The organism is Bacteroides parvus (assembly GCF_017309675.2).
Classification (GTDB): Bacteria; Bacteroidota; Bacteroidia; order Bacteroidales; family Bacteroidaceae; genus Bacteroides; species Bacteroides uniformis.
In genome coordinates this window covers 1,153,432-1,614,804 of record NZ_CP084680.1, presented here as the reverse complement: position 1 = coordinate 1,614,804, position 461,373 = coordinate 1,153,432, and the positions used below count along the sequence as shown (strand labels likewise).

Genomic DNA, 461,373 nt, shown 5'->3' with positions numbered 1-461,373 from the left:
GCGTGCGCTCTATTTCGGCACGGTAGTTGGTGCCTCCCATCATAAGGAAACGTTCGTTTTCGTGGGTGAAGCGGTCAATCAGTTTCTGGTAATCCTCACTATCGTAGTCGGTACGTTCGGCAAGTTGCTGATTCATGCGTTCGATGCCCGCCTGCATCTCAAAAATATGCTCGAAGGCAAGTTCAGCCTCCTGCATCACGGTGCGCTTGTCACTGAGTATCATCACTTGGGGCAAATACCCGATAGTACATTCGCGAGGAACGGCAACAATGCCGGCAGTGGGCTGCTGAATGCCAGCCAATATCTTGAGCATGGTGGACTTACCGGCACCATTCTTGCCGACAAGAGCTATACGGTCTTTCTTATTGATAACATAAGAGACGTCTTCGAACAGAGGAGTGGCATTAAATTCTACCTTCAGTCCTTCTACAGATATCATAGTGTCAATGAATTTATCGTTCAAGACTGCAAAGGTAGCGATTTTCAACGTTATACAATATCATACGCTCACATAATTACATCAAATATCCAAGAAAGAGAACACTACTCCCGCATTTCCTGCGGAAGGACAATTGCAAAGCGGCTCCCCTTGCCAAGAGTTGAGGCCACTTCTATTTTTCCATGAAACCTTTCAACGATAGTCCTGCAAATGGCCAATCCCAATCCCGTGCCCTGCACAAAAGCATCTCCCTTATAGAAACGTTCAAAAATGTGCGCCAGAACTTCTTCCGACATGCCAGTTCCCGTATCTTCCACAAAGACTTCCAATGTAGCAAAGTCCTTCAGCCTATACCCTATGGTTATGCGTCCTTCAGCAGTGAACTTCACCGCATTATTGATAAGATTGTTGACAACTTGCCCCAAACGCGTAGGATCTGTATAGATAACTGCCGCCCGGTCCGGAAGGTCTAGCAGTAACTCCACTCCTTTCCGAAGATTCATCTTCTGCGCACTGTAAATGCTTTCCAATATGCCATTTAAAGAAACCTTCTCAAAATGGAACTCCATTGTGTTCGATTCTATCTTGGACAAATCCAGAATATCTGAAATCAACACCATTAACAACTGGCTGTTCTTTTCAATCAAAGACGTGAATTCCATAATCTCCTGCCGTGACAAGTCGGCATCCCCACAAGCCAGTAGTGTAGAGAAGCCCACAATGGCATTTAGCGGCGTACGTATCTCGTGGCTCATATTAGCAAGAAATACGCTCTTCAACTCATCGCTACGTTGCGCTTTCTGCAAAGCCTCGTTCAATTTATTCTCCGTATCCTTGTATTTCTGCGTACTCATGCAAATACCGATGATACGGAACGGCAAATCCGTCAATTGCCCCACATAGGTAGATTGCGCCTCAAACCACTCCCACTTGCCGTCTCCCCGCCGTAAACGGTATTCCACTGGGCATTCGTACAAATTACCATGCAACTGTAAAGCCAAAGCATCAAACACTCCCTTCCGGTCGTCCGGATGAATCAGAAATGCGAATTCCTCAGGCGTCAGCGTATAGTCACGCGTAGGAATCCCCAAATATTCAAAATAACGCGGTTCTATAATCATCAGATTATGTTCCATGTCGAAAGACCATTGAAATATCTGGGTACGACTCAGCGCAATATTCAGCAAATGCTTCTGTGTCCGTTCTTCCAACACATTCCTGAAATAGAGTACAATCCTCACCAATTGTCCATCTTCATGAATTCCCACCATAGCACCTTGTATCAGAAAACTTATACCACTCTTCAATTCACGTATAAAGCAATTGGTATCTAAGGGAATAATCCGCACATCCCTCTCCCGAAGTTGCAGCAAAAGGTCTTCTAACACATTCTTTTTATCACATACCACCTCCAATAAGTCAGTGATACGCCGCCCTATCACATACTCATTCAATTGGAGTTCATTCATCACCTGCTGATTCAGACGCCAGATACAATCTTCCAAATCAATCATAATAATGCTGACGGGCCATGAGTTGAACAACTGCTCGGAGATGGCATTTATTATACGTACTTCTTGAGGAACATTCGGATTCATCAGAATTGGTTTATCATACAAGAAGCAAAGTTCGGGTTAAAATGCTTATACCACAAACAAACCCTTATAAATCAATATTCCATTTTAATATGTATATATTCTATTATTCACAACTTTACCTTATTTAACAGAGATAAGTTGAGCGTAATATTGATTTTAACTGTTACCTCTGTCATTTATACATTATTATCCCCCATTTTTGCGTCTTAAAATCTCCAACATGAATATATCCGAATTCAATATAAATGACGAGTTCATTGCCTGCAATCATATCACAACCAGTGAACTGAATCCGCTAGTGAAAAAGCCATACCACACCAAGGCCAGTATCTTCGTTTTGTGTATCAAAGGAGTTCTGAAAACCATCATAAACCATACCCAATTCAAGGTTGAAGCTAACGTTCTCCTAGCTATTCCTCCTGAGACCTTCGTACAATTACTACACACGTCAGACGATACTGAAATATATGTCGTCATATTTTCCAAACAACTTATCCAAAGTGCAGGAGTCGGTAAGGTCATGATGGATAAGTTTCACATTATAGGTAAACACTATATTTTTCCTCTATCGAAAAAGAACTTCCAGCTTTATGCTGAGTTCATGACCTATTTGTCACACCTCTATCAAAGAACAGAAAGCCCCTCAAGTCTAGTTTCATTGCAAACTCTACTGGCATATCTGTTACAAGGCATATCCGAACTCTGCCCGGAACACCCTAGGATAAAAGAGACTCCGGGCAGCAGGCATTTCAACCAATACCGCATTTTTATCCGATTGGTACACACAGACTATGTCCGGGAGCATCAAGTGTCCTATTATGCATTGAAAATGAATATGAGGCCGGCAGCTCTTTGCCGCCTTGTCAAAAAGGAATCAGGACATACAGCCATGGAAATCATCAACAATACTATCATCATGGATGCCAAAGCACAGCTTTGTACCGCCAACACTCCGATAAAGGATATAGCCGTGAGTCTAGGTTTTAATAATGCGGCCTTCTTCAACAAATTCTTTAAACGTCATACGGGAATACCTCCTCAGAAATTCCGTACATCCTCAAAACAATAAAATCTACTCAAAACCCAAAATGCGGATATTCTGTCCTGAGAATACCCGCATTCCTCAATAAGAGAAGTCCGTCATCAGCCTACCTTCTTGGCAATAAAGAACACATAACCGTAAAATTCCTTATACTTGCCGTACAGTTCATCCTCAATCATTTGGAGTAAGCTGAACTCTTCGGCAATTTTATTACCGGCATATTTCTTACGGAAAATCTCCTGAGCCGCAACCTTTGAAGCAAAGTAATGCTCTGTCCAGCAATTCTCCGGCAAAATGAATGTAGCAACGGGAAGATAACCTGCCTTGTACAACTTGGTCACCTGATTGGGAAGTGTATCCATTTCAGAGTAAGCGTCCATCCAGAAGTCATTGATTTCCGCAGGGCGTTCGTCCGTAAACCATGAACTCTCGGAGACGGCAATATACCCTCCCGGTTTCAGATACTTACGCCACTCCTTCAAGCCACGTTCAAAGCCAATGTTATAGATAGCACCTTCACACCAAATCATATCCAGCTCCTCCTCACCGAAAGGAAGGGCATCCATTGAACCGACAATTCCTTTTACTCTGTCCTGCAAGCCTAACTGCCTTGCATTACGGTTGAAGATATCAATAAAGCCGGGAAAAAGGTCAATTCCTGTAATCCACCCCGGCACATGGCCAGCTACTACCATTGTCTGGCCACCCGTTCCACAGCCGATATCGGCAATAAAGGATTCATCGGTAAGACCGTCTACAAAGCTCAATGCCTTCAACGTCGCTTCAGGACTGCCAGGGCCTTGTCGTTCCATATTGGAGAAAAAGTCACAGATTAAATTAAGTTCGAAATCGTGGATAGTTTTATTTTCGTTACTCATTTTCTTACTATATTTTGCATATACGGAAAGTATCACAATACCTTCAGCATAATATGCGGATTAAACTTGAATTATAACAATAGAAAAACACTCTCGAAAGAAGTTATCCGAGAGTAAACGAAGGGGGGACAATCTGTGCAGGGAACACAGATTGTTTACAAAACCAAATCCGATTTAAATGTCTTTGTCATACTGCAAAGATACGCAATATTTTATTTAATCAAAGATTTTACGGTTAATAAAGATTTTCCCTTGCACCGGGCGCATGCTGAAGAACCGCACCTACCACCTGGCAAGTATCCAGTTCCTTACAGTCGCCGCAAGTATTGAAACCTTTTTCGTACACACATTTGCGGATAGCACAATAATCGCTGCAATAGGCAAACTTCACCCCGTCTGCACGGCACCCCATACAATGGATGGTTTCCGGCGTAATTTCCGGCGTATTGTTCAGCACACTCCACTCTTTGGCAGTTTTCTCTCTCAGCTCATCGTCATTATTGACAGTGGCTATACGGGCGGCGCAATTTTCGCAATCCAACCCGCAACATGCAATTAATTGTTTCATCACTTGGTTATAACGATTTATGTTTGAGGATATAATGCCCTTTTTCCCGCACATCGATTCAGTAAGCCCAAAACTCACCCCATACCTTGGAACAGACACTCATTTACCGACAGTCCTCAGCGTTTTCTTAACGATATACTTGGTCTCTTTCGTTTCACTTTCCCAACGCCTGCAAAGCTTCCTTACAAATCCGGATTGCGTCTTACTTGCATCATTTAACCAATTCCCTACGCTGTTCCGGGCATACTTGGAGTAATCTGATTTCAAAGGTTCCAATATCGGTAAGCCCAATGCAGGGTTCTGTTCCAACATTTCAGTATGCTTGCACCAGACACCTCGTGAACAGAAAACAGAAGAACAAATATAGCTCTGGCAAACGCCTTCCCCATATTTGTCCTTTTGTTCTTTTACCCAATAAATTAATGCGAATCAAGTTATCCTTCCGTCTTACTTTAGAACAGCTTCGCAGGATACTCACCCGCATCCACCAAAGCCTGAATCTTGTCGACTACACTCTGACGGTCTTCGGGATAAGTCACACCGAACCACTTGCTGGTTGTATCGAGCACTTCGCAGGTAGCAGTGCCATTGTTAATCAGCTTATCCACCATCAGCGGGATGAAGAATTCGCTTTTCAGATTCTCCATATTCTTCGGGTCGCTCAGGAAGCTCTTGAAAAACTCTGCACTGTAAGCAAAGTAATCGGGAGTAAAGCCCCAGAAGTTCATGCTGACCGGAGTCGTCTCGGGAGTGGCAGTCCATTCACCGTTATCATCGATGTACTTCACCTCGCCGTCCATACGCTGAATCTTGGTACGCTCTACTACAGAAGTCAACAAGTTGTTTGCATCCGTTCCGCACAAACCACGGGATACGGTACCGCTTTCGCTCAATGTATTACCGATGCGGAAGCCTACCATGGAATATACATTTTTGGAACCTTCGGGAAGGGCTGCAAGAAATTTGCCCATTACCTGGAAGGAATCACGACCGTAGAAATCGTCGCAGTTGATAACAGCAAACGGTTCCTTTATTACATCGGCACCCATCATTACAGCATGGTTGGTTCCCCAAGGTTTGGTACGGCCTTCGGGGCAGGTGAAGCCTTCGGGAAGGTCATCGATGGACTGGAATACCAGTTCGCAGGGGATATGGCCTTCGTATTTGGAAATAATCTTGTCGCGGAAATCCTGCTCAAAATCTTTACGGATTACGAAAACGAGCTTTCCAAAACCGGCATTGATGGCATCGTAAATAGAATAATCCATGATAGTTTCGCCATTCGGGCCCAGTCCGTCCAATTGTTTCAAGCCACCATAACGACTGCCCATGCCGGCTGCCAATAAGAATAAAGTTGGTTTCATATTTAGTTATTATTTAAAAAGGTTAGTATATCACAGTTGATAACGGCTGCAAATGTACAAAAATTTATGGCTGACAGAAGGGAGTTTTAGTTCATTCTTTACCACTATCCGTTCAAAAAGGTACATTTAGAACGGATAACCGATGGCAAAATGCAACGCCATGCTGTCCTTGAACTTGGGAATATTATAATACCCCGACTTCCCGGTATCATACGGATCATGCAGCCCGATACCCAAGTCCAGACGAAAAACAAGAAAGTCCAAATCGTAACGCAAGCCAAATCCCGTGCCCAAAGCAATCTGTTTCGGGAAATTCTTCAACGTAAATTCACCATTCGGGCGGTTTTCATCTTTACGCATCAGCCATACATTGCCGGCATCCAAGAATACGGCTCCATGCAAGTCGGCAATCATACGGAAGCGATACTCGATATTGGCTTCCATGCGAATATCACCCACGTGGTTGATATAGGTATATTTCCTATCCGTCTCGGGAGGATAACCGCCCGGACCTATACTGCGTGCAGAAAAGGCGCGCACACTGTTGGCACCACCGATATAGAACTGTTCCGTATAAGGTGCGGTCGTAGCGTTGCCATACGACCATATTACCCCTCCCGCAATACGCGAAGCAATCATCTGGTTCTTGTCTATCCGGTAATGGTACCTGAATTCCGAGTTCAGCTTCAAGAACTGTGCAAAAGGTACACCGAAAAGCTTCTTCCCTTCCTCACTGAACGGCTTGCCGAAAATACGGTAAACAGCAGAAGTCAGGTTACCGGCCGACGCAACGGTGGTCTGCCACCAGATGGGGTTACGCTTGCCGCGCACGGAAGCGTTGTCATAAGTATAGGTGTACTCCATGGCAGGAATGAACTGGTCGCGCAAACTAACGTAGAGTGCCGGATTCTCGGCACGCAGTGTATCGAAAGCGGCAGTAGGATTGCGCAGTACATTGAATGTCAACCGGAAAGGAGTTATACTGTGCCTGGAAGTCGATTTGGGCTGGAAGTCATAAGTGACATTACCGCCAAAAGCCAACAGCTTATAATACTTGGCACGGTTCATCTGGTCGGCATACAAACGGAAAGTCGTTGTAGCCGGGAAGTCATACTCACGGTCGCCCATCCTGGGAAACACCACGCGCGGAAAGATAAGCGAAGTGGAGATACCCAGTTCATAGCTGTTCATCAGAGAAGAGCTTGCCTTGCCCGTCTGCCATTCGTACGAACCGTTCAACTTCACATTCCAGCTTTCACCGCCACCGAAGACATTATTCTTCGTCACCGTAAAAGCGGCACCCGGTCCCGTCTGATTATTGCTCTTCATAGTGACATTAAAATCCAATTCCGCATCGTAGGGTTTATCGAGCGCGGCAATGACCTTCACATCCAATGTATCAGACACAAATGCCGTATCACGCGGTATATACTGCATCTCCGCATAACGGAAAATACCGACGCTTGCCAGGCGCTCCTGAATACGGGTTTGACGATATAAGCTATACAAACTCTGCATAGAACGCTGGCGGGCAATACCTGCGCTGTCCTGTATCTGACGTTTCCGCCGATAACCTTGATAGTTCAACCAACGGTAAAGCATGTTGGGACGTACCGGTGGTTTGTTGTAGTAATGTATGGTCAAGCCTTTGTAATCCATGCTGTCATTGGGTTCCTGCCCCTGCTTTCCAAGAAGATAGACGGATTTACGCCCCACACGAAACTGCTTCTCGGCTACCTTTGGCATACCGGGAACGGGAATCAAGCGCATCTGGACATGCCCATTGGGAACCATCATGGTATCGGCCTGATAGGTTAGGTAGTCGGGACGGAAATAATAACAGCCCACATTACGCAGCAGGGTACTGATACGGGTACGCTCCCCATCCAGATCAGCCACATTGAATTGTTCTCCCGGACTGATAAGGGAACGTCGGCGCCCCAGCTCCATAATGCGAGTGGTACGTTGGTTGAAACCACGATAGTACACCGTATCTATAAAGTAAGGATTACGCATGTTCACCGTATATTGCAACTTTGCCTTCAGCGAGTCTTTCGGGTCGATAAATGTCTTGTAGCTGACGCTTCCGTTGAAATAGCCGTAATCGCGCAGCAAGTTAACCGCCGCCTTCTGACGTATATCGGGATTCACCGTAGACAGAAGCACCGGAGTGGCGGCAAATTTATTGAATATCCACTTTCCGAGTCCCTTCTCATACTTCTGGAAACCATTGTAAATCCACAGTCCGAAAGGAAAGGGATAGCGGATAGTAGAGCTCCCCAGCAACGAATTGTTCGGTGCCGTAGCAAGGGCGGCTTCCACCTCTTCCATGGCAATCTCGCCAACAGACGTTTCACTGCGGTTCAATACAATCATCGGCTTTTGTCCGGTATAGAGTATCTCCCCCTCGGGCAAGTGCTTCGTGGTGGAGCAACCTGCCAGAAATATCAATCCTGCAATATATAATATCAGTCGTTTCATATCACATTCCTACTTTTTCATATCGCTGTTTTCAGCCTCCGGTTTTATCTTTTTCTTCCTGAAGATGAAGAGTTCACCCAACCGGTCCATCTTCCGGCGCAGCACAAGGCCAACACCCGTTTCGGTTATCTCACCGTCGAGTATGCTTTCGTAGTTCTTATTATGGAATACACGGACATATCGGGTACCCGACGCATCAAGACGGTATTCCAGCGATATATTGTCAATGAATGATTCCGCATCGTTCGTCGCATTGGCCCCGGTGGATACTTTTCCACCGATGACTATCTGTACGCGATCGTTGAAGAAACGCTGGGAATAACGGAAACTGAAGTCTTTCTGCGTGTCGCCCGTTTCAGCAGAGGTACGGTCTTCCACACCTACACTGATATTGGCACCTTTTATACCTCCCGCCAAGGAGTTTATCTGGCTCTGAAGCACTGAGTTCAAGGCGGCTCCCATTGACAAACCTCCTCCTTTGGCGCCGCTATTCAAGTAAATACCCGTAGCAAGCATCGCAATAGCCTGCTTACTACGCTCTTCTGCCCCCATTGCCTGCAGCTCATTCTCTACTGTGCCATCTTCGGGCGCCGAAATATCGAATATAAGATCGGGAGCGTCAAGCCTGTTCTTGATGGAAATGGAAACATCGAAGTTCACCATGCGCGAACCGTCCCCGTCACCGTCGGCCACAGAAGCACGCATACGTTCCGTAGCCTTTAGGCTTAGCGTAGGATTCATAATATTCCCTCGCCAATCCACATAACTGCCGGGATTGAACTGAAACTCCTTCAAGGGGATGATAGGCAGCGAATATTTCATGACGCCACCCGAAAGGGTATAGCGTCCGGTAAGGCTCATATCCCCTTGGGGAGTATACTGCATATTCAAATCACCGCCACCTTCCAGTTCGATGTATTTGCTGCGGTCGGGACTCAAGTCGGCACGAAGACGGACAGCATCGTCAATATGGACGGACATATACATTTCCAATCCTCCCAACGACATGGCAGGAACTTCATCCGCCTTTACCGACGTCGTATCGGTGAATGAGGTAAAGGTAACCAGCCCACTGAGACGGTCTTCCACCGTTAAAGGGGAATCGGTCAACACGTAGGTTACGTTGGTATTGCCCAGCAGATTCATGTTTCCACGCATCGTGAGCCCGTCAAGCGGTCCCTTCACCGTGGCATGCAAGTCAACGAACACCTTTCCATATACCAGACTTTCGCGAGTACGCGGTGCATCCAGCAACGTATAGTTCTCTGCCAGCAGATTGAGGTTGGCAGTAGGACGCTCCATATTCCGGAAATCAACCTTACCGTCAATCGTAAACGGATTCTTGCTGGTGGTATAAATGGCAAACTTATCGAATATCAACTGATTGTCCTTTATCTGCACCGGACGGTTGTCGAACCAGTAACGTGCTCCCGCCTGGCGTGCATAGACAGACACACTGTCCAAAACAATATCACCATGCATTTGAGGCTTATCCAGCGAACCGTAAATATAAAGCCCTCCATCAATATCTCCGGTAAAGGCCACCATTTGGTCAGGGATGAATGCATTGGCCATCTTCAATGGGAAATGCTCGAAACGAGTGGACACTTCCAGAGTATCCTTTCCGTTCTTCTGCGTCAAGATACCGTCGGCGGTCATCACTTCTTCGTTATCATGTGTAAAATAGGTATTCAAATAGTGCGTATTCTTGTCGCCCGGCAACCAGGTAGCCCCCAGACCTATATCTCCAACCGGTTGGCGTTCGTAGGTCAGTTTCTCTACATTGGCTTCGGCGGACACCTGCAGGGAAGTGGCAGTCTGTATATAATTTGCTTCGGCGGAGAACAATCCCGTAAGCCGAGGCATATAAGGAAGTACCTCCGTAAGTTCATCCAGGCGCAATCGGCTCAGTTCTACGTTTATATTCTGCAAGGAAAGGGTATCATTCTTGTCGGATTGCATACGGAAACACAGACCATCGTCGCTGTCCATATCAATATTGGCATAGACGCGCATATTCTTATGCAGATAAATCCAGTTACTATTGTCCGCAAAGTGGAATTTACGGAAAGCGATAATCGGCTCGGCAGGAATAAGGTTCAGCAGCACACCATCACCGCGACCATGTCCTTCGGTCAACGGACGGGCGTTAATACCGAACAGCACACCGGTCTGCCCTTTTCCATCCACATAATCCACAGTCAGCTCCGCATCTTCATTACGGACTTCACCCGTCAGTGTACTGCGGAACACAAACTGCGGGTTCTTGGGGCCGTTTATGACACCACCTTGCAACTTCATGCGGGCAGTATCCTGCTTTACTGTAAAAAATATTGTATCGAGCTGCAAGGAGTCCATGCGCAATCCGTGAACAGCTGTACGCCCATTGATGCCGACTTGCGGAGTAAATCCGAAGCTCAGTTTGAAATCATTATAGGAAATACCCTTTGCAGCCAGGAAATAGCTGACGGGATTCTGGTTACCGGCTTCCAGATGCATGCCGGCTGAAGGAAGGACTTGTCGCAAAGCGGCATGGTCCAAACGCCGTTCATCAATCTGCTTTGTCAGGATAGAGACAAATTTATCCGACTGTTCCATCAACTTCTTCAACGTGCTATGAGCGCGGAAACGCAGATTCAAGTCACCGGCATCAAGCCTCAACTCGAGAGAATCATGACGTGCCTCCGCTCCCATTGTAAAGGCAAATGGGTGTTTCAACGGTCGGGGCACCAACCCCAGCTTGTGCAGATTCACCTCTTCCACATTCAAATCCAAAGCGCCATCCAGATAGCTGCGGTCAAGACGCATATCTGCATTTCCCTGCATCTTGAGAAGAACATTATCGCTGGCAAGACGGACAGTAGCAACGGATGACTTGAGTCCGGCATGCACATCCACACCGGAAATGTCCCAATGGCCATACTGTAGTTTTTCCAAGGAGGCATTCAAAGCAGCCACAGTCTTTCGTGATGCCACATCCACCCCTTGTCCCTTAGCGGACATCTTTACCGTAAGAGTATAAATAGAGTCCTTGGGCAGGAAGTGATGCACCTGCAAGTTGTTGATGGCAAGGTCGGCATGGTAGGCTTCCGTAGCAAGATTATAGGCGGCATCCAGATTCAAGGCGCCTTCCTTCTCCTGCAGTTTCAGGGCGGCAGTGCACTGCGCCCCCTCCATACCGACACGTGCCGCAAGGTGCATACTGTCCGGCACGATGACGGAGCCATCGGGAGCAATGTCAGCTAGTCCGGTCAGGAAGTTCAAGTTCTGCGTATGCATCTCGAAGTCCATGTTTCCATTGCGTTTCACACTGTCGGCCAGGTTCCAGAATTCTCCTCCCCCACTCAACGAAAAGGCTCCGGGCAGCTCAGCCGTAAAACGGGAAATCTGCATCTGCTTCAGGTTTCCTTCCGTACCGGCATGAATCACCAACGGACGGAACGGATAGGCTTCCTTGAAAGTTTCCGGCAGGCCACCGGCAAAAAGCAGTACATCCTGTTTGCCGATACGGGCATTGAAACGGGCTGTCAAACGGCCGGTGGTAGGTATATTTATCAGTTCCCAGTAAGTCTGTGCCGTAAGATTCATCTCACTATGAGGTGTCAGCAACTTCAAAGAAGGGATACGGATAACGGTAGAGTCGGCAAACAACCGCCCGGTCAGGGAAGTTACACTCAAACCGGAACGCTCATACATGGAAAATTCCCGGATAACGGCATTCATATCTCTACCGTAGTACATCACAGAATCAATGCCCATACGAATGTCGTGAAGAGCAATGTGCGAGGGGTCGAAACCTATCGCACTCCCCGGGCCGCCGGTATCATAATTGACAGAAGTTCCAGTCAGCAGGAATTTTCTCCAGCCATAGAACTGGTGTTTCAGGTCGGCAGCAGCGTCCGCAATCTCAGCATTTCCGATATGGGCTTTCAGCCCCATGGAGTCCAATGGCATCTGTAAATCGACCGAGACGTTCTTCAACTTCAGGGTATGGAGTGTGACTTTCCAGTTTAACGCAGTGTCAGTAGTGTCCTTGGAAGTCTCAGTGGTATCTGCAAGCATTACCTGCACATGGGTATCGCTCAATTCTATATTATTGAGAATAGCATCTTCTTTTGTAAGGTCTATGCCATGGCTTTCGAAAAAGAAATGCCCCAGTACCCCTTTGATGCACATACCTTCCATTAAATTGGAAGAGTTAACAGCAACTTGTTTCAGGGTAATGTCATCCACCTCCACTTTCCCTTTGAGTAAAGGCCATGCCTGCACCCGCACGTTCAAACTTCCAAGATTCAGCAAAGTATCGGGATGCTGCACCTCAACAGCACTGTCGGCAGGCTGTACCACCAATACACCGCGAACCAACAAATTCAAAGGAAAGCGAAGGTCAATCCGCTCCACAGATATGTCCATACCCGTAGCATCTGATGCAATTGCTGTAGCCTGCTTCCGTATCAAATTCTGTACGGGAGGCACATAGAGCAGTATCATCAATATTATAAACAGTATAATAGGAGTAAGCAGCACCCACAGTGCTATTCTCAACCATTTTCTTCTCATCGGAACGTCAATCTTTCATCGTATTTAAAAGTCCTACAAAGTAAACAATTTCTTTCGACATTTGGTTCCCGATAGAGAAAAATCATGTATTCTTCTCTGTTCCCCCATTACGGAAAAGCTGTTGCCTGAGTAATGACATCCTCTATCAAAACGAGGGCGGCAAGGGCGTGCTCTTTCAACTCTCCGGTAAAAGGCACTCCATGCGAAGTTTCCAACAGTTTCAGCAATGCAACCAGTTCCGTAGCTCCAATCAACGTAAAGAGGGGAATCATTTTGTGGGAGACAGCAGCCATCTCGTCCACATCCTCATTCTCCACAGCCTTCTGCAAACGCTCCGCATTGAGACGGGTTTCAGCCACAAAACTTTCCAGAATGGACTTTGCGGCCTCGGGGTCATCGACCGAAAAAACGGTGAGCGAAGAGAATTTATACCCCGGGCAAGCCGAAGCTTCCGTAACCTCCTTCCCTTTGTCCTCCACATTCAATTCATGCAGCAATTCACTGACGGTAAACGGCTTATGCAGGCATCCGGCAAAGCCATGCGCCGTAAATTCCTCACGCTGCATGTCACTGCGAGCAGTGACAGCAATCACCGGAACAGACTGTGCCTGCGGTATGTTCGAAGCACGCAGCAGTTTCAGTAAATCAAAACCATTAATAGCAGGCATCTGCACATCAGTAAGCAGAACATCAAAGGTTGCAGTGCGCAAGGCATCCAGCAATTCATCCAGTTGTAAACAAGAAACAGAATTTATACCACTCTGCTGAAGCATGGCGGCAGTAAGGGTAAGTTGAATACGGTCATCATCGATAAGGAGGACATTCTTCAATGAAGAACAAGGAACGGAGAATGAAGAATTGCCCTCCGGCGTGACAACACAGCCCAATTCTTCATCCTTCATTCTACGCCTTTCGCTCCTTACGGGATAGATAGGAATATATATCGTGAAAGTGCTTCCCTTACCTGGTACACTGTCTACATCAATCGTACCTTCAAGTAACTGTACCAACATACGGACGATGGAAAGTCCGAGTCCGAACCCTTCTTTACCCTGAGCACCCGGTAATCGGGTGAATTCCTGGAAGATACGCTCACGGTCAGCAGGCTCCATACCTCTACCCGTATCAGCAATGGCAACTACCAGTCGACGGTCCTCGTAACGGGCAGTCATGGTAATACCGCCTTGGTCCGTAAACTTCACGGCATTGGACAGCAAATTGTTGATAATCTGACGCAGACGCAAGGGGTCACAAATATAGGTACCGTCCAGCTCCGGGGCAATGTCGCAATGAAGCTCCAGCCCTTTGGCAGCCGTAAGCGGTTCAAAACTTACGTGTATCTCTTCAAGCAGGCGGGAAGGATGAAAAGTGACCCGGTTGACTTCAGCCTTGTTCAAATCAAGACGATGGAAGTCGAGCAAATCAACGACCAGCTTCAGCAAATGCTCCGATGAGGTTTTCATGTTGTCCAGATAGAACCGCTGGCGCTCATCCACCGTCAGACGGGAAAGCAAATCGGCATAGCCCATGATAGAACCGAGCGGGGCTTTGAAATCATGGGTAATGGCAAGCATCAGTTTTTCACGGACAGCAAGTAAATCTTCGGCACGACGGCGAGCCTCTTCCAACTCACGGCGGTACCGGTTGCTTCGGGTTATGTCGCGGCCGATGATAATAAGGAAAAAAACGGAAAGCAATACCGCACCTACGGCAATGCCACTGATAATCTTGGCCGAACGGCGTCGGACCGCCTGTTGATACTCGGCTTCCGTCCGTGCACGCAGCAGAGTTTCCGTCTCATAATCTTTCAGCAAACTGTCAATACGAGCGGTCAGCATATGGTCCAAGCGTTGCAGATAGCGTTTACGTCGTTGTATAACAGTGTTTACAGCTTTTTTCTGCTGGGCCACAGCACGCAGTTTCTCATGCAAAGAATCGGCCGGATTATAAGGTTCAATCACCGTATCCGTCGCAAATTCGAGGGAGGTCTTTACCTGGATAGCCGTATCTTTCTTTGGGGGGACAAACACTTCACCCAAACGACGGAAAAAACCCTTCTTCCGAGGGCGTGTCACGACGGTATCCCGATGTGTAATGATACGGTGCTGCACACGTTGCTGGGTCACTACTGAGTCCTGCTGGGCAATTATCTGCTCAATGTCACTGGTGGATACCATGCTGTCATTCGCCTCACTCAGCGTACGCAGCATTCTTATCGTATTGGTATCCTTCTCGCGTATCAAAGCTAGTACGCTGTCTGTCCATTGTACATCGCGGTCATCGGTAAGAATAAGGTTCTCCATCTCCCGGTGTACGAAGAACAAGGAAAAAAACAATACCGCCAGCAACAAAGTGTAGCCTACGGCAATCTTTACTTTGGAGACACTGTTCATATTATCAAATCCTTTCCCTGGTCTGTCTACGGAATCTCAGCCACAGCATCACCCCTGCACTGGTCAGTCCAAACGGGAAAGCCATCCAGACCCCCGTCAGTCCCCAGCCGAAGATGAAACCGCAGAGGTACCCTACGGGCAAAGATATAACAAAATAGGATATAAATGCAATAATCATCATCGGTTTCACATCCGAGATACCACGCAGGGCATTGGCAAAATTAATCTGCAATCCGTCACCGAACTGGTAAATCAGGAACGGAAAGAAGAGAGCGGCTACCATACCGGACACTTCCATATTATCTGTAAACCATCCTCCGACCTGACCGCGAAGTGCAAAGACAATACTCAACAGCACCACTTCCATGCATAAGATGACGTGAAGGCCAGCATACGCCGAACGGCGCACATTCTGCCCGTCGCCCTGCCCCTTAAAGTTACTGACACGCACAGCAACTGCAGCACCCATGCCATAATACATCATGAAGGTGAACTGAGAGACAGTGAGCATTATCTGATGTGATGCCAGAGCAAGTGTCCCCAGCCACCCCACCATGACAACACTGAGGCTGAAGGAAGCGGTCTCCATTCCCATCTGCATACCGACAGGCCAGCCCAGAGCATTGAGTTTCCTAAACATCGGTGTCGACCATCCCAGCCTCATGAATCCGAGTCTATAACGGATAAAACGGCGACTACGAAGCACAATCACCGCAAAGACCACGACCATCACAATGCGAGAGAACAAGGTACTTACACCCGCGCCAAGCAATCCCATCTCCGGGAAACCCAATTTTCCATTGATCAGAATATAGTTTCCTACGATGTTAAGCGCATTCCCTCCAAGCAGAATCCACATGGCCGTCTTGGTGTCGGTGATGCCATCCGTAAACTGTTTAAAGCCGTTGAACAACATGACAAAAACCAGTGAAGCAAGCAGCACTAGATAATAAGGCTTAATCAGAGGCAGTAATTCTTCGGGCTGCCCCAGCCGTTCCACATTGAAATACAGAACAGCCATGACAAGAGTCAGCAATAAAGCTACCAGCACATTGGCCACCAGACTGCACCGTAACGCTTGTCCGGCTTCGGCAAAACGGCGGTTACCGTAGAAGCCTCCCACAACCGGGGTCAGCCCGTAGCTGAACCCCGTACTGAAAATAATACAGAGAGTAAACAGATTGTTTACGAAAGAAGCGGCACCCAGCTCTTCCGTGCTATGATGCCCAATCATCAGCGTATCGGCAAACCCCAGCACAATGACTCCCAACTGCCCCACCACAATGGGTAGTCCCAGGAGAAGCAATGCTTTGTAGTGTTGCTTATACGTATCAAATAAATTTCTCATACTAAAGGTTTTCTTTTTGGTAATAAAGCACAATCCCATTTTCATCGCGGAAGGTCTGTTGGGCTACCCTATGAAGCTGTTCTGCCGTCACAGAGCGGTAATTGTCCACTTCACGGTCTATGTCTTCCGCCTGCCCGGTCAGTTCAAACCAGGCAAGGTTCGTGGCAACATTCAGATAATTGATGTTGCCGAATATCTGTGTAGACTCAAACTTGTTCTTTACTTTCTCCAATTCCTGCTCTCCAACAAACCCGGATTTCAACTCTTCCAACTCTTTCCGGACAGCAGCCTCGGCTTGCTCCAAAGATACGCCAGCAGATGGCTTTCCACTGATATGCAGCAGTCCGGCATCCCGTGTACCGGAGATATAGGCATCGAGACTGGAAAAGAGCTTTTGCTCCTGCACCAGCCTGCGGGTCAAGCGACTGGAACGTCCATTGCTCAGAATATCCGACAGAATATCGAAGGCATAATAATCGGCATCTTCACGACTGCACATGTGATAAGCCATGAACAAAGCATCCAGAGGAACATTCCGTTCCACCGTCTGCCGGCGTTCCGCCGTCTGTACAACTTCTTGCGGTAATTGTCTTACAGGCACATTCCTACGGGGAATAGGAGCAAACCATTTTTCAGTCAGCCTAATCGTTTCTTCCCACGAAATATTTCCGGTAACGGCCAGAACTGCATTATTAGGTGCATAAAAACGGAAAAAGAATTCCTTTACCTCATCCAGCGTGGCATTGGCAATGTGAGAGAGGTCTTTCCCGATAGTAGGCCAGCGATAAGGATGCGTTTGATAAGCCAAAGGACGAAGCAGATGCCCCACATCACCATACGGCTGGTTCAGACAACGTTGCTTGAACTCCTCCATCACCACTGCACGCTGCACCTCAAGACTTTGCTCACTGAATGCCAGTTCCAGCATACGGTCGGACTCCAGCCAGAAGCCGATTTCCACATTCGATTTTGGAACCGTCAGGTAGTAATTGGTAATATCATTATTGGTCCATGCATTATTCTCCCCACCTGCCAGTTGCAAAGGAGCGTCATAATCAGGAATATGCACCGAACCTCCAAACATCAGATGCTCAAACAAATGGGCAAAGCCCGTATGCTCGGGATGCTCGTCACGGGCACCTACGTCATAAACAATATTCAAGGCAACCATCTGCGTGCTGGTATCTTCATTGTGCACCAACCGCAGACCGTTGTCAAATATCTTTTTGTTTATCTTCATAAAATAGAATGACAGAATCTATCATCAATCTATCACTGTCACTTTTTTAATAACCACATCCTCTTCAGGACGGTCGTTACGATCAGTCTTGACCTTCTGTATTTTATCAACTATATCCATACCTTCCAGCACTTCACCGAATACGGTATATGCACCGTCCAAATGCGGAGTACCACCCATGGTAGTATAAGCCTTCACCTGCTCGGGAGTAAACTTGAACTCCGGTTCCTTGGCAACCTGAGCCTCTGCCTGCGCAATCAAAGAATCTTGTAAATCCATCAGACCGTCCTGGTCATTATTCTTACGCATCTTGTAGATTTCCTTCATATGCTTCTGGGCCAATGCATTGAAAGCATTGTTCAGGCGCATCTGATTCATCTGCTGTTCCATCCCCAGCAAGGTAGAGTCATTATACACTTTTCCAGTCACAATGTAGAACTGGCAGCCGGATGATGCCTTGTCGGGATTCACCTCATCACCCTGGCGTGCAGCCGACAAAGCACCTTTTTTGTGAAAATACTTCGGATAAACAAATTCGGCAGGAACAGTATAACCTACGTCGCCTGCCCCCAGCATCTTGCCTTTTGGAGCCTTTTTCGATTCCGGGTCACCTGCTTGTATCATAAAGTCCTTGATGACACGGTGGAACAGCGTACCTTCATACGTGCCGTCTTTCACCAGCTTAATAAAGTTATCACGATGTTTCGGGGTTTCATTATACAGTTTCACGGTGATGTCACCCGCACTTGTTTCAATCTTCAGCTTCGTTTCTTTTTCCATATTTTCCTCTTTCTTTTGTCCCGGCTTGCAAGCAGTCAAACCGCAAACCAGTATAGTTAATAATACAATTAGATTCCTTTTCATTTTATTTTTTATTTAATTTAAGTTTGCAAATATACTAAAATCAGACAAAAGCACTTACCTTTGCCTACATAAAAGAGATAAAAGGCAAAAGCAATGACATCCATATTAATTGTAGAAGATGATATTACTTACGGCATGATGCTAAAAACATGGCTCGGCAAAAAAGGTTTCCAAGTAACCTCCACCAGCAGCATTGCCCGTGCTCAAAAACATATTGAGTCGGAAACCGTGGACTTGATTTTGTCTGACCTACGCCTGCCCGACAAGGATGGCATTGACTTATTGAAATGGCTGGGCGAACACGGCCTGCAAATACCGCTTATCATCATGACGGGATACGCTGACATACAGTCGGCCGTCCAAGCCATGAAACTGGGAGCCTGCGATTACATTGCCAAGCCTGTGAATCCGGACGAATTACTGAAAAAAATAGGCGAAGCCTTGAATGCATCATCCTCCGCTTTGAAACAGATGATGCATCCGTCCCGAACAGATGACGCGTTTACCCCAAACAGACCATCCGTCTCGCCCAAACAGACGATGCATTCCGACAAGATGAAAAATCAGTCTCAGAAGAGTGCAGAAGGCTCATTGTCTTCCTCCGACTTCCTCGAAGGAGAGAGCGACGCAGCCAAACAACTCTACAATTATGTGAAACTGGTTTCACCTACCAATATGTCCGTACTCATCAATGGTGCCAGCGGAACGGGCAAAGAATACGTAGCTCATCGCATCCACCAGCTCAGCAAGCGTGCCGACCGGCCGTTTGTAGCCATCGATTGCGGTTCTATCCCCAAAGAATTGGCCGCTTCGGAATTCTTCGGGCATATAAAGGGCGCCTTTACCGGCGCACTGACCGACAAAACGGGCGCTTTCGTCGAAGCCAACGGCGGTACCATCTTCCTGGATGAGATAGGCAATCTGAGCTATGAAGTGCAAATACAACTGCTGCGTGCTTTGCAAGAACGCAAGATACGTCCGGTTGGTTCAAACAAAGAGATAAGCGTGGACATACGTCTGGTATCCGCCACCAACGAAAATCTGGAGCAAGCCATCGAAAAAGGAACGTTCCGTGAGGATTTATATCACCGTATCAATGAATTCACCCTGCGCATGCCGCAACTCAAAGACCGCCGTGAAGACATCTTGCTCTTTGCCAATTTCTTTCTGGACCAGGCCAACCGCGAAATGGACAAGCAACTGACCGGCTTTGATGACAAAGCATCCCGCGCCTTATTGGAATACCCCTGGCCTGGCAATCTGCGACAAATGAAGAATATGGTACGTCGTGCAACCCTGCTGGCACAAGGCAAATTCATTACTATCAACGAACTAAGTGAACTGAAAGAACCTGCATCGGCCATCATCGGCATCCCTCTCCGCAATGAGGAGGCAGAGAAACGTCAAATCATCGAAGCCCTACGGCAGACGGGAAACAACAAGAGCCGCGCTGCACAACTGTTGGGCATTGACCGCAAAACGCTGTACAACAAGTTGAAGCTTTATAACATATCCGACTAAAAGATGTGGAATAATTCCACACTCCTCTCCACACATTCCCCACTTTTCCACATTATACTACACTTTGCATAAAAACATATACATCTAGTTATCAAAGCATTACCCAACAAATAATTCTTTTGGCACACCATTTGACTTGTATTAAGTACAAGCAACAAGCGCTACAACAAACAATTAGACTTAACAATAAGATATAGCAACCTAAAAGCAAATGAATTATGAAAAAATTAGTATTAGTAGCAGCCCTGTTTATGTTTGTTTGTGGCGGAACGTTCTTGGCTCAAGCTAAGGCTCCGGTAGAACAGCCGAGTAAGACAACAACCTTGTCTAACGACACTGTGGTAACGGATACTTTGCAGAAAGCCGAGAACGTCCAAGACACAGCAAAAGTGGCCCAATAACAGTAAGCACACTACAACAAAAAGCCGTTTCCTCCTTGTCTATTCTGGGAAACGGCTTTTTTAATTGATAGTTGATAGTTGTCAACTAAGAAATCACCAATGTCTTTCCGGATAAAGGTCATTCCACCATGCCGGACTATCCTGCAACCAGCGGGCAAACCAAGCCATAATTGAATTGTGCCACAATTCACGTTTTGCATAATCAAGTACAAAATGGTTTTCACCATCCACGGTAATAAATTCCACCGGCTTGCCCAATATCTTCAACGCATTATACAACTGGATACTTTCACCGATAGGCACGTTCGTATCTACCGTGCCATGCAGCAACAACAGAGGGGTATTAATCTTGTCCGCATTGAACAATGCTCCATGCTTCGTAAACAAATCGGGATTATTCCAAGGATAGCTATCGGCTGCCGCAACAGAGTTATAGGAATATCCCCAATAACCCTCGCCCCAATAGCTCGTTACATTGCTGATGCCAGCATGCGAGGCAGCGGCAGCGAACATGTCCGTCTTAGTCTGCAGATACATCGTCATGAATCCTCCATAAGAGGCACCCAGACATCCGATACGTTTATCGTTGACAAACGGATGGGCTGCACAGAATTTCTTCGTACCTTCAATAATCTCATCGGCCGTACGCTCACCCCATGCATTGACATGGCGTGCAGAGAACTCCTGGCCGTACCCGATGGCACCACTGGGCTGGATAACATAAACCACATAGTCACGTGACGCAAACAACTGTGCACAGTACGGGGAAGTTATACCGCGGGTTGTAGGAGTCGTTCCTCCATAATAGTATACGATAAGCGGATACTTCTTGTTCGGGTCAAAAGACGGCGGCAGACAAACCATTCCCTTTATCTCCGTACCGTCCGAAGCTGTAAAGTTCCACTCTTCCATCTGTCCCAGCTCAATCTTATCGAGGATGGGCTTCATGGGGTTGGCAAGCAGGGTAGAAACTTTTTTCTTCGTGTCGTACGTATAGGCTACGCCCGTACTGGTGTTTCCTCCGCCCACATAGGCAGCCACAACCGGATTGTCATTGGCCAGCGTGAAGGAAGTAATCACATCTTCTTCAAGCGGAAGCATTTCAAAGCCGCCCGTCTTCGGAACATAACGGTAGATATGCCTGCAATCCCCATCAGTCGTATCGAAATAGATACATCCGTCCACACGGTTCCACTGCACGAGAGACACCGTAGGATTGAAATCGCGCGTGATAGCCTGCACTTTTTTTGTAGCCAAATCCATAATGAATGCTTGGGTATCAAAGTCATTGGCTATGGGATGTTCACCGCAATTCTTGCCAATACCTCCGAAAGCAGACGGACTACCCGTCACCAGAAGCTGTTTCCCATCCGGAGAGTAAGAAGCACTTCCCAGATAAGCATCCCAGGCGACCAGCGTATCTGCCTGCAAGGTGGCCAAATCAATCTCGAAAAGAGAAGAGAGGGAGAAAGGGCATTGAGTAATGTCCGGCTTGGAAGTGCTGCACAACAGTTTCTTGCCATCCGGGGAAATATCATTCAGATAGACGTTGTGACTACCGTATGTCAGGCGCTCGGAAAGTCCCGTCGCCACATCGTATTTCATGAGATAATAGCGGTCACGAGAATTGGGGATACGGTCGTCCGGATGCAAGAGACGTTTCAACGGGCCACTCACCTTTTCGCCCTCGTCCGTGAGCATATAGATAAGATAGTCTTCTGTAGGAGACCAGCTGAAATATCCTTCGGGAACATTCTTCAGCAGCACTTCCTCACGCATCGTGGCGGGATCGAACACAACCAGGTCATTCTGCTCCTCGCCCATAACCGTATAATAGAGCTTGTTGCTGTTGGGCATCCAGTTCATCTTTTCATTGGCATTGGGCAATATCACCCGGCCAGTCTTTACCTCGGTCAGCTCACAACGGGTCCTGGAACGCTTCACGTCGTAATTGTCCGAATAGCGGGTCAGCAGATACTTGCCGTTGGGCGAAAGAGAAACCCTGCTCGCTCGGGAGCCGAAATTGGTGTTGAACAAAGAGAAACGTCTCTTCATGTCCGGTGCCATCCGGCAGGCTACATCGGCAAAGTCCTTTTCCTTTTCAAATTCGCATTTCAGCATCGGCTGCATCTTGTCGTCCGCGCTTGAAAGCAACTTGATGACAATCTCATAATCTGCTTCGGGGTCCATACGCAGACTGACAGCCGTAGGACGGACCTGCGACAAGCTGTCCTCCGCTGTCTCCTTGACTTGCTTGGACTCACCGTTTACAAACACCTCAAAACGGGCAGGGGAATATACATTCAGCTTGCCCTTCATGAAACGCTCCGCACGCAGATTGGTAGCAAACAGATAGAACAGATTGTCCTTGTCTGCCTTTGCCACAGCTACATATCCAGCCGTATCAGCAGCCATGCGTTCGTACGAACCCTCGTCGAAGTTAAGACTGACCTTCGTCTTCAGAAGATTGCCGATAGTAAACTTATCTCCCTTGAAGTTGACGCTATCACCCTGAAGGGGAGTACGCACCGTAACGGCCGGACGCACGTTATACTCAGCAACTCTTTCCTGAGCTTGGGCAGCCAATCCCGCAAGGAGCAGCAAACCCGACAAAACTGTGATTTTCTTCATTACTGTAAGATTAAATCGTTTCAAAACCATTCCATAAATTTCCGGGAGGGACGGGAGCCTCCACTTCTATCAGTTCTTTGGACACCGGATGCACAAAACGGATATACCGCGCATGCAGACAAATGCTGCCGTCGGGATTGGAGCGGGGCGAACCATACTTCAAATCTCCCTTGATGGGACAGCCCATCTTTGCCAACTGACAGCGTATCTGGTGATGGCGTCCGGTTTTCAAATCTATTTCCAACAGATAATAGTTCTGCGACCGCCCGATGAGCCGATAATGCAAAATCGCTTTCTTGCTGCCCGGCACCTCCTTGTCGTATGCATAACTCTTGTTCTGTTTCTCATTTCGCACCAGATAGTTCACCAATTCCCCCTCTTCCTCACGGGGCAGGTTCTTCACCACTGCCCAGTAAGTCTTCTTCACCTCGCTATTCTTGAACATCTCGTTCAGACGCGACAGTGCCTTACTGGTCTTGGCAAAAACAACAAGACCGCTCACGGGGCGGTCCAGCCGGTGGGTGACACCGATAAAGACATTTCCAGGCTTGCTGTACTTCTCTTTCAGATACTGCTTTACAGTTTCCGAAAGCGGTGTATCACCCGTTTTGTCTCCCTGAACTATCTCGGAAGCGGTCTTGTTGACTATAATGATATGATTGTCTTCGTATACGACAGTCATCGATTGTTAATGTTTAATGATTAGTGATTAATGATTAATGACTAACACCCAACTTCTCATTAAACATTAATCACTAATCATTAATCATTAAATTACATATTCATCCCACCATCTACCTGAATAACCTGACCGGATACATAAGAAGACATATCAGAAGCCAGGAAAGTAGCGATATTTGCCACGTCTTCGGGTGTGCCGCCACGGCGCAAAGGAATCTTCTTGCACCATTCAGCCTTCACCTCTTCAGACAAGGCGTCGGTCATGGCTGTCATGATGAACCCCGGAGCAATGGCATTGGCACGGATGCCGCGAGAGCCCAGCTCCTGAGCGATAGACTTGGCCAAAGCAATCATACCGGCTTTGGAAGCAGAATAGTTGGCCTGGCCGGCATTGCCGTGAACACCTACCACAGATGCCATATTGATAATGCTACCCGCCTTCTGGCGCATCATGATGGGTGTGCAGGCATGGATAAAGTTAAATGCCGATTTCAGGTTGACATTGATAACCATATCCCATTGCTGTTCGCTCATACGCATCATCAGACCGTCACGTGTGATACCGGCATTGTTTACCAGAATATCAATACGTCCAAAGTCCTTATGGATTTCTGCCACTACCTTGGCAGTGTCTTCAAAGTTTGCTGCATTGGAGGCATAAGCCTTTGCCTTTACTCCCAAAGCTTCCAATTCTTTTGCTGTAGCCTCGGCATTTTCATCAATCACCAAGTCAGTGAATGCGATGTTTGCTCCTTCTTGAGCGAACTTCAAAGCGATAGCCTTGCCGATGCCTCGTGCAGCACCTGTCACAATGGCTGTTTTTCCATCTAATAATCCCATATTATTTTAAAATTATTTATAAAATGTATTCTTACTTCTTTCCCAATGCACCAAGTACCAGACGGGTCACGTAAGTATCGCGTACCGCATCGTCCAGATTGGCTCCTATATGGCCGCGGATATAAGGTGTTTCAATACCTTTGACACTGTAATGCACAATCTCAGCAGTCATATCCAAGTCATCTATCTGGAAAACACCCTTCTCCATGCCTTCACGCAGAACCTCCTTGAAAAGCTGGGTCTCTGTAGCATCGAAACGTTTGCGCACTTTCTCCACTCTCCAAATATCCCGAAAGAAATTGGCACGAAGAGTACCATTCCGAAAGACAACCTCTTTTACCGCATCCAGATGAGTGTAAATCATTTCCATCAGTTTCTCGTCCGGCTGAATATCTTTCTCTACCACGTGCTTCATCATATCCGAAAGAATATCCAGCTCCGACTCGACAACAGCCAAGTAGATATCTTCCTTGCTCTTAAAATAGGTATAGAGCGTTCTCCTACCTTTCTTCGAAGCGAGGGCAATATCATTCATCGTGGTATTCTCAACGCCCATCTTTGCAAACAGCTGACGGGCAACGTCCACTAATTTAGCTTTTGTCTTCGATACGGTCATAGATTAATTGCACATTGCTTTATTATTTGAGCAAAAGTAAGACATTTCCGCATATCTTACAAGAAAACATTCATTTTATTAATGAACAGCCCTAAAAAGGAAGAAAAAAAGTAGGCTTATTATCGTTCTATTTATCAACATATTACTCATTAAAATCCACTTAACCTCAAAAATATCATGCATTTTATTTGCATATTAAATAAAAAGCCGTACCTTTGCACCCACAAAACAATAACATCGCGGAGTGGAGCAGTTGGTAGCTCGTTGGGCTCATAACCCAAAGGTCATTCGTTCGAGTCGGATCTCCGCAACTACAATGAGGATAAAAGGTTTAAAGGCCGTTTATCCTCATTTTTTTTAATTCCCATCAAGGACAGAAAAAAATGTTTGCGCAAATAATGTTTGTGCAAATTGCTTCCACACTTCCACCTCCTCTCCACATCCCTTTATTCATCGGCATTACAGATGCGGTGGAAGCAACTCAAAAGTGTGGAAGCAAAATTTGCTTCCACACCGTTTCACAAACAGAAATACTGACACCACAAGAAGATAACATGTAGTAACACAAGTTATTAATTTCTTGCATCACATCTTATTTATATCGTACCTGACGAAATCAATATCCTGCAAATACGGTATTAATTCCATCTCCTCTCCCTTCAAATGTAATCAGAACGAATGCGTACAGCCACACAAAGCCAAGACTTCAATGCTGTTTTCCTCTGTGCTTTATTCAGAGAATGAGGGTATTTATTACGCTGAACATAAGGAATCAACAGCATGCAACGGCCATGATGCAATCGCCTAACGGCCATCAACAACTCGCTTAACAGCCGTCAGCAGATCGCCGCACGACCGTTAGACGCTGATAAGGCAATGAGTAAAAGGGAGCACTCCCCTATACACAAGCAAACAAAGCCCTATATACAACGGATTGAAAGTAGCGGTCTTCCTTAGAATATCCTGATGAAAAGCAATCCCAGCCCGATGGCAACGCCAGTCGAAACAAGTCCGGGAAGCATGAACGAGTGGTTCAGCACATACTTGCCGATACGGGTAGTTCCGGTACGGTCGAAATTAATGGCTGCTACTACGGTGGGATAGTTGGGAATAAAGAAGTAACCGTTTACGGCCGGGAACAGAGCAACCAGTATCATAGGCGAAATGCCCAAAGCGATGCCCAAAGGCATCAGTGCGCGCACAGTGGCGGCCTGGCTATAAAGCAGAATCGACATGGCAAACAAGGCTATCCCGAACAGCCACGGCATTTGCCTCACCGCTCCCTCGATGGACTGGGTCAACTGAAGCATGTTTCCCTGAAGAAAAGTATCTCCCATCCAGGCAATGCCGAATATGGCAATCACCGCCTGCATGCCTGCCGGGAAGACGGAGCCTTGCGTTGCCTTCATGCCGTCGGTGCGAGTCAGCAGCAAGATGAGGGCGGCGGCAGAGAGCATCACGATTTCGATAATGGCGGACATGCCGAGTCTCACCGTCTCGCCGTCTATCACGAAGGCAGGACGCAAACTGTCGAACGAACCAAAGAACACAATAAAAGCAGTGGCAAGGATAAAGATAAGCACGGACAAGACGGCATGCCGTTTATTGTGTATATCCTTTATCTCCACCTTCTTGACATCAAGATAGCCTTCGGTCAACCTCTTTCTGTACTCCGGGTCGTCTGCCAGCTCCTTGCCCACCTTCATGGAGAACAAGGCGCCCACAAGTACCCCGATAATGGTAGCAGGAATCGTTATTTTCAGAATATCGAACAAGGTGACATCAAATCCCGCCAGCAACCCAAGCAGTGCGACGGTGGCAGCCGAAATGGGACTTGCCGTAATAGCCTGCTGCGAAGCAATCACCGCAATGCCCAGTGGCCTCTCGGGACGAATCTTGGTCTCCGTGGCAACCTCGGCAATCACGGGAAGCACCGAATATGCCACATGTCCCGTACCGGCAACAAAAGTAAACAAATAGGTCACAATAGGGCTCAAGATGGTGACCTGCGAAGGATTCTTCCGCAACAACCGTTCTGCCAGCTTTACCATATAATCCAGTCCGCCAGCCGCCTGCATGCAGGATGCGGCGGAAATGACGGCGGCTATCATCAACATAACGTCAATGGGAGGTGATGTAGGCTGCAATCCGAAACCAAACGTCAGAATTGCCAGACCTATCCCTCCCATTACACCCAGTCCAATGCCGCCCAAGCGGGCGCCTATAATGATAGCTACCAATACGAATGCCAATTGCAAGACCATATACTCTACACTTTTTGATTCATGTGCAAAGATAAGTCATTTCGTATTATGGCTACTCACCTACTTCTATTTTAACTACTTGTTTTAACTCCACACTCAAAGAGGCATCATCCTTTAACGGTGTCCAGAACACCCGGCGGCATTCATTCTTCTGTAAAAGACAACGATGATAGCGGCTGCCGGACAGATGCTCCGTATCGATATGGAAGGAACCAGTATTGACATCCCAATCGGCTATCTCGTCCAGATTCAAATAAAGGTTGCGCACTGTGCCGCTGTTGAAATGCAAGCTCTGCGCCTGCGCCGCAAGCGCAGTGACATGGCAATCTTCCAGCCGGGCAAGGTCTCGCGTGCGGAAAGAGAGCGTATCGCAACGGAGTCCGTAGAAATTGGTTTCCATATCCTCCACATCTACCACAACCGCTTGTACCTCCGCAGGCAACCGCAATTCCATCCCTTCCGAACGAACCCTTATCCAAATGTCATTCTGAAGATGCTGTACCAGCTTATCCTCCGGAAAGTCAAAGGTGACGAGCAGGGTATCGCCAACGGAAGTCATCGACATAAAAGTCTCCATATCCCCTGCATAGGAGAAACTGCCCTGCTGCAAAGAGTCTCCGGCAGTTACCTCCAACGGCACTTCCCCGAACGAGAATATACGCTCCGCCTCCACAATACCTTCTTTTTTCTGTTTCCACACCACCGGAGGCTGTGTCAGCTTCAACACCCTGCACGAGGGCAGCTGCACCGTTTTCCGTTCTCCGCCGATTTCCATAAAATTATCTTTCTGAGTGACATTGCGGTCCACCACATAGAACATGAGTCCGCATACCATTGCCACACCGGTAACCAGCATTCCTATCATTATATAAGTCGTTCGTTTCATAACTGTCTTCTTTTATTTTTGTTTCTTGATAAACTCCTGATACATCCCGGACAACTCCTCGGCAGAGATGCCCAGCGTGAAAATCTGCTTGAAGAAATAATCCACTTCCTCCTTCAGAAAATACTCTTTCCTCAACGAGAGAATCAGCTTGCGTGCACCTACCGACACAAAATAGCCGATACCCCGCTTGTTATAAATCACTCCTTGCGTCTGCAAGTAGTCGTACGAACGCATCACCGTATTGGCGTTGACCTCTACCACAGCCGCATATTCCCGTACCGAAGGAATACGTTCTTCCTCCTGATATTGCCCGAGAAGTACCTCGTCGCAAATGCGGTCTGCTATTTGCAGGTAGATGGCCTTACTTTCCTTAAAGTTCATAGTTACCAGCGATTAATGATTTCGGACTCCTTGAAACGGAAATAGGCAAGCACCCAGTTGAAAAGGGAGAAAAACAAAGTTATAAAAATCAGCCAGTCACTCGATGCTTCCCTGTTGATATAAGGCTCGGTCATAAAAAAATTATTGGGTAGAATGGTTTCCAGACACAATACAGCTATCAAGATATATGAAACGAAGATGCAGACACCGGCCGCAAAAGTCTTGATAAGTGCATTTTGGGGCCAGATCGTACTGCCCAGCAGGAAGAAAGACTGTAGGAAAAAGTAGCAGCTCAGGAATATCCCCACCACAGCCGGTCCGCTTCCTATCGTCTCATAGAAACGGTTCGTGTTACAGCAGAATTCCCACAACGGAAAGGAGTGAACGACATGCAGCTCCGGGTAGGCCAGAAGATAGAAGATGACTCTTGTCAAGTCCGCCAGCTTGAAAGCTATCAGAAAGACCAAGATAAAGCCGCAGGTAGCCACCAGCCAGCGGGCAAAGAATTTCTCGAACATGGTGGCAGGTGTCATGAGCACAACGGTACGACTCGTCTTGCTTTTCATCCTTTCCATGGCAAACGAGGCGCTAATGCATCCCCAAATGATAAGTCCCCAAAGAAAGAATCTGGACTCAAACTCCCAGATAGGGTCCATGCCCACAGCTCCCGCTTCCAGATTGTGATACTGATAGTATCCATTCCAGACAAAGACTATGGCCAACATTCCGTAGACCATCACCGAGCGGAGTATATAGGTCTTCCAATTCTCCACCATCTCTTTGCGGCATACGTTCACAAAGCGATGCAAACTAAAAAAGGTATCGCGTATCATTATTCATTTGTTTTAGTGTGAAACATTTCCGCTATCTTCCCAGGCTCTGCAAGCACGGCGCCAAACAGCAGTTCAAGATTAATCTCCGATTCCTCACCTTCCGTATTGGGCAGCATCAAGAAATTGCCTTGTACGGAGGGAAGCGTGTACAAGGCAGTCGCAGCCAACTCCCGGTCGTCACTCTCCAAGAAGAACAGTTTACTGCAAACGCTGGCAGTGGATTCGTCCAGCAATACGCGGCTGTTGTCCATAATCAGAACATGGTCCAGCACTTTGTCAATGTCACGCACCTGATGGGTGGAGATGACAATCGTCTTGTCGTCCGACATACCCGAAGCCAGAAATTTGCGGAACTGGCTCTTTCCCGGAATATCCAGTCCATTGGTAGGCTCATCCATCAGCAGCAGGGAAGTATTGGTGGCCAGCGCAAAGCTCATGAAGATTTTCTTTTTCTGCCCCATGGACAAGGCTCCCAAATCAGCATCCATATCCATCTCGAAGAAATGCAGGTACTTCACCATGTCTTCCTTGCTGAAACGGGGATAGAACTTACTGTTCAGTTCAATATAGCTGACCAGGGAAATAGGAGGCAGCTCGAACTCCTCGGGTACCAGAAACATGTCCTGCAACGTGACGGGCAGCCGACGGCGCATGTCGGTATCATGATACATCACTCTCCCACGTTTGGGAGCCAACAAACCGCTCATCAGATAGAGCAGCGTAGACTTGCCGACTCCGTTCTTACCCAACAGACCGTAAACCCGGCCGGATTCCAGCGAAAGTGAAAAATCACTCAGGACTTCTTTCCGCCCCTTGCGATAACTAAATGAAATGTTTTCTACTTGTAACATACGCTTGGATGAATTAAAGATTTCACTATTTACGTGCATTAGTACAATAGTACACTACAAACATAGGCATTTTTTTTAGAATAACAAGAGATTTGAGAAAAAAGAAAATACGTACGAAGGTTCAAAAAAAGGAGGAGCTAAGAATCACTCTCCACTCCTCCCGACACGACAAACAACTAAAATTATTGCTATTTGATGCCGTCCAATGCCTTGTTTGCTGTGGCATTGGTGGGGTCGATAGCCAGAATTTTATTCCAGTACTCTTTCGAAGTAGCATAGTCACTCTTCAACAGATAGTAGTAGCCCAGATAACTGTAACACTCTATCAATGCAGAGTTGTACCTCGGTTCGTTTTTGGCAAGCAGTACCTCCACCACCTTCTCGTAATAAGGTTTCGCCAATCCCTCTGTAGTTTCGGGGTCCATGGCAGAGTGTGTGCGAGCGCGCCACATATCTCCCAAATAACTGTCGGGAGCTTGTTCGGCAACAAGTGCGAACACAGAGTCGGCAGCCTGCAATGCCGCCATGCGGTCGGCAGGCTGAACGGCGAGAGTGTCGTCCGAGGACGTACCCTCTCCGTAGTACAGACGCCCTAACTGGAATAAGTTTTCGGACATCTTTTTATCTTGTGCCAGCGAGTCATAGTACTTTTTATAAGCAGCAATGGCTTGGGTATAGTCGTTTTTCAGTTCATAAGCATCGGCAATCTCACGCCACAAGTCCACCTGGCTCTCATCCTTCTCCAATGCCTTGCCATATTCCTCAATAGCCTGGTCATATTTCTTCAGAGCACTCAACAGAGCACCGTGATAGCGGTAATCCAAGTATGAATAATCGGCATTATCCGAAGCATTGAAGAAAGCATCGGCAGCCTTCTCTGCCTCGTCATAACGCTTGAGGTCGACATTGTTGTACATCACAAGCCGGTTGAATGCGGCATGGCGGGCATTCTTCTGCAAACCTTTCTGCGCCACCGCCAAGGATTTCTCGAAGTCGTGGTTCAGGAATAGTGCAAAAGCATATTTAAGGATGTCATCTTCCGTAGCCACGGGAGTATCGATGAACTTGGCATAGGTGTCGGCAGCCTTGCCAAAACGGTTGGTGGCGTAATACACTTCCGCCAGCTCCTTGTCTGCTTCCAGGCAATCCGGAGCTATGGCCTTCAGCTGGTTCAGCTTCTCTATGGCCTGCGAAGGACTGGCAGACTTGTATGCCTGCGCATATTTCAGATACGCATCCTTATAATTCGAATCAAAATAGATGGCTTGCTCATAAAGCTGGCATGCCTTTCCGATATCTTTCCGGGCAAAAGCGATGTCACCCTCGAGTACAGAAACTGCCGGAGCCTTGTTGTCGGCCTTTCTTGCCATCTCCAGATAGGTTTCCGCCTCTTTCAGCTGTCCTACATCCAGATAGGCACGGGCCACGGAAGTCACAAGCTCCACATTTTTCTTGTTCTTGCCCTTCAGCAGTTCTCCGGCTGCATCGGAAGCCTGCTCCGGATTCGTCTTTATCAGACTTTTTACTTTATCCACCCCCGCCTGCCATTCGGGCACCGGCGTTTGTGCGGCGAGCGTACCTGCAAACAGCATCGCTCCCAAACAAAATACAAATCTACGTTTCATGTTAGCATTCATTTTAGTTATTCATCCTTGACGTTCACCACGCGCACCGGTTGGGTGGCGGGGACCAATCCCGACTTCAATATAATCCGCTGTCCCCGGTCGGAAGCGAGGAAAGAGGCAAATCCCCACGGAAGTGCGCTCCGCGGATCATTCAACAAGGCATAGATGCTGCGTGCCAACGGATAATCACCGTAATACAAATACGCCTGATAGGGTTTGTAACTGTTGTCCGGCATGGCCTTGTCAGCAGCACTGACGGACATCAGCCGCACCTCTTTACTGAAAGAGAGCCCCGTACTGTCATTCCGGTCGCTCAGCCAGTTCACGCCGATAATACCGATGGCATCAGGCGTGCGGGCCACGTAGTCAATCACCTCCCTATTGGTTTTCAACGCTTTCAACTGACTGGAAAGCGGTACACCCTTACAGATGGAATCGACAGCAAAACGTACGGTACTGGAGTTCTTGTTGTCAAACACAAGACTGATATCCCCCAGACGGGAAGCCGGATAGATATCTTTCCACTGCTTCGCATCACCCGTCAGGATGCGGCGGATGTCCTTCACACTAATCAATGAATCCGGATTGCCAAGATGGGTTATCAATGCCAGCCCGTCCGTAGCAATCTTTATCTCCTGCGGAAAAAACTTCCGGCTATTGAAGGAATTCATCTCTTCGGGAGTCAGTCTGCGACTGGTTATTGCCAACCGCAGACTGTCCTTGAGCAAGAGGTTGACGGCATCGACTTCCGTCACATAACGGGGCACAATTCCTGCCAAGGGGAACAGTCCTTCGAACACGTCAATTTCTTCCTGCACAATAGGCTGGAAACTTTCGTCCGCAGCAATTGCAATCACACCGGAGGTATACGTATCCGTTTGTCCGTCCTTGGGCTTGCTTTGGCAGGCAGACAGCAGAGTCAGCAGCACCAGCAAGCCTGAAAGCTGAAGTTGTTTCACCGTTTTCATAACACACACACTTATTGTAATCTAAACATCACCGGTATCGTATATTTCACCGATACGGCCTTACCATTCTGCTTGCCGGGAATCCATTTGGGCATGGACATAATCACACGGACAGCTTCTTTATCCAGATAGGGGTCTACACCTCTCAGCACTTTCACATCACGCACCTTGCCGTCGGCACCTACCACAAACTGGCAGGTTACACGCCCTTGCGTACCGTTTTCCTGGGCAATGGTCGGATACTTCATATTCTTGCTGATGAACTGCATCATCTCGGCCTGACCACCGGGGAACTGGGGCATCTGCTCTACCATATCGAAAACCTTTTCAGGTTCCGGTTCGGCCTGCGTCACCACTTGTTTCAAGTCGGCGATGTCCTTGCCGTGTTCCTCGTCATTACCTTTCACGTCGGCAATGGAGATGGCAACTTTCGTTTCCGTCAGTTCTGTCTGGCTTTTTATTTCATCCTCGTCCCTCACTTCCTCATCCTTTTTGATGACGGGAGCGGTAAACTTAATGGAGCTTTTCAATGCAGGCGGCGGTGGGGCCACGGGCTCTATCCGCTTCATCTCTTCCTGCTTCACTTCCGGTTCTTCCAGCTGCGAAAGGGTAGTCACTTCGGTCATCACCTCTTTCTGTTTGGGGGTAGCCATCTTTATCAGCGTAGGGATACTGAAACCTATCAATGCAATTACAATTACCAGTATCACGGCAATGTTGTGCCGTCTGGGAGAGGTCTCACGCATCTTATAGGCTCCATATGCTTTGTTCTTACCACTGAACACGAGGTCACACCATGCTTGGGAGCTTAAATCTACTTTAGCCATATTCTTTCCTTTCTTTGGGTGTTACACATCATTCAGCAATGTTCTGGGACAATTCGCCCTTGCTTTCGTAGTTCTTCATCAAGAACTCGTCGGCTTCGGCAATATCCGTTATCACATACTTACCTATATTACATATCTGCATTTCATCGAGAGCATCAATCAGATTCTTGTACGAAGACTTATCGGTAGCCTTGATGATGACTGTCGGCGTATCCTTTCCGCTTTTTATCTCGGAAAGCTGTTTCCGGTAGTCATCCTCTGATATCTTAAGATCCAGTTTCTGCTGCTTCAGTCTGTTCACCTCGTTCACAGCAACTCTATTACGTTGCAGAAGCATTGCCCGCAGACCATCCGCCTGATAGGTAGTTTCCTTCAGTGAAGTATAGTCCTTGTAGTTAGGTTCCCCTTCGTAATAATACAACTTGTTGTCATCCCCCAGCAACAGCGTGATGGCTTGGGAAGCCTTGACTTTGGTCTGCTGCTCCTCGGTGATGGTCTTGTCATTGCTCGGCATGCTTATCTCCATGGTCTGAGGTTTGCTCAGTGAGGTACAAAGCATAAAGAAGGTAATCAGCAACATGTTCATGTCCACCATAGGTGTAAAGTCCACCCTGACAGTCATTTTCTTCTGCTTGCTTTTTCCACCTTTCTTGTTGCCGCTTTCTTGTATTTCAGCCATAATGTTTCCTTTCTTGTTCTACTTGTAACTCGTAGCTTGTCACTCCTCACTTGTGGTCTTTAGAGAAGTAATCAGGTTGTATCGGTTCTCTCTGAGGTCCTGAAGTGAGTTCATCACATTTTTTATTACGGAATAAGGAGTATTGGCATCTGCCTTGATGGCAATGCGCAAATCACTGTTCACTGCACGGGCGTTGCGCACCCAGGCCTTGAACTGATTGTCAATACTGTCTGTCGGTATCCCCTCATTCTTCAATACAGCATCTTGCTGGTCTTGCGGCAAGTCGAGGTATTTCTTCATACTCTTCATCGGCACACCAAAGGTAGACGCCAGCATGAATTTTTTAGTTTCCTCCGGAGTGAAAGTCACTCCATACTCCTGCCCCATAGCTTCCAGCACTTCGCGCAAGTCGGACTGCTTGTCCAGACTCATAAATACTTTTCCGCTCGGATCGACCAATATCTGGAGTACATTTGTCTCCGGGATCTTAATCTCGGAGACAGAGGCGGGAGTCGTTACTTGTACCGGTTCTTTCTTCACGAACGTAGAAGTCAGCATGAAGAAGGTCAGCAACAGTACAGTTACGTCACTCATCGCCGTCATATCGATGAACGTACTTTTCTTTTTTATTTTCGCTCTGCCCATAATCGTTTCATTGAAAATTAAAATTGAGAATTCATTCGTTGAATAGATAATAGAAGCCTACGTCACAGCGCAGCTCCAACTATCAGCAGTCAACTATTTATGGGTAGCTGCAAAAGTCTGCACGATGGAGAAACCAATCTCATCGAGGCTGTAAGTCAACTTGTCAATCTTGTTTGTATAATAGTTGTAGGAGATAACGGCCAATGCACCGGTCAAGATACCGAAGGCTGTATTAATCAAAGCCTCGGAAATACCTTGCGACAGAGCCATGGAGTCGGCTGAACCTCCGGCTGCGAGGGCGGCAAATGAACGGATCATACCAATAACCGTACCGAGCAATCCCATCAATGTACCTAAAGTCGTGATGGTACCAATAATAGGAAGATTCTGCTCCATCATCGGCAGTTCCAGCGCAGTGGCTTCTTCCAATTCCTTCTGGATGGCAAGCAGTTTCTGGTCTTTGGACAACTCTGCGTCATTCTCCATCTCGGCATACTTCTTCAAAGTGGCATTTACCACATTGGCTACAGAACCACGTTGTGAATCGCAGATTTGTTGTGCCTTCTTCATATCACCTTCAGCCAAGGCTGCTTTGATGTTAGCTACGAATTTCACCAATGCCCCCTTACCAAAGGCAGCGCCAATGGCAATATAACGTTCAATACTCAGTGCGATGACAGTCAGCAAAAGCGTTTGAATTACAGGAACAATGAATCCACCTTTATAGATGGTACCGAGGAAGTTACCCGGCAACGGATGGTTGTTCGGGTCGTTGTTCATGAAGTTGGAGGGATTTCCCAACACAAAGTGAAAAATAAGCACGGCGATGATAAAACAGATTACGATTACCCAACCGGCGGATCTGATGCCTTTAAAAGAGGCTGCTTTTTTTTGAGTAGTTTCCATGATGAAAAGTTTAATTGTTGGTATTTAAATAGAGTTTTGAAAATAAAGCATAGGGATACGACTTCCCGCTTACGAACCGATAGGGCGTAATCATCCTTGCAACCTTAGCTAGCATATATGTACACTAAAGGTCACCTGCTTTCAGTCTCTTCAAGACAAGAAGGGAAAAAAGGGGGAAATCAATAAGAAGAAAAGTTGGCTAAATCAAAATCCGCCGAAGCGTATAGATATAGTAATCACTGCCCGTCAATGCATAGTACGGGGCTTTATCTGAGTAGTATAATTTAGAACGACCTTGAACGAGTAGATTCTCGTGGTTGGATAATATCAGAAGAATGTTTCTGAGGAAAAGATTGTCTTCAATCACCCTGCGCAAACGCTGTTGATGAGAAGAGTAAGTTTCGGAAACTGGTTTGTTTCCCAGTTCGACATCCGTAGTCCATGCAAACTTGGTATTCGTGAACAATGAATTCTTCTTGTCAATACTATTGTCGGAAGTAGAAGAACATGAAGATAAAGAAGCGGAAACTTCAGCAGTTCCAGCCATTCTGTCATCCATCTGCACCAGGTCAATGGCTTTACCGCTAATGCTGCAAGTCAACATCAGTAGCATGCATATCCAGAATGTCTTTACAGTTGTTTTCATGTCGTCTAATGATTCTACAATAAATAACAGATGTCTCTCTTATTTGTTTTACAACTATATTACTTTCTTTTGTAAAAAGATTAAATTGTTCACTGATTAAAGGATTTACTATACCTTTTAATACACTGTAAAGGTACGAAGAATATATGAAATACGAAAGTGAAAATAGAATATAAAACACTGATTTTAAGCGTTTTTAATCATTATTTAGCACCTTAATTCGGGAATTAATCTGATGAACATGCGATGAATAATTATATATAATAAGGTATAGTGATTAGCGGTAGAAACGGAATGTTAGAGGAGATATATGTAAACGAACGAAGCCTCCGTATCCTTATCAGACACGGAGGCTTCTTCTGAAAAACGGCGACTACCTACTCTCCCACTGTTACGCAGTACCATCGGCGTGACCGGGCTTAACTTCTCTGTTCGGAATGGGAAGAGGTGGAACCCCGGTGCTGTAGTCACCTGAATAAGGTAGACATGATGCGAAAAAAGCAAAGCATTCATTTATGGCTGAACGTATATACCTCCATACAAGGCAAGGCAAAAAGTGAACGGGCAATTAGTAACGCTCGGCTATGACATCGCTGCCTGTACACCTGCGTCCTATCAACGTTGTAGTCTACAACGACCCTGAGAAATCTAATCTTGTGGCTGGCTTCGTACTTAGATGCTTTCAGCACTTATCCAATCCCGACTTAGATACCCGGCAATGCACCTGGCGGCACAACCGGTAAACCAGAGGTCAGTCCAACACGGTCCTCTCGTACTAGTGTCAGAGCCACGCAAATTTCATGCGCCCACGATAGATAGAGACCGAACTGTCTCACGACGTTCTGAACCCAGCTCGCGTGCCACTTTAATGGGCGAACAGCCCAACCCTTGGGACCTTCTCCAGCCCCAGGATGTGACGAGCCGACATCGAGGTGCCAAACCCCTCCGTCGATATGAGCTCTTGGGAGGGATCAGCCTGTTATCCCCGGAGTACCTTTTATCCTTTGAGCGATGTCCTTTCCATACAGAAACACCGGATCACTATGCTCTAGTTTCCTACCTGATCGACTTGTGAGTCTCCCAGTCAAGCGCCCTTATGCCATTACACTCTGCCGACGGTTACCAATCGTCGTGAGGGCACCTTTAGAAGCCTCCGTTACGCTTTTGGAGGCGACCACCCCAGTCAAACTACCCACCAAACAGTGTCCCCGCAACAGCGGGTTAGAACTCAAATAATCAAAGGGCCGTATTTCAACAGCGGCTCCACGAACACTGGCGTGCCCGCTTCAAAGCCTCCGGCCTATCCTACACATCAATTACCCAAATTCAATGTTAAGCTATAGTAAAGGTTCACGGGGTCTTTTCGTCCCATCGCGGGTAATCGGCATCTTCACCGATACTACAATTTCACTGAGCTCACGGTTGAGACAGCGTCCAGATCATTACACCATTCGTGCAGGTCGGAACTTACCCGACAAGGAATTTCGCTACCTTAGGACCGTTATAGTTACGGCCGCCGTTTACTGGGGCTTCAATTCAACGCTTCTCTTGCGATGACGTCTCCTCTTAACCTTCCAGCACCGGGCAGGTGTCAGGCTGTATACTTCATCTTTCAATTTTGCACAGCCCTGTGTTTTTGTTAAACAGTTGCCTGGACCTATTCTCTGCGCCTCAATTGCTTGAGGACCCTTTATCCCGAAGTTACAGGGTCAGTTTGCCTAGTTCCTTAACCGTGAATCACTCAAGCGCCTTAGTATATTCAACCCGACTACGTGTGTCCGTTTGCGGTACGGGTACCGTAAGGATTAAGTTTAGCGGATTTTCTTGGAAGTATGATTACACGCACTATTGGATTGTCCAGAAGGACGCTCCATACTGTCAGGTTCGACTCTCATTCCGGATTTGCCTGGAACAATCAACATCTACACCCTTCAACGGACTATTCCGTCAGTCCGCGGCGCTGTCACGACTCCGTCTCCACGTCACTCCTTAAGGTAGTACCGGAATATTAACCGGTTCTGCCATCGGCCTCGCCGTTCGGCTGAGCCTTAGGACCCGACTTACCCTGATCCGATTAGCGTTGATCAGGAAACCTTAGTCTTTCGGCGAGGGGGTTTCTCACCCCCTTTATCGTTACTTATACCTACATTTGCTTTTCCACACGCTCCAGCAAGGCTCACGCCTTACCTTCGACGCTGAGTGGAATGCTCCCCTACCGATGATTTCTCATCCCAAAGCTTCGGTAGAATACTTATGCCCGATTATTATCCACGCCAAACTCCTCGACTAGTGAGCTGTTACGCACTCTTTAAATGAATGGCTGCTTCCAAGCCAACATCCTAGCTGTCTTAGCAATCTGACTTCGTTAGTTCAACTTAGTATTCATTTCGGGACCTTAGCTGTTGGTCCGGATTGTTCTCCTTTAGGACATGGACCTTAGCACCCATGCCCTCACTCCTGACATAGAACTGACACGCATTCGGAGTTTGTCAAGACTTGATAGGCGGTGAAGCCCTCGCATCTTATCAGTCGCTCTACCTCATGTCAGTATAAGTCAAGGCTGCACCTAAATGCATTTCGGGGAGTACGAGCTATCTCCAAGTTTGATTAGCCTTTCACCCCCACCCTCAGGTCATCCAGAAGCTTTTCAACGCTTATTGGTTCGGTCCTCCAGATGGTGTTACCCATCCTTCAACCTGCCCAAGGGTAGATCACTTGGTTTCGCGTCTACTCCTTCCGACTATACGCCCTGTTCAGACTCGCTTTCGCTTCGGCTGCGGATCTGAGATCCTTAACCTCGCCGGAAAAAGTAACTCGTAGGTTCATTATGCAAAAGGCACGCCGTCACACTAAAAGTGCTCCGACCGCTTGTAGGCACATGGTTTCAGGAACTATTTCACTCTTCTGTTCGAAGTGCTTTTCACCTTTCCTTCACAGTACTGGTTCACTATCGGTCTCTCGGGAGTATTTAGCCTTACCGGATGGTCCCGGCAGATTCACGCAGAATTCCTCGTGCTCCGCGCTACTCAGGATACCACTAGGCTTCGGTTGGCTTCGCATACGCAGCTATCATGCTCTATGGCTGTACTTTCCAGAACATTCTGCTCACCAACTTTCTTGCCACAACGTGGTCCTACAACCCCACACATGCCGTAACATGGATGGTTTGGGCTGTTCCCCGTTCGCTCGCCACTACTGGGGGAATCATTATTTATTTTCTTTTCCTGCAGGTACTAAGATGTTTCAGTTCCCTGCGTTAGCCTCCCGCATTGCGGGATGATATCCCTTCAGGATATCGGGTTGTCCCATTCGGAAATCCGCGGATCAAAGGTCATTTGCACCTACCCGCGGCTTATCGCAGCTTATCACGTCCTTCATCGCCTCCGAGAGCCAAGGCATCCGCCATGTGCCCTTACTTACTTTTTGTCTTACCGATCACGTATGGTCGATATATACTTTCAGCTTTCAACTTTACTTTTTTTGGTCACATCATGTCAAAGATCGTTGTCAAGGATTAAGGATTAAAGATAATTCCTAATCTTGAGAAGTGGAGAATAACGGATTCGAACCGTTGACCCCCTGCGTGCAAAGCAGGTGCTCTAGCCAGCTGAGCTAATCCCCCTTCACCATTGATGAAAGACCCGCTAAATCGTAACCGGTCGGTCACCAACTGAGAAGTAGTCCCAGGCAGAGTTGAACTGCCGACCTCTACATTATCAGTGTAGCGCTCTAACCAACTGAGCTATAGGACTGTCAGTCAAACCCTCGCCTTACGGCTCGGCTTCTACTTTTCTCGTATATTTTAATAAACAAGTACGCGCAGTACAAGAGGTTCTTATGGAAGCATAACTTCAAGAACCAACGATCGAGTCGAGACGTCACTCCAGAAAGGAGGTGTTCCAGCCGCACCTTCCGGTACGGCTACCTTGTTACGACTTAGCCCCAATCACCAGTTTTACCCTAGGGCGCTCCTCGCGGTTACGCACTTCAGGTACCCCCGGCTTTCATGGCTTGACGGGCGGTGTGTACAAGGCCCGGGAACGTATTCACCGCGCCGTGGCTGATGCGCGATTACTAGCGAATCCAGCTTCATGGAGTCGGGTTGCAGACTCCAATCCGAACTGAGAGAGGTTTTAGGGATTAGCATCACGTCGCCGTGTAGCTGCCTTCTGTACCCCCCATTGTAACACGTGTGTAGCCCCGGACGTAAGGGCCGTGCTGATTTGACGTCATCCCCACCTTCCTCACATCTTACGACGGCAGTCTCGACAGAGTCCCCAGCATAACCTGATGGTAACTATCGATAAGGGTTGCGCTCGTTATGGCACTTAAGCCGACACCTCACGGCACGAGCTGACGACAACCATGCAGCACCTTCACAAATGCCTTGCGGCTGATCTGTTTCCAGAACATTCATTTGCAATTTAAGCCCGGGTAAGGTTCCTCGCGTATCATCGAATTAAACCACATGTTCCTCCGCTTGTGCGGGCCCCCGTCAATTCCTTTGAGTTTCACCGTTGCCGGCGTACTCCCCAGGTGGAATACTTAACGCTTTCGCTTGGCCGCTTACTGTATATCGCAAACAGCGAGTATTCATCGTTTACTGTGTGGACTACCAGGGTATCTAATCCTGTTTGATACCCACACTTTCGAGCATCAGCGTCAGTTACAGTCCAGCAAGCTGCCTTCGCAATCGGAGTTCTTCGTGATATCTAAGCATTTCACCGCTACACCACGAATTCCGCCTGCCTCTACTGTACTCAAGACACCCAGTATCAACTGCAATTTTACGGTTGAGCCGCAAACTTTCACAACTGACTTAAGCATCCGCCTACGCTCCCTTTAAACCCAATAAATCCGGATAACGCTCGGATCCTCCGTATTACCGCGGCTGCTGGCACGGAGTTAGCCGATCCTTATTCATACGGTACATACAAAAAGGCACACGTGCCTAACTTTATTCCCGTATAAAAGAAGTTTACAACCCATAGGGCAGTCATCCTTCACGCTACTTGGCTGGTTCAGACTCTCGTCCATTGACCAATATTCCTCACTGCTGCCTCCCGTAGGAGTTTGGACCGTGTCTCAGTTCCAATGTGGGGGACCTTCCTCTCAGAACCCCTATCCATCGATGGCTTGGTGGGCCGTTACCCCGCCAACAACCTAATGGAACGCATCCCCATCAATGACCGAAATTCTTTAATAGCTGAAAGATGCCTTTCAGATATACCATCGGGTATTAATCTTTCTTTCGAAAGGCTATCCCCGAGTCATCGGCAGGTTGGATACGTGTTACTCACCCGTGCGCCGGTCGCCAGCAAAGAAAGCAAGCTTTCTTCCTGATGCCCCTCGACTTGCATGTGTTAAGCCTGTAGCTAGCGTTCATCCTGAGCCAGGATCAAACTCTTCATTGTAAAAGTATCGTGACTGCGCAAATTAAAAAATTAATGTGCGACAGCTTGTTATCTGTTCAGGACGCTCGAATTCAAAAGTTTATCTTTACCTATATAAAATAAGTATTGACGGTTCTCTTGTTTTGCCCAAAGCTTTCCCCATTGATAAGGAAAAACCTTGCTCTTGTACTACTTGTATTGTTTATGTAAATCTGTTCAAAGATCGCTCGTTTCACGATTGCTGTTCTTTTCAGAAAGCGGATGCAAAGGTAAGAACTTTTAAGTATATCCTCCAAATATTTTCGGAAGTTTTTTTTCTTTTTTTCTCTCTTTTCTCTTCCCTCGTCGTCTCTCTTGTCGAAAGGGAGGCAAAAAGAAAAAGAAAGAAGAACCAGGCACCGTTTCTTTTAAAAGAATGTCAACTCGCGCTGCTTTCATTTTCAAAAGCGGGTGCAAAGGTAAGAACTTTAAAGCATAACTTCCAAATATTTTCAGAAGTTTTTTTTCATTTTTCTTTTCCAAGGCCGAAGTTCCGGAAGAAACCGATGGCAAAGAAGAGAAAAATGGAAGCTTACCGCTCCGTTTTACTGTCAGAATGTCAAAACATCGCCGCCTTCGTTCCCGAAAGCGGATGCAAAAGTAGGCCTTTTATGGACATCTGCAAAATTTATACACGGTTTTTTTGAGAGATTCCATGAACTTTTTCATAACTCACTGATTGATAGATATGTTTTAAAGCATGTTTTTTAAAGGAAACTGGGATAAGGAAAGGAAGGGACACATTATATATATACGCGCGCGCAATACAAGCTCCAATTCATACCTTGACATAGACCACTGAACGACAGGCACCGCGCTTGCGAATCACGCCGGAATCGATAAATGTCTGCAAATCCCTCGAAGCCCGGCGGGCGGTGACGTGGACAAGGCGGGAATATTCTGCACGAGTGATACAGATATTAGCCTCCAGAAAGTCCATCATGCTTTTTTCACGGGCAGCCATGTCGCCCATTGCTTTCGGTTTATCCGGAAAGAAGCGTTTATCCGCACGTTCCAACTCCATCTTACCTGCCACATAACGTTTGAATTCGATGCTGGGACGGAATTTCACCGTGGACATCTTGACCGACTCCGCACGTACTTCTTTCTTATTCATCACCGGATGGGTACACTTCAGCGTGGTGCTGAAGAAGCCAAGTCCCTCTATCTCCACCGTATAGCCCTTTGCCAGCCAGTCTCCAAGCGTAGTGGTGATAGCTTGCACAATACCCACAACCATGGCGTGGGGCATATGTTCTTCACGAAAAACCCGTTCCATGAACTCTTTACCGGAAATGGTTCCCTTGGAACAGACACGGGCATGTAGCGACTTCGGTTCCTCGCCTTCGGGGACGGGCGTTTCATAAAGGTCATAATAAGCACTCATAAAATAATTTAAATTAATGGTTTATAGAGAATTGAGGGAAACTTGCAGCAAACTTGGGGAAGAAATGTTCTCGAAATCGGCAGAAGCTGGCAGTAAAGGTACTAATTATTTTTCTTGCCACAAGGATTTTACTTTCTTTCCACTGCCGTATTCTTTTCTTTCCACAGCTGTGGAAAGAAAAGAATACGGCAGTGGAAAGATTAGCATCTAGGATAGAAAAGGATAACTCCCAATGGGTCTGTCTTTAGTTCTTGGCAGGCAAAGAAACAGAAGCCTCCAATATCGGGGAGACAGACTCCCAAACCTGAGCATCAATACTCTGCATTCCTTGCACAGAAGGATGCCCCCATTGTTTATCAATGTCGTGCAAACGAATATTCTCGATGCCATAGTGCCGGCAAATTTCATCCATGGAATCAGTTACCTCTTCGGATAATTCAGAATTGGTAATATTATAAATCCTGGCCGCAGGATAGAGCTGCTTGAGAGATGCAAGCAGATAGCAAAAGGCAGGACGGAAGCTATACAAATCGGCTTTCGTCCAGCCATCATATTGGTATGCGCCAATGGGGGCACCTGCCCAGCTGTCATTGGTACCGCCAAAAACAAGGATTATGTCGGGGGTGCCGAGGTTGTGAATACGGGTGATAAAAGAACGGTCGGAGTAATCGGCTTTCTCGTAACCGGTATGACAGACGGTGGAGCCGGAATAGGAATTGTTGCGTTCCAACTGAAAGCCGTGCTCATGGATGAAACGGTACCACCAGGTTTCCTCCACCTTTGTCACATCATTCTCTTTCTTTTCGCCGGGAACTCCATACCAGCAGAGATTGGCGGCAGGAGAGACATGACCGTAAAAAGTGGAATAGGAATCGCCAAGAATAGAAACTTTCTTTTGAGCAAACACCCCTGATATAAGGGGCAGGGAGAAAATAGCCAGAAAAAACAAGGATTTGCAGTTCATAATCAATAGATTTTTATGTCGTATGCCGCAAAGTTATAAAGTTTGTCCCGGTTTGACGGCAGGAGACCGTAGTTTTTTTGCCATAGCCCGCTTATATGAAAGTTCCTCTACCGCCGGATTTCCACAAAAAAGGAAATGCCGGATTGATAGAGGAGCAAGAGAATGAAGATGAGAAAGAGTATATTTTACTCCCGCCCTCCACCGAGGGCTTGATAGAGGTTGATGATACCTTGTATTTCATCAAAGCGGTGGGCTACCTGTGTCAGTTAGGCAGAGAGTAGCCCCTGCTGGGCAGTGAGCACTTCCAGATAGGTGGAGGTGCCGTGCCGCATCAGTAACCGGGTGCTGCGGACGGTAGTTTCCAGTGAAGTTATCTGCCTTGTGCAGAGCTCCGTCTTTCCACGGGCTACCTGCACTTGGGTCAGAGCATTGTTCACTTCGCTGCCGACATTAAGCAAAACTTGCTGAAAAGCGAGCCTGGCTTCTTCCTGCTGTGCTTTGGCATCTTGAGCTGTGCCACGTTCAGCCCTTTGTTGAACAAGGGTTGTGTCAGCGAGTCGATGACAGACAGAAGAAGTTTTCCGGGATTGACAATCATGCTTCCTGCCGAGTTGGTCCAGCCAGCTGTACCGCTCAGGGTGATGGAGGGGTAGAAAGCAGAACGGGCGGCATTTCCCTTACCTGCTGCCGGAGGTCGAGCAGCGAAGCTTCCACCTGGGCGACAGTTGGCTTCGGATTGCGAAACACTCGCCTCGTTCGTCATGCCTGCAGCCATCATGGCTCGCATGGTGCGTGCACTTTCGCGCCAACTGGCGGCTGTTTCTTCGGAAATGCGGTATTGCTCGTCAAGTATCAGCAAGGTAAAGGTTGGCCACATAGCTATCAGCGAAGTGCTGACGGCTTGTTCGTACTCCAAACTTTGAAGGTAGAGCGCTTTGGAGCAGCGCATGGCACTGGTCAAATTAGCCCAAATATCGACTCTCCAACTTGCCGAGGCAATACCGGAATAGGTCCACGAACCTTTGGAATTGTCGAAACTGCTGACGCCACACTGCGGAGTGAGCATAAACGAAGACAGGTACGAAAGTTTGGCCGACATCAGCGTGGCTTCTGCCTCCCTGATGCATTGCTGGGCGGAAAGCAAGTCGGTGTTGCCTTGCAAGATTTGCTCGATGAGCGACTATAATTGCGTGTCCGTAAAAAGCTCGAGCCAGGAAAGGGAGGCGATGGAGACAGTGTCCGATGCCGCAAACAGACTCAGGCTATCCAAACTTTGCCCGTCCAAATCGTGTTCATAAAGTCCATCGGTTGTGATGTCCTCCGGGCGCTGGTATTTGGTATAGATGCCGCAACTGGTCAGTACCAAGCCGGCGACAGCTAATACTGAAAGAGATTGCCGACAAATACCGTTTTCCCGACCAGTTTTTTTTCGGACGATATTTCAAGAAACACACGAGAATGTCACCCAAGGAGTATAGAGCAAAGAGAACTGAAGCATAAGCATACATAAATCCCCCTTATCCTCTACCTCTTTAGTATTTTTTGCGTATATTTGTCAGACACTAATTTAATCAATTCAATGCCATGAGAAAACTTACACACATGCTCCTTGCAGGTACCCTCGTCCTGGCCTGCTCTTCATGCGGGGTAGAAACAACAGCCAACTATCAAGTCATCCCCCTGCCCCAGGAAGTTGCCTTGAGTCAGGAATCTCCCTTCAACCTGAATGCCGGTACCATCATCGCCTACCCCGAAAACAATGAACTTTTGAAACGTAATGCTAAGTTTCTGGCTGAATACATCAGCCAGTCCACCGGCCACACCCTCCAGACAGAAGCCCTTGCCCCGGGGAGCGAAGCGCCCAAAGGCGCCATCACATTAGGACTGGATCCGGCTATCCGCAACCGGGAAGGCTATGTGCTGACCGTCAAAGCCGACCGGGTGACCCTAAACGGCCAGACCGAGAACGGAGTGTTCTACGGTATACAAACCCTGCGTAAATCAATCCCTGCCGAAACCAAAGCCACCTCTATCCTATTGCCTGCCGGCAGCATCCAGGATGAACCCCGCTTCAGCTACCGAGGCATGCACCTCGATGTGGGCCGCCACTTCTTCCCCATTGAGTTCATCAAGAAATACATAGATTTACTGGCACTTCACAATATGAATACCTTTCACTGGCACCTCACCGAAGACCAAGGCTGGAGAATAGAAATAAAGAAATATCCCAAGCTGACGGAAATTGGCGCCTGGCGCGACCGTACCGTCATCGGCCGGAATACCGAAGAGTATGACAATACCCGATATGGCGGTTTCTATACGCAGGAACAAGCCAAGGAAATCGTAAAATATGCCGAGGAGCGCTATATCACGGTCATCCCCGAAGTAGACCTGCCCGGACACATGCTTGCCGCACTGGCCGCCTATCCCGAAATGGGATGCACCGGTGGACCGTATGAAGTGTGTCCACGTTGGGGAGTATTCGAAGATGTGCTGTGCATCGGCAACGAAAAGTCCATGCAGTTCCTCGAAGATGTCATGGCCGAAATCATTGACATATTCCCTTCCAAATACATCCACATCGGCGGTGACGAAGCTCCCCGCACCCGTTGGGAAAAGTGTCCCAAATGCCAGGCGCGTATCAGAACCGAAAAATTGAAATCCGACAAGAACCATACAGCCGAAGACCGTCTGCAGAGTTATTGCATGACACGTATCGAAAAGTTCCTCAATAGTAAAGGACGCCGGATTATCGGCTGGGATGAGATTCTGGAAGGCGACGTCGCTCCTAACGCAACTGTTATGTCATGGCGTGGCTCGGCAGGAGGAATCAAAGCGGCCCAACTGGGACACGACGTGATAATGACACCCAACGACTATTGCTACTTTGATTATTACCAAAGTGAGGATACCCGGCACGAACCATTTGCCATCGGAGGCTTTGTCCCATTGGAAAAAGTATACAGTCTGAATCCTACCGCCTCACTGACCGAAGAACAAGCCAAGCACATACTCGGCGCACAAGCCAACCTTTGGACAGAATACATCCCGACCAGCGAGCAGGTAGAGTATATGGTTCTCCCCCGTATGGCCGCCCTTGCCGAAGTACAATGGACACAACAGGAAAAGAAAGATTATACAAACTTCACTACCCGACTGGCCGGACTCATCAGCCTCTACCGGAGAGACGGGCTCAACTACCGGGAACCCTTCCGACAGCAGGCAGACTCCACTGCTACCGAGAAGAAGTAATCAGAACTGGAAATAAATAAACGGCTGTATCTCCGAACTTTTCATCTGAATGACCAGATAGATTACAGCAAGCACCAGTACCGCCTTTCCCAACAAGGGAAGGCGGATTACTGTTTTTGTGCAGGCACGTTCCCAACTGTCGGGCACAAAATGCAGAAAATATCCCAATGCCATCAATGCGAACACTTCCCAATAGCCTGCCACCAACTGCGGGAAGAGTTGCGGACGGAAAGTAGTGAATATCTGCCTCAGCATATCCATTGATGTGGAAAACTCCGCATTACGGAAGAATATCCAGCAGAAACAAACAAAATGGAAAGTAATAAGCACCCCGAAGAACCGGCGAATGCCACGGCTTTCCGCACCTTTCTTATGTCCGGTGAGCGTCATCCAGCACTTGTGGGCTGCAAGCGCAACACCGTGCGTCATCCCCCAAAGGACAAAATTCCACGAAGCTCCATGCCACAAGCCACCCAGGAACATGGTAATGATGAGATTGGCGTACTGGCGGATTTTCCCCTTCCGGTTGCCTCCCAAAGAGATATAAAGATAGTCGCGCAACCAACTGGAAAGCGAGATGTGCCACCGCCTCCAGAACTCCGTAATGGAAGCGGACTTATAGGGAGAATCGAAGTTGATATTGAAATGGAAACCCAGCAACAAGGCAATGCCAATAGCCATATCACTGTAACCGGAGAAGTCGCAATAAATCTGCAAGGCATAGCCATAGACACCCATCAGATTCTCCACCCCCGAATAAAGAGTAGGATTATCAAAGATACGCTCTACGAAGTTGACGCTGATATAGTCCGATATGACCGCTTTCTTGAAGAGTCCACTCACGATGAGGAAGATTCCACGCCCGAACATCTCCCTGGAGACAAACAGTGGACGGCGGATTTGCGGAATGAAATCACGGGCACGTACAATAGGCCCCGCCACCAACTGGGGAAAGAAGGAAACATAAAAAGCATAATCCAATAAACTGCCCAGAGGCGTTATCTGGCGACGATACACATCTATCGTATAGCTCAACGACTGAAAAGTGAAAAAAGAGATGCCCACCGGAAGGAAAATATCCATTGCCGTGAACGTTCCTCCCGTCAGCGAGGCAAAAGTTTCGCCCAGGAAATTGGTGTACTTGAAGTAACACAACAATCCCAAATTGATGAACAGACTCAACACAACCCATGCCTTACGTAGCCAGGGAATAGCCTCGCGTGCCATCAAACGTGCAATGAAAAAGTCACAGACCGTCACCAGTCCAAGCAGGAAAAAATAAGTGCCACTACTTTTATAATAGAAGTAATAGGAAAACAAGGTGACAAACAGCAAACGCGCCGTCGTCCGGCGTTGCAACAACAGATAAACCAATATAAAAGCGACAAACAGCCAGAGGAAAATACCACTGCTGAATATCATCGGGGCTTGCGGGTCATAAGTGAAGACATCGCGCAAACGGTCCAAGTCTATATTCAATCCGGATAAAAATTCTTCAATATTCCACATAATCGTTATAAGCTTTTAACAAGGCCTGGCAGAACAGCTCGCCTTGCAGGCGGTAACCGTCCGGCAAATAATGTACATGGTCCGGACGCATCAATCCGGCTTCCTGCCAGTTGAGGCAGGCACGGTGGGTACCGCCAAGTATTTCGTACATGTCCCATACCGCCAATCCGTTTTCATCGGCATAGCGGCGAATGGTCTGCACGGCAACGGCAGTACGCGGATTAATCTTATAGGTCCGACGACGGCGACGCTGCCGGAAACTCTCGTAAGAGCCCGGAGGAGTGGTCATCAACATCGGTACATTCGGCAGTTTCTCGCGAAGCATGCGTACAAGGTCATCCATCTGGCGATAGTGCAACATTGTATTGTAACGGCGGTTATGGCTTTCGTTCGTCCCGAAGGAAAGAATAAGCAGGTCGGGATGTAGAGCCGCAATATCAGCAATACGGTCCGGACGGGTGAAAGTAGTACAAAATGCACCGTTGATACCTACATCGGTATAAGAGACTGCCCCGAAAGTGTCCTGCATCAACGCACCGGTGGTACGGGGGAAGATATGGCCGCGTATATGGCTGTCGCCCACATGTACGATGCGAAGCGTATCAGCGGAAGCGCCCAGCCGGGACAGACGCAACTTCTCCCAGAAAGGATTAAGAATACCCAGACTGTCGGTAAGTACATTCTCCTTCATTTGCCGGAATGCGGCGGGAAAAGTTATCAAAGGGACAGACACCGTATCCGTACGTTGGGAATAGAGGCAGAGAGTATCACAATCCGCTCCACCGGTATGACACGAAAGGCTGCCTGGCAGTATGTCTTGTGCATGGAGCGGCCGTATCGCCGCAATCAGTACCAGCACCGCGCAGCAAATCATACATCGTAAATCGTACAATCGTAAATCCTCCTTATGGCTCCTCTTCATAGTAGGCCCTCCTTCTGTCATACTGTTCCTTGCCATAAATCAAAGACTCATAAAGTAATCCCGCAAGATGCTTTCCACCACGGAAGTTGATGTGCGTATAATCATAATTGGCCAGTGACGGCTTGGCATGCACCATGTCTGCCATGCTGCCTTCCCCACCCATGGCCTCGAACATGTTCCAGAAAGCGACAGCCTCATCCGCTGCCAGATTCTGCTGATAACGAACCAGATTCTTGATGCCAGGCATGGTACGCAGCTCTCCTTCTTCGGTCTTATAGTCCCTATCGCCCACGCTGACTATGAGGATGGCTGCTTGCGGAAAGGCCTCCTTGAGATGCTGCACCGTTGTCTGCATGCCGGCAATGTACTTGTCGTAATTCCGTCCGCGCTCTGTAGCCACATTCAGTCCGTACTGCAGGATTATCAAATCGTAAGGACGCTGTTCGTTGAACTCGCGCATCATCCACACGGGAACAGAACGGAGGGAGAGGCCGGAGCTGCCACGCAGTGAGAAGTTATCCAGCACAATGCCGGAAGTACCGTCCATGGCAAGGCCATAAAACAAGGTGGAGTCCGCACTTTCCACCGTCCAACGGACAGAACCGATATTTCCCTCTACCGTCATCTCCTGCAAATCATCAATCGGCTCAAAAGTCTCAGTAGTTGCTTCGCCACGATTGACGCGGACAGAAAGGGTGGTTGTGCCACGGTTATAGAAAAAAATACTGGCACGCTGGCAGGTGTCCAGACGGGAGGCATAGTTCTTCTGCCCCCGCAGTTCCACATAAGCACCGGTATTCGGAATAAAGTAATGTCCGGAGACTCCCAGCTTGCTACGGTCAAAGAACACGGAGTCCATGACAGAATGACTCTCCCATCCGCTGAAGGAATGACGCACTGTAGGGCGGAAGCCACTGGTCATGGACGTAATGGTGACAAAACCTACTCCGCAACCGCCATATTTCTGCTGAAGCATCTCGCGTAAATCAGCCGTCAGAATATCCGCTTCGATAAAGGAGTCGCCGAAGTAGGCGATACGAACCGGACGGGGTGCTTTGGCAAGCTCGTCGAGTGCCTGATAGAACCGCGTCATGCCACGCATGGTAGAATCACTATAATCTTCAATGCACGTCATGCCCGCACGGCAGGTGTCCACAAAGGCGGGCTTCACCTTCGGGGGCGGAGGCAGCAGGCTGTCCGGCTCACTCACCGGCTTGGAAGGACGACGCACGTCCCCCAAGATATCCACACGCCTCAGCACACGGCCACCCATCGTAATACTTGGCAACAGATGCATCAGCAACAATGCACCCCATACGATAAACGCCAACAGACCCGTATATTTCAATGAATTCTTTTCCATACCTAATGTGGACGCAAAGATATAGATATAGGTTGAAAAATCTCTCCGGACAAAAAAGAATTATCCCCGAAGAAACAAGATTTTTTCTCCGGGGATAACGGTTATAGACAGAGCAGACCCGATTAAATGGTCTGTTCGATATTCCAAACAAAAGCACGGAGTCCGAGTTGCTCGGTCTCCTTGTCCATCCGATGGAGCGCTTCGAGCAGCGGAGCCACCTTAGCCTCATCTATGATAGTGATGATGGCGGAACACATACTGGGCCAGGCATGGCTGCCATAGTGCGGTTCTCCCGTCTTACTGCCACGCCCCTGTACTTGCTGCCAATAGCTGAAGCCGCGGCAGTTGTGACGATCAAGCAATGCCATGATACGTTCAAAGAACGCTTGGTCGAATGTTATAAATACTGATTTCACGCTATATAATGTTTAGTGATTAATGTTTAATGATTAACGGATAATGATTAATCATTGTTTACGTGGTTTCGTCATCTTCTCCTTATGCAACTGGTAATAATCATTCAGCTCACGGTCTTTCTTAATCTTCTTACGTGTGCGCCGAATACCAACACCTGCAAACGAGCAATAGAGTACAGGGACAAGAATCAATGTCAGAATGGTAGATACCGTCAGACCGCCAATTACGGCAACCCCCAACGGACGCCACATCTCGGCACCTTCACCCTGCCCTACAGCCATCGGCACCATACCGAGGATAGTGGTCAGTGTAGTCATTAATACCGGACGCAAACGGCTGCGGCCTGCCGTGACTACAGAGTGAAGCACCGCTTGACCACGTTCGCGGCAAAGCGTGATGTAGTCGATGAGTACGATACCGTTCTTCACCACAATACCAATCAACATGATTCCACCCAAAAGCGACATCACATTCAAATTGGTTCCCGTAAAGAATAATGCCATCAACACACCGCTGAATGCAAATGGAATGGAAAACATGATGATGAACGGATAACTCAAAGACTCAAACTGAGCTGCCATCACAATGAATACGAGAATAACAATCAATACAGCCAGCGTTCCCAAGTCGGAGAATGAATCCTGTTGGTCCTCATACGAACCCGAAATCTGGATAGAAACACCACTTGGTAGGTCCATCTTATCAATTATAGCATTACCATCGGCCACCACATCGCCCAAAGGTGCTCCCGAAATAACCGCAGATACAGTAACAATACGCTCACGGTCTTTACGTTCGATGGTAGGAGGAGCAGAACGCTCGACTACTTTGCCGAGGTCTTTCACGCGGATACCCTCACCGGAAGGCGTATAAATAAGGATGTTCTCCAAATCTTCAATCTTTGTACGGAATTCGGGAGCGTAACGCACACGGATGTCGTACTCGTCACCATCTTCGCGATAATAAGATGCCAAAGCACCATTTACACGATTACGCAGATAGTTGGAGGCAGTAGAAAGATTCAAGCCATGCAATGCCAGCTTCTCACGGTCAAAGTCCACCTGATATTCGGGCTGATAATCCTGACGGCTGATATTCACTTCACTCACACCTTTCACCTGCAACAATTTCTCTTTCAGTTCGGCTGACACTTTGTCCGTCGCGGTGAAGTCGTAACCATAAACCTCAAAGTCGGCACTTGCCTGGGCGCTCATGCCGCCTGTGCTACCGCCCAGAATAACCTGCGCCTTGTCCAATTCGGGATACCCCTTCAAGTCCTCACGCATTTCGTCGCAAACGGTTTCCAGTGTCACGTCACGGTCTCCCGGACTCACCAGACTGATATTGAAACTAATGATATGACTACCGTTGTCCTGCATGGAAGCAAACGTATTGTCAGAGTCCGCCTGCCCCACAGTGTAGTTGCAAACTTTCATCATATCTCCGTAGCGCGTCATCCACTTGTTTGTCAGTTCCGAAGCCAACGCTTCCGCACGTTCCACACGGGCCCCGATGGGCAACTGAAGGTTGATACCGATGCGGCTATTGTCTGCTGCCGGGAAGAACTCGGTACCTATGTACTTGGCACAGAACAGACTTGCCACAAAAAATGCGGCACAGCCTGCCATAACCGTCAGACGATGGCGCACAGCCCAGTTCAACCGGTTCTGGTACCACACGTCAAGACCGTCCAGCGCACGCTGAATCGGCGTATAGAGCGTAAGGAACATCTTACTCTGCTTTTTCTGCAAACGCAGAAGCTGCGCACACATCATCGGAGTGAATGACAAGGCTGAAACTGTGGAAACCGTCATAATCACACACATCATCCATCCCAACTGACGGAATAGCACACCGGACATGCCACTTACCATCGTCAATGGGAAGAATACCGCAATCATAGTCAGCGTAGATGCAATTACGGAGATGGCCACCTCGTTCGTGGCATGTATCGCTGCCTGCTTCGGTTCGGAACCCCGTTCAATATGGGTCGTTACATTCTCGAGTACCACAATGGCGTCGTCCACCACGTTACCAATAGCAATGGAGAGACAAGAGAGCGAGATGATATTCAGTGAACCGCCGTCGATGATACCCAGATAGATGAACGAGGCAACCAATGACATCGGTATGGTGATACAAATAATGACCGTGGCACGCCAACGCCCCAAAAAAACGAACACCACCAAGATAACGAACAGCATAGCGTACATAATGGTTTCCTCCAAGCTGTCTATCGTATTCAGAATATTTTCGGAAGTATTGACAATGATCCCCAGCTTCACATCGCTCGGCAGTGACTTCTGCAACTGCGGCAACATATCAATTATCTTCTGCGAAATGGCTACAGAATTGGCACCCGATTGTTTCTGCACCACAATCATGGCGCCCTGCACACCGTTGCTATACGTCTTCTGTGCACGTTCCTCCACAGAGTCCACAACTTTTGCCACATCGCGCAGATAGACGGAAGCACCGTTATGCGTACCTACCACGATGTTCTCCATCTCTTTGGGATCCTTGAACTCACCTTCCACACGCAGCGAATAGGTATTGTTACCCACATCGAACGTACCGCCCGGCGTATTCCGGTTTTCGGCACTGATAATAGAGCTGATAGTTTCTACTGAGAGGCTGTAGGCATCCAATTTATTGGGGTCGCAATATACATTGACCTCACGTTTGGGGGCACCCGAAATAGACACCGTACCCACACCTGGCACACGCGCCAAGGGATTCGCCACGTTGTCATCCAATATTTTATAAAGAGCCGGCTGGCTCTCCTCTGCCTGCACGGAGAGCAGCAGGATAGGAATCATATCCGTACTGAACTTGAAGATGATGGGAGTTTCGACCTCATCGGGCAGCATGGAGCTCACCATGTCCAGTTTATCACGCACGTCGTTCGTCAGCACGTCTATGTCATATCCATACTCAAACTCCAGCGTAATTACAGAAATATTCTCCGACGAACGGGAGGTGATATGCTTCAGATTACTGACCGAGTTCAGCACGTTTTCCAACGGACGAGTCACGTTGTTCTCAATGTCCGAGGCACTGGCACCCTGATAGGTAGTCATCACCATAATGGTGTTGGTCTCGATATCCGGATAAAGGTCTACCGGCAATTTCGACAGAGAGAACAGACCAAATATAGCCACTGCCAGGAAGCAGAGCGAGGTCATAATCGGTTTCTTAACCGCTCCTTCGTATAAACTCATAAGATTAATTCTTTAATTTGTCAATGTGCTAATATGCTAATTGGCTGCGCAATGTAGCTACATTGGCACATTAGCATATTATCACATTATCACATTAGCATATTATCACATTACCACATTACCATATTATTTTTCTACCTCGACTTCCACACCATCGGCTAATTTAGACTGCCCGGCAATAACAACTTGAGAGTTATTGTCTACACCGGAAATCAACTCATACTCCGTATCCATACGACGGCCAAGTTCTACCTTATTATAAGACACCTTGCCGTCCTTGTAGACATAGACATAGCGGTCGCCTGAACCGGCACGCTTCACAATGGCCAGGTCGGGAACGACCACGTGGTCCCGTATTCCGAAATTCAGCGTGGCACGGGCAAACATTCCCGGACGTACACGCTGGTCACGGTTAACAAGCTGTATCTCTACCGGGAAAGTACGGGTAGCCGGGTTGATGGTAGGATAAACAAGGCTGATTTTGCCTTCGAACTCCTCGTCACCATAGACATCCACTTTCACAGATACGGGAGCGCCCTTCTTCACTTTGGTAAAGTAGCCTTCGGATACGTTGATGTATAGTTTTACCGGAGTGATTTGCTCCACTACCAGTACCGGCTCTCCACCGCCATACATATCTCCGTTATCGTAATTACGTGCCGTCACCACTCCATTAATGGGACTGAGCAACGAGGTGTTCTCCAAGAGATTCTTATAGGAAGTCTCACGGATGTCGAGATTCATCTTGGCGGCATCCCACTCCGACTTGGAGGCACCACCTACCTTATACAACTCGTCAATACGCTTGAACTCTATCTGCTGGTTGTCCAGCTGATATTTTATCTGCTTCAGATTGGCAGCATCCATGCTGACCAGCTTCTGGCCTTTCGACACGCGGTCGCCCACCTCCACAAAAATGCGGTCTATACGCACCGGAGAAGAGGGAGCAATATTGTTTTTCACTTCGGCTTCCACCGTAGCGGTGTATTCCTGAATCTGTTCTACGGGACGGGACGACACCTCGGCCAGTTTCACCTTCGGTTTCTCGTCCACCTTCTCAGCAGCAGCTTTATCACTACCTCCGCTACATGCCCCCAGCATGGCAACCACCAGCAGGACCATCCATTGAAAACCTTTTTTCATATCGTTGTTTTTATTTCTATTCTTCATTCTTAGTTCTTCATTCTTCGTTCCCTGCAATATAATCCTTTCCCAGGACTTGGTCAAGGTCAGCCTTCGCAACCAGATAATCATAGATGGACTGATTGTAAGTCAGTTCAGCCTCCGTAAGCTGCACTTGCGAAGTGTTCAGCTCCAACACTGTACCTTTGCCTACCTCATAGCGTTTACCGGCAATCTGCACAGCTTTCTGTGCCTGCATCACATTCTCGCGGTTGCTGACAACCTGCTCTGAACTGGCAGCCATATTGTTCTGATAGCTGGTAATCTGCATGTTCAGCTTGCGCTCTGTGTCCAGACGGTTCTGCTCCAACTGACGTATCTGAATACGGTTGGACTTGAGCTTGGTGAAATTGCTTGCCTTATACAAAGGAATACTCAGCGTAAACATCAGTGCGGAACTTCCGCTCCAATTATAATCGAGGATGTTCCAGTCCTCGTTGTAGAGTGACTGGTATTGGTAAGAATAATTCATACCCAAAGTAGGCATGAAGTTGGTACGGAGTGACTTGATGTTCTGATTGAGCATCTTCCGGTTCAAGTCCAACTGCTTCATCGTCGTATTATTGTTCAGATTAGCAGCGGGCTGATTCAGTTCATTGGCAAACAGCTCCGTCTCATAGTTGCCGAGATTGTCGGCAATCTCTATATCCACATCGGCCGTTACTCCCATCAGTACCTTCAACTGCAACTTGGACAACGTCACGGCATTACCCGCCGAAATCACATTCGGCTTAATGCTGCGCATCTGCACCTCGGCACTGATTTTATCGAACTCACTGACGGCACCCTGCTGATACTTGGCATTGACAATGTTGTAGTTGTCTTCTGCCAGCTTATAGCTCTTCTGCAACACATCGTAGGAGTCTTGCGTCAGCATCAGCTGATAGTAACCCTTAGTTACCTGGTTCACCAAGTCCAGCTTAGAAGCCCGTGACTTTTCCACAGCCAGTTCAATGTCTGTCTTCGTCATCGACATGGCCTTATATACGCTAGGGGCGAATATGGGCAAACAGATATTCAGCACCCCGCTTACCGTATTCGAATTGTCCATACCCATCTTGAACGACTGTCCGCCAAGATTCATCTGTGCCGCACTGATGGTATGATTCCACGTACCGTCAATGCTTGCCTGCGGAAGCAAGTTCTGCCAGGTTTCCTTGTGAGTCACTTTCTTCAAAGCAATTTCTTCCTCCGCCACCTTTATGGTAGGATTGTCGCTTAAAGCAATCTCCAAGGCACGGTCAAGGGTCAGGGTCAGGGTATCCTTTGTCTCTTGTGCGCGCACATAGCCGCCGGCATACAGCACAGCAACTGCCAACAGTAGTGCTCTGCCTACCCAAAATCTCTGCATCTTCATAAATCAAAAATAGATTATTTATTAAAACTACTCCTTCGTTTCATCCGGCTTTACCTGATTCTTGCGATATTCGCAGATAAAGTCCTCCAGGACACGGGCACCCTTCTCCGTAGAGATACCGCGCAAGAAAGTGAACATGATAGATTCGTACACTTCAAGGAAAGAATACTCATTGCAGATGTCCGAATTCATCAGCAAATCGAGCTGGTCGCGCACAAGCAGATTGATAATAGCAAAATTCACATCATCACGGAAAATGCCTTGCTTCACGCCCTCTTTGAAAAAGTTCACGGTATCTTCCGAGCTCCGGTTCCGGTTGTTCTTCATCAACTGATAAGCCTTGGGATATTTCTTGATATCCTCAAAAAACTTCTTGTTCGTGGCATGAAAACGCTCTATGCTCCACTGATAACATCTCAACAAAACTTCCAATACGTTGTTGGAAGTCTCTATGACTTCTTTCACAAAAATATCACCATCCTTCTGGGACTTCAGGATACATTCTTCCAGCAAGGTTTCCTTATCCGGAAAAACTTCGTAAAGAGTGCGCTTAGAGATACCCAAAGATGCTGCAATCTCATCCATCGTGATACTTTTTATTCCATTTGTTGTAAATAATTCTACAGCGGCCAGAATGATACGTTCCCTTAGTTCCACCCGTGATGTTGAATGCTTCGTGTGTTCGCCCATTTTTCTTCCCTTTCTAAACTAAAACTATTTTTATTCATTATCGGAATAAAACGAGACAAATATAGAAAGAAAACTCAATTCGCCAATTAAGTTTCCTTTCTTATTGTTAACAGATTAATAATTATTATGTTTCTGGCAGATTTATTGGGAAGTTCCTAATAATCAAACTTTGTCCGGTTGAGGAAAGCGACTGTCTTATGGATTTCCTTATACATCACGATGTCCTCCTTCACAAAGGGAACTTCCTTGCGGTATTCGTGCAGGAAACGCTCCAAAACGGGAGAAGTCTTTGCCGGACGGCGGAAGTCAATGCCCTGAGCGGCATTCATCAGTTCGATGGCAAGGATATGCTCCAGATTATCCATAATGCGATAAAGCTTAGTAGCTGCATTGGCACCCATGCTGACGTGGTCTTCCTGCCCGTTGGAGGAAACGATGGAGTCGCTGCTGGCGGCATAGCAGTACATTTTGTTCTGGCTCACCATAGATGCGGCGGCATATTGCGGAATCATGAAACCGGAGTTCAGACCTGGATTGGCAACAAGGAATTCCGGAAGTCCGCGCAACCCCATGATAAGCTGGGCGATGCGCCGCTCGGATATATTGCCCAGTTCTGCCAGGGCGATGCCGAGAAAGTCGTAGGAGATGGCAAGCGGCTGGCCGTGGAAGTTACCGCCCGAAATGATACGGTCCTCATCGGGGAAGATAGTGGGATTGTCAGTCACGGAATTGATTTCCGTCAGCAGAACGGAAGACACGTAACGGATGGCGTCTTTCGTTGCCCCATGCACCTGAGGGATGCAACGGAACGAATAAGGGTCTTGCACATGCTGCTTGGGACGAGCTACCAGCTCGCTGCCTTCCAATAGCTTGCGGAAGTTGGCACCCGTTTCTATCTGTCCCTTGTGTGGACGAATCTGCTGGATACAGTCCATGAAGGGATCGATACGTCCGTCGAAAGCTTCCAGGGAAAGGGCGGCAATCAAGTCGGCTTTCTTGGAGAGACGAAAGGCTTTGAGAATGGCAAAGACACCGTTGGCACTCATAAACTGGGTGCCGTTGAGTAATGCCAATCCCTCTTTACTCATCAGCTTCACCGGTTCCCAGCCGAACTCGTCGAGCACGCTGATAGCCTCGCGCTTCTTTCCTTTATAATAAACATCGCCCACACCGATAAGCGGCAGGAAGAGGTTGGCCAGAGGAGCCAGATCGCCGGAGGCGCCCAGTGAACCACGGTCATACACAATAGGCATCACGTCGTTATTGAAAAAGTCGAGGATACGCTGCACGGTAATAACCTGCACACCGCTATGCCCCAAAGAGAGGGCATGCGCCTTGAGCAACATCATCAGCTTGATGATGACGGGACGTATCTCCTCGCCCACACTGCAAGCATGGCTCTTGATGAGATTCTCCTGCAAGGTGCCCAGCTCGTCCGACGAAATGCTCTTGCTGCACAACGAGCCGAAACCGGTGGTAATGCCATACAAGGGTTCTTCCGACTCCGCAATCTTCTTGTCCAGATAATCGCGGCACTTCTGTATCCGCAGCTTGGCTTCCGGAGCCAGCTCCAGTTTCAAGTTTTCATTAATGATGCGTTCGATGAGGTCGAAGGTCAGCTCACCGGAACCTACGTAATAGACATTGTTCATACTTTCAGCTCTTGATTGATTTCGTCCAACAATTCCTTTTCTTTCGCACAAGCCAAGTGTTCCAATTCATCGGCTTCACTTTGGAGCTTGGACACAAACTCCTTGTCCTTCAACGAACCCAGGTTGATGCGTACATTCATCAGTGCGCCCAGCACAGCCGAACGGGCAGACATCATGGCTACACAAGCATCCGTAACGGCATTGCGATTGCCCATGCGGGCTATATCCATGATGACTGTCATCAACTCATACGCATTGCGTGCCACCTGCATAGGAACAAGGGCAGCAAACTTGGTAGCCTCCTGAATGGCAGCACTGCGCGCCGCTTTTTCCTCATCCGTAGCTTTCGGCATCTTGAAGCAGGCAAACACCTTGTTGTAGGCCTCAGAGTCGCGGTCTATATCTTCCACAAAAGCTCCCTTCTGCTGCAAGGCAACTCCGGAGACATGGCGCATCAGCTCTTCGTGAAGTTCATAACCTTTCTTGCCGATGGTGAGGTTGGCAACCATAGCGGCAAGAGCAGAAGCAATGGCACCGTTCAAAGCGGCAATACTACCGCCACCGGGGACGGGATCACTACCCGCCACTTTATTCAAAAATTCCTTTACTGTCAAATCAACTAACATGGTAATAAATTATTAAGGATTAAATATTAATGTTCAAGGAGCTCTAAAGTCCCGGATAAAGAACTCCGTTCTTCACGGTGGTATTGACACAATTCATCCCGACGTAATAGGGCAAAAAATGATAATTGTCCGTATCGAGGACTACAAAATCCCCTTTTTTGCCCACCTCGATACTACCAATGCTGTCCGCACGGTTCAAGGCGGCTGCACCGTTCAAGGTCAGGGCAGTGATGGCCTCTTCAACACTCATTTTCATATAAATGCACGCCAAGGCAAATGTCAGGGGGATGGAACCGGAGAAACAACTGCCCGGATTGAGGTCGGTGGCAAGAGCCACGGCACAACCGGCATCAATCATTTCGCGTCCACGGGCATAGGGTTCCTTCAAAGCAAAGGCTGTCAGCGGAAGAAGGGTCGCCACAACTTCTTTATTGGCCATGGCGCGGATGTCCGCATCCGAAGCATGCAGCAGATGGTCGGCAGAGACGGCAGAAAGTTCAGCAGCCAGTCCAGCACCACCTAATGGTACAATTTCATCGGCATGGAGTTTCAAGGCAAGTCCCATTTCCTTGGCTGCTAGCAAAAGGCGACGAGACTGTTCGATGGAGAAAACACCCTGCTCACAGAAGACATCGCAGAACTCTGCCAAATTATTATGAACCACTACGGGCATCACTTCGCGGATAATGTAGTCCACGTATTCGTCCGTCCGCCCGTTGTATTCTGCAGGCACAGCATGTGCGCCGAGAAAAGTGGAGACAACGTCTACACGCTTGTGCTCGTCATTATTAAGGCTACGCATCACCCGAAGCTGCAGGAGTTCGGTTTCCTTGTCCAGACCGTAGCCGCTCTTTCCCTCTACGGTAGTCACTCCCATAGCACTCATCTGCTTCAGAAAGCCCTCCGCCTTGCTGCGCAGCTGGATGAAATTGCATGCACGGGTAGCCTTCACCGTACTCACGATGCCTCCTCCACGTTCCATGATGGACATGTAACTCTCTCCCTTCAAACGCCAGGAGAACTCCTCGGCACGCTCGCCACCAAACACAAAATGTGTGTGTGAGTCCACAAAGCCGGGCAGCAGACACTTGCCGCGGGCATTGTAATGCCAGTAGTGCTGATAATAGCCGTCACGCTCCTCTCCACGGTTGGGACCGACGTAGGTGATGACACCGTCGGTCACTTCCACCGTAGCATTGTCGATGATGCTCAGTTGCTCCATCTCGCTGCCGCGACGGGCGGAAAAACCGAGGGGGGTCACGACACGGGCATTGAATATAATAAGGTTCTCTGTCATAAAGCCTCTCCCCTAACCCCTCCCCCGTAAGGAGGGGAATTAAGTTAGTACTATTTAATTCGGTTACATTCGTGCTTCTAAAACTTGCTCCATGGAGAAGTTCTCCAATCCCAGATAGTAGGACGCTGTATCTATCAAGGCCTCCATCGGCACCAGACCGATAATCTCACTGCCCACAATGCTGACACCGTAGCGGCGGGCTTCCACACGCACCAGTTCGAAAGCACGGTAGAGGGCGGTGCGGGTATAGTCCGTCATGTTGATGGATACCTGCGTGATGCCGCGATCTTTCAACTCCACTCCCATTGCCTTGCAATAACGCAGTCCGCCGCCGATGAAACGGATTTTCTTAGCGATGTCATGGGCTATCTCCAGACTGGGAGTATTGAGGTTGATGTTATAGGCCACCAAAGGCATGCGGGCACCGATAGCTACTGTGCCTGCGGTGGGATGACGTTCAGCCGATCCAAAGTCGGGATGCCATTCCGGTTGCTTTATCTTCTCGGCCATACCTTCGAACTCCCCTTTACGGACAGCGGCCAGATTCTCCCGATGAGGGGCAGAAGCAGACTTTTCATATAAGAAGACAGGAAGATTGTAACGTTTTGCAACCTCCTCGCCCACCTCTTTGGAGAGGGCAACAGCTTCTTCCATCGTCACATTCCGGATGGGGATAAAAGGTACTACATCTACAGCACCCATACGAGGGTGCTGTCCCTGATGGTGATTGAGATCTATCAGCTCTACCGCTACGCCGATAGCTTCGAGCACAGCATCACGAAGCGGTTCAGGCTCACCCACTACGGTCACCACGAGGCGGTTATGGTCTTCATCGTTGCTGTAATCCAACAGTTTCACACCTTGTTTGCTCCGAAAAGGAGCCACTATCTTATCTATCTTTTGCAAATCGCGCCCTTCACTGAAATTGGGGACGCATTCCATAATTCTGTCCATAATATTCTAATATGCTAATGTGAGTAATATGCTAATGAGAGAATATACACATGCTTCTAATCAAATCCTCATCCGCCACATACGGCATCGTGATATGATAGCCATCTGCATGCGTACGGTTAAACTCTTCACTCGTCTCCATGGCATGAGGGTTACGCGCCCACGAACGGCGTGCCACACCACCCATCACATCCCACAGCATGGCGGAACGCAAGATTTCGTCTACCCGCTCACTACCGTCGCACACCATGCCGAAACCGCCGTTGATGGCTTTTCCGATACCTACGCCACCTCCATTGTGCAAGGCCACCAAGCTCATGCCACGCGCACAGTTTCCGGCAAAACACTGTACCGCCATATCTGCCATGACATTACTGCCGTCCTTGATATTGGATGTTTCACGGAATGGAGAGTCTGTACCGCTGACATCGTGATGGTCGCGTCCCAACATGATGGGGCCGACCTCTCCCTTACGCACCATTTCATTGAAGCGCAAAGCTATATTCATGCGTCCCACGGCATCCTGATAGAGAATACGAGCCTGCGTGCCGACTACCAGATTGTTCTTCTCCGCATCACGAATCCAATTGTAGTTATCCAAATCTTGCCCGCGACGTGTAGGGTCGATACATTCCATCGCCGCACGGTCGGTCTTCACCAAGTCTTCATGTTTTCCACTGAGACACACCCAGCGGAACGGACCATAACCATAATCAAACAATTCCGGTCCCATAATGTCTTCCACATAGCTGGGGAAAATGAAGCCGTTCTTATCGTCCCCGTCTCGCGCAATTTCGCTCACACCGGCATCGTAGACGGCTTTCATGAAGGAGTTCCCATAATCGAAGAAGTATGTACCGTGTTCCACCAGCCTCTTTATAGCCTTGAAATGACGCTCCAAGGAAACATTCACCAGGCACCGGAACTCCGACGGATTTTCATGTAGCATACGGGTACGCTGCTCAAACGTCAGTCCGACGGGACAGTAACCGCCCTCGTAGGTGGCATGGCAGGAAGTCTGGTCAGAAAGTAAATCTATGTGCAACTGCTTCTGCACCGCATATTCCAGCAAATCGACGACATTGCCGTGATAGGCCACAGAAACCGGGCGGCACTCATCCATCGCTTTTTGAGCCAGCGAGAAGGCTTCTTCCAGAGAATCCGTAACGTGTCCCACCCAACCCTGGGTATGGCGGGTTTCGATGCGGGAAGCATCCACCTCGGCAATGATTGCCGCCGCCCCTGCCATCTCGGCAGCTTTGGGCTGCGCACCGCTCATGCCTCCCAGACCGGAAGAAACAAACAAGCGTCCGCGCAAATCACCATCCTGCGGAATGCCCAGCTTCAGACGGCCCGCATTCAGCAGCGTATTAAAGGTGCCGTGCACAATGCCCTGCGGACCGATGTACATCCAGCCTCCGGCAGTCATCTGGCCGTAGTTGGCAACGCCCATCTGCATAGCGGTGTGCCAGTCCTTCTGATTATCATAGAGCCCCACCATCAGCGCATTGGTAATGATGACACGGGGCGCTTCGGGCTTGGATTTGAACAGTCCCAACGGATGCCCGCTTTCGATAACCAGTGTCTGCTCGCGCGTCAACACTTCGAGGTACTGCTTGATGAGCCGGTATTGCATCCAGTTCTGACAGACCTGTCCCGTCTCACCATAGGTAACTAATTCATACGGATAAAGGGCGATGTCGAAACAAAGATTATTGTCAATCATCACCTGGAAGGCCTTGCCTTCAATACAGTTCCCTTTGTACTCATCGATGGGTTTCGCTTTGAGGTCGCCCTGCGGGCGGTAGCGGTAGCCATAGATACGTCCACGTGTACGCAGTTCTTCCATGAACTCCGGAGCGAGGGTTTCGTGCAGCTCTTTGGGGATGTAGCGCAAAGCGTTCTTCAATGCCGTAGCCGTCTGCGCAGGGGTAAGGGTGTAGCCACGGTCGGGTGCCCGCCGGATACCCTCGACAAAGGAAGGATAGGAAGGCAATGTTTTACTTAAGGTTATCTCCATGTCCTATAAAGATTAAGGATTTACAAAGTGTCAGCCCACGAGGGCTATATTTGCCGCAATATAGAAATAAATCCCGACATTCGCAATGGAATGCCGGGATTATTTATCTTTTAGTCAGAAACCAACAAAGAGGATTTCTATTTTAAAGCCATTTTATTGATTTTCATTATCTGATAGACACCTTCATAATCGGCGGCAAATCCGTCATCGGCTTTGCCCATATCGATTACTTCCAACTCTACGTATACCGGTTTTCCGTTTTTAACTCCTTTCGTCATATCATCATATTTTTGCATGAGTTCTCCGGTCTCATCCACAATCCAATAATCGGCAGAATCTCCTTCGGCTTTGAAGGAACGCACCTCATGGCCGATGACCAGCTCGCCTCTTACCGACAGAAGTTTCTTGGCAGGGGTAAGCACCGCAGCAGGTATTGTTTTTTGATTCAGAGCTTCATTGTTCCTGGCATATTTCAAGAGCAACTCTCCTCTTTTGAGAATCAGGCTGTCCTGCGTCAGTTTTTCTATTGTCAGCGTATCCGTGAAAGAAATATTCTGGTGATTGCCGATGCTGGTACCTGAAAGTAACAACCGGTTTCCTACTTTTTTCCATGCCTCATATTTCAAGGTGGCCATGTTAATGGAAGAGGCGCTTCCGTCCCTATCAAGAACGAAACCTTGTTGCATGCCGGGCATTCCCGGAACCGGCTCCACCCAGGAGCCTTCAATGGAGGCATTGTTGCAAGCAGCCAAAGCAACCATGCCAAGAACAGCAGTTAAATCTCTCAATCTTTTCATATCTCTTCTCTTTTTAAAACTATATTTCTAAACAAAGGAGCTCTTGTTTTTCCTCTATTCTCTTGCAAAAATAATGTTTTTACGGGAACTTCCACGCATCAAAGAATCTTTTCACGAAACAAATTATGAATATTTATTTGGAAATTATTCAAACTAGCATTACCTTTGCACCGAAATTCAAAAACGATATGAACCAGTACTTAACTACAAGATACAATACGCGCAATGCTGCATGGGGCAACAAGACCTTATGCGGCCACTTCATAGTGCACGTACATTGGTTCAGCGGATTCATTTAACTATCCTGCAATTTGCATCTTACTATTTTGCACTTCCCTTACCGAGAAAAGGAGGGAGAGATGCCGTGTATGGAGTTTCCGTTCGGAAAAACCGGACTAACCTATGTATTCACCCAAAAAAGAAAAAAACTTATGTTTACAATTATATCCATCATGTTTATAGGAATCGGTATCGGATACCTAATGCGTAATGTACAGATGTTGCAAAAAGTGGAGAAAAGCGCCTCGCTCACCATCTTACTGCTGCTCTTTGTACTCGGTGTATCCATCGGTTCCAACCGTCTGATTGTTGACAATCTGGGAAGATTCGGGTGGCAGGCCGCCGTACTGGCCTCACTGAGCATTACAGGCAGCATGCTAGCCTCACTGATGGTGTTTCACCTATTTTTTAAGAAAGGAGAGAAGAGATGAAGGGAAGTTTGATGGTTGTTGCATTTTTCTGTGCCGGCTGCCTGATGGGAGTAGCCAATGATTTTCAGTTCGACCTGCACGACTTATCCATGTATGTGCTCTATGCATTGATGTTCCAGGTGGGCATCGGCATCGGGAGCAACAAGCAATTGAAGGAGCTGGTCAAGAGTCTGCGGCCCAAAATGCTTTTGGTGCCGATGGCCACCATTGTGGGAACACTGTTGTTCTCCGCCTTCGCCAGTCTGCTGTTGAGCCAATGGAGTGTGTTCGACTGCATGGCGGTGGGTAGCGGATTTGCTTATTATTCGCTTTCCTCCATTCTGATTACGCAATTCAAGGAACCTTCCATAGGTCTGCAACTCGCCACGGAACTGGGCACCATCGCCCTGCTTGCCAATATCTTCCGTGAAATGATGGCTTTGCTGGGTGCACCGCTCATCCGGAAATATTTCGGCAAACTGGCACCTATATCGGCGGCAGGGGTCAATTCGATGGATGTACTTCTACCCTCCATCACCCAATATTCCGGAAAGGATGTGATTCCTATCGCTATATTCCACGGAATATTAATTGATATGAGTGTACCGGTATTCGTATCCTTCTTCTGCAATCTGTAAACAGCGGGCCAAAAAAGGAGGATAAGGCCTCATTGTATTCATACTTTAACAACGTGAACAACAGAGACTTCTCACTGCAAAGTGAGTGCATGCTTTTTGCAGTGCCACTGCATACCTATTTGCAGTGATACTGCAACTGCTTTGCAGCGCGACTGCAACGGGTTTGCAGTGACGCTGCAAAAGGCGTGCAATGACTTTGCAGCCGGTCACCAAGCTACCGCATACTCGTAGCGGTCGAACTTAGGCTTGGTGCTTATGCCTACTGCCTTGAATACCCGGGCTATCCGTTGCTGTTCTTCGGGAGAGATAGGGCGCTCGCCCTTGCGGCAATGATAGTAATAGCGTTCACAAGAGAAGCATCCCATCACGCGATGGCGCACGGTGAAAAGCAGCTTGGTGGGTACTTCGTTGAAAAGGTGCGTCATACCGCGGGCATAGTGCAGCTGCTCGCTGGAGCGGTAACGGGCACAAGTGGAGGACCCGGACAAGCTGCCGACATAAAAAGGATTCACCGCACGAACGGACTGTGGCTGGGGGCCTTCACTCTCGGACAACAGTTGTGCCGCTATCGCCCGCAAGCAGGAAGAGGCTTTGGGGCACTTCCCGTTACCCGCAAAGCAGTATTCGTACCCATCGGGCACGTCTTGCAATAATATCATCTTATTAATGATTAATGGTTAGTGATTAATGGACGGAGTGCACGCAGATACTTGCCGATGACCTCTGCCGACTCGCTTGTTTCTTTCTCGAATTCGGCGTGCAGTGTCGGGTATCCGGCAAGCAGTTGCATCATTCGCTCACGTCCCACGAACTCGGACTTTCCAGTTTCGGGATTCAGTTCGTAATAGACGCGGGCATGCACCAGTCCCGAAGCATTGATGGCGTCTCCCACTTCACCGCCCAATCGTGTGGCATCATCGGGAGTCATGGTACTGGTGGCTGCTTGTCCCACAGGCTGTGCACAGAAGTAAACCTTTCCGCCGAGCCACATGGCAGGTGCATACCACTGCCCGAAGCGATAACGCTTATAGCGCATCTTACGGCAATTGACATAAAGCGAGGTATCTACCCGTACAGCATAACAACGGGACTTCAAATAACGGCAAAGACCGGGATTGTCGTCTACCGTAATACGATAATCGGCACCGCCCATGAGGTAAATCTGGTTCTTTGTACGCTTCTCAATCTTCAGCGTGGTAACCGTATCGCCACGGTTCTCCACCAACTCTTTCAGATTGGAATACATTACCTGTTGCGCCGCCGCCGGCAAAACCGCCAGCAACATCAGAACGCCTGACAACCAACTCTTCTTCATATCCCAACCTCCTCTTTTCTGAAACTTTGTTTTAGTGAGCGAAAGGTACATTTTTTATCGGAAGTAGACAAAAAATCGCGGAAAAAACAATTGAAAATGTATATCTTTGCCTTAAACTTAACATGTATGAAGCAAATAAATACGATAGATAAAATCAGCGCCGTCTACCGCAACACGGCAGAAGAGGCAAGACAAGAACTGAATAAAGTACAACAGAAGATTTACCGCATCGGCAGCCTGCGCCTGCTGCTGTTTGTGGCAGGAGTAGTAGGAATTATCTATTTCTGGAGCGAGAGCTGGGGTATACTGGCCTGCATTGCCCTCATCACCCTACTGCCATTCCTATTTTTAATGAAATACCACAACCGGCTGTTTCGTCGCAAGGACTATCTGGAAAAGAAGATGGAAATCAACGAGCAGGAACTCGCCGCTCTGGATTACGATACGTCTTCTTTCGATGACGGCGAAGCATACATCGACCCCACCCATCTCTACACCTATGATTTGGATGTTTTCGGTCCGCATTCCCTTTTCCAGTACATCAACCGTACCTGCACACAGCCCGGGAAACACCGCCTCGCCCACTGGCTGGGAAAACATCTCGAGAGAAAGGAAGAAATCATCCGCCGCCAGGAAGCCGTCAGCGAACTGGCTCCGGAACTGAAATTCCGTCAGCGCTTCCGTATCCTCGGCCTGCTGTACAAAGGAAAAGCCGCCGATGAAACAGAACTGTGCCAATGGGCGGAAAGTCCGAGCATCTTCCGGAACCGAAAACTACTGCGCCTCCTGCCGGTGCTGGTGACGGGAGCCAACCTCATCTGCCTCGCACTCGTCATGGCAGGAATTCTACCCGCAAGTATCTACGGCATCATCTGGACCAGCTTCGTCATCTCCGGCTTCGGCTTCACTGGCAAAGTCACCAAGATGCAGGCCATCTATGGCAAAAAACTGCAAATCCTCTCCACCTACGCCGCCCTGCTCCACCTCATGGAAAAGCAGCCTGCACAAGTCACCCTGCTCAAAGAGATAAAACAACAGATTGGCGGAGAAAAACGGAAAGCCTCCCACTCCATCAGCAAGCTGAACAAGCTCATGGATGAACTCGACCAACGCAACAATGTCTTTATGTACGTCATTCTGAACGGCCTCTTCTTCTGGGAGCTGCGTCAAATCATGCGCATTGAAGCCTGGAAAGAGCAATATGCCGCTGAACTGCCCGGGTGGCTCGATGCCATCGGACAAATGGATGCGCTCAACTCACTGGCAACATTTGCCTATAATCATCCGGACTATATTTACCCAAAGATAGTTCAAGCGGAAAGAAAGGGGAAAGGAAACCTGAATAAAGAAGAAGAAAGCAATTCTGAAACGGAAGCACCCATCAATGCCCCTTCCTCCTTCCGTCTCCGTGCTGAAGCCCTGGGCCATCCGCTGATGAACCGTGACCGCTGTGTCCGCAATGACATCGACATGGTGAAACGACCGTTTTTCATCATCGTCACCGGCGCCAACATGGCAGGGAAAAGCACCTATCTGCGTACGGTGGGCATCAATTACCTCCTTGCCTGCATCGGCGCCCCCGTCTGTGCCCGCCAAATGGAAATATGCCCGGCCCGGCTCATCACTAGCTTGCGTACCTCGGATTCACTGAACGATAACGAGTCCTACTTCTTTGCCGAACTCAAACGTCTGAAACTCATCATAGACAAGCTGCAGGCAGGTGAGGAACTGTTCATCATCCTCGACGAAATTCTGAAAGGTACCAACTCCATGGACAAGCAGAAAGGCTCCTTTGCCCTTATCAAGCAATTCATGACTTTGCAGGCCAATGGCATCATTGCCACCCACGACCTACTGCTGGGAACACTCATCGACCTCTTCCCCGATGACATCCGCAACTATCGCTTCGAAGCAGACATTACGGACAATGAACTGACATTCTCCTACCGCTTGCGCCCAGGCATCGCCCAGAATATGAACGCCTGCTTCCTGATGAAAAAAATGGGGATTGCCGTTGCCGACTAATCCCCACCACAGTTAAAGTCAAGTCTAACGCTTTGACTGATTATGCTGTTTTACATTTCTCCAGGAAAGTAGACACTGCAACCGCATCGCTACCCGTATAGTAGCGTACGGAAGTTACCGGAGTATACGTGTAAGGCACAAACTGATACAACTGTACAGCCGCAAATTTATTGTCCTGAGAAATCATGACATCCATGCGCACATTTCCACTGCCGCTACTTTTTATTTCAGTCTCGCCATTCAGCTGTTCATTCTCAATCATATCTGTAAGTTTGCCCAAATATTTCAAATCGAAGAAAACACTGCGTTCCTTGGTCACACTGCCCGTCGGCAAATAGACCACTTCCTTCGATTTCCAAAACAGACGGAACACGCCAAGCAAGACGAATGCCGTACCCAGCACCATCAAAGCCATGCTGAGAGTGGAAGATTTATCACTCATCTCAAAAATGGATGCAAAAATAAAAACACCGACCAGCAGCATAGCTACTGAAAAGATAAGTCCTGAAACACTGGTACGCTTTACAATATCGGGATGTGAAGACGCAAAAAGAGTTGCGTCAATAGTTTGAGTTGCCATAATTATAATATGTTTTAATGAATTTATTAGAAATAGAAAATACAGTATTCCCCTGCAAAAACACATAGTCTGACCATACACAAGGGAAAAAGGAAGATTCAATAAAACACTAAATGAGAATACGCCTTAGTGTGAAAATGTAATATTCGCACACCGGCTGGCAACGATAATAGGCAGTGGCATCATAGAGTTTCTCACGATGCAGAGACAAAACAGCCGCTCGCTGGGCCAGTTTGTCAATCCAGTCCTTTAAAGAAAATATATATTCCGTGGTAGAAATACGCTGTATACGGGAGTACGTCAGCGAATGTAATTGTCCACCCATGCCCGCCAGCTCTGCATCCGGCAGATAAGGTAATTGAGGCATCGCAATATAGGCATCAGTCTGCTCATGTACGGCAATAGTATTCTCACTCACAACATTCCCCCCACTTGCCGCTTTATTTGCAAATGCATCGCTTGCAGTCTGCCATAAAGCCAATGCAAGCACCATGAATCCTATGAATCTTAAGAATTTAGCCATATCTATGTGCAAATATAACAGTTTCTACCAGGAATTTGTTTTGTGCACACATCTTTTAATGTTTCTTGGATGATTTATAGGAAAAAAAAGCCGTTCCAAACAAATTGGAACGGCTTCTATATATAAAAAGAATAGTTGAATTATTCAGCTTTAGCTTCCTCAGCAGCAGGAGCTTCGGCAACCGGTGCAGATGTTTCTGCAGCAGGAGCAGCTTCAGTAGCAGCGGCTTTCTTTGAACGGCGGGTACGAGTAGCCTTCTTGGCAACCTTTTCCTTAGCCATATTTTCGTTGTAGTCAACGAGTTCAATGAAGCACATTTCTGCGTTGTCACCCAAACGGTTACCAGTCTTGATAATACGAGTGTAACCACCCGGACGATCAGCAATCTTCACAGAGATTTCTTTAAACAGTTCAGTTACAGCATACTTGTCTTGCAAATTGCTAAATACAACACGACGGGAATTAGTCGTATCGTCTTTAGCCTTTGTAATCAAAGGCTCAACAAACTTCTTCAGAGCTTTAGCCTTTGCAACGGTCGTAGTGATTCTTTTGTGCTTAATCAAAGAACACGCCATATTAGCCAACATAGCGTTTCTATGAGAGGCAGTACGACCCAAATGGTTGAATTTCTTATTATGTCTCATTTTTTATTCTTTATCTAATTTATATTTAGAAATATCAGTTCCAAACGACAGATTCAGACTTTCCAGCAAATCATCAAGCTCGGTAAGCGATTTCTTTCCGAAGTTTCTGAATTTCAGCAAATCCGTCTTGTTGAATTGTACCAAGTCACCAAGAGTCTCTACATCTGCAGCCTTCAGACAGTTGAGGGCACGTACAGAGAGATCCATATCAACGAGCTTGGTCTTCAGCAACTGACGCATGTGCAATACTTCTTCATCAAACTCTTCATTGCCGTCAGCATCATTTGTTTCCAGCGTAATCTTCTCGTCAGAGAAAAGCATGAAGTGATAAATCAGAATCTTTGCTGCTTCTTTCAGGGCTTCTTTCGGATGAATGGAACCGTCGGTAGTAATCTCAAGTACCAGTTTCTCGTAGTCGGTCTTCTGCTCTACACGGAAGTTCTCTACCTGATACTTCACATTACGTATCGGAGTATAAATAGAATCGATAGGAATTACGTTCACATCGGTGCAATATTCGCGGTTTTCGTCAGCAGGAACATAACCACGACCTTTGTTGATCGTAATATCTATCTGCATAGTTGACTTTGAATCTAAATGACAAATAACTAATTCAGGATTTAACACTTCAAATCCAGTCAAATACTTACCTATGTCACCTGCTTTAAATTCACTTGAATTCTCGACCGTAATACTTACTTTCTCACTCTCGAATTCTTCAACTACTTGCTTGAATCTCACTTGTTTCAGATTCAAGATAATGTTAGTAACATCCTCTTTTGCCCCCGGAACACTGGAAAATTCATGCTCAACACCGTCTATCTTGATAGTAGTGATAGCAAAACCTTCCAATGAAGAAAGCAGGATGCGGCGCAGTGCATTACCCACGGTAATACCGAAACCGGGCTCCAACGGACGAAATTCGAATTTTCCGAATCTAGAGTCCGCTTCCAACATTAATACTTTATCAGGTTTTTGAAATGCTAATATCGCCATGAAATTAATTATTATTTAGAATACAATTCTACGATCAAATGCTCTTTAATGTTTTCAGGAATGTCTGCTCTTTCAGGTACATGCAGCAATTTGCCAACCTTAGAGTTATCATCCCATTCCAACCAAGGATATTTGCTATGGTTAAAACCAGCCAGTGAGTTAGCGATAACTTCCAATGATTTGGATCTTTCACGAACACCGATCACCTGACCCGGTTTTACTGCATAAGAAGGAATATTCACAACCTCACCGTCTACAGTAATGTGCTTGTGGCTCACCAACTGACGAGCAGCTGCGCGAGTAGGAGCAATACCCAAACGGAATACGATATTGTCAAGGCGACCTTCCAACAATTGGAGAAGGATTTCACCAGTAATACCTTTAGCAGTCTCAGCCTTCTCAAACAAGTTGCGGAATTGTTTTTCCAAAACGCCATAAGTATATTTAGCCTTCTGTTTCTCACGAAGTTGAACACCGTATTCAGAAGTCTTTCTCTTTCTGGAATTACCGTGCTGTCCGGGAGGATAGTTTTTCTTTGACAATACTTTATCTGCTCCAAAGATACCTTCACCGAATTTACGGGCTATTCTTGATTTTGGTCCAGTATATCTAGCCATTTCTTTTAAATATTTAATTGTTTATTCATGAACTTGGGTTTGTTGCAGCCGCGATTGCAGAGAGAAAGTTTACAATCCAATAACAAAATCAAGTCTCACTTCTATTAAAGGTAAATTTTAAACTCTACGTCTTTTCGGAGGACGACAACCATTGTGCGGAAGCGGAGTTACGTCAATGATTTCAGTAACCTCGATACCTGCACCGTGGATAGTTCTAATAGCAGACTCACGTCCGTTACCCGGGCCCTTCACATATGCTTTTACCTTTCTCAAGCCAAGATCGTATGCTATCTTAGCACAATCTTGAGCAGCCATCTGTGCTGCGTAGGGAGTGTTCTTCTTTGAACCTCTAAAACCCATCTTTCCGGCAGAAGACCAAGAAATGATCTGACCTTCGCTGTTTGCCAGAGAAACAATAATGTTGTTAAAAGATGAATGAACATGCAACTGTCCATTAGCATCAACCTTCACATTTCTCTTTTTTGCTGCAACTGTTTTTTTTGCCATATCAACAATTATTATTTAGTAGCTTTTTTCTTATTAGCAACGGTTTTCTTTCTACCCTTACGAGTACGGGCATTGTTCTTTGTGCTCTGACCTCTTACTGGAAGACCAATACGATGACGAACACCACGATAGCAACCGATATCCATTAAACGCTTAATGTTCAATTGAACTTCAGAACGAAGATCACCTTCAACCTTATACTCTGCACCAATGATCTCACGAATCTTGGCAGCCTGATCATCCGTCCAGTCTTTTACTTTCAGGTCTCTGTCAACACCTGCTTTATCCAAAATTTTTGCTGAACTACTACGACCTATACCATATACATAGGTCAACGCAATTTCACCTCTCTTGTTTTGAGGCAAATCGACACCAACTATTCTTATAGCCATATACTAAATTATTTTTTTTGCAAAAATAATAATATTATCCTTGACGTTGTTTATACTTAGGATTTTTCTTGTTAATAACATACAAACGGCCATTACGTCTAACGATCTTACACTCTGGCGTACGTTTCTTTAAGGATGCTCTTACTTTCATATCTTAATTTTATTTATATCTAAATACAATTCTTCCTTTCGATAAATCGTAAGGAGACATTTCGACTCTTACTTTATCCCCTGGCAGGATTTTGATGTAATGCATCCGCATCTTACCGGAAATATGTGCAGTAATCTCATGTCCGTTTTCTAATTCAACACGAAACATTGCATTAGACAATGCTTCAACTATAACTCCATCTTGTTCTATTGCAGATTGCTTTGCCATATTAATTTCTTAAATTGCTTTATCTCCTAATACTTCTTCAATGAACTCGAATGATGACAATATATCAGCTTCACCAGCACCGACTGCTATCGTATGTTCAAAATGAGCTGCACACTTGCGGTCTTTTGTCCTCACCGTCCAGCCATCACGCTCCATGAGTATTTGTCGGTTACCTAAAGTTATCATCGGTTCAATGGCAATGCACAAGCCTTTCTTCAGCATTGTCCCATAACCACGTTTTCCGTAATTGGGGACCTGAGGATCTTCATGCATTTCCTTGCCTATTCCGTGACCCACAAACTCACGCACCACACCATAAGAATTAGATTCGCAGTGCTGCTGTATCGCATAGCCGATATCACCCAACCGCTTGCCGTGAACGGCATTCTGTATCCCTATGTACAATGCTTCTTTAGTAACCTTCAGTAATTTGCGGACCTCTTCGTCAACTTCACCTACACAAAACGTATAAGCTGAGTCGCCACAAAAGCCATTCATGTAAGTACCACAATCAACAGACACGATATCACCGTCTTTCAATACCACATTATCTCCCGGAATACCATGTACCACTTGGTCATTTACAGATGTGCAAATAGAAGCTGGAAACGGATCGCCATATTGATTAGGAAAACCTTTAAAGGTTGGAACAGCACCATTGTCTCTGATGAACTCTTCCGCTACCCTATCCAGCTCTTTTGTTGTCACTCCGGGCCTTATAACCTTAGCTATCTCAGCCAACGTCTTTCCAACAAGCAAATTACTCCTGCGGAGCAGCTCTATTTCATCTTCTGTTTTAAGAAATATCATTCTTCAAAAAAGATTAATATGCAGCTACATTACCACTGCGGCCTTTAATACGTCCGGATTTCAGCAAACCGTCATAGTGTCTCATTAACAAATGACTTTCTACCTGCTGGAGAGTATCAAGCACCACACCCACAAGGATTAACAAAGATGTACCGCCAAAGAATTGAGCAAACTCAGCTTTCACACCGAATATGCCGGCAAATGCAGGCATAATGGCAACCAAGGCCAAGAAGAAAGAACCAGGCAAAGTAATACGTGACATAATCACGTCAATATACTCGGCAGTTTGCTTTCCTGGCTTGATACCCGGAATAAAACCATTGTTTCTCTTCATATCTTCAGCCATCTGAGTCGGATTAATAGTAATTGCAGTATAGAAATACGTAAACAATATAATCAACACTGCAAAAATCAAATTATACCAAAAGCTTGTATGATCAGTCAATGCACGTACGAAACCGCTTGCATCATTTACATTCGAGAACCCAACAAGAGTGATAGGAATAAACATGATAGCCTGAGCAAAAATGATAGGCATCACGTTAGCAGCATTCACCTTCAAAGGAATATACTGTCTAGCACCGCCATATTGCTTGTTACCCACAATCTTCTTCGCATATTGAACAGGAATCTTTCTAGTTCCCTGCACCAAAAGAATAGCGAATGCAATAACAACCAGCAACACAACAAGCTCAATCAGGAACATTACCAGACCACCAGTCTTGTCCGTCATACGGGAAATCAATTCCTGGAATAAGGACTGCGGCAGACGGGCGATGATACCAATCATGATAATCAGCGAAATACCATTACCGATACCCTTATCCGTAATTCTCTCACCAAGCCACAAAATAAACATACTTCCAGCCGCTAAAATAATGGTAGAAGTAAACATAAACAGAGTCCAATCTAATGAAGCATTTAAAGAAGGACCAGCCTGCATCTTAAGATTGAGCAAATAAGAAGGAGCCTGAACCAAAAGAATAAGAATCGTCAGATAACGAGTATATTGATTCATTTTTCTTCTACCACTCTCACCTTCGCGCTGCAATTTTTGGAAATACGGAACCGCAATACCCAGCAGCTGAATCACAATGGAGGCAGAGATGTACGGCATGATACCCAATGCAAAAATAGAAGCATTGGAAAATGCTCCTCCGGAAAACATGTTTAACAAGGCTAAAAGACCTTCGCTTGTCTGTTGATGCAATTGTGTCAGCATTGACGGATTGATCCCCGGCAAAACGACATACGAACCAAAACGGTAGATTGCCACAAACAATATGGTAATGAGGATCCGTTGTCTCAGATCCTCAATTTTCCATATATTCTTTAATGTTTCAATAGCTTTTCTCATTGAATTAGAGTTTTACTACTTGTCCACCAGCAGCTTCGATGGCAGCAACAGCAGTCTTAGAAAATGCATGTGCCTGTACATCCAACTTAGCAGTCAAAGTTCCGTTACCTAATACTTTTACCAACTGGCTTGCAGAAATGAAACCAGCAGCAATGAAGTCACTGATACCTACAGTCTGCAAGTTCTTTGCTTCAGCCAATTTCTGAATTGTATCCAAGTTGATAGCCTTATACTCTACACGATTGATATTTTTAAAGCCAAACTTAGGAACACGACGTTGAAGAGGCATCTGACCACCTTCAAAACCGATTTTCTTAGAGTATCCAGATCTTGATTTAGCTCCTTTATGACCTCTAGTAGAAGTACCTCCCAAGCCAGAACCCGGACCACGTCCAATTCTCTTTCTTGTTTTAGTAGATCCCTCTGCAGGTTTTAAATTACTTAAGTTCATATTGTAATTCGTTTTATATTCAACAAATAATTACTTAACAATGGTAACCAAGTGTTTAACCTTATCCACCATTCCAAGAATTGAAGGAGTACATTCGTGTTCAACCACACGATTCAACTTATGAAGCCCCAGTGCATCGAGAGTTCTCTTCTGATCAGCAGGAGCACCAATTCTACTTTTAACTTGTTTAATCTTTATAGTCGACATATTCTTCCTCCTTATCCTCTAAATACTTTTTCCATACTAACTCCTCTGTTCTGGGCAACCATACGAGCATCGCGCATTTCACTCAATGCCAAGATAGTAGCCTTTACCAAGTTGTGCGGGTTGGAAGAACCTTTTGACTTAGCCAAAACGTCTGTTACACCAACACTTTCCAATACGGCACGCATTGCACCGCCAGCAACAACACCGGTACCGTGAGAAGCCGGTTTAATAAATACTTCAGCGCCACCGAACTTTGCAGACTGTTCGTGAGGAACTGTACCTTTCAGTACAGGCACTCTTGTCAGGTTTTTCTTTGCAGATTCAACACCTTTGGCAATAGCAGCGGTTACTTCACCAGCTTTACCAAGGCCCCAACCGATGATGCCTTCTTCGTTTCCTACTACCACAATAGCAGAGAAACTAAAAGTTCTACCACCTTTGGTTACTTTGGTTACACGATTAATAGCAACCAATCTGTCTTTCAGCTCTATATCGTTTGTAATCTTAACTCTATTATTAAGTCCTGCCATAATGATTAAAATTTAAGTCCACCGTTACGGGCAGCATCAGCCACCTCTTTTACTCTCCCATGATACAAGTAACCATTACGGTCGAAAACAACAGTAGTAATACCTGCTTCCTGAGCTTTTTTCGCAATCAGTTCACCTACTTTAGCAGCTTGTTCCTTCTTAGGCATTTTTTCAGTCATACCCAAAGAAGAAGCGGCAGCCAATGTCTTACCGGACAAGTCGTCGATAATCTGAACATAGATTTGCTTGTTACTTCTAAATACACTCATACGCGGGCATTCAGTAGTACCTGAAATTTTGTTGCGTACTCTATATTTGATCTTAATTCGTCTTTCTATTTTTGTTGTCATAATAATATCAATTTAAATGATTATTTAGCACCAGCTGATTTACCAGACTTTCTACGAATTTCTTCGCCAACAAACTTAATACCCTTACCCTTATACGGTTCAGGCTTACGGAAAGAACGTATTTTAGAGCAAACTTGACCAAGTAACTGCTTGTCGCAAGATTCCAATATAATCAAAGGATTCTTGTTTCTTTCAGACTTAGTCTCAACTTTAACTTCAGGAGGCAACTGTATAAAGATACTGTGAGTATAACCTAAAGCCAGTTCAATGATATTTCCCTGGTTAGAGGCACGGTAACCTACACCGACAAGTTCCAATTCTTTCTTATATCCTTCTGATACACCAACAACCATGTTGTGTACCAATGAACGGTATAATCCATGGAATGCATGCTTTTGCTTAGGATTATCCAGCATTGCATTTTCATTCTCAGCCAAAACAACATGACCGTCTTCGATGGTAACATTGATAGCAGGATTTACATATTGGCTCATTTCGCCTTTGGGTCCCTTAACGGTAACCACGTCATCTTTCAGAGTAACTGTTACTCCAGCGGGAATACTAATGGGTAATTTTCCTATTCTTGACATTGCTAATTCCTCCTATTAATATACATAACACAAAACTTCACCACCAATCTTTAGTTCAGCGGCTTCTTTGTTGGTCATTACACCCTTGGAAGTAGATATTATAGCAATACCCAAACCATTAATAACACGCGGCATGTCTTTATAACCGGTATATTGACGCAAACCCGGAGAAGAGATTCTCTCCAGCTTCTTGATAGCGTTAACCTTGTTTACCGGATCATACTTCAAGGCAACTTTAATTGTACCTTGAGGACCATCTTCTACAAACTTATAATTAAGAATGTAGCCCTTTTCAAAAAGAATCTTAGTGATTTCTTTTTTCAAATTTGAAGCCGGAACTTCCACAACTCTGTGCTTCGCTTGAATAGCGTTCCGCAACCTCGTCAAATAATCTGCTATTGGATCAGTCATATAAAAAATAAATTAAATTAATCAGGCCTACCCTGACAATATTTAAAAAACAAAATTACCAGCTTGCTTTCTTTACACCGGGAATAAGACCGTTAGAAGCCATCTCACGGAACTGGATTCTGGAGATACCAAACTGACGGATATATCCTTTAGGACGACCAGTCAGCTTGCAACGGTTGTGCATACGAATCGGATTAGAATTCTTAGGCAGGTCCTGCAATTTCTGTGCAGCTTCAAAAGCTTCAGCAGGATCACCAGTTCTAACGATTTGCTTCAACGCAGCTCTCTTCTCGGCATATCTGGCTACTAATTTAGCACGCTTTACTTCACGTGCCTTCATTGATTCCTTTGCCATATTATCAATCTTTTTTAGCGTTTTTAAACGGTAAACCGAATTCCTTCAACAAGGCATACCCTTCTTCATCTGTTTGCGCAGAGGTTACAAAGGTAATATTCATTCCGAGAATTCTAGTAATACTATCGATATTAATTTCAGGGAAAATGATTTGTTCCTGAATACCAAGGGTATAGTTACCCTTACCATCGAACTTACTTTCAATACCCTTGAAGTCGCGAATACGAGGCAGAGCTACACGAACCAACTTTTCAAGGAATTCGTACATTCTCTCACGACGCAGAGTTACCATAACACCAATCGGCATTTTCTTACGCAACTTAAAGTTTGCAATATCCTTACGAGAAATGGTTGCCACGGCTTTCTGACCAGTGATAGCAGTCATTTCATTAATTGCCACTTCAATAATCTTCTTGTCAGCAACAGCCATACCCAAACCTTGATTGATAACAATCTTCTTAAGTACGGGTATCTGCATAGAAGAAGAATACTGGAACTGTGATTTCAATGCAGGCGCAATACGGTCTGCATATTCTTTCTTAAGGCTAGCAGTATTACTCATTACTTAATCTCCTCTCCTGATTTTTTAGAATAACGCACTAAAGTGCCTTCAGCACTTACTTTTCTACCAACACGCGTTGCTTTACCAGTCTTTGGATCAACGGGATTCAAATTTGACAAGTGGACAGAAGCTTCCTGCTTCACAATGCCACCTTGTGGGTTTTTAGCATTCGGTTTTGTGCTCTTAGACACCATGTTGATACCTTCAACGATTGCGCGGTTTTTATCAACAAGAACCTTCAATACACGACCAGTCTTACCCTTGTCTTCACCGGAGTTTACATAAACTGTATCGCCTTTTTTAATATGTAATTTACTCATTACTCAAATCTTTTACAATATTAAAGTACTTCAGGAGCGAGTGACACAACTTTCATGTTAGTAGCACGAAGTTCACGAGCTACCGGACCGAAAATACGACTACCTCTAATTTCACCTGCATTGTTCAACAACACGCAAGCATTATCATCAAAACGTATGTAAGAGCCATCAGCACGACGGATTTCTTTCTTAGTACGTACGATCAAAGCTTTAGACACTGCACCTTTTTTAATATCACTTGAAGGGATAACGCTCTTAACAGAAACGACAATCACGTCCCCTACTGAAGCATAGCGACGACCTGTACCACCCAAAACACGGATACAGAGAGCCTCTTTTGCCCCACTATTATCACATACTGTAAGTCTGGATTCTACTTGTATCATAATTACTTAGCTCTTTCAATTATTTCTACCAATCTCCATCTCTTAGTCTTGCTCAAAGGACGAGTTTCCATGATGTGTACAGTATCGCCGATATTGCACTCATTCTTTTCATCATGAGCATGGTACTTCTTCGTCTTGCTAACGAACTTACCATATATGGGGTGTTTCTCCTTAAACTTAGCTGCTACTGTAATGGTCTTATCCATCTTGTTGCTCAGCACAACCCCAGTTCTTTCTTTTCTTAAATTTCTTGCTTCCATCAAGCTCATCATTTATTGTTAAGTTCTCTTTGGCGTAATTCAGTCTTCATACGCGCAATAGTCCTGCGTAATTGTTTGATCTGAGCAGGATTATCCAAAGGAGAAATAGAATGATTTAAAATCATTTGGTTGTAATTAGCTACTTCTGCTTCAACTCTTTCTACCAAGTCGTTGGTAGGCATCTCTTTAATTTCTGCTATTTTCATACTCCTTACGCATTTTGATTTTGAATATCATAATCACGTCTAACCACAAACTTGGTTGTGATAGGAAGCTTCTGTGCAGCTAAGCGCAAAGCCTCTTTAGCGATTTCATAAGATACTCCTTCGGCTTCGATAATAATTCTACCCGGTGTAACTGGGGCAACGAATCCCTCCGGTGCACCCTTACCTTTACCCATACGCACATCAGCTGGCTTTCTGGTAATAGGCTTGTCGGGGAAAATACGAATCCAAATCTGTCCTTGACGTTGCATATATCTTGTCACTGCAATACGCGCAGCTTCAATCTGACGGCCTGTAATCCATTTCGTTTCCAAGGCCTTAATACCAAAAGATCCGAAAGCCAACTGGTTTCCTCTTTGGGCATTACCCTTTTGACGGCCTTTTTGTTGTCTTCTGAATTTTGTTTTTTTCGGTTGTAACATAATTCCTAAAAATCAAATTCGTTAGCGATTATTTTTCTTTCTTTTGAAGTTCTTTCCGCCATTGTTTCCGCTATTGCTTCCACGACCACTTTCCTTGCTTTGCGTAAAGTTCGGAGCCAACTCCTTCTTACCATAAACTTCACCTCTACAAATCCAAACTTTAATACCGAGAAGACCAACCTTAGTCAATGCTTCTGCATGACAATAGTCGATATCTGCTCTGAAAGTGTGCAACGGAGTTCTTCCTTCCTTATACATTTCAGAACGAGCCATTTCTGCACCATTCAAACGTCCTGAAATCTGAATCTTGATACCTTCCGCACCCATACGCATTGTATTGGCAATGGCCATCTTAATGGCACGACGGTAGGCAATTTTGCCTTCAACCTGACGGGCAATGTTGTTAGCCACGATAACAGCGTCCAACTCAGGTCTTTTAACTTCGAAGATATTAATCTGAATATCCTTATCCGTAACCTTCTTCAACTCCTCCTTCAACTTGTCAACTTCTTGGCCACCTTTACCGATAATGATACCCGGACGTGCAGTACAAACGGTAATAGTCACGAGTTTCAGTGTACGTTCAATTACAATTCTTGACACACTAGCCTTTGCCAGACGAGCGTTCAAATATTTACGAATCTTGCTATCTTCCAGCAGAGAGTCGCCGTAATTCTTTCCACCATACCAATTGGAATCCCATCCTCTGATAATTCCTAAACGGTTGCTTATTGGATTAACTTTTTGTCCCATTTACCTTAATTTTGATCTTCGTTATTACTTTTAGAACCAACGAACAACGTTACGTGGTTTGAACGTTTACGAATTCTGTAACCTCTACCCTGCGGAGCCGGTCTCATTCTTTTGAGTGTGGCACCACCATCAACAAAAATCTTGGTTACGAACAGCTCGCCACTTTCAGCTTTACGTTCGTTTTTCTGCTCCCAGTTAGCAATTGCAGAGCGCAGCAACTTTTCCACTCTTGCGGCAGCCTCTTTTGAAGAGAACTTCAAAACGCCGAGTGCTCTGTTCACCTCCATCCCACGAATCATGTCAGCCACGAGACGCATTTTACGGGGGGAAGTAGGAACATTTTGCAATTTCGCAAAATACATGGTCTTAAGGGCTTCTTTTCTTTTTTCAGCCGATATTTTTTTTCTTGCTCCCATTATATTATTACTTTATTATTTCAGATAAATCCTGTTTTATTTTTTCTTGTTACCAGCGTGTCCTCTGAAAGTACGAGTTGGAGCAAATTCTCCCAACTTGTGTCCTACCATATTTTCGGTAACATAAACAGGAATAAATTTATTTCCGTTGTGAACTGCAACAGTATGGCCTACGAAATCAGGCGAAATCATTGAAGCTCTGGCCCAGGTCTTAACTACCACTTTCTTGCCCGATTCATTCATGGCAAGCACTTTCTTCTCAAGCTTAACGTTAATATACGGACCTTTTTTTAATGAACGACTCATAATTTACTCAATTAATCAGATTACTTCTTTCTTCTCTCAATAATATACTTAGACGATTGTTTCTTCGGAGCTCTTGTCTTAAGACCCTTAGCATACAATCCCTTACGAGATCTCGGGTGTCCTCCTGAAGCACGTCCTTCACCACCACCCATCGGGTGATCAACCGGGTTCATAACAACACCACGGTTACGCGGACGACGTCCTAACCAGCGAGAACGTCCAGCTTTACCCGAACTTTCCAATCCATGATCTGAGTTACCTACACTACCGATAGTAGCCTTACAAGTACTGAGGATCTGACGAACCTCCCCTGAAGGCAACTTGATAACGCAGTACTTACCTTCTCTGGAAGTCAACTGAGCGAAGTTACCGGCCGAGCGAACCAAGGCAGCGCCTTGTCCCGGACGTAATTCGATGTTGTGAATTACAGTACCGACCGGAATATTCTGAAGTGGAAGTGCGTTTCCGATTTCCGGAGCAGCAGCCTCACCTGACATCAAAGTCATACCAACTTGCAATCCGTTGGGAGCAATAATATATCTTTTTTCTCCATCTGCATAAAACAACAAAGCAATACGAGCCGAACGATTCGGATCATATTCAATTGTTTTAACCACTGCAGGCACACCGTCTTTATTTCTCTTGAAATCTACGATACGAATAATCTTCTTACTACCGCCACCGATGTAGCGCATAGTCATCTTACCTTCATTGTTACGACCACCTGAAGATTTCTTACCAAATACAAGAGACTTTTCTGGTACCCGTGCAGTAATCTCTTCGTAAGTACCAATAATTTTATGTCTTTGCCCCGGTGTTGTGGGCTTAAATTTACGTACTGCCATTTTTATTAAATATTGCTATAAAAATCAATAGTATCTCCTTCTTTCAACGTAACGATAGCTTTCTTGAACGCATTCGTACGTCCGTTGATGATACCGGCACGAGTATAGCGGCTCTTATTTTTGCCGGCATACTTCATCGTATTCACATCAACTACTGTAACGTTGTAAAGGGCTTCAACTTCCTTCTTAATTTCCAGTTTATTAGCTTCAGGACGCACGATAAAGCCGAAACGATTGTTCGTTTTATCAGTAATTGCAGTCATCTTCTCTGTCACTAACGGTTTAATAATAATTCCCATTATTTAAGCCTCCTTTTTACATTAAGATATTGTCGATAGCAGAAAGTGCACTTTCAGCAAACACAACAACCCCAGCGTCCAATACTCTATAAGTATTCAACCCTGAGATAGTCTGCACATTAGCACCCTTTACATTACGAGCCGACAAATATACGTTTTTATTTGCTTCTGGTAAAATCACAAGCAGCTTTTTGTCAGAAACTTTAAGATTTTTTGTCATTGCAACGAAATCTTTAGTCTTCGGAGCTTCAAAAGAGAAGTCTTCCACCACTACAACCGCGTTGTTCTGAGCCTTGTATGACAAAGCTGACTTACGAGCCAGAGCCTTTACTTTCTTGTTTAATTTGAAGTAGTAATCTCTCGGTTTCGGACCGAATACGCGTCCACCACCAACAAGTACCGGTGAGTTCATGTCACCACGACGTGCACCACCGCCACCTTTCTGGCGACCGATTTTACGAGTAGAACCACTGATTTCGCTTCTTTCCTTTGACTTGTGTGTACCCTGACGCTGGTTAGCCATAAACTGTTTAACATCCAAGTAGATAGCGTGGTCGTTGGGCTCAATTCCGAAGATAGACTCGTTTAACGTAATCTTTCTCCCAGTGTCTTCACCTTTAATGTTATATACGTTAACTTCCATTATTTCTCAATTATTACGATTGAACCTTTGCAACCAGGAACAGACCCCTTAATCAAAAGAAGATTATGCTCCGCGATTACCTTTAATACCTGCAGGTTTTGAACAGTTACTCTGTCGCCACCAAGCTGTCCACCCATGCGCATTCCCTTGAATACTTTTGCGGGGTAAGAACAAGCACCAATAGAACCCGGCTTACGAGCGCGGTTGTGCTGACCGTGAGTAGTCTGGCCTACACCACCGAAACCGTGGCGCTTTACCACGCCCTGAAACCCCTTACCCTTAGAGGTACCTACAACGTCAACAAAAGTTGTGTCATTGAACAGTTCTACAGTAACAGTGTCACCCAGATTCAACTCTGTTTCAAATTCTTTGAACTCAGCCAAGTGTTTCTTGGGAGTTACTCCAGCTTTTTTAAAGTGCCCCATCAAAGGCTTTGTAGTGTGCTTCTCCTTCTTATCTTGGAAGCCCAGCTGAACAGCTTCATAACCGTCCTTTTCTACAGTTTTCACTTGAGTAACAACACAAGGACCTGCTTCGATAACAGTGCATGGTACATTCTTACCCTCGGCACTGAAAACGGATGTCATTCCGATTTTTTTTCCTAATAATCCTGGCATTTCACTTAATTTTTAATACTTACACTTTAATTTCTACTTCCACACCACTCGGCAACTCCAACTTCATCAGAGCGTCTACTGTCTTAGCTGTTGAGCTATAGATGTCAATCAGTCTCTTGTAAGAAGAGAGTTCGAATTGTTCACGCGACTTCTTGTTAACGAAAGTCGAACGGTTCACGGTAAAGATACGCTTGTGCGTAGGAAGAGGAATCGGACCGCTAACGATAGCGCCCGTTGTCTTCACCGTTCTTACAATTTTCTCAGCTGACTTGTCAACCAAGTTGTGGTCGTAAGATTTCAGTTTGATTCTAATTTTTTGACTCATTACTGTTTTTAGTTATTAAATAGTTATATAAGATGAAGTTCCGCAGGCTAAGAGTCATTCGCTAGCCTACGGGACTTCAAGTTTTTTTTAGATTAAGTCAGCACGGCCTTTCACTTCCTCCAATACTGCCTTGGCAATAGAGTTGGAAACCTGGGCATGGTGAGAATATACCATTGAAGAGGTTGCACGACCAGAAGTGATGGTACGCAATGCTGTTACGTAACCAAACATTTCTGCCAGCGGAACCATTGCCTTCACGATACGTGCACCGGAACGGCTAGATTCCATACCTTCCACCTGGCCACGACGCTTGTTCAAGTCACCGATAACATCACCCATGTTTTCTTCCGGAGTAACAACTTCCAGCTTCATGATAGGCTCCATCAATACCGGACCCGCCTTAGCACAAGCGTTCTTATATGCCTGGATAGCACAGATTTCGAAAGACAACTGATCAGAGTCAACCGGGTGGAAAGAACCGTCAATCAAAGTTACTTTCAGTGAATCCAGCGGATAACCAGCCAACACACCGTTCTTCATAGCAGTAGTGAAGCCCTTCTGTACAGACGGAATAAATTCCTTAGGGATGTTACCACCCTTCACTTCGTCAACGAATTGCAATCCACCTTCCTTGAAGTCTTCATCAACCGGGCCGATATTCACGATAATATCAGCGAATTTACCACGACCACCAGACTGCTTCTTGTAAACTTCACGCAAATTAACTGTCTTAGTGATAGCCTCCTTGTAGTTAACCTGAGGCTTACCTTGGTTACATTCAACCTTGAACTCACGTTTCAGACGGTCGATAATAATATCCAAGTGGAGCTCACCCATACCAGAGATAACTGTCTGACCAGTCTGTTCGTCAGTCTTAACTGTGAACGTCGGGTCTTCTTCAGCCAACTTAGCCAAACCATTTGACAGCTTATCCATATCTTTCTGAGTCTTAGGCTCAACAGCGATACCAATTACCGGTTCCGGGAAGTCCATAGATTCCAATACAATCGGTGCAGTTTCGTCACACAATGTATCACCAGTATGTATATCCTTGAAACCTACGCCAGCACCAATATCACCAGCACCGATAACTTCTACCGGATTCTGCTTGTTTGAGTGCATCTGGAACAAACGGGATACGCGTTCTTTCTTACCAGAACGAGAGTTATAGATATAAGAACCAGCCTCTATCTTACCGGAATAAACGCGGAAGAAAGTCAAACGACCTACATACGGGTCAGTTGCAATCTTAAATGCCAAAGCAGAAGTCTTTTCGTCTTCGCTCGGTTTACGATCTTCTTCAGCACCAGTTTCGGGATTTGTACCGACAACATTCTCTGTATCCAGCGGAGAAGGCAAGAATGCACAAACGTAATCAAGCAATGTCTGTACACCTTTGTTCTTGAATGAAGAACCGCAAAGCATCGGAACGACAGCCATTTGCACTGTTGCGTTACGGAGAGCTCTCAAAACCTCTTCTTCTGTAATGGTAGAAGGATCATCGAAATATTTCTCCATCAAAGCATCATCAAACTCAGCCACTTTTTCGAGCATCTTATCTCTCCATTCGTTAGCTTCGTCTACCAGATTTGCAGGGATTTCCTCTACTGTATAGTCAGCGCCCATTGTTTCATCATGCCAATAGATAGCTTTCATTTTGATAAGGTCTACCAGGCCTTTGAAAGATTCCTCAGCACCGATAGGAACGACGATAGGACACGGATTAGCTCCCAAAACATCCTTCATTTGGCGAACTACTTCAAAGAAGTCAGCGCCCGAACGGTCCATCTTATTAACGTAAGCGATACGCGGTACGTTATATTTGTCAGCTTGGCGCCAAACTGTCTCAGATTGCGGTTCAACACCACCTACTGCACAGTAAGCAGCAACGGCGCCATCAAGAATACGCAAAGAACGCTCTACCTCAGCGGTAAAGTCAACGTGTCCCGGAGTGTCAATCAAGTTAATTTTATAAGTATCACCGGCATATTTCCAACGAGTGGTAGTAGCAGCAGAAGTGATAGTGATACCACGTTCCTGTTCTTGCTCCATCCAGTCCATTGTAGCGGCACCATCGTGCACCTCACCGATTTTGTGGGTTAAACCCGTGTAAAACAAAATACGTTCAGAGGTCGTTGTCTTTCCGGCATCGATGTGGGCCATGATACCGATATTACGTGTCAAATGTAAATCATGCTTTGCCATTTTCTAATTCCCTTACTTTAAGTTTTTAATCTTCTAATTGGTTAGTCTCTTATAGTATTAGAATCTGAAATGAGCAAACGCACGGTTAGCTTCTGCCATTCTGTGCATGTCTTCTTTACGTTTGTAAGCACCACCCTGTTCGTTGAAAGCATCCATGATTTCAGCGGCTAACTTGTCAGCCATTGACTTGCCACCACGCTTACGTGCAAAGATAATCAAGTTCTTCATTGAAATTGACTCCTTACGGTCAGCACGGATTTCTGTAGGAACCTGGAAAGTAGCACCACCCACACGGCGAGACTTCACTTCCACCTGAGGAGTCACATTATCCAGAGCTTTTTTCCAAATTTCAAGAGCGGATTTCTCTTCGTTCTGCATTTTATTCTTCACTGTTTCCAACGCAGCATAGAAGATTTCATAAGAAGTGTTCTTCTTTCCATCGTACATCAAATGATTCACGAACTTGGAAACTTTTACATCATTGAACACGGGATCCGGAAGGATAACGCGTTTTTTCGGTTTTGCTTTTCTCATTTGTCTGAAAGAATAATGTTTTTCGTTCTTGGTTGTTTACTTCTGTCTTCTTCAACTCTCCCTCCGGAGAATTTACTCAACCTTTAGCATTTCCAACAAACTAAAACGTAAGTTATTACTTTTAATTTTTCTGTTTTTGGGTATCAGGCCACCAGATTATTTCTTCTTAGCAGGAGCTGCTTGACCCGGTTTCGGACGTTTTGCGCCGTATTTGGAACGTCTTTGTGTACGACCTGCAACACCTGCAGTATCCAAAGTACCACGTACGATATGATAACGCACACCCGGAAGGTCTTTTACACGACCACCACGTACCAATACAATAGAGTGTTCTTGCAAATTGTGACCTTCTCCCGGAATATAAGAGTTCACCTCTTTACCATTGGTCAAACGTACACGAGCTACTTTACGCATAGCTGAATTCGGTTTTTTCGGAGTGGTTGTATACACTCTCACGCAAACGCCACGTCTTTGAGGACAAGAGTCCAAGGCTGGAGACTTTGATTTCTCCACCAGCACTTCGCGTCCTTTTCTTACTAATTGCTGAATTGTAGGCATTTTAATTGTTTTTAGTTATATATTATTGTTTATATTAATTCAGAACTATACACTTTTGGGCTGCAAAGATACTAATAAGTTTTGAATAATCAATGCACTACAAGTTTTTTTTTAATTTTACGCTTCACCCTTGATGTTGGGAAGAGGCGGAAATGTTTGTTCGTCCGGCATGTGAATCGGTCCGAAAGAGCGTTCGTATTTCCCAATATTCTCTTCGAGTGCACGCAGCAAACGCTTGGCATGTTCGGGTGCCAAAACTATGCGCGATTGCACACCAGCCTTTGGCATTCCAGGCATCACGCGAATAAAGTCGAGAATAAATTCCGAACTGGAATGAGTTATAATAGCCAAATTGGCATATGTACCTTGCGCCACTTCTTCCTTCAATTCTATCTGAAGTTGACCGTTGTTGTTTTCTTGATTTTCCATGTTGCACAATTATTTTTAAAATGTTCTTAAAAGATAGACCAAAAGTACTCTTTTTTTTCGGACGATATACATTTAAGTCCCCAAAAGACACATAATAATCCGTCCAGAAAAAGAAGCAAGCCACTACAATCGTTTTGCAGTAGCACTATAACAAACATGCAGAAGCGTTGCAATACAGAAGGAAGAGGCAAAGATAAAACAGAAAGGGAATACTCCTTCTTATAGGATATTCCCTCTCTCTATTTAATAGAATTATATTGACGTTGTAAGGTTATCCCTCTACTTTCTCGTCTACAGCATAATCAAGTACCGTCTTCTTGTTAGCAAGCATACGGTCGTACTCTTCTTTGGAGCCAACAATAATCTTCTCGAACTCGCGCTGTCCGGTACCGGCAGGAATCAGGTGACCGCAGATTACGTTCTCCTTCATACCTTCCAGACGGTCCACCTTTCCGTTGATGGCAGCCTCGTTCAGCACCTTCGTCGTTTCTTGGAAGGAAGCAGCCGACATGAAGCTTGAAGTCTGCAATGCAGCACGGGTGATACCTTGAAGAATCTGAGTAGAAGTCGCAGGTACAGCGTCGCGCACTTCCACGGGTTTCAAGTCGCGGCGTTTCAACATGGAGTTCTCGTCACGCAGCTTGCGGGCCGTCACGATCTGACCAGCCTGCAAACTCTGGGAATCTCCAGCATCCACTACCACCTTCTTTCCCCAGATACGGTCGTTCTCTTCCATGAATTCCATCTTGTCAACAACTTGCTGCTCCAGGAAGCGGGTATCACCCGGCTCGTCAATTTCCACCTTGCGCATCATCTGACGTACAATGATTTCAAAGTGCTTATCGTTAATCTTCACACCCTGCAGACGGTAAACGTCCTGAACCTCGTTCACGATATATTCCTGCACGGCTGTAGGACCTTTGATGGCCAGGATGTCCGCAGGTGTGATAGCACCGTCTGATAACGGAGTACCGGCACGTACATAGTCGTTCTCCTGAACCAAAATCTGCTTGGACAACGGTACGAGGTACTTCTTCACTTCGCCGGTCTTGGAAGTAACGATGATTTCGCGGTTACCGCGTTTCACTTTACCCATGGTAACCTCACCGTCGATTTCTGAAACCACAGCAGGATTAGACGGGTTACGTGCCTCAAACAGCTCAGTGACACGGGGAAGACCACCCGTGATATCACCCGCTTTACCTACGGCACGCGGAATCTTCACGATAACTTCACCGGCCTTTACCTTTTGACCGTCCTCAACCACCACGTGGCCACCTACCGGCAAGTTGTATGTACGGATCAGTTCGCCGTCTTCTGTCATGATGTGTGCGGTAGGCACCTTCGTCTTATCCTTAGACTCAATGATGATGATTTCGCGCAAACCGGTAGATTCATCAGACTCTACCTTATAAGTCACGTTTTCAATAACGCCTTCAAATTCAATCTTACCGGTAGCTTCGGTAATGATAACTGCGTTGAACGGATCCCAACGGGCAATCATCTTGCCCTTCTCTACCATTTCACCGTCAGCAGCATAGAGCGTAGAACCGTAAGGTACGTTGTGGGTAGAAAGAACAATACCCGTGTTGACATCCACGAAACGCACTTCAGCCAGACGGCCTACCACTACCTTTGCAGGTTCGCCTGCTTCGTCAATAACGTCTACCGTACGGAGTTCTTCGAATTCCAAACGGGCAGGGTTCTTAGCCACGATACTTGCGTTGGCAGCGATATTGGCTGCCGTACCACCGGCATGGAATGTACGCAGTGTCAACTGTGTACCCGGCTCACCGATAGACTGTGCAGCAATTACGCCGACTGCCTCACCTTTCTGAACCATGCGGCTGGAAGCCAGATTACGTCCGTAACACTTGGCACAAACACCCTTCTTGGATTCGCAGGTCAATACGGAACGGATTTCAACACTCTCAATCGGGGAATCTTCAATCTTCTGCGCAATGTCTTCGGTAATTTCCTCACCGCCAGCCACAATCAGTTCGCCAGTTGTAGGATGAACAATATCATGTACGGATACACGACCGAGGATGCGTTCATACAGAGTGGCGATGGTTTCGTCATTGTTTTTCAATGCTGTACAAACCAATCCGCGGAGCGTGCCGCAGTCTTCTTCATTAATAATCACATCGTGCGATACGTCAACCAGACGACGGGTCAGGTATCCGGCGTCAGCCGTCTTCAAAGCGGTATCGGCAAGACCCTTACGGGCACCGTGAGTAGAGATAAAGTATTCCAACACGGACAGACCTTCCTTAAAGTTAGAAAGAATCGGATTTTCAATAATCTGACCGCCTTCGGCACCTGCTTTCTGGGGCTTTGCCATCAAACCACGCATACCGGAGAGCTGACGGATCTGTTCCTTAGAACCACGGGCACCGGAATCCAGCATCATGTATACAGAGTTGAAACCCTGGTCGTCGCTTGAAATGGTTTTCATCAAGATGTTGGACAACTCTGAGTTCACGTGTGTCCAGATATCGATTACCTGATTGTAACGCTCGTTGTTGGTGATGAAACCCATGTTATAGTTATTGATTACCTGCTCTACTTCATCATAACCTTTCTGTACTAATGCTTCCTTCTCTTCCGGGATGATGATATCCCCCAAGTTGAACGACAGACCACCCTTGAAGGCCATGTAGTAACCGAGGTTCTTGATCCCGTCGAGGAAGTCGGCTGCCTTGGCAACACCACACACCTTGATTACGTGACTGATGATATCGCGGAGTGACTTCTTGGAGATAATCGTATTGATATATCCTGCTTCTGCCGGAACAATTTCGTTGACAATGACACGGCCCACGGAGGTATCGTGCATCATCTTGTCCACAATGTTGCCATTCTCATCAACGTCTTTCACTATGACGCTTACCGGAGCGTGAATGTCGCACTTACCTTCATTATAGGCAATCAGTGCTTCTTCTGGACCGTAGAATGTCAACCCCTCACCTTTGGCACCTTTGCGCAACTTAGTGATGTAGTACAAACCGAGTACCATATCTTGGGCGGGCACAGTGATAGGAGCACCGTTAGCAGGGTTCAATATATTGTGTGACTGGAGCATCAGCATTTGTGCTTCCAGAATCGCTTCGTTGCTCAGCGGCAAGTGAACGGCCATCTGGTCACCGTCGAAGTCGGCATTAAACGCCGTACATGCCAACGGGTGCAGCTGGATTGCCTTACCTTCGATCATCTTGGGCTGGAATGCCTGAATACCGAGACGGTGAAGTGTCGGAGCACGGTTCAACAGCACCGGATGACCCTTCATCACGTGTTCCAGAATATCCCAGATAACAGGTTCCTTGCGATCTACAATCTTCTTGGCACTCTTTACTGTCTTCACGATACCGCGCTCAATGAGCTTACGGATGATGAACGGCTTATAAAGCTCAGCTGCCATCAGTTTTGGAATACCGCATTCACCCATTTTCAACTCTGGACCTACAACGATTACAGAACGTGCGGAATAGTCGACACGCTTACCCAACAAATTCTGACGGAAACGTCCTTGCTTGCCCTTCAAACTGTCAGAAAGTGACTTCAACGGACGGTTAGCGTCAGTCTTCACAGCACTCGATTTACGAGAGTTGTCGAACAGAGAGTCGACAGCTTCCTGCAACATACGTTTTTCATTACGTAAAATCACCTCAGGAGCCTTGATTTCAATCAATCTCTTCAGACGATTGTTACGGATGATGACACGACGGTAAAGATCGTTCAAGTCAGAAGTTGCGAAACGCCCTCCATCCAACGGAACCAACGGACGAAGTTCGGGTGGAATAACCGGCACAATGCGTACAATCATCCACTCAGGCTTGTTGCGTCCACGTGATGCACGGAACGACTCAACTACCTGAAGACGTTTCAGGGCTTCGGTCTTGCGTTGTTGTGAAGCATCGCTTCCGGCACGATTACGCAGTTCGTAAGACAAAGAGTCAAGATCGAGGTGTGACAGCAAATCGTAGATAGCTTCCGCGCCCATCTTGGCAATGAACTTATTGGGGTCTGAATCTTCGAGGAATTGGTTGTCTTTCGGCAACTTTTCCAGTAAGTCCAGGTATTCTCCTTCTTCCAGCAAGTCGTACTGTGCCACTTCGTCGGACAGTACACCTGGCTGAATGACAACATAACGCTCGTAATAGATAATGGCATCCAGTTTCTTGGTGGGCAGGCCCAACAAGTAACCGATTTTGTTGGGAAGTGAACGGAAATACCAAATGTGAGCCACGGGCACAACGAGCTGGATATGTCCCATACGCTCACGGCGCACTTTCTTTTCAGTCACTTCCACACCACAACGGTCGCAGACGATGCCTTTGTAACGGATACGCTTGTACTTACCGCAATGGCACTCGTAATCCTTGATAGGACCAAAGATGCGCTCGCAGAACAATCCGTCGCGTTCGGGCTTATACGTACGATAGTTGATGGTTTCAGGCTTTAAAACTTCACCACTCGAATTCTCAAGGATTTCCTCAGGAGAAGCCAAACCGATAGAGATTTTCGAGAAATTACTCTTTATCTTGTTATCTTTTCTAAAAGCCATAAATTTATTTAATTGATAATTGACAATGGAAAATTGAAATTGAAAAACTGAAAACCGATAATTGAGAATGGTAACTTGCATTATCCATTCTCAATTATCAATTATCCATTATTCTAAGTTGATGCTCAAGCCCAAACCTCTCAACTCGTGCAGCAATACGTTCAGTGACTCGGGGATACCCGGAGCAGGCATCGGCTCACCCTTCACGATTGCTTCATAAGCCTTGGAACGTCCTACAACGTCATCAGACTTGATAGTCAGGATTTCCTGCAGAATGTGTGCGGCACCGAATGCTTCGAGAGCCCAAACTTCCATTTCTCCAAAACGCTGACCACCGAACTGTGCCTTACCACCCAACGGCTGTTGCGTAATGAGTGAGTACGGACCGATGGAACGTGCGTGCATCTTGTCTTCAACCATGTGACCGAGCTTCAGCATGTAGGTCACACCTACCGTAGCCTGCTGCTCGAATGCTTCACCGGTACCACCATCATACAGCGTTGTCTTGCCGTAACGGGGCAAGCCGGCCTTATCGGTCCATTCGTTCAAATCGTCCAAAGATGCACCGTCAAAGATAGGAGTGGCAAACTTCACGCCCAAGTTCTTTCCGGCACGACCGAGAACGGCCTCGAATATCTGACCGATGTTCATACGTGAAGGCACACCCAACGGATTCAGCACGATGTCTACCGGAGTACCGTCAGCAAGGAACGGCATGTCTTCCTGGCGTACCACGCGGGAAACAATGCCCTTGTTACCATGACGACCAGCCATCTTGTCACCGACACCAATCTTACGTTTCTTGGCAATGTATACCTTGGCCATCTGAATGATACCTGCGGGCAACTCGTCACCGATAGTAATGGCAAACTTCTTGCGCTTCAACTCGGCATCGAGTTCCTTATACTTCTTGATGAAGTTCATCACCAACGCACGAATCAGTCCGTTGGTATGTTCATCCTTCGTCCAGTTGCTCAACTGAACAGCAGTGAAGTCCAAATCACTGAAGTCGGAAGCAGAGAATCTGGCGCCTTTGGAAATTATGTCGGCACCCATGTAATCCTTCACACCTTCCGATGTATAGTTTTCTGTAAGCTTCAACAGTTTGTTTATCAATACTTTCTTGAGATCACCTATCTTGGCATCGAATTCGTCGTCAATCTTCGGCAGCAGAGCCTTGTCGGCCAGCTTGGAGCTGCGAGTCTTAATAACACGAGAGAACAGACGCTTACCGATAACAACACCTTTCAAAGAAGGAGAAGCTTTCAAAGAAGCGTCCTTCACATCACCGGCCTTATCACCGAAGATGGCACGGAGCAGTTTCTCTTCCGGAGAAGGATCTGATTCACCCTTCGGAGTAATCTTACCGATAAGGATATCCCCCGGCTCGATGCGGGCACCCACACGAACAATACCGTTTTCGTCAAGGTCTTTAGTCGCTTCCTCACTTACATTGGGAATGTCAGAAGTCAACTCTTCCATACCACGCTTCGTTTCACGAACTTCCAAAGAATATTCTTCCACGTGTACAGAAGTCAAAAGGTCCTCACGAACCACGCGTTCGTTCAGTACAATAGCATCCTCATAGTTATAGCCCTTCCACGGCATGTAAGCAACCAGCAGGTTCTTACCCAATGCAAGCTCTCCGTCTTCGGTTGAATAACCTTCTGTCAAAATTTGACCTGCAGTAACGCGCTGGCCCTTCTCGCAAATCGGACGGAGGTCAATCGTCATGTTCTGGTTGGTACGGCGCCATTTCGGGATATTATATTCTTTCAATGCAGGCTCGAAGCTTACGAATTCCTCCTCTTCCGTACGGTCGTACAGAATACGGATAGTCGTTGCATCCACGAATTCAACCACACCGTCACCCTCGGCAGTAATCTGCGTACGGGAATCGCGTGCCAGCTGACGTTCGATACCAGTACCTACAATCGGAGCTTCGCTCTTCAACAAAGGAACAGCTTGACGCATCATGTTTGATCCCATCAATGCACGGTTGGCGTCATCATGCTCCAGGAACGGAATCAAAGAAGCTGCAATAGAAGCAATCTGCTGGGGAGATACGTCCATCAATTCCACCTCGGAAGGAGGAACCACCGGATAGTCGGCATCCTGACGGGATTTTACTTTATCACGTACAAAAGTACCGTCATCGTTCAAAGGAGCATTACCCTGCGCAATAATCTTGGCTTCCTCTTCTTCTGCGGTGAGGTAAACCAAACCTTCGTCAGAAAGGTCAACCTTACCATCTGCCACCTTACGGTACGGAGTTTCAATGAAGCCGAGCTCGTTGATTTTCGCAAATACGCAGAGTGAAGAAATCAAACCGATGTTCGGACCTTCAGGAGTCTCGATAGGACAAAGACGCCCGTAGTGAGTATAGTGTACGTCACGAACCTCGAAGCCTGCACGTTCGCGTGACAAACCGCCAGGACCCAGGGCAGACATACGGCGCTTGTGAGTAATCTCGGCCAGCGGGTTGGTCTGGTCCATGAACTGTGACAAAGCATTCGTTCCAAAGAATGAATTGATAACGGAAGAGATTGTCTTGGCGTTAATCAGGTCAATAGGAGTAAAGACTTCATTGTCACGGACGTTCATACGTTCGCGGATAGTACGCGACATACGTGCCAGACCGATGGCAAACTGATTGGACAACTGTTCGCCCACTGTACGCACACGACGGTTGCTCAAGTGGTCGATATCATCCACATCCGCTTTCGAGTTAATCAACTCGATGAGATATTTGATAATTTCGATAATATCTTCCTTGGTAAGGACACGCACGTCCATATCGGTCGTCAAGTTCAACTTTCTGTTGATACGATAACGGCCTACATCACCCAGGTCATATCTCTTTTCTGAGAAGAACAAGTTATTGATAACTTCGCGTGCACTGGCATCATCGGCTGGGTCTGCATTACGCAGCTGGCGGTAGATGTAGAGTACAGCTTCTTTTTCCGAGTTACTCGGATCCTTCTGCAGAGTATTATATATAATAGAATAGTCAGACTGGTTCGGTTCTTCCTTGTGTACGAGGATATTCTGAACACCCGACTCTAATATAATATCAACATGTTCCGGCTCGATTACAGTTTCACGATCGATAACGACTTCGTTACGCTCGATGGAAACAACTTCACCGGTATCTTCGTCTACAAAATCCTCAATCCATGTTTTCAACACACGTGCGGCCAACTTACGTCCCACCATCTTCTTGAGATTCGTCTTGTTTACCTTCACGTCTTCCGCCAAATTAAAGATCTCGAGAATGTCCTTGTCATTCTCAAAACCGATGGCTCTCAGCAAAGTAGTAACCGGCAATTTCTTCTTACGGTCAATGTAAGCATACATGACGTTGTTGATGTCGGTGGCAAACTCAATCCACGAACCCTTGAACGGGATGATACGGGCTGAGTACAACTTGGTACCGTTGGCATGTACGCTCTGTCCGAAAAATACGCCCGGTGAACGGTGAAGTTGGGATACAACCACACGTTCCGCACCGTTGATGACGAATGTCGCCTTATCCGTCATGTAAGGAATGGGACCTAGGAACACGTCCTGAATGACCGTGTCAAAATCTTCGTGGTCGGGGTCGGTACAATATAATTTCAATTTTGCCTTCAAAGGCACGCTATATGTAAGCCCTCGCTCTATACATTCATCAATGGTATAGCGCGGCGGATCAATATAGTAGTCCAAAAACTCAAGAACAAAATTATTTCTTGTATCGGCAATGGGGAAGTTTTCAGCAAATACTTTATACAGTCCCTCGTTCTTACGCTTCTCGGGTGGGGTGTCCAGTTGTAGAAAGTCTTTGAATGACTTCAATTGTACTTCCAGAAAATCCGGATATTCAAGCGGATTCTTAGTCGAAGCAAAATTAACTCTTTGATTTACAGTATTTGAAGACATCTGTTAATGGATTTGTAGAACTTAATTTTAAATATATACACAAAAAGGTTAAGAACCCTTTTCACGAAGGGTTCCTAACCGAATTACCTGATTTACAGGCTAATGTTATTTAAGTTCAACTTCAGCTCCAGCTTCTTCCAATGTTTTCTTCAATGATTCTGCTTCGTCTTTAGCCAAACCTTCTTTTACTACGCTAGGAGCACCGTCTACCATGTCCTTAGCTTCCTTCAAGCCAAGACCGCAAGCTTCCTTAACGGCTTTAACTACCTGAAGTTTAGCTGAGCCAGCGCTCTTCAATACTACGTCGAAAGAAGTCTTTTCTTCTGCGGCAGCAGCACCACCAGCTGCAGGACCAGCAGCAACAGCTACAGCTGCAGCAGCAGGTTCAATACCATATTCTTCTTTCAGGATTGTTGCAAGTTCATTAACTTCTTTTACTGTCAAGTTAACTAATTGTTCTGCAAAAGCTTTCAAATCTGCCATTTTTGTATGATTTTTAATTGTTTAAATACTAAATAAATTGATATAATTCTTTTTCCGAAATTTACGCTTCGGGACGTTCACCAAGAGTCTTGAGAACTCCGTGGAGGGTGTTACCACCTGATTGCAGAGCAGAAATAACATTCTTGGCCGGTGACTGCAGCAATGCAACGATATCGGCAATAACTTCATTCTTACTCTTGATACTTACGAGAGCATCCAACTGGTCAGCACCAACATAGAAGCTTTCTTCTGCATATGCAGCCTTCAGTCCGGGAATACCATTCTTAGCCTTATCTTTGATCAACTTGGCCGGTGCGTTAGCAACGTCGCTGAACATTACGGCAGTTGTACCTTTCAGAGAACCATAAAGCGGAGAAAAGTCTTCTTCCAGGCTTTCCAATGCCTTGTGAAGCAATGTATTCTTAACTACCATCAATTTGATGTCAGCTTTGAAACATTCTCTTCTCAACATGCTGGTTGTAGCAGCATTCATGGCAGTGGTATCCACCAAATAGAAGTGACCGTATTCCTTCACTGTAGCAGCAATCTGCTCAATAATCGTACTTTTATCTTCCTTTCTCATTATTACTCCGTTTTATTAGATTTCTTCTACTGTTTTCGGGTCAATCTTGATGCCCGCACTCATCGTGCTAGAAAGATAAATACTCTTAATATATGTACCCTTGGCTGCAGTCGGTTTCAATTTATTCAAAGTAGAGATGAATTCTTTCGCATTGTCGCGAATTTGCTCAGCGCTAAATGAAACTTTACCGATAGAAGTATGAACAATACCGCTCTTGTCAACCTTGAAGTCGATTTTACCTTGTTTTACTTCTCTTACAGCTTTAGCAACATCCATAGTTACAGTGCCACTCTTGGGGTTAGGCATCAATCCACGAGGACCGAGCACACGACCGAGTGCACCAATCTTACCCATGATGGACGGCATAGTGATAATCACATCAATATCAGTCCATCCACCTTTGATCTTTTCAATATATTCGTCAAGACCAACATAGTCAGCTCCGGCTTCTTTTGCAGCAGCTTCAGCATCTGGTGTACAAAGCACCAAAACGCGTACAACCTTACCAGTACCGTGAGGAAGTGATACAACACCTCTCACCATCTGGTTGGCCTTACGCGGGTCAACGCCCAAACGTACGTCGATATCCAGAGAAGCGTCAAACTTGGTATAAGTGATTTCTTTTACCAACTGAGCAGCTTCCTTGAGAGAGTATGCTTTCCCTGCTTCAATTTTTTCTGCAGCCAACTTTTGATTTTTTGTCAGTTTACCCATTCTAATTGAAGTTTATTAATTATTAACCGGGAACTCCCCTTTTACAGCGATACCCATACTTCTAGCTGTACCGGCAACCATTTTCATGGCAGCTTCTACAGTGAAACAGTTCAAGTCAACCATTTTGTCCTGAGCAATCGTACGAACTTGTTCCCAAGTAATCTCGGCAACCTTCTTACGGTTAGGCTCAGCAGAACCACTCTTTTGCTTCGTCACTTCCAACAACTGGATAGCCACGGGAGGAGTCTTGATTACAAAATCGAAAGACTTGTCTGCGTAGTAAGTGATAATCACAGGAAGAATCTTTCCTGCTTTGTCTTGGGTTCTGGCGTTGAATTGCTTGCAAAACTCCATGATATTGATACCCTTGGAACCCAAAGCAGGTCCTACTGGGGGAGATGGATTTGCCGCGCCTCCTTTAATCTGTAATTTGATTAGTCCAGCAACTTCTTTAGCCATTTTCTAATTGATTTATATATAAACATTAATGAAGAATACTACAGCGTAACACCTGCACTATTCTTTTTCAACTTGCATAAAGCCCAATTCGAGCGGAGTCTTCCGTCCGAATATCTTGACCATGACCTTCAGTTTCTTCTTCTCGGTGTTCACTTCTTCAATGATTCCACTGAATCCACTGAACGGACCGTAATTCACCTTTACAGTCTCGCCGACTACATACGGGATACTCAAGTCTTCACCTGATTCCTGCAATTCGTCAACCGTACCAAGTATACGATTCACTTCCGACTGTCTCAGAGGTACGGGTTTTTCCGAACCACCCAAGAACCCTATCACATTAGGAGTATTTCTCAGATGATGAGCAACCTCACCCACCAGAGCAGCCTCCACCAAAACGTAACCAGGGAGATAACTTCTCTCTTTCACAATTTTCTTACCATTGCGAACCTGATATACCTTTTCGGTAGGAATCAATACCTGAGATACGTAATCACCAAGGTCGCTGTTTTTAATATCAGCTTCAAGGTATTCCTTTACCTTAGCTTCTTTTCCGCTAATAGCACGCAAAACGTACCATTTCTTTTCAATCTCAGACATTTCTTCTTACTTTTAATGTGGATAAACAAATTCCATCAGATGCTGGAAACAGAAGTCCATCGCAAATACTACCACTGCAATTAGTAGGGAAGCATATAAAACAACTACTGCACTGTTAGTAAGTTCAGAATACGTAGGCCACGACACTTTATGAACAAGTTCGTCGTAAGTTTCTTTAAAATAAGCTACAATCTTCTTCATTTCAAAAATATTAGCACGGGAGGAGAGGCTCGAACTCCCGACACCCGGTTTTGGAGACCGGTGCTCTACCAACTGAGCTACTCCCGTTTGTACATAATCAGTTCCCGATGTATACCGGGAACTGATTAAGATTATATTGGTTATTAGTCAAGAATTTCAGTAATCTGACCAGAACCTACCGTACGACCACCTTCACGGATAGCGAAACGCAAACCTACGTTCAATGCTACCGGGTAGATCAGTTCTACAGTGATTTCTACGTTATCACCAGGCATTACCATTTCAGTTCCTTCCGGAAGAGTGATTTCACCTGTACAGTCCATAGTACGCAGATAGAACTGAGGACGGTATTTATTGTGGAACGGAGTGTGACGACCACCTTCTTCTTTCTTCAAAACGTAGATAGAAGCTTTGAACTTAGAGTGAGGTTTAATCTGACCGGGCTTACAAAGAACCATACCACGTTTGATTTCGTTCTTGTCGATACCGCGGAGCAACAGACCTACGTTGTCACCAGCTTCACCCTGATCCAGCAACTTGCGGAACATTTCAACACCAGTTACAACTGACTTCTTGTCTTCACCCAAACCAAGGATTTCAACTTCGTCACCTACATGGATAACACCAGCTTCGATACGACCAGTAGCTACAGTACCACGACCAGTGATTGAGAATACGTCTTCAACCGGCATCAAGAACGGTTTATCAACATCACGCGGAGGCAGAGGAATCCAAGTATCACAAGCTTCCATCAGCTCCATAACCTTCTCTTCCCACTTTTCAACGCCATTCAACGCACCAAGAGCAGAGCCCTGGATAAACGGAGTGTTGTCGCCATCGAATTCGTAAGCTGAAAGCAGTTCACGCATTTCCATTTCAACGAGCTCCAACATTTCAGCGTCGTCTACCATATCACACTTGTTCATGAATACAACCAGTCTCGGTACGTTTACCTGACGAGCCAACAAGATGTGCTCACGAGTCTGAGGCATCGGACCATCAGTAGCAGCAACTACGATGATAGCACCGTCCATCTGAGCAGCACCAGTTACCATGTTCTTTACGTAGTCAGCGTGACCCGGGCAGTCTACGTGAGCGTAGTGACGGTTAGCTGTTTCATACTCTACGTGAGAAGTATTGATAGTGATACCTCTTTCTTTTTCTTCAGGAGCGTTATCGATAGAATCGAAAGAACGCAGTTCAGAAAGACCTTTCTTTGCCAACACTGTAGTGATAGCAGCTGTCAACGTGGTTTTACCGTGGTCAACGTGACCAATTGTACCAATGTTTACGTGCGGTTTGGTACGTTCGAATTTCTCTTTAGCCATAGCTTTACTTGTTATTTATTTGATTAATAATCAGCTTTTACATTTTTGTGAGCTGTTACCGGGACTTGAACCCGGGACCTCTTCCTTACCAAGGAAGTGCTCTACCGCTGAGCTATAACAGCAAGGAGAATAAGAGTTGTGGGCAAAGATGGATTCGAACCACCGAAGGCGTAAGCCAGCAGATTTACAGTCTGCCCCATTTGGCCACTCTGGTATTTGCCCCTACATTATAAAAAGAACTCTTTTCCTTACTAAATCATCGCAGAGTAAACTTTACCCGAACGATTTCCGTTTTCATATCACCTCCACCTCGTGAAGAAAGACTTATTCCACTCATCCTTGAGCGAGCCTCTTGTCGGATTCGAACCAACGACCCCGAGATTACAAATCACGTGCTCTGGCCAACTGAGCTAAAGAGGCAAGCTAAAAAATGCAACCGTAACGTTCATAGCGTGAGCGAAACGGCTGCAAATTTAGACATTTATTTTTTACCCGCAAAATTTTAGCGGAAAATTATTTGCTCCGTTGCTTTTCCTTGTACTTAACCAGCTGTTTTTCCAAAGCTTCCAGACATAAATCTACCGCTTCTTCAAACGTATCACAAACCTTGTTTGCATAAAACTCGCCATTGGGAACCAACACTTTCACTCCGGCTTCTTTATTTTCGGCTGTTTCTGGTTTTACTACCTTTAATGACACCTCTACTTTCTTTATATCGTCGTAAAATTTCTCCAACTTAGCAACTTTCTTTTGAACGAAAGACTGCAATTGCTCTGACGCATCAAAGTGAATCGATTGAATTCTTACTTCCATACTTACCTCCTTTTTACTTTAGGCTCGGGGATGAGCCTGATTATACACTTTTTTAAGCTCTTCAAAAGTAGTATGCGTATAAATTTCCGTTGTCGCCAGACTCTCGTGCCCGAGGAGTTCTTTTATCGAACCTAAATCAGCACCATTGTTCAGCATAGCCGTTGCAAAGGTGTGCCTCAGCACGTGGGGACTTCTTTTTTTTACAGTCACTACCTTCGAAAGGTTTCGTTTCACAAGGCATGCTACGATACCGCGGTAAAGCCTCTTTCCATTCTTCCGGATAAAAAAAGCATCCGAGCGAACCGGAACAGCCTCATTCCGCACATTGACATATTCCCTCATCGAGCGCCCCAGCTCCTCATCAAAAGGTATAAGACGCTGCTTATTCCGCTTTCCTGTCACTTTAACGAGAGAAGCCGAAAAATCAATATCTTTGTCATCCAACCCTATCAATTCTGAAAGTCGCATGCCGGTAGCATAGAACATTTCAACAATCATATGGTCGCGACACCCTTCAAAACCTTCACCAAAATCCATATCATCCAGCAACCTATCCATCTCACCTTCTCTCAGAAATACTGGAAGCGGTTTTTTCTTTTTGGGCCCCGTAACTTTTCGTAACGGATCTACCGCAACCTCACCTCTCCTCAAAAGGAATTTATAATATGTCCGGATAGAGCTCAGCTTTCGGTTTATCGTATTAGAAGCAAGTCCTTTGTCCATCAAGGAAGCAATCCATTCACGAACAAGTTCTGCATCTACATCCGATGGAGTCAAGTCCCCCCACATTTCTTCTCCAAACCTCTGCAGTTCAAGAATATCTGTCCGATAGTACTCAATCGTACCTTTGGAATAGTTCCGCTCGTACAGAAGATAGTCAAGAAAAGAATCTGTCAACAACATATCGCTACATATCTAAAATCATGCAACGAATGTATGAAAAAGAATTCAATAATTCAAAGGAATTTACGAATTATTAATCTTCTACTTGCTGAAGTTGTTGAACGTAAACAGCACGTTCTTTCTTAAGTCTTTTAGTCACAGACGGTTTATCGAACTGTTGTCTGCGTCTCAATTCCTTAACTGTGCCAGTTTTTTCAAACTTTCTTTTGAATTTCTTCAGCGCTTTTTCAATGTTTTCGCCTTCTTTTACAGGTACTACAATCATTTTCTTTTAATTAAATGTTAATGGTTTAAAAATCTCACGATCAAATTGAGCGGCAAAATTACACATACTTTCTTTATTCACAAAACTTTCTGCAAAAAAATTACCCATAATTCCTAATTATCAAACGAATGAGCAGAGGGAAAGATGTTTTTATTGAGCCAATCCGCTAAAATCCGTGAAGCATGGCAATTTTTTAAAAGAGAATGTGTAACTTTGAAAGCAGAGAATGGAGAGATTATAAACTCATTTACACGCCTACTTAATTACATTTATAAAAATATGGCTCAGACAATCAATCAACGTATAGATGCTTTACGGGCATTGTTAAAAAGAGAAGGCATAGACGCTTTCATTATCCCCAGTACCGACCCGCACCTAAGCGAGTACGTAGCACCGTACTGGAAATCAAGAGAATGGATATCAGGTTTTACCGGTTCGGCAGGCACGGTGGTGATTACCACCGACAAGGCGGGGCTGTGGACAGATTCCCGCTATTTTCTCCAAGCCGAGCAGCAGCTGGAAGGCAGCGGCATCGACTTATACAAGGAAATGTTGCCCGAAACGCCCAGCATCCTCGATTTCCTGCGGGAGAACCTTACAGCGAATTCAGTTGTAGGTATAGACGGAAAGGTATTTTCCACCACACAAGCCATAGCCCTGCAAGAGGATTTGGCAAAAAACGACATCACCATAAAGAGCATTGCCGACCCGATGAATGAGATATGGACAGACCGCCCTCCCATGCCCGAAGCACCCGCCTTTATCCACGAGATGAAATACGCCGGGAAAAGCTGCCCGGACAAACTGGCTGATATCCGCCGGGAAATGAAGAAAAGCGAAGCAGACGTATTATTGGTGTCGGCATTGGACGAGATAGCATGGGCACTCAACATACGCGGCAACGATGTGCATTGCAACCCCGTAGTAGTGAGCTATCTGATAATCAACGAACAAGAAACACACTTTTTCATCCAGCCCGAGAAAGTAACGGAAGAGCTTTCAGCCTATCTGGAAGAAGCCGGCGTCACCATCCACGCTTATGAGGACACCGAATCCTTTGTGACAAAAATACCGGACGGCAGCATCATGCTCGACATGGGAAGGACGAATTATGCCGTTTATTCTGCCCTCCCCCCTTCCTGCCGGGTACTTGACGAGCGCTCACCGATAGCCTTGCTGAAAGCAGTCCGCAATGACCGGGAAATAGCCGGCATCCACGCAGCCATGCAACGCGACGGAGTGGCACTGGTGAAATTCCTGAAATGGCTGGAGGAGGCCGTTCCCGCAGGCAACGAGACAGAAATCAGCGTAGACAAGAAACTACACGAATTCCGTGCCGCACAGCCACTCTACATGGGGGAAAGCTTCGACACCATTGCCGGGTACAAGGAGCATGGAGCCATTGTACACTACGAAGCCACTCCGGAAACGGACGTGCCACTGAAACCCGAGGGATTCCTGCTCCTGGACTCGGGTGCGCAATACCTGGACGGCACTACCGACATCACCCGCACCATCGCACTGGGGGAACTGACCGAAGAAGAGAAGACGGACTACACCCTGATACTGAAAGGACATATCAACCTTGCCATGGCTGTCTTCCCGGAAGGTACGCGAGGAGCGCAACTGGATGTACTGGCCCGCATGCCGATATGGCAGCACCACATGAACTTCCTGCATGGTACCGGACACGGCGTAGGTCATTTCCTCAATGTGCACGAAGGTCCGCAAAGCATCCGTATGAACGAGAATCCGGTAACCCTCCGGCCGGGAATGGTCACTTCCAACGAACCGGGCGTCTATAAAGCCGGAAGTCATGGAATACGCACAGAAAACCTGATGCTGACCGTGAAGGACCGTGAAGGCATGTTCGGAAATTACCTGAAATTCGAAACCATTACCCTCTGCCCCATCTGCAAGAAAGGTATCATCAAAGAGATGCTGACGGCAGAGGAAACGGCATGGCTGGACAACTATCACCAGCATGTATACGAGAAACTTTCGCCAAGCCTGAACGAAGAAGAACGGGAATGGCTGAAGGAAGCATGCAGTAACCTAACTACTAATCACTAAAAAATGGCATTAATAAAATCAGTAAGAGGATTCACTCCCGAAATCGGGGAGAATTGTTTTTTGGCGGACAATGCGGTTATCATTGGTGACGTCAAGATGGGACGGGATTGCAGCATCTGGTTCAGCACCGTGCTGCGAGGTGACGTAAATTCAATCCGCATAGGAAACGGAGTAAACATCCAGGATGGAAGCGTACTCCATACCTTGTACGAGAAATCGACCATAGAGATAGGAGACCACGTATCCGTGGGGCACAACGTGACCATCCACGGAGCTGCCATCAAGGACTATGCTTTGGTAGGGATGGGTTCCACCATCCTTGACCACGCAGTAGTGGGCGAAGGGGCCATTGTCGCCGCCGGTTCCCTGGTATTGAGTAATACGGTCATCGAGCCGGGAAGCATTTGGGGAGGAGTCCCCGCCAAGTTCATCAAGAAAGTGGACCCGAAGCAGGCCAAGGAGCTGAACCAGAAGATTGCACACAACTATCTGATGTATTCCGACTGGTACAAATAAAGGGAGGCAAGGCCCCCCTAAAAAACAGGGCGATAAAGGGATGCCATTCCATCACCTTTATCGCCCTATCGTTATCACTCTTTACTCTTCTAAAAGTTTATCATACTCATTATCTTATCCGTCGCACCGGCATTGCTGGTCACATAATTGCTTGCATTCATGCCTGATTCGCGCAAAAAGACTTCATCTGTCAGCATACGGTCGAGCAAAGTTTTCAGCTCCTCATAATCCTTCACCGAGAAAGCGCCTTTTGTCTCCAGCAACTGGATGGCCTCCTGAAATTTCTGATACTTCGGTCCGAAAATCACCGGAATGCCATAAACTGCAGCCTCAAGGGTATTGTGGATTCCCACTCCGAAACCACCTCCGATATAGGCAATCTCGCCATAGCGGTAAATGGAAGAGAGCAGCCCGAAGCAATCAATAATCAGGCAATCGGCCTTACGGACATTCTTCTCGTTGGCACGGGTATAGCGCACATAAGGGCGTTTCAGTTTACGGATAATCTCTACCAGATGGTTCTCGTCGATGACATGCGGAGCGATAATCAACTTCACCTCCGGATGCTGATTGAAGTATTCAATAAATAAATCCTCGTCCGGCTGCCAAGAGCTTCCTGCCACAAAAGTCATCGTATTGTTCTTGAAAAGCTCCACCAAAGGCAGACGCTTAGCTTCCTCACAAATCTGCAGCACACGGTCAAAACGGGTATCCCCCACCACCGTGACACGGCTGATGCCTATCTTCGCCAGATAGCGTTTGGAGCGTTCATTCTGCACAAACAAATGGTCGAAGTCGCGCAGCACATGTCTGTACGTACCGCCATACCACTTGAAAAATACTTGCCCGCGACGGAAAATGGAGGAAATGCTGTACACCGGAATACGACGCTTATGCAGTTCGTCCAGATAGTTCTTCCAGAACTCGTACTTGATGAAGAATGCCATGCAGGGATTCACGATATCCAGGAACTTCTTCACATTTCGAGGCTTGTCGAAAGGCAGGTAGCAGACAACGTCTGCCCCCCTATAATTCTTGCGGACCTCATAGCCCGACGGCGAGAAGAAAGTCAGCAGAATACCGTAATCCGGATATTTGGCACGAATTTTCTCAATCAACGGCCGTCCCTGCTCGAACTCCCCCAAAGAAGCGGCATGGAACCATATATAGCGCACGTCCTTCTCCAACTGCTGCCGGAGAAGTTCATAAACCACCCAGTGTCCCTTCATCATCTTTCGGGGCTTACGGCTAAATGGAGCAGCCAGATGCACCAGAATATCGTAGATGGCTATTGCCAAGTCATATAGCATACTATATGGATTAAGGATGAAGAAGATTTATTCACTTTAAAGCATCAACAGCACGCTGTATACGGACCAACGTCTCTTCCTTGCCAATCAGCTCGGTAATGTCGAACATGTGCGGACCTTTACACTCGCCCACCACTGACAAGCGGAAGGCATTCATCACATTTCCCATGTGATAGCCACGCTCGGTAATCCAGCCAATCACAATATCTTCGGAAGGCTTGGAGGAGAAATCCCCGATACCGCGCAGCACATCCATCAATTCAGCCATGATGCGGGGAGTATCTTCCGACCAACGTTTCTTCACATCCTTTGCCGCATATTCCGTGGGAGCTACGAAGAAGAAACGGGTCTGGTCCCACAGTTCCTTTACGAAGTTGACGCGTCCCTTCACCAGTGAAATCACTTTCGTAAGGAACTCGTCGCTATAGTTGGAGGCATCTATGCCGTTAGACTCCAGCACCGGCCTGAAAAGACAAGCTATCTCCGCATCCGGTTTCATCATGATGTACTCATGGTTGAACCAGATACCTTTCTTATAGTCGAATTTGGCACCCGACTTGCTACAATGGCTCAAATCAAACAATTTCACCAATTCATCCATAGACATCAGTTCCTGGTCATTGCCCGGATTCCAGCCCAGCAGAGCCAGGAAATTAATGACCGCTTCGGGCAGATAACCAGATTCGCGGTAACCTGAAGAGACATCTCCCGACTTGGGGTCATGCCACTCCAACGGGAAAACCGGGAAGCCCAGACGGTCGCCGTCACGCTTACTCAATTTGCCGTTACCCTCGGGCTTCAGCAACAAGGGCAAATGCGCAAAGGCAGGCATGGTATCCTCCCACCCAAAGGCACGGTAGAGCAATACATGCAACGGTGCGGAAGGCAACCATTCCTCACCACGTATCACATGGGACACTTCCATCAAATGGTCGTCCACAATATTGGCCAGATGGTAAGTAGGTAGTTCATCTGCCGATTTATAAAGAACCTTGTCATCAAGAATGGAAGAGTTTATCACCACTTCCCCACGAATCAAGTCGTTCACATGCACATCTTCGTTCGGCTCTATCTTGAAACGCACCACGTACTGCTTACCGGCAGCAATCAGCGCGTCTACCTCTTCTTTAGGAAGGGCCAGTGAATTGCACATCTGCATGCGGGTAGAAGCATCGTACTGGAAATTCGCAATCTCCGCACGCTTTACTTCCAGCTCCTCAGGAGTATCGAAAGCGATGTAGGCTTTTCCGGCCTCCAGCAGAATCTGAACATACTTCTTGTATATTTCCCGACGTTCCGACTGACGGTACGGGCCATGGTCTCCACCGAAACTCACGCCCTCGTCAAACGGGATGCCCAACCACTTGAAAGACTCCAGGATATATTCTTCCGCACCCGGTACAAACCGGTTGGAATCAGTATCTTCAATACGAAATATCAAATCTCCTCCATGCTGACGCGCAAAGAGATAATTGTATAAAGCTGTACGCACACCGCCGATGTGCAACGCCCCCGTAGGACTCGGGGCAAAACGGACTCTGACCTTTCTTTCTGTCATAATCTACCTTACTTATGAATATTTTAGACGGCAAAATTAAACCTTTTTTTCCACACTAATGTTTTTTTTTGTACTTTTCGCAAAAATTTCAGCCGATATGAGTTATTTCAATACCCAAAAAGAGTTCTCACTCAGAGATTTGCTATACAGAGCACTGATATTCATCGGCACTGTGGGGATTATTGTCTATTTTCTGCCACGTGACGGTAAATTCAACTACCAGTTCGACATTGACAAGCCCTGGAAGTACGGACAGCTCATGGCCACCTTCGACTTCCCCATCTATAAGGCCGACGAAGTGGTGAAACGCGAGCAGGACAGTATCCTCGCCGCCTTCCAGCCGTATTTCCAGCTGGACAAAAGCATTGAGAAAAGTGTGCTCGCCAAGTTGAAGGCAGACTATCAGACCCACCTGCGCGGCCTGCTCCCCTCCACCGACTACGTCCGCTTTCTGGAAAGGAAACTCTCTGAAGTATATCGCGCCGGCATCGTTTCCACCGAAGAGTTGAACCAACTGCATAAGGACAGCACAACCGCCATCATGGTCATTAACGACAAACTGGCCAACCAGCAGGACATCAACAAGGTATATTCGGTGAAGGATGCCTATAACTATATACTCACGGCCGATACCGCCCACTACCGCCCGGACATTCTACGGCAATGCTCGCTGAACGAATATCTGTTTCCTAATCTAACCTATGACGAGCAGCGGACAGAGACCGCCAAGAAGGAGATGCTCGACAACTATTCATGGGCCAACGGCATCGTACTGAGCGGACAGAAAATCATCGACCGCGGCGAGATTGTCAGCCAGGAGACATACAACATCCTTGAAAGTCTACGGAAAGAATCCATCAAACGCAGTGAGTCCATCGGGCAAAAACGGTTGATGCTGGCGGGGCAGGTACTGTTTGCCAGTATCTTCATGCTGTGTTTCATGCTCTACCTCGACTTGTTCCGTAAAGATTACTACAAGCGCAAGGGCAGCCTCTCCCTGCTCTTCGCCCTCATCATGTTCTATTGCGTGGTGACGGCCATCATGGTTGCCAACAACATATTCAATGTCTATATCATCCCGTATGCCATGCTGCCGGTCATCATCCGGGTGTTCCTCGACTCACGCACGGCCTTCATCGCACAAGTCACCACCATACTGATATGCTCCATCTGCCTGCGCTATCCGCATGAATTCATTCTTCTGCAACTCTCGGCGGGACTGGTTGCCATCTTCAGTCTGAGGGAGCTTTCACAACGGTCGCAACTGTTCCGAACAGCCTTCCTCGTCATATTGACCTACGCTGCCGTCTACTTTGCTTTTGAGCTGATTACAGAAAACGACTTGACAAAAATCAACGGAAGCATGTACACCTATTTCGTCATCAACGGAGTGTTGCTGCTGTTCACCTATCCCCTGCTCTTCCTGGTGGAAAAGACGTTCGGCTTTACCTCCAATGTCACCCTGGTCGAATTGTCCAACATCAATAACAGCCTGCTGCGCCGCATGTCCGAGACAGTTCCCGGCACCTTCCAGCATTCCATGCAGGTTGCCAACCTTGCGGCAGAAGCGGCCAACCGCATCGGAGCCAAAAGCCAGCTGGTACGTACCGGAGCGCTGTATCATGACATCGGCAAGATGGAGAATCCGGTGTTCTTCACCGAGAATCAGTCGGGCGGAGTCAATCCGCACAAGAATCTGGGCTATGAGCAAAGTGCCCAAGTCGTCATCAGCCATGTGACGGACGGGCTGAAGCTGGCCGAGAAGAACAATCTCCCCAAAGTAATCAAGGATTTCATCACCACTCACCATGGTCGTGGAAAAACGAAGTATTTCTATATCTCCTGGAAAAACGAACACCCCGGTGAAGCCCCCAACGAGGAGGCATTCACTTACCCCGGTCCCAACCCGTTCACCAAAGAGCAGGCTATCCTGATGATGGCCGATTCGGTGGAAGCCGCTTCACGCAGTCTGCCCGAATATACGGAAGAGAGCATCAGCAACCTGGTAGACAAGATTATCGATTCGCAAGTGGCAGAAGGCTATTTCAAGGAATGCCCCATCACCTTCAAGGATATCGCCACCGTGAAGAACGTATTCAAGGAGAAGCTGAAGACTATATACCATACCCGCATCAGTTATCCCGAACTTAAAAAATAAGAACTATGGAAGTGACCAGTAAAGAACAGAAAAGAGCCGAACAACTGCTGCAAAGCCAGCACATCGGACTGCACCAAATCAAGAGTTTCAGTTTCATGAAGCGTTACCACCAGGTTCCCCGCAAAAGCAACCTGGCTGCAAAAGACAAATACGGTCCGGGCATACTGACTTTACATCTAAAGGAAGGGAAAGAAAAAGCAATCTATCTGCCTCCTTTCCGTCACCCTTCCTCGGTCATCCGCTACCTAGTCTCCCAAGAAATCCCCTTCGACAACTACGCACCGAGGGAACGGACAGCCGCAAAGATTCCCACAGAAACATACCAGCGCCCGTCACTCTATATGTTCTGGTTCTTTGTCTTATTCCTAGTGTCCCTTATCTTGGGATATTATTCCGTCAGTGGCAACGTATGGTGGGGCTTCATCCCGGCTATCATTTCGTTTGCATTAAGTCTTTTTTTCATCAGCATGCTGATGACCCGCTTCTGTTACCTGACGCTGGACAATGACGGCCTCATCATACACAGCGTAGGCAGGAACATCCGCTATCCGTACCAAAACCTAAGAAAAGTAAACTTCGACTTTGCCCGCGAACAGAATTTCACGCACGTCATGGAATTGTTGGACAACGATTACCGCTATCGTCTGTTTTATACCGGAAGGGTTTCGAGGAAAAAGCTGAATGAGATTACCGAACGCCTGCAACAAGCCGGAGTGGATGCCACTTGCAGCCTAAACGACAACAAACGGTTCTTCCAGGATACGTATATCAGCCACTAAACAGACGTTAGCCAACAAATAAGCTGCCGGATACGGCATCATTCCCGTTTCGCAGATTTCAGAATGATGCCTTTGCACTTGCTCTCAATTTATTTATAATTGCAGGATAAACCTTTTTATAAATAATTTGAAAATGAGCAGAAATGAAATTACCTTACAAGAGATGTTCTCCTCAGTCATTGGGGAACTCCGGGAAAGCGGCAGGTGGGGAACAGCACACATCTACCAGTCAACGGTGAATGTATTCTCGGTATTCGCCAAATGGCAACCGATGCCCATGCGCAAGCTGAGCCCGACCGTACTGAAGAGATTCGAAAACTACCTCAGACAGAGGAATTGTAGTTGGAACACGGTGTCCACCTATATTAAAGCAATACGCTCGGTTTACAACCGGACAGTGGACAGAAAACTGGTGCGATATGTACCCAGACTGTTTGAACATGTATATACCGGTACACGGACAGATAGGAAGAAAGCGCTCGAAGCTTCCGACATAGGCTCTTTGGTGCGAGAGACAGAGATGAACCTGCAGGCCGGTAATTCTCCCAACACCCGACAGAAAACAAAAATTTTCTTTGTATTGATGTTTATGCTAAGAGGGATTCCTTTTGTAGACCTAGCGTATCTGCACAAAAGGGACTTACAAGGAAACACCTTGTCTTATAGGCGCAGGAAGACGGGACGGGCACTAACCGTGTCACTCACACCCGAAGCCATGCAGATGGTGAGAATAATAGCAAACAAGGACAAGGACTCTCCTTATTTATTCCCCATATTACAAAGTGAGGAAGGCACAGAAGCGGCATACCGGGAATACCAGTCGGCACTCAGGGCATTCAACCAACGTTTGGCAGTGCTCAGGCAGTGTCTGGGAATGCAGTCGGCACTCAGTAGTTATGCCGCGAGACATACTTGGGCCACCATGGCTTACCACTGCGAGATACATCCCGGAATCATATCAGAAGCCATGGGGCACTCCTCCATCACAGTGACGGAAACCTATCTGAAGCCTTTCAGCAACAGAAAGATTGACGAAGCCAATCAGAAGGTAATTTCTTTTGTAAAAAACGAAGGATATCCAGTATAAAAGAGATTACTTCTTTTGAGGAAGTAGAGCAAACTTGTTGTTTCTTTTTTATAATCTTCAAACAAAGTTTTGAGGAACGGATTGATATCGACTTTACAAAAAAATTCCCAACGTAAGCAATAAACTGAAAGATAGAAGCTTTGATTGAAAATTAGGCACTTTTTCACTTCATAATTTCTATTGTAGCTTTTCTATGATGTTGGGGATTAAGACTATATATTATCTTTCCAATATCCTAACGGACTGATTTTTACTATTCTGAACAAAATCAGCCTATTCCCTCCTTATTCCCTGATTATTAACGAAATTAACAAGATTTCATTACCTGCGAAGTAACGGAAAAAATCATGTAATCAACAGCTATGTGAAAGGGAATGAAAATGAGAGATTATTCACTTTTTTATTTTTTAAATTTATAAATTTAAAGTTTTCAATTATGAACAAGAAGTTTCTAAGTGTGATCCTGTTCAGTGCCTTAATGGTTGGTACTGCAGGAACTTTCACGTCTTGTAAGGACTATGATGATGACATCGACAACTTACAAGAACAGATTACCTCTAACAAAGATGCTATTGCTGCTTTAGAGAGTCAAATCAAAAGCGGCGAATGGGTGTCCGGCGTGACATCTACTGACAATGGTATTGTTGTTACTTTGGGTAATGGAACCAGCTACACTATTACCAATGGTGAAGCAGGTAAAGACGGTGTGACTCCGAAAATTGCAGTGAACAATGACAAAATCCAAGTAAGCTATGACAATGGCACTACTTGGATTGACCTTATTTCACTGGAAGACTTGAAGGGTGAAGCAGGTGATGCTGCTGAGACTCCGATTTTCTCTGTAGGAGAAGACGGCCACATCTATGTACAATATGGCAAGGATGGCGAGAAGCAAGACTTGGGTGTTTCTACAGGTGGTATCTACTATGTAGAAGATGGTGCTAAGTTGACTATCCATATCCCGAATAAAGAAGGTGTTTACGAAGATATCGTATTGCCGAGAGCTGCTGCTATTTCCAGCATTAAAGCTGTTACTGTAACAGAAGCAGATGATAATGCTACAATTGCTGAAGGTGCAACTGTTAATTTGGTATACGGTGTAGCTGCAGATAAAGGTGAATACTTTGATGGTACTCCGTTTGCTAAAGGTGACATCTTGTTGCCTACTAAAGAAGCTAATGGCGTACTTAACGCTCAAGTAAATCCAACAATTGCAGATGCAACGGTTTATAAATTCCAATTGGTTGACTCTAAAGGATTCTCTATCTTTAATTTGAACGCAGCTGTTCCCAATATGACAGAAAAACCTTTGTCAAGAGCTGCTACAGCCAATAAGGGTATCTATAATATGGCTATTTCTTTTGCAGCTGGTGTTACTACTGAGCAAATTGATAAGGTTAAGGGGCAAGCTTTTGCTATTGCAACAAAAGATGCTTATGACAACGAAGTACTGTCTGCTTATGATGTAACGGCTACTGCAACAAAGGCTGGTGCCTCTAGTTTGACAGTTAAAAAAGCAACAGTAGAAGCAGAAATCAATCAAGATTTTGACTTGAGTGCCTGCGTTGATATGGAGAATGTCATTGATGTGAAATATTTCATCGATACAGACCAGACAGCCGCTGCTGATGCTGCTAAGGCTAAGATTACAGGAACTAATATTAAGGGCGAAGTTGCTGGTAAGACAGTTGTAGTGAGTGTTAAGTATTTGACTGCTACAGGTAAAGTTGACCCTACTGCTACTAAGAAGATTTCCGTTAAGTTTATCAATCCTGCTATTGAAAATGCCTTTACTCAAGAATTGGTATTGAAAGCCGATAATAGTAAGAATGTATTGGTATTCGATTTAACTAGCTTGTTTGATAATACTACTACTGATCTTAGCTCTTATAAGATTGAGGTTGGTAATGCCAAATTTACTGTAGATGTCAAGGATGCTAATGGCACAGTGGTATTTGCAAAGGGTACTGAAGCGGAAGCTATAACAACAACGGGCAAAATTGTATCTGGCAATGCTACGGAAAAACCAAACGGTTATTACAAGCACACTTTGACTTACTCAGTAGATAATACAAAGGTGGTCCCTGGAACCTACGAAGCCGAAGTAACTTATGGTTCAAGCCCGAAGAATACAGTTAAGCTGACTTTGATTGTAAAAGAAGATGCTACTTCTTATGATTTCAAACCGCTGCCTCTGTACTTCAATGGTAACGCTGCTGTAGCTTATGGTACTCCTGTTGATGATAAGATCAATTACAACTTGAAGGGGCTGTTTGGTGTAGAAGACTGGACAAATGTTACATTCTCAGAAACAGTTCCTGCAGAGTATGAAAAAGACGGTGTTAAATGGACTGCTAATAAGTGGATTGTTGATGCTGAAGCTGCCAACTCCGGTGACATCATTGTAGATAAGGTGGCTGCTAAAACCGACGATAAGACTGGTAACTTCGGTGGTGCTTACGAACCTCGTTCATTGAAGGCTATTTACACTCCGTATGGTAATACTTACTTGACAACTGTAAAATATGAATTTACCTTGACCATCAAGTCTGCTGTATTCGAAGGTACACTTGATTATGTGAAGTATGATACAAAAGCCAAGAAGTATGTGGCAGGTACTCCTAAAGAAATTTCAGTTGCTGACGAAGAAGCAAAAATAACTTTGAAGGGAGATGAAATCCGTGGTGTTACTAAGACTAATGTAGAATATTTCGGAAATAGCGAAGCTGACAAATTTACTAAAGCTGGTGTAGATAATGTTTCTATAGCTTTGGATGACACAGCTAAGAAGTATTTGAACATAAGTGCAGCTAATTTCACAAATGAGATTACACTCACTCCGATTGCCGATGTTACTGCTCCTGCTACTACACTGACTTGCAACATCGTAGTAAGTGTTGTTGATGAATGGGGTAAGACTAAGACTGTCAATGTACCTGTAGTACTGAAATAAGCCGAAACAAGTTACTTCTCTTAATCTGAGAAGTCCTTGATACAATATGAATAGGAGGAAAACAATAAAACGTTTTCCTCCTATTTTGATTTTAACAAATCCACTCTGAAATTTATTTTCCATCACTTTGCTTCCACACTTCCACCCACCTCCTGCATCCCCCTATCCATCGGCATTTGAGCTGCTGTGGAAGCAACAAAAAAAGGTGGAAGCAAATTTTGCTTCCACCTACTCAAAACGCTATTGTTTTACCGTAACCTACTCGTCTCTACCATAATACCCCGTGCAAGGTACATAAATCGGTTGGTTCAGTTTTCCTGCATTCTCGAGTTTGCCTTCGCTGCGAAGCAGGCGAATATGAAGCTGTGCCGTAGAGCGCATCATTCCGCAGAGGCTCTGAAAATCACTGCGCGTAAGGAACTGATGCGTAGAGAAGTAGCTCGTCAGCCGCCTGTCAATCTCCTTGTCACTCAGTTTTTGGGAATGCTCATTCAGCCCCAGTGGTTTAGCTTTGATAGCGCCTATCTCATTCTTCAGTACCTGGTCGGCACGAAACTTGATGCCCTTCAGCTTAATCTTGGTGGTTTTACGTTTGGTCGCAGCGGTCACCGGCTCCGTGCTAGTCAGTACGGGATGGAAATAGCCGATACCGTCCAGATGCACCTGCCGCCCCTCGGCAAGGTCTTCCCCCATGACGTGCGACAAGGCATCCAGCACCGCCGAAACATCAGTCTTCGTCAACGAACAGCGTTCCTGAATCCGACGTCTCAGTTCGGCAGTACTGGTAGAGCCGTTCAAGCGGATGCGCGGATGAAGTATCTTTTCTTCCCGCTGTTTGTCTTTAGGTTCCGGGAGCTCATACCAATCGAATAAAATTGCCATAGTTCAATGTCTTTTAAGTTGTTGTACAATACGTTCGCGCCCTATGCGGAATAGGTGCGGGTTACGTACTTCATCCGTAAAAGCTTTGGGGATAGAAACGCCTAACGACCATAAACAGCTCTGCTTACGGTCGTCAAGCGATTGCTTCATGGCCGTAAGCAGAGCTGTTCATGGTCGTTAGGCGTCATCTATTCCCTATACAAAAGTAGACAAACAAAGGGAGAAAAACAAAGGAATGCCTATGTTTTAAAAAAGAAATCCAAAGGTTTCCGATACCACGCTGTATAGTTTGTGGAAGCAGGGATTTATTTAATAATTATTCTACTGAATACTTGTTTTCCGCCTTCTGATATCGTATCTTTACGAGAATTATATTTACTTAAACAAGCTGACAAACAGAATGAAAATTACCTTGATTAGAGCAGAAAAAGAGAGCGGAAAGGAAGCCCTCAGCACCCTGGAAGCGGATGCACTGATTAAAAAACTGAAAACCGAAACCAAAGCCGGACATGTATCGACCCTCCGGGCCATCCTTCCTCAACTGGAGGGTACTTGCGCCCAATACGAACATATAGACAAACTGCCACGCATCTACCCTGCCGTGGAATATAGCCGTACGCAAGAGGGAGAACGGCAGATGAAGAACTATAACGGACTCGTACAACTGGAAGTAAACCGTCTGTCGGGCATTGCCGAAGCGGAATATGTAAAGCGACAAGCCGCCCTGCTGCCACAGACCTTTGCCGCTTTCTGCGGTTCCAGCGGACGGAGTGCCAAGATATGGGTATTGTTTGCCCTGCCCGACGGCACAACGCCGAAGCGGGAGAGCGATGCCGCCTTGTTTCATGCCCACGCCTACCGTATGGCGGTGAAGTGCTACCAGCCCTTACTGCCGTTTGCCATTACATTGAAAGAACCTTCCCTTACACAGAGTTGCCGCATGACTCTGGATGGATATCCTTACTACAATCCTGCCGCTGTGCCTTTCTGCTTGGAACAACCCCTCGGCATGCCCGAGGAAGAGAACTTCCGGCAACGAAAACTCGCAGAAAAGAACCCGCTGTTGCGGCTGCATCCGGACAGTAAAGCCTCGGACACCTTCGCCATACTCTTCGAATCGGCCCTTGACCGTGCATTTCGCGAATTGGACGGCTGGAAACGGGACGAGGATTTACGGATACTGCTGGTGCCTCTGGCCGAACATTGTTTCAAGGCAGGCATCCCCGAAGAGGAAGTAGTCCGCCAGACATTGATGCACTATTACCGGGAAGCGGATGAATTCATTGTTCGTCAAACGATTCATAACCTATATCAAGAGCTTAAAGGCTTCGGGAAAAAGAGCAGTCTGACGCAAGAGCAGGAGAGCGTTTTCCGGCTGGAAGAGTTTATGGGCCGCCGGTATGAGTTCCGCTACAACACCGTTCTGGATGATTTGGAATACCGTCAGCGCGACTCCGTCCATTTCTATTTCAAGCCTGCTGACCAGCGTGCCCGCAGTACGGTCTCCATGAATGCCCTGAAGGAGGGTATCCGCGTATGGGACCGCGACATCAACCGTTTCCTTACTTCAGACCATGTGCCACTCTATAATCCCGTCGAAGAATACCTTTACGATACCGGCCGCTGGGACGGGAAAGACCGCATCCGGGCGTTGGCCGACCTCGTCCCGTGCCACAATCCTCATTGGCGGGAGTTGTTCTACCGCTGGTTCCTAGGCATGGTGGCACACTGGCGTGGAATGGACCGGCAACACGGAAACAATACTTCTCCTCTGCTTGTCGGTTCCCAAGGGTTCCGGAAATCCACCTTTTGCCGCATTTTGCTGCCACCGGAGCTGCGTTTCGGCTATACGGACAGCATTGACTTCAAGAGCAGGCAGGAAGCGGAACGCAGCCTGGGACGCTTTCTGCTCGTCAACATCGACGAGTTCGACCAAATCAACATCAACCAGCAGGGCTTTCTGAAGCATCTGCTGCAGAAACCGGTTGCCAACCTGCGCAAACCCTACGGCAGCACCATCCGGGAGATGCGGCGGTATGCCTCCTTCATCGGCACCAGCAACCAGAAGGACTTGTTGTCAGACCCCAGTGGCAGCCGCCGTTTCATCTGCATTGAGGTCACCGGCCCCATTGATACGAATGTCACCATCAACTACCGCCAGCTCTATGCACAAGCTCTGAATGCCGTAGCCAAAGGTGAGCGCTACTGGCTGGATGATGCCGATGAAGCCATCTTGAAGCGGACGAACCGGGAATTTGAACAGCGCACCCCACTGGAACAACTCTTCCACAGCCATTTCCGTGCGGCAGAAGAGGATGAGGAGGGGCAATGGATGATGCCCATGCAGATTCTTTCCGCCTTGCAGACAAAGACGCGGGACCGTCTGGCAATCAACAAGGTTGCCGTATTCGGGCGGACGCTCAAGAAGCTTGAAATACCGAACAAGAAGTCACGGCAGGGGACACTGTATCATGTAATGCCGCTGGATTAAATGCTCTGCAGTAACCCGGCACAAGCATCCTCCAGAATGTCCAGCACATACTCAAAACCTTCGGAACCGCCGTAGTAGGGGTCCGGTACATGGTCGGCATGGGTAAACTTTGTACAGTATTCCGTCATGCGGTGTATCTTGCTCCATTCGGCGGTTGAAGGGGCGCGGTCTTTCAGGTCGTCGATGTTGCGGTCGTCCATACCGATAATCAGGTCGAAGTTGTAAAAATCCTCGGTACGTACGGGGCGCGAAAGATGCGTCAGATTGTATCCACGGCGGGCAGCATGGGCACGCATCCGGCTGTCCGGCAGTTCGCCCTGGTGATAAGACAGAATGCCTGCAGAATCGATTAAAAACTCATCCGCACGTCCGGCTTCTTCTACCAGATGCTTCATGACTCCCTCTGCCGAGGAGGAACGGCAAATGTTGCCAAGGCAAACGAAAAGTATCTTCTTCATATTTCTATAGTTACGAGTTATTTACATCGGGTCTACATCATAATACACTATCAGCGACTTGAAGCGGTCTTCCGCTACCATCTCCTTTTGCACCTGGACGAGCAATTCGCGGGCACGGGCCATCGGGGCATTGGTTTCTATCTTCAAGACAATCTTTCGGATGAACAGGGTCTGTACGCGTGCTACGGGCGGCTTGTCCGGTCCCAGTACCCGGTTGCCAAAGACGGTGCGGAGCTTGGCGGCCATAGTCTGTGCCATGAGGTCGAGCAGGGTCTCGTTCCGGTTCTTCAGGTAGACATACACCAGGCGGTAGTAGGGCGGGTAGTGGAACATCTGGCGTTCGGCAAGCTGCCCGCCTACCATGGCTTCGTAGTCGTTGGCAATGACTTGCGGGATGATGGGATGGTCGATGCTTTTGGTTTGTAGCACCACCCTGCCGCGCTTGTTCTTCCGTCCGGCGCGTCCGGCAACCTGCGCCATCAGCTGGAAGGCGCGCTCGTAGGCGCGGAAGTCGGGATAGTTCAGCATGGTGTCGGCATTGAGTATGCCCACAATGCTGACGTGGTCGAAGTCCAGACCCTTGGACACCATTTGTGTGCCTATCAGGATGTCCGTCTTGCCTTGCTGGAAATCGGAGATGATGCGCTCGTAAGCGGTACGGGTGCGGGTGGTGTCCAAATCCATACGGGCTACTCGAGCGTCGGGGAAAAGGGCTTTGATGTCATCTTCTATTTTCTCCGTGCCGAAGCCGCGGTTGCGCAGGTCAGTGCCCTCGCAGGCGGGGCAGATGCGGGGCAGTTGGTAGGTGTAGCCACAGTAGTGGCAGGTCAGTTGGTTCAGCCCCTTGTGGTAGGTGAGGCTGACGTCGCAGTTCTTGCACTTGGGTACCCAGCCGCAGGTGTTGCACTCTATCATGGGGGCGAAGCCGCGGCGGTTCTGGAAGAGGATGACTTGTTCTTTCTGTTCCAGCGCTTCGCGGATGTATTGCAGGAGCAATGGAGAGAACGGACCTTTCATCATCTTCTTGCGGTGCAGCTCCTTAATGTCTACGGGGATAATCTCCGGCAGTTGTATCTCTTTATAGCGTTCTTTCAGTTCCACGAGGCCATACTTACCGGATGTGGCATTGTGCCAAGTCTCTACAGAAGGGGTTGCCGTACCCAACAGAGTTTTGGCGCCGTACATGGAGGCGAGTACAATGGCTGCATTGCGAGCATGATAGCGAGGGGCGGGGTCTTGCTGCTTGTAGGTGTTTTCGTGCTCCTCGTCCACAATCACGAGACCGAGGTTGCGGAAAGGAAGGAAGACGGAGGAGCGGACGCCGAGAATAATGTCATAGTCTGCTTCCGACAGCTGCTTCTGCCAGATTTCCACCCGTTCGGCATCGGGGAACTTGGAGTGATAGATGCCCAGTCGGGAGCCGAATACGCGTTGCAGGCGCTCTGTGATTTGTGCAGTGAGAGCTATTTCGGGCAGGAGATAGAGCACTTGCTTTCCTTGCCGGATGGTTTCTTCTATCAGATGAATATAGACTTCGGTCTTGCCGCTTGCCGTGACGCCATGCAGCAGGCAGACGTTCTTGCTTTGAAAATTCTCTAAGATGGAGTGATAAGCGCGTTGCTGGTGCTCGTTCAGCGGGTTGACGGGGATGACTTCTTTGAGGAGTGTTTTGTCTATGCGGCCTATTTCCTGCTGGTAGACTTCGAATACACCACGGTCCACAAGACCGTTGAATACGGCAGGGGTGGCGGAGGTGCGTTGCAGCAGTTCGGCTTTGGAGACTTCTTTTATATCTCGTCCGCTGAGGTAGCCGGAGAGTTCCAGGTACTTCATCAGCAGGTCCAGTTGCTTGGGGGCACGGCGCTGCAACTCGTCGAAGAAGATGTGCAGGCGGTGTTCGTTGCGGGCGGCAGTGGTAAGGCGCACTCGGTTTTCGGTCTTAGGCTTATAGGTACGGCGCAATTCTTCCTTTACGAAGATGGCCTCTTTGTCGAGCAGTGACTTGATGACAGAAAGTATGTTCTTGATGCCGGTCTCTTTCTCCAGTTTCGTCACGCATTGCTCCGGGTCGGCAGAGAGCATATCCAGTATCTTCTGTTCCTTCTCCGGCAGGCGGACGTCGGACTCGAAATCGGGGTTGTACTCTACGATTGTTTCGCTTTCCAGCTTCAGACCGGAGGGTAGGGCGGCTTTGTAGACGTCTCCTTGTGTGCAGAGGTAGTAGTCGGAGAGCCATTCCCAGAACTTGAACTGCCGCGGGAGCAGTATGGGGCGGGCATCCAGCAAGGCGGACACTTCCTTTACTTCGTATTCGGTGGGGGCACAATAGTGCACGTTGCGCACGATGGCTGTATAGTATTTCTTCCGTCCGAATGGCACTACCACCCGGCAACCGGTCTGCACTTCATCCGCCCACTCGTCGGGCAGGGAGTAGGTGAAGCAGCTGTGCAAAGGCAAAGGCAATATGACGTCGGCAAACTTTTTCATCGCGGGGACAAAGATAGTGGAAAGTGGAGGGAGAATGAAATGAACGGGGGCATTTTTTATGCTGAGGAGGGGGAGGAGGCTGTTGTGGATTTGGGATGAAGATAAGGGGGGATATGGGTATTGCAGATTTTATGGGTAGGATGGGGGGAGAAGTATGGGGAAACTGGTGCAAGTGTTTTATAAACTTTGTTCGATGTATTAAAATAAGAATGAGCTAGTTATGGTAAAACTATGGCGTCTTGAATAGGTGGAAGCAAATTTTGCTTCCACTTTTGGGAGTTACTTCCACAGCGGGGTAAATGCCGATGGACAGGGGGATGCAGGAGGTGGGTGGAAGTGTGGAAGCAAAGTAGGGAGAAAAAAGTAGGAGAAAACAATTTTGTTTTCTCCTACCCTCATAAAGTACGGAAGCTTATTTTTTCAGTTAGGCTTCTCTTTCATCAATTACTAAGAATGAAAAAATTATTTCTTAATAACGAAGTATGGATATTCCTCAGGATTTTCGTGTCCGAAGAAGTCTACCATTGTGAACTTCAAGGTTGCAATAACATCAGAAGTCGGTGGATTTTGTCCCAATCTTGAAACAAATACAAATTCTTGAGTAACCGCATCAAATGTTACAGTAAAGTATTCGTCATCCACATTGTTAGAAGCCAAGTGGCATTCTTTGATATTTGCAGCAACAAAAGTAGGCGTGTAATCTATATCACCTTTCTTGAACTTCAGAATATTAGCAAGAGCAATTCTTGTTTCAGAAACGTTATAGATTAAGGATTCCTTAATTGGATTCTTCTTGTCATCAAAGTTCTTCCATTCAGAAGTGAAACCTTCACCACATACAAGTCTCAGTTTGAAGTTCTGGGCAGCCGGGGCTTTTACAGTGTAAGAGTAGTCTGCCGTTTCTGATGAAACATTGCTGTACTTATAGGATACGGTTACATCGTACATCTTTCCTTCTGGTTTATCTGCAAACAGAGCTGCTGCTTTATCCTTGTCATTGTTTACATCGAGATAGAATCCATATCTAGCAGCACTTGCCTTATCAGAGTAGAATACAATCTGCTTTTCTGCGCAAGTGAATGTATAGTTGAAGTCGATGATTGCGTTGGTAGGATCAGAAACGCCATTGAATGCTGTACCCAGATTATGGATAGTAGTATTCCAGTTAGCTTCTGTTACTTCAACAACCTTTGCGCCTTCTTTGTCAAGTTGGTTGGCCTTAGCAGAGAATGCAGCAGGGAATTCTGGCATCTTCTTGGTTATTTCAATGGCAACTTTCTTAACTATTACATTCTTCTTACTATCGGTAAAGTTGAAATACATCTTATAAGTACCATTATCCTTGAACTTATTCAAATTACCCTTCAATGAAATAACTAACTTGCCTTCCTGTCTGTCGAAGTTTTTGACGAAATTTTCATTGTCATTCGGATTATTCTCTATGTCAAATATCAAATTACCTTCCTCATATTCATTATATTTATCTTCAAACAGTTTCAGAAGTTCTTCGTCCAAATCAATCTCAACATCACGTTCGTAATCACCATCAGGAGCATTCCATACCGGTACGTAATCAGCCTTCAACGTAGTAGTCATAGCATCGATGTCGCCTACTGCTACATAGAATGCCTTACCGTCCGGGTCAACCAAAGAACCGTTATTATTTACTGCATATACGCGGAAACCGATAATGTCACCATCAGCCTTCTCTGCATTGATAGACATTTCAATCTTACGGTTTGTCGTAATTGTATTCAGTCCTTCGATATCTGCCTCATAAGAGTTCCATGCCGTGATTTCAGACGGAGCACTTTCTACGGCACGTTGCGCGTCGAGCACTACATAGAAACCATAGATACCACTGATATCCTCATCACTATAACTCAATTCTACGGTAAACTTTTCACCCACTTTTGTAGAGAAGAAAGATTTGCTAGAACCTTCTTTGTCACGGTTATCGCCACCCCTCCAAAGGTCTTGGTCTCTCCATGTGCCATATTTAGTAGTAGCATCAATAGATACATAAGAGCCGTTTTCCTCTATACGGTTTCCGTTTCTATCAACATTCCATTTATAGTCATAGAACAGCTTTTTGCTTGCATCAGCAGTTAAAGTTCCATCTTCAGCATACTGGAAACGGTTACGCAGATCATTCACATCCTTGTCGTTGACCTTGAAATTCAGTTCATACTGCGGTGTATATACAGAACCCAGTGTCAATTCATAACCGGTTGTCACACTACGTTCCACGTCGCCCGGTTTGTCTGTTACTGCTACTGCGTAGAGAATATCCTTCAGTTTCTTCACCGGTTCGTCTTCAGCGTTGCCGCTCTTATAGTCAAACTTTGCAGCTTTCAGCAAATTCTCTTCTGTATAGTTATCCTTGTTCAACTTGAATACGACTTTCCACAGACCATTAGAAGATACACCTCTGGTGGTTACTGTGCCTTTAAACTGCTCCACTTTCTCAACAGTCACCAGTTCATCTAGATTGCCCAGTGCAGAATTGACAAATGAAATCTGTCCTTCGGTCAAGGTGGCATTAGCCGGTGACACACGAATCAATACAGAGTCGCTGATGAATGCTCTTTCACCTTTTTTGAACTCCTTTTGATTAATGATTTCATAAGAATTTGCCTCTACTTCGTCGGAGCTGCCTTTACCAAACACACGGTCTTCTACAGCTTCAGCAGTACGCAAATCCATTATAGAAGGCTCACCTTCAATAATATTGTCAGTTTTGCTGCCGAATGAATAATTCAACAATTCTACATGAGTAACAGCTTTACTGAATGCAGCAGAAATCAAGTCTAATTTAGCGCCTACAACTTCTGTTACTTGTGCTGCAATTTTTGCAGCCATTTCTTCTGTCAGCTCGCCAGCTTGCAATTTTTCCAAATCAGCTTTTAAAGCAGCAATGGCAGCATCGTTGGTTCCTTTATATTCATCCAAAGCGGCAATTTGTGCTTCAATGGCAGCTTTGTTCTTACCAATCTGTTCTGCATTGGCAGCGACATCAGCTTTCAAGGTAGTGATGCTGCTCTGCAAAGCTACATCTGCTGCTGCCAATTTTTCCAATGTTGCTTCAGTAGTAGTTTTGAACTGTTCCAAAGTCTGGATTCTACCTGAAATTTCAGCCAGTTTTTCTTCTATTGCTGCTATACCGGCTTTGTCGGCCTCTTGCAACTCGGCTTTGACTTTTTCCAATTCAGCCTTTGCTGCAGCAATAGCAGCTTCTTGTGCTGCAAGGGCAGCCTTTGAAGCCTCGTCTTTTGCAGCAGCGATTTCACTCTGCAAACCACTTTGTGCAGACTGCAAATTGCTGATTGAGCTCTCTACAGCAGTAATCTTGGCACTCAGACCATTTTGACCGTCGATTTGTTCCTGCAAGTTGTTGATGTCATCATCGTAGTCCTTACAAGACGTAAACGTTCCTGCAGTACCAACCATTAAGGCACTGAACAGGATCACACTTAGAAACTTCTTGTTCATAATTGAAAACTTTAAATTTATAAATTTAAAAAATAAAAAAGTGAATAATCTCTCATTTTATATTCCATTCCTATATCCGTTTTGTTATATGATTTTCCGTTACTTCGCAGGTAATGAAATCTTGTTAATTTCATTAATAATCAGGGAATAAGGAGAAAATAGACCGGTTTTGTTTGGAATAGTAAAAATCTGTTCGTTGGGATATTGGAAAGAGGATTGGAAGTCCAGAAAAGTGACAATGGGAAAGTAATGAAATGAGGCCTTCAAAAAATGGAAGTGTATATTTTCAGCTCAAAAGGTTGAATAACAGCATATTGATAGAACCGATGTGAGCTCCGTAAAGACAACACCATTCCGTTCCTCAAAACTCTGTTTGAAGATTCCGGAAAATGTGCGACAAATCTATTCTATCCTATCAAAAGAAGTAACGTCTTTTACACCGTACACACTCCACTTCTTACAAAAGAAATTACCCTTTGATTGGCCTCGTCAATTTTTCTGTTGCTGAAAGGCTTCAGATAGGTTTCCGTCACCGTGATGGAGGAGTGCCCCATGGCTTCCGATATGATTCCGGGGTGTATCTCGCAATGGTAAGCCATTGTGGCCCAGGTATGTCTCGCCGCATAGGTGCTGAGTGCCGACTGCATTCCCAGACACTGCCTGAGTACTGCCAAACGCTGGTTGAATGCCCTGAGTGCCGACTGGTATTCCCGGTATGCGGCTTCCGTACCTTCCTCGCTCTGCAGGATGGGAAACAGATAGGGGGAGTCGGGGTTCCTGTCCGCCACCATCCTGACCATCTGCATGGCTTCGGGTGTGAGTGACACGGTCAGTGCCCGTCCCGTCTTCCGCCTTCTGTAAGACAGTACATTCCCCTGCAGGTCCCTTTTGTGCAGGTACGCCAGGTCCACAAAGGGTATGCCCCTGAGCATGAACATGAGTACGAAGAAAATCCTTGTTCTCTGCTGTGCGTTTGGGAGCGTTCCTCCTTGCAGGCTCCTTTCCGTCTCCCTTACCAGGCTGCTGATGTCGGATGCCTTGAGCGCCTTCTTCTTGTCTGCCCGTGTGCCGGTATACACATGCTCGAACAGTCTGGGTACATACCGTATGTACTTTCTGTCCACCGCCCGATGATACACTGAGCGTACCGTCTTGATGTAGGTGGACACGGTGTTCCAACTGCAGTTCCTCTGCCTGAGGTAGTTTTCGAACCTCTTCAGTACGGTCGGGCTCAGCTTGCGCATGGGCATTGGTTGCCATTTGGTGAATGCCGAGAATGCATTCATCGCTGATTGGTAGATGTGTGCTGTCCCCCATCTGCCGCCTTCCCGGAGTTCCCCGATGACTGAGGAGAACATCTCTTGTAAGGTAATTTCATTTCTGCTCATTTCCAATTTATTTATAAAGAGTTTATCTTACAAGTATATACAATAAAATGAAGAAAAACAGAAGCTTATAATGTATTTTTCATTTTAGCCAGTCTTTCAGAATGCCCCCAAATATATTTCTTATATTTGCGAAAAAAGTCGCATTGAAAAAAATCGCAATATGAATAATCCATTTAAATTCAGTACCATTGTAGACGGTGAATACTTTACGGATAGAGTATCGGAATAGGGAAGAGTAAGAGAGATACTTGCAAGTGAAAATCGCCTGATATTTATTAGTCCACGACGTTTCGGCAAGACCAGCCTCGTCCAAAAAGTAACGAAAGGATTGTCACGTCCCGTTTTTCAGTTGAACCTGCAGTTGGTAACAGGCACTGCCGACTTTGCCGCACGATTATTGTGGATTATGCTTCAGCAATATCCTATGGAACGTCTGGAGTATCTCATCACTCACTTTCATTTTATTCCCACCATTTCAACCAATCCATGACGGATGGCATAGAAGTTTCATTTCAGCCGTCAATGGATGAAACAGACAAGAAGGTATTGATAGGCTTAGCTGTAGAGATGAGGGTTCCAGTCTTCCTTTTCTACAAGGTGTCGGCATTGATTCTCCAAGTACTGCCTTTAGCAGTTTAAAGCTGCTTGGGCAACAAGATATGTGATACGCAACGAAGAGTATGAACTGGATGCTCCTTTCTTTCTTGTCGATATATACAAAGATGGCTATTTCCGTTTTCCTAAGAAGGAAAATGGAAATAGCCGTTTCTAGTATGGAATATCTAGCTTATATCATTTTGGGTAATTGATTCTTCTGCCCAATACGTCATTGCGCATTTCCCGTTCACTACGATAGAGCTTTCCGTCTTTCAGGAAATAGTAAGCAGGATATCCGGCAAACTCAATTGTAGCATATTCCAAATTATCTGCACTTTTACAGACTTGCCAAGTACCTTCATAAGTCAGCGAGTCGTTAAACTGGATAAGTGTGGTTGAATCCGCTTTAAGTTCAAAGCGTACTCCTTCTTCCGTAAAAAAAGTGCCGCCAAAGGGATGGCTACTGCTTTTTCCGGTACAGGCTACTAACACACAGATACCCATCAAGAGCATTGAAGAGTAAATAAATCTTTTCATCTTCATCTGTTTTTATTTAATCAATAAAGGGTATCCCATTAAGGAATACCCTTTAATATATCAGTATCTAACGATCTTTACTTATCGTGTACCAGGAGTTCCAGAGTTAGGAGCTACAGTAATCTCATAAACATTGATGAGAGTTTTCCACTTATAACCGTATTCAACCGGGATAAACAGCTTATAAGCTTTGTTAACCGGAGTACCGCTATAGTTGTAATAAGTCAAGACTTTTTCTTTGTCACCGTCACCATCGATATCTTTTTCTTCATATCTGATTTCAATGTTTGCAGGCAACTTACCATTTGTATAACCTTCTTCTGGTTCCAAGTTACCGTCAGTCAGTTTCAAGTTAGTCTTGATCTTAGTAACATCCAGAATATTGTCAGAACCAGCCTTCAACGGCCAAACAGCTTCTCTTACTTGATAGAAGTCATACAATGCTTTTGGCAGACCTGTTGTGTTTTCCACAATCTGCTTGTTGTCATTCCAAGAGTAGTAAGTGAATGCACCAGTTACATCAATTGAGCTACCTTCGTTCTTGGCGTCAACGAAGTTGTCGATTTCGCCCTTCTTAACTTGCAACGGCTCAATAATATTTGCTTCGTATTGCTTAACAATGCCTACATTCTTTGCATTATTGCAGAGATCAGCAACCAAGTTGATGGGAACCATCTTACCAACCAATGCCTTAGCAGCTTCTGTCGGTTGATTAGTGAAATCTGTAACAGCATGATCAGGAACAGCTTCTTGCAACTTGATGTTGTACGTCAGCTCGTCTGCGTTCAAAAGGTTAGCCTTGTGATTTACGATTGTTGCTGCTAATTCTCCCTTAATCCACAATTCTGTATCATTGTTTCTCAACTCAGCCTTCACTTCAGTACCATCGTTCCAAATATAAGTATAGTTGGCGATTCTTGCCTTATCGAATACGAATCTTACGCCTTCTTCTGCATAGTAAATGCCGTTAGCATTTTCAGGCATAGTGTGGTCAGGTTGCATCGGACCAAAAGCAGGATAATAGAACTTCGTATTAGCTACATTCTTATCTGTATAATAGATAGCGCCAGCAGCACCTTCAGTAGGTTTCACACCTCTGTCATCCAAGAAACCGTTCAACAAGTCAGTATAGATGTTACATGTCGGGTTAGTACCGTCAACAACATTCCATGCCGGATTAGATTCTTTGGTTCCATAAACGATCGGGTTGATGTTGAATATCTTATATTCCTTTTCACCTTTCCAGTATGTACCCATGTGGCCCCATACATTCAAAGCAGGCATATAGACAGTTCTTGTCATTACAACGGTAATATCAGCATTGATACCCTTAGGATCTTTGTAGATAACAGTCTTCGTGAACGTCTTCTCTTGCTGACCAGGCCAGAACACACCAAGATCTTCTTCGTTTAATGTCCACAAAATATTGTGAGACTCAACGCCTTCTTCCGGATCTTTCAAATCTTCAGCTGTACCAGCTCCCTCACCTACAATGAATTCAGTATAGATAGCATGGAATTCGTTCTTTGTCATACCACCTTCTTTAGCCTTGTCGTAAATCATGGTATTCATCATTTCTGTATCGACAAGGTTCTTAACTGTACAAGAGAACAATACCGGGTTGAACGGAACTGCCAGTTCTTTTCCTTCCATTGTCCATTTAACCTTCAAGTAACGTTGAGCAACCAATGCATTGCCATTTACAGAGTCGATCAATTCTACGCAAACAATAGGCTCACGACCTACGGCTGTTGCAGATCCAGGGATGTCATATACTTTAGCAGACATTTTACCATTCATCGGAGAATCGATTTCTGCAAATTTTTGTTGGTCAGTCTTGTTGTCATTGTCGTTTTCAGGAATATAAGCGGCTTCTGCCAGACGGAAACGGAATGTCAGACCATAGTCCTTGTAGTCTACCAAATCCTCATGTGCGGCATGATCATTGGCTTTGTCACTAACACAAACTTTTACCAATTTCTTTAAATCAAGAGGTTGGTCATAAGCTTGGTAATAGTCAACTAAAGCATTTGCATTTGATTCATACAGACATACTGAGTCATGATAGTGAACATAGAAATCACCGTTTCCATCATTCTGTATTTCGTCTGCGAATTCACCTGTTATGGTTTTTCCAAAATCAGTTCTGCTGTTAGCCAAATACGGCAATTTGATAAGCTCTTCAATACGAGCATATTCAGAGTTTACATAAACGCCATCAATAGTACCAGCTTCAACATCCTTAGCTTCGTCTTCTGTATAGTTTTCTGCAGAAATAGGAGCTTTCAAAGAAGCCATATAGAATTTCTCCTTATTGCCTTCCTTAGTGGTAGAGAGCTGTTGACCTAAGAAATCAGAATGTTTTTTGAATGTAACTTCCAGTACACCTTCCTTGTCAATATTGTGACCTGTAACTTCGATCGGGCTATTGTTTGTAATTGTTGTACCGTCAGCATTCTTTGTCATTATATTTTCAGACTTGATGCAGTCAAATGACGGAGTCAGGATATCTTGAGTACGAACACCTACACTCGGGCTTACATGGAAATAAGCCTTATTCTTCTCAGTAGCGATGTAACGGGCTGTACCGGCATCTTTGTGGTCTAACACAGGACGGTTAGTGTGGCCCGAAGGATCAGACGTATGTGTAGGCATTGCCTCATACTTCTGAGGAGTATACTGCAAAGTGGTAAAAGTCATAGCAGCAATACCGTTGATATGCTGAGTCGGGATCAGAGCTAGACTAGTCAGACGGTGTCCAATCAATTTAACCACCTCAGCGGTCAGGGCATCAACCTTTGCAGCCAAAGCTTGTAATTTTTCGTCTGTAACGAAGCCTCCTTCAAGCTCTTTCTTTAAATCTGCAATTTTCTTGTCCACAGTCTCCAATGAGGCCATTTTGTCAATTTGCTTCTGCAAGTCTGCCTGCGCTTTCTCCAGAGCGGCTTTTAAGGCTGCAATTTCTTCAGAAGAAGATCCACCTTGTCCTGCTTTGTCCAATGCTTCTTTAGCTTTGTCCAGTGCTTCTTGTGCTGCTGTTTTAGCATTAGAAGCTTCAGTTTTGGCTTCAGCGATAGAAGTCTCCAAAGCACTTACTTTAGAGTTCAATTCATCAAGTGAAGCTTTCTTGTCCAGTTGTCCCTGCAAGTCCTTGATGTCATCATCATAGTCCTTACAAGACGTGAACGTTCCTGCAGTACCAGTCATTAAGGCACTGAACAGGATCACACTTAGAAACTTTTTGTTCATAATTGAAAACTTTAAATTTATAAATTTAAAAAAATAAAAAGTGAATAATCTCGCATATTTGGTATTACTTTCTCTTATTTTTTTGTTAAAATTTTCCGTTACTTCGCAGGTAATGAAATCTTGTTAATTTCATTAATAATCAGGGAATAAGGAGGGAATAGGCTGATTTTGTTCAGAATAGTAAAAATCAGTCCGTTAGGATATTGGAAAGATAATATATAGTCTTAATCCCCAACATCATAGAAAAGCTACAATAGAAATTATGAAGTGAAAAAGTGCCTAATTTTCAATCAAAGCTTCTATCTTTCAGTTTATTGCTTACGTTGGGAATTTTTTTGTAAAGTCGATATCAATCCGTTCCTCAAAACTTTGTTTGAAGATTATAAAAAAGAAACAACAAGTTTGCTCTACTTCCTCAAAAGAAGTAATCTCTTTTATACTGGATATCCTTCGTTTTTTACAAAAGAAATTACCTTCTGATTGGCTTCGTCAATCTTTCTGTTGCTGAAAGGCTTCAGATAGGTTTCCGTCACTGTGATGGAGGAGTGCCCCATGGCTTCTGATATGATTCCGGGATGTATCTCGCAGTGGTAAGCCATGGTGGCCCAAGTATGTCTCGCGGCATAAGTAATATTTAGAAATGCAATAAAAAACAGAATGACGATAATTAAACGTAAAACGTTTATAATTAAGCATTTTGCGAGAATTGCAGAACAGACAGACCTGCAAAAGAAAACAAAATATTGCGACGTTTCAGTTACCAGACTGTTAGCCGCCTGTTTCGGAAACGACGGCAGGTAACCGAATTTTTACCGATAAGAACAAAGCGGATTTGTATTCACTGTTTCTCAATGTTTTGCATGCCAAAGGACGCTTTTCAAAGGAGTATTTTTACAACCTAAAAAAGAGCGTTATGAAAGTGGAAAAATTCAAGGTGCTGCTCTACCTGAAAAAGAGCGAGCCGGACAAGACCGGCAAAGCCCCGATCATGGGACGGATCACCCTCAACCGCACGATGGCGCAGTTCAGCTGCAAGCTCTCCTGCACCCCCGGGCTGTGGAACGCGCGTGAGAGCCGGCTGAACGGCAAGAGCCGGGAAGCGGTGGAGACCAATGAAAAAATAGAAAGACTGCTGCTTGCCGTACACTCGGCCTTCAATTCCCTCATGGAAAGAAAAAGGGATTTTGATGCCGCCGCGGTCAGGGACATGTTCCAGGGCAATGCGGGCATGCAGATGACCCTGCTCAAACTTCTCGACCGGCATAACGGGGAAATGAAGGCCCGTGTCGGTGTGGACCGTGCGCCCACCACACTCTCGACCTACCTCTTCACCTACCGCACGCTTTCCGAATTCATCAAGGCGAAATTCAAGGTTCCGGACCTTGTCTTCGGGCAGCTCAACGAGCAGTTCATCCGCGACTATCAGGATTTCATCCTTCTGGAAAAGGGATATGCCGTGGACACGCTTCGCGGCTACCTGGCCATCTTGAAAAAGATCTGCCGCATCGCCTACAAGGAGGGCCACTCGGAGAAATACCATTTCTGCCACTTCAAGCTGCCCAAGCAGAAGGAGACAACACCGAAAGCACTCAGCCGTGAGAATCTCGAGAAGCTGCGTGATCTGGAGATACCGGAAAAACGCAGGTCACATGTCATCACCCGGGACCTCTTCCTCTTCGCCTGTTACACCGGCACCGCCTATGCCGATGCGGTAAGCATCACCCGGAAGAACCTCTTCCGGGATGACGAGGGCAGCCTCTGGCTGAAATACCAGCGAAAGAAAACCGACTACCTCGGACGTGTCAAGCTGCTTCCGGAAGCCGTCGCGTTGATTGAGAAATACCGGGACGATACCCGCGAAACTCTTTTCCCGCCGCAGGACTACCACACGCTCAGGGCCAATATGAAATCCCTGCGCCTGATGGCAGGGCTGAGCCAGGACCTTGTCTACCACATGGGACGGCATTCTTTCGCCTCGCTGGTCACGCTCGAGGAGGGAGTGCCGATAGAGACCATCTGCAAAATGCTGGGACACTCCAACATAAAGACCACCCAGATATACGCGCGCGTAACCCCGAAGAAGCTGTTCGAGGACATGGACAGGTTCGTCGAGGCAACCCGCGATTTGAAACTTATCCTTTAATCCCTAAACAATCATTATCATGCGCAGTACATTCAAGCTCTTATTCTACATCAACCGTAACAAGGTGAAATCGGACGGCACGACCGCCGTCCTCTGCCGGATCAGCATCGACGGAAAGAAATCGGCAGTCACGACAGGCGTCTATTGCAAACCCGGGGACTGGGACAGCAAGAAGTGTGAAATCAAAACAGCCAGGGAGAACAACCGCCTTGCCGCCTTCCGCAGCCGGTTGGAAGAGGCGTACGGGAACCTGTTGAGGAACCAGGGAGTGGTCACGGCCGAACTGCTCAAGACCACCGTGTCAGGCGCCAATTCCGTACCGGAATACCTCCTGCAGGCCGGAGAGGTGGAACGCGAACGGCTCAGGGTCCGCTCCAAGGAGATCAACTCCACTTCCACCTACCGCCAGTCGAAGACCACCCAGCTCAACCTCAGGCAGTTCATCGAATCCCGCGGGATGAAGGACATCGCCTTTTCGGACATCACCGAGGAGTTCGCCGAATCGTTCAAGGTCTTTCTCAAGAAGGAGCTGGGACACAGGAACGGACACGTGAACCACTGCCTGTGCTGGCTCAACCGGCTCATCTACATCGCCGTGGACCGGGAAATACTAAGAGCCAATCCGATAGAGGACGTGGCATACGAGAGGAAAGAAACACCTAAACTAAGGCATATCAGCCGCAGTGAACTGAAGCGGATGATGGAAACCCCGCTGCCCGACCCGATGATGGAGCTGGCACGCAGGACGTTCATCTTCTCCTCGCTGACCGGTCTGGCCTACGCGGATACGAGGGCTCTCCATCCCCGTCACATCGGAACGACTTCGGAAGGAAGAAGGTATATCCGCATCCGCCGCGCCAAAACGGACGTGGAGGCGTTCATCCCGCTGCATCCCATAGCCGGACAGATACTGGAGCTTTACAACACCACGGATGACGACAGGCCGGTATTCCCGCTGCCGGTCCGCGACGTCCTCTGGTATGAGGTACATGGAATGGGCGTGGCATTAGGCATGAAAGAGAACCTGTCCTACCACATGGCCCGGCATTCGTTCGGGACCCTGACACTGACCGCAGGTATTCCGATAGAGAGCATCGCCAGGATGATGGGCCATACGAACATCGACAGCACGCAGGTCTACGCCCAGGTCACCGACCGGAAGATATCCTCGGACATGAACCGGCTGATGGAAAGAAGAAAGCCCGCGGCCGGCAAGGAAGCCGCAGGCTAAATAAAAACTGCCGCCGGAATCGTAAATGCAATTCCGGCGACAATCCTTAAACTTAAATACGATATTATACCAATGCAGGGTGATAGTTCTCCTCCAGCAGCCTCTCGATGTCCGACTGCCTGTACAGGATCTTCCCGCCAAGCTGGATATAGGGAATCCGTCCTTGGTCCCTGTAATCCTGCAGGCACCTGCGGCTGATCTTCAACATCCCGGAAAGCTCCCTGTCGGTCAGGAACCGTTCCCCGTTGAAGGGAGGACGGTTGTCACGGGCAAGACGTTCCACTTTTTTCTCCATGTCGTCCAGCAGGGCAAAGAACCTGCGGACACGTTCGTTCTCCTTGTCGATAATGCCTTCCATCTCTTCCGCTCTTTAAAGGTTTCCGTTCTTCCTTCTTTCTCTCACCTCCTTCTCCTTGCGTCTGATGCCGACGTAGGCCATCAGCTTCTCCACATCCCCGGGCTTGTAATAGAACTTGCGCTGGAGGCGGGTGAACGCCAGCCGTCCGGTATCGCGGAGAGTCTGCAGGGTACGCGGCGAGATGTCAAGGCGCAGGCAGACATCCTGGCCGTCCAGTCACTCTCCGGGTTCCTTACAGCGGTTTCTCTCATACAATCTGTCCACACGTGCGGACAGGTTCTCGGCGCGCGCCAGCATCCTCTCAAGGACACCGGCCTCGATGTAGCATATTTCCATATTTTCAACTCGTTTAAATATCAGTGCGAATATAAGGGAAGAAACCATGAGAGGCAAGCACGACCGGCACACTGGCAGGAATAGTCATGGATAGTCGGTTTTTGTCATATGGGAAGGAAAAAGAAAGCCGAAGCAGGTCTGGAGCCACTACCCCCTTTGGGTATGTGAAAGGAACGTTGTGGTGAAAGAAAAAACTCCTTTTCACACATGGATGAGGCAATGCCGGAAGTCCGGCAATAAAAAATGTGGCTTCTCTATCCGGGTAAATGCCATGATTACAGACTTCTTCCTGTTCCTATACCATCAGGTCGGTTACCTTCAGGTTAACAACTTATCCAACCTGTGATAGATCCGGATGTGAAAAGATTACTTTGGCTGGCTATTACAATATAATAAGTAGAATCATGTCAAATCTACTGCTGCTATTGTTTGTTGATAATGGCTGGCAGTAGAACAAACTTTCGTTAAACCAATACGTTCATTCTTTATTATCAAGTTTTTAGACTACCTTTGTATTTTATTAACTCATTTACCAAACATTATGGGACTACTCAAACCGAATCAAGTTTTGAACAAAGCATATAGACAGGTTGCGATTGAAACAACAGATTTTGACTTATTCAAAAATGCCCTTCGCACATTGAGAGACAATATTGTGGATGGGCAAAGAGAACACACGCAAAAAGAACATTTACGTAATTTTCTGAGTGAAACGTTCTACAAGCCATACTACATGGCTCCCGAAGAAGATATTGATTTGGCTATCCGATTGGATAAAACTATCAAGTCCAATATAGGGTTATTGATTGAAGTAAAGAGTACCACCAACAAAGGTGAGATGATTTCTAATGACAATCTTAATCGTAAGGCTTTGCAGGAATTATTGCTATACTATCTTAAAGAACGTGTCAATAAGAAGAACAATGATATTAAATATCTCATCGCTACTAATATTCATGAATTCTTTATTTTTGATGCCCATGAGTTTGAACGCAAATTCTATCAGAACAAACAATTACGTCGTGAGTTTCAAGACTTTGTGGATGGACGCAAAACCAGTAACAAAACCGATTTCTTCTATACTGAAATTGCAACAACCTATATTGAGGAGGTGAAAGATAGCCTTGAATACACTTACTTCAACTTACAAGACTATCAACACCTGCTTGATAGAACAGACGGTAGCGCTTCACGCAAACTTATCGAACTTTATAAGATATTCAGCGATACACATCTTTTGAAGCTATCGTTCCAAAATGACAGCAATTCGCTCAACCGTGGATTCTACACTGAGCTGCTACACATTATTGGTATTGAGGAACGCAAAGAGAATAATAAAACCGTGATTGTACGCAAAGCTGTGGAACGGCGTGACGAGGCTTCATTACTAGAGAATACTATTAACCAACTGGATGCAGAAGATTGTTTGCGTCACATAAATGGTAGTTTGTATGGGAATGATTATGAGGAACGGTTATTCAATGTTGCAATGGAATTGTGTATTACTTGGATGAATCGTATCCTTTTCTTGAAACTGTTGGAGGCTCAGATGTTGAAATACCACAATGGAGATGCAATCTATAAATTTCTTTCAATAACTAAGATTCATGACTATGATGATCTCAACACACTCTTTTTCCAAGTGCTTGCACGTGACATGGGCAGCCGCACACACTCCATTATGCGTGATTTTGCTTACGTTCCCTATCTTAACAGTTCTCTTTTCGAGGTGACAGATTTGGAAAGTAAAACAATTAAGATAAACAGCCTTTCACAACGTACGGTACTTCCTGTCTTGGCGAGTAGCGTATTACGAAATAAAAAACGCAATCTACAAGTCAACGCATTACCCACCCTGCAATATTTGTTTGCTTTTCTCGACGCTTATAACTTTGCGAGCGAAGGCAGTGAAGAAGTGCAAGAAGAGGCTAAAACACTCATCAATGCTTCTGTTTTAGGGCTTATATTCGAGAAAATAAATGGTCACAAGGATGGTTCAGTATTCACTCCAGGCTTTATCACTATGTTCATGTGCCGTGAAGCAATCACCAAGACCGTGTTGCAAAAGTTTAATGGTTATTATGGCTGGAATTGTACCACCCGTATAGAACTATACAACCATATTGACAATATAGTCGAAGCTAATGAACTAATTAACAGTTTGCGACTGTGTGATCCAGCTGTTGGTTCGGGTCACTTTCTTGTGTCTGCTCTCAATGAACTGATACTCTTGAAATACGAATTAGGTATTTTGGTAGATGCTACCGGTAAGCGTATCCGCAAAGCGGACTATCAACTTGCCATTGAAAATGACGAGCTGATTGTTACCGATACCGAAGGTAATTTATTTGCTTACAACCCACTCAATGCGGAAAGTCGCCGCATGCAGGAAACTCTTTTCAAGGAGAAGCGTCAAATCATTGAGAACTGTTTATTTGGCGTTGATATTAACCCCAACTCTGTGAAGATTTGCCGCCTACGACTGTGGATTGAATTGTTGAAGAATGCTTACTATACGGCTGAAAGTAATTACACTTATTTAGAAACCTTACCAAATATCGACATTAACATCAAATGTGGAAATTCTTTGCTTCACCGATTCGCTTTGACAGACAGTATTCAGACCGTACTGCGAGAGTCTAGTATCAGCATCAGCCAATATAAGGAGGCTGTAGCTAAATATAAAAATGCCCAAAGTAAAAGCGAAAAGCAGGATTTGGAAACGTTTATAACAGAAATCAAGTCGAAACTGAAAACAGAGATCAACCGCCGGGATGCACGATTGGTTAGATTGAACAAACGCCGCTCTGAGTTGGCAAACTTACAAGCGCCTCAACTGTTTGAACCGACAAAAAAGGAAAAGAAAGCGTCGGACAAGCGCATTGCCGATTTAAAGAAAGAAATTGCGACTTTAGAAAATATATTTGAGGAAATACGCTCCAACAAAATTTATCTTGGTGCATTCGAATGGCGTATAGAGTTTCCAGAAGTACTCGATGCCGAAGGCAACTTCTTGGGATTTGACTGTATCATTGGCAATCCACCTTACATTCAGTTACAATCTATGGGTAAGAGTGCCGATGTATTAGAATGCATGGGTTACATAACTTATGCACGCACTGGTGATATTTACTGCCTCTTCTATGAGTTGGGTATGAACCTGCTTACTCCCAATGGTTTTCTTTGCTATATCACGTCTAATAAATGGATGCGTGCAGGGTATGGTGAAGCCTTGCGAGGTTATTTCGCAAGCAAGACCAATCCTATTATGTTGGTAGATTTTGCAGGTATAAAAATATTCGATGCAATAACGGTAGAAGCAAATATTCTTTTATCTCAAAAAGCAGCAAATATTTTTAACACACAAGCTTGTTTGGTACAAGATTCGAATGGCTTGAATAATTTGAGCGATTTCGTGCAGCAACAAGGCGTGAAGTGTAACTTTGCAGATTCTATCCCGTGGGTGATATTGTCTCCCATTGAACAAAGTATCAGGCGTAAGATTGAATCTATTGGTACACCACTCAAAGATTGGGATATAAACATTTATCGTGGAGTCCTTACCGGGTATAACGATGCGTTTATCATATCTACCGAAAAGCGTGATGAGATATTGGCGAATTGCCAGACAGAAGGCGAGCGTGTTCGGACGGCTGAACTTATACGACCCAATACTTGGCCCCCCAACGTTGCATAGCATACCACTCATATCGAATTCCTGTCTCTGCTTTGTTTCGTTTAGAAAGTGGTTCTTTATATTCCAACATATGGTTATATACAGCAGGATATTGTTCTTTAAACGCTTTTTCTGCCTTTTCAGAAGCACCAGTTATAGATTCATCAAATTGGTATGGGAAATGCCAAGGGATATATATTAGCCATTGCCCTGCCCAGTCATATCCATACCTCTTTATATCTCTGCCACGAAGAATCGGAGGATTTTTCTAAGCCAAAAATCATATGGGGAGAAATATCTGATAAATCAAAATTTGCTTTCGACTTTTTGGGAGAATATATACCAGAAGCAACTTCTTTTTACATGAAAGGCGAGTGTATTGAATACCTTTTGTCTGCTTTAAATTCGTCCGTGTCTGAATGGTTGTTTTCTAAAGTAGGGACAACTACAGGAGTAGGGACTATTAGATGGAAAAAGTATACCATAGAACAGCTTATTGTTGCTAAGCTATCTACTGAACAACTAAATACTCATCTTGCTGCTTTCAATGATTTGAAAGTAGGCAAGATGAGCATTACGGATTTTGAATGTTTTAGCAATAAGTTGATGTATGATGTTTATAAACTTACCTCAGATGAAATTCAATATATTGAAAACCAGCAAATTGTCTAAATAGACTTTCGGAGTGAAGAAACAAATGAATGTAGAAAATTAGTTTCTTCACTCGTGAATCCATATATCATTGAAACCAAACCCTCTATTTTAGAGTCAATAAATGGTAGATTGATATTTTTATTTATTATACTGTTTGCAAGTTCTGCTAATTCAATGAGTTCTATTTTATTGGCATCATAAAAAGGTATAGGGAAAGTCGCTATATTTTGACCTCCAACTTGAACATCTCCAACGCCAGTTTTATTCATATTAGTCACATAGCTATACCATGTTATAGCTTGTGAATTCAATACTGCCAACAGATAATCCAAATGATCGCCTGTCATAATATAACAGGCATTGTTCATTACATAATTGTTGGCATCATATGCAAAAGCCATTTGGTTTCCGATTATTTTCCATACAATTTTTGGCTTAGAAAAATCCTCCCAATAACTGATGCTATCTTGTGTTTCAAACCACTCGTTACTAGTTTTCTTTCGGGCTTTTATTTTTTTGCCATTAACAATATGAGTTTCTCCTGTTTGTTCTAAACGCTCTATGCCAATTGACAGAAGATAATTTTTCACCGCAGGATAACTTTCTATATCATAATGCCGCGAAGGAAATGTGGCTATAATCCACAAGTCCGCCCATTCATATTCATATCTCTTGATATCCCTGCCACGAAGAATCGGTCGTATAAGTTCAGCCGTCCGAACACGTTCATCTTCTGTTTGACAATTCGCTAGTATCTCATCACGCTTTTCGGTAGAAATGATAAAAGCATCATTGAAACCAGTTTTTATCCCATAGTTGATTTGGATGTTCCAATCCTTCAAGGGTATTCCCACAGACTCAATCTTCTGCTTGATGCTCTGTTCAATGGGAGACAATATCACCCATGGGATAGAATCTGCAAAGTTACACTTCACGCCTTGTTGCTGCACGAAATCGCTCCTTATGCTTCTACCATAAAAGTCTTAATAAATCGAGCGAGCGTATTTCTATCCACTTTACAAATTTTAGCGATTTTGCGTTGTGAAACTTCAGCTTTCAATAGTTCTTGTATGAGAATCCTCTTATCGTGGAGTTTGTACTTCTCTGGAGCACTTTTTTTCCCTTTAGGACGTCCTAATATTACCCCTTCTATTTTCTTTCGTGCTAAGGCTTCTTTTGTTCGTTGGCTAATAAGGTTACGTTCAATCTCTGCTGACAGTCCAAAAGCAAAAGCCAACACTTTACTTTGAATGTCCTCTCCTAACTTATAGTTGTCTTTGATAGTCCAAACCCTACATTCCTTGCTCATGCAAATATTCAGAATTTCCATTATCATAAAGAGATTACGACCCAATCTGGACAATTCAGCGCAGATAATCAAATCATCTTTCTGTACCTTATTGAGCAATTTTCCGAGTTCACGTTTGTTATAGGCTTTTGTTCCACTAATGGTTTCCTCTATCCAACCATCAATTTTTATGTTTTGATTGTCGCAGAAATTCTTGATTTCAAAACGTTGGTTTTCTACTGTCTGCTTATCACTGCTTACTCTAATGTATCCGTATATCATATGTCTAATTATAAATGTTTATAGATATATAATATGGATAGTTTTTCTATAGAAACCTAAGAGAGCGTTGATTTTACATTTAATTCTTTGCCATTTCGTTTTTAATGAACTTTCAATTTCCATTAGTCGTAAAGACCGTGAAAAATGTTTAGCCCCCACACTCTTACATCAGAAACCGGATAGTTCAATGGGCTTTTGAGCCCCCGCATTCGTAATGATGGCTCACGATGTAGTGATGTTGTTTAATTAAAGTTTCAGACTATGACCTACGTTGGAATCGATGTCAGCAAGGCGACCTTTGTTGTCGCTTATTCGTCCGCCAAGACCGGCAGGACAAAAACATTCAAGAACCACGGTTAAGGGTGTCCATGAGTTCATCCAAACCATTTCAGTAGCAGAGCACCATTGAGTATTAGAAGCCACAGGCAATTACAGTGCGTTGCTCGTCTATCTGCTTTCCGAAGCAGGGATAACCGTCAGCCTTGAGAATCCGCTGAAGATAAAGAACTTCGCCCGTGCCATGCTCTCCGTCACCAAGACGGACGAGATAGATGCCCGTCTGATAGCCCTGTACGGGGAGAGGATGCAGCCGGATCCTTATAAGCTCCGCAGTGACTCAATCCTCGTACTGAAGCAGAAACGAACGGTACTACGCCAGCTAAAGAAGCAACTTGTGGCAACACGCAACCTTAAAGGCTCGATGGAGTTCTTTCTTCTTTTGACCCTGAATGCAAGAAAACCATCGAAAAGACGATTGCTTTCCTCGAGAAGCAAATCAAGGCAATGGAAGAGAATATCACTTCCTTGGCGTAAGGCGAGTACAGGAAACAGATGGACTTGCTCACCTCCATCAAAGGCATCGGTGTTACACTGGCAGCCGCGCTTATCGTGGCCACAGGCGGGTTCACCTATTTTGATAATGCCAAGCAACTGACCCGTTATCTGGGCCTGTCACCTATTTACCAACAGTTCGGTACGTCAGTCAATGTCAAAGGTCACATCAACCAGAACGGGGATTCAAACCTCAGAAGCCAGCTCTATGTGGCGGCTTTCTCGTCACTCAGGTGTAATGCCGAGTGCAAGGCTTGTTTCGACCGTTTGCGGTCTAACGGCAAGCCAGGCAAGGTGGCGGTCGTTGCTGTCGCCAACAAACTTATAAGGCAAGCCTTCGCTGTGGTCACGCAAGGAAAACCGTATGTCGATGGGTTCAAGTCCGAGAAACCGTAAATACTCATCTGCGGAGGGAACGCCATGCGGCAACCTTAGATTTGCAGCATCAAAATATTTATCTTTGAATTGATATTGAAAGGAAAGCAAAAGGAAAACCATCAGCGGCAATAGAAGTCAAGTCTAAGTCCCTATTCGGTCCTTTTGCTCCTTCCTTGAACTCAAACCCATATAAGAATTTCAGTAAACCTGTTTAAGATTATTAGGTCAAGTTCAGGTCCTTTCTTTTTTGTTTAATGTTCAAAAACAAAAGTATGAAAGTTTTTTATTTAGGAGTTGATGTGAGTAAGAAAAAATTGGATTTATGTTTAAGGAGTAACGGTAAGGACATCCTTTATGATGTTATTCCTAATGATCTATCCTCTATTAAATCTTGGTTAACAAGAACGTTTGAGAAATTTTTCCTCTCTGAGGACAGTTTGGTTGTCTGTGCGGAACATACAGGGCAATATACCTATCCTTTGGTCTGTGCAACAAAAAGTATAGGAGTCTACTTATGTTTGGAAGATGCAGCTAAAATAAAATATTGTCATGGAATACCTCGTGGCAAAAATGATAAAATAGATGCCTGCCGAATAGCAATGTATGCAGAAAGATATAATGATTGCCTACAACCGTATACCGCATCAGAGCTTATAATACAAAAACTCAAAAACTTATCAACAGAACGCAGTATGCTTGTTGCAGATAGGGCTAAATATCAATCCCAGCTAAAAGATCAGGTAGACTATATGGAACACTCAATATATATTGCTAAATGCAATAGAGTTGAAGGGATTATCAATACATTTACGGATTACATAGCACAAATAGACCTTGAAATAAAAGAACTTATAAATCAAGCACCTGTCATTGCTCATCAAATGGATTTACTCATGTCTGTGGATGGAGTTGGGGAACGTGTTGCACTGAAGATGATCATGGAAACAGATGCTTTCACTTCTTTTACTGATCCCAGGAAGTTTTGCTGTCATGCAGGAGTTGTTCCGTTCGTCTATGTGTCAGGAAGTAGCCAACGTTCTAAAAATAGAGTATCTAATAGGGCTGACAAAAGCATCAAGCATTTGCTACATATGGCGGCACTATCTGTTTCACAAGTGAAAAATAGTCCATTGAAGAAATATTATGACAGAAAGGTCGAAGAGGGAAAAAATAAGATGTCGGTTCTGAATGCAGTTAGAGCGAAATTAGTTACGATTATGTTCGCTGTAATTAGGACGGATGCTTTTTTTTCGAGAAATTATCAAAATTCGCTTGCGTAATCCATAAGAATAGGGGCTGAGCAGTCAGCCCCGACGAGCTTTCCATGCACGACAACTGCATAAATATACTAATTATCGTTAACCATATTCAGTTTTCTTATTATAGTCCATTTTTCTTTCCATTTTAAATAGCTTCCTGTCAGAAACTCAAATTATTGAAATACAGTTCAAAATACTTTCCAAAGGCACTTCCGGCTGGGTGTCGTGGTTTCCGACTCCCCCTCCGGAGCTGTTTGAAGAAGGAGTTCAATATATTTTTTACCGTTTCTCCGTTATCGCCTTTTTACTTTCCGACCGGTGATGAAAAGTCCTTGTGGGCGCCACCTCTTTCCGGTCCCCGGAAATGCGGTTCAAATATGAACCTTTAGCAGCAACGTATATCCGGCATCTTCTTCCCGTCGATATGATACGGATTTTGGGGTTCCTTTCAATGCTGTCCATAACCATAACTTCTGATTTATACATTAATTCCATGTGATAACCGGGTGTTTGGTCAGGCGGACGTTCCCGGTGGCGGATTGTCGTCCTACGCCGCAAAGAAAAAAAGAGTAAATGTATGAGGGAATACCTTGTCAGTTATAGTCATATATAGACATAAATAGTCAATGCCGGCAAAAGATATGACAAATGGCAGTCCGGCGAGAGCCCGGGATTCTTCCCGATATTGCCGGGATTGTGTGTAAAAGTACGACAATCCGTTGATAGCAGTATGAAAAGAGAAAAAAATGATTGAGGAAGGAGGTCGTGAAACCAGCCTCCGGAAAACAGGATACGGCGGAGATCAGATACCGTGAAAAAAGAAAAAAATCCCCACCGGAGATGAATGAACCGGCAGGGAACGTAACAATAAAGGAACGGGCCTCTCAGCCCTTGATGTAACCGTACTTTTTCAGGTCGTCCATGAAATGCTCCGGCGTGTCGGTCCTCACCGTCACCCCGTGCAGTTCCCTGTACCGCCCGGAGAAATTCACCATGTACTCCTCGTCGGTGCACTCGCTGTCAAACCAGCTGCCCTCACGCAGGAGGCGTACAAACTCGGAAGGGCCGGAAGCGGCAATCCTGCCGCCGTCCGCCAAAATATACATATGCTTGTTCATGCCGATAATTTTTTAGTCCTCAATTTATAATATAGTTTCTGCTCACTGTCCAGGAAGGGGATGTCACTGAGCGTGGTGGCCGCAGGCACATGTTCCCTTGTGGCAAAGGTAACCAATTTGTGGAGAAACAGCACCCAGTTACGCATTTTTGTGAAGTTGGTCGTTCCCGAATGCTGGCGGAACTCGACCGTCTTGTGCCGTGAGTAGGCCTCGAGGTTCACCTTATGGTAACGGTCGCCGATCCTTCCTTTCAACTCGTCCACAGTCCGGGCGGAACGTATCATCTCATCAGAGACGTGCCCCAGTCCGCGGCAATAGCGGTTGTCCCTACGGGAGGCCGGCATGAACCGGTCGATGACCGGTTCCAGATGCTTGTAGCTCAAAGCCAGGTTACGCCAGGTCTCCATGTTGAAACCGGTGGCATCGATATACACGTGAAGACCGCAGCTCTCGTTCACTTTCACGTCACACAAGTCAAGCACCCAGCAGACCTTCTCCAGTTCCCGCAGTCCGGTTTCACCGACCAGGATCGGACTGAGCAGCTCGAAGGTGTCGTTGCCGCTCAGGCTGCTGTCCGTCACGAGCTTCCAATGCGGACGGGTGGTATGGTTATAACCTTCCACCGTAACCTCGATGCCGGCTTCCTTGAGCTCGCGTGCAAGCCGTTCACGGGAACAGTTGTAGGCCTCGATCTCGATACCGAACTTGCGGTTGAAAGCATAGTCCAACGCAGCTGTCGACGGATGGATATTCGGACCGTCCCCACACTCATTCATCCGGCGCAGGGCATTCACCACAAAACCGTAATTGCCGTTGGTTACCATTCTTGCGATTTCCGCGCGGGGAACACCTAAAAGATACAGCTGCCGGATCTTGCTTGTCTTTGTTGTCTCTTGTGCTAAAATGCTTCTAATTTGCTCGTTCATAACTTGTTACCTCCTTTATTATTACACTACTAAGGTAATGCTTTCATAGGAGAAATCGTAATTATAAGAGCTTTATTATCATGCTATTAGCTTACTTTATCTTAGGCTAAAAGTCCTTATTTAAGGTGTCTATACCCTGACATCCGCTACCGGTCGGTATCGGGTTCCTCCAGGCCGATGGTACGGCATATCTCCTCCACCAGTTCAGGAAGGCCGGAGCCTTTCTCCTGATGGGGATCGGGTGGAAACAGCGTGGAACGGAAGACACCCTTGCAGACAGGGTCCGCCTCCCTGTTGTAGCGGAGGGTGTTCGGAATGTGTGAGGACAGCAGCCGCAGCCCCATCTTGTCGATGACCCGGTTCCAGGCGTCATACAGGTCCTTCCGCCCCCTCCTGTCCACCATGTTCCAGAACAGCCAGGTCCCTTTCAGGTTGCAGTTCTTCCTGGCGACCAGCTCCTCTTCCAGAGCCTTGGTAAACTGCAGGGAACTCTGCATGACGATGTTGTCCGCCTTGAGCGGGACGAAAATGTAGTCCATCGCGGCAACAGTATAGACCACCCCCTCGCTGCGGAGCGTTCCGGGAAGGTCGAAAAGCACGATATCGAAAGTTTCCCCCTTTTCGTCCATATAACGATGCAGGTCCTCCACCGCCTTTTCCGGATCGCTTTTGATGACCGGATAGGCAGGCTTCCGGATTCTCTCGTGCTGCCGGTAAAGGCTCACCTTCAGGTCGTCATTTTTCATGACACTCTCCATGTCCCTCTCACGCATCAGGGCGATGCTGTGCTGCGGGTAGTCACAGTCCACAACCGCCACACGCAGGCCTTTGCGGTAATGCAGCACACTGGCCAGCAGTACCGTAAAGACGGATTTTCCCACGCCACCCTTCTGGCTGGCGACGGCAACCAACAACTCTTTTTCTTTTTTCATCATACTTCTTGCATTAAATGTTAAACACTATTATGACCGGTCGGGCAGGGACTCTTCCAGAATCATCTCCACCGTTTCCCTGTATTCTTCCAGATGCCGCGATACAAGGTGGTTGATGAACCCCTCCAGCGTGACCGTTCCATTTCTCGAGGCTCCCGCCAGGATGGACAGTTTCCGGTGCAGGGCGGCAGGAATATGCAGTGACCGGCGCTGCACGCCCGCAATGCCATGCAGGTATTCCTCCCCATAGACGGACGGCTGCATGGGGCCGCTTTTCCTTGCGGGACGCATTATGTCGTTACCGGACGTTCCACGTCCCTTCCGGGGACAGGCAGGTGCTTCCCCCATGATCTCACGGATGCGGTCCGCGTCCATCCCGCCGGGACCCATCCGGTCTTTTACGTTCTTTCCTGTCATGATATATCTTCTTGGACAATGACAACATTTTATCGGCGGGCCGGTTCTCCCGGCTGCCCGTCCTCATCCCAGGGACGGTAGACCTCACCGAGCAGGGCGGCGATATCCTCCCTATGTTCCTCCATATGGAGCTCCAGCAGCCGGATGATAAACCCGGAGATGCTGCCGCAACCGGCGGCCCTGACCAGCATGGCGATCCGGCGGTGCAGCCTCCCGTCAATATACGCGGTCTTCCACTCCACAGACTTGGGAGCGGGAACCAGAAACCTCCTCTTGTATTCTTCCGGGGCTGTCACTTTCCCTGCACGGACCTGCCTTTCATGACCCGGCATATCCACCGCCGGTTCCGGGGATGGGGAAACGGGAGCTGACAGAAGGTTTCCCGTGAGTCCGACCCTCTCGAGAACGATATCGGAAAGCCGGTTCTTTTCCTTTTCTGAATCCATTGTCTTAAAATCTTAAATTATTAAATTACACAACTGGCATTGTTTCGGAATACAAAATAAAAAAAGAAGAGGACAGGACGGAACCACCTGTCACTTATAGTCATCCAAAGTCGGGGATTGTCATGATACACATGACGGGGGGACGAACATATGGTTCCATCCGGATGGTTCTTCCCATGCAGGAGTGACGTCAGAATCCTACTGTCCGTAGCGGCGTGGAAAAGCGGCGGGATTCCGTTCCTTGTCCACCGCCCCTTTCAAATCCTTATGGGCAGGTGTGGGAGCATGCATCCGTCCTGATACGGATTCTTGAATTATCGGTCTGTGGAAGTGTAAAAATATCAATCCGTTAATGGAGACAAGGAAGAAAAAACATAAGGCGTACACGGCTACATGCACGTTCTCCATTTGCAGAAGTGTAGAAGTGACAATCCATTAATGGAGACAATGAAGGAAAACCATAAGGCATACACGGTTACATGCCCATTCTCCATTTGCAGAAGTGTAGAAGTAACAATCCGTCAAAGGAGACAGTGAAGGAAAGCCATAAAGCATATACGGTTCACTGCCCATTCTCCATTTGTAGAAGTGTAAAAGTAACAATCCGTCAAAGGAGACAGTGAAGGAAAGCCATAAGGCATATACGATTCACTGCCCATTCTCCATTTGCAGAAGTGTAGAAGTGACAATCCATTAATGGAGACAATGAAGGAAAACCATAAGGCATACACGGTTACATGCCCATTCTCCATTTGCAGAAGTGTAGAAGTAACAATCCGTCAAAGGAGACAGTGAAGGAAGGCCATAAAGCATATACGGTTCACTGCCCATTCTCCATTTGTAGAAGTGTAAAAGTAACAATCCGTCAAAGGAGACAGTGAAGGAAAGCCATAAGGCATATACGATTCACTGCCCATTCTCCATTTGCAGAAGTGTAAAAATAACAATCCATTAATGGAGAATAGGGTATGGAAAGGGCAGATTTCCAGTACATACGTCTCCCTTATTCCTGAATTATGGGCGTAAGTCACATGATTCAGGAGAGACAGCCACCTTTTTATGGGGAGAGCAGCCGGCAAATGCCTGATGGAAATGACCCGAAAATCACAGGAGAATAGCCGTACAATGGGCTGATACACAATTCCTATTGGAGAATGTTGTCCCCATTAGGGGACAGCAAGTTGTGTTTTCGTTTAACGAAAACAGGACGGTTTAACGGAGAATACACCGATAAACCGTTACTTATTTCAAGCTCCAGCGTCGCTTTTTACATATCTAACTATAATTCATTTGAAATCACAAAACAGATTGAACCGAATGTGGTTAGTTTGTCTGTTTATTTCATGTCCGAATCATTAGTATGCTATGTTGCAAAGTTCGTATTCATTATGAAAAAATCCGCTTACGAGAACAAGATATTCAGGTAATTTGCCATCCTTTCCCCAAAGAAGTTCGATGTTAAAAAGTTCAGAAAGCGTTTTGGCTATGTCAAATCCGAAGGCTTCGAGTGACGGACGCACTTTTTCCGGGTGTCGGCATGGTGTGCCGCAGTTACGCGTACACTCGTTATCTGAGCAGTGAAGACATTTACCTATATAGGCAAATGAACGCCCTCCATATTTCCGTTCCATATCCAATAATTCGCTCTCGATTCGTATCCGTTCCGGTAAAATGAGTTTTTGTGTATATTCAATCGGAATATCTTTGTCTTCAGGGATTATCTTCGTTGCCATAAGATGTGCATACTTGTATTGTCGGAGAAACGATTCCGTATCAAAATCAAATGGAGGACACCCCCAACTTTTACCGTAATTGGTACATTGTTTGCAAAGTTCAAGAAAATGTGGTTCGTCACGGAATTCGGCGATATATCCTTCAACAGTGATGTCTGAAGTAAAATTTTCTACAGTGTATATACTCATTGTTTCAAAATCATTGTACCGCATAAGGAGTCGAAACGGATGTTTTCATTTTGGAAAAGTCTGTCAATGTATCCGCTTTTCTGCATTTCAGACGCGGTCAAGCAACTTAAATTCGGGGTATCTAACAATGCTATCGAATCGCACATGGACAACGCGATGTCAAGTTCATGTGTCGAGAACATGATACATTTTTTCTCGTCGTGGACAAGCCTACGAAGCAACGCCACAAGTTCGTAGCGATTAGGCATGTCAAGAAAGGAAGTCGGTTCATCAAGGAGAATGATAGGAGTATCCTGTGCCAATGCACGAGCAATCATCACACGCTGGCATTCGCCATCCGACATTTTATCCATCGTGCGGTTTGCATAAGCCTCCATTCCCACCGAAATGAGCGATTGCATGACTATCTCCTTATCTGTTTCTTGCATCCTACCTATCCAGTTGGTATAAGGAGCACGGCCTATGGCTACGACATCCTTGCACCGCAGGTTGGCGATGCGCGTGCGCTCGGTCGTGACGACAGCCAGCGTTTTTGCCATATCTTCGGTTTTCATGCAGGCGATGTCGTGCCCGTCGAGAATGATTTTTCCGGAATAACACCGGTTCAGACCGGCTATGGCGCGGAGCAACGTCGATTTTCCTGTCCCGTTTCTTCCGATAAGGGCTGTCAGTTGACCTTTTTTTATCGTGGCATTTACCTCGTGGAGCAACGAGTTTTCTTTGTAACCTATGGAAAAATGCTGTAATTCTATCATGCGGTGATGGATTTGTTGCGTAAAACCACCCATACGACGATTGGGATTCCCAATAGAGCTGTAATGGCGTTGATCGGCAAGGTGAATATTTTAGAAATGATGTCGCAAAGAAGCAATATCGATGATCCCGAAAGAATTGTTCCGGGCAGAAGGACATGATGATCGCTATTTTGGAAAAGCATTCTTGTGACATGAGGCATAGCGAGACCTATGAAACCTATCGGACCGCAAAAAGCGGTTATCGTTCCGGCGAGCAGCGTTGTCGAGAGAAACAACAGGCTGCGTGAACGCCGAATATTCAGTCCCATTGTTACGGCATATTCCTCTCCGAACAGCAGGAGGTTAAGCGGTTTGATGGTCAGTACCGCCAACAGCAGTCCGGCAAACACCGATGGAACAAGAATCAGAAGTTGTCCGGAGGTGACGTCACCCAAAGCCCCCATCGTCCAAATGACAAAGGCTTTCAGCGATTCCTCTTTGCTGAGGTACTGCAATATCTGCACGACAGCACCTACGCCCGATGAGAACATCATGCCCAGAATCAGGATTACCATGATGTCTTTTATTCGCTGTCCGACGGCAGTTATCACGAGCAACACGACAGCCGCACCCACCCACGCTGCTCCGGCAATGCCTATTGATGAACCGATCCCGGCAAGTACCACAAGTGCCACACCGAGACTTGCACCGGAACTGATGCCAAGGACATAGGGACCGGCAAGAGGATTACGGAAGAGGGTCTGCATCTGAAGACCGCTGACCGATAAGGCAGCCCCGGCCAACAGTGCCACTATAGCTTTTATGAGGCGTATGTTGAGTACGATTTTTTCCGTGGCACGGGAACAATTTCCCCCGGTCAGTGCTGCCCATACATCGCGGATCGGAATGTTGACAGCTCCCACGGCCAAGTCCAGTAAAAAAAGACCGACCGTGAGCGTAATCAATATGGAGAATAATATAGTCGAACGGGAACGCATCTATTTCAGTTGCTTGTAATACACACACTCTTCCTGCACCAGTTCAGGATGGAATATCTTCACGAGGTCGCGGAGCACGATGTCAGGATTCACGACGGCAGACTCGTAATAGTCGTTACCCCCGGCTGTGTTGGTACGGGCGTTGTTGTTATACACCTCTCCATTTTTGAAACATCGGGTATCGGTGAATTTCGGACATGATGCCTTCAAGTCGTCAAGGGAGTTCGCCATTCCCACGTTCAGCCACATGTCCGCATCCGACGCGAGCAGATATGCTTCTTCTAAGTCAATGGGGATAGAAGCGTTTCCCGTGTTCTTCTGGTAGATATAGCGGCCTCCCGCATCAGTAATCAAGCGGGCTACATAACTTTGGGTTGAAGGCATGAACCACGAGTCGCCATAGGGAACATTAAGCATAACCGAAGGAGTGCCGAGGGTACTGTCGGCCACTTTCTTTTTCAAGGCGTTGTATTTGACCGGGATTGCGGCAAAGGCTTTTTCACCCTTCTCACGTTTTCCTGTGACTTCTGAAAGCACTACCATCCATTCGGCCTTGCCGAGAGGCGACTCTTCAAGATAATCGCCGACATACATGAACGGTATGTCGAGTTCTTCGAGTTTGCTTTCCATTGCGCTTGCGCCGTTCACCCCATAGAGCAGAACGAGGTCGGGATCGAGCGAGAGCAGCAACTCGTAGTTGATGTTCCCTTCATAGCCGACATCGCCAATACTGTCGCGGCGGGCTTGGATGTCTGGGTTGGAAATGTAGTCGATTCCCGAAACGCCGGTTATACACCGGACTTCACCGATTGCGTCAAGCATGGCGATATGAGTGGAAGACATCGCCACGATGCGTTTGGCGTCTCCTTTGAGTACCTGTCCTGCAAACCCTTCGGGAACCTCTTCACCGTTGCGGACGATAAACAGCCATGTGGTTACACTGTCCGCTCCCTGCCAGGGATTCCTGACGGTTATCAGTACGCTTTCCTTCCCGCCCGCCCCTTTGATGTCGAAGCCGGAGGCATATTCGGGAGCATAAAGCAGCAGGTTGAAATCATTGATTTTTGAGCTTTTGTTGTGGCAGCCTGTAAATGCCAGAGAAAGCAACAAAATCAGGCTTAAATTCTTTAATGCGTTCATATTGATGCAGATTATCGTTTACTATTTTTGTTTTTTCCGAACTTGGGTGTTATGCCGATGAATATCTCGAAATTGATGCCCGGCATGGGACGGGACAATACGGAAAGGTATTCTTCATCGAACAGGTTGTTGATGCTGCCCTTTAGCGACAGATCGGCCCATCGGAAAGAGAGCTGTTTTTCCAGTGTCACGTTATTCATGAAGTAAGGGGGCAGATAGCCCGTCAGGGTATAGTCATTACTCGACATGGTATAACGCTGGCTGTAATAACACCATTTGTAAAGCAGGCTCCATGTCCGCCATGACAGACGTCCGGTCACCGTTGCGGAAAACTCCGGCACGTATGGCAACTGTTTGCCGACGGATTGGTCTGCCGGACTCATCGGTTCGCTCTCGTTGATCGAGGGAGTCCACGAGAAAGTTCCGTTCATATCCAGTTTCCAGTCCTTTCCGAGCATTATATCAAGGTGGGCGTTGGTCTCTGCCCCGTAAGCATGTACCTTTTTGAGGTTTCTGGGGGAGAAGAATCCCTTGGTTGTGGGTAGCCAGATGATCCAGTCGTCGATGTGCGAATCGAACCAGTTGATACCACCGCTCAAAGCATATACATTTTCTTTCCCCACCGAGAACGACAACCCCACGTCGTATGTGAAGCCGTGCTCGCTTTTCAGGTCGGGATTACCGCCCGGCAGAAAATAGAGGTCGTTCAGCGTGGGAAAACGGTAGTTCCGGGAGATGGATGCTTTCGCCACGATATTGCCTTTTTTCGACAGTACCCCGTCGATGAAGAAAGCCGGGATAACCGGGGCCCATTCCGTACCGAACATATCCTCGCGAAGGACAAGCGAGGCGGCAAAACGATCGACAGGCCGCCATTTCGCAGAAACGGAACCGGAAAACTCGACACGTCCCTTGTCATACCCGACAACAGCCTTGTTACCTTCCTGCGAGATGATATTTTTGTCCGCGCTTTCCACCAAATGCTGGTGTACGGAAACACCGGCCGTGAACAGCCATTTCTCTGAAGGAGCATAATCCCCGTCCGCACTTCCGTAGAACGTGTTAATCTTACTGCGTGAGCGGGTCATCGAAGCCATTTCGCCGTTTCCCTTGTCCCGCTTGTAATCATAGGCCATCCATGTGTGTATATAGCCGCCTTTTACACCGACCTTCCATTTCTCCCGCACGCGATCCCACGAGAGGACGCCGCGAAACGTCTGCTCCCTTTGGCGGTTCTCGAAGTCCATGTCGTTCCCGTAATCCGTGCTGAGCATCGCCAGTTCCCGGTTGGAATTGATATACCAGGCGTTTAGCCCGAACTTGTCGCCTTCGCCCGTGTTATAATAAATTTCCTGCAAGACGTGCAGATCCTTATAAGCCCCGCTGCGGTTGCGTTCCGTCGGGTAATAGGAACCGATGATGTTCTTGTCCTCGTCATAGATGTTTTCCTTCTTGTCCCGGTTTCGGTATTTGTAGTCGTTGGGGGAAGAGGAATACACCACACGGGTGGAGGACTGCCAGTGTTTGTCACCGTAGGTCAGGCGGAGAAACTCGTCGAACGTGCTGAACGACCCCACTCCCTGCACGTACTGCAACCCGAACCCTTCATGGTTGGCCGGAGAAGTGGAGAGCCTGACCAGACCACCCAAGCCGCCGCCCGTTTCGTTTACCGATGACGTTCCGTGCAGCAGCGAGGCATCATCGATAAAGTAAGAAGGGATGGTGGAAAAATCCGTCATGCCCAGCATCGGGTTGTTAATGCGCATACCATTCCACGTCACTTGGGTATGCGAGGGAGAGGTACCCCGGAAAGCCACGGTGGATAACGTGGCGCGTCCGTAGTTCTTGACAAAAACGGATGAGTTGAATGTCAGCACATCGGCCATAGACAAGGCGATGTTCTCTTTCATGGCGATGGAATCGAAACGGGTTCGTTGCACGCCTATATCCTTCATAGGTCGTTTGCCCACCACCGTAACCTCCGGAATACGTAGTACCCTTTTGGTAATGCTGACGGAATTTTTCTGCTGGGCGGCAAGCAGAAAGGGCAGGCTTACCCCCACGAACAATAGAATAAGATGTCTTTTCATTTTTGTCCTCCTTCCTCGTTATTTCCAGCAGAAAGCTCCCGGAATGATTCCCACGTAAAATTCATCGATCAGCTTGCCTTGCGGCGAATAGCGATACACGATACCTTGTTGCTGGTAATCAATAGCGTCGGCCACATATACCTCCCCGTTGTTGGGATTGACCGTAAGGCCGTAGTATTTGGTGTCCCGAAACTCCAGAAAAGGCCGGACGGGAACACGGTCGGCTTCCACCGGCATTCGCCAAATATCGTTGTTGATCCAGTAAAGTGTATCCCGTGTACCGTTGAGCTGGACTTCCGAAGGCCAGTCGCCCAGCTTAAACTTGAACTGTTTCTCTACGGTGAAAGTCTCGGCGTCTATACGATAGAGAGACGGTGCCTCGTAACCGTATGGGCTGCCCTCGTAACCGCCATCCGTGATGGTCCACATCTTGTTGTATTTGTCCATGACCAGCGAAGTAGGTTGTATGCCGATGGTCAGTTCGTCCACGACCTTGTCCGTCTCCGTGTCGATTTTCAGGATGCGGTTCTGGTACGACCAGCAGTTCACATAGACGTACTTGCCGTATTGTACCATTTGTTCGGTGGAACCCGATTCCATGTCCATGTCTGGACATTCGATATAGCCGGTAATCTCGTATGTCTTGGGGTTGATGATGAAGATACGGTAGTCCCATATCTGCGTCACATAGGCTTTCTCATCCGACAGAAAATGGATATACCGGGGTGAGGTGAAACCTGTGATACGGCCCACTTCCTTGAAAGTATTGATGTCGATGGCGAAAATCACATGCGAGTTGTTCACCACGATCCAGCCTATACCGTCCCGGATAACCATAGACTGGGCCACATCGCCCAACTTGAACCCGTTGGCACGGTAAAACACTTCATTCTCCACTTCGCACGTGGCGGGATCGTAGTAGGAAAGCGTGGCATTGCTGTACTGGAAATTCCCCTCGTTGGTAATGAAAAGACCAGAGGCCGATACAGAGAAATCTTCCATCTCTCCGTAATCCCATTTCATGCAACTGCCGAAAACTGGCAGGCAGAAAAGAAAAAGGCAAATCCGTTGTATTGTTCTGCTCATTGTCATTCGGATAAAAAAGAGTACCCGAATCATTACGGGTACTCTGGTTAAGGTATAAGGTTTAATCCTGCTGCGTATATTGTTTGTCCTTCATATTTTGGAAGGTTGGGTTATACCCACATTTCGTCACGCTCCAACTTTCCCCCGTAATCATTCCGTTTTCTATAAACTTGCCGAAGAAAGTGTAGTCGGTAAATTTCGTCAAACCGTCAAAAACAACCCCATGCAAGGTCTCCAACTTCTCCATGGAAAGTGTTTCCTGAGAAAGAGAAGTCGCACTTTTTATCTGTAGCGTACCATCTATAGTCTGTAATTTATCACAAGTAATGCCTGTTGCTTTATTAACGAACAACCCTTCACCTCCTACGTGAAGCAATTCCGGAATATCCAGCGATTTACTTTGTAAAGATATTGCTAACGAACCCTCTCCCTCTTTATAATATACAGGAGAAGCTGAACAACAAACTTTGGATAGTAAGGGCAAGTTACAACTGGTAAAATTTCCAGATAAATAGAACTGTCCTCCCACTTCTTTCAAGACTGGCATTGTGATTGAAGCAAACATGGGTATTTGGATATATCCATATCCATCTATGATTTCCAAGTCGGGAAATTTGGCATTGCTTCGCATTTGGCCTGTCACATTTAGATTTCCATATACATGTTGAATTGTCGATATGGTATAATCGGTATTGTTGGTGGTTGGCTTACAAGTGAAGTCTTTGATATTCTTGAACGTGATTTCAGGGAACTTATTATTCGTGAGACTGGTGATGACAAAATTTACATTTGACAAATCTTCGGCTGTTTCAATTTTGGAGAGCTGCACCTTGTTTATAATTTCAATCTGGGGCGCTGTTTCTCCGAAGGTTTCAAATCGGGCGTTCGGCAACAGCAGTGTTCCGCTCACATCTTCAAGATAATCCAGCGTGATGCTTCCAAGTGTGGTGATCTTGCTCCAGTCGGGAAGTTGTTTGAGTGCCGTGAAATTCTTTATCTTTATCTGTCCCTTTATCGTTGTCAGTTTGTCCATTCCACCGAAAGCCTGAAGCACGTCATTTCGTTGGGGAACAAAACTACCGGTAGGAGGAGCTTCCATATTGGCTTCCATAATAATACTTCCGTTTACTGTTTCGATTTCCGGAAGGTTGATGGTTTCCAACATCACGGGGACGGTATGGAAATCAAGGCCACCGGTCTCTTTCAGCTTAAGGAAGCTCATGGAAGTCAGCTTGGCAAGATTGTTTACGGACAAGACCCCTCCGACACTTGTCAGTTCCGGTATTTCCAAAGACGCAATCGAACCGGCTGCTGTGTTCTCTTCATTGAGTCCTTGAAGATTCAGATCCTGACCTACAGTAGTCAGAACCGGAAACTCAAAACTCTGTAACGACGACGCATTGAACATCACGCTTCCTTCAATAGTTGCCAGTTTCTCGAATAGGACATACGTCACTTGGTCGTTATATACCGATATGTCTCCGGAGAGCGTTTCCAATGCTTTCATGGAAATCATGTGAAGTTCCGTAGCTTTCGAGGCGACATCGGTCGAACCTACCTGTAAACCTCCGGCAGAAACGATATTATCCAACCCTGTCAAGTCTGCACCGTTGTAACTGTTACGAATGACAATGTTGCCAGTAACCTCTTTCAAAGATGCCAATGCAGATATGTCAGTGATTTTTTCTGCCTCTTCCGCATCAGAGCCGATAATCAGGTTCCCTTTGACAACGGTTGTTTTGGTTGCGGCAAAAGAAGCTACCTCCTCGGTGGTCTTCAACTCCACATCTCCGTCAGATTCTATCTCGCTTTTCACGACCTTATAGGTATATTCGCGGGCATCTCCGTTATAGGATGTCACCCGGAAGGTTCGTTCGTTATCCCAGTCCGTTACCGTTTCAGGATCAGGTATGATTGTTGCAGAAGTTGTGTACTTGAATTCCACTTCGGCGTTGTTCAGCGATACCGTATAGGGAACGGTTATTGTTACTGTATTGTCCGTAATGTCGGCCGTGTACGATTTCCCGTCCACGGTCATCACGACCGATGTGATGAAATTTTCATCTGCATCTTCAGGTATAATTTCATCGTTTTTGTCACACGCTCCCAAAAAGAACAAGGATAGGAGCATGGGAAGAAAATAAATTTTCATACTTGTAATTTTTATTATTTGGTTAGATCCTCAAAAGAAAATACCTCCGTAGAAACTTCGCCCAGCCAGCCGCTTTTGGCCAGAACACCGCATTGTATTTTGATAAAGTCAATATATTGCAGATTGGCTTCCGTTCCATCGGCATGGATGGCATTGGAAATTTTGAAACCGTTCCTTTGTCCGCTTCCATCCACCGTACTGCCGCCTTCTATCTGGTCGTTTCCGAAATTATCCACGTACCCCCAGTCATAACTCTGATTATCCCAATAACCGGTTTGAGAATCTTGGGTGTTGCGGGCGGCCAGACAAGTGCCTGTCAGGGTATAACTGTTTTCCGAAATCCAAGCCGGATAATAATAGTCTTGTGTATGATAAGCGGACAGATAGTCTACCCAGCCGTTTCTACCGTCGGAACTGATCCATTGGACATCCATTTTTTTGCCTTCCGGACGGTAATAGGTCACTTCAAAATTCTGTATTGTTTCTTCCTTGCCTGCTTCAGATCCTTTCAGTTCGTACCACTCGTCATCCGGCAATCCGTTTCCGTTTATATCTTGCATGACCCATACGATACCCGGTTCGGAACTGCCGTCAAAGGCGTTCCCCTGAACACAGAAATCATATTGGTTACCCGAATTGGGAATACTGTGGTCGAAGCCGACGATGATATAACCCCCGAAAGAACCTAAAGAGACGTGCAGTTTGTCTTTCAAACGCTGTGTTGCCCATGCGACAGCCGCTTCAGGGGATGTTTCGTTGCCGGTCATACCGCCTATCGTGCTCGTCTCGTTGATAAATTGGCCGGGAGCTGGGGTATATTCATAGACTTTATTCCAGAGCTTGGAACTTCCCGAGGCCCGGAAGCCGTCTTGTTCCTTTTTGTCCACACAAACGACTTTTACGGTGGCAGTGACAGCCGTTTTCCCTTTGTCGATATTCCTGCTTATTTTTTCCGTCGGTGTGTCTTCCGACACAGTACAGGAGACGGTGTATTCTCCGGGTGCGGACGGCGTGAACTTGAACATGCGTTCCACTTCTCCTTCCATGACCTGACCGTCCACACTCCACTCAAAACGGGGATTGTCGAAATACTCCAACAACGGACGCAGGAAAACAGGACGGTCGGCAAAAGTGTACCTGTCCGTGGATGTTTGCAGGTAAGACGGGGTCGGGAATTTGACAACGTAGGGCATCGTTTCCACGACCTCTACGCTTACGTCTTTCGTTGTTGTCCCATCTATATTGGAAGCGTTGATTGTCACCGTATAAACACCGAGTTCTTTTTCATTGAAAGTATAAGTATTCTCGGTGGAAACGATTTTTCCTTCCCGTACCCATTCGATTTTGAACCCTTCGACATCCGAATGCTGAATATCGGGAGTAAATGTGTAATCGGTATTCCGGACGACTTTTAGCCCCTGCGAAGGTAGTGCCAGTGAGATGACCGGAGGGGTGAGTTCTTTCACTTCTACTTTCAGTTCCTCTTCGGCATAGCCTTCCGCATTGTCTACTCTTAGTTTGACATAAAAATCCCCGCATTCATTCCATGTACGTTGAAGAGACGGACCCGAAGAAACCAGCGTACCGTCTATCGTCCAAGCAAAAAGAGCATCTTCAACATTCTGGTATGTCGGGGCGATAGTCAATTCGTGATCGACCTTGACCGTGTAAATACCGGTCTCGCTGTCAAGTTCTATTATAGGTTGTCCTCCTACTTCTTCGGTAATGACTTCATCCTTGTTGCAGGAGGTGAACAGCATACAGGCAGAAATAATAAAATAGTGAAAACGATGCATGATGTGTGGATTTTAGAAAAATAACAGGGATACCCCCGACAGAAGGGATATCCTTGTATTCTTTTTATTGTATGGTGATATCATCAATACAGATATAAGCCGGAGTATTCAAACCGTATGCTCCCGAATCCGAACCCTCGAAGTTGAATTTCACACTTTGCACCCCTTCGGCATTGATTTCCCAATAATCCCATGTCGTGATAGGATCAACCTGTTGTTGGCCGTTACGATAATCGGCTAAAAGACGTTTGTAAGTGCGGATCAGACCGCCATTCGCATCATAACATTCCAGATTCACTTGGAAATACCCTTTCATCTCTTTCAGAGGAGTCGCTACCCCCGTAGAACCGAACTGATTACCATAAGTAATGACACCATAAGTGTATGAGGTGTTGCAGATCCACAGGCCGACCAATTTCCGGGGAACATTGAAATAAAATTCTGGTTTAGCCATCCATGCCTGATTGTAAGCATCCACATATCCGTAAACGACACCGAAATTGGAACCGCTGTGCCCGGCTTCCTTATTCTGTCCTTCCGCTTCCACCGCAGTGTTATAGACAGAACATTGGTTTAGATAAGAATACCACCAGTCTCCGGCATTTCCCGACTGATTGGAGCGGATGTTCCAGTTGGAAAGTGCGATGCCGCCGCTGGAATACTCTGTGCTTCCACCTACAGTATTAAACATTGAAAGGAAGAGATATTCTTCCGGAGTATTGTCGTAAATGGTGGTTACTTGAGGATACCCTTGGTACGAATAAAGATTTTCTCCGGCCGAGGTAGGTCCTGCTAACATGCCGGGATCGAAATCATCGAAAGTGATAGTTAAAGTACCGTCCGGATTTGTCACAGCACGGGTTTGCGAAGTTCCGGAATCAACCGGGTCCATCAAAAAGTCATCGTCCGAGCTACAGCCAGAGAACAAGGCGGTTGCGGTAAATAGACAGGCACCTGCCAGAAAGCGTAATTTTCTTTTCATAGGTCACTCATTTTAATGTAAAACATATTATTAACAAACACAAAAAATTCCCGTTCGTGCGGACTTACACGAACGGGAATATGTCTGTCTTCAAATATTGAATGGCCGATGAGCTATTCCTTATTTGATTACGACCCGTATATCCCGCAGGTGTAAATCTCATTCCGGTCATGGCAGGTCTTCTGACTCGTCCCGGTCATCGTGCCTTCCCGGTATTACACCAGTGGCAAAAGTTCGATGTCCGTTTTTGTGGACTCACAGCAGCGGGTACTGTCCCGGATTTTCACCGGGTTCCCTTTTCATTCGGAAGGCGTAAACCTCCCGAAACCATTTCCCGACTACAAAATTATCTATATTACATATCAATTCCAAATAATTCATAATATTTATAATAAAACACACAAAGCATGACAACCGTACTGTTTTAATTAGAGCATTCAAGTTTACGACAAACGAAGACGGTAATTATCATACACAATATCCATAAACCAACAAAACAGCTTGCCATTTTCCATAACAATGCGTTCTGGAATAGACAACTGTTAGCTGCAATTATGCAAGCAAAAAAAGCAGACAGAATAATGACTATTAATATCATGCACCAGAAATTAATCCTATAAATTTATGGAAAACAAGTAAGGGAATGGAAGTTCCGTTGCCGCATGGATGCAGGTGAAGGACCTTCTCTTTTAACGTTGGATACGCCAATGCACGCCAACGGAAGACTCTGATATTATCTGTTTGGAAAGGATATAGGATGTGCGTTACTTTGTCGCATATTCAGAATCTTAAAAAGAATTTTAGTATGGAACTGACAATTATTGAAACAAGCGCGTATTAGGAGTTGAGAAAGCTGGTCAGCACGCTGGTCGTACAGATGGGCGACTTCCAGAAAAAGATTGCCCCGCCTGCGCCGGACAAGTGAATGGATGCGCAGGACGTATGTGATGGACTTATGCCCAAACACTTTCTGAAGAGTTTCCAGCAGCATCCCCTTGAGTATGGCTAGAACGGCAAATGCGTGGCGTCCGATGTGCGGGGTGACCTCGCCCCGGAGTTGCATTTCCTGCCTATGATTCCAAGACTGAGCCGCATGGCATTGTATTCACCTACCGGAAAGACACATTCGGGGAGTCTTTCTTTTCATCCGTACCCCTATATTTTTCAATCAGTTCGATAGCAATGGGCAATAATTTTACGACATACGCCACTCCCGTTTTTATACGGTTGCCCATCAGCCATGTACCGCCGTTGGAGTCGGTATGGATATTATCGTATGTTATGGCTTTCAAGTCCACATAGGAAAGACCGGTGAAGCACATGAACAGGAACATGTCGCGCATGGCACGCTGGCGTTTGTATCTCGGTTCTATATGGATTATCCTTTGCAGTTCCTCTTCGGAAAGGAAAGAACGCCTCTTGTATTCGGGCATACACTCGAATGATGCGAACGGATGAACCCGTATCCAGCCTTTTTCCTGCGCGATATACATCAGCCACTTCAAGGTATTGACACGCCCGAAGACAGTGGAGTTTGCCAAAGCGCATGTACCGAGCATCCAGTTGTAGTAATCCTCGATGAATGATTTCTCAAGTTCTTCGATGACAATATCCTCTGCATTCTTCTTGCTTTTCATGAAAAGCAGGAGACTCTTGTAATCGGCAACCAGACCGCAGTAGGTGCTTTCGGCTTTCTCTATGCCGATTTTCTTTTTATACGGTTCCAGCTGTTCCCTGAAAAGGTTCATAAGGGTGTGGCATTCCTCTGAGAAGCCGACATAGCGGTTATAGACTTTCTTGGCTGTAACAAAACTGTCGTGGTCGCAGATGTACTGGTAGTGCCTGGTGATTTGCGCCTTGATATTGTCAAGCTCCTGATTGAGTGTACGGGCCTCCTCGGACTTGCCTTTGGCCCGGTTGGTTTTGACGTCCCACAAAGCGAGGGACATTTCTTTCTTACAACTGAAACCGGCTTGGGTTCCATTGATGGTGATACGGCCCATAATCGGTGTCTTTCCGTTTTTTACAGACTGTTTATTCTCAAAACACTTAGCTATACATGGTCTGCGATAAGCTAAGAGAGATTCCCCTTACACAAAAGCATGGCATCTCCTTGTCGTATCTCGCCTTTATACTTTTATGTATAGTAGTCTACCGGATCGAATGAACAAGACCTATCCCATACATAAACCAATTTAGACTGCTATGTTATTTTTGAGGAAGAAGATGGAATGAGACCAGATACCCTCTTTAAGGCTGACTGTAAGTCGATTAAATGTAGAAAAAGATTGCTTTTGTCACAAGTAAAGTGTATATTTGCATTGAAAGAATCGTTCTTTGACAGAGGCAAAAGAAAACAGAATATTGTAATTCGCTCGTTTCTAAATCGTTACCTGATATTAATTAAACAGAAATAACTGTTTAATTTTCAATTAGATAGAGATTGTATGATGTTTCGCGGCATAACTACTGAGTGCCGACTGCATTCCCAGACACTGCCTGAGCACTGCCAAACGTTGGTTGAATGCCCTGAGTGCCGACTGGTATTCCCGGTATGCCGCTTCTGTGCCTTCCTCACTTTGTAATATGGGGAATAAATAAGGAGAGTCCTTGTCCTTGTTTGCTATTATTCTCACCATCTGCATGGCTTCGGGTGTGAGTGACACGGTTAGTGCCCGTCCCGTCTTCCTGCGCCTATAAGACAAGGTGTTTCCTTGTAAGTCCCTTTTGTGCAGATACGCTAGGTCTACAAAAGGAATCCCTCTTAGCATAAACATCAATACAAAGAAAATTTTTGTTTTCTGTCGGGTGTTGGGAGAATTACCGGCCTGCAGGTTCATCTCTGTCTCTCGCACCAAAGAGCCTATGTCGGAAGCTTCGAGCGCTTTCTTCCTATCTGTCCGTGTACCGGTATACACATGTTCAAACAGTCTGGGTACATATCGCACCAGTTTTCTGTCCACTGTCCGGTTGTAAACCGAGCGTATTGCTTTAATATAGGTGGACACCGTATTCCAACTACAATTCCTCTGCCTGAGGAAGTTTTCGAATCTCTTCAGTACGGTCGGGCTCAGCTTGCGCATGGGCACCGGTTGCCATTTGGCGAATACCGAGAATGCATTCACCGTTGACTGGTAGATGTGTGCTGTTCCCCACCTGCCGCTTTCCCGGAGTTCCCCAATGACTGAGGAGAACATCTCTTGTAAGGTAATTTCATTTCTGCTCATTTCTAAATTATTTATAAATGGTTTGCCCTGCAATTACAAATAAATTGAATGAATATAAGATTCAAGAAAGAAACCATTAAAGCTTGTTTCTTTGCAACCAAAGTTGGAAGAACTGATCATATACCTGGTAAATACCTTTATCATACGTAATAAAGTCTTTTTCTAGCAGTCCTTTTACAGCTGAAGAGACAGAACTTGCAGATTGCAACTTGTATTTACGTACAAAGCCACCACTTGAGATAGCCTTAGCTTTTCCCTCTGCTGCTATTGCCATAAATACAATACGCTGTTTTTCGGGCATCTGATATAATAAGGCATCATAGGTGTCGGCAGAAAAGTCTAGAAGGTCGTTAATGGCAGTATCTATCATTGAGGGAATACATATTTCTCCAGTTCCGGTCATGGAAAATAAAATGTTCATAACCTTCTGCATATACGAAGTTATACCATTGAAGCGTTCATATAACTCTGTTACTACCAATGTATCTAAGAGTTTGCTTGCCCGCTCAAAGTGCTTAAGGCAGAACTCCGCGTATTTATCAACAGAAATGGGAGGCAGGTTTATCAATGTAACTGATTGATAGAATGGACGTGTCGGAGAAGTAAACATTGCCCCCATCAGATGCCTATGGGACCCGGAGAAGACAAAGTGGGCATTGGAACAGCGTTGTATATGTGTCCGTAATGCCGCTTCTATGTTGGGATCGTCTGCATATTTGGTTATTTGCTGGAATTCATCGATGGCGATTAGGCATGGTTTTCCGGCATTGTTCAGATAGGAGAATATCTCATCCAATGTTGCAGAGGGATTGGTTATAGCTCCCAGACCGATTCCCCACGTAGGCTGCCCATTCATGTCGAATGTTATTTCGGAGCGAAGAGAGGCCAGGACATTCAGGAAGGTACTCCATACGGATTTACCTTTTGGACGTAATTCATCCAGTACAGCCTTGCCGAAAACATTCACAAAATCGCGTACAGAGCTTGTGGCATAGATGTCGATGATAAAAGTGTGATAATGCTCCTTGATTTCCGGCTGTCCAAAACAATGCCGCAACAAGTCTGTTTTGCCTAATCTGCGTGGGGAAATCAAGGCTATGTTATTCTCATTCGTCAAAAGTGAGACGATTTTAGCCGTTTCTTTCTCTCTGTCACAGAAATATTCTGGTGACACATAGCCGTTCGTAACAAATGGATTTTTCATATGATTATTGAGTTTACACGCAAATATATAGAAAATATCACAATAATCATTAGATGATAATCATAAAATGATTATTAATAGAAGTGTGTGGTTAACTATCATATGAAATGGCTATTCTTTTCCTCATCCAAAGAATAGAGGAATAGCAATAGCCATTTTCTGTTTTAATCTTGATATTCAATTTCTTCACCAAGAACTTGACGTATCATATTATGTTCATTGCGATAGAGTTTACCATTACGCAGATAATAATAGTTAAAGTAACCGGCAAACTCAATAGTGGCATACTTTAGTGTGTCTCCTTGATTATAGGCTCTCCATGTACCCTCGTAAGAGCTGGAATCATCATATTGAATCAAGGTGGTGGAGTCGGATCGAAGGTTGAATTGGATACCGGTTTCAGTGATGAATTTGCCTGGAAAAGGATGTGTAGCTGCTGACTTCTTACATGAAGAAAAGCAGATGAGTGAAACTGACACGGTCAAAATGAATAGTATTTTCTTCATATCTGATATTTATAAATGAAAGATTGAAAAAAAGGACGTCCTGCAAGAGGACGTCCCTTTTATTAAATTATATCAAGAATCTCTTCTTAATTATTTGGCACTCGGTGTACCGGCAGCCTTCTTAACGATGACTTTCAGGTTATCCTTGCTCAATACACCCCACTTGTAGTTGACATTTACTGTCAAGAACATATTGTAGTCAACGTTAACCGGTGTACCATGGTTGTTGAAGTATGCCAAGTGAGTCGGGTCAGCATCGACCGGTTTAGCTGTTGACTTGTCTGTAGACTCATCCCAATTCATCATCTTCAATGAAGCATTGGTCGGCAATTTACCGTCAGTAGTACCCTCCTTGTGCTCATAAGTGTTGGTTGCAGCATTCCAAGCCAAGCTGGTAGTGGTCTTATCAGTCAAGAACTTGACCTCACGTACGGCATAGTAGTCATACAAAGCATGTGCATAAACTTCATCACCAGTGGCCTTGTCAGCTACAGCAGCAGCTACCGGTTTATTATTCCAGTCAGTGAATGTGAAGTTCTTGGCAACGCTCAAGAAGCTACCGTCAATTTCAGCATCAACGAAGTTGTCGCTGATAGAACCGTCAATAGTCAACGGGTTGATGAAGTGTACCTCAAATTCTTGAACTGGAATAACATTGAACTCATTGTATGCAACAACTAGCTGTACAGGAACTTCCTTGCCAATCAACTTGAGGGCGGCATCAGTACCGTTCAAGTCATCTTTTTCGTGGAGACGGATGATACTGGAGCATTCATTTACGCTATTACCTAATTTTTCATCATAATTCCAAGGCAAGTTCTTTTTGTTTTCTGTAGCATCAGCACCCATCAGGTTATTGATAGTGGCAGCCAAATCGTTAGATTGTTTATAATCATTAATTCCTGCATCCGTTCTACCGATGTTGCTGTTGTCACTTACGACTTCGTCTTTTGCTGTACCTTTAGTCTTATACCACAATTGAGTTTGGTCATCGCTTGTGACAAAGTCTTTCAAATGCGGATAAGTAGTCAGGTCTTTCATACGTGTTTCGTCAAAGATAAACTTAACCTCTGCACACTCACGAATATACTGGATGAATTGGGCCAAGTTGGCTGGTTTTTCTTTGGTCGGTTCATATACAAAGCCATTAACCAAGTCAGCTTCGATGTGGCTATAGTCTTTCAGCTCACAACCGTCAGGAGTACCCGGATATACATGCGGGTCTTTCTGTGTTCCACCGTCATTTGCAGTAGTGTAAACAATCGGATTCACATTGAAGACACCTTCGCCCTTACCATTCTTCCAGAAAGTACCTTGGTATGCAAACTTCTGTGCAGGAACAACAATTGTCTGCTTGAATGTCTGCTTGATGTCACCATTCAAACCAGTTCCGTCAACGTACTTAACATCAATTTCAAATGTAGAAGCATAAGTCTTGTTTGCTGCATTGTAAGCCAATGTACCAACAGTCTTCGGATTCATAGCCCAAACCAAGTTGAAAGAAGTATTGTCTTCAGCATCCTGCAAGAAACCGAATACAAGATCTCTAGTATTCTTGATGGCTTCACCACCGTCTTTGCCAACTTTATTTGCTCCTTCTTCCCAGTCACTCAAAGCATCTGTAGATTCTGTCAATGTGCTGAGTTCAATCTTCTTACCATCTTTTCTAAGTTCAAGGATTTCGATGCCCTTGTAGATGCTATGGAACTGAGTCTTACTCATACTCTGTCCACCATCGAACTTAACCATGTGGTAAATCTTCTCATTCATTTCCTTAGAGAACAGCTGCTGGAACATGTCATGACAAGTTACAGTGTCGTTCGGGAATGTGATGGCAGCAATAGTCTGATCCTTTTCACCAGTCCAACGAATCTTGATGTAACGAACTGCAATCATGTTACCGTTATTCTTATCCCACAACTCAGCGCGAATGATAGGCTCACGACCGATAGAAGTCTTAGAATATTCGTTGTCTCCCAACTCTACGTCATAAACTTCAGACTTCAGAGTGTAACCATCAGACAAGATACGGCCGAATTCCTGCTCGTCTGTCTTGCGGTCACCCTGCAGATACTTGGCTTTTGCCAAAGCAAAACGGAACTCCAGACCATAGTCGGGGTAGTTGCTCAATTCCTTGTGGCTACCATGTTCGTCTTCTGCATAAGTATAGCATACTGTTACCAATGTTCTCAAATCAAGCGGTTCGTCATATGCTTGTTTAACATCAACCAATACATCATTACCTGATTTGTACAAGCAGATAGAGTCATGATAGTGTACATACTTACCATCTTGTGTTTCATCAGCAAAGTTACCAGTGATAGCTTTGTTAAAGTCAATCTTCTTGTTAGCCAGATAAGGGAATACTGTAGATTCTTCGATACGGCTGCATTCAGAACTTACATATACTTCTTCACCAGCCTTCTTTTCGTCATCAGTCAGGTTCTTGTCAGCAATAGGAGCTTTCAAGGAAGCCATCCAGAATGTCTCAAGCTTATCTGCTCCGTGTGCTTCACCTGATGTACCGATATTTTCGTTCAGATATTCTTTATTCTTCTTATATTGTACTGTCAAAACACCGCCATCAACAGTATAATCAACAACTTCGAGAGGGGCATTCTCCAGAATTTCCGGAGTAGACTTAGTTACATTTTGAGATTTGATACCTTCGAACAACGGAAGTTTAATATCATCTTTCAACACACCGATGCTTGGACTCATCTTATAGCTTACCTCATTCTTTTCTGTAGAAATATTAAGAGTTTTGGCATTAGCTACAGCTTTATGGTCTACCATAGGCGTACGGGGATGATTTCCCGGTACCACATCATTCTGATGATCTGTTACAGCGGCATAAACCTGCGGAGTATACTGCAATGACAGTAATTCAATAGAAGGGATACCATTGATGTGTGTAGTCGGAATCAGTGTGAGGCTTGTCAAACGATGACCAATCAAGGTCATCACTTCTACGCTCAATTTTTCAACCTTAGTTGCGAGTTCCTTCAAATCTGCATCGGAGATGAAATCTTTCTGTAATTCTGCCTTCAGATCTGCAATCTTTTTGTCTACAGCATCCAGAGAAGCCAACTTGTCGATTTGCTTCTGTAGAGCTGCATCAGCATCCTCCAAAGCTTTCTTCAAGGCTGCAATGTCTTCAGAAGAAGCCCCACCTTGTCCTGCTTTGTCCAATGCTTCTTTAGCTTTGTCCAGTGCTTCTTGTGCTGCTGTTTTAGCATTAGAAGCTTCAGTTTTGGCTTCAGCGATAGAAGTCTCCAAAGTACTTACTTTAGAGTTCAATTCATCAAGTGAAGCTTTCTTGTCCAGTTGTCCCTGCAAGTCCTTGATGTCGTCATCATAGTCCTTACAAGACGTGAACGTTCCTGCAGTGCCAACCATTAAGGCGCTGAACAGGATCACACTTAGAAACTTTTTGTTCATAATTGAAAACTTTAAATTTATAAATTTAAAAAATAAAAAGTGAATAATCTCTCATTTTCATTCCCTTTCACATAGCTGTTGATTACATGATTTTTTCCGTTACTTCGCAGGTAACGGGAATCTATATTTAATCAATTGTATAAAAACATGTTTAATACAGTTTCGATACATCTATAATTGTTTATAATATTTTAAATGAATAAAGATAAGGAGGGGCTTATAGGTGGAATTCTTATAATAGGACTAAGAAATAAGATTGAGGTGAAAGAGACTCAAAAGGTTTGCAAGACAGGGGAAAATATAAAGTCTTATTTTGTAGTACTTTGACATAAGAAAAGGTGGCTGAGAAACAAACAAGGCGATCCTTCCCTTCAAGAGAAGTCTCTTGCGGGAGGAATAAATAAGTACATATTTAGACTATTCTATCAATAAAAAGCAAAAAAACTATGCCGAAATTCCATTGCTTTTCACAAAAGAAATTACCTTCTCATTTGCCTCATCAATCTTCTTGTCGTTGAAGGGTTTGAGATAGGTTTCAGTAACATTTATCGATGAGTGTCCCATCGCTTCAGAAATAATTCCAGGGTGAATCTCGCAATAATATGCCATTGTAGCCCATGTGTGTCTTGCCGAATACGAGCTAAGATGTGAACTCATGTTTAAATGTGTTTTTAAAGTTGATAACTGATAGTTAAAACGTCTCAGAGCTGATTGATACTCTTTATAAGCCGCTTCGGTACCCTCCTTGCTATGTAATATTGGAAATAAATAAGGTGAGTTTTCGTCCTTATTGGACACCATGCGTACCAACTGCAAGGCTTCAGGGGACAGAAGTACCCGCAAGGTGTGACCAGTTTTTCTTCTACGATAGGATAATACGTTACCTTGCAAGTCTTTCTTACGCAAAAAAGCCAAATCGACAAACGGAAGACCACGCATCATAAACATAAACACGAATAGCATTTTTGCTTTTTGAAGTCTCGAGGAGGGAATCCTTTTGGACAAATCCATCTCTGTCTCGCAAACTAAAGCTCCTATATCCGAAGCTTCCAATGCTCTTTTCTTGTCCGCTTTAGTTCCCGTATACACATGTTCAAACAACCTGGGAATATAACGGACATATCGTAAATCTACAGCTCGGTTATAAGCCGAACGGATGACTTTCATATAGGTGGAAACGGTATTCCAACTACAATCCCGTTGGCGCAGGTACATTTCAAAACGTTTTAAAACCACTGAATTCAGTTTGCGCAGATGCAAATTCTGATAGTTGTTGAATACGGAAAACACATTCAATGTGGATTGGTAAATATGGGCTGTTCCCCATCTTCCATTTTTCCGAAGCTCTCCAATAATAGTTGACAGCATTTCTTGTAAGGTAATCTCTTTCATCTTCAATTTTAATTATACATTTCTTATTTATAATATGTATAAGGGTAACTCCTCTGTAATACAGAACACACGTACAAATACGCTAATAGCTGGGGCAACAACAATTCCATTAACAAAAAAGTGCGCTTAAATGCAGATTTTTCGATTAATTATAAAAAAACAGCATTATTATTTGCTCATTTATAGAAAAACGATTATGTTTGCACGGAAAATTCCTCCGTTACCTGCGAAGTAACGGAAAATTTTAACAAAAAAATAAGAGAAAGTAATACCAAATATGCGAGATTATTCACTTTTTATTTTTTAAAATTTATAAATTTAAAGTTTTCAATTATAAACATAAGTATGTTCTTGTTCAGTGTCTTAATGGCCGGTACTGCAGGAACTTTCACGTCTTGTAAGGACTATGATGACGACATCGAAAGCTTGGATAATCGCGTATCAGCAGTAGAAAAGCTGGTAAGTGACCTTCAAGCTAAGATTGACGCGGAGTCGGTCATTACCGGCGTTGACAAAACAGAAGATGGCATTGTCATCAAATTAAGCAATGGCGATTCTTATTTTATCAAGAATGGAACAAACGGCACAAATGCTCCTGTCTGGAGTATTGTAAAAGAGGCTAAAACCATCTATTACTATCCAGGTACTGAAGAGACTGGTAAGTTGCATGGCCAAGCAGAAGCTGACTACTGGGTGAAAGTAACAGAAGAGAAGGGTAAAGATCCTTTATATGAAGTACAAACTACGAAATGGTTACCGGAAGGAACACTTTCAGCAGTTTGGAATACAAAAGATGAAACTCTGACCCTTGGTAACATGAAGGATGAGAACTGTAGCTTATGTAATCAAGAAAGGTACAAGTGCTACCAATTGGATTACTTTGAAAGATGCCACTAAGAAAACTTATTGGATGCCTTCAACCAGCGCAATGTACTATCACTTGAACCCGCTGAATGCCAAGCTGAAAGATATTGAGTGGAAATTCTTGGCAGCTACTCCTGCTGTGGTAACCCCTATCTTCCAAAACGCTGGTAAGACCATTGACGGCGAAAAAATGTATGCTACATACAAACTCTCTGTAGAGGATTTGAAGAAGGGCAATTTGAGCACTCTCGGTGAAAACAACTATATTTCTATCGCAGCTCTGGAAGCAACATTGATTAATGGCGAAAAAGAAGGTGAAGAAAAGTCTACAGTTACTTCTGACTATGCAGCCATCATGCCGATGATTCAAGGCTTTAAAGCCATTGCGTATACCGATGACAGCAAAATCGTAACAAAAAGCACTTGTAAGCCTGAACTGTATAAGACAGCTAAGGAAGCTATCGAAAACGTATATACTGTTCCTGCACAATACAATGGTGGTTCTATTGAATTGGCAGATTTACTGTGTATCCATCATGTAGAAAACTTTGGAGAGAAAAACACTAAAGACTTCACCACCATGGTTCCTGTAAAGGTCACATACACATGGGGTACAGTAAGTGCTAAAGTTGCCATTGCTGTTGATGGTACTATTGCCAACAGATAATTTTGTAAAGAACTCATCGCATCCTAAAATACGGTAATATAATAAAGGTGCGTCATAATAAGGTGACGCACCTTTTTCTTTAACAATGCATGATTAATAAATATATCAACAATGAACAATAAACAAATCCTTTTTATGCTTCTTCTCTCAGCAAGCTTTCTACTCGGAGCATGTTCAACAAAAGGACACGAAGAGAAGATGAAGACACAGAAAGAGGCAGAAGATGAGTTTGTAGCCACTTTGACTGCTACAGACTCAAGCGTTGTTCTTACATTATGTACAGGAGCTTCTAAAAGCTAAAGAGACTGACAAGGCTCTTGATATGCTTTACTCCATTGATGACGCAGGTATAGCCAAACCCTTAACGATACAACAACGGGAAGCACTTACCAAACGTTTCCAGCGTTTCCCGGTAATTCGTTATCGATTGGATTACCTCAGCTTCTCTACACAAGGAAATAATGACGTGAAGTACAAAATAGAATTTACGCCACGTTCAGATTCTGACACTCCAGGTAGTAGTATGGGGTTCATGTTCAACCCCATAAAAGCAAATGGGGAATGGGTACTCGCCATCAAAGACGGCAGACAGCCTAGTCGCGAAGCCGCTACCCCACTCCACAATGATGCACCTGCCCCAGTAGATGTAATTGTAGAAAAGTAATCAAAAACGCAAGAAAGGCCCTCCTTTTGTAGGAGAGCCTTTCTTATATTATATTCCACAAATCGTTTTACTACATTTAGAAAAGATACGCCGCAGACACCTGCCAAGTCTTATTCTTGGCACCGATGGCATCACCCGCATTCTTCCACGTAAATGAGTCGCCCATCGGGAGCTGATAGGTCACTCCAACCTGGAGATGCTTCAGCAGCTTCACACCGGCACCCAAATTAAGTGCCACTTGAGCCTTCTTACGGTCTACGTAGTCTTTCTTCTTAAAATCGAAGAAGAAATCGGGACCGGCTGCCACATAAATACCCAACAAACTACCCAAGCCAATGGTATATTTCAGATTTACGGGTACTTCCAGTCCTGTCTGCTTCACCTCGTCCTTGCCGCGCTGAGAGAACAGCAAAGCCCCATCGATACCCAAACCTACAATGGGAATGGTAAACTCAGCCATCGGACCAATAAAGAAACCGGTAGAATTATCCTTGTTTCCCTTATATCCGCCATCCCAATCTATTTTCGTCATATTCACACCACCCTTAACACCCCACTTCAATAGTTGGGCCTGAACAGGCATAGCCATAAGCATACAGCATACAGCTATCATGAAAGCACTAAAAATCTTTTTCATAATCAATTGTGTTTAATATTACGGGACAAATATATGCAAATTCTTCCTAAAGAAACAACATATGTCAGCATTTGTTCATTTACGAGAACAATGAATCACAAAACACATTACCTTTGCAACATAAATCAAGGAAAATGTCACGCTGACAAAATAAAAACTATGATAGAAATCAGAAAGACACTACCCACAGAACTGGAAGTCCTTATGGACATCTTTGAGCAGGCCAAGCGCATCATGCGGAAAGATGGCAACATGCACCAATGGACGGGCAACTATCCCTCCCGCGAACTCGTCATGGCAGACATCGAACAAGGCAACAGTTACGTATGCACCGACGATACCGGAGAAATCATCGGGACTTTCGCCTTTATCCGTGGAAACGACCCTACATATGCACATATCCACGAAGGAGAATGGCTGGAAAACACACAGCCTTACGGAGTCATCCACCGGCTGGCAAGCACAGAGCACAGCAAAGGAGTGGCCAATGCCTGCCTGCAATGGTGCTACGAACAAATCCCCAACCTACGTGCAGATACCCACCGAGACAACCGCATCCTGCAATACATACTGAAGAAACATGGTTTCCAGTATTGCGGCATCATTTTTCTGGCCAATGGGGACGAACGGCTGGCATTCCAGAAAACAGAACGATAGCTTACGCAAACTTCACCTTCAAGTCGTCCACTCCCATTCCCGTAAAATAATCCTCGATAAAGTCCCAACGCTGTTCATCCGTCAGTTTATCCGTTCCAAAGAAGAAGGAGAATAAATCTATCTGTTCCTGGAATACCTGCTCGTTGGTGTCCAGAATCAGATTGCGGTAATCATCGCCAAGCGCAAGTTCCTGCAGAGTTTCGGGGTCATTGAAACGGACAAATACGCAAGGCGTACCGCCACCCTCCACACTGAACGAAAGGCAGTCGAGCATAGAAAGCAGATTAAGCAGCATATTCAAGTCCGAGAAAGGAGTGCAATAAAACACCAGGCGGTCTCCCTTACTGCCCACTATGCGTTGGCTGAACAGTTTTTGATAGCGCGACAAAAGCAAATCAAAGCCTTTGGTCACCGTAAAAGAGAGTTCATTGGAATCCTTCTTTTTCACGCTGCTGATATAGCTTACACTGCGGCCTTCCTCCGTGCGACTCTCCAGCAGGGAACCGATAAAGCGTTTGGCAGAGCGCACGTCCATGCCATGCTCGGCAAAGACAGCCCGCAGTTCTTCTTCATCAAAACGTCCTTTCGACTTTATCAATGCCGTTTTCAGCATCGTTGTCAAGCTCTTGAACAAGGCATCCATCCGTTCACGGATGACGGAGGCATCTTCCTTCAACAGCACCTCATGCTTGCCTACAGACACGGCACGGGCTCCCTCCCACAACGTTCCATTATTCAGTTTCTGTTTGAACTCCTTGTAGCCAAGCTCCGGGAAACGCTCTTCCCAAAGCGCTTCCAGACGTGCGACGTAAACCCCGTCCTCCCCTTCTACCTTTGTCAGATAGCTCTGGAATTCACGGGCAAAGACATCACCCGTCTTGTCCTGGACATATCCTTCAGTCAACAGATTCTTGGGGCTGATTTCAAGCAGATGCCTTCCATAACGCTGCATCAAATCGTCTTCCAGCCAAAGCAAGGCGGTCTTGATGAGCTGTCCCAACTCTGCTTCATACTCCAACTTGTTCTTTGTACGCGGCAGTTTCACCACAAACTCGAAATCAGACAAAGACACCATGATTTCCGGTTTTTCCCCTTTCATGCGGTACACTTCCATGAGCTTTCTCAGAATAAGCACCAGCTGTTCCTGGGCAATGTTCCCCGTCTGATGCAGACGCTTCATATAATAGAAGTCACGCTCATGGTAGTCGGTAGCGGCAATACCCTGTATCTCCGTATCACGCGCGGCACGCCCTATCTCCTGAATATAGTCGACAAACGTACTGGATGGCGCCACATGATATACACGGTCTATATCACTGATATCTACTCCCATACCAAAGGCTTTCGTAGCCACAATCAGTTTCTTGGTTCCTTCCTTGAACTCCTGCACAATGGCAGCTTTCTGTTCCTTGTCCTTCTTGCCATAATAGGAGGCGACCAGACGCCAGTCTGCCGGCTTCACCCACGTCTTCAAGCGCATGTCGATGCCACCCGCAAAAGGATAATAGAGCAGTGTCTTGTGACCGTCCAGGAAGTTTTCGACCCGCGCAGCAACTACGCGCTGCTTTGCCTTGTCGTATGTCTCCCCGTCCTCCATCTCCATCTGACGGATGTCAAAGCCAATATTCCGGCGCTTCACCGTACCTACATAAAGCACACAAGGCTCCATCTGCAAAGAACGGATAGTCTCGAATATCATGTCATTACCCCCTTTCGGGTTCCAGACAGCCGTAGCAGTCAATGCAAACAACGGGAAACTATAACCGAGAGTCTGTTTCAGCGTATTCAAGTAACGTCCCAAGAACCAATAGTCCACACGGAACTCCTTGCCCCATGTCGTTACCGTATGTGCCTCATCGACCACTACCAGACCGATGCGGCGCTCGCCTACAAAATGCTTGATGTCGTAAGAGAGAAGCAATTCCGGCGAGAGATAGAACAAATCAATCTCCCCCTCACGCACCTGCCGATAAACCTCCATCTTCTGTTCCGGCGATAAATCGGACGAGGCATATGCCACACGCATATACCCCAGTTCTTGCAGACTTTCCACCTGGTCTACAATCAACGCCTTCAAAGGGGAGACCACGATGGTAAGCAGATTATATTCTTTCCCCAGATAGATAGCAGGAAGCTGGAACAACATGGATTTTCCGGAACCGGTAGGGGCAGTCAACAATATATTGTCTATCTTCGTTTCACCTTTCCAAGCCTCTTCAGCCTCCAGTATAACGTTCTCTATCAGCTGTCCCTGCGAAATGCAAAGCTTTTCCTTTCCCTTGAACAAATCATCGTAAATCTCAAGATTACGAAACTGTTCGTAGCCGTAAGTCTCCTTTAAAATCGTGTTCACGGCTTCGCGGCAGTTTTCAGGCAGATGCCTTTCCTTCAAATCCGGCAACCGACATGTTGTTGCTTCTTGTACATCCATTATTATTGTAGGGGGGTATTAAAAGAAAAGAAGTAATTCTTCAACCATAGTTATCGGTCTTGGAATTACTTCTCCCTATGTTTCAAAATATTACCAGACATACCGGTAAGTTTTTTCTTTTAAAGCGTATCAATATTCCTCCTCGTTGAAGAAAAAGTCCTCTTTGCTGGGATAATCGGGCCAAATATCTTCTATGCTTTCATAAATCTCGCCTTCATCTTCCATTTCCTGCAGATTCTCAATCACTTCAAGCGGAGCACCCGAACGCATGGCATAATCTATCAATTCATCCTTAGTTGCCGGCCAAGGAGCATCTTCCAGTTTAGATGCTAATTCCAATGTCCAATACATAGTCTCTAGTATTAAAATTGTGAATATTAAGTCCTATTTCTATTTTTCGGCAAAAGTATAACAATTTATTTCACTTGCAACTATTATTCCAAAATATTTCACCTTTTTTGTCGTCTTGATTCATTTTACGGGAAAGGACGAACAAATAATCAGACAAGCGGTTCACGTAAGCCAGTAATTCCGAAGCGATTTCCACCTGCTCGGCCAAAGCAAGAATCCGACGCTCTGCACGGCGGCAAACCGTACGACAAACGTGACAAACTGCCGCACCGCGACTTCCACCGGGAAGAATAAAAGCCGAAAGAGGGGGCAAAAGAGTATCCAAACGGTCTATCTCCCGCTCCACCATTTCCACTTGCTCCGGGCCGATGATACTGGCTTCTTTCAGCTCCATTTTCTCCCGGTCTGTGGCCAGATGAGAGCCTACGGCAAAAAGTCTGTCTTGTACTTGCTGCAGAAAATCCTTATCCTTCCCGTCAGGCAGGTACGTGATGAGAAGACCCAGATTGGAATTCAGTTCATCCACCGTACCATACGCCTCAAGGCGGATATGGGTTTTGGGTACACGGGTTCCACCTACAAGAGAGGTGGTTCCTTTATCTCCGGTTTTAGTGTATATCTTCATAAGGAATTAATGTTTAGGGGTTAGGGATTAATGTTTAGCAGCCAGTAAGTGGAGCTAAGCACTAATCACTAACCGCTAATCACTATTGAAACGCCTAAAGATAATCAAAAGTTGACAATATAGTCTTGTTTTATCTTTGTTTTATCGAAGAATAGGATACCAAGGTCATAAAGGTCGAACGTAATACCCGCCCGCCCGTCCTGCTTCATACGTTTCCAGAGGGCAGACATCTGCGGAGTGTAACGGATACCCTCAATCACAAAAACAGACTTTCCCCTGGTACGGGCGGAACAGATGCGGAAGACCTCCTCTACAAAACCGGGACGACGATAATCGTGCAAATAAAGAAAATCAACGGGAACGCCACTCTCCAGAAAGAGCTCGGAAAGGTCGGAAGCCGAGGTATAATCCGCCCCCTCCTTCCCCGCTTTCAGATAGAGGGCAGAAGCGGCAAGCGTACCGGCATCTACAATGGTCTCCGGCTGGGTATAGTTTACCAGACGGAACAGAAGACGTTTTACTTTCTTCGATTCGTACTTCCAACGTCTATCTTTCTCCAGCTCCAGTTGCTTCTGTGCCTTGGCCAGCTCTTCATATTTATAATAAGCCGTACTTTCGTAAATTACATGCGTAATTAGGTTAAAGGCAAAAGGAGAATGTACACCGTAGCCGCAACGGTGCCGAAAACGGTACAGCCAGATAAAAGGCCGTTTTAGAGTAAGCAAAATATGATTCATTATTTTAATGTGCTAATGTACCTTCGAAAGTCACCCCTTCACCCGAAGAATAATTCTCCGTAACAGTCAGGAGTACCTTGTTATCCTCAAAGCGGAGCGTAAGCCCAAGGGCGCTTATCCAGCTGACATAATGTACTTTCAGTTGCAAAGCATCAGGTGACGCCCACGCATAACTGCCTGCTACCTGGAAAGGGCCTTCTATACCCTTAAAACGCCCCTTTGCAGCAACCGAATACGGAGGATAGCCATCAATTGCCGCTTTCGACCATTGCTTATAGCCAAACGGAAGACTGTATGTCTTTCCGTCTTTCTCCACCACAGTCATCACCACTTCTTGCTGCTTAAATTGCAGCTCGATGGATTGCCATCCGTATTTGTTCTCTCCGAGCAGGATGCGCTTGCCTGCGTATTTCTGTGAAAGGGAGGAAGCAGCCTTTCCTTGCACTAACGGCAGTTGATAAGAACGCTGTTTCTTCTGCAGGCGCTTGTAGTCCTTACCGGGCACTAATGCCTGGTCACCTGTCTCCGGCAACAAGCGGTTCCAGACCAAACGACGCTGCCGACGACCGTCTATCAATGTACATTCGGTAATGACCACTACCATATCCTTATCCGGAACAATCAGAATGTATTGTCCCAAAGCCCCGTCAGCACGTACAGCACCCGGATATTCGCAAAGCCACATCTGATAGCCATAATCTCCTATCTGTCTGGTCATCATCTGCTCCACCCAGGAAGCCGGAAGCAACTGCCTGCCTTCCCAAACACCCCGGTTCAGCAGCAGCAATCCGAATTTTGCCAATGACTCGCTCTGGATATGCAGCCCCCAGCCACCGGTATTGATGCCTTCGGGGCTTAGTTCCCACGCAACGTCCGTGATATGCATTGGGATGAAAAGCTTCTGCTTCAGATAATCCAGCAAGGTCATGCCCGTCACCTTCTGCACAATGGCAGAAAGCATATAGGTACTAATCGAATCATATTCAAACTTCTTGCCCGGAGTTTTCACCGGTTTGGCAAGGAAGGTACGTATCCAGTCGGGAGTGAGATTGCGCATATTCCAGTCGGGAGTGACACCCGATGTCATGGTAAGCAGGTCGCGGACAGTCATGTCTGCCAGATTAGCGGAAACCGAATCCGGAAGAAGCTCCGGGAAGAAAGCACCGACACGGTCTGTCAAGCGCAAGCGGTTGTCTGCAATGGCCAGCCCTACGGCAGCCCCGACAAAGGTCTTGGAGCAGGAATACATGGTATGGCGATATTCCGGTGCGAACGGAGCCGGATAGATTTCTCCGATGACCTTGCCGTGACGCACCACCACCACGCTGTGGATGTCTGTTTTCGGCAATGCCATCAGTGAATCAAACAAGGCAGTGACAGCCTTGGAAGGGACTCCTTCTGCCTCGGGTATGGAACGTGGCAACTCATTGATTTGTGCATGAACTGCCAACGCTCCCAGCAAGCCGAGAAACAAGAAGAAAAAACGTACTCTATTTTTCATAATTATCTAAGATATTTGTTCTACATGCACTGCAAATGTACAGCATTCGGACGCGAAAGACAAATAACTTGATAATTTTGTCGGAGGGGAACGTTCCTATAAGAAATGTATGGTCACCGCCTCTCCCTTGTTCAAATCCAACGGAAATGCCGGTTCTTTGTAAGTATGCGTACGTCCTCCTATCTTCACTTGGGCACGAACGGCGCCTGCGGGCATCTTTAGGATGAATTTACCCGGAACAAGAGCGGTAACAACAGCCCTCGTTGCCCGTCCATCCTTCCAGTCCAGGTCTATGGAAGCACCGCCGCGTACGCGCATTCCACGGAAGTTGCCGGCAGTCCAGCTATCCGGCAGGGCAGGAAGCAGATGGATAAAGCCCTCATGACTTTGCAGCAGCATTTCGCCGACTCCCGCCGCGCCACCGTAGTTGCCATCAATCTGGAAAGGAGGATGCGAACAGAACAAATTAGGGAAAGTGCCGCTACCATGACCTCCCGTCGCAGCATCGACAGCAGGATGCAGCAAACTCTTGAAGAGTTTCCAAGCACGGTTTCCGTCACCCAAACGAGCCCAGAAGTTTATCTTCCAAGCACGGCTCCAACCGGTACCCTCATCTCCACGACGGTTCAAGGTCATCCGGCAGGCTTCGGCAAGCTCGGGGGTAGCCTCCGGCGAAATCAGGTTTCCCGGATGCAGGCCGTAGAGATGGGAAACGTGGCGATGGTGCACATCCACTTCCTTATAATCCTCCAGCCATTCCTGCAAATATCCTTCCTTACTGATTTGCATGGGTGGGAATCTCTTCAGGTCTGCCTCAAGCTTCGCCACATAGTCCGCATCACAATCCAGCAGGCGGGCGGCGGCAATGACATTGGTATAAAGCTCGGTGAGCAGTTGCACATCCATAGTGGGACCCATACAGATGCTGACGGGAGTCACGCTGTCACCCGGCACATAGAAACTATTTTCCGGAGAAGAAGTGGGGGCAGTTACTAGCCAGCCATGAGAAGGCTCCTGCACGGTGGTGGAACTAAAGAACCGAGCGGCACCTTTCAAGACAGGATAGATACGACGCAGATAATCCCTGTCTTGCGTATACAGATAGTGTTCCCACAAATGGGCACACAACCAAGCGCCACCGGTATTGGTAGCTCCCCAGGAGGGGTGTTCACCGGGAGCGGTGTAATTCCATACATTGGTCATCATGTGGAGCACCCAGCCATCTGCCTCATCGCCATAGAAAGTACGCGCAGTTGCTTCTCCCGAAGGGACAAGACGCTCCATCAGTGTGGTCAGCGGTTGATAGAGTTCGGAAAGGCCGGCTTGTTCCAAAGGCCAGTGGTTCATCTGTATATTGATGTTCGTATGATAGTCTCCGTTCCAGGGAGTCGATACTCCATTTGCCCAGAGTCCTTGCAGATTGGGCGGCAGACTGCCGGGGCGTGTACTGCTGATGAGCAGATAGCGTCCGTAGTTATAGTACAAAGCAGCCAATGCCGGCGACTCCTGCTGTGTGAAGCGGAGGATGCGCTCGTTCGTCGGGAGCGTATCATCCGGCGTGGCAGGAAGCGTCAAGGAAACACGGTCGTAGAGGAAACGGTGGGCAGTGACATGGTTGGATAATGAAGAATGGAAAATGGAACATGGAGAATTAGCGGGGGTGGTGAAAGGACGGAGCAAGCTGTCGCAGACTTCCGCATAGCGTTCGCCCGGGAAGTCTGTACCGGCAGCGGCATAGGAGGTAGTGGCAGAAAGTATCAACCAGGCTTCCTGCCCGTTCTTCAAGCAGATACCATTTCCCGGGCTGACAGATGATTCACCACCGTTCTGCACGAGTTGCATCGCCACACGGTATTTCATACCGTCCAAACCGGGTTTACCGCTTTCCAACATGCCGTCCATCAAAAGGGTGTTCCCTTGGACAGTCACCAGGCTATGTTCTGCACGGCTCAAACGGGCAGAGAAGTTCAGAGTCCCTTCATGTCCGGCAACCAGATGAATCAGCATGACATCACGGTCACGGGAAACAAAATACTCACGGCGGTAATCGACATCTTCCAGCCTGAAAGCCGTGTATGCCACCGCATCGCGTAAGTTGAGCCAACGGCGATAGTTGTTTAATGGAGAATTGAGAATGGATAATGAAGAATTGTAGGTAAAATCTATATCCAAATCACCCAATACCTGATAGGTTCCATATCTCCCGTCAGTCTCCTGCTTCTTCGGAACAAAACTGCTGTACATCAGTTCCTGTGCCTCTCGGTTCTTTCCCTCAAACAACAGTTGCCGAATGGCAGGCAGACTCTTCGAGGCATCCGGATTGCTATAATCCGCCTCCATTCCGCTCCATAATGAAATTTCATTCAGCACAATGTGCTCACGGAGAATGCCTCCGTCGGGCATCATGCCCAAGCGTCCGTTACCCAAAGGAAGAGTCTCCTCCCAGATAGCGGCGGGCGATGTATAGTATAGCTGATGATTACAACTGTCGGCAGGCGCATCGGCTGCACGAAGCAGCAACGAGGCTGCAAGCAGAAATAGAGTGGCAAGTGTCTTCATATTGTTTTTTGATTCTGATTTCAGGCTGCAAACTTACCGCATACATTTTGCAGCATTACTGCATACACTTTGCAGCATTGCTGCATACCTTTTGCAGTGACGCTGCAAAGCAATTGCAGTAGCGCTGCAAAAGGTATGCAGTACCACTGCAAAATAGTTGCACTGATTTTGCAGTGGTTACGCACTGATTATAAGTTTATTGCATTTCGAACGAAACTACACCACGGACGTCGGCAGACGAAGCGCAAACGTATGCCTTGAACTTACCCGATTCGTACTTCCAAGCTGCGGAAGCCTCATCGTAGAACTTCAAATCATCCGGAGTAAGGGTGAAAGTCACACTCTTCTCCTCGCCCGGTGCCAGAGCGACTTTTGCAAAATGTTTCAGCTCCTTTACAGGACGAAGCACACTGCATTTATCATCGCCTACATAAAGCTGTACAATCTCTTTTCCGGCAATGCTACCCGTATTCTTCACGGCAACTGTCACCGTCAGCGTACCGTCGGCAGCCATGGTCTTGGCAGAAGCCACCGGTTTGCCATATGTAAAAGTAGTATAGCTCAAGCCATGACCGAAGGGGAAGAGTGCCGGAATCTTCTTGGTGTCATGCCAACGATAGCCCACCAGAATATCTTCCTTGTACTCCTGCTTAATGCTGTCGCCCGGATAACTGAGTTCATCGAAAGCATGTGCACCGCAATCCGTCAACTTGGCAGGGAAAGAGAAGGGCAACTTTCCGCTTGGATTTACCGCACCACTCAAGATGTCAGCCAGAGACTTGCCACCCATGGAGCCTAAATACCAACCTTGCACAATGGCAGGGACCCGGGATACCCACGGCATTTCCACCGCATTGCCGCTGAGAAGTACCAAAACGAGATTCTTGTTTACACCCAGCAAAGCTTCAATCAGTTCATCCTGCCCGAAAGGCAAGCCGTATTCCAGACGGTCGCCGCCTTCACAATCCTGGAAGTGGTTCTTGTTCAATCCGCCTACCAATACCACCAAGTCTGCCTTTTTCGCCATTTCCACAGCTTCTGCACGGAGTGAGTCTACCACATTCTGCGGAATTTCATCTGCACGGCCGTACATCGGACGACCGGCGGCATAGCCTTTCGCATAGGCTACCTTATCGCCATAAGCGGCACGCAAGCCATCCAGCGGAGATACCATATCCTTCACTTTCAGTTCGGAAGAGCCTCCTCCCTGATTCAGCAAGCGTACGGCATTATCGCCCACCACCAGGATATTCTGATACTTGGCTGCATCAATCGGCAGCAACGGAGCACCTTTCTTTACCACCGGAACATTCTTCAAGAGCACAATGCCCTCATTGCCTATCTCGCGGGCAGCGGCATAATGCTCTTCCGTAGCTACCGAACCATAGGGTTTCTGACGGTTCATCGCCGTACGGAATATCAGACGAAGAATACGGGAAGCCTTGTCGTCTATTGTAGACATCGGCACTTTGCCATCTTTCAACATCTGGAGGTAAGGGTTGGCAAGGTAATAATCGTTATAGGTAAATACACTCTCGGACGTCAGACCGTTGGTGTAAGAACCCATTTCAATATCCAGACCGTTGACGGCAGCTTCATAGGTGTCGTGGGCACCGCCCCAGTCGGTAATGACACAGCCATCGAACTTCCAGTCATCTTTCAGAATCTTGTTCAGTGTGAAATCGTTATGGCAGGCGTGCTGGCCGCGAATCTTATTGTAAGCGCCCATAATGCTCCAGGCACCTCCTTCTTCTACCGCAGCCTTGAATGCAGGCAGATAGATTTCATGCAAAGCACGGTCGCTAAGATTCACATCAATATGTCCGCGCCACAGTTCCTGGTTGTTCAGCGCATAGTGCTTGACACAAGCTGCCACTCCGTTCTTCTGCAACTCCTGGATGTAAGGTACGCACATCACACTGGCCAGATAAGGGTCCTCGCCCATATATTCAAAATTACGCCCGTTCATCGGAGTGCGGTAGATGTTGACGCCGGGGCCCAGCAACACATCCTTTTCACGATAGCGCGCTTCCTCACCGATGGCCTTGCCATACTTGGCAGACATGTCCGGATTCCAGGTAGCGGCCAGACAAGTCAAGGCCGGGAAAGCGGTAATGCTGTCATTGGTCCAGTTGGCATATCCCCAGTCATTCCAGTTGATTTCGGCACGGACACCGTGAGGGCCGTCGCTCATCCAAAGCTCGGGAATGCCGAGTCGCGGAACACCCGCACTGCTGAATTTACTCTGCGCATGGCAAAGGGCTACCTTCTCTTCCAGCGTCATCCGACTAAGGGCATCCTTTACACGTGCTTCAATAGGTTGTGCATCGTCCATATAGACCGGTGTCTGTGCAGACACGGTACTGATGGAGCATGTCAATAATAGGGTTGCTAAAAATTTATTCTTCATATCTTAATTGGCACATTAAATTATCATTTAATTTTAATCGTTGTCGTCGCCTTCTCCAGTCCATCAGCCGTAGCCGTCACCTTGACACCACCCGGTTCACCGTTGTTCTGCAGTACCACCAGGCACTTCCCGTAGAAAGCCTTGCGGTGGTTGTCCTTGAACTTCTCCATAGAAATAGGGCTTCCGTTGTCCACTCCGGCTATGAAGCCGGCACCTTCTACGGCAAAGGTCACATCGTTTTCGGCATTCGGACACAAATTTCCATCTTTGTCCAGAATCTCAACCGTAATGAAACTCAAGTCTTTGCCATCTGCCTGAATGGTACTGCGGTCAGGGCTGAGACGAATCTGTGCAGGTTCACCCGCTGTCCGGATTTCCTGCTCGGCCACAGTCTTTCCTTCCTTGCGGGAAACAGCCTTTACCGTACCCGGCTCATACTTCACGCGCCACATGACGTGGAAATCGTCTTTTCCCTTGTTGCGCACACCCTGCGACTTTCCATTCACGAAAAGCTCCACTTCGTCGGCATTGTTATAATATGCCCACAAATCTATGTCTTGTCCCTCCGTCCAATTCCAATGTGGGAAAAGATGCAACACCGCCTTGTCCGGACGCCACTCGGACTGATACATATAGTAGACGTCCTTCGGGAAGCCAGCCAAGTCGATAATGCCAAAGTAAGAGCTACGTGCCGGCCAACCGTAAGGAGTAGGCTCACCGATATAATCGAAGCCCGTCCAGACGTATTGTCCACTGATAAAGTCGTTGTTCTTTACATGGCGCATAGTACCTTCGTGACGGTTGCCCCAAGGAACATGACAGTTGTCGTAGGAGGAGCAAGAGAACGAGGCATCATAGAAAGGATTGTCCCAACGTTCGGGCCAGATGAACATCGAATCACTCGGCATCCGGTAGTAACCGCGTGTCATTAGGCCGGAAACACTTTCCGTTACGATGAACGGCTTACCGGGGAAGTTCTCGGGAACACCTGCAAACCAGTCGTCATGGTAATTGAAGCCGATAATATCAAGCGCACCGGAACGGAACAAATGATTGTTCGGATTCGGCTCGTTGCAGCCTGCCGTCACGGGGCGCGTGGCATCGAGCTTTCTCACCATATCCGCCAGTTTCTTTGTCAGCAGTGAGTTGACGGACATTTCTCCGTCCTTTGCCAGCATATCCGCACTATGGCCGAAGTTCAAGACCAGGTTGGCCTCTGCCAGACTCAAGGTGTCGGCTTTGGCATCCGTCCACTGCTCCAGCACTTCGTTGCCGATACTCCACATGAAGATGGAAGGATGATTGCGGTCACGCAGGATAAGGTCAGTCAAATCACGTTCGTGCCATTCGTTGAAATAGCGTGAATAGTCGTGGCGGGTCTTTTTCTTGCGCCACATGTCGAAAGTCTCGTCCATCACGATGAAGCCCATACGGTCGCAAAAGTCGAGCAGCTCCGGTGCAGGAGGGTTATGGGAACAACGGATTCCGTTGCAACCCATTTCTTTCAGAATCTCCAACTGGCGTTCGATGGCGCGCGTATTCACCGCAGCTCCCAGGCAACCCAGGTCATGATGCATGCAGACACCGTTTATCTTCACTTGTTCACCATTCAGGATAAATCCTTTTTGTGCATCGAAGCGGAAAGTACGGATGCCGGTAGGAGTATAATAACGGTCGAGTACCTCGCCGGTCTCTTTATTCTTGAGGATGCTTTCTACCTTATACATATAAGGTGCATCAATACTCCAGAGATTAGGATTCTTCAATTCTATTTCCTGCTCCATTTCTGCCGGAGCGACAGGCATCAGCTGAGCTTCCGACACAGCCTCACCTACCACATGACCGTCGGCATCCACTAACCGGGTTTGCAGGACGACATCAATCAGAGGAATAATTTCCGAATCGAACACAACATATGTACCGTCGGCCTGCTGCACGGAATCTTCCGTCTGCGTCTCTACATCGTACTGTAAACTGGTACGTATCTTCAACCGGGCACTGTTCTTCGACACTTCTTCTGCCGTCACGTAGGTACCCCACTGTGCCACATGCACCGGATTCAGTTTCGTCAACCACACATTACGGTAGATACCGCAACCGGAATACCAACGTGAATTGGGTTGTTCGGCATTGTCCACTCTTACAGCAATCACATTCTTCTCCCCCCATTTAATATAAGGAGTCAAATCATAACTAAACGAGATGTATCCATAGGGGCGTGTTCCCAGTTCATGCCCATTAATATAAACGGTGGAGTTCATATAGACACCATCGAAATCTATGCGATAGCGCTTGCCCTCATCGACCTTATCGGCAATAAAAGTCTTACGATACCAACCTATACCACCAGGCAGAGCACCTCCCCCTGTTCCTGACGGATTGTCCCGACTGAACTCTCCTTCAACAGCCCAATCGTGGGGCAAGTTCAGTTTCCGCCAGTCTGCGTCATTATAATCTGAACGGGATGCCGCTGTATCGTCTCCCAAGCGAAAGGCCCAGTCGGCAGTAAAATCCAAGCTACGGTCATCGCCAGCTACCTCTTTAGGAGCATTGCAACCAACCAGCAGGGACAGCCCGATGGCCAAAGACAATATGATTTTATTCATGGTAATAAATATCTAAAAGATTATCGAGTGCCTATTCCTCTCTTACAGCTATTCAGAAGCAGGGAAGTTTCTGGCACCGGGGAACAACGAGACCGGCACCCGGAAGATTTCTCTCCCTGGCACCGTCGTCTATCATTCTGATTATAATTTTATAGTTTGCGCTTTTCCGGCATACTTCACTGTTGTGCCTTTCGCCTTTAAATCGAACGGTTGCGGCTGATCTTTGCTTACCTTCACTACATTGAAAGTACGTTCCTTCAGCATACCAGGGAAGTCACCCGTACGGTCACCGATAACCAGTGTACCTTCAGCATCGTTATAAGCAAAGGGTATAGTGGCATATTGTCCCTTCTCGTAATTATAGTTCACACCTTCATCTTCATAGAGTGTAAATGCACCGTCCTTACCCGTATAGACATAGAGTGTGATTTCCGAAGCCGGTTTTTCATCACTGTATTGCATATCCGGACCATAAGGTACAATGGCACCTTCGCAAACGTAGAGCGGAATACGTTCATAAGGAGCATCCACTGTCAGCTTCTGGCCACCGTCCACATACTTGCCGGAGTAGAAGTCATACCAACCGCAGCTTGCCGGGAAATAAACCTCGCGGTTGCGTGCACCGTATTCGTAAACCGGAGCCACCATCAGGGCAGAACCGAACATGAACTGGTCACCTATATTGTTGACGTTTGCATCAGCTGTGAAGTCCATTACGAGCGGACGCATGATGGTATAATCATTGAAATAAGTCATACCTGCCAAAGAATAGATATACGGCATCATGTTGTAACGCAACTTCGTATAATAAACGATGGAGTTGTAGCACGGATGTCCTGCCGGAGCGATATTCCAAACCTCACGGTACGGATACTGGCCGTGTGCACGGAACAACGGGCAGAAAGCGCCGAACTGATACCAACGGGTATTCAACTCTCTCCATTCCTTATAATCAGCATTTTCACGTCCAGTCTTGTTGAATTCCATCTGACCAGCCACATAACGGTTCTCTACACAGAATCCGCCGATGTCCATAGTCCAATAAGGGATACCGCTGACAGCAAAGTTTAGGCCGGCAGAGATTTGTGCTTTCATATCTTCCCAACGGGTAGCGATGTCACCACTCCAGGTGGCAGTAGAATAGCGTTGCAATCCTGCAAAGCCGGAACGTGTTAACAAGAAGACGCGTTTATCCGGTTCCACGCCGCGCTGTCCGTCATAGATAGCTTCGGCATTCATCAGCGCGTATGCATTGAAGAACTTGGCAGAGGGGCCGAGTGCTGTCGGACCGCAAAGGTCCTTGCGGTATTGCAAATCCGTACAGTCGCGTATGTTCGGTTCGCTGGCATCCATCCACCAGGCATCTATGCCGAGAGGATAGTAATGGTCTTGCATCTGCTTCCAGAAGAGCTTGCGTGCATCGGCATCGTATGCGTCATAGAAAGAGCCCAGATAGCCGGGACCTACCCAGTCTTTAATACTGTCTTTAATAGCCTGCTGGTATATCCAGCCTTTTTCGTCAAATTCCTTGAAGTGTTCGGTCGTAGCATAGAACTTGGGCCATACGGAAATCATCAAACGTCCATTCATGGCGTGGATGGAGTCGACCATTCCTTTCGGATCGGGGAAACGTTCGGGGTCGAACTCATGGCTTCCCCAAGAATCCTGCTTCCAGTGCAGCCAGTCGATTACGATATTGTCGATAGGAATCTGACGTTCACGGAATTCCTTCAAGGTGGAGAGAACCTCCTCACGCGTATTGTACTTCTCACGGCTCTGCCAGTAACCCATCGCCCATTTCGGCATAATCTGGGATTTACCTGTCAATGTACGGTAGCCGCTAATCACATCGTCCATATCATCACCATAAACGAAATAGTAGTCTATTTCATTCTGCATTTCACCCCACCAGGAGAGTTTGTTCTGTTCTTCATCAGCCACCGGACTCAATGCCCGCAGACCGCAGTAAGAAATTCCGGCGTCAGGCTTCCATTCTATCTTCAACGGAACGCGCTTGCCCGCTTCCAGATTGACAGCAAACTTATAGCTATTAGGATTCCAAGCCGTACGCCAACGTTCGGGAACCACCAACTCATTATCAATATATACTTTCATGTAGCCTGCATAGTAAAGGATGAAGCGGAACAAGCCGCTTTCTGCCGGTTCTATTTCTCCCTCATAAACTACGTCGGACCCTCCGAACGGGAACTCCTCAGGCAAATTAATCACCTTACTCAGATGTGCGGCACGGTCCAGATGTTCAAAATAAAGAGAATCCTCACGACGTACAAGGGTTTCCACGTCTTTCTTGCCCGGAATATATGTACCGGTCAAAGCACCTTCCTTGCCCTCTTTATCATAAAGTTTGAAGACATCACCCAGCTGTGAGTAATCGCGCGGGTCACCGAAACGGCAGAGCGAATAGCTGTCCCAAAGCACACCGTAGTTCTTATTAGACACAATGAAGGGTACAGACACCTTTGTATTATACTGGAACAGTTCCTCATTCTTACCTTTATAGTTGAACTCATCCGCCTGGTGCTGGCCCAAGCCATAGAAAGCCTCATCATTGCCTGCCGACTGGAATACTTGACGTACTGTATATCCTTTCGTACCTTCCACTTCCACCGGAGTAAAGGTCCGCCCGTCAGAGTCTTCAGCCAGAATCTGCTTGCCGTCGGCATCCGTGAAGCGTACCTCACCCGTTGTCTTGGACACAATGACACATAATTCCGATGTCTTGACAGTCACTTCATCGCCCTGCTCTTCGACCTTAAAGTCGGTCTTATTCTGTTGAGGGATCACAATGAGACTCTGCTCCTTTGAAAATTCCTTCTCAGGAGTAGCCGATACATGAATGAGCTTCTCGCCCATTACTTCTAATCTTACTTTACGCACATCCGTCGGTTGCTGCTGCTTGACTTCCACAACAACACCGTTCTCGGTCTTTTGGAATCCGCCTCCGGAACATGCGGCGAGCATCCATCCGGCAAGCAAATAAACTGAAGTGTTTTTCAATTTCATATTACTGTTTTTAAAGTGAATTTTCTCCGATGTAAAAATAGAAAGTTTCCTTCAAAAACGGGTCCCCCCGATGTTGAAACACAAGGGCGCTTTTGATTACCCTAAAAGACAATATGTTTCCGTAAGGGGTATCTTTTGTTATTTACCCTCTCTTTCCTGATAAACAGAGGGCAAAACACCGAATTCATCCTTGAAATATTTGCTGAAATACTTGGGGTTGTTAAAGCCCAACTGATACGCTATCTCCGATACATTTTGCTGACTCTCGCGCAGCATCTGCGCCGCTCTTTTCAGACGGATGACACGGATAAATTCAATGGGTGTCTTACCGGTTATCTGCAAGAGTTTCTTGTAAAGATGTACCCGGCTCATACCCAACTCATGGCTCAGCTCCTCTACGGACAAATCACTACGTGCAATATTCGCTTCCACATATTTGATAGCATTTTCCACCAGCTTTTCATCCAACGAAGTAATGGCTATTTCACTTGGTTCGGGGTCAATCTTTGTACGCAGCCTATTCTTACCGCTAAGGTCTATCAGCTTTCGCATACGCAATATCAGCACTTCCATATTAAACGGCTTCGTCACATAATCATCCGCACCGATAGTCAAGCCCTCTACTTTATTCTCTACCGACTGTTTGGCAGTCAGCAACACAAAAGGTATATTCTCCGTATGCTTGTCCGTCTTTACCCTGCGGCAAAGTTCGTTGCCATCCATTACGGGCATCATCAAGTCACTGACAATAAGGTCGGGCTTCAGCTCCGGGATGACATTCCATGCTTCTTGTCCGTTGGCAGCTACTTGAATGGAGAAATACAGACTCAAGCTGTCTTTCATGAAGGCAACAAAATCTTCGTTATCATCCACAATAAGCACCAAGGGCTTCTTCTTTTCTCCGGCCGATTCTTCCTTTTCCCGATTTGTCCCCCCAATCACTTCCAGCGCAACCGCATCTTCTTCGGCCGCTTCTTCCGACAAAGGCGTAGCAACATTCACCACCGAATGCTTGATAGGAATATCCACTACAAATACGCTGCCCGAACCCACATTGTCGAACACACGCACAGCACCACCATGGAGCGTCACAAAGTCACGCACCAAGCTTAGCCCGATACCGCTTCCGGTGGAATGATTATCCTCCCCTTCGTGCTCCGCTTGATAGAACCGTTCGAATATCCTTTCCTTGTCTTCATCCTTGACTCCTATCCCCGTATCGGATACTTTGATTTCCAGAGTTTCCGGAGAGCCCTTCAGCACTTCCAACGAAACATCCACCCTCCCGCCATTAGGAGTAAACTTAAAGGCATTGGACAGAAGGTTCATCACAATCTTGCCCACCTTGTCTTCGTCAAAGGACATATTCAGCCATTCCACCGCCGAAAAGAAAGTAAGGTGCACATGTTTTTTTTCCGAAAGCATCAGAAAAGAGCTACAGATATTACGTACATACGCCACAATGTCTCCTTCGGAAAGAGTAAGGTGCAAACCCGCCATCTCATTCTTACGGAAATCAAGCAGCTGGTTCACCAAATTCAGCAGACGCAATGCATTGCGGTGAATCATACCCAGTTTGTCTTGCCATTTTTCATCTGCCGTCTCCTTCATCATACTCTCCAACGGCGAGATAATCAGCGTCAACGGAGTGCGCAATTCATGGCTGACATTCGTGAAGAAACGGAATTTCATCTGGTTAACTTCCTCGTTCTTTTTGGCATCCCGCTCCATCTGGCGTATCTTGAATTTGTTACGCTCCCTACGCTGCACCGTATAGAAAGCCAGAAACAAACTACCGAGCAATAACAGCACATAACAAGTGTATGCCCATGGAGTCATCCAAAAAGGCGGAAGAATCACTATCTTCAAGCAAGCCTCTTCAGTACCTGCATATCCGTCGCTATTCGTAGCCTTTACTTTCAGCTCATACGTACCGGGAGCCAGATTCGTATAGGTCACACGGTGCATATCGGACATGCTCGTCAACCAGTCCTCATTGAATCCCTCCAACTTATAAAGATACCTCGTCTTTTCCGGTAACACATAATTGTCCGAAGCGAAAAACACCGTAAATACGTTCTGCTTATAAGTCAGCACCACTTCCTTCGTTTCATTCAGCGCCTCCTTCAATATCACATGGCCTGCATACTCTTCGTTCACCTTTACATCCTCATTGAACAGTTGAAATCCGGTAAACATTACTTTAGGTAGTGTACGGTTGTACTTTATGTTATCAGGTCTGAAACGGTTCAGTCCATACAGTCCTCCTACTACGATTTCACCCGTATGCAGGCGTTTAAGAGAACGCTGATTAAAATCACAAGTCTGCAACCCGTCCTTATCGTTATAAGTATAACAACGAAAAGAAATCTGTCCCGTCTTATTGTCCGACAGCAGAACCACATTTATCAGCTCCCCTCCCGTACTGACCCACATTCCTTTATTATCATCTTCCGTGATACCTAATATCAGTAGTTTCGAGAAATCGGATTTTATGGGGACTTCATGTATTTCATCCCGTTGCGGATCGTATACATTAAGTCCCTCGCGTGTAGCCAGCCAAAGCAGTCCTCTACTGTCTTCATACACCTGATTGATGACCAAATTTGAGAGAGTGGTCTTACCGGACTTTGTACCGGTAAAGTTCGCAATTTTCCTGGTGGACAAATCCATGACAGCTATGCCTGCTGCAGTTCCAATATATAATGTATTGTTGCGCCCTACACAAAGGGATGAGATATAATCCGACACCAGATTGGAATTCCCAGTAGAATAGGTTGTAAAAATTCCCGTTTTAGGGTCCAGGCATTGCAATCCCTGCCCCAAAGTCCCCACCCAGATATTCCGGTCAGCGTCTTCGGCCAGTGCCCATACATTGTCATAAGCCAGTGAGTTCTTGTCATCCTTGTTGGCACGGTAATGGATAAAGCGATTACCGTCATAACAATTCAGTCCGCCCCAAAAAGTTCCTGCCCACAACCGGCCGTCACGACCCTGAAGAAGACAGACAATCACATCGCTTGAAATGGAACGGGGATCTGCCGTATGCGAAAAGGTTTTCCGTTCATCCGTCACCATATTCCAGCGCACCAGTCCACGGTCATTGGTCCCCAACCACACAATATCCCCTTGTCCGTCCTCCACACAATTAATGTCACCCAAATCGACAATGCCAAACTTGAAGCTACTTTCATTGTAAAATGAAACACCTTTCTTATAAGTGCCCACCCACATGGTACCAACATTATCTTCATAGAGAACAGTCACCGTATTGTTGGAAATCGTACGCTCATTATTAGGGTCATTCATCAATCGCACGCTCTCTCCATCCAGACCTATCACTTCAATTCCATCCTGGTCTCTACCAATCCAAATGTTTCCATACTTATCCTGCGAAATGGCCCGTACCATGTTAGAGCGATCGCTCCTGACAGAACGCACCTCCCAGCTTTTCTTCGGCAGATGGTAAACCCACATTCCTTCAACGCTATACATCCAGACACGTTCATGACTGTCAACGAACAAAGTGAAAGTTTCTGATTGATTTTTCCCCCATTGACTGGCAATACCGTCGAAAGTCCATTTTACATTCAACTTCTCCCTATCCAGACAAGCCAGAACTCCATTGCCGAAAGCCAACAAGATTCCCTCACTACATTCCGTCATGTCTGTTATGTTCATCTCTGTCAACAAGGTATCAGTACCAGCCACCATCACCGCATTCTCTTGTCCCGGCTTATAACAGTAAATACCTTTACCCGCCACATAAATCCAGAAAATCTTTTCGCTATCAATATACACAGTGGAAGGATTCCCACTTATCCCAATATGCCACATCCAGCCCTCCACATTGCGGTCGAAAATATCGGATACAGAGTTATAAATGGCATATCCCGCTCCTGTACGTACCCACAAATTTCCAGTAGCATCTTCCTGAATGTCCTCAATATAACTATCCGGCAGCGAATTGCCGTCATCCTTCAGGCTGCGGTATATCCTGGTATCATAGCCGTCATAACGGTTCAGCCCGGAAGCTGTGCCAAACCACATGAATCCATGTGAATCTTTATAAATGGCATTAACCTGGTTATTGGAAAGCCCGTCTTTTACTTCCAAATGTTTAAACATGTAGTTGTGCGAAGCGGCAGTGAAGCAAGCTACCCAAACCCATAAGACAAGTAATAGCAATCTTTTCATTCTATCGGAGATAAGGAACACATATTTTATTGCAAATGAAGCAAAAAGCCGATAAAAAAACAAGAAAAGCCCGTCTTTTTTTATCATTTTATCCCCCTCATTTGTTTCATGGGCAGAAAAAAGAAGGAGAAGTACATTCCTCACGGACAGACTTCTCCATAACCAATCAAAAAAAAACTATATTAACAATTTTGTAACCTAATAAAAACTATCTATATGAAACTTAGAAAACTGTTCTATATTCTATCAAAATGGATACTTACCCTCTTTAGCACCTCTCATAATGCCATCATAGGTATATTTATCACCTATCGTTCCATCAGCACGCTTAATCATAGCGAACGTACCACCATCCCAAAAAAACGGAACCATACCATGATTTTTCGCTTCACGAGTTACTACCTCATTAAATTGTTCGCGAGATTTATTATGAGCCTCTTGATTTTCTCCAAGTCCAGTACGCACCATTGCACCATACTCGCCAAGGATAACGGGAATTCCTTTGTCCACAAACTGAGATTTCATTTTAGCAAATAATCCACTCATCTCAGTCATATCACCAAAAGTAGCATTACGGTTGGAACCTTCGACTTTATAGTCTCCCCAAAAGTAGGCCATCCTCCCCCAATCTTCATCCTTCTCCAAACCACAGAATGTCCAAGGGGTATAGTAATGTACCTCGACCATTAGACGGTCCTTCACCACATCAGTAGGCATGTCGCCAAAGAGATTGTCGGTCTTGCCGATATCTGTAGACGGTCCTTGTACAATAAGATTGCGCACAGCATTGTTACCTCCCGTAGCACGCACAGCATCAATAAAAGTCTGCTCATAAGATTTCAATACAGCCATTTGGGCAGTATTTTCCACATTGGGTTCGTTACATCCGGCAAAAAGCAAATGCTCATCATAAACATTTAATTTATTCGCTATCTGAGTCCATAAAGCTTTTTGCTTCTTGTTATTAGCTTCCTGCTTGTCGGCAGTACAATTGTTTTCAAGCCAACCGCCATCCCAGTGGATATTTACAATGGCATACATATCATTGGATACACAATAGCCTACCACTTCATAAACACGGTTCAGCCATTCATCTTTTACCTTGTATGTCCCTCCGTCTTCTATATACTGATCCCAGGAACAAGGTATGCGTACCGCATTGAAACCAAGCTCTTTCACACTCTTGATAAGTTCCGCCGTAACCTTCGGGTTTCCCCATGCAGTTTCACCTCCAATAGCTTCCAGCGTATTTCCGAGATTCCAGCCTGCATACATCTTTGCCGCCAATGTCATTGCATCACTTTCCATACCCTCATCAGGCAGTTGACCGGCCATTTGACTGACAACAACCGTCTCTGTCAAAGTTCCTAAAGTCAAAGTGATAAGTCCCGAACGAGCAGTTCCATAATTAACTGAAACGATAAAACTCTTAACAGCTTCTGACATTGCAGCACGTGTACTGACCTCTTTTATCCAATCACTATCGACCGCCACTTGTACATCACCGTTTGTTATCAGTGTCACAATATAATTGCCTCCTTCAGCCGGTACCTTTTCCGGGAAAGTAGTCGACTCAACTACCAGTCCATCCGCAGCCGTCTGTTTCACAATAAAATGGCCAACCTCACCACCTCCGGACTTCACCATCACATTTGCTTCCCGGTCACTTGGTTCCGTATTGGCTTCAGTTGTAACCGCATATTTAAGGATAGTGCTCGATGTGGAGTTCTCGGCAGTGACTTTACACCAATCCGGCGCACTGCTGGTTACTTCCAGCGCAACATTCGATTTGATGTTCAATGTACTTGTTCCTCCGACCTTGGAGAAAGTCATTCCATTCATCAGAATTTTTTCAGGAATAGTAATTTCCGGAGTCACTGTTTCGTCATCACTGGAGCACGCACTCACAAAAGAAGAGAGGAAAAGTGCCAATAGCACCAAGCTAATCTGGAATCTTTTAATAATATTCTTCATGTTGTTTTTAGGTATTAAATAATGGTTAAAAGTAATAGCAAAAGTAGCGGAAAAAGTGAGAAATAGCCAAACAGCATGTTATGCCAAACAGTATGATTTGTTACCGAATAGGGTCAGAAAGTAATCAATAGCTGACATCAGGCTTAGCCTGTTTGTCCATCCTGGAATTCACAAGACAAGCAGGGATATCAAAATCCGGTTATTCCGGGCTACCATCCCGACTCAAGCGTTTGCCGCGTAGGCGATGACTTCTACTTGGTCAACAGTAGGGAGGTATCTATGCGCCAACCATCCGCTACAACAACGGAACATTCTACATGATTACCACCAATGTATCGGACAAAGGCAACTTCATCGTCCATACCACCGCCCCGCTTGGTGAATGGTCTGATCCTATCTGGCTGAAACAAGGTGGCATTGACCCCTCCCTCTATTTCGAAGACGGTAAATGTTATCTGGTCAACAACCCCGACATAGGTATCTTTCTATGCGAAATCAACCCGATGACCGGCGAACAGCTCAGTAAATCCAAGCACATCTGGAACGGTACGGGAGGACGCCGTCCGGAGGGTCCGCATATCTATAAGAAAGACGGCTGGTACTATCTGCTGATTTCTGAAGGCGGTACGGAATATGGACATAAGGTGACGATTGCCCGCAGCCGCACGATAGACGGCCCATACGAAAGCACCCCCACCAACCCGATTCTGACACACATTAACAAAAACGCCCAGAACAGCCCCATTCAAGGCACCGGGCATGCTGACCTTGTTCAGGCTCCCGACGGAAGCTGGTGGATGGTCTACTTGGCATTCCGCCCACAAACGGGTTCCCACCATCTATTAGGACGCGAAACCTTCCTCGCTCCCGTGCGCTGGGCCACCAACGCCTGGCCTGAAGTGAATGGAGACGGGACCATTGCCCTGCAAATGGATGTTCCCACCCTGCCGCAACAAACGTTTGCAGAAAAACCTACCCGCACAGAATTCAAAGATGGTAAATTAGGAGCCGAATGGGTGCACATCCGGAACACTACACTTTCTCATCCGGCAAGTTACAGCTGAAAGCGACTCCCGTCAATTTGGATAACAGCAAGGAAAGCCCCATCTTCGTCGGCCGCCGACAAGAACATATCGATTTTACCGCTACTACTTCCATGCGGCTACAGAAAGCCTCTGCAGGAGATGAAACCGGATTGACGGTCTATATGTTTAAACCTGCACACTATGACCTTTTCGTCAAACAGCAGGAAGACGGGAAACAAGCTGTAGTATTACGCTACCGTCTCGGAGCAATGACCCATATAGAAAAGGAGGTGATTTTGCCTCAAGGTAAAGTGCAACTCCGTGTAAAAGGCGACAAAGACATATATTCCTTTGAATATGCTACGGACGGAAAGAATTTCAAGGAGATGGGACGCATGAATGCCTGCTATATCAGTACCGAAACCCCAGGTGACTTTACGGGAATCACGCTGGGCCTATATGCAGCTTCCGGCTCGACTGGATCAGAGGCGTACGCAGATTTTGAATATTTCGACTACGAGAAATAAGCATATACCCGTTTTTCAGAAATTGAACTGATCAATAATCCTCCATTTAAAAGGAAAGGCCACCCTTCACGGGTAGCCTTTCCTTTTATACCTATTACAACAGACGCCACGAAAGCATCGTCCACCATAGGAGATTACAAAATCTCCAAGTTATCTATTGTTACCTTTACAGCATCCGGTTCGGCAATATCACTGAAGATATCAAAGATATCAATCACAAATACGATTGCACCATTAATGGCTGCTTCCGGCTTATAAGTAATAGTATAAGTACCATCTCCTTTAATTTTAACATCGGACTCACCACTGTAAGAAGGCCACCATCCAGGAGCAGTGTACATCAACCCTGCATTATACTCTTTTGTCAGTGCATCTCCACTCAATCCGCTGATACTGAAAGTCAGCTTCATAGAATAATCAAACGTCAGAGCAGAAAGGTCTACCGGACTATCATTTTTAGTACTACCAAAATCATTGTAGATTTCAATACGGAAGTTATTCTTCTCTCCTTCGAGATGTCCGAACACCAGCTTACTGTTATCTACTACCACCGCCTTGGGTTCGGGAGTAGAAGAGCCTCCTGCTGCATTGGGAATAAAATGATAGGCAACATATTCCTCCTTATCACCATTACGTACTCCCAACCACATACTTGTCACATTTCCTGCCATAGTCTCCAGGCGAAGAATACGGAGCTGGTTATCAGAATTGGCAAAGAACATGATGTCTCCACCACCGATATGATAAGAAGGCACACCGCTCTCAAAAGAATAAATACCTTTTTCATCCAGTGTATATGTACCACTTACAGTTGTTCCGTCGGGCATGGAGAATTCATAGGTCATAGCCTTTGAATCCATAGTTAGAGAGAGTTTATCAAGGTCTGCTACTGGAGTTGCCCAGTCAGGATAATTGCCTGCTGTAAAGTTATTCATCAAACTACCATCCAGATTTGCCCAGTCAAAAGGAACATCAGCAGACATATTCCACTGAATAGTGGTACTTACTGTTTGAGATACAGCATCTTTCCATCCGTCGGGCAATGTGGGCTCCGGATCAGGCTGATCCTCGGGTACATAGTTGTCAGCAAACTCTTTAGAGACAAAGTTCCATATCAACCACCAAGCACCCTCACTATTATCACGCATGACAGCCACACGCAGATGGTTTTCATCCAGTTCCAGTATCTTCAGGTCTTTTCTCCAGTTTGTACTTCTATCAGTCCAGCCAGGAGTGTGTAGTAAATCACAATCTGTGAAAGTGATGGTATGGTTCTCTGTGTTCAGCATAAAGGTTCCTTTACTGTCCGTAGTACCTGAAACCGACTCGGAATGTACATTTACATTAGCTCCACCTTTCAAGTCAAAGGTCATTGTACTTGCCCAAATAGCATCATCACCAGTATGTCCCTTGCCCGGATCCCAGTTAGCTTCCCAATTATTCCATTCAGTAGTTTTTGAAGGGTCAGCATAAGTCATCTCACCTGCCGCATAGCCATAGGAACCATCGTCAAATATCCAAACTTTCTCACTGTCTACACCTCCGGTAAGGAATGACCACAATTCATCGTTTACAAAGTCCGCACAAAAAGTACTGATATCAAAAGTTGTAGGTTCACCGTAAATAACACCACCCCGTGTCTCTACACCAAATTTCACAGTATAAGTACCTTCAAAAGGCATCTTTAGTGTCACTTTCTGTTCTTGGCTGCGTCCTTGGGGATGCTCCCACAAAGCAGTGTAATTGGCACCTAACTTACTTTCCAAATAAACAATGTTCGGATTCTTCGAGTCATGAGTAATCGTATAGGCAATACCCTCCACAAGATCATCAGATGTCACTCCTTTGTCACCCAGATCATATTCATCGGGGGAACAAGCGCTGAATATTAGCATCACACTTGCTATAAGCGAATAGATATAATAGTTTAATTTCATACCTTAGATTTTTTTATTTGTTATACATCCATTTACCAACCGGCATTCTGTTTCAGCACACCGTTTGAAAGGTTTATCTGGTTATAAGGTATTTGGCACAAACCTCTTGTTGATACAACCTTACTACTCTGTATAGTCACTACGTCTTCCACGCCACCACTGAGCACAGTACGAGTTTCGGCAATTTCGGAAGCAGCAACTTCCACACCCTGACGAAGCAGATCCCAGTAACGCAATCCTTCAAAAGCAAACTCGTACATGCGTTCTTTCAGGATGTTCTCCTTTGTTGCTGTCACGCGCTTGCTGGTATCACCACCAAAAGCGCGATCACGCACTGCATCCAAATAACTCTGGGCATTAGGACTACCGAGCTCTGCAGCCATCAGTAATACATCCGAATAACGAACTACAATGAAATCCTGATATGGACTAAGTTGATACTCGCCTGCACCTATGTCCTTTCCCATTACTTCATTTATTTCACTCCAAGTACCATCTTCAGCTTGTTGCCAAATAGCAAGTGGCGAATACTTTTTGATAGCATAACCCGTATACTCACGTTGGTCATTATAGAGCAACGAGAAATTATCGTGATCTACAAGGCCCTCAGCCTCGCAGTCAATAATGGACGCCGTACTGCGAGTGTCACCAGATTGAAAACTATTCACCAATTTCGGATTGACTGTACAGCCTCCCCAGCCTTGTCCATAAGGCACCGCAATCAAATTACGGAGTGCAATCATCACCTGCCAAGCATTACCATCAGCATTACCATTATAGTCTGATGTATAGTTGAATTTTTGAGCCAGTACTGTCTCTACATTGCCACGCCCTGCATACGTATTTGTCTTGGTATGGCTACCATCATTATTAGTTGTCCAAGTCACGGAAGCAGCAGGCCAAAGATTCTTGAACTCATCTATCAAACCAAATTCCCCGGAAGCAATCACATCTTCCACTCCTGCTAAAGCTTCAGCTCTAGTAAGCCCAGCAGGTTCTTTACCATAATAACCGGAATAGAACAGATAAACACGTGCCAGAAGAGCCTCAGCAGCATACTTCGTAATATGTCCGTCGTTAGATGCAGCTTGTGCTTTCGGATAGGCATTGGCCGGAATATTCTCGGCAGCATATTTCAAATCACTGATAATGAGCTGGTAAACGTCATCCGGATTTGCTTGCGAAATATTATCAGTAGTAGGAATATCCAACAAAGGGATATTTTCCCATAGACGAACCATATCAAAATAACAAAGTGCACGGATAGCACGTGCCTCTCCTATATAAGTGCCTCTTGTTGCTTCACTCGTCCAGTTAATGTCATCTGCACGGGAAATCAACTCGTTACAACGATAAACAGCGGCATAATAATTTTTCCAATCTGTTTCGTATATGTTCAAATCAGATGTAGACTGTGCCTGATCAAAACGATCGATTACTTGATAATTACGTCCATCAGCAACACCGGTAGCACCAAAACACTCATCCGACATCATCTCTGAAGCCAGATAAAAACCTACTCCCTTATTAGATGTAGTACATTGCCATCCGTCATAACAGCCTACCAAAGCGCGATAAGCGTCACTTTCTGTCTTGTAATAGTTTCCGGTGGAAGATTCCGTCTTCGATTCCACATCCAAGAAGCTGTTTGTGCAGGATGCCAGCCCAAAGCCGAACAATGCCAAAGCCAGTATATTTAATTTGAATTTCATCATTTCTTTCTTGTTTTTGGGTTTATGAGTCATAAGAACTCTTTTCTATTAAAACTTAAGATTAACGCCGAAAAGCACAGTACGCGGACGAGGATAGTAACCGTAGTCAATACCCGATACCCAACTCTTTTTATTGCTGTCTTCCGGACCAAAACCTATTTCAGGATCCATACCATCATATTTGGTGAAAGTAAGTGCATTCTGTACTTGTATATAGGCACGACACTGCGAAATAGCTTTGCCCTTCCAAAGACGGGAGAAATCATAACCCAGCGTAATGGCACTAATACGCAGGAAGTCACCATCCTGAATATAAAGGTCAGAGAATTGCCAGTTGACGTTAGTATCAGTCACACGCGGTATACGGTTACTTGTACCTTCTCCGGTCCAACGGTTGAGGATAGCAGTTGTATAATTTGATTTCTTATTAGTGTGGTTACGATAGCTCTGCACAATCTTATTACCTACAGAACCATTAGCATTCAGCGAGAAGTCAAAACCTTTATAGTCGAAGCCCAAATTGAAACCATAAGTAAAGTCCGGCATACCATTACCTAAGTCCACCTTGTCGTTGTCATCGATAATTCCGTTATGGTCTACATCTACAAACTTCACATCACCCGGCTTCACATCACTTTGCAACACACCGTTCTTGGCAGCAATCCAGTCGTCAATCTCTTGCTGGTTCTGGAAGATACCGGCAGTTTTATACCCCCAAAAGTAACCGATGGCATGGCCGTTGGAAGCGCGATAGAACTCAGGAGAGTTGTCATACAGCTGGTTTGTATTACCATGAATAATGCCATCTTCAGTAGGAATATTTCCTACCTTATTTTTATTGTAAGTACCATTGACACCAATGTTGTAGTGGAAATCCTTACCTATTTCATCATTCCAAGTCAGCGCCAGTTCAATACCGGTATTCTTTACATCACCACCGTTGATGTAAGGAGCACCTGTACCGGCAGTGGCAAGGATAGGAGCCTGTACCAGCCAATCTTTGGTTGTCTTTATATAAAAATCTGCATTCATACCCAAGCATCCATTGAGGAAACGGGCATCGATACCGATATTATATTGCTCGGAAGTTTCCCATTTCACATTCTCGTTGGCTAGACGGCTAGGATAAGCACCCCAGACATGATTGGCAGAGCCAAGGCCCGTACCAAACAAGTAATTGGTAGTAGAGCTCTTGATAGGAGCTGTATATTGGTAGTTATCAATATTCTGATTACCTACTTGTCCCCAGCTGACACGGAGTTTCAGGAAGTCGAGCCACTCGCGGGTACTTTCCATAAATGCCTCGTTCGTCAGTGTCCAACCTGCCGATACAGAAGGGAAGTAGCCAAAGCGGTGACCACTGGCAAATTTGGAAGAACCATCGGCACGCACAGTAGCATTAATCATATAAGTCTCTTTCCAATTCCATCCCAAACGGGCAAAGTAGGAAACGGTACGTGTTTCATCATTCGGTTTACCATCTGCACCCAATCCCTGCTCGGGAGTAGTGGCTGACCCGTTGCTGACAAAAGCGTGGTCCCAATCATCAAATCCTTCTTTCAGGATACCATTTCTCGCCCCTACATAAGTGCCTTCATAGCGGCTGGATTCCATACCAATCAAGGCATTGAAGGAATGTTCACCCAAGGTCCAATCATACTGTGCAGTATTTGTCCAAACCATCGTCAAACCATGAGTCATGTTCTGGTTTACTTTTGTATTCTCCGTATTCTTAGTATAGATGTCAAACTGATAAAGGGGAGTATAACTGCGATACTCACTGGAACCATAAGTAGCACCGAATACAGTACGTATCTTCAAATTCTTAATCGGAGTCAACTCCGCATATACATTACCGGCGAAAGTGGCAGCCTTGTTCTCATTATTAGTGTTGGTCATCATGGAACCATAAGGGTTACCATCAGAATTGTGCCAATCGCTACTACTAGTGTCATTGTAAGGACTATCATACAGATTATTATCACTATATATAGGACTCAGCGGGGAAGTGGCAAATGCGCTGCGCAACGTATTGTTATACAAGTCACCTACATTTGTACCATTATTTTTCTTATATACGAAACTCACTTGTTCACCCACCTTCAAAAGGTTTTTGATGACCTGGTGGTCGGAGTTGATACGGAAGTTATAACGTTCGTAATTGGATACGTCAGCACCACCAACAATACCTTCTTGCTGCATATAACCTAAAGAAAGTGCATACGTAGAAGTGGCAGTTCCCCCTGTCACACCTAATGTATAACTTTGCGTCTTGGCATCATCCTTGAGCATAGCATCAATCCAATCCGTGTCATATATGTTACCATTAGCATCGCGAATTGACTTGAAGCTGTTCCAATCATAAGCGGCATTGCCACTATTCAATGCTTGTTCATCCATGATGGCCATATACTGTTCCGCATTCAGCATATTTGCTTTACGTGCCACATTCTGAATACCATAATAAGCATCCAATGAAACTACAGCCTTACCTTCCTTACCCGATTTTGTAGTAATCAACACTACACCATTGGCCGCCTGCGCACCATAAATAGCTGCAGAGGCAGCATCTTTCAGAATGTCAATACTCTCGATATCGGCAGGATTTAGCGTGGAGATATCGCCACCTACACCATCAATCAAATAAAGAGGAGAAGAATTACCTACAGTTCCCAAACCACGAATGGTCACCTTCATATCAGCACCTGGTTGTCCTGAAGTTGAAGTGATATTCACACCCGGAGTTTGTCCCTGCATAGCCTGCAACGGGTTGTTTGTATTTAGTTTGGCGATGTTATCACCTTTTACCTGAACCGTAGCACCAGTTACCAGTTTCTTCTTTTGGACACCGTAACCTACTACTACTACTTCATCTAGCATTTCCGTATCTTCTTTCAGAACCACGTTGATAACGGATGAAGCACCAATCTGAATTTCCTGGGTTTGATAACCGATATACGAAAAAATCAGCGTCTGCCCTTGTTCTGCATTCACAGAGAATTTACCGTCAATATCGGTAATACCACCTGTAGCAGTTTCTTTCACCTGCACACTGACACCGATCAACGGTTCATTGTCCGTAGCCGATGTCACAACTCCTGTAACGGCCTTGTTTTGAGAAGGATTAGCCTGAAGGCTACTGATTGCAGGTACCAATAGCAACAGTACCCATGCAATGCGGCACAAATGCAAATTTATGCACTTTTCCAAGAATGTTTTTCTCATTGTACATTGTTTAATAGTTAATATCAAAGATTTTATAACGCTCTTTGTCAATGCAAAGAACCTGGATACAAAAGTATGGAGGAACAAGGAAAGAGTGTCGAGAAATTGTTACGAAAAGTATATGATTTCGTTAATCAAGGCTTCTAAAATGTTACTAAAAAAGGTATAATTTGTTTTCCATCCCTTCTCTAAACCTTTTAAAGAGGGGGGAGATTCTTCCCATCCCCCTCAATGCTGGAATTGATTTCATCTCACTTTTCCATCCCCAATATACTTTCTCCGGAATACAAAGAACCATTTCTTTCTAAAAACGTTCTCAGGAAAGTACAACCTAAAACTTAACAGATAATGAAAAAATTAGTAGTATTTGCAGTACTTGCCGCAATCGTGGCAAGCTGCACCAATGACAATCCGCCCCAGATAGAAAAAAGCAGTGAGTTGGTATCACCACGACTCTTGATGGACGTGTCCACAGAAAGCGGACAAAGCCCGCTGACCGGCATACTGACCATCATGCCCTGTAAGGCGGGCACCTCTATTTATTATGGGAACTATGTAAACCGAAAGCTGACACCTTTTTACGGTTACTACCAAGTTAAAGACGGAACTTTCTATAACGATGGCGTCAATCGGGAATTATCCTTACCCGCAGGTCCCTATAACATGATTTACTGGGGAACCCCTAAATACGAGGAGCCGATTTATGCACATCCTCTTATGAGGGACCCGGCCTACATCTTAGGCGAAGACATGTCCCAGCAACACTTTTCCTTATTCAAAATGGAAGCGGACACAACCTATTATCCGGTATTCGACTTGGTACATACCGTCCAACCTGCCAACATCGGAAGTGAAAACCTGAAAGCATCCCTTAAACGGGTAGTGACCGGACTGAAGGTAATCATCAAGGACAAGAATAACGGCATCCTCAGTTCGAGCATCGACAGCATGGTGGTGCGTATCACTAATATTGCCGGAGAACTAAATTTCTACACCGCCGTTCCTCAGGGAAGCCCGCGCACAGTAGCCTTCCCTCTAGTCCGTTCCATCGACGGTACGCAAATGAGCAATGCCACCGTCATGCTTTTCCCTTCTTTCGGGAAATCAGAATTCCAGATGAGCATCATACTGAAAAACGGAAACGTAAAAAGTTTCAAACAAACATTGAACGAACCTTTGAAAGCAAACTCCAAACTGACTCTGACCCTTACTCTGGGAGACATCTTTTCCGAAGAATCATCCGGAGAATTCACCATTGACAACTGGAACGAGGAAAGCCAGACAATCGATGTCCCTTCATTGGATTGAGCTTACCGCATCAAGGAAAGATAGAACGGTGTGCGTCCATCTTATAAAAAGGCAACGTGAACCAGAAAGTGGAGCCCGTGCCTAACTGCGTCCCCCTATCTCCTCTTTCAGTTCCCTCGCAATGTTTTGCGAAATGGCCACTCCCAGTCCGATACCCTGCTTAAAGGAAGCCAGTTTACAAAGCGATTAAAAATCCCCTGCGCATTATAAGATGATATCCCCGTCCCGGTATCGGTAACATAAAAAAGGATATACCCATTTTCGGGCATCCCGTAAGCAACAGTAATGCTACCGGCAGCAGTAAACTTCAACGCATTGCTGATGAAGTCATTAAATACCTACATAATTCTGCGCAGGTTGGTATACAGCAGCAAACCGGGCAATAGCGTAACCGTGGCCATACGCACGTCTTTATTGGTCAGCCTAATACTTGTAGCCTGCTCTATCTCGAACACCATTTTATTGATATCCACATTGGCATAGACATATTCCAATGTGCTGGCTTCTATCTTCGACAAATCCAGAATGTCATTGATGAGCTGCAACAGCAGTTCATTATTCCGTTCTATAATATTGAGATACTCCACCCGTTCTTCCTCGGACACTTCCGTGGCCAGAATACTCAAAAAACCGACTATTGCATTAAACGGAGTACGGATCTCATGACTTATATTGGCTAGGAAAGTCGATTTTATCTGGTTGGATTCCTCAGCCTCCTCTTCGGCCAGACGCAGCTTGCACTCCATGATTTTCAAATCAGTAATGTCCTAAGCAGTATAAACAATCCACTTGCGACCATCAAAATTATTGTTCTGGAAGGAAAACCACTCCTTGCTCTTCTTGGTAAAAAAACGTCGTATACCCTCTTGCGGAATCCCCGCCTTGACCAGCTACTCTTCATCCTCTTTCCTAATTAAAGCTACAGCCTCTGGCATTGTTTCAAAATCCGTCTAGTCTATAGCCTCTTTGGCCGAATATTCAAAGAGTTCCTCTGCCTTTTTATTCCCAAAAGTATAGCGCATCTCATTATTTACATTCTTCACTTTTGTTGTAATGAGAAGATTATCAAGAATGCCTTCCAATATTGCGGATACCCCTCTCCCGGTTCCTTTCCCTCATTTTTTTCATCCGCCTCTTTTTACGTTGGTCCCATCTACTGGGATTGAAACCCAAAACAAAAATGTTTCAGCTATGTTTCAGTAGAAAAAGACAAAACCCTTGTAAAATTTTGATTTATAATAGATTTGTCTACATCCTTTCATGCCCAGACCAGGTACAAACCATAGAAATCATAGGAAAACGAAAGAAAATCCGAAATTGGAGCAAAATAAACTTTCGGATGGCAGAATCAGCCTTTAGTTGGAGTATTATTTAGGTAGAGAGGAAAAGCCCGTATTAGATGAAAACGGCAATCAGGTATATTACGAAAGTGGCAAGATGCAAGGAAAGCCAAAGTTCGCAGTCAAGCATCACAGGCGAAAAGAAAACCTTAGCCTGTATCTGATAGACAAGCCACATACTCCAGCTGAATGACAACAGAACAAGGAAACTTTGGAACTCGCTTCAAAAATACGCGCAGAGCGTGAGCAGGAGTTTAAGGAGAGTATGCTTGGCTACCGCTTAAAGAAAGACAGGACGGTTAATTTCTTGGATTATTATCAAGCATACATAAACAGTTATACAAAGAAAGACATTCGCATGGTGCAAATTGCACTTAGCCGTTTCAAAGACTTCTTGAAAGAGAAATACCCCATGAATGAGTGTAGCATTAAACCGGAACTCATCACCAAAGAAATGATGGAACAGTTTGTAGCTTATCTGCAATCCCGAAGCATTGGTGAAGGTGCTAAAAGCATTTACCAGCGTTTCAAGAAAGTTATTCGCTATGCAATAGAGCATGATGTAATGCTGGAAGACCCTTGCAAAGATGTTACCTGCAAAGTGGATAGTCAGATGCTTCGGAAAGATGTGCTTTCGCCCGAAGAAATACAAAAGTTGGTGGCTTTTCATTATAACAACGAAAACCCTACAGCCAGACGAGCGTTTATCTTTTGCCTGTATTGCGGTCTGCGCTTCTGCGATGTAAAAGACCTTACTTTTAAAAATGTGGATTATGCTAACTGATTATTGAAGTTCGAGCAAAGCAAGGCCAAGGGACATTCTGCCAGTAGGTGTGGTTATTTCTTTGAATGACGTTCTATTGTCTATCATTGGTGAAGCTCCGGCAGATAAGAACTGTTTGATATTCGATTTGCCTACATACGAAAGCTGCTGCAAATCGGTTAAGCGTTGGGTAAAAAGAGCCGGAATAGACAAGCATATAAGCTGGCATTGCTTCCGGCATTCTTTTGCCGTGAACATTCTGAACAATGGGGCAAATATCAAGATCTTAGCCAATCTTTTAGGACACAGCGGATTGAAGCATACAGAGAAATACACCCGTGTGGTGGATAAATTGAAAGAGGAAGCAATAAACAGCTTGCCTGAACTAAAGTTTTAACCACAAAAGATTATCTTTGCGACTATGAACTTTGAAGCATTAGTAAAACATATCAGCACGATACAGAACACGTTGCAGGCACAAGCCGCACACGCTGTAAACCTTGCCCTTACTTCCCGTAACTGGTTTATGGGTTGCTATATCGTGGAATTCGAACAGAACGGAGAAGACCGTGCCACATACGGTGAACAACTGTTGAAAAAGCAGGAACAACGGCTGAAAACAAAAGGTCTGAATGAACGTAGATTCCGTGAATTTAGACGGTTATACCTTGTTTATCCACATCTGAAAGAACAAGTATTACACTACATCATGGCAGGAAATGAAATTCGGCACTCGGCAAGTGCCGAATTACAACAATCTGATAAAGAGTATAATAAATGGATAAATCCAGCAACAAAGATATTCAATAAAATACCTTATACCCACTTAAAACATATCGCAAAAATAGACAACCCGGTAAAACGTGCTTTCTATGAAATGGAAACAATTCGTAGCTGCTGGTCTGTCAAAGAATTGGAACAACAAATAGCGTCTTTATACTATGAGCGTAGCGGACTATCCAAAAATAAAGAAGCCCTCTCCGCTTTAGTACAGCAACAAGCGACCTTATTACAGCCTAAAGATGTTATCAACACCCCTGTTACCTTAGAGTTCTTAGAATTGAATGAACGTGCCTTAGTAACAGAAAACGATCTGGAGCAATCTATTCTTGATAACTTACAACACTTCCTGCTGGAAATGGGGCATGGATTCTGCTTTGAAGCCCGACAAAAACGTATCTTGATTGATGAAGATTACTTCTTTGCCGACCTTGTATTCTATCATCGCATCTTGAAATGCCATGTCATTGTGGAATTAAAGATAGACAAGTTCTGCCATGAATACGCTTCACAGCTGAATATGTACCTTAATTATTTCAAGGCAGAGATAATGCAGCCGGACGACAATCCACCTATCGGTATTCTGCTTTGTACGGAAAAGGGAGATACATTAGTAAAATATGCCACTGCCGGATTAGACCCGAATATCTTCGTACAGAAATATATGATAGAATTGCCGAGCGAGGAAGAAATCAAGAGGTTTATATTAGGAGTAAATTTTTAATCTTTCATTGAGGACTCCTATTTGTATTTCAATGTTAATTATGTTAAAACATAAAAATAAAACAAACACAAACATTTTAACCATGTATTATTCATATCCGACAAACTCCTGAAATAAATTAAAGAGGTAAACAAAACATTTATCAACCACATATTCATTAAAAGCTATGAGCCACAATATGATTTTGAACTGCTTTAACATCAACTATTTCTTTTTGGATTTTGGAAATGGATATTGTGTAGAAATGCCTTCAGACAAAAAGGATCTTGATAAATTACTGGATTATCTTTTTTCTCAAAAGGTTGAATGGAAATTTTACGCCACACTTACAGGAAGAAAATGGTTTCATGGAATATATATAACTTTCAAAAATAGAAAACACTTAGAAGTTACTTCTATCATGAAAGACATCTGCATGATATTAAAAATAGACTCTTATTGCTTATGTGAGAATTATACACAATCAATTATAGACATCGAGGGAGATGTAATTGCATTTGCTGATTTTTCAGAGAAGCAAGAATAAGTTATCCTCTTATCAGCCAATTAAGAATGTACAAAAGACAAACATCTGAATTTTATAAGTATAAAACTACAGGAGAAAATGAAGAAATTGATACAACTATTCAATGAAATACATCTAATCATTGAAAAACATGAATATATACGGAAAGAGAAAGGAGACAATTATAATCTTTTCAAAGTAATCAATATGACCAGTGACGAAACAAGAGTACATTCAGCCATGATAGCGGATTTGCTGAATCCGAATGGACAGCACCAAATGAAAGATGTGTTTCTCAAATTATTCATTGAGCGTCTGAATGGGCAAACAGACCATATTGTTTCTTTCACTTGCGATAATGCCAAAGTGGAATGTGAAAAATATATCGGTCCTAAAACAGATACAGATGGAGGAAGACTCGACATTTACCTCACGGACGGGATAAACCATATTGTCATTGAAAACAAGATTTATGCGACTGACCAAGAGAATCAACTTCTTCGGTATCATAATTTTCTGAAACGATGTTCAAAAAATAAGAATGATACACTGTTGCTATACTTGTCTTTAGACGGTGAAGTACACGATATTGATAAAACCACAGGTGGCGAAGAAATAACTTTCTTTACCATATCCTATGCCGATTTTATATTAAACTGGCTGACTGATTGTCGCCACAAAGCAATAGACAAGTCTCTGATACGGGAAGGAATAGCACACTATTTGAACTTAATCAAAATATTGACACACCAAATGGATAAAGAAAAGAATGAATTAATCAATTTGATTAAAAGTAACCCGAAGTATATCAGTTGTATATCTCAATACAAGGATGCCATACGAGAAGTAGAAATTAGTCTGCAAATCGATTTTTGGAGTCAACTGGAAGCGGTCATTGAAGAAAAAGGTTATGAAGTAATTAAAGAATCTTTTAGTGACTACAAATATGCTCTCGACAATCATGAAGACTACATACGCAGATATTATGAAAGTAACAATAAATACCAGTCTCTTGAATTTAAGCTAAAGACAATCGGTGATGATTACCAATTGATGTATGCCGTTCAAGTTGACTGGCGTACATATAGCGGTGTTATACTGAGAGATAAAGAGGGGAAAACAGTCAGACTCTCAATCGCCAAAGAAATACAAAACAAAGAAATACAGAAAGTTATAAATGAAATTAATAAGATTATAGAAGATTTTCATAATGACAACAGATATCATTCGAGTGATTCTTGGCTTTTATGGGAATATACCCATCCGACTATCAATTTCCGAAATCTGAATGACGGAGATAGCCAACGACATTTAAGTAGGATGAAGGAAACGATAGAAAGCATAAGCAAAGATATTATTGAAAATATAAACATGATATTAAAAGAATAGCATGAAAAGATCTTATAAATTTATTGTAGCCAGCGCAGGATGTTTAAGCGCTTTTCTGGTAACTCAAAAACTGGATGGTGCAATACAAAGGGAATGGTGGGAGGTATTTATCCCTATATGGTGTGCAATACCTGCATATTTTATAATTACCAGTCTTTTTATATTTATACGTAATGTATTAACTTCAAGAGATACTTCTGTAGATGAAATATTTGATGGTGAAAGTTATATATCTTCCTTGCCGTATTTTCTTACATTTCCCTTAATGTTTCTACGCTATAACAATCTGATTGTCATGCCGTGGAAGTTTATATTAATCCCTTATTTACCGATGCTTTTAGTTATAATAATCATGGGCATTGCCTTTTTGGTCTATATACCATCTGCAATAAAGAGCTCCTGTAGAGAAAAAGCCCTGAAGCGGTTTCCCCCTGAAGACTTAGAGAAACTGGACTGGGAAAGCATGAAACATTGCCTGCTTGACATAAAATCAGAGCTTCCTCAGTTTGAGTTCAGTGAACCCAATTGGGATTACAGCCGCAAATACACCATTGAAGCCCGAAAGAACGGGTACATCGTAGGATCTGGGTTCTATTTCCGCAATAATATATATGCTGTTTGTACGTATATATATGGACGCGATGTAAGCCAACTGGATATAGAAGGATTTACGCTCAATCCTAACAATTCGTGGGACTACTTTTCGTGGCTTATCTGGACAGAAGATGAGTACTCCGAATCGCGTTTCAAAAAAGAAATAATTGTACGATTGAAACAGATTAAACCGTTTTTTATATCAAAACAACAAGAAAATGAGAATACGATACCGTCCCTGGAGCAAACTCCAAACAGCTCTATACCGCATAATTGACCCAAATGTAGGATTTCAGATACATTGCATAACATACCCAATGCGTAGCAAGACTGGATATGCTAACGACGACATGCCACGTTATTGGATTACCATAGGAAAAAAAATCATATGGGACTATCCCCAAATATTCACCAAAGAAGAACTGAGAGAACAGTTTTATCCTTGGATGGGAGATACATCCGATATTTCTTGCTTAATTAGAGAATATATTGATTGTCCTGATTGGGAATTACTCACTCATTCATTTGAAGACCGATGGCACTTAGTACCCATACTGATAGCGTGCGATAAACGCATAGGTAAAAGACGCTTGACTTTACTTTTGAAGCAAGACAATTTTGCCCAAGTACATTGGATTATCCGAAAAAGATTGGGCACCTCCCTACTGATTTTGTAATCTATTTTATTTGTCAAACTCCCGGTTCATTCATTTGCATCGGGATATTTTTTTACTAAAACTATCAATTATAGAAGCATTATTTGTATTGGAAATAAACGTGTTCTACAAAAAGCGCAGAAAATCTCGTGAAGATTATCCTGAAATTGAAATCCAAAGAGAAAGATTCTCATATGACCTTTGTCCGGAAGAAGCCCGCCGGTTGATACCTGCAAATATAACTTTGCTTGAAGATTGCGGCATAGAATATGACGGCATTACCTTCTACGCTATTTCCTGTAGGATGATTCAGCAAATGCAATGGTTGGGAGAAGAATGTGGATTGTCTTATAAAACGGATTTTTTGATTACCCACATTCCCCCGAAAGGTATATTGGATGAAGATACGGGTAGCGAGATATTGAAACAAATAATTTTAGAGCGCCAACCGAAATATCATCTTTTCGGCCATGTGCATTATACAGGAGGACTATGGGAAGAAAAGTGGAGCACAAAGTTTGGCAATGTCTCCACCTTTCAGGCACTTTGCAAAACAAATGATTAATCCGAGTTATAGCGTTTCCCGTTTTGGTCTATAATATGTTGACATACCAGATGGGCTTCTACCCAAAAATCATTTAACCGCAATAAGTCCGGAATGGAGTAAGGTTTGTGAGTGCAAATGTCATGTATGGCATGACACACGATAATATGCTTCAGTTCCGGACGGCGTAAATGTCCTTCTGCCCATGTCACTCCATCATCCCATACATCCACACATTGTAACTGCTCATCTGTCATATCCGATGTGTTTTTGGGTGAATAATTACAAGAACATTCTTCGATTTCGGGAAGTCCCCCATTGTATTCTTCAAGTAAACAACAACAAATTAGTTCTATCATGTAAGCAAAATCGGAGCCATAATAGCTGTCTTCCGGCAATTCCAATATAGACTCCACCCCACAGAACACATACCTCAGTGTACCACAAATGACATAATCGTCATCAAAAGATTCATCTTTGGGGCTATTAATCAATGTACGATAGAGGTTTGCCATGCGATGATACATCTTCTTGGTCAAACTATTCAGCAATTCGTTTACCGCTTCAAAGCGTTTGATTTCCTGCGAAGTGGCTTGAAACATCTGGTTGAGAAGCAAACTTCTTGTACCTATCAGATCTTGTATCTTTTCTATCTGTACTGCACCAATGTGCCTTAAATCAAGGCTACCCTTTTCCTGTTCGCCCATGAGCTTTTTGATTTCCGCTTCCACTTCCAATAACAATGCCCGTTTCTTGTCCACATCATTTTCTTGATAGATGTAATCCGCCAAATTGTCTGCATATAAATCCATAATCGTCTTATTTATTTAATGATTTAGACTTTGAGGTTGGTATATCGCATAAAAAAGGCTTTGAGTATTTCCGTATATCATGGGAAATGAGCAAATTAGATGTGATAAAAAACATTACTCAAAGCCATGAGCAAAATTACAAAAATTCCGTCAGAAATCCGCAATTTTTTCAGTGAGAAACGTCGCAGTGCCGTTATGGACTCATTTACACACCTACTTGAAAATGTCAACTTGGACTGTCGTAGTCTTGGTGGAATGAAGCGTGACAACTGTCAGCTCACAAACCACCAGGTGTTCCCAATATTAGTGTTGCTTCCATTCTTTGCAATAAAAGGGCTCTCACATTACGATGGTTCTGTCCTAAGCCGGATGTTTGGTCGAAAAAAGGATGCACTGTATTCCTATTTGTCACAAGACGACATCAACTGGCGAAAGGTGATATACCGCATAACCAATTGGCTTCTAATGAAAGTGACAATGCGGAACGATCACAAGAAAAGCAAATTGCCGACAGTACTGATAGCAGATGACACAGACCTTCCTAAGGCAGGCTTTCACATGGAAGCCATTAGAAAAATTTTCTCACATGTACACCATACGAAACAAAGTTCTATTTGAGTATTTAGAAGTCGTGACGGTTGTGGCTGAAATCACTGAGGCTGGGGCTGAATCTGAAGATTTGAATATGCAGGTCATTGAAAACGACAAGAGGTTGGCTGCTCTTAAAGCCTACGCTATGACAGCCTAAGTCTAAATCCGAAACTTGAGTTAAGTTATTATATACACCAATGGATTGCTTGAACAGGAAGTTTCCGAAATAGTACGCATACAGCGCACTTATACCAATATGGGACTGTACAACAACGATAAGATGGGTCAATGTAAAAACCTGAGGGGTAAATTTATAAATTATTATCTTTGTCTCCAAATTCATAGCTTATGGAGTTAAACGGTTATCGCCTTCTTCTTCCTGAAGGCACTTTAGAGTACTTTGATCTTGTTGATGTGAAGGAAAACGTGAATGAAGTTGTGATCTACCTTGAGGAAAAAAATATCGTTCCTGAGAAGTATACAGATCAGGATACTGAGAGTAAAGGCTTTTATGATCCTGTTATTGTTCAGGATTTCCCTCTTCGTGGCAAGAAGGTCTTCCTTAATATTCGTCGTCGTCGCTGGCTCTTAAAGAAGCATAATGAGTATATCTCTCGTAACTGGCGTATGGTGGCTGAAGGTACTCGTATGACGCAAGATTTTGCGTCTTTTTTAAAAGAACTATATTGATAGCTATCCGATCAGTTGCAAGCTCTTAGGTGTTTTATATGGAGTTGACGGAGATTTATTGGAGCGTCAATACCGTAACCATCTAAGTGGTTATCTCCATTGGGACCAACTTGTTCATGCAGAGGATTGGCTACTATCCGAAAAGAATATCGGTGCTTATATCTGTATTGATGGGGTAGCCCTCTCGCGTGGAGAACTCTATACTGTACTGATCAATAAAGAAGCTCACGGTGGTAAAGGTAGTATGATTGCTATCATTAAAGGTACGGACGTTCATACGGTCACTTCTGTCCTGCTTAAGCTATCCCGTCGCCGCCGTTACCAAGTGCGCGAGATTACTTTGGATATGGCTCCTAACATGGAGCAGATTGCCCGCATCTGCTTTCCTGCGGCCAAACGTGTTACCGATCGCTTTCACGTACAGAAGTTAGCTTATGAGCGGTGCAGGAGATGCGTGTAAAAGCTCGCTGGGAGGCTTTGGATGAAGAGTCCACTCAGATTGCTTATGCAAAGGCCTGTGGAAAGATGTATCATGCACCTGTTTTCGTTAATGGAGATACAAGAAAGCAGTTGTTAGCGAGAAGCATTTATCTGCTTTACAAGAAGGAAGCCTTATGGACTCAGTCTCAAAAAATACGAGCTGAAATTCTTTTCAAGGAATATCCCGATATAAAGAAAGGATATTATCTGTCTATGCGGTTAGGCTTAATCTATCATCAGTGTAAGTTTAAGGATATTGCTTTGACAAGGCTGGCAAGGTGGTATGATGAGGTAGATAAATCAGGGTTCCTCACCTTTGGAAGGGTCGCACGTTCTATACAAACACATTATCTGAATATAATCAATTTTTTTGAAAGGAGGGCAACCAATGCTGCAACAGAGTCATTCAATGCTAAAATCAAAGCATTTAGAGCACAGTTCAGAGGAGTAAGAGATAGAGCTTTTTTCTTATATAGACTTGCTAAATTATAGGCTTAAATATAAAATCCCTCAGATTGTTACGTTGACCCTTGCCCCCCATCAGCAAACCAACGAGTTACGAGGAGTAGAAAAGAAAAACGGAGAGAGTTTTTCAACTTTCTCCGCTTCAGTACCCAGACCCGGTACAAGCCATAGAAATAATAGGAAAACAAAAGAATTTATTTTCCTTATTATCAGTTATTTGCATATTTCCTATTTTCTCCATTTTTGCCCTATTTTGCCCATTTTCTGTTATTCAGTACACTTTTAGTACACTTTGAAATCTCATTTTCTTTTGTACCTTTGCAATATCGGAAAACAAAAGAAAATCAACTATTTAGTGTAATTACCCGGTTACGGTACCTAAATCGGGATAAAACCTCTAAACAATGGCAAAGTTAGAAAATAAAACGAAAGAGAACCCCAAGTTGGAGCAAAATAAGCTCTCGGACGGTAGAATAAGCCTTTACTTAGAGTATTATTTAGGTAGAGAGGAAAAGCCCGTATTGGATGAAAACGGTAATCAGGTGTATTACGATAGTGGGAAAATGCAAGGCAAGCCCAAGTTTGCAGTAAAGCATAACAGGCGAAAAGAAAACCTTAGCCTGTATCTGATAGACAAACCCCGTACTCCTGCGGAACGGCAACAGAACAAGGAAACTTTGGAACTCGCCATGCGCATACGTGCAGAGCGTGAACAGGAGTTTAAAGAAAGCATGTTGGGTTACCGCTTAAAGAAAGACAGGGCTGTTAATTTCTTGGACTACTTTCAAGCCTATATCAATAGCTATACCAAGAAAGATATTCGCATGGTGCAAATTGCGCTTAGCCGTTTTAAGGACTTCTTAAAAGAGCAATACCCCATGAATGAGTTTAGTATCAAACCGGAACTTATCACCAAAGAAATGATGGAGAAGTTTGTAGCCTATTTGCAATCCCGAAGTGTGGGTGAAGGTGCTAAAAGCATTTACCAGCGTTTCAAGAAAGTTATTCGATATGCGATTGACCATGATGTAATGTTGAAAGACCCATGTAAAAGTGTTACCTGTAAAGTGGATAGCCAAATGCTTCGAAAAGATGTGCTTTCTCCCGAAGAAATACAAAAGCTGATAGCTTGTCATTATGACAACGAAAACCCCACAATCAGACGAGCGTTTATCTTTTGTCTGTATTGCGGTCTGCGCTTCTGTGATGTAAAAGACCTTACTTATAAAAATGTGGATTATGCCAACCGATTATTGAAATTCGAGCAAAGCAAGACCAAGGGACATTCAGCCAGTAGCGGTGTGGTTATCCCCTTGAATGACGGTCTATTATCCATTATTGGCGAAGCTCCGGCAGATAAGAACTGTTTGATATTCGATTTGCCTACATACGAAAGCTGCTGCAAATCAGTAAAACGTTGGGTAAAGAGAGCCGGAATAGACAAGCATATAAGCTGGCATTGCGCCCGCCATTCGTTTGCCGTGAACATTCTGAACAATGGGGCAAATATCAAGACGGTAGCCAGTCTTTTAGGACATAGCGGATTGAAGCATACCGAGAAATACACCCGTGCCGTGGATAAATTGAAAGAGGAAGCAATAAACAGCCTACCCGAACTAAAGTTTTAACCACAAAAGACTTATCTTTGTAACTATGGACTTTGAAGCATTAGTAAAACATATCTGTACGATACAGAACACGTTGCAGGCACAAGCCGCACACGCTGTAAACCTTGCACTTACTTCCCGTAACTGGCTTATGGGGTGCTATATCGTAGAGTTTGAGCAGAACGGAGAAGACCGTGCCGCATACGGTGAACAACTGTTGAAAAAGCTGGAACAACGGCTGAAAACAAAAGGTCTGAATGAACGTAGATTCCGTGAATTTAGGCGGCTGTACCTTGTTTATCCACAACTGAAAGAACAAGTATTACACTACATCATGGCAGGAAATGAAATTCGGCACACGCTGTCCGCCGAATTCACGGAACCAATTCGGCACTCAGTGTGTGCCGAATTACAAACATCAGAAATACAATATAATAAGTGGAGTATTCCTGCTGAAAGGTTGTTCAATAAATTACCTTATTCTCACTTAAAGTTCATCTCCAAAATCGAAAATCCGACAAAGCGTGCTTTCTATGAAATGGAAGCAATACGTGGCTGTTGGTCTGCAAGAGAACTGGAACGGCAAATAGCGTCTTTATACTATGAACGTAGCGGACTATCCAAGAACAAAGAAGCCCTCTCCGCTTTAGTCCAGCAACAAGCAACCCTATTACAACCTAAAGATGTTATCAACACCCCTGTTACTTTAGAGTTCTTAGGATTGAATGAACGAGCCTTAGTAACAGAAAACGACTTGGAGCAATCCATTCTTGACAACCTACAACACTTCCTGCTGGAAATGGGGCATGGATTCTGTTTTGAAGCTCGGCAAAAGCGTATCTTGATTGATGAGGACTATTTCTTTGCCGACCTTGTGTTCTATCACCGCATCTTGAAGTGCCATGTTATTGTGGAATTGAAGATAGACAAGTTCCGCCATGAGTATGCTTCGCAACTGAATATGTATCTGAACTATTTCAAGGCGGAAGTGATGCAGCCGGATGATAATCCGCCTATCGGTATTCTGCTTTGCACAGAAAAGGGAGATACATTGGTTAAGTATGCCACTGCCGGATTAGACCCGAATATCTTCGTACAGAAGTACATGATAGAACTTCCAAGCGAGGAAGAAATAAAGGAGTTCATTGCTTCCTCAAATTACTAACCTATCATAAAAAGTAATACTGGCGAAAAGAAGAATACTGTTTTTCTTTTCGCCAGCAACATATAATCTGCCGACAAAAAATAGGTTTAGTCCGTTTTGGATATATAAACAAAGGTATGAACTAAACTTGTAAATGTACTGATTTTTACTTGAGTATTAAAAGTTAATTTATTCAAATACAGGAAGAAATAAATTATTTAATACGCTATTCTATTACTCATTTACATTATATTTGGATGTTGTTTATATAATTGGTTGAATGAAATATTTTCTATCCATATTATTTATATTTTCTCTCAATCTTGTCAGCCCACTTTTAGCCCAAGACAAGAATTCGGCAGATATGTCTGCTTTATTAGAGAATAAAATATGGAAATTGCAACTTCCCAAAGACAAACACTATGCTATGGAAATGGAATTCCGCAGCGCTGGATGGAAACAGACCTTTCTATATGATGAAAAACAAACTGAAATATGCGATTCTTACTCTTTGCATGGAGATACAATAAAATCTTTTCAAAAGAATTACATTATTCAAGAACTGACAGATAGTACGTTGGTTCTCCAATATCTGCCGGAAAGTTTGACAATCGGAGTTACACCTGTCAGATGTACAACAGATAACAGTGTTCAAGGACAAAGGCAGAACGAAGAACGCTTGGATAGTATTTGGCGTAAAGAGGATATTTGGAATAAAGGTGTTGCTAAAATAACCGGAGAACCAATTAAAGATTTATCCACGATAGAACCTCCCCGATGGGCGGTATGGGATTACGATTTGACAAAATACTATGTTTCCCAAATGAAATACCCAGAAGAGTTGCTAAAAAAGAATGTGGCAGGTTATTCCGTAGTGATGTTTGCTCTTGACACATTAGGGCTACCACGCTGGAATACCATTTTGACGACCATCCATGAAGATTTTGACAAAGAGGTCATCAGACTGACCAAAGAGCTTCCACACTGCCTGCCTTGCAGGAACAAAAACGGCAAACGAATGGAGTGTCTTTATACGGTATATGTCCCTTTCCTGCCCCAACATTATAGGGATAGGGTAAAGGCGGACAGCGTTAGGGAAGAAGAATTGAAACAAAGTTTTGTGGAATGGGAAGCTGTGTCTTATTTTGAAAAAGCAAATCCGTATGCAATTACCAACTACATTAATGAACGCCTAACATACGATTCCAATCTATTAAACGGTAAAAAAGAAATCAAAGGGATTTATACGATACGCATTGATTCTTACGGAGAAATAATAAAGGTAGAGACCTTACGAGGTTGTGGCATACAAGAATGGGACAACCAAGTATTGCAAATCATAAAAGGTATGCCACGGTGGACTCCTACCATCAATTTTCATGGTAAAGGTGAATATCGGAACTCTGTTTGGACTGTACCTGTTTTATTCAAGAATGATAGTCCAACAAAAAATGAAGTTAATAACTATAATTGGCTTATCAAAACTCTAAGCAAATCATGTAAGTATCCACCTAAATTACAGAAAAAGAATCGAGAAGGGATGGTCTATGTTACATATAAATTAGATGGTAACGGATATATTACCAACCCCCAAGTTATTTCGTGTAACAACCGAAAATTCAAAAGAGCTGCACTAAATGCATTCAATGCTGTAACGGGTATTTCTATAACTTTACCAGCCCCAAAGGACACTCTTGTTTTTCAATTTAAATTGGATAGACCGACAACTCCTATCAACCCTCATACTGATGTTTTGATAATCGGCTACAGTTCTTGTGACACTCCAATTCTGATGCGATATGACGCCACACTGACTGCCCATACCACAGAGCCTTATTTGGAGGTGGGTGTTCCGGTCTGTTATCTGAATGAACGGGGCGATACCATTGTGCCATACGGCAAGTACAGATACTGTCAAACAGATACTATCAAAAAAATAGGTTTTGTTTATGAGAACAAGCCAAAGGACGCTCGAATAATCTGCATCAATGATGCGGGCAAAGAACTTTTCTATGTATTCAAATATGATAATGGTCCCGACTACATACAAGAAGGGCTTTTCCGTATAATGGACGAGGATGGATTGGTAGGTTTTGCCGATTCATTGGGTAATGTAATAATTGAACCTCAATTTAAGTTTGCCTACCCATTTAAAGGAGGAAAAGCCAAAGCAACTTTAAAAGGTGAACGAAAGGTAGTTCCTGAATCAGACGGAGAAAAACATTATTGGGAAAGCGAAACTTGGTTTTATATAGATAAGAAAAACAGGCGTTTAACTGATTAAAAACAAATAAATACCTAACCATCATGAAAACAAAACTATTTTTATCCGCTATTGTCTTCTTTATGGTTCTAACTGCGCAAGCGCAAGAAGTTAATGAACACTACATTGAAGTGACAGGTACATCGGAAATAGAAATCATGCCGAACAAAATTCACTACATCATTGAAATTCGTGAATACTTCGAGGAAGAATTTGATGGAAAGTCTAAGCCCGAAGAGTATCACACCAAAGTGCCATTGTCACAAATAGAACAAGGATTGCGAAAGAAACTTTCCGAAGTAGGTATTACGCAAGATGTAATCCGTACACAAGAGATTGGCGATTATTGGCGAAAGCAAGGACAGGATTTTTTAATATCCAAGCAATTTGATATTACACTGACTGATTTCAAACAGATAGATGAAATAATCAAGCACATAGATACGAAAGGCATTAATACGATGCGCATCGGTGAATTGGAAAATAAAGATATGTTGGCATATCACCAAAAAGGAAAGATAGAAGCACTAAAAGCTGCACAGCGAAAAGCTACTTATTTGGTTGAAGCCTTGGGTAAAAGATTAGGCAATGTCATACGCATTGTGGAAAAAGATAGCGGTAATGCTTTTCCGATAGCGCAAAGCAATGTCCTATCATCGAATGTTGCCTCATTCGACAATTTCCGTACCATTAAAAAGGACTATTCCATGCTGGTGCGTTTTGAAATTGTTGATTAGTAAGCTAAGCACAAAATTACATATCAAAAACGAAATAGCTGGAGTAAGAAAGTTTTCATTTCATCACTCCAGCTTTACTTCGTTTATGGTTTACCCAACTTATCGGCTTCTTTCTTTAGCTGTTCGGCTTGCTCGTTCAACAGCCTTGCACGTTCCAATGCTTCCGCCTGTTTCTTGCTGCGATATTCAAAATCTATCACAGAATCGGTCAGAATTTGAATGAAATCATTATCCCTCTGCCAGTTGAATTTGGTTTCCAGTATATCAAGGACTTCTCCGTTTGCCCAACCCTGCATCAGCAAAAAACGGTATTTCATATCATTGTCCTGTAACTGCTGCATCCGTGTAGCCAAACGGATATTTAACCATATGGAAGCGGAACAGAGAACCAGCACTGCCGAAAAAATAAACAATCCCGGACGAATCCAAGAAGTAACCTTGTTGTAAATCCGTTGATAGAACGGCAAGGGGGCAACTTCCTCTTTATCCGTCTTGTAGGAATTCAAGGTATCAACCATTATTTTAAAATTACGATAGATTTCCAATGATATTCTCTTGGTGTCCTCGATGTGCTGCTGCTGACCTTGCATCCTGTTCCGTACATCGTCAAGTTGACTTTGGATAGTCTGCAACTTCTCCACAGGAACAGCCGGATTACTATGCAGCCTCGACAATGCCTGTTCAATCGCTCCAAACCGTTCGAGAGTTTCCTCCCGGCTAGCTGGCGTTACCTGCGCTTCCAACTTCTCTTTCAGTTCTGTTACCATAGAGAGAAGCCCCTCTAAAATCAAGTTGTCTTCCATGTCTTTACAATTTAAGTCGTTTTTTCTTTTTCTTCTTCTTTCTCAAATTCAAGTTCGGCTCTTCATCCACCGGGGACGGTGATGCAAAAAACAGACCGAGCGAACCGCTTATAAACGGACTTTCTGCGTTACTCCGTGTGGGTATTTGTTCCCGAATGGGTGCGAAAGCTGTTTGCCGTTGACTTTCGGCAACATTCAAACCTGTATCTCCGAAATATCTATCCAGTTTGGAAAAACTGAAACTGCGGTCTATCTCCGAGCCTTTGAACGTGTATTCTCCTTTGGAAAAGGATATGCCCTGTATTTCATCGGTCTGTCCCTTTCGTTTGAACTGGATAGTGATACCCTTTTCCGCTAACCTGTGCTGCAACTGCTGCCAGTTGCGGGATTTGCCGATTTCATTTTTCACAGCCGTGTAAATCTCGTATTTCGACTTGTCCGGCTCTTTCAATCGGTGCTGTTTCACCTGCTCTTTCCCCTTGGCGAAATAAAGCCCATGTTTGGCTTTCAGCTTCTTGCATACCTGTTCGTTACGGTACATATCGTTCCTGTCCGAAATAGTCTTGCCGTTGTTGTCTATACGGTTGAACACGATATGCACGTGTGGATGCTCCCGGTCTTGATGGCGCACGATGATGTACTGCGTATCGGTGATTTTCATTTCACGCATATACTCCTGTGCAAGCTGTACCACCTTCTCGTCTGTCAATTTGGGTGCGTCCACTGCCGAATAGCTTAGTGCAATATGTCCAACCGGCTTTTTCAAGTCGGGATTCATCCCGGTCTGCATACAGAAACTGCGGATTATATCGCTCCGGCTCTCGGTCAGAACCCCATCCGCATGAAGCAAAACCGCCTGCTCCTTACCAAGCACATAGTTCACACAGCCCTTAAAACCGCTTCCTTTTTTTATTTTTCCAATCATCCGACAAATGGTTTATGATTTCAACAATCCTATCTTTGAGTTTCACCAATTCCACCGCCACCAATGCGAAACCTCCGGCATTTGCCCTATGCGCCAGCTGGTTGATGTTGTTGGCTTCCCCTACCAGCTTGCGGATAGCATCTGCATCCTGCCTGTTCAGCCGGGGTATGACCTCTGCCGAAATAACTGCTTGCCGGACATATTCACTGATGCGCACCCCGGCTTCCCCGGCTCGCTTCCTGATGGCGTAATACTGCAACTCGGTCAGCTTCGTACTGACTACCTTTTTCTGCTTTTCCGTCCGTTTCTTTGCCGGACGACCGCCCGGCTTATCCTGTATCCTTTTCATGTCTTTTTACTTTTTGATGGTATCTTAGAAATTGCGACCAACGGGAGCGGTTTCCTTTGCGGTGAGCAAAGCAAGGTGGTTTCGGTCTACCGAAACATAACCTTGCTCTCCCTATGAAACCGCCAGCCGCTGGCAATCCTGCCGGATTAAATGCCCCTGCCCTTCTTTTGTCTTGGGGCGGCACGTTGTCCGGTTTTCTGCTTTATTTCCTGCACTTGGCTGGTTGCGTTTTTCTGTTCCTGCTTCCTGCCGCACAAGTAATCGTTCAAGTCCGAATACCCCCTGTAATTGTGCGAGAAGTCACGCACATGGTAGGAGTATTCCAATTCGATAGCCCGTGTCGCCTTATATCCCGTCTCGTCATTGTCAAGCATACAGTGGATACGTTCATACGGGTATAGCACGTCAATGGCTTTTGGCACATTGACAGTCGAGTTAAGAATAACATAGTCCTGCCTGTCAAGGTCGGGCATGGTCGGACAGTTCTTCATCCGGAGCGTGAGGAAAGAAAGATAATCCATAAAGCCCTCAAATACCAAACATTTCTCTCTCGGCTCTCCCTGCTGCCGTATATGGGTAATGTCTTTCGGAGCGATACACCCTTTGAAAAAGGAATTGCGAACCTCATAACCTCCTGCCATATTCGGGAAACCGATAGCAAAGAACGGTCTGCCGTTATTGGTAAAATGGAGTTCCTTACATTCTCTTTTTGCCAGCTCAATATTGATACCCCGTCCCTGCAAATAACGGAGCAATGCCGGATGAGTTAAGTCCCGGACTTCCAAATGTTGGAAACTTGGTTCTGTCCTACACTGGGGAAAAGAAAAACTGACTGGGCGAACATTCGGGGTCTGCTCTTCTATCCTCTTTAAAAGGTAGGGCAGACTGTCGGAAAAGTAAAGTTCCTTTGCCAGGGCGATGATGTTGCCGCCTTTCCCTGCGCGTAGGCTCGGTACAGAACGCCTTACTGCCTTTCGGCAGTAGGTTTTCCCGTACCTGCCCCCAAACCGTACTTGCATGTCTCCACGCATACGGCTCTCCGTTGATAACATGACTTTATTTAGCATGGCTGTGTATTTTGGCATAACACTTTTCACAGACAACCAATGTCTTCCTATGCTTTTCAAGCATCAGCCTGTCACATTCAGTTTTTCCTTTAAGCTGATTTAGCTTTCTGACATGACGCATGACTACAGGTCCGACTTTTCCACATAATTCACATGTTCTCGCATCCAATCGCTCAGTAAGTGTCGGCTGTGGAATTGCGATTGTGTAGGATAAGTCGTTTACCTCCGTATAGTACATTGGTGGTTTACGTTTGAATCCCTCATTATAGAATTTCCTGTACCGTAATTTACCTTTTGCATCCTGATATGGCACTATAATGTCATTCCCAACCTTATATTTGTCAATGACTTTGCTTACAGTGCTATTGGTTTTTCCTGCAATGGTATGGTACATACTGTACTCCATGATGTATCCAAACTTTGAGAGCGCGTATGCCACGTTGTTGGCAATGCAGTAGTAGTTGTAGAACCCTCTGATTTCAGAGTTATATGCCGCCACTATGTCCTCGATTTTCTTCTTCATAAGATTGCCTCTGAACTTTGCAAACCAAACTTGTCGGCCATTTTCTACCTTGTATCTGATGGCGCTGTATTCTTCCAGTTTGTTCCGCACCGTTTCTATGGCGACCTTTAGGACTATCTTACCGTTGTAATAACGGGCTGGCACATTGTTCTTGTCCCGCTTGATAGCATCAGACTTACGGACTGAAACATCGAAGCCAAGAAATTTCGCGGGCTTTTGTGCGTTTGTTATCAATGTCTTTTCCTGTGACAGTTCCAGCTTGAGGTTTTCTTCCATATACTTGGTAATGTCCGACTTGATTTTAACGCACTCTGCCTTGCTTCCGATAACACCAATGAGGAAATCATCTGCGTATCTTACGTATCGAAGCCTTCTGTATGTTTCATCCATACTGTCTCTGCTCTCAATCTTTTGCCTTTCACGTCTCAGTTTCTCATACTCATCCCTAAGCTGTAATCTGACATCTGCATCCTGTATGTTCTTGATGCTTTTAAGGATGCGTTGCATCTTATCGCTAAGTTGCTTGTATTCTTTGGTGATGTGTCTTTCTTTTCCCTTATTGAAGCGTAGGGCGTATTCTTCCATATACTTGTCAAAATTATCAAGATAAATGTTTGCCAGTATAGGACTGATATTACCGCCTTGTGGAGTTCCCTTGTTTGTATTATGAAACTTCCAGTCTTCAATATATCCCGCATTCAACAACTTGCGGATAAGCCTTAGAAATCTATCATCGGCAATCCGTTTCCGCAAAGTTGCAATCAATACATTGTGGTCTATGTTGTCGAAGAATCCTTTAATGTCTCCTTCCACAAACCATTTTGTACCTGTAAATGTCTTTTGGATATGGGTCAATGCGGTATGGCAGCTTCTGTTTGGTCTGAATCCATGTGAGGTGTTTGCAAACACCTCTTCATAGACGGCTTCAAGAATCATGCGCACCACCTCCTGTACAAGTTTGTCCTCAAAGGAAGGAATTCCAAGCGGTCTTTTCTTACCGTTTTTCTTGGGTATGTATATCCTTTTTGCCGGATTAGGCTTGTAAGACTCATCTCTCAAAGATGCAATGACTTTGTTTATTCTTTGAAGACTCATCCGATTGATGGTTTTCCCATCCGTACCGGGTGTCATATTGCCTGGTTTGGCGTAAATACGCTGGTAAGCAACATGAAACATCTCCTCATTGAATAAGATACGGTACAGCCTTTCGAACTTGTAATCCGAAACTTTACCATGCTTGTTTAAAGCTTTTAATACTTGCTCAGGACTTCTCATAATGTCTCACACATTTTCCATTATTTGTATTAAGTTATCTAACTGCTTCCCTTCGCCATGTACAAGGCTTTCCCTTGCTCGGACTACTACGGAAGCTCCGTTCCCATGTCAGATATTCAGGGTCCTATGCCCATAGCCTTACGGCATTCTGATTTAGGGAATCCCCATTTGCTTTCACAATAACTGTTTGGCTCGGCAGACTGTCGGATGCGACTTACGTTCCTATTCCACTTATTGTGGTTGCTCTGAAGCCAGCTCCTGCTCCATTGTAATTTCGGTTTACATGGGGTGCTTCAGCCCGACGTGAATCAAATACCTTTCGTCGGGGCTGGTACGTGTGCAGCAGAACTATCGTTCAACCAATCAGGCTTCATCCTTGTGTCTGTCTTTTCCTCTCGCCATGCAGTCGCAGCTTGGTATTTAGCTGACTAATGACTTTACCGACATGCTTTTGTCACCTTTGGATTTCTCCTCCAGCTAAGTCGTTGAGGATAGGTCTGTTGAACTCTAACCTAATCTCTTGCCATAGAGATATTTATTGTGTAGCCTATATGGGCGCATCAAAATCATACCAAAGATTGCGGTCTGTATTCACCTTAAAGGACGCTTCGTGTTCCTCTCTTAACGGTGATTTGTACCATAAACCGTTACCCTGCCGCTTGACGGGCGAATAACCTAAACTATGCAGATAATCTGCAATGGATATTTGTTTCACATCTTCGATGTTCATAATATTTTCTTTTTGGGGATTAAAAAATCGTTGAAAAGTGCGCCAGTCCTGTTTAGTCCGTCATATATACCCGTACCATACTAAACCTGCCTGCTGTCGATACCGGGAAACAGACAGTCCGTTCCGCTTATATATACACCCGGACTAAACCAAACCGACTTTTAATAATGAAAATCGGGATTGTAGCGATAGCCCTTACCCTCTTTCACAATCATGCGCTTGTTCACAAGGAACTTGTTAAGCGACACAAGGACATTGCGTCCACGCTCGTAACCTATACTTGCGTAACCTTGTTTCAATGCCGCTATCACATTGAAATAGCCTTGTACAACCTGCTTGCCGAAACCGTTCTCCAATGCTTCCCGGTGCTGCTGTTCCGTCAGCTCTGTAAGCGGAAAGTTCCTGTCTTGCTTGGGTTGTTGGAATACATAACCGTCCATGACTTCGGGCAAAGCGTTGTCATTGATGCGAAATGCGAACGGGTCAAACTCACGGTCACGTATATGCATCGCCTTTACTTCGCTTATATTGCCGTCCTGCGTGCTTTTCGTGATTTGCAGGACGGTTTCAGCTTTGTTGTTCAGCTCTGTACCAATATGTCCTCTTGTGTTATCATCCCCCTTGTTCAAATGCAGTACGGTGTGAATATGCAGGTTATACCCACTTGACCAGCGCATCAAAAGGTTGATTAGGTCGGTCGATTCGCTCGGACTGTTGATGTCGTACATCAAATCACGGATTCCGTCAATGATGAGCAACCCCACATCGGGCATATTCTCCAACATATAGCCAATTATCTGCTTACGTTTGTCGGGGGTCTGCTCCCTTAACACAATGAAAACAAAATCATCCACATCCTTATCGGTCGGCAGTCCGGCAAGGCGCAAAATGCGTTCCATGACCTTATGGCAATGGTACTTGCTCTGCTCGGTATCAACATAGAGAATTTTGCGCTTGTTCGGTGGCAGATATGCCGAATACTTTAGAACCTCGTCATTCTTCAATGCAGCCGCAACAATGGCGGAAATGTTGAATGTCTTTTTGCTCTTGGCTTTGCCTGTGGATGCGCTGAAATTGCCCAATGTGCCGATAGTAGAACCGTTCACCCAAAGAATTTCGGGCGGTACTTCATAAGTGTCCGTCACCTTTAGACGAATGGTTTTCCAAAGGGCTGCAAAATCTTCTTTCGTCATGGCTGTGCCTTGTCCGATTTCCTCTTTCTTCTTGTTTTCCATAGCCATTATTTCTTTAGAGGACGGTTAAGGATATACTTCTGCGCTTCCTGCTCTATCTGCGCCTGCGTCTTCACCGGGTTCTGACGCAACCATGCTTCCAGTTCAGTTTTTTCAAAATAAAGCATTTTGCCCTGCGGCTTGTAATGGGGTATCAAGTTACCCGAAGTCAGCTTGTACAGGTAACTTTTAGAAAGGTTCAAGAACCTGCTCGCTTCATCGAAGCTAAGCACGTTCTTTGAAAGGAACAACATCTTTTCGAGTTCGGAAACTCTTAACTCCAAGTCTTTTTCCATATCGTTTGGGAATTTAGGTGAAACAATATGAAGGTGCGCACCCTCGTCTTTTGTGTTAACGGGGGCAAAGTTAAGAGGTTGAAAATGAAGTCTAATTGACCTTTGTTTGAGCGTTCAATCTATGCTCAACCTTTTTGCAGTTGTTTGATGTATTTGTCTATGATTTCATATCCTTTCGGATAGATGTTCTTCGCCTGGTCTGTCGCACTCGACAAGTCAGTACGTGTAAGCGGTTCTCCTTTTATCTTCTTCAATATCAACTTGTTGTTTGCTATAACTGACTGCCACTCATAAACGATGTAGTTATAACAGCTGAGTTGCATCATTAGGTAAGCCAACAGACGGGTATTATTAACTTTCAATACACCGTCCAACTTACAATTAAAAAAATCGGTAAGTATTTTGGTGCTGACAGTAGTAGTAAACATATTCGCTTCGTTCACACATTCAGTCAGAAGTTTGATTTCATTGGCTTTCAAAGTGGATTTGAAGGGATTGCTTTTACCCACAATCTTGGCTGGAGTGGTTTCTACACTTTCATCTTTTTCTTTTGGCAAGGCTTGTTCTTGGGGGGCAATAGAATCTGTATAGTATTTGCTTTCCTGTTCTTGCAGAAAGTACAAATACTTGGAAAGTACCACAAGGCTAACAATGATGGAAAAATAGGGAAGTCTTTCATCATAGCAAGACGGTTCATGCAAATATGCGTCCATATCAAAATCAGAACAGCGGAAAGCGATGTACTTTTTCCTCTCATTAGAGTTCAAGTCCTCAAAATAACCGCTTTCCCACAAAAAATCGGGAACATCCATATCCTGTACAATGTCACGCACGACACGGTATTTTTGCTGAATGGCTACTATATTTTCGGTAACACGGAAAATTTCCTGTCGCAAATAATCCTTTAGCTGAGCCTGTGTCAGATATTCACGCTTTAAAAATAGTGCATCAACCTTAGTTTTATAGCCATGCGATACGCAACTATCTAATATCTTCTGTATCTCTCTGAAATTGGTTTCTATATGATTTTCCATAACTGTACCTTATATAAATTTGTTCTCAGATACAAATATAAGGTGGAAATCGCATTTTCCGAGAAAACATCAGCAAGAATAAGACAGAAAAGAATGCATAAGAGTTAAGAAATCATAAAGATGAAAGGATGAAAACCACAAAAGTACACTCTATTCTTGTTTTTGTCGCTCAGTACACATTTAGTACGCCTTACAGAAAGGAAAAACCCTGATAATCAGTCAATTATCAGGATTTATTAGTACCCAGACCCGCATTTGAAATATATAAATTGGGAACAATCCTATTAAATAGAAAATTGAAGAAAAATAAAGCATTATATACTAATATTCAATATATTACAAACGCGCACATAGTTAATTCTATTTAATCGGATTGAAATAAATTCGGGATGATTGGGAACAATTTGGGAACAATTTATATATTTGTACCGTTACTAAAAATCCCGATTATGAAAGCAACAGCCTTTATCCGAAAATCCGCAAGTAAAAACGACACCAATAGTGTAGCTACAATCTATTTCCGATTAAGAGATGGTAAAAAGGACATTAAAGCTGCCAGTGAGCTGACAATTAACCCAAATCACTGGAGTAGCGAGAAGCAAGGTTATAAAGACAGAGTAGCCCTTGTTCATGAAGAGAAGAAGCTGGCACTGAACAACGAAGTACAGAACATCATCAACCTGATAAGTCAAGAGTATACACCGGAAGCTGACAGCGAATGGCTAAGCACACTCATAGACAAATATCATCATCCAAACAGATATAAAACAGAAGAAGAGATTGCAGCGGAAACCAAACCCACCTTGCTGGATTTGTTTGCTGAATTTCTTGTCAAGCATAAATTATCAGAAGTTCGCATCAAGAACTTTCGAGTAGTACAACGTGCTTTAGCACGTTATGAACTATATGTAAGAACAACAAAGAGAGGACAAAAGGGCTTTATCCTTGACGTGGATTTGGTAACACCTGACACGCTTCGGGATATGTGGGACTTCTTTCAGAACGAATACCAGTACTATGAACTTTACCCGAGCATTTATGAAGCCATTCCCGAAAAGAGGACACCACAGCCTAGAAGCAAGAACACGCTGATAGACTGTTTTTCAAGAATACGCACATTCTTCTTGTGGTGCTTCGATAACAAGCGTACCACAAACAGACCTTTCGACAAATTCCCGATAGAGGAGTGTACATATGGCACACCTTATTATATAACACTCGAAGAAAGGGACAGGATTTTTAATGCTGACCTTTCAGCCACCCCACAACTGGCAATACAGAGAGATATATTCATATTTCAGACACTGATAGGATGCAGGGTGAGCGACCTGTACCGAATGACCAAACTAAATGTGGTCAATGAAGCCATAGAATATATTCCCAAGAAAACCAAAGAGGGGAATCCGGTTACGGTACGTGTTCCACTTAACGGCAAAGCGAAAGAAATCCTTGAACGCTACAAAGAATATGATGGGAAACTGTTGCCGTTCATATCCGAGCAAAAGTACAATGACGCCATAAAAAAGATATTCAAGTTGGCTGGAGTTGACCGCATCGTAACAATCTTAGACCCATTGACGCACAACGAAATCAAACGACCTATTTATGAAGTGGCAAGCAGCCATCTGGCAAGACGTACGTTTATCGGCAATATCTATAAAAAAGTGAAAGACCCGAACCTTGTTTCCGCACTGTCGGGACACAAGGAGGGAAGCAAAGCTTTCAGACGATACAGGGATATTGACGAGGAAATGAAAAAAGACCTTGTAAAACTATTAGACTGATACTTGTATGGGACAACAAGAATATGACAATTTCAAAAGACTGATAAAGGAATGGCTCGACAGCCATCCGGATGAATATGCCGATTTCGTAGAAGAAATGAACGACAAGAAGTTCAAAGGGTTCTTCAATATTTTCAATACGGCTGTAAGGCTTGTTCCGAAATATAAAGAAGCAGCACGCAAGAGAATAGGCGATGATAGAAACCCTGATTTCGAGGAACTGGAAAATGTCCTTTTACAATCAGACCTTGCCGAGAAGATAGTGAATGAGTTTCATACCCCGAACAAGAGAAGCATTGTTCCTGCCATGCTTGCATGGCTCTATTACGGACGAAGCTATGAATGCATGGTGGAACAGGGTGAGGAACTGACCAAAAGAAAGGATATTCCCACCTTATACAAATGGCTTGTTTCCGGCATGGTCAAGTTCATTATCAGAAAAAGCATCGCCAATGGCATGAGAACCAAAGAGGACTGGCAAGTGTTCAGGAAGCAACAGAAAGCCATTGAGGAAAATACTCTTGTGGAATGGGCAATAGAAGAAGATGAAGACATGGACGAGGAAGAAACAGATATGTTGCAGGAAGAACAGCCAAAGACCGCAGGACGCAAAGCCGACACACGCACGTTGCCAGAACTTCTGATAGAAAGGCATGACATACTGATTGAAAGAATTGGCACACGATTGAAAACCCATGCTACGGAAACAGATATAGCACGGCTGTTTATCGCACTGGTGGAATACCGCTTCATGCGGAAGTGCCCCATCAAGACTTTCAGAAACGCACTGCACGAGCAATTCAATGAACAAGAAATCGTCCACGAAAGAGGCATTCAGAAAGCATACAGAAATCTCATTTCACCACTTGGAAACAGCAAGAAACTGGTAAAAGACATTGGTGAAGACCATGAAGCCATCGAGGAATTGAAAGCCTATCTATCCAATTGAAGTTCGTTTAATTCGCTTTTCGTTTTTACGAATTTAACGAATTGAATATCATTGTTTTACGATTGATTTTCATTATATATTTGCGCCACTATCCTAATCGGGGTAGTGGCTTTTCGTTTATAATACTGCCGAAACGGGAAGTCTTACAACCGGCAGTTTCAAGAAGCCTATGACAGACATATTGGCAATTATTCAAAACGGAAACGGCAACATCAAGTTGGAAGTAACAGGAGAAGATTTGCTATTATTCTCCAACCAGTTAATCAGCCGTGCGAAACATGAACTTTCTACCGCCATTGCGGAAGCAAGAAAGGAGAAGTATCTAACCAAAGAGGAAGTGAAAAAGATGTGCGGTGTTTGTGATACCACACTCTGGCACTGGTCTAAGAAAAACTATCTGAAGCCTGTAAAGGTTGGAAACAAGGTCAGATACCGACAATCCGACATTCAGAGAATCTTAGGTGAACACAACCCTTTAATCTAAGCCTATGAAGGAGGAAGAATATATACGCGTAGGAACAACTTTGTACAAGGTAGTCAATCAGCCATGCGCCAATGGCGGTTATGAGAAGAAACGTGTCGTATGGAACAACAGCACATTACGGCAGGACTATGGAAAGAATTATCTTGCCACCGTCCCCAAGTATGACGGCTTTTGCACTGTTCCCAATCATCTGAACTACCAAAAGGAGATTGAGGGGTTTCTGAACCTTTACGAGCCGATAGAGCATAAACCGCAGCAGGGGGACTTCTCCCACATCCAATCCTTGATGCGGCACATCTTCGGAGAGCAATACGAGCTGGGCATGGATTATATGCAACTTCTGTATCTACAGCCGACACAGAAGCTACCCATTGTCCTGCTTGTTTCAGAAGAACGCAACACAGGCAAAAGCACGTTCTTGAACTTTCTGAAAGCCGTGTTTGAGAATAATGTGACTTTCAACACCAACGAGGATTTCCGCAGCCAGTTCAATTCTGACTGGGCAGGAAAGCTGCTAATCGTTGTGGACGAAGTTTTGCTCAACCGCAGGGAAGACAGCGAACGGTTGAAAAACCTGAGCACCACTTTCACCTACAAGGTGGAAGCCAAAGGCAAAGACCGAACGGAGATTGCTTTCTTTGCCAAGTTCGTGCTATGTTCCAACAACGAATATCTGCCCATACTCATAGACGCAGGAGAAACACGCTACTGGGTGCGGAAGATAATGCCGTTGCAGAGTGATGATACCAACTTTCTGCAAAAGCTAAAAGCGGAAATACCCGCATTTCTTTATTTCCTGACCCAAAGGGAACTATCCACAACACAGGAAAGCCGTATGTGGTTCAACCCAAGACTGACACATACCGCAGCCTTGCAGAAAATAATCCGAAGCAACCGCAACCGACTGGAAATAGAAATGACCGAGTTGTTGCTTGACATCATGTCGAACATGAACGTGGAAAGCGTATCATTCTGCCTGAACGACCTTGTAACCTTGCTACTCTATTCACAGGTCAAGGTTGAAAAGTATCAAGTGAGGAAAGTTGTGCAGGAAGTATGGAAACTTACTTCCGCACACAATTCGCTATCCTACACCGCTTATGAGTTCGCACCCCATCGTGAGTGCCACTATGAGCCGAAAAGGAAAACTGGTCGGTTTTATACGGTAACGAAAGAACAACTGACCGCTATCTAATTATTTTGATGAAATGATGAATAAGGAAAGTAACATATTGCCTTACAGATAGATATGTATTCATCAAACACTCATCAACAACGATTGCTGATGAAAAAAGAAAACATCATTTCTCTTTTGGCAAGCAATCTGATGAGAAAAAGATGAACCGATACAGTTCTGTTTAACAACGTGTTACATTTCAAATTCATCAAATCATCATTTTTTCATTCACCAACAAATCCGTAAGAAAATGACAATAGAAGAAGCTAAGAGCATACGAATAGCCGACTACCTGCACAGCTTGGGTTATTCACCAGTAAAACAACAAGGTATCAACCTTTGGTACAAATCCCCATTTCGGGAAGAGAGTGAAGCATCGTTCAAAGTGAATACCGAACGTGAACAATGGTATGACTTCGGTTTGGGAAAGGGCGGAAACATCATTGCACTGGCTGCACATCTGTATGCTACCGACCATGTACCTTACATTTTGAAACGGATAGCGGAGCAGACGCCGCACGTGCGCCCGGTATCTTTCTCTTTTGGAAAGCAAAACTCTTCCGAGCCGAGCTTCCAACAGTTGGAGATTCTTCCGTTGTCATCTCCTGCCCTGCTTGCCTACTTACAAGGTAGAGGAATTAACATAGAACTGGCGAAAAGAGAATGTAGTGAAGCCCGTTTCACCCACAACGGCAAGCGGTACTTTGCCATCGCCTTTCCCAATGCTTCGAGTGGGTTTGAGGTTCGCAACCGCTATTTCAAGGGCTGCATCGCTCCAAAGGAAATCTCCCACATCAGACAGTCTGGGAAAGCGAGGAATACCTGTTATGTGTTCGAGGGATTTATGGACTACCTCTCCTTTCTGACATTGAGACAGGAGAACTGCCCAAATTATCCGGAATTGGACGGACAGGACTATATCGTATTAAATTCCGTATCGAACGTGAATAAAGCTCTCTATCCGTTGGGCAGCTACGAACGCATCCACTGTTTTTTTGATAACGACCATGCAGGCATGGAAGCCCTCCAACAAATCCGCAAGGAATACGGCAGAGACCGATACATCCGTGACGCTTCACAGACTTACAGCGGATGCAAGGACTTGAACGAATACTTACAGAAACAGGCTGAGAAAAAAGGGCAGCTCCAATCCGTCAAAGAAGTGAGCAGCCAGTCACCGAAAAAGAAAAACGGCTTTCGGTTATAGCCCACTATAACTACACGCTCCGCTTTCGTAGTTGTGGGCTCTCCCGAGGGGATTAGGGCTTTGCCCTAATGACCCACTCAGGACGTTTCACCCCTGAGAACCCCGAGCAAAGAGTGACCCTCTCTTTGCAATCTCCGCTTATGGGTTACCCCTAAGAAATCTCGTGCAAATGAGAGCAGAGGCAAGCTTGCTTGACCTATGCCGAATGCAGCCGAGATTCATAAAATAACCCCTCTGCGAAAGCGAGCAGAATAATCAATTGCAAACAAAGAAAAGAAGCTATGGCAACAAAATCAAGCATACATATCAAACCTTGCAGAATCGCATCGAGCGAGGCGCACAACCGAAGGACTGCCGAATACATGCGCAATATCGGAGAGTCCAGAATCTATGTCGTTCCCGAACTTTCCACCGATAACGAACAGTGGATAAATCCCGACTTCGGCACTCCCGAACTGCGAACTCATTATAACAATATCAAGCAAATGGTCAAGGAAAAGACCGGACGTGCCATGCAGGAAAAGGAAAGGGAACGTAAGGGAAAGAATGGAAAGATTATCAAGGTGGCGGGATGTTCACCCATCCGTGAAGGAGTATTGCTCATCAGACCGGACACCACACTAACTGATGTACGCAAATTCGGTGAAGAGTGTCAAAGACGCTGGGGCATCACTCCGCTACAAATTTTCCTGCACAAAGACGAAGGGCATTGGCTGAACGGTCAGCCGAAAGCGGAAGACAAAGAGAGCTTCCAAGTCGGTAACAGATGGTTCAAACCAAATTATCATGCTCATGTCGTATTCGACTGGATGAACCATGAAACCGGAAAGAGCCGAAAGCTCAATGACGAAGATATGGCAACCATGCAGACCTTGGCTTCCGATATTCTCCTAATGGAACGTGGGCAGTCAAAGGCTGTCACAGGTAAGGAGCATTTGGAGCGAAACGACTTTATCATTGAGAAACAGAAAGCCGAACTGCAACGTATAGAGGAAACCAAGCGACACAAGGAGCAACAGGTAAGTCTTGCCGAGCAGGAACTCAAACAGGTAAAAGCAGAGATACGCACCGACAAACTCAAAAGTGTAGCCACTGATGCAGCCACAGCCATAGCAAGCGGTGTCGGTTCTCTTTTCGGCAGCGGTAAATTGAAAGATTTGGAACAATCTAACGAGAATTTACGTCATGAAATTGCCAAACGTGACAAGGGCATTGATGAATTAAAAGCCAAGATGCAACAAATGCAGGAACAGCATAGTAAGCAGATTCGTAACATACAAGGAATACATAATCAAGAACTTGAAGCCAAAGACAAGGAAATATCACGATTGAATACCATTCTTGAAAAAGCGTTCAACTGGTTCCCATTACTCAAAGAAATGTTGAGAATGGAAAGACTGTGCTATGCCATCGGATTTACCAAAGATATGGTAAACAGTCTTTTGACCAAAAGGGAAGCTATCAGATGCAGCGGAAAACTTTACTCCGAAGAACATAGACGAAAATTTGAAATAAAGAATGACATTTTCAAGGTGGAGAAAAGTCCGGTTGATGAAAATAAATTGGTACTGACCATAAACAGGCAGCCGATAGGCGAATGGTTCAAGGAGCAATGGGAGAAGTTACAGCAGAATCTGCGTAACTCGGTGCAGAGAGAACAAAAAAACAGAGGATTCAAATTATAAATTCGTTCAACATAAAACAAAATCTCGATTAAATGACTAATTTTACATTTGGATAGAATCATCTATCCAAGAATAAGAAATCAAAGAAACGGTATGTTCATCTGGTTGCTTAGGATGCAGCATAATTGGTTCACGTTTCTCATAATCCATTTAGCCACTCGAATGGGACCAATAGAGTATATGATACGAATATGAATAAATTGTTCATGCCTTTTATGATGCTTGTCTACCTGCTCTTAACGGCTTGCGACAAGGATGATGTTTTACCAGCAAGACCCATGGAGTGGTCATATGAAATCATTACGCCTGCAAACGTCCAATTTTTAAAATCAACCACAGACGTTTCTCCGTCCTATTTTTTTGAGACGAATGGCAAGGGAGGTGATATGGTAATGACTTGTGAGAATTATGATGTGCTCAACCCCATATCAGGAGATTCTTACGTATACGATTGTGGATGGGCCACCCTCAAGATAGAAGGCAATCAGGTGAAAATTCACTTCGCTCCATCTACTCCTGATGATGTAGCACTAACACACGAAGAAATTCAGATTTCAGCCAATGACGGGGATAGAAAAGTGTATACGCTTATCGGTTTTTCCAGAGTCATTAACGAGGAGGGTCCCACAGACCCACAGCCGGAGGGGTTGCCCGAAGAAGCGAAGTTCAAGATGATAATGTCCGAATATACTCCCTTTATGAAGATTGAAAGTCCGCTGCCGGCACCTCTCGATTTGATTACCTTCCGAATCACGGATATAAACGGTGAATATTCACCCATAGACATCCCTGAGTTCACACACTATTATGATTCTATTGTGTGGAGCGCAGATGATTTTCCTCACACATTCAAAGTGGCTGAAAACAAAGTTTCTGCAGAAAGCGCTGAAACACATATCACTACACAATGGAGTTCGCACTTCTTCAAGAGCGGTACGGTAAAGAGCCATCTGAAAGGCTACCGCGATGGAAAAGTGGAATATGAAACTTCGCATCGCATCACGCTTTATGACCGCGATTTTTTGGGACTTGAATGGGGCGCAATTAATCTACAGAAGCCTACGAATCTGACGGCCTATTGTCTGTTGGATCGAAATTATGAGTACAAGTTGTATGACATTGTTGCCAAGGGCTATAATCCTTATTCTCGATTTGTCCCAGTAAACCATAAATTGCTGCCGGATGCAGACTTTCTGCCGACAACTAAAAAGGCAGTCATGATACTGATGGAAAACAGTCTTGGTACTGGAGAAAATGCCAACGGCAAAGAAAGTCTATTCAAATGTCTGCCTGAAAAAGGTGTAGTGGCTGAAAGGTATTGGGAAAACGAAACCACCCGCATGCTGATGTTGCATCGGCTTCCTGATGAGGAGGGATTGGCAGAAGAAAGCTATTATTTGCATATCGAACCTAAATAAGTATTTATGAATAGAGTAATTATCACATTCCTATTTTTTATCGGAATAGCCGTATCATCTTGCACAACCTCTAAAAGCGTTGTGTCGCAAAATGCAGATTTGTCTAAATATGAATATGCCTCAATCATCAACAATGACACCTATCACATTCCTGCCCAACTGATGGAATACGAAATACAGTTGTTTGATGCAGTAGAAGGCTCTCGTCTTACGTTGGTCAGTGATATGCGTATAAATGAGCTGACTGCAACACAACAGTCAAAACTGCTTATGGTAAAATATGGGGTAGATATTTTAGAAGAAGAATCCATTGTAACTGTGAATTTCATAGATTTCCTCACGGGTCGCCCGATAGCTTCATGTCGTGGTGCATACAGTACATTAGGATTGAGCGTATCTGCAGACATTAGAGGTGCTATAAAACGTGTTGCCAAACAAATTGAAGCCACATTTCCTAAGTAATGCAATGCCACTTAAAAAACTAAAGGTTGCCTATCTAATGCATTCGCATGTACATAGGCAACCTTTGATGTATCTTTGTATTCTAAGAAAAATAGTATCTTGTTTAATAAACCCCAGCTAAAATTCATTTCTTAAATAATACAAAAACACCCAGTTTTACATTCTTGGGTGTAAAAATGGGTATTTATTTTGTAATCTACTGATTTTCAGCATTTATTACAGAGAGACAGGCTCTAACAAAATTCTGCCATTATCATAGGTACATAAAAAACAATAACCCTGAAGTTTGCTTGTTCAGCAGGGACAACAGGGTCTTACGCTTGCAAATATAGGCATTAATTTCTATATTTGCAAGAGAAGTTCCGCTTTTAAACTTATACCAAATGAAATATGACGAATGTTTGCAGGTACTATCCCCTGCAAGATTAAATAAATACGCACAAGCAAGCGGCAATGAAAAAGCCAAGACCTTGCGTCTATACCAATATAACATCAAGTTAAGCCAACGTTTTTATGGGGTTATCGGTATGTTTGAGATAATGCTACGCAATGCCATAAACACTCACTACAAACAATATTTCAATGATGATAATTGGATAATCAACCAAGCAAGACCCAATGGATTACTTGAACAGGAAGCTTCCGAAATAGTACGCATACAGCGTACTTATACCAATATGGGAGTGTACAACAACGATAAGATGGTAGCTTCCTTTACATTTGGTTTCTGGACTTATCTGTTTACAAGACGCAATTATCGCATAGGAGGAAAAACACTTCTTCAAATATTTCCCAACAAAGCGCATGGCTTAAAACAAACAGACATCTACAAACAATTGACTGCCATCCGTGAATTTCGTAACCGAATAGCACATCATGAACCTATCTGCTTCAACGCTACACGTGCGATAGATACAAAATATGCCAAAGAGCATTATGAGTTAATACGAACCTATATAGAATATATGGGATTTGATTCGGATTCTGTATTGCGAATGGTAGAAAAGCCCGATTCTATACTAAAAGTAATAGATGGCATGAAATAAATGCCCCATCTTTGGTGGAATACATAAGGATGATTGGGAACAATTTGGGAACATCTTCGATAAAAATAAAGAGCTAAGTAATTGATTTTTCAACACTTAGCTCTTATCTTTGTACCCAGACCCGGGGTCGAACCGGGATGGAAGTGAATCCACTGGTGTTTGAGACCAGCGCGTCTACCGATTCCGCCATCTGGGCATGTTTGATTTCTCAAATGCGGTGCAAAGATACAGCTTTTTTCTAAACCTGCAATACTTTTCCTAAAAAAAGGCGAAAAAAACGATAAAACCGACTTGAATCATTCCTTGTTTGTAAAATATGCAGTACATTAGCAGAAACTTTTAAAATCAATAGCATGGTAACCAATAAGGATAATTTCTGTGTAATTATGGGCGGAGGAATCGGCAGCCGTTTCTGGCCATTCAGCCGCAAGACACTTCCAAAACAGTTTCTGGATTTCTTTGGTACGGGACGTTCCTTGCTGCAGCAAACCTTCGATCGCTTCAAGCAGGTAATCCCCATGGAAAATATACTTATCGTAACAAATGACTTATATGCCGACCTTGTAAAAGAACAGCTTCCCGAACTTAAACCCGAACAGATTCTACTGGAGCCGACACGCAGGAATACAGCTCCCTGCATCGCGTGGGCTTCCTATCATATCCGCGCCTTGAATCCGGACGCCAATATAGTGGTAGCTCCTTCGGACCACTTAATTCTGAAGGAAGGCGAATTTCTGGCCGCTATCGAAAAAGGACTGGACTTCGTTTCCCAATCCGATAATCTGCTGACACTCGGTATCAAGCCCAACCGTCCAGAAACTGGATATGGTTATATACAAATAGCCGAAACCGCTGGTGATAACTTCTACAAGGTAAAAACCTTCACTGAAAAGCCCGAACTGGAACTGGCAAAAGTATTCGTGGAAAGCGGAGAATTCTATTGGAACTCCGGTCTGTTCATGTGGAACGTAAATACCATCATTAAGGCAAACGAAGCCCTGCTGCCCGAGCTGACATCCAAACTGGCCCCTGGCAAAGATGTGTACGGAACAGCCCAGGAGAAACAATTCATTGATGAGAACTTCCCGGCTTGCCCCAATGTATCTATAGACTTCGGCATCATGGAAAAGGCTGACAATGTATATGTATCATTAGGCGATTTCGGTTGGTCTGATTTAGGAACCTGGGGGTCTTTGTATGATTTGTCTCCTAAAGATGAGGCAGGCAATGTAGCTCTAAAATGTAAATCACTCATCTATAACAGCAAGGACAATATCGTGGTGCTGCCCGACAACAAACTTGCAGTTATCGACGGTTTGGAAGGTTATCTCATAGCCGAGTCGGACAATGTATTACTGATTTGCAAGAAGGATGAAGAACATACCATCCGCAAATATGTGAATGACGCCCAGATAAAATTGGGAGAAAAATACATTTAAATTAAGAATTAAAGGATAGGTGCCGAAGGTAAAAATAGCGGGAGTTGGAACTCATCCAACTCCCGCTTCCGTTTATTTAGGGGAGGAAAATAAACCGGTTAAAGCGCTGCACGGATGGCTTCCGCCACAGCTTTGAATTCTTCGTCCGTCAGTTTCAGTTTGGGATTGGAAAAAAGCATATCTTTTTCGTTCTGCATAGGAATCAGATGTATGTGCGCATGAGGCACTTCCAGCCCCAATACCGCTTCTCCTACCTTTCTACACGGGAAGGCCTTGCCAATGGCAAGCGCCACTCTCTTGGCGAAAACATGCATCGCCGCCAAATCCTCATCATTCAAATCGAAAATATAATCTACTTCCTGCTTGGGAATGACCAATGTATGACCTTTTACCAACGGATTGATGTCAAGGAACGCAAAGAATCTGTCATCCTCCGCCACCTTGTAGCAAGGTATTTCACCTGCGATAATTCTACTGAATATTGTTGCCATAGCTATAAATTATAAAATAAGGCAAGCCCGTATGCGGACCTGCCTTCCTTTAAAATGATATGTTCACTACTTCCAGGTTAATCATGCCCTGCGGAACTTTGATTTCTGCGATGTCACCTACTTTCTTGCCAAGCAGACCTTGTGCAATCGGAGTATTCACGGAAATCTTTCCTTCCTTCAGATTGGCTTCACTTTCGGAAACGATGGTATAAACCATCTTCATGCCATTCTTCACGTTCTTAAGCTCTACTTTATTAAGAATCTGTACAGAATCGGTTTTCAACTTCGACTCATCAATAATCTTGGCGTCGGCAATGGTCAGCTTCAAATTGTTAATTTTCATCTCAAGCATACCTTGAGCTTCCTTGGCAGCGTCATACTCTGCATTTTCCGACAAATCACCTTTGTCACGCGCTTCGGCAATGGCAGCCGATATTTTGGGACGTTCCACCGTCTCCAGGTGTTTCAATTCGGCCATTAATTTCTTGTAGCCGTCTTCTGACATATAAGCCATACTTTTTCCTCCTTAAATGTTATGTTAGTTTTTAATGGTACTATAAACAAAAAAGAATTCCAACATGGTCAGCATGCTGGAACCCTCTTTCCGATTTTCCTTTGCAAAGATAGCCTTTTATGCAATGCGTGTCAAGCATAAAAGGCTGCTTTGTAACATATTTAAACGAAAACTTCTTATTTATAACATGTTACAGCAATGCTTTCACTGCCGCCTCCAAGTCTTTAACACTCTCTCCACGGGCACTCAACTCATTGTTCTTGTTAACCAGGAACACAGAAGGCACATTCTTCACATTATAAGAAGCCGCTATAGACGAATAAATTCCATTGCCGTCGCGCACACAAATCCAAGGTAGATTGTCGGCAGTTGTTTTCCAATAGTGCTCGTCTGCATCCAGAGAAACCTGATAAATTTCCAATCCCTGGGCAGCATACTTGTCGTACAAGTCACGCAACATATAATTATGTGTAGCAGAAACGGCACTCTGATAAACAGTGAAGTCCACAATAACAGCCTTGCCCTTCAATTCGCTCAACTTACGTGTATTGCCCTTCATGTCACGTAGGTTAATGTCGATGATGCCGGTTTCGGAAATTGCCTCTTCAGGGATTTCCACCACCTTCTGTTGCGGAGTACGGGTATTCTTCATTCCCTTTATTACAATGTTGTAGAGGTTCTTGGAACGGTCTGCATCCGGATAATAATTGTTCAGGCTGGTTGCCACGGCTGCAAAACACTTAACGTCTTCCTTATTGTTCAGAGGGTCGAAAATCAAATAATTATTCAACTTCTGAAACAAGGCGAAATAGGCGGCAGCCGTATTGGGAGCGGCAAAAATATAGCTGATTTTCACTTCATCCTTATAGTTCTTCAATAAAGAGGCGAGACTATCCTCAAAAACATCAGCGCCTATCTTATGTGCCTGCACCGACTGCAGCAATGCATTCACATTGTCCTGAAGCTTCATCTGCTTCAACGTCAAGTCCTTTATCTTCGAGCTGTTCGGAGAACCTTCGACCGTATAGGCAGTGGCAAAATCGGTATAAGGTGCCCTTACCAAAACCGTTTCCGTCGAATCTACCGAGAAATTAATAACCTTGTCATCTACCCGCAAACGATAGAATTCCGGAGACACCGGACGTACCTGCTTGAAGTGGAAAGAACCATCCCCTTTCAGTTTTACAGAATCCAAAGGAACAATACCTTCCAATGCCGAGGCTTCCAAATAAAGCATCTTGCCGTCGGCACCAGACACTTCACCCTCTACTTTGAATTTAGGTTCGGAATTACATGCACCCAATGCTATTGCAGCAAGTGCCATAAAAAAGATTTTCTTCATATCGTATCTTCAGTTTTGTTTTGCAAACGTGCCTGCAAATATACTTCTTTTCAAGTTCAGTCAAAGCATTTTCCCACGTTCTTACATATAGAAAACAGCAAAAAACAACTAAATACAAACTTTTTATCTCATTCCCACCATTTTACATGAATAAATTATGTATCTTTGCACGAATTTTGAAAGAAAATTAGATATAAAACATTTTTTATGATTAACCCAATTGTTAAGACGATCGAGCTTCCTGATGGCAGAACCATCACGCTCGAAACGGGAAAGCTGGCAAAACAGGCAGACGGTTCTGTAATGCTTCGTATGGGCAATACCATGCTTTTAGCTACTGTTTGTGCCGCCAAGGACGCAGTTCCCGGAACAGATTTCATGCCATTACAAGTAGAGTACAAAGAAAAATTCTCCGCATTCGGACGTTTCCCCGGCGGTTTCACAAAACGTGAAGGACGCGCTTCTGACTACGAAATCCTCACTTGCCGCCTCGTTGACCGTGCTCTCCGCCCCTTATTCCCTGATAATTTCCATGCAGAGGTATACGTAAACATCATTCTTTTCTCGGCAGACGGCGTAGATATGCCCGATGCTCTGGCCGGACTCGCTGCTTCTGCCGCACTTGCAGTTTCAGATATCCCCTTCAACGGACCTATTTCCGAAGTACGCGTAGCACGCATCAACGGACAATTTGTCATCAACCCTACCTTTGAGCAACTGGAGCAAGCCGATATGGATTTGATGGTGGGCGCCACTTATGAAAACATCATGATGGTGGAAGGCGAAATGGACGAAGTTTCCGAGCAGGACTTGCTGGAAGCTATGAAGGCCGCACACGAAGCCATTAAGATTCAGTGTAAGGCACAGATGGAACTGGCAGAGGAAGTAGGCTCTACCGTGAAACGCGAATATTGCCACGAAGTGAACGACGAAGAACTTCGTAAAGCCGTTCACGACGCTTGCTACGACAAGGCTTATGCCATCGCCGCTTCCGGAAACAAGAACAAGCACGAACGCATGGATGCTTTCGATGCCATCCGCGAAGAATTCAAGGCACAGTTCTCCGAAGAAGAATTGGAAGAAAAGGCAGCCCTCATCGACCGTTACTATCATGATGTGGAAAAAGAGGCGATGCGCCGTTCCATTCTGGACGAAGGCAAGCGCCTTGATGGACGTAAGACCACCGAAATCCGTCCTATCTGGTGTGAGACCAGCTACCTGCCCGGTCCTCACGGCTCCGCTATTTTCACACGTGGCGAGACACAGTCTTTGTCTACAGTGACTTTAGGTACCAAGTTGGACGAGAAGATTATCGACGACGTATTGGAACACGGAAAAGAACGTTTCCTTCTGCACTATAACTTCCCTCCGTTCTCTACAGGCGAAGCTAAGGCACAACGCGGTGTAGGCCGCCGTGAAATCGGTCATGGGCACTTAGCATGGCGTGCCTTGAAGGGGCAGATTCCCGCAGACTATCCGTACGTAGTACGCGTAGTATCCGACATCCTCGAATCAAACGGTTCTTCTTCCATGGCTACCGTATGTGCCGGAACTCTGGCATTGATGGATGCAGGTGTGAAAATTAAGAAACCGGTATCAGGTATCGCCATGGGATTGATTAAGAATGCAGGCGAAGACAAATATGCCGTATTGTCCGACATCCTCGGTGATGAGGACCACTTGGGCGACATGGACTTCAAAGTGACCGGAACAAAAGACGGTATCACCGCCACTCAGATGGATATCAAAGTGGATGGTCTGTCATACGAAATCCTTGAAAAGGCTTTGCTGCAGGCTAAAGAAGGCCGCGAATATATCTTGGGAAAAATTACCGAGTGCATCGCCGAGCCTCGCGAAGACCTGAAACCTCACGCTCCGCGTATCGAGACAATGACCATTCCTAAAGAATTCATCGGTGCTGTCATCGGTCCTGGTGGAAAGATTATCCAAGGTATGCAGGAAGAAACCGGTGCCACCATCACAATTGAAGAAGTGGACAACATCGGTAGAATCGAAATCGCCGGTACCAACAAGAAGAGCATCGATGATGCTATGCGTATCATCAAAGGCATTGTGGCTGTCCCTGAAGTAGGCGAAGTCTACAAAGGCAAGGTACGCTCCATTATGCCTTACGGCGCATTCGTTGAATTCCTGCCGGGTAAGGACGGTTTGCTCCATATCTCCGAAATCGACTGGAAACGTCTGGAAACAGTGGAAGAAGCCGGTATCAAGGAAGGTGACGAAATCGACGTAAAACTTCTCGACATCGACCCGAAGACCGGAAAATTCAAGCTGTCACGTAAAGTATTGCTTCCAAGACCGGAAAGACAAGAAAGACCGGAAAAGAAATAAGAAATCTCTTATTCTTTAAGCATATAAAGCCTGGTGGAGCTCCATCAGGCTTTCTTTTTGTCCATACAGCCAAAATGGCTCCGAAAAAACAAGGCACAATGCTTGCATATTCCAAAAAGATTATGTTTTTTGCTATATAAAGCCTTATATTCCATAAAGAACCTCAATTAATGTCCGGTTTAAGGAGCCTACATACTATGAATCTTTTCTCACGCTTTTTCCAGGAAAACCAAGAAAAGTTTTTGGCCTTTGCTTATTCTTATCTCAGGGATAAAGCGGAAGCGGAAGACGTTGTGATGGAATCCATGATTGCCCTATGGGAAAATCGAGACCGCTGGGAAGAAAATAGTAACCTGCATGCCCTGCTGCTGACCATCATAAAGAACAAAGCCCTGCACGTACTCGAGCACAAGCAGGTGCGTCTACGGGCGGAAGAAACCATCAGTAGCCACAACCTGCGCGAATTGGACTTACGTATCTCCACCCTGAAAGCCTGCGAACCAGACAAGATATTCAATACGGAAATACAACATATCGTAAATAAGACCTTGCAGGAAATGCCCGAACAAAGCCGGAGGATATTCATGTTGAGCCGATACCAGAACCTGGCAAACAAGCAGATTGCCGATAGCCTGAACATATCACTTAAGACCGTAGAGGCACACATCACCAAAGTGCTGCGAATTCTCCGGCTGAGACTGAAAGATTATCTTATAACTATACTCATTATATTAATATCCTAAAAAGATGCCTCTACGGAATAGGGTTACCGCCCACTTTCCGGTTATATATACAAAAGGTAAAAAGAGCACATTTTAGAAAAGAAACAAATTATTGACAATGAACCAAGAGCTATTATATAAATATTTCAAAGGTATTACTTCCATTGAAGAAGAAAAGATGATACTCGACTGGGTAGACGCCTCGGATGAAAACCGGGACACCTTCCTGAAAGAGCGCATGATATATGACATTTCCTTGTTCTCGGACAAACAGGACAACAATGAAAAGAAAACGGTGCGCATCATGCCGATGCTCCGCTGGACGGCCCGCATAGCCGCCGTCACCATTGTCGCCATAGCCGGTTATTTCATCACCTCCGACTTTCTATATAACAAGGAGGTACAATTGCAAACAGTCACCGTGCCTGCCGGACAACGGGCGCAGATTACCCTTGCCGATGGAACGCGCGTATGGCTGAACTCCAAGTCTACCATGAAATATGCCGCCAACTTCGGACGCAACGAACGGAATGTGGAGCTGGACGGAGAGGCCTACTTTGAAGTAGCCAAAAACAAGAGTATCCCATTCTATGTACATACAGAAACGAACAAGGTAAAAGTTGTAGGAACGAGTTTCAATGTTTGTGCCTATAGTGGGAGCCATGAGTTCGGAACCACATTGGTAGAAGGTGTCGTCGATATCTATCCGGCCAACAGCAGCCAGATAATCACCAGGTTGCAGAAAGACGAGGTATTTCTCAATGAAAATGGAAAATGCAGAAAGACCGTCCTTCCTTCCTATGAATATCTACGCTGGAAAGAGGGACTATACTGTTTTGACGACGCCCCATTCAGCGGCATCCTCAGTAGACTGGAGAAATACTATAACGTAAAAATAACCGTTGCCAGTCCCCAACTGCTGAACTACAGCAGCTTTACCGGCAAGTTCAGAGAGCAGGACGGTATCGAACACATACTGCGGACCATCTCGAAAGACCATCCTTTCAAGTTCCGCATCAACGAAGAAAAGGACTCAATTGTTATATATGAGTAAGAAAAAAGATCGGAAAGTACCCCCATACTTTCCGATCCGAAACAGTCAAAAATCGACCTTAATCAATTTATTAACTTAACACAGTGACAAAGATATGAGAAAAATTTTGTTGATGAGGCTTTTTTATCTAAAAAAATTAGATTTTAAGCAATTATTGCAAACCTATGAAAATCACATTATTCCTTCTCCTGCTTGTTATATTTCAGGTATACAACGGGAACTGCTACTCTCAGAATGCCAGGGTCAGCATTCAAAATGCCCGGCTGAGGGTAGGGCAAGTTCTCGAGCAAATTGAGTCGCAAACAGAATACTTATTTGTATATAACAAACAGAACGTCGATGTACACCGTACCGTCGACATCCATGCAAGTAACCAAACTGTTTCCGAAGTACTTGACCAAATGTTCAAAGGGACAGACATCAAGTATGTGATGGAAGGCAAAAACATCGTTTTAACCAAAAACAGCAGGAGTGCTGAGGATAAGACAGACACTCTGCAGGAAATGTCTACTGTAAGAGGAAAGGTGACGGACTCCAGAGGTGAACCGATTATCGGTGCCAACATTCTTGAAAAAGGGACCGCCAATGGTGTTATCACCAATACCGAAGGAGAATTTAGCATGAATATCCCTCCTTATGCCACTATTGTCGTATCCTACATCAGTTATGAACCGCAAACCATTGCCCTGAACGGTAGAAACAATCTCCACATCCGGATGGAAGAAAAGAACCTCACCCTGGAGCAGGTAGTGGTAACCGCCATGGGTATCCAGAAGAAAATGTCCTCATTGACCTATTCTACCCAACAGATAAGCAGCAGTGAGCTGACCCGTGCCAAAGAACCGAACATGATTAATACACTGGCAGGAAAGACGGCCGGAGTACAAATCAACAAAACCGCCAATTTAGGAGGTTCTGCCAAAGTCGCCATCCGCGGTGCACGCTCTGCATTTGCCAGCGGCAACAACCAGCCCTTGTACGTAATTGACGGTGTTCCTATGCTGAACAGCTCAACAGAATCCACCTCCACCGTAATCGGCGGTAACAACGATGGATTGAACCGTGATGCCGGTGATGGGATTTCCAACCTGAATCCGGACGATATAGAAAGCATAAACATCCTGAAAGGTTCTTCTGCCGCCGCACTTTATGGCTCGCAGGCAGCTAATGGTGTCATTCTGATCACCACTAAAAAGGGAAAAGCCGGACTGCAGCGCGTTACATTCTCCTCCAACCTGACCGTGAGTCACGCCATCAGTACCCCCGAATTCCAAAATACATACGGTCGCAACGAAGATGGCGGTACGGCAAGCTGGGGTACAAAAAGCAATGTAACCGACTATGACAACATAGGCGAGTTCTTCAGCAATGGCATCACGACTTTCAATTCGCTGGCCATCACTACCGGAAATGAAAAAGTACAAACTTATTTCTCATACGCCAACACCACGGCTAAAGGAATTGTAGACAACAACAAGCTACAGAAAAATAACCTGAACCTACACGAAACGGCCAGCCTCTTCAACAACAAGCTGAAACTGGACGGCATTGCAACACTAATGACCCAAACCGTCAAGAACTCCCCTGCTACCGGCGGCTATTATCTGAATCCGCTGGTCAGCTTGTACAGTTTCCCACGTGGCGTAGATATGAGCACTTACAGAGAAAACTTTGAAACGTGGAATGCCGACCGCAATATGATGACACAAAACTGGATTGAAAAGAATGGAGATGGTACCGTCAGTGAATGGGGACAGAATCCCTACTGGTTGAAAAACCGCGTGCTCAGTAGCAACAAGCGATATCGCGCTATCGCATCGGCCAGCGCCAATCTGCACATTACGGATTATTTCAGCCTGCAGGCACGGGGTAATGTGGATTATATCAGTGATAAATTCGACAATAAGATGTATGCCACTACAGCTCCCAACATCGCCGGCAAATACGAGGACAAGGAAAACGGACGTTACATCTGGTCGGACAGCCAAGAAATCCAAGTCTACGGTGACGTAATGGCCTTGTTCAACAAGGAATTTGATGACTTCTCCCTCAACACGGCACTGGGTGCCAGCATCAACATGAGTAAAGTCAACTCCCTGACAATAGACTCAAGGCTTGCTTCCCTCTACAAACCGAATGTATTTACCGTCCCCAATGTAGTGATGGACTCCAAAGCAGCCGTAAACCAGAGCATCGACAGCAAACGCACGCTCCAATCAGTATTTGCCACCATGCAGTGGGGCTGGAAAGGATTACTATACCTGGACATTACCGCACGTAACGACTGGTCATCCACACTGGCCTACACGGACAGCAAGAATACCGGATTCTTCTATCCCTCCATAGGGGCTACCTGGATTCTTAACAAAGCCTGCTCCCTACCCCAATGGATAAGTTTTGCCAAAGTGCGCGCTTCGTGGGCGGAAGTCGGTAATGACCTTCCGATAGGAATCACCAATCCGGTAGACATCATCATGGTAGGCGGCAGTATCAATGTAAATACCGTAGAACAGCGTGGTGACCTAAAACCGGAAATCAGCAGCTCCATCGAATTCGGTACAGAATGGCGTTTCTTCCACCACCGATTCGGGATGGACTTCACTTGGTATCAGACCAATACCAAGAATCAGTTATTGAGAATGGACAACCCCACGGGCTCCACCTACAAATACCGGTATGTCAATGCCGGAAAAATACGCAACCAAGGCTTTGAGCTGACGGTAGACGCCACTCCGCTACTATACAGAAACTTTTCGTGGAAGAGTCTCATCAACATGTCCGCCAACAAAAACAAAGTAGTGACCCTGCATCCTGACTATCCGGAATTTTCCTACTACGAAGAAGGTTTCAACGCTGGCTATCAGATGCGCGTCAAAGAAGGAGGTAGCCTGGGGGATATTTATGGAAATGCTTTCCGCCGTAATGAGGATGGCAGCATCATGGTTGATGAAACCAGCAAAAGGCCTTTGGGAAATACCGGAAACAAGGATTTGCTTGGGAATGCCAATCCTGACTTCACGATGGGATGGAGCAATACACTTACCTACAAAGACCTGGAGCTCTATTTCCTGATAGATTTCCGCTTCGGCGGCGAAGTCATGTCACTGACACAGTCCGAACTGGATGCCAACGGCGTGACCAAAGTCACCGAAGAGGCCCGAACCCGGGGATATGTAGAATACCAAGGACAGAAGTTCAACGACCCGAGAGCATTCTACAGTGCAGTAGGCGGCAGAAATGCCATCTCCGAATATTATATGTACGACGCAACCTGCATCAGACTCCGTGAAGTATCACTGAGCTATTCTTTCCCGAAAACGATACTGGAAAATAGCAGATTCATAAAGGGAATCGACGTATCATTGGCAGCGCGCAACTTGTGCTTTTTCAAGAAGGAAGCACCGTTCGACCCCGATGCAGTGATGTCCGTAGGCAACAACAATCAAGGAGTAGACGTGTTTGGCATGCCTACTACCCGGAATATCGGCTTTAACCTAAGATTTACCTTTTAAAATGAATACCTTATGAAAAACAAGTGCATCATATTCCTTTTCTGCCATAGCATGCTGCTGCTTACAGCTTGTACCGGTGGTTTTGAGAATGACAACGAAATCAAAGGAGGTTTCTCGGATGACAAAAAGGAAATAGACTTCCAGAACTTGACTGCTCCATTCGAACCCATACAGTCGGGTATCTACTTCAATATAGGTTCTGTAGGCTTGAACTGGGTATGGCAGATGACACAATCCCTAAACCACGACATGTTCTCCGGCTACTTCATGGACCCTATTCCTAAATTCATGAAATCCAACGCCTGCTACAACCTGAACTCCGGCTGGACCAATGCTGCATGGCAATGTACTTACGGATATGTCTACACGGAAGTGCAGAAGGCAGAAAAGAACTTTTATGGCAATGACAACCTGAAAGGCTATCTCGGCATTACTGAAATCTTGAAAGTAGAACTGATGCACCGCATTGCCGATACATATGGTCCGCTGGTCTACCACCAATTGGGTGAGGTACCCCGGGTTTACGGACTGCAGGAAGCCTATACACGTTTCTTTGCAGACCTGGACGAAGGGCAGCAATTGATAAGGGAATACCTGGACGAAGGAGGTGACAACAACAAATTCAAAGAGTATGATATGCTGACCAACGGCAAGACCTTGAAGGACTGGTTGAAGTTTGCCAACTCACTGCGTTTGCGCCTTGCCATGCGCATCTCCAATGTGGATGCAACTCTTGCCAAAGACCAAGCAACCAAAGCACTGAATGACAATCAAGGTGTACTGGAAGGTGCAAGGGAAACCATCGCTGTAATGGGCAAGAACTATATCAATCCTTTGTGTGCCGTTGCCGGTTGGGGTGAAGTCTACATGAATGCCTCGATGGAATCCATTGTCAACGGTTATGAGGACCCGCGTGGCAAGAAATGGTATAACACCGCCCTGCTCGAAGGTTGTAGAGAGCAATTGTTAGGCATTCCCATCGGCTTACCCATGAAAGACGGTGACGCCAACATTTACAGTTCCTGCTCTTCCCTCAGCACAAGCACCATCGGCGAAAAGACCGGAGCCGTATTGATGAGTGCGGCAGAAGTCTGGCTACTCAGGGCCGAAGCAGCCCTCCGCGGCTATACCAAAGAAAATCCCCGCACATGCTATGAATACGGTGTAAGTACTTCATTTACACAATGGGACTGTGCCGGTGCTTCCGAATATCTGGAAAGCGACAAAACCCCTGCCGATTATAAAGATGTAGTCTCAGGCGGCAAGGTGGGCAAGGACATGAAAGCCTTGATTACCATCTCCCCAAAATGGGAAGAAGATGCAGACATAGAGACAAAACTCGAAAAGATTATTACCCAGAAGTGGCTGGCATGCTGGCCCGAAAGTTATGAGGCATGGGCCGAGCAACGCCGTACCGGATACCCAAAACTTTTCAAGGTCCAAAGCAACACCGGAAAAGTGATTGATACGGATATCATGATCCGCCGCCTTCCGTTCTCGACGGACGCCGCCACTGCCGACCCGGCACAATACGCTACCCTCACGGAAAAACTGGGTGGCGCAGACAATGGCGCCACCCGCCTTTGGTGGGATACGGGGAAAAACTCTTTTTAGAACAGACTCCACGCAACCGTAAGCCCTGCCATCACAATGGCTACCATGCTCATCAGCTTGATCAGGATATTCAAACTCGGACCGGATGTGTCCTTGAACGGGTCTCCTACGGTGTCACCCACGACTGTAGCTTTGTGGACTTCACTGCCTTTGCCGCCAAAGTTGCCTTCTTCCACATATTTTTTGGCATTATCCCATGCACCACCGGCATTTGCCATGAAGATAGCAAGCACGAAACCGCTACTCAATCCGCCAATCAGCAGGCCGAGCACACCGGGAACACCGAAAATAAGTCCCGTCGCAATCGGAGTAATGATAGCTATCAGTGACGGAACCACCATCTCGCGTTGCGCCCCTTTCGTCGAGATTGCCACACAACGCTCATAATCAGGCTCCGTCTCTCCCGTAAGGATTCCCTTAATTTCGCGAAACTGGCGGCGCACTTCGTCTACCATATGGGCCGCCGCACGACCTACCGCATTCATCGTCAATCCACAGAAAAGAAATGCCATCATCGAACCCAGGAACATACCGGAAAGAACTTTTGGATTCATCAACGTCACATCATAGTGATGCATAAAGTCGAAGAAAGTGGCATCTTGAAGAGCCACGGCATCGCCATGAGGAAGCGACAATTCGGTAGCCCCGAGGCGGGTCAGCCCAATACGGATTTCCTCGACATAAGAGGCCAGCAAAGCCAATCCCGTCAAAGCGGCGGAACCGATGGCAAAGCCTTTGCCCGTAGCAGCTGTAGTATTACCCAAAGAGTCGAGCGCATCGGTACGCTTACGCACCTCCTCACCCAGACCGGACATTTCCGCATTGCCACCCGCGTTGTCGGCTATCGGTCCGTAAGCATCTGTAGCAAGCGTGATGCCCAATGTAGAAAGCATACCTACCGCAGCAATGCCAATACCATAGAGCCCCAGACCCACATTAGAGAAGTCGAAGCCCGAAGCAAAGAGATAAGAAGCAATAATACCCATCACCACGGCAATCACCGGAATAGCCGTAGATAGCATTCCCAAGCCTATACCGGAAATTATAACTGTTGCCGGACCAGTCTTTCCGCTTTCACTCAGCTTTTGGGTAGGACGGTAGGATTGGGAAGTATAGTATTCCGTAGAACGCCCAATAATAATGCCTACTATCAAACCTACTATCACGGAGCAGGAAATCCACAGCCAATTGTCCAGTTTCAGCAACCATAAGATAAAGAAAGTGGCAATGACTATCAGAATAGAGCTGAGATTAGTACCGAAAGCCAGTGAGTTCAGCAAGTCCTTCATCTTCGCATTCTCTTTGGTACGCACGGAGAAGATACCGATAATGGAAAGCAATATACCAACGGCTGCAATCAGCATCGGAGCGATTACGGCCTTGAACTGCATCAGCGTATCACCCGAGTGGATAAAAGCCGCAGCACCGAGGGCAGCCGTAGCAAGGATAGAACCGCAATAACTTTCGTACAAATCAGCCCCCATACCTGCCACGTCGCCTACATTGTCGCCTACATTATCCGCAATCGTGGCAGGATTACGCGGGTCGTCTTCGGGGATACCGGCTTCCACCTTTCCCACAAGGTCGGCACCTACATCGGCAGCTTTTGTATAGATACCGCCACCTACGCGTGCAAACAATGCCTGCGTGGAAGCGCCCATGCCGAAAGTCAGCATGGTAGTGGTAATGATGCAGAGTTTATGGGTGGGAGTCATTACATCTTCCGGAATTACAGCATTCAGCAACAGATACCAAAAAGATATATCAAGCAAGCCAAGGCCAACCACTACCAGTCCCATCACCGCACCGCTACGGAAAGCCACGCGTAGTCCGGCATTCAGCGATGTGCGTGCCGCATTGGCAGTGCGAGCCGATGCGTAAGTGGCCGTCTTCATACCCAGAAAACCGGAAAGTCCGGAAAAGAATCCTCCGGTAAGGAAAGCAACCGGCACCCAAGAGTTCTGCACTCCGAAACCGTATGCCATAATGGAGAAAAGGATAACCAGCCCCAGAAATACCCAGCCCACAATCTTGTATTGTTGGCGGAGGTAAGACATAGCACCTTTGCGCACAGCAGCGGCAATCTTAATCATCTGAGGGGTACCCTCACTTTCTTTCATCATCTGACAATGGAAATACCAGGCAAAGTAAAGTGCCAGAACGGAAGCGGCTGGAACCAGCCAAAATAGGATTTGGTCCATAGCATTTATTCATATTAAAAGGTTGAACGAAAGCCTAAAATTATTGATTTGAAGCGAAATATGCAAACAATTAGGCTATTTTATGCACTAGTTCCATTTCTATAAATAATAAAGACCTCTATCTATAAAAAAATAGATGATGTATCCCCCTAAAATGTATCGTTCATTCTTGGGAAACACATCATCTGTTCAGGTCAAATACATCATCTGTTCGATTAAAATAGATGATGTATTTTATTATTCCACCGTTACAGCCGTACCGCAGGCTGTAACCATCAGCATGCTGCCACTACCTCCTACCGTTTCATAATCCAGATCTACACCAATCACGGCATTGGCACCCATAGCACGGGCATTTTCCTGCATCTCACGCAAAGCTGTCTCCTTAGCTTCGCGTAGCACTTCTTCATAAGAGCCGCTTCTCCCACCTACCACGTCACGGATGCTGGCAAAAAAATCGCGGAATACATTGGCACCGATAATCGTCTCACCGGAAACGATGCCATAATAGCGGGTGATACGTCCACCCTCAATAGTCGGGGTTGTTGTTACTAACATAATTCATTTTTTTTAGTTGTTGATATATTAGACGCAAGGAATGGAAGAAAGGTTGCAAAGCTTTGCTTGGGTCAGAACATCCGGCTGACACGAACTATACCTGCCACCAGCGCATCTATCTCCTCCCGGGTATTGTAAAGTCCGAAAGATGCACGCACCGTTCCTTCGATACCAAGACGCTGCATCAATGGTTGGGCACAATGATGTCCCGTGCGTACGGCAATGCCAAGACGGTCGAGCAATGTACCCATATCAAAATGATGGATATCACCTACCAGAAACGATATGACACTACCCTTGTCTTCTGCCTCGCCGAAGATACGCATACCGGGAATCTCTTTCAGCCGTTGCATGGCATACTGGGTCAATTCGTGTTCATAGGCGGCAATCTTGTCCATCCCAACCAGCGAAACGTAGTCCAAAGCTTTGGCAAGTCCGGTAGTACCGATATAATCCGGCGTACCGGCTTCAAACTTGAACGGCAATTCATTGAAGGTAGTCTTTTCAAAAGAGACATGCTGAATCATCTCTCCACCACCCTGATAGGGAGGTATCCTATCCAGCCACTCCTCTTTACCATAAAGTACGCCTACTCCCGTAGGACCATACACCTTGTGAGCGGAGAAAACGAAGAAGTCGGCATCCAAGTCCTGCACATCCACCGGCATGTGGGGAATGGACTGGGCACCGTCCACAAGCACCGGAACACCCTGCTCATGGGCAAAAGCAATCATCTCCTTGACGGGATTGACCGTGCCCAGCACATTGGAAACATGTGCCACACTGACAATCCTGGTACGTTCGGAGAACAACTGCCTATATTCGTCCAATAAGAGTTCGCCCTTGTCATTCATCGGAATCACTTTGATGGCTATTCCACGCTTGGCGGCAAGCAGCTGCCAGGGAACAATGTTACTATGGTGCTCCATCACAGAAAGAATCACCTCATCCCCCTCCTGCATAAATTCCTCACCAAAGCTGGAGACAAGCAGGTTGATACTCTCCGTCGTACCACGGGTAAAGACAATCTCATTCGTACTACGGGCATTGATGAAACGTCGCACCGTCTCACGCGAGGCCTCGTGCAGCTCTGTAGCCTGCTGCGAAAGGAAGTGCACCCCGCGATGCACATTGGCATTCACCGAATAGTATTCGTCCGTAATGGCATCTACTACCTGGCGGGGTTTCTGCGTAGTCGCGCCGTTGTCCAGATAGACCAACGGCTTGCCATATACCTCACGGGAAAGGATGGGGAAATCAGCTCGAAGCCTCTCCCCCAGCCCCTCCCCCGTAGGGAGGGGAGCCAAGATACTACTCTTATTTATATCGTTGTTCATAATGAATCGAAATTATAAGCTATCACTTGCAGATGGCACATCCCTGGCATTTGTTCAGTTCTCCCCGGAAACGCTTCTCTACCAGCAGATGCAGACGGTCCTTCAAAGCATCCAAACGGATGGTGTCGATGACTTCGTTGACAAAAGCGAACATCAGCAGCAGGCGCGCCTCACGCACCGGGATACCACGCTGCCGCATATAGAAGAGAGCGCTTTCATCGAGCTGCCCCACCGTAGCACCATGACTGCACTTCACGTCATCTGCATAAATCTCCAGCTGAGGTTGGGTGTACATATGCGCATCGCGGGTAGCACAAAGATTGCGGTTGGTCTGTTGCGAACTGGTGTGCTGTGCGTCAGGGCGCACTAAAACAAGACCGGCAAAGGCACCTACAGCCTGCTCGTCAAGGACATACTTATAAAGCTCATTGCTGGTACAGTTGGGCACAGCATGGTCGATAGTCGTATGATTGTCCACATGTTGGTTCTTGTCTGCAATGGCCATACCGCACAGATTCAGTTCCGCATGTTCACCGGCGAGCGTCACACGGGTTGTATTCCGCGTAGTTCCGTTGTGCAGGGTCATACCATTCAGCAGTACATTGCTATTGGCTTCCTGCCTTACATACATATTGCTGATACGCACCGTACTGGTGTGGGTCTCCTCCAGTTCATAAAAATCGAAAACAGCATTTTCACCGGCAAAAATTTCTATTACCTGCGTTGCCAGGAAGTTCACACTGTCCATTGCATGGTCACATACTAGCAAGCGGGCTTGCGCCCCCTCCTCCAGGATAACCAGCACACGACGATTTATCATAAAATTGACGTCACCACGCAGGATATTCACCAACTGAATAGGTTTCTCTACCACCACATTCTTAGGAACATAAAACAGAACGCCGTCTTGTACAAAAGCAGTGTTGAACGCCGTCACACCATCCTCTGCCGTATCAGCCAGCTTACCGTAGTATTTCCTCACCAATTCAGGATTCTGTTCGGCCACTTCCTTCAGGCTACCGAAGATAACCCCCTCAGGCAGATGGGATTTGGGCAAAGCTCTGCCATAGAAAGCATCGTTCACCACAAAATAAAGAGCAGTGCTCATATTGGGAACATCGCACTTGAACACTTCATAAGGATTCACCGGGATTTCCAACCGGTTCAAGTTCAAGCCATAATCCGGCTCAAAGAACTTACTGATATCCGTATATTTATATTTCTCCTCCTTACGGGTAGGAAAGCCCAAGCGCTCAAAGTCGGCAAAAGCAGCTGCACGCGGCGCATTCAGCACCTCGGCACTATGCCGGCATATCATCGCCTCCGTTTGGGAGAAAAGGTCTATATATTGTTGCTCTACACTCATGTTTTCAGATTATGAGTTTATAATTCACTTGCTTCTTTCTTTATCCAATCGAAGCCACGTGTCTCAATCTCCTTCGCCAATTCCGGTCCACCGGTCTTTACGATACGTCCGCCCAGCAATACATGTACCGTATCGGGTTTGATATAGTCCAACAAGCGCTGGTAGTGGGTAATGACCATAGCACTGGTTTCCGCTGTCTTGAGTTTATTGAAACCATCGGCCACAATGCGCAGGGCATCTACATCCAGACCAGAGTCCGTTTCGTCCAGAATGGCGAAAGTCGGTTCCAGCATAGCCATCTGGAATATCTCGTTGCGCTTCTTTTCACCGCCACTGAAACCTTCGTTCACGCTACGGTTAGCAAGCTTATTGTCCAGTTCCACAATGGCACGTTTCTCGCGCATCAGCTTCAGGAACTCGCTGGCCGACAAAGCAGGCAGATGGCGGTACTTGCGTTGCTCATTCACGGCAGCACGCATGAAGTTTACCATCGAAACACCCGGAATCTCTACCGGAGTCTGGAAAGAAAGGAAAATTCCTTCATGCGCACGGTCTTCAGGGCTCATGGCAAGCAAGTCCTTGCCATTAAAGGTGATGGAGCCGCGTGTCACTTCGTAAGCCGGATGGCCTACCAACACATTACTCAACGTACTTTTACCGGCACCGTTCTGTCCCATTAGTGCATGTACTTCTCCATCACGTATGGTCAAGTTGATGCCTTTCAATATTTCTTTGCCATTGATGCTGGCATGTAGGTCTTTTATCTCTAACATCTTTATATTTACTATTTGACTATTTACAATTTACAATTTAATCACCCCACGCTTCCTTCCAGCGAAATGGCAAGCAATTTCTGCGCTTCTACGGCAAACTCCATCGGCAACTTGTTCAGCACTTCCTTGGCATAACCATTCACAATCAGCCCCACGGCATCTTCTGTAGAGATACCGCGTTGGTTGCAGTAGAATATCTGGTCCTCACTAATCTTGCTGGTGGTGGCTTCATGCTCCACGATGGCCGTTTCGTTTCGGATGTCCATGTAAGGGAAAGTGTGCGCACCGCATTTGTCGCCAAGCAGCAAGGAGTCGCACTGGCTGTAATTACGGGCATTATCCGCTTTCTGTGCCACGCGTACCAGACCACGGTAAGAGTTCTCACTCTTACCGGCAGAGATACCTTTGCTCACAATAGTGCTACGGGTATTCTTGCCCAGATGAATCATCTTTGTTCCCGTGTCTGCCTGCTGATGGTTATTGGTTACTGCCACACTATAGAACTCCGCTGTCGAATTGTCACCGGAAAGGATGCAAGACGGATACTTCCAGGTAATGGCCGAACCTGTTTCCACTTGTGTCCAAGACAGTTTACTGTCCACCCCTTTACAATGGCCACGCTTCGTCACAAAGTTATAGACACCACCCCGGCCCTCGGCATCACCGGGATACCAGTTCTGCACGGTGCTGTATTTCACTTCTGCACGGTCGTGCACCACAATCTCCACAATGGCCGCGTGCAACTGGTTCTCGTCACGCATCGGAGCCGTACACCCTTCCAGATAGGAAACGTACGAATCATCATCCGCCACAATCAAGGTTCTTTCGAACTGCCCCGTATTGCGGGCATTGATGCGGAAATAGGTGGACAACTCCATCGGACAACGTACCCCCTTCGGGATATAGACAAAAGAGCCGTCGGAGAACACCGCCGAGTTCAGTGCCGCAAAGAAGTTGTCGCGATAAGGCACCACCGAACCGAGATATTTCTGTACTAAATCGGGATGCTCGCGTACAGCCTCACTGAATGAGCAGAAGATGATTCCTTTCTCCATCAGCGTCTCCTTGAAGGTAGTCTTTACAGACACCGAGTCCATAACGGCATCCACAGCCATACCGCTCAATGCCATCTGCTCTTCCAGCGGAATGCCCAGTTTATTGAAAGTCTTTATCAACTCAGGGGCCACCTCATCCATGCTCTTCGGGCCCTCCTTCTTCTTCGTAGGGTCAGCATAGTAGGATATGGCCTGATAATCTATTTCGGGAATGCGGAGATGTGCCCATGTAGGCATCTCCAACGTCAGCCAGTGGCGATATGCCTTCAGGCGGAACTCCAGCAACCATTCCGGTTCTCCCTTCTTCTCAGAGATAAGCCGCACAACATCTTCATTCAGCCCACGCTCAATGATGTCCGTATGCACGTCGGTCGTGAAACCATACTTATACTTTTCCTGAGTGAGTTCCTTTACATATTTATTGGGTTCTTCTTGTTGCATCACTTCTATAATTACAAATTATGAATTACAAAATCACGGCTCACGGTATCAGTCAAAGTCTCCGTTTACAATCTGCTCCGTAACCGCCTTTGCCGCGGGAAAGAATATCCCGGCAAACTCTTCCATAGGATAATATAACACTGATTCTTTCTTTTTTGTTTTGCCAATCAGCGTATTGTCTCCGTCTATAAATTCGATGACACCAATCAGCAGGCTCGTCAACAGGAGGTACTTCAAAGCCCCCAGACCGGCTCCCAACCAATGATTGAGCCAGCCCAGCGAGACGGCCTCCATTGCCCGGGTCAGCAGAGAAGCCACCAGGGAGAAGAGCAAGGGAACAGCCAGCCAGATGAGGACAAATGCCAGTACTTGCGCCACTGTCATAGAGTCTGTCAATGTGGGGCACAGCTTCGCTGCCAACGAGGCATACAAAGCCTTTGCTGCCAGCAGACCGACAATCAGCCCCAGCAGAGAGGCCAATTGCTTCACAAAACCTTTCATGAAGCCAATGATTGCGCCCAAGCCAAAAGCTACCAATATGATGATATCTATAATTGCCATAGATTAATGTGATAATGTGGTAATGTGCCAATATGCTAATGAGCAAATGGCTGATATGCAAAATGTGCCAATTGCCCTGCGGCATTTTCTTTACGCGCAGCCAATTGGCACATTAGCATATTTGCACATTATTCAATTATAATGTTTGCTTCACTTCTATTTCTTCGTAAGATTCGATAATATCGCCCACCTTGATGTCGTTGCAATTTGTCAGGCTGATACCGCACTCGAAGTTGGTACCTACCTCCTTCACGTCGTCCTTGAAGCGCTTCAAGGCATTGATGGCACCCGTAAAGATTACGATACCGTCGCGTATCAAGCGGGCCTTGTCGCTGCGTTTCACCTTTCCGGTCTTGACCATGGCACCTGCCACCAGTCCCACCTTCGTGATGTTGAACACCTCGCGCACCTCGATGGTTGCTGTAACCTGCTCCTTCAATGTTGGTGCCAGCATACCTTCCATGGCAGCCTTCACCTCTTCGATGGCATCGTAGATGACGGAGTACTTGCGGATATCCACCCCCTCCTGCTCTGCCATCTTGGCGGCAGCACCCGAAGGACGTACCTGGAAACCGACGATAATCGCATCCGAAGCGGCAGCCAGCGAGACATCCGATTCGGAAATCTGACCGACACCCTTGTGAATTACGTTTACCTGCACCTGCTCCGTAGACAGCTTGATTAAAGAGTCGCTCAACGCTTCCACAGAACCGTCCACGTCACCCTTCACAATCACGTTCAGCTCATGGAAGTCACCCAATGCCAGACGGCGGCCCACTTCGTCGAGCGTCAGCATCTTCTGCGTACGCAAACCTTGTTCACGCTGCAACTGTTCGCGCTTGTTGGCAATCTCGCGTGCTTCCTGCTCCGTCTCGATTACGTGGAACGTGTCGCCAGCAGCAGGCGCACCGTTCAAGCCCAATATCAGGGCAGGTGTAGAAGGACCGGCTTCCTTCATGCGCTGGTTACGCTCGTTGAACATAGCCTTTACCTTACCGTAGTTAGTACCTGCCAGCACGATGTCGCCCATCTTCAAAGTACCGTTGGAAACAAGCACCGTAGCCACATAGCCACGCCCCTTATCCAATGAGGACTCAATGATGGAACCGGTAGCACGGCGGTTCGGGTTTGCTTTCAGCTCCAGCATTTCCGCTTCGAGCAACACTTTCTCCATCAGCTCGGGTACACCGATACCCTTTTTGGCAGAGATATCTTGCGACTGATACTTACCGCCCCACTCTTCCACCAGGAAGTTCATGGCAGCCAGCTCTTCCTTAATCTTGTCGGGGTTGGCAGTCGGTTTATCAATCTTATTGATTGCAAATACGATGGGAACACCCGCAGCCATGGCATGGTTGATGGCTTCCTTTGTCTGCGGCATCACGTTGTCGTCAGCAGCCACAATGATAATGGCAATATCCGTAGCTTTGGCACCACGGGCACGCATGGCAGTAAACGCTTCGTGACCCGGAGTATCGAGGAATGTAATCTTACGCCCGTCGTCCAGCGACACGTGGTAGGCACCGATGTGCTGTGTGATACCACCCGCTTCACCGGCAATCACATTCGCCTTACGGATATAGTCGAGCAATGAAGTCTTACCGTGGTCTACGTGCCCCATCACCGTTACAATCGGAGCGCGAGGTTCCAAATCTTCCTCATCATCCTCTTCCTCTACGATGGCCTGCGCCACTTCTGCACTTACATATTCTGTCTTGAAACCGAATTCCTCAGCCACCAGGTTGATGGTCTCGGCATCCAAACGCTGGTTGATGGATACCATCATACCAATGCTCATGCAAGTGGCAATAACCTGAGTAACTGAAACATCCATCATGCTTGCCAACTCATTGGCCGTCACGAATTCCGTAATTTTCAGTACCTTGCTTTCTGCCATCTCCATGTCTTCCAATTCCTGCATACGGCTGGAGGCCATGTCACGTTTCTCCTTACGATACTTGGCACCTTTGTTCTTTCCTTTGGAAGTGAGGCGTGCCAAAGTTTCCTTTACCTGCTTTGCTACATCTTCCTCGCTAACCTCCTGCTTGATGACCGGCTTCTTGAAGCGGTCCTTATTGCGGTTGCGGTTATTATTGGCATTGTTTCCACCAGGCTGGTTTCCACCTTGCGGGCGGCCCCCCTGACCTTGCTGGGCACCTGCGTGTCCACGATCGTTGCCACCACGCTGGAAGTTGGAAGCATTGTTGATGTCCACTTTCTCCTTATTGATACGGACACGTTTCTTTTTGCCATTGGCATCGCCGGCAGCGGTATCCTTCAGCTTGCTATCATCACGGCGGATTTCCTTGATGATAGCTTCCTTCATCTGCTTCTTCTGATCCTGGCGAATCTTTTCCTTCTCTTCACGCTCCTTGCGTTTCTCCTCTTTCGATTTCTTCTTCGGACGTGTGGACTGGTTCAAGGCAGCCAGGTCTATCTGTCCGATGACATTAATCTTCGAAACAAACTCAGGCTGATGTATCTTGAAGATTTCTTCTCCTTCTTCTTTCCCCTCTTTTTCAACCGGTGCTTCTTCAGCCGCCGGTGCGGGAGCAGGCGCTTCTATCATTTCTTCCTTTTTAGATTCTTGTTGAGCCTCTGACACCGGAGCAGGCTCTTCCTTGACAACGGGTTGGGGCTGCGGTTCCGAAACGGACTGCAGTTCGGGTTCAGATGCCGGCTGTATCTCCGGTTGAGGAGCTGGTTCCGGTTTCGGCGTTTCTACAACTGCCGGTTCCTCCACCTTTTTCTCTTCTATTGCTTTTTCCGTTTCTTTCTCTTTTTCTTGAGCAGGAGCAGGTCTACGGTTCAGTTTGTCCAAATCAATCTTGCCTACCGGCTTGAACTTCGGACGTACGTCTTCCGGAACAACCGTCTTAATCTCCTCGGGCTTCGCTTTCTCCTGCGTTTCCTTATAGCCGTCAATAGACACGGACGCCTTGTTGCGGTCCTTGCTCTGACGTTCCTGGCTGAAACGCTCCGACTTTATCTTAAGGTCCTTATCTGTACTAAACTCCTTTTTGAGCAGTTCGAACTGTTCATCCGTAATTTTTGTGTTCGGATTTGCCTCAACGGTAAATCCCTTCTTTTGCAGGAACTCGACAGCCGTCGTAATTCCTACATTTAAATCTCTTGTTACTTTGTTTAACCTTATCGTCATACTAATTTAATGAATTAATGTGCCAATATGCTAATGTGCTAATTGGCTGAGAAAAAAGGAGTGTGCACTTCATCCGATATGCTATCTGCATTGGCACATTAGCATACTACCCACATTACCACATTACTGCTCCTCCTCTTCAAACTCTTGTTTCAAAATGCGCAATACCTCGTCCACCGTCTCTTCTTCGAGGTCCGTCTTCTCAATCAACATCTCACGGGGAGCGTTCAACACAGCCTTTGCCGTATCGATACCGATAGCCTTGATGGCATCGATAACCCAACCGTCTATCTCATCACGGAATTCGTCCAAGTAGATGTCTTCATCCTCTATGGCCTCATCCAACTCACGGAACACGTCGATGGTGTACTCAGTCAACATACTGGCAAGCTTGATATTCAAACCGCCTTTACCGATAGCCAGCGACACCTCTTCGGGTTTCAGGAACACTTCCGCCTTGCGTTCTTCCTCGTTCAAGCGGATAGAAGAAATCTTGGCAGGGCTCAAGGCACGCTGTATAAACAACTGGATATTCGACGTATAGTTGATAACGTCGATATTCTCGTTGCGAAGCTCGCGGACGATACCATGAATACGGCTACCCTTCACGCCCACGCAGGCACCTACCGGGTCGATACGGTCATCGTAGCTCTCAACGGCAATCTTGGCACGCTCGCCAGGGATGCGGGCAATCTTCTTGATGGTAATCAGTCCGTCATTGATTTCGGGTACTTCCATCTCGAACAGACGTTGCAGGAAGACGGGCGACGTACGGCTCAGGATAATCTTCGGATTATTATTCTTGTTGTCCACACGTGCCACTACGGCGCGGGCAGTCTCGCCCTTGCGGTAGAAGTCACTCGGTATCTGTTCGGTCTTGGGCAGCAACAGTTCGTTGCCTTCATCATCGAGCAGCAGCATCTCCTTCTTCCAAATCTGGTAGACTTCCGCATTGATGATGGTACCCACCTTATCAATGTATTTGTTGTAAATACTATCTTTCTCCAGTTCCAATATCTTGGAGGCCAACGTCTGGCGCAAGTTCAAGATGGCACGGCGACCAAAGTTCGCGAAAATAACTTCATCCGTCACTTCCTCGCCCACCTCATAAGAAGCATCAATCTTTTGTGCTTCGGACAATGCAATCTGCAGGTTCGGGTTTTCCAAATCCTCGTCTGCCACTACCTCACGGTTACGCCATATTTCGAAATCACCCTTGTCCGGGTTTACAATTACGTCGTAATTCTCATCGGTACCGAACATTTTCGCAATCACACTACGGAACGACTCCTCGAGTACGCTTACCATCGTGGTTCTGTCGATATTCTTCAGTTCCTTAAATTCCGAAAATGTATCTATCAAGCTGACAGTTTCTACTTTTTTGGCCATAGTCTTATTTAAAACTGATTAAGTATTTAGTGTATTTTATCTCTTCATACGTAAAGGTCAAGTCCTCGTCCACCAGCTTGGGACGCTTGGCACCTTCCTCTTTCACTTTCTTCTGAATGGTCACGACGAAATGCTGTTCGTCGGCTTCCTTCAACACGCCGCTGAGCTTGCGGCCGTCCTTTGTCAGCACTTCCACTTCCTTGCCGATGTGGTTAATGTACTGCTGCAGTACCTTGAAGGGCTGTCCGATGCCGGCCGAACCGACTTCCAACTCATAATCCTCATCCTCACGGTTCAGCTTGGACTCGATGTAGCGGCTCAGCTCTACGCAGTCCTCAATCCAAACACCTTCTTTGTGGTCTATTTCCACCAAAATCTTGTCATCCGGGCTGATTGTCACCTCCACAAGGAAGTAGTCCTTTCCTGCCAGCCACTCGTCAACAATCTGACAAACAGTTTTCTTTTCTATCATAGATTAACCATTAGGAACAAAAAAGAGGAGCTTAATCGCCCCTCCACCTTTCATCCGTTTTCGCTTGCAAAGATATAAATAATCTGTTCGACTACAAAATATTAGAGAAAAAAAGATTGATTTAACGGTTCAAACGGGAATTATATTACAGACACGCCCTTTCAACACTTCAAGATAAGGGGTAAAACATATAATCTTATGAGACAGAAGCTTATACTTTATGAAATGAATTATCACGTTCCATACTGCATGAGATGCACATGTCAAGCACAACGAGATGTGCATCTCGAACAACATGAGATGTACATCTCATGCGTACAATCTCTATTGTTTCAGGAAAAGAAGTAAGGAGGTACAAGCGGAAAAAAGATACTGTTGAAAGACAACGCGGAAAAATAAAAGGCCGATAGCTTGTTTCATGCTATCGGCCCTTTTACTATGGTTCTAAAGGTCTAAAAGACCTTGTCGTATCACTTATTCGGAGTCTCCCACTTCTTGGTATCCGTACAAACCACGTTCACAGTCTGGTCACCCGTCTGGATGCGGAAGTCACCTTTCTCCAGAATCCACTTGCCATCATAGCCTACGAAAGCAAGGTCGGAGCCTTTCAGTTTCAGAGTCACGGTCTTTGTCTCGCCCGGTTTCAGTTCCACTTTCTCGAAAGCGCGAAGACGGCGGGTATCGGGAGTAAGGGAGGCAACGAGGTCACTGCTGAAGAGCAACACGCTCTCCTTGCCGACACGGTCACCGGTATTCTTCACATCTACAGTGAAAGTAAGCACATCATCAGCGGTAAAGTCCGACTTATCCACCTTGAGGTTACTGTATGCAAAAGTAGTATAACTCAATCCATAACCGAACGCCCACTGTACAGATACTTGCGCATCGTAGTTATAAGCGCCTTCCATCTGCTTTCCGATGTGTTCGCACGGTTTGTAGTCGTACGTAATCAGAGAGTTGATTTCCTTCGGATAAGTGAAAGGCATCTTTCCGCTGAAGTTGGCGTCGCCGGCAATGAGGTTTGCCAACGCATCACCGCCGTAATTGCCCGGAAGCATAGTATTGACAACAGCCTTAGCCAAAGGCTCGATGTCAGCAATCAGGCGAGGACGGCCTTCATTCAACACCAGAATGATGGGCTTCCCGGTTTTGGCAAGAGCCTTCACCAAATCGAGCTGGTTCTGGGAGAGGAAGAGGTTCGTCAGGTTACCCGGAGTCTCGCAGTAAGAGTTCTCACCGATGCAGGCAACGATGTAGTCGGCACCGGCAGCGGCTGCTACAGCTTTCTCTATCTCCGGAGTGTTTTCTTCCCACCAGTTGCCACCTTGCTTATAAGTGACACCGGCTTCGTAGATGATATTGTCCGCACCGAATTTATTGGTGAAAGCCTCGAGAATGGTATTATATTGACCTGCATGCTCGTCGGCCTTGTCGCCCTGCCATGAATAAGACCAGCCGCCATTGAGGCAACGCATGGAGTTGGCATTCGGACCGGTAACCAGCAGTTTCTTGCCTTTTGCCAACGGCAATATACCGTCTGTATTCTTCAGGAGTACCAAAGACTCTTCGGCAGCCTGCAATGCAGCAGCGGCATGTTCCGCACTACCGAACAACGGGAAGTCTTTCAAGTCATAATAGGGCTTTTCAAATAGGTTGAGACGGCATTTCAAACGCAGCACACGACGCACAGCATCGTCTATACGGCTCATGGGAACTTCACCTTCTTCCACCAGTTCTTTCAAGAGTGTACAGAACTTCCAGTCGTACGGGTCCATAGACATGTCGATACCGGCATTGATGGCGAGCTTGATGGCTTCCTTCTTGTCCTTGGCAATGTGGTCGCGGCTATAAAGGTTGTTGATGTCCGCCCAGTCGGTCACGATCATACCGTCCCAGTTGAGGTCTTCTTTCAGCCACTTGGTCAGCAGCTCATAGTTGGCATGGAAAGGCAGGCCGTTGTTCATGGCGGAGTTCACCATCACGGAGAGGGCACCTGCCTTCACCATTTCCAGATAAGGAGCAAAATGCTTCTCACGCATATCCTGCTCGGTGATGGAAGACGGCGTACGGTCCTTACCGGAAACGGGGACACCATAACCCATATAATGCTTCATACAAGCGGCAACGTTGTTCCCGCCAATCAGGTTGGGGTTCTCTCCCTGGAAACCGATAATGGCTTCACGTCCCATTTCGGCATTGACGTAGGCGTCTTCACCATAGTTTTCCCACATACGCGGCCAGCGCGGGTCACGTCCGAGGTCGGTCACCGGGGCATACGTCCAGGGGATGCTTCCCGCCTTTGTTTCGTAGGCAGAGATACGTGCACCCTTACGTGTCAGTTCACGATTGAAGGTAGCTCCCATATTGACGCCTTGCGGAAAGAAAGTACCGCCCAGTGTATAGGTAGTTCCGTGTATCTGGTCTACACCGTACACACAAGGAATACCCATCACCTCCATGGATTTCTCCTGAATGCGTTTGATGATTTCCTGCCACTTCTCCACGCTCTGTGCCACACCGTTGGGCACGTTCAAGATGGAGCCTACTTTGTATTTTCCGATGACAGAGTCGAGCATCGCCTCGTCCAACTGGAAACCCTTGGCATTCTCAATGCCTTGGATACGCATATAGAGCTTCATCATCACATCCTGCGAAGGCATCTCCTTGCCCAGCTTGAATTCCTTTTCAAGCTTGTATCTCTTGATGATTTTTTGCAGGTCCTTCACCGTGATGTTCTTCGGGTCGAGACCGGCAAAGGGATTGGCGCGTTTCTGCAGGAGGTCGATAGTGAGTTCGCACATCTGACCGACTTTCTCGTCAAGCGTCATCTTCTTCAGCAAAGTCTCAATCTGCTGTTCTATTTTCTCGTCTCTTGGAATGGCAGGCGCAACAGTGGTCTGCGCCGTAGCAGTAAGTACTAACCCTGATAGGGCTAAAGATAAGATTAACTTTTTACTCATGGTTGTGATATTGGTTTATAATAGTTGCACTATCTGTTTATACGAGGCACAAAGATAAGAACATCCTGCCATACCAAAGGATACAACAGGATGTTTTTTAGGGTATGATTTGTTATCTTTTCAGACAATCCTACTCTCATCTCTTCAAGAGGTTCATCGGTTCCTGAAGTTTCAGGATGTCGTTCGTCTTCTGCGTTGCGGCAGCTACTTCAGCCTCCAGCGTAGCCTTGATGTCGCGTGAGGAAGCCCCGACGAGGAACTTGTAGTTTCCGGGAGTTACCACCCATGCCGATGCAGCCTCATCATAGGAAGCCAGGTCGGCAGCATTCACTTTCAGCGTCACCACAGTAGTTTCGCCCGGTTTCAGTTCCTTAGTCTTGGCAAAAGCTTTCAGTTCCTTTTCGGGTTTGTTGGCGTCTGCAGCATCGGGAGCGGATACATAAAGCTGAACCACTTCCTTACCTGCTACCTTACCGGTGTTCTTCACTTCCACAGATACGGTATAGACGCCGTTGTCTGCCTTAACAGCAGCCTTGTCATAAGCAAAAGTGGTATAGGAAAGACCGTAACCGAAAGGATAGGAAACCTGCTTGCCAAAGGTGTCAAAGTAACGGTAACCTACGTAGATATCCTCCTCATAATTGGTATAATCCACATCCTTCACGTCGTTCTTCTTCCCGCCCTTGTTCACGAGGTCGGTGCTTACGCGCATGTCTATCGGGAAGTTGGCGGAAGAAGCGGCATCTTCAAACTTCACCGGGAAAGTCATTGTCAGCTTGCCCGAAGGAGAAGCCTTGCCACTCAGCACGTCAGCCACACTGTTTCCTCCCTCCTGGCCTGCCTGCCATGCACAAAGGATGGCATCGGGAACAGACTTCCAAGAAGCAGTTTCAATCACACCACCGATATTAAGTACCACCACTACCTTCTTTCCGGCAGCGTGGAAAGCATCGGACACTGCTTTCAACATGCTCTGCTCCTCTTTGGTGAGGTTGAAGTCGGCTACCATACGGTCGAGGAACTCACCAGAGGTACGTCCCAGCGTCACCAGTGCCACATCGGCCTTGGCAACCTGCTCGCGGATAACTTGTGCGGACACAGCCATCTCAGCAGGACGCTCGTCGGGCATAAACCACTCTTTCTTATCTTTGGCCAGACGTTCTTTCTCTGCTTTCAGGTAAGCTTCATAGCTATTCTTCAGCGCTTCATCCACCACATAGCCGGCATTCTTCAAGCCGTCCAATAGCGAAACGGTATAAGCGCGGTTCACGTTGCCCGAGCCCGTACCTCCGGCAATGAAGTCATAGGAAGTACAACCAAAGAGTGCCACGTTCTTCACGTCGGCTGCCAGTGGCAGAGCACCGTTATCGTTCTTCAGCAATACCATACCTTCTGTCGCCGACTGGCGGGTAACGGCAGCATGTGCTTTCAAATCAGGCTTGTTGGAATATTTATATCCCTTGAAATGGGGAGTCTGGAGAATCATTTCCAAAATGCGCTTCACATTCTGATTGAGAATGGCTTCGTCCAACGCTCCGTCCTGCACACCCTTCACGATGGCTTCGTACTGCTTGGGCAGACCGGGCTGCAACATGTCGTTGCCCGCCACCATCTGTGCCACAGCATCTTTACCACCGAACCAGTCGGTCATCACCATACCCTTGAAGCCCCATTCGTCACGCAGCATCGTTGTCTGCAACTCCTTGTTTTCCGAAGTATAGACACCGTTCAGGTAGTTGTATGAGGACATCACGGTCCAAGGAGCGGATTCCTTCACGGCAATCTCGAATCCTTTCAAGTAGATTTCGCGCAAGGCGCGTGGAGATACATGCGCATCCGTAGCCATACGGTTGGTTTCCTGGTTGTTCACAGCAAAGTGCTTGATACTGGTACCCACACCGTTGCTCTGCACACCACGTACGTAGGCGGCGGCAATCTTACCCGACACCAACGGGTCTTCGGAATAATACTCGAAGTTACGTCCGCAAAGCGGGTTACGGTGAATGTTCAGCGCCGGAGCCAACAGCACGTCCGCACCATATTCCAGCACTTCGTTACCGATAGACTGACCTACACTTTCCACCAGTTCCTGGTCCCAGGTAGAGGCGAGCAAAGTTCCGATAGGGAAATGAGTACAATAGTACGTAGCAGAATCTCCCTCACGCTTGGGGTCGATACGCAGTCCAGCGGGACCATCAGCCAGCACCACAGCGGGAATGCCGAGGCGCTCAATCGGATATGTGGTTCCTGCCGCACCCGGCACCAGCTTTCTCGTTGCACCGATTACGGCACTGTCACCCGAGAAACCTGCCATACCGGTACCCACTACCAGATGCGCCTTTTCTTCCAAGGTCATGGCGCCAATCACCTCATCCAGAGAGGACTTTCCAAGCTGCGGCACACCCGGTCCGCAAGCTGACAAAACAGCCATTGCTGCTGCCATGGATATGATATTCTTCTTCATAATCTTATTTAAATATCTTCGGTGCGAATTCAGTCAGGTAAATACGCCAGTTCTTCCAGATATGACCTTCTCCGGTTTCATAATATTCATATTTGTAACCCTTCTCGTCCAACATCTTGCGGTAGTCGTTATTGGCCTGGAACAAGAAGTCTTTATTACCGATAGCGATGTAATAGAGTGCCGGTTTCTTGGCAAACTGGGTTTTCAGTTTGGCTTCAAGGTTGTCATAAATCGGAGACTTCACATCTTTGTTGGGCATGATGGCAGCCGAGAACAGCCCTACATAGTCGAACATGTCCGGATATTGCTTGGAGATGTGCATGGAGTGGAAACCTCCCATAGAGAGACCAGCAATGGCACGCCCCTTCTTGTTGGCCTGTGTACGGTAAGTCTTATCAATGAATTTCACCACGTCGGGGAAAGCCGTTTCGAAAGAACCTTCCATTGTCTTGGGCAGATTCATGCTGGGAGCGGCAAAACCCAGTGACGATTCACCCGGAGCAGCCTCCAACGCAGCGTTACCGTTGGTCATTACTACAATCATCGGCTTGGCCTTGCCTTGGGCGATGAGGTTATCCAGAATCTGTGCCGTACGTCCCAGTTCGCTCCATGCGTTCTCGTCGCCACCCATACCGTGCAGCAGGTAGAAGACAGGATAGCGCTTGCCGCTTGTCTCATATCCGGCAGGCGTATAGACAGTCAGACGGCGGTCCATACCCAGCGTAGGGCTGTTGTACCATACCTTAGACACCGTTCCATGAGGAACTTTATTCACTTTGTAAAGATCGATGCGCTCGTCACCACCGATGATGAATACATTCGTCACGCTTGCCACGTCTCGAATCATATAGACGTTGGCAGGGTCGTTAATCTTCAGTCCGTCTACCAGGAAAGTGTAGCTGTAGAGTTCTGGTTTCAGCGGTTCGGGAGTAGTGAATTCCCACACACCGTCCTTGTTCTCTTTCAAATCTGCCACACCCGGACCATCAAACTCACCAAAAGGAGTCTTGATTTTCTGCGTAGGCAGGAAGTCGCCGGTTACTTGCACCTTTACGGCTTTCGGCGCCTTCAAGCGGAAAGTTACTGTATTGTTGTCGTGTATCTCAGGTGAGACCACAGGAGCGCCTCCCCAGAGAGCTTGTTGCGCGAAAGTCATCGCACACATCAGCAACAGAGCTGACAAAATAGAAATTCTTTTCATGATACGTATGTTATCTTGTTATTAAATTAGTTATACCGAATCCTCTTATTTGAACAACTTCGGCGCGAACTCCGTCAGATAGATGCGCCAGTTCCTCCAGATATGGCCCTCGCCCGTTTCAAGATACTCGTACTTATAACCATTGTCATCAAGCAACTTGCGAAAGTCGGCCACACCTTTATAAACAAAGTCCGTCTTGCCGCATGCGATGAAGTAAAGGGCCGGTTTCTTGGCAAACTGAGTCTTCAGCTTACCTTCAAAGTCGGTATAGACCGGACAAGTTGATTTATCGTTTCCGGTACTTGCACCGGAGAAAAGACCTACATAGTCGAACATGTCCGGGTAATACTTGGAAATATTGCAAGAGTGGAAACTACCCATAGAAAGCCCGGCAATGGCACGGTTCTTCTTATTGGCAAGAGTGCGGAAATTCTTCTCTACGAACTTCACGATTTCGGGGAACGAGAGTTCAAAAGCACCTTCTGCCACTTTCGCTCTTTCGTCGGGACGCATGGATGGGGCAACAAACCCCTTGGGAGACTCACCTGCAGCAGCATCTTGCCAAGCATTGCCGTTGGTCATCACTACAATCATAGGTTGAGCCTTGCCCTGTGCGATAAGATTATCCAATATCTGCGAAGTACGGCCAAGAGCAATCCAAGCTTCCTCATCACCACCTGCACCATGAAGCAGATAGAATACCGGATAACGCTTGCCGCTGGTTTCATAACCAGCCGGAGTGTAAATCGTCAGACGGCGGTCCATTCCCAGCGAAGGACTATTGTACCACATGCGACTTACCGTTCCATGAGGTACCTTATTCACTTTATACAAATCGGCACGGTCCCCACCGATGATAAATACATTGGTCACGGTAGCCACATCCCGAATCATGTAAACATTGCTCGGGTCCATCATTCTCAATCCGTCTACAATAAAGGAGTATCCATAAAGTTCCGGCTTCAACGGTTCGGGAGTAGTAAATTCCCAAACGCCGTCCTTCCCCTCTGTCAAATCGGCAATGCCCGGTGCATCATAATCGCCACGAGGAGTCTTAATAGTTTGTGGAGGCAGAAAATCACCGGTAATCTGCACCCTTACAGCCTTAGGAGCTTTTAAGCGAAAAGTAACCGTGTTGTCTTCATGAATATCAGGAGAGACAACTGCCGCACCTCCCCAAAGAGCTTGCTGTGCAAAAAGGGTGACACAGCAGACCAGCAGCATAGCTGCCAAACTTAATAATCTTTTCATAATTTCTTATATTGAATGAATTAGATTTTTATTATTTAGCAAAGTTACGACTTACAAAAGGCAGGCACATATAAAGCGCCGAATGCCAATATTCGCTGGTATGTCCGCCATCCCGCACACGGAACTGGCAAGGGATACCGGCATTACGCATCGCCTGGAAAAACTCGATATTACGATCCAGCAGAAAGTCATCATCTCCGCAATCCACAAACCACTGTACTGTACGAAGCTGTGCCTTACGCGCATCATCTGCCTCAGCCACATACCTGATGCAACTATGTTCCTGCACAGAACGCGTCAGCACAGCCATCTTGTTCGTGGGATCGGGGTCTTTTCCCGCTTCCTCACCACTGACGGGGATATTCATCAAAGCACTCATGGCATAGGCGGCACAATACATATCCGGATAGCGCTGTGCATAGCTTGCCGTTCCGCCTCCGCCCATAGAAAGTCCGGCAATGGCACGATGCTGCTTATCACCTTTCACCCGGTAGGTCTTCTCTATATAAGGAAGGAACTCCTTATAGAAGAAATCTTCGTAAGCCCATCCCGGCATATTGAAGTAGCCGTTCCAGCAAGTGGCCGGATTTCCTCCGGCATTGGGGCTGACGATAATCATCTCGCAAGCCTCGCCCGATGCCGTCAGCTGGTCCATCACATCCTTGCAGCGCTGGTCGTTGAACCAACTGGTGTTTACTCCCGACATGCCATGTAGTAGATAGAGAATCGGGTATTTTCTCGTAGCATCCACCTCATAACTTTGAGGTAAATAAATTGTAAACTGCCGGTTTGCATCCAATATCTTGCTGTAGATACTGTCCGTCACCACTTTGCTCTGCGGTCCCCAACCGGGGAATTGTGCGTATGCTGTTAGCATGGTGAAAATAGCCAGAAAAGTAAATAAGACTTTCTTCATGGTATTTTAGATTTTAATGTTTCTCATATTTATGATACATCAAGGGTAAGGTATCAGAAACGGTTATGCAAAAATAAAAACTTATGATTTCTTTTGTCATGATATATATCAGTTTCTTTTCCTACCAATTTTCATTCTGCACCATATTCGGATTCAGTTCAAGCTCCTTGCGCGGTATAGGCAACAACTTATGCTTCGGTTTGAAGCCATAAGTGGAATTCCGGTACTGGAATTCCGTACCCTTGGAAGAATAGCTCGGTATTTCTTTACCCTGATTGGCCATTACTGTTTCGGCATCGCCCCAACGCACCAAATCCTGAAAGCGTACACTCTCCAGACAAAGTTCCAGACGTTTTTCTTTCTTCACATCATCCAATGTTACAGAAGTCAGACCATTCAGTTGGGCACGGGAACGTATCTGGTTGACGTATTCCAATGCTTTACCGCTATTGCCATTCTGCACATGTGCTTCAGCAGCCAGCAACAACACTTCAGCATAACGCATCACGCGCAGGTTAATGTACTGCAAGGCTTGAAAGTAGGAAGCATCATATACACAGTCCTCTTTCAGAGCACGGTTCTTCCACATAAAATACCCCTCGTGTCCCACCAGGTTCGCTCCTGCCTGCAAAGAAATACCAAGATTCTCCAATTGGGCAGCCGTACGGATGGAGCTGTTCAAACGATAGCCATTTTCACCTTCCATGGCAACAAAAGCTTCATATAAATCCTTTGTCGGATTCATGAAACCATAAGTACCCGTAGCAATGTAGGAAGAGGCCTCGCTACTCAGTGTCAGTTTTTCCGTACGCCACCCCTGCATAATGAAGGTCATTGTCATCTGGTTCCAGGCCTGCTCAGAGTCATTGCGTTTCTGCACTTCCAACATAGACTCGCAACAGCCATTGGCAGCAACGTGCAGCAGTTTATCATAATCACCCGTATAGAGCGCGTATTTACCAGACTCTATGACTTCATCCAGAATACCGGCAGCATCGCCATACTTCCCTTGAAACAAATAAGCTTTACCCAACATGGCCTGCGCCACCTCTTTCGTAATCCGAATACCCGTCTCACTGTCGTTTACATCCGATTTGGAAGGAAGCGCATTAGAGTTTATAGCCTCCGTCAAATCGCTCTCTATCAATGCCCACATAACCTCCGGCGTACTGTTGCCGAGGCGATATTCTCCCGGAGTCAACAAATGGTCCACCACCGGAGCCGTACCAAACAGAGTGACCAGTTCAAAATTCGACCATGCACGGAAAAACCTGGCTTCGGCAACAGCACGTTTCTTGACTTCCGTATCCGGCTCCAACAAATCAATAATCAGATTCGACTTATAAATTATGCCGTACATACCCGAATACAGCCCCTGTACCATGCCATGGTCCGTGTCAAATGTATATTCATTCAACTGTTCCATTTGAGAGTTGTCACCCCGCGAGCCACCTCCAGCCCAAACATCATCGGCCAACAGATTCTTTGTGAAAAACCAGTTATAGTAATTGCCTCCCCAACTACTATACAGAGAAGCCAAAGCTTGTATGGCATCGTCATCAGTCTTATAAAAATCTTCCTGACTACCCATATTTCCATGTTTTGCTATATCAAGGCGATCTTCACAACCGGTACTGAATACGGAGAGTAACCCCAGCATCAGTATATAAACATATTTAGTTTTCATTATCAGTATCAATTTGAGGTTTATTAAAATTCAATGTTAAAGCCTAACACCACTTTTTTGGAACAAGGATAAGAGCCTTTGTCGATTCCCATACCTGAAGTAGAATTGGCAGCAGCTTCTGGATCAAAGCCCGGGTACTTGGTGAACGTGAAGAAGTCATCCAAAGAACCATAGATGCGAAGATTACCGACACAAAGTTTTTTCATCCAATTCTTTGGGAATGTGTATCCCAGCTGAATCTGCTTGATTTTGAAGAAAGAACCGTCATAGACCAATGCATCAGAAATCTGATATTTATCCATATTGGTGGCACCGGCACAGGGTACCGACCCATTGGGATTGGAAGCTGTCCAACGATTGTCATAAAACACCTCTTTCATTTTATTGGAAGCGGCAAAGTCAGGCCGGTTGATACAATTAAAAATGTCATTACCTTGCGAGCCCGTTCCGAACACAGTCAAGTCAAAGCCTTTCCATCCGGCTGTCAAAGTAATACCATAAGTAAAGTCAGGAATGGCATCACCGATATATGCCAAGTCACCATCATTCAGGTCACCGCTCTCATCCAAGTCATAGAATGTGGGATCACCGGTTGTCGGGTCAACGCCTTTGAACTTGTATCCACGGAAATAGTATACCGGATATCCCTCCTCAAAATAAGTAATGGTACTGGTGTGGAAATTCACGCCCGAAAGACGGGTGATGGATGGGTCTATATAGGTTACTTTGTTTTTCAGAGTTGCAAGATTAGCACGCACACCATAGTTGAAACTACCGATACGGTCCCTCCATCCCAACTCGAACTCCCAGCCTTTATTGCTTACATTACCGGCATTCATCGGAGAGGTTGAACCACCGATAATCAATGATGGAGTAGTGCCGGACACCAGCAGGTCTTTCGTTTTTTTATCGAAATAATCCATACTGAAGGTCAGACGGTCATTCAAAAAACGTGCATCGATACCCACATTTATTTGTTCGGAGGTTTCCCACTTCAACTCATCGTTGCCCATTGTGGAAGGAGCAGCACTGGTAATGTACGAATTCCCCATTACAAAAGGATAAAGGCCTCCCAATGCCATGTCAGTACTATAAGCATATCCGCTCAATGCAGCCAAACTACCATTCTGTCCCCAACTGGCACGCAGTTTCAGACTGCTGACATGATCCTTCAGAGGTGCAAAGAACTTTTCTTCGGAAACCGTCCACCCTACGGATACTGCGGGGAAATACCCCCAACGGTTCGTGGCAGGAAGCAGAGAAAGGTCGGCTGCGTCTGCACGTAGAGATGCCTGCAACAAATAACGTCCTGCAAACTCATAACCTACACGGCCGAAATAAGAGAGCTTGGCTGAACGCGTCTTCTCACCACCCACCCCTTTAATGGCAGAAGCTGAAGCATAATTCAAATAGTAGAACAACGGATCATTTTTTTTCAGTGCATCCTCTTCATTGGGAGAAAGACTGCCGTTTACGTAGTCATAAGTGGATTCCTGATATGACATACCCACCATGGCCGTCACCGTATGCTGTCCGAAGGTCTTCATATAATTGGCAAAGTTCTCCCACTGATAATAAATAGTAGTTGACGAAGTATTACTTTGACCGACATAGTCACGGCTTTGCGTGGCATTGCCATAGAAAGGAAGGTCTGTTGTAGAGCTACGGGTACCAGACAAGCGGTAACCGAAACGGGAAGTAAAAGTGAATCCCTTGAAAGGCTTGAAGTCCGCATACACAGAACCGTTTACGTTAAAACCACTGTTCTTACCAATGTTATTGTCACGCATAATCATAGGATGATATTGCTCACCTGCAAAAAATTTGGAAACAGCATAATAGTTTCCATTGTCATCCTGCAACAAGTGCTTGCCACTATTCAGGGCGGTCAGCATATGGGTGGGCAGGTTTTCGTATGTATAAGTATCCGGAGTCAGCGGGTCGAGCTGCAATATGGAAGTCAGCAAGCTGCCATACTCATTATTGGTGGAGACACTCCGTACGTTGTATTTTTCTATCTGGTTGGTGGTTCCCACTTTCAGCCATGGCTTGATTTCATATTCAGAGTTGATAGTAGCAGTCAAGCGCTTATAAGTATCGGCATTACCTTTCACGATACCATTATCGTCCAGATAGGTCAGGGAGAGATAATAGTTCCCTCTGTCACTGCCATTAGTAAACGCAATGTTATGCTTCTGCATGCGACTGTTTTCAAAAGCTACATCAGTCCAGGCCGTATTGGTCACACCGTCCCAATTCTGTAACAGATAATCTTCCGTGAAGGTATTCGCCTCTACCATGTAGTCTATGTACTGTTCAGCACTCAGCATCTTGGGTACACGTGCCAGTGACTGGGAGGAGAATTGGAAATCGTACGTAATTTTACCTTGGCCGGACTTACCTTTTTTCGTGGTAATAAGTACCACACCATTGCCGGCCTCAGCACCGTAGATGGCAGCAGAAGCGGCGTCTTTCAGCACTTCCATGGAGGCAATATCATTAGGATCAATGCCACTAATGTCGGATAGGCGGACACCATCCACCACATAAAGCGGATTGGAGGACACATTGGACGAGTAGCCGCGCACACGTACCGTAGGCGAGGAGCCCGGTGCGGCAGAGGTCTGGATAACCTGCACACCAGCAGTCTTGCCCTGCAAGGCAGCAGGCGCATTACTAATGGTACGATTCTGCATATCCTCGGTTTTCACCTGGGAAATGGCACCCGTAACGGAGCTCTTCTTCTGTACACCGTAGCCCACTACCACCACTTCGTCCAATGTCTTGGTATCTTCCTTCAATGTGACATTCATCACTCCAGGCACGGCTTTCTTCTCTTGTGTAACGTAGCCGATATAGGAATAAACGATAACAGCACCCTCCTTGACGGACAGCATATAGTTACCATCCAAGTCGGTAATCACACCGTTCGTTGTACCTTTTTCGAATACACTTACACCAATCATAGACTCCTTCAGGTCATCTGTCACTTTACCCGACACCTTTATCTGGTTCTGTGCCAGCAGGAAAGGCATCCCAGCCAAAAGGAAAAGTGCTGACATCGCCAGCCTTTTCACTGCATTGTTTCTCATAATGCTTTTCATTAGTTGTTAATTAGATTTATTAATAAAAGGGTTATATTCATTCTTCATCGGATACCTGCATCAGAAACCGCGTACCGGAAAGGCCATCACCACCTCAAGCAGTTCCTTGTCATGATTGTACTTCATGCCACAATCATTATCGAAAATCATCGTTGCTCCCTTATCAGCTGTATAAGGTTCCCACTCGGGCAAACCTTCAGTATTGGGATTCCCCGTACGGGCAAAGTTCAGCCACGCACTGCTCATCTTGTCCGCCAGCACTTGTGCCGCCTTTCCGCCTCCGGTCATCGAAGCATGACGCACGACATTGTTGAACACAAAAGGAATCTCCATACAATGCGTGCTGCGGAGTATTCCGTCCATCACGGGCGATTCCCAAGCAAACATATACATATAGACCGGTGCACCTTGCTGTGCCGACTTCAGTTTGGCCTGCTCCACTGCGCCAGGGCGGAAAATGAAGTCCACATCCACCAGGTCCTTGGGCTGATAACCGGGGTAGGCCTGCTCAAAAGCTTTCAGAAAATCATCCGTACGTTCACCATATTTCTTTTTAATCTGCTCCACAACCTGCTCCTTCGTCATGCTCCGCAAAGGCGGGAAGTAAGTGCTTGCGGTAAACTCGTGCAGGGTAGTGCCTATCATCACCGGAATGTCCTTGCTTTGCACCGGAGCCTGAGGGTCGAAAGGCTGTGCTGGCAGCACATCGCCATCTACCGTGGGAGCCCAGCCAAAGATAAAAGAAGCCACTCCTTCTTTATCAGCCTCTACACGCATTTTGGCAACGGCCTTTTCGCCTGCGGCAAGCAATTTGTCGTAAGGTACTTTCTGTAATTCATCTATCTGCGAAGCATTCAGTCCCAGCTCCTCCATAACCGCACTGCCAATGCGACGAGAATACTTTTGCTCCATCGTACGAAGCATAGATCCGCTTTGTACAATGGCTTTATGGAACAAGCCTCTCGCCGACGGTGTGGCAAGCAACGTAGAGACCTTGCCTCCCCCACCGGACTGACCGAAAATGGTAACATTCCGGGCATCTCCGCCAAAAGATTCTATATTCTTATTCACCCATTGCAGTGCCGCCACCAAGTCAAGCAGTCCGGCATTGCCCGATTTTGCATATTTATCACCATAGGCGGAAAGGTCGAGAAAACCCAGGACGTTGAGACGATGATTCAGTGTCACAACCACTGCATCCCCTTTCTTTGCCAGATTTGTTCCGTCATACGAAGGAAGCTCCTGACCACTGCCGGCGGAATAACCTCCACCATGCAGCCACACCATGACGGGGCGTTTCTTCCCGTCTTTCAGTCCCGGTGTCCAGATATTCACCCGCAAACAATTCTCGTCAGGATAACCGTCATCCCAGTTGAAGGCAAACGCCTGTTCGTCGCTGTACCATCCCATGCGCTTGCCTTGCGGACAAGTAGGGCCGTAGGCACGACTGCTGCGGACACCTTCCCATTTGTCAACTGCCACGGGCGGCATAAAACGTTCGGCTTTGGCATACGGAATACCTTTATATATATAGATACCGTTCTCCACATATCCGGCTACTTTGCCCGATTCGGTTTCGGCAACAGCAACCGTAGAGGAAGCCGTTATCTCCCCCTTCTGCCCGCAAGCAGGTACTCTCTCCATTTTAGCTGTCCCTCCGCACGAGGAAAGTAGGATGGCGGAGAATGCTAACACTGACAAGAATTGCTTTTTCATATTATGTATTAGTTTTATGTTTTTATGATTGCAATATTAGCACATTCTCCCCAAAAGGATTTTCTACGTTATCCAAACGGCTTTCCCCGATGTTCAAAACAGCTTTCTCCAATGTTCAAATGTTTGCAGATTTGTTCAAAACATGCTCTCCGGCAGTCTCTCTCTCAATTTTTATGAGTATTTTCGCATCGTAATGCCAAAACAAAAAGATGGCACATGCCAATGCTTTTAGTCTACACTATATATTATGAAATACATTAAATATTTACTTCTATTGTGTTTAATCACCGCATGCAATCCGTCGGACACAAAGCCCACACCGGAAGGCAGCATCGAAAGCCCTGTCATCACCAATGACCTCTCCAACCAGAAGGTCACCGCCTTTGCCGAAGATGCACAAGGACACATTTGGATAGGAACTTCACGAGGGGTAAACAAATATAATGTACACGAATATCATCAGTATTACTGTACGGATGACTCACTGGATATACCCGATAATCAAATCAACGACCTCTTCCGCGATTCACAAGGCCGGTTGTGGGTAGTCACCGTAAATGGGACTAGCCTATACACAGACAAGGATAATTTCCAAAATATGCCACTGGACTTCCCTAATAAAAACGGCATCCAAATATTCGAGAACAAAGACGGAAAGATTTTTCTGAACATGATGCACAGCCTTGCCGTATATAATCCACAAACACACAAATTTGACGTACCCATCAAGATATTTGACCCGAACTATACCTTCAACAACCGCTGTTTCATAGACCAGAGCAACAAACTGTGGGCAGTGACCCCGCTGTCTCTGCGCCGCTACAACTCCTCCACACTGGCGCTGGAAGACTCCATCCCAATGCAGGGCTTTTCTCCCACCTACTTCTTCATGCAGGCTAACGGAATCCTATGGCTGGCAGGAAACCGCCAGATAGCACTGTACGACACACATACGCACAAATTCAAGGAAACACCCCAAGCCCTCCGAAGCCATCCGTTGCTGCTGCATGCCAACGTCAACTACATCCATCCCTACGGCAGCAACAGCCTGCTACTGAATACCGACCAACAAGGAATGTTCCTCTACAACTACGTGGAAGAATACATGATACATCAAAGCGAAAACGGTTTTCCCTTCGAAGTACCTCACTTCAAGATAAGCACCATGTTTACCGACTCACAGAAAAACCTATGGATAGGCTCTGTAGACCAAGGGTATGTCGTGCGCTATAACTACAAAGAACGTTTCAACACCAACAACCATCTCAGCTCATACCTGAACCGGAAGTCAGTGCTGTCCGTGGCAGTGGACAAGGAGCGAAATCTCTGGATGGCCACCATGATAGACGGGCTGTACGTTTACAACATGGACAGCCACGAAGTGAAAGAAGTGGACCAGCCTGGACTTCCGGGGAAAAGCGCTACCGACAAACCGGACATCACACGCGTATTCGTAGATGACGAGGGCTACATCTGGCTGGCGGCCCTCTATGCGAGCAAGGTGATGAAATGCAGCTATAAAAACGGCATACTGAAGACAGAGGCTATTCATGACATCTTCCTACCGCTGTCGTTTGCACAAGATAGCCGTGGAACAATTTGGGTGGGTACATACAGCCCTAAACTTTATGCCAAAAGGCGTGAAGAAAAAGAATTTGTCCAAACACAAGTATTTTCCTGGACTGGAACCTTCATACCCGGACTCCTTCCACTCAACAACGGAAAGATGTGGGCCACTGCCTTCATGAACCCAGTTATGCAAATCAATCCCGACAATTGGGAAAGCGCTGAAGTACCATTCGAGAACACCGACTGGCAAGCTTGTATCCAACGTTCAGTATTCATCCCTACCGACATCTTCGAAGACAGTCGTGGAGATGTGTGGATTGGAACCGTCAGCAACGGACTGCTGCACTATTCTGCCGCCACCGGAAAAATCAAGACCATAGAGGGTACACCCTGCCGGGACATCTCTTGCATTGAGGAAGATGCACAAGGCAATATATGGACAGGCACACAATACGGGCTGGGCAAATATGACCGCACCGTAGGGAAATTTACCAACTACTATGCCGCCGACGGCATAGGCGGCAATCAGTTTTACGACCGTTCTTCATGCCGCTTGCCCGACGGGACACTGGTTTTTGGCGGTACGCACGGGCTGACTTTCTTCAACCCTATGGACGTAAGTACCAAACGGGAAATTCCACTGCTCTTCGAGGATTTGAAGATACACAACCGGTTGGCACGCCCACAAGACAGCAAAAGTGTAGACAAGCACCTCTCCTACCGGCCGGACATCTGCCTGGACCACAATCAGAATGGTTTCAGCATCTCCTTTGCCGCACTGGACTACTGCGAATACGAACGCGTACATTATTATTACAAGATGGATGGTTTCGACAAATATTGGATTGATGCCCGCAACAACCGAGAGGCCTACTATGCCAATCTGCCTGCCGGTACCTACACTTTCAAAGTTAAAATAACCAATAACGACAAGAGCATTGTAGAAAGGGAGAATTCCATACGCGTCATCGTAAAGCCCGCCCCTTGGCAAACATGGTGGGCATGGTGCACCTATCTGCTCATTGCCGCCGCCATCATCGGTATCTTCATCCGTGCCTGGCTACGCATTAAGCAGGAAAAAGAAACCGCCCGACGCGCCAAACTTGAGAAGGAGCAGGAACAACGGGTGAACCGCATGAACATGAGTTTCTTTGCCAACATCTCGCACGAGTTCCGCACCCCACTCACCATGATTTCGGGTCCGGTAACACAACTTTGCGAAAGTCCCCAAATAGAGGGAGAAAACAAACAACTGCTTTACATCGTACAACGCAGTGTGGGGCGCATGCTCCGTCTGGTGAACCAGCTGATGGACTTCAACAAGCTGGAGAATGACACCCTAAAACTGCGGGTGAAACGGACCGACATCATCTCGCAACTGCAACGTTTTGTAGACATTTTCCGCATCAACGCCAACGAGAAAGGCATCGCACTGAACACTTATGGCCTGGAGGATACTTTCCTCATGTGGCTGGACGTGGACAAGCTGGACAAGATTGTAGGAAACCTGCTTTCAAACGCCTTGAAGTTCACTCCGAACGGCGGAAAAGTGGAACTGTGCTTCGACGTCATTACCCGCGAAGAGGCTGCACGCCTCTTTACGCTGACGGACAAAGACATCGACACACAGTACGTCAAAGTTGCCGTGGCAGACAGTGGCCACGGAATCCCCGAGGAACAGTTGGAGAAAGTATTCGAACGCTATTACCAACTGGACAATCAATCCAAAGGTACCTATAACTGGGGAACCGGTATCGGTCTGTACTATGCCCGTAGCCTGGCGCTGCTGCATCATGGCTATCTGAAAGCCGGCAACCGTACCGAACGAAACGGAGCCGTCTTCACCCTACTGCTACCGGTGAATGACCTCTCTTATACCCCCGAAGAATGCACTCTCCCCGAAGAGGAACAGAACAAGGCATTTCCGATACAAACGGAAGAACAATATCAACTGGAAAATACAGAGAGCATCCGGCAGCAAAAGCAAACTCTTCTGGTAGTAGACGACGATACGGAAGTGGCTCACTACCTGAAAGCCCTGCTTTCTCCCATCTACAAAATCGTCTGCCGCTTCGATGCCGACAGCGCCTTCAAAGCCATGAACGAAGAAGCGCCCGACCTCGTACTGAGTGATGTAGTGATGCCCGGAAGAAACGGTTACGATCTCTGTCGCCAGATAAAAGAGGACTTGCAACTATGCCACATCCCCGTGATACTGGTAACGGCCAAAGCTACTGTAGAGAATCAAGTGGAAGGTCTGAATACCGGTGCAGATGCCTACGTGACGAAACCTTTCGAGCCCAACTACCTGCTGGCGCTTATCAAATCCCAACTGAAAAACCGCGAGAAAGTGCGCAGCCTCCTGAGCCAGTCCACCCAAACGGATAAGATTGAGGGAAATGTGCTTTCGCCGCAGGACAACACTTTCATGACCGAGCTTTACCACCTGATGGAGAACGAACTCTCCAATCCGGAGCTGGACGTGGCGCGCATGACCGAGCTACTGAAAATCTCCCGTACCAAGTTCTATTATAAGGTAAAGGGGCTGACGGGTGAGAACCCCAGCGTATTCTTCAAGACCTACAAGCTGAACCGTGCCGCCGAATTGCTCAAAGAAGGAAAATACACTATTTCAGAGATAGCGGACATGACGGGATTCAGTACGCTGTCCCATTTCTCGACAAGCTTCAAGAAACAGTTCGGTGTGAGTCCGAGCGAATACAGCAAGTAAAAAGCCGGTCGGTTCAAATTTATTCATTACATTTGTACCATTCTTAAAAAACCTTTTTATCCATGGCACACCGACTGAACACCAACAAACAGTTTATGATAGGCAACGGCATCCTTGCCTTTGCCGTGATTTTTGTAGTTGTCATCTTTGTCTACATGAGCATGAGGCTGCAACAACGAAAAGAAGGAGAACGCAACTTCATTGAGACATACACCATCACACTGACGAAAGGATTTGCCGGAGATTCCACTTCCATATTCATCAACGACAGCCTGCTGGTGAACCGTACCATTGCAGAAGAACCTTTCACCATCGAAGTGAAACGCTTTGCCGAGCAAAACGCACTCATGATTGTAAACAATGCAACTGAAAAGCTTTCCTTATTTGAGCTAAGCGAAAAAGGAGGAGAATACCGGTTCGAGAAGGAAGGGGAAGAGGTAAAGCAGTTAGCAAAAAATTAGGGATAAAAAGTTTGAGGCATTTTGCTCTCATATTTCGGAGTCGACAAGCTGTTTCCTGGCTTACCAACAGCCACTGCAAAGACACCACATAACTTTTGCAGTGGCACTGCAAAAGGAGTGCAGTGACAGTGCAAAAGGAGTGCAGTGACAGTGCAAAAGGTATGCAGTGGTTTTGCAGTATCACTGTCTGCAAAACAAGGAACTACTTACCGTGATACACCCATACTAATCTCTAATCATTTATTTTCGTTTGATATTTCCGAAGCTCCGCTCTCAATGCTTGTGCCTTTCCATCAGTCATCCGATCGAGCAAATCCCAGAAACGCTCCCCGTGATTCATCTCGCGGGTATGTGCCAGTTCGTGCAGTAGCACGTAGTCTATCAGATGCTTGGGAAGAAGTACCAGATAATAGGAAAGGTTGATATTGCCTTGTGCCGAACAGCTTCCCCAACGCCCACTGCTGGAATTTATCTTCACACTCTTGTAAGAAAGGTTGTGCTGCATGGAAAGCATATACAAACGGGGCGGAAGAACAATTTTCGCATTTCGCCGTAAAGCTTCCTCAATTACCTTGCGTAGCCAGGCCTGCAACTTCTCATCCGAGAAATCGGCATCAGGAGGACAGATTATCTGCATTTCCCCCAATTCCGAACGAGACAAAAACCGTTCCCGTTGTCCGCTGACCAATGTCAGTTTAAAGAACTCCGTATCAATGCGGTAATCCAAATCAATCAGCTTTCTGACCTGCTTCTGTCTGGCAGCCTTCAGACGCGGACGAAGCTGCTCGATGGCATTCTCTATCTCGGCAAGAGAAGTCCGGGGAGGCACAGTCACGTAAATTCCATCTTCCTTTGTACGGAAAGTAAGACGCCGTGCCCGGGCATTGACCCGGACAAACAAAGGGCCAAGCTCTTTATCTTCTATAATGCGGTTTACTGTCATAAATCAAAGCCTCTCCCATAGGAAAGGGGTGGGAAGAGGCTTTGCAAATGAACAAAGAATCATCCAAAAACGCAAGCAAATACCTGACAAAAGCGGACGGAGTGTCCGATAATGAACACTGCACAAAAACGGCTATCCTTTAACAATCACCATTTTACACTTATGGCACAATAATTGATTAAAGTATGCTGAACTGGTTTCTTTTGAAAAAAGCATTTCTACATGCAACTTTTTCAAGGCAGTTCACGTCTAACTGATAAACACTAAATCACAAAAAACAAAAGAATATGAAAGCTCTAACAACATTTATCGCAATCGCCTTATTGGCATTCAGTACAACCGCTTGTTCACAACAACACACATACCGTTCCGGAGGCTTCGGCAGCAAAACAGTCAAGGCAAGCAAGAACTATGTAACCAAAGACATAAAAGTGGACAATTTCACCAAGCTGAGTGTAGCCGGCAGCCCCGACGTGACCTACACACAGAAGTCCGGCAAACCGACAGTGGAAGTATACACCTCGGACAACATTGTAGACTTACTGGATATCCGTGTCAAGGACAATACCCTCTACATCGGCTTCAAGAAGAATGTCAACGTATCCTATAATAAACTGGAAGTACGTGTGTCCACAGAAAAGTTGAACGGCATTGCTGTTGCAGGTTCGGGAGACGTGGAACTGAAAAACGGACTGAAGACAGACAACCTCAAAATCTCTGTGGCAGGTTCGGGTGACATCAATGGGAACAACATCTCTTGCACAGACCTCGATATTTCCATCGCAGGCTCAGGAGACATCAACAGCAGCGACATCACTTGCAATGACCTCCAAGTATCCGTTGCAGGTTCAGGTGACATGAAGCTGAACAACGTAACGGCTAACTTCACCAAAGCATCCGTTGCCGGTTCGGGTACCGCCATCCTGAGCGGCAGCACCCAAGAAGCTGAATACAGCGTGGCAGGTTCGGGTGATTTGTTTGCTTCCGATTTCGTTGCCAAGAAAGCATCCGCCAGTGTTGCCGGTTCAGGCGACATCAAGTGCCATGCCACAGATTTCCTAAAAGTACGCACTAGCGGAAGCGGCAGTGTGGGCTACAAGGGTAATCCTGAACTGGACTATCCGAAAAAAGGACTGTATAAGCTTTAACATTGGAAAATATAGACTTTAAGATTAATGAACCTAAACTAAATTCTCTCTCAAATAATTACCTATAAAGATGACGAAGGACTCCCGCGAGGAAGTTCTTCGTTCTTTGTGCATCCACCCATGCTGGGCGTACAAACAATAAAGGGACGCTGCATCACGCAGCGTCCCTTCTATTTTAGTTAGTTTTTATAAGATTTTGAGAGAATTGAAACTTCACAGCCTCAAGTTGTTTTAATAAAGCACACTAACTATTATGTTTAAAGCAAATGAAAATGTTATTTTAAAAGCAAATGAAAATATCTATTCACTGATTTCCAGACCCTTGTCCACCCGACGCAGGCTATCCATTACCTGCTTTTCATGAGACACGGGCACATCTCCCGAAAGAGCTACCGACGGTGCGGAAATCTGTTTACCGATAGTATCGGCTGCGGCCACCTCCTCTACATCCGAGAAAAATGAATGTTGCATCACATTCCCCATAGAAAGGACCACTGCCACTACTGCAGCGGCTTTGAACAACGGCATGAAACGTGCGGTCAATGTCATGCGCTTTGCCTTGACCACCGGAACTTCTACTTCGGCAAGCACCCGGGCATCAAAATCCTCACCCAAATGCACTTCCTGCTGAAGCTGCTGATATACGAACAAGTCCTTGTAGCGAAGCAAGTGTCCGGGAACATCGTTACCGCTAAAGAAAGCACGCAGGCATGCTTCCTCTTCCAAAGAAGTTTCGCACTGCCAGTAGCGTTCCAAGAGTTGTTCTATATATTTAGAGTCCATAACCTTCTATATCAATAAACGTTTGTTTTACTTTTTGCCGCGCCCTGAAGAGGTTCACTTTTACCTGCTCCTCGGTCAAGTTCAGGACCGCTGCTATTTCTTTATAGCTCTTACCTTCCACATCCCTAAGCTGCATAATCAACCGCTGTTTTTCGGGAAGCTTGCTCATCAACCGATGTATCAACGCCATCCGTTCCTTGTTCACCAGCTTTTCGTAAGGGCTCGATGCATCGGAGACTTGCTCCATTTCGGGGAGTAGCTCCACGGTACGGGAGTCTTTTCGCTCGCTACGGTCTATCGCCAGATTTCTTGCCACAGTCAAGCAATAGGCTTCAATAGAACCAAACTGCGACCACTCGTCACGCTTGTTCCAAACCCTTATCAGCGTTTCCTGCACAACGTCCTCTGCCTCTGCCCTATCAAACGTAATTCTTAAGGCTAACCGAAAAAGCTTATCCTTCAGCGGGAGAATGTCATTGCGAAAGCTGAGTTCTTGCATCTCTAATAAATTGACGGTTAAGTATTCAGAAAGTTACAGCCTATTGCCGTTTTTTTTGAATTATTTTCGGATACGGGTTCCACTGTTCCCGTTGATGGCTGATGCTAAAGTGATTACGACTTCGGACACACCCGCATTCAACGCCTCGAAAGAGTTCTCCAATTTTGGAATCATGCCACCTTGAATCACTCCATCGGCTACATATTGCTTGAATTCCTCCGGTGTTATCTGTGGAATCACGCTATCATCGTCGTTCTCGTCACGCAGCACCCCTTTCTTCTCAAAGCAGAATACCAAAGTAACATCGAACAAGCCCGCCAAAGCCTTGGCAGTCTCTCCGGCAATGGTGTCGGCATTCGTATTCAGCATGTGCCCCTCTCCATCGTGCGTCAGCGGAGCCATCACGGGAACCACACCCTTATGAATGAGGTCTGCCAAAAAAGCAGCATTCACCTGCTTCACATCGCCCACAAACCCATAGTCCACCTCCTTCACGGGACGCTTAACCGAACGGATTACATCCATATCGGCTCCCGTCAAGCCCAGTGCATTGACACCGCGCGCCTGCAAGCCAGCGACGATATTCTTATTCACCAGCCCGCCATACACCATTGTTACCACTTTCAGCGTTTCGGCATCAGTGATACGACGGCCATTCACCATTTTGCTTTCAATCCCCAGTTGGGCGGCGAGCTTCGTAGCTGAGCGTCCGCCTCCATGTACCAAGACCTTGTAGCCTTCGATGGCTGCAAAGTCATCCAATAACTTATAGAGGGTGGCTTCCTCTTCTACAATCTTGCCACCCACCTTTATTACAGTCAGTTTCTCCATTTTATTCCAAATAAGTATATCCGTACAGTCCGGAACGGTAATTAGACAAGAATTCCTTTCCTTCTTCCACAGAGATACGCCCTTCCTTGACGGATTGCGTCACCCAAGTTTCCAGCGTACGTACCAGTTTCTTAGGATTATATTGCACGTAGTCCAGCACCTCTGCCACCGTCTCTCCATCAATCAGTTGGTCAATGGTGTAGCCTTTGGAATTGACAGACACATGCACAGCATTCGTATCACCGAACAGATTGTGCATATCTCCCAGAATCTCCTGATAGGCCCCTACGAGGAAAACCGCCAGATAATAGTGCTCCTTGTCGCGCAACGAGTGCAGCGGCAGGGTCGTCGTATCGGCACGCGAGCTGACGAAATTAGCTATTTTACCGTCAGAGTCGCAAGTCATATCCTGCAAAGTAGCCTCGCGGTCGGGTCTTTCATCCAGCCGCTGTATGGGCATGATGGGGAACATCTGGTCGATGGCCCAGGAATCGGGCAATGACTGGAACAGCGAAAAATTACAGAAATACTTGTCGGCAAGCAGCTTGCTCAACTTGCGGAATTCCTCGGGGCAATGCTTCATGCCGCTGGCAATGGAGTTAATTTCGCGGCAGATACTCCAATAGAGTTTCTCTATCTGCGCGCGCGTATTCAAGTCGACGATGCCATGACTGAAAAGGTCGAGTGCCTCTTCGCGTATCTGCTGTGCATCGTGCCAGGGTTCCAGCATGCTGCGCTGACTCAGGTTGTCCCAGATGTCATACAGTTCCTTCACCAGTTCGTGGGCATCCTCTCCCGGTTCCCAGTCGTCATCCATTTCGGGCAGGGAAGCCGTTTCCAGTACTTCAAAGATAAGCACGGAGTGATGGGCAGTCAAGCTACGTCCCGTTTCGGTAATGATATTGGGATGAGGAAAGCCGTGTTTGTTGGCAGCATCAACAAATGTCGACACCACATCGTTGACATATTCCTGGATGGAATAGTTGACGGAGCTTTCGCTGCTTGAAGAACGTGTACCGTCATAATCAACTCCCATACCGCCACCGGTATCCACGAATTCGATGTTGAATCCCATCTTGTTCAGCTGCACAAAGAATTGCGAAGCTTCACGCAAGGCATTCTTGATGCGGCGTATCTTGGTTATCTGACTGCCGATATGGAAATGTATCAGCTTCAGACAGTCCTTCATGTCCTTTTTCTCCAGGAAGTCCAGCGCTTCAAGCAGTTCACTGGATGTCAGTCCGAACTTGCTGGCATCTCCCCCACTTTCTTCCCATTTGCCACTTCCACTGGAAGCCAATTTTATGCGAATTCCAATGTTGGGTTTCACTTTCAATTGCTTCGCCATCTTGGCAATAAGATTCAACTCATTAAGTTTCTCTACAACAAGAAAAATGCGTTTGCCCATTTTCTGCGCCAACAGTGCCAATTCAATGAAGCTCTCGTCCTTATATCCGTTACAGACCACGAGGGAGTCCGGGTCTGTATTGACCCCTATCACAGCATGCAACTCCGGCTTTGAACCCGCTTCCAGACCTAGATTGAACTTCTTCCCATGGTTAATCATCTCTTCCACCACAGGACGCATCTGATTCACTTTGATGGGATAGATAATAAAGTTCTCTCCTTTATACCCATACTCATCGGCGGCCTGTCTGAAGCAGCAGGACACCTTCTCGATTCGGTTGTCCAGAATATCGGGAAAACGCACCAATACCGGAGCCGCTACATCGCGCAACTGCAACTCGTCCACCAACTCTTTTAAATCGACGGCAACCCCATCCTTACGCGGTGTCACCACAACATGACCTTTGTCATTGATACTAAAGTACGAAGTGCCCCAACCAGTTATGTTGTACAGCTCTTCTGAATCTTCAATACGCCATTTTCTCATCAGTACATTTACTATTAGACTATTTACAATTTACTATTTTCCCACTATAGTGTGTTTTATAAAAGGGGCGACAAAAATACACATAAATCTAATACATCCAGCTCATCGGACTGAAAAATACACATTTACAAGGGATTAAAGTCCTAAAAGTTGGCGTAACCGTTGCACGGATTCGCTAATCTGGCTGCGACTCTCCAGATAACCGGCATCAAAGCGATAACGGGCCTGCGAGTAGAAAGGCGCACGCTTATCCAGCGCCTCCACAATGAAGGTGCGCAAATCTTCGTCCGTCTTGCCTTGCAGGATGGGGCGCTGCTGCTTCGCCACCCGGAGCCGGCGGAACAGAATATCGGGGTGTACATCCAGGAACACCGTCTGCCCGCAACCGTTCATATACTCCATATTGTCAAAAAAACAAGGAGTACCGCCACCGGTAGAAACCACGACATCCTCAAATTCCCCTACTTCATGCAGCATGTTTCGCTCCAATTCACGAAAAGAGGCTTCTCCCCGCTCGGTGAACAATTCACGGATTGATTTGTGAAAACGTTCTTCGATGTACCAGTCCAAATCAATGAACGGCACATTCATTTCGCGGGCAAAAGCCTTTCCTAAAGTAGTTTTACCGGCTCCCATGTAGCCGGTCAAGAAAATACGCATCATATCTGCTACGAGTTACAGGTTTCCTGCAAAGGTAGCAATTCCAAGCTGAAAACGCCTCTGTATCAGAGAAAAATTTTGATACGCTTGCTTAAATCTTCGAATTCCTTTTCTCCTGGTTCACCGGTGGGTGTACCGAAGGGCATCTGTGCAATCATCATCCAGTCGCCGGGCAGGTTCCAGGTGCGGCGTACCTCGTCGTCAATCAAGGGGTTATAGTGTTGCAGGGAGGCGCCCAACCCCATATCTTCCAGCATAGTCCAGATGGCAAACTGGTGCATAGCGGAGGTGTGCTGTGACCAAGTGGGGAAATTATCCTTATAGGAAGGGAATGCTTCCTGCAGCTTCTTGACTACAGAAGTGTCTTCAAAATAGAGCACAGTACCGTGTCCGCTGGCAAAGCAGCCGTCAATCTTGGCTTCCGTCTTGGCAAAAGCCTCGGCAGAGATACGTGCTTTCAGGGTTTCCTTCACAATGTTCCACAATTTCTTATGTTCGTCGCCCAGCAGCAATACAATTCTTGTAGACTGTGAATTGAAAGCTGACGGCACATTCTTTACGGCTTCACGAATAATGTGTACTATTTCTTCATCCAGTACTGGCGAATCGCTGCCGATAGAGTAATAACTACGGCGATGCGCCATGGCCTCTGCAAATGTTCTCTTCATTTTTTGTCCTTTCTTTTTTTATTGAGTCTTCTCTTCTTTATTTTATATCCGCCATACAAAGAAACAAATGAAAGAGTTAAGTTGTTCGGATTTTCTTTTTTACCTTTGTCCGCAGTTATGAAAAAAGAAAAATATTACGTCGTATGGGCGGGAGTCAGCCCGGGTATCTACACTTCCTGGACAGACTGCCAACTGCAGACCAAAGGCTACGAAGGAGCAAAATACAAGTCGTTCGAATCACGCGAGGAAGCGGAAAAAGCCTTTGCCTCTTCGCCGTACGCGTACATCAAGCGGTCGGCCCCTTCTCCTGCCAAGACTATTCCCGGCGCCGACGCTCCCCTTCCTGCCGCCGTCGCAGAAAACAGCCTTGCCGTAGACGCCGCCTGCAGCGGAAATCCCGGTGCCATGGAGTACCGGGGAGTACACGTCGCCAGCCGTCAGGAAATCTTTCACTTCGGGCCGATGTATGGAACCAACAATATCGGCGAATTCCTCGCCATTGTCCACGGACTTGCCTTGTTGAAACAGAAAGGTTTCGACATGCCCATCTACAGTGACAGCGTAAACGCCATCAACTGGATAAAACAGAAAAAATGCAAAACCAAACTGCCGCGTGACGCCAAGACCGAAGAGCTTTTCCACCTAATAGAACGTGCGGAGAAGTGGTTGCGCGAAAACACCTACACCACCCGCATCCTAAAATGGGAGACAAAGCAATGGGGGGAAATTCCGGCCGACTTCGGAAGGAAGTAAAAAAACGCGAGCACCCTGGATTCTTCATCCGGTTGTGCCCGCGTCAAGAAAATGATGCGGCCGAGCTTATGAATGAATAGCCGCCATCATGTTTTATTTGCTATACGATGCCTTCACGAAAGGAGCATCAAGCAAGTAGTCAAGACTCTGCTTCACACTCTCTTCTACGGGGCAGCTGTATTTCTCAATCTCAGCTACGATGTGGCGCACGCCAGCAGTATCCGTATTCTTGAAGATAGCATCATAACCTACCATACCACTCTGCCCAATCTCGCGGTGATCCTTGATATGGAGCATGGTGAAGCGTCCGGGATACTTGTTGAAGTAATCCACCGGGCTGTTCTGGCCGCGCACTACCCAGTAAACGTCCATCTGGAAGAATACATATTCGGGATTGGTGTGTTGCAGCATGTAGTCCAGCATCAGCTCCTTGTCTTCCACTTTCTGGAATTCATGGGCATGATTGTGGTAACCGTATTTCAAACCGGCAGCCTGGCAGCGCTTGCCCACTTCATTGTAATAGTCGCAGTAGGTCTGCAAATCTTTCAATGTCTTGGGAACGGAGAGATACGGAGTCACGATATACTCCATACCGGCCTCCTTATGGGCAGCAATGCACTGATCCCACCATTTCAAGGCTTCCGTAAAGTCGCCCGAAGCCAGTTCCTCGTCCGACAACCCGTGGGTAGTGTGCGAAGAAAGCACGGTCATACCGCTCTTTTCCACCATCTGCTTGAACTCCTGGGGAGTCTTGCCGTAGAACTTACCGTCATTGTAGTTGGCGGCCTCCACACTGGTATAGCCCATATCAGCCAAATCCTTCAGAATCTGGTCGAGGTTACTGCCGTCCTTCACCAAGTCCCTCACAGAGTAGAGCTGTATGGCAACTTCCTTTTTCGTCGTTTCCGGCGTCGTTTCCCTACTCTGGCTGCTACAGCTTGTGGCCATCATGGATAAACACAGTGCTGACAAAATCATCATATGTTTGATTCTCATAGTACTATCTTTTTAGAAGGAATCAGTCGAGAACCTTTACACGGATGTTGCGGTACCAAACATCATCACCATGATCCTGTACACCGATAAAGCCTTCATGGTTTTCGCCACCACAGTTGTTCAACAGTTCAAAAGCCAAAGGCCATTTTTCTTCGCTGAACTTGCTGGCTTGGAGCATATCAGTCCACTGCTTGGTCCACAAGTGATACTCCAGTACATTTTCATCGTTCTGTCCGTGAACTACAGTGCCTTTGTATACCATAATCTTGGCCTTATTCCATTCACCGAAAGGTTTGGCGTTCTGCGGAACAGCAGGAATCATATCATACAAGGAAGCAGCCTGACGGTTGTTGTCCTTACCCAGCTTGGCATCCGGATGATTGGCGTTGTCCAACACCTGGAATTCAGGAGCAGAGATATAGATGGGTTCCAGCACTTCGTTGCCGTCTTTATCCTTTGAAGTAACTTCCTGAGCCAGATAGAAGATACCGGAGTTACCACCTTTCGAAATTTTCCATTCCAGTTCCAACTCAAAATTCTTGAACTTATGGGCGAAAATCAAGTCACCACCTTCACCGGTCTGTCCTTCACCGGTACCGGTTCCACAGAATTTGAGGCAACCATCCTCAATAATCCACCTGGAAGGCACTTTATCCTTACCGTATCCACGCCATCCGTCCAGGCTCTTTCCATCAAAAATAGTAATATAACCGTCCGCATCAATCGGCAGATTCAGACTGTCCGTTTCAGGCGCTTTCAAAGACTTGGAGTAAGACACCGCAGTAGTAGTAGGAGCTGCGGCTTCTTCCGTAGCGTTCGATTTCTTTGCACCGCCACCGCAAGAGGCGAGCATACCTCCGATAAGGCAACAAGCCAAAGGATAATATATTTTCTTCATAATCTGAAAAATTAAATGATTAGTATTCGTTTATGAGCATCAGAAAACAAGTTCTGATGCCCCTTTTAATGTTTATCTAGGCATATCAGGCAATTTCCAGCCTTCGCGGTAGTTATGCTTGATGAGCTCTTCTGCAAAAGCTTTGGCATTTACCGGATCTGTCCATGTCTTGTCGAAGCTTGGATGGCCGTTGTGTATCTTGAAGCCGTCCTTGATGACTGTACGCAATGTCTCGTCGTCGCCAATATTGGTAAAGCGCATGTTGGCTCCGTCCCATTCCAGTGTCTTGTTCAGGCCCTGCAGACGGATGGCCAATACACCCATTGCCACCATTTCGTTCATCGGTCCTGCTTCGGAGAAGTCAGACTTAGGCATTACGCGGCTGGAAGGACTTTCCTTACAAGCACGTACCCAGTCCATCTCATGACCGCCATTCATAGCCTTCGGTACACGGCGGCAAACCTTCGGTGCATTGGGCACGCGGCCAGAAAGTAACCAGGGGTTCTGTCCATAGCAACCGCAAATCAGCGTATCCTTCGTTCCGTGGAAGATAGTCAGACCGCCACCGCTCTGCATCAGTTGCTTTCCTTCGGGGAAGCCTTTCGGACGGTCGGGCATCATGCCACCATCATACCAGTGAACTTCCACTTCGGGCATAGCCACCTTCGGCATATTTTCACGTGCGGGGAAAGTCAGCTTCACGTGCTGTGCTTGCGGAGCGCAGGCATTGAGCAACAATGTAGACGAACCTTCTACCTTGGTAGGATACAACAACTTCAAAGCTCTGAACGGCTGGTGCAGGATGTGACAAGCCATATCGCCCAAAGCACCCGTACCATAATCCCACCATCCGCGCCAGTTCCAGGGATGATAGATTTCGTTATACGGATTCATCTTGGCAGGACCGGTGAACAAATCCCAGTTCAGAGTTTTGGGAATGCGGTCTTCCTTCTCGGGAACATTCAATCCTTGCGGCCAGATGGGCCGGTCGGTAGCACATTCCACCTTTGTCACGTCACCGATTTCGCCGTTCCATATCCACTCGCATACCAAGTCGGTACCTTCGTCCGAAGAACCCTGGTTACCCATCTGAGTAACTACTCCCGTAGAAGCGGCCAGGCGGGTAAGCAGACGGGACTCGTATACAGAGTGCGTCAACGGTTTCTGGCAATATACATGTTTGCCCATCGTCATGGCATCAGCAGTGATGATGGCATGTGTATGGTCGGCCGTAGCGATGATAACGGCATCGATATCCTTGCCCATCTCATCGTACATCTTACGATAATCCCAATACTTCTTCGCATTGGGAAGCTCATCGAACACACCTTTCGCGTAGCGCCAGTCTACGTCACACAGCGCCACGATATTTTCCGTAGCCTTCACATGATTAATGTTAGTGTGTCCCATACCACCGATACCTACGGCAGCAATGTTCAAACGGTCACTGGGAGGTACGTGTCCGTGACTCTTACCCAAAATGCTGCTTGGAGCAATGGTAAGACCCGCCAAAGCTAAACCTCCGGTCTTAAGAAACTCTCTTCTTGTAAATTTCGACATGGTTCTTTAGATTTTAAAATCGGTTAATATAATTAAGTTTTAAAACACTTCTCATTACAGTAGGCATCAGACTACCGTCTTCTTCGGACGGAGCAGTCCATAACCTTCCTTCATATGCCTCCGGCGCTCCCTGATTTCCTCCAGTGTCTGCAAGTCGCCTATGCCGGGCAGGTCGTGACGACGCGCATCTTCCAGGAAAGTCCATCCGTATTGGGAAGCAATGGCTGAGTCGCGCATTTGCGGCAATCTCGGATCGCGTTTCCCGCTCTCGATGGAGTCGGCCATAATATTGCATAGTTTATCTAAGTTCTTCCCACCAAACGGTTTCTCCAGGCGAAGCGTACGGTTCACGCCGTGAAGCTCCACCACGGCAGTCCGGAAATCATGCGTCATGCGCACGATACCTTTTGTACCGATAATGTCCGTATATGCATTATGAGTCTGATTTCTGGAGAGTTGTCCGTAGACGAATCCTTGTGTGACATCGAACACGACGCCGTTCTCGAAAGTACCGTGGCACTGTACCCACCAAGGGTCCTTATAGTCCCACATCCGCATGCCTTGCGCATGCCAGGTCTTGTATTCACTGTCGGCATACCAGCGGGCAATGTCTATGTAGTGCATGCCGCAGTCGTGGTAGGCGGGACCCTCATATTCGTGTCCCTCGCCCGGCGCCAATCCCGGAGTCATGTGGCAGATGCGCAAGATGGCCAGTTCGCCAATTTCGCCTTCATCGATAAACTGCTTCATAGCCTGGTGATACCAGGAGTTGCGCAGATAAAGGTTGACAGCAGCAATGCGGTCATACTTTTCAATCAGGTCCACAATTTCCCATTCCTTGTCAATGGTATCGGCAATGGGTTTCTCCGTCAGGATGTGCTTATGGCTTCGAACAGCTTTCTCTATTTGTTCTTTTCTGGAATTTGCCAATGCAAAAAGACCAACAGCTTCTACACTCTGGTCGTCAAAGATTTCTTGTTCATCGGATATGATTCTGGATGAAGGGGAAAAGTTTCTTGCCAATTCTCGGGAGGCCGGATCGGTATCACAGATATATGCGATGTCCCATCGACCGCTTTTCTGCATTTCCTCCCAATACATTTGCCCCATTCTGCCGAACCCTATCAAACCAACTTTTATTTTCATGGTAGGCGAATATTAAATATTTACAGTTATAGTATTATCGGGGTCAATTGAATTACATGATTAAGAGTACTTGGACTAATAGTCATAGTAGCTGTTGTCGTAGATATTGGGTATAATTTTTTCATGATATTTGCAATGTTTATGTATGTGTTCTTTGCAAAAATAGGATAATTAGTGATAGAATGGAAGCAAGCAGATATTAAAAAAGCGTAAAAGGCAAAAGAACGCCCTTTATTCATCATTGCCTAACAGCCGTGAAACACTCTGCCGGTAGCCATCAACACCCACCTACATCATAAATTCTGCGTAAGAAGTATAGAAGAGAAAGAAGAATTAATATGCTGTTTGCAGGAAATTAACTTCCTATTTACAAAGTATCAACAAGAAGGGATACACGAAATCAATACATTGCCTTACAATGGATTAACTTCCTATTTAGTCATAACAACATAGCACAAGCGGATGGAAGCAAGGTGCGCAGAACTTTATTTCTATGAGAGAGACTGCATATCATTCAGCCTCTTATAATAGCCGTTCTTCTCGAGAAGTTCCTCGTGCTTACCACGTTCCACGATTTCACCTTCATAGAGTACACAAATTTCATCCGCATTCTTGATGGTGGAAAGGCGGTGGGCGATGGCAATCGTGGTACGGGTCTTCATTAGCCGTTCCAGCGCCTCCTGCACCAGGCGTTCGCTTTCGGTGTCGAGTGCGGAAGTAGCCTCATCGAGTATCAGGATGGGTGGATTCTTCAGGATGGCACGGGCAATACTGATGCGCTGGCGCTGTCCGCCGGAAAGCTTGCCGCCACGGTCGCCAATGTTGGTCTGATAACCGAGCTCGGTCTCCATGATGAAATCGTGGGCATTGGCAATCTTTGCAGCTTCAACCACCTGCTCAATTGTTGCATTTTCCACACCGAAAGCAATGTTGTTGAAGAAGGTATCATTGAACAGGATGGCCTCCTGGTTCACGTTTCCTATCAACGCACGCAAGTCGTGGATGCGAAAATTCTTAATATTCACACCGTCAATTGTAATCTCACCCAACTGCACATCGTGATAGCGCGGCAGCAAATCCACCAATGTCGACTTGCCGGAGCCGGACTGACCGACAAGTGCAATGGTCTGTCCTTTGGGCACCATCAGATTGACGTGCTTCAACACTTCGCGCTTGCCGTCGTAACTGAAGGAGAGGTCCTTAAATTCAATCCGGTCATTCATCCCGTGCAGCGGCAACGGGTTTACCGGTTCCTTAATGGGGTTCTCGGCTTTCAGTATTTTGTCCACACGTTCCATGGATGCCAGACCCTTTGGAATGTTGTATCCTGCCTTTGCAAAGTCTTTCAACGGATTGATGATACTGTACAGAATCACCATATAGAAAATGAACGTTGAAGCTTCCATGGAAGTACCATCGCCCAAAATAAGCAGACCACCAAACCACAGAACCAATACAATGAGCAACGTACCGAGGAATTCGCTCATAGGATGTGCCAACGACTGACGGATGGCTACCTTGTTGGTGGCATCACGCAGCTCGTTGCTACATTGTTTGAAACGGTCCACCATCTTGTCTTCGGCTATGAAAGCCTTGATGATGCGCAGTCCGCCCAACGTCTCTTCCAGTTGCGACATCGTGTCGCTCCATTTCCCCTGGGCTTCCAGCGACTTGCGTTTCAGCTTCTTGCCGACCTTTCCCATCAGCCAGCCCATACCCGGCAATACCAGGACAGTAAACAAGGTCAGCTGCCAACTGGTTACAATCAAAGTGGAAAAATAAAGCAGAATCAGGATAGGATTCTTGAGCAGCATATCCAGTGAACTGGTAATGGAGTTTTCAATTTCGCCTACGTCACCGCTCATACGTGCAATGATGTCCCCTTTTCTTTCTTCAGAGAAAAAACCAAGTGGCAAGTGCATCACTTTGGAATAGACCATCACACGGATATCGCGTACTACTCCCGTACGCAAAGGAACCATTATAGCAGAAGAACCGAAGTAGCAGGAGGTCTTCAGCATGGTCATGAAAGCAAGGAAGAGCCCCATGAACAGCAGTGTCATCTGCGGCCCGTGTGTCTCAATCATCTGGGTGACGTAGTAGTAGAAGTTGTTCACCGCCACTTCCTTCAGGCTGCCGCTTCCCCACTCCATGAAGTGATATACCTCGGTATTCGCCCCAGTCTTGAAAAGGATGTTAAGGATAGGGATTAACAATGTAAATGAAAAGACGTTGAATATAGCGGACAGCACATTGAGCACGATTGCCCAACCGATATATCTCTTGTAAGGCGACACAAAGCGCCGCATCAGTTGTAGGAATTCCTTCATTGATTGTAGTTAAGTGAATTATAAGGTTGCAAAGGTACAAGAATAAAATGAAAAACATCTAAGTTCGATGCTTATCTCTAAATATAAAACGACAGCGGACTATTAACTAATCCGCTGTCTACATAAAAAATCACTGACCATCAATAGTCATATATTCCTCACAAAATATATTTATGAAAGTGACTGCATATCATTCAGTTTCTTATAATATCCATTAAGAGCTATAAGCTCATCATGCGTTCCACGTTCCACAATTTCACCTTCATAAAGTACGCATATCTCATCTGCATTTTTGATTGTAGACAAACGGTGGGCAATGGCAATGGTAGTACGTGATTTCATCAAACGTTCCAAAGCTTCTTGCACCAAACGTTCACTCTCTGTATCAAGTGCAGAAGTGGCCTCATCCAAAATCAAAATAGGAGGATTCTTCAAAATCGCACGCGCTATACTGACACGTTGTCTTTGCCCACCAGACAAACGCCCACCACGGTCACCAATCATAGTATCATATCCTTTCTCAGTTTCCATAATAAAATCATGTGCATTAGCTATCTTTGCAGCTTCAACAACCTGCTCCATCGTAGCATTCTCGACACCAAATGTAATATTATTAAAAAAAGTATCATTAAACAGAATAGCTTCCTGATTCACATTGCCTATTAATGACCTTAAACTGCTTATGGAAACATCCTTCACATTCTTACCATCTATCAATAAGGCTCCTTCTGTGACATCATGATAACGAGGAACCAAATCTACTAAAGTGGATTTTCCTGATCCTGACTGTCCTACCAGAGCAATAGTCTTACCTTTATGAACCGTCAAATTAATATGTTTCAAAACTGGTCTTCCCTCTATATAACTGAAACTTACATCACGAAATTCCAATTTATTCTCAAAGCCATTTAATGATAAGGGCTGCATAGGATCTTTTATATGGCTCTCAGCCTTTAATATCATGTCAATACGTTCCATACTGCCAAGCCCTAAAGGTATATTATAAAAAGCCTTAGAGAACTCTTTTAAGGGATTAATGATACTATAAAGAATAACTAAATAGAAAATAAAAGTGGCTGCATCCATGGGAGAATAAGTATTACTCAAAATCAATGAACCACCAAACAGCAATACGATAACGATGATACAAGTACCCAAAAATTCACTCATCGGATGAGCTGAACTCTGACGGATTACCATTTCATTCACAGCATTTCTAAATTCATTATTGGTCTTTGCAAAACGCGCAGACATTTTCTTTTCTGCAAGAAAAGCTTTAATCACACGTAATCCTCCCAAGGTTTCGTCCAATTGAGACATTATATCTCCCCATTGGGCTTGTGCCGCTGATGATTGTCTTTTCAATTTACGGCTGATTATTCCCATGAGCCATCCAGCCAATGGAAGAATTATAAGGACAAACAAAGTCATCTCCCAACTTACAGTAAACAAAGTGACAAAGCAAACCAAAAGAGCTATCGGATTACGAATTAACATGTCAATGGAACTGGTTAAAGAATTCTCAACAACAGTAACATCCGCACTCATACGAGCAATAATATCCCCTTTACGCTCCTCAGAAAAGAAACTAAGAGGCAACTCCAATACTTTATTATATACTTGAATACGGATATCACGAACAATACCTGTACGAAGAGGGACCATAATTGCAGAAGAAGCGAAGTAACCTGCAGTCTTCAATAACGTCATAAAAACCAATATACATCCCATCATAACAAGTGTAAGAAAAGCGCCATGTTCCAAAACAAAATTACTGATCCAATAATAAGCATTATTAATAAGAACATCTTTGTCAAAGTTTCCCCAGTCCATGGGCATATATTCATACACTTTAGTGTCAATCTTAAACAATATGTTTAAAATAGGAATAATAGCCATAAAAGAAAAAACGTTCAGCCATTGAGAAAGGAAATTCAGTATCAATGCCCACGTTAAATACTTGCGATACGGCATGATATATCGCTTCATCAAAGAGAAAAACTGTTTTACCATAAGTTTTGATTATAATTAAATTGCTAAATTACACGAAAATACCTAAATACTCAAAATAAAAATTTTAAAAATTCAGAATATGAGAATAAATAGCTATACGCTGTTCTAACATCTTTTTCCAATCATATAAATCTTCTAATTTACGTTTAGCTTGTAAAACAAGTCTACACTGCATGTTACTATCATTAGCCAACCTAATAATCGCATCTGCAAAATCCATAGCTGTATCCGCCTTTAAACACTCTTCATTATCATTAAAACTAATCCCCTCTACTCCTTTAGAAGTAGTAACAAAAGGAATGCCCAAAGATACAGCATCTAATATTTTCATTCTCAACCCACTACCGATGCGTATAGGAACAAGAGCAATACTACCTTTAAGAAAATCACTCAAATCCTCCACATAACCTACAAATTTTATTTCTGGACAAACAGAAGAAAGTCTTACTATATGAGAGCAATCCCACCGTCCTGCAACCCTAAAATCAAAAGAGAATCCTTGCTTATGCAAATAAGGAGCCACCTCTTTGCAAAACCAAGTAATCGCATCTAAGTTCGGATAATGATCTCCACTTCCAACAAACGTTAATCTATGAGTAATTGCCGGAGTAAATTCTTCAATAGAAGTATCTGACATCTGCACCACCGCTGGAGAAGCATAAATACGTTCTTTACGACCAAGAAAATCAATCAGCAGTTGTCTGTCTACTTCAGTCAAAGCAATTACATGCTTATATTTTAGCAAGGCAGCTCGCTCATAGTCCTTTGCCACAGAGAAAAGCATGCGATCTTCATCTGTCATCTCTTCAAACAAAGACATTTCATTAGCATTACGGACATATCTTAATTCATGATGCACAAAAATCGTTTGTACATTTTCCGGCAATAAATATCCTACAGAAATCAATTCATAAAATTCAACCTGAATAATATCATATCCTTGCTTTATAACCTGACAAATATATTGAGCATATCCAGATTCAAGGGGCTCAAAAACCGATCTTAAAAGAGCAGAATTCTCGCGAACTGGATCTAAACCTGATTCCATATCTACCCCCATATTCACAATCTGCCTTCTCATTTTGCGCTCCACAGAAGCCTTCACTCTTTTCAAAACATTGTAATATAATGGATTACGGACTTCAATATGTACAGATTTCTTTTTAGGCCATTTATATACAAAAAAATCTACATTTGCCCACAATTTTTTCAGGGCCACTATATTTTTATCATGTTCTTCGGATTTTGAGCAAAGCAAAATTGACACCGACATTCGATTACGGATATAATTAACCATATTAAAAAAGGCCTGATTACCTCCTGAATCTAAAGGATATGGAATATAGGGAATTATAAAAAGTATCTTTTTCATATTTTCTCAAAAACTCATTTTTTCAACAAATGGCGATACGCCACGTGTAAAGCGGCAACATAATCTATTTTACCAAGAGCATAACATAAACGGACAAGATCACACAAACTGAAGTTACCACGAACTGAGCAAGACAAAATCGTATGAGTATAAGCTTCTAAAGCTTTTCTCAATCTAGCATCTCTAAGATTGCAAGGATAATGTCTGTTTATCCAATTAAAAAAAAGGCCTGTTGCTCTAAGCTTTTCCTTATCAAAACCTACAGAATTACTAATATTCTCACCTTCTACATTTCGCCAACACACAGCCCTCCCAGGTAGAGAAATAATTCCTTCTGTTAAATCGGCAAAACTTGCCCAAGTAGCATCATCCGAACACCATGCAAACGGAAACTTCACAAAACCTTTTATTTGTTTCCAAACATCACGGCTAAAAACATACTCACAAGCAGCCGAACTAATCTTTCCTGATAACTTATCCAATAAAAACTCATATCCAGAAATCCGTTCCGTTTCAAAAGGAGGATTCTGATATTTCATGTTACCACAAGCATCTATTACCATTAAAGGGAAACGCATACACACCAGCTTATCTCCATATTTCTCAACAGCCTGCATTACTCTTTTAACCCCATCAAACGGCATTATATCATCATCAGAAAAAAGCCAAACCAACGGCTCATTGGATAAAGCAATACATCTATCCCACTGCCCAGGCAAATCTACGCCTCCAAGATTCGTACTAAACCGATGGTAAACAATATCTAACTTCTCATCATAATCATGGACAAGCCCTTCTATATTCTCCGGACTCGCATCATCACCCACATATACAATAAATTCTGAACTATTCTGCTTAAGTATTGAATCCAGAGTTTCTCTCAAAAAACGAGCTTTATAAGCAGGTATAATTATTGCCAGTTTTTTCTCCATCTTTAGTTATAACAATTAATCATATAAAGCAGTCAAAATGCTTCTATCATAGGCTTACTACTACAACTTCATTCCTTTGGCAAAGTATTCAAGGCTTCATTATACACACCAATATACCGTTCTGCAGTATGAGTAATATTCATTTTTTTAGTAACCTCACTAGTCCGCCTCTTCAACTGCATGTACTTTTCATTATCTGTAGCCAAAAGCAAAATAATCTGCGCCAATTCATCAACTGGTATTTCACCCTCCCTAAGTTTAAATAACATACCAGCCATATTACCAGCTTCATCAGCCAACATATTACGAACTTCTCCTATATCACTCGCCACGACTGGAGAACCACTCATCAAACTTTCTATCACAACTAAAGGGAAACTCTCCCCCTTGAACCGAGAAGGTAACAATCCCACATCAGACATAGCAAAATAATTCCTGACATCACTTTTGCGTCCCAGCAAATGAATATAAGAAGGAAGGTTTTTACCTTTTAAAAAGTCATAACATTCTCCTTCCCCAATCAATATCAAATGAATCGGTCGCTCTGACTTCCTCCTTGCTATTTTTACAGCCTCTATCGCTTCTATCCAGCCTTTCTCAAAAATAGCTCTACTAACCAATGTCAAACAAAAAGCATTTTCTTCAATACCCAACTCAAGTCTTTTGTGGGGAACAATAGGTATTTGCGGAAGCCCATTTCCTATTTTCCGAAATTGCAAGTTTTGAAATAGGCCCTTAAACGGAAGCAAGTTTTTATCAGCAATATATACAAAACAAGAACAGCTTGGGATCACAAACTCCAATATTCCATCCAAGTTCTTTTTAGAAATAGCTTCATACATACCATGAAGTGTAATAATATGCTTACAAGCACCTTCCTTATTCCTTATAACGCGAGCTACAAAGTAATCCACAGTCCCTTCATGAGTATGAACGATCTCCGTTCCAAGAGCAGAAATTACACCATTAAAGAATTTAACGTCACTAAGTTCGATTAATGGTATATCTCTATCCAGTTTTTTCCTGATTCCTTCGTCATAATTTGCTCTTCTAAAATCAACAAAAGTTACTGCTATCCCCTGCTTTTTCAATTCATTTGCCAAATAAATGGGAAATACCTCTCCCCCACCTTGAATTAAAGAATAGCCGCAAATAGCAACATTCGGACGCCGACATTTTGCACACTCTTTTATCTGATTAAGATCGTATATTCTCTCAACCTCCTCTACCTTGTTTTCATGTTTTCTATCTATACAATGCCGTACTAAGTTATTCTTAACAGTATCAAAAATCGATAAATCTACTGCATAGTTCTGGGCTACAAAACAAGAAACACGAAAAGTTTCAATATAATAATCCAATGTATCTTGAACTTTCAATGAAGTACTATTCTCATGTATTCTATAATAATTGGTCACTTTATTAGTATAGCTGACAGCTCCTCCTCGAATCAACCATAGATAAAATAACCAATCACCACATAAGGACATATCTTTCCAGATAGCAGTAATCTCATCAGGTATAGTACCCACATTTCTAAAAACCGCACTACTGACATTTGGGACTACATTTTTAATCCCAAAAGCCTTATTCACAAGCATGTGAGCCGACATAACAAAAGGAGCATTCCAAGATATTGACGAATCCTTTAGATATCTCTCTATTGACCATATTTTTTTACCATCTTTCATGAATACACTCCTTGCAAAGGAAAGCATTACCGATTGGTGGCGCAACCCTAAAAGTACTTCTTTTAAAAAACCTTTATCACAATAATCATCACTTTCAGCTATCCATATATACTCTCCTTTGGCCAAACTCAATCCCTTATTCCATTGAGCAAAAACTTTTCCCGAATTCTTCTCATTGACTATTAAACGGGTTTTTTGTGGATATTTCTGAGCATATTCAGTCAATATTTCAACACTATTATCAGAAGATGCATCATCCAATAGAATTACCTCAAACTTTTTATACGTTTGGCTATAAATTGAATCCAAACGTTCTCTTAAATATAGAGCATGATTATAATTTGGAACAATAATACTAACTAAAGGTAAACTATCCTGATCCAAAGGAATATCAAGAACATCAAAACAACGATTATTCACTTTAAACAATAGTTCTTTTTCTGAAACTTTCCTAGTAAAATGAAGGAATTTTAAATATGTAAAATTAACTTCATCATAAGAAATCACCTTTTTAAGCAAAGTTACTTTCAGTATTCTATATTTTTCAATAGTGTATATACCATTTCCACGAATCTTCTTCTCATATATAAATGACAAAAATTTACGTCTCCAAAAGGTAATCTTATTTCCATTCATAACAGTCAAATTTTATATAGTCTATTTATGTCACAATACTTAAATTATACCACAATCCGGTTCCTTAAGTTTCTTCTCAATGCACTTTCCCCAGCCTACCGAATGAAACTTTACATCCTCATGAACAAAAACAGAAAGGGATAATGTGCCCGAGAAGCTCCTCATTATACGCACGTGCTATCGGCCATTGTTTTTCACGATTATCAATAGCAATGATTTCATAATCAACACCAATAGTATCATGAATATTCCGGGTTACTTGCTCCAAACGTTCGGGAGATACCGAACAAATTATGATTGAAAGCATAATCTGATGCTATTAGTTTGTATTATTTTGCAATATCTCATCATAAACAGCCAGTCTTCTCTCCAACATTTCCTGAGGATTATAAAGTTCACGCAAACGCTTCAATGCTTGCGTCGCCAGCCTGACTTGCAATTTTTTATCCGCCTCCAAACGAATGACTGCTGCTGCAAAATCAGTTGCGCTATCAGCAATCAAACACTCTTCATTGTGACGTAGGTCAATTCCCTCAACTCCTTTTGTCGTAGTTACAAAAGAAGCCATAGAGGAAACCGCATCCAATATTTTCATCCTCATACCACTACCAATACGAATTGGCACCAGAACGATGCTTCCATTCAAGTATTCCCGCAAATCCTCCACATAACCCACTAACTCCATTTCCGGACATACTGCCTGAAGACTTTTCACGTAACGGCTCTTCCATGTCCCAATCACTTGAAAAACAAATTTAAAACCCTGAGCACGCAAACAAGGGGCTACTTCATGACAAAACCAATCTACTGCATCCTGGTTCGGGTAATGATTTTCACTTCCAACAAATGTCAGACGAACAGAGGCCGGCTTCACAATTCTGTCATAAACAGACTCTATCTGTACCACTGCCGGAGAAACATAAATATTGCATTCTTGTCCAACCAAGTCTGCCAACAATAAACGGTCAATATCCGTCAATGCAATTACATGCTTATATTGACGTAAAGCGGCTTTCTCCATATCCTTAGCAATACCATAGAGCATCTTGTCTTCATCTGTTACATGAGTAAGGCATTCCATTTCATTTTCATTACGTATATACCTCAGTTCATGATGCACAAACACTGTTTGTACATCTTTTGGCAATAGATACCCCAAGGTTATCAATGGATAGAACTCAACCTGAATAATATCAAATCCACGACGTGAGATGTCAGACACATACTCTACGTATGCCTTGGGAAAAGGTTTAAAACAAGAATTCTTCAACGTCATATTCTTATACGGATGCTCTTGCTGAAAAGAATACAGTTGCCGTTGCATCTTGCGGGAAATGGATTCAGACATCTTTTTTAACCAACGGTAATATCGGGGGCAACGAGTCTTAGGTTCTGCATCTTCTTCCCTAAAAAGATAGAAATCAACATTTGTCCATAAAGCCCTTAAACTTTCGACATCATTCATCTCCTTATTTCCCGGCGAAAGCAACAAAGACACAGACATTTTGTGCCGGATATATTCCACCATATTGAAAAAGGCCTGATTACCTCCAGCAGTCAACGGATAAGGCACACAAGGAAGTATAAAAAGAATTTTCTTCATTATCTCTTTCGATTTCTAAGTTTCAACTTACACATGCGGAATGCCACACTTAATGATACAGAAGGGCAAATATACCATAAACTACGACAAATACCCATAAGATCATGTAATTTATAACGATCTTGCAAACTGTAATGCAATATCGTATGGGCATATTTCTTTATCGCATGCTGTAGTTTTCTATCTTGAAGTCTGTCCGAGTAAAAAACTGAAACCCATTTTATAAATTGCCTTGTAGCTACTATCTTCTCTTCATCATAATTGAAGGAACAACTTATATTCTCGCCCATCACATTTCGCCAACAAACCGGCTTACCCGGCAAAGGAATCATTCCACCTGCATTTTCACCTATGCTTGTCCACGTTGCATCGTCTGAACACCACGCCAATGGAAACTTCACAAAACCGCCTATCCGTTCATATATATCACGAGTAAAAACATATTCACAAGCAGCCGAATAAATTCTTCCTTCCAATTTATCCAACAAAAACTGATAGCCCGAAACCGGATATTCCTGCAATGAAGGATTTTTATGTATTATCTTGCCATTTTCATCTATCACAGCAAGGGGAAAACGGAACATCCCATGCCTCGTACCATAGCATTCTAATGCTTTTATAATACGCTCTACCCCGTCCTGCGGCATCAAATCATCATCTGAAAAGAACCAAATAACCGGTTCTTTTGCAAGTGCTATACAACGGTCCCAATGCCCCGGCAAATCCACTCCACCCAGATTAGTATCAAAACGTCGATAGACAATATTCATTTTATCCGCATAATCAGAAACAATTTCCTTCAGATTCTGAGGACTTGCATCATCACCTATGTAAACAGTAAAACTCCGACAAGTCTGTACGACAATAGAATCCAAAGTCTGCCGGAGGAAGCGGCACTTATATGCCGGAATAACAATTGCTATCTTTTCTTCCATAGAAATCATCCCTCTACAACATTCTTTTTTATCACTTCCAGATAACGTTTTCCATAATGTAAATCCGGTTCCAGATAGTTCCCTTCAGCCCACTCATTCCATGATTTTACAAATGCAAGCCGATGGTCTAAAGGCTTATTCTCAATACGCTTTATTGCTTCTTTCATATGTCGGGCAAAATAAGAAGGTTCAGCGTGATTCAAGACCAACGATTTACCACGGGAACGTGGAGAATGATCCCAGTTAGGAATAATGGTAGGTATAATATTCTCTTCATATTCTTCATCACCCACAAAGAAAGAACTGGCCTTCTTATACTCCACAACCTTAGGAATACGAAATATTTTATGTTTCCATTTCGCATATTTATAAGTCAGAGCAGCTTTCTTCTCAAAGTCAAACAAGCGTACAACATTAATAGCATCAAACCCCATTTTCATAAGTCTCTCTTTTTCTTCTTTCAAATGATAGGTTTGTCCTATGAAATAAACCCCCTTCAAGCCATTCTGCACAGCTAAAGTACGCCAGAGTTCAATGAACTCTTTCATCTCCGGATGATCCAAAGGATGATAAACCATAAACAACGGTTTCTCATCCACTGTAATATAGCGATGGTCTTTAAAAGCAGGTAATACCTCGTGGAAATGAGCTATATAATCTTGTTCTCCCGGATAAAGCTGATTTATCAAAGTATCTTTGCTCTTTATGCCGTGATAAAAGCCCCTCCATGACTCATTAGCCCAAGCCAGACAAAAAGGAAAATCCGGTTCATCAGAAGACAATACTTCATTAAACGGACGCTCTAAGAGTCTCTTTCCATTTCCAAACCAATAATGCCAGTAACAAAAGCCTTCGATACCATATTCTTTTGCCATATCAGCTTGCGCTTTACGTGTTTCCGGCACTCGCAAATCATAATATCCCAAATCTGCCGGCACCTTAGGTTGATAATGTCCAGGAAACAATGGACGTGCCTTTCCTACATTAGTCCATTCCGTAAAACCTTTCATCCACCATCTGTCGTTTTCTGGTATTGGATGAAATTGAGGTAGATAAAAAGCTATAACCCTTGCTTTATTCATTATTGAGATTCAATTAAAGTTATAATGTTTGGAATTTATACCGTTTAGATTTGAAGAATGTCCTCACTAAACGGTAAATACATCTATAAACCTTTAGATGACAATACATCATACGGCGCTTAAATATATGCATAACACCCAATTGCGGCCACGACACATTATCAAACTCCTGCATTCTGGCTAATACATCATTGATAACATCATCTATCAAAGAAGATTGAGGAAGCATCATCAAATGGTCAATCAAATGAATTCCCCGTTCATGTACACAATAAGGAGCTTTATCCCATATTTCTTTTTCTCGCACAAATTTCACTTGTTCATAGACAGTTTGAAAGAGCAGATATTCCTTTTCGTAATTGTACAATTTACCTTGAGTAGTACTTCCTTCACGTTTCAAATAATGATATTTAGGACAGTCTTGCATAACGACTTTCTGCGTTTTATAAAATATCTGATAAGAAACTGCAATATCTTCAAAAACTCTATTTACCGGAAAATATATTCCAGCAAATAATTGACGCTTATACAACTTATCCCACATATAATTTCTTATACGCTTATCTTCTACCAATGTTCGGATAGCTTCTTCACGAGAAAAGCTGGAGAATTGCCCAGAAGAGTGCTTCACTCTGGTCTTTACGGCAGTTTCTATATAATGCGAGCAAATGGATATATCCGCCCCATTCTCTTTCAGTAAGTGATACAAGAATTCGTACATATCCGGTTCAATCCAGTCGTCGCTATCCACGAAACCAAGAAATTCACCTTGAGCTACCGCCAAACCTCTATTCCTAGCTGCACTCTGACCTGCATTTGCCTGATGGATAACCTTTATCCGTCCATCCCTTTGGGCAAATAAATCACAAAGCTCTCCCGAACCATCGGAAGAGCCGTCGTCAATCAATATTATTTCCAGATTCTTATAAGTCTGCCCGCAAATGGATTGCAGGCATTTCTCCAAGTAATTCTTTACATTATAGACCGGTACAATAATACTTATCAGAGGTAGTGTCTCAGTGTTCTCCATAAGCTATGACAATTACCACAACCGCAAAGTGGCCATCAACGGATAGCCCACCCGCCATCGCAATTTAAACTTACGTACCAGATTCCAAGGCTTGGTTCTGGTCTTACCTTGAAAATACCAGATGTAGTTGTTTACGGCATCCAGTACCCGTGAAGAGGACTCACCGTCCAGATGCGCCTCATGCTTGTGCACGTAGGCACGCATCCGCTCCATCAGTTCTGCCGGACGGGAAATGGCCTTTTCTATCGCTCCTTCTACAGCATCCGTCTCAGTGACATTCAGCAAATGATCCCCTGGCATGGTGTTACAATAGGTCACAACCGGTTTGTCCAACATCATCGCCTCAACAATCACAGACGAAGCATCGGACAACAATACATCCGCACTGTTCAGCAGCTTGGCATCAACAAGTCCACTCTCGTGGAAAGTAATATTGGGGCAGGAAGCGGCCAGTTCCTTGTATTTCTTGAGGACTTCCATATCCGAAAATTTCGGATGGAACGAAATAATCCAATCCCAGTTCTTCTCGCGCACCAGTCTCTTGATGGTATCAAACAGATGAGGAGCAGAAGTTATATTTTTGGTAAACGTAGAAGAGTACAAGACTACCGGACGTGCATTATGAGGAGTATGTGCACGTTCCTTCACGAAAGTATCCGCCTTGCACCAGCCAGTTTCATATACCTTAAAGAAGCCGTATTTCCTCTCAAGCTCCTTGAAGGGAAGAGTGCTCGTTTCTCCTTGTGTGCAATAGACATCGAACCATCCGCGAACAGAAAAATGGTCATCCTTTTCATCGCCACGCTTATTGATGGGGTAGCCATGGAAAAGGGAGACTTTCACTCCCGGGAAGAAATCATAAATATAATTGCCCGGTGCAAAAACAGCAATAGGCTGATAATCCATCACTTCCTGGACGGATTGAAGCCACCTCTCATCCTGGGCCAACAGAACCGGGCAGTCTGACTCGATAAACCATGCAACATCATCCCCTCTACGCCTGATTTCGTCCTGAAGCGGGCGAAGTATAGGATAGGAATAGGCTACCGAAACGAAAAATAAATAATGCTTCTTCATACACTCAAAATATCACGGCAACGACACAATCGTCACCTCATTTTACCAATAGAACAATAAAATTCAGCCCTTAGTTTGTAACAGTTTTGCTTTCTTTGCTTTAAACGTCTGCAAAGTAAATACAAGAATTCTGCATATACTGCATCAATCCAGAAAAAAAAATGACTTTTATCAACTTTTCTCCAAAAGTTGCTGTTTATGAAGCTTTTTCTTCTCTAAAATATCTATCTTTGCACCCCACTATTTTAAAAGTACTATTTTATGAGAAGAAATCTTTTTCATTGCTCCAACAGCCAACAAGGAGCAACAGATAAAGTGACTCTTTTATTCGGAATCACCATTTTTTTCAAATTCCTGCTATTCGATTTCATCTGGAGCATACCCACCACATTCGCTTCATTCTCTACCATCGAATTTTATGCGACCAAAATAATAGCCACCCTCGTACTTCTCGTCCCCTATAAGTTCTTCCGGTTCTGGAAAACAGAGATAGTCATCATGCTTTTGCTGGATATACTACTGATTGTCAACCTGATGTATTTCCGCACCTACTATACTGCCATTCCACTTAACAGCTATGGACTTTCTGGAAACCTAGCCGATTTCACCGGAAGCGTTTATGACTCTTTCCGCTGGTACGACATCTTCTTCCCTCTATCTACCATTGCCAGTATCCCCCTTTATTGGCATTACAAAAGAAATACCGCCGGAAGAACATCATACAAGTATTACGGAGGGGCTTTGGGAATCGGTATCCTGCTGTTTGCCATCACCACCCTGGCCAAAGGAGGATTCAAGGAAGCATACAACACCGTCCGCCAGAAAGCCTATCTGTGTGCAAGCACCACTTCCATGTATACCGTCTTCGGAAGCCTATGCTATGACCTCATCAACCAGAAGCAGGAGGCCACCCCACAGATACAGCAAGAGATAAAGGAGTGGCTGAGCCAGAAACCCGGACATCACCCTTTGGCCGGACGTATCGGAATCCGCAACAACTGCATCGTCATCCTGGCAGAATCTCTGGAAAGCTGGGTACTCGAAAGGGAAGTGGAAGGGCAAGAGATTACTCCATATCTCAACAAACTGCTGCAAGACTCCACCACCTTATACGCTCCCCACGTACTAACGCAAGTGAAAGGAGGGCGCTCCATTGATGCACAGCTGTTGCTTTGCGCCGGTATGCTGCCTATCAACAGCGGCACATACAGCAGCCAATATCCTGACCACACCTACGGAACCCTGCAGAAAGCCATGCATCAGCAGAAGAACTCGCGCAACTACCTCCTGACCATTGATAAAGTATCGACCTGGAACCAAGGCGTCATAGCCTACAGTTTCGGGACCGACACCATCATTGCTTATCATGACTTTGAACTGACAGAAGCCTTTGGCACGCACAAACGTACCGGAGACGGCTCCTTCCTGGCGCAATGCCGCCAAAAAATAGAGAAGGGGGAAATCTGGAAGAAGGGGGAGAATGTTTACATGCAGCTGGTGACCTACTCCGGCCATGCTCCCTTCAAATTGCCAGAAGAATTGAAAGAGATTCATTTCTCTCCGGCCATTCCACAGAAAATGAATGACTACATGACCACTGCACGCTATACGGACAAGGCGATAGGAAAATTCGTAGAGTACCTGAAAACACTCCCACAATACGACGAGACCCTTATCGTCATCACTGGTGACCACGAAGGACTGGCTACCTACCGTGAAGAATTGTGCAACGCCCCCGGTGGCAAGGGTATCGTATCCGACAAGACATTCACCCCTTTCATCATAGTAAACTCTCCGGTAGGCATGCGTTATGATAAAGTGATGGGACAAATCGATATGTACCCCACCCTGCTGAACCTGCTCCAACTGGATGATTACTACTGGAGCGGATTGGGCCAAAGCATCCTCGACCCATGCAAGAAAGGATTCGCCATCAGCCCCCAAATGGAGGTGGTAGGTGAAGAGCCCACCCCGGCAGAAGCCGAGTTCGCCCAAAAAGCATACGATATTTCCGACCAGATGATACATTTTGATTATCTTTGCTCAAAAGCGAAGATAAGCGGCACCTCAAAATAAAAAATGAACAAGTTCATTTTGTTCTGCTTTCGGTTTGCACTATCTTTGCACCGTTCAAAAGAAGTAAAATGTAAATAAAAACAATGAAGGTACATATTCATCCGCATTATGCCGCCTACGAGAGTTATATCCGAGCCATCCCATCGGAAGAATATGAACGGGAAGAGGTTTATTGTAACCGAAGAAACACAGTCGAAAGAGTGCGGTTCGGAGACAAGGACTTCGTAATCAAAAAATACAAAAGACCTGCCCTCATAAACTGTCTCATTTACACTTGGTTTCGCAAAAGCAAAGCGCAGCGCGCCTTTGAATATGCAGAACTTTTTCTGCAACGGGGAATAGAGACCGCCCCTCCGGTAGCTTATATAGAAATCAAAAAGAATGGTTTCTTCCACACCGGATACTTTATTTCCGAATACCTCCCCTACCCGCTTGTAACGGATATGTTCGGTATGGAAATGGAGGAAGAAGAGAAAAAACGGCTAAGACATGACCTCGTAGACTTCACTCTCCAATTACATCTGAACAAGGTCTTGCCACTAGACTATAATCCCAAGAATATATTTTACCGGAAGACAAACGGCAAATATCACTTCGCCCTCATTGACATCAACCGCCTGAAGCTCGGTAAAGTGCCCGGTATCAGAATGTCCATGAATGCCTTCAGCCAACTGGGTATTCCCGCCGATGACTTCATGAAAATAATACCTCTATATGCCGAGCAAAGAGGATTCGATATTGAAGAATGCATATTCTTCACTCTCTTCAGCAGACTGAAATGGAGAAAGCAAAGACAATTTAAAAATTTCGTCAAAAGCAAGCTTCATTTCTGAAATGTCGTATCTTTGTACCAACGAGATTAGAAAATTATGCAAGATTATATCACCCAGTCCATCCAAGAAGGTATCAGGCTCAAAGAAAATATCCTGAACAACCGGCAAATGCTTGCCGACATTGAAACTGTCGGCAATCTGATAGTACAAGCCCTTCGACAAGGGCACAAAGTCTTGCTTTGCGGTAACGGCGGCAGTGCAGCCGATGCCCAGCATATCGCTGCCGAACTCGTCGGACGTTTCGTGACCGAACGGGAAGGCCTGCCCGCCATCGCCATGACAACCGACACTTCCATCCTGACCGCAGTCAGCAATGATTATGGCTTCGACCGCGTCTTCGAACGGCAGACAGCAGCCTTGGGAACGAAAGGTGATATTCTGATAGGCCTTTCTACCAGCGGCAACTCTCCCAACGTGGAGCATGCCTTGCAGAAGGCACAATCTATGGGCATCACCACCATAGGACTCCTGGGAAGGGATGGAGGAAGGTGCAAGGAACTTTGCAATTACCCGTTGATTATACAGCACGCCGAATCTGCCAGGATTCAAGAAGTGCACATAATTATCGGACATATCTTGTGCGGCATCGTTGACAATAAACTGTTCTCCCATGAATAAAGCGATTTTCCTTGATCGGGACGGTACCATCAATGTTGATTTCGGCTACGTTTACAAGACCCAAGAGCTTGAATTATTGCCCGGTGTAGCCGAAGCACTCCGCATTTTTCAGGAATTGGGTTATCTGCTGATTGTCATCACGAACCAATCCGGTATTGGACGTGGCTACTTTACACTGGAGGACGCCGAACAGTTCAACCAGGCACTCGCCCAAGAGTTGGAAAAACATGGAGTTATACTGAACGATTTCTATACTTGCCCTCACGTTCCGGAAGAACATTGCGAATGCCGTAAGCCTTCTCCTTTCATGGTGACGGAAGCGATGAAGAAATATGAAATCGACCCATCCCAATCCTATATGTTCGGAGATAAGAAATCGGATACGGAATGCGGCGAAAGAAGTGGTGTCAAGTCCTTCCGGGTCACCTCTGAGCATTCACTTCTATATTGGGCCAACCAATTAAAAAACAACCTATTATGAATACAGAATTAAACAGTATAAAGGGAAAGAAGGTACTCGTTATCGGAGACGTGATGCTGGATACTTACCATATAGGGAACGTGAAAAGGATTTCTCCCGAAGCACCCGTACCAGTGGTCCGTGTCACCCGTACCTACAATGTATTGGGAGGAGCGGCCAATGTTGCAAGAAATCTGTTGGGACTGGGTTGCTCGCCGTATGTCGTCAGCCTGCTTGGCAACGACCACAACGGAAACACAATGCAGGAGATGTTCGCTGATTTGGGTATCAGAAACGAACTGTTTCATACAGAACACCCAACCATCACCAAAACCCGCGTAATAGGCAACAGCCAGCAAGTAGTACGGCTGGACTTTGAAACAGAAAATGAATGCCTGAACGAAGAGACTGAGCAGAAATTGCTGGATGCCGTGAAGCGTGCACTCCCCGAAGTGGACATTGTCGTGATTTCGGATTATGGCAAGGGAGTATGCAATGATACAGTATGCCAGCAGGTTATATCCGCCTCTGCCGGGCAAGGGAAGAAGGTCATTATAGACCCCAAAGGGACAAATTGGGAGAAATACCGTTCCGCAACCATCATCACCCCCAATCTGAAAGAACTTTCAGCCGTTTCGGGAATGGATGTGAGAAATGAGGATAAAGAAATACATAACGCGGCAAACCGGATACTGAAGGAGTATAACCTTACTTCTCTATTAGTGACACGTTCCGAAAAAGGTATGTCATATATAGCTCCGGAAGCCTCACAAGACATTCCTACCGAAGCAAGGGAAGTATATGACGTTTCAGGTGCAGGCGATACTGTCGTGGCAACTTTAGCAGCTGCGCTGGCAGCCGGTATCCCTATTGCAGATGCCATTTATCTTGCCAATAAAGCGGCCGGCATTGTAGTCGGGAAAATAGGCACCAGCCCCATTCTGTTCAAAGAGTTGCAGGACGAGCTACAAATCGGGAAACCGGCCAGCAAACTTATTCCTATTCCCCAACTTGCAGATACTATAAAACAACTGCGTGCGCAGGAGCGCAAAATCGTATTCACAAACGGCTGCTTCGACATTCTGCACAAAGGACACGTGTGCTATCTGGAAAAGGCCAAAAGACTGGGGGACGTACTTATCGTAGGATTGAATTCGGACAGCTCGGTAAAACGTCTGAAAGGGGAATCGCGCCCCATCAATGATGAAAACGCCCGCTCCACAGTCCTGGCAGCCTTGGAAGCAGTGGACTACGTAGTGATTTTTACGGAAGACACCCCTCTGAATCTCATCAAGACAGTTGCACCGGACGTGTTGGTAAAAGGTGGCGACTATGCCATAGAAAACATTGTAGGCAGGGAGTACGCCCAAGAAACAGTAACTATCCCTTTCGTAGACGGTTATTCCACTACAAAGACGATAGGCGCCATCAACCAAGAGAAGCAATAATCTTTTCAGCGACTTGTTGGGGGGTAATATCCACCATACACTTCTGATAAACAGCCAGCTTGCATTTACCCCGTCCGTCTTTGGTGCACGGACGGCAAGGCAGGGCTGTTTCGAGTATTTCCACCGTAGGTCCCGTAGGGAAACCGAAGGCTGTAGGCCCCATCAAGGCAAAAGCAGGAACACGGAACAAATCAGCGGCATGCATAAAACCCGTATCAGCGCTGATTACCAGATTGGAACGCAACACTATGTAAGAAGACTCCATCAATGAGGTTTGTCCCGCAAGGTTAACTACCCGTTCCGGTGCAGCACTTCTGATTTCCTCACAGAAAGTATCCTTCGGACCAGCCAGAATAACAAATCTAGACTCAGGAAGAAGGGCAACCAATTCTTTCCAATAGGAAACGGGCCAGCGTTTCATTTCCCAGTTGGCAGACGGCACCAGCGTAATCATATCTTTGGTTACAAAGTTCTCATACTTGCTACGTATTTGCATCGGGAAATGCCAGTCGTGATAGTTGTCCGGAAAATGCGTAATTCCCCATTTCTTCAATGGTTTCTGAAAAGACACCATCCCCCTGAAAGGCTTGTCGAAATGGTTGATTCCCAGTTTGAACAACAAAAAGCGTTTGCCTCTCTCTTTGCTCCGCAGAGCAACGTAAGGTTTCACAAAAGGCAATGGAGACACTATCAGCTTCAATATGTTGGAACGGATATTACTATGAGCGTCATAAATGTAGTCGAAATGCTCTTTTCTCAAATCAGCCGCCATTTTCAACAACCCGGCAAGTCCGGTCTCCTTGTCAAACGCCCAGATTTTATCAATCCTGCCATCCATCGACAAGGTCCCCACCATATCTTTCCGGGTAATCCAATGAATTTCCACATCTGCAAACCGTTCACGTATTCCACCGATAATTCCCATACACTGGATAATATCCCCTATCGAACTGAAACGGATAATTAAGAATTTGGTCATAACAAATTTATTAGAATTGCTGATTCGGCACAAAAGTAATAACTTAATTCAAGTTTCGCAAATAGCGATATAGGCTAATCATACAATATAGAACATCAGCCTACACAAAACACAAACATAAAAATTCAATCCAAGTCCAAACTATTGTCTACAAGAAATCTAGAGGTATTATATATCACTCATAAAACAGTATATTTCACACCAATATTGTTTTTGCATATTATAAAATATAAATGTTTTCAAGTAATTATAATCAAAAACTCCATTTATATAAATATCTTTGTACTTATTTTCTCAATTAGCAAAAGATGACAGCTATAAAATCTCAAAACAGATTATTTTCAATCGTTATACCTACATGGAATAACCTTACTTTCCTAAAACTATGCATACAAAGTATCCAAAGAAACTCTTACTACAATCACCAAATCATTGTACACGTAAACGATGGAAGTGACGGAACCTTAGAGTGGATAAAAAAAGCAGGTATTGATTACACACATTCTGAGCAGAATATCGGAGTATGTTTTGCTATGAATATGATGCGCACTAAAGTCAAAACTGATTATATTCTATTTTTGAATGATGATATGTATGTACTCCCTTTTTGGGACAAGGTTCTCTATGACGAAATAGAAAAACTGTCTGACAATTATTTCTTTCTTTCAGCTACATCAATACAACCACATACACAAAGCGCATCAACCATCTTAGCCAATTATGGAGACAGTATCGAAACTTTTCAAGAAGATAAATTACTGAAAGAATACATGAACTACAAAATAAACGACTGGATGGGAGCTACCATTCCTCCCAATATCGTACACCGGGACATTTGGGATTTAGTAGGCGGTTATAGTATAGAATACTCACCCGGAATGTACAGCGACCCAGATTTCACCGCAAAATTATATATGTGTGGAGTCAGATTCATGAAAGGGCTACAAGCCAGTCGCATCTATCATTTTGAAACAAAATCAACTACCCGCATACGCAAGAATTGTGGTCAAATGCAATTTCTATTAAAATGGGGCATGACTTCATCCACATTCCGCAAAGTTTTCACTTACAAAGGAAAAGATTTCAAATCCCAAAAGATAGGAACTTTCAAAACAGGAAATAGATTCAAAATAAGCCTAATACGCGGCCGCCTAAAAGCCATATTTTATTTATTAACCAAAGATTTCGGTCCCTTATGGAAATTTTGGAAAAAAACATTTGTCTAACATTTCCCTAAAAGAGCAAAATTATAAAATAGAATTGGAACTTTCTTGTGAAGAATAGGGCTTATCCAAATCCAAATAGTGGAAATTATGCTGTCTCTGCCCGCTTTGTTTCGGTATAACCATGTAGTCTCCATATTTTCGGGTCAGATAGGCGTCATAATCTTGTACTCCCCACACTGTTTCGCCCTCAAACGAAACGGGAGTCGGAGCTCCCAGCTCTGCCTTGGGCATAATACCGCGCATACCGTCGTCATAATCACAGACTAAAGAAGACTTGTCAAAGTCATAGGTGGTCATCACATTTCTGATACTCCTCTGTACGCCGGCAGTAGTAAAAAGTCTCCGGCACAGCAGCGGCAACCATGAGCCGGGACCTTTTCCATGTTTATAAGGGTCGCGGTAGATAAAATAGAGCACCCGCTTGTAAAATTCATACCGAGCAAAATGAATCCTCTGTTTCAGGTTGCTTTGCGGTACACCATCCAATGGAAATACGTCCAAGTAGATACCTCCCAAGTATTTCAAATGCATACGCTCGATAAGAGTCGTATCCGCATCTTGTATCTTGGCAAAAGGTAATGGATAATTCGGATCATTTTCTGCGCAGACAGCCTCATAAGGCTTGGGAAGCCATTCCTTGGAATGAGACATCAACAAATCATAATCAGCCCTCGGCATACCGATATCCAAATCATCGTCCCAAGGGATAAATCCCTTATGACGGACTGCACCAAGCATAGTACCGGCCATTATATAATAGCGCAAACCATGTTCTTTACAAACTTTATCCACAGCAAGCAATATCTTCAAAATACGAAGCTGCAAAGGACGTATATCATAATCTGCCATAAAAATCAGCCCATTAATTAATAAAGTTGTGAAGGAATCAACCGCTGTGCTTGTTCAAAGTCATTCACCGTATCAAGCTCCACAGAAAAATATTCGGTAGTGTCAAGCGCATAGAAAGAGTGTCCTTGCGGTATGAGACGCTCAAAAGCACGTTCATAGAAGATATTATCCAAACCTTCTTTGGTAATCATAACCTCCAATTCCCGGAAAAGCGCTTCTGTATAAGCGGCAGACATCTTCTCGATGCCAATAGACTCGCCAATAGCTCGGGATATGGAGCACGTCTTACTGATTTCCAACACCTTGCCATCATTGTCCGCTATTACCTTGATTTCCTCTTCCCCCAATGTATGATGGTTCAGAGCCAACGCATCCGCTTGACCATATCCAAGCAACTTGGCTACAACCTGCGGGTCAAAAAGGATATCGCTGTCCAGCAACAGAATGTCCTCTTTATCTACATAAGGCCGTGTAAGCCATAAAGAGTAGATATTATTGGTAGAAGCATATTTCTCATTATAGATAAACGTAACCTCCAATGCCGGATAATGAGCTTCCAGAAAATCCACAATCTGCTGCTGTCTATAACCGGTGACAATGACAAACTCCCGAAAGCCATTCTGCAGCAATGCATCAAAGGCTCTTTGCAGCAAACAACGCTCTCCAACTTTCAACAGACATTTTGGAGTGGTATCAGTCAACGGACGCAAACGCGAAGCTATCCCTGCAGCCAATATAACCGCTTTCATTGTAATGCAATTTTTTTAATGGTGTCAATGACAATACGGTTCTGTTCAGGGCGCCCCAAGGTAATACGCAAATGGGTATTGATGTCTGGTTCATTCATGAACTTCACCTTATAATCCTCGTCGGCAAAAGCTTTCTGTAAACGTTCTTTCAAGACAATCGGATATTTTATAAGGACAAAGTTCGCCACCGACTCATATACCTTGAAACCAGGCAACGTCCCTATCTCCGCTTCAAAGCAGGCACGACTCTCATTCATCAGCCGTGCTATATTCCGGTAATGCGCATCCGATTTCAGTGCGGCAATAGCAATATCCTCAGAGATACGGTTATAACCCAGATATTTGTTGCTGTATTTGCCAAAGCTGGCCAACTCCTTACTCATAAACCCAAAACCCATGCGCAATCCGGGCAATCCGTAGAACTTGGAAAGCGTGCGTGAAATAATCAGGTTGGGATATTTATCAACCAGCATTTTAATATAGTCCGTATCAGTAGATACGAAAGAGGCATAGGCTTCGTCCACCAAAACGATGGTTGTTACGGGCAACTCAGCCAACAAAGCGTCCAGTTCTGCAGGGGTCAGACCGTTACCGGTGGGATTATTGGGCGAAGCGATTAATAAGACCTTGGGATTCTCACGCTGTACCATCTCTTTCATAGCAGCGAAATCATATTTAAAGGTATTGCCATCCTCATACAACGGATATTGCAGCGTACGCCCGTTCACCTCGTCGGCTATGGATTTATAGTACCACCACGAGAATTTAGGAATGAGCATCGTCTTGTTCCCATCCTCTTGGGTCAGGAAATAGTGGACTGCTTGTTTCAATATATCTTCTCCACCATAACCCAATAGTACCTGCGGTTCATCAATTCCGTAAGATTCAGACAGATAAACAGACAGAATACTCTTCTTGCCTTCGTCGTAGATACGGGTATAGAAACAGAGTTTGTTTATATCAAAATTCTTTAGAGCCTCCACCACCTCTTGTGAAGGTGCGTAGTTAAACTCATTGCGGTCCAAATAATTCATATCTTAGGTTTCTTTTGTTAATACTTTCCGATAACACTCCATCGTCTCACGCGCCATCTGCTCCTCCGTGAAACGCTGTGCCCACTTCAATCCCTCCTCAATCATGGTGGCACGCAAAGAAGGCTCTTGTGTACGGGCAATCGCCGCTGCCAATCCCTCCACATCGTGGGGACTCACATACAATGAATGCTTCCCCCCCGCTTCTTCAAGGCAAGAGCCGGTTGCTGCAACCACCGGAATGCCGGAATGCAAAGCCTCAAGAATAGGGATACCAAAACCTTCGTAAACGGATGGGTATACAAAAGTCTCGGCCGACTGATAAATGGCAGGTAAATCGTCTGAAGGGATACCATGCAGAAAATGTACTCTGTCTTGCAATCCGGCTTTTGTAATAAACTCTTTCAGCTGATGGATATAGGCTGTGGGTCTCCCTACCAGAACAAAATGCAGTTCATCGGGCAGATACTCCAAAGCCTTCACAATGGCCAGCGCATTTTTACGCTCCTCAATGGTGCCCACCGACAAGATATAGCGTTCGGGCAACCGATAACTCCGCATCACCTCCTTGCGCTTATCCTTACCGACACGACAGGCATACAGAGAGCTACACCCTTGGTAAATAACGGAAATTTTATCCGCAGGAATTCCATAATAATGTATGATGTCACGCTTGGTACACTCACTCACGGCAATGATGTGGTCTGCATGCTTGCATGCATAGCGGCATTTGTAGTTATAAATCAAGCGGTCGACCAACGAAAAACAATGTGAAAGTCTCAGGAAAATAAGGTCGTGAACAGTCACCACACTCTTTACTTCCCGTACCCGATGGATGGTCAAGGGAAGTTCGTTACTCAGTCCGTGGAACAGCTGTATGTTGTCCTGTTTCAAAGTCCTGCGTATGCCTCCCACACGCCACAACGAAGTCATTCCTCTCCAGAGCCAATAAGACGGATAATGTACCGATACCGTTCCCCGGCTTTCAGCCACCATCGACGAGAGTTGCTGATTTTCACGGTGTACCGGAGCATACAACCAATACTCGTTTTCCGGAGCAAAGGCTGACAATGACTGCACCACATACCGGCTGTAATTGCCCAATCCCGTAAAATTCTGCACAGCCCGTTTTCCGTCGTATCCTATTCTCATCTCTAAAAAGTTTCAGCTGCAAATGTACAAGATAATCCTCATATAGCAGTCTATTTCGCTTTCCTTTTTTGACAAAAACACAAATTCACCTATAAAACATAAAATAAAGATGAGCAATCACTTGCTGTCTGATACAAAAACCAAGTACGGAGTCGGGCACATCCCCATTGCCCAATCCGTACTGGCTCATTGTTTTATCCTTCAAACACCTTATCTCCTTCCCGAAAACTACTTTATTCATCATCGGCCCACTGTTATGAACCAATTCAACCACACTAGTGAGCTGTTTAGTTCACTCAAGTGAACATCACGGCTCACTAACGTGGGCTGCTGAAGAATCCAAAAGTAAAACGAAAGAATGAAAAGGATGCAACAGAAGAAAGAAGGATGCGGAACGGAAGAAAACACGGGTGAGAGCAAAATTTACCCTCACCCTTTTCGATTGCTCTCACCCACCCCTGCAATGCCGATGAATAGGGAAGTTGAAGAAAAGAGTGAGAGCGGTGAGGGCAGAAATGCAAACTTAAAAACGGAAAGAGCCAAATTATTTTCCGGGCATTACTTAGCCACTTTGACGGATTAGTCGTATCTTCGCACGATGGAAAATCGTCGAAAAGAACAGCAGCATTATGAGAGTCATTGTTGACAACAAAATACCTTTCATTAAAGAAGCCATCGAAAAAATAGCCGACAGCGTGATTTATACTCCCGGCAGAGACTTCACTCCGGAGTTGGTAAAAGATGCCGATGCACTGATTATACGTACCCGCACCCGCTGCAACAAGGAATTGCTGGAAGGCAGTAAAGTCCGCTTCATTGCTACCGCCACCATAGGCTTCGACCATATAGATACGGAATATTGCCGTGAAGCAGGCATCGCTTGGACCAATGCCCCCGGATGCAATTCAGCATCCGTAGCTCAATACGTGCAATCAGCCTTACTATTATTGCAACAACTCAAAGGAGTACAACTGTCCGAATTGACATTAGGCATCATCGGCGTAGGCAATGTGGGTAGCAAAATAGCCCAAGTAGGGCAAGAACTAGGCATGCGTGTCCTGAAGAATGACCTGCCCCGGCAAGACAAGGAAGGAGAGAGCGATTTCAGTTCCTTGCAAGCACTCGCAGCAGAATGTGATATCCTCACCTTCCACGTACCTTTATATAAGGAAGGGCCATACAAAACATTCCATTTGGCAGACCATACTTTCTTCCGGTCATTAAAACGCTGTCCCGTCATTATCAATACCTCACGTGGAGAGGTGATTGAAACCAATGCGCTCCTGAATGCCTTAGAAGACGGACTGATTTCCGATGCCATCATTGATGTATGGGAGAATGAGCCTGATATCAATCTTACCTTATTAAATAGAGTGTTCCTTGGAACTCCCCATATAGCCGGTTATTCAGCCGACGGAAAAGCCAATGCCACCCGTATGTCCCTGGATGCCCTTTGCCGTTTCTTTCACATCAAAGCCGACTACCGCATCGCTCCCCCCCAACCCCGGAACCCGATTATTACCGCCGGCAGCCTGGCAGAAGCATATCTGCAAATGTATGACCCGAGAAGGGACAGCAAAGCACTGAAAACACATCCCGAACAATTTGAAAAATTGCGGGGAGACTACCCGCTACGAAGAGAAAAAGAAGCTTACACTTATATCCCAAAGTAGCACATACATTTAGAGATACAGCCCGATAATACAAAAGACGTCACTATATAAGCTCCTCATGCCTTTACTATCAATGCCGAATCAGAGGGAACTATAGGCAAAACATTACAATATCAATGCAAAAAATACAGTTAGGGAAATCACTCAGTGAAGGATTTATTTTTTATGCAATTTCAACTCTGACGATTGCCATACAGTTTCTGTTTTATCTGATTCACAGTCCCCGGCTCGCCATGATGGACGTGGGAGGCTGGATGTTTTATATAACGGCCGCTTGCTCACATGCCGCCTTGTGGGCACTTATTCCTTATATCATATCCTTAATCGTAGCCATTACCGTCCGGCGCCATCAAGCCGCCGCCATCACACACATTATTCTTGTATCATTACTCAATATACTTGCTTACATAGACGGCAGTGTGTACAGTCTTTACAAGTTCCATATCAATGGTTTTGTACTGAATCTCCTGGTTGGAGAGGGCAACAGTGAAATTTTCACATTCAGTTTCTGGCTTTATCTGAAGATTGCAGGAGTATTAGTGGGTATATTTGCCGCCAATACTCTGCTAAGAATACTTGCAGGCTATTGTTATACCCGCTTTCACCGCTGTGGCTTCCGTCCTGTACTTGCCACTCTGATTTTGTTTGCACTATTCTCTAACTTTTATCATGCCTATGCCGCCGTAGCGCAAAAGACTTCAGTGATTCGCAGCGCCCCCTGCCTGCCCTATTACTTCCCGCTTACGGCAACTCGCCTGATGATGAAGTTAGGAGTGGTCTCATCCAAGGATGTCATTAAAATGAACTTCAACAACAAAAAGCAGTCTGCTGACCTCAACTATCCGATAGATTCTTTGAAATACGAAGTCCATTCCAACCCCAAGAATATAGTGCTGATAGCCATAGACTCATGGAACTACCGCGCCTTTAACCAGGACATTACACCTCATATCAGCCACTTTGCCGACAGTTGCAGCAGATTCACCTCCCATCTAAGCAGCAGCAATGGCACACGTGGAAGTATCTTCGGGCTTTTCTTCAGTCTCTCATCCATCTACTGGACTGATTTTGAGGTGTCGGGCATACAGCCACTGCTCATAGAAGAACTATTGAAGCAGAATTATCAGATAGGTATTTATCCCAGTGCTACAATCATCAACCCGCCATTTGCCAAAATACTTTTCTCAAAGGTACCCGACTTGCGTACCCATACCGAAGGAAAAACCGTTTATGACCGCGACTGCCGTATTACAGCAGATTATCTGCAAGCACTCGATACGCTGGGCAGCGGCACAAAACCTTTCTTTTCCTTTCTCTTCTATGATTTGGCACACGGATATGAAGTGCCGAAGGACAAGCTTTATCGTTTCCAACCGTCCTGGGAGTTCGCCGACTATATGAAACTGAACAACGACATAGACCCTACTCCTTTCCTAAACCTCTACTACAACTGCGTGGCGGAAGCCGACTCACTGGTGGGATGCGTCCTCCACAAACTTGAGGAAAAGAAACAGCTGGACAATACCCTGGTCATCATTACCGGAGACCATGGACAAGAATTCAATGAGAATCATAAAAATTATTGGGGTCACGGCAGTAATTATTCACCGGTACAAACACATATCCCCTTCCTATTATATGAACCGGGAGAACAGCCACATACTTACCATCACCGTACCACGCACTATGATTTTGCACCAACCTTAATGAATAAAGTGCTGGGTGTAACCAATCCGCCTTCCGATTACAGTATGGGGCATTTAATAACCGATACTTGTCCACGGAACTGGCATATCATGGGTGACCATCTCAATTATGCCTTTATCGTAGAAAATCATACTATTCTAGAAAAACACCCTTCCGGATATATAGAGATCAGTGACAGTGCATTGAATCCCCTGGAAAACTACAAGATAGACAACCGCAAGCTGAACGAAGCCATCCTCTCCCTTAACCGATTCTATAAATAACTGGGAGAGAGACCTTCCACCAACTCCTCTATCACCTTCGGATAGTATTCATACTCCAGCCGGTGGATGCGTTGCGCCAGCTCCTCCGGCGTATCGCCTGGCAGTACGGGGCATTTCTGCTGACAGATAATTCCGCCTTCGTCATAATGCTCATTCGTATAATGGATGGTAATACCGCTTTCCTTTTCGCCGGAAGCAATCACTGCCTCGTGCACACGGTCGCCATACATCCCCTTTCCGCCGAACTTGGGCAGCAACGAAGGATGTATATTTATCATTTTATTGGGATAAGCATGCAGAATATTGTCCGGCACACGTGCCAGGAATCCTGCCAATACCACAAAATCAATATCATACTCTCGAAGCGTCGACAAAACAAGCTCTCCACTTTCCCAATCGCTCTTGGCAAACCAGACACAAGGCACTCCCAGCCCCTTGGCACGCTCTAAAACGAACGCATTCTGCCGGTTAGTCAAAACCAGAGCCACACGTGCCGAACCTTTTTCCCGGAAATAACGGATGATATTCTCGGCATTCGTACCACTTCCCGACGCTAAAACTGCGATATTTTTTCCCATAATCCCTCCAATCACTGCACAAAACCGTGAAAAATGTGCAAAAAGGTGCATTTAATTCATCAAATATTTGCGAGGAATGATAAATATTCATTCCTTTGCACCGCAAATTTAAAGAAATAAAACTAATTATTAATTAAAAACTTAAAGTTATGTCTGAAATTGCATCAAGAGTGAAAGCGATTATCGTCGATAAATTAGGCGTAGAAGAATCAGAAGTTACTAACGAAGCTAGCTTCACTAACGACCTGGGAGCTGATTCTCTTGACACTGTAGAACTTATCATGGAATTCGAAAAGGAATTCGGTATCTCTATTCCCGATGACCAGGCTGAAAAGATTGGTACTGTAGGTGATGCTGTATCTTACATCGAAGAACACGCTAAGTAATCTTATCCATTCGTTTATAACATGGAATTAAAAAGAGTTGTAGTAACAGGTCTCGGCGCCATTACTCCCATTGGCAACAGTGTTCCCGAATTCTGGGAAAATCTTGTGAATGGGGTTAGTGGAGCAGGACCTATTACTCATTTCGATGCATCGCTTTTCAAGACTCAGTTTGCATGCGAAGTAAAAGGCTTCGATGCTACCAAATATATGGACCGCAAAGAGGCCCGCAAGATGGACTTGTACACACAATATGCCATTGCAGTAGCCAAAGAAGCGGTAGGTGACTCTGGGCTTGACGTCGAAAATGAGGATTTAAACAGAATCGGTGTCATCTTCGGCGCCGGTATCGGTGGCATCCGTACATTCGAAGAAGAGGCGGGCAACTATGCCCTGACCGGTAAGGAAAACGGCCCCAAATTCAATCCGTTCTTCATCCCCAAGATGATTTCGGACATTGCTGCCGGACAAATTTCCATCATGTATGGTTTCCATGGTCCCAACTACGCAACTTGTTCTGCATGTGCCACTTCCACAAATGCCATTGCCGATGCGTTTAACCTCATCCGTCTGGGTAAGGCCAATGCTATCGTAACCGGTGGTTCGGAAGCTGCCATCGCCGCTTGCGGTGTAGGCGGTTTCAATGCCATGCATGCATTGTCAACCCGCAATGATTCTCCCGAAACTGCATCCCGTCCGTTCAGCGCAAGCCGTGACGGATTCATCATGGGTGAAGGTGGCGGTTGTCTCGTTCTAGAGGAACTGGAACACGCCAAGGCACGCGGTGCCAAAATCTATGCGGAAGTTGCCGGCGTAGGAATGTCTGCCGACGCTCATCACCTGACAGCCTCTCACCCCGAAGGTTTGGGAGCCAAGTTAGTGATGTTGAATGCGTTGGAAGATGCAGAAATGAAACCCGAAGAAGTAGATTATATCAATGTTCACGGTACATCTACTCCCGTAGGTGATATTTCGGAAGCAAAAGCAATCAAAGAGGTATTCGGACAGCATGCGTATGAGTTGAACATCAGTTCAACAAAATCCATGACCGGTCATTTGCTGGGCGCTGCCGGTGCGGTAGAATCCATTGCAAGCATCCTCGCCATCAAGAATGGCATTGTTCCTCCGACCATCAACCACGAAGAGGGTGATAACGACGAAAACATCGACTATGACCTGAACTTCACGTTCAACAAAGCACAAAAGCGCGAAGTGAACGTAGCTTTGTCCAATACTTTTGGATTCGGTGGTCATAATGCGTGTGTCATTTTCAAGAAATACGCAGAATAATAAGGTCGTGTTACGTAACCAAATAGATAAAATAAGGCTCTTGTTCCGCAAGGATAGAGAGTCTTATTTTTGTTTTTACAGAATTCTCGGCTTCTTTCCACGTGACATCAAGGTCTATCAGCAGGCTTTGCTGCATAAATCCATCTCCATGCGCTCCGAAAAAGGACGTCCCATCAACAACGAACGGCTGGAATTCTTGGGCGATGCTATCCTCGACGCCATTGTAGGAGATATTGTCTACCGCCATTTCGAAGGACGCCGCGAAGGTTTCCTCACCAACACCCGTTCCAAAATTGTACAGCGGGAAACACTCAACAAACTGGCCGTGGAAATCGGACTGGACAAACTGGTGAAATACTCCACCCGCTCCTCGTCCCACAACAGCTATATGTACGGCAATGCATTCGAAGCCTTCATTGGAGCCATTTATCTGGACCAGGGCTACGACCGCTGCAAGCAGTTCATGGAAGAGAAGATTTTCAAAAACTATATCGACCTCGACAAGATGTCTCGCAAAGAGGTCAACTTCAAGTCAAAACTCATCGAATGGAGCCAGAAGAACAAAATGGAAGTGTCATTCGAGCTTATCGAACAGTTTCTCGACGAAGAATACAATCCGATGTTCCACACCGAAGTCCGCATCGAAGGGATATCGGCAGGCACCGGCACCGGTTATTCCAAGAAGGAGTCGCAACAAAATGCGGCACAAATGGCATTGAAAAAAATTAAGGATGCCGCTTTCAAGGAGGAAGTCCAGGCAGCCAAAGAGCGAAACCATTCAACAGAAACCGCCACAGAAGATAATCCCATGGCAGAAGCTGTTGAAAAATCCTCACAAGAAAGATTAGCCGAAACAGATTCCCATCCGACGTCCTTGGACAACTAAGTCATTGTCTTCCGTCACCAGCTTTAACTTACCCGCAATCTCCTCCAGCGGTGCAGAAGCTATTTCATTTCCCTTTAAGGTAATCATCCGCCCGAACTGCCCGTTGGCAATCAATTCCGTGGCATGTCCGCCCATACGTGTGGAAAGATTACGGTCGAAAGGTGTGGGTGAGCCGCCACGCTGGATATATCCCAACACAGTCTCGCGGGTCTCAATACCCGTCTCATACTCTATCTCTTGAGCGATGTACTCGGCGGCACGCTTCCGCCCGTCCGTCTGTATGCCTTCGGCCACCACCACGATGGAGTAAGGCTTTCCTTTCTTCAGCCGATTCAGAATCGTCTCTCCGATACGGTGGATATTATAGGGAATCTCCGGAATCAGAATCACGTCACCACCGCCCGCCATACCGGAGTATAAGGCTATCCAACCTGCCTTGTGCCCCATCACCTCAATCACCATCACCCGTTTGTGCGAGCTGGCCGTGCTGTGCAGCCGGTCGATGGCATCCGTAGCAATACTGACGGCAGAATCGAATCCGAAGGAAAAATCGGTTCCCCAAATGTCATTGTCTATTGTTTTTGGCACGGATACGATGTTCAGCCCCATAGCGGAGAGTTTGGCGGCTGTCTTCTGCGTACCGTTTCCACCGATGCAGACCACACAATCAAGTCCCATCTCTTTGATATTCCGCACTATCAGTGCCGGTTTGTCCACGTCGGACATCACGCCGTTCTTCTTAAAGGGCTTCTCACGCGAAGTACCGAGCATCGTACCTCCCAAGTTCAGCAAACCGGATAAGGACTTTTCGGTAAACGACTCCACATCCTTGGTCAGCAGCCCCTGAAAACCGCTGTGAATGCCAATTACTTCCATTCCATAATGGTTGATAGCTGTTTTGCATACACCGCGAATGGTAGCGTTGATGCCAGGACAGTCGCCCCCTGAAGTCAAAATACCTATTCTCATGATATTTTTGTTTGAATTATTGTTCTATAGGTCCGTAAAGATAGAAAAAAAAGAGAAAAAAGATAGAGATGCCGATAAATAAGATTACTTTTGCGGTTTAAAATAAGATTTCACAAAGAACGATGAATATTACAAAGTTTCTGAATAAGGTATATTTTGCTCCCCGTCTGAAAGAAATCGAACAATACACCAGCCATGCAGGTGAATTGCAACAGCTTGTATTGCAGCGTCTCATCCGGACAGCGGCAAATACGGAATGGGGAAAGAAGTATGACTATACCTCTATCCGTACTTATGAAGATTTCAAGAAGCGCCTTCCCATACAAACTTACGAAGAAGTAAAGCCTTATGTAACCCGCCTGCGTGCCGGTGAGCAGAATCTGCTTTGGCCTTCGGAAATACGTTGGTTTGCCAAATCATCGGGTACCACCAACGACAAGAGCAAGTTCCTGCCCGTCAGCCGGGAGTCCTTGCACGACACGCATTACAAGGGAGGCCGGGATGCCGTTGCCATCTATCTGGGACAGAATCCCGAAAGTCGTTTCTTTTCCGGTAAAGGGCTTATCCTTGGAGGCAGCCACGCTCCCAACCTGAACACCAACCACAGTCTTGTAGGCGACCTCTCCGCCATCCTCATAGAAAATATCAACCCGCTGGTAAACTTTGTCCGCGTACCCAGCAAGCAGACGGCCCTAATGGAGCACTTCGAGCCCAAAATGGAGGCCATCGCCCGCGAAACCATCCATGCAAACGTCAGCAACCTTTCCGGTGTACCGTCCTGGATGCTTGTACTCATCAAACATATATTGGAAAAGACAGGAAAGCAGAGCCTTGAGGAGATATGGCCCAATCTGGAGGTGTTCTTCCACGGCGGCGTTGCCTTCACTCCTTACCGCGAGCAATACAAAGACGTGGTCCGCAGCAGCAAGATGCATTATGTAGAGACTTACAATGCATCCGAAGGCTACTTCGGAACTCAGAACGACCCTACCGATCCTGCCATGTTACTGATGATTGACTACGGTATATTTTACGAGTTCATCCCGCTGGAAGATGTAGGCAAGGAGAATCCGCGTACCTTCTGCCTCGAAGAGGTGGAACTGAACAAGAACTACGCCATGGTAATCTCCACTTCTGCCGGTTTATGGCGATATATGATTGGGGATACAGTGAAGTTTACATCGAAGAATCCCTATAAGTTCGTCATCACCGGACGTACCAAGCACTTTATCAACGCATTCGGCGAGGAGCTGATTGTGGACAATGCGGAAAGAGGACTTGCCAGAGCATGTGCCGAAACCGATGCACGGGTCATAGATTATTCTGCCGCCCCAGTCTTTATGGACCGGAATGCTAAATGCCGCCACCAGTGGCTGATAGAATTTGCACAAATGCCGGACAGCCTGGAGAAGTTCGCCAAAGTATTGGACGACACCCTGAAAGAGGTAAACTCCGACTATGAAGCTAAAAGACAGAATAACCTGGCACTGCAACCACTGGAAATCATCGTCGCCCGTCCCAACCTCTTCCACGATTGGCTGGATAGCAAGGGGAAACTCGGTGGACAACATAAAGTACCCCGACTCAGCAACACAAGGGAATACATAGAAGAAATGCTGAAGCTTAATAAATAACAAAATATAAAAGCAGATTTTATCACAAAATAATTCCACCGCCCAGCAGCAGACCGCTTTCATCATAAAAAGCCGCTGCCTGCCCTGGCGCAATAGATTCGAGCGGCTCTATCAAGCGGACATGCAGTAGTCCCTCCACTGTAAGACTTACCTTGCAGTGGTTTGCCTGCTTACGGTAGCGTATCTTCACAATAACCTCGTCTGCACCCAGCACGCGGCTGTTCTCCACCAGGTTCCACTCTCCCAGCCACATTTCCTGCTTGTAGAGGGAAGATAGTGGAGCAAGAACAACTTCATTGCTTTCCACTCTTGTCTCTTTCACAAAAACAGCCTTGTTCAGATGGATACCTAAGCCCCTACGTTGCCCTACGGTATAAAACGGATAACCCTCATGCCATCCCAAGAAATCCCCCTTTTCATCGACGAATCTACCTTTACCGGATAATAGTGTTTCAGGAACCTCACGCTTCAAAAAGGAACGGTAATCCAAAGGGCAAAAGCACACCCCCATACTGTCTTTCTTTGCAGCCACTTGCTCGAAACCACGCTCCGCCGCATACGAGCGCGCCTCATTTTTCGTAATATCTCCCATCGGAAGCAACATACGCTGCAGGATGTCCTGCTTCAATCCCCATAGAAAGAAAGTCTGGTCTTTGTCCTTATCCGCGGCAGGAGCTATATAATACTTTGCTCCGGACAAGACCTTGCGCACATAATGTCCGGTAGAAATCCAATAAATTCCCTTTTCATCGGCTATTTTAGCCAACAGCACCCACTTCAGCTCATTATTGCAGACCGTGCAAGGAACGGGAGTGCGCCCCCTTAGATACTCTTCCACAAAATAGCGGATAATACGCGAACGGAAAAGCTCGCGTGCATCATAGGTAATGTGTTTCATCCCCAGCTTCAGGGCCAAAGCCCGTGCATCTTCCAGATACCCAGTCTCATCTCCTGCCTCATAGAAACGGAAAGTCACGCCAGTCACCTCATAACCGGCTTCCTGCAACCTCATGGCGGCCACGGAGCTATCCGTGCCGCCACTCATGCCAAGCAATACACGTTTATCTGACTTCATGGATACAAAAGTAATAAACGAAGGTGAAATCCGTTGCATTTACTCTTATAAAACAGAATATCATTATAGATTTTCACAGATTTATTATACCTTTGTACTCCTAAAAGAACTAATAATCAACTGTTATGGAACATCAACTGACCATTTACAACACTTTAAATAGAAAAAAAGAGCTGTTCGTACCGCTGCATGCACCGCATGTAGGCATGTATGTCTGCGGACCGACCGTGTACGGTGACCCGCACTTGGGACATGCACGCCCTGCCATCACTTTCGACCTGCTGTTCCGCTACCTGACGCACATCGGCTACAAGGTGCGCTATGTCCGCAACATTACCGACGTGGGCCATCTGGAGCACGATGCCGACGAAGGTGAAGACAAGATTGCGAAAAAAGCCCGTCTGGAACAACTGGAACCAATGGAAGTGGCACAGTACTACATCAACCGCTATCATAAGGCGATGGATGCATTGAATGTGCTGTCTCCCAGTATCGAGCCACATGCCAGCGGCCACATCATCGAACAGATAGAACTTGTAAAGGAGATATTGAAGAACGGATATGCCTATGAAAGTGAAGGTTCCGTTTATTTCGATGTAGAAAAATACAACAAGGACCATCACTACGGCAAGCTCTCCGGACGCAACCTGGATGATGTTCTCAACACCACCCGCGAACTGGACGGACAGAGCGAGAAGCACAATCCCGCAGACTTTGCTCTCTGGAAATGTGCGCAACCGGAACACATCATGCGTTGGCCTTCCCCGTGGAGCGACGGCTTCCCCGGCTGGCACGCCGAATGTACAGCCATGGGAAAGAAATACTTGGGCGAGCACTTCGACATTCATGGTGGCGGTATGGACCTTATCTTCCCGCATCACGAATGCGAGATTGCACAATCCGTAGCTTCCCAAGGAGAAGATATGGTACATTATTGGATGCACAACAACATGCTGACCGTGAATGGACAGAAAATGGGTAAGTCTTACGGTAACTTCATCACATTGGAAGAGCTCTTCAAAGGTACGCACCCCATGCTGGAGCAAGCCTACAGCCCAATGACCATCCGATTCTTCACCCTGCAAGCCCACTACCGCAGTACGGTAGACTTCAGCAACGAAGCGCTGCAAGCCGCCGAAAAGGGATTGGCAAGGCTGATGGATGCTGTACATGGACTGGACAAGATTACCCCTGCTGCAACCTCCACCATAGATGTGAAATCCCTGCGTGCCAAGTGTTACGAAGCCATGAATGATGACTTGAACTCACCGATTGTCATCGCCCACCTCTTCGACGGCGCCAAGATGGTAAACAATATCCTGGCTGGAAACGATTCCATCACAGCCGAAGACCTGAAAGAATTGAAGGAAACCTTCCACCTCTTCTGCTTCGACATCTTAGGATTACAAGAAGACAACGCCTCCAACGAAGAGCGTGAAGCCGCCTTCGGCAAAGTAGTGGACATGCTATTGGAAGAGCGTTCAAAGGCAAAAGCCAACAAAGATTGGGCCACATCCGACAAAATCCGTAATGAACTCACCGCACTCGGTTTCGAGATTAAAGACGGTAAGGACGGAAGCGAATGGAAGCTGAATAAATAATGAAAGTATCATAACTCACCGCAGAATCATACAGATTGGGGTAAGTTTTAGGCAGAAGAACAAAAGAATATATTTTTCTCTTGTTCTTCTGTTCTTTTGTCTGAAAATAAAATCCATGTAATATTTTGATATATCCTCGTTAGAATACGAATCCGAACCCAGCATACCACCCTAGTTTCTTCGTCTGATTAGACCAGTTCAACTGTATCTCCACTGGTCCCAGAAAACTCTTGTACATATAGCCGATGCCTACCCCTGCCATATCAGCCGATTTGGAAGAGTCAAGAATCTGATGAAACTTCCCGGAGTTTCGCCCATAACTGCCCATCACTGATATATACTGGTTTTTCAAGATACGCTGTCTGAGGTTCAGCCCTGCAACCAGCAGTGCGGCTTGTGACAGTTCCGCACGGTTGATGCCCGTAAACGGTATCTGCTGTGGCATATAGCGCCCCGGTATGGTTCCCCCCACCATATTAATGATGGCAAAAGGATAATTACCGCTTCCGGACAATACGCGTCCATAAAACGAAGGAGTGACAGTGAACTTACTCGAGGGAGAGAAACATCCCTGCCAACGGGCATCGAAAACAGAAATAGGATTGTTGTCCTTATACTGAAAGAAGTTATCCGTATAGAGATGATAGGATACCGCCCACGACATGCCTTTTGTAGGGGCGCTCCTCTCATTCAAGTTGTTGAACACAAGTCCGGCAAAGTAACTGAATAAGGACGAATTCTCAAACAGTGCCGAAGCTAACGGATCGAGCGACAGCAAATCATGATAGTGGTAGTAATCAAAGTCAATGCCCAGACTGACCTGGATATTGTTCCAGTCCTTCGCCGCCCCCATACGGACCAGTTGATGTGTAAAAGTCAAATCCAGCGCCCGTTTGCCTTCATTGTAAATATTCATATCTTTATAGTCGAACTGATAGGCAAGTCCCGCCTGCCATCCACCGTCCCACTGGTAACTATATCCGAGTCGTGCCAGTGTACGCTTGCCCAGACGGACAGTAAGGCTGACCAGCGACTCGCGCTGCCGGCCGAAATAGAAGTCCGTATTTGCCTGCAACGCCGCCAGTTCTTCTGTATCAAAGCGAAAACCGACATTCAGCTTGTTCTCCCGCACAGCAGGGACGGCTATTTGGGAATCAACGGGAATCTCCCTATCAACAGCCACGCCGGGCAAGCGGAAAGGTCCCGGACGGCGAGGCTGATAATCGTCTGCAAGTCCCAGCTTCCGTTTCAGGGCAAGCAGTCCGTCCCAACTGTCCATGGCAGCACGTTCTCCCCGCACCATCAAAGTGTCGATGGCCTCTTTGGTGAAACTTGCAGCCGAATAGCCGGTGACATCCACCTTTATCAATACGTCGGTATTACGCAGATTCTCACGGTATTTCTTCTCTCCTTGCAGATTGATGATTTGCCCGAAGATGTCTTTCACCGATTTCAGCTCGGAAGCCTTAAGCAGCGGGCTCTGCACATCCACCCCGATAACGTAGTCGGCCCCCATGGCAAGCGCCACATCTACCGGATAGTTATTCACCATTCCACCGTCCACCAACACCATTCCATCCAGGTCTACCGGAGCAAACACACCGGGAATAGACATGCTGGAACGCATGGCAGTGGCCAGTATTCCCTCACGGAACACGACTTCACTACCATTCACCAGATTTTCCGACACGCAGGCAAACGGAATAGGAAGACGGCTAAAATCCACGGAATCCTGGTAACCTTCTGTCAACGTGGAGAACAAACGTGCCAGGTTCTTCCCTTTTATGATACCCGCATCCGAAACAGCGGCAGATTTCAAAGAAAATGGAATAGAGAGTACATAGCGCTCCGACTTCAACCGGTCGTCCAGCAACACATCCTTAGGATTGGGTGCATCCGAGAGTAGGAATTTCCAGTTCTGGGCATTCACCATACTGTCCAATTGCTGCGGGGTATATCCGATAGAATACAAACCTCCCACAATGGCCCCCATACTGGTACCTACCACATAATCTATAGGGATACCCGCTTCTTCAATTACTTTCAGAGCACCGATATGCGCCGTCCCTTTGGCGCCACCCCCACTGAGTACGACAGCCACTTTCGGACGCCCGGACGCCCAAAGAACCATCGGCAAAAACAACAGACAAGCCCATAGTCTATACTTCATCTCCATCATTTACTTAAATACGTATTGGTAAATTTATTCTATTCTGAATCAAACAACCCGCTCCGACAAATAGTTCACTATCAGTCGAAGCGGGTCGCAAAAAACGTTCAAACAATTTATGGAGGATTATCTATAACCCATTTCCAATCAATAAGGTATCATATCCTTCAAGATGCCTTCCTTATACCAAGGGTCATCAATCTCTTTCAATACTTTGCCCATCTCTGCGCAAAGGTCTTTTACGACTTCTTGGTTTTCTTCCAAAGAAAGGTTATTCATCTGATACGGATCCTTTTCATCGTCAAACAACAAGCTTTTGACCAGCGTATGGTTTTCGCGATCAATGTAGAGCGCCAGCGTATAGCGCGCCGATTTAAAGCCGCGCGATGAAGGGAAATAAGAACGGACCATACCTTCCGCATCCTTCTCACCATCCAAGTTCTGGATGTAAAGAGCACCGGTAGGACGTACAATATCTGCCTTTTCATCGAAGAAAAGCGGTGCATAGTTGCGTCCCTGCACCTCAGCCGGAATAGAGTCGGCAAGGCCGGCAAGGCCCAACAAGGTAGGCATGATGTCCGGCGAGGAAAGCATCAAGTCGTCCACGCGGGGTTTAATCTTATTGGGGAAACGCACCAGGAAAGGAACGTTCATGGACTCGGAGTACGGGGAATTCTTCGGGTCTTCCGTATGCTGGCTACACATGGTCTCTCCATGGTCGGAGGCAAACACGACAATGGTATTCTTGTCCAGCCCGAGTTCCTTCAAGGCATCAAGTATCTGACCGAAAGCACGGTCGACACCCGTCACAGAAGCAAAGTAGTAGCGTGCACTCTCTGCCTTGAGCATCTTGGAGTCGGCATTCGGACGGACGAGCAAGCTGTCCAGAGGCTGGTTTTTATAGAGATTGAAATCTTCCTCCATACAGTCGTCCAAAGAACGGTACGGACTATGGGGAGGATTCATGCCTACCATAATGAAGAAAGGTTTCTTCGGGTCGCGTACATTCCCCTCGTTCTTCAGATAAGACACCACCTTGCCCGATTCGTGTAACGGCGACCACTCGCGCGGGTCGTGGCGACGGCCTTCCGTATCCCAGTAATGCGGATTCTTGTGTTCGTCGAAGGTACCGTAAGAATACCAGTAATTGAACCCATGACGACGTTCTTTCGATGTATAGGCATCCCATGCAGGTACGCGGTCTTCCACATACTGTCCGGGACGTTCGGGGTCGTTGGGGGTAGGAAAGTCGGCATGCAGTTTGCCAAAGTAGGCGCAGTCATATCCGGCATTGCAGAAAACATCACTCACACACACAGCATCCTCACGCAGGGAGCTGATGGGACGGCTCGAATTGCAATTCAATGGAATACCACTCTTATTAGGATACATTCCCGTCAACAGAGAGCCACGGTGGGGACTGCTCAACGGGCAGTTGCTCATGGCAGATGTCAATACCACCGACTCCCGGGCAAAATCATTCAAGCGTGGGGTATGCACCGGGTCATTCCGAAAGTTCACTTTCTCCCGAAAACCTTCCTGGCCCCAGAACTCCATCGCCTGGTTACGGTATTGGTCGGGAAAAACGTAAATGACATTCGGCCGGACGGATTGTTCTGCCTGCGGGGCTTTACAGCCCTGCAAGGCGAACAAACCTAAACCACCTAACAAAATATTTAATTGAGTTTTCATTTTTCCAAGTCTCTTTTACGCATCAATCCTTCCAGGAAGTAATAGTCGGCATAGTTCAACGGTACATCAATCTCCGCACCGTGAGGAATACTGCCCACAGAGTGCATCAGGATGAAGTTGCCGTTGGTACCCACCTTAGCACGATAAGAAGGAGAAGCGAGGCTTTCCATAATCCGGTCAGCGGTTTCCTTGTATCCCTTATCCGGCAGATAAGTGCTCAGCTCGTAAAGGGCGGACGCCGTGCAGGCAGCTGCCGAAGCATCGCGAGGTTCATTCGGGATATTGGGGGCATCGAAATCCCAGTAGGGAACCAAGTCTTCCGGAAGATTCTTGTTGTTGAAGATAAAGTTGTAGACCTTTTCAGCCTGTTCCAGGTATTTGGCATCGTGTGTATAGCGATAGCACATGGTATAGCCATACAAGGCCCACGCTTGTCCACGTGCCCAAGCAGACTCGTCGGCATAGCCTTGTGCAGTCTGTCTCTTACGGACTTCACCGGTTTCGGGGTCATAATCCACCACATGATAGCAGCTGTTGTCCTCACGGAAATGGTTAGCCATAGTCGTATCGGCGTGCTTCCGGGCTATGTTGTAGAAAGTGGAGTCGCCGGACAGCCTGGAAGCTTCGAACAGCAGTTCGAGGTTCATCATATTATCAATGATAACGGGACATTTCCAGCCACGTTCAGCCTGCCATCCCTTATCTGCATCCCATGATTGAAGTACGCCTGCTGCAGGGCGGAAACGGGTAGACAACGATTTGGCCGTCTGTATGATGACCGGCTTGTACTCTTCCTTACCCGCAAAACGGTATCCGTTCAGGTAACTGCAGCCAATCATAAATCCCACATCATGGTGCCAGGTAAGGTATTGTACCGAATCCAAATCCTCGGTATACTTCTCTGCCAGCGGCAGCCACTTCTGGTCACCGGTCAGCTCGTACATATGCCAGATATTACCGGGGAAGAAACCGGAACACCAATCGTCGATAGGTACATAGACAATGTTCCCATCCTTATCAATGGTGCGGGGATTAAGGATTTTACCAGATTTCTCGATAATGTCTGTCTGAATTGTCTCCTGAGCCACAGCATTATCAATGTTTTCTTGGATAAAGTTGCTTTCAGCCTGCTTTTGCCCTGCGCAACCTGCCAATACAAGGAGGGAGATTCCCAATGTAGTGAGGACTGTTTTCATAATAAGGGATTTATTTATTAAGAGTTTATGATTTTTCCTGCTGCAAAAGTAGGGCAAGCGTACAGATTTGACCCGCCTAAATAATTCAATTAATGGCTAAAATCGTTACTTTTGCGTCCGGAAGCACATATTTTCCACCCATTAATCACTAATCACTAAACATTAATCATTACCCCTCATGACCGCACAAGAGTTTTTCAAGAACGACCGCTTCGCCACGAATGCAGGCGTAGAACTGATAGAAATAAAGGAAGGATACAGCAAGGCACGCCTGGTTATCACGGCAGAGCATCTCAATGCGGGAGGCCGTACGCAAGGGGGTGCCATCTTCACCCTTGCCGACCTGGCACTGGCAGCAGCAGCCAACTCCCACGGAACATTGGCCTTCTCTCTTTCGTCCAATATCACCTTCCTGCGCAGCAGCGGACCGGGCGATGTGCTGTATGCCGAAGCGCGCGAACGCTACATCGGCCGCACCACCGGATATTACCAGATCGACGTCACCAACCAGGAGGGAAAACTGATTGCCACTTTCGAATCCAGTGTATTTAGAAAAGGGGATAACATCACTTTTTCCTTACCACAGACGTCATCGGATAGCGGTTGCCCCGGACACTCTTGAAGAATGCCTTGGCCGAACCGAAATTCAAATACATGTCCAGGCGAATGGGAAGGTGGTTCTTATCATCGGATACGAAGAAGGTGATGACCTCCTTCTCCTTACCTTTCTTGTACTCTACAAAAGAGAATACCAAGCAGCGGTAAATGGTGTCGTTATTCGCCTTGACCTCCTCCTTGCCGCGGTAAATCAACGTCTGCTCTTCTACCCTGCGCCCCGTGGCCATGGGAAAGAGTATCTTCTGCCCTACCTTGTAGTCTTTAGGGTCATAGGAGCGTGCCTGCGCCAAAATGCTCAACATATCGAAGATGCAGCGACTATCACTGTATTCCATCTCCTGAGCTTCACGCACGGGATTGTGCCAAGTGCGTCTCTGCTTTACATTCGCCAGTCCGTCCGAGTAGGAGAACCAGGCCTCGTCCACCGTATGGCGGCTTCCCTCCTCTGCCGCTTTGCGGAAATAGAGTGGCTCCAACTTGTCGCTGACATAACAAGTCAGCGTATCGCGCATCTTGAAGAAAAAATCGGTCTTTTTACTGCCTACACAAAGCAAGTTAAAGCGGAATGCAGGCTCGGAATGGTAAGTCGTGACATTGGTAGTGAGGCTTGCCAGCCCCACCTTCTTCCAAATGAACTTCCAATTGAAATATAAATCGTACATGACGTGCTCGCCCGACTGAAAAGCTTCATTCTTTGCAGCACATTGGGCCTGAACAGACTGGGAGGCTCCCAAACAGACTGCTCCCACCATCAATAGAACGAACAATTGCTTCCGCCTAATAGCTATAGCCCCTACCACTATTGCGGCTGCTATTGCCACTGCGGTTATTTTTGTTCCTGTTTTGCTTTTTCTTGTCTTCATCTGGCTTTTGTTTTTTTAGTTCGTCCGGTTTCTGCCTATCCAGAGACTTGGCCTTAATATTCCATTCCTGCGTCAAATCAAAGTTTGCCTTAAGCTCCAAAACCATCGGATAATAGTAAACCATTTCAGGCTGGCGCTTCTCGGCATAATTCCCTGTGTCCCAGACGCCATTCCCATTCGTATCATTTATCAGCCGCGCTCCATATTTGCCCGGATTGAGAAAATAGAAATCGGCTTTCCCATCCACCACCGGCACCGTGCGCAGCACTTTGTCTTGACCGTCCAGCAGTTCCACAAAAGCCAGAGAGTCTGCTCCATGCACATTAAAGAATATCTGCCCGTACTCTTCCAGCTTCTTGGCCTTGAAGTCCTTCTTTATCTTATCGGAAAACAACCCGTACAACCCACGTATGGCAGCAGAATCCACTTCAAATGTATAGCTTTCACCGGGTACCCATTCGGCAAACAGATTATAACGCTTCAAGTCCAAAGAGTCGCGCATAAAGTCGAACGGGATATCCTGCCACAACGAGTCCACTTTCTGTTTCAGATGGAAAGCGGCGGTATCTATGCTTGCCACCGGTTCCGTAAACGACAGAGTAAGATAATCATATACATCAATTGCAGAAGGGGCATACACATCTACAGCCAGGAATTCCGTCGGCTCGGGCTCTTCCACCTCACCTTCTTTCAACTTCTTCTTTTTCTTCTCACGCTCTTTCTGTTCCTTTTCCTTCGCTTCCTGCTTCTGTTTCTGCTGCTTGTCGTATGTCAACTTCGCCAACACATTCAAAGTATCGGTACGGGGCACCAGTTGTTTCAGGCTATCCGTATACAAATAGGTGATACTCATTTTCAGGGAATCCTGCTTATAGAGCAGGGAATCCTTTATCCAATAATGAATCGTATCGTTCCGGCCGGTAGGCTGTTCTATAACAAACGCATCTTCCTCATTAAAGTTCAATCCTTTCAATAAAGGCAACGTGTCTGCCGGAGCAGTGAAATAGAGCGAAAACTTCTCCGGAGTCAACCGTTCGGCCTTCAAGAAACGCTGCGAGAAGGAAAGCTCCTTGAAAGCACGCAACAGGATATCGTCTGGCAGGTAGTGGGTATATTGACGTTCTACAACCGTATCTACTGTCAGCGAGTCTATCCAGGTCGTATCCTGGCGCATGCGTTCTTCCATGGAAGGAATGATGATGGAATCATTGAAAGCTATCACTTCCGTCGGCTGAGAATAGGTAAAATTCTGGTCGGCATCCTGCAAGGCATAGATGCGATACTTGCCGGGAGCCACTCCACGGATAGAGAAGCGTCCGCGACTGTCCGTGCGCCCCACCCGCTCAAAAGGAAGTTTGGTAAAAGCAGAGTCGGTCAGATTGGCATGCAGGCCGACCAGCATCCCTTTCACCGGTTCAAGATTAGCCGCATTCAGCACTGTGCCGGCCACAGCCATAGAGTCGAGGCGGTCGCCCGTAGAGAAAGAATAGAAAAAATTCTCTAAGGGATTCCCCTCATTATTGTCCTGGATGGCATCACCAAAATCGAATGTATAAGTGGTATTGGGTTTCAATGTATCCTGCAGGGTGATGACCACCTTCTTCCCATTAGACTTAACTTCGGGCTGCTGCACCTGCGGAGGGGATATTACAATCTTCTCATTCGGCTTGTCAAGCTTGATAAATTCATCGAACTCAATGGAAAGTTTATTTTTATTGTGATGGAGTGCACCGGGCGTGGGAGTACCGGAAATAAAACGCGGAGGAGTCTCATCATAAGGTCCTCCTTCAATACGGCCCACACTGGCACAAGAATACAGTGCGGCAGCTATGGCAACACCCCCCAACAACCTGCGGAAAAGCGGCCTCATTTTAGTATGGCGTTTACGTTCTAACATGCTGCAAAAATAAAGGTTATCTGCCAATTAGCGGTATGCTTTACAGTATTTTAATCAAAAAATGTCCTTTTGTTCTCATCTATGTATGAAACATAGTTAAAAAAGGAACTGTTTCACACCTTATATACTAAGAAAAGAATATTTTTGCAGACGAAAAACTGAATAGGAGTATTCAGTTTTCTTTTTCCTGCCTTATTTCTAAATTATGAATTGCACACCAAAACGCCTTTCAAGAATCGAAAAAAGAAGAATATAAAATTATACAGAGAACAAAAAGAGTATGAAGAGTAGATTAGTATTATTGGCATGTTGCCTGGCACTGCTCAGCAGTTGCGGACAAGGCGACAAAGGAACGGGTAAAGCTCCCGAATTTGCAGTGATTGAGGCAAAAACCACCACTGCCAACTTGACAAACAGCTACCCTGCTACTATCAAGGGTAAACAAGATGTAGAAATTCGCCCGATGGTGAGCGGTTTCATCACAAAATTGCACGTCGACGAAGGCGCAACAGTACGCAAAGGACAAGTGTTGTTCAGCATCGACCCCGTACAGTATCAGGCAGCCGTAAATTCGGCCAAAGCTGCTGTTGAAACAGCCAAAGCTGCCGTAAACACACAAGAACTGACTGTAAACAACAAACGTGAACTGAACAAGAAAAACATCATCAGTGACTACGATTTGCAAATGGCCGAAAACCAACTGGCACAGACAAAGGCGCAACTAGCACAAGCCAATGCCCAATTGGTCAATGCCAAGAACAACTTGTCATACACTAGTGTAACCAGCCCCAGTGACGGTGTAGTAGGTAGCATTCCCTACCGCGTAGGTAGCCTAGTTAGTCCTTCCGTAGCCAGCCCGCTGACTACCGTTGCCGACATCTCCGAAATGTACGCCTATTTCTCCATGACCGAACGCCAACTTTTGTCACAAATTCGTGAAGGCGGCAGCATCAAGGAAATTCTGGAAAAGATGCCGGATGTACAGTTGCAGCTCATCGACGGAACCATGTATGCCGACAGTGGCCGCGTGGAGACAATCAGCGGAGTCATTGATCAAACTACCGGTTCGGTAACCATGCGTGCCCTCTTCCCCAACAAGCACAACGTGTTGCGTAGCGGAAGCACCGGCAATGTGGTATTCCCCAACCCTTTGCATGATGTCATCATGATTCCACAGGCCGCCACTACCGAAATCCAGGACAAGCAGTTCGTTTTCGTTCTGCAACCGGACAATACGTTGAAAAATACCGAAGTCAAAGTGTTCAGCTTAGACGATGGCAAGTATTATTACGTGACGGAAGGTTTGAAAGCAGGCGATAAAATCGTTATCGAAGGGGTACAGAACCTGAAGGACGGACAATCCATCACACCTATTACGCCTGCTGAAAAGGAAGCCGAATACCAGAAGGCCTTGAAAGACCAGAAAGAAGGTAACATTCAAACGGCATTCAATTAATGTTTAACGGTTAGTGATTAATGATAAGCGGCTGCGCCATTATATCACACGAGCTTATCACTAATCACTAACCCCTAATCACTAAATAAAATGAAACTAGATAGATTTATTAACCGTCCGGTACTATCAACGGTAATTTCCATCCTGATAGTAATCTTAGGAGTTATTGGTCTGGCGACCTTGCCTATCACCCAATACCCGGACATTGCCCCCCCTACCGTATCGGTAAGTGCAACTTACCAAGGTGCCAATGCCCAAACGGTGCTGAACTCCGTTATCGCTCCGTTGGAGGACCAAATTAACGGTGTGGAAAATATGATGTACATGAGTTCGAGCGCCACCAACAGCGGTTCGGGCGACATCTCCATCTACTTCAAGCAAGGTACCGACCCCGATATGGCAGCGGTGAACGTGCAGAACCGCGTTTCCATGGCACAAGGCTTGCTGCCTGCCGAAGTTACCAAAATCGGTGTAACCACCCGTAAACGCCAGACTTCCATGTTGATGGTATTCTCCATCTATGATGAAAAAGACCAGTACAACATCGAGTTCCTGGAAAACTACGCCAACATCAACCTTATCCCTGAGGTGAAACGTGTCAACGGTGTGGGTGATGCCATGGTATTGGGACAGGACTACTCCATGCGTATCTGGCTGAAACCTGATGTAATGGCCCAATACAAACTTATCCCCAACGATGTGGTTGCCGCCTTGAGCGAACAGAACATCGAAGCGGCTCCCGGCCAGTTGGGTGAGCGCGGTAACCAAACTTACCAATATACCCTGCGCTATAAAGGACGTCTGCAACAGACTACAGAGTTCGAGAACATTGTCATCAAAGCTTTGGAAAACGGTGAAATACTCCGTCTGAAGGATGTAGCAAATGTGGAACTGGGTCGTCTGTCATATGGATTCAACAATATGGTTAACGGACATAAAGCCGTATGTTGCATCATTTTCCAGATGGCAGGCAGTAATGCCACACAAACCATCTCGGATATCGAGGCCCTGCTGGACGACTATTCCAGCAAACTGCCTGCCGGCTTGAAGATAAACATTGCACAGAGTGCCAACGACTTCCTCTTCGCCTCTATCCATGAGGTAATCAAGACATTGATCGAAGCCTTTATCCTGGTGTTCATCGTGGTGTATATCTTCCTGCAGGATATGCGTTCTACGTTGATTCCCGCCATCGCCATTCCCGTGGCATTGATTGCCACCTTCTTCGTATTGAAGCTGATCGGTTTCAGTATCAACTTGCTGACCCTTTCGGCCATGGTACTTGCCATTGCCATTGTGGTCGATGATGCCATCGTCGTCGTCGAGGGCGTCCATGCCAAGCTGGACCAGGGTTACAAATCAGCCCGTACAGCTTCCATTGACGCCATGAGTGAGTTGGGCGGCGCTATCGTCTCCATTACGCTGGTCATGATGTCCGTATTCGTCCCTGTGAGCTTCATGGGAGGTACAGCAGGTACTTTCTACCGTCAGTTCGGTTTGACTATGGCTATTGCTATCGGTTTCTCGGCTTTGAACGCCTTGACCCTGAGTCCTGCTCTGTGTGCTATCTTCTTGAAACCTCATAATGGAGGACACGAAAGTCTGAAAGAGCGTGTAGGCGTTGCCGCCAAGGAAGCGCGCAAGATTATGCTTGCTCGTTATGTCGACTCTCTCGGTCGGTTGATGCGCCCAGGTATCACGTTGCTCTTCGTGACGGTAGCTATTCTGGGCATGATTTTCGGTCTGTTCAGCTTCAGCGAACACCCCATTCTGTGCAGCTTGATGATTATCATCAGTGTGCTGGCGTTGGCAGGCATGACTACCGACAAGTTCAAACACTCCTTCAATGACTCATACAACGGTATCTTGGGCAAGTATAAGAAACAAGTGCTGTTCTTCATCCAAAAACGATGGCTATCGGCAGGATTGGTTATCGGTTCCATCGTATTGCTGGGTGTTTTCATGCAGATTACTCCTACCGGTATGGTGCCCAACGAAGATACCGGTACCATTATGGGTGCCGTTACTTTGCCTCCCGGCACTTCACAAGAACGTGCTCAAGAGGTTCTGAATCGCGTAGACAGTCTGGTTGCTGCCGACCCTGCAGTAGAATCGCGTACCGTCATTTCCGGTTATAGTTTTCTGGGTGGACAAGGTCCTTCCTATGGTTCTATCATCATCAAGCTGAAGAACTGGGAAGAACGCTCCACCATGCAGAACTCTACCATTGTCTATGCCACATTATACATGCGTGCCCAGAAGATTATCAAGGAAGCGCAGGTATTGTTCTTCGCTCCACCTATGATTCCGGGTTACTCGGCTTCAAGTGACATCGAGTTGAACATGCAGGACAAGACGGGTGGTGATTTGAACCACTTCTTCGACGTGGTGAACAACTATACCGCAGCCCTGGAAGCACGCCCTGAAATCAACTCTGCCAAGACATCCTTCAACCCCCACTTCCCGCAATACCAGCTGGACATTGATGCTGCCGCTTGTAAGAAAGCAGGCATCAGCCCCAATGACATCTTGACTACCTTGCAGGGATATTACGGTGGTTTGTATGCTTCCAACTTCAATAGCTTCGGTAAGATGTACCGCGTAATGGTACAAGCCGAACCTGACGCTACCAAGAATATGGAAACACTACAGAGCATCAAGGTGCGCAACGGCAACGAAATGGCACCTATCACGCAATTCATCTCCATCAAGAAAGTATATGGTCCTGACGTCATCAGCCGTTTCAACCTTTACACCTCCATGAAAGTGATGGTGGCTCCCGCATCAGGCTACACTTCCGGTCAAGCTCTGCAAGCCATTGCCGAAGTGGCGCAGGAAAACCTGCCTGCCGGTTTCGGTTACGAGCTGGGAGGTATGGCGCGTGAAGAGGCCGAAACGAGTGGAAGCACTACGGGACTCATCTTCATATTGTGCTTCGTATTCGTTTATCTGTTGCTGAGTGCCCAGTACGAAAGTTACATCCTACCTTTATCCGTATTGCTGTCCGTGCCGTTCGGTCTGCTGGGTAGCTTCCTTTTTGTAAGCGGTATAGGTACATTGGGCAGTATCCCGGCACTGAAGATGATTCTGGGCACGATGTCCAATGACATCTATATGCAGATTGCCCTCATCATGTTGATGGGTCTGTTGGCCAAGAATGCCATCTTGATTGTAGAGTTTGCCCTCGAACGCCGCAGAATGGGTATGAGTATCACCTGGGCAGCCGTATTGGGTGCTGCAGCCCGTCTGCGTCCTATCTTGATGACGTCATTGGCAATGATTGTCGGCCTGCTTCCGCTGATGTTTGCTTCCGGTGCGGGTGCCAACGGTAACCGTACGCTGGGTACGTCTGCCATCGGCGGTATGTTAATCGGTATGATTCTGCAAATCTTCATAGTGCCCGCACTGTTCGTGGCATTCCAGTACTTGCAGGAGAAATTCAAACCGATGGAATGGGAAGATGTGGACAACTCGGATGCAGAACCTGAGATTGAACAATATACAAAATAGTGATTAACGATTAGCGATTATGAAGAAAATAATATGCCTGATGTGCGCAACTGCTTTATTGAGCAGTTGCCACATCTACAAATCATACGACAGACCCGAAGACATAACAACTGCCGGACTGTATCGCGACACGGCGTCCGTGAACGATACATTAGCCGCAGATACAGCCAACTTCGGTAATCTGCCTTGGAGAGAAGTGTTCACAGACCCGCAGCTGCAGACACTTATCGAGCAAGCACTCACCAACAACGGTGACCTGCGCAGTGCCGCCTTGAACGTGAAACAAGCACAAGCCGCACTGATGTCTGCCCGTCTTGCCTATGCTCCGACGCTTGCCTTGTCTCCGCAAGGAACCGTCAGCAGCTGGGACAAGGGAAAGGCTACACAAATCTACTCCCTGCCCGTTACCGCAAGCTGGCAAATCGACCTCTTCGGTCAATTGCTGAACCCGAAGCGACAAGCAAAGGTTAGCTTGAAGCAGACGCAATTCTACGAACAAGCCGTTCAGACGCAAGTCATCGCCGGTGTAGCCAACATGTACTACACCCTGCTGATGCTGGACCGCCAACTGCAAATCACCGAAGGCACCGTCGAGATTCTGAAAAAGAACTTGGAGACCGTGCAAGCCATGAAAGATGCAGGCATCTACGGAACCACTTCTGCTGCCGTAGAGCAGAGCCGCACCGCCTACGCTCAAGTCATGGCATCACTGCCCGACATACGCCAGAGCATACGCGAAACCGAAAACGCTCTCTGCCTGATGTTGCACCAACCGGCACAGAGCATCGCACGCGGTGTACTGGAAGATCAACAGCTTCCTACGGAATTTTCAGTAGGTATCCCCTTGCAGTTGCTATCCAACCGTCCGGACGTGAAAGCTGCCGAGATGTCACTGGCTGCCAACTACTATAACACCAATAGCGCCCGTGCCGCCTTCTACCCGCAGATTACATTGAGCGGTTCGGGAGGCTGGACCAATAACTCCGGTGCAGGTATCGTCAACCCGGGCAAACTGCTGGCTTCTGCCATCGGTTCGCTGACGCAACCCTTGTTCTATCGCGGTGCCAACATTGCCCGTCTGAAACAAGCCAAGGCACAAGAGGAGCAGGCTAAGATTCAGTTCCAAACCGCCCTGCTGAATGCCGGAAATGAAGTGAGCAACGCCCTGCACCTGTATCAAATGGAGAAGAACAAAGCCGTTTCACGCACTATTCAAGTAAATTCTGCCCGCCAAGCTGCCTCAGATACAAAAGAATTGTTTAACTTAGGCACGTCGACCTATCTGGAAGTCTTGTCTGCCGAGCAGTCTTACCTCAGCGCACAGCTTGCAGAAGTATCCGACACCTTCAGCAGCATGCAGGCAGTCATCAGCCTGTATCAAGCGCTTGGAGGAGGAAGAGAATAAAATGAGCGATAAGTGATTAGTGATTAGCGATTAATGAAATAGTAAATCCTAATCACTGACCATTTATCACTAATCATTAATCATTAATCGCTAATTACTATGATAAGTCCGTTAGCTTATGTAGATTCTGCCGCAAAAATCGGCAAGAATGTAACCATCCAGCCCTTTGCATTTATCGAAGGGAACGTGGAAATCGGTGATGACTGTATTATTATGTCGGGTGCAAAAATTCTGCACGGTACCCGCATGGGAAAAGGGAACAAGGTACATCACAATGCCGTTCTGGGTGCCGAACCGCAAGACTTCCATTATACGGGAGAGAACAGCATGCTGATTATCGGTGATAATAACGACATCCGCGAGAACGTGGTTGTCAGCCGTGCCACCCATGCAGAAAGCGCTACCCGTATCGGCAATGAAAACTACCTGATGGATGGTGTACACCTCTGCCACGACGTGCAGATAGGCAACCATTGTGTACTGGGTATCAAGACTACCGTAGCCGGAGAATGTCAGATAGACGACTGCACCATTCTGAGCAGCAACGTCATTCTGCACCAATACTGCCACATTGGAAGTTGGGTACTGATTCAAGCTGGCTGCCGCATATCAAAGGATGTGCCGCCCTATATCATCATGAACGGTAATCCGGCGGAATACCACGGTATCAACGCTGCTGTGCTTCAACACAAACACCAGGTGAGTGAACGTGTATTGCGCCATATCGTAAATGCCTACCGTCTGGTATACCAGGGAAACTTCAGCGTGCAGGATGCCTTGCAGAAGATTGAAGACCAAGTACCGATGAGTGACGAGATACACAATATCATCAACTTCATCAAGAATTCCAAAGGAATCGTGAAGTAAACACCCTTCTTCGGGCACGAATCACGCAGACAATCATGGATGGACAGATTCTTTTCTGCAAGTCTGCGTAGTTCGTGCCATTTTCTATATACCTCTACAATAGTTCCTGCATAGTCTTTATCCTTTTTTAATGCACACTCATTCCAAGCAGTATGCTAAGTAAAACAAACTGTTTCCTTTAACTAAACATTTTGTTTCCTTATAGAGAACACTTTGTTTCCCTTAACAAAACAGTTCGTTCCATTATATGAAAACAAAGTGTTTTTCTATACTGAAACAAAGTGTTCTCTATGCTGGAACAAAGTGTTCAGTGTTGTGAACTAACGGATTAAGTATATAAAGGGTATTTATTATACTGTTTCTGTAGACAATGGTTTGTCTTGTCCTATAAAAGACGGGGAAAGAAGCAGGAAGCAACCGGGTACGCCCGGAAGGGTGAGGGTAAAATTTGCCCTCACCCTTTTTATTTGCCCTCACTCACCCCTGGAAGGGCGACGAATAGGGAGTTTCAGGAAAACAGTGATAGTGGTGAGGGCAGGTTGAGTAACTTTTTGTTCTACTACTACTCGAAATGCAGGGTGCCGAAAAACTCCGGACAATGGAAGTTCGGCTTCTCCAGACCTATCGGATTCCATGAAAGGAAATGGGGAGTCTGGAGCTTATCGCCGCATTTATAAAAATTGGCACGGAGCGTCTTTCCATCCAACGAAGTGATGTCATGCAGGAAGAAAGCGGAATAAGGGATGACCAGAGCCACTTCCCAGGCACACTCACCTACTCTTTCGTCGAAAGCCTCACGTCCCAAAGAAGCCCAACGCTGCACTTTATCGAGCACCTCTTGCGGGGCATGCTGGCGGTTTCCACGTCCGGCACCTGCCCCGATAAGCAGCGTTCCGGCACAATTACACTCCATATTGTAGTACACTCCGTCACCGGCAGGCACAGAGAAGAACTCTACACACGCATCTTCCCAGACCGGACCGTTATCGTGTCCTGCCACTGCGCGTACACTCGCTTCCCTTACCTTGAAATGCAGCAGAATGGCATCTTCCGTATGCGCTATGCGGAACTCCACACTGGGAGCATAAGGAAAAGCAGCCCAATTCACTGTATTTACGGGCTGAAACGCCACTTTCTCTTCATCCAGAAGAGCCGGAACCGACTCTACCGGTATATTGGCCACACTTACTTTCTTTACATTCAATTCTTTCATTTTACTATTTTGGGGATTAATTGCAGACAACGGCAGCATGCAAAGAGCTGCTGCTATCGTCATCAGATACTTTTTCAGATACATGAGTCAATGAACTTTTTCATCTCCGATGTATGTTCCTCCACGCTCTGCAACAGTTTGAACTGAGCCTTGGTACGAACAAGATTGTGCTCCGGATACTGGATTTTATAATAAGTATCACCGTTGATATAATCTGCCAGGAAGCGTACGCACTGCATGTATGGGAACAAGGCAGCCGCATAAGGCAGATTCTCAATCTCTATCGGCAACAAGAAGGATTTGCCCGATTCCAGATAACCCTTGGTAAATGCCTGGAATATTTCCATATTGAAGTTCACATTATCCAGATTCTTGTCATCTTCCAACCCCGTGTTGGCACCTGAGCGAAGGAAATCGCCATAATCGGAGAAGATGAAGCTGGGCATCACCGTATCCAGGTCGATGACACAAAGCACCGTACCGTCTTCGTCGAACATCATGTTGTTTACTTTCGTATCACAGTGGCATACCCGTTTGGGCAGTTTGCCTTCACGGTACAAGCGTTCTGCCTTACACATTTCATCAGCACGTTTTTCTATCTCATCCAGAAAATACTGCACCTCCTGCACACGTCCCGCCGCATCGGCAGCCACAGCGTCACGGAGTTGCTTCAAGCGGAACTCCATGTTGTGGAAATCGGGAATTGTCTCGCCCAATGTATCTGGAATGTCGGCAAGCATAGCCTGGAAATTACCGAAGGCAGCTCCCGCATAATAGGAATATTCCGGATTTACCGTCTCGTAAGTCTTGGCACGAGGAATAAAAGTCATGATACGCCAGTAGTTCTCACCGTCATACCAATAGGTTTTCCTTTCGGCCGTGGGGATGAAATGAAGTACTTTGCGCTCGACATCGGCCTCTCTTTTCTCTTCCAGTTTCTTACGGATATGCCTGGTCACAGCCTCGATATTGGACTGTAACATCTCTACATTCTGAAAAATGGCATGATTGATACGTTGCAGAACATAGTCCGGCGCACCGGCCTCAGCGGTGGTCACTTTGTACGTATCGTTAATCAGGCCTGAGCCTAAAGGCTTGATTTCACGAACTGTACCCTGCATTTGAAAATGAGATACAATAGATAAAAGGTCTTTCATGATAATAAATGAATTAATTTGTTTACAAAGATACGCTGATAGCCTTATACCAAAAGGCAAGTATCGTTCGGCGCGCTTCCAAAATTATACATTTATCCAAACATAACCACAAAAACCGCCTAATAAATAAGAAGTCTTGTACAAAATATACCTATATTTGTAACTGAAACCTTAAAAACTACCCGAAAAGTGCGAACGTTTATCATCCGGCTGCTTCTTGTTTCAGTAAGCATGATTGCTGCAACCCTGCAGGCGCAGAACATCACCTTCAACCATCTGACGACCGACGACGGTCTGTCACAATTCTCCGTGAACAGTCTTTACATCGATGAAAACGGTGTTTTATGGATTGGAACCCGAGAAGGCTTGAACCGTTATGACGGAGAAGACATACAAACTTACAAGCTGCAGAAGAACAACCCTTACAGCCTTTTCTGCAACACCGTGCTACGCATGGCCGGCAACCGTAACGGAAAAATCTACCTGCTCTGTACGGAAGGAGTAGCCGAGTTCAATTTCGCCACCCAAAGATTCACCACCCTGCTGCAAGGAAATGTGCACAGCATATATTACAAAGAGGCCCTTTTCATCGGAAAACAGAATGAAATCTACCGCTATAACGAGCAGACCGGAAACTTTGACCTTTATTACCAGCTTCCCGGAAAAAGTCTGGAAATCTGCTGTATGCATCTGGACAAAGGACAAATGTGGATTGGAACGACCACCAACGGAGCATACCGCCTGCAACTGGACAAGAACGAGCTGACCCACCCCATCCTGAAAGGCAACATCACCAGCATATACCAAGACAGCGAAGGCGAGTTATGGATTGGCAGCTGGAAAGAAGGGCTGCACCATGTAAAAACCGACGGAACCATCGAAATCTTTGAATACGACGCAAAGAACCCTTACAGCATCTCTTCCAACTTCGTGCGAGCCTGCTGTGAAGACAATCTGGGAAACATCTGGATTGGAACCTTCAACGGTCTGAACCGGTATGACAAAAGTACGGGACTCTTCCAGAACCACACTGCCAGTGATGCCCAGAGCGACGGACTGACACACTCTTCCATCTGGTGCATCGTAAAGGACAACCAAGGAACGCTGTGGCTGGGGACCTACTTTGGCGGTGTCAACTATTTCAACCCCGAGTACGAGATATACAGCCGCTATATGTATTCGCCCATCGAAAAGAAAGGACTGAGCAATCCGGTTGTAGGCCGCACCATCGAAGACAAGAACGGCAATCTGTGGATTGGCACCGAAGGGGGCGGACTGAACTATTACAACCGCCGTACCCGTGAATTCAAATGGTTCCGCCCGGGAAGCGGTCCCAACAGCATTTCCCATAACAACATCAAGGCTCTCTATTATGATGCCTCCAAAGACATCATCTGGATAGGAACCCATCTGGGCGGACTGAACAGACTGGACATACACTCAGGCCGATTCACACACTACCGCATGGAAGCAGACAATCCGGAAACCCTGCCTTCCGACATCATCCGCGACATCGTGCCTTATCAGCACCAGCTGGTAGTGGCCACCCAAAACGGAATCTGCCTCTTCGACCCTGCCAACGGGAAATGCCAACAACTGTTCCAGGACAGCAAAGAAGGCAAAAGAATCAAGATGGTGGCAGACATCACTTTCGACAGCAACGGTACGCTCTGGATTGCAGCCACGGGCGAAGGTGTGTTCAGCTACCGTTTCGATACCGGCAAACTGACCAACTACCGCCATGATACTGCCAACCCACACAGCATCAGCAACAACAATGTAAACAACATTACCCAAGACAGCAAAGGCAATCTGTGGTTCGCCACTTCGGGCAGCGGACTGGACTTATACCGCCCTGCCAGCAACGACTTCGAGAACTTTGACCAAGCGAAGAACGGTCTTTCCAGCGACTGCATCTACGAGACGCAGGAATCCCCCACCAGCGGCAAACTGCTGCTCATCACCAACGAAGGCTTCTCCATCTTCGACTACCGGCAGAAGGTATTCCTGAACTACAGTGCCGAAAACGGTTTCCCAATGACTGCCGTCAATGAGAATGCCCTTTGCGTGACCCGTGACGGAGAAATATTCCTGGGAGGCACGCAGGGAATGATTTCCTTCCATGAAATGGAGTTGAACTTCACGCCGAAACCCTACAAAATCATCCTCTCCCGCCTCATTGTGAACGGAACGGAAATACAAGTGGGAGATGAGACCGGTATCCTGCAGCAAGCCTTGTACTGCACCCCCGAGATTACGCTCAACGCTGACCAGTCCATGTTCAGCATAGAGTTCGCCACTTCAAACTATGTAGCCGCCAACAAAGACGACATCATCTATAAACTGGAAGGCTTCTCCAACGATTGGAACAGCACTCGTGGACTACACAACATCACTTATACCAACCTAAACGCAGGAACCTATAACTTGATTATAAAGCCCAACGGAAAAGACGAGAGCCTTTGTCCGCAAGTCCACCTGACCATACACGTGTTGCCTCCCTACTACAAGACTCCCCTTGCCTATCTTATCTACCTGATAGTGACGGGAATCCTGCTCTGGTATCTGGTGCGTACCTACAAGTCGAGAATCAAGTTGCGTGAATCACTGAAGTACGAACAGAAGCACATCCGTGACGTAGAGGCCTTGAACCAGTCAAAGCTACGTTTCTTCACCAACATTTCCCATGAATTCCGCACCCCGCTGACGCTCATCGTGGCACAAGTGGAAACGCTGATGCAACTCCAGAACTTCACGCCTGCCATATATAACAAGGTGTTGGGCATCTACAAGAACAGCATACAGCTACGGGAACTCATCACCGAGCTGCTCGACTTCCGCAAGCAGGAACAAGGGCACATGAAGATAAAGGTAAGCCCACACAACATCGTGAACTTCCTATACGAAAACTATCTGCTTTTCCTGGAATATGCCAGCGCCAAACAAATCAGCCTCTACTTCGAAAAGGAAACAGACAGCCTCGAAGTGTGGTATGACCAAAAACAGATGCAGAAAGTGATAAACAACCTGCTGTCCAACGCCGTCAAGCATACCAAGGCGGAAGACAGCATCACCCTCAGCATCAAGACCGAAGGCAGCAATGCCGTCATCCGTGTGACCGATACCGGCAGCGGCATAGATGCCCGGGAAGTGGACAAGATATTCGACCGCTTCTACCAGATAGACCCAATGGACTCTACGGATGCAAGCAAGACGGGTACGGGTATCGGCCTGGCATTGACAAAGGGTATCGTGGAGCTCCATCACGGCACCATCCGTGTGGAAAGCGAACTGGGCAAAGGCAGCAGCTTCATCGTAAACCTGCAATTGGGGAACGCACAGTTTGACGAAGAGCAAATAAATAAGAATGCAGACAGTGTGCAACAAATAGAAATTCCCAAACCGGAAAACGATGCCTTGCTCAAGGCAGAGCTGGAAGAGAATGCTCCCATCAAACGGCTCCCGGATGCAAAAATCCTGATAGTGGAAGACAACGACTCCATCCGCGACATGCTGGCAGGTATCTTCAAGCCGTTCTACGAAGTACTGACTGCGGCCGACGGAGCGGAAGGACTTACACTGGTGCGTAGCGAAATGCCCAATATCGTAGTCAGCGATGTAGTGATGCCCAACATGTCGGGAACGGAACTGTGCAAACAGATAAAGAGTGACTTCAACACCTGCCACATTCCCGTGGTACTGCTCACGGCACGTACTGCCATCGAACAGAATATCGAGGGACTGCGCATCGGTGCGGACGACTATATCACCAAGCCATTCAACACCAATCTATTGATTTCTCGTTGCAACAACCTCGTAAACTCGCGCATCCTTCTGCAGGAGAAATTCAGCAAGCAACCGCAAGCCTTTGTACAGATGCTTGCCACCAACCCCATAGACAAAGAGATTCTGGACCGCGCCATGACAGTCATCGAGCAACATCTGGACGATACGGAGTTCAACGTCAACGTCTTTGCCCGTGAAATGGCAATGGCACGCACCAATCTGTTCACCAAGCTGAAGGCTATCACCGGACAGACTCCGAATGACTTTATCCTGACCATCCGCCTGAAGAAAGGCGCTCTGATGCTGCGCAACAATCCGGAACTGAATATCACTGAAATTGCGGACCGGATAGGTTTCAGTTCTTCACGCTATTTCTCCAAATGCTTCAAGGACATTTACCATGTCAGCCCGCTGGCCTACCGCAAAGGAGAGAATGGAGGAGAGGAAAGTACGGAAGACAGTGAAGAGACATCTTAATATTGTACATCAAGCCATCGCATGATACGGTTTGTACTTTTTCTCCCTTCCCTTGTACTTCCTCATACACCCGATTCCACAAAACCTCTTACCTTTGACCTCAGAATTACAATCTAAAGTCAAAGAACTATGAAGCATTTTTCCCCCTTGTGGTCTCTGATTCCCGGTGCAGCCCTGATAGCGGGATGCGGAAGCCAACCTAAAGACAAGACTTCGGAGCACTCGCCGCAGAAGCCCAATGTAGTATATCTGATTGCTGATGACCTGGGTATCGGCGACCTGAGCTGTTACGGTGCCACCAAAGTAAGCACTCCCAACATCGACCGCCTTGCCGGACAAGGCATGCAGTTTACCAACGCTTATGCCACTTCTTCCACCAGCACCCCTTCCCGCTTCGGCCTGCTGACAGGCATGTATCCCTGGCGACAGAAGAATACCGGCATTGCTCCGGGCAATTCCGAACTCATCATCGATACCGCCTGCGTCACTATGGCCGATATGTTCAAGGAAGAAGGCTACGCCACTGCAGCAGTGGGCAAGTGGCACCTCGGCCTGGGTCCTAAAGGCGGTACAGACTTCAACCACTCCATCAAACCGAACACCCAAGACATCGGCTTTGACTATGAATACATCATCCCCGCTACCGTCGACCGCGTTCCCTGCGTCTTTGTAGAGAACGGACATGTAGTGGGCCTCGACCCCAACGACCCTATCACGGTGAGCTACGACCACAAGGTCGGTGACTGGCCCACCGGTCTCGAAAACCCCGAACTCGTCAAGATGAAACCCAGCCAAGGGCACAATAACACCATCATCAACGGCATCCCCCGCATCGGCTGGATGACCGGCGGTAAATCCGCCCTTTGGACAGACGAAGACATTGCCGACGTGATTACAGACAAGGCCAAGAACTTCATCACAGCCCATAAAGACGAACCTTTCTTCCTTTATATGGGTACGCAAGATGTACATGTTCCCCGCGTGCCACATCCACGTTTCGCCGGCAAGAGCGGTTTGGGCGTACGTGGCGACGTCATCCTCCAGCTGGACTGGACTGTGGGTGAAATCATGCACACCCTGGACAGCCTCGGCATTGCCGACAACACTATTTTTGTATTCTGCAGTGACAACGGTCCCGTCATAGACGACGGCTATCAGGACCAGGCACACGAACTGCTGAATGGCCATACTCCCATGAAGCACTACCGCGGTGGGAAGTACAGCGCTTTCGATGCCGGTACCCGCATTCCCTTCATTGTACGCTGGCCCAATGGCATCAAGCCCGGCAAACAACAAGCCCTCTTCTCCATGATTGATGTATACGCTTCATTCGCCGCCCTGCTGAACCATCCGCTGGAAGCAGGCATCGCTCCCGACAGCCGCGACCAGCTCAGCAACTTCCTGGGAACCGATACTGCCGGATGTGACTATATTGTACAACAGAATCTGGACAATACACTCTCCATTATCCAGGGAGACTGGAAATACATAGAGCCCAGCAACAAACCGGCACTGGAGTACTGGACGAAAACAGAAATGGGAAACGCCCCACAGCCTCAACTGTACAATCTTTCCATCGATCCGTCCGAAAAAGACAATGTGGCAGAAGCTCATCCGGACAAGGTAAAAGCCCTCTCCATCCTACTGAAAGAGGTGAAGGAAGCAAAGAATCAAAGCGAAAGGAGATAAAAGTACAAGAGTGTGGTTGCTCGCAAGTTTTGTACGAATTCGTACTTTTTGCGAACTATTAACTAAGGCATTTGTATATTCCATCTCCTACATTTGCGATGTGATTCAACTCTAAAGTGAGTACAAAACGAAGAAACAGCCTTTATTAATAACTAATTAAATTAATATTTATGAAACAGAAAGTAACCTTTATGCTACTTGCAATGCTCTTTTGCTGTGTACTCGGTATACACGCACAGACTGGAGGCCAAGTAAGCGGTAAAGTTGTTGACGCCATGGGAGAATTACCCGGTGTCAGCGTTGTTGTGAAAGGAACCACCAACGGAACTACTACTGACCTGGAAGGAAAGTTCACATTGGGTAACGTAAAATCCTCCGATATCCTTCAATTTTCTTTTATTGGATACAAGACCCAAGACATCAAAGTAGGTGAGCAGCAGACATTCAATATCACATTGGAAGAAGATGCCCAGGCATTGGATGAGGTGGTTGTTGTGGGATACCAGGAAGTTCGTAAGAAAGACTTGACCGGTTCTGTATCCAAAGTCAACATGAGCGACTTGCTCAAGACTCCTTCTGCGTCTTTCGACCAGACATTGGGCGGCCGTATCGCTGGTGTAAACGTAAGCTCAGGTGAAGGTATGCCTGGCGGTACGATGACCATCACCATCCGCGGTAACAACTCGCTAACACAAGACAATACCCCACTTTATATCATCGATGGTTTCCCAGTGGAAGATGCACGCGTAGCAGCTGCTATCAACCCAAACGACATCGAATCGACTGATGTATTGAAAGATGCATCGGCCACAGCCATCTATGGTGCGCGTGGTGCCAACGGTGTCATTATCATCACCACCAAGCAGGGAAAAGTAGGTAAACCACAACTCAGCTATGACGGCAGCTTCGGTATCTCCACCGTTACTAAAAAGCTGGACATGATGGATGCTTATGATTACGTGAAACTACAACTCGAAGTAGATCCTACCCGTGCCACTGAAAAATACCTTCCGCTATACGAGGGACATCAATGGACGCTGGACGACTACCAAGGCATTGCCCAAAACAACTATCAAGACGAAATTTTCCGCACTGCATGGCAGCAAAACCATAATGTTCGTCTGTCCGGCGGTTCGGAAGGTATACGCTACAATGCATCCCTTTCTTATTACGACCAAGATGGTATCCTGCTCAACTCCAATTACGAGCGTCTGCAAAGCCGTCTGAATACTTTGGTAAAACGCGGTAAGCTGACCATAAACTTCAATTCCAACTTCTCTCGTTCCATCCAGAGTGGCTCATCTCCTTCTTCAAGTTCTTACTCCGGCATGAATAACCTCTTCTATAGTGTATGGGGGTATCGTCCGGTTAACTACCCCGGTAAGTCTCTTGACTCTCTGCTGAATGATCTTGTGGACGATGACATAGATGCATCGAACGACTACCGTTTCAACCCCATCGCCGACCTGAAGAACGCTTACCGCAAGTACTACGTCAACAATCTTCAGCTAAATGGCTACGTAGAATATGAGTTTATCAAGGGGCTGAAACTGAAAGTGTCCGGTGGATGGACTTATGACAACCGCCATTCAGATACCTTCAACAATTCCAAGACCCGTTACGGTGGTCCTACATCTACCGACAAAGTGAATGCAGAAGTAGTGCGCCAGCAACGTTTGACGTGGTTGAATGAAAACATCTTGACCTATCAGACTAACTTCAAAAGCAAGCACTTCCTGAATGCATTGCTCGGTGTGACATTACAGAACTCTGACTATGAATATTACTCATTACGCATGAAGCAGATTCCCAACGAATCACTAGGTATGGCAGGCATGAGCCAAGGTACTTTTGACAAGAGTACTTCCACGTTGTCTTCCTGGTCTATGCTGTCTTATCTGGGACGTGTGAACTACAACTATAAATCCAAATATTATGCCACTGCTTCATTCCGTGCCGACGGTTCCTCTAAATTCAGTAAGAAAAACCGTTACGGCTACTTCCCCTCAGGCTCACTGGCATGGAGCTTCTCCGAAGAAGAATTCATGAAGGACTACAAGAAATGGCTTTCAAGTGGTAAGCTTCGCCTGAGCTGGGGGCTTACGGGTAACAACCGTATCGGTGAATACGACTACCTTGCCTTGCTGGACATGATTAAAAGCCATGCCACTACCAGCATGAATAACACAGTATATCCTTTTGACGGCAATAACGCCAACGTCGGTGTAGCCCCCATCTCTCTACCCAATGAGGACTTAAAATGGGAAACCACCGAACAGTGGAACTTGGGTCTTGACCTGGGATTCTTTGACGAACGTATCAGCTTTACTGCCGACCTCTATCGCAAAACTACGCGCGACTTGTTGCTGGATGCCACTCTTCCTTACTCTTCGGGTTATCTGACAGCCATGAAAAACATCGGTAAGGTGCGCAATGACGGTATTGAATTGACTTTGAACACAGTGAATATAGACAATAAAGACTTCAAATGGAGCAGCAACTTCAATATCTCCTTTAACAAGAACAAAGTGTTGGAACTCGCTGAAAACCAAACCAGTTTATTGAGCACTGCCACTTTTGACCAGAACTTTAACAGCCAGCCCAACTACATTGCCAAGATAGGCCAACCGATGGGTATGATTTACGGCTATATCTACGAAGGCACTTACAAGTACGATGACTTTGACAAAAGCGGTAGCAGTTATACGCTGAAAGGTAACATTCCCCACTACGTGAGCGAAAGCAATACACAGCCCGGTATGCCAAAGTACAAAGACTTGAACGGTGACGGCATCATCGACACTAACGACCGTACCATGATAGGACGCGGTCTGCCCATCCATACCGGAGGTTTCACCAACAACTTCGAATATAAAGGCTTTGACTTAAGCGTATTTTTCCAATGGAGCTATGGCAATGACGTTCTGAATGCCAACCGTCTGTTCTTCGATAGCGGTTTCCAAAAGAAACGTGAGCTGAACCAATATGCCAGCTATACCAACCGCTGGACACCGGAAAACCCGAACAGTGATATTCCGGCAGCCACCAACTCAAGTTCTAACCTCGTGATTTCTTCACGTGTAGTAGAAGATGCCTCATTCCTGCGACTGAAAACCGTAACATTGGGCTATACCGTACCAAAAACTTTCCTGAAGAAGTATAAGATTGATAATGCACGCCTTTATGTAGCTGCACAAAATCTTTGGACCATCACCGGATACTCCGGGTACGACCCTGAAGTATCTATCCGTAGCGGAGGTCTGACTCCGGGACTCGACTTCTCGTCTTACCCACGTGCACTCTCCGTAAGTTTCGGTATCAATTTAGGTTTCTAATCCCATTAAAGCACTGAAATATAATATGAAAACAATAAAAACAATAATACTATCTTTGACTTGTCTGGCTATGGTCTCCTGCGATTTTCTGGACAAAGAACCTACTAAGCTGACTCCCGACAATTACTTTAATAATGCGGATGAAGCTCTCTCATTCCTGACCTCTGTATACGCCCCACTGACCTCACAGAACTTCTACGGAAACGAATACATGTTCATGACGGGTGCTGATGACTTGTCCCATTATGGTGGTGGTCGCAATCCGCAAACCAGCGGTGCGATTGCCTGTAACAATGCCAATTCAAGTTCACCGCAATTCAGCAATCTTTGGCAAACACTCTATACGGGTATCGACCGTGCCAATACGTTTCTTGAGAATATTGACAAAAGCAAAGACATATCCGACAAATTGCTCCTACAGTACACAGCAGAAGCACGTTTCATGCGCGCTTACTACTACTTCACACTGGTACAAGGCTGGGGAGACGTTCCCTTCAAGACAACTTCCACCAGTAGTGTAACGGGACTTGACATTCCCCGTACAGACAAGCAGACTATCTATGATTTCATCACCACCGAAATGTCTGAATGCGCTGAAGGTCTTGCTACAGCCGCAGAACTAGGCTACAAGCCGGGACATGTTTCACGCTCTGCAGCATGGGGTATTCTGGCACGTGTCTATTTATTCCGTGCCGGCGAGCATTTCCGAGACAATGCCAACGGAGACGCTACAGCCATTCAAAATTATTTCAAGCAAGCCAGCACCTATGCACAAAAAGTAATGGGCGAAGGACATGGCTTAGCAGCCAACTACTGGGATGTATTCATCGACCTTTGTTCTAACCAATACAATACTACAGCCAATGAAAGTATCTGGGAGGCAGAGTTTGCCGGAGACTATACTTCCGAAGTCAGAGCAGAAGGACGTATCGGAAACCTGATAGGCATCAAATGTCCTGACGAATCCAACGATCAATCTTTAATAGACGCTAAAGATCCCGGATTTGGCTACGCATACTTCTGGTCAACTCCGAAACTATATGAACTCTACAAGGATAATGGAGACATCAACCGTATGAACTGGAATATTGCGCCATTCGAATACGTGGAGGCCGTAAGCAAGAAAGGCGTTACAGGACGCCAATTCGAGTACGGTAAGCTGGAAGAAGTGAAAAACCAATATTGGGATGTGTCTTACAGCTATGGCGAAGGTGATTCTTCCAAGAAAACGGGAGATTACGAGAAAACCGAAGCCGACTCAGAAAAGAACTACTCACGTGCTTGCGGAAAATACCGCAGAGAATATGAGGCATACGGCACCAAAAAGAACAAGAACTACACTTCACTCAACTTCCCATTGTTACGCTATTCGGACGTATTACTGATGGTGGCCGAAGCAGAGAATGAAATTAGCTCCTCTCCCACTACACTGGCTTACAAATGTTTGAACGACGTGCGTAATCGTGCCGGCATCGCTCCCTATGAAGAAGGAAGCCTCAGCAAAGAAGCCTTCCGTCAGGCAGTGAAAGATGAACGTGCTATGGAACTCTGCTTTGAACATACCCGCCGCTACGACCTTATCCGCTGGGGTGAATATGTGAAAAACATGAATGAATTAGCTCCCCGTGCCCTTCAAGGCGCCAATGCCAACTGGGCTACGGGACCTAGCTACAGCGTCTATACCTTCTTCCAGATAACAGACGCTTACAATTACTTCCCCATACCGGACAGTGAAATGTCAGTAAACAAAGCCATCACCCAGAATAATCCTGGTTGGTAATCGAATGAGTGAAACAAAGATAATCGTTCCAAATAAATGAATCATATCATGAAACTAAATAAACTATTGATAGCTATCAGCATTGCAAGTTTCACTTTTGCCTCCTGCGAAAGCGAATTCACTAAAGATGCAGAACTGGATGTAAATGTGGCAACCGGAAACGGTGTCAGTTTCGACGGTCAGACCATCACCGTAAAAAGCGGAACTCCGGTGGAGTTTCATTTCAAGGGTGACCCGGACTTCCTCACTTTTTACAGCGGTGAAGCCGGAAAAGAATATAAATACAGAGAACGTACTACAGTAGACGAAAGTGAGGTGGAAACTTCAACTTTGAAATTCAAGCTGACCCCACAATATGGAAATCCAGCAAACATACTCACCATGTATGTATCCTCCGACTTTCCCGGCATAGAAAAAGGGAACTTTGAAGCCGACTCCGTACTGGTGGAGCAACACGCTTGGGAAACATTGATCCCGGCTTCCGATTTCCCTACTGCAACCAAAGCACAAGACTTTGCCATAGACATGAAGCCCTATTTGGGCAAACGTATTGCCATAGCCATCTGCTATCGCGGTCAAACCAACAGTGTGGCACAAACGAGATTTACTTTTAGCAACATGCAGATATTGAACCAAATGTCCAAGGGACAAGAGACGACTTTCACCGCCGGATCTTTCGGCTTCACCCCTATCAATATGTTGCACCGTCATAACCTGAGCGACCAGAAGAGTATGACTTCCAACCGTGCCTATGGCACAGTCACCAACAACACTTCCGGTATCTGGAACTTCAAGGACATGAACGCTTTCTTCATTCATAGTTCCAACGCCAATACTGAATTAAAATATAGCTGGCTGGTTTCCAATCTGTTTGTTGTCAACGCATGTTCCCCCGACGCAGGCACCGGATTGAAGAACGTTACCCAGAGTCTTGACTCTTATCAATATACCTACAAGACTCCCGGTACCTACACAGCCACCTTTGTAGCCACCAATGGAAACTACAAACAAGAATCTTCCGTGGTACGTGAATATAAAGTGATGGTAACCGAATAATGAAATAAAAACGTTCTATCAACACAAAACTTCTAACCTTAAGTATTTTTATAGACCTTAATCAATTAACTTTGTCAGGGAGGAACCGCGAGGCTCTTCCCTGATTCATAAATCCCCTAATATAACAAAGAATATCAACATGAAAACCCATAACATCAAACTCATTGCAGCAATTGCCTTGTGCATTACATTGACAGGTATTCGTGCCCATGCCTCCGACTTCAAGACCATCTACAACCGGATGTACGAAAAGTACCTCGACCGGAACACATCGAAAGAAACTATTGGCGGACTGATGAAATCCCTCTCACCAGAAGGAGCATTCGTCACCCTCAACTATCGCGCTACCGACGGTTCCCCACGCAAGCATGTACAAAACCTCATCGCCCTGGCCTGCGCCTACCAACATCCAGAGAACACATTCTACCATGACAAAACGCTGAAAGAGTCTTATCTTAAAGCGCTCCGCTTCTGGATAGACACCAACCATCAAGCCAAAAACTGGTGGTATCGTTATATCCCCTATCCCAAAGAACTATCTACCAGCGTAGTGCTGATGAGCCGCGAAATCAATGAAAATCCAGAACTTTTTGACAAGACCATCAAATACCTACGCTGGAGCTACGAGAATGCCGCCCCCTCACACATGACAGGAGCCAACGGCGCCGACATCATCATGGGGTCATTTGCCGCCAGCATCCTGACCGAGAACGAAAGCCAGATGGAAGACTTCAAAGAACGGATGACGCAACTGCTCACCATACAACCCTCCGAAGGCATACAACCTGACTATCTCTTCGGGCAACATTGCGGTCATGGACGGCAACTTTACTTCACCAGCTACGGCAAAGAATTCGTTAACTCCACCCTCGCTTATCTGGAACTCTGCAAGGATACCCGTTTCCAAAGCCCCGGACTGGAATTATTGCAACGCCTCTTCACCGACGGCGTACAATGGATATTCTACAACAAGCAGCATGACCCCAACAATGCAGGACGCTTTATCAGCAGCAACCAATACTCCTCTGCCATAAAAGTTCTGGCCGAAAGAATCTGCAAGTTGAGCAACTCCGATGCACGCAACAACATGAAGCAAGCACTGCAACACATCGGTGGAGACAACAGCCTGACGGGTAACCGCATGTTCTGGCGTTTCGACTACATGGTACACCGCCGCAACAATTATATGACCAGTTCACGCATGACCTCCACCCGTACCGTAGGCAACGAGGCCGGCAACGGTGATGGTGAGTTCAACTATTATGCCTCCAACGGAGTAAATTATCTTTTTGTCACCGGACACGAGTATGACGGCAATTTCTTTAAGATATTCAACAACCGCCAATATCCCGGCATTACTGCCGAACAAGACAATGCCCCCCTTCCCATTCCCGATTGGGGTGAAGGCGGCAATAACGGAAACTGTTTTGCCGGAGGTGTCAGCGACAGTCTTTATGGAACCTGCGGCATGATTTTAGACCGCCGCGGATTACAAGCTCACAAAGCCTGGTTCTATTTCGATGAAGAATTTGTATGCCTTGGGGCAGGCATCTGCAACGCCAAAGGAAAAGCCGAAGTATTCACCACTCTCAACCAATGTAACCGCAACGGGAAGGTACAGTACATGACAAATGGGAAAAAACAGACTCTGAAGAACGGCTCCATACAGACCGTTGCAGACTGGATACTCCACGGACAGACCGCCTACTTCAATCTGCTGCCCCAAACCGAGTACAAAATAACTTGTGATACGGCACTGTTCAGTTTGAACGCCAATCACGGCATCCGCCCGCAGCAAGGGAAATACGCCTACGTGGTACACCCAAGCATCCCTAGCACATCCGCTGCCGCAAAATATGCTGCAAAGTTGCCGATAAAAGTACTTGCCAATACGGAAAAAACACAAGCTGTACGTCATGAAAAATTAAGAATAACAGAAATCATCTTCTATCAACCAGGGGAACTGAAACTTGAAAATGGTGACATCCTTGCGACAGATACCCCTTGTGCCCTTTTGTGGAAGGAAAAAGAAAAAAGAATACATATCGCAAATCCACGTTGTGAATCGGAAAATCCTGAAAAAGCAACAATAACACTGATTCAAAACGGACAAGCCAAACAAATATTGCTTGAAATGCCGCAAAAAGAAGAAGCCGGAAAAAGTAGCACAGCTTCCTACTAGAAAGAAAAATATGTATCTTTGCAGCCATGAACGAGAACATATTACCTATCCACTTCGCCCCGCTACAAGGCTACACCGATGCCGTCTACCGGCGAGCGCATGCACGCATCTTTGGCGGCATAGAGACCTATTACTCTCCTTTCGTACGCATGGAGCACGGAGAAATCCGGCGGAAAGATGCCCGTGACATTGAGCCGGACCACAATCCGGGCCTGCACCTCATCCCCCAGCTCATTGCTCCGGATGCGGACAAGCTGGAGCACATAATGTCCCTTTTCATCGAAAAAGGATACCGGGAAGCGGACATCAATTTGGGTTGTCCTTTTCCGATGCTGGCCCGGCGCCACAATGGCTCCGGCATGCTGCCCTATCCCGAAGAAGTGAAAGCGCTGCTCTCCGAAGCCATCGACCGGCATCCCGACATCCGTTTCTCCGTGAAGCTGCGTCTGGGTTGGGAGCAGGCGGAGGAGTGTCTTGCCCTGCTACCGCTATTCAACGAACTCCCCCTCGCACACATCATCCTGCACCCGCGTCTGGGCAAGCAGCAATACAAAGGAGAGGTAGACCTGAAGGGATTTGAAGCTTTCTACAAAGAGTGCACCCGCCCTCTGTTCTACAACGGCGACCTGCATACCGTGGAAGATATCCGTTCTATCACCACACGGTTCCCCCGATTGGCAGGTATCGTCATCGGCCGCGGGCTGCTAGCCAATCCTGCTCTGGCGCTGGAATACAAGCAAGGAACCCCGATTTCTTCCGATGAAATGGCGAAAAAGGTGGGGCAACTGCACACCGAGGTCTTCAACGCCTATCAAGAGCTACTACAAGGCGGTGAGGCACAGTTATTAATGAAAATGAAAAGTTTCTGGGAGTATCTGTTACCGGACGGAGACCGCAAAGCGAGAAAGACCATTCATAAGACCAGTAAACTGGCAAACTATCAGTCAGCAGTAAGCAATCTGCTCGGAACATATTAAACAACCGTTTCCAGTATCTTTCTCTATAGGAGAGAAAGGCTAAGACTCCTATACCGAATACCCACAACACCCGGATGTATTCACCCAAAACATGGGGATGTATTACCCCAAAACATCCCCATGTTTTATAGTAAAACACCCGGATGTTATGGGGTAAAACATCCGGGTGTTGTGGGTATTCAGTATCAATGTCTAACCTATACTCTCCCTACCTCTTTAACTCTACCTCTAAGCTTGCAGCATCCCGGCAAGTAAAGCGCAACACTGTCTGCTTCTTGTCTGCCGACACCACCTTGCAATAGGGCGTCTCGGTAACCTTCCACTGTCCCTTCAAAGTAACGGTTACGGGAATCTCCTGACTCTCATTGTCAGTCCACGAGCGTGAATAGATACTGCGCTCAATACGTTTTCCGTCTTTGTCGAAAGCCTCGTCACTCGGACCGCGATACAAGGCCAGGTCGGGCTGGGAGACAGTCAGAAGAAGCTTGTCCTTATATTCGCGTATCATGACAAGGCACGATGTATCGGCTTTCTGCAACAATCCACCGTCGGGCAGAGTCTGCGGCGTCTCGAACAAGACGTAAGAAGTAAGACCGTCTGCCGGAGAGCGTACAATATGGGCGTTGCGGTCTTGCCGGAGAATCTTGTAAGTGGGTTTCTTGGCGAATGCCTTCAAAGCGGCAGCATCCGTGTGGGGCAGCACTGCATATTCGTAGGAAGCGCCTTTCGGGGCTTTGCCATGTTGCAATGTCAAGGACACCCAATCACCGGAAGTAGGCTTGGTGCTACGCTCGCCCACGGTCACTTGCGGAAAGTTCTTCTCGTACCGGGCAGCAGGGCGGGAGGCTTTGGAAATGTAATAACCTACGCCGTTAGGGTCTATATAAGTCTGTCCGTCACTCTGATAGGACTCCCAGTATTGACGGGTTTCGGGAGTGGTGGCGGCAAGCTGGAACACGGTAGTTTCCGTAGGATATTCGGTATTCAGGTTTTCGATGTCCGTACCGAGGCATACAATGGTGCCATCGAAGAAGTGGAACGACTTGCGGGCACGGTGAGAACCGTTATACTTATCATGTTCATGCAGCACCATACCGAAGTTACCGTTCAGATGTGCCTGGGACAAACCGCCGGCAAAAGCCTCATCGGAATAGAGCATCTCCTCCATACCGGAGAAGGTATCGACATTCAATACCCGGGCACGCAACTGGTCGAAAGGCAGATGGATGCTCGTGACACCCGGAATACGATTCCAGTCGAAACCGGCTTCCTGCCAGCCACTGGTGGCAAAAGTAACCATTTCATCGGGTTTTCCGGTAAGAATCTGCATGCTGCCATGTGCCAGATAACGGCCATAGAAGTTGGCGGGAAGATAGTGCTCGGCAGCCCAGAGATAACGGGAATGTCCGCGAACTACGGCAGCCCAGTTGTCACGACGCTGTACGGATACACAACCGTAACCCAAAGCCAGATTGCCTTGCGGGTCGGGTTCCGGACGGAAGCCTTGGGCTTCGAGCAACTTCTTCATTTCCAATTCGTGGCGGGTAGAAGCCTTCGGCAGATAGTCGGGCGCATTCTTGTCCGGAGCTTCTGTATAGGCAACCAGGCGCAGATAGGCAGCAGCCATTTCGGGGTCATATTTCTGCTTGCCATCCGGCGTACCGGCAATGGCCATCGTGGCATATTGGATAGGTATCAGGCTTCCTCCCCCGTTGGGATGGCGCCCGGACATGGAGAGAGGCCATTGCTTCAAGTTGCAATAGAAACGCATGGTGAGAAGCACTTTCTTCACCGTCTCGTGTGCCTGCTCGGACAGGCGGAACTCGGTACCACTCAGCAAGTAAATCATATTAGTGGCACCGTCCAGACCGCCCACTGCATAGGCAGGATAATTGTTGCAATGATGGAAGCAGGCACCGTCCTGCTTGAAAGAACCGGCCAGTCCCGGCGCAGGAAGGCAGCCTTTGTCCAGCCAACGGGAGAAGGAACGCAGGTATTGCAGTTTCTCCGGTGTATCTTCCATAATCAAGATGCTGGCTATGCGGCCTTGCAACTTGGTGTTGAACGTATCTATATCAATACCGTTGACGGCAGGTTCGGGATATACCTCATTGGTGATGGCATACCAGTTGAGCGTACGTACCGCCTCTTCCAGCTTACCAGCCTCACGCAACACGTCCTTCATCAAGAAATAAGACACAAACAGACCGCGCATACTATATCCGTAATGGTGAATATTTCCCCAGCAACTGCCGTAGGCAATACCCTGGTCGGTGGCGTTATCGTACATGGCGATGAATTTCTGCTTCAACTCGTGTTTCAGCGCCGCATCCTCCGCATTGTCGTAGGCGATGGCGATGCGTTTCATCAGGTTGAAATAGTCGCTTATCTCTATCCCCAGTCTGGAGAACATATCTTTGTCCCAATCGGGTACCATACGTTCGTATGCCTCGGAGTGACGTACGAAATAGATAGGACGTCCTGCTACCTTGCCGTTCTTGTAGGTAATCCGATAAAAATCATACTTCTTACGGATGGACTGCATCTCCTTCTCCGAAAGTGCGGAAGGCGTGTAGAGCATGTCGCGGAAACGTTTCTCCATAATCCGTATATCCTGCTTCTGCGCCTCGGTCACGTCTGTCAGAGGGATGTCCGGTTTCCACAAGGAGTGTTCGTAGATAATCAGCCAGTGGTTGGTGGTTCCCTTATTTACAAACGGTACCTGTAAGTCGGCAGTCTGCTGGCGGGCATCCACCTTGCTGGCAGTAATCAGATGGTCGAAAAAGAGTTTCCCCTTCACGTCGGGGGCTACAATTCGGATTTCGTCCATCCCTTCTTCCGGGGTACCTTGCATATCGCGTTCATAACATACCCATGCTCCGCGCCAACCGGTGAAGTTGATGCCAAAAGGAAAAGAGGTGCATACCTTGCCATCCTTCAAGAACTCAAACCGAATCTGCTTGTCCTGGGCCTGCTCATTGTACACCCATACGATGAAAGCCGAAAGATAGGTGTCTTTCCCCGTCGGGTCTTTCTTCTCAAACTTCAAGTCTTTCTTGATGGACAGTGCGGCACCCGGCTCGAAAGTCCAGCTCAAACTGTGGTCGCCGTCCCTATAATGTTCGTCGCTAATGCCCAACTGCGAACCGGCTGCCGTAGTGACAAACGCCGGAACCTGTCTCTCCTCAAAAGAAAGCAAACGCTCATTCTTCACGATTTGCGCATGTACACTGCCCGGCAGCAACATGCAAACGAGCGCTGCCGCTCCTATTTTCCATTTACTGAATTGCATCATGGCTGTTTATTTAAGGTTATCGATATTTGCTACTTGGAAATCTGCAAAAGAAGTTGTAACCGCATATTCCAATGCATTAGTACGGCACAAAGAAACCCCTCTTTTTGGAAAAGGGGGGCATAAATCGTACAGAAGAAGGATAAAATAATGATTGAGGCGGATTTCTGCCCCAGCTTCATCAGGGATGAAGTTCTTCGAAAGCCTTGTTTTCCTCTTGTACCGCCTGAATGGTTTCTTCCAGTTCACTGATAGGGAGGTCGAAGTTGTACCAGTCGTTATAGCAGTCGGTGACATACCACTTGCCATCCGTCAGTTCAAAGACCACACGAAGGGAAGGTTCTGATTCATCATAGCCTGCTTCGAACTCTTTATGGGCAGGTTCATCGACAGTGAAATGAGATATATAGGTGCCTCCCTCCTCTTCGGTAATACGTCCTTCCTTCAGCGTTTCCTCGTCCAGCAATGCCCACTTCTCGCGGGTGAAGGGAAAAGTCTGCTCCGTCTCGCCGTCATCCTTCAAGAGGGCGATGGGAGACTTCAAAGGAAACTTGATTCGGGAATACTGGAATGAGGCACTGGACGTGAATTTCCGGAGGAATGTCTTGAAATCCTCCTCTTCGGCAGCCAGACCATTGAAAGTCGTCAGCATGAGTGCCGCAAACAGACAAAAAACAAAGCGGATAGCCTTCATATACTCGGATTATTTTTCAACGCACAAAGATAATATAAAAGTGATAAAATGCTAAGGCCATGGGGCGATAATTATTATCATCTATGCCTCAGATACTCGTAACCGAACCGGCAGCGCAAGCAGTCTTTCTTGTCGCAATATTCCTTTTGAAGTTGAAGCAGAGCCTGCGAGTCAGCAGCGGTAGATACCGGCAGGCCGGCACCATCCCAAAGTCGGGTTACGTGATTGTTTTCGGCCTTCAAGGATTCAAGGAAACGGGTGGCACGGTCACACAAAACGTCATCAGCCTTGTGCAGGCCGTATGCATAAAGAAACGGGATGACCGTATTGATAGCAATCAGATTCAAGGCACCGTCCCCTACCCGCTTTTCCCTCCGGGGTGAAACTTTTCTGAAATTGAAGTGCTCTTCCCAATACACGGAAGTATTGGCAGCCAGTATCTTCTTCACCGCTTCCAGCGTTTCCGCCTCCATGATACGTGAGAAGAGTACCTGCTCCTTATGATACAGACTGGCAAGCTGCGCCAGACGTACATGCGGAAAGTTATCGGGACGAAGACGCAGAAATCGCCACTGCTCAACGGACATGGGAGCTGGCAGCTCGAACTTGCGTTGCAGGTAGCGGAATTCTTTCTGAAGTTTCAAATAATAATCATCCGCCTCCGCTGGGACCTCCTCCAGCAGGCCTGCCTGCCCCAGGAAGAAAGCCTCCACTTGAAACAGACTGTCCCGATGCTTGTCTACGGCGCGGAATGGAAGGCGGTTTGCCCATGCCTCGAAAGCATCCCCATTCAGCCCGAAGCCGAAGTTACGAGCAAGAGTAATGAAGAAAACATCCTCCCAATGATGATTGCAGCGTTCGAGCCGCTGGGATATGACATGTGCTTTCTGCTCAAAACGCTCTACCTGCAAAGCGGACAGCCAGGAGTGAACGGTCAGCTTCGGAAGGGAGGCAAGGATGGAATAACAGGGAGGATAAATCTCTGTCTGCCGAAGCTCTTCATAGCGCAAACGGACAGTGTCGGGGCAGGTGAGCACCATCTGGGGAACCAGCTCACCGTTCGTGCGGTACACATCACAATTCGATTCGCCCACTACATGCAGAATGACAGTATCATACGCCTTGTCACAGTCGTGCCTATGGAGCAGCCACTCTGATGCCTGCGTATGCACTTCGACGTTGCCCACCCAAAGCGTACCGTCTATTTTCAGTTTGGCATTAAAGAAATCGGGGCCTGCATTCATGTTCGGCAAACCGGGATCTATCACTTCTACCGGCCGGCCGGAGGTTGTTTGGAGTGCTGACAAAGGAAATATTTTGTGCTTCCAAACATAATGCAGTAGTTGTTCCATGTTAACAAGACGTTAATGTTGAGTACAAATGTAAGAAAAAGATTATCTTTGCGACCTATAGTTTGTTGATAAACTAAATAAAAACAGATAGAAACAATGAAAATCGCATTAATCGGCTACGGAAAAATGGGCAAGGAAATCGAGAAAATAGCCCTTGGCCGCGGACACGAAATTGTAAGCATCATCGATGTCGACAATCAGGAAGACTTTGAATCGGCAGCCTTCAAGAGCGCCGACGTTGCCATAGAGTTCACCAATCCCATGGTTGCATACAATAACTATATGAAGGCATTCCAGGCCGGAGTCAAATTGGTATCCGGCAGTACGGGATGGATGGCGGAACATGGAGACGAAGTGAAGAAGCTTTGCACCGAAGGTGGCAAAACACTGTTCTGGTCGTCCAACTTCAGCTTGGGAGTAAGCATATTCTCTGCTGTCAACAAGTACCTCGCAAAGATAATGAACCAGTTCCCTGCCTATGATGTGACAATGAGCGAAACGCATCACATCCACAAGATGGACGCTCCGAGCGGTACGGCCATCACGCTTGCCGAAGGTATTCTGGAGAATCTCGACCGTAAGGACAAATGGGTAGAAGGAACTTTCCAGGCTCCCGACGGGACTGTCTCGGGCTCTACGGAATGTGCAGCCAATGAGCTGCCCATAAGTTCTATCCGCGAAGGAGAAGTACCGGGCATCCACAGCATCCGCTACGACTCCGAAGCCGACAGCATCACCATCACCCACGATGCCAAGAATCGCAGGGGATTTGCCTTGGGAGCTGTCCTTGCTGCCGAATATACCGCCAAGCACGAAGGTGCTTTGGGAATGAGTGACTTGTTTCCATTTTTAAAAGACTAAGACATCATGAGAAAAGCAACACGCACCCAATGGATTAAATTCAGTATAGTCACCCTGCTCTACCTTGCCTTTCTGGTTTGGGTAAAAAGCTGGCTGGGGCTGATTGTACTACCTTTCATTTTTGACATCTACATCAGTAAGAAGATACCCTGGGGGTTCTGGAAGAAATCGGAGAATCCTGCCGTACGCAGCATCATGAGTTGGGTGGATGCCATCGTATTTGCGCTGGTAGCCGTCTACTTCGTAAATATCTATGTGTTCCAGAATTATCAGATACCGTCTTCCTCATTGGAGAAATCCTTGTTGGTAGGCGATTTCCTTTACGTCAGCAAGATGAGTTATGGCCCGCGCGTACCGAATACGCCGCTTTCCATGCCGCTGGCACAACATACACTGCCGGTATTCAACACCAAATCGTACATCGAATGGCCCCAATGGAAATATAAACGTGTACCGGGCTTCGGCAAAGTGAAACTGAACGACATTGTGGTGTTCAACTTCCCGGCAGGCGACACGGTAGCCACCAACTTCCAGCAGACAGATTTCTATACCCTTGCTTACGAAGAAGGAAAACGCGTGTATCCCAACAAAGTGAATATGGACAGTCTGACACGCAAACAGCAACGTACCGTCTATGATTTGTACTACAATGCCGGACGTAACCTCATCCGTTCCAATCCGAGAATGTACGGTGACATTGTCATACGTCCCGTCGACCGTCGTGAAAACTATGTAAAACGTTGCGTAGGCCTACCCGGCGATACATTGCAAATCAAGAAGGGACAAGTATACATCGACGGCAAAGCTATCGAGAACCCTACAGAAATGCAGTTCAACTACTTTGTACAAACAACGGGGCCCTATATCACCGATGATATGTTCCGTGAACTGGGCATCAGCAAAGAGGACCAGACACTGATGACCGACGGTCTGGGCTGGGAAGAGAATCTGATTGAAATGGGATTGGACCGCCGGGATGCCCAAGGCAGGCTGGCACCGGTCTATCATCTTCCGCTCACTAAAAAGATGTACGAGACCCTTTCGGGCAACAAGAAACTCATCAGTAGTATTATCATCGAACCGGGAGAATTCTCGGGACAGATGTATCCGCTGAACCTTTACACCCAATGGGACCGCAACAACTACGGCCCAATCTGGATTCCTGCCAAAGGCGCCACCATCAAGCTGACCGAGGATAACCTGCCCATCTACGAACGCTGCATCGTTGCCTATGAAGGCAACAAACTGGAAGTCAAGGAAGACGGCATCTACATCAACGGTGAAAAGACCGACTCCTATACTTTCAATATGGACTACTACTGGATGATGGGCGACAACCGCGACAAGTCCGCCGACTCCCGATACTGGGGTTTTGTGCCGGAAGACCATGTCGTAGGAAAGCCTATCGTAGTATGGTTGTCACTGGACAAAGACCGCAGCTGGTTTGATGGCAAGATACGCTGGAACCGGATATTCAAGTGGGTGGACAACATTAAATGAAAAAAGGGTGGAAGATAGCAATTACAATCGTTGGAGTGGCACTCGTCGTAGTGCTGCTTCGGGGTTGTGTGGCAACTTCCTATCTTATCCCTTCTTCCGGTATGGAGAACTCACTGTATCAGGGTGAACGTATTCTTGTAAACAAGTGGAGCTACGGTCTACGACTTCCTTTTATGAAGTTATGGGGATATCATCGCTGGGCGGACAGTCCGGTGCAGAAAGAGGATATTCTTGTATTCAACAATCCTGCCAATCTTTCAGAACCCGTGATCGACCGACGGGAAGTCTTTATCAGCCGTTGCATCGGTACTCCCGGAGATACCTTGCTGATAGATTCGCTTTTTTCAGTGATTCCTTCCGAAAAGAATGCACCCGACCAGAAGTTTCTTTATTCTTACCCCAGGCAACGGGAACGACAGTTGGATTCATTGCTTTCCATCCTTTCCATCGCTCCCAACCAACTATTGGGACAGGACTCAATAAAGAATATACGTAGTTTCAGCCGCTATGAACACTACTTGCTGGAACAAGCCATGAACGGGAATTGCTGGATAGAACCGATTGTCAAGGAAGACTCCATGGAGATGTTGAAACCTCTGATAATCCCCGGCAAAGGCAAAACCGTACGCGTATATCCGTGGAACAAGACTTTGCTGCGGAATACCCTGGTACTTCACGAAAAGAAACAGGCCGAAATCAAGAACGACACCCTTTATGTGGAAGGCAAGCCCGTGCAGCACTGCCATTTTACCAAAGACTACTACTGGGTAGGTGCCAACAATGCCATCAATCTTTCGGACTCCCGCCTTTTCGGTTTCGTCCCCGAAGACCACATCATAGGCAAGGCGTCTGTCATCTGGTTCTCCAAAGAAAAGGGAACAGGACCTTTCAGCGGTTACCGATGGGGCAGGATATGGAAAAAAGTGGAATGACAAACAAATGAAAGAATAAAAATGAAAATACAAACAATGAACAGTAACTTCAATCGTAAATCGCAAATCATCTAATCGTAAATATACTGATGAAAACAGTTTTTCTTTCTTCCGCCTATTTGGCTCCCATAGAATATTATACCAAACTACTGGCATACGATAAAGTATTCATCGAACAGCATGACCACTATATGAAGCAGACTTACCGGAACCGTTGTACCATTGCTGCACCGGACGGTGAACTGGCCCTTTCCATCCCCACCGTCAAACCGAGCACCCTGAAATGCCCGATGCGCGATATACGTATTTCAGACCACGGTAACTGGAGGCATCTGCACTGGAATGCCATAGAATCTGCCTATAACCACACTCCCTTCTTCGAATACTACAAGGATGACTTCCGTCCCTTCTATGAACAGAAATATGAATTTTTAGCCGATTTCAACGAAGAACTTTGCCACCTCGTCTGTTCCTTGATAGACTTGCAACCGGATATGACACGTACTACCGGATACCGGACTGAGTTTGCTCCGCATGAGACAGATTTCCGCGAACGCATTCATCCGAAAAAGGATTTTGCCCTGGAAGATACAGAATTCTCACCACAACCTTATTATCAGGTGTTTCAAGAGAGACTCGGGTTTCTGCCCAACTTGAGCATCATAGACCTGCTGTTCAATATGGGACCGGAGAGTTTATTGATATTACAGAAGTCCATCACCTAAACAATAAGCACATATTTTCTGTACGATTGTAAATGCAGTGCAACAGATTATTCCGTATTTTTGCAATGTTAATCAAATAAAACACAACGTAATTTTAAATGAATGAATCATGAAAAACTTATTTGACATCAAAGACAAAGTAGTGGTTATAACCGGTGGAACGGGAGTATTGGGGAAAGCCATCGCCTTTCATCTGGCAGAAGAAGGTGCAAAGGTTGTTGTTTTAGGACGCAAGGCAGAAACAGGGGACGCCATTGCCAGAGAAATCAAGGCAAACGGTGGAGAAGCCATGTTCCTGACAACCGACGTGACGAACCGTGAACTGCTGGAACAGAACCTGGCTGATATTCTGAAAACCTATGGACGCATAGATGCCCTGCTGAATGCAGCCGGTGGAAATATGCCGGGTGCCACCATCGCGCCTACGGGTACATTCTTCGATTTGAAGATAGAAGAATTCCAACGGGTGCTGGAATTAAACCTGACCGGTACCGTACTGCCTACACAAGTCTTCCTCAAACCAATGGTGGAGCAGAAGGCAGGCGCTATTGTCAACTTCTCCAGCATGGCTGCTTTCCGCCCCATGACGCGCGTAGCCGGATATGCTGCCGCAAAAGCCGGTATCTCCAATTTCACAGCTTTCATGGCTACAGAAGTTGCCAAAAAGTTTGGCGAAGGTATTCGTGTAAATGCCATCGCACCCGGATTTTTCCTCACAGAGCAGAACCGTGCCCTGCTGACGAACCCGGATGGAAGCTACACGGAACGTGGGCAAGATGTGATCCGCCAAACTCCCTTCGGACGTATGGGCCGTGCAGAAGAGCTTTGCGGAACCATCCAATACCTCATCAGCGATGCTTCCAGCTTTGTCACCGGTACGGTGGCTGTAGTGGACGGAGGGTTCAACGCATTCGCGATGTAAATAGTAAATTGCAAATCATCAAACAATAAATAACATGATTCTTTGTGAACAAACCTGGCGCTGGTACGGTCCCAACGACCCGGTAAGCCTTTGGGACATCAAACAAGCCGGGGCTACCGGCATTGTAAACGCCTTGCATCATATTCCAAACGGGGAAATATGGACAGTAGAGGAAATCAAGAAACGGAAAGAAATGATTGAAGCCGTCGGTCTGCGCTGGTCTGTAGTAGAAAGTGTACCCGTACACGAACATATCAAGACCCAAACCGGAGACTTCCAGAAGTATATCGACAACTATAAAGAGAGCTTGCGTAACCTGGGCAAATGCGGCATTCACATTGTCACCTACAACTTTATGCCCGTACTGGACTGGACACGTACCGACCTCGCCTACGAACTACCTGACGGCAGTCGTGCCCTCCGCTTTGAACGTGCCGCCTTCATCGCCTTCGACCTCTTCCTGCTACATCGCCCCGGTGCAGAAGCCGAATACACTGACGAGGAAAAGACCAAGGCCCGTACCCGCTTCGAACAGATGACGGAGGCAGACAAACAACTGCTTGTACGCAACATGATTGCCGGACTTCCCGGTTCAGAAGAAAGCTTCACCCTGGAACAGTTCCAGCAGGAACTGGACCGCTACAAAGGCATCACTCCGGAACGCCTGCGTGCCAACCTGATCTATTTCCTGCAAGAAATCACTCCGGTAGCCGACGAAGCAGGTGTCATGCTCGTTATCCATCCAGACGACCCACCGTGCTCCATCCTCGGCCTGCCACGCATCATGAGCTGTGCTGCCGATTTCCAGGCACTGATTGACGCTGTTCCCAACAAGAGCAACGGCCTTTGCCTCTGCACCGGCTCACTCGGTGTAAGCAGTGCCAACGACTGTGCAGCCATCATGCAGCAGTTTGCCGACCGCATCAACTTCGTCCACCTGCGCAGTACGCAACGCGACGCCGAAGGCAACTTCTACGAAGCCAACCACCTGGAAGGAGACGTGGACATGTATCACGTGATGAAAGCCTTCCTTGAACTGCAGCAACATCGTGGCGTCTCCATCCCAATGCGCCCTGACCATGGGCACCAGATGGTGGACGACTTGAAGAAGAAAACCAATCCCGGCTATTCCTGTATCGGCCGCCTGCGTGGACTGGCAGAACTTCGTGGACTGGAAATGGGTATAGCCAAATCGCTGTACGAATAAGGCACAAGAAATAGCAAGCATAAGGAAAGAACAGGAAGCCCTCCGTCCGAAACTTTGAAGTTTCGGACGGAGGGCTTCCCTTTATAAGTTTTCTGCCATCAGCCGCCTCTTCTTAAGGCACTGTCTGCCGGCATTTATTTACCTTCTTTTGCAGCAAGCACTTTCCATACAACGGCACTCAGCGCAGCACCCACAAACGGAGCTACAATGAACAGCCACAACTGAGAGAGAGCCTCGCCACCCTGGAACAGTGCCGGACCGATGCTACGGGCAGGATTGACAGAAGTTCCCGTAACAGGAATACAAACAATGTGCACTAATACCAACGTAAGACCAATGGCCAATCCTGCAAGATTACCCGCCCCCTTCTCGGAATCCGTAGAACCTAAGACAACCAGCACAAAGATAAACGTGAACACAGCCTCTGCAATGAATGCCTGCAACATCATTCCGTCAGCAAACCCATTGGAACCGGTAGCCGTAGGACCGCCATGAGCGCCCGTAGACACCAATGCATAAAGAATGGCAGAACCGATAACCGCCCCGATAACCTGAAACACCATATACATGGCTGCATCTTTCCCGCTCATCCTGCCGGACAACAGAACGCCCAGGGTAACGGCAGGATTAATATGACATCCCGAGATTCCTCCGATAGCGTATGCCATCGCCACAACGGACAAGCCGAAAGCAAAAGCCACTCCCAGCGTTCCGACACCTGCACTAACCGCCCCCGCCGCACTTCCGGCAAAGACAGCACTACCACATCCCATCAGGACAAGAACCATTGTCCCGATCATTTCTGCTAAATACTTCTTCATGATAGTTTTATTAAACATTGATTTCTGCAAAAATAAATATAAAAGATGAAAATCTGCCTAAACACGGCGGTAAAAACTCACCCATTACTACAAAACATCACTGCTTTGACTCTAACATCCAGCATATCTGCATCTTCTTTAGCCAACCCGAAGAAACTCAGAAATATAAGAAAACATATTGGCTTGTAAAGAGTACAAAGAAAGGGTGCAACCTCACGGCCACACCCTCCATCTACACTATCTTTGATAATAACCTAAAAGGAAACTTTATTTCCCTACATCATTTCAATTCAAAAGGAACCGTTCCCTTCACATCGGCTGCCGAAGCTGCTATGACAGCCTCGAACTTACCCGGCTCGGCCACCCAAGCGTGCTGGGTGTCATCGAAGAAGCTAAGAGCCTCCTTATCAATGGTAAATGTGACTTCCTTTGTTTCGCCCGGAGCCAGTTTCACCTTTTGGAAACCTTTCAGTTCCTTGACGGGACGAGGCAGAGAGGACTTCTTGTCACTGATGTACAGTTGGACAACTTCCTGCCCTTCGCGCGCTCCGGTATTCTTTACAGAAACCTTCACGGTCAGCGTACCGTCGGCCTGCATGGTCTTGCTGTCGGCTGTGGGCTTGCCATACTCGAAAATGGTATAGCTCAAACCGTGGCCGAAGGGGAACAACGGTTTCACCTTCTTCTGCTTATCGGCCCAACGGTAACCTACAAAAATACTTTCATTGTATTTGATGTCGATGATGTCCTTGCTCCGCTTGCCGGTATATTCACCCAGGCTGTGGGCCGGGCAATCCTCCAACTTCACGGGGAAGGTAAACGGAAGCTTGCCACTGGGATTCACATCCCCCATAAGGATAGCGGCGAGAGCACTACCGGCTTCGGAACCCAGATACCAGTCCTGAACGATAGCAGGCACTTCGTTCACCCACGGCATGGCAATGGCATTGCCGGAAATGTTGACAACAATCAGATTCTTGTTTGCCTTTGCCAGTGCAGAGATAACAGCATCTTGTCCGTAAGACAAACCCAGACCTTCACGGTCTGAATCCTCACAGTCCTGGCCGTTGCTTTTGTTCAAACCGCCGATGAAGATTACATAATCGGCATCCTGGGCTTCTTTCACGGCTTCGGCTATCAGTTCTTCGGGAGTGCGGTCATCCTTCAGGTTCTGTCCAGTCACCACACCATTATACTCACCGCTTGCATCGCCCACGTAGCCACGAGCATACACCACTTCAGCCTTGCCAGCCACACGCTGCTTGATACCGTCCAACGGAGAAAGCTCACGCTGCACCTTCAGCGAAGAACTGCCACCACCTACAGTCATCATCTTGATAGCATTTTCGCCCACTACCAGAATCTTTTTAGTCTGGTCCAAATCTATCGGGAGCACATTGCCTTTGTTCTGCAACAGTACGATGCCCTCCTCGCCGATGCGGCGGGCAGCCTCGTAATGCTCCGGAGAAAGCATACTTCCCCACGGACGGTCGGGATTCATCACCGTACGGAAGATAAGGCGCAGAATGCGGCGTACCTTGTCGTCCAGCTCCTTAGTACCGACCTTGCCTTCGCGTATGAGGTTCAGGTAGGGATTCGCCAGATAATAATTGTCGTATGCATTGCTGGCACCATTTGAAAGTCCGTTAGTCCAACTGCCGAATTCCATATCCAGCCCATTGGTAATGGCTTGCCGAGTATCGTGCGTGCCGCCCCAGTCGGAAATGACTACGCCGTCGAATCCCCATTCGCCCTTCAATATATCGTTTAATGTGTATTGGTTGTGGCAAAGATGTTGGCCTTTGTAAAGGTTGTAGGCACCCATGATGCTCCACGCTCCACCTTCCTGCACAGCCATCTTGAAGGCAGGCAGATAGATTTCATAAAGGGCGCGGTCGTCCACGATGACATTGGTGGTGTGACGGTTCACTTCGTGGTTGTTCAAGGCAAAGTGTTTCACGCAGGCAGCCACACCATTCTGCTGCACGCCCCGGATATAGGGCACTACCATCTTTCCGGCCAGATAAGGGTCCTCACCCATATACTCAAAGTTGCGTCCGTTGAGCGGTGTACGGTAGATATTGATACCAGGGCCCAGCAAGACCGATTTGTTGCGGTAGCGCGCCTCTTCACCGATACTCTGTCCGTAAAGGAGAGACATTTCGGGGTTCCAGGTTGCTGCCAGACAAGTCAAGGCAGGGAAAGCCACACAGGAGTCATTGGTGCATCCGGCTTGTTCCCACTCGTCCCACAACACATCGGGACGTATACCGTGAGGGCCGTCATCCGTCCATACATCGGGAATGCCCAGACGGGGTACACCCGCACTGCTGAACTTGCTTTGCGCATGAGTCAACTTCACTTTCTCTTCCAGGGTCAGACGGCTCAAAGCGTCTTCCACTCTTTCTTCAATAGGTTTGCTTGCGTCCAGATAGACGGGCTTCTGCTGGGCTGAAAGAGGCAGCGCGACAGCAGCCAGAACCAAACCGAATAATACTTTTTTCATTGTTGTACAATTTAAGTTGTTATATAATTTAAGTAAGTACTCATAATCAGTCCGTACTATTGACAATCCCCAGCAGACAAGGGAATATGACTTATCCCCCCACACATAGGAACTGAAATCCTTACAGCCGTATAGTGAGTATCCATAACATCCGGATGTTGTTGTCCAAAACATCCCCATGTTTTACCCCAAAACACCCGGATGTTTTATCCCAATACATCCCCATGTTTTGCCTTAAAACATCCGGATGTTTTGGGTTCTCAGTCCTATGGTGTGTACAGCTCAGTCCCTACCTCTTTCATGCTAAGTCCCGGCATCTCATCCTCTGGGACTTGATACGTACTGTTTGCAGCGAGGCAGTACCCGCTACTTCATTCCCAATGACCGGATATAACCCTCCTGAACCACACAATTCTTCAGTTTGCATGCCTCGATAAAGTCCATCATCGCCTTGCGGGACATGGCCTGCGCGGGACGTGCCTCACGGATTTCCTTGTACGTGGCACGCAGTGCTTCGGAGAAATACACGATGTTTGCCCAGTTCTCCGGCGGAGTGATGCCGACGAAAGAAGAACCGTCCATCTTCTTGTAGGGCCAGAAGGTATAGCCGATGTTGTTCTCGCGCATCGTCTGGCAGAAAGCGGCCTGCCATTCGTCCGTATTGTGGCCTATCTCACCCATGTACATGGGCAGGTTCACACTGTCGCGGAAGTTGATAATCGTCTGGATGGCAGCTTGGGTAGGTTCGCCTCCGTAACGGTGGCAGGTGTACATTATCTTGTCGTCGAACTTGGAGTCCTTGAAAGGCTTGAAATTACCGTTCCATTGCGAACCGCCCAGCAGGATGATGTGGTTGCTGTCCACCTCGCGGATGGCGGCTACACCTTTCTTATATACATCTTCCAGCTTGCCGTTGAGCTCCTCCATGTTCTCGAAGTAAGGGGCAATGGGCTCGTTGAAGAGTTCGTAACCGAGGATGACCGGTTCGTTCTTGTAGTGGTCGGCTATCCGGCGCCAGATGTCACAGTAAAGTTGCTGGCTGACTTCGCTGTCGAACAGCCAGGGATAGCCGTAGCTGTCGTCGATGTTGTCGCCCGTCTGTCCGCCGGGGGCGTCATGCATGTCGAGGATGAGGTACAAGTCCGATTCGCGGCACCACTCTACCAGGCTATCCACGCGGGCAAAGCCGTCTTGGTCGGCAGTCAGCCCCATATAGTCCTCGTCCGTAAACATTTTGTAATGGAAAGGCAGGCGGATGGTGTTGGCACCCTGCTCCTTGATGAAGCGGATGTCCTCGCGCGTTACATAATTGTCCTTGAATGCTTTCCAGAAGTCGGCCGTAAAGTCCGGTCCCACCAGCTGGCAGAACATCTCATTGATGAAACGAGCGGAATTGGTCTTGTTGAACTTGAACATGTATCCTTCCGGATTCAGCCAGTTACCCAGGTTGGTACCCATGATGAAGAGTTTGGTACCGTCGGGCTTTATCAAGTCCTGACCCTGAATGGTTACGAATGCATCCGAAGTTACTTCTTTTGTCGCTTGTTTCTCACCGCATCCCGCAAGGCCCAAAGACAGCAAGGCGATGGAAATGCTTGTCGCTAATAAATGTTTCATGGCAATAATTTTGGTTATGGTATTAGTTGCGATATTCGCTTTTACTTCCCCAAAGTTAGGAAAGATAAGAACACCTCGTACCGGCGAATCGGGAATAGGTGGAAGAAGTAAAGAAGCACAAACAAACAAACAACTAATAATCAGAAATATAAGTAGAAGAAGAGAAAGGCAGAAAGTGGATTCAAAAAGCCGGTTTGACGTATTGTCAGCGTATCTGCATCAGCCGTATTTCAAAGTCCTCGCGCGAAATGCGGGCCTTGTTCTTCACTTTGGCACGGTAATTATAGATGGTGTTTACGGAATAACGGAGGAATTCTGCAATCTGCGAACTGTCGTCGATGCCCAGACGAATCAAGGCGAAAATGCGGAGTTCCGTATTTAGCAACTCGCCTTTACGGAGCACGATGCGTTCTTCGGGCTGCAGCAAGTCATTGAATTTATCGACAAAATCGGGGAAAAGGTGCAAGAAGGCAGTATCAAAGTTATCATAGAGTTCCTTCAGTCCGGTGTCCAGCACCTCACGGGAACGCACCATCTTCAGCAGCTCTTCCATCTGCCCGGCAGAGATTTTCTTGTTGACCATCCGCCGGTAGGTATCCAGCCGGTTGATATAAACGGAGCAGAGATTCATGAAACGGCCCACATACTCCTCCTTGATGTTGTTTGAGAGTTGCAGTTGCTCGTTGGCATGCTCCAGTTTGTTCCGTGCGGCAGAGAGTCGCTGCATCTGCCGGTAGATAAAGCCCACTGCCACCACCAACAGCACAATCAAAGTGCTGATGAGCCAGAGGTACAGCCGGAGCCGGTCATTCTGCTTCTCGCGCATGGCCTGATAAGTGAGGTCTATCAGTGAAAGGATGCCGGCAGTCTGGAGGCTGCGGCTACGGGCGTTGTATCGGTTGGTTTCGTCCCACGAGAAACGGATGTAACGGTAGGCATGCTCCATATCCCCTTCCTCATAAAGAAGTTCCGCCAGGTTCCAGAGTGAGGCATGGTCTGTGATGCTCAGGCGAATATCGGTCAGTGCCGACAAAGCCAGATAGCGCTTCTCCTCCTCCCGGTTCCCGAGCCGGCGGTAGAGCAATGAGCGCTGATAGGTCACCAGCGCATATTCGGGAGTATTGGGCTTGGCATGTGCCAGACGCGTATCATTGATGCTCAAGGCTTCGTCCGGATGGCCTGCAGCGGCCTCCCGCGCCTCTCTTCGTTCCAGGTAGAGGGAGGATGAAGGCAGAAGTACCTGCATCAAAGAATCGTCATAATGGGTAGCCAAAGCCTGATAATGCTTCTTGAAAGAATCGTCCAGCGTATAGAAACTCAGTTCTGTGTAAAGTTTATGACAGGCATTGTAATAGTCCGGCAGCAGATGGGAGGGAAGGGAAGCTTTGTCCGTCTGCCTCAAGAGTTCGGCAGCCTCCTCGTACATACCTGCCGAAGCCATCAGGTGGGCAAGCTCCAGCCTTGTTTCGAGTACCGCATCCTGCCGGCCATAACGCTCTGCCCAATCCAGATTGACACGAAGATAATGGATGGCCGAATCGCAGATATATGTCTTATACTCCTTATAGATTTCCCCATTCCATCGAAAAAAAGAGATATTGGCGGTATCGGTATCCAGCACTTGGCGCTTCAGCCGGGCAATGCGTCCTTCACGCACGGCGACATAGTGCCGGTGCGCCTCGATAGCCTCATCCAAAGAGGACGTCAGCGCAGTAAAAGAGGGCGTGCCGGCAGCAAAAACCACACTTTGCCATACCACGACGGCAAGAAAACAAAAAGTGAACAATCTCCTTTCCATGACCATAAAGTTCATGCAAATATAGCAAGAAATCCTGCAAAGCAGTAGCATCGGAAAAAATAGTTTCCTATATTTGCGTTCTAAACCCCCAAACAAATTATCTATCATGAAAAGCTTAACACCCCAACGGGTTGCCGCGGTAGACGTATTCCGCGCACTCACCATGTTCCTCATGCTCTTTGTCAACGACATTCCCGGACTGAAAAACGTCCCCCACTGGCTGATGCATGCTAGGATGGACGAAGACATGATGGGATTCTCCGACACCATCTTCCCCGCTTTCCTTTTCTGTATGGGCATGTCCGTATCCTTTGCCATACAAAACCGGTACAAAAAGGGAGACAACACCCTGCAAGTCGTGGCCCATATCTTCTGGCGGACAGTGGCGCTGATTGCCATGGGACTGTTTTCACTGAACAGCGGAGGCATCGAAGGCGGTCTATCGCACCAATGGTTTTCCATCCTGATGGTCATCGGTTTCTTCCTCACCTGGGGGGTATATCCCAAAGCGGAAGGAACGAAAAAGACCCTTTTCACCGCAATGAAAACAGCAGGCGTGCTGCTGCTCGCCTTCCTCGTCATCTACAAGGACATGAACGGGAAACCGTTCCAGATAAGCTGGTGGGGCATCCTCGGACTTATCGGCTGGACGTATGCGGTATGTGCAGGCATCTATCTGTTCACCCGGGAAAGCCTGCGGAAGAATGCCATTGCCTGGTTCGTGGTCGTATTGCTTGCCGTAGTCAGCCATTCAGACTTGATACCTGGAGAGTACGGCAGCCGGATTATCCTGCTTCCCTTTACCCCGAGTGACTGGACGCTGCATGCCTTCGGTATGTCCGGCGTATTGACCTCCCTGCTCATGCAGCGTTATGCCGACCGGGAACGGCCGGGACGATTCATCGGCATGCTTTGTGCCCTCGGCGTAGGAATGCTTGTCCTTGCCCTCGTCTCACACCCGTTCTGGATTATATCCAAAATACAAGCCACGCCGACATGGTTGTTCTACTGCCTAGCCATGTTCTTCCCGCTGTTCGGTTTCTTCTACTGGCTGACGGACGTGAAAGGCAAGACCAACTGGTTCGATATCATCAAACCTGCAGGTACGGCAACGCTGACCTGCTATATTATCCCTTACATCTGGTATGCTGTCCAGCAACTGCTGCATCTGCACTATCCCGAGGCATTGGGAAGCGGTGTACCGGGACTGCTCAAGTCCCTCGTGTTCTCGCTTGTCATTGTGGGGCTGACCGGCCTGCTGGTGAAAGGCAAGATTAAACTGAAAGTATAATGTTGAAAGTTCAGACACCCAACGGTGACAACAAGGTGCTGCTGCATTCGTGCTGCGCACCTTGTTCTTCCGCCATCATCGAGTGCATGCTGGCCAACGGCATACGCCCGACCGTATTCTACTGCAATCCCAACATCTATCCGCAGGCAGAATATGAGACAAGGAAAAACGAGGCTATCCGTTTCGTAACCTCCAAAAACATCGATTTCATCGATGCAGACTATGATTATGCACACTGGTTACATACCATGCAGGGCCTGGAGCATGAACCGGAACGCGGCAGCCGCTGCCTGAAGTGCTTCACTCTGCGCCTGACAGAAACAGCCCGCTACGCTTCCGAGCATGGTTTCTCCGTATTCACTACCACCCTTGCCTCTTCGCGCTGGAAAAGCCTGGAACAAATCAATGAAGCAGGACGCCGTGCCGCCGCACTCTATCCGGGCACCCTCTTCTGGGAACAGAATTGGCGGAAGGGCGGGCTCCAGGAGCGACGCAACCAACTGCTGAAAGAGTATGATTTCTATAACCAGCAGTATTGCGGCTGTGAATTCAGCATGCAACGACTGGAAAAGAATAAATAAAAACTAAAGAAAACATGAAGAAACTGACTTTTACATTACTCATCACTCCGACAGCGGTATACCTCTTTTCTGTTCCCTGCAATGCTAAGTGAAGAGCCAAACACGTAGTTTTCATCGGTCTTGATGGCTGGGGTGCCTACAATGAGGCCCTAAGACTCCCGAACTTCAGTCACGTGTATTGAACCATCATAGCATATTTCCTACCATCTTCATCGTTACTGCCAACCACGGAGGCATTGAAAACGGCCATGGCAACAAGACCATGCAGGAAATGCAGGCTCCGGAAAGAACATTAAGAAAGGAGGCGAATTCCACGAAAGCATGATGCAGTATGACGTTGCCTCCACCATTGTCCACATCCTCGGACTGAAACAGCCACAAGTATGGATAAGACGTCCTATGTTGCAGGTTTTCAAATAAAAAAAGCGATCAGCGATAAATGAGCGTCGAAAGATAGTCCTCGGCAAACATCTCGTTTGCCACCTCCAACAGAGCTTCCGAAGTGAGCTGTTCAATGCGATGGAACACGGCTTCGGAAGTTTCACATTTATTATAATGCAGGAAAGTCTTGCCCATGCCCAACGCATTGTTCTCATTATTATCCGAAGCTACACCGATTTGTCCGATAAGTTGCTTCTTGGCAGCCGCAAGCTGCGAGGAAGTCATCCGGACATCACGCAAGCGTTTCAATTCCTTATATACCAGGCGGGTGCAGTAGTCCAAATCTGCAGGGTCGCAACCGAAGTAGATGCAGAAAGTTCCCGTATCGGTATAGGAAGTCAAGTTGGATTCTACGTTATAGACCAGCCCACGACGTTCACGGAGAGAAACGTTCAATCGGCTGTTCATGCCCGGGCCACCCAAAACATTGTTCAGCAGGTAAAGTGCGGTGCGCTTGTCATCGTATGCATTATATCCCCGGCTGCCAATCATGACATGTGCCTGGTGAGTATCCTTATGCACTACAAGATGCTCGGGTACATAGAGGGGCGGTGGCGTACGGCGGTTGTCCACTGCCATGGCAGGTATATCCGCGAGGAGTTTTTCCGCCCAGCGCACCACCTGCCTAAAGTCCAGATTGCCCAGAACAAAAAAGACCATATTGCCGGGATGGTAGAAGCGAGAAGTGAATGCAGCGGCATCCTCACTGCGAAACAGCTTCAGTTGCCCGGGATTGCCCAGAATGTTGCATCCCAGGGGATGCCCTCTGAATATCAAGTCTTCGAAATCATCGAAGATGAGCTCGGAAGGGTTGTCTTCGTAGGATTGTATCTCGTCGATAATCACCTCCGTCTCCTTCTCGATTTCGCGTTGCGGGAAAGTGGAGTGGAATACAATATCCGTTAACAATTCGAAGGCACGGCCGAAATGCTCGGTCAGGAAAGCAGAGTAAATCACCGTCTCTTCCTTGTTGGTGTAGGCGTTAAGGTCTCCGCCCACATTCTCCATACGGTTCAGGATATGCCATGCCTTACGCTTGGCGGTACCTTTAAATATAAGGTGCTCCACAAAATGCGCCATACCTTGCTCGTTTTCAAGCTCATCGCGCGTACCCGCATCTACAGCAAAACCACAATAAGCCACCTTGGAGACTGAAGGTTCATGAATGATGCGCAAGCCGTTGGACAAAATATGTTGGTTGAAAGCCGACGGTAAATTCTCTTTTAACTTCTTCATTCTGACGTTTCAAACTATTTGAGGCGACAAAAATACAATAAAACTTATTGCCGTTTATAGAAAATTGCAGATATTTGCATATTGCTATAATGTGCTAATGTGATTAATGTGCTAATATGCCAATGACCATGCGGCATCACAGCGCAGCCAATTAGCACATTAGCATATTAGCACATTAAATACATTAAGAGTATGATTGCATCCATTCAAGAGCTTTTGCAGAAAGAGGCACAAGCCGTACTGAACATTCCAGTGACGGACGCTTATGAAAGAGCTGTAGAACTCATCGTAGAACAAGTGCACCGCAAAAAAGGGAAACTGGTAACTTCGGGTATGGGCAAGGCCGGACAAATAGCCATGAACATCGCTACTACCTTCTGCTCCACCGGTATTCCGTCCGTTTTCCTGCACCCCAGCGAAGCACAGCACGGTGACCTCGGCATCCTTCAGGGGAATGATCTGTTGCTACTCATCTCCAATTCGGGCAAAACTCGTGAAATCGTGGAGCTGACACAGTTGGCACATAACCTAAGTCCGGAACTGAAGTTTATCGTCATCACCGGAAACCCTGATAGCCCCCTGGCACACGAATCCGATGTATGCCTCAGCACCGGGAACCCCCAAGAAGTATGCGTATTGGGCATGACGCCCACGACTTCAACCACTGCCATGACCGTCATCGGTGACATTTTGGTTGTACAGACCATGAAAGAAACTGGATTCACCATTGAAGACTACTCCAAGCGCCATCACGGTGGTTACCTCGGAGAAAAATCAAGATCGCTATGCGTAAAGTAATAGGTATCGGAGAAACCATACTAGACATCATATTCCGTGGCGAACAGCCCACAGTAGCTGTCCCAGGCGGTTCAGTATTCAACGGCATCGTCTCGCTGGGACGTATCGGCGTTCCCATTTGCTTTATCAGTGAAACAGGCAATGATCACGTGGGCAATATCATACTCAACTTCATGCGCGAGAACAATATCCCCACAGACCATGTTAATGTCTTCCCTGACGGGAAATCCCCCGTATCACTCGCTTTCCTTAACGACCGGAGTGATGCGGAATACATCTTCTATAAAGATTACCCCAAACAACGATTAGATATAGAGTATCCACAAATTCAAGAGGACGACATCGTTATAATAGGGTCTTATTATGCCTTAAACCCCGTATTGCGCGACAAAGTATTAGAACTGCTGGAACGCGCACACGACATGCATGCCATTATCTATTACGACCCCAATTTCCGTTCGTCCCATAAAGAGGAGGCCATCAAGCTGGCTCCCACCATCATCGAAAATCTAGAATACGCCAACATTGTACGCGGCTCGCAAGAGGATTTCTTCTATATGTGGGGCCTGCAGGAGGCTGACAAGATATACAAAGACAAAGTAAAGTTCTACTGCCGTAACTTCCTCTGTACTGCCGGCGCAGAGCAGGTATCATTGCGCACCGACACGATTTCCAAGGAATATTCCATTCCTCCGTTAGAAGCGGTCAGTACCATCGGTGCAGGAGATAATTTCAACGCAGGCATCATCTTCGGGCTGCTGAAACATAATGTACGCTACAAGGACCTCGATACCATGAACGAAGCTACTTGGGACCAAGTTATCCAATGCGGCATTGAGTTTGCCGCTGAGGTATGCAAAAGTTTCAACAACTCCGTTTCAAAGGAATTTGCAGAGAAGCACAGATAATTTTAAAGTTCAAAAAAGAAATATAAAAGCCTGACATTGACGTTACCCTCTGTGGATAAATTACATATATTTGTGATTAACGACATCAGAGAGGTTACGAATTATGTATAGGAATTTATTGAACTTGCTTGTTTTGGCAGTGCTGCTCCCTTCTTGTAGCGGCACTGCCCCTCACATTTCCGTTGTATGCGAAGAAAACAATGTGGGCAACTGCATTGTGAAATGGGAAATGGCCCCTCTTATCAAAGGGAATGTTAAAGTATATGCCTCGACTAACCCGGAGGACATCCCCGAAGACGTTCCTATTGCCATTGCCAACATCTCCGATCTGAAGATGACCGTCATCACTACCGACCCTACACAGCGATACTACTACATGCTTGTATTCGGTGACAAATACCGGGTAAAGATTGCCACCCGCAACATCAATATCCCCGGCATACAGAACTTCCGCGACTTGGGAGGCTATACGTCCTATCCTACCCAAAAGAAAGTACATTGGGGCATGCTATATCGCTCTGCCGAAATAGACAAATTGGAACCGTGCTCGCGCAAGGAGCTCAAGAATATAGGAATAAGGACTATCATCGACCTGCGCTCATTCGATGAAGCACACAGACAAAGCCCCTTGCAGCAAGAATTCAAAGTGGTGCACATCCCTATTCCTACTGGTGATATGGAGCATATCCTGAAAGGTGTGCAGGAGCGGACAATCAAGAGTGATACCGTCCACCGGATAGTGGAGCGAATGAACCGCGAGCTCATCAGCAACTATACTAAAGAATACCGTCAGATTTTCGATATCCTACTGGATAAGAACAATTATCCCCTCATAATCCATTGCTCTTCAGGCAAAGGGCGCACAGGCATTGTATCGGCGCTTGTGCTTGCCTCCCTTGGAGTGGGCGAAGACATCATCATGGAAGACTACCGCCTCAGCAACGACTACTTCAACATCCCGGCTGCCTCTCGGTACGCTTACCAGCTTCCGGCACGTTCGCAAGAGGCTATCACCACCATATTCTCAGCACGCGCAGATTTCCTAAATGCCGCCATCGAAGAAATGGAACGAAGGTATGGAGATACCGACACCTACCTGCAAAGAGGCATCGGCCTGACGAAAGAAGAAAGAAAGAGACTACAAGACATTCTTTTAGTAGATAATTGACAATGCATAATGGATAATCAGTAGTCAATAAAAAACGATTTTATCATGTAATTACATAATTATCAACCATCAATTATCAAATATCCATTGAAAAGCACTATCTTTGCGTCCGAAATATAAAGATATACAAAAGATTTAATGAAGACATTTGAAGAGCTCGGTGTGTCGCCGGAGATACGCCGCGCCATCGAAGAAATGGGTTACGAGCAGCCCATGCCGGTACAAGAGGAAGTAATTCCATACCTTTTAGGAGAAAACAATGATGTAGTAGCACTGGCACAAACTGGAACAGGAAAAACCGCAGCGTTCGGTCTGCCGCTCATACAGAAGATTAACGTCAACAACCGAATTCCCCAATCACTTATTCTCTGCCCTACCCGTGAACTTTGTTTGCAGATAGCCGGCGATTTGAACGATTACTCCAAATACATTGATGGCTTACGGGTATTGCCCGTATATGGCGGTTCGTCCATTGAAAGCCAGATACGTGCCCTGAAACGGGGTGTACACATCATCGTAGCCACACCAGGACGACTGCTGGATCTGATGGAACGCAAAACCGTGTCCCTCGCCACCATACAGAACGTGGTTATGGACGAAGCGGACGAAATGCTGAACATGGGATTCACGGACAGCATCAACGCTATTCTTGCCGACGTTCCGCAAGAGCGCAATACCTTGCTGTTCTCCGCTACCATGAGCCCGGAAATCGCACGCATTTCCAAGAAGTACCTGCGCGATGCCAAAGAAATCACCATCGGGCGCAAAAATGAAAGCACCAGCAACGTGAAACACGTAGTCTTCTGTGTACATGCCAAAGACAAGTATGCTGCCCTGAAGCGTATTGTGGACTACTATCCGCAGATATACGGCATCATCTTCTGCCGTACCCGCAAAGAAACGCAGGAAATAGCTGACAAGTTGATGCAGGAAGGCTATAATGCCGACTCGCTGCACGGCGAACTGAGTCAAGCGCAGCGTGACGCCGTGATGCAGAAGTTCCGCATCCGCAACCTACAACTGCTGGTTGCCACGGACGTTGCCGCACGCGGCCTCGATGTGGACGACCTAACCCACGTCATCAACTACGGATTGCCCGATGACACCGAAAGTTATACCCACCGCAGCGGCCGTACGGGACGTGCTGGAAAAACCGGGACTTCCATCGCCATTATCAACCTGCGCGAGAAAGGCAAGATGCGCGAGATTGAGCGCATCATCGGCAAGAAATTCATTGCAGGCGAAATGCCTACCGGCAAACAGATATGCGAAAAACAACTGCTCAAAGTGATAGACGACCTTGAAAAAGTGAAAGTAAACGAGGAGGAAATCGCTGACTTTATGACTGATATCTACCGCAAGCTGGACTGGCTAAGTAAGGAAGATTTGATTAAGCGGATGGTTTCGCATGAATTCAACCGTTTTCTAGACTACTACCGCGACCGTGAAGAGATAGAGACAGCAACCGGCAGTGAACGCGGAACAAGAAACGGTGAGCGGAGTGAACACCGAAGCAGTGGCAATCATCAAGCCGAACCGGGCTACAAACGCCTATTCATAAATCTGGGCAAAATGGACAACTTTTTTCCCAGTGAGCTTATCAGCCTGCTGAACAAAAACACCCGTGGACGCATTGAGCTAGGACGCATCGACTTGATGCAGAAATTCTCTTTCTTCGAAGTAGAGGAAAAAGAAGCCAACAATGTAATGAAAGCCTTGAACCGTACCAACTGGAACGGTCGCAAAGTATCTGTAGAGATTGCCGAAGACGAAGGTAAGAATGTCCCGAAAGGCAGACGCACGGGTACAGCCGGAAGCTATGGAAAAAAAGATTCCGACGGCAAGAAGCGCAGCAACAAGGAAGACGGCAAACGGAACGATGCTGCCAGCAGACGTAGAGACAGAGCCGAAAACCCTGCAAACGACAAGAAGAAAGGCAAGCCCAGCCGCGAGGAACGCGGTTATACCAAAGCCCGTGGCAAAAAAGACGATTGGAAACAGTTCTTTCAAGGCAGCAATGACTTCAAGAACCCAGAACCTGACTTCAGTGAAGAAGGCTGGGCAAAACGGACACCGAAAAAGACAATGAGATAGAGGTTGTTATACTTAATTTGCATAAAAGATGAGGAGCGCAGTACATAGCCAATAAAAATTTCATCAATGATAGTATTGCGCGTGTTGTATAAACATTAGGCTGGAACTGCGGAGTAATACGTTACGTGTAGATGGTGGCCGTTACTCCCGGTTACCGTTTACTCAATATGAACCTTATCAATGTAGTTGTCAATGCGAACAAAAAACTCTTTAACAAACTTGATCAAACCCGTGGCGAATGTGTAAGAATCGAAAATCTGGACGTTGAAGAAGATACCCTTCAACCAACAGCAACGAGGTACACACAAAGGAATCATTCTTCTTTGAATAATTAGCTACCGTCTGTTCCAATTCTGATAAACGGTGATTGATAGAATATCCATTCTTTTCAAGCATGAATATCTTATTTCCCATATATCCTACACAAAAAGATAGGGAAATAGAGTGCAAGTCTCCTTATCTTCCAAAATACCTTTCTCTTTTAAAATTTTATACAACTGTCCTACGGATTTGGTTCCCATACCAGGAAGTCTGCACAGCGCATCAAACCCATTATATTTTATAAACCGTAAAAGATCCTCAAGTTGGCAGATATTGTATTTTCTAAGTGCACGTAAAGTCCTGAAATTTATATCCAGATTTCCTAAAGGTGTAGCCAGCAGGTGCACATATTCCGATGGAACATCCTGTTCCCTTACAACTATCACTACATTCTTTAAATTCTGTCCAGCATCCTCTTGGGAATGTGCCAGCAAAGCCTCATAATTCCGGCATCTGATATATAAACGGTCCAATTCCTTTTTCCATTCAGAATAGGGCTTCCATTCCAAGCGAACCTGCCTACCCGCTTTCTTATACATATATGCCAGATTTCTGGGAGAAATATTTGTTCTCCTGGAGACAGCCGATACGTCTCCCCCGATAGAAAGGGAGTAAAAAATATCTCGAATCCGAGCATCCTTTATCACTTCTGCCATTTCCTTAACAATCTCCTTGTAGACAGATATACAGATCTTCGGTAATTCCACATAAGAAAGATCTGTTTGCCCAACGGACAGATCTGCATTCGAATATTCCATAATTCCTCCGTTATAATGCAATTATAAAAATCTGTTTATTCTTTATTTTTTTCTCTCAACTTGGAAGGGGATATCCCGTATATTCTCCGGCAGTATGCCGTAAACTGGGAGGGCGAGCTAAAACCTAACTTATCGGATATTTCCTGAAAGGAAAGTTCCGGATCACTAATCATGTCCAACATCTGTTCTGCCTTTTTCCTCTGCATCCATTTATAGGGACTTTCCCCGAAGCTGGAGTGAAATTTTCTGCTGAAGGAACGCTCGGAAACATAATATAAATCAGCGAATTCCTTGACAGAGTTCACCCTCTTATAGTTCTCCATAACAAATTTCTCAAAATGCCGCCGAATACCAGTCGATGCGGAAAAAAACGCCGATAGTTCTTTCTTTGTATAGAAGCCCTTCAGCACCAAGAGCAGCTCCTGCTGTTTCAGCAAATGCATATGTTTGCAAAGCAGCCTTGCCTCCAGATACGTTCCAACAGAATTCAGTACTTTAACAAGAGGTTTCCTGATGGGAAGAATAAAATTATCAGCCGTTTGCTCCTTACCTCTGACAGACAACGAGCCCAAAAACAATTTGTCGCACACACTCACATTCTTGTCCCAAAATAAAAGCATGCATCTCGAACCGATTATAGACTTCATCCGGGTTCCTATGCTTTGCGGAATAAACACCATCTGGTTTTGTAAAATCCGCAAACCTTTATATTTACCCAAATCAAAAATCACCTCCCCTTCAATCATAAAAAGAGTACATGATGACCTGCTGTTATCAATCCGATATACCTCATTCTCCTCCAGCTGCTGACAAGAAAATCCCACGTCCGAATTCATCTGGTAATTCAGGCAAGATAAATGTTCATTCAGATATAGCAATTTCATGTTTTTTGTTTTTTATTACAACAAAAATTAAAGCACGTCTGTTTTTAACAAAATGGACAATTTATTAATTGAAACAGACAAATTTAACATACAAGATGTATGCTGATTAATCAATCAACCTCTGATTTTGACAATCCCTTAGATATAAAGGTTTACATACAGGTCACTAAAATAGGATTCATCATGATATATATTTGAGTCCCTCCCAATACTATATAAAAGTAATACGAAACAAGACTCTCGCAACTTCCACATCATGAATATGTGGCTTATACAAAAAACACCGGAATGTCTCAAAACAAAAGTATATGAGAAACTTTCTTGTCATTTTTTATGTCCCGTGCAAGTTTTCGTCTGCACGGGATATAACTTATTGGGGTAAATATTTCTCATAATCATCCTTTACATCTGGATCGACGACTGGACGTACGGAATAAGTCATGCAACGCCTGTAAACAGCGCTTGTATTAGAAGTAGGCGCCCAACCGGCAGGACCTCCAGTGGAATTAAGCAGATAACGCCCTGCATGAGTATCGCTTCTGGCTTGTGCCACGGCGAAAATGACTTCATTACCCCCAGACTTGCCATCTGTAAAACTGCCGTCATAAATACTTCCAGGCAGCGGTGTGTTAAGGCCGGAACGACTTGCATAATAATATGCAAACCTCAAAGTTACAGCCTCTTTCTGCGACATAATCCGGAATCCGTAAGGAGAAGGGTCAAATACGGTTTTCCCGCCTACATCCTCCGGATTCCCTGTCTGGGAAGGCTGGTTCCATGGATACAGGAATACCCAGCGGTCTTTGAAATAACTAACAAACCCATGCGGGAAACATTCATACAGCCAGAAACTTTGATGAGAGACGATAGCGTTTGGATGTTCGATGCTCTGTTTCATCGTAAGAGCAGCCCCTCTCGCTTGCTGAGCATCTGTTTTTCCATAATCCACATCATTTCCTCTCTGTTCCCAAAGGAAATCAAATAGCTTGCCACTGCCGTCATAAAAGTTTTTATTGACACGAACATCATGTGCCGGGAACGGGTCTTTCCTGCCCCATTGATATTGCATACCAAATTCCCTATATGCATCTGCACTATACTGTGATTGGACCCTTTCGTATGCTCCCAACAGATGCGACATCAATTGAACCGTTTTCGGACCATCACCTCCCTGACTCGCAACATCCAAGACTGTCGGATACTTGTCAACAATCCAGATATGCCAGGACCAGAGTGTCGGATTCCCCTTGATCTTTCCAGATTTAATTTCTATCAACACATTTCCCGGAGTCTGCCCTGGCTTGACATAAATATATGATCCCGGACCGGAACCTCCCTGTTCGGACAATTCACTGAGTCCCGCTTTTTCTATATCATTATGTCCGCCAGCCTCTTTAATGTCCGTCCACACGATATTGACTCTCCAATCATCATCTGCATCCAACTTATTCAACATGAAATCCTCTTTGCTACCGGGAAGTCCCTGCTTATCACTTAAAACAGCGTCATGATCCAGAAGCTTTTTGTAATACTCATAGGCAGTATTTACCCGGGAAACAGGAATAAAGATCCCTTGCTTTGCTCCCGCTTTAAGCATATATGTATTCGCTTCAGGCTGCACAATTCCGGAAACCAGCTCCAACTCAAATTCTCTTTCCGGAAAAAGACCATCAGGGGAATAAATCTTGAATTTCGCCTTACCGGAGTAAAGACGCGGAGACGCCATATCGTCAACAGCTATGAAAGGCACAGGTTTTCCCGAAAGGGAAGGATCCTTCTCATAGAAAAGCATAAAGTCTTCTATCACATTACCAGCATTGTTGTCAGACAAAGCCGAAACCAACTCAATTTTGTATTCGCTGTTGGCTTTGACATAATATTGTTTCTGTTTGCCATCCATCAGATAGATACTGTTACTAGATACCAGCAATGACTGATGCAGGAATTTGTCAAAGAAGGGGATGGCATTATATTCCTTCTGCAGGAGGCTGAGTTTCCCCGACGCACTTTTGCCGGTTCCCACATGTGTGACGGTCAAAGTATAAGTGGTATTGAAATTATCGAAATACTCCGTATTTCCTGTAATGTCGGGAGCCGTCACCGTGTACTTCCATATTCCCCCGGCAAGTTGACCCGCTTTCTCTATCTTGAACGGATTGGCAGCTTCAGCATGGAAAACGGGTTCCAAATCATGCGGTTCTGTCTTTACATAGAAAGTAACCCTGGCACCTGCCTCTTCTGCCGTAAGCGTCTGCCCGTCTTTCGTTATCACCTTATCTGCCTGCCCATAGCTCTCGCCATACTGATTGACCTCAATAAACTCCAGCGGCCGGCTGCAGGCCTCGTCCGCAAAAATCTGTAAGGTGACATTGATATCCTTAGACTGTTCAAAGCCAAGAAACCATTTCATACGCCCCGCCTTCACATAAGCGGCTTTCAGCGCATCCTGGGCATCTTCCGGCTTTTCCGGCCACATTCGGGATGCATCCACATGTTCTGTGACCGTAAAGGTCACGGTTTTCTCATCGGTCGGTGCGGTCTTATCTGGATCCGAAGGTTTTATAGAATAACCGATCCATGCAGGCAGTCCCTCTATCGTGAACCCCTCCGGCCAAGAAGTCTGCACTTTTGCCGTTAGGCTGCCTCCCTCCCTATAAAAAGTGAAATGGTCAGCGCTGACTCCCAGCATATATTGCCCGTCATACAATACATCAGACATCATGGACTCATTCCATACCACAACATTATACATGATGTTGGCGGCCGGTCCTTTCCTAGCATCCTCTTCCGTATCGAATCCCGGACCACCTACAGCCTTGATATTCACCAGATAACGGTGATTACGCAACAAGGGAAGGTACTCGTATGTCGCATCAGCCTCGGCTCCAGTACGTTTCAGGTAGTCTATCCGGAAGAAAGTTTCCTTGTCAGGACGGCTCTTATCTGCACCGGTCAGTCCGACAACGATATAAGGACGTTTCAAGTAATTTTCCGTATTATTCTCAGGAAGAGTTTCTCCGTTGGCTCCTTGCGTGGCAGCCGTCGGCGCATTGACCGCCTCCGGAACATATACCTCACGTAACAAGATTTTCTCATCCACTATGGAAGATGTTCTATCAATCTTTCCTGTCACAGCCGGAGCCGGATCAGGAATAGAAGGCTGTTTCGCCTTTCTATTGGCCTCATCCCAGTAAATCCCGTTCTCGAACGGGGAGACCCGTCCCGTCGTATTGGTATTATAAAAAAACACTTTAGTCAGCGTTATCCCTTCAATCCCCCCGGCTTTCTCGTCGAATGTAGAGGCCCCTTCCGACATGTTGCTCAAGTTAAGCCCCACGTCCACACGTGCTACGGCACGGACCAGATAGACAGTTCCAAGTTTGGGAACAGCACCGGCACTGTGATCCACCCTGACCGGGTCCGAGACACCCCACATCGGCAACTCCCCGTCTTTCCATACCCCCTTGTCCGGCATGGAGAAAGTGAAAAGTTGCATGACTTCCTCCCGTGTCTTTCCAGCCAGTCCGTCTGCGTCTGTATTAGCTGACCGGGTGACATTGGCCAGCATCACGAATGTACTGGTATCGCCTGAAGGAGTATTTTTCGCCAACAAGGTCATGGTACCCTTGCCTTTCTTGTCAGCCGGATTACCGGAAGGAATATAGGAGGTCACTTTGGCCTCATATGAAAACTTGTTGTCCTTGTCAAACACAAGTACCCTAATCCTCTCCGCTGCCGTGGAATTCTCCCCCTCCGGTGTAAGGGACCGTGTCAGGGGATTTCGAAGACCAAGTCCTTCGACAGACATGCTGACAGACGTCCAGCCGTCCCTGACAGGCATTTCTGTCCCGCCGTTTCCATACTCATCGAAGGGATCACTGCACCCTTGCACGAGAGGGATTCCCATAGATATCGCCAGAAAAGCGACTATCAAAGTGTAATGTTTGATTCTCATATGTATCTATTCTTTAAACTGTTTTTCTTCGTGATGGCATGACTGGTCATACCTTGTTACCAAGGAATAGCCACCTCCGTATCCTTCCATTCGTCCACAACTATGTCATATTCCATGTTTCCGGGTCCTTTCAGTGTGGCGAAGACACGGTAAATCGTATTACGCCGGATATTGTAATAACCCTTGTCATTCTCGGAAAGATCCGGATTATAGAGCTCGATCCTATACTGCTTATCGAGGTTTTCCATCAGATAATCGATAGATAAGACCAAGGCCAGCGCCCCCTCTTTTCCTTTACCATAGACCCCCGGAGCCACATAAATATAATTAGGTGCCTCTCCCGTATATGGAAGCAGTCTCTCTTTACATTTGGCCACAAAAGCGGATTCTCCGGGGCCCTCGTTGGCGCCTTCATGGAAACTGGGCCTTTCCGGTAGCAATAGGGGATCTTCCATATAGTTGACTCCTCTGATATCTGGGTCACCATTCCCAGTGGCGGTGTATTCCCCGACGGAAGGAAGGACGGAATAACCGCTGGTCTCATTGTTCAGAGAGAGTTTCGTCACTCTGGAAAACGGCAATAAAGGAGACAAGTAGTTTCCCCCGTTATCAACCGTAGTAAGAATAAACTCGACACGGGCATGCATACGTTCCAGAAGTATGCAGGGTGAAAGGGTTACTCTATTATTACCGCTCGTATTGTACGGAACGCGGAAGTTGCATTGGCCTACCATGGGAAGGTACTTCCGGTTTTCTCCTTTTAGATCGTCAGATGTGAAAATTTCGGTTTTCTCTGTCAGCCGTTTAGGATCAGGAATTGTATGTTCCTCCCGGATCTTTTTCAATCCAGACTCGCAATTGACCAGTAAAACAAAAGTATAATTACCACCAGTCAGCTCCAGATCCAGGACAATATCGAAATCCCCTGCATTCACCCCACCCATCTCTCTCATCTCAAAACGGTCAATTCCAGTTACATCTGCCAGCGGATTGGCCGTTCCTTGGGGATAATAGAAAAGGACTTTTTCCAAGGAGTTCCCGATGTTCTTGTAAGCAAAAAGGAGGATATGCTTGACAGTTTTCTCGTATTCTTCTGCACCAATATAGTCCTCCTTCCATTCTCCAAATAAATGTGCAGAAGCTTCTGCCGCCCGGGAAGTAACGGCCCCCCTATTCATTTCCGCTACAATCCGGATGGGAACATCTGGAATGGCTTTTTCCATCTCTTCCGCATCAGACGAACATCCGGTCAATTGTACAATCGCTACGCAGACCACCGTCAACAGCCTCATCACAATTCCGTATTTCATTATCTATCGTTTTTTGTTAATAATCTCAAATCCTTTCTGATATCACACGGAGCATTTGTCTTAAACCTATCCTGACATGATATCAGTTTTCCAATTCTATAGGACGGGAAATGACATTCCAATCCAGAACAGTAGCTTGTACCAGCATCCATGTATCCTTCTCATATTTGAGTTTCAGGGTTATGGGAAAATCATGGTCACATTCTAGACTATACGGCGGCTCACCCGCATCTCCCTGGAACATAATGATGTCATCCACCAGATTTGCTGTATAAAGAATCTCCCCGGTTGTCTTATCAATCAGGGATACGAGTGCGTTCCTGCCCTCTTCCAGTTTCATCAGCGTGAAATCCGCTTTCAATGCCCCTCCAGTGTCACGTACGGCTTGGGTTACATACTCAAAGCGTTCGCAAAGAGCGATCTGACCGTTGAAATCATACACACCGTTGTCATCTTCTATCCTGATAACAAATTCCTCGTCCATGAGGAAAGAAGAACCTATAAAGCTGATTGTGAAGTGTATCCGGTATGTCAATTCCCGCATATTGAAAGTCACCCGCTCGTACACACTCCCCATATCCTCTCGGTTCTCCAGCGATACAGAGGCGAGACCGACATACAGCGATCCGGGGACTGAAGTAGTCCGTCTGTCTTTCAGCCGCAGTGCGACCCGCATTTCCCCCTTGGTAGTAACGCCTTCTTGAAAATCTGAAAAATCATAAGACTCTAGGTCACTGCCACCCCATGCGACAAATGTAAGTTTTCCAGTATGCTGTAATGTGGCAGACAAGGAATAATCCGCTGAAAGGAGTACTTTCTTGTCGGAAAATTCGCCTACCAGCACGCCATTGGCATCAAAGGCAAATACCCGGACCTGCCTGATATCTGACGGATAATTGGGAAATTGTTCGCAAGGGGTTTGCCTATAAAAATGAAAACTGACACCTTGCGGACAACTGACCAAGTCATCAAATACGGCAAAATCACATCCTATAAGACAGTAAGCCGATAACAAGATAAATGCGACAGCATGTACGCTTCTAAATCTCATTTGATATAGTTTATGTTGGGATTATTTAATAGTTTGAAGTCAAACTTTTAGGTTATTGGAGAGGGAAGGGAAAAAATCCACATCCCTCTCTAAAATTGTGTAAGAAATTGTTTGCTGAATTTATCAACTGTTTAATAGTAATATTACTCAAGAATAACATCACGTGAGACAAGGTTCCACTGGAGCACTTTAGCCTCGACACGCATGTAGGTCTCTTCTTTCTCGATATCCGGATTTTCCGGATTTGTCGGTTCATCCTTATCATCAGGTTTTGGCAAATACGGATCTTTAGGATCAGAAGGATCCCATGGCATACCCAATCCCTGGAAAGACTTGATTGTCAACAGATAGGTATTATTACGGCGTGTGTCAGCGTTCACAATCGACTTTCCATCAGCGGTAATAGTCTGACGGTTCCATAACGCACGATATGCACATTTTCCACTTGTATAGGTATAAGCTTTTTGGTCCGGGCTCCACTTACTTTTCTTTGCGGCTTCTTTGCTGGCATAGATAAGACCGTCATCTTCTCCCCGATAGAACGTTGTTCCTTTTGCATAATTATCCATTTTAACCAATGTTTTTCCATCATCATCAAGCTTCCATACTTCATTAGGGATATAAGTTACATAAACCTTGGCATAAGGTAGACGATAGTAACCGTAATTTTTATTTTCAGCTGTAAGCGCTTCCTTTTTTACAGAATTTTCCAAAAAATAAATACCTGCTACATTTTTAGCAGTATTAACATTTTCTGCAACGCCTTTAGCTGCATACATACCAAGATCATTCCGCTGTGGATTGTCCTTCGACAGAAGATTCCCCAAACGGATCAAATTTTCTTTAGCTGAACCTTCCGGTTCTTTGGCCGCCTTAAAATCGGTATATCCATCAATGGCTGATGCAAAGCCATCGTAAAGGCCATCGGCATCTCCAATTGTACGCTTTCCCGCATGGTTACGGAAAAGGTATGTCTTTGCGGCACCGTTGATGGCAGTATACTTGATGTCGGCAAGATCAACCGTTCCTTTTTTATCTGCGGTTGCTTCTTCCAAAGCAGCATCCTTCGCGACCAATCCTTGTGCCACGATACGCTCCACATCAAAGGAGAATACATTTTGAGCCTCACTTGTACCCGTTTTGGCAGCATCCTCGGTAATGCCGGGAACAATAGTTTTCTGCTCAGCTCTCGAAGTCATGACAAACTTGTTGTCTGTGGCGAGAGCGGCAATATTGTCTACTGCGGCAGCTGTACTACCATATGTCTGATCCGCGGCTGTTGCAATATCAGCGGAAAGGGCACCCTTGTTAAACAACAACGCCATGGCTTGAGGGCCGGAATTCGTTTTCCATGGAGCGACCTTAAATGTACCGGCTGTTTGCGTTTCCCAAAACTTGCCAGTCTCATCAGCTGTCTCTCCTAACGTCCATGCTTGTGGGCTGACATTTGAGAGAAGCTGTAAATCTGTAAGCTTACTCTCTTCCGTTCTTCCTCCGTAATCTTCCTGATTGTCATTCACTGCTCTGGTTGAGACATCCTTCATGGTGGAAATGTACATTCCCACAAATGTTGTTCCCTCACCCAGATTGTTTACCGGAGGGACATCCTCATTATTACAAGCTGTCATGCCCAGACTTAGGGCTACAACCCCTGCTAAAAATAAATTGTTTACTTTCATAACTTAAACTGTTTAGTAAATAAATAATTTAATTATTAATACATTAAATGCTTTTTTCATTCGTTAACCCCATCATACAAGTAAGGAATTTTCATTCCAAAGGTTCCATATCTTTTTTCAGCAATTCCTCCGCCTTCCGCCAGTCACCTTTCATATTGTGGGCAATTGCCATAGGATAAACAGAACGGCTGTCACTCTTTATTGTGTCCAATATCATCAGAGCCTTGTCCGCATCCTTTTCATACTTTAAAAGCGCATTGGCATAGTTAAGTGTCGCCAACGGATCAGGTGCAAACTGCTCATAAGCCTTCCTATATATATTTACCGGATTTTTTCCTTGTTCAGTATACAGTTGTGCCAGTCTACACATCTCGTACAAGCTCAGGCACCCGGGAACGGTAATAAACATTTCCTCCAGTTCGTCATCCATATAGGGACGTACATCGAAGCTCATGCGGAAGACAGTGCGGCGCAGGACAGGATAAACCGTGGATAGCAAATCAGTATAGACTTTTCCCCCATTCAGAGAACGGATAGCCGTTTCACGGGCCACATCCGTATCATGTCTCCCGATGGCAGACAAAACCTCATTCTTATAGTCCAAAGTAGATGCTTTTATGATATTTCTCAAACCTTCCCAGTCTTCGCCAGCTCCTTCTATTCTATATATGGAAGCACTCTTGAGCTGCGGATACTTGCTCAACACATGAGAGGAAAGTGCATGAGTACGGCATTCCGACAAATGTCTATTATAGCTGGATTCGCCTTCGGGAGAGGCGTACCCGGTGATGTGCACCTCACGGAGGCGAGCCCCTTTTATCCGGAGTTCCCTGGACACAAAGCTGTCCAGACGGGCCAGTTCTTCCCGGTTTTTACCGAAGCCTAGAAGAAGTTCGTGCCGTGCAGATTTAAAAGTGACCTTACAGTCAAACTCTTCCTCGTAACATTTTGTCTCCACCTTTTCAGGAATATAAAAATTATATTCGTAGTCTTCCGGTTCGAAAAGATCTATCCCGGTCACCGACATGTTCGTTTGACTCACGCCTCTGCCGCACTCAGCGCATCCGTACATCTCCTCACGGAGAGAGAGATATCCGGATGCCATCCAGCGCTCAAAAGGCAATGCTTCCCGAACAGAAATTCCAGTCCCCTTCAAATCTCCGGCCTTGCGGATATCCTTCACTGGAACTGATGTATCCGGATTACCGCCCAGAGTCTCTCTACGGATAACGGCCTTATATCTTTTCCTTCCAGATATACACAAGGGAAGGAAATCAGTCTTGATTTTGCCGTCAGAGGAGACCAAGGAAGGATAGATATAGACAATCTCCTGGGCACCCAACCGCTTGACAGATCCTGCTATATTGAAAGAGGCAGTAAACACTTTCCCGTCCGTACTACGTCCGACTTTCAGATCTGTATATTCCAGACGGGGATTCCCTCCCCTGACAACTTTATTCCCTGCTTGTCCTGCCAGTGGCAAGCAGTATACATATCCCATAACAGAGAGTATTCCTATATAATAATCTATCGGTCTCATTAATTACGTTTTTTATGTTTATATACGCGACTCGTCATTCATTTGATCATATAGACTATCGAAACTGCAAGCTTTGTAGGTCCCAGATAATCGGCTTTCCCCTTGCCTATCTTTTTCCCGCAAGAAGTACATCTGAATTTGTCATATTTAACACGTGCATAGCCCACTCCCAAAGATGCCTCCACACTGAATCTGCTGGACAGTATCCAATGATAGCCTGCACTGACACCACCACCGTAAAAATATCCCTCGTAACGGTGCCCTTTCATTTCTCTGGAATGGTTCTGAATGATAAAAGGAATATTTATACCCGCCACATTCATTTGGCCTCCGTGGATATGAATGCCCCAAAATAAGCCGTTAAATGTTTCACAAGTCCAATATCTTACCTCCGGTTGTACAAGCCAATGACTCCATTTCCTTGTCTTATAACGATTTGCCGTGGCATCATTCTCATAAAAGAAAAAATTCATACCTACCTGAGCGTCCAGAGTCCATTTCTTTCCTAGGGAGAACTCTACTGAAAGATTGGGTGTTAGCAAGGCGTCATAGGCAAGGTTGTTTTTCAACGCAACCTTTTGTGAGAAGGTCTGCAGGCTGGACAGCAGGAAGAAAAAAAAACATACTTGTTTCATATTGTCACTGATAGTTTTACTAGGAAAAACATACTTGTTTTATGATGTTAACTTTGATAATGCAAAATTATGAATATACAACCATGTTTTTGTTATGAATATTAGACATAGAATTACGCAAAACAGTCTTTTAATCCATACAATGTATGCCATTAAGACAATAATAGGGTATATACTCTTTTTCAAAATATTACCAGAAATATGGCGGGACAGTTAGCACCCACCTTACGAGGAAAAAAGGATTGAAAGTCATCCATTCCAGCGTAATGTTCATCGGTTGTATTTCTCCTTGTCCGGAATCCAGCTGTCTATCAAATCCCTATGCTTATCCATCCACTGGCGTACAGCTCTTGTCTCGGTCTCACGGGTTTCCTCTATGGTCCGCATCAAAGAGCTGATCTCGGTATCGGACAGATGGATGTTTCCCAAAAGGGCGGCAACGAACGGATGCTCCTTACTGAATCCTTTCCTGGCAATGGAATGGATTTGCTCGGCCTCCCCATAAACGTTTTTCGAATCTTCCAGCACTCTCAGACAGAAGAGATCAAACATCCAGTGCGGGGTCCATCCGGTCACAACGATCCATTCCTTCTTGTCGATAGCCTTCTTCAGCAAGGCCGTCATGGCGGGACCGCTGGAGATCATGAGCTTGTAGTCCAGACCGTATTCAGGGATGGCTTTCTCCGTGCATTTCATGATACCGGTACCCACATCAATTCCCACGATCTCTCCGGAAAACCGTCCGGTATGACCGCCCAGCTCCTCTATCATATGGACTGGGACATATTCGGGCACCACAAGACCGATACGGGCACTGTCGTATATCTGCCCGAGGATTTCCAGTTTACCATTGTATTTCCGGAAATAATCGGCATGGGTCACCGGCAGCCAGCTGTCCATGAACACGTCTGTCTTACCTCTTGCCAACGAAGTGAATATGGGAGCTATGTCCGCATTCAAAAGTTCTATTCTGTATCCTTGCTCCGAGAGAATCTCCTTGGCCAGATAGGTGACCGCTATCCCTTCGGCCCAGTTCGCATAGGCTATACGGATTTTCTTGTCAGAAATGTTACCGCATGAGAAGAATATCGTAACAGCCAACAAGACTGTGAAAAATTTCGTTTTGTTTCTCATAATCATTCTGTCTTTCATTATATGTTCTACTCCTTCTATTTTTTTCGTGCTATTCCCTGTGTGATCCGATCAAGCACGATAGCCAGTATTACAACGGCAATCCCTCCTTCGAATCCCATGCCAATCTTCATCTGCGTGATACCTTTCAATACTATTTCCCCCAAACCTCCAGCTGATATCATAGCAGCTACCACTACCATAGAGAGAGACATCATGATGGTCTGGTTGACACCGGCAAGAATAGTCGGCAACGCCAGCGGTAATTGTACCTTGTAGAGCAGCTGCCAAGAAGTGGCTCCAAAAGACCGGGCGGCCTCCACCACATTTTTCGGCACCTGGCAGATACCCAATGCGGTGAGCCTTGCTACCGGAGGCATGGCGAAAATGATCGTGGCAAAGGCTCCCGGCACCGTTCCCAGCCCGAAAAAGAGCACTGCCGGTATCAGATAGACAAAGGCCGGCATAGTCTGCATACAATCAAGTACCGGCTGCAGGACTTTGTTGCAGCGTCCGCTGCTCGCCATCCAGATCCCCAGAGGGATTCCCAGCAGCAATGCCATACCGGTGGAGGAAAGTACCAGAGCCAGGGTCTGCATGGTCTCCTCCCAGAGTCCCATCCCGTAGACGAGCGACAGCCCTAGGAGGGTGAAGCCCCCCGTCTCCCTGCCACTCTTGTATAACGCCAGGAAAGTGAGTGTTACGATGGTTATGTAAAAAGGTATCTCGAGCAGGATGCACAGTATCCCGTCAATAACGCCTTCCACTCCCAGACTCAGCAGGTCAAAAAATGATGCGCCGTGCTCGGTCAACCATTCCACGGCCATTTCTATATATTCTCCTATCTTTATCATAATTTTATTGCGTTTTGAATGATTTCATTGATTTCTTTCTTGTCTTTTCCCGTCACCTCAATAATGAGTGACGAGAGCGGTACCATCCCTTCAAACTCACGTCGCTCATTAACTACCCAGATGGGCGAGTTGGTCTTCGTCATCAAGGGAAGTATATCCTCCACCACAGTGTCACTTAATACGGAATGTACCTCTTTCTTTATCACAGAGTCTATATTCAGGATATGCTCCTTACGCAACCAGAGAAGATCTTCCAGGCGAACCTCACCTACCAGTATACCATCCGGGTCCACTACAGGCAACACGGTTGTCTTCCGTTCTCTCATCTTTCGAGTCAGAACCTCTGGCCCTTCTTTTCCCAACCTTGCCACCATAGGCTTGTCCACCATAATGGAGGCGGCAGTGACAATCCTACTGCGGTCCACATTCTCTACAAAACACCTCACATACTCATTGGCGGGGGTGGTCAGAATCTCCTCGGAAGTGCCGGTTTGCTGTATCTCCCCATCACGCATGATGGCGATACGGTCACCCAACTTGACAGCCTCCTCCAAGTCGTGTGTGATAAATACGATGGTCTTTTTCATCTTTGACTGCAAGGCCAGCAGCTCGTCCTGCATCTGTACCCGTATCAGCGGGTCCAGCGCTGAGAAGGCCTCGTCCATCAGCAGGACTTCCGGATCGTTGGCCAGAGCACGTGCCAGTCCCACTCGTTGCTGCATGCCTCCAGACAGCTCACTGACCATCAGGTCGGCATATCCGTCTAGCCCGACCAAACGCATGCTTTCTGCTGCCTTTAATTCACATTCCCTCTTCTCCACCCCTTGCAACTCAAGTCCGAAAGCGATATTTTGCAATACAGTATAATGGGGCAGCAGTCCGAAATGCTGGAATACCATCGCCAATTCCTTCCGGCGCAGGGAACGCAACCGCTCCATCGGTATTCCAGCGATGTCCTCACCGTTGATCAGAATCTCGCCGGAGGTAGGCCTATTCAACCGGTTGATACATCTGAGCAGACTTGACTTTCCGCTTCCCGAAAGTCCCATGATTACAAATATCTCACCCTCCCGGACAGAGAGGCTGGCATTGTTCACGGCAATCGTACATCCAGTCTCCTTCAATATCTCATTTTTACTCTTTCCTTTTTTCAGCATTCTGAAAGCCTTGTTTTTTTCAGAACCGAAAATCAAATACAAATTCCTGATCTCAACTTTGTTCTTATCCATAATTCTTTAAAAATAATATCCTATATTTATATTGAATTTGACACTCCAATTGTCTTCCGTCCCCCGGACAAAAGCTTCATCCTATACATCCCCCAGCCATGCGTGATTCCTTCCCACAGCATAGTCAATGTAGGAGAACACCTTTCCCATCGTCAGCGAACATCCCGTCACGTTCTCCAAGCTGTCATTGAACCCAGCAATGCGTTTGTTCAGCAAGCTAAAATCATTGTACAAGCAGATACTGTCCAAAAACAACTTGTGTATTTTAAGGTTCCACCATTGATAGTCGACGACGTAGTGTAGGGCGAAATCGGAACGGAACCCCGTCTTCCGTGTGTCCATATTATATAGCCCACCCACCAGTACCGAACCTCCGAGTTGCTGTCTTCACAAGTTTCCGAAATGATATACCACCCGGACATTGCCCTGATGCACCTCCTTATCACGTCCAGCGATGTCATAGGCATAACGGCTAGCGGACAGTTCTGTGTCTCCACCAGTTCCGGAAAAGTCAGCATTCTGGAAATAGGCGAGAGACAACTCCCACCGATTCTTGCGGAAAAAGTATTTTATCCCCCATGTCCGCATCGTTCTCGAGACCGGCATAATAGCTCAGATTAAAAAAGTAATTGTTGCCTGTATAAGGCAGGATGCCGAAAGGTACTGTTGTCAACCCCATCTGTAGCTAGTGTGATTTGTTGAAGCTATAACCTATCCAGCCCTCCCTGAGCATCCCGTCTCCCAAAGAGGCGGGATAGAAGCGGTAATCTACGGCTAAATCGAATTTCTTGTAAGAAGCGTTCACATTCAAGAGGAACACGTCGAAATCGAACTCTTCACCATGTTTCCGGTTTTCGGATTTCCAATCCGAGTAATTGCAGTTGAAACGGAGTGTGCCTCCTATCTTTAATATCGTTTTTTCCTGTGCCGCCAAAGGTGAAACGGCTATTATTGCCCCAAAGAATGGCAATAGCAAACTTTCTTTATATCGCATAAAGTTACGTTTTGACAGGGATATTTGTCCGATACCCCACAATGGTTTATAAAATGATTTCTATAAGCAGGACCTGTGTGATTTTTAAGAAGGGATGAAATTTATCCGATGCGCAAAAAAGAATTTATGTGCTAAAAAACAGTAGATTGGAGCCTGCTATTTTTGCAAATATACGAAAAACAAACGGATATACCAAATTTCATTCAAATTACTGTAAGTTCTCGAACTTAGGGCAAAACGGTCTATCCTGACAAGGTTTGCACCATACCACTTGCATCTATATTCAAGCATCACGAGGAACATCCCGAAAGATGTCCCCCCCCGACCGCTTGTGCAAGGCCATGGCTACGTTGCTTTCACATTCACGTCCTCCATGCAGACAGTGCGCACTTGGCTATCGTACGTGAGTGCATGGATGATCTTGCGAAGGTTATCTTTGCGGCAGTTGACGATATGCTCCTGCAAACGTGCCACTCTGATAAGGGTCTTATTATGGTTCGCAGAATCTTTGAATCTAAGGTACAGAACGATAGAAATTAATTATACTCTACAAATAAAACCGGCAGCATCCACTACCGGTTTTATCACTCTATTATCTTTTTACGACTTTTTATTTCGTGCAACTTTTCGTGCTGAATGCAACAAGCATCCAGACCATCTTCTCCTGCTCTTTCAAGTAGCTAGTCATCAAATCTGCTGTCACGTCATCGCCAGCTTCATTTGCCAATTCAATCACTTTTCTTTCTTCGCCAATCAGGTAGCCATATGTCCCGAGGATATGATCTACAGCTTCACTGCCACAAGAGATGTCTGACACTTCCTTCACGTTGGCAACCTTCAGGTATTCACTGAACTTATTTTCGGGCACGCCACCCAGCATCAGGATGCGCTCTGCAATTTCGTCAATCTTCTCGGCGGTATCGTCATACATACTCTCGAACTTCTCGTGCAGCACAAAGAAACTGTGTCCCTTGATGTTCCAGTGCATACCGCGCAGATTGGTGTAATGTACCTGGAAATCGGCCAACAATTGGTGCAATGCTGATGCTACACCAGCCACTTTCTTTTCATTCAAATACAAGTAATCTAAAGTTTTCATAATTCTATTGTTTTAAATATTTATACTATTTTTCTTTGGGGTATTACAAAGATAAGGGGTAAATCAAAACTTGTCAAACAGATAATTTCTATCTTTGCATAGACGAATTCTATACATAACCTTCAAATGCCTTGTTCATCATGACTTTACAACAATTGGAATACATCCTTGCCGTCAACCAGTTCCGCCACTTTGCCAAAGCAGCCGAATATTGCCGCGTAACACAGCCCACCCTCAGTGCCATGATTCAGAAACTGGAAGAGGAACTGGATACCCGGATTTTTGACCGCAGCCAGCAACCGGTATGCCCCACTCCCGTCGGTATCCTCATCATAGAACAAGCACAGAAGATATTGGTTCAAGCCAACCGTATAAAGAATATTATAGAAGAAGAAAAACATTCACTGACCGGTACCTTCAAGTTGGGCATACTTCCTACCGTGGCTCCTTACCTCCTGCCTCGCTTCTTTCCTCAACTGATGAAGAAATACCCCGACCTCGACATCCGGGTAATCGAAATGAAAACAAACGACATCAAGAAAGCCCTGCAGACGGGAGAAATAGACGCAGGTATCGTAGCGAGTCTGGCAGGTATGGAAGAGCTGCAGCAGACACCGCTGTTCTATGAACAATTCTTTGTCTACGTGTCGCGCAAAGACATCCTCTTCAACAGCGAGGTAATCCGTACTTCGGACCTGAACGGCGAACAGCTTTGGTTGCTCGACGAGGGTCATTGCTTCCGCGATCAGCTGGTGCGTTTCTGCCAGATGAAGTCGGCACGCGCCAGCCAGCTTGCCTATCACTTGGGCAGCATGGAGACTTTCATGCGCATGGTAGAAAGCGGTAAAGGTGTGACTTTCATCCCCGAACTGGCCGTTCTGCAACTGGGGGATATCCAGAAAGAACTGGTACGCCCCTTCGCCATTCCCTGCCCTACCCGGCAAATCGTGATGCTCACTAACAAGAACTTTATCCGCCATACTCTGCTGGAAGCACTGACTAAAGAGATTAAGTCCTCTATACCTAAGGAAATGCTCTCTCTGAAGGCAACCCAAGCCATTGTATAGATTTTATCTATCGGTCCATAAAACCTTTCAATCAGATTTCTTGTTCTATCGGGAAAAAATGCTATATTTTTGCAACGAGAAAAACAAAGAACTAAACCTATAAAAAAAAGAAAAATTATGGAACCGATTATCAATTCCCAACTTCCTGAATTCAAAGTTCAGGCTTTCCAAAACGGAAATTTCAAAACAGTATCCCACGAAGACGTAAAAGGCAAATGGGCCATTTTCTTCTTCTATCCGGCAGACTTTACCTTCGTATGCCCTACCGAACTGGTGGACATCGCCGAGAAATATGACCAATTCCAGGCAATGGGCGTAGAAGTATATTCTGTAAGTACAGACTCGCACTTCGTGCACAAAGCATGGCACGATGCTTCCGAAAGCATCCGCAAAATCAAGTATCCGATGCTGGCCGACCCGACCGGCGTACTGAGCCGCGCGTTCGGTGTGATGATTGAAGAAGAAGGTATGGCCTATCGCGGTACATTCCTCGTGAATCCCGAAGGTAAAATCAAGATTGCCGAAATACAAGACAACAACATCGGACGCAATGCAGACGAGTTGCTGCGCAAGGTGGAAGCTGCGCAGTTCGTAGCCACACATGACGGTGAAGTCTGCCCGGCCAAGTGGAAAAAGGGAGCCGCAACCTTGAAACCGAGCATTGACCTCGTAGGAAAGATTTAATTCCTAAACGGTGCCAAATGTGTTTCCCACTTTGGCACCGTTAGTTCCAATACGAGAAACCGACGGTACCCTCTCGTCCAACCTTAACAGCCCATATTAATCATGTTAGAAACAAGTATTTTAGATCAAGTGCGGAGCGTATTCCAGCATTTGGAAGCCCGCTATATCTTCCATATCACCTATAATCCGGAACACGAGCAAGCCCAAGAGTTCATCGGGTTCTTGAATAATGTGGCAAGTTGTTCCGAGAAGCTGTCCTGCCTATTGACCGAGACCGACAACCCAGGACTGGAATTCACGTTACTGAAAGAAGGTGTGGAGACCGGCATAAAGTTTCGGGGCATACCCAGTGGACACGAGTTCACCTCTCTCCTGCTTGCCGTACTGAATGCCGATGGAAAGGGGAAAAATCTACCGGACGAAGCCATCAGCCGCCGCATCAAGGCCCTGCAAGGCCCCGTCCGCCTGCAAACGTATGTATCACTGACCTGCACCAACTGCCCGGACGTGGTACAAGCCCTGAACATCATCACACTCCTGAATCCGCAAATCACTCATGAGATGGTGGACGGCGCCCTCTATCAGGAGGAAGTGGATGCACTGAAGATTCAAGGCGTGCCGTCTGTCTACGCCAACGGCAAACTGTTGCACGTGGGTCGGGGTTCGCTCGGCGAATTGCTGCAAAAGCTGGAACAGACCTTCGGTAGCGCTCCGCAAACGGACGAAACACCCATACAAAGAGAATTCGACGTATTGGTGCTCGGAGGCGGTCCTGCCGGAGCTTCCGCTGCCATCTACTCAGCCCGTAAAGGACTGCGGGTTGCCATCGTTGCCGAGCGTATCGGTGGGCAGGTGAAAGAGACTGTGGACATCGAAAACCTTATTTCTGTTCCACAAACTACCGGAACAGAGCTTGCCAATGCACTCCGTACCCATATAGAGCACTACCCGATAGAGATTTTCGAGGAGCGGAAGATAGAGAAGGTGGAATTGCAAGGCCGGGAGAAGAGTATCTCCGTTATAGGCGGCGAAGTGTTCACCGCACCGGCAGTGATCATTTCAACGGGTGCCAGCTGGCGCAAACTGAATGTGGAAGGCGAAGCAGAGTACATCGGACGCGGCGTAGCTTTCTGTCCGCATTGCGACGGACCATTCTATCAAGGCAAGCACGTAGCCGTCATCGGTGGAGGCAACTCAGGTATCGAGGCTGCCATCGACTTGGCAGGCATCTGCAAGAAAGTAACCATATTCGAGTTTGCCGATACGCTGAAAGCCGACCAAGTGTTGCAGGAGAAAGCCCGAAATCTGCCAAATGTGGAAATCTTCACCTCGTCGCAGACCACAAAAGTCGATGGAAACGGGGAAAATGTAACTTCCATCCGCATCAAAGACCGTCTTACCGGCGAGGAACGCGACTATCCCTTGGATGGTATCTTCGTGCAAATCGGTCTGGCAGCCAACAGTGCCCCATTCCGCGACAGCTTGGAAACGACTCCGGCAGGGGAAATCAAAATCGATACTTTCTGCCGTACGACACTTCGGGGAGTATATGCCGCAGGAGATGTGTCAAATGTTCCTTATAAGCAGATAGTCATCGCTATGGGCGAAGGGGCTAAAGCGGCGCTTTCAGCATTCGATGACCGTATCCGCGGAGTTATTTAGGAAATATCACCCATAAAGAAGCATAGGCAGGGAAGCACACGTTAAGGATTGGCAATCTTCAGCTCTTGAATCAGATTACCTGCCTTTCCATATTTCTCAATCATGAACAACATGTAACGCACATCCACCCCGATGGTGCGCTGCATCTTCGGTTCATAAAGGATGTCGCTGCTCATAGCTTCCCAGTTACCATCGAAGGCAAGTCCCAGAAGCTCTCCTCTGGCATTGAACATGGCACTGCCGGAATTGCCTCCCGTAATGTCGTTGTTGGAAATGAAGCAAACGCTCATTTCACCCTTTTCATCGGCATATCTGCCAAAGTCACCGGAGGAAAGGAGGGATACCAATTCGGGCTGTACTTCAAAATCCACATCGCCTGCATGGGCTCTGACTTTCTCCAGAATGCCCATCGTGGTGGTATAATAATCATATTTCACTCCGTCGGACGGAGCATAGCCGCACACAGTGCCAAAACTCAAGCGCATGGTGGAGTTGGCATCGGGATAGAAGTTACGGGATGCGTACATCCGCCGCACGGCAGCATTGAACAAGCGCTCATTCCGCTCGATTTCACCGGAGGCCTGCTGGACCTCCATGTTCATCTCGAATAGTTTTGTAATCAGATCAATACCCAGACTGATGGCAGGGTCGTTATATATCTGATAGGTGGTGTCCTGCTCCAAGAAGCGCTTCAATCCACGGGGCGTGGTCAGCTCCGAACGGGCATAAAGGCTGTCTACGTAGGTACGCTCGTTGCCTCCGTATTCTGTTGCAATTGTCTGGTAGAGCTCGGGAAGGTAGGTCGAATCCACTTGGGAACGGTATTCTTTCAGCAGTGCCGCGAACACTTCCTTGTCAATGCCCAAGTCCAGATTGGCATACTTCTCAACGATGGCTTTCAGATTGGCAACCACCGTTTTCTCTTCGCCCTCAAAGTCGAAATTAAGGATGGACAAAGCAAGCTGTATCAGCTCCGGGCCGTTCAGGAAAGACTCGGCAAAGTAAGCCCTGGCGCGATAAGCTTCGCGGCGGCTCTTGTAGTTCAACTCCAAATCAGTGAAAAGGTGCAGCAAGTGTTCCCGTTCCTTTGGGGTCTGCTGTATCCATCGGCGGAGTTCGGTTTCCAAGGCACGCTTTTTATCCAGCACATGCAACTTTTTAATGGTACGGTTCACCCCTATGCTGTTCTTCCAGTAATTGGAGCTTTCGTCATATTTGGAAGCATACTTGATACGGATGCTGTCGCGGCTATCCATTTCACGCTTCCAGATGGCCTGCTTCACACCACGGACATCTATCTGCGCCTGGTTGGTGGTAGTCATCATCTCTTCGATGCCGAAAGAGGAGAGGTAGCGTTCCGTGCTGCCCGGATAGCCCAGCGTCATACAGAAGGAACCTTCACGGTAGCCGTCAAGGGAAATCGGGGCTACATATTCGGGACGGTAGGGAACATTGTCGGGAGAATAATCGGCAGGGCGGTTATGCTTATCGGCATAGATACGGAATACGGAGAAATCACCGGTATGGCGCGGCCATTCCCAGTTGTCAGTGTCCCAGCCGAACTTGCCTACCGAGGAAGGCGGTGCAAACACCAGACGCACGTCATTGTAATCGCGATAAACGGAAAGCCAGAACTCGTTGCCTCCATAGTAAGCATCCACAATGCCTACCAACGTGGAGTCCTTGCGGGAAACTTCTTCGCCGATAACCAGCATCACCGAATCGACCGCACTCGTACGCCCCGCCTCATCCATATCCGGCTTTACCGCCCCAAGCACGCGGCGGGTCACGTCTTCCTGACGTAAAAGGAAACGTACATAAAGTTCCGGATTAGGAAGCTCCTCACTAAGATTATGTGCCACAAAACCATCCTTCAGATAGTCGTGCTCCACAGACGAATGCTGCTGTATGCTGCTGAAACCGCAATGATGATTGGTAAACACCAGCCCGTCCCCGGACACCACCACCCCGGAACAAAAGCCTCCGAAGCTGACTACCGCATCCTTCAGCGACGGGCGTTTCGTATTGTATAGCTTATTAACAGGCATCTGCAAACCCAGCTCTTTCATGGTCCGGCGTGTCTGCTTGTTCAGGTTTCCCAGCATCCACATCCCTTCATCCGCTTGTCCCGGCAGAGAGAGGAGGAAGCAGACGGCTATCAGTATAAATCTTAATTTCATGCCAAATAAGTATATTTCTACCCCCTCGGGGGATGTTGTCATTCCGTAATCAGCCTCAATTGCTTGGCTCCCGTACGTGCCTTGAGCCATTCGGCAATCTTTTCCTTCTCGTGAGCAGCCGGGTGTTTGCCGAACTTCAATACGGCAAGGGTCACTGTATCCACCCGTACCGAATCTACCGTCAGTTCAATCGCATGAGATATTGAGACTGTCTTCACCGATGGATAGAGCACCTTCAACTCGGGAATAATCTTTTTGCCCAATTCATCGAAGGTTTTATATCTTTCCAGATTCTGTTCAAGAGTTTCAATCTGCTGTTTCTGCTCCACCAAGCGCTGCTCGCTGTTCTTGTAGAAATCTTCCATCACCATGGCACGGATGGAAGAAATATCCACCGCTTCGTTGTTCATGCCCTGAAGCACAATCAGCTTGGTGTTATCGAGCTTATAGTCCTTCATCTTACTGCGGGCAATGGCAATGGAAGCTTCGGGCACCTCCTGCCCTATCAACACTACACGTATTTCATGACCCTTGCCGTCATGGTGAATCTTCTTGTCCAATACCTGCGTATTCTCAAAGGAGAGTTGCTCGTTGACAAAGCGGTTGGCGGCACTTTCAAAGAAGGTATCCTGAATGATTCCTACCGTCAGATACACAGCAGGGCACATGGTCAGCACTGCAATCAGGATGATGTATTTGCGCACTTTCTTCTCCCTATTCTTGTCTACAAACTCCTTACGCTGGAAGTGCATCACACGCACCCCTACAAAAGTGGCGAGACTGATAAACACGGAATTGATAAAATAAAGGTAGAATGCGCCGAGGAAGTAAATCAGATTGCCCGTTGCCAGCCCGTAACCTGCCGTACAGAGAGGTGGCATCAGCGCCGTGGCAATGGCAACGCCGGGAATCACATTTCCTTTCTCTTTGGTAGAAAGCGCAGTCACACCTGCCAAGCCGCCCATCAAGGCGATGAATACATCATAAATAGTGGGCGATGTACGTGCCAGCAATTCCGACTGCCCTTCGGCAACGGGGCTGACCAGAAAAAATATGGTAGCCGTAGTCACACTGAACAAAGTGGTTATCAGGAAGCTCTTCAATGAACGTTTCATCAGTTCAAAGTCATTCAGTCCCACGGAAAGCCCCACACCCATAATAGGTCCCATCAGCGGTGAGATGAGCATGGCACCGATAATCACAGCGGTGGAGTTCACATTCAGCCCCAACGAAGCCATGAATATGGCGAATATCAGAATCCAAAGATTGGCTCCCTTGAATTCCACTCCCTTACGGATGGAGTCTACAGTTTCCAGTTCATTGTCCTTGTCTTTACGCAAATCAAGATACTCTTTCAGAAAGGTCTTGACGGCAAAGGAGTTTCTTTTATCAGAATCCATAATATTTACGATTTGACGATTTACGATTGAATTTACTGTTTCCTTATCAGTTTGTTGATGACGGGGATACTGCCGAGAGGCATATCACGCCACACGATGTAGACCACAAAGACCAGCAACAATATAGTTCGGTATGCCATACGCAGGTAGATATTATCTATCGGGACATACTCTGCTGCCAGGTAGAGAACTGCCGCAAGTAATACATAGCCGCCAATGGCTTTCAGGTCATACTGAATGGGATACTTCTTCTGCCCCACGAAGTAAGACAGCAGCATGGCGATGCCGTAACCGCAGAAGCCTGCCCAGGCACAAGCCATATAGCTGTATCGGGGAATCAGAAGTATGTTCATCACTACCAGTACCGTGCAACCTATCAGGGAGAAATAAGCGCCCCAACGCGTCTCGTCAATCAGCTTGTACCAGAAAGAAAGATTGAAGTAGATACCCATAAAGATTTCGGCAGCCATCACGATGGGCACTACCCGCAACCCCGGCCAGTAGTCGCGACCTATAATATGGCGCAGGATGTCCAGATAGAACATGACAGCGAGGAATGCCAGCAGTGTGAAGATGATGAAGAACTTCATGGCTTGCGCATACATCTGCTTGTTGTCCTTGTCCCGGCTCTTCCCGAAGACAAAAGGCTCGTATGCATAGCGGAAGGCTTGTGTAAGCATCGCCATCACCATGGCAATCTTGCTGGCAGCCCCATAAATGCCCAACTGTACGGAAGCTTCCGCCTCATCCGGATAGACAAAAGGAAAAATAATCTTATCCGCCACCTGATTCAGGATACCTGCCAAGCCGAGTACCAGCAACGGCAGACAATAAGCAAGCATCCGCTTCAGCAGTTTTCTGTCCAGCACGTAGGAAAACCCACGCAACTCCGGAATCATGCAAAGCATGATGGTAGAGGTACATATCAGATTGAAAAGGAAGGCATAGCCCACGTCATCCCCTTTCATCCCTACATAATAGAGCAGATTCAGTGCAATGTTCAGGAAGATGAACAGCAGTTTGAGTGCCGCAAACTTAATGGGACGCTTCTTGTAGCGCAAATAAGCGAAAGGAATGCTTTGAATAGCATCCATCGCCACCACAATCATCATCATGCCCACGTACCAGGGATGGTCACCATACTCCAGCCATCCGGCAATGGGGTTGAGGAACAGCAATCCCAATGCAAGAAAGGTAAGCGCCCCCACACTCACACTGAGCAATGTCGTGGAGTACACCCGCATCGGGTCATCCTCTCCTTTATTGGCAAAGCGGAAGAAACCGGTCTCCATGCCGCACGTCAACAACACCAGCATGAGCGCCACCCACGCATATACATTCGTCACTACGCCATAGCCTCCGCTCTGTGCGGACATCGCCATGGTATATACGGGCACCAGCAGGTAATTGAGGAAACGCCCCACAATGCTGCTCAACCCATAAATGGCAGTTTCTTTTGCCAATGATTTTAATCCGGCCACTTCTTTAATGGTTGTTATGAACACAAAGGCACGGAGGCACAGAGTTTTTTAGGATAAGAGGAAAGAGAGACTTTATGTCTCCGCATCTCTGTATTCGTTTTCTTAAAATGAATCACTCGTCGCCAAACAAGGTACGCTGGCTACTATAGAGGCTTCGCCCCAGATGCTTGTAGGCAAGCTCCGTCACTTCACGCCCACGGGGAGTGCGTTTCAGGAAACCTTCTTTTATCAGGAACGGTTCATAGACTTCCTCTATCGTACCTGCATCTTCGCCCAAAGCAGTGGCGATGGTAGTCAATCCCACCGGACCGCCTTTGAACTTGTCGATGATGGTACAGAGTATCTTATTGTCTATCTCGTCCAGACCATACTTGTCGATATTCAGAGCCTCAAGGGCAAACTGTGCGATTTCCGTGTCAATGCTCCCCGAACCTTTCACCTGGGCAAAATCGCGTACACGCCGCAGCAATGCATTGGCAATACGCGGTGTGCCACGGCTGCGGCTCGCAATCTCGGCGGCAGCCCTTACGGAGCAAGGCACATCGAGAATGCCGGACGAACGACGTATAATGCCGCTCAACACATCATCATCGTAATATTCCAGATGCAGGTTGATGCCGAAACGGGCACGCAACGGAGCTGTCAGCAGACCGCTGCGAGTGGTGGCTCCCACCAGCGTGAAAGGATTCAAGTCAATCTGTATGCTTCGGGCAGAAGGACCTTTGTCTATCATGATATCAATGCGGTAGTCCTCCATGGCCGAGTACAGATACTCCTCCACTACGGGGCTCAACCGGTGTATTTCGTCGATGAAAAGTACATCGTTCGGCTCCAGGCTGGTAAGCACTCCCGCCAAATCTCCCGGCTTGTCGAGTACCGGACCGGAAGTTATCTTGAAACCTACGCCCAGTTCGTTGGCTATGATATTGCTAAGTGTCGTTTTTCCCAATCCGGGAGGGCCGTGAAGCAACACATGGTCCAGCGCCTCGCCACGCAGGCGGGCAGCTTTCACAAATATGCGCAGATTGTCCACCACCTTGTCCTGCCCGCTGAAATCCTCAAAATTCAACGGACGGAGAGCGTTCTCGAAATCACGTTCTCGGCTGGTGACGGGCTGCTGGTTGCGTATATCAAAATCTTCTTGTTCCATTCCAGATTCCTTTGTTTTCTGCAAAATAACTAATTTATTTTGAGATAAGCGATAGAAGGAATGATAAAACACTGCCTCTCGTCCATCAACGCTTCATGAACTCCTTCCGCTCCTCGTCCGAAAACTTCTCTATCGCATAGCGCAACATGGTACGGGGCATCGTCCTGCAATGCTTCTCCAAGAATTGCACCAGCAAGTCCTTGTCCCGCTTACCCATCTCCCGGAGCATCCATCCTACCGCCTTTTGCATCAAGTCATGCTTATGATGGAGCAGCCGTTCCGAAAGGGCTAATATATCGATGAAATCACCATTTTTGATAAGAGTATAGGTAGATACCACGGCAATGCGCTGGTCCCAAAGCAGCGGACTATCCGCCAGCCGGTAGAGGTCCTTGCGAGGTTTGTCTTTCAGATATTCGCCCACAATGCCGGGGGCAGACAAATCGACCAAATCCCAATTATTGATACGGCCCGTTTGCGAAAGGTAAAAGTCATAAATCTCCTTTTTCCCCTTTTCATCGCTCTTTTTGAACCGCTCCACCAACATCAGCAAGGCACAAAGGCGACACTCGTGCCATTCACTCTGAAGCAAGGCTGCCATCACCCCGAAAGGTTCGTGCTTGTGCTGTTTTGCCACCTGCCGAGTGTTCGGCACAACTACTCCCAGAAACTTATCCCCCTCGCCATACTGCCCCTTTCCGGTCTTGAAGAAACGGGGAAGATACTCCCTTTTCACCGGGTCGATATACGCCTCCAATTCCTGCTGAATCTGTGCCGAGATGCACGCCACTTCTTCTGCCGAAAGCACACGTTCGCACAAAACGGTTTCCACTGCTTCATTCTTCTTTTTCATCCTTCTCTCATTTGATTTACACGGATTTGAATTCATCCGCCAACGGACAAAAATACGACATTTATATCGGAACTATGGAAAGTTATCTTTAATTTTGCCACCGGTATGTCCAATCCTTAAAACCGTACGACATGTATAAAGCTGTTTTGGGAGCAATCTGCTGCCTTTCTTTCGCACTATCCTTACATGCACAATCTCCACAAGAAAAGGGATTGCAAAGCATCAGCCGCACTTCGGCCGAGGCTATTGTCGGTTTTCTGGCCGACGATGAGCTGCAAGGACGCGAAGCAGGCATGCACGGTTCACGACTGGCTGCCCGCTATCTGGCATCCTGCCTGAAAGAAGCCGGCATTGCCCCGCTGGAAAAGGACAATTATTATCAACCCTTCGAGGCATACAACAAGGAACGCCAGCAACGGGGACGGTGGCAAGTGCATCCCGACTCCATCACCATCCTCGAACAAGGCACCCACCGCATCCTGCAGATGAGCAATGTATTGGGAACCATCCCGGGAGAACGACCGGATGAATATGTCATCGTAGGTGCCCACTTCGACCACCTGGGTACGGACGAGACGCTGGCAAACGACCGGATATACAACGGTGCGGACGACAATGCCTCCGGTGTCTCTGCCGTCCTGCAGATAGCCCGTGCATTTCTTGCCACCGGGCAGAAGCCTCTGCGCACGGTCATCTTTGCCTTTTGGGACGGAGAAGAAAAGGGATTGCTCGGCTCCAAATACTTTGTACAAAGCTGTCCTTTCATCAGCCAGGTGAAAGGTTATCTTAATTTCGACATGATAGGCCGTAACAATAAGCCCGAGCAGCCTCAACACGTTGTCTACTTCTACACCGCCGCCCACCCCGTATTCGGCGACTGGCTGAAGCAGGACATTGCACGCTACAGCTTGCGCCTGCAACCGGACTACCGCGCCTGGGACCGCCCCACGGGAGGAAGTGACAATGCTTCTTTTGCCCTGTGCAACATCCCCATCATCTGGTACCACACAGACGGACATCCCGATTATCACCAGCCTTCGGACCACACCGACTGGCTGAACTGGGAAAAAATGATAGAAATAACCAAAGCAGCTTTCCTCAACGCCTGGAATCTTGCTAACGAAAACAAATATTAATCCACTAGAAACAAAGTAACGATACATGGTTTTAAATTACATCTGGGTAGCTTTCTTCGTCATCGCATTCATCGTAGCCCTCTGCAAACTCATCTTTATGGGTGATGTGGAGATATTCACAGAACTCGTCAACTCCACCTTCTCCTCTTCCAAAACAGCTTTTGAAATATCCCTGGGACTGACAGGAATACTCGCCCTCTGGCTCGGCGTGATGAAAATAGGCGAAAACAGCGGCATGATCAATGCCCTCTCCCGTTGGCTGAGTCCGGTATTCTGCCGTCTCTTTCCCGAAATACCGAAAGGACATCCTGCCATGGGCTCCATTTTCATGAATCTCTCTGCCAACATGCTGGGGCTGGACAATGCCGCTACTCCGATGGGACTGAAAGCCATGAAGGAACTCCAGGAACTGAACCCTAAAAAGGACACCGCCACCAATCCGATGGTCATGTTCCTTGTACTCAACACTTCAGGACTGATACTTATCCCCGTCAGCATCATGATGTACCGCTCGCAGATGGGTGCCGCCCAACCCACGGACATCTTTATCCCCACACTGATAACGACCGCCATCTCGACCATTGTCGGTGTCATTGCCGTCAGCATTGCACAACGCATCAACCTGTTGAACAAGCCCATACTTATCCTGATTGGCTGCATCAGCCTTTTCTTTGCCGCGCTCATTTATCTGTTCACACAGATTAGCCGTGATGAAATGGGTGTATATTCCACTTTAATTGCCAACATACTGCTGTTCTCCATCATCCTGCTGTTCATCCTCTGGGGGCTATGGAAAAAAATCAATGTATACGATGCCTTCATCGAAGGGGCCAAAGAAGGCTTCACCACTGCCATACGCATTATCCCTTATCTGGTTGCTTTTCTCGTTGGAATCGCCGTTTTCCGCACTTCCGGCGCCATGGATATACTGGTGAACGGTATCGGTTATGTAGTAGGACTATTCAGTGTAGATACCAGCTTTGTAGGTGCCCTACCCACTGCCCTGATGAAGTCACTGAGCGGCAGCGGTGCCAACGGACTGATGATTGACACCATGAAACAGTATGGCGCCGATTCATTTGTAGGACGCATGAGTTGCGTGGCACGTGGCGCTTCGGACACCACATTCTATATTCTTGCTGTGTATTTCGGCAGCGTAGGTATCACCAAAACGAGGAATGCCGTGACGTGTGGGCTGATTGCCGATTTCTCCGGCATCATTGCAGCGATTATTATCAGTTATATGTTCTTCTTCTAAAGAAACTGTCTTAATCACAGGAATGTAATTTCAATCGTAAATCGTAAAATTGTAAATAAAATGATTAGTTATCAGACAGACGGCGTTGAAATGCCCTCCATCAAGAAACGTGAAACAACGGAATGGATAAAATCCGTAGCCGCCACTTACGGAAAAAGAGTCGGTGAAATAGCCTATATCTTCTGCTCGGACGAGAAGATACTCGAAGTGAACCGCCAATATCTGCAACACGATTATTACACAGATATCATCACTTTCGACTACTGTGAAGGCAACCGCCTTAGCGGTGACCTCTTCATCAGCCTCGATACCGTACGCACCAATGCGGAACAGTTCGCCGATAACAACTACGAACGTGAACTGTACCGGGTCATCATCCACGGCATCCTCCACCTTTGCGGAATCAATGACAAAGGGCCGGGAGAACGGGAGATTATGGAGGAGGCGGAGAATAAGGCGCTGGCGATGCGGTAATTCCAAAGAATAAAAACTCTGTCTTGATAAAGTGCTGATTTTACCAAGACAGAGTATTTAAGAAAAACAAGTTACTTTGCCAACACAACGACAACTAACGGGTGATATTTGTCTGTTCCTGATTCGATGCGGGCATCCACACCATCTATAGTTACTCTAATAAGTTCAACACTGCCATAACCATCATTATACTTCCAATGGGAAATGATGGAATGTTCCTCTCCGTCACCAAAGATATAGGGACAAACAAACGTACGCCTCAATACTTCAGGCTTCTTGTCATATTTATATCCATCCCATAAAGGCAGGCTATGCCTGCCTTATATTTATTTCTTCACCGAGAAGCGATAAATGCAATGGCTGTCATACTTCTCTCCCGGCTTCAGCAATGCAGAAGGCCATTCCGGCTTGTTGGGCGTATCGGGATACTTTTGAGTCTCCAGACAGACAGAAGCACGATGACCGTACACAATACCTTTCTTTCCGGTCAGTGTGCCATCCAGGAAGTTACCGGCATAAATCTGAATGCCCGGTTCGTTGGTATAGACATCAAGCACAATACCCGTTGAGGGAGATTCGAGGGTGGCACACGGGCGGGTGACATCGCCCTTCGTATTGAGTACCCAGTTGTGGTCATAGCCCTTGCCGTTCTTCAACTGCTCAAAGTCATTGTCGATACGGGCGCCAACAGCAGTAGGAGTGCGGAAATCCATATCCGTACCTTCTACGGAAACAATCTCACCGGTAGTCATGAAGGTACTGTCCACGGGGGTATAAGCATCTGCATCAATAGTGAGCAGATAATCCGAATTGGACTTGGAGGGGTCACCGTCCAGGTTAAAGTAAGAATGGTTCGTCATATTGACAACAGTGGTACGGTCCGTTTCGGCACTGTAACGAATGTCGATGGCATCGTCATCTGTCAGCGAGAAAGTGACCTTGCAGGTCAGGTTACCCGGGAAGCCCTCCTCTCCGTCTTTCGACAGATAAGTCAACTCCAGAACCTGACTGCTCAACTGGCGGGCATCGAACACTTGATATTGGTATCCCTTGGGACCTCCATGCAGGCAATGACCGTAATTGTTGCGCGGCAGCTGATACTCTACCCCATCCACTGTAATCTTACCCTGGTTGATACGGTTGGCATAACGTCCGATGGTAGCGCCGAAATCCGAAGGGAACTTGATGTAGTCCTGAATGGAATCGAAGCCCAGCACCACATCACGCATAACGCCATCCTTGTCCGGCACCATTACTGATACAATACGTCCACCGAAATTCGTAATACAAACTTCCATACCATTCTTATTCTCCAAAACAAACAAGTCTGTCTGCTTGCCATCCACTTCCGTACGGAAGTTCGCAGGTTCCAGTCCAGAAGCAGTCTTTTCACTCGCCTGTTTGCCCGTGCAAGCCGATGCCAATAGCATCACGCTTGCCAACAAAGTCATCATCTTATTCATAAATACAATATTGGTTACTGTTTAGACTATCATTTTTTCAACAAGAACTGCTCCGCACGTCCCGGAGTGAACAACTCCCACAAAGAAGCAACCGTCCAGCCCGGAGCGAAGATATTGTTGTAATATCCCTTTCCGTTACGTCCGTAATCCCAATTGGTATGCTGCACCACTTCCGGGTAATAGCCTACTTTGGTAATGCCACACATGTGTCCTTCATACGGCAGTAACTGGCGCATGGAAGTGGATATCACCTCGGCAAAGTCAGAGAAGCGCGGCTCGTTGTACTCTTTGGAGAGCCAATGCAGCACATCGGCAAATTCGAAGATAAATACATCGATATGGTTATTCTCTACCGACACATTTCCCCAACCACGGGTTTTCAAGCCGATATCTCCCAGCATCTGACCTTCGGCAAAAGGAACATCCCAGGTATAATACCACGACAACGCAAAATAAGCGGCTTTCTTTGCCAGACCGGCATAGTGTGCACGCTCTTCTCCTTTGGTAACCAAAGCCAGGTAATAAGCAGCCGTAGCAGCATACAAGGAGGCTTCCTTGTCCTCGCAGTTGGCATCCAGCGTAGAAGAGAAATAATCGGCTTTGGATATCAGTTCCTTCTCCAGATAGTCTACCGTACGCTTGGCGCTTGCCAGATAACGCTTGTCTTTGAAATACTTGGACGCCATCACCAAAGGCAATGTTGCCGAAGGCGTGCTACCACCGCTGGCATCCACGATAGAGAAATCATCCTTGAACTTGCGCGGGAAGCTGCCGTCCTCGTTCTGCAACTTGAGGAAGCTGTCCAGCATGCCCTTGATGCGTTTCTCCCATTCGGGGTGTTTACGCTTCTGCTGTTTCTCGTAGTTCAAATAGTTCAAGATGGCATACACTCCCTCGGACTGACGGCGGATGCTATGTCTGGTTTCCTTGAAGCCGCGGTTGTAGTGTACCACTTCGTTGAAGAAACCGGCAGGCGAAAAACCATTCTGGAGATAAGTGTCAAAGATATGGTTGGCATTATCCACCAGGTCTTGGCGATTCTGCTGTTTGCCATACTCCAAAGCATTGAAAGCGTTCAGCAACGTACGTCCCACAAAGCCCACTTCGGCAACATCGGTATTGGCACAAGTAGCAGTCTCCAACTCTACACCGGAGTAATAATGAGTGGGGGTATTGCTGACATAGCTTTCCACAAAGAAGTTGCTCATCACCTCCTTCATGCGGTCTACCGTGTAAGGTGTGTCAACCGGTTTCGGGCGGTTAGTGTCATAACAATACTCCCAGGTGCGCTGTACGCATTCCGAGAAATCGGCAGCATTCCTTTCGGACACCTCCCAAGTCATGGAGATGCTGTCGCCCTTACGCAGCAACTGGAAAGCCTCAACGGCAGGAGCCAACGTCAATTTGCGGATATATGTCTTCGGTGCTTCCTTATAGGGGAAACCGTATGCCAAGACAGTCATACCATCCACATTGCAGAAACCGGTATATCCGATGGAAGTCTCGCCGGACAAGATTACCTCTCCTTCCTTATGAGTGGTCAAAGCTTCCTTGTCGAACTTGTCAATACGGATAACCGACATGGACGTACCGCTTGCCGGATTGAAAGCTGCCGTCAGCGGAGTGCTCAAACGGTCCTCACGCACCAGCCAACTGTCCGATGTGTGGAAAGAAGGAGCCTCCTTCGGCGAACGCAGGTTGCGGCGATACCAGAAGCCCGGCATGTAGAACTGGCAGTCCGAATGCTTGTAACCGGTCTTTATCTGTTCCCCGTAGTTGAAATACACATTTTCCAGCGCCTTGAGTGTGACGGTAATGCGCTGTTTGCCATCCTTGTCCACCACCTGGCGGATGATGTCCAACGGCAACGTTTCCGAAGCCCGGCAGCTGTACATACCATCCTGCATCTTCTGCAAGGCCAGCGGATATTGCTTGGCATCATTCCCCGGCACTTTCAAGGAAATAGAAGCAGAGATGTCTTCCGGAGCAGCATTTGCCGCTCCGGCACCCGTAATGCTCGCCAAAAGCATTACCCCCAAAAACAATCTTTTTAGTCTCATAGTTACATCTGTTTTATTGTTGTTAGAAAAATATCATTCAGACATGAATACATATTTGCCGGAGCCCAATTCGACTACCAGCTTACCGTCAGCCTCCTCCACGGAATGAATCCCCGCCTGACCGGCATCTACCTGTACATGGAAGTCAAGCGGCAGCTTGACCGTAGCGGTTGTATTGGCAGGAATCTCAACGTTCCACTCCAGCTTATTGCCATCACGTTTCCAGGAACTTCCTATTCTGCCATAAGGCGATACATGCGAAGCATTCACATAATTCAGTTTTTCCGGGAATACCGGTTCCATCAGAATCTGCTTGAACCCGACGGAAGCGGGAGTATTCTTTATGCCGGCAAGATCCTCATAGAACCATATCAGCAGATCTCCCAAAAGCATCACATGGTTTCTTGAATTCATCGCCGGATTTGCCGTGTCACCATTCCATAATTCCCAAATGGTGGTTGCACCCTTCTTAATCATGTAGCCCCATGAGGGATAAGTGTCATTGGTCACTATCTTATAGGCAAGTTCCAGTCCACCGTACTCGGTAAGTCCGCGCATCAGATGCTGGATGCCAAGCACACCGGCACTGACATGTCCCTTACAGTCTTTTTCCGTCTTCTCCACGACATTGGCAAATACTTTATCTTCATATCCGTCGGGAACCAGGCCCAGTCTGAGGGAAAGCAGGTTTGCCGTCACCGTATTGTTGTCATACTGTGCAGTCCCGGGATTGAAGAATTTCTTGTTATAAGCGTCCTTGACCTTAATGGCAAGTGCTGCATACTCTTCAGCATCTGCCGGAAGTCCGTTCATTTGCGCGAACTTCTCCATCAGTTGCAGAATGCTGTAAAACACCGTTGTACTCAGCACTTCGCCGTTCGTCTTCCGGGCAGGGTCCTCCGAATGAATCAGCTCCGGCGACTCGGGAGGCATGCACCAATCCCCGTATTCATCCTTCACCAGAATATAGTCCTTCATTTTGGTCTCCGTCATGTGGTTTACCCAGCGCTTCATGGACGGATAGCGCTCTTTGATGGAGCTATCATCGCCAAACTGGCGGTAAAGCATGTCGGCTACGTAAAAATAGGCAGCCGGCCAAGTCACGTCATCATGGAAGATGGTCCAGTAACGGGGAGATACCACAGAGATACTTCCATTTTCATTCATGGACTCTTCTATATCCACCAGCCACTTCTTATACATCAAGGCATTGCCGAAAATGAAACTTTCACCATAGGCACCAGTAGTGCGGTCGCCCAGCCATCCAAGACGTTCATCACGCTGGGGGCAGTCGGTAGGCATACCGCGATAGTTTCCACGGATTCCCCAATAGGCATTCTTGTGAAGTCTGTTAATCAACTCCTCGGAAGTCTCGAACGTACCGTTCGTTGCCATTTCATCATACACCACCTTACCGGTGAAATCATCCGCTGCCGGTTCATAGTCCAAACCGGATATTTCCATAAAACGGAAACCATGGTAAACAAACAACGGTTCCCAAACAAACTCACCGTCAGCGGCAGGAGTATAAATATCCGTGACAAGGGCACTGCGCAGGTTGTCAAGATACAGTTCCGTACCATTGTCCTTCAGCACTTCGGCAAAACGCATAGTAATGGGCTTGTCCTTCTTGCCACGCAGTTTCACCTGCTGTATTCCTACCATATTCTGCCCCATATCCACGATATATCTTCCATCACCTACCGATTTAACGGATATTGGCTTTATCTCCTCCATCACCTTCAGACTCGGAGAGAGCTGTGCCACAAGTTTTCCTTTGGGAGCCTCCATCCGTTCGGCCAACTGCCATCCGGAATCATCATAGCCGCTTTCCGTCCATTTACCCAATTCCAAGCGGGCATCGTAATGTTCACCGTCAAATTCGTTGTTCGCAGTTATAGGACCGTGGTTCGTCGCTTTCCAGGAATCATCGCTGACTACCGACACCGTCTCACCATTGTCGCACTCTATATTCAACTGCGCCATGAGACGGGGCAAACCAAAACCTACCATCCCATTGGCGCGCATGGAAAGATAGCGGCCGTTGCCCAGAGCCACGCCTATCGCATTGGTACCGGACTTCAACAAGGGGGTGACATCATAAGTCAGGTAAGATACAGAAGCATCGTACCAGGTAGGCAAAGGACCGAATACATCATTTCCAATCCTCTCGCCATTCATATAGCATACGGAAGAGCCTACTCCCGAAACATAAAGGACTGCACGCTTCGGCTGTGACGGCAAATCAAACTCCTTCCGCAGATAACGTGCCGGAAGGATGGTCCGCTCACCGTCCAGTTTCAAGTTTGTACTGTCGTTCAGTCCAATCCAGCCGGCTTTCCAGTCCGAACTGTCCAGCAAGGACATTGACCAGTGCCGGACATTGCTTTGCGCTTTGTCACCGGTATTTGTCCATACCGTGACACGCCAATAATATTTCTGTCCCGACTCCAAAGGCGCCCCTGCATATTTCACCAGCACCGACTGGTCGGACTCCACACGACCACTGTTCCATACCAGCCCGGCCCCGGTCTGCAAACTCTTTTCCGAATCTGCCACTTCAATCTGATAAGCAGTCTGCATCACATCCTGCTTGCCGGTTGCCAACTGCCATGAGAAACGGGGAGCAAACGAAGCTACTCCTTCGGGATTATCCCGCATTTCAACGGTAGGTTCCACTATTTCCAAGGCACCTCCATTCGATGTTTTACAGCCCATCATAAGCAAGGCCAACAAGGATACTAAAATAAAATTCTTCATACTCGTCAGAATTCAGGTTTCTCCGATTCTGTAGATGCAACGGAGCCTTCTACTGTCGGCCATCCGTCTTCCCAGCTAATCTTATCCAGCATCAATACGCGGCCTTCAGGATTCTTCGTGCTCACCGCATGATAGAAGAACCAGTCATTACCGGCATTGTCCGTCACAATCTCGGAGTTATGGCCGGTGCCCACAAAGGTATTGCTTTTCTGAATCAGCACTTCGTGCTTGTTGTCCATCATGCTACCGCCTTTCTTGTCGACGTAGGGGCCGAAAAGATTGTCCGAACGCCCTACAACGGTAGTGTAGGTACTGTTCAACCCCTCACAGCAACTTCCTATGGAAGCAAAGAAATAGTAATGTCCGTCTTTCTTATGGATATAAGTACCCTCGTAAGCGGTTCCCGCCACTTGCTGCGGTGTGGCACCTTCCTTCAAAGACAAGCCGTCATCGGACAGTTCAATCGCATAGATTCCACGGAAGCTGCCCCAGAAAAGATATTTCTTTCCTCCCTCCTCTATGTAGAAAGGGTCGATGGAATTCTGCACATTGATTTCATTGCTGCGGAACATCTTCCCGTGGTCCTTGAAAGGTCCCTCCGGTTTATCAGCAGTGGCACAACCGATGCCGCAATTCCACTCGCCTCCCCAAACGGACATGGAATAGTAGAGTACGTATTTATCACCTATCTTGTTGATGTCCGGTGCCCACAAACCGCCGTTCGGCTCAAAATCAGGTCGGGTACGGTCGGTAAAGGCAGTACCTACATATTCCCAATCCACCAGATTCCTGGAACGGTGAATCGGCAGATTACGTATGTCCTCGGTGGCATACAGATAGTAGTAGCCGTCACCGCCCTTTATCACAGAAGGGTCGGGCAAACTGTAGTTTATCACCGGATTGCGATAGACATTCTTCGGCTGTTCTTCCGGCTCGTTTTCTTTTGTCGCCGACGACGAAGAGCATGCCGTCAGGCAACATAATGCAAACATCAGAATTTGTTTCTTCATATTATCCTTAATTATTGTATTATTAAATAATCCATGCCCAACAATGAATTCGCAGAACGGCTATCAGCTTTTTTTTGTATAATCAGCAGTTCATTAGAGCCGTCTTGCAAAGTAACTGTCCCCAAATCCAATACATTCGTTGCCAGCCCGGTACTATACAGATTCAGGTTTTCTTTCAGTTTATGGTTGTTCAGGTACAAATCTATACAACCATAATCCGGTGCTACCGTAAAAGCTATTTTCAACCGATAATTGCCTCCCTTGTCGACTTTAAAGCCTAAGGAAGCTTTATCGCCTTCCTTTGCTTCAGCCCAAAAGAACTGGGCACCGTTACTCCAGTTCATGGCAGGTATACTTTGCGATCTTTCAATTCCTCCGGTCAGCCGAATATCCAAATATTCGCCTTCCACCTTCCTTCCGGCAACGGCTACATTGCTCACCAGATCATTCTTATGCTTTGCAATATCCGCAGATGCTTTAGCAGCTTCCGCCTTGCGGTTGGATTCTCCACCGGGCAGCATATACCAGAAAGTAGTAGGAGCATAGTTGATGACCGTACTGCCCCAATGCCATATCTCCATGTCAAACGTCAATGACTTGCTGAAAGGAATGGCATCCAAACCACGATAGCGCACATTGGAGACGTGCCCACACTGAGTGGAGCCTGTTCCATCCGGCTCGGCAATAAACGGATGGCTGAAAGCATTGTGCATGCACCAGGCATAACCGTAATAGTCTTCCGTACCGGTGCCGAAGTGCGAAGGAAATTCCTCACCGTTCACATACACTTTTTCATCACCTTCGCCCCACCAGTCGGCCAAGGAGTTGAACAAGGTTACCCCATCGCCCACATATACTCCTCTGCCGGTCAGTTTCACGAAATTTACTTCAAAGTGGTCGTCTGTCGTAGGCTTATCCGGATTTGTACGGGTATGCAGATGAGAGAACTCCGTCCACCCCGCACCGAAGTACATACTTCTTTCATCCCATTTCCAAGCCGAGGTGTATGCAGTCAGAGAAGCCTCAACCTCGTCCGTCCCCACATTCTGCAATGCAATCCTGCAATCTTTCTGATAGGGCATTACCCAAAAGCAAGAAAACAGTGAATCGGATGTTACTTCGGTATAAAAAGTCTGAAACGGAGAAAGACGGTTCCCGCTTCCGAAAAAGTCTCCTACCGGTACCCATACAGTTTCGTTTCCATCAAAAGAAATACGCAGAACCGTAGAACGCAATGCCTGGTCAAAGTCTCCGGCATGCAGCTTTACGTCCAGACGGCGAACAGCACCCGGACCGGAAAGGGTCATATCCCGCTCTTCACCGGCAGCCAGCACACTCCGAAGCATCGGTTCTTTCTGCAATCCTCCTATTTCCCTCCGGGATACAGTCAGTTTTCGTTGTACATCTGCCAGTAATTTCGCATTCTGCTTGATGTCCTCCTTAGAGAAAGTGGCTACAGACGTTCCTTCTGCATAAGTACGGTAATTGATGTTGTAATAGAAGCATTCTTCGGAAAACTCGCCGGGTTCCTTGATGGAAGGACTTTCATAGGTAATCTTGCAATGCTTGGCATAAGGTATGGGCAGATACAGATTATGTCCCCTCTGCTTATAGTCCGTCAGTTCCGATACAGAAGCCGAAAGAGGCGCATCTACCAGAGCATGTCCGCTCAATATGCCCAGAACCTCCCCTTCTATTTCGGGAACCTCCTGATTATCAAGATAAAAACGCAGGGTTCCTTTATCCGAATATGCGGCTACAGTCACCCAAAAGCGAGTGATAGCTCCCGGACCGTCCGTATCAACCAGAACAAACTCTCTCCGTCCGTCAATGGAATCAACGCGCAGAAACTGGCTTCGGTCACAATTGGCATACCAAGAGACACTATCTTTTTTGACAGACGCCCGGTCGTAACTACTGAACTGCCTGGTTTCATAATAAGGTTCAGGATACTTTGCCAATGCTTCACAATCCACCATTTCTTTCAATAAAGAAGCAGTAGAGATTGTTTCTGCCTTCTTTTGACAAGCACAGAGGCATGCTATCAGCATATAATAAAACAGTCCTTTTTTCATTTTGATGTCAGATTATCAGTTAATACCTGCGGACGGATAAGAGGGCCACCGATAGAAACCGTTCTCTGGTCGGAAATGGCAAAATCCTTGATGTACGAAGTACGCGGCTGTACCTTCGTGGAATCCCAGTGTGCATGGAAAATATATTTCCAACTGCCGTCTTTGCAACGGAAGGGCGCTCCGTGTCCGGTACCCATCAAACCGTCGGCACGTTGCAAAATCGGGTTTTCCTCGTATTTCTTCCACGGTCCCATAGGACTGTCTGAAGTTGCGTAGCCCACTCCGTAATTTTTGCTTTCAAAGTGATTGGCTGAATAAATCAGGTAATAAATGCCCTCTTTTTTCAGGACGGAAGGGCCTTCGGCCACCTTGGCAGGCTTGTCCTGCGAAAGTTCCCAAGGCTCTCCCACTTTAATGCACTCCGTCAACGTTTCCTGCTTGATGCCGGTCAAATCATCATTCATTTCTGCCACCCAAATGACATTGCCATCTGTGAAACGCACGAAATAAAGGTAAGGCGTGCCGTCATCGTCGATGAAGAGAGAAGTATCAATGCTCTTCTCATCCCATATAGGCTGCTTCACCTCCTGACGGAACGGGCCTTGGGGAGTATCTGCCGTTGCCACACAAATATGCTCTTCGGTGGAGTAGAACAAGTAAAACTTTTTCTTCGACTCGATATAGCAGACTTCCGGAGCCCAGAATCCCCACGTACCGTAGGAGTCGGCGGCCGACAACGCCTGGCCTTCACGCGTCCAGTTCTTCAGGTCATCGGAAGAGAAGCAGGCAAAGCCCTCCCCTTCTACCGTACCTCCGGTGCCGTAAGCATAGTACTTGCCTTCGTAAAGCATCACGTAAGGGTCGGCAATCGGCAGATAGTCTGATTCTACAACCGTCTTCTCCTTGCATCCGGCAAAACAAAGACAAAGCAACAGCAACCATATACAATTTTTCTCCATATCCATCTTTTATTTTACTACTTTGGGGGTCATATAGTCCTTGCTGATTCTCATACGGTCCACACCGTCCACTTTCTCGAAAGAAACATCAGTGATATACATGGCGCGCGGATGGATATTGTTCTTGTCCTTATGAGCATGGAAAACAAGACGAAGCTTGCCAGCCTTGTCTGTGAAGGTGGCACTGTGTCCCACCCCGACCAGTTCTCCGGGTTTCTGCAACAAGGGGTTCTCCTCGTATTTGGTCCAAGTACCCATCAAATCGGTAGCCGTGGCGCAACCTATGCCGTAGAAGGGACTTTCATAACTGTTGGCGGAATAAGTCATATAATAAATTCCGTTGTGCTTGACGACAAACGGACCTTCATTCACACGAGGCCACACTTCCTCCCATGCCTGAGAAACGTGAATGCAAGGATGCATGGTCTCCTTCTTGATAGTCATGAGGTCTTTCTCCAATTCGGCCACCCAAATGTTGAGTCCGTCGTTGAAACGGTCGAAAAAGAGATAAGGTGTGCCGTCGTCATCAATGAACAGGGAGTTATCAATGCATTTCTCATCGGCAATCTGGGGCTCCTTCTTGCTCTGAGTGAACGGACCTGCGGGCGAATCGGCTGTTGCCACACAGATATGCTCGTCTGCCGAATAGTACATATAGAACTTCCCGTTCACTTCGTAGACCTCCGGCGCCCAGAACCAACGGTCGGCCCAGACATCCTTCTTTTGGAGCGCCATGCCCTTATACTTCCAAGTCTGCAAATCATCGGAGGTATAGACTTCAATGCCGTCATCCGCATGGGTGCCGTATGCATAGTAAGTACCCTCGTACAACATGATGAACGGGTCGCCCAAAGGTACCGGTGTTTCAACTCCTTCGACAACAATATCGTCCACATCCTTATAGTCTGAAGAGCAGGACTGACAGGAAGCCAGCGTAGCCGACAGAAACAAATACATACATATAAAATTCTTTTTCATGATTCTCATGGTTTCTATTTCAAAATAAATATTTACATCAAACTCATTTCGTCATCTCCTCGTATAGTGAAGAGGTCTCAGTCATATACTTAGGTTCCCTCAGTCGTATACTTAGATAAGAGTAATTTAAGCACACTGATTACCAACATATTACAGTTTTATCATTCGATGTGCAAATTTCAAGACAAAATGCGGTTCCAACATCCAATCAAGGCTTCACCTGATTGGGAACCTGCCCTATGTGATAATACAGCACTCCCTTATAGGCAGGAGATTCGCCCTCCGAACAGAATCCGATGCGGGACGCAGGGTAGCGGATGTCTAACGTACCCAATTCCCTGCCGTCCACAAACAGATACAGTTTGTCTGCCCGGCGTACTGCACGAAAATTATAGGAGTCTTTCCACAACTCGTGTACGCCTATCTTATAGATATGGCGTTCCAAATCTTCCGCCTCCTTGTTAATGAACCGGATACCTTCTGCCTTCACCGGAGTAAAGGTACAATAATTATACGCAGGATGTTCTGCTACTCCCCCACTTTTGCTCTCTATCGGATACCATTCGCTGCCATTCAGGTACTCTATGTCGAATTTGCCGAACATGTCATCTACAAATTCGGACTTGTTACCTGCTTCATGACGGTTCAGGTAAAGGGTATCCAGCCACGTAGGTACAGCAAAACGATAATCTTTCTCAATGAAGTCGGTATACTTCACATCCGGATAGAATGTTTGCAGGCATCCTAGTGAAAACTCCTTTTTCCAAGCGTTTTTCCCCTTCTTCACAGCTGTCACCTCAAGCATACGGGTAGCACCATTAAACTGAGCCTTCACATAGTTATCCTTATCCACATAAACCGGATAGCTTCCTGCCTTGTCTTGTCCGGACAAGCCGGATAACTGGAAGCTGAATTCATAATCGTTCAGGAAATCGCCTTTCAACAACTCCTCATTCTCCGAAAGCTGAAAATGCACATCATCGAAACCGATGGTATAGGTAGTCCCTTCGAACAAAGCAGACTTTGTCTCATCAAATACTCCGGGAACACCCGCTTCTTCTGCCGGAACAGCCTCTGCAAAGACATGTTTTCCCGGTACGGGAATCTCATCCAGCCAAATCTTCAGACAGCCACCATTACGCTCAATGCGCAGATGATGATACACCCCCCAACGGAAATCTTCCGGCAGGGCATAAGATTCCTTATTTTCTTTACCGCCGACAAGTGTACGCAGGTACCAGCTCCGGTTCTCGGCATCCAAACCTACATAGGCACAGTTATCTGCATCCTTCCACCAAGCAATGACACCGGCTCCACCCTCGGTCTTGACTCCTGTCTCGAACAAGTAAGCCACGGACGGCTGTACTTGCTTCAGCACACCGAACGAAGCAGTTTCGCCTTTACCCGCAAACGTGGGCATCGAAGGTTCGGGATGATAACCCGCCGTACGTGGACCAGTGATACCGTCCACAAACAAAGTCTTGTCGAAGAACTGGACACGGTTGATATATTGTCCCCGATGCTCATCGTTCTTGTTTGCCATATAAATCAGCCACCATTCAAATCCGTTGGGACCTCTCAAAATATTGGGCTGACCGGGAGTCATCAGAATATCATCGGCAATGCCGTCTTTCATATCGAACAGAGAAACGTCGAAGAATTGCGAACGTCCCTTGTTTGTTTCTACGGCAAGCAGATTCGTGCCTTCCTTCAAAGCAGCACGCAGCTTCTTGTCCAGGTTTACGATGCAATAATCACGCCCCTGCTTCTCGTAGATAATTGTTCCGTTCAGATAAATCCGGGTATCTCCATCGTGAGCGACACGCAATGCCAGATTGCCGGTTTCGCTACTGGCAAAGAAAGTCTTTCGCAACCATAAGGAGTGCGTATTCCACAAGGTACCCAGATGCCGGATTGTGGAACCTTTCACTTCACGGGACGAAAAGCCGGTCTCCCCCCTCGCCCAGCCGGAGTCATCGTAGGTCGCTTTTATCCAATCGCTTCCCGGCTTGCTCTCCGTATAAGCAAACAACGGCTCATACGTGCGGCCATACCGCAATAAATCCACTTGCTTCTCCTCCAGTTGTGTCTGATTGCAACCTACAACCGGATAGCTATATTTATTACCATTTTGAAAACCTAAAGGAGAGTCTGCCTCAGCAACTCCCAACTGATAATTGCCCCACTCTGTAGAGGTGTGGTTGGCATTATACATCATATAGTAGCGGTCTCTATACTTCATGACCCACGGTCCCTCCGCTACTCTGTTATCCATCGTTTCCCATGTATCCGGCAATGAGGCGAACTGGCACACCGGTTCGCCGGCAAATTCTGCCGGGTTCTTCATTTTACGTCCCCATATGGTATTTCCATCAGTAAAACGTACCATATACATGTATAGTTGTCCATCATCATCTCTGAATATTTTGGGGTCGATACGGTTATCCATCCATGTCTTCTTGTTCGGTTCTGTATAAGCGCCCAAGACATCTTTGCTCTGCGCATGTACAATGTGAACGGCATGCTTGTCCTTCCCCCAATAATTGACTGACCAGTACAAATGAAAATCTCCATTCAGATAGAACATGTCATTGGCATGAATCTGGTCATCTCCGGCTCCGCTGCCTCTGGTCCAGTCATTGTCCATGGATACAACATGGATAGGTTTCCCCCAATGAACCAGGTCATCAGACACATAGAAATCCCCGTTTGTACGGACCCCGCCAATATAATATTTGCCATTATATTTCATTACGCCGGCATCCGCCACTCCCGGAAGTACCGGATTCTGGATGTTCTGCGCAAACAAGCTACCGCAGCAAGCAAAAGCGAATGATAATAGTAGTTTTTTACAGACAAGCATATGGTATAAGATTTAAGAAAGAAAAGGCTATGCCGGAAGCATCCTGAATAAGAACAGGCTTCCAGGCATAGCCTTCTTTAGTTATTAATAGTTAGGATTCTGAGTAAGATGTACAACACCACCTACTGTGCTGTTTTCCACCTCATCCCTTGGAATAGGCAGACGTCTGTGCTTGCCGACAATAAAGTTGTCAAAGTCCTTATCACGAGCTTTCAGTTCATCAATTCCAGCCTGGGAATCAAGTAACCCCCAACGCTTCAAGTCAGCCCAACGCCAACCTTCGAAACAGAGTTCCAAAGTACGTTCCATCTGCAGACGCTTGATAAAGGCATCTTTAGAGCTCAAACAGTCTTTCCACTGACTGTCTTTCAACTTGGCCAGACCAGCACGTTCTCTTACCTTGTCTACATAAACAGCAGCATCGGCAGGATTAGTACCCGTTTCAACAAGACACTCTGCATAGTTCATCAGGATATCTGCATAACGCATAATACGATAATTATTACGGGCAAAATAATCTTCTGCAGTACGATAGTACGAAGTATTGTATTTACGGATATAACAGTCTTCCGGATCAGTTCCCCAATTATCATTCCAATCTGCATTCTCAACACCATAATATTTCTTCGGTTGGTCTGGGAAGTCCTGCGAGAATCCACGATAAAGAATACTACTATACAAGCGCAAGTCATTCTTTCCATCCACACGTTTCTCTTTCAAGAACTCGTCTACCAACCAACGGCGTGCCTTGCCATCTCCCCAACCTATACCACTTGGAGCATAGAACTGAGTACGCTGGAAACCGAATGCCATACTGGCATCATTACCCGTACCACCCTTGTTCTGGTCATCGAACTGAATTTCAAAGATACCCTCCTTGTTGTTCTCGTCCAAGTCAGTGAAATTATCTTCACGATTGGCGATAAGACCGTATAAAGAGCCCTCTTTATCAATCAACCATTGCAATTGTTCCTTTGCTTTGTCATACTTATGTTGTTGCATATAAGCCTTGCCCAACAATGCCTTGGCAGCACCTTTGGTAGCACGTCCCAGATTGGCAGCATCCCAAGATTCCGGCAGATACTGCATGGCAAAAGTCAAATCTTTCTCTACCTGGTCCCATATTTCCTGCTCGGAAGCATCTTCCGGTATATAAGAAGCATCTTTAGGCTCCAACGGCATAGTTCCTTTGTCCCACAACAGATTTACCTGAAAATACCACAATGCACGCAAGAAAGAAGCTTGTGCCAGTACCTGGTTTTTCGTAGTCTCGTCCATTTCAATAGAAGGAACATGAGCCAACACCTGATTACAACGGAAAATACCTACATAGAAATGTTCCCAATGTATGTTGTTGCCTTCATAAAAATTATAGTTGTTGTAAAGGAAACGAGTCCAGTCGCCCAATTCAATCCAAGGAGAAGAGCTCCATCCTTCGTCCGAAGTTAAATCATAGCGGAAAGAGAGCCAACGCATCCAAGTGCCTTCCTTATAGAAGAAGCTGTAGCAGGCATTAACACCGGCTGTCGCATCTTCCGGCTTATTCCAATAAGTATCATTGGTTACTTCATTGGGATTATCAATATCCAATAAACTCGAACTGCATCCGGTGCACAACGTCAAGGCACCTGCAAGCATTAATCCATAATATATCTTTTTCATAATTTATAAGCTGATTTATAAGTTAAAAGGTCAAATCCAATCCAAACATTACCGAACGGGTATTAGGATATGCAAAGCTGTCCGTGCCACTGTTCCAAACAGAATTCGCACCCTTGAAGTCAGGATCCAAGCCGGAATATCCAGTAATAGTAATTAAATTGCTACCAGTAGCAAACAGACGGAGTTTTTCAACTCCCAAATTCTTCAACCAATCTTGTCTGAAGTTATATCCAATGGAAATGTTTTTCATACGGAAATAAGAGCCATTCTCCAAGAAACGGTCAGCATCACGGGAGTTACGGAAATCACCGTAAATGATACGCGGGGTATTGGAGTTAGGATTTACCTGGTAAGGTTCTTCACCCTTTTCAAAGCGAATATAGTTGGAGTTGTCTGCAAACAGACGTCCTTGCCAGCGGGATACGTTGTATATCTTATTGCCGAACTGACCATTCCACATCATACTGAAATCGAAGTTCTTCCACTCTGCATTGAATACCAATGACATTTGCATCTTGGCCCAAGGACTACCGCAATAATCACGGTCGGCATCAGTAATCTCTCCATCATCATTCAAATCGAGATACTTAACATCTCCCAATTGAGGACGTTTTCCCTCAATCATAATAGGGGTACCCGTAGACGTCACATAATTATCAATCTGTTCTTGTGTCTTGAATATACCGTCTGTCTTTCTCAAATAAAATTCTGCCAAAGATCTACCCGGTTGAGTTCTCGCTTGACCAGAATCAATATAATCTCTGTTAGTACCATCACGGCCCAAGCTCAATACTTCGTTATCCATAGTAGTCACATTCAGCAAAGCGCTATACTTAAAGTCCGAAATTTGATCTTTCCAACCAAGTGTAAATTCGAAGCCCTTATTGCGCAAGCTGGCAGCATTTTTCCATGGAGAACCTCCTTGGTTACCAGTAGAAATGGCAATCGGAGTCTCTGCCAACACATCACTGGTCTTTGAGTTATAATACTCTGCGCTAACAGTTAAGCGCTGGTTAAGAAAGCTGGCATCAAAGCCTACATTCACTGTTTCTTTCGTTTCCCAAACAAGACCTGCATTCACCAATTTCACCTGAGTAGCCCCCGGAACAATAGCACCGCCGAATACAGTTACAATACTCTGATTGATAGTTCCAATATAATCCCAATCTCCAATGGAAGAGTTACCAAGACGACCCCAGTTACCTCTAATCTTCAAATCATTAATCCAAGGCACATCAAAGAATTCTTCTTTTGAAATTCTCCAGGCACCAGAGAATGAGGGGAAATTACCCCAACGATTTTCCTTAGCCAGACGGGAAGTACCGTCACGACGGAAAGTAGCTGTCAAATAGTATTTATCATCATAAATGTAGTTTGCACGTCCCAAATAAGAAATCATTGCATTTTCACTGATGCTGTTTGTATTCTGCTGGTTGCTCTGTCCGGCATTCAATACAGTCAGGTAATCACCGTTACCCAACATCGGGAAGTTCAGACGAGACCCCCACAAACCTTCCCATTCATGATGTTGGTAAGTAGTACCGACTACAGCATCCACATGATGCTTACCAAAATCCTTATTGAAGTTCAAAGTATGTTCAACCAGCATATTGTAAGTATTATCACGTGCCTTCTGGCTTTCTGGATCACGGTGTTCCTGGTTTTGAGTCCAGTTACCTTCTCCACGGAACCATGAATTTTCATAAAAGTAAAGGTCAATACCACCATTGAATTTATAGGAAAGGAATTCAAAAGGCTTGAATTCCAGCCACAGCGAACCATTCAAACGATTCTGGCGGAAATGACGGTATTCCAAATCTTCACGCGCAATCGGGTTTACACCGAACGTATTGTACTTGGCTGCATCACCATAGCCATATCCACCCGGATTATTTTCATCATAGATAGGAATGGTAGGCATCATACGCAAAAAGTCATTGTAAGTATTGGTCTGGTTCGGGTCTGTGTTTGTGAGTGAATAAGCCAAGTTTTCACCAAAAGAGAACCAGCCTTTTTTACCTTGTGTATTGACACGGAAGCTATAACGGTCGAAAGTATTTCCATAAGAAACGCCGTCATTGTTATAGTAACCGGCTGATACAAAATAACTACCGGAATCGCCACCACCGGAAAGCGATACGTTGTAGTCCTGCACCAATGCAGTCTTCAATACTTCATCCTGCCAGTTGGTATCATACTGTGAATGTTTCTGAGTGCTGTTTACAGTGGCAATACCGTCTTTGATGGCTTCATTATAGGCAATATCATTATACTTGATATATTCTGCCGCATTCATCAAATCAAATTTCGGACTCCATTCTAATGTTTCCTTTACGCTTACATTCACTTTCATGGGACCTTTCGTACCTTTCTTAGTAGTAACGATAATCACACCGTTAGCAGCACGCGAACCGTAGATGGCAGCAGCAGAAGCGTCCTTCAGAATCTGGATGGACTCTGCATCCGCAGGATTGAAATCAACACCCGGGTCTGTAATCATACCATCAATAACCCACAACGGAGAGTTATTACTCAAGGAACCGACACCACGAATTTCAATAGAGGCATCTTCGCCTGCCCTACCGCTACTGCGTACGTTAATGCCGGTTGCCAAACCCTGCATTTGGCTAACCAGTGTCCCTGCAGCGCTTTTCTTCATTTCCTTGGTATCAACAACGGCAACCGCTCCGGTCAAGTCGGACTTCTTCACGGTCTGATAACCGATGACAACCACTTCTTCCAGTGCTTTTGAATCATCTTTCATCACCACGCGCAAGGCAGTTCCCTTATAGACAACTTCCTGCGTAAGCATACCGATATAAGAGAAAACGAGTGTACTTCCTTTCTTTCCACTCACTGAGAAATTACCGTCAATATCGGTAATGGCACCCGTAGTAGTACCCTTCACCAATACATTCACGCCCACCAAAGGCTCACTATTTGCATCCGTCACTGTTCCCGTTATGGTCACATCTTGTGAATAAGCAGTAACTGCAAACACAACAAAGAATAAGAATAAGATTTTCTTGATCATTTTTTATAGAATTAGATTTTAAAACTATGCGGAAACTAACGCCCGCTTTTTAAATACACCGCAGAAAGTGAATAGTCACTTCTGCCAATCATAGAACATTGATTAGGATTTGTTACGTCATAAGCATAGGGGTCATAGTATTATAAATTGTTGGCTTTCGGATGCAAATATATCCGCATAAAGCTAAAATTAATGCAAATATTGCTTCAATCTATGCAATTATAAATCCAAAAAATACCCCTGAAATATCTCTCAGGGGCATTTGGTTGGATTGTTGTATTTAGCAAGCATTCCATGCTATCATTTCACGAAGTCTTTGGGCAAAATACCGAATTGCTTCTGAAAGCACTTGGTAAAATAGGAAGGAGTATTGAAACCGGTCATGTAGCAAACCTCATTGATTTTACACTCCCCTTCCTTCAAAAGCTGCGCCGCTTTCTTCAGTCGTTCCAAGCGGATGTAGTCATTGGGAGTCATATCCAATATGCCCTTTATCTTCCGATTCAGGCTCGAACGGCTCATGTTCAGCAGGCTTGCCATATCATCCAGACAGAAATCCGGATTCTGCATATTGGCAACCACCACTTCCTTCAATGTTTTAAGGAAAGATTCATCTGCCTTTGTCATTGCCATACTGCCCGTCTGCACAAAAGGAGAATTGACAAAAGAAGCCCGTAGCTTCTCACGATTGTTCAGCAGATTGGCTACACACACTTTCAGATATTCCACAGAGAAAGGTTTCTCTATATATACGTCAGCCCCCAATTTCATTCCCTCTATTTTGGCTTGAAGGGTTGTCTTCGCTGTAAGCAGAATAATCGGTATATGGCTATAGTCAAGCTTGGACTTCAGGTGTTCGCACAATTCTAATCCATCCATCTCGGGCATCATTATGTCTGAAATGACAAGATTTACAGTATGCTCTTTCAGCACTTTCAAAGCCTCCACTCCGTTCACGGCAGTCAGCACACGATATTCCGAAGAGAGCTGTTTCACAATAAATGCCTGCATTTCCGGACTGTCTTCCACCACCAAAAGGGTATACCGGTGCTGTTCCAAGGCAGTACCTGCACCACTTTCCTCGGAGGATTCCCCGACCATTACCGGTTCTTTATGCTCTACGACCACCGTCTGCTCGTGCCTTAGTGGAAGTGACAGCAGGAAACAGTTGTTCTCCATCGAATCTTCCATGCACAACGTACCCTCATGGAGTTCGGCCAATGAACGGGCAAGCGCAAGCCCGATACCGGTGCCGGGCACAGAGCGCAACGTACCGGTTTTATACTGGATGAACGGCTTGAAAATCTCCTCGCGCATCTCTACCGGAATGACAAGGCCGTCATTGCATACAGAAAGCAGCAGTCTTTCACCTTCCGAATATAACCTGATGCGTATATAGGTCTCCGAATACTTTATCGCATTGGTCAGCAGATTGCTGATAATCTTGGTAAGCCCTTCCCTATCAACCGAAGCATACAAGCTTTCGGGAGTCTCTATACTCAATGCCAGCCCCCTTTCACGTGCTAAAGGCTTGAAACGCTTATACGTCTTCTGTAAGAGCTCAGATACGTCACATTCCACAAAATTCAATCGGAAGCCTTGTGTCTCTGTCTTCCGGAAGTCCAGCAACTGGTTTACCAAATCGAGCAGTCGGTTGGTGTTCAGTTCCATGGTCTCCAAATCATCCCTGATGTCATCCGAAACAGATTGGGAAGCCAGTACATTCTCAAGCGGGCTCTTTATCAGTGTAAGTGGTGTACGTATCTCATGCGCCACATTTGTAAAGAAGTCTATCTTTGCAGTATACAACTCACGTTCCTTTTCCCGCTCAAACTTGTCCATAGCCTGCTGATGCTTATGCCAGGTCCGTTTTCTGAAATAGATGATTACAGCAGCCAGTGAGCATAACGCCAATATCGTATAACCGGCATATGCCCAGGTGGAGAGATAGAAAGGAGGATGAATATGGATGTCGAGCACACGTTCCGTAGCATTCCACTTGCCATCGCTGTTGGAACCTTTTATACGCAATGTATAGCTTCCATAAGGAAGGTTTGAATAGTTGATGATGGAATTCCGCCCTACCGTATACCAGTCGCGGTCAAAACCTTCCAACTTATATTCAAGTCCATTCATTTCGGGTGCTTGATAACTTAAAGCCGCAACCTGGAAAGAGAAGGAGTTTTGGTCGGCATCCAGTTCTATTTCATCCGCATAGGTAATGCTCTTCTCTAAAGGAGAATCCGGACTATCCACCGAAAGCCGTTTATTGAACAGAAAGAAGTCTGTAATCACCACGGGAGGGAGGAAAGTATTCTCCACAAAAGTTTCCGGATCAAAGGCAATGAATCCGTTGATACTTCCTAAATAGATGCGTCCTTTCTTGTCAATGTAACCGGACTGGAAATTAAACTGGTTGCTCAGCAACCCATTAGCCGTGGTATAAACATGCTTGCTCTCCGTATCGGGATTGAAGCAGACCAGACCATAATTAGAAGTAATCCATAAGTTTCCCCGCTTATCCTCGACCATCTTGTAAATGGTATTGCTCGGAAATCCTTTCGACATGTCATAACGGGTAAAATTATCTGTTTCCGGATTGTAGCGGCAGAAGCCCTCACCCAGCGTCATGAACCACAGACGCTTCTTGCTGTCCTCGTAAATACTGATTACTTTATTGTAGGGAAGAGAGGTCGAATCGTTCTCATTAGGCAGATAATTCCTCCACTGCCGGCTTCTTACATTGTAGCAGAACACTCCATTGGAGAAAGTGGCAAACCACAAATTTCCGTTGAAGTCCTCCAGAATGTCATAAGTAAACATATTCTTCAGCTGAGGAATCCGGGTAAAGTCATCCGTGGGACGATTATACTTCAACAGACCGGACGTGGTGCCTATCCACACGTCTCCCGTAGTGGTCCTGCAAATGGTAAAGGCGTCATTGGCGACCATGGAATTCTCACTCTCACCCTTGGCATAATGTTTCACCCGCCTGGTCCGAAGATTCACCCGGTTCAGACCACCGGAAAACGTACCTACCCACAAATCATCCCCATCCAGACAAAGGCCATGAACATTCTGATAAATGGCCGGATGTTCAAAGGGCACTATCTTTCCGTTTTCCGGATTGTAATTGAACAAGCCTTTGTCTTCGGTACCTATCCACAAAGTGCCGTCATTACTTTCACAGATTTCCCGTACACGACGGCCAAAATGCCTGAGATTGTCTCTCGGATAGAACTTCTCGAAATAAGTCCACTGATAAGGATAATAGTTCACTCCACCGAAATAGGAACCTATCCACATGCCGTTCTCCTTGTCACAGCAGAGCGAATAAATGGCTTTGTCCGACAATGCATACGAATCATCCTGGTCGGGAACGGTCAGATGGGTAATCTTGTCATTCGTCAGATTGTAAATATACAAACCAGACTCTGCACCCACCCACAGCTCGTTGTCAGATTTGAACTGCAAGGCCCTCACATAGGTGTTCAGCAGCTTCCGCGTCTTGCCTGTAGTCTGATTTATCTCTGTCAAACCGTTCAGCGAAGCGATATACACGCAGTTATGGGGTCCGTTGACCTGCCAGTTAATAATATCATTTTTGAAAATTTCATTTCCTTCCGCATCCTTGAAAGGCTGCAGAGGAGTTTCAAAGTCAGCTTTCGCATAGTAAAGATTATCCGCATACAAAGCCAGCCAACACGTATTCCCATTCAGCCAGAAGCGGGTGACATTGGGCAGTCCCGAATCGTGCAGATAGTTCAGCAGGCTCCCTTCATCCGGTTTATAACAGAACAACCCCTGGTTTTCTACCGATATCCAGATATTATCGTCCTCGTCACTTCCAATCATAGTGACGAAATCCCTGATGATACTGCCGTTATCACTGGCCTCATCGAAAGCGGTAAAGGAATCCAACACGGGGTCGTAAATAAAGACTCCTCCATCGGTTCCAATCCAGATATTACCCCGGCGGTCTTCATAGAGTGCGGTTATGAAATTCCTGCCTAAACTGGAATTCTCCTTCTTGTAGACACGGAAAGACAATCCGTCATAACGGTTCAGACCGTCCTTGGTTCCGAACCACATAAAGCCTTTCCTATCCTGCAAAATCTGATACACGGTGTTCTGCGAAAGACCGTTCCGGATATCCATCGTTCTGAAATAGTAATGAACAGCATCCTGTGCACAGACCGGCAATACCGCCCATAGGCACAGACTAAGGAAAAGCTTTATAATCAATCGTTTCATAACAACATTTTTATGTACAATTTACCATTTACAAAGTACAATTTAACTATGCAGATAACAGCGCAGCCAAATTGTACTTTGTAAATGGTAAATTGTAAATGCCCTTATTTCTTAAGTGAATTGCAGATACGCGTATTTATCTCCTTCACGCGTTTCTCATCCAGCTTTATCACCTTGCGGTCGTAAGTCATCAGACCGTTCACTTCCACCTCCACATCCGTGGTCTGTGTATAGACGGCCGCCGAGAAACCTCTTTTTATCATCTGATACAGCATATCGGCATATTTCACGTACTCATCAGTCACTTCTTTGGAAGAGTTAAACTGAACATATCCCCAGTTGCGATTCGGTTCCCAAAGATGGTCTTTCAAGACAAGGCCAATGCCGCCATACTCACCCAAAACCGTAGCGCGCTGTGCATCATACAGATACATTTCCGGTTGGGGATAGTTGTGAAGGTCGAGCATGTCACCGCAAGTATAATGGTTACCGCCGCTTGCCGGATTCACCAGGCGGGTCGGGTCATACTGTTTCGTCCATTCGGCTATCTCTACCGTCTTGAACTGCCCCCAAGCTTCGTTGAACGGTACCCATGTACCGATACACGGATAAGAGTAGAGGCAATCCATTATTTCTTTCCATTCCTTTCGATAATAAGCTTCGGATTCGGCAGAACGTTTCATTTCTGTCCCGTCGAAATAGCGACGGTTCTGCCATTCCGGATTACGGTCACCGCTCGGCATATCCTGCCATACGATGATACCCAAACGATCACAATGTGTGTACCAACGTGCCGGTTCCACCTTGATATGCTTGCGAATCATATTGAAACCGAAATCTTTCGTCTTCTGTACATCGTACAGCAAAGCCTCGTCTGTGGGAGCTGTATACAGTCCGTCGGGCCACCAGCCCTGGTCCAGCGGTCCAAACTGGAACAAAGCTTCGTTATTCAGTTCCAGACGTACGATACCATCCGCGTCACGACGGGTGGAGTACTTACGCATGGCAGCATAGCTGTCCACCTTATCCACTACCTTTCCTCCGCTTTTCAGCGTCACTTTCAGCGTATAAAGGAAGGGGGAATCCGGACTCCACAACTTGGCATTCCGGGGCATGGACACCTCCACCGGCTCTGCATTGATACTTTTGCCGGTAGCTACCAGTTGATTGCCGTCATACACATTCACTTCCACAAAGTCAGAAGGGTATGCACTATTCAATTCAGCCCTCACTGTCAACAGATTACGGTCAATATCGGGAGTGATACGGAGATTCTCGATATGTTTTCCGGCAACCGGCTCCATCCATACCGTCTGCCAGATACCGCTTACGGGAGTGTACCAGATACCTTCCGGATTGCTGACCTGCTTTCCACGGGGTTGAGGTCCTTTATCCGTTGGGTCCCAAACCTTTACGACCAACTGATTGTTGCCTTTGCCAGAAAGGGCGGCAGTAATATCGAAGGAGAACGGAGTAAATCCCCCCGTATGGCTGCCTACTTTCACATCATTCACCCATACATCCGTTTTCCAGTCGACAGCACCAAAGTGCAACAGCACTTGTTTTCCCTTCCAGGCAGAAGGAATTTCAAAACTGCGCTGGTAGACCAGTTCCTGGTTTTCATTGATTCTTTTTCCAACTCCGGACAAGGAGGATTCAATAGCAAAGGGAACAAGTATCTGCCCTTCGAACTCTGCCGGAAGATGCTCACCTTTATTTATAACGGCATAATTCCACAGTCCGTTCAAGTTCTTCCAGTCACTCCGTTCCATGATGGGACGAGGATATTCGGGCAACACATTCGCGGGATTAATCTGGGATGCCCAGTCCGTTTTGATTTTATCACCTGCCGGCTTCCATTGCGCCGAGCTTCCGATTGCAAACAACGTCAAGAATGACGATATGAGGAAAAGTCTTCTCATAGTATTATAACTTTTTTATTGATTTCTACGAAAGCAAAGATAAGCCGATTCAGAAAAAAAGAATAGAAATTTCGAGCCAATAAATAGTATTTTTGTGAAATATCAAGGTATTATCGTCTCATTTTATCAAAGGAATCCATCAAAGGCATCTTTCTGACAGTTTTGCCAACCTGCTGACAGAAATACCGTACTCAGTACATTCAAGATTGTAAAGTTACCTTCGATATCGGTCACTGCCCCCATAACCAGACAGACAATGATTAACAAGAAGAATTTCTTTCTCATGCTTCTCTTCCTTAAAATTAATCAATCAAAACGCTTTTTAATATTCAATCACTGCAAAGATATGTCTCTTTTTCAAAAAGAAAAGTAATCACACTAAAAAGTTTTATTTTGATTACATTACAGACCAAATACAAGCAATATGTCTCCAGTTAAAGAAATCCAGAAAATAAGTATGATACCGAATGCAGAAATATAAGCAATGCCAAAGAAGATATATCCGGATTTTAAGATATGACACGTCCCGGCATACAACTTTTTTCGTAACTTTGCACAGTTTTAAAATACACTGAACGAATGGAGTTTAAGTATGACGTTATTGTAATAGGTGCCGGACACGCAGGATGCGAGGCCGCTGCCGCTGCCGCAAACCTGGGCTCGAAGACTTGTCTTATCACAATGGATATGAACAAAATCGGACAGATGAGTTGTAACCCGGCAGTGGGAGGCATCGCCAAAGGACAGATAGTACGCGAAATAGACGCCTTGGGAGGATATATGGGATTGGTGACAGACCAGACAGCCATACAGTTCCGTATACTGAACCGTTCCAAAGGTCCCGCTATGTGGAGCCCACGCGCACAGTGCGATCGCAACAAATTCATCTGGGCATGGAGAGAAATCCTGGAAAATATCCCCAACCTGCATATCTGGCAAGATACCGTGCAGGAAATCCTCGTTGAAAACGGTGAGATTACAGGAGTAGTAACACTATGGGGAGTAACGTTCCATGCCAAATGTGTAGTACTCACCGCAGGAACTTTCCTCAACGGACTGATGCACGTGGGACGTACCATGCTTCCGGGTGGACGTATGGCAGAACCTGCATCCTACCAATTAACCGAGTCCATCGCCAAACATGGCATCACATTCGGACGCATGAAGACAGGAACCCCCGTACGCATAGACGGACGCAGCGTGCATTATGAGGATATGGAAATTCAAGACGGAGAATGTGACTTCCACAAGTTCTCGTTCATGGATACTCATGTACGCCATTTGAAACAGCTCCCTTGCTGGACTTGTTTCACCAATGAAGAGGTACACCGGATTCTGCAGGAAGGTCTGCCAGATTCTCCCCTTTTCAACGGACAAATCCAAAGTATTGGCCCACGTTATTGCCCCAGTATAGAGACCAAGATTGTAACTTTCCCCGACAAGCCGCAGCACCAGCTTTTCCTGGAGCCCGAAGGGGAAACAACCCAGGAGCTCTACTTGAATGGATTCTCTTCTTCATTGCCCATGAACATCCAGATTACAGCATTGAAAAAGATACCGGCATTCAGAGATTTGGTCATCTACCGCCCGGGCTATGCCATCGAATACGACTTCTTTGACCCCACCCAACTGAAACATACGCTGGAAACGAAGAATATAAAGAATCTGTTCTTTGCCGGACAAGTAAACGGAACAACCGGTTACGAGGAAGCTGCCGGACAAGGAATCATGGCAGGCATCAACGCCCACATCAATTGCCACGGCGGAGAACCATTCACCCTTGCAAGAGATGAAGCATATATCGGCGTTTTAATCGATGACTTGGTAACAAAAGGTGTGGACGAGCCTTACCGTATGTTTACTTCCCGTGCCGAATATCGCATCCTGCTCCGTATGGATGATGCGGACATGCGACTCACGGAAAAAGCCTGGAAGCTAGGACTCGCCAAGGAAGAGCGGTACAAGCTGCTGACAGAAAAACGTGAAGCCGTGAACCGGATTATAGACTTCACGCGGAATTACTCGATGAAACCGGCATTAATCAATCCGATATTGGAGCAGCTCGGCACTACTCCACTGCGCCAAGGATGCAAATTGATAGATTTGATAAACCGACCGCAAGTAACAATTGAGAACATTGCCGAACATGTCAGCGCCTTTAAACGAGAACTGGATAAAATATCCGATAGAAAAGAAGAAATTGTAGAAGCTGCAGAAATACTCATCAAATACGAAGGATACATCGGACGCGAACGGATTATTGCGGATAAGTTGGCAAGATTGGAAAGCATCAAGATAAAAGGAAAGTTTGACTATAATTCCATCCAATCCCTTTCCACCGAAGCCAGACAGAAGCTGGTAAAGATAGATCCGGAAACAATAGCCCAAGCGAGTCGGATTCCGGGAGTATCTCCGAGCGACATCAACGTACTACTGGTACTTTGCGGACGATAGAGCGCAAAGTTCCACGTGAAACAAAGAATTCAACAAACCTATTAAATAAACTGATTATGAGCAAAGAAACGCTTGCTAAAAGCATTCGGGAAATACCCAACTTCCCCATTCCGGGAATTCTATTCTACGATGTAACTACCTTGTTCAAGGAACCTGCCGCCTTGCAGGAGCTCTCGGACACACTGTACGAGATGTATAAGGACAAAGGAATAACCAAAGTAGTGGGTATAGAATCAAGAGGTTTCATTATGGGCCCCATTCTCGCCACCAGACTGGGAGCAGGCTTCGTACCTATCCGCAAGCCGGGAAAACTTCCTGCAGAAACCATTGAAGAAAGCTATGATAAAGAATATGGCAAAGATACCGTACAGATGCACAAGGATGCCATTAATGAAGACGATGTAGTTTTGCTGCACGACGACTTACTGGCAACCGGTGGAACAATGGAAGCTGCCTGCAAATTGGTGAAGCAGATGAGCCCCAAGAAAGTGTATGTAAACTTCATCATCGAGCTGAAAGAGCTTCATGGCAAGGATGTGTTTGGGGATGATGTAGAAGTGGAATCGGTGCTATCGCTATAAATTTGTCAAACGAAACGACACAGAGGCACAGAGTACTCTTACCTGAGAGTTGATGTTATCCATCATTTTACTCCTCTTATCCTCCACCTTTTCATCATACCATTATGGAAGAACTCAGAACTAACGACTACCTCAAAGGGATTGTATCCAACCTTCCCGAAAGTCCTGGTATTTACCAATATCTGAATACCGAAGGGACCATTATATATGTAGGAAAGGCAAAGAATCTGAAGCGAAGAGTGTCTTCCTACTTCAACCGGGAGCACGAACCGGGAAAGACGAAAGTGCTGGTCAGCAAGATTGCAGATATCCGATATATCGTGGTGAATACGGAAGAAGACGCGCTATTGTTGGAAAACAATCTTATCAAGAAATACAAGCCACGCTACAACGTACTGTTGAAAGACGACAAAACATATCCTAGCATCTGCGTGCAGAACGAATACTTTCCACGCGTATTCAGAACCCGGAAGATAATCCGTAACGGTTCCTCCTATTATGGCCCTTACAGCCATATACCTTCCATGTACGCATTACTCGACCTCATCAAGCATCTGTACCCCTTACGTACATGCCACCTGAACCTCTCTCCAGAGAACATACGTGCCGGAAAGTTCAATGTTTGCCTGGAATATCACATCAAGAACTGTGCAGGGCCTTGCATCGGCAAGCAAAGTCAGGAAGATTACCTGAAAAACATCGCTGAAATCAAGGAAATCCTCAAAGGGAATACCCAAGAGATAGAAAGGATGCTCTTCCAACAAATGCAGGAGTTGGCAGCCGAAATGAAGTTTGAAGAAGCACAGAAGATAAAGGAAAAATACCTGCTGCTGGAAAACTACCGGGCAAAATCGGAAGTGGTAAGCAACGTGCTGCACAATATCGACGTATTCTCCATTGAAGAAGACAGCGATGAAAAGTCCGCTTTCGTCAACTACCTACACATTACGAACGGCGCCATCAACCAGGCTTTCACCTTCGAGTACAAAAAGCGGCTGAACGAAACCAAGGAAGAGCTGCTCTCCCTCGGCATCATCGAAATGCGGGAAAGATACAAAAGTCTTTCACGTGAAATCATCGTACCTTTTGAGCTAGATATGAAGCTGAAAGATGTCGTTTTCACCATCCCGCAACGGGGAGACAAAAAGAAGCTGCTGGAACTCTCCATCCTCAACGTGAAGCAGTACAAAGCCGACCGCCTGAAACAAGCCGAAAAGCTGAATCCGGAGCAACGGACTGTGCGCCTGCTGAAAGAGATACAACAAGAGCTGCACCTGGATCGCCTGCCCATGCAGATAGAATGTTTCGATAACTCCAACATCCAAGGTTCCGACCCCGTGGCCGGGTGCGTAGTCTTCGTCAAGGGGAAACCTTCCAAGAAGGATTACCGCAAGTACAATATCAAGACCGTAGAGGGACCGGATGACTATGCCTCCATGAAAGAAGTCGTAAAACGGCGCTATCAGCGCGCCATGGAAGAGAAAACGCCCTTGCCCGATCTTCTTATCACCGACGGTGGGAAAGGGCAAATGAGCGCCGTAAAAGAGGTGATAGACGAACTTGGCCTGAACATCCCCATCGCCGGGCTTGCCAAGGATGGCAAACACCGCACTTCCGAACTGCTGTACGGTTTCCCTCCCCAGACCATCGGATTGAAACAGAACACCCCCCTCTTCCGATTGCTGACGCAGATTCAAGATGAAGTGCACCGCTTCGCCATTACCTTCCACCGCGACAAGCGCAGCAAACGGCAGATTGCCTCCGCACTGGACGAGATAAAAGGCATCGGTGAAAAGACGAAAAGTGCGTTGCTCAAGGAGTTCAAAAGCGTGAAGCGTATCCGCGAAGCATCTGCCGAGGAGCTTGCCACCGTGGTGGGAGAAGCGAAAGCCAAAATCATCCAGACCTATTTCTCAGAGAAATAATGACTGATAAATCAGCCTGCAAAGCCATGCACACAACGAATTAATTCGTAACTTTGTTCCCTCAAAAAGACAAGAATAACATGAGAGTAGTGATACAACGTGCCGGATACGCTTCCGTCACCATCAACGGAACCTGCAAAGCCTCCATTGGAAAAGGCCTCATGATACTCGTAGGCATCGAAGAATCCGATGGAAAAGAAGATATTGACTGGCTTTGCAAGAAGATAGTCAACCTGCGCATTTTCGACGACGAAAACGGCGTGATGAACAAATCCATTCTTGAGGCAGGCGGCGAAATACTGGTTATCAGCCAGTTCACCCTACATGCCTCCACCAAGAAAGGCAACCGCCCTTCCTACATACGGGCAGCACGACCGGAAATATCCGTCCCGCTGTACGAACAATTCTGCCGGGAAATGAGTTTAGCATTAGGTAAAGAAATAGGTACCGGCGAATTTGGCGCCGATATGAAAGTAGAACTGATGAACGATGGTCCCGTAACCATCTGTATGGATACAAAAAACAAGGAATAATGACGTTAGAAGAAGCACAGAAACAAGTGGATTCCTGGATAAAGGAATACGGAGTACGCTATTTCAGCGAACTCACCAACATGGCCATACTGACCGAAGAAGTGGGCGAAATGGCCCGCGTCATGGCCCGCAAGTACGGAGACCAGTCCTTCAAAGAAG

At 46.2% G+C, this 461,373-nt stretch carries 357 protein-coding genes, 8 tRNA genes, 3 rRNA genes, 15 pseudogenes and 1 riboswitch (2 of these 384 cut by a window edge); of the genes and pseudogenes, 114 read left to right on the top strand and 269 right to left on the bottom strand.

Annotated elements, in window-relative coordinates; translation table 11 throughout:
* Together JXR92_RS06440 and JXR92_RS06435 are read right to left on the bottom strand one after the other, a co-directional pair.
* Positions 1 to 439: the beginning of an ABC-F family ATP-binding cassette domain-containing protein gene (locus JXR92_RS06440; RefSeq protein WP_117966387.1), read on the bottom strand. The gene continues 1,523 nt to the left of window position 1, outside the view; the window shows 439 of its 1,962 coding nt (coding positions 1-439); its start codon is at positions 437 to 439; the stop codon falls past the left edge of the window.
* A 104-nt stretch (positions 440 to 543) separates the two neighbouring features.
* The gene (locus tag JXR92_RS06435; RefSeq protein ID WP_138346156.1) at positions 544 to 2,037 is read right to left on the bottom strand and encodes a sensor histidine kinase; all 1,494 of its coding nucleotides are present in this window, start codon (positions 2,035 to 2,037) and stop codon (positions 544 to 546) included.
* Between the two features lie 220 nt (positions 2,038 to 2,257).
* On the opposite strand from JXR92_RS06435, the gene JXR92_RS06430 reads away from it, so the two are divergent.
* The gene (locus JXR92_RS06430; RefSeq protein WP_117966310.1) at positions 2,258 to 3,106 is read left to right on the top strand and encodes a helix-turn-helix domain-containing protein; all 849 of its coding nucleotides are present in this window, start codon (positions 2,258 to 2,260) and stop codon (positions 3,104 to 3,106) included.
* A 74-nt stretch (positions 3,107 to 3,180) separates the two neighbouring features.
* Here the strand turns inward: JXR92_RS06430 and JXR92_RS06425 are convergent, their stop codons facing one another.
* The 9 genes from JXR92_RS06425 to JXR92_RS06385 form a co-directional block, all read right to left on the bottom strand.
* Complete coding sequence (locus JXR92_RS06425; protein ID WP_165491378.1) at positions 3,181 to 3,957, bottom strand: class I SAM-dependent methyltransferase; 777 nt, start codon at positions 3,955 to 3,957, stop codon at positions 3,181 to 3,183.
* Between the two features lie 235 nt (positions 3,958 to 4,192).
* Positions 4,193 to 4,525, bottom strand: coding sequence for a DUF3795 domain-containing protein (locus JXR92_RS06420; protein WP_034528899.1), 333 nt, complete (start codon positions 4,523 to 4,525; stop codon positions 4,193 to 4,195).
* A 452-nt stretch (positions 4,526 to 4,977) separates the two neighbouring features.
* Entirely contained in the window at positions 4,978 to 5,889 is a 912-nt protein-coding gene (locus JXR92_RS06415) for a nucleotidyltransferase family protein (RefSeq protein ID WP_005828584.1), read from the bottom strand.
* 126 nt (positions 5,890 to 6,015) lie between these two features.
* Positions 6,016 to 8,370 (bottom strand): translocation and assembly module lipoprotein TamL, encoded by a 2,355-nt coding sequence (tamL, locus tag JXR92_RS06410; RefSeq protein ID WP_117966304.1) that lies wholly within the window; start codon positions 8,368 to 8,370, stop codon positions 6,016 to 6,018.
* A gap of 9 nt (positions 8,371 to 8,379) precedes the next feature.
* On the bottom strand, positions 8,380 to 12,930 hold the full coding sequence (locus tag JXR92_RS06405; RefSeq protein ID WP_138346158.1) for a translocation/assembly module TamB domain-containing protein: 4,551 nt from the start codon (positions 12,928 to 12,930) through the stop codon (positions 8,380 to 8,382).
* Between the two features lie 107 nt (positions 12,931 to 13,037).
* Entirely contained in the window at positions 13,038 to 15,323 is a 2,286-nt protein-coding gene (locus JXR92_RS06400; RefSeq protein WP_138346160.1) for a hybrid sensor histidine kinase/response regulator, read from the bottom strand.
* A 4-nt stretch (positions 15,324 to 15,327) separates the two neighbouring features.
* Positions 15,328 to 16,671: an MATE family efflux transporter gene (locus tag JXR92_RS06395; protein ID WP_117599219.1), complete on the bottom strand. Its 1,344-nt coding sequence runs from the start codon at positions 16,669 to 16,671 to the stop codon at positions 15,328 to 15,330.
* Between the two features lies 1 nt (position 16,672).
* Positions 16,673 to 17,911, bottom strand: a complete 1,239-nt coding sequence (locus JXR92_RS06390) for a M16 family metallopeptidase (RefSeq protein ID WP_117599218.1) — start codon at positions 17,909 to 17,911, stop codon at positions 16,673 to 16,675.
* Positions 17,912 to 17,935: 24 nt separating this feature from the next.
* The gene (locus JXR92_RS06385) at positions 17,936 to 18,775 is read right to left on the bottom strand and encodes a peptidylprolyl isomerase (protein ID WP_117966295.1); all 840 of its coding nucleotides are present in this window, start codon (positions 18,773 to 18,775) and stop codon (positions 17,936 to 17,938) included.
* Positions 18,776 to 18,868: 93 nt separating this feature from the next.
* Here JXR92_RS06385 and JXR92_RS06380 point away from each other — a divergent pair, with 93 nt between their 5' ends.
* Positions 18,869 to 20,296, top strand: coding sequence for a sigma-54-dependent transcriptional regulator (locus tag JXR92_RS06380; protein WP_117599216.1), 1,428 nt, complete (start codon positions 18,869 to 18,871; stop codon positions 20,294 to 20,296).
* Positions 20,297 to 20,514: 218 nt separating this feature from the next.
* On the top strand, positions 20,515 to 20,697 hold the full coding sequence (locus tag JXR92_RS06375) for a hypothetical protein (protein WP_005828596.1): 183 nt from the start codon (positions 20,515 to 20,517) through the stop codon (positions 20,695 to 20,697).
* 93 nt (positions 20,698 to 20,790) lie between these two features.
* On the opposite strand, the gene JXR92_RS06370 is transcribed toward JXR92_RS06375, so the two are convergent.
* The 4 genes from JXR92_RS06370 to JXR92_RS06355 all read right to left on the bottom strand — a co-directional run bounded on the left by JXR92_RS06370 (position 20,791) and on the right by JXR92_RS06355 (position 25,465).
* Positions 20,791 to 23,328, bottom strand: coding sequence for a S9 family peptidase (locus JXR92_RS06370; protein ID WP_138346162.1), 2,538 nt, complete (start codon positions 23,326 to 23,328; stop codon positions 20,791 to 20,793).
* A 10-nt stretch (positions 23,329 to 23,338) separates the two neighbouring features.
* On the bottom strand, positions 23,339 to 24,010 hold the full coding sequence (locus JXR92_RS06365) for an RluA family pseudouridine synthase (RefSeq protein WP_005834903.1): 672 nt from the start codon (positions 24,008 to 24,010) through the stop codon (positions 23,339 to 23,341).
* 92 nt (positions 24,011 to 24,102) lie between these two features.
* The gene (gene fabG, locus JXR92_RS06360) at positions 24,103 to 24,849 is read right to left on the bottom strand and encodes a 3-oxoacyl-[acyl-carrier-protein] reductase (protein WP_117588701.1); all 747 of its coding nucleotides are present in this window, start codon (positions 24,847 to 24,849) and stop codon (positions 24,103 to 24,105) included.
* Positions 24,850 to 24,880: 31 nt separating this feature from the next.
* Complete coding sequence (locus JXR92_RS06355) at positions 24,881 to 25,465, bottom strand: TetR/AcrR family transcriptional regulator (protein WP_005828604.1); 585 nt, start codon at positions 25,463 to 25,465, stop codon at positions 24,881 to 24,883.
* Positions 25,466 to 25,703: 238 nt separating this feature from the next.
* Here JXR92_RS06355 and JXR92_RS06350 point away from each other — a divergent pair.
* Positions 25,704 to 25,776: transfer RNA gene (locus JXR92_RS06350), tRNA-Met, on the top strand.
* A 642-nt stretch (positions 25,777 to 26,418) separates the two neighbouring features.
* Here the strand turns inward: JXR92_RS06350 and JXR92_RS06345 are convergent.
* From JXR92_RS06345 to JXR92_RS17570, 22 genes and pseudogenes are all read right to left on the bottom strand, one after another.
* Positions 26,419 to 27,729 (bottom strand): anaerobic C4-dicarboxylate transporter family protein, encoded by a 1,311-nt coding sequence (locus JXR92_RS06345; RefSeq protein WP_206897471.1) that lies wholly within the window; start codon positions 27,727 to 27,729, stop codon positions 26,419 to 26,421.
* Positions 27,730 to 27,781: 52 nt separating this feature from the next.
* Positions 27,782 to 28,615 (bottom strand): hypothetical protein, encoded by an 834-nt coding sequence (locus JXR92_RS06340; RefSeq protein WP_138346166.1) that lies wholly within the window; start codon positions 28,613 to 28,615, stop codon positions 27,782 to 27,784.
* Positions 28,616 to 28,627: 12 nt separating this feature from the next.
* Complete coding sequence (locus tag JXR92_RS06335) at positions 28,628 to 28,996, bottom strand: GntR family transcriptional regulator (RefSeq protein ID WP_005828614.1); 369 nt, start codon at positions 28,994 to 28,996, stop codon at positions 28,628 to 28,630.
* A gap of 2 nt (positions 28,997 to 28,998) precedes the next feature.
* A complete protein-coding gene (locus JXR92_RS06330; RefSeq protein ID WP_138346168.1) occupies positions 28,999 to 29,829 on the bottom strand; it encodes a hypothetical protein in 831 nt (276 codons plus the stop codon).
* Entirely contained in the window at positions 29,829 to 30,680 is an 852-nt protein-coding gene (locus JXR92_RS06325; protein ID WP_138346170.1) for an ABC transporter ATP-binding protein, read from the bottom strand. Before JXR92_RS06325 ends, JXR92_RS06330 begins: the two co-directional genes overlap by 1 nt.
* 188 nt (positions 30,681 to 30,868) lie before the next feature.
* The gene (locus JXR92_RS06320) at positions 30,869 to 32,317 is read right to left on the bottom strand and encodes a tetratricopeptide repeat protein (RefSeq protein WP_138346171.1); all 1,449 of its coding nucleotides are present in this window, start codon (positions 32,315 to 32,317) and stop codon (positions 30,869 to 30,871) included.
* Positions 32,318 to 32,322: 5 nt separating this feature from the next.
* The gene (locus JXR92_RS06315) at positions 32,323 to 33,273 is read right to left on the bottom strand and encodes a PstS family phosphate ABC transporter substrate-binding protein (RefSeq protein ID WP_005828635.1); all 951 of its coding nucleotides are present in this window, start codon (positions 33,271 to 33,273) and stop codon (positions 32,323 to 32,325) included.
* A gap of 11 nt (positions 33,274 to 33,284) precedes the next feature.
* Complete coding sequence (locus JXR92_RS06310; protein ID WP_005828639.1) at positions 33,285 to 34,100, bottom strand: energy transducer TonB; 816 nt, start codon at positions 34,098 to 34,100, stop codon at positions 33,285 to 33,287.
* A gap of 28 nt (positions 34,101 to 34,128) precedes the next feature.
* Positions 34,129 to 34,779 carry an ExbD/TolR family protein gene (locus tag JXR92_RS06305; protein ID WP_005828642.1) on the bottom strand — a complete coding sequence of 217 codons (651 nt, stop codon included), beginning with the start codon at positions 34,777 to 34,779 and terminating at the stop codon, positions 34,129 to 34,131.
* Between the two features lie 39 nt (positions 34,780 to 34,818).
* Complete coding sequence (locus tag JXR92_RS06300; RefSeq protein ID WP_005828648.1) at positions 34,819 to 35,424, bottom strand: ExbD/TolR family protein; 606 nt, start codon at positions 35,422 to 35,424, stop codon at positions 34,819 to 34,821.
* Positions 35,425 to 35,517: 93 nt separating this feature from the next.
* Positions 35,518 to 36,330 (bottom strand): MotA/TolQ/ExbB proton channel family protein, encoded by an 813-nt coding sequence (locus JXR92_RS06295; RefSeq protein ID WP_138346173.1) that lies wholly within the window; start codon positions 36,328 to 36,330, stop codon positions 35,518 to 35,520.
* 199 nt (positions 36,331 to 36,529) lie between these two features.
* Positions 36,530 to 36,976, bottom strand: coding sequence for a hypothetical protein (locus tag JXR92_RS06290; protein WP_044468185.1), 447 nt, complete (start codon positions 36,974 to 36,976; stop codon positions 36,530 to 36,532).
* 364 nt (positions 36,977 to 37,340) lie between these two features.
* Positions 37,341 to 37,451, bottom strand: a 5S ribosomal RNA gene (gene rrf, locus JXR92_RS06285).
* 73 nt (positions 37,452 to 37,524) lie between these two features.
* A 23S ribosomal RNA gene (locus JXR92_RS06280) occupies positions 37,525 to 40,402 on the bottom strand.
* A 122-nt stretch (positions 40,403 to 40,524) separates the two neighbouring features.
* Positions 40,525 to 40,598: transfer RNA gene (locus JXR92_RS06275), tRNA-Ala, on the bottom strand.
* Between the two features lie 56 nt (positions 40,599 to 40,654).
* A tRNA-Ile gene (locus JXR92_RS06270) sits at positions 40,655 to 40,728 on the bottom strand.
* A gap of 135 nt (positions 40,729 to 40,863) precedes the next feature.
* Positions 40,864 to 42,390: ribosomal RNA gene (locus JXR92_RS06265) — 16S ribosomal RNA — on the bottom strand.
* Together the 16S, 23S and 5S rRNA genes with 2 tRNA genes alongside form the textbook arrangement of a ribosomal RNA operon.
* A 258-nt stretch (positions 42,391 to 42,648) precedes the next feature.
* Entirely contained in the window at positions 42,649 to 42,891 is a 243-nt protein-coding gene (locus JXR92_RS06260; RefSeq protein ID WP_226791300.1) for a hypothetical protein, read from the bottom strand.
* A 295-nt stretch (positions 42,892 to 43,186) separates the two neighbouring features.
* The gene (locus tag JXR92_RS06255) at positions 43,187 to 43,795 is read right to left on the bottom strand and encodes an HU family DNA-binding protein (RefSeq protein ID WP_117601039.1); all 609 of its coding nucleotides are present in this window, start codon (positions 43,793 to 43,795) and stop codon (positions 43,187 to 43,189) included.
* A 244-nt stretch (positions 43,796 to 44,039) separates the two neighbouring features.
* The gene (locus tag JXR92_RS06250) at positions 44,040 to 44,759 is read right to left on the bottom strand and encodes an SGNH/GDSL hydrolase family protein (protein WP_117601038.1); all 720 of its coding nucleotides are present in this window, start codon (positions 44,757 to 44,759) and stop codon (positions 44,040 to 44,042) included.
* Between the two features lie 185 nt (positions 44,760 to 44,944).
* Positions 44,945 to 45,912: pseudogene (locus tag JXR92_RS06245) on the bottom strand (TolC family protein); the annotation flags it as partial.
* 27 nt (positions 45,913 to 45,939) lie between these two features.
* Positions 45,940 to 46,125 (bottom strand): hypothetical protein, encoded by a 186-nt coding sequence (locus JXR92_RS17570; protein WP_370293083.1) that lies wholly within the window; start codon positions 46,123 to 46,125, stop codon positions 45,940 to 45,942.
* 11 nt (positions 46,126 to 46,136) lie between these two features.
* Here JXR92_RS17570 and JXR92_RS06240 point away from each other — a divergent pair.
* Positions 46,137 to 46,259 (top strand): annotated as a pseudogene (locus JXR92_RS06240) (AraC family transcriptional regulator); the annotation flags it as partial.
* A gap of 84 nt (positions 46,260 to 46,343) precedes the next feature.
* A complete protein-coding gene (locus JXR92_RS06235) occupies positions 46,344 to 48,011 on the top strand; it encodes a beta-N-acetylhexosaminidase (protein WP_131225731.1) in 1,668 nt (555 codons plus the stop codon).
* On the opposite strand, the gene JXR92_RS06230 is transcribed toward JXR92_RS06235, so the two are convergent.
* The 14 genes from JXR92_RS06230 to JXR92_RS06165 all read right to left on the bottom strand — a co-directional run bounded on the left by JXR92_RS06230 (position 48,012) and on the right by JXR92_RS06165 (position 66,018).
* On the bottom strand, positions 48,012 to 49,520 hold the full coding sequence (locus JXR92_RS06230; protein WP_117601036.1) for an MBOAT family O-acyltransferase: 1,509 nt from the start codon (positions 49,518 to 49,520) through the stop codon (positions 48,012 to 48,014).
* Positions 49,507 to 50,478, bottom strand: coding sequence for an SGNH/GDSL hydrolase family protein (locus JXR92_RS06225; RefSeq protein ID WP_226791299.1), 972 nt, complete (start codon positions 50,476 to 50,478; stop codon positions 49,507 to 49,509). Before JXR92_RS06225 ends, JXR92_RS06230 begins: the two co-directional genes overlap by 14 nt.
* Complete coding sequence (locus tag JXR92_RS06220; protein ID WP_117966538.1) at positions 50,426 to 51,805, bottom strand: SGNH/GDSL hydrolase family protein; 1,380 nt, start codon at positions 51,803 to 51,805, stop codon at positions 50,426 to 50,428. Before JXR92_RS06220 ends, JXR92_RS06225 begins: the two co-directional genes overlap by 53 nt.
* 122 nt (positions 51,806 to 51,927) lie before the next feature.
* A complete protein-coding gene (locus tag JXR92_RS06215; RefSeq protein WP_005825638.1) occupies positions 51,928 to 52,221 on the bottom strand; it encodes a PG0541 family transporter-associated protein in 294 nt (97 codons plus the stop codon).
* 51 nt (positions 52,222 to 52,272) lie between these two features.
* Positions 52,273 to 55,443, bottom strand: a complete 3,171-nt coding sequence (locus tag JXR92_RS06210; protein WP_131225729.1) for an efflux RND transporter permease subunit — start codon at positions 55,441 to 55,443, stop codon at positions 52,273 to 52,275.
* A gap of 126 nt (positions 55,444 to 55,569) precedes the next feature.
* The gene (locus JXR92_RS06205; protein ID WP_131225728.1) at positions 55,570 to 56,586 is read right to left on the bottom strand and encodes an efflux RND transporter periplasmic adaptor subunit; all 1,017 of its coding nucleotides are present in this window, start codon (positions 56,584 to 56,586) and stop codon (positions 55,570 to 55,572) included.
* A gap of 37 nt (positions 56,587 to 56,623) precedes the next feature.
* Positions 56,624 to 57,982: a TolC family protein gene (locus JXR92_RS06200; RefSeq protein WP_138346236.1), complete on the bottom strand. Its 1,359-nt coding sequence runs from the start codon at positions 57,980 to 57,982 to the stop codon at positions 56,624 to 56,626.
* A 27-nt stretch (positions 57,983 to 58,009) separates the two neighbouring features.
* Positions 58,010 to 58,672: a TetR/AcrR family transcriptional regulator gene (locus JXR92_RS06195; protein WP_117601031.1), complete on the bottom strand. Its 663-nt coding sequence runs from the start codon at positions 58,670 to 58,672 to the stop codon at positions 58,010 to 58,012.
* 155 nt (positions 58,673 to 58,827) lie between these two features.
* Positions 58,828 to 60,324 (bottom strand): histidine ammonia-lyase, encoded by a 1,497-nt coding sequence (gene hutH, locus JXR92_RS06190; RefSeq protein ID WP_117601030.1) that lies wholly within the window; start codon positions 60,322 to 60,324, stop codon positions 58,828 to 58,830.
* Entirely contained in the window at positions 60,321 to 60,950 is a 630-nt protein-coding gene (locus JXR92_RS06185; protein WP_117601029.1) for a cyclodeaminase/cyclohydrolase family protein, read from the bottom strand. Before JXR92_RS06185 ends, hutH begins: the two co-directional genes overlap by 4 nt.
* Before the next feature lie 43 nt (positions 60,951 to 60,993).
* Positions 60,994 to 62,247 carry an imidazolonepropionase gene (gene hutI / locus JXR92_RS06180; RefSeq protein WP_117966516.1) on the bottom strand — a complete coding sequence of 418 codons (1,254 nt, stop codon included), beginning with the start codon at positions 62,245 to 62,247 and terminating at the stop codon, positions 60,994 to 60,996.
* Between the two features lie 63 nt (positions 62,248 to 62,310).
* Positions 62,311 to 63,201 (bottom strand): glutamate formimidoyltransferase, encoded by an 891-nt coding sequence (gene ftcD, locus JXR92_RS06175; RefSeq protein WP_131225726.1) that lies wholly within the window; start codon positions 63,199 to 63,201, stop codon positions 62,311 to 62,313.
* A gap of 31 nt (positions 63,202 to 63,232) precedes the next feature.
* The gene (locus tag JXR92_RS06170) at positions 63,233 to 65,221 is read right to left on the bottom strand and encodes a urocanate hydratase (RefSeq protein WP_117966510.1); all 1,989 of its coding nucleotides are present in this window, start codon (positions 65,219 to 65,221) and stop codon (positions 63,233 to 63,235) included.
* Positions 65,222 to 65,358: 137 nt separating this feature from the next.
* Positions 65,359 to 66,018, bottom strand: coding sequence for a lipocalin-like domain-containing protein (locus tag JXR92_RS06165; protein ID WP_117966508.1), 660 nt, complete (start codon positions 66,016 to 66,018; stop codon positions 65,359 to 65,361).
* Positions 66,019 to 66,449: 431 nt separating this feature from the next.
* Here JXR92_RS06165 and JXR92_RS06160 point away from each other — a divergent pair, with 431 nt between their 5' ends.
* Positions 66,450 to 66,728: a LysO family transporter gene (locus tag JXR92_RS06160; RefSeq protein ID WP_005825664.1), complete on the top strand. Its 279-nt coding sequence runs from the start codon at positions 66,450 to 66,452 to the stop codon at positions 66,726 to 66,728.
* Positions 66,725 to 67,345 (top strand): LysO family transporter, encoded by a 621-nt coding sequence (locus JXR92_RS06155; RefSeq protein ID WP_117966505.1) that lies wholly within the window; start codon positions 66,725 to 66,727, stop codon positions 67,343 to 67,345. The genes JXR92_RS06160 and JXR92_RS06155 overlap by 4 nt, the downstream gene beginning before the upstream one ends.
* 206 nt (positions 67,346 to 67,551) lie before the next feature.
* Here the strand turns inward: JXR92_RS06155 and JXR92_RS06150 are convergent, their stop codons facing one another.
* The gene (locus JXR92_RS06150; protein ID WP_138346237.1) at positions 67,552 to 68,004 is read right to left on the bottom strand and encodes a DUF6078 family protein; all 453 of its coding nucleotides are present in this window, start codon (positions 68,002 to 68,004) and stop codon (positions 67,552 to 67,554) included.
* Positions 68,005 to 68,015: 11 nt separating this feature from the next.
* Positions 68,016 to 68,660: a DUF6563 family protein gene (locus tag JXR92_RS06145; protein WP_034525464.1), complete on the bottom strand. Its 645-nt coding sequence runs from the start codon at positions 68,658 to 68,660 to the stop codon at positions 68,016 to 68,018.
* Between the two features lie 126 nt (positions 68,661 to 68,786).
* On the opposite strand from JXR92_RS06145, the gene JXR92_RS06140 reads away from it, so the two are divergent.
* The gene (locus tag JXR92_RS06140) at positions 68,787 to 70,685 is read left to right on the top strand and encodes a MutS family DNA mismatch repair protein (protein WP_138346238.1); all 1,899 of its coding nucleotides are present in this window, start codon (positions 68,787 to 68,789) and stop codon (positions 70,683 to 70,685) included.
* Positions 70,686 to 70,725: 40 nt separating this feature from the next.
* Here JXR92_RS06140 and JXR92_RS06135 read toward each other — a convergent pair whose 3' ends face one another.
* From JXR92_RS06135 to rpsU, 52 genes are all read right to left on the bottom strand, one after another.
* Complete coding sequence (locus JXR92_RS06135; protein WP_005833536.1) at positions 70,726 to 71,265, bottom strand: hypothetical protein; 540 nt, start codon at positions 71,263 to 71,265, stop codon at positions 70,726 to 70,728.
* A 109-nt stretch (positions 71,266 to 71,374) separates the two neighbouring features.
* Positions 71,375 to 71,788: a hypothetical protein gene (locus tag JXR92_RS06130; protein WP_117601013.1), complete on the bottom strand. Its 414-nt coding sequence runs from the start codon at positions 71,786 to 71,788 to the stop codon at positions 71,375 to 71,377.
* 140 nt (positions 71,789 to 71,928) lie between these two features.
* A complete protein-coding gene (gene rplQ / locus JXR92_RS06125; RefSeq protein WP_117601012.1) occupies positions 71,929 to 72,432 on the bottom strand; it encodes a 50S ribosomal protein L17 in 504 nt (167 codons plus the stop codon).
* Positions 72,433 to 72,435: 3 nt separating this feature from the next.
* Complete coding sequence (locus JXR92_RS06120; RefSeq protein WP_117601011.1) at positions 72,436 to 73,428, bottom strand: DNA-directed RNA polymerase subunit alpha; 993 nt, start codon at positions 73,426 to 73,428, stop codon at positions 72,436 to 72,438.
* Between the two features lie 11 nt (positions 73,429 to 73,439).
* Positions 73,440 to 74,045, bottom strand: coding sequence for a 30S ribosomal protein S4 (gene rpsD / locus JXR92_RS06115; protein ID WP_005825685.1), 606 nt, complete (start codon positions 74,043 to 74,045; stop codon positions 73,440 to 73,442).
* Positions 74,046 to 74,162: 117 nt separating this feature from the next.
* Entirely contained in the window at positions 74,163 to 74,552 is a 390-nt protein-coding gene (rpsK, locus tag JXR92_RS06110; RefSeq protein ID WP_002558049.1) for a 30S ribosomal protein S11, read from the bottom strand.
* An 11-nt stretch (positions 74,553 to 74,563) separates the two neighbouring features.
* Positions 74,564 to 74,944 (bottom strand): 30S ribosomal protein S13, encoded by a 381-nt coding sequence (gene rpsM / locus JXR92_RS06105; protein ID WP_005941839.1) that lies wholly within the window; start codon positions 74,942 to 74,944, stop codon positions 74,564 to 74,566.
* Between the two features lie 34 nt (positions 74,945 to 74,978).
* Positions 74,979 to 75,095 carry a type B 50S ribosomal protein L36 gene (gene ykgO / locus JXR92_RS06100; protein ID WP_002558051.1) on the bottom strand — a complete coding sequence of 39 codons (117 nt, stop codon included), beginning with the start codon at positions 75,093 to 75,095 and terminating at the stop codon, positions 74,979 to 74,981.
* 9 nt (positions 75,096 to 75,104) lie between these two features.
* Positions 75,105 to 75,323 carry a translation initiation factor IF-1 gene (infA, locus tag JXR92_RS06095; RefSeq protein ID WP_002558052.1) on the bottom strand — a complete coding sequence of 73 codons (219 nt, stop codon included), beginning with the start codon at positions 75,321 to 75,323 and terminating at the stop codon, positions 75,105 to 75,107.
* Positions 75,324 to 75,332: 9 nt separating this feature from the next.
* Entirely contained in the window at positions 75,333 to 76,133 is an 801-nt protein-coding gene (gene map / locus JXR92_RS06090) for a type I methionyl aminopeptidase (protein WP_117601010.1), read from the bottom strand.
* 13 nt (positions 76,134 to 76,146) lie between these two features.
* On the bottom strand, positions 76,147 to 77,490 hold the full coding sequence (secY, locus tag JXR92_RS06085) for a preprotein translocase subunit SecY (RefSeq protein WP_005825690.1): 1,344 nt from the start codon (positions 77,488 to 77,490) through the stop codon (positions 76,147 to 76,149).
* 4 nt (positions 77,491 to 77,494) lie between these two features.
* The gene (gene rplO / locus JXR92_RS06080; protein ID WP_005825692.1) at positions 77,495 to 77,941 is read right to left on the bottom strand and encodes a 50S ribosomal protein L15; all 447 of its coding nucleotides are present in this window, start codon (positions 77,939 to 77,941) and stop codon (positions 77,495 to 77,497) included.
* Positions 77,942 to 77,971: 30 nt separating this feature from the next.
* Positions 77,972 to 78,148: a 50S ribosomal protein L30 gene (gene rpmD / locus JXR92_RS06075; protein WP_004291222.1), complete on the bottom strand. Its 177-nt coding sequence runs from the start codon at positions 78,146 to 78,148 to the stop codon at positions 77,972 to 77,974.
* An 11-nt stretch (positions 78,149 to 78,159) separates the two neighbouring features.
* Positions 78,160 to 78,678, bottom strand: coding sequence for a 30S ribosomal protein S5 (gene rpsE / locus JXR92_RS06070; RefSeq protein ID WP_005825693.1), 519 nt, complete (start codon positions 78,676 to 78,678; stop codon positions 78,160 to 78,162).
* A gap of 5 nt (positions 78,679 to 78,683) precedes the next feature.
* Positions 78,684 to 79,028 carry a 50S ribosomal protein L18 gene (rplR, locus tag JXR92_RS06065; protein ID WP_005656518.1) on the bottom strand — a complete coding sequence of 115 codons (345 nt, stop codon included), beginning with the start codon at positions 79,026 to 79,028 and terminating at the stop codon, positions 78,684 to 78,686.
* Positions 79,029 to 79,048: 20 nt separating this feature from the next.
* Positions 79,049 to 79,618: a 50S ribosomal protein L6 gene (rplF, locus tag JXR92_RS06060; RefSeq protein ID WP_005825696.1), complete on the bottom strand. Its 570-nt coding sequence runs from the start codon at positions 79,616 to 79,618 to the stop codon at positions 79,049 to 79,051.
* Positions 79,619 to 79,633: 15 nt separating this feature from the next.
* Entirely contained in the window at positions 79,634 to 80,029 is a 396-nt protein-coding gene (gene rpsH, locus JXR92_RS06055; protein WP_004291226.1) for a 30S ribosomal protein S8, read from the bottom strand.
* 55 nt (positions 80,030 to 80,084) lie between these two features.
* Complete coding sequence (gene rpsN, locus JXR92_RS06050; protein ID WP_005825697.1) at positions 80,085 to 80,384, bottom strand: 30S ribosomal protein S14; 300 nt, start codon at positions 80,382 to 80,384, stop codon at positions 80,085 to 80,087.
* A 4-nt stretch (positions 80,385 to 80,388) separates the two neighbouring features.
* A complete protein-coding gene (rplE, locus tag JXR92_RS06045; protein ID WP_117601009.1) occupies positions 80,389 to 80,946 on the bottom strand; it encodes a 50S ribosomal protein L5 in 558 nt (185 codons plus the stop codon).
* The gene (rplX, locus tag JXR92_RS06040) at positions 80,946 to 81,266 is read right to left on the bottom strand and encodes a 50S ribosomal protein L24 (protein WP_117601008.1); all 321 of its coding nucleotides are present in this window, start codon (positions 81,264 to 81,266) and stop codon (positions 80,946 to 80,948) included. The genes rplE and rplX overlap by 1 nt, the downstream gene beginning before the upstream one ends.
* 20 nt (positions 81,267 to 81,286) lie before the next feature.
* Positions 81,287 to 81,652, bottom strand: a complete 366-nt coding sequence (gene rplN / locus JXR92_RS06035; protein ID WP_005825700.1) for a 50S ribosomal protein L14 — start codon at positions 81,650 to 81,652, stop codon at positions 81,287 to 81,289.
* Between the two features lie 2 nt (positions 81,653 to 81,654).
* A complete protein-coding gene (rpsQ, locus tag JXR92_RS06030; protein ID WP_005825701.1) occupies positions 81,655 to 81,924 on the bottom strand; it encodes a 30S ribosomal protein S17 in 270 nt (89 codons plus the stop codon).
* Complete coding sequence (rpmC, locus tag JXR92_RS06025; protein ID WP_117601007.1) at positions 81,921 to 82,118, bottom strand: 50S ribosomal protein L29; 198 nt, start codon at positions 82,116 to 82,118, stop codon at positions 81,921 to 81,923. The genes rpsQ and rpmC overlap by 4 nt, the downstream gene beginning before the upstream one ends.
* 5 nt (positions 82,119 to 82,123) lie before the next feature.
* Positions 82,124 to 82,558 carry a 50S ribosomal protein L16 gene (gene rplP, locus JXR92_RS06020; protein WP_004291234.1) on the bottom strand — a complete coding sequence of 145 codons (435 nt, stop codon included), beginning with the start codon at positions 82,556 to 82,558 and terminating at the stop codon, positions 82,124 to 82,126.
* Positions 82,559 to 82,579: 21 nt separating this feature from the next.
* Positions 82,580 to 83,311, bottom strand: a complete 732-nt coding sequence (rpsC, locus tag JXR92_RS06015; protein WP_004291235.1) for a 30S ribosomal protein S3 — start codon at positions 83,309 to 83,311, stop codon at positions 82,580 to 82,582.
* A gap of 5 nt (positions 83,312 to 83,316) precedes the next feature.
* Positions 83,317 to 83,727: a 50S ribosomal protein L22 gene (gene rplV, locus JXR92_RS06010; protein WP_004291236.1), complete on the bottom strand. Its 411-nt coding sequence runs from the start codon at positions 83,725 to 83,727 to the stop codon at positions 83,317 to 83,319.
* A 36-nt stretch (positions 83,728 to 83,763) separates the two neighbouring features.
* On the bottom strand, positions 83,764 to 84,033 hold the full coding sequence (rpsS, locus tag JXR92_RS06005) for a 30S ribosomal protein S19 (RefSeq protein ID WP_002558070.1): 270 nt from the start codon (positions 84,031 to 84,033) through the stop codon (positions 83,764 to 83,766).
* A 20-nt stretch (positions 84,034 to 84,053) separates the two neighbouring features.
* Positions 84,054 to 84,878 carry a 50S ribosomal protein L2 gene (gene rplB / locus JXR92_RS06000; protein ID WP_117601006.1) on the bottom strand — a complete coding sequence of 275 codons (825 nt, stop codon included), beginning with the start codon at positions 84,876 to 84,878 and terminating at the stop codon, positions 84,054 to 84,056.
* 5 nt (positions 84,879 to 84,883) lie between these two features.
* Entirely contained in the window at positions 84,884 to 85,177 is a 294-nt protein-coding gene (gene rplW, locus JXR92_RS05995) for a 50S ribosomal protein L23 (protein ID WP_005825706.1), read from the bottom strand.
* A gap of 16 nt (positions 85,178 to 85,193) precedes the next feature.
* Complete coding sequence (gene rplD / locus JXR92_RS05990; protein ID WP_005825707.1) at positions 85,194 to 85,820, bottom strand: 50S ribosomal protein L4; 627 nt, start codon at positions 85,818 to 85,820, stop codon at positions 85,194 to 85,196.
* A complete protein-coding gene (rplC, locus tag JXR92_RS05985; protein WP_117601005.1) occupies positions 85,820 to 86,437 on the bottom strand; it encodes a 50S ribosomal protein L3 in 618 nt (205 codons plus the stop codon). Before rplC ends, rplD begins: the two co-directional genes overlap by 1 nt.
* 19 nt (positions 86,438 to 86,456) lie before the next feature.
* Complete coding sequence (rpsJ, locus tag JXR92_RS05980; protein ID WP_004291244.1) at positions 86,457 to 86,762, bottom strand: 30S ribosomal protein S10; 306 nt, start codon at positions 86,760 to 86,762, stop codon at positions 86,457 to 86,459.
* A gap of 87 nt (positions 86,763 to 86,849) precedes the next feature.
* On the bottom strand, positions 86,850 to 88,967 hold the full coding sequence (gene fusA / locus JXR92_RS05975; protein WP_117601004.1) for an elongation factor G: 2,118 nt from the start codon (positions 88,965 to 88,967) through the stop codon (positions 86,850 to 86,852).
* Positions 88,968 to 89,024: 57 nt separating this feature from the next.
* Positions 89,025 to 89,501, bottom strand: coding sequence for a 30S ribosomal protein S7 (rpsG, locus tag JXR92_RS05970; protein ID WP_005825710.1), 477 nt, complete (start codon positions 89,499 to 89,501; stop codon positions 89,025 to 89,027).
* A 156-nt stretch (positions 89,502 to 89,657) separates the two neighbouring features.
* Positions 89,658 to 90,059 (bottom strand): 30S ribosomal protein S12, encoded by a 402-nt coding sequence (rpsL, locus tag JXR92_RS05965; protein ID WP_005825712.1) that lies wholly within the window; start codon positions 90,057 to 90,059, stop codon positions 89,658 to 89,660.
* A gap of 117 nt (positions 90,060 to 90,176) precedes the next feature.
* Positions 90,177 to 90,488, bottom strand: coding sequence for a DUF3467 domain-containing protein (locus JXR92_RS05960; RefSeq protein ID WP_117601003.1), 312 nt, complete (start codon positions 90,486 to 90,488; stop codon positions 90,177 to 90,179).
* A 271-nt stretch (positions 90,489 to 90,759) separates the two neighbouring features.
* Positions 90,760 to 95,055, bottom strand: a complete 4,296-nt coding sequence (gene rpoC, locus JXR92_RS05955) for a DNA-directed RNA polymerase subunit beta' (RefSeq protein ID WP_117601002.1) — start codon at positions 95,053 to 95,055, stop codon at positions 90,760 to 90,762.
* A 108-nt stretch (positions 95,056 to 95,163) separates the two neighbouring features.
* Positions 95,164 to 98,976, bottom strand: a complete 3,813-nt coding sequence (rpoB, locus tag JXR92_RS05950; protein WP_117601001.1) for a DNA-directed RNA polymerase subunit beta — start codon at positions 98,974 to 98,976, stop codon at positions 95,164 to 95,166.
* Between the two features lie 105 nt (positions 98,977 to 99,081).
* Entirely contained in the window at positions 99,082 to 99,459 is a 378-nt protein-coding gene (rplL, locus tag JXR92_RS05945) for a 50S ribosomal protein L7/L12 (protein ID WP_004291279.1), read from the bottom strand.
* Between the two features lie 61 nt (positions 99,460 to 99,520).
* On the bottom strand, positions 99,521 to 100,042 hold the full coding sequence (gene rplJ / locus JXR92_RS05940) for a 50S ribosomal protein L10 (protein WP_131225719.1): 522 nt from the start codon (positions 100,040 to 100,042) through the stop codon (positions 99,521 to 99,523).
* 15 nt (positions 100,043 to 100,057) lie between these two features.
* Positions 100,058 to 100,756, bottom strand: a complete 699-nt coding sequence (gene rplA, locus JXR92_RS05935; RefSeq protein ID WP_005825721.1) for a 50S ribosomal protein L1 — start codon at positions 100,754 to 100,756, stop codon at positions 100,058 to 100,060.
* A gap of 15 nt (positions 100,757 to 100,771) precedes the next feature.
* On the bottom strand, positions 100,772 to 101,215 hold the full coding sequence (gene rplK / locus JXR92_RS05930) for a 50S ribosomal protein L11 (protein WP_005825722.1): 444 nt from the start codon (positions 101,213 to 101,215) through the stop codon (positions 100,772 to 100,774).
* Positions 101,216 to 101,272: 57 nt separating this feature from the next.
* Positions 101,273 to 101,815, bottom strand: a complete 543-nt coding sequence (gene nusG, locus JXR92_RS05925; RefSeq protein ID WP_005825724.1) for a transcription termination/antitermination protein NusG — start codon at positions 101,813 to 101,815, stop codon at positions 101,273 to 101,275.
* 12 nt (positions 101,816 to 101,827) lie between these two features.
* Positions 101,828 to 102,016 carry a preprotein translocase subunit SecE gene (gene secE, locus JXR92_RS17565; RefSeq protein ID WP_005825726.1) on the bottom strand — a complete coding sequence of 63 codons (189 nt, stop codon included), beginning with the start codon at positions 102,014 to 102,016 and terminating at the stop codon, positions 101,828 to 101,830.
* Positions 102,017 to 102,030: 14 nt separating this feature from the next.
* Positions 102,031 to 102,103 (bottom strand) — tRNA-Trp (locus tag JXR92_RS05915).
* 56 nt (positions 102,104 to 102,159) lie between these two features.
* Complete coding sequence (gene tuf, locus JXR92_RS05910) at positions 102,160 to 103,344, bottom strand: elongation factor Tu (protein WP_117601000.1); 1,185 nt, start codon at positions 103,342 to 103,344, stop codon at positions 102,160 to 102,162.
* Between the two features lie 50 nt (positions 103,345 to 103,394).
* A tRNA-Thr gene (locus JXR92_RS05905) sits at positions 103,395 to 103,466 on the bottom strand.
* Between the two features lie 17 nt (positions 103,467 to 103,483).
* Positions 103,484 to 103,566 (bottom strand) — tRNA-Tyr (locus JXR92_RS05900).
* Positions 103,567 to 103,690: 124 nt separating this feature from the next.
* Positions 103,691 to 103,764: transfer RNA gene (locus JXR92_RS05895), tRNA-Thr, on the bottom strand.
* Between the two features lie 93 nt (positions 103,765 to 103,857).
* A complete protein-coding gene (hpf, locus tag JXR92_RS05890; RefSeq protein ID WP_005825731.1) occupies positions 103,858 to 104,157 on the bottom strand; it encodes a ribosome hibernation-promoting factor, HPF/YfiA family in 300 nt (99 codons plus the stop codon).
* An 18-nt stretch (positions 104,158 to 104,175) separates the two neighbouring features.
* Positions 104,176 to 105,060 (bottom strand): tyrosine recombinase XerC, encoded by an 885-nt coding sequence (locus tag JXR92_RS05885; protein WP_117966499.1) that lies wholly within the window; start codon positions 105,058 to 105,060, stop codon positions 104,176 to 104,178.
* A 73-nt stretch (positions 105,061 to 105,133) separates the two neighbouring features.
* A complete protein-coding gene (gene rpsU, locus JXR92_RS05880; RefSeq protein WP_005825735.1) occupies positions 105,134 to 105,325 on the bottom strand; it encodes a 30S ribosomal protein S21 in 192 nt (63 codons plus the stop codon).
* A gap of 279 nt (positions 105,326 to 105,604) precedes the next feature.
* Between rpsU and JXR92_RS05875 the strand changes: the two genes are divergently transcribed.
* Together JXR92_RS05875 and JXR92_RS05870 are read left to right on the top strand one after the other, a co-directional pair.
* On the top strand, positions 105,605 to 107,398 hold the full coding sequence (locus JXR92_RS05875) for an aminopeptidase P family protein (protein WP_117600997.1): 1,794 nt from the start codon (positions 105,605 to 105,607) through the stop codon (positions 107,396 to 107,398).
* A gap of 3 nt (positions 107,399 to 107,401) precedes the next feature.
* The gene (locus tag JXR92_RS05870; protein WP_117600996.1) at positions 107,402 to 107,914 is read left to right on the top strand and encodes a gamma carbonic anhydrase family protein; all 513 of its coding nucleotides are present in this window, start codon (positions 107,402 to 107,404) and stop codon (positions 107,912 to 107,914) included.
* 89 nt (positions 107,915 to 108,003) lie between these two features.
* On the opposite strand, the gene JXR92_RS05865 is transcribed toward JXR92_RS05870, so the two are convergent.
* Positions 108,004 to 109,224: a 3-deoxy-D-manno-octulosonic acid transferase gene (locus JXR92_RS05865; protein WP_117600995.1), complete on the bottom strand. Its 1,221-nt coding sequence runs from the start codon at positions 109,222 to 109,224 to the stop codon at positions 108,004 to 108,006.
* 31 nt (positions 109,225 to 109,255) lie between these two features.
* Positions 109,256 to 110,782, bottom strand: coding sequence for a glutamate--tRNA ligase (gene gltX, locus JXR92_RS05860; protein ID WP_138346239.1), 1,527 nt, complete (start codon positions 110,780 to 110,782; stop codon positions 109,256 to 109,258).
* 97 nt (positions 110,783 to 110,879) lie between these two features.
* Between gltX and JXR92_RS05855 the strand changes: the two genes are divergently transcribed.
* The 4 genes from JXR92_RS05855 to JXR92_RS05840 all read left to right on the top strand — a co-directional run bounded on the left by JXR92_RS05855 (position 110,880) and on the right by JXR92_RS05840 (position 117,759).
* Entirely contained in the window at positions 110,880 to 112,940 is a 2,061-nt protein-coding gene (locus JXR92_RS05855) for an HD family phosphohydrolase (RefSeq protein WP_117600993.1), read from the top strand.
* 5 nt (positions 112,941 to 112,945) lie between these two features.
* Positions 112,946 to 113,719: a YdbT family protein gene (locus JXR92_RS05850; RefSeq protein ID WP_138346240.1), complete on the top strand. Its 774-nt coding sequence runs from the start codon at positions 112,946 to 112,948 to the stop codon at positions 113,717 to 113,719.
* Between the two features lie 133 nt (positions 113,720 to 113,852).
* Positions 113,853 to 114,806, top strand: coding sequence for a tyrosine-type recombinase/integrase (locus JXR92_RS05845; protein ID WP_117600991.1), 954 nt, complete (start codon positions 113,853 to 113,855; stop codon positions 114,804 to 114,806).
* A gap of 364 nt (positions 114,807 to 115,170) precedes the next feature.
* Positions 115,171 to 117,759, top strand: a complete 2,589-nt coding sequence (locus JXR92_RS05840; protein WP_226791298.1) for a PL29 family lyase N-terminal domain-containing protein — start codon at positions 115,171 to 115,173, stop codon at positions 117,757 to 117,759.
* 258 nt (positions 117,760 to 118,017) lie between these two features.
* Here the strand turns inward: JXR92_RS05840 and JXR92_RS05835 are convergent, their stop codons facing one another.
* Together JXR92_RS05835 and JXR92_RS05830 are read right to left on the bottom strand one after the other, a co-directional pair.
* Positions 118,018 to 118,641, bottom strand: coding sequence for an HU family DNA-binding protein (locus JXR92_RS05835; RefSeq protein ID WP_117967131.1), 624 nt, complete (start codon positions 118,639 to 118,641; stop codon positions 118,018 to 118,020).
* A 3-nt stretch (positions 118,642 to 118,644) separates the two neighbouring features.
* Positions 118,645 to 118,791 (bottom strand): hypothetical protein, encoded by a 147-nt coding sequence (locus tag JXR92_RS05830; RefSeq protein ID WP_206897530.1) that lies wholly within the window; start codon positions 118,789 to 118,791, stop codon positions 118,645 to 118,647.
* 250 nt (positions 118,792 to 119,041) lie between these two features.
* Here JXR92_RS05830 and JXR92_RS05825 point away from each other — a divergent pair, with 250 nt between their 5' ends.
* Positions 119,042 to 121,132: a BT4734/BF3469 family protein gene (locus JXR92_RS05825; RefSeq protein ID WP_206897531.1), complete on the top strand. Its 2,091-nt coding sequence runs from the start codon at positions 119,042 to 119,044 to the stop codon at positions 121,130 to 121,132.
* On the opposite strand, the gene JXR92_RS05820 is transcribed toward JXR92_RS05825, so the two are convergent.
* From JXR92_RS05820 to JXR92_RS05805, 4 genes are all read right to left on the bottom strand, one after another.
* Positions 121,129 to 121,590 (bottom strand): low molecular weight protein-tyrosine-phosphatase, encoded by a 462-nt coding sequence (locus JXR92_RS05820; protein WP_005825832.1) that lies wholly within the window; start codon positions 121,588 to 121,590, stop codon positions 121,129 to 121,131. The two genes, JXR92_RS05825 and JXR92_RS05820, sit on opposite strands and share 4 nt — an antisense overlap.
* A 21-nt stretch (positions 121,591 to 121,611) precedes the next feature.
* Positions 121,612 to 124,077 (bottom strand): replication restart helicase PriA, encoded by a 2,466-nt coding sequence (gene priA / locus JXR92_RS05815; protein ID WP_117600986.1) that lies wholly within the window; start codon positions 124,075 to 124,077, stop codon positions 121,612 to 121,614.
* Between the two features lie 462 nt (positions 124,078 to 124,539).
* Positions 124,540 to 127,569, bottom strand: a complete 3,030-nt coding sequence (locus JXR92_RS05810; protein WP_138346586.1) for a coiled-coil domain-containing protein — start codon at positions 127,567 to 127,569, stop codon at positions 124,540 to 124,542.
* A 434-nt stretch (positions 127,570 to 128,003) separates the two neighbouring features.
* Positions 128,004 to 128,957, bottom strand: coding sequence for a tyrosine-type recombinase/integrase (locus JXR92_RS05805; RefSeq protein WP_138346656.1), 954 nt, complete (start codon positions 128,955 to 128,957; stop codon positions 128,004 to 128,006).
* A 328-nt stretch (positions 128,958 to 129,285) separates the two neighbouring features.
* On the opposite strand from JXR92_RS05805, the gene JXR92_RS05800 reads away from it, so the two are divergent.
* Entirely contained in the window at positions 129,286 to 129,447 is a 162-nt protein-coding gene (locus JXR92_RS05800; RefSeq protein WP_005825763.1) for a hypothetical protein, read from the top strand.
* A gap of 302 nt (positions 129,448 to 129,749) precedes the next feature.
* On the opposite strand, the gene JXR92_RS05795 is transcribed toward JXR92_RS05800, so the two are convergent.
* From JXR92_RS05795 to JXR92_RS05785, 3 genes are all read right to left on the bottom strand, one after another.
* On the bottom strand, positions 129,750 to 130,091 hold the full coding sequence (locus tag JXR92_RS05795; RefSeq protein WP_008661937.1) for a hypothetical protein: 342 nt from the start codon (positions 130,089 to 130,091) through the stop codon (positions 129,750 to 129,752).
* An 81-nt stretch (positions 130,092 to 130,172) separates the two neighbouring features.
* On the bottom strand, positions 130,173 to 133,340 hold the full coding sequence (locus JXR92_RS05790) for a hypothetical protein (RefSeq protein ID WP_138346659.1): 3,168 nt from the start codon (positions 133,338 to 133,340) through the stop codon (positions 130,173 to 130,175).
* A 434-nt stretch (positions 133,341 to 133,774) separates the two neighbouring features.
* The gene (locus tag JXR92_RS05785) at positions 133,775 to 133,939 is read right to left on the bottom strand and encodes a hypothetical protein (RefSeq protein WP_305764576.1); all 165 of its coding nucleotides are present in this window, start codon (positions 133,937 to 133,939) and stop codon (positions 133,775 to 133,777) included.
* A gap of 314 nt (positions 133,940 to 134,253) precedes the next feature.
* On the opposite strand from JXR92_RS05785, the gene JXR92_RS05780 reads away from it, so the two are divergent.
* Both JXR92_RS05780 and JXR92_RS05775 read left to right on the top strand, forming a co-directional pair.
* Positions 134,254 to 135,483 carry a site-specific integrase gene (locus JXR92_RS05780; protein WP_011203099.1) on the top strand — a complete coding sequence of 410 codons (1,230 nt, stop codon included), beginning with the start codon at positions 134,254 to 134,256 and terminating at the stop codon, positions 135,481 to 135,483.
* A 19-nt stretch (positions 135,484 to 135,502) separates the two neighbouring features.
* Positions 135,503 to 136,714 carry a site-specific integrase gene (locus JXR92_RS05775; RefSeq protein WP_004311260.1) on the top strand — a complete coding sequence of 404 codons (1,212 nt, stop codon included), beginning with the start codon at positions 135,503 to 135,505 and terminating at the stop codon, positions 136,712 to 136,714.
* Between the two features lie 64 nt (positions 136,715 to 136,778).
* Here JXR92_RS05775 and JXR92_RS05770 read toward each other — a convergent pair whose 3' ends face one another.
* A complete protein-coding gene (locus tag JXR92_RS05770) occupies positions 136,779 to 137,072 on the bottom strand; it encodes a helix-turn-helix domain-containing protein (RefSeq protein ID WP_004311261.1) in 294 nt (97 codons plus the stop codon).
* Positions 137,073 to 137,084: 12 nt separating this feature from the next.
* Positions 137,085 to 137,288 carry a helix-turn-helix domain-containing protein gene (locus tag JXR92_RS05765; protein WP_083810220.1) on the bottom strand — a complete coding sequence of 68 codons (204 nt, stop codon included), beginning with the start codon at positions 137,286 to 137,288 and terminating at the stop codon, positions 137,085 to 137,087.
* A gap of 661 nt (positions 137,289 to 137,949) precedes the next feature.
* Here JXR92_RS05765 and JXR92_RS05760 point away from each other — a divergent pair.
* Both JXR92_RS05760 and JXR92_RS05755 read left to right on the top strand, forming a co-directional pair.
* Positions 137,950 to 141,088, top strand: a pseudogene (locus JXR92_RS05760) (type IIG restriction enzyme/methyltransferase); the annotation flags it as partial.
* A 170-nt stretch (positions 141,089 to 141,258) separates the two neighbouring features.
* A complete protein-coding gene (locus tag JXR92_RS05755) occupies positions 141,259 to 141,756 on the top strand; it encodes a TaqI-like C-terminal specificity domain-containing protein (RefSeq protein WP_011203102.1) in 498 nt (165 codons plus the stop codon).
* On the opposite strand, the pseudogene JXR92_RS05750 reads toward JXR92_RS05755, so the two are convergent.
* A pseudogene (locus tag JXR92_RS05750) lies at positions 141,753 to 142,703 on the bottom strand (TaqI-like C-terminal specificity domain-containing protein); the annotation flags it as partial. The gene JXR92_RS05755 and the pseudogene JXR92_RS05750 overlap by 4 nt on opposite strands.
* Positions 142,700 to 143,308 (bottom strand): master DNA invertase Mpi family serine-type recombinase, encoded by a 609-nt coding sequence (locus JXR92_RS05745; RefSeq protein ID WP_005680425.1) that lies wholly within the window; start codon positions 143,306 to 143,308, stop codon positions 142,700 to 142,702. The gene JXR92_RS05745 and the pseudogene JXR92_RS05750, both read right to left, overlap by 4 nt.
* Positions 143,309 to 143,569: 261 nt before the next feature.
* Here JXR92_RS05745 and JXR92_RS05740 point away from each other — a divergent pair.
* Both JXR92_RS05740 and JXR92_RS05735 read left to right on the top strand, forming a co-directional pair.
* Positions 143,570 to 144,535 (top strand): annotated as a pseudogene (locus JXR92_RS05740) (IS110 family RNA-guided transposase).
* 254 nt (positions 144,536 to 144,789) lie between these two features.
* A complete protein-coding gene (locus tag JXR92_RS05735; protein WP_004307071.1) occupies positions 144,790 to 145,797 on the top strand; it encodes an IS110 family RNA-guided transposase in 1,008 nt (335 codons plus the stop codon).
* 863 nt (positions 145,798 to 146,660) lie between these two features.
* Here the strand turns inward: JXR92_RS05735 and JXR92_RS05730 are convergent.
* The 22 genes and pseudogenes from JXR92_RS05730 to JXR92_RS05625 all read right to left on the bottom strand — a co-directional run bounded on the left by JXR92_RS05730 (position 146,661) and on the right by JXR92_RS05625 (position 172,285).
* A complete protein-coding gene (locus JXR92_RS05730; protein ID WP_015547183.1) occupies positions 146,661 to 146,894 on the bottom strand; it encodes a hypothetical protein in 234 nt (77 codons plus the stop codon).
* Entirely contained in the window at positions 146,891 to 147,820 is a 930-nt protein-coding gene (locus JXR92_RS05725) for an amidoligase family protein (RefSeq protein WP_011203107.1), read from the bottom strand. Before JXR92_RS05725 ends, JXR92_RS05730 begins: the two co-directional genes overlap by 4 nt.
* Before the next feature lie 146 nt (positions 147,821 to 147,966).
* Positions 147,967 to 148,755 (bottom strand): ParA family protein, encoded by a 789-nt coding sequence (locus JXR92_RS05720; protein WP_004329591.1) that lies wholly within the window; start codon positions 148,753 to 148,755, stop codon positions 147,967 to 147,969.
* Positions 148,756 to 148,782: 27 nt separating this feature from the next.
* A complete protein-coding gene (locus JXR92_RS05715; protein WP_004329592.1) occupies positions 148,783 to 149,169 on the bottom strand; it encodes a DUF3408 domain-containing protein in 387 nt (128 codons plus the stop codon).
* 29 nt (positions 149,170 to 149,198) lie between these two features.
* Positions 149,199 to 149,615: a DUF3408 domain-containing protein gene (locus JXR92_RS05710; protein WP_004329593.1), complete on the bottom strand. Its 417-nt coding sequence runs from the start codon at positions 149,613 to 149,615 to the stop codon at positions 149,199 to 149,201.
* A gap of 198 nt (positions 149,616 to 149,813) precedes the next feature.
* Entirely contained in the window at positions 149,814 to 150,023 is a 210-nt protein-coding gene (locus JXR92_RS05705; RefSeq protein ID WP_011203108.1) for a hypothetical protein, read from the bottom strand.
* A gap of 947 nt (positions 150,024 to 150,970) precedes the next feature.
* The gene (locus JXR92_RS05700; RefSeq protein ID WP_004289236.1) at positions 150,971 to 151,537 is read right to left on the bottom strand and encodes a DUF2284 domain-containing protein; all 567 of its coding nucleotides are present in this window, start codon (positions 151,535 to 151,537) and stop codon (positions 150,971 to 150,973) included.
* Positions 151,534 to 152,292 (bottom strand): ABC transporter ATP-binding protein, encoded by a 759-nt coding sequence (locus JXR92_RS05695; RefSeq protein WP_004289235.1) that lies wholly within the window; start codon positions 152,290 to 152,292, stop codon positions 151,534 to 151,536. The genes JXR92_RS05700 and JXR92_RS05695 overlap by 4 nt, the downstream gene beginning before the upstream one ends.
* A complete protein-coding gene (locus tag JXR92_RS05690) occupies positions 152,289 to 153,269 on the bottom strand; it encodes a FecCD family ABC transporter permease (RefSeq protein WP_011203111.1) in 981 nt (326 codons plus the stop codon). The genes JXR92_RS05695 and JXR92_RS05690 overlap by 4 nt, the downstream gene beginning before the upstream one ends.
* A complete protein-coding gene (locus JXR92_RS05685) occupies positions 153,270 to 154,409 on the bottom strand; it encodes an ABC transporter substrate-binding protein (RefSeq protein WP_011203112.1) in 1,140 nt (379 codons plus the stop codon).
* 11 nt (positions 154,410 to 154,420) lie between these two features.
* Positions 154,421 to 156,499 carry a TonB-dependent receptor plug domain-containing protein gene (locus JXR92_RS05680; protein WP_004311295.1) on the bottom strand — a complete coding sequence of 693 codons (2,079 nt, stop codon included), beginning with the start codon at positions 156,497 to 156,499 and terminating at the stop codon, positions 154,421 to 154,423.
* A gap of 18 nt (positions 156,500 to 156,517) precedes the next feature.
* On the bottom strand, positions 156,518 to 157,618 hold the full coding sequence (locus JXR92_RS05675) for a YncE family protein (protein WP_004293828.1): 1,101 nt from the start codon (positions 157,616 to 157,618) through the stop codon (positions 156,518 to 156,520).
* 28 nt (positions 157,619 to 157,646) lie between these two features.
* Positions 157,647 to 159,737, bottom strand: coding sequence for a receptor L domain-containing protein (locus JXR92_RS05670; protein ID WP_004311297.1), 2,091 nt, complete (start codon positions 159,735 to 159,737; stop codon positions 157,647 to 157,649).
* Positions 159,738 to 159,751: 14 nt separating this feature from the next.
* The gene (locus JXR92_RS05665) at positions 159,752 to 161,533 is read right to left on the bottom strand and encodes a PKD-like domain-containing protein (RefSeq protein ID WP_004293827.1); all 1,782 of its coding nucleotides are present in this window, start codon (positions 161,531 to 161,533) and stop codon (positions 159,752 to 159,754) included.
* A gap of 64 nt (positions 161,534 to 161,597) precedes the next feature.
* Positions 161,598 to 162,515 carry a DUF4465 domain-containing protein gene (locus tag JXR92_RS05660; RefSeq protein ID WP_206897526.1) on the bottom strand — a complete coding sequence of 306 codons (918 nt, stop codon included), beginning with the start codon at positions 162,513 to 162,515 and terminating at the stop codon, positions 161,598 to 161,600.
* 155 nt (positions 162,516 to 162,670) lie between these two features.
* A riboswitch (cobalamin riboswitch) is annotated at positions 162,671 to 162,862 on the bottom strand.
* A 386-nt stretch (positions 162,863 to 163,248) separates the two neighbouring features.
* The gene (locus JXR92_RS05655; RefSeq protein WP_004289226.1) at positions 163,249 to 163,578 is read right to left on the bottom strand and encodes a site-specific integrase; all 330 of its coding nucleotides are present in this window, start codon (positions 163,576 to 163,578) and stop codon (positions 163,249 to 163,251) included.
* Between the two features lie 46 nt (positions 163,579 to 163,624).
* Complete coding sequence (locus JXR92_RS05650) at positions 163,625 to 164,518, bottom strand: phage integrase SAM-like domain-containing protein (protein WP_011203113.1); 894 nt, start codon at positions 164,516 to 164,518, stop codon at positions 163,625 to 163,627.
* 447 nt (positions 164,519 to 164,965) lie between these two features.
* Positions 164,966 to 165,742 (bottom strand): annotated as a pseudogene (locus tag JXR92_RS05645) (phage integrase SAM-like domain-containing protein); the annotation flags it as partial.
* A 76-nt stretch (positions 165,743 to 165,818) separates the two neighbouring features.
* A complete protein-coding gene (locus JXR92_RS05640) occupies positions 165,819 to 166,946 on the bottom strand; it encodes an AAA family ATPase (RefSeq protein ID WP_117601697.1) in 1,128 nt (375 codons plus the stop codon).
* A 164-nt stretch (positions 166,947 to 167,110) separates the two neighbouring features.
* Positions 167,111 to 167,452 (bottom strand): hypothetical protein, encoded by a 342-nt coding sequence (locus JXR92_RS05635; protein ID WP_117601698.1) that lies wholly within the window; start codon positions 167,450 to 167,452, stop codon positions 167,111 to 167,113.
* Between the two features lie 90 nt (positions 167,453 to 167,542).
* On the bottom strand, positions 167,543 to 170,893 hold the full coding sequence (locus tag JXR92_RS05630) for a PspA/IM30 family protein (RefSeq protein ID WP_206897525.1): 3,351 nt from the start codon (positions 170,891 to 170,893) through the stop codon (positions 167,543 to 167,545).
* 444 nt (positions 170,894 to 171,337) lie between these two features.
* Positions 171,338 to 172,285, bottom strand: coding sequence for a tyrosine-type recombinase/integrase (locus JXR92_RS05625; RefSeq protein ID WP_117964240.1), 948 nt, complete (start codon positions 172,283 to 172,285; stop codon positions 171,338 to 171,340).
* A gap of 345 nt (positions 172,286 to 172,630) precedes the next feature.
* Here JXR92_RS05625 and JXR92_RS05620 point away from each other — a divergent pair, with 345 nt between their 5' ends.
* The 4 genes from JXR92_RS05620 to JXR92_RS05605 all read left to right on the top strand — a co-directional run bounded on the left by JXR92_RS05620 (position 172,631) and on the right by JXR92_RS05605 (position 174,480).
* On the top strand, positions 172,631 to 173,182 hold the full coding sequence (locus JXR92_RS05620; protein ID WP_226791297.1) for a PL29 family lyase N-terminal domain-containing protein: 552 nt from the start codon (positions 172,631 to 172,633) through the stop codon (positions 173,180 to 173,182).
* Complete coding sequence (locus JXR92_RS05615; RefSeq protein ID WP_226791296.1) at positions 173,109 to 173,816, top strand: hypothetical protein; 708 nt, start codon at positions 173,109 to 173,111, stop codon at positions 173,814 to 173,816. Before JXR92_RS05620 ends, JXR92_RS05615 begins: the two co-directional genes overlap by 74 nt.
* Positions 173,817 to 173,927: 111 nt before the next feature.
* Positions 173,928 to 174,116 (top strand): hypothetical protein, encoded by a 189-nt coding sequence (locus JXR92_RS05610; protein ID WP_226791295.1) that lies wholly within the window; start codon positions 173,928 to 173,930, stop codon positions 174,114 to 174,116.
* 22 nt (positions 174,117 to 174,138) lie between these two features.
* Positions 174,139 to 174,480: a hypothetical protein gene (locus JXR92_RS05605; protein ID WP_226791294.1), complete on the top strand. Its 342-nt coding sequence runs from the start codon at positions 174,139 to 174,141 to the stop codon at positions 174,478 to 174,480.
* Between the two features lie 76 nt (positions 174,481 to 174,556).
* Here JXR92_RS05605 and JXR92_RS05600 read toward each other — a convergent pair whose 3' ends face one another.
* Complete coding sequence (locus JXR92_RS05600; protein WP_117964243.1) at positions 174,557 to 175,117, bottom strand: porin family protein; 561 nt, start codon at positions 175,115 to 175,117, stop codon at positions 174,557 to 174,559.
* A 159-nt stretch (positions 175,118 to 175,276) separates the two neighbouring features.
* Between JXR92_RS05600 and JXR92_RS05595 the strand changes: the two genes are divergently transcribed.
* Positions 175,277 to 175,774 carry a GNAT family N-acetyltransferase gene (locus tag JXR92_RS05595; protein WP_117964244.1) on the top strand — a complete coding sequence of 166 codons (498 nt, stop codon included), beginning with the start codon at positions 175,277 to 175,279 and terminating at the stop codon, positions 175,772 to 175,774.
* 1 nt (position 175,775) lies between these two features.
* Here the strand turns inward: JXR92_RS05595 and JXR92_RS05590 are convergent, their stop codons facing one another.
* From JXR92_RS05590 to JXR92_RS05540, 11 genes are all read right to left on the bottom strand, one after another.
* Positions 175,776 to 178,205 carry a DEAD/DEAH box helicase gene (locus JXR92_RS05590; protein ID WP_138345643.1) on the bottom strand — a complete coding sequence of 810 codons (2,430 nt, stop codon included), beginning with the start codon at positions 178,203 to 178,205 and terminating at the stop codon, positions 175,776 to 175,778.
* 129 nt (positions 178,206 to 178,334) lie between these two features.
* Positions 178,335 to 178,556, bottom strand: a complete 222-nt coding sequence (locus JXR92_RS05585; RefSeq protein ID WP_002558131.1) for a DUF2795 domain-containing protein — start codon at positions 178,554 to 178,556, stop codon at positions 178,335 to 178,337.
* A gap of 70 nt (positions 178,557 to 178,626) precedes the next feature.
* Entirely contained in the window at positions 178,627 to 179,181 is a 555-nt protein-coding gene (locus JXR92_RS05580) for a cob(I)yrinic acid a,c-diamide adenosyltransferase (protein ID WP_117964246.1), read from the bottom strand.
* A 104-nt stretch (positions 179,182 to 179,285) separates the two neighbouring features.
* A complete protein-coding gene (locus JXR92_RS05575; RefSeq protein WP_117964247.1) occupies positions 179,286 to 179,918 on the bottom strand; it encodes a hypothetical protein in 633 nt (210 codons plus the stop codon).
* Positions 179,919 to 179,922: 4 nt separating this feature from the next.
* Complete coding sequence (gene bas-suc / locus JXR92_RS05570) at positions 179,923 to 181,419, bottom strand: 3-succinylated cholic acid synthase (RefSeq protein WP_138345645.1); 1,497 nt, start codon at positions 181,417 to 181,419, stop codon at positions 179,923 to 179,925.
* Positions 181,420 to 181,515: 96 nt separating this feature from the next.
* Positions 181,516 to 183,978, bottom strand: coding sequence for a glycoside hydrolase family 95 protein (locus tag JXR92_RS05565; RefSeq protein ID WP_138345647.1), 2,463 nt, complete (start codon positions 183,976 to 183,978; stop codon positions 181,516 to 181,518).
* A 196-nt stretch (positions 183,979 to 184,174) separates the two neighbouring features.
* Positions 184,175 to 186,388, bottom strand: a complete 2,214-nt coding sequence (locus tag JXR92_RS05560; RefSeq protein WP_117964250.1) for a glycoside hydrolase family 3 C-terminal domain-containing protein — start codon at positions 186,386 to 186,388, stop codon at positions 184,175 to 184,177.
* Between the two features lie 23 nt (positions 186,389 to 186,411).
* On the bottom strand, positions 186,412 to 188,994 hold the full coding sequence (locus JXR92_RS05555; protein WP_138345649.1) for a glycoside hydrolase family 2 TIM barrel-domain containing protein: 2,583 nt from the start codon (positions 188,992 to 188,994) through the stop codon (positions 186,412 to 186,414).
* A gap of 141 nt (positions 188,995 to 189,135) precedes the next feature.
* On the bottom strand, positions 189,136 to 192,018 hold the full coding sequence (locus JXR92_RS05550; protein ID WP_138345651.1) for a TIM-barrel domain-containing protein: 2,883 nt from the start codon (positions 192,016 to 192,018) through the stop codon (positions 189,136 to 189,138).
* 138 nt (positions 192,019 to 192,156) lie between these two features.
* Complete coding sequence (locus JXR92_RS05545; protein WP_117599962.1) at positions 192,157 to 196,215, bottom strand: hybrid sensor histidine kinase/response regulator transcription factor; 4,059 nt, start codon at positions 196,213 to 196,215, stop codon at positions 192,157 to 192,159.
* A gap of 246 nt (positions 196,216 to 196,461) precedes the next feature.
* The gene (locus JXR92_RS05540; RefSeq protein ID WP_138345653.1) at positions 196,462 to 198,189 is read right to left on the bottom strand and encodes a cellulase family glycosylhydrolase; all 1,728 of its coding nucleotides are present in this window, start codon (positions 198,187 to 198,189) and stop codon (positions 196,462 to 196,464) included.
* A 201-nt stretch (positions 198,190 to 198,390) separates the two neighbouring features.
* Between JXR92_RS05540 and JXR92_RS05535 the strand changes: the two are divergent.
* A pseudogene (locus tag JXR92_RS05535) lies at positions 198,391 to 199,741 on the top strand (glycoside hydrolase family 43 protein).
* A gap of 134 nt (positions 199,742 to 199,875) precedes the next feature.
* On the opposite strand, the gene JXR92_RS05530 reads toward JXR92_RS05535, so the two are convergent.
* The 3 genes from JXR92_RS05530 to JXR92_RS05520 are packed head-to-tail and all read right to left on the bottom strand — an operon-like array spanning position 199,876 to position 206,615.
* Positions 199,876 to 201,678: a hypothetical protein gene (locus tag JXR92_RS05530; RefSeq protein ID WP_138345655.1), complete on the bottom strand. Its 1,803-nt coding sequence runs from the start codon at positions 201,676 to 201,678 to the stop codon at positions 199,876 to 199,878.
* A gap of 32 nt (positions 201,679 to 201,710) precedes the next feature.
* Entirely contained in the window at positions 201,711 to 203,393 is a 1,683-nt protein-coding gene (locus JXR92_RS05525; protein ID WP_117599963.1) for a RagB/SusD family nutrient uptake outer membrane protein, read from the bottom strand.
* Between the two features lie 45 nt (positions 203,394 to 203,438).
* Positions 203,439 to 206,615: a SusC/RagA family TonB-linked outer membrane protein gene (locus JXR92_RS05520; RefSeq protein ID WP_138345657.1), complete on the bottom strand. Its 3,177-nt coding sequence runs from the start codon at positions 206,613 to 206,615 to the stop codon at positions 203,439 to 203,441.
* 348 nt (positions 206,616 to 206,963) lie between these two features.
* Here JXR92_RS05520 and JXR92_RS05515 point away from each other — a divergent pair, with 348 nt between their 5' ends.
* Positions 206,964 to 207,923, top strand: a complete 960-nt coding sequence (locus JXR92_RS05515; RefSeq protein WP_138345658.1) for a FimB/Mfa2 family fimbrial subunit — start codon at positions 206,964 to 206,966, stop codon at positions 207,921 to 207,923.
* A 107-nt stretch (positions 207,924 to 208,030) separates the two neighbouring features.
* Here JXR92_RS05515 and JXR92_RS17560 read toward each other — a convergent pair whose 3' ends face one another.
* Entirely contained in the window at positions 208,031 to 208,234 is a 204-nt protein-coding gene (locus tag JXR92_RS17560; RefSeq protein WP_323802001.1) for a hypothetical protein, read from the bottom strand.
* A 27-nt stretch (positions 208,235 to 208,261) separates the two neighbouring features.
* A complete protein-coding gene (locus JXR92_RS05510; protein WP_226791293.1) occupies positions 208,262 to 208,669 on the bottom strand; it encodes a sensor histidine kinase in 408 nt (135 codons plus the stop codon).
* Positions 208,670 to 209,183: 514 nt separating this feature from the next.
* Here JXR92_RS05510 and JXR92_RS05505 point away from each other — a divergent pair.
* The 7 genes and pseudogenes from JXR92_RS05505 (at position 209,184) to JXR92_RS05480 (ending at position 215,239) form a co-directional block, all read left to right on the top strand.
* A pseudogene (locus JXR92_RS05505) lies at positions 209,184 to 210,423 on the top strand (tyrosine-type recombinase/integrase).
* 24 nt (positions 210,424 to 210,447) lie between these two features.
* Complete coding sequence (locus tag JXR92_RS05500; RefSeq protein ID WP_117964256.1) at positions 210,448 to 211,530, top strand: PDDEXK nuclease domain-containing protein; 1,083 nt, start codon at positions 210,448 to 210,450, stop codon at positions 211,528 to 211,530.
* Between the two features lie 166 nt (positions 211,531 to 211,696).
* A complete protein-coding gene (locus JXR92_RS05495; protein ID WP_117599766.1) occupies positions 211,697 to 212,056 on the top strand; it encodes a hypothetical protein in 360 nt (119 codons plus the stop codon).
* Positions 212,057 to 212,134: 78 nt separating this feature from the next.
* Positions 212,135 to 213,424, top strand: a complete 1,290-nt coding sequence (locus JXR92_RS05490) for a PDDEXK-like family protein (RefSeq protein WP_138345660.1) — start codon at positions 212,135 to 212,137, stop codon at positions 213,422 to 213,424.
* Position 213,425: 1 nt separating this feature from the next.
* On the top strand, positions 213,426 to 214,295 hold the full coding sequence (locus JXR92_RS05485; RefSeq protein WP_138345663.1) for a hypothetical protein: 870 nt from the start codon (positions 213,426 to 213,428) through the stop codon (positions 214,293 to 214,295).
* Positions 214,237 to 214,695 (top strand): SF0329 family protein, encoded by a 459-nt coding sequence (locus tag JXR92_RS17615; RefSeq protein WP_420095119.1) that lies wholly within the window; start codon positions 214,237 to 214,239, stop codon positions 214,693 to 214,695. The genes JXR92_RS05485 and JXR92_RS17615 overlap by 59 nt, the downstream gene beginning before the upstream one ends.
* 100 nt (positions 214,696 to 214,795) lie before the next feature.
* On the top strand, positions 214,796 to 215,239 hold the full coding sequence (locus JXR92_RS05480; protein WP_165491375.1) for a metallophosphoesterase family protein: 444 nt from the start codon (positions 214,796 to 214,798) through the stop codon (positions 215,237 to 215,239).
* Here JXR92_RS05480 and JXR92_RS05475 read toward each other — a convergent pair.
* Complete coding sequence (locus JXR92_RS05475; protein ID WP_138345665.1) at positions 215,236 to 216,030, bottom strand: hypothetical protein; 795 nt, start codon at positions 216,028 to 216,030, stop codon at positions 215,236 to 215,238. The genes JXR92_RS05480 and JXR92_RS05475 overlap by 4 nt on opposite strands.
* A 526-nt stretch (positions 216,031 to 216,556) precedes the next feature.
* On the opposite strand from JXR92_RS05475, the gene JXR92_RS05470 reads away from it, so the two are divergent.
* The 8 genes and pseudogenes from JXR92_RS05470 (at position 216,557) to JXR92_RS05440 (ending at position 224,007) form a co-directional block, all read left to right on the top strand.
* A complete protein-coding gene (locus JXR92_RS05470) occupies positions 216,557 to 216,778 on the top strand; it encodes a hypothetical protein (protein ID WP_171030436.1) in 222 nt (73 codons plus the stop codon).
* A 191-nt stretch (positions 216,779 to 216,969) separates the two neighbouring features.
* A complete protein-coding gene (locus JXR92_RS05465) occupies positions 216,970 to 217,311 on the top strand; it encodes an ISAon1 family transposase N-terminal region protein (RefSeq protein ID WP_138345667.1) in 342 nt (113 codons plus the stop codon).
* 10 nt (positions 217,312 to 217,321) lie between these two features.
* A pseudogene (locus tag JXR92_RS05460) lies at positions 217,322 to 218,283 on the top strand (ISAon1 family transposase).
* Between the two features lie 46 nt (positions 218,284 to 218,329).
* Positions 218,330 to 218,542, top strand: a pseudogene (locus JXR92_RS17555) (hypothetical protein); the annotation flags it as partial.
* A gap of 118 nt (positions 218,543 to 218,660) precedes the next feature.
* Positions 218,661 to 219,884 (top strand): site-specific integrase, encoded by a 1,224-nt coding sequence (locus JXR92_RS05455; protein ID WP_009123686.1) that lies wholly within the window; start codon positions 218,661 to 218,663, stop codon positions 219,882 to 219,884.
* Positions 219,885 to 219,909: 25 nt separating this feature from the next.
* Entirely contained in the window at positions 219,910 to 221,028 is a 1,119-nt protein-coding gene (locus JXR92_RS05450; RefSeq protein WP_009123685.1) for a PDDEXK nuclease domain-containing protein, read from the top strand.
* A gap of 259 nt (positions 221,029 to 221,287) precedes the next feature.
* Positions 221,288 to 223,291 (top strand): energy transducer TonB, encoded by a 2,004-nt coding sequence (locus JXR92_RS05445; protein ID WP_138345672.1) that lies wholly within the window; start codon positions 221,288 to 221,290, stop codon positions 223,289 to 223,291.
* A 23-nt stretch (positions 223,292 to 223,314) separates the two neighbouring features.
* On the top strand, positions 223,315 to 224,007 hold the full coding sequence (locus JXR92_RS05440; RefSeq protein ID WP_016660809.1) for an SIMPL domain-containing protein: 693 nt from the start codon (positions 223,315 to 223,317) through the stop codon (positions 224,005 to 224,007).
* 83 nt (positions 224,008 to 224,090) lie between these two features.
* On the opposite strand, the gene JXR92_RS05435 is transcribed toward JXR92_RS05440, so the two are convergent.
* From JXR92_RS05435 to JXR92_RS05395, 9 genes and pseudogenes are all read right to left on the bottom strand, one after another.
* Entirely contained in the window at positions 224,091 to 224,810 is a 720-nt protein-coding gene (locus JXR92_RS05435; RefSeq protein ID WP_009123682.1) for a hypothetical protein, read from the bottom strand.
* A 4-nt stretch (positions 224,811 to 224,814) separates the two neighbouring features.
* The gene (locus JXR92_RS05430; RefSeq protein WP_005633158.1) at positions 224,815 to 225,735 is read right to left on the bottom strand and encodes a relaxase/mobilization nuclease domain-containing protein; all 921 of its coding nucleotides are present in this window, start codon (positions 225,733 to 225,735) and stop codon (positions 224,815 to 224,817) included.
* A complete protein-coding gene (locus JXR92_RS05425) occupies positions 225,701 to 226,084 on the bottom strand; it encodes a MobC family plasmid mobilization relaxosome protein (RefSeq protein WP_005633161.1) in 384 nt (127 codons plus the stop codon). The genes JXR92_RS05430 and JXR92_RS05425 overlap by 35 nt, the downstream gene beginning before the upstream one ends.
* A 146-nt stretch (positions 226,085 to 226,230) precedes the next feature.
* A pseudogene (locus JXR92_RS05420) lies at positions 226,231 to 227,025 on the bottom strand (toprim domain-containing protein); the annotation flags it as partial.
* A 115-nt stretch (positions 227,026 to 227,140) separates the two neighbouring features.
* Positions 227,141 to 228,949: a reverse transcriptase/maturase family protein gene (locus tag JXR92_RS05415; RefSeq protein ID WP_004308094.1), complete on the bottom strand. Its 1,809-nt coding sequence runs from the start codon at positions 228,947 to 228,949 to the stop codon at positions 227,141 to 227,143.
* 556 nt (positions 228,950 to 229,505) lie between these two features.
* Positions 229,506 to 229,679: pseudogene (locus JXR92_RS05410) on the bottom strand (CHC2 zinc finger domain-containing protein); the annotation flags it as partial.
* Between the two features lie 161 nt (positions 229,680 to 229,840).
* Positions 229,841 to 230,914: an AAA family ATPase gene (locus tag JXR92_RS05405; protein ID WP_138345675.1), complete on the bottom strand. Its 1,074-nt coding sequence runs from the start codon at positions 230,912 to 230,914 to the stop codon at positions 229,841 to 229,843.
* Between the two features lie 5 nt (positions 230,915 to 230,919).
* On the bottom strand, positions 230,920 to 231,207 hold the full coding sequence (locus JXR92_RS05400; protein WP_016660812.1) for a helix-turn-helix domain-containing protein: 288 nt from the start codon (positions 231,205 to 231,207) through the stop codon (positions 230,920 to 230,922).
* Positions 231,208 to 231,332: 125 nt separating this feature from the next.
* Positions 231,333 to 232,241 carry a hypothetical protein gene (locus JXR92_RS05395; RefSeq protein ID WP_016660813.1) on the bottom strand — a complete coding sequence of 303 codons (909 nt, stop codon included), beginning with the start codon at positions 232,239 to 232,241 and terminating at the stop codon, positions 231,333 to 231,335.
* 449 nt (positions 232,242 to 232,690) lie between these two features.
* On the opposite strand from JXR92_RS05395, the gene JXR92_RS05390 reads away from it, so the two are divergent.
* The 9 genes from JXR92_RS05390 to JXR92_RS05350 all read left to right on the top strand — a co-directional run bounded on the left by JXR92_RS05390 (position 232,691) and on the right by JXR92_RS05350 (position 242,453).
* A complete protein-coding gene (locus tag JXR92_RS05390; protein ID WP_130069693.1) occupies positions 232,691 to 234,025 on the top strand; it encodes a site-specific integrase in 1,335 nt (444 codons plus the stop codon).
* Positions 234,026 to 234,032: 7 nt separating this feature from the next.
* Complete coding sequence (locus JXR92_RS05385; protein WP_173022413.1) at positions 234,033 to 234,974, top strand: DUF6043 family protein; 942 nt, start codon at positions 234,033 to 234,035, stop codon at positions 234,972 to 234,974.
* Between the two features lie 169 nt (positions 234,975 to 235,143).
* The gene (locus JXR92_RS05380; protein WP_004291341.1) at positions 235,144 to 235,458 is read left to right on the top strand and encodes a helix-turn-helix transcriptional regulator; all 315 of its coding nucleotides are present in this window, start codon (positions 235,144 to 235,146) and stop codon (positions 235,456 to 235,458) included.
* A 4-nt stretch (positions 235,459 to 235,462) separates the two neighbouring features.
* Positions 235,463 to 236,653 (top strand): primase-helicase family protein, encoded by a 1,191-nt coding sequence (locus JXR92_RS05375; RefSeq protein ID WP_130069692.1) that lies wholly within the window; start codon positions 235,463 to 235,465, stop codon positions 236,651 to 236,653.
* A 232-nt stretch (positions 236,654 to 236,885) separates the two neighbouring features.
* Positions 236,886 to 237,842, top strand: a complete 957-nt coding sequence (locus JXR92_RS05370; RefSeq protein ID WP_119961714.1) for a toprim domain-containing protein — start codon at positions 236,886 to 236,888, stop codon at positions 237,840 to 237,842.
* A gap of 281 nt (positions 237,843 to 238,123) precedes the next feature.
* A complete protein-coding gene (locus tag JXR92_RS05365) occupies positions 238,124 to 239,527 on the top strand; it encodes a mobilization protein (protein WP_119961715.1) in 1,404 nt (467 codons plus the stop codon).
* A gap of 206 nt (positions 239,528 to 239,733) precedes the next feature.
* Complete coding sequence (locus JXR92_RS05360; RefSeq protein ID WP_119961716.1) at positions 239,734 to 240,945, top strand: hypothetical protein; 1,212 nt, start codon at positions 239,734 to 239,736, stop codon at positions 240,943 to 240,945.
* Positions 240,946 to 240,951: 6 nt separating this feature from the next.
* Positions 240,952 to 241,407 carry a hypothetical protein gene (locus JXR92_RS05355; RefSeq protein ID WP_005940157.1) on the top strand — a complete coding sequence of 152 codons (456 nt, stop codon included), beginning with the start codon at positions 240,952 to 240,954 and terminating at the stop codon, positions 241,405 to 241,407.
* Positions 241,408 to 241,790: 383 nt separating this feature from the next.
* Positions 241,791 to 242,453: an Abi family protein gene (locus JXR92_RS05350; protein WP_130069690.1), complete on the top strand. Its 663-nt coding sequence runs from the start codon at positions 241,791 to 241,793 to the stop codon at positions 242,451 to 242,453.
* A gap of 112 nt (positions 242,454 to 242,565) precedes the next feature.
* On the opposite strand, the gene JXR92_RS05345 is transcribed toward JXR92_RS05350, so the two are convergent.
* Positions 242,566 to 242,649: transfer RNA gene (locus JXR92_RS05345), tRNA-Leu, on the bottom strand.
* A gap of 157 nt (positions 242,650 to 242,806) precedes the next feature.
* On the opposite strand from JXR92_RS05345, the gene JXR92_RS05340 reads away from it, so the two are divergent.
* Positions 242,807 to 243,892 carry a mannose-1-phosphate guanylyltransferase gene (locus JXR92_RS05340; RefSeq protein ID WP_117599773.1) on the top strand — a complete coding sequence of 362 codons (1,086 nt, stop codon included), beginning with the start codon at positions 242,807 to 242,809 and terminating at the stop codon, positions 243,890 to 243,892.
* 98 nt (positions 243,893 to 243,990) lie between these two features.
* Here the strand turns inward: JXR92_RS05340 and JXR92_RS05335 are convergent, their stop codons facing one another.
* The 3 genes from JXR92_RS05335 to JXR92_RS05325 form a co-directional block, all read right to left on the bottom strand.
* On the bottom strand, positions 243,991 to 244,383 hold the full coding sequence (locus tag JXR92_RS05335) for an HIT family protein (RefSeq protein WP_117599774.1): 393 nt from the start codon (positions 244,381 to 244,383) through the stop codon (positions 243,991 to 243,993).
* Positions 244,384 to 244,432: 49 nt separating this feature from the next.
* A complete protein-coding gene (greA, locus tag JXR92_RS05330; protein ID WP_005824394.1) occupies positions 244,433 to 244,897 on the bottom strand; it encodes a transcription elongation factor GreA in 465 nt (154 codons plus the stop codon).
* A 190-nt stretch (positions 244,898 to 245,087) separates the two neighbouring features.
* A complete protein-coding gene (locus JXR92_RS05325) occupies positions 245,088 to 246,239 on the bottom strand; it encodes a thioredoxin-like domain-containing protein (RefSeq protein WP_117599775.1) in 1,152 nt (383 codons plus the stop codon).
* 207 nt (positions 246,240 to 246,446) lie between these two features.
* Here JXR92_RS05325 and pnp point away from each other — a divergent pair, with 207 nt between their 5' ends.
* The 5 genes from pnp (at position 246,447) to JXR92_RS05300 (ending at position 255,493) form a co-directional block, all read left to right on the top strand.
* On the top strand, positions 246,447 to 248,591 hold the full coding sequence (pnp, locus tag JXR92_RS05320) for a polyribonucleotide nucleotidyltransferase (RefSeq protein ID WP_117599776.1): 2,145 nt from the start codon (positions 246,447 to 246,449) through the stop codon (positions 248,589 to 248,591).
* Between the two features lie 170 nt (positions 248,592 to 248,761).
* Entirely contained in the window at positions 248,762 to 249,334 is a 573-nt protein-coding gene (locus JXR92_RS05315) for an RNA polymerase sigma-70 factor (protein WP_117599777.1), read from the top strand.
* Positions 249,335 to 249,431: 97 nt separating this feature from the next.
* A complete protein-coding gene (locus JXR92_RS05310; RefSeq protein ID WP_117599778.1) occupies positions 249,432 to 250,367 on the top strand; it encodes a FecR family protein in 936 nt (311 codons plus the stop codon).
* 164 nt (positions 250,368 to 250,531) lie between these two features.
* Positions 250,532 to 253,879 carry a SusC/RagA family TonB-linked outer membrane protein gene (locus JXR92_RS05305; protein ID WP_138345677.1) on the top strand — a complete coding sequence of 1,116 codons (3,348 nt, stop codon included), beginning with the start codon at positions 250,532 to 250,534 and terminating at the stop codon, positions 253,877 to 253,879.
* A 12-nt stretch (positions 253,880 to 253,891) separates the two neighbouring features.
* The gene (locus JXR92_RS05300; protein ID WP_138345679.1) at positions 253,892 to 255,493 is read left to right on the top strand and encodes a SusD/RagB family nutrient-binding outer membrane lipoprotein; all 1,602 of its coding nucleotides are present in this window, start codon (positions 253,892 to 253,894) and stop codon (positions 255,491 to 255,493) included.
* Here the strand turns inward: JXR92_RS05300 and JXR92_RS05295 are convergent.
* From JXR92_RS05295 to JXR92_RS05210, 18 genes are all read right to left on the bottom strand, one after another.
* Complete coding sequence (locus JXR92_RS05295) at positions 255,490 to 257,694, bottom strand: sodium-translocating pyrophosphatase (RefSeq protein ID WP_117599781.1); 2,205 nt, start codon at positions 257,692 to 257,694, stop codon at positions 255,490 to 255,492. The genes JXR92_RS05300 and JXR92_RS05295 overlap by 4 nt on opposite strands.
* A 237-nt stretch (positions 257,695 to 257,931) precedes the next feature.
* Positions 257,932 to 258,252 carry a heavy metal-binding domain-containing protein gene (locus JXR92_RS05290; protein WP_117599782.1) on the bottom strand — a complete coding sequence of 107 codons (321 nt, stop codon included), beginning with the start codon at positions 258,250 to 258,252 and terminating at the stop codon, positions 257,932 to 257,934.
* A gap of 71 nt (positions 258,253 to 258,323) precedes the next feature.
* The gene (locus JXR92_RS05285; RefSeq protein ID WP_165491374.1) at positions 258,324 to 259,589 is read right to left on the bottom strand and encodes a cysteine desulfurase; all 1,266 of its coding nucleotides are present in this window, start codon (positions 259,587 to 259,589) and stop codon (positions 258,324 to 258,326) included.
* A gap of 22 nt (positions 259,590 to 259,611) precedes the next feature.
* The gene (gene sufD, locus JXR92_RS05280; RefSeq protein WP_138345681.1) at positions 259,612 to 260,955 is read right to left on the bottom strand and encodes a Fe-S cluster assembly protein SufD; all 1,344 of its coding nucleotides are present in this window, start codon (positions 260,953 to 260,955) and stop codon (positions 259,612 to 259,614) included.
* Positions 260,956 to 260,972: 17 nt separating this feature from the next.
* Positions 260,973 to 261,728, bottom strand: a complete 756-nt coding sequence (gene sufC / locus JXR92_RS05275; RefSeq protein WP_117588596.1) for a Fe-S cluster assembly ATPase SufC — start codon at positions 261,726 to 261,728, stop codon at positions 260,973 to 260,975.
* Positions 261,729 to 261,769: 41 nt separating this feature from the next.
* Positions 261,770 to 263,224 (bottom strand): Fe-S cluster assembly protein SufB, encoded by a 1,455-nt coding sequence (sufB, locus tag JXR92_RS05270; RefSeq protein ID WP_138345684.1) that lies wholly within the window; start codon positions 263,222 to 263,224, stop codon positions 261,770 to 261,772.
* Between the two features lie 48 nt (positions 263,225 to 263,272).
* Positions 263,273 to 263,785 carry a CvpA family protein gene (locus JXR92_RS05265; RefSeq protein ID WP_016272036.1) on the bottom strand — a complete coding sequence of 171 codons (513 nt, stop codon included), beginning with the start codon at positions 263,783 to 263,785 and terminating at the stop codon, positions 263,273 to 263,275.
* A gap of 136 nt (positions 263,786 to 263,921) precedes the next feature.
* Positions 263,922 to 266,945: a translation initiation factor IF-2 gene (infB, locus tag JXR92_RS05260; protein WP_117964267.1), complete on the bottom strand. Its 3,024-nt coding sequence runs from the start codon at positions 266,943 to 266,945 to the stop codon at positions 263,922 to 263,924.
* A 123-nt stretch (positions 266,946 to 267,068) separates the two neighbouring features.
* Entirely contained in the window at positions 267,069 to 268,334 is a 1,266-nt protein-coding gene (gene nusA / locus JXR92_RS05255) for a transcription termination factor NusA (RefSeq protein WP_005824354.1), read from the bottom strand.
* Between the two features lie 4 nt (positions 268,335 to 268,338).
* The gene (rimP, locus tag JXR92_RS05250; protein ID WP_087332882.1) at positions 268,339 to 268,806 is read right to left on the bottom strand and encodes a ribosome assembly cofactor RimP; all 468 of its coding nucleotides are present in this window, start codon (positions 268,804 to 268,806) and stop codon (positions 268,339 to 268,341) included.
* 470 nt (positions 268,807 to 269,276) lie between these two features.
* On the bottom strand, positions 269,277 to 271,766 hold the full coding sequence (locus JXR92_RS05245; RefSeq protein WP_138345706.1) for a glycoside hydrolase family 3 N-terminal domain-containing protein: 2,490 nt from the start codon (positions 271,764 to 271,766) through the stop codon (positions 269,277 to 269,279).
* A gap of 136 nt (positions 271,767 to 271,902) precedes the next feature.
* A complete protein-coding gene (locus JXR92_RS05240) occupies positions 271,903 to 274,230 on the bottom strand; it encodes a glycoside hydrolase family 3 C-terminal domain-containing protein (RefSeq protein ID WP_138345708.1) in 2,328 nt (775 codons plus the stop codon).
* Positions 274,231 to 274,234: 4 nt separating this feature from the next.
* Positions 274,235 to 275,431, bottom strand: a complete 1,197-nt coding sequence (locus JXR92_RS05235; protein WP_119961726.1) for an esterase — start codon at positions 275,429 to 275,431, stop codon at positions 274,235 to 274,237.
* 45 nt (positions 275,432 to 275,476) lie between these two features.
* Positions 275,477 to 276,682: an esterase gene (locus JXR92_RS05230; RefSeq protein WP_119961727.1), complete on the bottom strand. Its 1,206-nt coding sequence runs from the start codon at positions 276,680 to 276,682 to the stop codon at positions 275,477 to 275,479.
* A gap of 31 nt (positions 276,683 to 276,713) precedes the next feature.
* Complete coding sequence (locus tag JXR92_RS05225; RefSeq protein ID WP_119961728.1) at positions 276,714 to 277,598, bottom strand: alpha/beta hydrolase; 885 nt, start codon at positions 277,596 to 277,598, stop codon at positions 276,714 to 276,716.
* Between the two features lie 121 nt (positions 277,599 to 277,719).
* Entirely contained in the window at positions 277,720 to 279,285 is a 1,566-nt protein-coding gene (locus JXR92_RS05220; RefSeq protein WP_119961729.1) for a RagB/SusD family nutrient uptake outer membrane protein, read from the bottom strand.
* A gap of 23 nt (positions 279,286 to 279,308) precedes the next feature.
* Complete coding sequence (locus tag JXR92_RS05215; protein WP_226791292.1) at positions 279,309 to 282,377, bottom strand: SusC/RagA family TonB-linked outer membrane protein; 3,069 nt, start codon at positions 282,375 to 282,377, stop codon at positions 279,309 to 279,311.
* Positions 282,378 to 282,449: 72 nt separating this feature from the next.
* Complete coding sequence (locus JXR92_RS05210) at positions 282,450 to 284,105, bottom strand: carboxylesterase/lipase family protein (protein WP_119961731.1); 1,656 nt, start codon at positions 284,103 to 284,105, stop codon at positions 282,450 to 282,452.
* A 247-nt stretch (positions 284,106 to 284,352) separates the two neighbouring features.
* Here JXR92_RS05210 and JXR92_RS05205 point away from each other — a divergent pair, with 247 nt between their 5' ends.
* Complete coding sequence (locus tag JXR92_RS05205; RefSeq protein WP_119961732.1) at positions 284,353 to 288,405, top strand: two-component regulator propeller domain-containing protein; 4,053 nt, start codon at positions 284,353 to 284,355, stop codon at positions 288,403 to 288,405.
* A 62-nt stretch (positions 288,406 to 288,467) separates the two neighbouring features.
* Positions 288,468 to 288,866, top strand: coding sequence for a hypothetical protein (locus JXR92_RS05200; RefSeq protein ID WP_005825862.1), 399 nt, complete (start codon positions 288,468 to 288,470; stop codon positions 288,864 to 288,866).
* Between the two features lie 232 nt (positions 288,867 to 289,098).
* Here the strand turns inward: JXR92_RS05200 and JXR92_RS05195 are convergent, their stop codons facing one another.
* A complete protein-coding gene (locus tag JXR92_RS05195; protein ID WP_117599794.1) occupies positions 289,099 to 289,809 on the bottom strand; it encodes a YgjP family zinc-dependent metalloprotease in 711 nt (236 codons plus the stop codon).
* Between the two features lie 287 nt (positions 289,810 to 290,096).
* Between JXR92_RS05195 and JXR92_RS05190 the strand changes: the two genes are divergently transcribed.
* Positions 290,097 to 290,957, top strand: coding sequence for a head GIN domain-containing protein (locus JXR92_RS05190; RefSeq protein ID WP_119961733.1), 861 nt, complete (start codon positions 290,097 to 290,099; stop codon positions 290,955 to 290,957).
* A gap of 300 nt (positions 290,958 to 291,257) precedes the next feature.
* Here JXR92_RS05190 and JXR92_RS05185 read toward each other — a convergent pair whose 3' ends face one another.
* From JXR92_RS05185 to JXR92_RS05160, 6 genes are all read right to left on the bottom strand, one after another.
* Positions 291,258 to 291,740 carry a hypothetical protein gene (locus JXR92_RS05185; protein ID WP_117599796.1) on the bottom strand — a complete coding sequence of 161 codons (483 nt, stop codon included), beginning with the start codon at positions 291,738 to 291,740 and terminating at the stop codon, positions 291,258 to 291,260.
* A complete protein-coding gene (locus tag JXR92_RS05180) occupies positions 291,730 to 292,239 on the bottom strand; it encodes an RNA polymerase sigma factor (RefSeq protein WP_117599797.1) in 510 nt (169 codons plus the stop codon). Before JXR92_RS05180 ends, JXR92_RS05185 begins: the two co-directional genes overlap by 11 nt.
* Before the next feature lie 60 nt (positions 292,240 to 292,299).
* Positions 292,300 to 293,070 carry an acetylglutamate kinase gene (argB, locus tag JXR92_RS05175; RefSeq protein ID WP_117599798.1) on the bottom strand — a complete coding sequence of 257 codons (771 nt, stop codon included), beginning with the start codon at positions 293,068 to 293,070 and terminating at the stop codon, positions 292,300 to 292,302.
* A 1-nt stretch (position 293,071) separates the two neighbouring features.
* A complete protein-coding gene (gene speA / locus JXR92_RS05170; RefSeq protein ID WP_117599799.1) occupies positions 293,072 to 294,964 on the bottom strand; it encodes a biosynthetic arginine decarboxylase in 1,893 nt (630 codons plus the stop codon).
* A 135-nt stretch (positions 294,965 to 295,099) separates the two neighbouring features.
* A complete protein-coding gene (locus tag JXR92_RS05165) occupies positions 295,100 to 295,627 on the bottom strand; it encodes a shikimate kinase (RefSeq protein ID WP_117599800.1) in 528 nt (175 codons plus the stop codon).
* Positions 295,628 to 295,689: 62 nt separating this feature from the next.
* On the bottom strand, positions 295,690 to 296,292 hold the full coding sequence (locus JXR92_RS05160) for a nitroreductase family protein (protein WP_117964278.1): 603 nt from the start codon (positions 296,290 to 296,292) through the stop codon (positions 295,690 to 295,692).
* A 117-nt stretch (positions 296,293 to 296,409) separates the two neighbouring features.
* On the opposite strand from JXR92_RS05160, the gene JXR92_RS05155 reads away from it, so the two are divergent.
* Positions 296,410 to 297,045 (top strand): ribonuclease H1 domain-containing protein, encoded by a 636-nt coding sequence (locus JXR92_RS05155; protein ID WP_034525485.1) that lies wholly within the window; start codon positions 296,410 to 296,412, stop codon positions 297,043 to 297,045.
* 93 nt (positions 297,046 to 297,138) lie between these two features.
* Here JXR92_RS05155 and JXR92_RS05150 read toward each other — a convergent pair whose 3' ends face one another.
* The 15 genes and pseudogenes from JXR92_RS05150 to JXR92_RS05080 all read right to left on the bottom strand — a co-directional run bounded on the left by JXR92_RS05150 (position 297,139) and on the right by JXR92_RS05080 (position 316,346).
* Positions 297,139 to 298,041 carry a sugar phosphate isomerase/epimerase family protein gene (locus JXR92_RS05150; protein WP_117599802.1) on the bottom strand — a complete coding sequence of 301 codons (903 nt, stop codon included), beginning with the start codon at positions 298,039 to 298,041 and terminating at the stop codon, positions 297,139 to 297,141.
* Between the two features lie 22 nt (positions 298,042 to 298,063).
* The gene (locus JXR92_RS05145) at positions 298,064 to 298,939 is read right to left on the bottom strand and encodes a 3-keto-disaccharide hydrolase (RefSeq protein WP_117599803.1); all 876 of its coding nucleotides are present in this window, start codon (positions 298,937 to 298,939) and stop codon (positions 298,064 to 298,066) included.
* A 72-nt stretch (positions 298,940 to 299,011) separates the two neighbouring features.
* Positions 299,012 to 300,499 carry a Gfo/Idh/MocA family protein gene (locus tag JXR92_RS05140; protein ID WP_005825899.1) on the bottom strand — a complete coding sequence of 496 codons (1,488 nt, stop codon included), beginning with the start codon at positions 300,497 to 300,499 and terminating at the stop codon, positions 299,012 to 299,014.
* A 66-nt stretch (positions 300,500 to 300,565) separates the two neighbouring features.
* Entirely contained in the window at positions 300,566 to 301,645 is a 1,080-nt protein-coding gene (locus tag JXR92_RS05135; RefSeq protein ID WP_138345713.1) for a Gfo/Idh/MocA family protein, read from the bottom strand.
* A 491-nt stretch (positions 301,646 to 302,136) separates the two neighbouring features.
* On the bottom strand, positions 302,137 to 303,975 hold the full coding sequence (locus tag JXR92_RS05130; protein ID WP_119961736.1) for an ABC transporter ATP-binding protein: 1,839 nt from the start codon (positions 303,973 to 303,975) through the stop codon (positions 302,137 to 302,139).
* A 171-nt stretch (positions 303,976 to 304,146) separates the two neighbouring features.
* Entirely contained in the window at positions 304,147 to 305,988 is a 1,842-nt protein-coding gene (locus JXR92_RS05125; RefSeq protein ID WP_117599806.1) for an ABC transporter ATP-binding protein, read from the bottom strand.
* A 64-nt stretch (positions 305,989 to 306,052) separates the two neighbouring features.
* Positions 306,053 to 307,360 (bottom strand): glycosyltransferase, encoded by a 1,308-nt coding sequence (locus JXR92_RS05120; RefSeq protein ID WP_117599807.1) that lies wholly within the window; start codon positions 307,358 to 307,360, stop codon positions 306,053 to 306,055.
* Between the two features lie 14 nt (positions 307,361 to 307,374).
* A complete protein-coding gene (locus JXR92_RS05115; RefSeq protein WP_119961738.1) occupies positions 307,375 to 308,292 on the bottom strand; it encodes a glycosyltransferase family 2 protein in 918 nt (305 codons plus the stop codon).
* A 68-nt stretch (positions 308,293 to 308,360) separates the two neighbouring features.
* Positions 308,361 to 310,619, bottom strand: coding sequence for a glycosyltransferase (locus JXR92_RS05110; protein ID WP_117964283.1), 2,259 nt, complete (start codon positions 310,617 to 310,619; stop codon positions 308,361 to 308,363).
* 42 nt (positions 310,620 to 310,661) lie between these two features.
* Positions 310,662 to 310,926 (bottom strand): annotated as a pseudogene (locus tag JXR92_RS05105) (glycosyltransferase); the annotation flags it as partial.
* Positions 310,927 to 310,938: 12 nt separating this feature from the next.
* Complete coding sequence (locus JXR92_RS05100; RefSeq protein ID WP_117964284.1) at positions 310,939 to 312,222, bottom strand: glycosyltransferase; 1,284 nt, start codon at positions 312,220 to 312,222, stop codon at positions 310,939 to 310,941.
* Positions 312,222 to 313,166: a glycosyltransferase family 2 protein gene (locus tag JXR92_RS05095; protein ID WP_117599810.1), complete on the bottom strand. Its 945-nt coding sequence runs from the start codon at positions 313,164 to 313,166 to the stop codon at positions 312,222 to 312,224. The genes JXR92_RS05100 and JXR92_RS05095 overlap by 1 nt, the downstream gene beginning before the upstream one ends.
* Positions 313,163 to 314,239 (bottom strand): glycosyltransferase WbsX family protein, encoded by a 1,077-nt coding sequence (locus tag JXR92_RS05090; protein ID WP_005825939.1) that lies wholly within the window; start codon positions 314,237 to 314,239, stop codon positions 313,163 to 313,165. Before JXR92_RS05090 ends, JXR92_RS05095 begins: the two co-directional genes overlap by 4 nt.
* Positions 314,240 to 314,258: 19 nt before the next feature.
* Positions 314,259 to 315,269, bottom strand: a complete 1,011-nt coding sequence (locus tag JXR92_RS05085; protein WP_117599811.1) for a glycosyltransferase family 2 protein — start codon at positions 315,267 to 315,269, stop codon at positions 314,259 to 314,261.
* A gap of 12 nt (positions 315,270 to 315,281) precedes the next feature.
* Positions 315,282 to 316,346, bottom strand: coding sequence for a CDP-glycerol glycerophosphotransferase family protein (locus JXR92_RS05080; RefSeq protein WP_117599812.1), 1,065 nt, complete (start codon positions 316,344 to 316,346; stop codon positions 315,282 to 315,284).
* Positions 316,347 to 316,607: 261 nt separating this feature from the next.
* On the opposite strand from JXR92_RS05080, the gene JXR92_RS05075 reads away from it, so the two are divergent.
* The 5 genes from JXR92_RS05075 to hldE all read left to right on the top strand — a co-directional run bounded on the left by JXR92_RS05075 (position 316,608) and on the right by hldE (position 321,781).
* Entirely contained in the window at positions 316,608 to 318,422 is a 1,815-nt protein-coding gene (locus JXR92_RS05075) for an LTA synthase family protein (protein WP_117964287.1), read from the top strand.
* 83 nt (positions 318,423 to 318,505) lie between these two features.
* Positions 318,506 to 319,255 carry a lipopolysaccharide kinase InaA family protein gene (locus tag JXR92_RS05070; protein ID WP_117599814.1) on the top strand — a complete coding sequence of 250 codons (750 nt, stop codon included), beginning with the start codon at positions 318,506 to 318,508 and terminating at the stop codon, positions 319,253 to 319,255.
* A 36-nt stretch (positions 319,256 to 319,291) separates the two neighbouring features.
* Positions 319,292 to 319,873, top strand: coding sequence for a D-sedoheptulose 7-phosphate isomerase (gene gmhA / locus JXR92_RS05065; protein ID WP_117599815.1), 582 nt, complete (start codon positions 319,292 to 319,294; stop codon positions 319,871 to 319,873).
* Complete coding sequence (locus JXR92_RS05060) at positions 319,866 to 320,354, top strand: D-glycero-alpha-D-manno-heptose-1,7-bisphosphate 7-phosphatase (protein ID WP_061411034.1); 489 nt, start codon at positions 319,866 to 319,868, stop codon at positions 320,352 to 320,354. Before gmhA ends, JXR92_RS05060 begins: the two co-directional genes overlap by 8 nt.
* Positions 320,351 to 321,781 (top strand): bifunctional D-glycero-beta-D-manno-heptose-7-phosphate kinase/D-glycero-beta-D-manno-heptose 1-phosphate adenylyltransferase HldE, encoded by a 1,431-nt coding sequence (gene hldE / locus JXR92_RS05055; RefSeq protein ID WP_022401855.1) that lies wholly within the window; start codon positions 320,351 to 320,353, stop codon positions 321,779 to 321,781. Before JXR92_RS05060 ends, hldE begins: the two co-directional genes overlap by 4 nt.
* Here the strand turns inward: hldE and JXR92_RS05050 are convergent.
* Entirely contained in the window at positions 321,762 to 322,760 is a 999-nt protein-coding gene (locus tag JXR92_RS05050) for a glycosyltransferase family 9 protein (RefSeq protein WP_117599816.1), read from the bottom strand. The genes hldE and JXR92_RS05050 overlap by 20 nt on opposite strands.
* A 308-nt stretch (positions 322,761 to 323,068) precedes the next feature.
* Here JXR92_RS05050 and JXR92_RS05045 point away from each other — a divergent pair, with 308 nt between their 5' ends.
* Positions 323,069 to 323,986 (top strand): glycosyltransferase family 2 protein, encoded by a 918-nt coding sequence (locus JXR92_RS05045; RefSeq protein WP_117599817.1) that lies wholly within the window; start codon positions 323,069 to 323,071, stop codon positions 323,984 to 323,986.
* 21 nt (positions 323,987 to 324,007) lie between these two features.
* Here the strand turns inward: JXR92_RS05045 and JXR92_RS05040 are convergent, their stop codons facing one another.
* Genes JXR92_RS05040 through JXR92_RS05025 form a run of 4 tightly spaced genes read right to left on the bottom strand, consistent with a single transcriptional unit; the run spans position 324,008 to position 327,767 of the window.
* Positions 324,008 to 324,835, bottom strand: coding sequence for a LicD family protein (locus tag JXR92_RS05040; protein ID WP_005833794.1), 828 nt, complete (start codon positions 324,833 to 324,835; stop codon positions 324,008 to 324,010).
* A 17-nt stretch (positions 324,836 to 324,852) separates the two neighbouring features.
* Positions 324,853 to 325,584 carry a phosphocholine cytidylyltransferase family protein gene (locus JXR92_RS05035; RefSeq protein WP_117599818.1) on the bottom strand — a complete coding sequence of 244 codons (732 nt, stop codon included), beginning with the start codon at positions 325,582 to 325,584 and terminating at the stop codon, positions 324,853 to 324,855.
* The gene (locus JXR92_RS05030; RefSeq protein WP_118696379.1) at positions 325,581 to 326,618 is read right to left on the bottom strand and encodes a pyridoxal phosphate-dependent aminotransferase; all 1,038 of its coding nucleotides are present in this window, start codon (positions 326,616 to 326,618) and stop codon (positions 325,581 to 325,583) included. Before JXR92_RS05030 ends, JXR92_RS05035 begins: the two co-directional genes overlap by 4 nt.
* Positions 326,619 to 326,621: 3 nt before the next feature.
* A complete protein-coding gene (locus JXR92_RS05025) occupies positions 326,622 to 327,767 on the bottom strand; it encodes a glycosyltransferase family 4 protein (protein WP_138345163.1) in 1,146 nt (381 codons plus the stop codon).
* A 367-nt stretch (positions 327,768 to 328,134) separates the two neighbouring features.
* Between JXR92_RS05025 and JXR92_RS05020 the strand changes: the two genes are divergently transcribed.
* From JXR92_RS05020 to JXR92_RS05010, 3 genes are all read left to right on the top strand, one after another.
* Complete coding sequence (locus JXR92_RS05020; protein ID WP_117866436.1) at positions 328,135 to 328,350, top strand: hypothetical protein; 216 nt, start codon at positions 328,135 to 328,137, stop codon at positions 328,348 to 328,350.
* A gap of 46 nt (positions 328,351 to 328,396) precedes the next feature.
* Positions 328,397 to 329,440 (top strand): 4-phosphoerythronate dehydrogenase PdxB, encoded by a 1,044-nt coding sequence (gene pdxB / locus JXR92_RS05015; protein WP_138345165.1) that lies wholly within the window; start codon positions 328,397 to 328,399, stop codon positions 329,438 to 329,440.
* 116 nt (positions 329,441 to 329,556) lie between these two features.
* Positions 329,557 to 331,410 (top strand): sulfatase-like hydrolase/transferase, encoded by a 1,854-nt coding sequence (locus JXR92_RS05010; protein WP_138345167.1) that lies wholly within the window; start codon positions 329,557 to 329,559, stop codon positions 331,408 to 331,410.
* On the opposite strand, the gene purN is transcribed toward JXR92_RS05010, so the two are convergent.
* The gene (gene purN, locus JXR92_RS05005) at positions 331,401 to 331,988 is read right to left on the bottom strand and encodes a phosphoribosylglycinamide formyltransferase (protein WP_138345169.1); all 588 of its coding nucleotides are present in this window, start codon (positions 331,986 to 331,988) and stop codon (positions 331,401 to 331,403) included. The two genes, JXR92_RS05010 and purN, sit on opposite strands and share 10 nt — an antisense overlap.
* 149 nt (positions 331,989 to 332,137) lie before the next feature.
* Between purN and JXR92_RS05000 the strand changes: the two genes are divergently transcribed.
* Genes JXR92_RS05000 through rnc form a run of 3 tightly spaced genes read left to right on the top strand, consistent with a single transcriptional unit; the run spans position 332,138 to position 334,547 of the window.
* A complete protein-coding gene (locus JXR92_RS05000) occupies positions 332,138 to 332,374 on the top strand; it encodes an acyl carrier protein (RefSeq protein ID WP_004291965.1) in 237 nt (78 codons plus the stop codon).
* Between the two features lie 21 nt (positions 332,375 to 332,395).
* Complete coding sequence (gene fabF, locus JXR92_RS04995; protein ID WP_117599822.1) at positions 332,396 to 333,661, top strand: beta-ketoacyl-ACP synthase II; 1,266 nt, start codon at positions 332,396 to 332,398, stop codon at positions 333,659 to 333,661.
* A 7-nt stretch (positions 333,662 to 333,668) separates the two neighbouring features.
* On the top strand, positions 333,669 to 334,547 hold the full coding sequence (gene rnc, locus JXR92_RS04990; protein ID WP_226791290.1) for a ribonuclease III: 879 nt from the start codon (positions 333,669 to 333,671) through the stop codon (positions 334,545 to 334,547).
* On the opposite strand, the gene JXR92_RS04985 is transcribed toward rnc, so the two are convergent.
* Complete coding sequence (locus JXR92_RS04985) at positions 334,506 to 335,516, bottom strand: ATP-dependent 6-phosphofructokinase (protein ID WP_035447667.1); 1,011 nt, start codon at positions 335,514 to 335,516, stop codon at positions 334,506 to 334,508. The genes rnc and JXR92_RS04985 overlap by 42 nt on opposite strands.
* 122 nt (positions 335,517 to 335,638) lie before the next feature.
* On the opposite strand from JXR92_RS04985, the gene JXR92_RS04980 reads away from it, so the two are divergent.
* Positions 335,639 to 337,150, top strand: a complete 1,512-nt coding sequence (locus tag JXR92_RS04980) for a GH3 auxin-responsive promoter family protein (protein ID WP_117599824.1) — start codon at positions 335,639 to 335,641, stop codon at positions 337,148 to 337,150.
* Positions 337,151 to 337,172: 22 nt separating this feature from the next.
* Here JXR92_RS04980 and mnmA read toward each other — a convergent pair whose 3' ends face one another.
* Positions 337,173 to 338,225, bottom strand: a complete 1,053-nt coding sequence (gene mnmA / locus JXR92_RS04975) for a tRNA 2-thiouridine(34) synthase MnmA (protein ID WP_117599825.1) — start codon at positions 338,223 to 338,225, stop codon at positions 337,173 to 337,175.
* A gap of 125 nt (positions 338,226 to 338,350) precedes the next feature.
* Here mnmA and cysS point away from each other — a divergent pair, with 125 nt between their 5' ends.
* Positions 338,351 to 339,826 carry a cysteine--tRNA ligase gene (cysS, locus tag JXR92_RS04970; protein WP_008662079.1) on the top strand — a complete coding sequence of 492 codons (1,476 nt, stop codon included), beginning with the start codon at positions 338,351 to 338,353 and terminating at the stop codon, positions 339,824 to 339,826.
* A gap of 139 nt (positions 339,827 to 339,965) precedes the next feature.
* Here cysS and JXR92_RS04965 read toward each other — a convergent pair whose 3' ends face one another.
* The 3 genes from JXR92_RS04965 to JXR92_RS04955 form a co-directional block, all read right to left on the bottom strand.
* The gene (locus JXR92_RS04965) at positions 339,966 to 341,996 is read right to left on the bottom strand and encodes a patatin-like phospholipase family protein (protein WP_171030420.1); all 2,031 of its coding nucleotides are present in this window, start codon (positions 341,994 to 341,996) and stop codon (positions 339,966 to 339,968) included.
* 147 nt (positions 341,997 to 342,143) lie between these two features.
* The gene (locus tag JXR92_RS04960; protein ID WP_117599827.1) at positions 342,144 to 343,688 is read right to left on the bottom strand and encodes a sulfatase family protein; all 1,545 of its coding nucleotides are present in this window, start codon (positions 343,686 to 343,688) and stop codon (positions 342,144 to 342,146) included.
* Entirely contained in the window at positions 343,685 to 344,884 is a 1,200-nt protein-coding gene (locus JXR92_RS04955; RefSeq protein ID WP_117599828.1) for a glycoside hydrolase family 88 protein, read from the bottom strand. Before JXR92_RS04955 ends, JXR92_RS04960 begins: the two co-directional genes overlap by 4 nt.
* A gap of 178 nt (positions 344,885 to 345,062) precedes the next feature.
* Between JXR92_RS04955 and JXR92_RS04950 the strand changes: the two genes are divergently transcribed.
* On the top strand, positions 345,063 to 345,506 hold the full coding sequence (locus JXR92_RS04950; RefSeq protein WP_005826009.1) for a PaaI family thioesterase: 444 nt from the start codon (positions 345,063 to 345,065) through the stop codon (positions 345,504 to 345,506).
* Here JXR92_RS04950 and JXR92_RS04945 read toward each other — a convergent pair.
* Both JXR92_RS04945 and JXR92_RS04940 read right to left on the bottom strand, forming a co-directional pair.
* A complete protein-coding gene (locus tag JXR92_RS04945; protein ID WP_171030421.1) occupies positions 345,451 to 346,365 on the bottom strand; it encodes a DUF3108 domain-containing protein in 915 nt (304 codons plus the stop codon). The two genes, JXR92_RS04950 and JXR92_RS04945, sit on opposite strands and share 56 nt — an antisense overlap.
* Positions 346,280 to 348,262, bottom strand: coding sequence for an Ig-like domain-containing protein (locus JXR92_RS04940; RefSeq protein WP_171030422.1), 1,983 nt, complete (start codon positions 348,260 to 348,262; stop codon positions 346,280 to 346,282). Before JXR92_RS04940 ends, JXR92_RS04945 begins: the two co-directional genes overlap by 86 nt.
* Before the next feature lie 280 nt (positions 348,263 to 348,542).
* Between JXR92_RS04940 and JXR92_RS04935 the strand changes: the two genes are divergently transcribed.
* The 4 genes from JXR92_RS04935 (at position 348,543) to lpxA (ending at position 355,500) form a co-directional block, all read left to right on the top strand.
* The gene (locus JXR92_RS04935) at positions 348,543 to 349,718 is read left to right on the top strand and encodes an efflux RND transporter periplasmic adaptor subunit (RefSeq protein ID WP_117599831.1); all 1,176 of its coding nucleotides are present in this window, start codon (positions 348,543 to 348,545) and stop codon (positions 349,716 to 349,718) included.
* 90 nt (positions 349,719 to 349,808) lie between these two features.
* Positions 349,809 to 353,228: an efflux RND transporter permease subunit gene (locus tag JXR92_RS04930; RefSeq protein WP_117599832.1), complete on the top strand. Its 3,420-nt coding sequence runs from the start codon at positions 349,809 to 349,811 to the stop codon at positions 353,226 to 353,228.
* A gap of 19 nt (positions 353,229 to 353,247) precedes the next feature.
* Positions 353,248 to 354,633 (top strand): TolC family protein, encoded by a 1,386-nt coding sequence (locus JXR92_RS04925; RefSeq protein WP_117599833.1) that lies wholly within the window; start codon positions 353,248 to 353,250, stop codon positions 354,631 to 354,633.
* A 99-nt stretch (positions 354,634 to 354,732) separates the two neighbouring features.
* Positions 354,733 to 355,500 carry an acyl-ACP--UDP-N-acetylglucosamine O-acyltransferase gene (gene lpxA, locus JXR92_RS04920; protein WP_117599834.1) on the top strand — a complete coding sequence of 256 codons (768 nt, stop codon included), beginning with the start codon at positions 354,733 to 354,735 and terminating at the stop codon, positions 355,498 to 355,500.
* A 562-nt stretch (positions 355,501 to 356,062) separates the two neighbouring features.
* On the opposite strand, the gene JXR92_RS04915 is transcribed toward lpxA, so the two are convergent.
* Complete coding sequence (locus JXR92_RS04915) at positions 356,063 to 356,797, bottom strand: carbohydrate-binding family 9-like protein (RefSeq protein ID WP_117599835.1); 735 nt, start codon at positions 356,795 to 356,797, stop codon at positions 356,063 to 356,065.
* The gene (locus JXR92_RS04910; protein ID WP_138345171.1) at positions 356,788 to 357,870 is read right to left on the bottom strand and encodes a phosphotransferase enzyme family protein; all 1,083 of its coding nucleotides are present in this window, start codon (positions 357,868 to 357,870) and stop codon (positions 356,788 to 356,790) included. Before JXR92_RS04910 ends, JXR92_RS04915 begins: the two co-directional genes overlap by 10 nt.
* Positions 357,871 to 358,059: 189 nt before the next feature.
* Between JXR92_RS04910 and JXR92_RS04905 the strand changes: the two genes are divergently transcribed.
* From JXR92_RS04905 to JXR92_RS04875, 7 genes are all read left to right on the top strand, one after another.
* On the top strand, positions 358,060 to 362,133 hold the full coding sequence (locus JXR92_RS04905) for a hybrid sensor histidine kinase/response regulator transcription factor (protein ID WP_138345173.1): 4,074 nt from the start codon (positions 358,060 to 358,062) through the stop codon (positions 362,131 to 362,133).
* A gap of 129 nt (positions 362,134 to 362,262) precedes the next feature.
* A complete protein-coding gene (locus JXR92_RS04900) occupies positions 362,263 to 363,822 on the top strand; it encodes a sulfatase family protein (RefSeq protein ID WP_138345175.1) in 1,560 nt (519 codons plus the stop codon).
* Positions 363,823 to 364,013: 191 nt separating this feature from the next.
* Positions 364,014 to 367,157 carry a SusC/RagA family TonB-linked outer membrane protein gene (locus tag JXR92_RS04895; RefSeq protein WP_226791316.1) on the top strand — a complete coding sequence of 1,048 codons (3,144 nt, stop codon included), beginning with the start codon at positions 364,014 to 364,016 and terminating at the stop codon, positions 367,155 to 367,157.
* A gap of 25 nt (positions 367,158 to 367,182) precedes the next feature.
* Positions 367,183 to 368,937 carry a RagB/SusD family nutrient uptake outer membrane protein gene (locus JXR92_RS04890; protein ID WP_117599840.1) on the top strand — a complete coding sequence of 585 codons (1,755 nt, stop codon included), beginning with the start codon at positions 367,183 to 367,185 and terminating at the stop codon, positions 368,935 to 368,937.
* 48 nt (positions 368,938 to 368,985) lie between these two features.
* Entirely contained in the window at positions 368,986 to 369,993 is a 1,008-nt protein-coding gene (locus tag JXR92_RS04885; RefSeq protein WP_118696388.1) for a DUF5017 domain-containing protein, read from the top strand.
* Between the two features lie 139 nt (positions 369,994 to 370,132).
* Positions 370,133 to 372,175, top strand: a complete 2,043-nt coding sequence (locus JXR92_RS04880) for a polysaccharide lyase family 8 super-sandwich domain-containing protein (RefSeq protein WP_138345179.1) — start codon at positions 370,133 to 370,135, stop codon at positions 372,173 to 372,175.
* 26 nt (positions 372,176 to 372,201) lie between these two features.
* Complete coding sequence (locus JXR92_RS04875; protein ID WP_171030423.1) at positions 372,202 to 373,152, top strand: tRNA-dihydrouridine synthase family protein; 951 nt, start codon at positions 372,202 to 372,204, stop codon at positions 373,150 to 373,152.
* 208 nt (positions 373,153 to 373,360) lie between these two features.
* Here the strand turns inward: JXR92_RS04875 and JXR92_RS04870 are convergent, their stop codons facing one another.
* From JXR92_RS04870 to JXR92_RS04860, 3 genes are all read right to left on the bottom strand, one after another.
* Positions 373,361 to 376,447 carry a chondroitinase family polysaccharide lyase gene (locus JXR92_RS04870; protein ID WP_138345183.1) on the bottom strand — a complete coding sequence of 1,029 codons (3,087 nt, stop codon included), beginning with the start codon at positions 376,445 to 376,447 and terminating at the stop codon, positions 373,361 to 373,363.
* A gap of 178 nt (positions 376,448 to 376,625) precedes the next feature.
* Complete coding sequence (locus JXR92_RS04865) at positions 376,626 to 377,138, bottom strand: DUF4348 domain-containing protein (protein WP_138345185.1); 513 nt, start codon at positions 377,136 to 377,138, stop codon at positions 376,626 to 376,628.
* Between the two features lie 77 nt (positions 377,139 to 377,215).
* On the bottom strand, positions 377,216 to 378,490 hold the full coding sequence (locus tag JXR92_RS04860) for a DUF2851 family protein (protein ID WP_138345187.1): 1,275 nt from the start codon (positions 378,488 to 378,490) through the stop codon (positions 377,216 to 377,218).
* A gap of 96 nt (positions 378,491 to 378,586) precedes the next feature.
* Here JXR92_RS04860 and dapB point away from each other — a divergent pair, with 96 nt between their 5' ends.
* From dapB to uxuA, 6 genes are all read left to right on the top strand, one after another.
* Positions 378,587 to 379,351 (top strand): 4-hydroxy-tetrahydrodipicolinate reductase, encoded by a 765-nt coding sequence (gene dapB, locus JXR92_RS04855; RefSeq protein WP_117599847.1) that lies wholly within the window; start codon positions 378,587 to 378,589, stop codon positions 379,349 to 379,351.
* A 6-nt stretch (positions 379,352 to 379,357) separates the two neighbouring features.
* Positions 379,358 to 380,851: a signal peptidase I gene (gene lepB, locus JXR92_RS04850; RefSeq protein WP_117599848.1), complete on the top strand. Its 1,494-nt coding sequence runs from the start codon at positions 379,358 to 379,360 to the stop codon at positions 380,849 to 380,851.
* A complete protein-coding gene (lepB, locus tag JXR92_RS04845) occupies positions 380,848 to 381,783 on the top strand; it encodes a signal peptidase I (protein ID WP_117599849.1) in 936 nt (311 codons plus the stop codon). Before lepB (JXR92_RS04850) ends, lepB (JXR92_RS04845) begins: the two co-directional genes overlap by 4 nt.
* An 89-nt stretch (positions 381,784 to 381,872) precedes the next feature.
* Complete coding sequence (locus JXR92_RS04840; RefSeq protein WP_117599850.1) at positions 381,873 to 382,508, top strand: WbqC family protein; 636 nt, start codon at positions 381,873 to 381,875, stop codon at positions 382,506 to 382,508.
* A gap of 109 nt (positions 382,509 to 382,617) precedes the next feature.
* Positions 382,618 to 383,430 (top strand): SDR family oxidoreductase, encoded by an 813-nt coding sequence (locus tag JXR92_RS04835; protein ID WP_117599851.1) that lies wholly within the window; start codon positions 382,618 to 382,620, stop codon positions 383,428 to 383,430.
* 34 nt (positions 383,431 to 383,464) lie between these two features.
* The gene (uxuA, locus tag JXR92_RS04830; RefSeq protein ID WP_117599852.1) at positions 383,465 to 384,637 is read left to right on the top strand and encodes a mannonate dehydratase; all 1,173 of its coding nucleotides are present in this window, start codon (positions 383,465 to 383,467) and stop codon (positions 384,635 to 384,637) included.
* A gap of 134 nt (positions 384,638 to 384,771) precedes the next feature.
* Here the strand turns inward: uxuA and JXR92_RS04825 are convergent, their stop codons facing one another.
* The 4 genes from JXR92_RS04825 to JXR92_RS04810 form a co-directional block, all read right to left on the bottom strand.
* Positions 384,772 to 385,458 carry an MIP family channel protein gene (locus tag JXR92_RS04825; protein WP_117599853.1) on the bottom strand — a complete coding sequence of 229 codons (687 nt, stop codon included), beginning with the start codon at positions 385,456 to 385,458 and terminating at the stop codon, positions 384,772 to 384,774.
* A gap of 280 nt (positions 385,459 to 385,738) precedes the next feature.
* Entirely contained in the window at positions 385,739 to 387,964 is a 2,226-nt protein-coding gene (locus tag JXR92_RS04820; RefSeq protein WP_117599854.1) for a glycoside hydrolase family 3 C-terminal domain-containing protein, read from the bottom strand.
* A 366-nt stretch (positions 387,965 to 388,330) separates the two neighbouring features.
* The gene (locus JXR92_RS04815) at positions 388,331 to 389,581 is read right to left on the bottom strand and encodes a glycoside hydrolase family 5 protein (RefSeq protein ID WP_138345189.1); all 1,251 of its coding nucleotides are present in this window, start codon (positions 389,579 to 389,581) and stop codon (positions 388,331 to 388,333) included.
* 205 nt (positions 389,582 to 389,786) lie between these two features.
* Positions 389,787 to 391,430 (bottom strand): DUF6377 domain-containing protein, encoded by a 1,644-nt coding sequence (locus tag JXR92_RS04810; RefSeq protein WP_117599856.1) that lies wholly within the window; start codon positions 391,428 to 391,430, stop codon positions 389,787 to 389,789.
* Positions 391,431 to 391,485: 55 nt separating this feature from the next.
* Between JXR92_RS04810 and JXR92_RS04805 the strand changes: the two genes are divergently transcribed.
* The 3 genes and pseudogenes from JXR92_RS04805 to JXR92_RS17550 all read left to right on the top strand — a co-directional run.
* Positions 391,486 to 392,670: a DUF5009 domain-containing protein gene (locus JXR92_RS04805; protein WP_138345191.1), complete on the top strand. Its 1,185-nt coding sequence runs from the start codon at positions 391,486 to 391,488 to the stop codon at positions 392,668 to 392,670.
* On the top strand, positions 392,670 to 393,251 hold the full coding sequence (locus JXR92_RS04800) for an epoxyqueuosine reductase QueH (RefSeq protein WP_117599858.1): 582 nt from the start codon (positions 392,670 to 392,672) through the stop codon (positions 393,249 to 393,251). Before JXR92_RS04805 ends, JXR92_RS04800 begins: the two co-directional genes overlap by 1 nt.
* Before the next feature lie 202 nt (positions 393,252 to 393,453).
* A pseudogene (locus tag JXR92_RS17550) lies at positions 393,454 to 393,671 on the top strand (alkaline phosphatase); the annotation flags it as partial.
* Positions 393,672 to 393,680: 9 nt separating this feature from the next.
* On the opposite strand, the gene JXR92_RS04790 reads toward JXR92_RS17550, so the two are convergent.
* Entirely contained in the window at positions 393,681 to 394,928 is a 1,248-nt protein-coding gene (locus JXR92_RS04790) for a M16 family metallopeptidase (RefSeq protein WP_138345193.1), read from the bottom strand.
* A gap of 192 nt (positions 394,929 to 395,120) precedes the next feature.
* Here JXR92_RS04790 and JXR92_RS04785 point away from each other — a divergent pair, with 192 nt between their 5' ends.
* From JXR92_RS04785 to JXR92_RS04770, 4 genes are all read left to right on the top strand, one after another.
* Entirely contained in the window at positions 395,121 to 395,726 is a 606-nt protein-coding gene (locus JXR92_RS04785) for an SIS domain-containing protein (RefSeq protein WP_117599860.1), read from the top strand.
* A complete protein-coding gene (locus JXR92_RS04780) occupies positions 395,714 to 396,634 on the top strand; it encodes a carbohydrate kinase family protein (RefSeq protein ID WP_138345195.1) in 921 nt (306 codons plus the stop codon). Before JXR92_RS04785 ends, JXR92_RS04780 begins: the two co-directional genes overlap by 13 nt.
* Before the next feature lie 103 nt (positions 396,635 to 396,737).
* Complete coding sequence (locus tag JXR92_RS04775) at positions 396,738 to 397,802, top strand: tyrosine-protein phosphatase (RefSeq protein ID WP_117599862.1); 1,065 nt, start codon at positions 396,738 to 396,740, stop codon at positions 397,800 to 397,802.
* Between the two features lie 138 nt (positions 397,803 to 397,940).
* Positions 397,941 to 399,896, top strand: a complete 1,956-nt coding sequence (locus JXR92_RS04770; RefSeq protein WP_138345197.1) for a DEAD/DEAH box helicase — start codon at positions 397,941 to 397,943, stop codon at positions 399,894 to 399,896.
* A 419-nt stretch (positions 399,897 to 400,315) separates the two neighbouring features.
* Here the strand turns inward: JXR92_RS04770 and JXR92_RS04765 are convergent, their stop codons facing one another.
* From JXR92_RS04765 to JXR92_RS04695, 14 genes and pseudogenes are all read right to left on the bottom strand, one after another.
* Positions 400,316 to 400,975 carry a hypothetical protein gene (locus JXR92_RS04765; protein WP_117599864.1) on the bottom strand — a complete coding sequence of 220 codons (660 nt, stop codon included), beginning with the start codon at positions 400,973 to 400,975 and terminating at the stop codon, positions 400,316 to 400,318.
* A 35-nt stretch (positions 400,976 to 401,010) separates the two neighbouring features.
* The gene (locus tag JXR92_RS04760) at positions 401,011 to 401,859 is read right to left on the bottom strand and encodes a helix-turn-helix transcriptional regulator (protein WP_117599865.1); all 849 of its coding nucleotides are present in this window, start codon (positions 401,857 to 401,859) and stop codon (positions 401,011 to 401,013) included.
* A 370-nt stretch (positions 401,860 to 402,229) separates the two neighbouring features.
* Positions 402,230 to 405,814: a hypothetical protein gene (locus JXR92_RS04755; RefSeq protein WP_138345199.1), complete on the bottom strand. Its 3,585-nt coding sequence runs from the start codon at positions 405,812 to 405,814 to the stop codon at positions 402,230 to 402,232.
* Positions 405,815 to 405,870: 56 nt separating this feature from the next.
* Complete coding sequence (locus JXR92_RS04750; RefSeq protein WP_117964311.1) at positions 405,871 to 407,124, bottom strand: hypothetical protein; 1,254 nt, start codon at positions 407,122 to 407,124, stop codon at positions 405,871 to 405,873.
* Between the two features lie 82 nt (positions 407,125 to 407,206).
* On the bottom strand, positions 407,207 to 408,175 hold the full coding sequence (locus tag JXR92_RS04745) for a FimB/Mfa2 family fimbrial subunit (RefSeq protein WP_117599868.1): 969 nt from the start codon (positions 408,173 to 408,175) through the stop codon (positions 407,207 to 407,209).
* Positions 408,176 to 408,318: 143 nt separating this feature from the next.
* Positions 408,319 to 409,854, bottom strand: a complete 1,536-nt coding sequence (locus JXR92_RS04740) for an Mfa1 family fimbria major subunit (protein WP_138345201.1) — start codon at positions 409,852 to 409,854, stop codon at positions 408,319 to 408,321.
* Positions 409,855 to 409,945: 91 nt separating this feature from the next.
* Positions 409,946 to 411,394: a hypothetical protein gene (locus tag JXR92_RS04735; protein ID WP_138345203.1), complete on the bottom strand. Its 1,449-nt coding sequence runs from the start codon at positions 411,392 to 411,394 to the stop codon at positions 409,946 to 409,948.
* Between the two features lie 38 nt (positions 411,395 to 411,432).
* Positions 411,433 to 412,029: a DUF3575 domain-containing protein gene (locus tag JXR92_RS04730; RefSeq protein ID WP_131225679.1), complete on the bottom strand. Its 597-nt coding sequence runs from the start codon at positions 412,027 to 412,029 to the stop codon at positions 411,433 to 411,435.
* Positions 412,030 to 412,299: 270 nt separating this feature from the next.
* Positions 412,300 to 413,163, bottom strand: coding sequence for a glycine betaine ABC transporter substrate-binding protein (locus JXR92_RS04725; RefSeq protein ID WP_138345205.1), 864 nt, complete (start codon positions 413,161 to 413,163; stop codon positions 412,300 to 412,302).
* A 35-nt stretch (positions 413,164 to 413,198) separates the two neighbouring features.
* The gene (locus JXR92_RS04720; RefSeq protein ID WP_117599872.1) at positions 413,199 to 414,014 is read right to left on the bottom strand and encodes an ABC transporter permease; all 816 of its coding nucleotides are present in this window, start codon (positions 414,012 to 414,014) and stop codon (positions 413,199 to 413,201) included.
* Complete coding sequence (locus JXR92_RS04715; RefSeq protein WP_138345207.1) at positions 414,011 to 415,243, bottom strand: quaternary amine ABC transporter ATP-binding protein; 1,233 nt, start codon at positions 415,241 to 415,243, stop codon at positions 414,011 to 414,013. Before JXR92_RS04715 ends, JXR92_RS04720 begins: the two co-directional genes overlap by 4 nt.
* Positions 415,244 to 415,249: 6 nt before the next feature.
* Positions 415,250 to 416,237: pseudogene (locus JXR92_RS17545) on the bottom strand (hypothetical protein).
* A gap of 156 nt (positions 416,238 to 416,393) precedes the next feature.
* Positions 416,394 to 416,540, bottom strand: a complete 147-nt coding sequence (locus JXR92_RS17610) for a zinc ribbon domain-containing protein (RefSeq protein WP_419867046.1) — start codon at positions 416,538 to 416,540, stop codon at positions 416,394 to 416,396.
* A gap of 307 nt (positions 416,541 to 416,847) precedes the next feature.
* Positions 416,848 to 417,336, bottom strand: coding sequence for a Dps family protein (locus JXR92_RS04695; RefSeq protein ID WP_117599874.1), 489 nt, complete (start codon positions 417,334 to 417,336; stop codon positions 416,848 to 416,850).
* Positions 417,337 to 417,476: 140 nt separating this feature from the next.
* Between JXR92_RS04695 and JXR92_RS04690 the strand changes: the two genes are divergently transcribed.
* The 3 genes from JXR92_RS04690 (at position 417,477) to ahpF (ending at position 420,749) form a co-directional block, all read left to right on the top strand.
* Positions 417,477 to 418,403, top strand: a complete 927-nt coding sequence (locus tag JXR92_RS04690; protein ID WP_131225677.1) for a hydrogen peroxide-inducible genes activator — start codon at positions 417,477 to 417,479, stop codon at positions 418,401 to 418,403.
* A 117-nt stretch (positions 418,404 to 418,520) separates the two neighbouring features.
* A complete protein-coding gene (gene ahpC, locus JXR92_RS04685) occupies positions 418,521 to 419,087 on the top strand; it encodes an alkyl hydroperoxide reductase subunit C (RefSeq protein WP_117599875.1) in 567 nt (188 codons plus the stop codon).
* A gap of 102 nt (positions 419,088 to 419,189) precedes the next feature.
* Positions 419,190 to 420,749, top strand: coding sequence for an alkyl hydroperoxide reductase subunit F (gene ahpF / locus JXR92_RS04680; RefSeq protein WP_117599876.1), 1,560 nt, complete (start codon positions 419,190 to 419,192; stop codon positions 420,747 to 420,749).
* 41 nt (positions 420,750 to 420,790) lie between these two features.
* Here the strand turns inward: ahpF and JXR92_RS04675 are convergent, their stop codons facing one another.
* The 5 genes from JXR92_RS04675 to JXR92_RS04655 form a co-directional block, all read right to left on the bottom strand.
* Positions 420,791 to 422,929: a S46 family peptidase gene (locus JXR92_RS04675; RefSeq protein WP_138345209.1), complete on the bottom strand. Its 2,139-nt coding sequence runs from the start codon at positions 422,927 to 422,929 to the stop codon at positions 420,791 to 420,793.
* Between the two features lie 38 nt (positions 422,930 to 422,967).
* Positions 422,968 to 424,329 (bottom strand): TIGR00341 family protein, encoded by a 1,362-nt coding sequence (locus JXR92_RS04670; protein WP_117599877.1) that lies wholly within the window; start codon positions 424,327 to 424,329, stop codon positions 422,968 to 422,970.
* A 32-nt stretch (positions 424,330 to 424,361) separates the two neighbouring features.
* Positions 424,362 to 425,810 carry a lipopolysaccharide biosynthesis protein gene (locus tag JXR92_RS04665; protein ID WP_117599878.1) on the bottom strand — a complete coding sequence of 483 codons (1,449 nt, stop codon included), beginning with the start codon at positions 425,808 to 425,810 and terminating at the stop codon, positions 424,362 to 424,364.
* A 112-nt stretch (positions 425,811 to 425,922) separates the two neighbouring features.
* Complete coding sequence (gene ruvB, locus JXR92_RS04660) at positions 425,923 to 426,960, bottom strand: Holliday junction branch migration DNA helicase RuvB (RefSeq protein WP_034525480.1); 1,038 nt, start codon at positions 426,958 to 426,960, stop codon at positions 425,923 to 425,925.
* A gap of 85 nt (positions 426,961 to 427,045) precedes the next feature.
* Positions 427,046 to 427,813 carry a DNA alkylation repair protein gene (locus tag JXR92_RS04655; RefSeq protein ID WP_138345221.1) on the bottom strand — a complete coding sequence of 256 codons (768 nt, stop codon included), beginning with the start codon at positions 427,811 to 427,813 and terminating at the stop codon, positions 427,046 to 427,048.
* Between the two features lie 131 nt (positions 427,814 to 427,944).
* On the opposite strand from JXR92_RS04655, the gene JXR92_RS04650 reads away from it, so the two are divergent.
* From JXR92_RS04650 to ybeY, 3 genes are read left to right on the top strand one after another with little or no spacing between them, the layout of a single operon-like run.
* Positions 427,945 to 428,949 carry a M28 family metallopeptidase gene (locus tag JXR92_RS04650; protein ID WP_138345223.1) on the top strand — a complete coding sequence of 335 codons (1,005 nt, stop codon included), beginning with the start codon at positions 427,945 to 427,947 and terminating at the stop codon, positions 428,947 to 428,949.
* 25 nt (positions 428,950 to 428,974) lie between these two features.
* Positions 428,975 to 430,207 carry a nucleoside recognition domain-containing protein gene (locus JXR92_RS04645; RefSeq protein WP_117964322.1) on the top strand — a complete coding sequence of 411 codons (1,233 nt, stop codon included), beginning with the start codon at positions 428,975 to 428,977 and terminating at the stop codon, positions 430,205 to 430,207.
* 60 nt (positions 430,208 to 430,267) lie between these two features.
* Entirely contained in the window at positions 430,268 to 430,681 is a 414-nt protein-coding gene (gene ybeY, locus JXR92_RS04640) for an rRNA maturation RNase YbeY (RefSeq protein ID WP_005826129.1), read from the top strand.
* A gap of 71 nt (positions 430,682 to 430,752) precedes the next feature.
* On the opposite strand, the gene JXR92_RS04635 is transcribed toward ybeY, so the two are convergent.
* The 14 genes from JXR92_RS04635 to JXR92_RS04570 form a co-directional block, all read right to left on the bottom strand.
* Positions 430,753 to 430,944 carry a hypothetical protein gene (locus tag JXR92_RS04635; protein ID WP_226791286.1) on the bottom strand — a complete coding sequence of 64 codons (192 nt, stop codon included), beginning with the start codon at positions 430,942 to 430,944 and terminating at the stop codon, positions 430,753 to 430,755.
* Positions 430,945 to 431,007: 63 nt separating this feature from the next.
* The gene (locus JXR92_RS04630) at positions 431,008 to 432,144 is read right to left on the bottom strand and encodes an aldose epimerase family protein (protein ID WP_117878330.1); all 1,137 of its coding nucleotides are present in this window, start codon (positions 432,142 to 432,144) and stop codon (positions 431,008 to 431,010) included.
* A gap of 29 nt (positions 432,145 to 432,173) precedes the next feature.
* Positions 432,174 to 434,204: a hypothetical protein gene (locus JXR92_RS04625; protein ID WP_138345226.1), complete on the bottom strand. Its 2,031-nt coding sequence runs from the start codon at positions 434,202 to 434,204 to the stop codon at positions 432,174 to 432,176.
* Positions 434,205 to 434,237: 33 nt separating this feature from the next.
* On the bottom strand, positions 434,238 to 436,964 hold the full coding sequence (locus JXR92_RS04620; RefSeq protein ID WP_138345228.1) for a family 78 glycoside hydrolase catalytic domain: 2,727 nt from the start codon (positions 436,962 to 436,964) through the stop codon (positions 434,238 to 434,240).
* Positions 436,965 to 436,969: 5 nt separating this feature from the next.
* Entirely contained in the window at positions 436,970 to 437,974 is a 1,005-nt protein-coding gene (locus JXR92_RS04615) for a family 43 glycosylhydrolase (protein WP_119961994.1), read from the bottom strand.
* 11 nt (positions 437,975 to 437,985) lie between these two features.
* A complete protein-coding gene (locus tag JXR92_RS04610; RefSeq protein WP_226791285.1) occupies positions 437,986 to 440,049 on the bottom strand; it encodes a glycoside hydrolase family 172 protein in 2,064 nt (687 codons plus the stop codon).
* Complete coding sequence (locus JXR92_RS04605; protein ID WP_165491372.1) at positions 440,046 to 441,014, bottom strand: glycoside hydrolase family 43 protein; 969 nt, start codon at positions 441,012 to 441,014, stop codon at positions 440,046 to 440,048. Before JXR92_RS04605 ends, JXR92_RS04610 begins: the two co-directional genes overlap by 4 nt.
* Positions 441,015 to 441,017: 3 nt before the next feature.
* A complete protein-coding gene (locus JXR92_RS04600; protein ID WP_117964326.1) occupies positions 441,018 to 441,986 on the bottom strand; it encodes a glycoside hydrolase family 43 protein in 969 nt (322 codons plus the stop codon).
* Positions 441,987 to 442,194: 208 nt separating this feature from the next.
* Positions 442,195 to 444,849: a family 43 glycosylhydrolase gene (locus JXR92_RS04595; protein WP_138345230.1), complete on the bottom strand. Its 2,655-nt coding sequence runs from the start codon at positions 444,847 to 444,849 to the stop codon at positions 442,195 to 442,197.
* Between the two features lie 84 nt (positions 444,850 to 444,933).
* Positions 444,934 to 446,511 carry a RagB/SusD family nutrient uptake outer membrane protein gene (locus tag JXR92_RS04590; protein WP_138345232.1) on the bottom strand — a complete coding sequence of 526 codons (1,578 nt, stop codon included), beginning with the start codon at positions 446,509 to 446,511 and terminating at the stop codon, positions 444,934 to 444,936.
* 22 nt (positions 446,512 to 446,533) lie between these two features.
* Complete coding sequence (locus tag JXR92_RS04585; RefSeq protein WP_138345234.1) at positions 446,534 to 449,545, bottom strand: SusC/RagA family TonB-linked outer membrane protein; 3,012 nt, start codon at positions 449,543 to 449,545, stop codon at positions 446,534 to 446,536.
* A gap of 300 nt (positions 449,546 to 449,845) precedes the next feature.
* Positions 449,846 to 453,799: a hybrid sensor histidine kinase/response regulator transcription factor gene (locus JXR92_RS04580; protein ID WP_138345236.1), complete on the bottom strand. Its 3,954-nt coding sequence runs from the start codon at positions 453,797 to 453,799 to the stop codon at positions 449,846 to 449,848.
* 104 nt (positions 453,800 to 453,903) lie between these two features.
* Positions 453,904 to 455,721, bottom strand: coding sequence for a glycoside hydrolase family 2 protein (locus JXR92_RS04575; protein ID WP_138345238.1), 1,818 nt, complete (start codon positions 455,719 to 455,721; stop codon positions 453,904 to 453,906).
* A gap of 126 nt (positions 455,722 to 455,847) precedes the next feature.
* Positions 455,848 to 456,006: a hypothetical protein gene (locus tag JXR92_RS04570; RefSeq protein ID WP_158562799.1), complete on the bottom strand. Its 159-nt coding sequence runs from the start codon at positions 456,004 to 456,006 to the stop codon at positions 455,848 to 455,850.
* A gap of 294 nt (positions 456,007 to 456,300) precedes the next feature.
* On the opposite strand from JXR92_RS04570, the gene mnmG reads away from it, so the two are divergent.
* From mnmG to JXR92_RS04545, 5 genes are all read left to right on the top strand, one after another.
* The gene (gene mnmG, locus JXR92_RS04565) at positions 456,301 to 458,175 is read left to right on the top strand and encodes a tRNA uridine-5-carboxymethylaminomethyl(34) synthesis enzyme MnmG (RefSeq protein ID WP_117599886.1); all 1,875 of its coding nucleotides are present in this window, start codon (positions 456,301 to 456,303) and stop codon (positions 458,173 to 458,175) included.
* A gap of 56 nt (positions 458,176 to 458,231) precedes the next feature.
* Positions 458,232 to 458,756 (top strand): adenine phosphoribosyltransferase, encoded by a 525-nt coding sequence (locus JXR92_RS04560; protein ID WP_165491370.1) that lies wholly within the window; start codon positions 458,232 to 458,234, stop codon positions 458,754 to 458,756.
* A 104-nt stretch (positions 458,757 to 458,860) separates the two neighbouring features.
* Positions 458,861 to 460,681, top strand: a complete 1,821-nt coding sequence (gene uvrC, locus JXR92_RS04555) for an excinuclease ABC subunit UvrC (RefSeq protein WP_138345240.1) — start codon at positions 458,861 to 458,863, stop codon at positions 460,679 to 460,681.
* Between the two features lie 80 nt (positions 460,682 to 460,761).
* The gene (gene dtd, locus JXR92_RS04550; RefSeq protein WP_117599888.1) at positions 460,762 to 461,214 is read left to right on the top strand and encodes a D-aminoacyl-tRNA deacylase; all 453 of its coding nucleotides are present in this window, start codon (positions 460,762 to 460,764) and stop codon (positions 461,212 to 461,214) included.
* Positions 461,214 to 461,373: the beginning of a nucleotide pyrophosphohydrolase gene (locus JXR92_RS04545; RefSeq protein ID WP_044468049.1), read on the top strand. It continues 179 nt past the right edge of the window; 160 of the gene's 339 nt are visible here — the first part of the coding sequence; it begins with the start codon at positions 461,214 to 461,216; its stop codon lies off the right edge, out of view. The genes dtd and JXR92_RS04545 overlap by 1 nt, the downstream gene beginning before the upstream one ends.

Excerpts from the sequence above, each read along its gene's own strand:
- JXR92_RS06435 (WP_138346156.1), bottom strand. The coding sequence starts at position 2,037 with ATGAATCCGAATGTTCCTCAAGAAGTACGTATAATAAATGCCATCTCC.
- JXR92_RS06430 (WP_117966310.1), top strand. The coding sequence starts at position 2,258 with ATGAATATATCCGAATTCAATATAAATGACGAGTTCATTGCCTGCAAT.
- JXR92_RS06425 (WP_165491378.1), bottom strand. The coding sequence starts at position 3,957 with ATGAGTAACGAAAATAAAACTATCCACGATTTCGAACTTAATTTAATC.
- JXR92_RS06420 (WP_034528899.1), bottom strand. The coding sequence starts at position 4,525 with ATGAAACAATTAATTGCATGTTGCGGGTTGGATTGCGAAAATTGCGCC.
- JXR92_RS06415 (WP_005828584.1), bottom strand. The coding sequence starts at position 5,889 with ATGAAACCAACTTTATTCTTATTGGCAGCCGGCATGGGCAGTCGTTAT.
- tamL (WP_117966304.1), bottom strand. The coding sequence starts at position 8,370 with ATGAAACGACTGATATTATATATTGCAGGATTGATATTTCTGGCAGGT.
- JXR92_RS06405 (WP_138346158.1), bottom strand. The coding sequence starts at position 12,930 with ATGAGAAGAAAATGGTTGAGAATAGCACTGTGGGTGCTGCTTACTCCT.
- JXR92_RS06400 (WP_138346160.1), bottom strand. The coding sequence starts at position 15,323 with ATGAACAGTGTCTCCAAAGTAAAGATTGCCGTAGGCTACACTTTGTTG.
- JXR92_RS06395 (WP_117599219.1), bottom strand. The coding sequence starts at position 16,671 with ATGAGAAATTTATTTGATACGTATAAGCAACACTACAAAGCATTGCTT.
- JXR92_RS06390 (WP_117599218.1), bottom strand. The coding sequence starts at position 17,911 with ATGAAGATAAACAAAAAGATATTTGACAACGGTCTGCGGTTGGTGCAC.
- JXR92_RS06385 (WP_117966295.1), bottom strand. The coding sequence starts at position 18,775 with ATGAAAAGGAATCTAATTGTATTATTAACTATACTGGTTTGCGGTTTG.
- JXR92_RS06380 (WP_117599216.1), top strand. The coding sequence starts at position 18,869 with ATGACATCCATATTAATTGTAGAAGATGATATTACTTACGGCATGATG.
- JXR92_RS06375 (WP_005828596.1), top strand. The coding sequence starts at position 20,515 with ATGAAAAAATTAGTATTAGTAGCAGCCCTGTTTATGTTTGTTTGTGGC.
- JXR92_RS06370 (WP_138346162.1), bottom strand. The coding sequence starts at position 23,328 with ATGAAGAAAATCACAGTTTTGTCGGGTTTGCTGCTCCTTGCGGGATTG.
- JXR92_RS06365 (WP_005834903.1), bottom strand. The coding sequence starts at position 24,010 with ATGACTGTCGTATACGAAGACAATCATATCATTATAGTCAACAAGACC.
- fabG (WP_117588701.1), bottom strand. The coding sequence starts at position 24,849 with ATGGGATTATTAGATGGAAAAACAGCCATTGTGACAGGTGCTGCACGA.
- JXR92_RS06355 (WP_005828604.1), bottom strand. The coding sequence starts at position 25,465 with ATGACCGTATCGAAGACAAAAGCTAAATTAGTGGACGTTGCCCGTCAG.
- JXR92_RS06345 (WP_206897471.1), bottom strand. The coding sequence starts at position 27,729 with ATGGTCTTGCAATTGGCATTCGTATTGGTAGCTATCATTATAGGCGCC.
- JXR92_RS06340 (WP_138346166.1), bottom strand. The coding sequence starts at position 28,615 with ATGAAACGAACGACTTATATAATGATAGGAATGCTGGTTACCGGTGTG.
- JXR92_RS06335 (WP_005828614.1), bottom strand. The coding sequence starts at position 28,996 with ATGAACTTTAAGGAAAGTAAGGCCATCTACCTGCAAATAGCAGACCGC.
- JXR92_RS06330 (WP_138346168.1), bottom strand. The coding sequence starts at position 29,829 with ATGATACGCGATACCTTTTTTAGTTTGCATCGCTTTGTGAACGTATGC.
- JXR92_RS06325 (WP_138346170.1), bottom strand. The coding sequence starts at position 30,680 with ATGTTACAAGTAGAAAACATTTCATTTAGTTATCGCAAGGGGCGGAAA.
- JXR92_RS06320 (WP_138346171.1), bottom strand. The coding sequence starts at position 32,317 with ATGAATGCTAACATGAAACGTAGATTTGTATTTTGTTTGGGAGCGATG.
- JXR92_RS06315 (WP_005828635.1), bottom strand. The coding sequence starts at position 33,273 with ATGAAAACGGTGAAACAACTTCAGCTTTCAGGCTTGCTGGTGCTGCTG.
- JXR92_RS06310 (WP_005828639.1), bottom strand. The coding sequence starts at position 34,100 with ATGGCTAAAGTAGATTTAAGCTCCCAAGCATGGTGTGACCTCGTGTTC.
- JXR92_RS06305 (WP_005828642.1), bottom strand. The coding sequence starts at position 34,779 with ATGGCTGAAATACAAGAAAGCGGCAACAAGAAAGGTGGAAAAAGCAAG.
- JXR92_RS06300 (WP_005828648.1), bottom strand. The coding sequence starts at position 35,424 with ATGGGCAGAGCGAAAATAAAAAAGAAAAGTACGTTCATCGATATGACG.
- JXR92_RS06295 (WP_138346173.1), bottom strand. The coding sequence starts at position 36,330 with ATGGAAACTACTCAAAAAAAAGCAGCCTCTTTTAAAGGCATCAGATCC.
- JXR92_RS06290 (WP_044468185.1), bottom strand. The coding sequence starts at position 36,976 with ATGAAAACAACTGTAAAGACATTCTGGATATGCATGCTACTGATGTTG.
- JXR92_RS06255 (WP_117601039.1), bottom strand. The coding sequence starts at position 43,795 with ATGAGTGCTTATTATGACCTTTATGAAACGCCCGTCCCCGAAGGCGAG.
- JXR92_RS06250 (WP_117601038.1), bottom strand. The coding sequence starts at position 44,759 with ATGAACTGCAAATCCTTGTTTTTTCTGGCTATTTTCTCCCTGCCCCTT.
- JXR92_RS06235 (WP_131225731.1), top strand. The coding sequence starts at position 46,344 with ATGAGAAAACTTACACACATGCTCCTTGCAGGTACCCTCGTCCTGGCC.
- JXR92_RS06230 (WP_117601036.1), bottom strand. The coding sequence starts at position 49,520 with ATGTGGAATATTGAAGAATTTTTATCCGGATTGAATATAGACTTGGAC.
- JXR92_RS06225 (WP_226791299.1), bottom strand. The coding sequence starts at position 50,478 with ATGGCAAGGAACAGTATGACAGAAGGAGGGCCTACTATGAAGAGGAGC.
- JXR92_RS06220 (WP_117966538.1), bottom strand. The coding sequence starts at position 51,805 with ATGGAAAAGAATTCATTGAAATATACGGGTCTGTTGGCGTTTATCGTA.
- JXR92_RS06210 (WP_131225729.1), bottom strand. The coding sequence starts at position 55,443 with ATGAGTTTATACGAAGGAGCGGTTAAGAAACCGATTATGACCTCGCTC.
- JXR92_RS06205 (WP_131225728.1), bottom strand. The coding sequence starts at position 56,586 with ATGAAAAAAGGTTTTCAATGGATGGTCCTGCTGGTGGTTGCCATGCTG.
- JXR92_RS06200 (WP_138346236.1), bottom strand. The coding sequence starts at position 57,982 with ATGAAGATGCAGAGATTTTGGGTAGGCAGAGCACTACTGTTGGCAGTT.
- JXR92_RS06195 (WP_117601031.1), bottom strand. The coding sequence starts at position 58,672 with ATGGGCGAACACACGAAGCATTCAACATCACGGGTGGAACTAAGGGAA.
- hutH (WP_117601030.1), bottom strand. The coding sequence starts at position 60,324 with ATGAACAATGTCTATTACGTAGGTTCCGGTGAGCTGACCTTCGACCTC.
- JXR92_RS06185 (WP_117601029.1), bottom strand. The coding sequence starts at position 60,950 with ATGTTAGTTGATTTGACAGTAAAGGAATTTTTGAATAAAGTGGCGGGT.
- hutI (WP_117966516.1), bottom strand. The coding sequence starts at position 62,247 with ATGACAGAGAACCTTATTATATTCAATGCCCGTGTCGTGACCCCCCTC.
- ftcD (WP_131225726.1), bottom strand. The coding sequence starts at position 63,201 with ATGGACAGAATTATGGAATGCGTCCCCAATTTCAGTGAAGGGCGCGAT.
- JXR92_RS06170 (WP_117966510.1), bottom strand. The coding sequence starts at position 65,221 with ATGGAGATAACCTTAAGTAAAACATTGCCTTCCTATCCTTCCTTTGTC.
- JXR92_RS06165 (WP_117966508.1), bottom strand. The coding sequence starts at position 66,018 with ATGAAAAGATTGAGAGATTTAACTGCTGTTCTTGGCATGGTTGCTTTG.
- JXR92_RS06160 (WP_005825664.1), top strand. The coding sequence starts at position 66,450 with ATGTTTACAATTATATCCATCATGTTTATAGGAATCGGTATCGGATAC.
- JXR92_RS06155 (WP_117966505.1), top strand. The coding sequence starts at position 66,725 with ATGAAGGGAAGTTTGATGGTTGTTGCATTTTTCTGTGCCGGCTGCCTG.
- JXR92_RS06150 (WP_138346237.1), bottom strand. The coding sequence starts at position 68,004 with ATGATATTATTGCAAGACGTGCCCGATGGGTACGAATACTGCTTTGCG.
- JXR92_RS06145 (WP_034525464.1), bottom strand. The coding sequence starts at position 68,660 with ATGAAGAAGAGTTGGTTGTCAGGCGTTCTGATGTTGCTGGCGGTTTTG.
- JXR92_RS06140 (WP_138346238.1), top strand. The coding sequence starts at position 68,787 with ATGAAGCAAATAAATACGATAGATAAAATCAGCGCCGTCTACCGCAAC.
- JXR92_RS06135 (WP_005833536.1), bottom strand. The coding sequence starts at position 71,265 with ATGGCAACTCAAACTATTGACGCAACTCTTTTTGCGTCTTCACATCCC.
- JXR92_RS06130 (WP_117601013.1), bottom strand. The coding sequence starts at position 71,788 with ATGGCTAAATTCTTAAGATTCATAGGATTCATGGTGCTTGCATTGGCT.
- rplQ (WP_117601012.1), bottom strand. The coding sequence starts at position 72,432 with ATGAGACATAATAAGAAATTCAACCATTTGGGTCGTACTGCCTCTCAT.
- JXR92_RS06120 (WP_117601011.1), bottom strand. The coding sequence starts at position 73,428 with ATGGCGATATTAGCATTTCAAAAACCTGATAAAGTATTAATGTTGGAA.
- rpsD (WP_005825685.1), bottom strand. The coding sequence starts at position 74,045 with ATGGCTAGATATACTGGACCAAAATCAAGAATAGCCCGTAAATTCGGT.
- rpsK (WP_002558049.1), bottom strand. The coding sequence starts at position 74,552 with ATGGCAAAAAAAACAGTTGCAGCAAAAAAGAGAAATGTGAAGGTTGAT.
- rpsM (WP_005941839.1), bottom strand. The coding sequence starts at position 74,944 with ATGGCTATAAGAATAGTTGGTGTCGATTTGCCTCAAAACAAGAGAGGT.
- ykgO (WP_002558051.1), bottom strand. The coding sequence starts at position 75,095 with ATGAAAGTAAGAGCATCCTTAAAGAAACGTACGCCAGAGTGTAAGATC.
- infA (WP_002558052.1), bottom strand. The coding sequence starts at position 75,323 with ATGGCAAAGCAATCTGCAATAGAACAAGATGGAGTTATAGTTGAAGCA.
- map (WP_117601010.1), bottom strand. The coding sequence starts at position 76,133 with ATGATATTTCTTAAAACAGAAGATGAAATAGAGCTGCTCCGCAGGAGT.
- secY (WP_005825690.1), bottom strand. The coding sequence starts at position 77,490 with ATGAGAAAAGCTATTGAAACATTAAAGAATATATGGAAAATTGAGGAT.
- rplO (WP_005825692.1), bottom strand. The coding sequence starts at position 77,941 with ATGAACTTAAGTAATTTAAAACCTGCAGAGGGATCTACTAAAACAAGA.
- rpmD (WP_004291222.1), bottom strand. The coding sequence starts at position 78,148 with ATGTCGACTATAAAGATTAAACAAGTTAAAAGTAGAATTGGTGCTCCT.
- rpsE (WP_005825693.1), bottom strand. The coding sequence starts at position 78,678 with ATGGCAGGACTTAATAATAGAGTTAAGATTACAAACGATATAGAGCTG.
- rplR (WP_005656518.1), bottom strand. The coding sequence starts at position 79,028 with ATGACAACAAAAATAGAAAGACGAATTAAGATCAAATATAGAGTACGC.
- rplF (WP_005825696.1), bottom strand. The coding sequence starts at position 79,618 with ATGTCAAGAATAGGAAAATTACCCATTAGTATTCCCGCTGGAGTAACA.
- rpsH (WP_004291226.1), bottom strand. The coding sequence starts at position 80,029 with ATGACTGATCCAATAGCAGATTATTTGACGAGGTTGCGGAACGCTATT.
- rpsN (WP_005825697.1), bottom strand. The coding sequence starts at position 80,384 with ATGGCAAAGGAATCAATGAAGGCACGTGAAGTAAAGCGTGCTAAATTA.
- rplE (WP_117601009.1), bottom strand. The coding sequence starts at position 80,946 with ATGAGTAATACTGCTAGCCTTAAGAAAGAATATGCAGACCGTATTGCG.
- rplX (WP_117601008.1), bottom strand. The coding sequence starts at position 81,266 with ATGAGTAAATTACATATTAAAAAAGGCGATACAGTTTATGTAAACTCC.
- rplN (WP_005825700.1), bottom strand. The coding sequence starts at position 81,652 with ATGATACAAGTAGAATCCAGACTTACAGTATGTGATAATAGTGGGGCA.
- rpsQ (WP_005825701.1), bottom strand. The coding sequence starts at position 81,924 with ATGATGAGCTTGATGGAAGCAAGAAATTTAAGAAAAGAAAGAACTGGG.
- rpmC (WP_117601007.1), bottom strand. The coding sequence starts at position 82,118 with ATGAAAATAGCAGAAATTAAAGAGATGCCTACCAACGACTTGGTAGAA.
- rplP (WP_004291234.1), bottom strand. The coding sequence starts at position 82,558 with ATGTTACAACCGAAAAAAACAAAATTCAGAAGACAACAAAAAGGCCGT.
- rpsC (WP_004291235.1), bottom strand. The coding sequence starts at position 83,311 with ATGGGACAAAAAGTTAATCCAATAAGCAACCGTTTAGGAATTATCAGA.
- rplV (WP_004291236.1), bottom strand. The coding sequence starts at position 83,727 with ATGGGAGCAAGAAAAAAAATATCGGCTGAAAAAAGAAAAGAAGCCCTT.
- rpsS (WP_002558070.1), bottom strand. The coding sequence starts at position 84,033 with ATGAGTCGTTCATTAAAAAAAGGTCCGTATATTAACGTTAAGCTTGAG.
- rplB (WP_117601006.1), bottom strand. The coding sequence starts at position 84,878 with ATGGCAGTACGTAAATTTAAGCCCACAACACCGGGGCAAAGACATAAA.
- rplW (WP_005825706.1), bottom strand. The coding sequence starts at position 85,177 with ATGGGAATTATTATTAAACCGTTAGTGACAGAGAAGATGACTGCAATT.
- rplD (WP_005825707.1), bottom strand. The coding sequence starts at position 85,820 with ATGGAAGTTAACGTATATAACATTAAAGGTGAAGACACTGGGAGAAAG.
- rplC (WP_117601005.1), bottom strand. The coding sequence starts at position 86,437 with ATGCCAGGATTATTAGGAAAAAAAATCGGAATGACATCCGTTTTCAGT.
- rpsJ (WP_004291244.1), bottom strand. The coding sequence starts at position 86,762 with ATGAGTCAAAAAATTAGAATCAAACTGAAATCTTACGACCACAACTTG.
- fusA (WP_117601004.1), bottom strand. The coding sequence starts at position 88,967 with ATGGCAAAGCATGATTTACATTTGACACGTAATATCGGTATCATGGCC.
- rpsG (WP_005825710.1), bottom strand. The coding sequence starts at position 89,501 with ATGAGAAAAGCAAAACCGAAAAAACGCGTTATCCTTCCGGATCCCGTG.
- rpsL (WP_005825712.1), bottom strand. The coding sequence starts at position 90,059 with ATGCCTACAATTCAGCAATTAGTAAGAAAAGGACGCGAAGTGCTGGTG.
- JXR92_RS05960 (WP_117601003.1), bottom strand. The coding sequence starts at position 90,488 with ATGGAAAATCAAGAAAACAACAACGGTCAACTTCAGATAGAATTGAAG.
- rpoC (WP_117601002.1), bottom strand. The coding sequence starts at position 95,055 with ATGGCTTTTAGAAAAGATAACAAGATAAAGAGTAATTTCTCGAAAATC.
- rpoB (WP_117601001.1), bottom strand. The coding sequence starts at position 98,976 with ATGTCTTCAAATACTGTAAATCAAAGAGTTAATTTTGCTTCGACTAAG.
- rplL (WP_004291279.1), bottom strand. The coding sequence starts at position 99,459 with ATGGCAGATTTGAAAGCTTTTGCAGAACAATTAGTTAACTTGACAGTA.
- rplJ (WP_131225719.1), bottom strand. The coding sequence starts at position 100,042 with ATGAGAAAGGAAGATAAAAGTACGATTATTGAGCAGATTGCTGCTACA.
- rplA (WP_005825721.1), bottom strand. The coding sequence starts at position 100,756 with ATGGGTAAACTGACAAAAAATCAAAAGTTGGCTGCAGAAAAAATTGAA.
- rplK (WP_005825722.1), bottom strand. The coding sequence starts at position 101,215 with ATGGCTAAAGAAGTTGCTGGACTAATCAAATTACAGATTAAAGGAGGC.
- nusG (WP_005825724.1), bottom strand. The coding sequence starts at position 101,815 with ATGTCTGAGATTGAAAAGAAATGGTACGTTTTGCGTGCTATTAGCGGA.
- secE (WP_005825726.1), bottom strand. The coding sequence starts at position 102,016 with ATGAAGAAGATTGTAGCTTATTTTAAAGAAACTTACGACGAACTTGTT.
- tuf (WP_117601000.1), bottom strand. The coding sequence starts at position 103,344 with ATGGCTAAAGAGAAATTCGAACGTACCAAACCGCACGTAAACATTGGT.
- hpf (WP_005825731.1), bottom strand. The coding sequence starts at position 104,157 with ATGGAAGTAAGAATTCAATCGATTCACTTTGATGCGTCAGAGCAATTG.
- JXR92_RS05885 (WP_117966499.1), bottom strand. The coding sequence starts at position 105,060 with ATGTTGTTGACAGATTCTTTTCTTGACTATCTTCTGTACGAGCGGAAC.
- rpsU (WP_005825735.1), bottom strand. The coding sequence starts at position 105,325 with ATGATTGTAGTACCTGTAAAAGAAGGCGAAAACATTGAAAAAGCGCTG.
- JXR92_RS05875 (WP_117600997.1), top strand. The coding sequence starts at position 105,605 with ATGGCTCAGACAATCAATCAACGTATAGATGCTTTACGGGCATTGTTA.
- JXR92_RS05870 (WP_117600996.1), top strand. The coding sequence starts at position 107,402 with ATGGCATTAATAAAATCAGTAAGAGGATTCACTCCCGAAATCGGGGAG.
- JXR92_RS05865 (WP_117600995.1), bottom strand. The coding sequence starts at position 109,224 with ATGCTATATGACTTGGCAATAGCCATCTACGATATTCTGGTGCATCTG.
- gltX (WP_138346239.1), bottom strand. The coding sequence starts at position 110,782 with ATGACAGAAAGAAAGGTCAGAGTCCGTTTTGCCCCGAGTCCTACGGGG.
- JXR92_RS05855 (WP_117600993.1), top strand. The coding sequence starts at position 110,880 with ATGAGTTATTTCAATACCCAAAAAGAGTTCTCACTCAGAGATTTGCTA.
- JXR92_RS05850 (WP_138346240.1), top strand. The coding sequence starts at position 112,946 with ATGGAAGTGACCAGTAAAGAACAGAAAAGAGCCGAACAACTGCTGCAA.
- JXR92_RS05845 (WP_117600991.1), top strand. The coding sequence starts at position 113,853 with ATGAGCAGAAATGAAATTACCTTACAAGAGATGTTCTCCTCAGTCATT.
- JXR92_RS05835 (WP_117967131.1), bottom strand. The coding sequence starts at position 118,641 with ATGGCAATTTTATTCGATTGGTATGAGCTCCCGGAACCTAAAGACAAA.
- JXR92_RS05830 (WP_206897530.1), bottom strand. The coding sequence starts at position 118,791 with ATGAAGCAATCGCTTGACGACCGTAAGCAGAGCTGTTTATGGTCGTTA.
- JXR92_RS05825 (WP_206897531.1), top strand. The coding sequence starts at position 119,042 with ATGAAAATTACCTTGATTAGAGCAGAAAAAGAGAGCGGAAAGGAAGCC.
- JXR92_RS05820 (WP_005825832.1), bottom strand. The coding sequence starts at position 121,590 with ATGAAGAAGATACTTTTCGTTTGCCTTGGCAACATTTGCCGTTCCTCC.
- priA (WP_117600986.1), bottom strand. The coding sequence starts at position 124,077 with ATGAAAAAGTTTGCCGACGTCATATTGCCTTTGCCTTTGCACAGCTGC.
- JXR92_RS05810 (WP_138346586.1), bottom strand. The coding sequence starts at position 127,569 with ATGAACAAGAAGTTTCTAAGTGTGATCCTGTTCAGTGCCTTAATGGTT.
- JXR92_RS05805 (WP_138346656.1), bottom strand. The coding sequence starts at position 128,957 with ATGAGCAGAAATGAAATTACCTTACAAGAGATGTTCTCCTCAGTCATC.
- JXR92_RS05795 (WP_008661937.1), bottom strand. The coding sequence starts at position 130,091 with ATGAAAAGATTTATTTACTCTTCAATGCTCTTGATGGGTATCTGTGTG.
- JXR92_RS05790 (WP_138346659.1), bottom strand. The coding sequence starts at position 133,340 with ATGAACAAAAAGTTTCTAAGTGTGATCCTGTTCAGTGCCTTAATGACT.
- JXR92_RS05785 (WP_305764576.1), bottom strand. The coding sequence starts at position 133,939 with ATGGCTTACCACTGCGAGATACATCCCGGAATCATATCAGAAGCCATG.
- JXR92_RS05780 (WP_011203099.1), top strand. The coding sequence starts at position 134,254 with ATGAAAGTGGAAAAATTCAAGGTGCTGCTCTACCTGAAAAAGAGCGAG.
- JXR92_RS05775 (WP_004311260.1), top strand. The coding sequence starts at position 135,503 with ATGCGCAGTACATTCAAGCTCTTATTCTACATCAACCGTAACAAGGTG.
- JXR92_RS05770 (WP_004311261.1), bottom strand. The coding sequence starts at position 137,072 with ATGGAAGGCATTATCGACAAGGAGAACGAACGTGTCCGCAGGTTCTTT.
- JXR92_RS05755 (WP_011203102.1), top strand. The coding sequence starts at position 141,259 with ATGGGAAATGCCAAGGGATATATATTAGCCATTGCCCTGCCCAGTCAT.
- JXR92_RS05745 (WP_005680425.1), bottom strand. The coding sequence starts at position 143,308 with ATGATATACGGATACATTAGAGTAAGCAGTGATAAGCAGACAGTAGAA.
- JXR92_RS05735 (WP_004307071.1), top strand. The coding sequence starts at position 144,790 with ATGAAAGTTTTTTATTTAGGAGTTGATGTGAGTAAGAAAAAATTGGAT.
- JXR92_RS05730 (WP_015547183.1), bottom strand. The coding sequence starts at position 146,894 with ATGAACAAGCATATGTATATTTTGGCGGACGGCGGCAGGATTGCCGCT.
- JXR92_RS05725 (WP_011203107.1), bottom strand. The coding sequence starts at position 147,820 with ATGAACGAGCAAATTAGAAGCATTTTAGCACAAGAGACAACAAAGACA.
- JXR92_RS05720 (WP_004329591.1), bottom strand. The coding sequence starts at position 148,755 with ATGATGAAAAAAGAAAAAGAGTTGTTGGTTGCCGTCGCCAGCCAGAAG.
- JXR92_RS05715 (WP_004329592.1), bottom strand. The coding sequence starts at position 149,169 with ATGACAGGAAAGAACGTAAAAGACCGGATGGGTCCCGGCGGGATGGAC.
- JXR92_RS05710 (WP_004329593.1), bottom strand. The coding sequence starts at position 149,615 with ATGGATTCAGAAAAGGAAAAGAACCGGCTTTCCGATATCGTTCTCGAG.
- JXR92_RS05705 (WP_011203108.1), bottom strand. The coding sequence starts at position 150,023 with ATGGAGAACGTGCATGTAGCCGTGTACGCCTTATGTTTTTTCTTCCTT.
- JXR92_RS05700 (WP_004289236.1), bottom strand. The coding sequence starts at position 151,537 with ATGAGTATATACACTGTAGAAAATTTTACTTCAGACATCACTGTTGAA.
- JXR92_RS05695 (WP_004289235.1), bottom strand. The coding sequence starts at position 152,292 with ATGATAGAATTACAGCATTTTTCCATAGGTTACAAAGAAAACTCGTTG.
- JXR92_RS05690 (WP_011203111.1), bottom strand. The coding sequence starts at position 153,269 with ATGCGTTCCCGTTCGACTATATTATTCTCCATATTGATTACGCTCACG.
- JXR92_RS05685 (WP_011203112.1), bottom strand. The coding sequence starts at position 154,409 with ATGAACGCATTAAAGAATTTAAGCCTGATTTTGTTGCTTTCTCTGGCA.
- JXR92_RS05680 (WP_004311295.1), bottom strand. The coding sequence starts at position 156,499 with ATGAAAAGACATCTTATTCTATTGTTCGTGGGGGTAAGCCTGCCCTTT.
- JXR92_RS05675 (WP_004293828.1), bottom strand. The coding sequence starts at position 157,618 with ATGATTCGGGTACTCTTTTTTATCCGAATGACAATGAGCAGAACAATA.
- JXR92_RS05670 (WP_004311297.1), bottom strand. The coding sequence starts at position 159,737 with ATGAAAATTTATTTTCTTCCCATGCTCCTATCCTTGTTCTTTTTGGGA.
- JXR92_RS05665 (WP_004293827.1), bottom strand. The coding sequence starts at position 161,533 with ATGCATCGTTTTCACTATTTTATTATTTCTGCCTGTATGCTGTTCACC.
- JXR92_RS05660 (WP_206897526.1), bottom strand. The coding sequence starts at position 162,515 with ATGAAAAGAAAATTACGCTTTCTGGCAGGTGCCTGTCTATTTACCGCA.
- JXR92_RS05655 (WP_004289226.1), bottom strand. The coding sequence starts at position 163,578 with ATGCAACTCCGGGGCGAGGTCACCCCGCACATCGGACGCCACGCATTT.
- JXR92_RS05650 (WP_011203113.1), bottom strand. The coding sequence starts at position 164,518 with ATGGGCCGTATCACCATCAATGGAACCCAAGCCGGTTTCAGTTGTAAG.
- JXR92_RS05640 (WP_117601697.1), bottom strand. The coding sequence starts at position 166,946 with ATGAAAAATCCATTTGTTACGAACGGCTATGTGTCACCAGAATATTTC.
- JXR92_RS05635 (WP_117601698.1), bottom strand. The coding sequence starts at position 167,452 with ATGAAGAAAATACTATTCATTTTGACCGTGTCAGTTTCACTCATCTGC.
- JXR92_RS05630 (WP_206897525.1), bottom strand. The coding sequence starts at position 170,893 with ATGAACAAAAAGTTTCTAAGTGTGATCCTGTTCAGCGCCTTAATGGTT.
- JXR92_RS05625 (WP_117964240.1), bottom strand. The coding sequence starts at position 172,285 with ATGAAAGAGATTACCTTACAAGAAATGCTGTCAACTATTATTGGAGAG.
- JXR92_RS05620 (WP_226791297.1), top strand. The coding sequence starts at position 172,631 with ATGTTCTTGTTCAGTGTCTTAATGGCCGGTACTGCAGGAACTTTCACG.
- JXR92_RS05615 (WP_226791296.1), top strand. The coding sequence starts at position 173,109 with ATGAGAACTGTAGCTTATGTAATCAAGAAAGGTACAAGTGCTACCAAT.
- JXR92_RS05610 (WP_226791295.1), top strand. The coding sequence starts at position 173,928 with ATGAACAATAAACAAATCCTTTTTATGCTTCTTCTCTCAGCAAGCTTT.
- JXR92_RS05605 (WP_226791294.1), top strand. The coding sequence starts at position 174,139 with ATGCTTTACTCCATTGATGACGCAGGTATAGCCAAACCCTTAACGATA.
- JXR92_RS05600 (WP_117964243.1), bottom strand. The coding sequence starts at position 175,117 with ATGAAAAAGATTTTTAGTGCTTTCATGATAGCTGTATGCTGTATGCTT.
- JXR92_RS05595 (WP_117964244.1), top strand. The coding sequence starts at position 175,277 with ATGATAGAAATCAGAAAGACACTACCCACAGAACTGGAAGTCCTTATG.
- JXR92_RS05590 (WP_138345643.1), bottom strand. The coding sequence starts at position 178,205 with ATGGATGTACAAGAAGCAACAACATGTCGGTTGCCGGATTTGAAGGAA.
- JXR92_RS05585 (WP_002558131.1), bottom strand. The coding sequence starts at position 178,556 with ATGTATTGGACATTGGAATTAGCATCTAAACTGGAAGATGCTCCTTGG.
- JXR92_RS05580 (WP_117964246.1), bottom strand. The coding sequence starts at position 179,181 with ATGAAGATATACACTAAAACCGGAGATAAAGGAACCACCTCTCTTGTA.
- JXR92_RS05575 (WP_117964247.1), bottom strand. The coding sequence starts at position 179,918 with ATGAATCATATTTTGCTTACTCTAAAACGGCCTTTTATCTGGCTGTAC.
- bas-suc (WP_138345645.1), bottom strand. The coding sequence starts at position 181,419 with ATGAAAAATAGAGTACGTTTTTTCTTCTTGTTTCTCGGCTTGCTGGGA.
- JXR92_RS05565 (WP_138345647.1), bottom strand. The coding sequence starts at position 183,978 with ATGAAGACACTTGCCACTCTATTTCTGCTTGCAGCCTCGTTGCTGCTT.
- JXR92_RS05560 (WP_117964250.1), bottom strand. The coding sequence starts at position 186,388 with ATGAAGAATAAATTTTTAGCAACCCTATTATTGACATGCTCCATCAGT.
- JXR92_RS05555 (WP_138345649.1), bottom strand. The coding sequence starts at position 188,994 with ATGAATAAAATCATATTGTCTTTGGCCATCGGGCTGTCCCTGCTGGTT.
- JXR92_RS05550 (WP_138345651.1), bottom strand. The coding sequence starts at position 192,018 with ATGAAATTGAAAAACACTTCAGTTTATTTGCTTGCCGGATGGATGCTC.
- JXR92_RS05545 (WP_117599962.1), bottom strand. The coding sequence starts at position 196,215 with ATGAAAAGATTGCTATTACTTGTCTTATGGGTTTGGGTAGCTTGCTTC.
- JXR92_RS05540 (WP_138345653.1), bottom strand. The coding sequence starts at position 198,189 with ATGAAGAATATTATTAAAAGATTCCAGATTAGCTTGGTGCTATTGGCA.
- JXR92_RS05530 (WP_138345655.1), bottom strand. The coding sequence starts at position 201,678 with ATGAAATTAAACTATTATATCTATTCGCTTATAGCAAGTGTGATGCTA.
- JXR92_RS05525 (WP_117599963.1), bottom strand. The coding sequence starts at position 203,393 with ATGATGAAATTCAAATTAAATATACTGGCTTTGGCATTGTTCGGCTTT.
- JXR92_RS05520 (WP_138345657.1), bottom strand. The coding sequence starts at position 206,615 with ATGAGAAAAACATTCTTGGAAAAGTGCATAAATTTGCATTTGTGCCGC.
- JXR92_RS05515 (WP_138345658.1), top strand. The coding sequence starts at position 206,964 with ATGAAAAAATTAGTAGTATTTGCAGTACTTGCCGCAATCGTGGCAAGC.
- JXR92_RS05510 (WP_226791293.1), bottom strand. The coding sequence starts at position 208,669 with ATGGAGTGCAAGCTGCGTCTGGCCGAAGAGGAGGCTGAGGAATCCAAC.
- JXR92_RS05500 (WP_117964256.1), top strand. The coding sequence starts at position 210,448 with ATGAACTTTGAAGCATTAGTAAAACATATCAGCACGATACAGAACACG.
- JXR92_RS05495 (WP_117599766.1), top strand. The coding sequence starts at position 211,697 with ATGAGCCACAATATGATTTTGAACTGCTTTAACATCAACTATTTCTTT.
- JXR92_RS05490 (WP_138345660.1), top strand. The coding sequence starts at position 212,135 with ATGAAGAAATTGATACAACTATTCAATGAAATACATCTAATCATTGAA.
- JXR92_RS05485 (WP_138345663.1), top strand. The coding sequence starts at position 213,426 with ATGAAAAGATCTTATAAATTTATTGTAGCCAGCGCAGGATGTTTAAGC.
- JXR92_RS17615 (WP_420095119.1), top strand. The coding sequence starts at position 214,237 with ATGAGAATACGATACCGTCCCTGGAGCAAACTCCAAACAGCTCTATAC.
- JXR92_RS05475 (WP_138345665.1), bottom strand. The coding sequence starts at position 216,030 with ATGGATTTATATGCAGACAATTTGGCGGATTACATCTATCAAGAAAAT.
- JXR92_RS05470 (WP_171030436.1), top strand. The coding sequence starts at position 216,557 with ATGACACAGACCTTCCTAAGGCAGGCTTTCACATGGAAGCCATTAGAA.
- JXR92_RS05465 (WP_138345667.1), top strand. The coding sequence starts at position 216,970 with ATGGAGTTAAACGGTTATCGCCTTCTTCTTCCTGAAGGCACTTTAGAG.
- JXR92_RS05455 (WP_009123686.1), top strand. The coding sequence starts at position 218,661 with ATGGCAAAGTTAGAAAATAAAACGAAAGAGAACCCCAAGTTGGAGCAA.
- JXR92_RS05450 (WP_009123685.1), top strand. The coding sequence starts at position 219,910 with ATGGACTTTGAAGCATTAGTAAAACATATCTGTACGATACAGAACACG.
- JXR92_RS05445 (WP_138345672.1), top strand. The coding sequence starts at position 221,288 with ATGAAATATTTTCTATCCATATTATTTATATTTTCTCTCAATCTTGTC.
- JXR92_RS05440 (WP_016660809.1), top strand. The coding sequence starts at position 223,315 with ATGAAAACAAAACTATTTTTATCCGCTATTGTCTTCTTTATGGTTCTA.
- JXR92_RS05435 (WP_009123682.1), bottom strand. The coding sequence starts at position 224,810 with ATGGAAGACAACTTGATTTTAGAGGGGCTTCTCTCTATGGTAACAGAA.
- JXR92_RS05430 (WP_005633158.1), bottom strand. The coding sequence starts at position 225,735 with ATGATTGGAAAAATAAAAAAAGGAAGCGGTTTTAAGGGCTGTGTGAAC.
- JXR92_RS05425 (WP_005633161.1), bottom strand. The coding sequence starts at position 226,084 with ATGAAAAGGATACAGGATAAGCCGGGCGGTCGTCCGGCAAAGAAACGG.
- JXR92_RS05415 (WP_004308094.1), bottom strand. The coding sequence starts at position 228,949 with ATGAGAAGTCCTGAGCAAGTATTAAAAGCTTTAAACAAGCATGGTAAA.
- JXR92_RS05405 (WP_138345675.1), bottom strand. The coding sequence starts at position 230,914 with ATGGAAAACAAGAAGAAAGAGGAAATCGGACAAGGCACAGCCATGACG.
- JXR92_RS05400 (WP_016660812.1), bottom strand. The coding sequence starts at position 231,207 with ATGGAAAAAGACTTGGAGTTAAGAGTTTCCGAACTCGAAAAGATGTTG.
- JXR92_RS05395 (WP_016660813.1), bottom strand. The coding sequence starts at position 232,241 with ATGGAAAATCATATAGAAACCAATTTCAGAGAGATACAGAAGATATTA.
- JXR92_RS05390 (WP_130069693.1), top strand. The coding sequence starts at position 232,691 with ATGAAAGCAACAGCCTTTATCCGAAAATCCGCAAGTAAAAACGACACC.
- JXR92_RS05385 (WP_173022413.1), top strand. The coding sequence starts at position 234,033 with ATGGGACAACAAGAATATGACAATTTCAAAAGACTGATAAAGGAATGG.
- JXR92_RS05380 (WP_004291341.1), top strand. The coding sequence starts at position 235,144 with ATGACAGACATATTGGCAATTATTCAAAACGGAAACGGCAACATCAAG.
- JXR92_RS05375 (WP_130069692.1), top strand. The coding sequence starts at position 235,463 with ATGAAGGAGGAAGAATATATACGCGTAGGAACAACTTTGTACAAGGTA.
- JXR92_RS05370 (WP_119961714.1), top strand. The coding sequence starts at position 236,886 with ATGACAATAGAAGAAGCTAAGAGCATACGAATAGCCGACTACCTGCAC.
- JXR92_RS05365 (WP_119961715.1), top strand. The coding sequence starts at position 238,124 with ATGGCAACAAAATCAAGCATACATATCAAACCTTGCAGAATCGCATCG.
- JXR92_RS05360 (WP_119961716.1), top strand. The coding sequence starts at position 239,734 with ATGCCTTTTATGATGCTTGTCTACCTGCTCTTAACGGCTTGCGACAAG.
- JXR92_RS05355 (WP_005940157.1), top strand. The coding sequence starts at position 240,952 with ATGAATAGAGTAATTATCACATTCCTATTTTTTATCGGAATAGCCGTA.
- JXR92_RS05350 (WP_130069690.1), top strand. The coding sequence starts at position 241,791 with ATGAAATATGACGAATGTTTGCAGGTACTATCCCCTGCAAGATTAAAT.
- JXR92_RS05340 (WP_117599773.1), top strand. The coding sequence starts at position 242,807 with ATGGTAACCAATAAGGATAATTTCTGTGTAATTATGGGCGGAGGAATC.
- JXR92_RS05335 (WP_117599774.1), bottom strand. The coding sequence starts at position 244,383 with ATGGCAACAATATTCAGTAGAATTATCGCAGGTGAAATACCTTGCTAC.
- greA (WP_005824394.1), bottom strand. The coding sequence starts at position 244,897 with ATGGCTTATATGTCAGAAGACGGCTACAAGAAATTAATGGCCGAATTG.
- JXR92_RS05325 (WP_117599775.1), bottom strand. The coding sequence starts at position 246,239 with ATGAAGAAAATCTTTTTTATGGCACTTGCTGCAATAGCATTGGGTGCA.
- pnp (WP_117599776.1), top strand. The coding sequence starts at position 246,447 with ATGATTAACCCAATTGTTAAGACGATCGAGCTTCCTGATGGCAGAACC.
- JXR92_RS05315 (WP_117599777.1), top strand. The coding sequence starts at position 248,762 with ATGTCCGGTTTAAGGAGCCTACATACTATGAATCTTTTCTCACGCTTT.
- JXR92_RS05310 (WP_117599778.1), top strand. The coding sequence starts at position 249,432 with ATGAACCAAGAGCTATTATATAAATATTTCAAAGGTATTACTTCCATT.
- JXR92_RS05305 (WP_138345677.1), top strand. The coding sequence starts at position 250,532 with ATGAAAATCACATTATTCCTTCTCCTGCTTGTTATATTTCAGGTATAC.
- JXR92_RS05300 (WP_138345679.1), top strand. The coding sequence starts at position 253,892 with ATGAAAAACAAGTGCATCATATTCCTTTTCTGCCATAGCATGCTGCTG.
- JXR92_RS05295 (WP_117599781.1), bottom strand. The coding sequence starts at position 257,694 with ATGGACCAAATCCTATTTTGGCTGGTTCCAGCCGCTTCCGTTCTGGCA.
- JXR92_RS05290 (WP_117599782.1), bottom strand. The coding sequence starts at position 258,252 with ATGTTAGTAACAACAACCCCGACTATTGAGGGTGGACGTATCACCCGC.
- JXR92_RS05285 (WP_165491374.1), bottom strand. The coding sequence starts at position 259,589 with ATGAACAACGATATAAATAAGAGTAGTATCTTGGCTCCCCTCCCTACG.
- sufD (WP_138345681.1), bottom strand. The coding sequence starts at position 260,955 with ATGAGTGTAGAGCAACAATATATAGACCTTTTCTCCCAAACGGAGGCG.
- sufC (WP_117588596.1), bottom strand. The coding sequence starts at position 261,728 with ATGTTAGAGATAAAAGACCTACATGCCAGCATCAATGGCAAAGAAATA.
- sufB (WP_138345684.1), bottom strand. The coding sequence starts at position 263,224 with ATGCAACAAGAAGAACCCAATAAATATGTAAAGGAACTCACTCAGGAA.
- JXR92_RS05265 (WP_016272036.1), bottom strand. The coding sequence starts at position 263,785 with ATGGCAATTATAGATATCATCATATTGGTAGCTTTTGGCTTGGGCGCA.
- infB (WP_117964267.1), bottom strand. The coding sequence starts at position 266,945 with ATGACGATAAGGTTAAACAAAGTAACAAGAGATTTAAATGTAGGAATT.
- nusA (WP_005824354.1), bottom strand. The coding sequence starts at position 268,334 with ATGGCCAAAAAAGTAGAAACTGTCAGCTTGATAGATACATTTTCGGAA.
- rimP (WP_087332882.1), bottom strand. The coding sequence starts at position 268,806 with ATGATAGAAAAGAAAACTGTTTGTCAGATTGTTGACGAGTGGCTGGCA.
- JXR92_RS05245 (WP_138345706.1), bottom strand. The coding sequence starts at position 271,766 with ATGAGTAAAAAGTTAATCTTATCTTTAGCCCTATCAGGGTTAGTACTT.
- JXR92_RS05240 (WP_138345708.1), bottom strand. The coding sequence starts at position 274,230 with ATGAAGAAGAATATCATATCCATGGCAGCAGCAATGGCTGTTTTGTCA.
- JXR92_RS05235 (WP_119961726.1), bottom strand. The coding sequence starts at position 275,431 with ATGAAAAGAATTTCTATTTTGTCAGCTCTGTTGCTGATGTGTGCGATG.
- JXR92_RS05230 (WP_119961727.1), bottom strand. The coding sequence starts at position 276,682 with ATGAAAAGATTATTAAGTTTGGCAGCTATGCTGCTGGTCTGCTGTGTC.
- JXR92_RS05225 (WP_119961728.1), bottom strand. The coding sequence starts at position 277,598 with ATGAAGAAAGTCTTATTTACTTTTCTGGCTATTTTCACCATGCTAACA.
- JXR92_RS05220 (WP_119961729.1), bottom strand. The coding sequence starts at position 279,285 with ATGAAAACTAAATATGTTTATATACTGATGCTGGGGTTACTCTCCGTA.
- JXR92_RS05215 (WP_226791292.1), bottom strand. The coding sequence starts at position 282,377 with ATGAGAAACAATGCAGTGAAAAGGCTGGCGATGTCAGCACTTTTCCTT.
- JXR92_RS05210 (WP_119961731.1), bottom strand. The coding sequence starts at position 284,105 with ATGAAAAAGCAATTCTTGTCAGTGTTAGCATTCTCCGCCATCCTACTT.
- JXR92_RS05205 (WP_119961732.1), top strand. The coding sequence starts at position 284,353 with ATGAAATACATTAAATATTTACTTCTATTGTGTTTAATCACCGCATGC.
- JXR92_RS05200 (WP_005825862.1), top strand. The coding sequence starts at position 288,468 with ATGGCACACCGACTGAACACCAACAAACAGTTTATGATAGGCAACGGC.
- JXR92_RS05195 (WP_117599794.1), bottom strand. The coding sequence starts at position 289,809 with ATGACAGTAAACCGCATTATAGAAGATAAAGAGCTTGGCCCTTTGTTT.
- JXR92_RS05190 (WP_119961733.1), top strand. The coding sequence starts at position 290,097 with ATGAAAGCTCTAACAACATTTATCGCAATCGCCTTATTGGCATTCAGT.
- JXR92_RS05185 (WP_117599796.1), bottom strand. The coding sequence starts at position 291,740 with ATGGACTCTAAATATATAGAACAACTCTTGGAACGCTACTGGCAGTGC.
- JXR92_RS05180 (WP_117599797.1), bottom strand. The coding sequence starts at position 292,239 with ATGCAAGAACTCAGCTTTCGCAATGACATTCTCCCGCTGAAGGATAAG.
- argB (WP_117599798.1), bottom strand. The coding sequence starts at position 293,070 with ATGGAGAAACTGACTGTAATAAAGGTGGGTGGCAAGATTGTAGAAGAG.
- speA (WP_117599799.1), bottom strand. The coding sequence starts at position 294,964 with ATGAGAAAATGGCGTATTGAAGATTCAGAAGAGCTGTACAACATAACT.
- JXR92_RS05165 (WP_117599800.1), bottom strand. The coding sequence starts at position 295,627 with ATGATGCGTATTTTCTTGACCGGCTACATGGGAGCCGGTAAAACTACT.
- JXR92_RS05160 (WP_117964278.1), bottom strand. The coding sequence starts at position 296,292 with ATGAAGAGAACATTTGCAGAGGCCATGGCGCATCGCCGTAGTTATTAC.
- JXR92_RS05155 (WP_034525485.1), top strand. The coding sequence starts at position 296,410 with ATGAAAAAAGAAAAATATTACGTCGTATGGGCGGGAGTCAGCCCGGGT.
- JXR92_RS05150 (WP_117599802.1), bottom strand. The coding sequence starts at position 298,041 with ATGAGAATCAAACATATGATGATTTTGTCAGCACTGTGTTTATCCATG.
- JXR92_RS05145 (WP_117599803.1), bottom strand. The coding sequence starts at position 298,939 with ATGAAGAAAATATATTATCCTTTGGCTTGTTGCCTTATCGGAGGTATG.
- JXR92_RS05140 (WP_005825899.1), bottom strand. The coding sequence starts at position 300,499 with ATGTCGAAATTTACAAGAAGAGAGTTTCTTAAGACCGGAGGTTTAGCT.
- JXR92_RS05135 (WP_138345713.1), bottom strand. The coding sequence starts at position 301,645 with ATGAAAATAAAAGTTGGTTTGATAGGGTTCGGCAGAATGGGGCAAATG.
- JXR92_RS05130 (WP_119961736.1), bottom strand. The coding sequence starts at position 303,975 with ATGAAGGAATTCCTACAACTGATGCGGCGCTTTGTGTCGCCTTACAAG.
- JXR92_RS05125 (WP_117599806.1), bottom strand. The coding sequence starts at position 305,988 with ATGGTAAAACAGTTTTTCTCTTTGATGAAGCGATATATCATGCCGTAT.
- JXR92_RS05120 (WP_117599807.1), bottom strand. The coding sequence starts at position 307,360 with ATGAAAAAGATACTTTTTATAATTCCCTATATTCCATATCCTTTAGAT.
- JXR92_RS05115 (WP_119961738.1), bottom strand. The coding sequence starts at position 308,292 with ATGGAGAAAAAACTGGCAATAATTATACCTGCTTATAAAGCTCGTTTT.
- JXR92_RS05110 (WP_117964283.1), bottom strand. The coding sequence starts at position 310,619 with ATGAATGGAAATAAGATTACCTTTTGGAGACGTAAATTTTTGTCATTT.
- JXR92_RS05100 (WP_117964284.1), bottom strand. The coding sequence starts at position 312,222 with ATGAAGAAAATTCTTTTTATACTTCCTTGTGTGCCTTATCCGTTGACT.
- JXR92_RS05095 (WP_117599810.1), bottom strand. The coding sequence starts at position 313,166 with ATGATTTCTATGGAAGAAAAGATAGCAATTGTTATTCCGGCATATAAG.
- JXR92_RS05090 (WP_005825939.1), bottom strand. The coding sequence starts at position 314,239 with ATGAATAAAGCAAGGGTTATAGCTTTTTATCTACCTCAATTTCATCCA.
- JXR92_RS05085 (WP_117599811.1), bottom strand. The coding sequence starts at position 315,269 with ATGGAGAACACTGAGACACTACCTCTGATAAGTATTATTGTACCGGTC.
- JXR92_RS05080 (WP_117599812.1), bottom strand. The coding sequence starts at position 316,346 with ATGAAGAAGCATTATTTATTTTTCGTTTCGGTAGCCTATTCCTATCCT.
- JXR92_RS05075 (WP_117964287.1), top strand. The coding sequence starts at position 316,608 with ATGAGAAGAAATCTTTTTCATTGCTCCAACAGCCAACAAGGAGCAACA.
- JXR92_RS05070 (WP_117599814.1), top strand. The coding sequence starts at position 318,506 with ATGAAGGTACATATTCATCCGCATTATGCCGCCTACGAGAGTTATATC.
- gmhA (WP_117599815.1), top strand. The coding sequence starts at position 319,292 with ATGCAAGATTATATCACCCAGTCCATCCAAGAAGGTATCAGGCTCAAA.
- JXR92_RS05060 (WP_061411034.1), top strand. The coding sequence starts at position 319,866 with ATGAATAAAGCGATTTTCCTTGATCGGGACGGTACCATCAATGTTGAT.
- hldE (WP_022401855.1), top strand. The coding sequence starts at position 320,351 with ATGAATACAGAATTAAACAGTATAAAGGGAAAGAAGGTACTCGTTATC.
- JXR92_RS05050 (WP_117599816.1), bottom strand. The coding sequence starts at position 322,760 with ATGACCAAATTCTTAATTATCCGTTTCAGTTCGATAGGGGATATTATC.
- JXR92_RS05045 (WP_117599817.1), top strand. The coding sequence starts at position 323,069 with ATGACAGCTATAAAATCTCAAAACAGATTATTTTCAATCGTTATACCT.
- JXR92_RS05040 (WP_005833794.1), bottom strand. The coding sequence starts at position 324,835 with ATGGCAGATTATGATATACGTCCTTTGCAGCTTCGTATTTTGAAGATA.
- JXR92_RS05035 (WP_117599818.1), bottom strand. The coding sequence starts at position 325,584 with ATGAAAGCGGTTATATTGGCTGCAGGGATAGCTTCGCGTTTGCGTCCG.
- JXR92_RS05030 (WP_118696379.1), bottom strand. The coding sequence starts at position 326,618 with ATGAATTATTTGGACCGCAATGAGTTTAACTACGCACCTTCACAAGAG.
- JXR92_RS05025 (WP_138345163.1), bottom strand. The coding sequence starts at position 327,767 with ATGAGAATAGGATACGACGGAAAACGGGCTGTGCAGAATTTTACGGGA.
- JXR92_RS05020 (WP_117866436.1), top strand. The coding sequence starts at position 328,135 with ATGCAACAGAAGAAAGAAGGATGCGGAACGGAAGAAAACACGGGTGAG.
- pdxB (WP_138345165.1), top strand. The coding sequence starts at position 328,397 with ATGAGAGTCATTGTTGACAACAAAATACCTTTCATTAAAGAAGCCATC.
- JXR92_RS05010 (WP_138345167.1), top strand. The coding sequence starts at position 329,557 with ATGCAAAAAATACAGTTAGGGAAATCACTCAGTGAAGGATTTATTTTT.
- purN (WP_138345169.1), bottom strand. The coding sequence starts at position 331,988 with ATGGGAAAAAATATCGCAGTTTTAGCGTCGGGAAGTGGTACGAATGCC.
- JXR92_RS05000 (WP_004291965.1), top strand. The coding sequence starts at position 332,138 with ATGTCTGAAATTGCATCAAGAGTGAAAGCGATTATCGTCGATAAATTA.
- fabF (WP_117599822.1), top strand. The coding sequence starts at position 332,396 with ATGGAATTAAAAAGAGTTGTAGTAACAGGTCTCGGCGCCATTACTCCC.
- JXR92_RS04985 (WP_035447667.1), bottom strand. The coding sequence starts at position 335,516 with ATGAGAATAGGTATTTTGACTTCAGGGGGCGACTGTCCTGGCATCAAC.
- JXR92_RS04980 (WP_117599824.1), top strand. The coding sequence starts at position 335,639 with ATGAATATTACAAAGTTTCTGAATAAGGTATATTTTGCTCCCCGTCTG.
- mnmA (WP_117599825.1), bottom strand. The coding sequence starts at position 338,225 with ATGAAGTCAGATAAACGTGTATTGCTTGGCATGAGTGGCGGCACGGAT.
- cysS (WP_008662079.1), top strand. The coding sequence starts at position 338,351 with ATGGAACATCAACTGACCATTTACAACACTTTAAATAGAAAAAAAGAG.
- JXR92_RS04965 (WP_171030420.1), bottom strand. The coding sequence starts at position 341,996 with ATGAAGTATAGACTATGGGCTTGTCTGTTGTTTTTGCCGATGGTTCTT.
- JXR92_RS04960 (WP_117599827.1), bottom strand. The coding sequence starts at position 343,688 with ATGAAAACTCAATTAAATATTTTGTTAGGTGGTTTAGGTTTGTTCGCC.
- JXR92_RS04955 (WP_117599828.1), bottom strand. The coding sequence starts at position 344,884 with ATGAAAACAGTCCTCACTACATTGGGAATCTCCCTCCTTGTATTGGCA.
- JXR92_RS04950 (WP_005826009.1), top strand. The coding sequence starts at position 345,063 with ATGACCGCACAAGAGTTTTTCAAGAACGACCGCTTCGCCACGAATGCA.
- JXR92_RS04945 (WP_171030421.1), bottom strand. The coding sequence starts at position 346,365 with ATGAAGACAAGAAAAAGCAAAACAGGAACAAAAATAACCGCAGTGGCA.
- JXR92_RS04940 (WP_171030422.1), bottom strand. The coding sequence starts at position 348,262 with ATGTTAGAACGTAAACGCCATACTAAAATGAGGCCGCTTTTCCGCAGG.
- JXR92_RS04935 (WP_117599831.1), top strand. The coding sequence starts at position 348,543 with ATGAAGAGTAGATTAGTATTATTGGCATGTTGCCTGGCACTGCTCAGC.
- JXR92_RS04930 (WP_117599832.1), top strand. The coding sequence starts at position 349,809 with ATGAAACTAGATAGATTTATTAACCGTCCGGTACTATCAACGGTAATT.
- JXR92_RS04925 (WP_117599833.1), top strand. The coding sequence starts at position 353,248 with ATGAAGAAAATAATATGCCTGATGTGCGCAACTGCTTTATTGAGCAGT.
- lpxA (WP_117599834.1), top strand. The coding sequence starts at position 354,733 with ATGATAAGTCCGTTAGCTTATGTAGATTCTGCCGCAAAAATCGGCAAG.
- JXR92_RS04915 (WP_117599835.1), bottom strand. The coding sequence starts at position 356,797 with ATGTATCTGAAAAAGTATCTGATGACGATAGCAGCAGCTCTTTGCATG.
- JXR92_RS04910 (WP_138345171.1), bottom strand. The coding sequence starts at position 357,870 with ATGAAAGACCTTTTATCTATTGTATCTCATTTTCAAATGCAGGGTACA.
- JXR92_RS04900 (WP_138345175.1), top strand. The coding sequence starts at position 362,263 with ATGAAGCATTTTTCCCCCTTGTGGTCTCTGATTCCCGGTGCAGCCCTG.
- JXR92_RS04895 (WP_226791316.1), top strand. The coding sequence starts at position 364,014 with ATGCTACTTGCAATGCTCTTTTGCTGTGTACTCGGTATACACGCACAG.
- JXR92_RS04890 (WP_117599840.1), top strand. The coding sequence starts at position 367,183 with ATGAAAACAATAAAAACAATAATACTATCTTTGACTTGTCTGGCTATG.
- JXR92_RS04885 (WP_118696388.1), top strand. The coding sequence starts at position 368,986 with ATGAAACTAAATAAACTATTGATAGCTATCAGCATTGCAAGTTTCACT.
- JXR92_RS04880 (WP_138345179.1), top strand. The coding sequence starts at position 370,133 with ATGAAAACCCATAACATCAAACTCATTGCAGCAATTGCCTTGTGCATT.
- JXR92_RS04875 (WP_171030423.1), top strand. The coding sequence starts at position 372,202 with ATGAACGAGAACATATTACCTATCCACTTCGCCCCGCTACAAGGCTAC.
- JXR92_RS04870 (WP_138345183.1), bottom strand. The coding sequence starts at position 376,447 with ATGATGCAATTCAGTAAATGGAAAATAGGAGCGGCAGCGCTCGTTTGC.
- JXR92_RS04865 (WP_138345185.1), bottom strand. The coding sequence starts at position 377,138 with ATGAAGGCTATCCGCTTTGTTTTTTGTCTGTTTGCGGCACTCATGCTG.
- JXR92_RS04860 (WP_138345187.1), bottom strand. The coding sequence starts at position 378,490 with ATGGAACAACTACTGCATTATGTTTGGAAGCACAAAATATTTCCTTTG.
- dapB (WP_117599847.1), top strand. The coding sequence starts at position 378,587 with ATGAAAATCGCATTAATCGGCTACGGAAAAATGGGCAAGGAAATCGAG.
- lepB (WP_117599848.1), top strand. The coding sequence starts at position 379,358 with ATGAGAAAAGCAACACGCACCCAATGGATTAAATTCAGTATAGTCACC.
- lepB (WP_117599849.1), top strand. The coding sequence starts at position 380,848 with ATGAAAAAAGGGTGGAAGATAGCAATTACAATCGTTGGAGTGGCACTC.
- JXR92_RS04840 (WP_117599850.1), top strand. The coding sequence starts at position 381,873 with ATGAAAACAGTTTTTCTTTCTTCCGCCTATTTGGCTCCCATAGAATAT.
- JXR92_RS04835 (WP_117599851.1), top strand. The coding sequence starts at position 382,618 with ATGAAAAACTTATTTGACATCAAAGACAAAGTAGTGGTTATAACCGGT.
- uxuA (WP_117599852.1), top strand. The coding sequence starts at position 383,465 with ATGATTCTTTGTGAACAAACCTGGCGCTGGTACGGTCCCAACGACCCG.
- JXR92_RS04825 (WP_117599853.1), bottom strand. The coding sequence starts at position 385,458 with ATGAAGAAGTATTTAGCAGAAATGATCGGGACAATGGTTCTTGTCCTG.
- JXR92_RS04820 (WP_117599854.1), bottom strand. The coding sequence starts at position 387,964 with ATGAAAAAAGTATTATTCGGTTTGGTTCTGGCTGCTGTCGCGCTGCCT.
- JXR92_RS04815 (WP_138345189.1), bottom strand. The coding sequence starts at position 389,581 with ATGAAACATTTATTAGCGACAAGCATTTCCATCGCCTTGCTGTCTTTG.
- JXR92_RS04810 (WP_117599856.1), bottom strand. The coding sequence starts at position 391,430 with ATGCTACTGCTTTGCAGGATTTCTTGCTATATTTGCATGAACTTTATG.
- JXR92_RS04805 (WP_138345191.1), top strand. The coding sequence starts at position 391,486 with ATGAAAAGCTTAACACCCCAACGGGTTGCCGCGGTAGACGTATTCCGC.
- JXR92_RS04800 (WP_117599858.1), top strand. The coding sequence starts at position 392,670 with ATGTTGAAAGTTCAGACACCCAACGGTGACAACAAGGTGCTGCTGCAT.
- JXR92_RS04790 (WP_138345193.1), bottom strand. The coding sequence starts at position 394,928 with ATGAAGAAGTTAAAAGAGAATTTACCGTCGGCTTTCAACCAACATATT.
- JXR92_RS04785 (WP_117599860.1), top strand. The coding sequence starts at position 395,121 with ATGATTGCATCCATTCAAGAGCTTTTGCAGAAAGAGGCACAAGCCGTA.
- JXR92_RS04780 (WP_138345195.1), top strand. The coding sequence starts at position 395,714 with ATGCGTAAAGTAATAGGTATCGGAGAAACCATACTAGACATCATATTC.
- JXR92_RS04775 (WP_117599862.1), top strand. The coding sequence starts at position 396,738 with ATGTATAGGAATTTATTGAACTTGCTTGTTTTGGCAGTGCTGCTCCCT.
- JXR92_RS04770 (WP_138345197.1), top strand. The coding sequence starts at position 397,941 with ATGAAGACATTTGAAGAGCTCGGTGTGTCGCCGGAGATACGCCGCGCC.
- JXR92_RS04765 (WP_117599864.1), bottom strand. The coding sequence starts at position 400,975 with ATGGAATATTCGAATGCAGATCTGTCCGTTGGGCAAACAGATCTTTCT.
- JXR92_RS04760 (WP_117599865.1), bottom strand. The coding sequence starts at position 401,859 with ATGAAATTGCTATATCTGAATGAACATTTATCTTGCCTGAATTACCAG.
- JXR92_RS04755 (WP_138345199.1), bottom strand. The coding sequence starts at position 405,814 with ATGAGAATCAAACATTACACTTTGATAGTCGCTTTTCTGGCGATATCT.
- JXR92_RS04750 (WP_117964311.1), bottom strand. The coding sequence starts at position 407,124 with ATGAAATACGGAATTGTGATGAGGCTGTTGACGGTGGTCTGCGTAGCG.
- JXR92_RS04745 (WP_117599868.1), bottom strand. The coding sequence starts at position 408,175 with ATGAGATTTAGAAGCGTACATGCTGTCGCATTTATCTTGTTATCGGCT.
- JXR92_RS04740 (WP_138345201.1), bottom strand. The coding sequence starts at position 409,854 with ATGAAAGTAAACAATTTATTTTTAGCAGGGGTTGTAGCCCTAAGTCTG.
- JXR92_RS04735 (WP_138345203.1), bottom strand. The coding sequence starts at position 411,394 with ATGAGACCGATAGATTATTATATAGGAATACTCTCTGTTATGGGATAT.
- JXR92_RS04730 (WP_131225679.1), bottom strand. The coding sequence starts at position 412,029 with ATGAAACAAGTATGTTTTTTTTTCTTCCTGCTGTCCAGCCTGCAGACC.
- JXR92_RS04725 (WP_138345205.1), bottom strand. The coding sequence starts at position 413,163 with ATGAGAAACAAAACGAAATTTTTCACAGTCTTGTTGGCTGTTACGATA.
- JXR92_RS04720 (WP_117599872.1), bottom strand. The coding sequence starts at position 414,014 with ATGATAAAGATAGGAGAATATATAGAAATGGCCGTGGAATGGTTGACC.
- JXR92_RS04715 (WP_138345207.1), bottom strand. The coding sequence starts at position 415,243 with ATGGATAAGAACAAAGTTGAGATCAGGAATTTGTATTTGATTTTCGGT.
- JXR92_RS17610 (WP_419867046.1), bottom strand. The coding sequence starts at position 416,540 with ATGTTCCTCGTGATGCTTGAATATAGATGCAAGTGGTATGGTGCAAAC.
- JXR92_RS04695 (WP_117599874.1), bottom strand. The coding sequence starts at position 417,336 with ATGAAAACTTTAGATTACTTGTATTTGAATGAAAAGAAAGTGGCTGGT.
- JXR92_RS04690 (WP_131225677.1), top strand. The coding sequence starts at position 417,477 with ATGACTTTACAACAATTGGAATACATCCTTGCCGTCAACCAGTTCCGC.
- ahpC (WP_117599875.1), top strand. The coding sequence starts at position 418,521 with ATGGAACCGATTATCAATTCCCAACTTCCTGAATTCAAAGTTCAGGCT.
- ahpF (WP_117599876.1), top strand. The coding sequence starts at position 419,190 with ATGTTAGAAACAAGTATTTTAGATCAAGTGCGGAGCGTATTCCAGCAT.
- JXR92_RS04675 (WP_138345209.1), bottom strand. The coding sequence starts at position 422,929 with ATGAAATTAAGATTTATACTGATAGCCGTCTGCTTCCTCCTCTCTCTG.
- JXR92_RS04670 (WP_117599877.1), bottom strand. The coding sequence starts at position 424,329 with ATGGATTCTGATAAAAGAAACTCCTTTGCCGTCAAGACCTTTCTGAAA.
- ruvB (WP_034525480.1), bottom strand. The coding sequence starts at position 426,960 with ATGGAACAAGAAGATTTTGATATACGCAACCAGCAGCCCGTCACCAGC.
- JXR92_RS04655 (WP_138345221.1), bottom strand. The coding sequence starts at position 427,813 with ATGAAAAAGAAGAATGAAGCAGTGGAAACCGTTTTGTGCGAACGTGTG.
- JXR92_RS04650 (WP_138345223.1), top strand. The coding sequence starts at position 427,945 with ATGTATAAAGCTGTTTTGGGAGCAATCTGCTGCCTTTCTTTCGCACTA.
- JXR92_RS04645 (WP_117964322.1), top strand. The coding sequence starts at position 428,975 with ATGGTTTTAAATTACATCTGGGTAGCTTTCTTCGTCATCGCATTCATC.
- ybeY (WP_005826129.1), top strand. The coding sequence starts at position 430,268 with ATGATTAGTTATCAGACAGACGGCGTTGAAATGCCCTCCATCAAGAAA.
- JXR92_RS04630 (WP_117878330.1), bottom strand. The coding sequence starts at position 432,144 with ATGAATAAGATGATGACTTTGTTGGCAAGCGTGATGCTATTGGCATCG.
- JXR92_RS04625 (WP_138345226.1), bottom strand. The coding sequence starts at position 434,204 with ATGAGACTAAAAAGATTGTTTTTGGGGGTAATGCTTTTGGCGAGCATT.
- JXR92_RS04620 (WP_138345228.1), bottom strand. The coding sequence starts at position 436,964 with ATGAAGAATTTTATTTTAGTATCCTTGTTGGCCTTGCTTATGATGGGC.
- JXR92_RS04615 (WP_119961994.1), bottom strand. The coding sequence starts at position 437,974 with ATGAAGAAACAAATTCTGATGTTTGCATTATGTTGCCTGACGGCATGC.
- JXR92_RS04610 (WP_226791285.1), bottom strand. The coding sequence starts at position 440,049 with ATGAAAAAAGGACTGTTTTATTATATGCTGATAGCATGCCTCTGTGCT.
- JXR92_RS04605 (WP_165491372.1), bottom strand. The coding sequence starts at position 441,014 with ATGGATATGGAGAAAAATTGTATATGGTTGCTGTTGCTTTGTCTTTGT.
- JXR92_RS04600 (WP_117964326.1), bottom strand. The coding sequence starts at position 441,986 with ATGAAAAAGAATTTTATATGTATGTATTTGTTTCTGTCGGCTACGCTG.
- JXR92_RS04595 (WP_138345230.1), bottom strand. The coding sequence starts at position 444,849 with ATGCTTGTCTGTAAAAAACTACTATTATCATTCGCTTTTGCTTGCTGC.
- JXR92_RS04590 (WP_138345232.1), bottom strand. The coding sequence starts at position 446,511 with ATGAAAAAGATATATTATGGATTAATGCTTGCAGGTGCCTTGACGTTG.
- JXR92_RS04585 (WP_138345234.1), bottom strand. The coding sequence starts at position 449,545 with ATGATCAAGAAAATCTTATTCTTATTCTTTGTTGTGTTTGCAGTTACT.
- JXR92_RS04580 (WP_138345236.1), bottom strand. The coding sequence starts at position 453,799 with ATGAAACGATTGATTATAAAGCTTTTCCTTAGTCTGTGCCTATGGGCG.
- JXR92_RS04575 (WP_138345238.1), bottom strand. The coding sequence starts at position 455,721 with ATGAGAAGACTTTTCCTCATATCGTCATTCTTGACGTTGTTTGCAATC.
- JXR92_RS04570 (WP_158562799.1), bottom strand. The coding sequence starts at position 456,006 with ATGAGAAAGAAATTCTTCTTGTTAATCATTGTCTGTCTGGTTATGGGG.
- mnmG (WP_117599886.1), top strand. The coding sequence starts at position 456,301 with ATGGAGTTTAAGTATGACGTTATTGTAATAGGTGCCGGACACGCAGGA.
- JXR92_RS04560 (WP_165491370.1), top strand. The coding sequence starts at position 458,232 with ATGAGCAAAGAAACGCTTGCTAAAAGCATTCGGGAAATACCCAACTTC.
- uvrC (WP_138345240.1), top strand. The coding sequence starts at position 458,861 with ATGGAAGAACTCAGAACTAACGACTACCTCAAAGGGATTGTATCCAAC.
- dtd (WP_117599888.1), top strand. The coding sequence starts at position 460,762 with ATGAGAGTAGTGATACAACGTGCCGGATACGCTTCCGTCACCATCAAC.